A 461,373-nucleotide genomic window follows, 5' to 3' on the forward strand; every position below is an offset into this window, starting at 1 on the left:
GGCCCTGTGGCAGGGTTGAGCCGATGACGCTGCTGGACCTGGACCCCATTCGAGCCCGCTTCCCGGCCCTGGCGGCCCAACAGGACGTGGTCCACACCTGCGCTCCAGGAGGGACCCAGATCCTCGACTCGGCACTGGATGCCATGCGTGACACCGCGATCGCGGCCAATGCCAACGCCGGTGCGCCGTTTGCTGCGAGTCAAGCCGTCGAACTGGTCGTGACCCGGGCACGCGAGCGCCTGGGGGTGCTGCTGGGGTCCCAGCCGGAGTCGATCGTCTTCGGACCCAACATGACCACGCTGGCCTTCCACCTCAGCCACGCCTTGGACGAGGTGCTGGCCACCGGAGGCGAGATCGTCTGCACACGCCTGGACCACGACGCCAACGTGGCGCCATGGAGGGAGCTGGCCGCCAGGACCGACGCCACCATCCGCTGGATCGACATCACCTCCGACGGCAGCATCGACTCCTCGACGATCGCCGAAGCGATCACCGACCGGACACGTCTGGTCACCTTCCCACTGGCCTCGAACGCCCTGGGGTCGATCGTCGATCACGCCGAGATCGTCCGGGCGGCCCGAGCGGTCGGGGCGCTCACGATCATGGACGCCGTGCATGGAGCGCCACACCTGGCCATCGACCGGCTTGGCTGGGGCATCGACGTGATCTTCTGCTCGCCGTACAAGTTCTTCGGCCCGCACGCGGGCGTGATGGCAGCCGATCCGGCCCTGCTGGCGCGCCTGACCCCCGACAGGGTGCGCCCGAGTCCGGACACCGGCCCCGATCGGTGGCAGACCGGGACGGCCAGCTTCGAGGCGATCGCGGGCTGCGGCGCTGCCGCGCAGTACCTGCTCGACGTCGGCATGGCGGCGATCGCGGCCCATGAGCGGTCGCTCACGGCGTTGGTCCTGGACGGGTTGGCCGAGCGACCGGGATGGCGGCTGCACGGGCACGATGATCCCGAGTGGCGGACACCGACGTTCTCGATCACCCACGAACGGCTGTCGCCCGGGGACGTGACCGCCTCGTTGGCCGAATCCGGCGTCAACGCCTACGCCGGTCACTACTACGCCGTCGAGCCGATGGACCGACTCGGGTTGCTGGAGGAGGGGGGTGCCACCCGGTTGGGCTTCGTGCACTATCACGGCCCCGCTGATGTCGAGCGGGTCTTGGCCGCTCTGGACCTCGCGCACGAGGGGTCTGACCGGTCGTCGTGACCGTTCTCGGCAGGTTTCGACGTCGCAGCGGTAGACACCGCCGACCGGGCCTTCCGCGAGCCACGGGGGCACCGGTGGAGGTGGTGTCGGTGCACACCTGGGGCCGATCACACCAGCGACTCTCCGTCGAGGCGCTGCCTGCCGAGGGGCTCAGTCGGATCGGGCAGGTGATCCACGTCGGCTTGGACGGCCCGGGGCTGCTGCGGCCGGGTGATCGAACCGACCCGTCTGCGGTGTCGTTTCGCAGTGTGGCGGAGTTGACCGTCGTCACGGCCGGCGAGCTGGAGTTCCGCGACAGTCTGGGCAACCGCGGCGTCCTCACGACAGGCCAGGTCCGATTGCTCTCCGGAGGTGCCGGCGTCGTGAGCGAGATCGGCCCCTCACGAGCCATGCGACGCGACGGGGGCGACCACCAGACGTTGACAGTGAGGTGGCTCCAGCCTGGTCAGCCGGTGGTTCCCACGGTGCGGATGGCCGAGGAGATCCCCTCCGCCGGGCAGGGCCGGAGCACCATCGCCACACTCGTCGGCGCGGACGGTGCGGTCGCCGCGCCCGGTGGGATCCACGTCTGGGCCGCCGAGGTCGCCCCCGGGGCCACGGTTGATCTCCCCATCCCGCCGCAGCGGGTCGCGGGGATCGTCGTGCGGCGCGGCGCGGTCCTGGCCGGCGAGGCCCTGACGTCGGTCGAGGGTCCGGCCACGGCACTGTTCACCCCATCGGGGTCGGATCCGCAGCGTCTGACGTTGGCCACGCAGCTGGAGGGGGACGACGGCGCCTCGGTCGTGGTCCTCGTCTCACCGGCGATGGACACACCTATGGTGCACCAGCACACGGTGCTGGCGGCCGGGGATGCAGAGGAGTTGGCCGGCGTGGTCGAGAACGCCAGGACCCCTGGCTTTGGTCCGCTGCCTCGACTTGATGGGTAGACCGCAGGCGCTGCTGACCTCCGGCCCTACAACCGGTCACTACTGCACCGCAGCGAGGGACGGCGGGACCCGGTCGGGGTGGAGGGGACGTCATCGCCCGAGGCGACGCTGGTTGGGCACTTGGGGCAGCCGGGTCCACCAGCGGTGGTACCTCGCGAAGGGCGGGTCATTGTCGCCGAGGAAGGTCAGAAGAGCGGCCGCCTCCTGCTCCAGCGCACGCCAGGTCCGTTCGTCTTGTTCGGCGAAGCACGTGATCTCGACCAGGCCGTCCACGATGCGCCAGACTCCCACGACACGACCACCGACCAGCACCGTCGGAAGGCAGTCGCCATTCCGGCGGATGACCAGAGAGCGAACGGCGTCGTCGATGACGCGGGTCCGGTCGTGATAGGCGAACAGCAGGTTGTCCCACATGCCCAACAGTCGTGGGGGTGGCTCGGCCCCCTCGTCGGGCAGCACGCCATCGGCAACATCGAGCAGGGTTTGACCCTCGGGCCCGGTGAGGTTGCGGAGGTCCGACTGCCGGGCAGCGAGGGCCTGCCGAACCCGACTCCGGGGCACCAAGGCGAACTGCGCGATGTCGGCGATGCTGGCGGGACCGAACGCCCGCAGGTACCGGTCCACCAGTCGGGCCAGAGCCTCGTTAGCGGCGTCCATGTCGCTCGGGTCGGGGGGCGCGGTGTCGGTCGCGACGTACCGGTCGGTCCCGTGGAATCCCCAGGGACCGTCGGTCGGCGCGCGAGTGATCGGCGCGATGTGCCGCAGCGCCCACCACAGCCGATCAGGGTCCGGGCTGCGAGCTGCCAAGTGCTCGCGGACCTCCCTGGGGGAACGGGGAGTGCGGAGAAGCCTGATCACGTCCTCGACCGCCTCGTCGGCGTCGGAAGGGGAGAGCCCCGCCTCCCGATAGCGACGGTCGTCCAGGCGGGCGCTGCGGAGCGTTGGGGTCATCGCGGCGAGCAGCCAGGGGTGATCCTCGACGCGGGCGGCGTGGATGGTGACCCGCAGGAGGTTCGCGCGGACGAGGCGGCCCTGGCGGAAGGCCTCAGCGACCTGGCTGGTCGTCACCGTCTCAAGCCGGTTCCAGATGGCCAGGTGCACGGCAGGGGGGTGCTGGGCCTGGACGGCGACGACGTCGGCCACAACCCGCTCCACGCTGAAGTCAGAGCGCTCCAGGAGGTGTTGGCGGGCCATCGTCGCCAGGGTCAGCGCGTGCGCGGTCAGTTGTGGCACGACGGCGCCTCGAGGGTCTTGAACGTCCGGGCCAAGATGCACACATACCGCGGTGCTACGTCGAAGAGTCCCTCCCGGCCGAGCGTAGGGGACGTGCGCGGGATCAGCCGAAGACGGTCAGGCATCGAGCCAGCGTCGTTCGTCCTCGCTGAGCTCAGCGGCCAACTCGCGACCCATGTGGTCTTGGCGAAGCAGTCTGACGGCTTGGTCAGTGTCTCCGACACTGTGCTGCTGCGGCGCTCGGCCAGGCGCTGCAACGTCGCCTGCGTCGCCCGGTCGATGCCACCGTGGCAAGGTCCATGGGTCAAAGTCTGCCCCTCTGGTGGTGCTGGTGGTCGTGAGACCTGCGGCAACAGCGGGCGATCATGCTGATCGGTGGCGGCGATGGCACTGACCTGCGGTTTCAGTGGAGCGGGTGAGGAGAATCGAACTCCCGTAGCTAGCTTGGAAGGCTAGGGTTCTACCATTGAACTACACCCGCAGAGTGCGGTGAGTGTAGCGCGGGGGCAAACCAGACTCACCGAGCTGTTGTCGCGGCGCCGGCTGATCGATCGATCTAAAATCGGTCTTAGCAGTGATTAGTCCCCCGTAGACGGGGAATGCTGCCTCAAGCTGGAAGCCACATTTGGTTCCGTAGCCGTTGGAGGCAAAGAGCACATGCAGACCGATGACCTCAGCCGTAGACACGCGATGTGGATCGCGAAGAACGTCGCACGGACAGATCAGTCTCCGCTGACGGCGTCCGACATCATGGCGCTCGAAGCGACCTTCGAGCCCCGCCGGGTGGAAGCGGGCACGGTCTTGGCCAGTACGGGATCCGAGGCCGACGCCGTTCACATCGTCCGAGACGGCCGGGTCCACCTCGCGATCCGGGCTGCGGGGACGGGGCGTCAGACCATCGGAATCGTCGGGCCAGGCTGTGTGGTCGGCGATGTGCCGATCCTGACCCAGGAGCTGACGTCGTCCGACGCGTATGCCGACGTCGACACAACCTTGTTGACCGCGGACCGCACGGACTTCGTCAACATGCTCCGCGAGTCACCGACGCTGTCCATCCGCTGGGCAACGTCCATGGCGCAACGCATCGAGCGTCAGCAGGCACGCACGGTCACGCTCTTGACCAAGGACCTCGCCGCACAGATCGCCACGATCCTCTGGGAATTCCGCAAGGAGGAGGAGGGTGTCTGGCGGGTTCGGATGCCGCACCAGACCATCGCCCACCTTCTGGGAGCTCGCCGGCAGTCGGTCAGCCGCGTGCTCGGCCAGCTCCGTCGTGAGGGACTCGTACAGTCGCGATACGGCTCGGTCGAGTTGACCGACCTGCAGGGCATCGCCTCCCTGGCCGGCATGAAGACCGTCGAGGACCTGGCCCAGTCGGCGTAGCTCAGTCCAGCCCTGTCTGGCTCCAGAACGGCTACCGTAGGCTCGTTGGTCGCGAGAAGACCATCGGGACGTGGCGCAGCTTGGTAGCGCACCTGCTTTGGGAGCAGGGGGTCGCCGGTTCAAATCCGGCCGTCCCGACCACAGTGATCCCGGCCATCGCGTGCACGACCCGCGATCACGATCCTGAACGTCCGTGGCCACGACGTCGGCGAGCGGCAACCCGTATGGCTGCGTAGATTCGCGGTCGCCCTCACCGCCTGACCAGCCGGGCGGTGCCCTCTACCTCAAGGTCTGCACGCGATGAGCAAGGTTCTCACCAGTCTCCCGGTCGGCGAGCGCGTCGGCATCGCCTTCTCCGGCGGGCTCGACACCTCCGTCGCCGTGGCGTGGATGCGGGAGCGCGGGGCGATCCCCTGCACCTACACCGCCGACCTGGGCCAGTACGACGACCCCGACGTCTCCGGCGTGCCCGACCGTGCCACCCGCTACGGCGCCGAAATCGCGCGTGTCCTCGACATTCGCCAGGAGCTGGTGGCCGAGGGGCTGGCAGCCCTGGCCTGCGGCGCCTTCCACATCCGCTCGGGCGGGCGCACCTACTTCAACACCACACCGCTCGGCCGGGCGGTCACCGGCACGCTGCTCGTCCGGGCGATGCAGGCCGACGACGTCCACATCTGGGGCGACGGGTCGACGTTCAAGGGCAACGACATCGAACGCTTCTACCGCTATGGCCTGCTGGCCAACCCCGGCCTGCGGATCTACAAGCCGTGGCTCGACGCCGAGTTCGTCCAGGAGTTGGGCGGCCGAGCCGAGATGAGCCGCTGGCTGGACGCCCGCGACCTGCCGTACCGCGACGCGGAGGAGAAGGCGTACTCCACCGACGCCAACATCTGGGGGGCCACCCACGAGGCGAAGAGCCTCGAGCACCTCGACGTCTCGCTCGAGTCCGTCCAGCCGATCATGGGGGTCCGGTTCTGGGACCCGGACGTCGAGATCGCCACCGAAGACGTGACCATCGCCTTCGAGGCCGGCCGGCCCGTGGCGTTGAACGGGCAGACCTTCGATGACTCTGTCGCACTGGTGATGGAGGCCAACGCGATCGGCGGCCGGCACGGCCTCGGCATGTCCGACCAGATCGAGAACCGGATCATCGAGGCGAAGTCCCGCGGCATCTACGAGGCCCCCGGCATGGCCCTGCTGTTCGTCGCCTACGAACGACTGCTGAGCGCCGTCCACAACGAGGACACGCTGTCCCAGTACCACACGCAGGGCCGCATGCTCGGGCGGCTGATGTACCAGGGACGATGGCTCGACCCACAGGCCTTGATGATGCGCGAGTCCCTCCAGCGCTGGGTCGCATCGCTGGTGACGGGTGAGGTGACGGTGCGGCTCCGACGCGGCGACGACTACACCATCCTCGACACCCGCGGCGACCACTTCTCCTACCACCCGGACAAGCTGTCGATGGAGCGGGTGGAGAACGCCGTGTTCGGCCCGACTGACCGGATCGGCCAGCTGACCATGCGGAACCTCGACATCGCCGACACGCGCCAGAAGCTCGAGGTCTACGCCGACCAGCCGATCGAGGAGGGCCAGGTCCTGGTCGAGCATGGGACGCTCTTCGGTGAGCTGCCGGCCGGCCAGTCCGACCGGATCATGCGGAACCCGGCCGCAACCGGGGCGGAGGAGCGGGCGCTGGACGACGCCGCGATGGAGTCGGGCGCCGACTGACGTCAGAGGACGGCTGACTCACTGGGCCGGTCGGACCGGATCAGCGTCATGATCTCCGGGCCGTCCTTGGTGATGGCCACGGTGTGCTCGCTGTGGGCGGTCAGGCAGCCCGTGGCGCTCTTCAGCGTCCAGCCGTCGGCGTCGGTGACCAGTTCGGCGGTGTCGGCCATCACCCACGGCTCCAGCGCGACCAGCAGCCCGGGCCGCAGCTTCGGCCCGCGGCCCCCGCGTCCGTCGTTGGGGACGTGGGGGTCCTGGTGCATGGTCGAGCCGATGCCGTGCCCGCCGAAGTCGGTGTTGATCGAGTAGCCCGCCTCGCCCAGCACCTGCCCGATCGTGTGCGAGATGTCACCGATCCGGTTGCCGGGCACCGCGGCGTCGATACCGGCAGCCAGGGCCCGCTGGGTCACGTCGATCAACGCCTCTGCGCCAGCCGGCCGGGACTCGCCTACGACGAAGCTGATGGCGGAGTCCGCGGCCACACCCCCGATCATCACGGCCAGGTCCAGGGTGAGCAGGTCACCGTCCTGCAGGTCGTAGTCGTGCGGCAGGCCGTGGAGCACCGCATCGTTGACCGCGGTGCAGATGTAGTGACCGAACGGACCTCGCCCGAACGCAGGCTCGTAGTCGACGTAGCACGATGTTGCGCCGGCCTCGGCGATCATCTCGCGAGTCCACTCGTCGATCTCGAGCAGGTTGGTGCCCACCGACGCACGGTCCCGCATGGTGCGCAGGATCTCGGCGACGACCGCGCCCGTCTCCCGTGCCTGGCCGATGCGGGCAGGGCTGAGGATCTCGATCAACGTGAGGCCTTTCGACGACGGATGCGGTCGGCCCCAACCTATTCCTCGGTGCGCGCGGCGACCGCCTCGACCTCGAACAGGATGTCGGGGAGGGCGAGCCCCGCAACCCCGATGACCGTCTGCGTCGGCAGGTCGGCCGGCCAGTGCCCTCCCACCACGGCCGACACCGCTCCGAGGCGCTCGAAGTCAAGCCCGACCACGTAGGTGCGGAGTTGCACGACGTCGCGGAATTCCAGTCCGTGAGCGGCCAGTGCCACGCCGAGGTTGGCGAATGCCTGCTCGACCTGCTCACCGAACTCAGGCGACGTGGCGGCTCCGTCGGGGCCGGACCCGTACTGGCCGGCGACGAACACCAGTCGCGCGTCTGCTGCGACCGCCGCGGTGTGGCTGTAGCCGAAGGGGGTCGGGTCGTGCAGGTCGGAGGGGTTGATGAACGTGCTGGTCATGGCGAACTCCTTCGGTGGTTTCGGAACGGCACGACCACCGTGGATCCCGAACCTTGACAACCGATGTCAGTGTTTGGAGATACCGTGAGCCATCGTGCGAGCCAGCCGCCTGATCGACCTCCTCGTCCGCCTGCAACTGAGCGGTGGAGCCTCGGCGACGGAGCTGGCTGAGGAGTTCGCCGTCTCCGTCCGAACGGTCTATCGCGACGTGGAGGCGCTTCGCGCGGCCGGTGTCCCGGTCTTCACCGAGGTGGGACGGGCCGGCGGGATCAGGATTGACCCCGCCTACCGGATCGCCGGCCTTCCCCGGCTGGACTTGACGGAAGCCCGCAGTGTCCTGTTCGCCGTTGTCCCAGCCATCGCCGACCAGCTCGGCTTCGACGCCGGTGTCGCCGATCGGGCGCTCCTGCCGGCCATGGAGACCTCGGCGGAGCACGCCGCTCGCGTCGTCAGGGACCGGCTGCTGGTCGAGCCCACGCACTGGTTCGAGCCGCCCGAGCAGACGCCGGCCCTGGCGGAGGTGGCCCGCGCCGTCTGGGCATCCCGCGAGCTGCGGCTCACCTACCGGGAAGACGTGATGGAGGTGCGTCCCCTGGGCCTGATCTTCAAGGGCAACACCTGGTACCTCCTCGCCCAACCGGTGCGGTCCGGCCGCAACCGCCTCCTGCGACTGTCGCGGATCAGCCAGGCCGACGTGCTCAGTCGCCGGTTCGCCCGGCCAGAGGACTTCGACCTCGCAACCGCCTGGACCCAGCAGCGCGAGAGCTTCCTTGAGCGCATGCGTCCTACGTACCGCACGCAGGTGCGGGTCGCCCCGACGGCGGAGCCGCTGCTCGCCACCCTGGCCGAGGCACGGCCCGAGCTGCCGCTCCCCCCAGTCACCCGGCGGGATGGACGCGGCTGGGCCGAGTTGGTGCTCCACTTCGACGACGGCGATCGTGCCACCAGCCAACTCCTCCGCTTCGGAGCCGACCTCGAGGTGCTGGGCCCGGCCGAGCTGCGGGTCCGCATGCAGCAGACAGCCGCCCGGCTGGCGCAGCTGTACGAGGCCCCGTGATCGCTACGCTGCTTGGGCCGTCCCGTCGAGCCCACGAGTGAGCCAGCCCATGCCGGAGTCATCGTCCGCCCCCGTTCGCCTCGAGCGCGACGGGCACATCGCCATCGTCACCCTGGACCGCGCCGAGAAGCTCAACGCGCAAACCGTCACGATGTGGCAAGCCCTGGCCGAGATCGGGGCCGAGTTGGCAGCCGACGACGATGTGCGCGTCGCCGTCGTCCGCGGCGCCGGCCGGTCGTTCTCGGCGGGACTGGACCTGCAGGACATGGCCACTCGTCTTCGGGACGCCGGGGCAGACCGCTCCGCGACGGAGGACGAGCAGACCGGCTCGTGGGCACAGGCCTCCACCGCCTGGCTCGCGGACGCGCCGTTCCCGACCATCGCGGCGGTGCGTGGCCACGCCTATGGGGCCGGGCTGCAGCTGGCGCTGGGAGCCGACATCCGAATCGCCTCCACCACGGCCAGACTGGCGGCCATGGAGGCCAAGTACAGCCTGGTCCCCGACATGGGCGCGGTGGAGTGGCTGCCGCGGCTGGTCGGGCCGGCGAAGGCCGCCGAGATGATCTACCTCACGCAGGTGGTGGAGGCCGACGAGGCACTCCGCATCGGGCTGGTCAATCGTGTGGTGCCTGATGAGGGGCTGGACGAGGCGGCCATGGCGACCGCCACCCAACTGGCACAGACGGCACCGCGTGCCCTGCGGCACGCCAAGGCCCTGCTCCGCCAGGCATACCTGCAACCCGGTACGGCTATCGCCGCGTCGCTGACCGCGCAGCGGGAACTGATCGCCTCGCCTGACTTCGCCGAGGCGGTCGCCGCGATGCTCGAGAACCGTCCGGCTCGATACGCCTAGAAGTCCAGCTTCGACATCTGGCTGCGATGGCCTCGCCCACCTCCTCCATCTGCGCGTCCAACAGGACCTTCCCGGCTTGCTGGACGACCTCCTGCTCCTCCTCGTCGAGCTCGGCCGCGGCGGTCAGGTGTCCAGCGGAGCCAGGAAGAGCGTGTTGGACCAGCCCTTTGCCAGGGTGATCGGATCGCCCAGGTCCGGTCCGAGGTTGCCGGTCCGCCACAGGGTCGCCAGTCCGTGCGCGATCGACCACGCAGCCACCGCGACCTCCTTGGCCTCCTCCACCGACGTCCCGGCCTGCCTGGCCGCCGACTCGAACAGGACCTTGGCGGCCGCGGACCTGGCGTGGCGCAGCGCCTCGTCGCTCTCGTCCAGCACGTCGGGCCGGAACATGGCCTCGAAGTGGCCCGGGTTGGTGGTCGCGAACCGCACGTACTCCACACCGGTCTCCCCGAAGCCGTCCTCGGCGACCACCCGATCCAGCCGGTCGGACAGCAACCGGAAGCCCTCAGCCGCCACCGCGGTGAGCAGCCCGGCCTTGCTGCCGAAGTGATGCCGGGCGGCGCCGTGGGTGACCCCGACGGACTTCGCCACGCTGCGCAAGGTGATCGAGGCGACACCCCCGGCCCCGATCGCCTGCACCGTCGCCTCGATCAAGGCCTCGCGCAGGCTGCCGTGGTGATACGGCCGCTGTGATGCCGCGGCGCTCACAGCTGCACGACGACACCCGAGGAGGGCGGCAGCGTGCCATCACGTACGTCCGGATACACCGCCTCCAACGCCTCGAGACCATGGCGCCGGTCCACGGTCATCCAGCCGAAGGTCGCCGTCGCCGCGTCGCGCAGGAACGCCGTCGACCGCCGATCGAACTCCTCCGGCCCGACCTGTGCGACCAGGTCCCGGATGTAGCTGGGTGCGAAGAAGTTCTCCTGCTCGGCCGGATCCGGCCGTGTGGTGACGCCGCTGGTCTCCTCCCAGTGCGTGATGCCGACCAGCAGGGTGTAGGCGAGGGCCTCACCCAGGTCGGCGCGGAGTTGGTCGGCAATCTGGGCGTTGCCGGCCATGTCCACGACAACCGTCGACCGCTGCGGCACCTTATCGACCGCGTCGTAGGTAACCACGAGGTCGTACAGCCCCGTCGAGGTCACGAAGTCGGCATTCCGCTCGGAGGTGAGGCCGATGATCTCCGGTGCGTCGGCCATCTGACGCAACGCGAACGCGAGACCGAGACTGGTCTTGGAGGAGGCGCTGACGATGACCACCTGCTCGGCTCCGTGGAAGTCACGGGTCTCCAGCCGATGTCCAAGGACGAACGACGTCATGTGCAGCGGGCCGAGCAGCATGGTTGCGTCGTCGAATCGCCGATTGGAGCCAGACTCGCCGGTGACCCTGCGGTAGCGGTTGTACAGCGGCGGGAGGGACTGTCGGTGCGCAACGCCGTCGGTCAGCGAGGTGCTCGAGACCCGCGTCGGCAGCATGAGGACCTCCTCGGCGGGCGGGAAGTATCCGTAGAGGCGGTCGCCCACCGGCACCTCGTCGCACCGCGACTCGACCACGTCGGCGAAGCCCCACACCGGGATGATGCCCCAGTTGCCGGTCTCGTCCGCGTCAGTCGGGAAGAACTGCCAGTACCCGAGCATGTCCCCGGCCACTGCGTAGGTGATGTTGTTCGCGGTGAAGGCGAACGCATCCACGCGGACGCGGACCTCGCCGGGCGCGAGCTCGTCACGTGGGATCGTGGCGACCTGCGTGTTCGAGTAGTCGTCACGATCGACGCGGAATGACCTGATCGTGCTCATGTGTGGACCTCCTCGGTGGTGGGCGCCTCCATGGCGGCCTGGAACTGCAGCAGCTTGGCCGCGGCCAGGGGTGCGGCCTCCCGGATCCGGTGGATGATGGCCCGCTTGTCCTCGTCATCCTCCCCGACGGACTTCATCAGGGTTCCTGCGCCGTCCAGCCGGTTGCCCGCGATCCAGGACCGGAGCGGCTTGTCCTGGCCCCAGTGGTACTGATTGACCAGGGCGGCGGCGGTGAAGCGGATGAAGTCGTCAGTTGTGTCGGGGAGTGGGACCAGTCCGCACAGGCGGTTCTTCGTCTCCTCGTCGGCGTAGGCGAGTTCGACATGTGCCACGAGTGCGGAACTGAACACCGGCTGATAGGGACGGACGAGTTGGGGCGTGATGAGGTTGCCCTGGAAGATCGGCTTGGCCCCCGGATCGACGATGGCTGAGGCGGAGCAGTCGACGTGCACCGTGTTCCGGGTCGTCGGGATCGCGCCACGCGTGAGGGCGACCTCATCGGGGGTGATGGCGGTGACGTGGCCCAGGCGTACGACGTCGGTGATCCGTCGCAGCTCCTCGATCTCGCGGTGGGAGACCGTCGCGCCGTGGAACATCTCCGGCTGGACCGACTGGTCAATCCGCAAGAAGTAGCCGCACGCCTCCAGCCGGTCGAACATGTCCTCGGGCGAGTCGGCCCGGGCGATGCTCTCGTACATCCGGGCCTGGGTCTCCATCGTGGTGAAGAAGAACTCGGGCGTCATCTGGGTGTTGCGCCGGTCGAGCAGCCAGGCCTCGCGTGAGACGACCCAGGTGATCCTGGCAGGGTCAACACCCTGTTCGAGCAACCACAGACAGGCATCGATCCCCGTCTTGCCGCCGCCGATGACGACGTAGCCGTCGGGAGCCTCACGGATGCTCGGCAGGTCGTTCAGCGGCATGAAGCGCACCCCGTCGGCCACCTCGAAGTTGGGCGTGTGGGTCTTGGGGACGGTGGTCTTCAGGAACGTGGCATCAACCAGCTTGCGGATTGCCGTGACCTGGTACTGCTCGCCGCTGATCAGGTTGACGACGTGGCCATCGCCTCGGTAGTCGCACATCGGAAAGTACTGCACGCGACCGGAGGGGAGGAAGGTGTGGCGCATGACATCATCGAAGTACGCGCTCACCGCTGCACCACTGGAGAGTTCGCCCAGTCCGTCGTTCAGCCCGCCCTGCTCCAGCCTCCCACCACTGAGTTCCTTCGAGCTGACGCCGTAGAACGACGCGGGCTGATGCAGGGTCACGAACGGGTAGGCCAGGTTCCAGTGCCCGCCCGGCTTGGCGTACCGGTCGATGATGACCATCGAGGCGTCGGACTCGGCCAGGATCACATCCGCGAAGGCCATGCCGACGGCACCGCTGCCCACGATCACGTAGTCGGCTTCGAGGTGATGCATTCGTCTCCTCCTGGGGTATCTATCCGATGGATAGATTAGGGCAGGGCTCCGCGATGTCAATGCGCCATGTCAGTGGATGGATTCACGCGTCCATGCCGGGCCGGCGTACCCTTCGCGGCATGGAGTCGACGGTCGCGCAGACACGTCTGGCCCCCGAGGTCCGGCCGTGGATGTCGCGGGTGGCCAGGGACCGCGAAGCCGAGATCCTCGCCGACCTGCCAGAGACGCTGGCGGGACTGGCGTCGAGCGTGACCAGTCTCGTCGAGGACAGCCGTCGGATCCACGAGCGGGACGGGCTGAACCTGAATCCCGCCACCAACGTCATGAATCCGGCAGCGGAGGCGCTTCTCGCGGCCGGTCTGGGGTCTCGGCCATCACTGGGGCACCCGGGAGAGAAGTACGAGACCGGCCTCGAGTCCGTCGAGCAGATCGAGGTGGTCGCCGCTGCGCTGGCCGGGCAGGTCATGGGGGCCCGCTACGCCGAGATCAAGGTTCCCTCGGGCTCGATCGCGAACCTGTACGCCTTCATGGCCACCTGCCAACCGGGCGATGCCGTGATCGTCCCCCCACCCTCCATCGGCGGACACGTCACCCACGACCGGGCGGGCGCGGCCGGTCTGTACGGCCTGCGCGTGCACCACGCACCGATCGATGCGGGCCGGTACACCGTCGACGTCGCTGGGCTTGCCGTCCTCGCCGAGGCGGTCAAGCCACGCCTGATCACCGTCGGAGGCAGTCTCAACCTGCTCCCGCACCCGGTAGCGGCGATTCGCGAGGTCGCCGACGCCGTGGGCGCCAAGGTGCTCTTCGACGCCGCACACGCCTGCGGGATGATCGCGTGGCAGGTGTGGCCGAACCCATTGGCGCAGGGAGCGGACCTGCTGACGATGAGCACCTACAAGTCGCTCGGCGGTCCACCGGCGGGACTGGTTCTGACCAACGACGTCGAGCTGGCCGAGCGGGTCGACCAGATCGCCCATCCCGGCCTGACCGCCAACTTCGACGTCGGCAACACCGCGGCCCTGGCCATCACGCTGCTGGACTGGCTGGCCTGCGGTCGGGCGTACGCCGCGACCATGGTCGCGACCGCGCAGGCGCTGGCGGCTGAGTTGGGAGCGCGAGGCATGCCCATCTTCCAAACGGACGAGGGAACGACCACATCGCATCAGATCGCGGTCGTCGCAGACAGCTTTGGCGGCGGCAGCTCGATGGCCCAGCGCCTGCGGCAGGCCAATCTGCTGGCCAGCGCGATCGGCCTGCCGGTCGGCGAGGGGCTTCGGCTGGGCACACCCGAGTTGGTCCGGTGGGGGATGGGACCGGGCGAGATGCCAAGGCTGGCGGAACTGCTGGCGGCAGCGTTGAGCGCCGACCCGACGGTCGTGGCCCGTCAGGTCACCGCGTTCCGGGCGCCCTTCGACGACGTCGGCTTCATCCGGGCCTGACGGCGGTCGGACGCAACGAGGCCCTGGAACGCAATAACGGCCGGCCCGGAGGCCGGCCGTCATCAGACGTCTGTGTCAGATCGTGCGAACTTCGCGAGCCTCGTCGCCCTTGCGACCTGGCCCGATCTCGAACTCGACCTTCGCCCCATCGTCCAGGGTCTTGTAGCCCTCGCTCACGATGTTGGAGAAGTGGACGAACACGTCGTCGCCTCCTCCGTCGGGAGCGATGAAGCCGAAGCCCTTGTCGGCGTTGAAAAACTTGACCGTACCTGTAACCACAGTTCTCACTTTTCTTTGTAGATGAGCCGCCTACATGACGTATGGCGGCTACCAGCGAGCCTACTGTGACGGATGTGACGTGGCCGCAGACCGCAACGTGGCACGCGTTCTGCGTATCTTTCGTCGGCCGAGCCCTTCTCCTATGGTGCGGTCGAGGGAACGGCTGCACACCACGTCTCGGAGGGAACCTGACATGCAACGACCGACCATCTCGATCTGCTTGGCTGTACTGCTGGTGATCACGCTGCTGCCCACGGTGGTGGGAGCGCAGACGACACCGGCAATCGCCCCAGGAGGTGGTGCAGGTGCTGACCAGCAGGGAACGGCGTCCTTCGACGGAGTCGGGCCGGCCATCGCCGGGCCGGAGTACATCCAGCCGATACCCGATTTTGCGTCGGCTCCGCGAGACACCAGGTTGATCGCGGACTCCGAAGGGCATCTCTTGGCCCAGGAGTTCACCACCGAGCGAGACGACAACATCCACCAGCTCGTGGCCCTGAGCGCCGCGGACGGGACGGTTGACTGGCGGCTGGAGGACATCACGATCGGCTGTCAGCCGGTGGCCACTGACGACGGCCGGATCTTCGCCCAACTGCATCCGAACTCCGCGACCGCGGGGGAGAGCAATTTCTCCGCCGACCCGGTGGAGATCGACGCCATGACCGGGCAGATCACCAACCGCTACAACTCACCCGACACCGACGAGTTCCCCCGCATCGGCCCGTGCCTCGATGGGCTGCGGTTGACCCCCGACGGCGTCCTCGTCGCCTACCAGCGCGTCGGGTTCGACTACCAGTTGGTCGGGTTCGACACGACCGAGACGCCCATGACGGAGGTGTGGCGCTGGGACGCCGAGGACTCCGACGACGTGGGAGCCGCGAACCGGATCGTCCTCTCCCCGGACGGTGGCACTGCCTACGCTGGTCGCCGCATCCGGGAGGACGACACGTTGACCCTCGCCGTGGAGGCCATCGACACCACGACTGGTGAGTCGATCGGGGGCACGATCGTCCCAGGCACCAGCTTCCTCGGCAATGGTGACGGCATGCTCCACTCGGGTGACCAGCTCCTGGTCCTGACCCAGTTCGCCGGAGGCTTCGACGACCCGCCGCGACTCATCAGCCTGAACCCGGACACCCTGGCGGAGAACTGGGTCGTGGAGGCGGTGGAGGACACACCCGTGGACGGGATCTCCCGGGCGGCGGTAGCGGACGGCGTCCTCGTCGTGCACACCGGTCGCGACATCGTCGGGCTCGACCCGGCTGACGGCTCTCTCCTCTGGGAGGCCGAGGCCTCCTCGTTCACGAACAACGCCGGGCAGATCGTCACGGACGCGGCGGGGCGCGCTTACTTCTCCTCCTTCGGCGGATCCCCACTGGAGGTGATCGACACCGTCACCGGCGCCTCCATCTTCGAGGCTCCCGACGCCGAGGATTTCCTGGGGACCGGTGTGACCGGCGAGGCGGCCACGTTGGGCCCGATCCTGGATGACGGCCGGCTCTACGCTCTTCACGTGCTCGTCGACGGCGGGACGGCGCTGGTGGCCTACGGGTCCGGAACCGCCCGCCTCGACGGCGGGACGGGTGACCCGATCGACATCGCCATCCAGCTGTGCCAGTACCTGTTCGGGGACGATCAGGCCCGGACTGTGGTGCTGTCTCGGGACGATGTCTTCGCCGACACACTGGCGGGGGCGCCTCTGGCCGGCGACCACTCCTGCATCCTCTTCACCCCCGGTGGGCCGGATGCGCCCGTCGATCCGCGAACCCTGGCTGAGATCCAACGGGCCCTGCCCGACGGCGCGACCGTCCGGATCGCCGGCGGCGTGAACGCGGTGTCCCAGCAGGTCGAGGACACCGTCGCGGCGGCCGGCTTCGTCATCGAGCGGCTGGAGGGGCCGTCCCGCATCGAGACGGCGGTCGAGATCGCCCGCATCGTCGCCGTGGAGGGTGCCGACCGGCAGCCGAACGGCGAGGTCATCGCGATGGTCGCTCGTGCTGATGACTGGCCCGACGCGGTGGCTGGGGGTGCGGCGCTGTCGGCTCAGGGCTCGCCGGTGCTGCTGACCCCGACGGATGGGCTGCACCCGGCGACCGCCGCCGCGATCACCGAGCTTGGCATCACCTCCACGATCATCGCGGGTGGGACGGCAGCGGTGTCGGATGCAGCGGCGAACGCGACCCCGAACCCGATCCGCGTCAGCGGACCGAACCGTCACGCCACCGCAGCGGCCTTCGCGACCGACATCTGGTCGGGCATCGCGACGGAGGGCGAGTTCGTCCTGGCCAACCTCGAGTTCGAGCAGGGCTGGGCACTCGCGCTGGCCGCTTCACCCCTCAGCGTTCGGATCGGCGCCCCCCAGCTGGGTGTCCGGGCCGACAACCTGCCGGTGGAGACCTCGGACTACCTGACCGCGCAGGGCGTGACCGACCCCGGTCTGATCGTCCTCGGTGACCTGACGGTGATCAGTGGCGACGTGGTGGATGCGGTGGAGGTCACCACAGGCCCCTAGCCCATGGGTGACATGGTGCAAGAAGCCTGCGTCGCGAGGACCTCCTGCACCATGTCACCCCATTCGGCGGGGGCCAGAATGGCCCGCATGTCCCTGAACCCGCCGCCCACCATCACCTGCGTGGAGTGCCGCGGCACCTGCCACCTCATCAGCCACACCCCGGACGACGGGTTCCAGCCGGGCGACTGGGTCGCCTACCGCTGCCCCGAGTGCCTGGATCGCTTCGACCTCCAACTGGTCGAGGAGGACGCCGACGAGGAGCCGTCCGACGCCTGGTAGGCCCAGTGCCACGGGCAGGGGAGCGCGTACCATCAGCGCTTCGATTTCCCTACCTCCCTAGGACGTATTACCCGTGGGCACCACCACTGTCGAGACCATCGACGAGACCAAGGTCAAGCTGGCCATCACCGTCGACGCCGCTGAGGTCACCGCCGCCATCGACGCCGCACATCGCAAGCTGGCCAGCCAGATCAAGGTCCCCGGATTCCGGCCCGGCAAGGCCCCGCTGAAGGTCATCGAGTCCCGGCTGGGCAAGGGTGCTGTCATGGAGGAGGCCGCCCGCGCCTCCCTGCCGCGGATCTACAGCGAGGCCGTGCAGGAGCTCGACATCGACCCCGTCGGCCAGCCCCGCTTCGACGTGGAGACCTTCAACCGCGGCCAGGATGGCGAGGTCACCGCCACCGTCGACGTCCGCCCGACGATCGAGGTGCCGGACTACGTGGGCGCCCAGGTCCCCCACCCGGAGTGGGAGCTGACGGAGGAGGAGCTGCAGCAGAACCTCGATGCCATGCGGGAGCGGTTCGCCGAGGTCGAGACCGTCGAACGGCCGGCGCAGGCCGGTGACCACGTCACCCTCACCCTCACCGGCAGGAACGCAGCCGGCGACGTCGTCGATGAGGCCTCGACCGAGGACTTCCTCTACGAGATCCCCGAGGGCGAGACCGACTCCGAGCTGGACAAGCAGCTGCCCGGCAGCAAGGCCGGCGACATCCTCTCCTTCCGCGACGAACTCGGACCCGACTACGGCGAGGAGTTGGCCGGTCAGACGTTGGACTTCACCGCCATCGTCAAGGAGGTCAAGGCCACGACCCTCCCCGAGTTGGACGACGACTTCGCGCTGACCGCGAGTGAGTTCGACACCATCGACGAGCTCATCGAGGACCTCCGCGAGCAGGCCGGCAGCGAGAAGCGGCAGATGGCCCGCGCGAACCTGCGTGGCGCCGTCATCGAGTTCCTGGCCGACCAGGTGGAGATCCCGCTCCCCGAATCGCTGGTGGAGGAGGAGCAGCGCTTCCGCCTCTCCCGCATCGCCCACCAAGCCGAACACAACGGGCTCACCTTCGAGCAGTTCGTGACCCTGGCTGCGGGTGGCGACCCGCAGGAGCTGATCGATCAGATCAAGGCCGAGGCGGAGCAGACCGTGAAGGCCCAGCTCCTGGTCGACGAGATCGGGCAGCAGGCCGAGATCACCGTCGAGCAGGACGACCTGGGGCAGGAGGTCGCCCGCCAGGCGATGCGCATGGGTCGCGACCCGCAGGAGATCGCCGAGATCATGCTGCAGCCCGACCGGATCGGGGCGCTCTACGCCGACGCCTACCGGCGCAAGACCATCGACCACGTCCTGGCACAGGTCGAGGTGACCGGCGCACCGCCGGAGGAGTTGGACGCCGCCGACGAGGACGACGACCTCGACGACATCGAGGAGATCATCGAGTCCAACACCGTCCCGGTCGAGGACGCACCGGACGGGGGCGCAGCCGACGAGGACGCAGCCGACGAGGAGGAGGACTCCTCTGACGAGGAGTAGGTCAACCGGCCTCGCGCACCGCGAGTGCCCGACAGGTGACCCGGTCGATCACGACATCGACCTCGAGGGCGACTCGGGCTGAGTCCGTGGAGAAGGCCCCGAAGAACTGATCGCTCCCGAAGACATCAGCACCCTCACTCAGGTACACGACGAAGGCCTCGTCATTGCCGCCCGACAGTCGGGGTGGCGCGGGGGAGACACACGGTGGCACGGACCGGTCTGGCGAGGGTCTGACGAGGACGCGACGCTCCACCTCGTCCCACCCGATCAACGTCAGCTGCTCTGTCTCGGTCCGCCGGAGTGACGAGCCGATCCACGCCGACGTCGGCAGGACCGCCACCCCCACGATGGTCCCGTTCTCGACCCGGACCGCCAGAGGGGTACCCACGCGGGTCGTGACCGTACCCGGGGCCTCCTCCCGCAGCCCCAGGTCCACACGGGCCCCAGCCACGTCGGCGCACTCCGGCGCGAACCCGCCGTCACGCTGCTCGCACAGTCGTGTCCGGCCGTCGGGCTCCACCTGCACGTAGGCCCGCACCAGCTGCCAGCCCTCACGGGTGGCGTCGAAGTCGTCCGCCAAACCGCCGTGGTGGAGCAGTCCCGACAGCCCGCCACCGGTCTCGGGATCGTCAGGATCGGGTAGGCGGCACCCGAGCGGTGGGCCGTTGCCCAGCTCGCCGCGGATGGGTGCGTCCCGGACCTCTCGGCTTGGCTCCCGTGCGTCGCCGATGCGCAGCGGATCGCCGGCGCGAGCACCACCGCCGGCTTCGAACCTGAGCAGGCGCAGGCCAGTGCGTGGGTCGTCTGCCCGCCCCAGCCGACCGGGGATGACGCCGTTGTAGCGCGTGCCGTCAGGTGCGAAGGACACGCCCAGGATCGGGTCGACGTACCGCTGGCCGGCGGCACACCACCCCACGATCCCCCCGATGGGCCCGGTGCTCGGCGTCAGAGCCTCGACCACGCGCACGTCTCCGTCGGTGGCTGCAACGACCCAGACGGGTGTGCCGTCGGGCAAGGTCCGAGCCACCACCTCACCACGGTCCGGCACCTCGATCACCTGCACCGGCGTCGACGGGCTGCGAAGGAGGAGCACCAGCCCAACCACGCCGACGACCGCGAGGAGCGCGATCGCGCCCTGAGAGAAGCCCCGCGGGTCAGGCGCGTCCGGATCCTGCTCGGCTGATCTCGGCGGGGCCAACAGGCCTCGCCGTCGCGCGGTTACCGCATCCACGACGTCCGGCCAGCCTGGTGGCTTCCCATGGCCCAACACTACCGCCAGCCCTCACCGGGATGTGATGGCCATGGCCGTGCAGGAGGCGGTGGGAGGAGCGGGGTCTCAGAGCGCGGTTATGGCCAGAGCGGTGCAGGTCACGGCGTCCAGCTCGACCTCCACCTCGCGGGGCGCTTCGGTCAGATCCAGCCGCGACAGGTCGAGGGCGGTGCTGGCGTCACCGACTGCGATGAGCGTGTCGGCGGAGACCGAGAAGCCGAGCGGGGCGGCGTCTTCAACCGCTGGAGCGGTCGGGACTCGGGGCGCCCGGTCAGCGCAGCGCGAAGGGCCGACGGTGTCGAGCTCCGCCACGCCGACGACCGGCCGGCCCTGGCTCGGAACGTTGGCCAGCACGCCGCGGACGGTTTCGATCCCTCGAAGGCTGCTGCCCCGCCATGTCGAGTCGGCCATGACGGCGACGCGGGCAACACGGCCGTCGGTGTCGAGCCGAACGGCCAACGGATCACCCAGTGCGGCGCCCGACCGGCCGACGTCGTCGGGCTCGAAGCCGAAGGCGACCTCAGGCGTCCCCGCGGCGTCGTCGCACGCCGTCGGGTCGTCCGGGCACCACCGGACGGTGCCGTCGGGCCCGACGACGACCCAGCCGTCGGTGATCTGCCAGCCGGTGCGATCGCCCTCGAGCGGGCCGGCGAGGAAGGAGTGGTCGACCGTCCGCGTGCCGCGCAGCTGATCGGCGAAGGCCTGCCCATCGGCCACCACGCCGTCGTCGCCCGTGCTGGCCTCCGCCAGCTCGCCCAGCGGCAGCGGGCGATCGGGCAGCCGACAGGAGCGGGGCGGCAGCGCCGGTTGCATGAAGGGGCGCTGCTCGACCTGCCACGGCTGGAGGGGTTGGATGCCGCCGACCACGATCGGATCCCCGGGCGCCTCGCGACCCTCGGCCAGGGTCATCCGGCGGTGGATCAGGTCGTCCAGGGCGGTGTGGTCGGCGAACGTGACGGACGGGTCCTCCCGACCGGCCAGGCTCGAGGGGACACGCCGTCCGCGGTGGTCGTACACCACACCGTGATGGGGGTCCACGAACTGGCTGGAGGCGCTGCACCAGGCGACCAGTCCGGTGATCGGCCCCTCCACCTCCGGCGTGAACGCCTGGATGACGTCGAGCGTCGGTGGGGTGTCGCCGAGCGCCGGGGTGCTGATGACGAACACCGGCGTCCCGTTGGCCAGGCGGTCGGCGCGGATGCTGCCGACGTCCGGGATCGGCAGGACGTCGGTGACGGTCGCACGGTCGGCGGACCGGGCGGCCACCACGACCAGGACCCCAACGGCTGCGATGGCGAGGACGGCGATCAGACGCCGCCGTGCTCCTGTGACCGCCATGAACCACGACGCTATCGTGGGCGGACGTCGGGCCTGACCACACGGCCCGACCAAACGGCCCCACCAACAGGAGCACATCTTGGAGATCGCCAACTACCTGGTTCCCACCGTCGTGGAGCAGACGAACCGAGGTGAGCGGGCCTTCGACATCTACTCACGGCTGCTCAAGGACCGCATCATCTTCCTTGGCACGCCGATCAATGACGAGATCGCCAACGTGATCATGGCGCAGCTGCTGCACCTCGAAGGTGAGGACCCCGACAAGGACATCAACCTCTACATCAACTCGCCCGGTGGCTCGGTGACGAGCGCGCTGGGCATCTACGACACGATGACCTTCATCAAGCCGAAGGTCTCGACGATCTGCATGGGCCAGGCTGCCTCCGCGGCGGCCATCCTCCTGGCGGCTGGTGAGCCGGGCAAGCGCTTCGCCCTGCCCCACGCCCGAGTCCTGATCCACCAGCCGCATGGTGGTGCAGAGGGCCAGTCGACCGACATCGAGATCGCGGCACGTGAAGTGCAGCGGATCCGCGATCTGCTCGACCAGATCCTGGCCAACGCCACGGGTCAGCCGAAGGACAAGATCACCGAGGACACCGACCGCGACTTCATCATGAATGCCGAGGAGGCCGTGGAGTACGGGATCATCGACCGGGTGCTCGAATCCCGCGCCGAGCAGGGCGACACGACGATGATGTGAGCCGGGCACGCCCGACTTGTCGGGCGAGTCGGGTCAGGCAAGTTGGGTTAGGTCGTGGCCTGCGCTGCCGATAGGAGTAGGGTCGCAACACACGAGGCTGTGCCGGTCGTTCACCCGTGATGTCACACCCCCGGGTTACGATGACGCTTCCACGCACGGACGAGGTCGACACCGTCCCGCGAGGCGGCTGACGACAAGAATTGACGTGAGGACACCAGATGGCGAAGTTCGGTGAAGGTGGGGACCTGCTGAAGTGCTCGTTCTGCGGCCACACCCAGAAGCAGGTCAAGAAGTTGATCGCCGGACCGGGCGTGTACATCTGCGACGAGTGCATCGACCTGTGCAACGAGATCATCGAGGAGGAGTTCGCCGAGACCCCCGAGGTCGCCTCCGGTGACCTGCCCAAGCCGCGCGAGATCTTCGAGTTCCTGAACTCCTACGTCGTGGGTCAGGACGACGCCAAGCGAACCCTCGCCGTCGCGGTCTACAACCACTACAAGCGGATCCGCGCCGGTGCGAAGCCGGGCGATGTCGAGATCGCGAAGTCCAACATCCTGATGCTCGGACCGACGGGGTCGGGCAAGACCCTGCTGGCCCAGACCCTGGCGCGGCTGCTCGACGTGCCGTTCGCGATCGCGGATGCGACGGCCCTCACCGAGGCCGGCTACGTCGGCGAGGATGTCGAGAACATCCTCCTCAAGCTGATCCAGGCCGCCGACTTCGACATCAAGAAGGCCGAGACCGGGATCATCTACGTCGACGAGGTCGACAAGATCGCCCGGAAGTCCGAGAACCCCTCCATCACCCGGGACGTGTCCGGTGAGGGTGTGCAGCAAGCGCTGCTGAAGATCCTGGAGGGCACGGTTGCCAGCGTCCCTCCGCAGGGTGGTCGCAAGCACCCGCACCAGGAGTTCATCCAGATCGACACGACCAACGTCCTGTTCATCTGCGGTGGGGCCTTCGCGGGGCTCGACACCATCATCGAGCGCCGGCTGGGCCGGACCGTGGTGGGCTTCGGTGCCGATCTGGCTGCTGACTCGGCGACGGCCGACCCGAGCGAACTGCACGCCGAGGTGCTGCCGGAGGATCTGCTGAAGTTCGGCCTGATCCCCGAGTTCGTGGGTCGACTTCCGGTCGTCACCAACGTCAACAAGTTGGATCGTGCGGCACTGATCGAGATCCTGACCGTGCCGAAGAACGCGCTGATCAAGCAGTTCCAGAAGCAGTTCGAGTACGACAGCGTCGAACTCGAGTTCACCCAGGACGCCCTCGAAGCCGTCGCGGACCTGGCCATCCTCCGGGGGACCGGGGCGCGTGGGTTGCGTGCCATCCTCGAAGAGGTGCTGCTCAACACCATGTACGAGGTGCCGTCGATGGATGACATCAGCCAGGTGATCATCACCGGCGACGTGGTCAACGAGAAGGCCAACCCGACGCTCGTCCCGACGAGCGAGATCGAGCAGCGCAAGTCAGCCTAGGACGGTGCTGGCCTGCGCGGACCAGCACTGGCGCGCTACTTCAAGTCGACCGGGACACCGACGTCCGCGGTGGCGGTGACTACTCGCGCATGACGTGGATGGCCGACTGCTCGGCCGGAGCCGGTGCGTCGGGGCGTCCCGAATCGTCCACGTGTGGCTCGCCCACCGGTAGTTCGGCGACCAGGTCCTTCTCCTCGTCGCGGCCGGACTCGTCGGCGTCGTCCATGATCGGGGTGGAGGTGGTGTCGGCCGGTCCGGCGCCGTCGTCGGGAACCTCACGGGCCAGCTTGCTGTCCAACGGCTCGCCGGACTCCATCTCCGCTTCGGTGGTGCCGTGGTCCAGGGAGGCCTGGGGCTTCTGCGGAATCTCGTCGGGGAGCTTCTCGGCATCCAGGGCCTCGCCGGGCTGGTCGGCGTCGGTGGCGTCGGTGACGGTCGGTTCGTGGTCGCTCATGCGATGGTCATACCCGGTTGGTCCGGGCCGACAACGTCACTCGGGCACCGTCGGATCGTCCAGCGCCCAACGGATTTGGGCCAGGATGCGCTGCTGGGCCGCTGTCAGACGAGATGACGCGACGTCAAGACCGGCTCCTCGCTCCCGGTTGGTGGCGTACCCGGTGCCTGACCGCTCCCGCGCGCTGATGGCGTCGTCGTTTGCGGATCCCCATGCCAGGCCCACCGCCGCTGCGCCGGCCCGGAGCGTGTCGTGTGGTGCCACCGACGCCGCCGCGTACGCGATCGTGGGAAGCCCCAGCCGGTCAGCGTCCCGACGCGTCCGGACGACCAGGGCCACGGCCGTCGCCGCCAACTCGGCGAACGGGTCCCCGACCAGGTCCTGACAGCCCGCGGTCGCGAGCGTCCTAGCCGCCCACGGCTGCCCCCGCCACCCCAGCCGGTGCCACGACGACACGACGTCAGCGGCGTCCCGCTCGACCACGGCGATCTGTCCGAGTTGTTGTGCGGCCAGCCACTCCAGCATCCGGCTGGCATGAACGGTCTTCACCAGTGGCCGGCCAGCAGCGGTTCCGGATGCCGGACCCGGCCACCACCCGGTCAGCGCACGCACCCACGCCGGCCCCTCGCCCTCGTCCAGCCAGCGGGTGCGGAGGTCCTTGCCCAACTGCTTGGTGATCCCTCGCTGCAGCTTCATGGCGGGGGTGGTCCGGTCGAACCCGCCCGTTGCCGCGGCCGCCCAGAGGCGGTGCAACTCCCAGTGCTGCGCATCACGCCTCAACTCCGGGAAGGCCGAGAGCCCTCGCTTCGCCCCCAGGGCGTGGACGTTCAGATCGTGGTTGTCCGGCTCGTGGATCAGGCGCACGTCCTCACCAGCCGCCAGCACCTCGGCGACCCAGGTGGACCCCGACCGGGGGACACCGGCCAGGATCACCGCCCCACTCACCGTGTGGACTCCATCCGGCCGACGATGTCCATCATGCGCGGATCGGCCCGGACCTCCGCGAAGAGCGGGTCGGACTCGAGCCGCCGGCGATCCGTCCACCCCCGGTCAGCGGCGGTGTAGAGCCAGCGGATGGCGCCGTCGACGTCACGCACCCCGGCCCGAGCCGCCGCGGCGGTCACGGCCGCTCCCCAGCCGTCGCCCTGATCCAGGTTCCACGCCCGTTCGGCGGCGTAGAGGCCTGACTCGAACCGACCGCCGGCGACGAGGGCCGACGCCGCGGTGGTCATGGCGTCAGCTGGCAGCTCGCCACCGGTTGTCTGCAGCAACTCCTCGATCTGGTCGTAGCTGCGGGTGCGCGCCAGCACGGCGAGGTACAGCCGGGCGCTGTCGGGGGTCGGTCGGTAGGTGTACTCCTGCGCCATCACCTCGACGGCGTCCTCGGCTCGGCCCTGGCTGAGCGCCTGCTCGGCGAGGGCGATCGAGTTGGCCAGCTCGTCGGAGAGGACACGGCGCGGCTGCTCTTGGTCAGCGCTTCTGGTGGCCGTGGACGAGCTGCCCGGCCGCAGTCGAGCCGCGTTGGCCACCGCCAGGAACACCACGATGAGGAGGAGGAAGATCTGCCCGTTCTGCAGGGCCCACACCCCGACACCGGCAGCGAACACCAGCCCGATCGCCGAGGTGATCCGCTCCGCCTGCTTGACGCCGACCAGTTGCAGTGTCGCCTCCAACGACTGACCGCCGTCCAGCGGGTACATCGGAACCAGATTCAGGATCCCCCAGCCCAGGTTGATGAAGATCAGGTCCACCAGGATCTGTTGGCCCAGCCCGCCTGAGACGAAGTCCGGGATCGGCAGACTGGCTCCGATCACCTGCCCCACGGAGGCGCCCCGGAAGACGCCCGGCTGCCACAGCCCGGAGGCGAACACGGCCAGGACGATCCCCGCCAGCGCGAAGCCGAAGAACGGCCCGGCCAGCGTGGTGATCAGCCGCTTGCCGGGCGAGAGCGAACCGGACGCGGAGGTCAGCCCACCCATCCCGTACAGGACCACCGAGGGTTGGCGACCGAAGGCCCGGAACGACACCGCGTGGCCCAACTCGTGCAGCAGGATGCCGACGAACACCAGGATGATCCACTCGATCAGGATGGTCCAGTTGACCGGGGTCGTCAGCGCGGCGCGTTGGAAGCCGAACAGGCCCATGATCAGCCAGAACGAGAGGTCCACCCGCACGGGGATGTCGCCGATTCGAAACCGCAGGCCACGCATCAGGGCCATCTTGCCGCCCCGGCCCCCCGGATACACTGCACCGCTCCATGGATTCGGCATCACCCCTCCACACCAGCTACGAGCCCGGCGACTTCGAGCAGTCGCTCTACGCCTGGTGGGAGGAGTCCGGGCACTTCCACGCCGAGCCCGACGACGAGGGTGAGCCGTTCGCGATCGTCATCCCGCCGCCCAACGTCACCGGGTCGCTCCACATCGGCCATGCGCTGGACAACACCTTCCAGGACGTCCTGGTTCGCCGGGCACGGATGCAGGGCAAGAACGCGGTCTGGCTTCCCGGTACCGATCACGCCGGGATCGCCGCGCAGATCGTCGTCGAACGGCAGTTGGCGGCTGAGGGGACCAGCCGCCGGGAACTGGGCCGCGACGCCTTCGTGGACCGGGTGTGGGAGTGGAAGGCCGAGTCGGGCGGCATGATGCTGCGCCAGCTCCGTCGGCTGGGGGCCAGCTGTGACTGGGACCGCGAAGCCTTCACGATGGACGAGTCCCGCTCGGCCGCCGTCCGCAAGACGTTCTGCGACCTTCACGAGCAGGGCCTGATCTATCGCGGCCTGCGGCTGATCAACTGGGACCCCAAGACCCGGACCGCGTTGTCGGACATCGAGGTCGAGCACGTCGACGTCACCGGCACGATGACCCACATGCGCTACCCCGCCGCCGACGGCGGGGAGGGAGTGATCGTCGCCACCACACGACCGGAGACGATGCTCGGCGACACCGCCGTCGCCGTCCACCCCGACGACGAGCGCTACGCCGACATGATCGGCACCACCGTCATCGTGCCGTTCGTGAACCGAGAGATCCCGATCATCGCCGACGAACACGTCGACGCCGAGTTCGGGACCGGGGCCGTCAAGGTCACCCCCGCGCACGACCCCAACGACTACTTGATCGGTCAGCGCCACGACCTCGAGATGATCGACGTGATGACCGACGACGCGGCCATCAACGCCAATGGCGGTCCCTACGAGGGAATGGATCGCTTCGACGCCCGCAAGCAGATCCAGGAGGATCTGAAGACCGAGGGCCTGCTGATCAAGATCGAGGCGTACGAGCACAGCGTCGGCCACTCCGAGCGCAGCAAGGTCCCGATCGAGCCGCGCCTGTCGGACCAGTGGTTCGTGGACGTCGGACCGCTGGCGAAGCAGGCGATCGCTGCGGTCTCCGACGGTCGGACCCGATTCGTTCCGGAGCGGAACACCCGCGGCTTCCTCGAGTGGCTGGAGAACCTGCACGACTGGTGCATCTCGCGGCAGCTGTGGTGGGGCCATCGCATCCCCGCGTGGTACGACGCCGACGGCGGGATTCACGTCTTCCGAGAGGACCCGACGCGCGAGCAGATCGAGGAGCTCGGGCTGACCCATCAGGACCCCGACGTCCTGGACACGTGGTTCAGTTCGCAGCTGTGGCCGCTCACGACGCTCGGGTGGCCCGAGCAGACCCCCGAGTACGACACCTGGTTCCCGACCACCACGCTGGTCACTGGCTACGACATCAACACCTTCTGGGTCTCGCGCATGCTGATGATCAGCCTCCAGCTGGTCGACGAGGTCCCCTTCCACACGGTGCTGAACCACGGCCTCGTGCGGGATGCGACCGGCAAGAAGATGTCGAAGTCGTTCGGCAACGTCATCGACCCGCTGGACCTGATCGAGGAGTACGGCGCGGATGCCCTCCGCTTCGCGCTGCTCCGCGCCGCACCACCCGGGCAGGACGTCCCCCTGGCGGAGGAGTGGGTCGAGGGCGGCAAGCGGTTCGCCAACAAGTTGTGGAACGTGGCACGACTGGTCGTGGACCGGACACGTGACGAGGCAAGGTTCCCCGCGGTGAGGTCAGGTTCCCCACCAGGAGGGCTGAGCGGACCCGCTGAGGCCCCGGGCGAGGCACCGACCCTCCCCGACGGCATCGAGTTGCGGCTGGAGGACCGGTGGATCCTCTCCCGCCTCCAGGTTGCCCAGCGCCAGGTCGATGCCGGCTACGACGCCGGCGACCTCGCCCCGGCCGCCCGCGGGATGTACCACTTCATCTGGGACGAGTTCGCCGACTGGTACCTGGAGCTGGCCAAGCTCCGCACGGACGAGGCTTCAGCGCAGGTCCTGGTCACCGTGCTCGACCAGGCGCTGCGACTGCTGCACCCGATCATGCCCTTCGTCACCGAGACGATCTGGCGGACGCTGCACGGCCTCAGCGACGCCGACACCGACGTCACGCTGATGCGATCAGCGTGGCCCACTGCCCTGCGTGAGGTGGATCCCGAGGCTGAGCGGGACTTCCAGACCCTCCAGGAGATCGTCACCGAACTCCGCAAGGTCCGTGCCCAGTACAACCTGGCGGCCAAGACCACCATCACCGTCGACGCCATCGCGAGCGGGCGCGCCGCACAGGCCATCGCCACGGGTGCGGACGGCATCAGCCGCCTGGCCGGCGTCGAGACCCTGTCGATGGTGGAGCAGGCCCCCGACGGACTGGTCGGCAAGGTCCTGGCGGCTGGTGCGGAGTTCTACGTCTCCTTGGTCGGACTGGTCGATCCCGCCGAGGAGTTGGCCCGTTTGCGCGGCGAGTTGGGCGAGGCCAGCGGTGAGCTGCGCCGAGCCGAGGGCAAGCTCGCCAACGAGTCCTTCGTCAGCCGTGCCCCTGACCACGTCGTGCAGGCCGAGCGCGACAAGATCTCCCACTGGACCGAGGTCGCCGACAAGTTGCAGACGCAGATCGAGCGCCTGGAGAGCTCGTGAGCCAACCGGACGTCCCGGACGGCCGCGCAGGTCAGCTGGCCGCCCACATCAACGCGCTGAACCTCGCAGGGCTCAGCTTCGCCACGAAGCGACTGCTGGGCAGCGACGCCTCGCGCGTCTCCGGCCAGTTCACGATGTGGGCCCGGCAGGAGCTGAACGGGCTTCCCTCACTCACCACGCCGCTGTGGACCGCGCTGGCACCGCTTGACATGGGTCGGCCGGCGGAGGAGTCTGCCGGGACCTGCGAGCGGGTTCTCCGCGGACGCCACGGCGACGCTGACGAGGCCATCGCAGCTGCCTCCCGCTGTGCCACGGCGGGGAAGATGGCCTTCGCCGTGTCGCCTGCCCCGGGCCCGGCCGGCGTCCCGGAGGACGTCGCCGCCCGACGCAAGGCGCTGATCCGAGGCGTCAAGGACTACTGGCGGGCGCTGGGTGCGGTCTACGACGAGGTCCGCGCGCGGGTTGTCACCGGGGAGTATCCCCGTGCGGTCCGGATGGTCGCCAAGGCCCAGTCGGCCCTCGAGCCGACCTTGCACGACATCGCTGCACTGGCTGCAGCGCTCGGCACCGGTGTGCCGGAGAGCGCCAGCGCGCCCGCCCACAGCGACATGCTGGAGGATGAGGCCGTGGTGGACGCGTCGCCGGTGCTCGAGGAGACACTCGAGCCCGCCGCCGCCGAGGCCCACGCCCCGCCGGCGCACGAGCGCGCACGCCAGGACGACGTCACCTCCGACGTCGAGACCTCCGACGACCCGCTCGGCGCTGAGGCCGACCTCACGGTCCCGGAGTCGGTGGCGCCAACACGTCCGCGGCGACAACCCACCCCCTTGGGGGCCCGTGAGGAGATCGAGGCCAAGGCGGAGGCGTTCGCCCGCGCCGGACAGGTCCGGCAGGTGAGGGACCAGTCCGAGGTCCAGCCGCGGCCTGTCGAGGTGCTGTCGACCAAGCCGGTCCGCAACCGGGTGTTCGCCCCCATCCTGTTCCTGATCGCCGTTGCGGGTGTCGCGCTGTTCGTCATCTTCAACGTGCTCAACGGCCCCAATCCGCTGGCCGGCAACTGACGTGGCCTCCGTGTCATCCTCCAGCTCCTTCGACGCGGCGATCGCTGCGATCTTCCAACGCCAGCCAGGCCGGATGGTTCCTGACCTGGACCGCATCACCGATCTCGCGGAGCTGCTCGGCAACCCGCAGACCACCTTCGACACCATCACGGTCACCGGGACCAACGGCAAGACGTCGATCGCGGCGATGCTCGCCAGCCTGTGCACCGCTGCAGGGCTGATCCCCGGCTCGTACTCGAGTCCGCACCTGCAGTCGGTGACCGAGCGGATTCGCGTCGCGGGTGTCCCCATCGCGGAGGAGGACCTGGCCCGCCACATCGCCTATCTGCAGCCGTTCCTGGATGTCGTGGACCCGCGTCACGACGACACGGTGACCTTCTTCGAGGTGCTCACGGCGTTGGCGATCCTGCACTTCGTCGACGTCCCGGTGAACGTCGCCGTGTTGGAGGTCGGCATGGGCGGGACCTGGGACGCCACGAACGTGGTGGATGCCGCTGTAGCCGTGATCGGCCGGATCAGCCTGGATCATCCGGAGCTCGGCCCGACCGTGGCGGACAAGGCTGCGGAGAAGGCCGGGATCATCAAGCCCGGGTCCTTCGCGGTCTGCGCGGCCCAAGAGCCGTCGGCGTTGTCGGTCATCCGCGACCGTGCCGACGCCATGGACGCCGTCCTGAAGATCGAGGGCGTCGACTTCGAGCTGCTCGGACGCGCGGCCGCCGTCGGCGGCCAGCAGGTGGACCTGCAAGGGGTCGGGTCGACGCACAACGAGGTGTTCCTCCCACTCTACGGACGCCACCAGGCCGTGAACGCGGCCCTTGCCCTGGCGGCCTTTGAGGCGTACCACCGCTTCGAGGTCGAGCTCGACCCCGAGTTGGTGCGGGAGGGCTTCGCGGGCGCGCAGGTGCCGGGCCGCTTGGAGGCCATCCCCCGGGAGGGCCAGTCCCTGATCGTCCTGGACGGGGCTCACAACCCGGCTGGGATCGCGAGCCTCGCCGCGGCACTGACCCAGGACTTCGCGTTCGAGCGGCGGGTCGCCGTGCTCGGGATCCTGGAGGACAAGGACGTCGAGGAGATGGTCCAGGCGCTGGCCCCTGCGGTGGACCACGTCGTGGCCGTGGCCCCCGACAACGTCAGGGCAGGCGACCCGTCGCGGATCACGGCCGTCTGTGACCAACTCGGCCTCAGCTGCGAGGAGGCCGACGACGTCGACCACGCCTTGGACCTGGCTGACGGTGTCACCCGCCCCTCCGACGGGGTCGTCGTGACCGGATCCCTCTTCCTGGTGGGGGAGGCGCGGGAGCTGCTGGGCCTCGACCCGGCGTAGACCCGTCAGGGTCCTGGCGACGGCCTGCGAGCCAAGACGAGCTCCTAGATCCCGGCCTCGTCGGCGTAGGCGGCCGCATCCCGGGCCATCGCGGGGACGTACTCCTCGAACATGCGCACACTCTCGGCCTGCTCGCCGTAGGCGCCCGCCAAATTCCGCTGGTACACGCCCTCGATGATGGCGGCCAGTCGCCACACCCCGAACGACAGGTAGTAGGGCACCAGGTGGTCGGGCATCTCCTGGCCGCCGGCGGCGTGATAGGCGCGGCGGAAGTCCCCACGGTTGCCGAAGCCCTCCACGGTGGTCGGCCGGCCGATGATCTCGGCGGCGGCGTCCTCCGCCTCGGTCCAGTACGACATCGTGATGGCGACATCGGCCAGGGGGTCGCCGAGGGTCCACAGCTCCCAGTCCAGCACGGCCGCGACGGAGCCGTCGTCAGCGAGCATGACGTTGTCCAACCGATAGTCGCCGTGGACGATGCCGACGGCGCGCTGGTCGGGGATGGCGGCCGTCAGCCGCGCGTGCAGGTCGTCCATCACGGGGAGCTCACGGCCCTTCTGGGCGTCCAGTTGCCGGCGCCACACGTGGAGCTGCCGGGCCAGGTAGTTCTCGCCCTTGGCCCGCTCACCGAGCCCCAACTCCTGCGGGTCCAGGGCATGCAGGGTGGCCATGGTCCGGGCCAGGGAATCGGCCGCCGCCCGCCGGACGGCCGGTTCCAGGGACTCTGCCTCCCGCGCCGTGCGGACGATCTGCCCCTCGACGAACCGCATGACGTAGAAGTCGGCCCCCAGGACCGAGTCCGGCCCGGTGCTGATCCCCACCATCTCCGGCACCGGCACGTCGGTGTCGGCCAGGGCGGCCATGACGCGGTGCTCCCGGGACATGTCGTGTGCACCGGGGAGGAGGTCACCGAGTGGTGGGCGGCGGAGCACGAAGGCCTGCCCGTCGGCGTCCTCGACGCGATAGGTGAGGTTCGAGCGGCCGCCGGCGATCTGGGTGGCCGTCAGCGGGCCACTGGTGCCCGCGTGATCCGCCAGCCAGCCCTCCAGCGCGTCGGTGTCGAGGGCGACTCCGTCGGTGTCGACGCCGCTGGTGTCCGGCTCGTCGCTGTCAGGGTCGGTCATGGCGCACACCCTCGCACAGCTGTTCGCTGGTGGCGTGTTATCTCACGCATCCGCCGGAGGACGTGCACGGGCTATGCGCGGTAACGCAGCACTAGCCGAGCTGAGCCTGCAGATCGGCCAGCGCCTGCGTGTACTCGGGCTCCCGCCCGTAGACCATGTGGTTGCGGGCACACGGGTCATCGGTCAACACGCGGTCGACGTCCGGTCCGTCCGGCAGATCGATGGGTGCGCCGATCGGGTCGCTGGTGCGGAGCAGGTTGATCCACCGAGTCCCGTCCAATCGGTCCCGCAGCGCAGCAGGCGTCGGCTGCCAGAACAGCCGGGGGAAGAACTCGGCGTAGAACTGCCGCAGCGGTGAGCCGTGCGTCAGCAGACCCAGCCGCGAGGTGTCCACGTCAGTCTCGAGGCCAAGCACGGCCGTGGCGGCGATGACGGTGCCCTGGCTGTGTGGTGAGAGGATCAGCGTCCGCTGCGGGTCCTGGAGCTCCTCGGTCACCAGCGCCGTCAGGTCGGTCACGACACGGTCGCCGTAGCTCGGCGGCGACAGCGGGTGGAACCAGCGCGGGAAGAAGGTGCCGACGTCCCAGAGGATCGCGATCGTTCGTCGCTGGGAGCGGTTCCTGATCGACGAGAGGCCCTTGCCCGCGATCAGCGAAGCCGGCCCCAACAGGCCGATCAGGGTTGCCGCGGGCCGGATCGCCCCGATCACCCGCTCACTCGGGAGCAGCGCAACGGCCACCGTGGCGGCGACGACGAGCACCACCAACACCACCACGGCCCACCGACCTCCGGCGAGGAAGGCGACACCCAGCGCGACGAACCCCGCGACCAGCGCCAAGGCTGCCATCACGATGGACTGGGAGACCGCCGGCAGGCCGTCCAGCACGACCAGGGGGTTCTCGGCCCCACTGCTCAGCCACAACAGCAGCACGACGCCGATCAGACCAGCCGCCGTGAGGGACGCCATCAACCAGGAACCGCCCCGCAGCAGGCGTTGGACCGCAGTGGTCACGATCACCAACCGGCGCCTCGAACCGTCGCTCGGGACGTTGGTGGTCTGCTCCACGGTTGATGCCCCCGGCCCCGCCGCCAGACCAGCCACCTGCCGCACTTGGACGACCAGTCCGATCAGCAGCATCCATCCCAGCGCCAGCAGGAGTGCGGCGAAGCTGATCGCAAGTGCCTCCGGCAGTGGACCGGGGACGAGCACCTGCCCGGACCGGTCTCCACCCAGCAGGCGGCTGACCGCAAGCGACCCGGCGGCTCCCATCCCGGCGGCCACGGCACCGGCCAGCAGGAGGAACCCGGTCAGGTTGAAGGGCGCCCAGCGGCTCCGCGACCAACCGTCCGAGCGGTCCGCGGAGCGGTCTCTGACGGCGAAGGCCAGAAACCCCGCGACCACCAGCCAGACGGTGGACAGGACGGTGAGCGCGACCCCGACGTCCCGGATGACGGGGAGGAAGAGCGGCCGCCCCTCCTCCTCCAACTCCTCCACCACGTCCATGGACAGGTCCTCGACCGGGCCGTCGAACACCATCGACTGCGCCGGCTGACCGTCCGCTGCCGGACCGGCCTCGACCATCGCCTGTGGCAGGTTGATCGACGTGACGACGACCACGGCGGCCACGATCGCTGCCCGCGGGACCCACGCGGAAAAACGCGAGACCACCACTGCCGCAGGCGGGGTCGAGCGGCCCGGGGCCAACGAGTGGGCCACGGTCAGGCCGATGCCCGTGACCAACGAGATCACGGCCAGCGGGATCGCCAGGAACGCCGAGGCTGCCTCCAGCATCGTGGACGGTGCCTCTCCCCAGGCCGTGGTCATGGCCACCGCGACCCAGGCCATCGCGCCGAGCGCGGCGGCGTGATGGGCGTTGCGCTGCATCGCGATGGTGCCGGGGGAGTCCCACAAACGCGCCTGCTCGTGGGTGATCCAGGCGTACCCCACGGGATCGATGGTCTCGGTGTCGGTCCGCAGCGGCGGTGCACCCGGCCGCAAGCGGACCCGAGTCACCCAGCGCTGGAGCTCGACGACCGCCCAGGCAACCAGCAGTCCAGCGCCGAGCACCCACGGATCGAACCCGCGGACGCGCACCCCCCACTGGTAGGCGACGATGTCGACCGCGATCAGCAACGCCCACTGCGCGAAGATGATCGTGATGCCGAGGCCCGCCAGACGTACCGCGGCCGCGACCAACCGCACCCCCAGTGGCCGGGTGCCCCCGCCAGCGTGGAGCGAGGAGGCCCCGGAGCGTTGACCAGGGAGCGCCGCCCACCCGGCGAGGTTGGTCAGCAGGTAGGGCAGGAGGAGCAGGTACAGGGCCGTCGAGACGCTGCCCGAGGTCACCGAGCCCCACGAGTACGCCCGGACGCCCCGGTCGGTCGTGGCGCGGCCCCAGACCGTCACGTCGTCCCCGCCGTCCCCGCAGTCGTCCGGTGTCGGGTGGGTCAGCCGCAGGTCATCGAGCACGGCGTCCGGCGGCGACCCGGCCACGCCGTGGATCCGCAGCTCGTGGTGATCGCCGTCACCCAGGCGGCTGCGCGGTGTGGTGGGCATCTCGACTCCTGGGTGAATCGGGGGATGGGCGTCACGGGGGAAGAGACCGGGCGCGGGGCCCGTGATACGACGTGCTCCGCCATCGCCGGCGGGAGCGCGTACCCTGCCGGGCCATGAGCACCCAATCAACCCTCATCCTGATCAAGCCCGACGGCGTTCGTCGGGGTCTCATCGGCGAGGTCATCCGCCGGATCGAGCGCAAGGGCCTGACCATCGAGAAGATGGAGCTGCGCACGCTGGAGCGGGCCGTGGCCGAGGAGCACTACGCCGAGCACGAAGCGCGTCCCTTCTTCGGCGAACTGGTCGACTTCATCACCGGTGGCCCGCTCGTGGCATTGGTGGTGTCAGGCGAGGAGGCGATCGTGGCGATGCGTCAGCTGGCCGGCGCGACCAACCCGCTGGAGGCCTCGCCGGGCTCGATCCGCGGGGAGTTCGCCACCATCATCGGCGAGAACATCATCCACGGCTCGGACAGCCCCGAGTCGGCCGAGCGCGAGATCGGTATCTTCTTCCCGTAGCGCGGCCTCGGTATTGGTCCGCCTGACGAGGTCTCTGTACGGGTCTCAGCTCACCCGGGCACCGTCCGCCCAGAGCTCGATGGTTCGGGTCGGCCCGGCGGTCGACGCCACCTCCAAGGACAGGCGCCACCCGTCGGCCGGCAGGATCTCAGCGCCCACATCGCCAGCGAGCGACGCCAGCAGAGGATGCCCGACCAGCGAGCTGGGGACGTCCAGTCGAGTCGCCTGGCAGTGGGTGAGCCCAGCCGCCGTCTGTCGTGCCCCCGCCCGGCCGTCGGTCCACTCCGCGGGCCCTGCCGTCCCCGGGCTTGCGAACACCAACGGCAGGGCTGGGTCCCGGGACGCCTCCGCCACCGGCAGCGTCATGCCGTCGGGCAGGAAGGTCGGCGCCCACGCGAAGGTCGGCGCAGACGGGCCTGACCCTCGGACGGCCACGCCGAAGGGGCACGTTCCGTCCTGTCGGGCCACCCGCGGGCCGAGCGCCGTGGGGGCGACGGCAGCGGAGGTGACCTCGGCCTCATCGACCAGCCACAGCAGCTCGATGAACACGTCGTCGAGGGCGTAGCAGATGTTGGCCGTCCCCTGCCCCACATGCCGCCGCCGGTAGGAGGGGACAAGGCCGGCCTCTTCCAGCGCCGATGCGTGGACGCCGCCGTCGGTCTCCGTCGCCACGAAGATGTGATCGAGCGTCGTCATGAGGGCCACTCGACGCCGCCCCCTCCCCACCTCACGCGTCCCACCTCACCCGTCGTCCTTGGGTGGGGAATCCCAGTCGTGGACGTCCTCCCCGGCCTCTCTCGAGAGGATGTCAAGCGCCGCGGCCGCTCCGATCCCGGCCGAGACGATGGCCTGGCTGCGATTGGGCTTGGCCACGCGGCCCAGCACGTAGACCTTGTCCACGTCGGTCCGACCGTCCCGATCGGTGTCGATCCCCTCACCGGAGGTGTCGACGCCCAGGGAGGCGGCCAGCTTGGCCGACGCCTTCCCACCGGCGATCATCACGTAGTCGGCGGCCACAGCGTCCTCGTCCTGCTCGGTGGAGCCGACGAAGCCGTCGCCGGTAGCCCGGACGGCGGTGATCTGGGCGTCGACCAGCGTGGCCCCCTGCTCGGTCACCTGTGCCCGGGCGATCTCCTGGAACGTGCTGCCGTGCGTGTCGGGAACACCCAGGTAGTTGTGCAGCCAGGCGTAGTGCATCGCGGTCTCGTCGGTGCCGTACACCGAGACCTCATGGCCATTCTTTGCCAGAAATAGAGCCGCCGACAGCCCCGCTGGGCCGTCACCGATGATAAGAGTTGAAACCACTGGTGATCCTTTCGTGAACCAATCCGTCCCGGTCGTCGTATAGGGCAAGCATGAGCACCTCATCGAACTCCCGAAACATCATCATCGGAATCGTCGTCCTCGTCGTTCTCGGCGCCGTCGGCGGGTTCCTCTACCTCAACCGTCCGGCCGCCGAGGAGGCCAGCCTGGACAACGCGCTGACCGCCCTCGACGACGAGGAGAGCACGGAGGACGCTGCCTCCGACGACGGCGCACCGCAGACCGAGTCTGCCGACGCTGCGGGTGACGGCGAGGCAACAGCCACCGCAGCAGAAGACGACGCCGGCGACGCCCTGGCTGACGCCTCGGGCACCTGGCAGGTCGACACCACGATCGGTGAGTTCGACTTCGCTGATGCGACCTCCACGTTCGCTGGATTCCGGGTCAATGAGGAGTTGAGCACCGTCGGGCAGACCGAAGCCGTGGGACGCACGCCCGCCGTCTCAGGCAGCCTCGAGATCAACGGCACCGTGCTGGAGGCGGCCACGATCGAAGCCGACTTCGCAGCCATCGAGAGCGACATCCCGCGCCGCGACAACGCGATGCGCAACGCCATGAACGTGGACGAGAACCCGATCGGCACCTTCGAGCTGACCAGCCCCGTTGACTTCGGTGAGGTCCCCGCCGAAGGGACACCCATCGCCTTCACCGCCAGCGGCGACCTGACCGTCAACGGCATGACCAACCCCGTCGAGGTCGACATGGAGGCCCAGGTCGCGGACGGCAACATCGTCGTGGTCGGCAGCACCAACGTGGTCTTCGCCGACTACGGGATCGAGGCCCCGCAGGTGGGCCCGGTGGTGTCCATCGAGGACAACGGCACGGTCGAGATGCAGATCTGGTTCACCCGCGCCTGAGCGGCCGGATCGGGGCGGTTCCGGAGAATCGGCCCCTGTCCGGGCAGACCTTGGACAGGTCCCGATGTGGGCGGCGCCTGAGGGCTACACTCAAGCGACCGCCCACCCCGGAACCACCCCTTGTCAACTCCTCCTCAGCAGCTCAACACCCTTCCCCTGTTCGGCCGCGACATCGCTGTCGACCTGGGGACCGCGAACACGCTCGTGTATGTGCGTGGGCGCGGCATCGTGTTGAACGAACCGTCCGTGGTCGCCATCAACACCAAGAACGGTGCGATCCTGGCGGTCGGCGCAGAGGCCAAGCGCATGATCGGTCGGACCCCCGGCCACATCGTCGCGATCCGGCCACTGAAGGACGGCGTCATCGCCGACTTCGACGTGACCGAGAAGATGCTGAACTACTTCATCCGCAAGGTCCACCGCCGCCGCTACATGACCTGGTTGAACAAACCGCGGGTGGTCGTCTGTGTCCCGTCGGGCATCACCGGCGTCGAGCAGCGGGCTGTTGAGGAGGCGTCGATCCAGGCCGGCGCCCGCGCCGCCTACATCATCGAAGAGCCCATGGCGGCCGCGATCGGTGCCGGCCTTCCGGTCCACGAGCCGGCCGGGAACATGGTCGTCGACATCGGCGGTGGAACCACGGAGGTGGCCGTGATCTCCCTGGGGGGCATCGTGACCTCCGCCTCCATCCGCATCGGCGGCGACGAGCTTGATGAGTCGATCATCAACTACGTCAAGAAGGAGTACAGCCTGATGCTGGGGGAGCGGACCTCGGAGGAGATCAAGATGGCCATCGGGTCTGCCTTCCCGATGCCGGAGGAGTCCCACGCCGAGATCCGCGGGCGTGACCTCGTCAGCGGACTCCCCAAGACGATCATCATCTCCGCCGAAGAGATCCGCCGGGCCATCGAGGAGCCGGTCAACTCCATCGTCGACGCAGTCAAGAACACGCTGGACCGCACCCCGCCCGAGCTCGCCGCCGACATCATGGACAAGGGGATCGTCCTGACGGGTGGCGGGGCGCACCTGCAGGGGCTGGACGAGCGGCTGAAGCACGAGACCGGCATGCCGATCCACGTCGCTGACGCACCGCTCAACTCCGTGGCGATCGGCTCCGGGAAGTGCCTGGAGGAGTTCGAGGCGCTGAAGCGGGTCCTGATCTCATCCTCGCGACACTGATCGGCGCCCCGACCACGCGGGAGGGACACGACTCGTGAGGAACAGACGCACCTTGGTCGGTGCGCTGGTGCTGATCGCGCTGGTGCTGATCACGTTGGACTTCCGCCAGACGGGTGGACCCGTCGGGTCGGCCCAGCAGGCCGCCGATGGCGTCTTCGCGCCGATCCAGAACGGCTTCGCCGCCATCACGCGGCCCATCGGCAATTTCTTCGGATCCATCCTCGAGGTCGGCACCCTGCGGTCACGGGTGGACGCGCTGGAGACCGACAACCAGCTGCTGCGCCTCGATCTCCAGGTTCAGGCCGACCTCGAACGACGGCTCGCCGAAGCCGAGGGGCTGCTGAACATGGCCGAGCAACAGCAGGTCCAACTGGTCGGCGCCCGGGTGATCGCCTCCCCACCGGGCAGCTTCGAACGGCAGATCGTGCTCGACGTCGGCGCTGCTCAGGGCGTGGCGCCCGAGATGGCCGTGATCAACGAACGGGGCGTGGTCGGCCTGGTCGTTGAGGTGACGGGCACCCGAGCGCGGGTGAACCTCCTCTCCTCGACCGAGGGGCGGCTGTCGGTCCGCGTCGCCGAGTCCGGTGACCGTGGGACCCTGGTGGGGCAGGGGAGTGGCCTGCTGCAGCTGACGATGATCGACTCCGATCCGCAGGTGCCGCTGGACGCCACCATCGTGACCCAGGTGTTCCAGGGATCTCTGGTCCCCAGCGGTCTGCCCGTCGGGGTGCTCGAGACGCCGCCCGACGGTGATCCGCAGGGGGAGCGATTCCTGGAGGTTCGTCCCTTCGTCGACTTCTCGGCGCTGTCCACCGTCGCCGTCGTGGTGGCGGGACGGGAGGACTCCGAGGAGTTCGGCGAGGGGGAGCTGATCGCACCGCAGTTGGTCGACCCACCGACGGTGGACATCGGCCCCGATCAGGACGAGCCGACCATTCCCGGCGTGGACCTGCCAGGCACCTCCCCCTCCCCAGACCCCAGCGGCACGCCGACGGCCACCGCAAGCCCGACTGACGGGCAGTAGGCCGTGCCGATCCGGGTTGTGGTGTTCGCTGGACTGATCCTGGTGGCACTCCTGCTGAAGACCACGCTGCTGCCGACCTTCGCGTTCCTGTCGTTCCGTCCCGATGTGCTGATCGTCATGGTGGTTGCGGTCGCGCTGGTGGAGGGAGCCGACATGGGGATCAAGTTGGGCTTCGCGGCGGGTCTGGCCCAGGACCTCATCAGCGGGCAGGCGGCGCTGGTCGGCCTGGGCGCCCTGGTCGTCATGGGCGCCGGGTATGCCGCGGGGCGGATGAAGCCCTACATCGCGGCCTCGGAACGAACGGGCTCGATCGCGCTCTGCGGCGCGCTGTCCGGCGCCGGGACCCTGGTTGCAGGGCTCCTGGGGTTGATGTTCGGGGTGATCGAGCCGTCACTGCCGCGCGTCCTGCTCGCGACCGTGGTCGTCGGGCTGTACTCGGCGCTGGTGTCACCGCTGGTGCTCCGCCCCACCCGGTGGCTGGTCAAGCAGTTCCCGCCTCCGTCGCTGGCGTCCTCGTGACCATCCGGTGACATGCCGCACGAGGCCTGCGTTGTGCGGGGTTCCTGCACCATGTCGCTCATGCCGCGACCACCGGCCTCCCCGTACAGGCAGAAGTAACTGCGCACCACCGATACCGTGGTCCGTCGTGCAGCCAACCAACGCGAAGCCGCCGGTCTCGCGGCAGAGCACCGCACTCCGTCTGACGTTCCTCGGTGCCCTGATCGTCAGCCTCTTCGTGCTGCTCGTCGGTCGGCTCTGGTTCCTGCAGGTGATGACCGGCGACCGCTTCGCCGTGCGGGCCGAGGACCAGTCGATCCGCACCATCGACGTCGAGGCACCTCGTGGCGACATCGTCGACCGCAACGGCATGGCCATCGTCGACAACCGGTTCGCCCAAGTCGTGTCCGTCCGACCCGACCAGATGGGCGACGAGGAAACGCGGGCCGAGACGGTTGCCCAGCTCTCCGAGATCCTCGCCCTGACGCCCAGCCAGATCAACGAGCGGATCGACGACACCAATGCCGGCCCCTTCGCCAACCGGCCCATCGCCATCGACGTACCCGAGGACGTGATCCTCTACATCCACCAGAACGGGCCTACGCGCTTTCCGGGCGTGACGGCGGAGCGCATCCCGCTACGTGAGTACCCCTTCGGTGATCTTGCCGCGCACGTCGTCGGCTACACGGGTCAGATCAGCGCCGAGGAGCTCGAGGAGGAGCGGTACGCCGAGTACGGCCCTGGGGACATCATCGGCTGGGCCGGCGTCGAGGCGACCTACGAGGAGTACCTGCAGGGCATCGAGGGCGAGCGGCGCGTCCGGGTCAACAACGTCGGGGAGATCCTCGAAGACCTGACCGACGAGGACGCCCCCCAGGCGATCCCCGGCGACACCGTGCAGCTAACCCTCGACCTCGAGATCCAGCAGGAGGTCGAGGAGGCGCTCGAGGGTGGAATCCAGCTGGCGCGAGGCACCGACGACGGGGAGACCGGGATCGGGCGGGGTGGCACGTTCGCCGCACCTGCAGGCGCCGCGCTGGTCCTCGACGCCGACACCGGTGAGATCGTCGCGATGGCCTCCCACCCCACCTTCGACCCGGAGGAGTTCGTCGGCGGGGTCTCGAGCGACTACTGGGGCTTCCTCAACAGCGAGGCCAACCACTTCCCGTTGATCAACCGGACGATCGCCGGGACCTATCCGCCGGGCTCGGTCTTCAAGGTCATCTCCTCTGCGGCCGCCCTGACCTACGACGTGATCGGCGAGAACGACTTCATCCCTTGCCCGGCCGAGTTCGAGTTGGGTGACATCGGCAACGTCTATCGGAACTGGAACACCGTCGACGAGGGGTCGCTCAACATCCCGCAGGCGCTGATGCGGTCGTGCAACACCGTCTACTTCGAGTTGGCGAACCGGATGTTCAACCGTGAGGTCAACTCCGAGAACGGCGGTAGCTACAACGCTCGTGCTGCCGAGGCTCGTGAGACCGGTGAGGCTCCGGAGGCACCGTTCGAGTTCCTGGGTGAGATGAGCCGGGCGTTCGGGATGGACAGCGTGACCGGCATCGACTTGCCCGGTGAGCGGGACGGCGTGGTTCCGGGTCGCGACTGGCGCTTCAACTTCTGGGTGGACTCCCGGGAGGTCACCTGCACCCAGGCCGACGGGGCCGAGCCCGGCAGCGGGACGCGGGAGCTGCTGACCGAGCTGTGCAACGAGGGCTATCTCTGGCGCGGTGGTGACGCGGTCAATATGTCCGTCGGCCAGGGGGACGTCCAGATGAGCCCGATGCAGGTGGCCAACATGTTCGCGGCGGTGGCCAACCGTGGGCCGGTCCTCCGGCCCCACGTCGTGCGTGCGGTCCTCGAGAACGACGGCGAGCCCGTCCTGGTCAACGAGCCGGAACTGCTGCACGAGGTGCCGGTGGCCCAGGAGCACCTCGAGCTCATCGAGCAGGGCCTGGTCCTGGTCACCACCGACGAGGAGGGTGGGACGGCCTATCGGACCTTCGCGGACTTCCCCGTCACCATCGCCGGCAAGACCGGTACGGCACAGAACAAGCCGCGTCAGCCCTACGCCTGGTTCGGTGGCTACAACATGGAGCCGATCAACGGTGAGACCTACGTCGTGGTCGCCTTCGTGGAGGAGGGCGGTAGCGGCTCGCAGATCGCCGCCCCGATCGTCGAAGCCATCTTCGGCGCTCTGGCTGATCAGGAGGTCGTGATCGAGGCGGGGGAGGTCACCGAGTGAGCGGCCTGACCTCACGCGGCGTCGACCGCGCTGCCCGCGAGTCCATCCAGCGGAGCTGGGCTGGCACCTTCGCCCCAGCGACCCAGATCGACTGGCTGCTGCTGTTCGCGGCACTTGCCCTGACCTTGCTGGGCTTCGTCATGATCGGCGGGGCGACCGCGGGTGACCCGGCCGTGGTCCAGGGCGAGGGCAACATCTACATCCAGCGTCAGGTCATCGCCTTCCTGCTGGGGATCGTGGCCGCGGCGGTGACGACCCTGTTCGACTACCGGAACTTCCGGGCCTGGTCCGTCGTGGCGTACGGGGGAGCGGTCCTGCTGCTGGCTCTCGTGCTGGTTGCAGGCGCCACGGTCAATGGTGCTCAGGCGTGGTTCAGGATCGGACCGCTGCAGTTCCAGCCAGCCGAGTTCGCCAAGATCGCCATCGTCCTGATGCTGGCGGCGCACTTCCACGAGTACCGCGAGGAGAGTCTGGGCCTGCGAGCGCTCCTCGAGGCGCTGGCGTTCGCGCTGATCCCGATGGGGCTCATCCTCCTTCAACCCGACTTCGGGACCTTCATCGTGTTCGCGGTCATCGTCGCCGGGATCCTGTTGATGGCCGGCGTGCACGTCCGCTACCTGCTGGGCCTCGTGGCGGGGTCTGTCGCCGCCATCGCGGCCGCGCTCCAGTTGGGGATCGTGCAGGAGTATCAACTGGATCGCCTGACCGCGTTCCTGGATCCCGAGGGCACCGACTCGCTGGCCGCCGGCTACAACGTCGTCCAGGCTCAGATCGCCGTGGGCTCGGGGCGGGTCTTCGGGCAGGGCCTCGGGAGTGGTTCCCAGACGCTCTCCGGCTTCGTCCCCGAGAGTCAGACCGACTTCATCTTCACCGTGGTGGGGGAGCAGACCGGCTTCTTCGGTTCGATCCTCGTGCTCGGCCTCTTCGGCATCCTGATCTGGCGTGGGATGCGGATCGCGGCGACCAGCCGAGACATGTTCGGCACGCTCATCTCGGCCGGCGTGGTGAGCATCTTCACCTTCCAGATGTTCATCAGCATCGGCATGGCGATCGGCATCATGCCGGTGACCGGACTGCCGCTGCCGTTCATCTCCTACGGCGGCACCAGTCTGATCACGTCCTGGGTGCTGGTCGGGTTGATCCAGAACGTGCACATGCGTCGCTACGCGAAGTAGCGCGATTGGTGGGGCTACGCGATGTAGCGCGATTGGGGGGCTCCGCGATGTAGCTAGTCCCTCGAACCGGTTTCACTTCTGGTGACGCTGTGCGGTGGGCGCCTACTCTCTAGGCCGTGCGCCCATCTCGCTTGCTCGGGGCACTGGTCGCAGCCGCCGTGGCTGTCACGCTCAGTCCGCTCACAGTCACCGCCCAACCGCCCCCATCACGGGCCGGTGAGGATGATGGTCCGCCGGTGATCGAGATCGGCCCGGCCACCTCCGTCATCAGCGCCATCAGTCACTCGGTGGCGGTGTCGCGGGCCCGGTTCGCGCCGGTCGCCGGACCACAGTCCGTCGCCCAGACCGCAATCGCGTCCCATGTGGTGATCGCGCGCTCGGACGTCTTCGCCGACGCGCTGGCGGGGACGGTGCTGCTCGGCCGTGGACCGATGTTGCTCTCCGACGGCGACGGGTTGGCCGAGGACGTGGAGGAGGAACTGCGCCGCACCCTGGGCGATGCGGGTCTGGTGTACCTGCTCGGTGGTGAGGCAGCGTTGGGAACAGGCGTCGCCGAGGAGCTGGTCGCGCTGGGGTACGACGTGATCCGACTGTCGGGCCCGACCCGGATCGAGACGGCCATCGCCATCGCCAACGAGGCCGAGCAGGTCGGGGCCCTGACCGATGTGGCCCTGGTCCGCGCCGACGGGCCGTTCATCGACGGAAGCGCCTGGGCCGACTCGGTGACCGCAGGTGTGTGGGCCGCTCGCGATCGGGTCCCGGTGCTGCTGACGCCCACCGAGGCCCTGCACCCCTCGGTGTCTGCCTGGTTGAGTGAGCGGCCCAGCGTGTCCCGCGTCGTGGTCGGCGGCGTCGCGGCTGTCACGGAAGAGGTGGCCGGCGCAGCCTCGGCCGACCGCCGCATCGCGGGTAGCAACCGATTCTCCACCGCGGTCGCGGTGAGCGATGAGCTGCTGACGACCGATCAGGCGGGCTACGTCATCGCCAACGGGTCGGATCCGGATGCCTGGGCCTTCGCGCTGCCGGCCACGGGGTACGCCGCCGACTTGTCCTGGCCGATGCTCCTGGTGGCGCAGGGGGTCATCCCCGCTGAGACGGGAGAAGCCACCTGCCGGGACGGCGTCCGGGCACCCGCCCGCTTCGTGGGGGACTACACGATGATCTCGGCGATGCAGCGGGATTTCCTCGAGTCCCCCTGCCCCTGACGCGCTGCTCGGTCGTGGGAGCGCGTCAGGCGAGCGGAGCCAGCGTGTCCAGGGTGGCGATCAGGTTGGCCTCCGCCTCCTCCGGCGTCATCAGGTACCACGGTCCTCCGACCACCCAGTGGTCAGCCAGATGGCTCATCGAGGCCAACTGGTCCGCTACCTCATCGGGGGTCCCGGCGACGGCGTAGCGGTCCACCGCTGACTCCGGCACGGCGGCACGGAGGGCATCAACGTTGCCGCGGTCGGCCTTGAACACCGCCCGCAGCTCATCGGTCAGGTGTCCGTCGCCGTAGGACTCGAAGACCCCCTTGTAGTTGGGTGTGGTGCCGTAGAAGGCGATCTGCTGCTTGGCCCACTCCCGGGCCTGCGTGCCGTCCTCGCTCACCGCGATCATCGCCCCCTGGGCCAGCTTGAAGTCCGCTCGATCACGGTCAGCGGCCTCCAACCCCTCGGCGATGCGGGGCTGGACGACGTGTTCGATGTAGCGGTCGGAGGTGAAGGGGTGCCCCAGGATCCCGTCGGCCACCGCGGCCGCACCGGCCACCATCAACGGGCCGACCGCGGCCACGTAGACGGGGATCTCCAGCTCCGAGCCGGCGGCTGCGCCACCACCGGTCACCCCGGGGTGGCGAACGTGGTAGTGCTCTCCCTCGAAGGCCGCGTCAGGCTCACCCCGATGGAAGGCCCACGTGGATCGCATCGCCTGGACGTACTCCCGCATGCGGGCGGCCGCCGGAGAGAACTCGACGCCGAACCGGTCGGTGATGATGCGCTTGACCTGAGAGCCGAGACCCATCGTGAACCGTCCGCCGGAGAGCTCACCCACGTCCCAGGCGAGCATGGCCTGCGCAGCTGGTGCGACCGGGAACGCAAGCGAGATGTTGGTCCCGACCTGGACCCGCTCGGTCGCCTGGGCGACGACAACAGCCTGGATGATCGCCGTCCGGTCGGTCTCGGCCACCCAGAGGGCGTCCACGCCACCTGCCTCGGCGCGCTGGGCCAGCGCCGGCAACTCGTCGAGGGGTGCGTTGATGGTGATGCCGAGGCTTGTCACGACGCGCTCTTTCCGGGGGTTCGGGTGACCTTGCGAGCCTGATTTCGTCACCTCGGAATAGTTGGGTGACTCCAGTCAGTTTGATTTGGAGATTGCCATACCTGCCGGGTTACAGTCGAGTCAGCCGACCACCCCCGATGGCTCATCCTTCTTGCCCGGCGACCCTCTACCCCGATTGGACGCACACGTGAACGACGTCTTCATCTATGACGCACTCCGTACCCCCCGAGGCCGAGGCAAGTCCTCCGGCGCGCTGCACACCGTCAAGCCGATCGATCTGCTGACCACCCTGCTGTCCGCCGTCGAGAAGCGAAACCCCGAGCTCGACATCGCCCAGATCGACGACGTCATCACCGGCGTCGTCTCACCGGTGGGGGACCAGGGGGCTGACCTGGCCCGCACGGCCGTCATCGCCGCCGGGTGGCCGCAGCCCGTTGCCGGCGTCCAACTCAACCGCTTCTGCGCGTCGGGCCTGGAGGCCGTCAACCAGGGGGCCGCCCGGGTCCGCTCGGGGTGGGAGGACCTCATCCTCGCCGGCGGTGTCGAGTCGATGTCCCGCGTCCCGATGGGCTCCGACGGCGGACCCTACGGCATGGACCCGGCCACCAACTACGACGGCTACTTCGTTCCGCAGGGCATCGGCGCCGACCTGATCGCCACCATCGAGGGCTTCAGCCGCGAGGACGTCGACAGCTTCGCGCTCGAGTCCCAGGTCCGCGCCGCAAAGGCCCAGGCCAACGGCTACTTCGACGGCTCGATCATCCCGGTCACCGACCCGAGCGGGATCACGATCCTCGACCACGACGAGCACGTCCGGCCCGACACGACCCTGGAGGGCCTGGCCAAGCTCAGCCCGTCGTTCAAGGCACAGGCCGAGATGGGCGGCTTCGACGAGGTGGCGCTGCAGAAGTATCCCGAGGTCGAGAAGATCAACCACGTCCACCACGCCGGGAACTCCTCCGGCATCGTCGACGGTGCGGGCCTGATCCTCGTGGGATCCGAGGACGCCGGCACGCGCAACGGCCTCACGCCGCGCGCGAAGATCATCTCCGTGGCGGTCATCGGATCCGAGCCGACCATCATGCTGACCGGACCGGTTCCCGCCTCGCAGAAGGCGCTCGGCAAGGCCGGCATGACCGCGGGCGACATCGATCTGCTGGAGATCAACGAGGCCTTCGCCGCCGTGGCGCTGAAGACCCACCGCGATCTCGGCATCCCCCACGACCGCACCAACGTCAACGGTGGCGCGATCGCCATGGGGCACCCGCTCGGTGCCACGGGTGCGATGATCCTCGGGACCCTGGTGGACGAGTTGGAGCGTCGCGACCTGTCGACCGGCCTCGCCACGCTTTGCGTCGGTGGGGGCATGGGAATCGCCACTATTGTTGAGCGGGTCTGAGCGTCGACTCTTGTCCCGTCTGCGCTGGGGCTGGTCCGGGACCATGCCACTCCGCAGGCGGATCGCGGCCGCTCCGCGGCTGCGCCCTTGAAAGCCTGCTTCCGGGCACGTCCCGACCCAGCCCCGGCGCGGACTGTCGTGTCGTGACGCTCACCATCATGCGTACAGAGAAAGAGGAACATAGTGTCTGACCACACCAACGTGATCGAGTGGGACCTCGCCGACGACGGCGTCCTCACCCTCACCTTCAACGACCCGAACGCGGGCGCCAACACCATGAACGCCGACTTCAAGGCGTCGCTGTCGGCCACCATCCGGCGGATCGGCGACGAACTCGAAGATGACAACTCGGCCATCACGGGTGTGATCCTCACCTCGGCCAAGAAGACGTTCTTCGCGGGCGGCAACCTCAACGATCTCTACCGCGCCGGGCCGGACGACGCCCAGTCGATCTACGAGAACTCGATGGAGATCAAGCGGGACCTGCGGACCCTGGAGACCTTCGGGATCCCGGTCGTCGCAGCCCTGAACGGCACCGCGCTGGGCGGGGGCCTCGAGATCGCGCTGGCCTGCCACCACCGGATCGCGGTTGCTGGCTCGCGGGCCAAGTTCGGCCAGCCCGAGGTCAAGCTCGGCCTGCTCCCCGGGGGTGGCGGCATCGTGCGGCTGACCCGGATGCTGGGTGTGGTCTCGGCCATGATGAACGTCATGGGCCAAGGGCAGGACCTCTCACCCGAGAAGGCCCTGGAGCTCGGTGTGATCTCTGAACTGGTCGACAGCACCGAGGACCTGATCCCCGCGGCCAGGACCTTCATCAAGGCCAACCCCGAAGTCACCCAGCCCTGGGACGTCAAGGGCTACAAGGTCCCCGGCGGCACGCCGAGCAACCCGAAGTACGCGATGATGGCGCCCGGGATCCCCTCCAACCTGCGCAAGCAGCTGAAGGGTGCCCCGATGCCGGCTCCGCGGGCCATCCTGGCCGCCGCGGTCGAGTCGCTGCAGGTTCCGGTCGACCGGGCCTGGGAGATCGAGGCGCGGTACTTCGCCGACCTGGCAACCGGTCAGGTCCAGAAGAACATGACCAAGGCGTTCTTCTTCGACCTCCAGGCGATCAACCGGGGGACGGCGCGGCCGGACGGCTACGACCGCCACACCGCCAAGAAGGTTGCGGTGTTGGGTGCTGGGATGATGGGTGCTGGCATCGCCTACGCCTGTGCGCGGGCTGGGATGCAGGTCGTCATCAAGGACGTCTCACTCTCCAACGCCGAGCGCGGCAAGGAGTACGCGGAGAAGAAGCTCGCCAAGCGCTTCGAGCGGGGCAAGATCGACCAGGCGAAGATGGACGACATCCTGGGTCGGATCACCCCCACCGAGGACTACGACGACCTCGAGGGGTGTGACCTCATCATCGAGGCGGTCTTCGAGTCCACGGCGCTCAAGCACGAGGTCTTCGGCGACGCCGAGCCCCGGCTGACCGACGACGCGTTGCTGTGCTCCAACACCTCCACCATCCCGATCACGACGCTGGCCGAGGGTGTCTCGCGCCCCGAGGACTTCATCGGCCTGCACTTCTTCAGCCCGGCTGACGTGATGCCCCTGGTCGAGATCATCAAGGGTGAGCAGACCTCGGACGCCGCGGTCGCCAAGGCGATCGACGTCGTGCAGCAGATCTCCAAGACCCCCATCGTCGTGAACGACAGCCGCGGGTTCTTCACCTCACGGGTCATCGGGACCTTCCTCATGGAGGCCTTGGCCATGGTCGCCGAGGGGATCAGCCCCGCGAAGATCAACCGCGCGGGCGAGATGGCCGGGTATCCGACCGGGCCGCTGCAGCTCATGGACGAGCTCAACATGAAGCTGTCGCTCAAGATCAACAACGAGGCGAAGGAGGCCCAAGGGGACGACTACGTCGCCCACCCCGGGATCGCCGTCGTCGAGACGATGGTCGAACTCGACCGCCCGGGGCGCCTGGAGGGCGCCGGCTTCTACACCTACGACGACGACGGGAAGCGGCAGGGACTGTGGGACGGGCTCGGCGAGACCTTCCCGATCAACCCCGAGGCCGACATCCCGCTGGAGGACATCCAGGAACGGATGCTGTTCGCTGAGGCGATCGAGACGGTCAAGTGCTTCGACGAGGGCGTTCTGGAGACCGTGCCCGAGGCGAACATCGGCTCGATCTTCGGCATCGGCTTCCCGGCGTGGACCGGTGGCGTGATCCAGTTCATCGACGGCTACGCCGGAATGCCCCCGGCCAAGACCGCAAGCGGCGTCACCGGGTTCGTCGCGCGGGCCAAGGAGTTGGCTGATGCCTACGGCGAGCGGTTCGTCCCGCCGGCGTCACTGCAGGCCAAGGCGGACTCGGGCGAGCCCCTGTCTCCCCCACCGTTCTAGGACGCGAGGCCGGCACAGGCGACGTCTGCCGGCTGGGGCTGGCTTTTCACGAGGGCCGGGCGTGGGGAAGGCATGGCCATGAACAAGAACGCACTCGGACGAATCCTGCAGAAGATCGGCTCCATGCTCTCGGGCAGCAGCCGACGGCGAACGCACACGACGTCGACGCGGCGCTCAGGAGGCGGCCTCCGCGGGTTGCTCCGGCGGATCTTCGGCTGAGGCGCAGCCGGCCGGCTAGCTAGAGGCGGCCGATGGTGAAGTCGTCGACGATGGATGAGGCCACCGTCAGCGGACGCACGGTCGGCGTCGGCAGCGCCATCAACGCGTGCCACAGCAGATCCCGTGGCACGAACGCCGGACCCCGGACCCATGCCAGCGTCGACCGGTCGACCGGCCCCGTGACAACACCGCCCTTGATCTCCTTGACCGCGTCGGTCACCGGCGCGTAGAAGGCCGCCACGGTGAACTCCGTCAACTGCTTGCAGCCCGCCGTCAGCATCGGGGTCAGGTCAGGCTCGACGATGTGATCCGGCACGAAGGCCACCACATCGGCGGCCTGGGCGTTGTCAACGACCTGTCGCAGCGGCGCGGTGGCGCACTCGAGCGAGCGCGCCTCGCGGCCGATCTGGTCGTAGGTCAGGAGCAGCACGTCCTCGCCCTCGATGTGGACGACCCGAGGGGACGCCAACTCGACCACGCTGGTGCGCAGCAAAGCTGTTTGCAGATTGTGGCCGGCGTTCATAGGGTCATGTCAATGCAGCAGGTCGTGACGTTGGAGCGTCGAAAGCCCATCGGTTGAGTGAGGTCGCCGCCGTTGTCCTGGCCGGGGGCTCTGGCACCCGGTTCTCCGACGACATCAGCAAAGTGTACGTCCCCCTGGGAGAGAGACCTGTCCTGCAGTACGCGCTGGAGACGGTCGAACTCAGCAGTCATGTCGACCACATCGTAGTGGTCATCCGTGACGTGGACGAAACGCACTGGGCAGATGTGCAAGCCATGGTGCAACCGACCAAGGTGCGCGCGGCCGTGGTTGGTGGGTCGACCCGCCATGCGAGCGAGTGGGCGGGTCTGCAGGCCATCGTCGAACATGTACCCCAGACGCGGTGGGTCATGCTCCACGACGCGGCGCGGCCGTTCCTGACCCTCGACCTGGTCGCCAGGCTGGTCGACACGGCCACGGGGACCGGGGCCGGCGTGGTGCCGGCCCACAGCTTCACCGACGACATCGTCGACCAGTCCGGGCGGTTGGTCGACGGCTCCAAGTTGGTCAGCGTGCAGACGCCGCAGCTCTTCTCACTGGCGGATCTGACGGCGGCCTACAGCGCCGCTGCAGCCGACAACTTCCACGGGGTGGACACGGCCGAGACGGTGCAGGTCTACCGCTCGACCCCCATCCGCCACGTCGCCAGCGACCGCCGCAACATCAAGATCACCACGCTCGACGACCTCCTGGTGGCCGAGTCGTGGGTGTCGGAGTGGGACCGCGGCCGCTGGGTCTAGGGAGTCGGTCCAGCGCCACGGCGAGGGCGTAGCGCACATATGTGAGTCTTACTTGCTCGATGTGCATCCAGGCGATTGAGTGCTGTTCATGAGCCCCTCGCGTGAACCCACGGCTTTGGCTCGGGCCGCCCAGCGGTACTACCTGGACGGTCTGACCCAGAGCGAGGTGGCCCGCGAGATGCACACCACCCGATCCAACGTCTCACGCATGTTGCAGGCCGCGCGCGACCAGGGGATCGTTCACTTCCGCGTGCGACACCCACTGGGGCGGCACTCCGCTCTGGAGGCCGAGCTCGGCCGTCTGTTCCCCTCCCTCCGCGAGGTGTGGGTCCTCTCCGCCGAGCACCAGGCCGATGGCGACAGCGGGATCCACCCGACCGAACCCATCGGCCAGCTCGCCGCCCGCTGGCTCGAGACCAACCTGCGAAACGGCACCAGCGTGGCCCTGTCCTGGGGACGGACGCTGCGGTCGACCGTCCGCTCCGTCGAGATCGACGGCGCCATGGACGTGGAGGTGTGCATGATCGGCGGTGACCTGCAGGTGGACCCCGAGGTGTCCGGACACGACGTGGTGCGCGAGTTGGCCGCACGCGTGGGTGGTTCCTACAACTACCTCCACGCCCCCGCGCTCTGCTCGAGCCCCGAGATGGTCGCCGAGCTGCGCCGCAACCCGGGCATTGCCCGCGAACTCGAGCGAGCCCAGGTTGCGGACGTCGCACTGGTCGGCATCGGCGCCTACGGCACGGGCTTCTCGGCGCAGCTGGTCGACTCGGCGTACCTGACGAGCGGCGAGCGGAACCAACTGGAGGCGCTGCACCCCGTCGGCGACATCGCCGCCCGCTTCTTCGACGAGAACGGTCAGGTCCTGCACGGACCGCTGGACGACCGGGTCCTGGCGCTCGCGCCGGATGAGATCACCCAGATCAACACCGTCGTCGGCGTCGCGGCCGGACACGAGAAGGGCGCTGGCGTTCTGGGTGCACTTCGCGCCGGCTTCCTGGACGTCATCATCTGCGACCAGTCGGCGGCCGCTGCCGCCATCCGACTGCACAACCGCTCCGCCCAGGCTGACCAGGACGATCAAGCTGAGGAGGTCGTGGCGTGACCAACACCACGGTGCTGGTGCTCGGTCTGCTGTTCGCCGCTCTGTGGATCATCCAGGCCTGGTTCGCCACCCGCCAGACCAAGGCCTTCATGGCCGAGGTGCGGATCCTCAAGACCTGCGGCGTGACGGCCGTCGGATCGCACAGCAAGCGCGGCCTCCGGGCGTTCGTGGCGATGGCCGCAAGCGACGACGACGAGGTGCTGCGGGCCACGAGGTTCGATGGCGTGAGCCTGTTCGCCCGACCTGAGCGCTACACCGACGTCGAGGGACACCACCTCACCGAGATCGCGACTTGGGACGGCAGCCGGGTGCGGCTGGCGGCGGCCGACTCCGCCACCCATCTGCTGAACCGGCATACCGACGCCGCCGCGACGGACCCTGCAGCCACCGATACCTGACCCCCAACCAGCGACAGCAATCACAACGATCTCCGATCACCACGTGGTGATCGGCCAACAGAGAGCGGCGGCGCCATGGCGGCGTTTGAAAGGAGCCGAATGTGCTAGGAGCAATCGAACAAGTTGCCGAGGTCTTCACCGGCATATTCCAGCAGGGGGCCGAGTTCTTCACAGCCCTGGTGACCGGCATCCTGCCGCTCATCATCGTGCTACTGACCGCAGTCAACGCGCTCATCAAGTTCATCGGTATCGAGCGGGTCAACAAGGTCGCCGAGTTGGCCGGCAAGGAGGGCATCCAGTACGCACCACTGCGGTTCCTGGTCCTCCCGGTGCTCGCGGTGTTCTTCCTGACCAACCCGGCGTGCTACTCGATGGGGACGTTCCTGCCGGAACGCAACAAGCCAGCCTTCTACGACTCCGCGGTCAGCTTCGTGCACCCGCCCCTCGGGCTGCTGCCACACGTCAACCCCGGCGAGCTCTTCGTCTGGGCCGGCATCGCCAGCGGTGTGGAGATGGCGGGCAACGAGCTGACGCCGCTGGCGGTCCGCTATCTGCTCGTCGGACTGATCGTGATCTTCATCCGCGGCCTGGTGACGCAGTTCATCTACGACTTGTTGGCCTCCCGCGCTGACGACACGTCCAACGACACCGCTGCTGCGGCGGCCTAAGGAGCCTCACCATGGATTTCATCACCAGAATCGGACGCAGCGTCGGCGGTGTCGTCGGCACCATCTACCAGGCCGGCCGGGAGACCATCGACGTGGTCATCGGCACGATCCTGCCCTTCATCGCCTTCATCTCCGTGATCATCGGGATCATCCTCTACGACTGGAACCCCGAGAACGAGTTGAGCTCGATCGGGGACGCGCTGGCCGACGTGCTGGCCCCGCTGGCCGAGAGCCTCGTCGGGCTCGTCATCCTCTCCATCATCATCGCCCTGCCGTTCCTGTCACCGGTCCTCGGTCCGGGCGCCGTCATCGCGCAGGTCATCGGCACGCTGCTCGGGACCTCCTTCGCGAGCGGCGACATCGACCCGCAGTACGCGCTGCCGGCGCTGTTCGCCATCAACCCACAGGTCGGGTGCGACTTCATCCCGGTCGGGCTCGCATTGGGTGAGGCCGAACCGGAAACAGTGGAACTCGGCGTGCCGGCTGTCCTGTTCAGTCGGCTCATCACCGGTCCGCTGGCTGTGGTGATCGCCTTCGCCTTCAGCGTCGGTCTCTACTGAACCGGCGTCTCGCCACTGAGCCCGCGTCTGATCACCACCACCCACCCACCACCACCCACCACCAAGCGAGGAACATCATGAGCGAGTACACCCCGGTCGTCGTCAGCAAGGGCAGTGGAGGGTGGGGTGGTCCGCTGACCATCCAACCCACCGAGGCCAAGAAGTACGTCGTGTCGGTCACCGGCGGCGGGATCCACCCCGTCGCCCAGCGGATCGCGGACCTGACCGGCGGCGAAGCGTTCGACGGCTTCAAGTCCAGCGTCAAGTTCGATCAGATGGCCTGCGCCGTCATCGACTGCGGTGGCACCGCCCGGGTCGGGGTGTACCCCATGAAGGGCGTCATGACCGTCGATGTCCACCCCACCTCACCCGCAGGGCCGCTGGCTCGCTTCATCACCGACAAGATCTTCGTGTCCGGTGTGACACCGGACGACGTGAGCGAGGCATGACACCAGACGGCGCCGCCGTCCGCCTCGACACGACGGTCACCGGCGTCGGCGAGATGGCACCGGAGTTCTTTGCGGCGGACATCGTGGTCCTCTTCGGGGAGGACGCGCCCGAGGAGCTCCTGGACGTGGCTGTGGTCCACGCCCCGAACGCGCCGGTCTCGAGCATCCAGGTCGGCGACACCATCACGATCTCGGGCGCTGTCGAGACACGGCTCGAAGTGCTGGCCGTCGGAGACGTCGTCAACGAGAACCTCGCCAACCTCGGCCACCTGGTCATGAAGTGCAACGGCGAAGGAGACGCGGCGTTGCCGGGCGACCTGTGCTGCACCAAGGCCGAGGTCCCCGTGATCAAGGCCGGCGACAGGATCCTCATCACCGACTCCCCGGGAGCACAGGCGTGAGCGACCGCCTCGCGCGTCTGACGGCGTTCGCCGACGACATCGGTCGACCGGTCCGGATCTGCCTGGTCGGCGCAGGCCAGATGGGTTCTGGGCTGGCAGCACAGCTCGGGCGCATGCCCGGGCTCGAGCTCGCGGCCGTGGTTGACATCAACGCGGACCGTGCGGCAGCTGCCCTCGGGCTGGCTGGCCGCGACAGCGTTCACGTGGGGGCGGCCGGGGCACCCGCTGCGCTGGCTGCCGGTCGCCCTGTGGCGCTGGACGACCCCAAGGCCGTTGCGGAGTTGGACATCGACGTCGTCGTCGAGGCCACCGGCGTCCCGCTCGTCGGCGCCGCGGTGGCCCACAACAGTCTCCTGGCCGGCCAGGACGTCGTGATGCTCAACGTGGAGACCGACGTCACCGTCGGGGTCTACCTGGACGACCTGGCCCGCAGTGCCGGGCAGGTGTACACCATCGCCGACGGCGACGAACCGGTCTGCGGCAAGGAGCTGGTCGACCTCGCCCACGAGATGGCCTTCGACGTGGTCTGCGCCGGCAAGGGGAAGAACAACCCGTTCCGACCGTCGGCTGTCGCGGGGGAGTTGCAGGACGAGGCCGACCGCAAGCACATGAACCCCAAGATGTTGGCCAGCTTCGTCGACGGGTCCAAGACCATGATCGAGATGGCGGCCCTGTCCAATGCCACCGGCCTCCCGGTCGACACCGTCGGCATGCACGGTGTGACGAGTGAGGTGGACGGTCTGGCCTCCACCCTGATTCCGGCCGCAGACGGTGGCGTTCTGTCCGAGGCAGGGCGGGTCGACTACGCCTTCGGACCGGCACCCGGCGTCTTCGTCGTCGTGACCCACCAGGATGAGACCGTCCGGCAGGAGATGAGCTATCTGGGAATGGGTGCGGGCCCGTACTTCACCTTGTACCGGCCGTTCCACCTGGCCAGCCTGGAAGCGCCTCGCACCATCATCACCACCGTCCTCGACCGCCGGCCGGTCCTACGCCCGGCGGGATGGCACGCCGAGGTCGTGGCGACCGCCAAGCACGACATCCCCGCCGGCACCACCCTGCAGGGGATCGGTGGCGACCACGTCCGCGGCGTCACCTACCGGGCCGACCAGGCGACTGAGTTCCTGCCGCTCGGCCTGGCCGAGAACGGCGTCGTCCAGACCGACATCGGTGCTGGGGACCCGCTGCCACGCAGCGCAGTGGATGTCCCCGCATCCGTCATCTCGACGCTGCGATCCCTGCAGGAGATGCGGGCCTGAGCCCATCCTCAGGCGGCCCGTCCTGACCGTCCACCCGCCGCCGACCACCCCACCGATCAAGGAGACACCTGTGGCTGACACCACGCCCCGCTTTGCCGATCCATCAGACGCAACCGGCGCCGCGACGCACCTGGAGACCATGTGGACCATCCGGGCCTTCGAGCAGGGCTTGGAGGAGCTGTTCCAGCGCGGCCTGCTGCACGGCACCATGCACCTGTCCATCGGCCAGGAAGCCGTGGCGACCGGGGTCTGCGGCGCCCTGGCTGAGGGAGACCTGATCACCTCGACGCACCGTGGCCACGGCCACTGCCTGGCCCACGGCGCCGACCCTGAACGCATGATGGCCGAGTTGCTGGCCAAGGAGTCCGGCTACTGCAAGGGCCGTGGCGGCTCGATGCACATCGCCGACGTCAGTCGGGGCAACCTCGGCGCCAACGGGATCGTCGCGGGGTCCATGACCATCGCGGCCGGTGCAGCACTCGCGCAGCAGCAGCAGGGCAGCGATGCCGTCGTCGTGTGCTTCTTCGGCGACGGCGCAGCCAACGAGGGCGCCTTCCACGAGGCGCTCAACCTGGCGGGCATCTGGGACCTGCCGGTGATCTACGTCTGCGAGAACAACCAGTACGGCATGTCGATGGCCACGGCACGAGCCGCAGCGGGCAACGACATCGCCGGTCGGGGGGCCGCGTACGGCCTGCCGGGGACGAAGGTCAACGGCAACGACATCCTGGCTGTACGCGAGGCGACCCTCGAGGCGGCGGCGCGGGCCCGAGCAGGGGAGGGGGCCAGCCTCATCGAGGCGGTCACCTATCGCTACCGGGGGCACTCGAAGTCGGATCGAAACCTCTACCGCACGCGGGAGGAGATCACCGAGTGGCGCGACGAGCGGGATCCGATCGACGCCTTCACCCGCTACTGCACCGAGCACGAGGTGCTCAGCGAGCAGGAGATCACCGCGGCCAGTCAGCGCGGCAAGGACACCATCAAAGAGGCGGTGGCTGGTGCGATGACCGGTGCCGAACCCGATCCGACCGAGCTGGCGGGCGCGGCCTACGCCGCCAACCCTGGCATGGAGGGTGCAGCGTGACCCGGACGACGTACGCCAAGGCGCTTGCGGAGGCCTTCCGCGTCGCGCTTGCTGAGGACGAGCGGGTCTTCATGGCCGGGGAGGACATCGGCATCTACGGCGGCGCATTCGGGGTCACCGATGGCCTGCTGGACGAGTTCGGGCCCAAGCGGATCCTGGACACGCCAATCTCGGAGGAGGTCATCGCCGGCTTGGCCGTCGGTGCCGCCATCGTCGGGCAGCGCCCGATCGTGGAGATGCAGTTCAGCGACTTCATCGTCAACGCCATGGACCCGATCGTGAACCAGGCGGCCAAGCTGCACTTCATGTATGGCGGCCAGGTCTCGGTTCCCATGATCATCCGAGGTCCTGGTGGCGGCGGAACGGGTGCGGCAGCTCAGCACAGCCAGTCGCTGGAAGCCTGGTTCGCCCACGTCCCCGGCCTGAAGGTCGTCACCCCGGCCACAGCGCAGGACGTCCACGACCTGCTGCTGGCCTCGCTGCTCGATCCCGATCCCGTCGTGTTCCTCGAGCACAAGCTGCTGTACAAGGTCGAGGAGGACGTCGAGTTCCGATCCTCGATCGCCGACACACCGGCACAGCTGGGCCAGGCCCTGGTCCGTCGGGAGGGAGGCGACTGCTCGATCGTCGCCTACTCGATCATGGTGCCCCGGGCGCTCGAGGCCGCCGAGGTCCTAGCCGAGGAGGGCATCGACGTCGAGGTGGTCGACCTGCGGACCCTCCGGCCCATGGACACCACGACCATCCGGTCGTCGGTCAAGAAGACCGGACGGCTGGTGACGGCGCAGGAGGCCCCGGTCCCCGTGAGCATCGGCGCCGAGGTGGCGGCCTGTGTCGCCGGCTCCGACGCCCTGGACTACCTGCTCGCACCCATCCAACGGGTCGGGTCGCTGGATGTCCCGATGCCCTACGCCAAGACACTCGAGACCGCGACGATCCCCCAGACCGGTGACATCGTCGATGCCGCCCGCCGGGTCATGAAGGACTAGGTGACCACGCCCATGAGCACCCTGACTGTGCGGCTGTCGGCCCTCACGACGGACATGACCGACGGCGAGTTGCTGAAGTGGATCGTGGCCGCCGGCGACGAGGTCACCGAGGGCGACCCCATCGCGGAGTTCACCACCGACAAGGTCGACACCGAACTCGAGAGCCCCTACACCGGCACCGTCGTCGAGCTGCTGGTCGAGGAGTCGGCCATCGTCAACGTCGGCGACGCCATCGCCACCATCCAGAGCGACGAGGACGACCTGCTCGGCGGCCTGGACCTCGGTGACGCAGAGGCCCCGGAGTCCCCGGAGGAGCCAGCCCAGGCGGATCAGCCAGATGACGATGCCTCCTCCGCCACTGACACCAGCGGGCTGGCCCTGATCCCGGCCCCGCCGCCCGTCCGCAAGCGCGCCAGGCGTGAGGGCATCGACCTCGGCGACGTCAACCCCACGGGCAGCCGCGGCCAGGTCACCCACGCCGACCTGGACGCCTACCAGGCCACCTCGTCGGCGGGTGGCAGCAGCTCGCCCGACGAGCAGGCGACGTCCCAGGAAAGCCCGGCCCAACCGACCGCGACCACACCCTCGGCCGCGATGCCGCAGGCGGAGGCAGACTCCCGGGACCAGGCCAGACGACGACGGGTCCGTGCCGCCACCGCCGCCTCGACCTCGCGATCACAGGCCATCCCGCAGTTCACGCTGTTTCGCAGTGCCGACGTCACCGAGACGGCCGGGCGCCGGAGCGGCATCGGCTGGACCACCATCCTGGCGCGGAGCTACGCCGCGATGCTGTGGCGCCACCCCGAGCTGAACGCCATCTGGGACGAGGAGCGCGGTGTCGTGGCCCCGCTCGACGAGGTGCGGATCGGGCTCGCCGTCGACACGCCGACCGGACTCGTGGTCGTAGCCTTGGACGACCCCGACAAGCAGGGCCCGGCCTCGGCGGACGCCGACCTGCGCGCCGCGGCCGAGCGGGCCCGCGCCGGCGACATCCGTCGCGAGGACCTGGAGGGGGTGTCGGCCACCATCTCGAACCTCGGCGGGTGGAACGTGGAGCGCTTCACCGCGCTCCTGGTCCCACCCCAGGCCAGCATCCTCTCCGTCGGCGCCATCGCTGAGCAGCCATCGGTCGTGGACGGCCGGGTCAAGCCGCGTCTGAAGATGGAGCTCGGCCTGACGGTGGACCACCGAGTTGCGGACGGAGCCGACGCCGCCCGCGCACTGCAGACCCTGATCGAGATCCTGGAGGACGCATGATCGCTCGAGCCGAGATGACCCTGACCAACGAGGTCGGCCTGCACGCCCGCCCGGCTGCTGCGTTCGTGAAGACCGCGTCGACCTTCGCCGCCGACATCACGATCACCAACGGAGACCGGTCGGCCGACGCCAAGTCGATGCTGGGTGTCTTGAAGTTGGAGGCGACGCAGGGGTCGACGATCGTCCTCGAGGCCGACGGGGAGGACGCGCAGGACGCCATCGATGCCCTGATCACCCAACTGGAGAGCGCCCACTGACCAATCGGGTGCAATCGAGGTCTAGGCTGCCATCTCATGGCCGACCACACCCACGCTGCCGACCCTGATGCCAGGCCGCCCGTAACGCCGACCTACGAACCGCCGGGTGAGGCCAGGACCACCCTGAACTGGTCGCCGCCGGACGGGGAGGCACTCGAGGTGCAGGTGACGGCCGGATGGACCGTCCTCCGGCGCGGTGAGTCGCCCTCCGCGGAGATCTTCAGCACCGCCTACGTCGTTGCTTCTGACCACCCCCGACCGGTGACGTTCGTCTTCAACGGCGGGCCCGGTGCCAGCTCGGCGTTCTTGCACCTGGGAGCCATCGGACCGCTCCGCGTGTCCCTGCCGGATGACGGGTCCCTACCCGCCATGCCGATCCAGCTGGTCGACAACGACGAGTCGTGGTTGGGCCACACGGACCTCGTGTTCGTGGACCCGGCCGGGACGGGGTTCAGCCGCTTGGTCCGCCGGCCGTCGGCGGGCGGGAGGGACGACACGGCCACCGACCCGGACGGTCTCAACAGCCATCACGATGACGACGACCGGTACTACCGCTTCGGCTCGGACGTGGCCGGGCTGCGGGAGTTCATCAGCCGGTGGCTCTCCACCCATCGGCGGTGGTCGGCCCCCGTGTTCATCGCCGGTGAGTCCTACGGCGGCTACCGCGTCGGCCGGTTGGCGAAGGCGCTGCAGGAGGAGGAGGGCGTCGGCGTCGCAGGGATCATCGCCATCTCACCGGCGCTCGAGCTCACACCGCTGACGGCGACGGACTACTCGCTCGAGGCGTTCATCGACACCCTGCCGACCATGGCGGCTTCAGCCCTCCATCACGGACGCAGTCGTGCGGCGGCCGAGGGAGCGACCGCTGATGAGGTCATGGCACAGGCGACCGACTTCGCGACCGGGCAGTACGTCAGCTACCTGGCCAGTGGGGCGGCGATGCCGGAGGAGGAGCGGGAGGCCGTCCTCGACCGGCTGGGTGACCTCATCGGGCTGGACGCCGCCGTGGTGCGGCGGCATCACGGCCGGATCACCCTGGAGACCTTCGCCCGGGAGCTGCTGCGGGACCAGGGCCTGGCCGTGGGTCTGTACGACACCACCCAGACGACCGTCGACCCCTTCGGTGACCGCGACGGGTTCGGTTCGTGGCCGGACGCAACGCTCTCCGGTTCGACGCCGGCCTTCACCATGGCGGTCAACCAGATGCTGCGGGAGCGGATCGGCGTGGAGACGCAGCGGCGCTATGAGCTGATCAGCATGGACGTCAACGCGCGCTGGAAGCCGGACGCCGACGCACACGCCCTCGAGACGCCGGCCGGGGCCACCGACGACCTGCGGTATGGGCTGGCGCTGAACCCGCACATGCGCGTGCTGATCGTCCACGGTCGACACGACCTGGTGACGCCTGCCCATCACAGCCAGCGCCTGGTCAACCTGATGCGGCTGGACCCGACGGCGGCGGAGCGGCTCTCGCTGGCCCGCTACGACGGCGGCCACATGTTCTACACGCTGGCGGAGAGCCGTCGCGCCTTCACGGCGGATGCGGTGGCGCTGATCGAGGCGTCGCTGGCCTGACCTCACCGACCGGGGTCAGGTCGAGAGGAGGTCGGTGACGTCGGGGTGTGCTGCGGCAAGACCGCTGTCGAAGGTGGCGACGACGCATCTCGCACGTTGCGCGACTGCAGCCAAATAGAAGTCAGTGATGCACGGCTCCACGGAAGTCGCACTCAGAACACGCCTGGCAGTGCACACCCTGGATCGTCCCGGATCAACTCGGCCAGTTCCGCGGCTGTGTCCATGGTCCCCACACCGAGGATCTCGATGCTGTAGCCGATGCCGCACTCGAACTCGACCCCCTGGGCACCCGGAGCGAGTCCGACCTGACTGGTGCCACCGGCCCGGACCTGGAACTGCCGACCGTCGATCGCGACGGTGAGGTCGGCGACGGGCTGGTAGCCGACGCCGTCCGGGATGTCGTCGATGCCGATGCGGGTCAGCAGGGCGCCGAGTTCGGCGTTGGCCAGCAGGCCGGCCGGGATCTCCGGGAGACAGCCGATGGCCGTGAGGAACTCGGTGATCGTGGCCAGGTCGCCATCGGCGGGCCAGGCGGTCACGTCCGCAGCTGCACACGTGAACGTTGCCGAGGTGCCCGTCTGATTGGGAGGGGGCACGTGCTCGGCTACCCGTCCGCCGGCAAGCTGGACGGCGGCCACCGCACCGGGGCCCCCGTCCGACGGCGACGAGGTGACGGAGATGGACAGTCGCGTGTCGGCATCGACGAAGATGCCCCAATCGGTGATGGACCCGAACGTCTCAGGATCGTCGTGACCGAACACCGTGGTGCAGCAGGTGGCCAGGCCGGCCTCGTCGATCGCGGCTGCGAGGGGCCCGATCCAGTCGGCGGCAAGCGTCGGCGTCGTGGGTGTCTCAGGCGGTGCATGGGGCGTGCAGTCCATCCGCTCGGCCAGCTGGCGAGCCGCCTCCACCAGAGCCCCCGCGGGCAGGAAGCGGGCGCTCCCCGGCCGGCCGGCCTCGAAGGCCGGAGCACCCGCCGCTCTGCCGACCTCGGCGATCCGAACCACCTGGGTGTCCGGTCCGCAGCCGAACCAGAGCCGGTTGCGCACCGCCTGGTAGGCCTCGTTGCCATCGGACCGATAGTCGCTGGGCAGGACGTTGAGGGCCGCCTCTCCCTCACCCACCACCACCCGATGTTGCAGTGGCTCTGTCGGGCCGTCGTGCACGACGACCTCGACCTCCACGCCGGCGAAGTCGATGCTGGTCGGCCAGTCCTCAAGAGACGTCAGTTCGGTGGTGGGTGAGCCGTCCGACAGCACGACTGGTTCGTCGTCGGTGACGAACGGGCCTGCCACGGACCCAATGGAGAGCACCATCACCACGGCAACGACGGCCACGATCGCTTGCCGGAGTCGACGTCGGCGCGCGGCGGCCTCCCGGATATCCCGCTCGGTGAATGGCGGCTCCACGGGGGGAGCAGCGTTGGTCAGCATCTGCTGCAGATCAGGCATGGGTGGGTGCCTCCTCGTCTGCCGTGTCGTCGATGTGCAGGCCTGCCCGTCGTAGGCTCGCGATGGCATGCGAGGTGGTGGACTTGACCGTGCCCTCGGCACACCGCATGGCTCGCGCGGTCTCCCGAACGGAGAGGCCCCCGTAGAAGCGGCACAGGATCACCTGTCGCTGCCGGTCCGGCAGTTCGCTGACGGCGGCACGAACCGCGATGGCTGTTGATGTGTCCGGGTCCACCGGGGAGGCAGACAGATCTGCGATCCGTGCCTGCGCTCGGCGCTCGGCACGCGTTCGACGAAAGCGCGACCGAGCCAGGTTGAAAGCAGTCGCGAAGGTCCAGGCCCGAGGACTGTCCAAGGTCGCCCAACGCTCGAACGCCCGGGTCAGGGCCTCCTGGGCCAGTTCTTCCGCGACGCCCCGGTCACCGCAGAAGAGCGTCATCGCTCCCACGAGCTCGGCACGGATCGCTCGACAGAACGCTTCGGCGGTCACGCTCGCGTCGGGCCCGTGAGCGCCGTTGAGATCAGACATGTCGTGGGGGAGACGCGACGGTTCGTCGATCGGTTCAGTCACCCCCAACAGATCAACTCGATGAGCCCTGGCTCAGCCGGCGGCCTCGACCGGCCGCAGCAGAGCCTCGAGGAAGGCCGCCACGTCCTCGGTCAGGTGCACGTCCGCGGCCGCGAGAGCCGCCGCTGAGGCAGAGGCCACGGCGACGCCGGTCCCGGCGACCCGGAACATCGACGCATCGTTCTCGGAGTCTCCCACGGCAACCATGTCGGCGAGCGGCCAGCCGTGCTCCCGGGACAGATGGGTCAGCGCGGCGCCCTTCGACGCGTGCGGGTTGTTCCACTCCAGGAAGTGCGGGCCGGTCCGCTGGATGTGGGCCCGGTCGGCGCACAGCTCGCGGAGGTCCGACTCCTCCTGCTCCTCAAGGACAGCCAAGACCTTTAGGACCGCCATGGCGGCGGTGCCGTTGCCGTTGCTCGCCCCCTGACCATCGGCTGCGATGGGCCCGTACTCGGGATGGGCCTCGCCCAGGTCGGTGATGCGGTCGAACTCGGGTCGGTAAGTGTCTGCCAGGATCGAGCCGTCGGCCCGGTAGACCGCAAACGCGATGTCTCGTCTCCGGAGCTCTTGGATCACCAAGCTGCTGACCGCTGCCGGCAGCGCGTCCAGCACCTCGATCTCGCCGGTCGACATCGCCGTGGCGGCCCCGTTGCAGATGATGTGAGGCCCGTCCAACCCGAATCGCCTGACCAGGTCGACGATGGACGGCCACGTCTTGCCGGTCGCGAACACGGTCCGGATCTGCCGGGAGACAGCGGTGATCGCCGCCGCCCGCTTCGGCGTCAGGTGGCCCTGCCCATCGAGCAGCGTCCCGTCGACATCCAGGGCGAGGAGAACCGGCAGATCAGAAGAGGTCATGCCGCCATCGTGCCTGCGTTGTCGGAGAGCTCACGCGATCAGGTTGGGCGGGCACCTGGCTGCGCCCTGCCCCACTGTGGCCAATCTGCCTCCACCGGCGTCCGTTCTGCCTCCACCCATTGTTGCTCAGCCAGCGTCGGGGCGGCCGACTGAGCCAGACTGCCTCCGGCTCTGCGGCGGCACCGGCGAAGTGGAGGCAGAACGCTCCAGGCTGCAGGTCAGTCGCTGGGACCGTCAGGCACCTCAGCCGGCGATGTCGCTCCGCAGGACCCGCCAGCACCCGAGCGCCAGCGGGAGCAGGGTCCACTCGGCAGTCGTCGCCAGCAGCTGGAACACCTGGCGGGACGTGAGGTCCACGCCCTCGGACAGCCAACCCTGCGCGAGGCCGTAGTCGATCCAGGGCTGGACGCCCTCGAACCAACTGAACACCGAGGCCGCGACGAAGAACAGTGGTGGCAGCACGAGCGACCAGAGCAGGTAGATGACGATCGCGACGGGGGTGCTCTGGAACAGTGCCCCGAGCGCGAACGCGGTCAGCAACCCGATCAGGTGCAGCACCAGGAAGCCGGCGACGTGCCCGGCATCGACGTCCCACACGGCGGTCGTGTCGGCCGCGGCAGCCAGCAGTGCGTTGCCGGCAGCCGCACTCGCGACCCCGATGCCGACCGCGGCCACGGCCATGCCGGCGACGGAGGCGAGCTTCGCGACGAGGACACGCGCTCGGTCCGGTTCCAGGACGAAGGTCGTCAGGTGCGTGCGTTGCGTCCACTCCGAGCTGACGGCGAGGACCCCGAGGACCGGGACGAAGATCCCGAGCCCGGCGTTTGCGCCGAGCATGAAGTCGGCCATCGTCAACTCGATGTCGGCCGCCACCCCGACGGCGACCTGGATGCCGATGATCACGGTCGTGCCAAGTACCGTGGCGACCAGCAGCCAGAAGCCGGCGCGGGTGTCGACGGTCTTCCTCGCCTCGACGGCGATCAGCCGCGACAGCGGCGTCCGAGCAGATCCGGACACTGCAGAGGGCGACGCCGCCCAGGAGTTCGCGGCGCTCATCGTCGCGCCCCCGCCACGTCGGCGTCCGCGTGCGGCTCGCGCTGGTCGTCACTGGTCATGTCGAGGAACAGGTCCTCCAGGGTCGTGGTCGGTGGTCGGTCGGCCAGCAGTTCCTCTCGGCTGCCCTGGGCGACCAGACGACCCCTGCCGATCAGCACCAGCCGGTCGGCCACCTGCTCGACCTCGTGCAGCAGGTGGCTTGACAACAGGACGGTCCCACCACGTCCGCGGTGGTCGGCAAGCAGGTGGCGCATCCACCTGATCCCTCCTGGGTCCAGGCCGTTCGCCGGTTCGTCGAGCATCAGGACCGGGGGATCGCCGAGCAGCGCGACCCCGATCCCCAGCCGCTGTTGCATGCCGAGCGAGTACGTGCGCAGCCGCCGCCCGGCTTCGTCCTCGGTGAGGCCGACCAGGTCCAGGACCTCCTCCACCCGACCGGCCTCCACCCCCATGACCCGGGCAGCGATCGTGAGCGCCTCCCGGCCGGTGCGCCCGGCGTGCTGCGCCGACGCGTCGAGCAGAACCCCCACGTGCCGGCCGGGGTTTGGGAGCGCCTCGTAGGCCCGCCCGTCGAATGTGACCGCGCCGGCATCAGGTCGCATAAGGCCGACCATCAGTCGCATCGTCGTCGTCTTCCCCGCCCCGTTCGGACCGAGGAACCCCGTGATGGTGCCGGGTGTACATCGGAACGTGACGTCGTCCACGGCGGTGACGGGGCCGAAGGTCTTGGTGAGTGCATTGATTTCGATCATGACCAGAGCGTCGAGGCGCCCTCGCGCCAGCGCATCCCACGCGGGTCCCGATCTGGCGCGACGACAGTCGACACCTGCTACCGACCAAAGGCGGATGCGCGGTCGACGTTCGTCGGTCGCGGATCGTTGACCGGCTCAACTACGATCGCGCCCTTGAGCGACGTGGAGGACCCGCCCTACCAGCCCAGACTCGGGCTTCGGCAGCACGTGTGGCGCGCCGCGATCGTGCTCGCGTTCTCGGGCTTCCTCATCCTCACGCGGGCCGAGATCCCCCAGGCCTCCATCTATCGGCAGCTCGTCGTCCTCGACGTCCTGACGGGACTCGTCGCCTTCGTCCTCGTCCACTGGCGTCGTCGGTGGCCGCTCCCGGTGGCGGTGACGCTGAACGTCGTCTCCACGTGGTCGCTGTTGGCCGCTGGCCCGGCGCTGCTGGCGACCGTCTCCCTGGCCACCCGGAGGGTCTGGCGGGAGATCGGCGTGATCTTCCTGGTCGTGATGGCTGCCGGCGAGGTGCAGTTCAGGATCTGGCCAGGCGATCCCGCGACACCACCGCTCATGGCGACCGCCTTCAACCTGCTGCTCACCGCTGCCCTGCTGGCGTGGGGCATGTTCGTCGGGTCGAGACGCGAGCTGGTCTGGACCCTGGCCGAGCGAGCCGAGCGAGCCGAGGCGGAGCGCGACGCCCGGGTCGCCGCTGCGCGCTCGACCGAACGGACCCGGATCGCCCGCGAGATGCACGACGTCCTCGCGCACCGCATCTCACAGGTGTCGATGCACGCCGGTGCGCTGGCGTTCCGCGAGGATCTGCCAGCCGCCGAGCTGCGATCTGGAGCGCGGGAGATCCAGGTCAAGGCGAACGCGGCGCTCGAGGATCTCCGCGGACTCCTCGGTGTGCTGCGGGACCCGCTGACGGGGGAGCTGGCCGACAGCCCGCAGCCCACCTATGGCGACGTCGCCGCGCTGGTGGAGGAGTTCCGCTCCACCGGGCTCGAGGTCGTGGTCGACACCGACGTCGATGGTCACGTGCCGACGGATCTCGGCCGGACGATCTACCGCATCGTGCAGGAGACGCTGACCAACGCGGCCAAGCACGCACCATCGTCCTCGGTGTCGGTTGGGCTCTCCGGCGGCCCCACGACCGGCATCGAGTTCCGGGTCAGCAACCCAACGGGGTTTCCCGCGTTGGCCGGGGGTCGTGATCGTGGCGGGTCCGCTGCACCGACGGACACGCCGGGGGCCGGGCTCGGCCTGGTGGGCCTGGCCGAACGGGTGGCCCTCCGAGGTGGCCGCCTGCAGCACCGTCAGCGCGACGGCCAGTTCATCGTCGAGGGGTGGCTGCCGTGGGACGGATGATCCGCGTGTTGATCGTCGACGACGACCCCCTCGTCCGGCAGGCCCTGGTGCTGATGCTCGGCGGTCAGGCCGACATCGAGGTCGTGGGCGAGGTCGACGACGGGACACGTGTGACGCGAGCCGTCCAGGAGCTGGCCCCGACCGTCGTCCTCATGGACATCCGGATGCCCAGACGGACCGGGTTGGAGGCGACGCTCGACCTCAGGGCGGCGCCGGCCGCGCCGCACGTCATCGTCCTGACCACCTTCGACGCCGACGAGTACGTCGTGCAGGCGTTGGCCGCCGGCGCAGACGGGTTCCTCCTGAAGGACTCCGAGCCTGCGGAGATCGTCTCCGCGATCCGGAAGGTCGCCGACGGCGAGACCATGCTGTCGCCGTCGGCCACCAAGACGCTGGTCCGACGCATCCGGGAGGGTGCCGCCGACGACCGGACCGCGATGGCGGAGGCCAGGATGGCCTCCCTCACCGACCGCGAACGGGATGTGGCGCTCGAGGTCGGACGGGGGCTGTCGAACGCCGAGATCGCGGGCCGGCTGCACCTCGCGGTGCCGACCGTCAAGTCGTACGTGTCGAAGCTGTTCGACAAGCTCGAGGCGAGCAACCGCGTGCAGGTGGCGATCTGCGTGCACGACGCCGGGCTGCTCGACTGAGCACCGGACCACTAGGCCACCAGGTCACCCAGCGCGTGGGCCACCAGGCTGCGCACCGCCGCAGCGCTCGGGGCGGCCAGCGCCTCGGTGACCAGCGGATCGAGGATCTCGGGGTCGAGTCCGTCGACCAGCATCCGGATGGCGTCCACCTGGATCGGTGGGACACTGAGCTCGTGGGCCCCCATGCCGACGAGGAGGGCCGCGGGGATCGGATCGGCCGCCGCGCCGCCGCACACTCCCGCGGGGATGCCGGCGTCACGGGCCGCCCGGATCGTCAGGTCGCACAGCGCCAGCACCGGCGGAGCGGCCGGGTCGTGATAGGCCGACAACGCCGCCGCCCCCCGGTCAGCCGCCGCGGTGTACTGCGTCAGATCGTTGGTCCCGATGGAGAAGAAGTCCACCACCCGCGCGAGGTGCGGCGCCATCAGGGCGGCGGCCGGGGTCTCGATCATGATGCCGACCGGGGGGACGTCTGCCCCCAGCTCGGCGGCGCGCAGGTCGATGACCTCCCTGGCCCGCCGCACGTCGTCCACGGCGGTCACCATCGGCAACATGATCTGCAGTGGCCCGTCGGCGGCAGCCACCAGGAGGGCGTCGATCTGGGGGGAGAACAGCTCGGGGTGGGCCAGGCACAGCCGCAGGCCTCGGACCCCGAGGTAGGGGTTCTCCTCATCGGGGAGCCTCATCCAGGGCACGAACTTGTCACCGCCGATGTCCAGGGTTCGGACGATGACCGGATCGGTGAACGCGACGGCGGCCGCGCGGTAGGCCTCCGCCTGCTGGGACACCCGGGGCGCCTGCGGGGCGTCCAGGAACAGGAACTCGCTGCGGTACAGCCCGATGCCGTCCGCCCGGGCGGCCGTCGCGTTGGCCAGTTCCTCGGAGTTGCCGATGTTGGCCGCCACCAGGACCCGGTGCCCGTCGTAGTGGACCGGCTGCCCGGCCAGCTCAGCAGCCGCCTCGGCCCGGGTGCGGAGTCGGGCCTGCTCCTGCTCGGCCTCCAGCAACTGGCCGGCGGAGGGGGCCACGGTCACCTGCCCCGAGCCGCCATCGGCGATGACGGTGACCACCTCGTCCTGGCTCGCGAGCTGCTGGATCGCCGCGACCGCACCCTCGGCGCCCACGACCGCTGGGATGCCCAGGGACCGCGCGACGATCGCGGTGTGGGAGGTGACGCCCCCGCCCTCCACGACCAGCGCACGGACCCGGTCGAGTTCGATCTGCGCGGTGTCGGCCGGACTGAGGTCGGTGGCCACCACCACCGATCCCGGTGGTACCTCGGGGGTCGCCAACTCACCGCCGGCGGTGACGGTGGCCAGATCCGCGACGACGGCCCTCACATCCTCCGCGCGCTGTGCCAGGTACTCATCGCCCAGGGAGGCCAGCATGTCGGCCTGCTCGTTCCCGGCGGAGCGGACGGCGGCTGGCAGCGGCTGATCCGCCGCGGCGGCGGTGATCGCCCGGACCAGTTCCGGGTCCGCGACGAGCATGGCGTACGTTCCGAGGACCTCTGCCTCATCGGTCCGGTCCCGGGCGGAGGCGCGGTCTGCCAGATCGGTGTAGTGCGCCGCGGCCCGCTCCACAGCCTCCTCCAGACTGATCTCCGCCGACGTCTCCTCCGCGGTGCGGTCCGACCCGCCACCGCGGAGGACGAAGGCCGTGCCGACCCCGATGCCGGGGGCGGCGGCGATGCCGGCGATGACGTTGGCAGGTGCTGAGTCGGTCATTGGTCGAGCCTAGAAGTCCGCGGTGCCGCGCGTACGGCGAGGATGCAGATGTGCCGCTTGGGGCCGCACGGTCTCGGCCGTAGGATTGGAGCATGACCGACTCCACCTCGCCATCCGACGGGCCAGCCCCCCGGTACCGCTCGCGCACCACGACCCACGGTCGGAACATGGCGGGAGCGCGCGCCCTCTGGCGTGCCACCGGCATGACCGATGACGACTTCGGCAAGCCCATCATCGCGGTCGCCAACTCCTTCACCCAGTTCGTTCCCGGTCACGTCCACCTCAAGGACCTCGGGCAACTCGTCGCCCGGGAGGTCGAGCGCTCCGGCGGCGTCGCGAAGGAGTTCAACACCATCGCCGTGGACGACGGGATCGCGATGGGCCACTCCGGGATGCTGTACTCCCTGCCCAGCCGCGAGATCATCGCGGACTCCGTCGAGTACATGGTCAATGCGCACAAGGCCGATGCGCTGGTGTGCATCTCCAACTGCGACAAGATCACCCCGGGGATGCTCAACGCCGCGCTGCGCCTGAACGTCCCCGCGATCTTCGTCTCGGGCGGACCGATGGAGGCCGGCAAGACGATGCTGGCCGGCGGCGAGGTCAAGCTCGACCTGGTCGACGCGATGATGAAGGCCGGCGACGCGCGGGTCTCCGACGAGGAGGTCGCGCAGATCGAACGGTCGGCCTGTCCGACCTGCGGCTCGTGCTCGGGGATGTTCACCGCCAACTCGATGAACTGCCTGACCGAGGCGCTCGGCCTCTCCCTGCCCGGCAACGGCTCGACCCTGGCGACCCACACCGACCGGGAGCGGCTGTTCCTGGAAGCCGGTCGACGGATCGTCGACCTGGCCCGTCGCTACTACGAGAAGGGCGACGATTCCGTCCTGCCACGCGCGGTCGCCTCCCCGGCGGCGTTCGGCAACGCCATGGCCCTCGACATCGCCATGGGCGGGTCGACCAACACCGTGCTGCACATCCTGGCCGCGGCGCAGGAGGCGGAGCACGACTTCACCTGCAGCGACATCGACCGCATCAGCCGGGTGGTGCCCAACATCTGCAAGGTCGCCCCGTCGACACCGCTGTATCACATGGAGGACGTCCACCGCGCCGGCGGTGTGATGGCGATCCTGGGGGAGCTCGACCGTGGCGGACTGCTGGACACCGATGTGCCGACGGTTCACGCCGAGACCCTGGGTGCTGCTCTGGACCAGTGGGACATCGTGCGCGACACCGTCACCTCCGAGGCCGATGAGTTCTTCCGCGCCGGCCCGGCCGGGATCCCGACCCAGCAGGCCTTCTCCCAGTCGACGCGGTGGGACTCCCTCGACACCGACCGGGAGAGCGGCTGCATCCGATCCGTCGAACACGCCTACTCCGCCGATGGTGGCCTGGCGGTGCTCTACGGCAACATCGCGGAGGACGGCTGCATCGTGAAGACGGCCGGCGTGGACGAGTCGATCCACGTCTTCAGCGGGACCGCCCGGGTGTTCGAGTCTCAGGATGACGGCATGACCGGCGTCCTGGATCCGAAGCAGGTCAACGCCGGGGACGTCGTCGTGATCCGCTACGAAGGACCGAAGGGCGGGCCGGGCATGCAGGAGATGCTGTACCCGACCACCTACATCAAGTCCCGCGGGTTGGGGAAGGAGTGTGCGTTGCTGACCGACGGTCGGTTCAGCGGAGGCACCTCCGGCCTGTCGATCGGGCACGCCTCACCCGAGGCGGCAGCCGGTGGCGCGATCGCGCTGATCCGCGACGGCGACACCATCGACATCAACATCCCGGAGCGCTCGATCAACCTGGCGATCTCCGACGAGGAGTTGGCCCAGCGCCGTGCTGAGGAGGACGAGCGGGGCGAGGATGCGTGGACGCCGCGGGAGCGCGATCGGACGGTCTCCACGGCACTGCAGGCCTACGCGGCCCTGACCACCTCGGCAGACCGAGGCGCGGTCCGGGATCTGTCCCAGCTCGCGCGGTAGCGCTCGACCGGCTCGCCGGGTCGATTGGGTGGGGTCGACTGTCAGAGGTCGGCCGGAGTGCCTGCTCCGCCCTCAGGCGGTCTGGGAGACGCGCCCCGAGTCGCGCAGGTCGACCTCGGTGGGGGCGTCGGCGGCAGCTGTCTCGAGCCCCAGTGCGTGATCCACACTGAAGCGACCAGGCCCCAGCGCGACGACGCCGAGGGCCAGCGCGATAAGCGCCAGGTCGAGCTCGGCGCCGGGCAGGTTTGCTCCGGCCGTCGAGAGGAACCCGATGTCGACCTTGACCAGCAGGGTCGCGGTGGCCAGGAACGCGGTCAGCGCAATGCCGCTGAGTCGCGAGAGAAAGCCGACGATGAGCAGCGCACCGCCGACGAGTTCGATGCCGGTGCCCAGCCAGCCGAAGAAGACCGGCGCCGGGAAGCCGAGGCCGGCGAGCATGTTGTTGCCGAAGTTGGCGGGACCCATCTCGGTCAGCTTCTGCCACCCGTGGGCGAACATGATGACGCCGAGGGTGACGCGGATGATCACCGGTGCGGCGGGGGAGAGGCGGTGGAGTTGTGCGTTGAGTGCAGACATGGCGAGTTGGCCTTTCGGTGTGGCGGGGTGGCGGAGACAGAACGCATCGGCGACGCCTGTCGGAGGGCACAACTCATGAACGCTGTGCAGGATTTCGATCACGCTCGGCCAGAGGGGAAGGAATGTCGTGGAACTCCACCACCCCGTCAGCCGTTTGAGGGGTCTCCTCACGGCGTACCCGTGGCATGGGCGAAGTCCGCGGCGGGGGACCGCTACAGTGGCGGAACCCCCCGAACCACCTCGTCAACCACGCCGAGGGACGTGTTCCACGCACTGCGCACCAGCCCAACTCGTCCAACCGAAGACCCACTTCCCATGCCCCCCTCACCCGTGTCCGTCTGGTCACAACTCGAGCCGCACCTGCTTGCCGTTCGCAAGCCCGCCAGGTACGTCGGCGGCGAGGACAACATCGTGGTCAAGGACCCCTCTGCGGTCTCGTCCCGGTGGCTGCTGTGCTACCCCGACACCTACGAGATCGGCCAGCCGAACCAGGGCATCCAGATCCTCTACGAGGTGCTGAACGAGCGCGCCGACACCGCCGCCGAACGCGGCTTCGCGCCCTGGCCCGACATGGAAGAGGTCATGCGTGCCGAGGGCATCCCGTTCTTCTCGCTCGAGAACCACCTCCCCGGCCGCACGTTCGACGTGGTGGCCTTCTCCCTGGCTGCCGAGGTCGGCCACACCAACCTGCTGACCTGCCTCGACCTGGCCGGCATCCCCCTCCGCGCCGCCGACCGCGGGCCCGACGACCCGATCGTCATGATCGGTGGGCACGCCGCCTTCAACCCTGAGCCTCTCGCCCCCTTCGTGGACGTCGCCTGCGCGGGCGACGGGGAGGAGTTCGTGCTCGCCGTCGACGATGTCCTGAAGACGGTCGAGGGCCGAGCAGACCGGCTGGAGGCCATCGCGGCGATCAGCGGGGCCTACCTGCCGGACCGCTACCGGCCGGAGTACCTGGACCCCAAGGACGGCGAGTCCATGGGGCGCCTCCGCGGCATGTTCCCCACCCGGGGTGCCACGCCGACGGTGGAGAAGCGTACCGTCACCGACCTGGATGAGTGGCCCTACCCCAAGCAGCAGATCGTGCCGCTGACCGAGACGGTCCACGAGCGCTACGCCGTCGAGATCTTCCGCGGCTGCACCCGTGGATGCCGGTTCTGCCAGGCCGGGATGATCACCCGCCCTGTCCGCGAACGCTCCAGCGAGACGATCCAGCAGATGGTCGCCGACGGCCTGGCCAACACCGGCTTTGAGGAGGTCGGGCTGCTCTCCCTCTCCTCGGCTGACCACGCCGAGATCCGCGGGCTCTGCGGCGACCTGGCCGACACCTACGAGGGGACCGCCACCTCCCTGGCCCTGCCCTCCACCCGCGTCGACGCATTCAACGTCGAACTGGCTGACGAGCTGGCCCGCAACGGCCGGCGTACCGGCCTTACCTTCGCGCCCGAAGCGGGCAGCGAACGCATGCGGAAGGTCATCAACAAGATGGTCTCCGAAGACGATCTGCTCCGCACCGCGGAGACGGCGTTCAGCTCCGGCTGGCGCCACATCAAGCTGTATTTCATGATCGGTCTGCCAACCGAGACCGATGAAGACGTACTCGCGATTGCCGACATGGGCCTGAAGGCCCTCGAGATCGGCAGATCCTACGGACGAAAGAACAAGGTCACGATCTCGGTCGGCGGCTTCGTCCCCAAACCGCACACACCGTTCCAGTGGGCGGCCCAGGACGACCCGGCAGAGCTCGACCGCAAACTCGGGCTGATCAAGCACCGCGTTGCGCGCGACCGCAACCTCAACCTGCGCTACCACGACCCCTACCCCGGTCAGATCGAGGGCCTGCTGGCCCGTGGCGACCGACGTGTCGCCGACGTCGTCCAACGAGCCTGGGAGCTCGGCGCCCGCTTCGACGGGTGGGACGAGATGTTCGACTACCGGGCCTGGATAGACGCCGCCACCGAGCTTGGCGTCGACCTGGACTGGGTGTGTCAGCGGGAGCGCGCGGAGAACGAGGTCTTCGCCTGGGACGTCATCGACTCGGGACTGGACAAGTCCTGGTTGTGGACGGACTACCGCGATGCCCTCGGCTCACTCGCCGAACTCGACGATTGCCGCTGGACCCCGTGCTACGACTGCGGTGTGTGTCCCAGTCTGGACCTGTCCAACCAGACCGCACACGCCCAACCGTCGCAACAACACAGCAGGCGCCTGCCGATACTCAGTGCGAGTCCGGGTTAGGTTCTCCAAGACCGGCAAGCTCCGGTTCATCAGCGCCATCGACCTCGGGAGAGTCTGGGAACGAGCTCTCCGGAAGGCGAACCTCCCTGTCGCCTACTCCGAGGGGTTCAGCCCCCATCCCAAGGTGAGCTTCGGTGATGCCCTGCCACTTGGCTTCGCCTCGACGGCGGAGTTCGCGGAGGTGACGTTCGCCATCCCGGTTGACCTGGTCGACATGTCGACCCGGCTGACCGCCGCCTTCCCCGAGGGGATGGCGGTACTCGACGCCGTGGAGGTGGTGGACGGCGACCGCCGTCTGGGCAAGCTGCTGCAGGCATCGCTGTGGACCTTCACCTACGGCGCCCCCGACGGGCTCGCCGAAGCGGTCGCCGCCCTTCCCCCCGACGGTCCCTTGACCACGCGGCGCGAGCGCAAGGGTGAGATGGTCACCGTCGACGTCCGTCCTGCTCTGGTGGGCGTGATCGCGGCCGGCCCGACGATCCGTGCCGTGCTGCACCACCCCGGGTTCATCCCCGACGACGACCGGGTCGAGGGCCCGGCTGTCCGCGCCGACGACGTCCCCGCCGTCCTCGGCCTTCCCGACCCCCCACACATCACGACGCGCACCGCACAGGGCCGCGTCTCCGAACAGCCGCGCGGCATCGCCGATGCCCTGCGCGAGACCACGACGCCGCTCGACGAGCCGGTGTCCGAGAGGACCATCAATGAGTGAACCAACAAGCGACGACGTGTCGCCCGAGTCGGACGGGAACCGGACCCGCGTCCGCAAGCGCCCGGTCCGCGGAGCAGCTGCTGACCCGTTCGCGGTGACCGACTCGCCACGTCGCGGGAAGACTGTCGCGCGGGGGGACACCTCCAGCGACGCCGGGTCTGAGGCGTCCGATGGCTCGGACGGCTCCGGTGGGGCTGACGCCGACGAGGGGGGTGGTCGCTCTCGACGCCGGCGTCGACGCGGTCGCGGTCGTGGCGGATCGAAGCAGGGCGCCGCGAACCGAGGCTCCGAGGGCACGGACTCGGGCGACACAAGCTCGGGCGACACGGGCTCGGGCAACAAAGCCTCGGACGACAAGGCCTCGGGCAACAAGGGCTCGGGCGCCGCGGGTTCGGGCGACACCGCAACCGACGACGCTGGCTCGGAGGACTCATCGGACGCCTCCGCTGCCACAGACTCCTCCGACGACGCGGCAGCCAAGGGCGGCTCCTCCGGCGGGAAGTCCTCTGGCGGCGGGCGTTCCTCCAGCCGACGACGCCGAGGTCGGCGCGGGCGGGGGCGACGCGGCAAGGGTGGGTCCAAGAAGCCGTCCTCCCAGGGTGAGGAGTCCAAGGACGCGGGCTCGACCCGGCTGGCCGCACGCTCGAACCGCTCCGGCGGAGGCCGCCGTCGCGTCCCCACGGTCAGCGCCGAGACCCGCCGTGTGATGGCCGAGAGCCCGCCCAAGCGGATGCTGGTGACCGTCGGGAATGAGCGGACGCAGATCGCGGTCCTCGAGGAACGCACGCTGGTCGAGCACTACGTCACCCAAGCCTCGGAGCAGTCCTACGTCGGCAACATCTACAAGGGCCGCGTCCAGAACGTCCTGCCCGGCATGGAGGCCGCGTTCGTCGACATCGGCAAGGGCCGCAACGGCGTCCTGTACGCCGGTGAGGTGAACTACGACGAGGCTGACCGCGACAGCGGGTTGCCCCGCATCGAGAAGGCCCTCAAGCCCGGTCAGTCCGTCATCGTGCAGGTCACCAAGGACCCGATGGGGACCAAGGGCGCCCGTCTCACCCAGCACCTCTCATTGGCCGGTCGCTACTGCGTGTTGGCGCCGGGCGACGACATGTTGGGCATCAGCCGGAAGCTGCCGGACGACCAGCGTGACCGGCTGCGAAAGATCCTGAAGGCGATCAAGCCGGACGGGTACGGCCTGATCGTCCGCACGGCCGCGGAGACCGCCACCGCCGAGCAGTTGGAGGCCGACGTCGAGCGGCTGGTCAAGCGCTGGACGGCGGTGGAGGAGAAGCAGGCGTCGGCGAAGCCCCTGGAGTCGATCTACTCCGAGCCGCAGCTGGTCCTGCGGGTCATCCGGGACGTCTTCGGGCCTGAGCACACCCAGCTCATCATCAACGAGGCCGACCTGGCCGAGCAGGTTCGCGAGTACCTCCGGGAGGTCAGCCCCGAACACGTCGACAAGGTCGTGACCTACGAGGGTGATGAGCGTCTGTTCGACGCCTATGAGGTGACGACCCAGATCCGCCGGGCCCTGGAGAAGAAGGTCTGGCTCAAGTCCGGTGGGTACCTCATCATCGAGAAGACCGAGGCGATGTGGGTCATCGACGTCAACACCGGCAAGTTCGTCGGCAAGGACAACCTGGAGGAGACGGTCCTCCGCAACAACATCGAGGCGGCCGAGGAGATCGCCCGCCAGCTCCGCCTGCGCGACATGGGCGGGATCATCGTCATCGACTTCGTGGACATGATCGTCCCGGCCAACCGCGACGAGGTGCTCAAGCGCTTCAAGCGCGAACTGGCGCGTGACAAGACCAAGTCACGCGTGATGGAGATCTCCAAGCTCGGCCTGGTGCAGATGACCCGGAAGAACGTGTCCAAGGGACTGATGGAGGCCTTCACCGAGGAGACGGACGACGTCATCCCCGGCCGGCGCATCGTGGAGGATCTCCTGGCCTGAGGTGCGCTGTGCTGGCGGGCCGCTACTCCAGGACGAAGGTGACCTTGAGCGAGACCTGGTGCTGCGCCTGACCGTCGGCCAGACGGATCTCGTGGTCCTTGACCCAGACGTGTTCGACACCCCGCAGGGTCTCCTGGGCGCGAGTGATCCCGGCGTCGATGGCGGCCTCGTAGCTGTCGGCGCGGGCGGTGATCTCGGTGACACGTGCAACTGACATTGGCTCTGACTCCTGCGGTCTCGGAGAACCGAGGCCCTCGGACGAGGGGTCGGCGGCGCCGACTTAGGATCGGCGCTGATGCGCATCCTCGTACTGAACGGTCCGAACCTCAACCTCCTCGGGGTGCGCGCACCTGAGGTCTACGGCTCGACCACACTCGATGACCTGGTGACCCAGACCCGGGCATGGGCTGCTGAGTTGGGCGTTGCGCACGTCGAGGACTTCCAGAGCAATCACGAAGGCCAGCTGCTCGACCGGCTGCACGCGGCCCGCGGCCAGGTGGACGGCATCGTCTTCAACCCCGGAGCCTTCACGCACTCGTCCTATGCACTGCACGACGCGATCGAGGCGATCGAGGTCCCGACCGTGGAGGTGCACATCTCCAACGTCGAGGAGCGCGAGCCCTGGCGTCGGATCTCCCTGGTCAGGCCCGCCTGCGTGCACACGATCTACGGGCGCGGCGTCGAGGGCTATCGCTGGGCGGTGCGGCACCTGGTGAGCCGGTCCGCCTGGCCCGTCGAACGGGTTCGGTACGGAGACGATCCCGACGCGTGGCTGGACGTCCGGCTGCCCGATGCGCCGGGCCCGCATCCCGTCGTCGTGTTGGTCCACGGTGGCTTCTGGCGCCACTACTGGACCTTCGACACGGTCGAGTCGATCGCCGTCGATCTCGCGCGTCGCGGGGTGGCGGTCGCCGTCCCGGAGTATCGACGGGTCGGTCCGGTGAGCCGGTCGGAGGATGATCCGCCCGTCTGGGATGCCCACCTGGATGTGGCTCGAGCCGTCAGTGCGGTGCTGTCACACGACGAGATCGACGGCGGGCGCTGGGCGATCGCCGGTCACTCGGCCGGCGGGCAGTTGGCCATCGCCGCCCTCGACGCGCTGCAGCACTCGGACGGAGGCGAGGTCGAGCCACCGCGGCTGGTGGTGTCGTTGGCTGGTGTGGTCGACCTGCCCCGTGCCGTGGAGGACGACCTCGGCGGCGGAGCGGCCGGCCGGTACGTGGCCGGCCTGGCTGATCCGGTGCGGGTGTCCCCCATGCACCGGTTGCCCCTGACGGCGCCGCTCCTGGTCGCCCACGGGCGGCAGGACCCGAGCGTTCCGGTGGCCTACAGCGAGGCATACGCAGCGGCGGCAGCGGACACGGGCGTCGACGTCGAGTCGCTGATCACGGACGGCGGGCACTTCGAGTACCTCGAGCCCGAGGATCCGGCGTGGACGGCCGTGGCGGACCGCCTGGTGGCCTCTGTCCGGAGCTGACCACCTGCAGGCCCAACTCGGCGCGGGCACTGGTGCACGATCGGGGCCCAACCCACGTATTCGCGGCGTCTTGCACGATCGTGCAGTTGATCGTCCATAGCCGACGAAGTCCACGATCGCGCCGAATCACCCCTGCCATAAGGTGGGAACTCGAGCGCTGTCCGTCACGACTCCTGAGGTGATCCCAACGTCCGTGTCCCGTCGTTCGGATGACGATGAGATTCAACTCGCAGCAGCCCGCGCCGCCGCTGGTGACAGCCGTGCGTTCGACGACGTCTGCCGCGCGCACGCCGACGACGTGTGGCGCTACTGCAACGCCATCCTGCGCGACCGCGAGCGCGCCTTCGACGCGACCCAGGACACGTTCCTGCGCGCCACCTCGAGCATCCGCCGATTCCGCGGCGACGCCCCCGTCCGGGTGTGGCTGTTGATCATCGCCCGCCGTGCGGTGATCGACATGCTCCGTCGTGACGACCGTCGCAATGACCGTCAGGCCCTTGCCCCCGCCCCCGACGCGGTGACCGGCGCCGACACCGAGGCGGTTCTGATCGAGCAACTGGTCGCTGAACTCCCCGAGGACCGGCGGCAGGCGTTCGTGCTCACGCAACTCGTGGGCCTGAGCTACGAAGAAGCCGCGGGTGTCGCCGACGTCCCCGTCGGCACGATCCGCTCCCGGGTGTCGCGGGCCCGACGCGACCTGGTCACGGCACTGGCCGCCACCGACGAGGCGGAACCACGCCGCGACCAGGACCCGGTCGCTCCCACAGCCACGCTCCGACGACCCGAGGTCTCCCATGGGTAGACACACCGACCAGCCCACGCTCGACGAGCAGGTGCTGCACTTCCGCGAACGGATCGGGGCTGCGCCACCCGACGTCACCCGTGCCGCCAGCCTTGCGTTCGCACAGCGGTCCCAACCAGCGGGACAGCAGGTCCGAGCCGGACGGGTCCTGCTGGCGGTGGCAGGGGTACTGGGTCTGAGCCTCTCAGCCGTCGCGCTCGCGGGTCTGGCTGGGTGGGGCTTGGGTGCCTCGGTGGCTCGTGACATGCACCTCGGGCTGGACCTGTCCGCCGTGCAGATCGCCCTCGCTGTCGGTTGGCTCCTCGCCGCCTGGCGTCCCGAGCGGTACCGCTCGGGGTTGCTGCCCGTCAGTGCGGCCGCGGCCATCGCACTCACCCTGTCGAGTTCACTCGCCTCACCGGTCACCGCGACGGCAGGGACACAGGTGATCCTGGCGGAGGCGTCCCACCTCCCCGTGCTGCTCGGAACGGCCGGACTCTGGCTGGTGGCGCCCGGGGCCGGCACCTCGTTCCGACATCGATCGGGCCGCCGACCGGCTTCTCAAGCGACCGCCTGAGGACACCCCCCTCCTGCGACCGGTCAGCGCAACGCCGCGCGAATCGACAGGTGGGTGATCGCGACGACCAGGTCGTCGGTTCCCGTCGTCCCGCCGCGTTCGGCTCGGAGGTCCAACACCGCCTGCAGCGAACTCGGCTCGGCCGCCAGCAGCGTTGCGGCCGTCTCATCGTCCGGGTCGATCCACCTGAGCAGGTCGTGGCTGTCACCGCTCAGTGCTCGGGTGATCGCCACGGCCCGGTCGGCCTCGGCGGAGTAGCCGTCGGGCCGCAGGCTGCCCAGACCATAGGTCTCGGGACCGACGGTGCCCTCGGCAACCGTGCTCGGGCAGGGCATCCACGACGGGTTGACCGCCTCCGTCTCCTCGGCGTCGGTCATGCTCAGCGCCGCCACGGCCACCCCACACTCGCCGAGCAGGTGGGCCAGGTCCTCACCGCCGACGCGCACGGCAGCGTGCAGCAGCTCGAGGGTCCACACCGGTCGATCCTGGACGGGAAGGGCCACGTTGACCGTGTCGAGCGGCGGGAGCGACCGTGCGGCGACGAAGGGATGGGACGCCACCCTGGCGGCAACCTCTCCGGACTGCTGCCGCAGCCGGATGCCGGCGATCCCCTCCGGCTCTCCGGCCAGGGCTGCGACCAGGTGGGCCACGGTCGCGGGACGAGCGGCGCGGTCCGGTCCGGGAGCGGGGAGCGAGCGTGCCAGAAGGACGGCGACACGCGCCTGATCGGTCAGCCGAGGCAGTGATTGAGCATCCACAGCGGCGAGGGTATCCTGCAAGGTCGCGTGCCCACCGGGCGCGCTCGTCGTGCAGCCTGACGTCACGCGCCACCACACCCCTCCGGCCGGCAGACGGCGCATCAACCCCGGTAACCCTCCCCACACAAAGGCCCACCCATGTTCGCCGTTATCGCCACTGGCGGGAAGCAGTACAAGGTCGCCGTCGGCGACGAACTCGAGATCGAGAAGCTCGACGCCGAGGTCGACTCCTCCGTCGATCTGCGCGCGATCATGCTGGTCGACGACAACGACGAGGTGACCACCAACGCCGACGCGCTCGACAAGGCGTCCGTCTCGGCCACCGTCGTGGGGCAGTACATGGGTGACAAGGTCAGGATCTTCAAGTACCGGAACAAGACCGGCTACCGCCGCAAGACCGGCCACCGTCAGCCGATCACCCGCATCCGCGTCGACTCCATCTCGGCCTAGCGCCGCACTCGTCTCCAGGAGGAACACACCATGGCAACCAAGAAGGGCGGCGGCTCAACCAACAACGGCCGCGACTCCAACCCCAAGTACCTGGGCGTCAAGCGGTTCGGTGGCGAGGTCGTCACCACCGGCTCGATCATCGTCCGACAGCGAGGGACCAAGATCCACCCCGGCGAGAACGTCGGTCGGGGCAGTGATGACACCCTGTTCGCGCTGATCGACGGTCAGGTCAGCTTCCGCAACTCCGGCAAGCGCAAGTTCGCCGAGGTCCTGCCGGTCGAGTAGACCCACCGCCACGCACCGACGCCGCCAGCCCACCTCGGGTGGGCGGCGTTCGTCGTGTCGGGGCGATGTGTCAGGGGACGACCCCACAGGCCCCGGAGGTGGCACCTACCAGACCTCCGGTGGCCACCCGGCCTCGGGCGCAGCCAGTGCGGCATCGAAGTCCCTGACCGCCTCCGGCGACGTGGCGTCGATCAGGCCCGCCCGCAGCAGGTCCATGGCACGGACGTCGCCCATGTACACTGCAGCCAGGTCGTGGATGTCGAGGGAGATGTCGGCCGAGGAGTCATCGTCCACCTGCTCGACCGACGCACCCTCCGGCGCGACCTCAATACGCCACACGCCACGGTTCGCGGTGATCAGGTCGTCGTGGACCGCCACGGTCACGCTGGCCGAGCCGACGTAGCTGCGTGCCAGCAGCGCTGCCCGGACGTCGAGGACGCGCACGTACAACGCATCTGACCGAGTTCGGGTGATCCGCCGCACATCTTCCACGGCGAGGGGGAGCGAGTCGTCCACGGGCCGACGTGGGGCGCGGATCGTGTGGAGGAGATCGTGTCCGGCCAGGAAGCGCCACATCGCGATCTCGGCCGCAGGGTCCACACCGGCCAGCTCGGTGACGCGGAGCTCCATCCGTTGCTGGTCGGCGACGTCGACCCAGGTCATCCCGTACGCCGCATACGCCACATCCCGGCCGTCCCGGGTCGCCACGGCCACGACCTTGTCCGTCGCCCCGGCCAGACAGCTCTTGCGGGTGGAGAGGACCTGGAAGTCCCACCAGCCCTCCGACCGGCCGTGGAGCCCCGCACGGCGCCGGCGGGTTGCCTCATAGATCGGCTCGATCACCGTCCGCGCCTCCTCGAGCGGGACCAGACGAACCGAGTCCGCGGGGCCGGCCGCGCCTCGTTTGAACGCCAACCCACCGTGCACGTCCACGACCAGCTTCTGCAGGTCGATGGACGGCGCGAAGCCCCAGCGGCCGTAGATCGTCGCCTCCGATGCCCATAGCGCGGCCAGTGGCTCGCCGCGGTCACGAGCCTGCAGCAGCTGGTCGGTCAACATCCGCCGGGCAATGCCCCGTCGGCGATGGGTCGGGGACACGCCGACCCAGGTCGTCCCGGCACAGGCCACCGTGCCGCCCGGCACCGACAGCTCCAACCCGTAGTCCCCCAGACACCCGACCAATCGGCCGCTGTCGAAGGCCGCGATCGAGCGGGACACGTCCTGGATCGCCATCTCGGCGGCCCGGTCGGCGTCGTCGAACTCCTCGCCGAACACAAGCCCGAGCAGGTCCAGGGCATCGTCGGCCTCGTCGGTCGTGAACGGGCGGTACGTCAGGCTGTCGGCGGGAGCACGCATACCTCGATGAGGGTAGTGGCCGAGAGCCCCGACGAGGTGGTCGAATCGGTCAAGCGACGCCCGCCCGTCTACTCTCCGAGGCGTCGCCGGACCCCGTTTGTGCCAAGCCAGGCGCAGGCCGCCGACGGAACGCGCGAGGCAACCACATGGACGTAGTCGACTCACTCATGGACGTCGTGGGCAACACGCCCCTGGTCCGCATGCGGGCCTTCTCCCGCGACGTGAAGCCAACAATCCTCGCGAAGGTCGAGTACCTCAACCCCGGCGGGTCGGTGAAGGACCGCATCGGCATGGCCATGATCGAGGCGGCGGAGGCGTCCGGGGAACTCCAACCCGGCGGCACCATCGTCGAGCCGACCAGCGGGAACACCGGTGCCGGGCTGGCGATCGCGGCCTCCCAGCGGGGCTACAAGTGCATCTTCGTCATGCCGGACAAGATGTCGGCGGAGAAGATCAACCTGCTGCGCGCCTATGGAGCCGAGGTCGTGGTCTGCCCCACCGACGTCGACCCGGAGGATCCCCGGTCCTACTACAAGACCTCCGACCGACTCGTCGAGGAGACCCCTGGGGCCTTCAAGCCCGGCCAGTACTGGAACCAGGCCAACCCCCAGGCCCACTACGAGAGCACCGGCCCGGAGATCTGGCAGCAGACCGACGGCACCATCGACGTCTTCGTGGCTGGCGTCGGGACGGGCGGGACGATCACCGGAACGGCCCGGTACCTGAAGGAGCGCAACCCCGACATCCTGGTCGTCGGCGCCGACCCAGAAGGGTCGATCTACAACTCCGCGGAGGTGCACAGCTACCTCACCGAGGGCGTGGGCGAGGACTTCTGGCCCGGCACCTTCGACCCCGACCTGGTCGATGAGTACATCACCGTCAGCGACCGTGATGCGTTCCTGACGGCGCGCCGGATCACGAAGGAGGAGGGGATCCTGGTCGGTGGATCGTGCGGCACCGCGGCGTACGCGGCGCTCCAGGTCGCCAAGCGATTCGAGGAGGACGCTGTCATCGTCACGCTGCTCCCCGACAGCGGCCGCAACTACCTCTCCAAGATCTACAACGACGACTGGATGCGCGACCACGGCTTCCTGCGCTCCGGCGGCGCGGCCCGCCTGTCTGCGGTCCTCGACCACAAGCGGAGCGCCACGGACCTGCCGACCATCGTGCACGTCCATCCGCACGAGTCGGTCCGGGAGGCCATCGGAACGATGTCGGACTTCGGCGTCTCGCAGATGCCGGTCGTTGCCACAGCGGACGAGGGTCAGCAGACCCCGTCACGCTTCGACGAGCGGGCCAAGCTGATCGGCTCGATCCGCGAGCGGGGGCTGCTGGACCGCGCGTTCAACGACCCCGGCGTGCTCGAGAAGACCGTGGCCGACGTGATGGACGAGCCGCTCCCGGTGGTCGACACCTCCGACACCGTCGACGACGCGATGGGCCAACTGACCAAGCAGGCCTCAGCCGTCCTGGTGTGCGAGGGCCAGTCTCCGGTCGGGGTCCTGACGCGCGCCGACATCCTCGAGTTCATGACGGCATCGAAGGACACCTGATGGCGGACCGTGACGCTGCTGCGCACGACGAGGCGTCGGCTTCCGAGCCGGCGGGATTCTCAGCCGACTCGGCGCGCGATGCTCATCCTGCGCCCCGCGAGGCGTCGGCTTCCGAGCCGGTGGGATTCTCAGCCGACTCGGCGCGCAGTTCCCTGAAGCGCTGGCAGGACGCCGGCTTCGCCACCCGCGCCATCCACGCCGGGCAGGACCCCGAACCCCGGACCGGGTCCGTCGCCGTCCCGGTCTTCCAGACCTCCACCTTCGCCCAACCCGCTGTCGGGCAGGACCTCGGGTGGGATTACGCCCGCTCCGCCAACCCGACGCGCGATGCGTTGGAGGAGTCGCTGGCCTCCATCGAGAAGGGCCGGTACGGTCTGGCCTTCGCCAGCGGCTCCGCGGCGCAGGACGCCATCGTGCGGACCCTGCGACCCGGCGACCACGTGGTCATGGCCCCCGACGTCTACGGCGGCACATACCGGCAGTTCAAGCACGTCCACGAGCCCTGGGGTCTGACCTTCGACCCGGTCGACCTCGGTGACCTCGCCGCCGTCGAAGCGGCGTGGCGGCCCGAGACCGCCGTCATCTGGATCGAGTCACCGACCAACCCGCTGCTCAACGTCTTCGACATCCAGGCGTTGGCCGAGTTCGCGCACGAGCGAGGCGCCACGGTTGTGGTCGACAACACCTTCGCGACGTCCTACCTGCAGCAGCCGCTGACGCTCGGCGCCGACGTGGTGGTGCACTCGACGACCAAGTACCTGGGCGGCCACTCCGACGTCGTCGGCGGGGGCATGGTCACCAACGACGAGGAGACCTACGAACGCGTCAAGTTCAATCAGAACGCCATGGGTGCGGTGCCCGGCCCGTGGGACGTCTACCTCGTGCTGCGGGGCATCAAGACCCTCGCGCTGCGGATGGACCGGCACTGTGACAACGCCCAGGCCTGTGTGGAGGTGCTGACCTCCTCCGACGTGGTGACCTCGGTGCTCTACCCGGGCCTGGCGGGGCATCCCGGCCACGACATCGCCACCCGCCAGATGCGCGACTACGGCGGCATGATCAGCTTCCGGGTGGGTGATGAGGACACGGCACGTCGGATCTGTGCGTCCTTCGAGGTCTTCACCCTGGGCGAGTCGCTCGGCGCTGTCGAGTCACTGGTCGAACACCCCGGAGCGATGACCCACCAGTCTGTGGCAGGCTCGCCCTTGGAGGTGCCGAGCGATCTGATCCGCCTCAGCGTGGGGGTGGAGTCCCGCGAAGACCTGGTGGAGGATCTCCGACAGGCCCTGGCCGCCGGCTCGGCAGGCTGACCGGACGAGGTTGCTGGTGCTCGACACGCTGGTGTGTGCGGTCCAGAACGCCCTGCTCACGCTCACGGGAGCCGTGGGCCGGGTGAATCCGCTGGGGCGACTGCGCGAGGGCGTCGGGATCACCAGCGGTCAGGTCGATCAGTACCGCTGGGCGTGGGAGGCGCACAACGCGGCTGCTCTTGCGAAGGACGGCCCGCTGCTGGTCGTGCTCGGGGACTCTGCGGCCCAGGGCATCGGCGCGTCGACGCCCTTCGACGGGTGGGTCGGCCAGGTGGTGGGGCGGATGCGCGATGCTGATGGGGTGCCGTGGCGAGTGGTGAACCTGTCGGTCAGCGGGGCACGTGCGCGAGACGTCCTCGACTCCCAGCTGCCACGGCTGTACCGGCTGGGTCAGCCGGTGCAGCTGGTGATCTGCGCCGTCGGTGGCAATGACATGTATCGCACGCCGTCGTGGCTCGTGCGCGAGCACTTCTCACGGCTCGTGCGGTCCCTGCCGGCGCCGGGAACCCTCGCCGAGGACCAACGAACGGTCATGACCACGCTCCCGCAGGGGCTCGGTCGACGACGTGCCCGCATTGCCGGGGACATCGTGACGCAGCAGGCACCGCAGCGCGGCATCCTCGTCGCCGACCTGTGGGCGACGACCGGACCGCCGTGGCAGGGCAAGTACGCCGAGGACTACTTCCATCCCAACGACGTCGGGTACGGCTTGTGGGCCGATGCCATCGTCCCGGCTGCACGTGCGGCATGACGGCCGACGGACGGCCCACTCCGTGACTGAGGAGACGGCGTCACCGTGACGCGGCTGGTAGCGCTCCTCATGGTCCTCGCGCTGCTGCTGACGGCCTGTGATGGCGGCGACGAGCCAGAGCCGCCCGAGCAGGCGGCGTCGGATGCCTCCGCTGATGGGTCAGCCGATGAGGAAGCAGCCCTGCCGGACAGCGCAGCAGGAATCCGTCTCGGCTACCGCCCGCAGTGGCCCACCCCGATCCAGATCGGCCAAGATGACGGCTTCTTCGCCCAGGCGGTGGGGGTCGACGTGGAGTGGGTTGCCCTGGACAGCGGGCCAGAGATGGGGGAGGCGTTGGCAGCTGGCGAGGTCGACATCGCCTACTCCCTGGACCTCGCCTCGTTCGCCGAGGCTGTCCAGAACGGTCCGGCCAGCCGTGTGGTCGGTATTGCGGTCAGCTACTCCGAGGCAGTCGAGACGAGTGGTGGCGGCACCTACGACATCGTGGCCGTCCCCGAGACGGTGGCCGACGAGCGTCCGCAAGTGGTCGCCGCCTTCCTCCGGGTCACCCAGGACTTCAATCGCATGTGGGCCGACAGCTCCGAGGAGCTCAACCCGATCATCGCCCAGGCGGCGGGGATGGAGGGCGTGGGCGACTTCCTGGCCGGTGAGCAGTGGTTCTCCTTCCCGACGCTGGAGGAGCAGCTCAGCGAGGAGTGGATGGGCGGCCGGGTCGTCGAGGAACTGGCTGCCCAGATGGACACGCTGGCCGAGACGGGCGAGGGCCCCGCGGCACCATCCGATGTGAGCGAGTTGGTCACCACGAGCTTCCTCGAGACCGCCCTCGATGGCTGAGGCAGACCCGCGTCTGGGCAGAGGGGCTCAGTAGCCGAGGGCCGGGTCGACCAGGCCGAGCAGGGACTCACCCGCGGCGAAGCGACGGAGATTCGCCCGGATGCGGGCCGTCACCAACGGCCTGGCCATCTCCTCGGTGTTGGCAACGTGTGGCGTGATCAGGCAGTTCGGGTGCGCCCACAGCGGATGGCCGTCGGGCAGCGGTTCTGGATCGGTGACGTCGAGCGCCGCTCCCGCGATCACATCGGCGCGAAGAGCATCGACCAGGTCCTCGGTCACGACGTGAGCCCCGCGAGCCACGTTGACGAGCCAGGCGTGGTCGGGCATCGCAGCCAGCGCCTGGGCGTCGATCACACCGCTGGTCTCTGGCGTGAGCGCCAGGGCCAGCACCACTGCGTCGGCATCGGCCAACGCCTCCGTGGTGTGGTCGGCTGCAAGGACCCGGGCCACGCCATCCATGGGGGAGGGGTCCCGACGCACCACGGTGATCTGGGCCTCGAAGGGCATCAGCATGCGGATGAGCGACGTGGCGATCCCGCCGCCACCGAGGATCGTGACATTGCCACCCATCAGCGACGTGCCCCACTGCGGCCCCCACGACCTCGCCGCTGCCCGGGCCGGCAGGTCGCGCAGGCCGGCCAGCAACAACGCCAACGCGTGTTCGGCGACGGGGTCGGCGTAGATCCCCTTGCCGCAGGCCCAGGTCCGACCGTCATCGAAGAGCCCGGCCTCGGCGAAGGCCTCGACGCCGGCCCAGAGCAGCTGGACGGTGGTGATCTGCGGGCAGCGCTCCAGCAGCTCGGCCAGCGGGGCAGGGTCGGTCGGGTCCGTCCAGATCAGCACCTCGGCGTCCTCGGGTGGGACGACGACTGCGCCGCTGTCACCGACGACGTCGATCAGGTAGGACCGGACGTCGTCCGGCTGGACGGCGACCAGCGGGCCGCTGGCTGCCGCGCTGGTGTCACTCTCGCCGCCCACGACGCGTCAGCTTGCCGGCAGCAGGTCGCGCGCCGCCGCCATCAGCAAGACGGCCTGGGCGGTGTCGATCTCCGTGTCCGGGTCCACGACGGAGCCGGCAAACACGTACACCCCACCGTCGGCGTCCTCGACGAGGAAGGCGGTGGTCACCAGACCCGGCTCGGAGCCGCCCTTGAACAGGATCTGGGACCACCGTCCTTCGCTGTCCGGAACACCCGGGTTGGTCGTGAGTGCCTCGGCCAGCGGCTCCATGCCCTCCTGGCCGATCCGCTGGTGCAGCGCGGCGAGCACCCGGCACAGATCGGCTGGTGACGCGAACCACTCCACGGTGTCCGGGCGGATCGGCCCATCGGCGAACAGGTCAAGGCCCGGCAACGCCGTGCCTGCCAGGTCATCCAGGATGGCCCGGCGGGCCGCCTCGTCGCCTGCCTCCCAGGCGTCAAGGACCGCTGGGTCGGCGGCCTTCAGCTGGAACAGCTCCCTGGTGGTCGGGAACGGCAGGTTCAGCTCCGGCGAAGAATGGCCCCAGCCCGACTGGGCTGCCTCGACGGCCTCCCTCCCCACGGTGTCCATGAGGAGATCCGTGGCGGTGTTGTCGCTGATCGAGATCATCAGGGTGGCCGCCTCCGCGACGCTGACCTGCTCGCCAGCCGGCGCGTCCTGCAGCTGACCGCTCGGCAGGCTCCGGATCTCGTCGGTGACCGTGAGCTGGTCGGACCAGGCCAGGTCGCCGGCTTCGATGGCATCCACCACCGCGCCGAGCACGTAGAGCTTGAAGGCTGATCCGATCGGCGCTGGGGTGTCTGCGTCCACGCCCAGGTCGACCGCGCACGCGCCGTCGGTCACGGTCGCCGCGGCAAGGTTCACCGCTCCGAGCGCTTCCAGTCGGCTGACTGCGTCGGTCAGGGACTCAACGGGTGGGTCGAGCTCGGGCGGCTCGCCGGGGGAGGCCAGGAGACCGACGATCTGGCCGTCCTGATCCAGGCTGAGGGAGAGGATCAACGACATCCCGTCGGTCCCGATGATCTCCTGGACCAGGTCGGTGCTGGTCCGCTCCAACTCCTCGCCCAGCGCATAGGGGGCGATCGCGGCCAACTGGTCCAGGACGGGCAGGAACTGGTCGAACGGCACCTGCGTGCGGAATTGCTCGGCGAACACCTCCTCATAGGTAGCGGCGTCGATCGGCGCACCGTTGAGCAGCCCGAGTGCGAATTCGAACCGCTCGTCGAGCAGGTCTGTCGTGTTTTCGCCCGCCTCGTCGACGGCGGTGTCGGTCGGAGTGTCAGTTGCCGCGTCATCGTCGGACGCCGTCGGGTCGGCGTCGGGCGATGAGGTCGCGACGTCTGCCTCGGTCGTCGTGGCCTCCGCGACCGTGGGGGTCGCCTCCTCCTCCGTCGGCTCGGTATCGCCACCGGAGCAGGCGGCGAGCAGCGCTGCGACCAGCATCGTCAGCAGCAGAGGTAGGGACGGTCGAGGCGGCGGTCCTCCCGAAGTCATGAGGCGACGATACCGGCGATGTCGCCCCCAGGGTTGCCGAGTCGGCGGCGAACTGGCCGGCCGTCCACTGGCGCCGGGCGCCATCGATTGCGTAGCGTGGCCACTCCGGCACACCGGGTTGCCGGAACGCTGGACAAGGAGGCACGGGAGACGTTGGCTGACACGGTTCTACCGGCGTCAGCGACCAGCTAGCCGCCGCGCTCGCCGACTGACCCTGGTGGAGGACCATTCCAGTTCTCCACCAGGGCCTGGCCACCTCCTGCCCCAACCGAACCACTACTGTGGCCCGGTCATGTTCACCGACCTCGTCAAGATCAACGCGCGCGGCGGCAACGGCGGCGATGGGGTCACGTCGTTCCGCCGGCAGCCGTATGAGCCCAAGGGGCCACCGGAGGGCGGTGGTGGCGGAGACGGAGGCGACGTCATCGTCCGGGCCGATGCCCAGCTCGCGACCCTCATCGACCTGCACTACCGGCCGCACCGAACGGCCGAGAGTGGCACCAACGGCTCCGGGGACCTGCGGCATGGCGCGAAGGGCGAAGACGAGATCGTGCTCGTGCCGGTCGGCACCGTCGTCACGGAGGCCGACACCGAGGAGGTCCTGGCCGACCTCGTCCGTGACGGACAGGAGGTGATCGTCGCCGCCGGCGGGCGTGGGGGTCGGGGCAACGCCGCCTTCCGCACGCGGGAACGCCGCGCGCCGGCCTTCCACGAGTACGGCGCGAAGGGTGAGGAGGTCTGGATCACCCTCGAACTCAAGCTGATGGCCGACGTGGCCCTGGTCGGCTTCCCGAACGGAGGCAAGTCTTCGCTGATCGCCCGGCTGTCCGCGGCCCGTCCCAAGATCGCGGACTACCCGTTCACCACGCTCACGCCGAACCTCGGCGTGGTCACGGCCGGGGACACCGACTTCGTCGTCGCAGACGTGCCCGGTCTGATCGAGGGAGCCGCGGATGGCAAGGGTCTGGGCCACGAGTTCCTGCGCCACGTTGAGCGGGCCGGCGCGCTGGTGCACGTCCTCGACTGCGCCTCCGGCTACGCCGCCGAGGCCGGTAGCCACCGCCGCTACGAGCAGCGGAACCCGGCAGAGGACCTGCAGGTGACGCTGGCCGAGCTGCGGACCTACATGCCCGAGCTCATCGACCGGCCTGCCCTGGTCTGGCTGAACAAGGCCGATGCCGATCCCGACATGGCCGAGCTCATCCGACCCGAGCTGGAGGCTGACGGGTGGGAGGTCCTCGCCGGCTCGGCCGTGACGGGTGCGGGAGTCGACACGCTCAAGTGGCGGCTGGCCGACCTGGTCAAGCAGGCGCGGAGTGAACGAGCAGACCCCGGCCACCCGGAGCCGACGGCGCGTCCGGTGCTCCGGCCACGCCAACAGAGCGACCAGCGCGACTTCCACGTCGAGAAGGTCGGCCTCGGGGGCGGCGAGTACGGCTGGCGAGTGCACGGCGACCGCCTCGAACGGTGGATCCACCAGCTCGACCTCAGCAACGATGATGCCGTCAGCTATCTCCAAGGACGGCTGTCACGTGCCGGTGTCGAGGCGGCGCTGGCCGAGGCCGGCGCCCAACCAGGTGACGATGTCGAGATCGGCGGCAGCGTCTTCGTGTTCAAGCCGGAGGAGTGGGACGACCCCGACTCGGGCTTCTACGACGACGAGCTCGACCTGCCCGTCGAAGCCGCGGGGCCACACGAGTGGACCGAGGAGGTGGAGTGACCTCGCCCGCTCAGGAGCCGGTGGCCGCCACGCGCTTCCCCCGACCCGACCGGGTGGTCATCAAGGTCGGGTCCTCCTCGTTGACGGCTGCCGACGGGGGGCTGGACGGTGGGCTGATCAGCACTCTCTGCGATCAGATCGCCGACATCATCGAGGCGGGTGTGCAGGTCGTCCTGGTCTCCTCCGGCGCTGTTGCTGCGGGGCTCCGTCCGCTGGGTCTGGCGGCACGGCCGACGGATCTCGGTCGCCAGCAGGCGGCAGCGAGTGTCGGGCAGGGGGCGTTGATCCAGGCCTACACGGCAGCCTTCGACACCAGGTCTCTCGCGTGCGGCCAGGTGCTGCTGACGCCTGACGATGTCATCGACCGGCAGCGCTACCTCAATGCTCGTACGACCTTCACCGAGTTGCTGGCCTACGGGGCCGTGCCCGTCGTGAACGAGAACGACACCGTCGTCACGGATGAGTTGCGCTTCGGGGACAACGATCGCTTGGCGGCGCTGGTCGCGTCCATGCTGGGGGCCGGCTTGCTCCTGCTGCTCAGCGACGTGGACGGACTCCATGACGGGTCACCGTCGTCGGGAGCGCCCGTTCTGGACCGGGTCGATGCGCTGCACGACCTGGACGAGCGGCACTACGGGGCCTCGACCAGTGGCGTCGGGACCGGTGGGATGGCCAGCAAGCTGGAGGCGGCCCGGATCGCCACGTTCTCAGCTGCGAACTGCGTGATCGCCCGGGCCCACCGGCCCGACGTGGTCACCCAGGTGCTCTCCGGTGAGCAGGTCGGTACCTGGTTCCCTCCGGCGGACAAGCGGCCGGAGTCGCGTCGGCTCTGGGAGGTGTTCGCCCACCGGCCGACCGGTCGCCTCCACCTCGATGCCGGCGCTGTGACCGCAATTCGCCGGGGCGGGGCGTCGCTGCTCGCCATCGGGGTGACCGGCTGCGATGGTGCGTTCGCCCGGGGAGACGCGGTCGATCTCGTCGGCCCCGACGGCGTGGCGGTCGCCAGGGGTGTCACGGCCTTCGACGCCGACGATGTCGCCGCGGTCGTGGGACGCTCCAGCGGTGCGGTGCGCGAGGCGCTGGGAGCGGCCTCGGCGAAGCCTCTCGTGCACCGCGACCACCTCGTCGTCACGGTCTGACGGGCCCCTGGGCGGGGTCGGAACACGTGCCGCACCACCCGGGAAGCGACACAGCAACTCCGCTTCGCGGCCGGCCGGCCACGGCGCCAGGAGTCCGGCCCTGCGATCCTGGGACGCGTGCGTTCCGCCAGGCAGCCGAGACGGCGGGGGAGTGTCCCCCGACGGGGTTTCGCCGCCGCGTTCGCTGGCCTGTTGCTCATCGCGGCCGTACCCAACGACCCCCTCGTCGAGCAGCAGGCCCACCTGGAGGTCATCCGTGCCTTCGACGCGTGGAACAACCAGCAGGGCGCTGGCGCCGTGGTCGCTGTGCTCGACACCGGCGTCGACCTGGAGCATCCCGACTTGGACGGCCGCCTGGTGCCGGGTGTCGACCTGGTCGATCCCGGAACCGAACCGGATGACCCACAGGGCCATGGGACCATCGTGGCGGGCATCGTCGCCGCCAACGCCGACAACGGTCAGGGGACGGCGGGTGTTGCGCCGGAGGCCAGCATCATGCCGATCCGGGTCCTCGACGCCGAGGGTCGCGGTGACAGCCAGATCGTGGCCGACGGCATCCGCTACGCCATAACCCAGGAGGTCGAGATCATCAACCTCTCGCTGGCAGAGGTCCAGCAGGAGGGGCTGATCGGCCTCAGCCTGGTCCAGAACGCCGAGGTGCGCCAGGCCATCTCCGAGGCCGACGCCGCCGGCATCCTGGTCGTGGCAGCTGCCGGGAACGCCGGGCGGTCGTCAACGCCCTACGCCTCGGACTCGCCCGTGCTCGTGGTCGGTGCGACGACCGGAGCCGACGATCGTGTCTGGATCGACTCCAACGTCGACGACCGAACGATCTTCGCACCGGGCGTCGACATCTACTCCACCTGGGAGGACGGCCGCTACGCCCGCGGTGACGGCACCTCGTTCGCCACCCCCATCGTGGCGGGCGGTGCCGCGGTGTTGATGGGTGCGGGTGCCGACTCGGTGACCACCCGCCAGCTGTTGGTGGACAACGCCGTCGACATCGGGATCGGCTTGGGTCGGATCGATCTGGCCGCCGCCGTCCAGGCGTTCGAGGTCGCTGCGCCGGTGGCGCCTGCGCCAGCCTCAACCGGAGTGGCCACGCCAGACGTCGCCGTGGCTGCCTCCCCGCGGCCCGAGCCGACCGGATCCTCCACCGCACCTGACGTGGGCCTGGAGGTCGTCCAAGAGGTACCCGCCGTGCCACAGGCCACGCCGGTGCCCGAGCCGACGTCGGTCGTGACGGAGGCGCCCCCCGATATCGCGACGGTCACGACACCGACGGCCAGCCCAGCCACGACAGCCGAGACCGAGCCGACCTCCGGCCCAACACCAGCCGATGCGGCTGAGCCTCTCGCGGGCAACGCCGATCTCCGGATTGGCGAGGGCAGTGGCGGCATGAGCGTCCGGACCGCGGCAACGGTCGCCGGGATCGTGCTGGGTGCCGATGTCATCCTGCTCGGCGTCCTGCTCGGCCGCCGCCGGAGGGACACGCCGACGGCCTAGTTCGTGCTGGCTCTGACATGGTGGGTGGGCTTCCCCCCGCTGAGGCGCGCAAACTCCACCCACCCGTCCTCAGCGCGCCATGGTGGGTGGGCTTCCCCCCGCTGAGGCGCGCGAAGTCCACCCACTCGTCGACCAGCCGCCGACGTGGACCGCCGCTACTCCTCGGGTTCGTCAGCTCCCGGGAAGCGAGGCGGACGACGCCCGGACCACGCCCCGTCGTCGGCCACCTGCAGCACCATCTGGGTGATCATCTCCGGGGTGACCTCCAGCAGCCGCCACACCTCGATGGCCGTGCCGATGTCAGAGGTCCAGCGGGCCAGCACCTCGTCGTCGTCCCGGTCGACCTCGACGTACAACTCCCGCTTCGGCGACATCTGACGGGTCTTCATCCGTGCCAGGTACTCCTCGCCCGACGCCGACCAGCCCGTTCGGACGATGAAGCTGTCCGGCTTGCTGGCCTTGAGCTGCTCGGCCACGACCTGCAGGTGGGCAGACAGTTCGGCGTGCCGATCGCGCTTGGCCTGGTCGAGCGCGGCGTCTCGCTGGGCCTCCTCCTCACGGACGCGGTCCATCTCGGCTTCGGCCTGCTCCCGTTCGGCGGCCAGTTTCTGATTGCGGGAGAGACGCTGCTGCAGTGCGTCGGAGAAATCGCTCATCACCGCCACTGTAGGTCGGCCGGTGACCACCCTCTGGCGCCTGCTGCTGGCCGCGGCTGGAGACCGCCGCCCATGTGAGCAACACACCCCCGACCTAAACTGACCCGGGTCATGTTCGTGCCGGCCGATCCGGCCCCCAGTCAAAGGCCTCCTGTGTCATCCGACAACCACTCCGGGGAGTTCACGGGCCTGCCTGACACCGAGGCCCGCCTCGAAGCCGTCGGCTACCTCCCGTCGACCTCGATCGCGACCACCACCTATCTCGCGGACCGGCTGGCCAAGCCGGTGCTGGTCGAGGGGCCCGCCGGAGTTGGCAAGACCGAGTTGGCCAAGGCCGTCGCCGCAGCCAAGAACGCCCGGCTGGTTCGACTGCAGTGCTACGAAGGTCTGGACGAGGCGAAGGCGCTGTATGAGTGGAACTACTCCAAGCAGCTGCTCCGCATCCAGGCAGCGCAGGGCAGCGATCGGGTCTGGGAGCAGACCCACGAGGACATCTTCAGCCGCGAGTTCCTGCTGACCCGCCCGCTGCTGGAGGCCATCAGCGTGGACACGCCAACCGTCCTGCTGATCGACGAGATCGACAAGGTCGACTTCGAGTTCGAGGCCCTGCTGCTCGAGATCCTCTCCGACTTCCAGGTCACCATCCCCGAGTTGGGCACCGTGGCGGCGGTCCACCAGCCCTATGTGGTCCTGACGTCGAACTCGACCCGGGAGCTGTCCGAGGCCCTCAAGCGCCGCTGCCTCTTCCTCCACATCGACTACCCGGAGGTCGAGCGCGAGAAGGCCATCGTCATGGCCAAGGTCCCGGAGGTGCCGGAGGCACTGGCCGACCAGCTCGTCCGCGTGGTCCGCAGCCTGCGGAACCTCGAGCTGAAGAAGAGCCCGTCCATCTCAGAGAGCCTGGACTGGGCCCGCACGCTCATGGCCCTGGGCTATGACTCCCTGAACAGCGAGGTGGCCATATCGACGCTGAACGTCGTGCTGAAGTACCAGGCCGACCTGGACAAGGCGATCAAGCACCTCGACGTCCCGCCGGACCCCTCACTGAACTAGCACCACACTGACCCGATGCCGCAGATCACACCGCCCGATCCGACTCTCCAGGGGTTGCAGGCGCGGCTGCTCGACTTCCACCACGCGCTGCGCGATGCCGGTGTCGGGGTTGCGATCAGCGACGGCATGGACGCCATGCGAGCGACCACGCACATCGACCTGCTGGACCGCGAGGTCTTCCGTGAGGCGCTGGCTGCAACGCTCACCTCGGCACCCAGCCACCGGGTGGCCTTCGACACGCTCTTCGACATCTACTTCCCGCGGACGCACGCGTTGCCGGGGGAGGAGGAGGCCCCCGCCGGCACCCCCGGGGCCCCGGACGGGCCGCCGCTGGAGCCGATGGCGTTCCTCTCTGATCTGATCGCCCAGCTCATGGAGGGTGATGACGCCGCTCTTCGCCGCATGGCCCAGGAGGCCGTTGGCCAGTTCGGGCGGGTGGAGAACGCCGACGGGTCCAACTCCTACTTCGCCTACCGGGTCTATCGGCACTTCAACCTGCGCGGGTTGCTCCGTCGGCTCCTGCAGGAAGCGGGGATCGAGGATCAGGACGACCTGGTTTCGCGGCTGGCGGCGGACGAGTTCGAAGCCCGCCTGCGCCGCTTCCGGGAAGAGATCGATGCAGAGATCCGCCGTCGCCAGGTCGAGTCCCGCGGCGCCGAGGCCATCGCCAGACGCGCGGTTCGCCCCCTGCCCGAGGACGTCGACTTCTTCTCCATCACCGCCGACGAGCAGGCCCACATGCGCCGTGCCGTACGGCCCCTGGCCCGGAAGCTCGCGACGCGGCTGGCCGTCAAGCGCAAGCGGGCGAGGGACGGGACGTTCGACATCCGCCGGACGTTGCGGAGGTCGCTGGGCACCGGCGGCGTGCCCATCGACCCGGCGTTCAAGTCCAGGAAGATCCACCGTCCCGAGCTGATCCTGATCTGTGACGTGTCGGGGTCGGTGGCGGCGTTCGCCAAGTTCACCCTCATGTTCACCCACGCCCTGCAGGGCCAGTTCAGCAAGGTGCGGTCGTTCGCCTTCATCGACACCGTCGACGAGGTCACACATCTGTTCGAGGACGGCGACTTCGGTCGGGGGATGGCTCGGATGACCGATGAGGCGGACCTCGTCTGGCTGGACGGCCACTCGGACTACGGTCACGCCTTCGAGGTCTTCGCCCAGCGGTACGCGACCGCGGTGACGGCCCGCTCGACCGTGCTCGTCCTGGGCGACGCGCGGAACAACTATCGGGCCGCGAACGTCTGGGCGCTGAAGGAGATCGCGACCAAGGCCAAGCGCACGTTCTGGCTGAATCCCGAGCCCGCGCTGCAGTGGGACTCGGGCGACTCGATCGCCCGCGACTACGCAGCTGTCTGCGACCAGATGGTGGAGTGCCGCAACTTGGGGCAGTTGGCCGAGTTCGTCGAGCAGATCGCGTGACCTGATGAGGCTGACGGGACGAACCGCCTGGTGTGATCTGACCTGCTTCGCCCCTAGACTCTGATCTCTATGGCCCGCCGGCTCGGCATCATGGGCGGCACCTTCGACCCGATCCATATGGGGCATCTGGTGGCCGCCGAGACGGCGCGCGTGGATGTCGGCCTGGACGAGGTCGTCTTCGTGCCCGCAGGTGATCCGTGGCAGAAGACGGACCGGGATGTCTCCCCAGCCGAGCAGCGCTATCTGATGACCGTGCTGGCAACGGCGGCCAACCCGGCCTTCAGCGTCAGCCGGCTCGAGGTCGACCGGGACGGCCCGACCTACACCGTCGACACGCTTCGAGCAGTCCGGGACGAGCGCCCCGGTACCACGCTGTTCTTCATCACCGGGGCCGATGCGATACTGAACATCCTGACCTGGAAGGACGCGGAGGAGGCCCTCCAGTTGGCGACGTTCGTCGCCGCCACCCGTCCTGGCCATGACCTGTCCTCTTTGGAGCGGCAGGGGCTCCGGGAGCACGTCACGGTGCTCGACATCCCGGCCCTCGCCATCTCCTCGAGCGACATCAGGGCGCGCTTCGCTGCGGATGCTGCCGTGCGCTACCTGATCCCGGACTCCGTCGAGCAGTTCGCCAGGAAGCACGCCCTGTACGCAGCGGCGGCGGCGCGACCCGGCGAGCACCTGCAGGAGGTGGCCGTCGGTGGCTAGCGACGACACCGAGGAGCTCGAACCGATCCAGCTGGGCCCGCAGGGGCGAGCCACCGTGCAGCAGCGCGTCGCCGAACGCGAAGCCTCGACCGTGGACACCGGGCCGCTGCCGACTCGGACGGCCCGGCGAACCGCGGCCACGGCAGCCGGCAAGCCAGAGCCACTGCCCAGGCGAACGCCTCCCCAGCGCCCCCCGCGACGACCGGGACAGCCCGCCGCGGCGAAGCGGCGCCCGGCTACAGGTCAGCCGACGGCCGGCGCCCGACCCGCCGCCCGCTCAGCGCCGTCGGAGGACATCGACACCCCACCGCGTCGTCGCCATCAGGAGTCATCCACGGTCGCGCCGCAGCCTCGCGAGGACGAAGGCCGTCGGCAGCCCCGCACGCGACAGCGTCGCAGCGGTCGTCGCACGGCCTACGTCGCCAAGCAGCGCCGCAGGTCGCGCTTCTCGCTCCGCAGCCTCTTCCGTCGACGACGGCCGCCTGAACGACGGCAACGGCCGGCGACGTCGCCCCCGAGCCGCACGCCGCAGAAGCAGGAGGAGGCCGCCGGACAGCGTCAGCGGACGACATCGCCGCAGCACGGCGATGGACCGACGCAGGCGTCCAGACGGACGGCGGACCCCACTCGTGTCCGGCCTGCCGATGGTCGCCGCTCAGACCGTGGCGGCACGCCACGACCAGCGGGAGGGCAGCAGCGCAGACCGACGCCGACGACGCGACAATCGAATCGGCGCGGAACCCGTCCGGCCGAAGGTGCGACACCACAGCCCGCCACACGTCAGCCAGGACGTGGGCGGCCTGCTGAACGGCGGCCCGAACGGCGGGAGGGTCCCCGGCAGCGAGCGGCTGGTCAGCGGCGTCAGGACGGACCGGGGACCGGTCGCGCCCTCCTCGACGATCCAGACATCCGGCCGGGTGAGGTCGAGCCGTCCGAGGTCGAGGACAGCCCGACGCCGCGCCCGGCCGTCCGTGAGGCGTTGCGAGACGTCGGAGCCCGTCTCGCGGCCGCCGTCCGGCGCCTCCTCCGCAGCCTCGGCTACACCCTGATCGCGGTCGGGTTGGCCAGTCTGGTCATCGTCGGGCTCGTCGCCCTGTTGACCGACGTCGAAGCCGACCCCGAGGCGGCCGAGTCCGAGGCCGCTGCCGCGCCCGTCATCGAGCAGACCGTCATCGCACTCATCAGGACCGAGGACGGCACCCCAGGGGCGGCCGGCCTGACCCTGCTGGCGTCCGGAGCCGATGGCAGCGCGAGCGCCACGTTCATCCCCACGACCACCCTCGCCGAGGTGCCAGGCGTCGGCTTGGACCGCATCGGCCTGGCACAGCAGTACGGCGGGGCGGATCTCGCCGCGGCGACCATCGAGAACGCGATCGGGATCCAGATCGACGGGACGGTCACGGTCGACCGCAACGACCTCGGTTCACTGCTGCAGCGGGCCGGGGGAGCGGAGATCGAGATCCCCAGCCGGCTGGTCGCGCGAGCTGCCGACGGGACCGGAACCGTTGCGTTCGAGTCGGGCACGCAGTTCCTGAACGGTCTCCGTCTGGCCGAGTACTGGGCGTTCGAACAGCGTGGTGAGAGCGAGCTCGACACCTTCCCCCGCCAGCAGCGAGCCCTGGAGGCAAGCCTGGCAGCGCTGGCTGAGGACGACCTGGTGGAGGAGCTCTTCAGCACCACTCCGCGCGAGCTCAGCACCCGGCTGGACTCAGCCGTCCTGCGCACCGTGATCGAGACCGCGGCGGTCGCGGCTCGTGAGAACCGACTGGCCGTGCAGTTGCTGCCCGTCGAGCCCTTCGGGTCCACCGACGAGACCTTCGGGGCCAGCTATCAGATCCGGGAGGACGAGGTCGCCGACCTGGTGGCCACCCACTTCGCCGGAGCCGTCCCCGACGGTGCCGGTGACGGACCTGTCGCGATCCAGGTGCTCAACGGCGTCGGGGTTCCTGGGATCGGCCAGCAGGTCGACGGGCGCCTGCGAGGGCTTGATCTCCGGATCGTCCGGACCGAGAACGCCCGGACCTTCGACTTCACCGAGACCCAGATCGTCGTCTACGACGAGGATCCGGAGCTGATGGCGACGGCCCGCCAGGTGCGCGAGTCTCTGGGCGTCGGTACGATCTTGATCAGTCGGCAGCCCCAAAGCGTGGTCGATCTGACCGTTGTTGTCGGGGATGACTTCCTGGGAAGTCCTGCCGCCCCGACTGATCTTCAGCCGGGCCCGCAATCCTGATAGGCCCTGATCGCTGACCGACAGCCAAGGACGAAGACGCTGATCACAGAGCACGCCCCCACCACGACCATCGACCTGGACACCATCCGCGAGCAGGTCCTGACCGGAGCGGCGGCTGCGAGCAGCAAGAACGCGACAGACGTGGCGATCCTCGATGTCGGGCCGCTGCTCGGCATCACGGACTTCTTCCTGCTCATGTCCGCCAGCAACGAGCGACAGTTGTCTGCGGCCGTCGACGAGGTCGAGGCGAAGCTGCTGGAGACCCATGGTCGCAAGCCGCTGGGGCGGGAGGGGACGGCCGAGGCCGGCTGGCTGGTTCGGGACTTCGGGGACTTCGTCCTCCATGCGTTCACGACCGAGCAGCGTGAACTCTACGGGCTGGAGCGGCTCTGGGCGGACGCGCCACGGACCCCCTTCGCGGACCCGGCCATCGCCGTGGAAGGCTGATACACTCCGCGGCTCTCTGGGGCTGTAGCTCAATTGGTAGAGTGCTTCGATGGCATCGAAGAGGTCAGGGGTTCGATTCCCCTCAGCTCCACGCTTCCCCCGGTCCGCTCGGGGGCGTTCAAGGCCACGTAGGCCAAGCTGATTCTGTTGGTCGTTCAAGTCGGTGGGTGGGGCCGGTCTGGTCACATCGTGGGGAAGGTTGCCATGGCTTGGGGACGGTTGGCTTGGGGAAGGTTGCCTCGGCGTGGGGAGGGTTACGGTCCGGCGAGCCAGACGCAGGTGTTCCCTGGGACCATCACGGTCTGGTCTGACGACTCTTCGGAGGGGGAGGGGTCGAGCGCCGAGGAGAGGACCGTCCGTCGTCCAGCCACCATCCCCTCCTCAAGCGTCATGGACTCCTCGCCCATGTTGAGCACGACCACCAGCCCGCCCCGCTCGAACGCCACCGTGTCTCCACCCGCCTCCACCCACCTGAAGACCCCCGACCGCACATCCGGGCTGGCGCGCCGAACCTCCAGAGCACGACGGTAGGCCTGGTGCACCGGCCCGTCGGCCTCCGCGCTGAACTGGCCCCACCCGTCCGGCTGCGGCAACCACGGATCGTCGGATCCGGCAGGGGAGAAGCCATGGGAACCCTCCGCCGAGACGGTCCACGGCAGCGGCACACGGCACCCGTCACGACCTCGACGTTCCCCGTCGGTCGAGAGGAAGACGGGGTCCTCGCGGACGTCGTCCGGCAGGTCGAGCACCTCCGGCAGCCCCAACTCCTCACCCATGTAGAGATACACCGAACCTGGCAGCGCAAGGATCATCATCGCGGCCGCCGTGGCTCGGTGCTGCCCCAAGCCGACGTCCACATGGCCGTCGCGGTAGACCAGATTGCCCTGGGTGATGTCCCTGTCCGCCGTCGCGTCTGCACGGCCGAACCGCGTTACCGACCGCTCCGCATCGTGGTTGTTCAGCGTCCACGCCGGCGCAAGTCCGCGGGGCAGCAGCAGGTCGAGGACCGCCGTGATCGCGTCCCGGTACGCGCCTGCCTGCCACGGTGAGAGCAGCAGGTCGAAGTAGAAGCTCTGGTGGAACTCGCTCGGGCTGACGTAGGTGGCGAAGACATCTGGCCGCTCGGGCGTGTACGCCTCGGCGATGAGGAAGACATCCCGTTCGGGGTGCTGCAGGTTGTAGTCATCAACGGTGCGACGCCACCGCTCCCACGCCCGGTGGCCGTCCTCGTGGTACAGGAACAAGGGGTCGGGCCGGCCCCACTCCGGGGGCTCGTCGCTATCTGGCAGTCCGTCCACCTTCCCGAGCACCGTGACGGCATCCGCTCGGAAGCCCTCGACTCCCCGGTCGAACCAGAAGCCGAGCATCTCGTCGAAGTGGTCGGCCACCTCGGGGTTGTTCCAGTTGAAGTCCGGTTGGTGCGGGGTGAAGACCCCCAGATACCACTGCCCCGGTGACCCATCCGGCTCGAGGACCCGGGTCCAGGCCGACCCCCCGAAGATTGCCTGCCAGTTGTTCGGTGGCTCGCTCCCGTCGGGACCCCGGCCATCGCGGAACCAGAAGCGCTCCCGCTCGGCCGACCCCCGCCCCGCCTCGACGGCGGCCACGAACCACGGGTGCTCGGATGAACAGTGGTTGGGCACGACGTCCATCACGATCCGGATGCCGCGAGCAGCGGCATCCGCGACCAGTCGGTCGAATTCCTCGAGGTCGCCGTAGTCGGGCTCGATGCCGAAGTAGTCCGCCACGTCGTAGCCATGATCGCGTTGGGGGGATGGGTAGCAGGGGTTCAGCCAGATCGCGTCGACCCCGAGCTCGGCGATGTGGTCGAGTCGGTGACGGATGCCGGCCAGATCACCCTTGCCGTCACCGTCGTCGTCGGCGAAGGACCGGACGTACAACTGGTAGATGACGGCGGTGGCCCACCAGTTGTCGGGCAGGGAGGTCGGCATGGGCGACATTTGACCACGCTCCGGACTCGTGGAGTACGGTTCTGCCGATGCGAAATCGTCTGCTCAAGCTGTTGCTCCTCGCCGTGGCTGCTGCCGGAGGTGTCGTGTTCTGGCAGCGGAAGAACGAGACGCCGCCGCTGGACCCTGCCGGCGGTCGGCACCTGCGTCCCTCGGAACCGTTCATGGACCCCGCCAGCGAATCCGAGACGGGCACGGCTGCGATGGAGGAGCCAGAATCCCTGGCCGACGACGCCTCCGAGACCGCGGCAGACGGCCCCGCTCCCCGGCAGAGCATCCGACCGGCTGAGCTCGACACCGACGAGTTGCCGACGGTCAGCGAGGGCGGTCAGAAGCCACTGCCGCAGCCGCCCCACCGACCCTTCAGCTCTGCCCCGGATGGACCAGCTGACGACCTGAAGCAGATCAGTGGAGTCGGTCCCAAGCTCGAGGAGACCCTGAACGAGGAGGGCATCACCACCTTCGCCCAGCTGGCGGCCCTGGACGACGCCGAGGTCGACGCGTTGCAGGAACGGATCGGCGGAGTGGCCGGCCGGATCCGGCGCGAGGAGTGGGTGGCACAGGCCAAGAAGCTCCTGTAGCGCCACGACCGGGGTTGTCCACAGCCCTGCCCGGATTCTTCTCGGGAGCTCCGCTCGGTTCGGCACTCTCCTATAGGTGTCAGAACCGCTCGACAGAACTCGCTCGCGCCTGAGCGAGCTTGGCGTCACTGTTCCCGAAGTGGCGGCCGTCTTGGTGTTGCTGTTGGGTGCCGTGGTGCTCACGCTCGTCGTGGGCGGCCGACCTGGGCCAGAAGCGGTCGAGTTGTCGGGGGCGCCTGAGACAACCACGCCAGTTAACCCCACGACGACCACGGAATCTCCGGGTGGGGCCGCGGGGGGTCACTCGCTGGCACCGGCGCCGCCAGCCGCACAGCCGAGCCCGAGCGGGGTCCGGCCCGCGCCGGTTGTGGTGTACGTGTCTGGCCAGGTGGTCAACCCCGGGCTCGTCCACCTGACGGAGGGGGCACGCGTCGACGACGCCATCGCGGCCGCTGGCGGTCCGACCAGCCGTGCCGACCTGGCGGAGCTCAACCTCGCCCGCGTCATGTCCGACGGCGAGCAGATCCACGTCCCCGAACCGGGGGAGGAGCCCCCGCGCGAGGCCGGTCCGTCAACCACGGACGGCAGTGGCCCGTCAGGGACGCCGGAGGCGATGCCGCTGGACCTCAACCGGGCCGACCCAGCAGAGCTCGAGGCGCTGCCGGGCATCGGACCGGTGACGGCCGGTCGAATCGTCGCGCATCGCGAGCAGATCGGTGGGTTCGTGGATGTCACCCAACTCCTGGAGGTGCCAGGAATCGGCCCCGCACGACTGGCCGAGCTGCAACGTGTCGTCCGGATCGGGCCGTGAACCAGGCCGTCGCCGCCACGACTCTGGCAGCGGCCTGGCTGGGGTCACTCGCCGGACTGCGACTGGGTCGGGCACTCACCGTCGAGAGCGGCCGGCGTCTGCTCGTCGCCACGGCGTGGTTCGCCGTGCTGACCCTGGTCATCGTGTTGGTGGGGGCGGTGCGCCGCGGTCGGGCGCCGGCGGAGGAGCCAATCCGCAGCGGGGAGTCGGGCAGGTCGGTGGGTCGCCGCTTCAGCCGGATCGCCCTGCTGGCGTTGGCGGTGGGTGCCGTGGCGACGGCGGGTGCTGCCGTCCGAACGGCGTGGGTGGTTGGAGGACCTGCGGTGCGCGTGGCCACCAGTGGTGGCGAGCATGGCGTCACCGTTCGGGCCGAACTGCTCGTGGTCGGCGACCCGATCGGGGGGGCATCGAGGGACCACCGCGTCCCGGCCCGCCTGGTCTGGCTCGAGCCGGTCCAGGCCCGCCCGCACCTCGGCCTACGGCCACACGATGCCCGGGTCGCGACGCGGGAACGGGTGCTGATGGCCTCCTCAGCGGGGCTCGGGGACGTGGAGGTCGGCCACCGGCTGGTGATCACCGGACTCCTCCGGGAACCGGACCCGGGGTCGCGCGCGTGGCTGCGCAGCCTGGGCATCGGAACGGAACTCGACGTCGTCGAGGCGCGAGTGCGTGGCGACCCGACCATCCTGTGGCGCGGGGCCAACCACGTCCGACGACGCACTGCGGAAGCTGCGCACGCAGCCCTCTCGCCGGCCCCGGCCTCGCTGCTGACCGGACTCACGACGGGGGAGCTGCGTGGCCAGCCGGAGACCGTCGCGAGCAACGTCGACCGCAGTGGCCTGCGCCATCTGGTTGCGGTCTCGGGCTCCAATGTCGCCCTCGTTGTCGGCGCCGTTGCTGCCGTCATCCTCGGCCTGGGCGGCAGTCGTCGGCTGGCCTGGTGGGCTTGCCTCGCCGCGGTCTGGTGGCTGGTGCTGGTCGTGCGGGCGGAGCCGAGTGTCGTCCGTGCCGCGCTCATGGCCACCCTCGTCCTGGTCGCCCTGATCGTCGGACGGGCGCGTGATCCGGTGAACGTCCTCGCCGTGGCCGGGACGGTGGCCTTGCTGGTCGACCCGCTCCTCGCCGGCCGGCTGGGCTTTGCGCTGTCCATGACCGCCACCGGCGGCGTTCTGATCATCGGCACCCGTGTCGCCGAGTGGTTGCCGGAGGTCATCCCGCGGTCGGTCGGCCTGCTGATCGGGGCCACGGTCGGCGCCCAGACGGCCGTTGCGCCGCTGCTCCTCGCCATCGGCTCGTCACTGCATCCGGCTGCGCTCTTCGCCAACCTGATCGCGGTCCCGGCAGCGGCGGTCGGCGGCCTGGTCGGTGGCGGCGTGGCCGTGGTCGCCTCGGTCGACATCGGCGCCGGTCGCGTGGTCGCGCACGCTGCTCGCCCGGCCCTCTGGCTCGTGCTGTGGGCGGCCGAGTGGTTCGCCTCTCCCGCCGGCCGGGAGATGTCGGTCATGCTCGTCGCGGGCGTGATGGTTGCGACCGGCGTGGTGCGGGTTCGTCGGGTGATCGGACGCCGAGACCACTCGGCCACGGCAGGTCGCGGCGCGATGCACCTCGGGGCGCTCGCCACGGCGACCGTTGTGGTGGTCGTCGCGGCCGCACTCCCGCTGCGCGGATCCGGTCTTCCGTCGCAGCCCGTCCTGGTGGCTCTCGACGTCGGACAGGGCGATGCCATCCTGCTGGGTGACCCGGAGGCGGGCTGGATGCTGGTCGACGGCGGAGCGGAGGAGGCCCGTGTGGTCGACCTGCTCCGACGACGCGGGGTGGCCCGGCTGTCGCGGGTCGTGGCCACGCACGCCGACTCCGACCACGTCGGCGGGCTGCCCGCGGTGTTGGACGCCATGCCGGTCGGCAGCCTGACCGTCGGGCCCAGAGCGGAGGACGCGGACCGTCTCCTCGCCGCCGCGACAGAACACGAGGTGCCCGTCCACCGCGTCCACGCCTCGGATGTCTTCACCCATGGGCGCTTCGGCGTCGAGGTGCTCTCACCGCCAGCGACGGGGCTCGGCACGCAACGAAACGACAACTCGCTGGTGCTCCGCATCGACGGCGACGCTGGGACCCCTGCGGTGCTGTTGCCCGGGGATGCTGAGGTGGTGGCTCAGCAGGTGCTCCTCGACCGGGTCGAACCCGATGTCCTGGACGTCGACGTCATGGTCGTCCCCCATCACGGCGGTAACACGTCAGACCCGGCATTCCTTGCCGCCACCTCGCCCGACGTCGCGATCATCAGCGCCGGTCGCGACAACTCGTTCGGGCACCCACATCCGGCTGTGCTCGCCCAACTCAGCCGCGCAGAGGTTCGGCGCACCGATCAGGACGGAGACATCGTCGTGCCGCTGGGACCTCAAGAGCAGTGACGAAGCGTTACGACGCTTCTGACTCGGTCACGTCCACGACTGAGGCGCCCACGGCGCTGATGAACGCATCGGTCCGGACGATCAGCGAGACGCCGGGAGAGCCCGATCCGATGGCGATCTGCGCGTGATCCGCGGCAACGCGATCGATGAGCACGGGCAGTTCCTGTGCCGCACCCAGCACGGTCACGGTCCCGGGCGCGTAGCCGGTCACGGCCTCGACCTCATCGCGTCTGGTCATCGACGCCCGCTTCACCCCGAGCTCGTGCCGCAGCTTCGCCCATGCCATCCGGCGGCCGCCCGAGACCACGACGAACACGTAGCTGTCCTCGGCCTGTCGCACGACCAATGTCTTGCAGAGCGTTCCCGTCGGGACGCCGAGCTTCGCCTCGTGTTCTTCCATGGAACTCGAGGGGCCGACGTCCGTGACCTCGACCGGCAGACCGAGATCCGCCGCCGCCCGGACGCCGGGCACATCCGTCACGAACGGGAAGGGGTGGCCAGATGCGACAGGGCCGCCTCGGCCGTCATGACCCCGTTGGTCGTGAGGGAGAGGTTGGCCAACGACGCGTCATGGGTGGCTTCGTCGGCCGCGGCCACACAGTCGCTGATCACGTGGGCCATGAAGCCCAGATCGGTTGCATGTCGAGCTGTCTGTTCGACCGTCAGGTTGGTGGCGACACCGGTGATCAGCAGGGTGTCGACCCCACGCCGTCGAAGACGTTCCGGGAGGTCCGTCTCGGCCAGGCCGGACAGCCGCTGGTTGTCGCTCACGACGTCATCGGGCCTCACACCGATGCCATCGACCAGTGCCGCTCCCCAGCTGTCGGGGCGAAACGACTCCGCGGCGTCATCGACCATCCGCATGAAGTCCGTGTTCCGCACCAGACCACCGCCGTCCGACGGAATGGTGAAGCGCGTGAACACGATCGGGACGCCGAGGTCGCGGGCCGCATCGTGAAACGCGCGACTGCGCTCCACGACGCCGGACGACGCCACGGGTTCGGCCAACATCGGACCAAACACGCCGTCTGGGTGAATGACGTTGTGCTGCCAGTGAAGGGCCATCACGGTGGTCGAGGTCGGGGTCACAGATGAGTCTCCTTGGTGGGTCGGGCCGGCCTCATGGTCGATCATCCCGACGGATCTGTCGACATCGGGGCACAGCTGCTGGTGATGTCGTCGTGCCTGCCTACACTGCCCAGAACCGATGCCCCGTCCCCCCGCCTACCTCTTCACCGGTCCGGAACATCTTCTGGTTCGGCGGGCTGCCGACCAGTTGCTGGCAGAATTGCAGGACGAGGCTGGTGGCGAGTTGGACGTCACCGAAGTTCGCGGTAGCGACCTCGGCGAGGACAACCTGCCCGACCTCCGAACGGCTTCCCTGTTCGCGGTTCCGCGTGCCTACGTCGTCCGTGACGCCCAGCTGTTGCCGAAGGTGGCGGGACGGGCGCTGCAGCGGGAGATCGAGAACGGCACCGCGTCGGCGACCATCGTCCTGCTGTCCTCGGGGACCAAACCCATCCTGGGGCTGGCCAAGGCGGTCAAGGCCGTCGGCGGCCGGGTGGACACCGCCCCCCCGAAGGAGTGGGAGGAGTCCGCCTGGCGGCGCCTGGTCCTCGACGAGTTCCGGCGGCTCGGCCGGACGGCGGACGAGGGCGCGGTCGACGCGATCCTCGATGCCGCGGGCCTGAGCGTGAACGGGATCGCCGAGAAGGCGGCCCAAGCCGCCACGACCGGACCGCCCGATCACCCCATCACCCGCGAGGCGGTGGAGAGGGTCGTGGTGGGGCACGGCTCCCGCGGCGGCTTCGCCGTCGCCGACGCCATGTGTGCCCGCCAGCCCGCAGAGGCGCTCACCCTGCTGCGCGGCTGCTTGGAAGCCGGCGATCATCCGGTGATGATCCTGGGGGCACTCACCTACAAGATGCGCCAACTCATCGCCGTCGCTGCCGGGCTTCCGGGCAAGGAGGTGGGCCTCAGCCTCTCACGCCCCCAGATCCAACGGCTGCAGTCGGTCCGCAGCCGGTTCGGGCCGGGGGAGCTGACCGCGGCCATGCAGCACCTCGCCGCCTGTGACCTCGAGATCAAGTCCGGTGATCTCGACGCTGAGCTCGCGATCGAGCGGGCGGTTCTCGGCGTCGCCAGCACCGATCACCTGCCGGTTCCGGATCCCGACCGCGCCATCCTCCGCTGAGCCGTGCGCGCCATCGTGGTCGGATCGGGCCCCAACGGGCTTGCCGCGGCGATCACGTTGGCGGAGGCCGGCTGTGACGTCACCGTCCTCGAAGCGGCCGCCGAGCCGGGCGGGGCCACCCGGTCCGCCCCGCTGGTCGGGCCGGGCTACATCAACGACCTGGGCAGCGCGATCCATCCGCTGGCGAAGGCGTCACCGTTCTTCTCACGACTCGACCTGGCAGCCCACGGGCTTACCTGGATCACCCCTCCGGCCGCCGTTGGTCATGCCCTCGATGACGGCCGAGCGGCCGTCGCCTGGAACGACCTCGATCGCACGGCCGCGGGACTGGGTCGGGATGGGCCGGCCTACCGCAAGCTGGCCCGCCCCCTGATCGACGGGTACGACCGGTTGCTGGACCTCATCTTCACCCCGCCCCTCCGGATACCACCACATCCGGTCTTCACTGCCCAGTTCGGCCTCAAGGCCATGCTCCCGGCGCAGGTCCTCGCCCCCCGGGTCTTTGCCGATGAGGCTGCTCGAGCCCTGTTCGCCGGTCACGCGGCACACGCGGTCATGCCGCTGAACCGACCCTTCACGGCCGCCTTCGGACTGCTGTTCAGCGCCATGCCCCATGTCGCTGGGTGGCCGTTTCCCCGGGGCGGCGCCGGTGCGCTGGCCACCGCGCTGGTCAGCGTTCTGGAGGGGCTTGGCGGTCGCGTCCTCACGAACTCCCCGGTCCGCTCGATGGCTGACGTGTCCGATGCCGACACGGTCATCTTCGACCTGACGCCGGTGCAGGTCCTTCGGATCACCGGCACCCACTTCCCACCGCGATACCGGGCAGCACTGGCCCGATTCCGCTACGGCACCGCCGTGTTCAAGCTGGACTACGCCCTGTCGGATCCGATCCCCTGGACCAACCCGGATCTGGGACAGGCAGGCACCGTGCACGTCGGCGGGTCCCTGGAGGAGGTGGCAGCGTCCGAGGCGGCTGCAGGCCGGGGCCAACACGCGGAGCGGCCGTTCTTGATCCTCGCCCAGCACACACCGTTCGATCCCACACGCGCTCCGGCGGGCAAGCACACCTGCTGGGTCTACTGCCACGTCCCCAACGGCTCGACGGTGGACATGACCACCGCCATCGAAGACCAGATCGAGCGCTTCGCCCCCGGCTTCAAGGACACCATCATCACGCGACACGCCACCAACACGGTCGCCATGGAGGCGTGGAACAGCAACCTCGTCGGCGGCGACATCGGCGGTGGAGCCATGACCGGACGGCAGCTGGTGGCCCGACCCCGACTGCAGCGCTCCCCCTACACGACGCCCGACCCGCGGCTGTTCATCGGGTCCTCATCGGCCTGGCCCGGGGGTGGGGTTCACGGCATGGCCGGGCATCAGGCCGCGCTCGTCGCCCTCGACCGAGGGTTGCGGTCCCTCGGTCGGCTCGGCTAGGGAACCGACGGCCGGGCCGGGCGCTGAGATTGCGTCGACGGGCCGGAGATCCCTAGAGTGACGGCTCGCAAGACAGTCATGCCAAGGCCCTGCCCGATCTGAGCCGCCGCTTGGAGACCGCCGTGAAGAGATCACTTGCCCGCCTGCTCCTGCTCGCCCTCGTCCTCACGCTGCTGCCAGCGGTGGCGGGTGCCCAGCCCGCGGAACCCGACTTCGACAGCGACCGGCGCAACCCGGAGCTCGAGTCGGTGCGGGCCGATGAGGTCCCCGATGTCGCTGATCGGGCGGCCGACGCGCCGTCCCCCGAACTCTTCGCCCGCCCACTGGCCGAACCGCCGGCGGGGACGCTGTCCCAGGCCGAGGCCGACCCGTGCCCGCTCAGCTTCTTCCCCCCCGACCCCGATGACGCGTCGTTCTTCATCGGTGTGGTGCCCTACGAGAGCGTCGCACCGCGGTTGTGCAGCGCAGCAACGTCTGACCGCGTCTCGGTCGCCGTCGCGGGCGAGAGTGCGTCTGGCCGTGAGGTTCCCGTGGTCGACATCACCGCGCCCTGGTCGGCGGAGGAGGCGGCGGCCAACGAGGCGCTCGAGGACCTGCTGATCGAGGACCCGACCGAGGCCGAGAGCCTCCTCGCCAGCGGGGGGTACGACGAGTACCGCCCCCACATAACCCTGATCGCCAACATCCACGGCAACGAGTACGAGGGTCTGGATGCAACCCTCGACTTCATCGACTACGTGGCGACCGCGCCTGCTGATGCACCGATCGTGCAGAACCACGATGGTCTCGACGCCGACGAGATCGACCAGCTGCCCACCATCGAGCAGGTCCTCGACGACTTCATCATCACGATCCTGCCGACCACGAACCCTGACGGCCGGGTGGCGGGCGAACGCCGCAACGCCAACGGATTCGACCTGAACCGCGACCACATCACGGCGAGCCAGCCCGAGACACGGGTCATCCAACAGGCCATCACCGAGACTCTGCCGCTGCTGTTCCTGGACATCCACGGCTACGTCGGCCCCGGCGGGCTCATCGAGCCGTGCACCCCACCGCACAACTTCGCCTACGAGTACGACCTGTACCTGCCCAACGCCCTCGCCAACGCCGAGACGATGGAGGCCGAGGCCTTCCGCCGCTCGACCGTGCTCGACAACACCGGCGAGACGGGCACCTACCTGCCCTACCGCGACGACGAGCAGGGCTGGGACGACTGGCCACCGATCTTCACGGCGATGTATGCGATCTACCACGGCGGCAGCGGCCACACCATCGAGATCCCGCTCAGCCCTCGCTCATCCAGCCTCACGCCGGAGGAGCGCGCGGCCCGTGTGGCGACCAACGTCGAGTTCGCCCGAGCCTCGATCGACGGGACCATCATGCACGGCATGACGGCTCGTGACGAGATGCTGGCCAACCAACTCGAGTGGCATCTCCGTGGTGTCACGGCTGCCGAGCAGACCAACGACAGCCTGCTCGGGACCTTCCCGGGCTTCGACGAGGTGGACCTCTGGGAGACCGAGTACCCCGACGCCTACGTCATCCCCGTGGGGGAGGGGCAGGAGAGCGAGGCCGCGGCAACCCGTCTGGTCGATGCCCTGCTCGATCAGGACGTCGAGGTCACCAGCCTGCCAGCCGAGACGACCATCGGCGGCACCAGCTACCCGGCCGGGAGTTGGGTGGTGCCCATGGCTCAGGCCAAGCGCGCCGTGGCTCAGACGATGCTCGACGCGGGACAGGACATCACCCCCCGCGGGATCATCCGGATGTACGACATCTCGGGATGGAGCCACAGCGACCTGTGGGGCGCCACGGTCGACGTCATCGAGTCCGACCCGTTGAGCGACATCGGCGACCCCGTGGGCGATACGCCCGAGATCGGCAGCGTCGAACCGGGCGAGGCAGCTGCGTACACCTTCCAGATCCGCGACGCCGCTGACATCCGGATCCTGAACGACTTGCTGGACGACGGGGTGGCGGTCCAGCGCGCTGCCGACGGGACGATCCTGGTCTCGCCTGCGGCGCGGGACGACCTGATCGCGATTGCCGCCGAGACCGACGTGACGTTCGAGCCGGTGGCCGAGTTGCCAGCTGAGCGGACCGAGTTGGAGGCGTTGACGGTCGGGACCTTCACCTTCGACACCGACGAGTACGTGATCGCGGATGTCCTCGGCTTCGACCTCGTCGAGATCGACGAGACGGTCATCAACGGGACCAACCCCGACACGAGCCTGGACGACATCGACGTGATGTACCTGTTCGGCGCCGTCGGGGGTGTCGACACCACCGGGGACACCAACCTCGTGGCGTGGCTGGAGGACGGTGGCGGCATCGTCGGCGTCGGCGACGCTGGCGAGACCCTGGCCAACGCCGGCTACGAGGTGCCCACCGACAGCCCGGTCAGCTTCGCCACGAACGGGACCGTCAACGTCACGCAGGACCCTGCCTCCACGGTCATGCCGGCGCGACCCGCTGATGACGTGACCTTCGTCTACGGCCCTACGTTCTTCGAGGATCTGCCGGCCGGGTTCGCGGCCCAGCAGACGCTCGCCGAGGGCACCACGACCGGTGGCGCGCTGCGGGCTGGTCACTGGGCGCAGACCGACGTCTATCCGCAGGCTGACTACGTCGGCCTGCCACTGACGGTCAGCGGCCAGCTGCCCGGTGAGGCGAGAGTGGTGCTCACCGGCACCGATGTGCTGTTCCGCGATCACGTCAAGGGGCTGTACAAGGACCTGGCCGACTGGATGTTGTGGACCACCGAAGGCCCGCTGACGACAGAGGACCTGGGCGAGCCGTTCGTCCCGTCTCCGGGCCCGGGCGACCCGGGTGACCCCGGTGACCCGGGTGACCCCGGCGATCCGGGTGACCCCGGCGATCCGGGTGATCCCGGCGACCCGGGCGATCCGGGGGATCCCACCGACCCTGGCGAGGACGTCGTCGTGGACCGGATCGCCGGTCCCGAACGGATCGCCACGGCCATCGCCCTGTCGCAGGACGCCTTCCCCGACGGCGCGGACACCGTCGTGCTCGCAACCGCGGAGAACTTCCCCGACGCGCTGACCGCCGGGCCGTTGGCTGGCCTGGCCGACGGACCGGTTCTGCTCACCCCCGGTGCTGAACTGCCAGGAGCGGTGCTCGCCGAAATGGAGCGACTGGACCCCGAGGAGATCATCATCGTCGGCGGGACCGCTGCCGTCGGTCAGGCCGTCGAAACCGCGGCGGAGGCCGTTGCCGCGGTAGAGCGATTGGCTGGTCCGACCCGCTACGGGACCGCGGCGGCCGTCTCGGCCCGCTTCGCCGACACAGGCGCGCCGGTTGTGATCGCCACCGGTGAGGTGTTCCCCGACGCCCTGTCCGGTGGGGTCCTCGCTGGCCGCCAGGCAGGCCCTGTCCTGCTGGTCCGCCCCGATGGTGTTCCGGCCGAGACCACGGCCGAGCTGGACCGCTTGGCGCCCGACGACGTCGTCGTGATGGGCGGCACGGCTGCGGTCAGCGACGACACGCTCGGCGAGGTCGCAGCGACGATCGGATTCGATCCCCGACGAATCGCCGGTGCAACTCGCTTCGAGACCGCCGCGCTGGCGGCAGCAGAGATCGGTTCGGCGGACGTCGCCTATCTCGCGACCGGGGGCGAGTTCGCAGACGCCCTCGCCGCGGTTCCGGTCGCCGTCATCACCGACGGGGTGCTGCTGCTGGTCCAGACCGATGGCGTGCCGCCGGAGGTGACCGACGTGCTGACGGCGCTGTCCCCGGCTCGTATCCGGATCCTCGGCGGCACTGCGGCCGTCAGCGAAGCCGTGGAGGCGGCGCTGCTGGCCGACGGCTGACAGCCGCCGGCACCGGCCCCTGGCTGAGCGCTCTAGAGAGCGTTCAGCCGTGCGGCCATCCGCGACTTCTTGTTCGCGGCGGTGTTCTTCTTGACGATGCCCTTGGTGGTCGCCTTGTCGAGCTTCTGGGCGGCCTCTCGGTACGCGCTGGTGGCCGCGTCCTTGTCACCATCATCGACGGCGCTCTCGAAGCGCTTGATGTAGGTCTTCAGTTCGGTCTTGGAGTCCTTGTTCCGCATGCGGCGGACCTCGTCCTGCCGGATGCGCTTGATCTGGCTCTGGATGTTCGCCATTGCTGCACCTTGGTTGGGTTCGCGGCCGGACGCGGCCGAGTGGGGGAGTCTGGATTGCGGGGCGGACGTGTACTTGCAGGGGCCACCACTCGCGGGCACACGAGGGTAGCAGTGGCGCCTGGGGCCGACAGGTCCAGCCAGTCAAGAGCCGCGTCGTCTCCGCGGGCACAGCTACCCTCGGCAGCCAGATGACCTACCCCCTCGACCGCATCCGGAACTTCGCGATCATCGCCCACGTCGACCACGGGAAGTCGACCTTGGCGGACCGGATGCTGCAGGTCACCGAACTGGTGGACGCGCGCCAGATGCGCGACCAGTACCTCGACAAGATGGACATCGAGCGCGAACGCGGCATCACCATCAAGGCCCAGGCCGTCCGCATGCCCTACCGGACGCCGGAGGGGGAGCACCTCCTCAACCTCATCGACACCCCCGGCCACGTGGACTTCTCCTACGAGGTGTCGCGGGCCATGAACGCCTGCGAGGGCGCGATCCTGCTGGTCGACGCCGCCCAGGGCATGGAAGCCCAGACGATCGCCAACCTCTACCTGGCCATCGACGCCGGCCTCGAGGTCATCCCCGTCCTGAACAAGATCGACCTGCCGGCGGCCCGTCCCGAGGCGGTTGCGGCCGAGATCTGTTCGCTCCTCGGCGGCGAGCCCGACGACATCCTCAAGGTCAGCGCCAAGACCGGCGATGGTGTGCCCGCGGTCCTCGACCGGGTCGTCGAGCGGGTCCCGCCGCCGACCGGCGACGCGGACGCCCCAACCAAGGCGCTGATCTTCGACTCCATCTTCGACGCCTACCGTGGGGTGATCGTCTACGCCCGTGTCATGCAGGGTCGTCTGCGCCCGGGCGCCGACATCCAGATGATGGCCACGGGCTTCGAGGGGACCATCGACGAGTTGGGGGTCACCTCACCGGAAGCCAAGCCCATCGAGGAGCTCGGGCCGGGCGAGGTCGGATACCTCACGGCCGCGATCAAAGGCGTGGGCGAGGCCAAGGTCGGTGACACGATCACGCTGGGCGGCAAGCAGGCGGCGCCCGAGCCGCTCCCCGGGTACCGGGAACCCACGCCGATGGTGTTCAGCGGGCTGTACCCGGTCGACTCCGGCGACTTTCCCGACCTGCGGGACGCACTGGACAAGCTGCAGCTCAACGACGCGAGCTTCACCTTCGAGCCGGAGACCTCCGTCGCCCTGGGATTCGGGTTCCGCGCCGGCTTCCTCGGCCTCCTCCACATGGAGATCATCTCCGAGCGGCTGGACCGCGAGTTCAACATCCCGCTGGTCACGACCGCGCCGAACGTGGCCTATCAGGTGCACCTGGTCGGCGGCGAGACCCAGCGCGTGTCGAACCCGGCCGAGCTGCCGCAGCCCAATCAGATCGAGCACATCGACGAGCCCACCGTCGACGCGATGATCTACACCCCGAGCGAGTACGTCGGGGCGGTCATGCAGCTGTGCGAGAAGCGACGGGGGACGATGCTCAAGATGGACTACCTGACCGAGGAGCGGGTGGAGCTCCGCTACAACATGCCGCTGGCCGAGATCGTGTTCGACTTCTTCGACCGGCTGAAGTCCTCAACCCGCGGGTACGCCTCGCTGGACTACGAGCCCGCGGACTCCCAGACCGCGGACCTCGTCAAGGTCGATGTGCTGCTCAACGGTGACCCGGTGGACGCCTTCAGCTCGATCGTCCACCGCGACAAGTCCTACGAGTACGGCAAGGCCATGGTCGGCAAGCTCAAGGAGCTGATCCCCCGCCAGATGTTCGACGTGCCGATCCAGGCGGCGATCGGCTCGAAGATCATCAGCCGTGAGACGGTGAAGGCCCGTCGCAAGGACGTGCTGGCGAAGTGCTACGGCGGGGACGTCAGCCGGAAGCGCAAGCTGCTGGAGAAGCAGAAGGAGGGCAAGAAGAAGATGAAGAACATCGGGACCGTCGAGATCCCCCAGGAGGCCTTCGTCGCCGCCCTCTCCATCGGCGACAGCTAGCAGCCGCCGTGGAAGGGCTCGAACGGGGCCGCGGGGTCTACGTCCACATCCCGTTCTGCCTCCGGCGCTGCGACTACTGCGACTTCACGACGTTCGCCGACCGGGACGAGGACATCCCCGCGTACGTGGACGCCCTGGTGGCCCATATCGAGCGGTTCGGGGGTGGGCCGGTTTCTGCACGATCGGGGCCTAACCCCCACCTGGGCGGGTTTTGGCACGATCGTGACGACGATGTCGCGCTGGACTCGGTCTTCATCGGCGGTGGCACGCCGACCTACCTCCCCCCGGCCGACCTCTCCCGGGTCCTGGCCGCCGTGGCCGAGGCGCTCCCGCTGGACGCAGACGCCGAGATCACCGTCGAGGCCAACCCCGAGACCATCTCCGCCGAGATGGCACAAGCGCTGGCCGCCGGCGGCGTCACCCGCGTGAGCTTGGGCGCCCAGTCCTTCGACGACCGGGTCCTGACCACCCTGGGCCGCTGGCACGACCCGGCCTCGGTCGAGACCGCCACCGGTCGGCTGACCGAAGCCGGCATCAGCCGCCTGAGCCTCGACCTGATCTACGGCACGCCGGGGGAGTCCGACGGATCGTGGCAGCGCAGCCTCCAGCGTGTGGTGGACCTCGGGGTGACCCACGTGTCCGCCTACGCGCTGACGGTGGAGCCGAACACGCCCTATGCCAGCCGGGTCCGCCGCCAACCGGCGCTGGAGCCCGACGAGGATGTTCAGGCGGCCAGGATGCAGATGGCGGAGGAGACGCTGTCGACGGCGGGCCTGTCCCGCTATGAGGTCTCCAACTGGGCGGTCCCGGGCCACGAGAGCCGGCACAACCTCACCTACTGGCGGGGCGGGGAGTGGCTGGCCTTCGGCTCGGGCGCGCACGGCTCGTGGCAGGGCCGGCGATACTGGCTGGTCCGGGACCCGTCGAGGTATGCCCGGCTGGTCGGAGCCGGTGCCGAACCCCTCGGTGGAGAGGAGTGGCCCGACGCCGATCAGGTCCGCCTGGAGCGGCTGATGATGGGCCTCCGACTGGTCGAGGGGGTGCCCCGGGCTGCTGTCGAACCGTTGGACTCCACGGTGCTCGGGACGCTGATCGAGCGGGGCCTGGTCCGGGCCGACCATGGGTGGGTCGCGGTCACCCCGACGGGGAGGCCGCTGACCGACCGGATCGTGCGCCAGTTGGCCTAGCCCGTCGGGCTTCGGCCTCGCTTGGTCCGGTCATTCGACACGATCGTGCAGAAACCGGCATATGCGGGGGTTAGCCCCCGATCGTGACGAATCCAGCGCTGGCAAACCCGGCCCTATACGGTCGGATGTGCAGGCAGTGGCAGGATTGGAGGGTGATGGCAGTCGGAACGACAGGCCAGCCAGGCCCCCCTCCGGAGTTGGATGACCGCAAGTCTGCGGTCCTCCTGGCCGTCGTGCGGGCCTACGTCCGCGAGGGCGAACCGGTGGGGTCCAAGCGCGTCGTCGACGAGGCCGGCCTCGGCGTCTCAGCGGCGACGGTGCGCAACGACATGGTGGTGCTGGAGGACGCCGGGTACATCATGCACCCGCACACCTCAGCTGGACGCGTGCCCACCGACAAGGGCTACCGCTACTTCGTCGATGCCCTCCGCGGGCAGGTCAGCGACGACCCGGACGTCAGCGGCGAGCAGATCGCGGTCCTGGACGACCTCATGGACGGCGCGACCGACCTCGAGGACCTGCTCCGCCGGGCCACGACCGCGCTGTCGCGCCTGACCCGGTACGCCGGACTTGTGGCCGCACCGCAACTGGACCAGTCACGTCTGAAGCACATCGAGTTGGTGCAGCTCAGCCCTGCCACGGTCCTGGTGGTCTCGATCGCCGACACCGGTCGAGTGTCCAAGCGAATGGTCGAGCTGGCCGAACCGGTCCCCGAGGTGGACGTCCATCGTGTCCGGCACGCCGTCAACGGCGCCGCCGCGGGCCTCCGGGGCCTCGAGGCCCCCGACGCGATCGCGGGGCTGTCCGCCGGCGCCCCCAGCGAGCTGACCGAGCTGATCGAGCGGACCGCCGACGCCGTCCGCTCCGGCATCGCCGACCCCGAGACCCGTTCGACCGGACTCTACGTCGGTGGCAGCTCGACCCTCGCGGGTGAGGGCCAGTTCGCCGGCATCGAGGAGGTCCGGCAGGTCTATGAGACCCTCGAGGAGCAAGTCGTGGTCATGCAGGTCCTCAAGGACGCGTTGGCCGACACCGATCCGGGGGTGCGCATCGGCGCTGAGCTGTCCCTGAGCGAGCTCCAGGCGTGCGCCATCGTGGCCACCTCCTACGACACGCCGTCCGACTCTGCGGGACAGGTCGGGGTGCTCGGCCCGTCACGTATGGACTACCGCGCGACCCTGGGTGCAGTTCGGGCCGTGGCCGACACACTTGAACGGGCCATCGCCGGCATGACCGGCACCTCCTCGCCGTCGCCCACGACCGCTGCGAGCCAGACCTCTGCCCACCCGTCCACCGAAGCAGGACCTAACTCGAATGCCCACCGTGCGTGACCTCTATGAAGTCCTTGGGGTGTCCAAGGAGGCGTCGGACGCCGACATCAAGAAGGCCTATCGGCAGAAGGCCCGTGAGCTGCACCCTGACCAGGGTGGGGACGAGGAGCACTTCAAGGAGCTGACCGCGGCCTACGAGGTGCTCAAGAACCCACAGGCCCGCGCCAACTACGACCGCTTCGGCGATCCACGCGGGCCCGGCGGTGGCATGGGCGGCGGGGACCCGTTCGCCGGCTTCGGCGACCTGGGCGACCTCATCAACTCCTTCTTCGGTGGAGGGATGGGCGGGACCTCACGTCGTGGTCAACCGACCAACGCAGGTCGGGACGCCATCGTCGACGTCACCGTGACCCTGGAGGAGGCAGCCACCGGTGTGGAGAAGGACGTGGACGTCACCCTCGACCGCACCTGCTCGACCTGCTCAGGGTCCGGGGCTGCCGACGGATCGGGCCCCATCACCTGCTCGACCTGCAACGGTCAGGGGGCCGTCCAGCGGGTCCGCAACGGGATCTTCGGTCAGATGCTGACCCAGACCGCCTGCCCGGAGTGCGAGGGCAGCGGCCGGATCGTCGCCGATCCGTGTCGGACCTGTCGCGGTGAGGGACGGACACGCGAGACCGAGACGTTGACCATCCCCGTGCCGATCGGGATCGACGACGGTCGACGCGTCCGGCTCTCGGGCCGTGGCGAGGCCGGCCGCCAAGGAGGCCCCGCCGGCGACCTGTACGTCCGCGTGAACGTGCGGCCGCACGAGATCTTCACCCGGGACGGCGACGACCTGCACTGCGAGCTGCGGATCGGCATGATCCCGGCAGCGCTCGGAACGGAGCTGAAGCTGCCGACGCTGTACGGCGAGACGAAGGTCTCCGTGCCGGAGGGGACCCAGTTCGGGGACGTCATCACCCTGCGACGGGAGGGGATGCCGCGGCTCGGGATGGACGGCCACCAGAAGGGCAACCTCCACGTGCACTGCCGGATCGAGACCCCCCGAGACCTGGACGACAGCGACCGTGAGGTTCTGAAGGCCTTGGCCGACAAGCGGGGCGAGACGGTGATGAGCGGATCGGGCGGCAAGGGCCTGTTCGGCCGACTCCGAGACGCCTTCACCGGCTGATCGCTGTGTCGGCGAGGCCCGGCCTGCCCACACATGGCCATCACGTCTTCGTCCCGCAGGTTGGTGAGGATCGGGATGAGGTGCTGATCCGCGGTGATGCAGGCCATCACCTCCGGGCCGTCCTCCGGGTCCGGACGGGAGAGCCGCTCAGCCTGGCGGACAACTCCGGCGCTGTGTGGCAGGGCCGCGTGCAGGACCTCTTGACCGACGGCGTGGTGGTCGGTCTGGACGAACACGTCGACATCCCCCCGGCCACACCAGCAGTCACCGTGATCCAGTCCATGCCGAAGGGCCGGAAGATGGAGGAGGTGGTCACCCGGCTCAGTGAGGTCGGCGTCGACCGGCTCGTCCCGGTCCACTCGGCTCGCAGTGTCAAGCAGCTCAAGGGCGCGAAAGCGGAGAAGGCGCGCGAGCGCTGGGATGCCCTGGCGGTGGCGGCCGCCCAGCAGTCGCGACGGGCACGGCTGCTGCAGGTCGAGACGATCACACCCTGGCCGGTGCGGGACGTGTCAGGTGTGGTGCTCTGGGAGCAGGCCACGACGCCGCTGTCCGAGGCCCTTGACGAGCTGGACGGCGTGGAGCAGATCGTGATCGCCGTCGGCCCCGAGGGCGGCTGGGAGCAGGCCGAGGTCGCGGACAGCGGCCTCCACCCCGTGGCGCTGGGGCAGGGCATCCTGCGAACGGAGACCGCAGGGGTGGTTGGAGCTGCACTGGTGCTGCACCACCTGGGGCGCCTGGGCTGACCCCCGAGTCCTGAGCTAGCGCCCTGCCTTCGGCATGATGATCCACAGCACCAGGTAGGCGATCTCCCCAGCGCCGACGAGGCCGAAGATCACGAAGATGATCCGGACGAGGAAGACCGGCAAGCCGAAGCGGTGGGCCAGTCCGCCGCAGACGCCGGCGATGATCCGGCCCTGTCCGCGTGGTGGGCGTTCGAGGACCGCCATCAGCCGGTCACCGCGTGGGACTGGAGGTCCTCCAGCCGACACCACTCGAGCGTCTGGACGTGGGTCGCGTCGAGGACCACCTGGGGGGCGCTTCCGGCCTCGAAGGCCTCCTGCCACCGGGGAGCACATAGGCACCACTGGTCGCCGGGCTTCAGGCCCGGGAAGCCGTACTGCGGCGCCGGTGTCGACAGGTCGTTGCCGACCGAGGCCGAGTAGGCCAGGAAGTCCGCCGTCATGACGGCACAGACGGTGTGGACGCCGGTGTCGCCAGCACCGGTGTTGCAGCAGCCGTCGCGGTACCAGCCGGTCATCGGATTGCGTGAGCAGTCCACGAGGTCGCCGCCGAGCACGTTCTTGGCCATGAGCCCTCAGTCTGCCGCGCCAGCCTCGTTCATGTGCCTGTCCGGTCACGGGCGGGTGGACTTCACCGTCCTCGAGGACGGGAAGTCCACCCACACTGCCGGGACGCGCAACACCGGTGCTCCGCGTCCGATGGTCACAGACCGGCGGAGGCCACCACGGCATCACATGCCGCTTCGCTGGCCGCGCAGATGATGGTCCCCCCGTCGTCAGCGGGATCGAATGCGGCGTCCAGGAACGCCTGGGTCTCGGGTGGCACGTCATCGCCGTTGACCAAGACGATCGGGGCGTCGGACGCTGCTGACAGACCGGCGAGGGTGAACCCGGCCGCCCAGGCGTTGTCGCCCTGACCCTCGAGGACGATGATTCGCTGCGCTGGGTTCTCGGCGTCGAAGCCGCGGATGTTGGCTATGGCGACCGCCGTGGCGAAGCGGTTGGGGCCGCTCACCCGGGTGCTTGCCACGCCCAACTCCGTCAGGCGGTCAGTGACGGCCTCGGCGACCGCGTCGATGCCGCCGATGACCGTGGTGCTCTCGATCTCGCTGGCTGCCAGATAGGCGTCCGTCGACGCGGTCAGCACATCCGGCTGGGTCAGCAGGATCGGGGTGCCGCCCACAGCCCCGTACGCACCCACGGCGAGGGAGTCGGCAAACGCCTGGGTCGGATCCGCGTCACCCGTTGGATAGGCGCGCGCCAGGATGGAGTCCGTCGTGGTGTCGGTGTCAGTGCCGGTATCGGTCTCGGTGTCGGTACCGGTGTCCGGACCCATACCCGCGGTAGCCGTCAGGGCCAGGCTGCTGATCTCCAGAGCTGTCTCGACCCTCGTCTCGCCGGCCGTCCGGCTGACCGCGAACCCTGAGGTCACGAGCTCCTCCTCCACCGCTTGGCTGATGGCCGCCACGCCGCCGAGGATCCGGACCTGGGTTGCGCCGAGTCGCCGCAGTTCGGCCAGGACGGCGTTCTCCAGCGTGTCAGGGTTGTTCAGCAGGAGCGAGGTTCCGCCCGTCTGAATCGCACCCGAGGCCAGCGCGTCTGCGAACACGACATCGGAGGCGATCAGGACCTCGACATCCGTGCCGGCCAGCGCCCCGTTGTCGGGGTTCACCAGTTGAGAGCCCAGCACCGACAGCGCGGTGTTGTCCGTCTGGGCGGGATCCTCGGGGAGGAGGTTGATGACGCCGTCATTCGGGTCGGGGTCGACCGGGTTCGGGTCCGTCGGACCGGGGTCGGTGGGGCCTGGGTCGGTCGGCCCGGGGTCAATCGGGTCATCCCCAAGATCAAGGCCGACGATCACCGGGTCGTGATCAGAGGACCGGAAGGCGTCGGGGGCGAAGAGCGGGAGCGCGTCGGACTTGCGCTCGAAGCTGCGCTCGGTCGCATCCTCGACGGTGTCGTTGTAGTCGAGCAGCGGCACCTCGTCGGCGTTGATGTGCCACGAGGTCACCCCTGTCACCTGGTCGGCCATCGGGCTGTTGGCCATGGCGTAGTCGAGGTACCCCAATTGGCCGTCGAAGAGATAGGTGTAGGCGTCCTCGCCGATCTCGGTCTCGAGCAAGTCCGCGAAGCCGGCGTTCTCGAGCGTCACGATGGCGTCTTCGTTGCGGTAGGCGTTCAGGTCTCCGAGAATCAGCACATCCGGGTCGCCAGATCCGGTCGGGTCCGTGGCCAGGAAGTCGGCGATGGCCGCGGCCGCATCGTTGCGGGTCTCCGAACAGTTGGCCTGGCCGTCGACGATGGACTCGTCCTCACCGATGTCGGCGCAGTCAGAGCCCTTGGACTTCAGGTGGTTGACGGCCGCGGTGAAGACCTCACCGGTCGCGACCTCCGAGAAGGTTTGGACCAGCATCGGTCGGTTCTTGCTGTCGACGAAGCGCGCGTCGACGCTGGAGTCCAGGATCGCGGAGTCGCCGACCGGAGCAACGGTTGCGGGCTGGTAGATGAAGCCGACCTTGATGGCGTCGGTGCCAATGGGGCCGGTGTCGATCTGGGCGTACGTGCCCGCGCCGACTACACCGTTCAACGCATCGACCAGGTCTTGCACCGCCAGCGCGGAGTTCTCGATCTCGATCAGCCCCACGACATCGGCATCCATCTCAGCCAGCGCAGCGACGATCTTGGCTTGTTGCCGATCGAGTTCGGCCTCGGAGTCGGCCCCCCGACACCCGGCATCGTCGCCGACCGTCGGGTCCGGGCAGACGTTCACGCCGTCGTCGATGGTGGGGAAGTAGTTGAGGACGTTGAAGCTGGCCACGGTGAGGTCGCCGCCGACGTCATCTGGCTGGTCCTGCCGTGGCTCGACGTCGGCGAAGGTGTATGCCAGACCGTCGATGGGTCGGATGCGCCAGGCATCGGTGCCGGTCTGTCCGGCGAACGACCAGTGCATGACGCCGGTGAGGTCGTCGATGGTCTGGCCACCTCGAAGGGTGTTATCGACGGAGAGCCCGCCCGTCGGCCACGAGGCGGATGGGAAGGGGTAGGGCTCGTCGGTAGCCCCGTTGGTGGCGTCGTTCTGGTCGTTGTTGTCATCGTCCAGGATGATGCGGCGAGTGGCCAGATCGTCCAGGAATGCTTGGTAGCCGGCGACGTCGGGCGCCGAGACGTGCGTGAACTGGAATGGGCGAGCCGACTCGGTCAGCACGACCTGCCCGTACCGGGCCAACTCGAAGTACTCGCTGACCACCAGCGTGTCAGGGAAGGTCACGACCATGCCCTCGACTGCCTCGAAGGTTGCTTCGGCCTCCGTCGACCCACCAGCCGGCATGGCCACCGGCACCGCCGGGGGCAGTTCATTGCCCGACGACACGATCGCGAGGTCGACGGCGCCGGACGGCTCGAGCTGGGTCATGCCGAAGAACTCGTCAACGACGGCGTCGACCGTGACCTGATCCCCGACCGCCAGGTCCACCGGGCAGAACCCGCGACAGAAGACGAACACCCCCTCGGAGGTCGCTGCATCGGTGTCGGCGTCTGCGTCCTCCTCCTGCAGGAAGAAGGCGTCCAGCATGTCGTCATCGGTGAACAGCGACGTCACGATGCCCGTGACCTCCACGGTGTCGCCGTCCAGTGGCGAGGCGGCGCCGTCACCCTGGACGTCGTGGATCGCCACCGGCGTGCCGTCGAGCCCGCCCGGGCCACCTCCACAGTCGTTGGCCTCACCGGGCGTGTCAGCGGTGAGGTCGCTGAAGGAACCCGGCTCGAAGTCGCCGGTGCCATCCGGGCAGCGGTAGGCGTGTGCGGTGACGAAACTCCCGTCGCCTGGTACCGCCGTGTCCGCGTAGCTGAGGTCAGGGGTTGCGTCCCCATCGATGAACGAGACCGCGTCGACGACGGCAGTCCAGGGCTCGCTGTCAAGCGTCCCATCGTCGTTGGTGTCGTAGTCCTCGCCAGCAGCTCCGGTGAAGCCGGTTACCAGCAGGTAGGTCACCGGGCTGCCGAAGAAGTCGGCATCGGTGTCCAGATCGATGTTGTCGACGCCTGGGTCCTCGCCGAGCACGTAGAAGCCGTCCGGGGGCATCGTGCCGGCAAGGTCGAAGGCGAAGTCGACCTGACCGGGCGCGAACTCACCGGAGAGGATCACCAGGGAGAGGTCGGACAGGTCCTCGTCGGCAGGACCGGTGATCTCGACGTAGTCGCTGTCAGCGCCAGATTGCGAGTGACGGACCTCGTTGATCGTCACGGCCGGACCTGCCCCGCTCGAGACGGAGATGTCATCGATCCCGATCATCGAGTCCGAGCTGCCGGCGTTGGTGGTGATGATCCGGATGTCGACGCTGGCCTGATCGTCCGCCGCGGCGGGGAGGGTGACGCTGACGGGCGTCGAGAGCCCGGTGCCGTCGCTGGCGTCCGCGATGTAGCCCGCCGGCAGGTCCGTGAAGTCCCCGGTGGTGCCGACCCGGTACTGGGTCGCGACCTGTTGGACCGCGTCGCTGGTGTCCAGTTCGACCGCCGAGTAGTCCACGGCGATCCCGCTCTGCCCGGTCGTGACCACGCGGATGACCAGGTGAGGGGCGTCTGCGGTCCCGGAGCCCTGCAGCGCGACGACACCCTCCGTCTCCAACTCATGGACGCCACCGGCGGTGGACCCGGCACTCGAGCCCTCGATCACGTCGACTGGCGTCGCAGCTCCGTCGGCCGTGACCGTTCGGGGGTCGACGTCGTTGGCACTCGTCAGACCGTCCCCGCGGTACCCGATGATCCCCGGTACCCCGCTCCAATCGTCATCGGCGGTGATCAACCCCCCGTCCTCCCACGCCTGTGAGAAGGGCAGCGGCTGGGCGGTGTCATCAGCCCGAACAGGTGTGACCAACGAGATGGCCAGCAGCAGGCTCAGCAGCGCCGAGAGTAGGGGAATGGACGGAACCGGACGGCGGATGATCATGACTGCGCGGCCTCTCGATGGATGTTCTTGCGGAGCAGCAGACTAGTACAGGCCTGCGACCGCCTGTCCATCAGGTGACGAGGAGATGAAGCTGTCCGCGATACCGTTCACCACGATGGCCAGGATGACCGCCGGCGAGCGACGAGATCAGCTGATCGGCGTCGCCAAGGAGACCTTCGCCGAGTTGGGTTACGACGGTGCCAGCGTCGAGGAGATCGCTGCGCGGGCTGGGGTGTCCAAACCCGTCGTCTACGAGCACTTCGGTGGCAAGGAGGGGATCTACGCCGTCGTTGTTGATCGTGAGGCCACGCGCCTGCTGGACAAGATCAGTGCCTACATCGACGACAAGAACGGCGGGCGACAGATCATCAACGCCTCCGCGCTGGCGTTCCTCCACTACATCGAGGAGGATCCGGCGGCCTTCCGGGTCCTGACCCGAGACTCGCCGGCGTCCGTGACGACCCCGGGCATCGCCGGCCTGTTGAGCGACGTCGCCGACAAGGCGGCAGGGGTGCTCGCGGCGTTCTTCGACCGCTCTGGGCTTGATCCCGCCACCGCGCCGTTGTACGCCGGTGCCCTGGTCGGCATGGTCGCCTACGTCGGGTCGTGGTGGGCGACGGCCCGGGAGCCGTCAGCAGAAGAGGTGGCCCAACACATCACCGCCCTGGCGTACCACGGGCTTCGCGACCTGCCTCACCACCCCGCCGGCGGCTCCTCACCCTCAAGCTGAGGTGGAGGGTCAGGCTGGAACGTTCTTCCAGTTGTTGACGCAGCGACAGGCAGGCTCACCCTGCGTCGATGCGCAACTTCCAGGAATTAGGAGACCAGTTTGCGGTCGCGCGATTCGGCTCGTTGCCGCTTCTTCTCACGACGCTCCTCGAACCGTGTGGCCTGGGCATCCAAGTTCTCGATGAACTGGGCCAACTCCTCACGACGCTGTTCTGCGGCCGAATCGAGCCCCTCCATCTCGAAGATGCCCCACTTGCGCAGAATCGGCCACACGACGTCATCGTGGTGAACCCGCAGGTCATAGATGCCTGCGAGCGCTATCTGGGCGGCCATCCGGTTGAAGTTCGGGATTCCGTCGCCCGGCATCGAGAATCCCATGACCTCGGCCGCGACGGCCTCGACGACCCCGTTCGGGTCCACGTGCTTCGCCGCGTCCATCATGTCCCGGTAGAAGAGCATGTGGAGGTTCTCGTCCTTGGAGATCCGCTCCATGATCCGGTCGGCCACCGGGTCCCCGGAGTACTTTCCGGTGTTGCGGTGACTGATGCGCGTGGCCAGTTCCTGGAACGAGACGTAGGCAATTCCGCGCAGGGTGTTCTTCCCGTCCGCGTCGTAGCCGACCTCCATGGCCCCCATCCGACCGTCCTCGAGCTTCTTCGGGTCTTCGTTGCGGGTCAACATGAGGTAGTCCCGTAGCACGATCGAGTGTCGCCCCTCCTCCGCGGTCCAGCGGTGGACCCACGACATCCACGCCGTGTCCTTCTTGCCGAACATCGAGTAGATCTCGCGGTGGTAGGAGGGAAGGTTGTCCTCCGTCATCAGGTTCATGAAGAAGGCGGTCCGTGCGACACCGTCGAGGCTGGGCTGGTCGGGGGTCCAGGGCTCAGCCTCGAAGTCCCGCCCGTCGCCGTAGGGCACGTAGTCGTGGGGGTACCACATCTCCACGACCTTCATGTGGCGGTTGAGGTACTGCTCCGCCATCGGTTCGAGCTCGTTCAGGAGGTCGGCGTCGGAGAGGCGAGTGGCCATGGTCTGCATCCAGTTCCGTCGGGGGTCAGGGTTACGGTTGCGTAAGTTACGGTAGCGTAGGTTGCCTCCGGGCGTCTACCGCAGATACGTGTCCGACGGGTCGGGCCGGGTTGGGACCGCAGCCTGATCCTGAGCCTAGAGCAGGCGTAGGATCCGGGCATGGCGACCCTGTTCACGATGATCATCGACGGCGACCTACCCGGCCGATTCGTCTGGGAGGACGAGGTGTGCGTGGCCTTCCTGACGATCGAGCCCCTGACGCCCGGACACACCCTGGTCGTGCCGCGGCGGGAGTTCGACCACTGGTTGGACGCCCCGGCGGATCTCAGGGCGCACCTGTTCGAGGTGTGCCACGAGATCTCAGGAGCCATCGACCAGGCCTACCAGCCGGAGAAGGTCGGCCTGATGATCGCCGGCCTCGAAGTACCGCATCTCCACATCCACCTGGCCGCGATCAACGAGTTGTCCGACCTCGACTTCGCCGGGGTGGACCGTGACCCGGATGCAACGGCCCTTGACGAGGCAGCCAGCCGGATTCGACAGGCCCTGCGTGACCGAGGGGCCGCAGGGGTCTCGGACCGCGGCTGACGGGCCAAGCCGTGTGAGCGGGTACCCCTGGGGGGTATAGTCGGTGCTATGCAGACCACCGATACCATCAGCGTTCCCGAGATCCACTGCGACCACTGCAAGACCTCGATCGAGGGGGCTCTCAATCCACTCGACGGGATCACCGAGGCCACGGTCGACGTCCAGGATGCCAGCGTGACGGTGACGTTCGATCCGGCGCTCATCGATCGCCGCGCGCTGGTCGGGGCCATCGAGGACCAAGGCTATGAGGTCCCCTCATGAGCGCGCTCGATGACGCCGTCGGGAAGACGTCGACCACGTCGGCGGAGCTCGTCTTCGATGTCGAGGGGATGACCTGCGGGTCGTGCGCGGCCCGGGTGCAGCGAGTCCTCGGCAAGGAGGACGGCGTGGTTGACGCACGGGTCAACTACGCGACGGGCATGGCCCACGTCGACGTCGGTCCGGACGTGGCCGAAGACAGCCTGCACGAATCAGTCAGCCGCATCGGGTACGAGCTCGTGCCGCACCGGGACGCGGCGGCACGGCGGCGTGAACAGGAGGATGAGGAGACGAGGTGGCGACGCCGGCTGGTGATCGGCATCCCCATCGCAGCGCTGTTCGGCGTCATGATGGCCCTCGGTCTCTCGGGCGGAGAGATGCCGGGGTGGTTCGAGAACGGTGTCGCGCCGCTGCTGGCGACGGTCACCGTGTTCGGCATCGGCTGGCCGTTCCTGCGGGAGGCAGCGCGCAGAGCCCGAGCGCTGACCACCAACATGGACACGCTGATCGCCATCGGAACGGTGTCGGCATGGGCCTTCTCGCTCGCGCAGTGGTTGGGTGGCCGGACCCCGCGGTACTGGGATGCCCCGGTGTTCATCGTGGTGTTCCTCGTGGCCGGCCGCTACGCCGAGGCACGTGCCAAGAGTCGCGCGGGTGACGCGCTGCAGTCGCTGCTCGAACTTGGTGCCAAGGAGGCCCGACGTCTCGACCCGGAGACCGGTGAGGAGACGGGGATGGTCGATGTCCTCGAGCTCGAGCTGGACGACCACATCCGGGTTCGGCCCGGTGAGACGATCCCGGTCGATGGCGAGGTCGTGGCTGGCTCGACCGCCGTCGACGAGTCGATGCTGACGGGTGAGAGCGCGCCCGTGGAGAAGACGGTCGGCGACCCCGTGACGGGGGCCACCATCAACGCCGGCGGCGCCATCACCGTCGCCGTCAAGGCGGTCGGGGGTCGAAGCAAGCTGGCGCAGATGGCGGCGTTGGTCCAGCGGGCCCAGGACAGCAAGGGTGAGGCGCAGCGCCTGGCCGATCGTGTGTCCGCGGTCTTCGTCCCCATCGTCATCGTGATCGCGCTCGTGACCGCCGCGATCTGGCTGCTCGTTTCGGGCGATGTCGCGGAAGCCGTCACCGCCGCCGTGAGCGTGCTGATCATCGCCTGCCCCTGTGCTCTGGGGCTGGCAACGCCGATGGCGATGATGGTCGGGACGGGGCGCGCCGCCCAACTCGGCATCGTCGTGAAGGGCATCGAGGCGCTGGAGCAGACCCGGCGCGTGGACACCGTGGTCTTCGACAAGACGGGCACGCTGACCGAGGGTCGGATGTCCGTGGTTGCGGTCCACGGTGACGACGACGTCCTGGCCAAGGTCGCGGCAGTCGAGCAGGACTCAGAACACCCGATCGGTGCGGCGATCGTGGAGGCCGCCGAGCAGGTGGACCAGTCGGCGGAGGTGACCGACTTCACGGCTCACGCCGGACGAGGGGTCTCCGCCACGGTGGATGGCCAGACCGTGTACGTCGGTACCCGGCGGCTGTTGGCCGAGGAGGACCTCACGGTGGCGGAGGAGTTCGAGCAGTTGGCAGCGAAGGCCGAGTCGACGGGTGCGACCGTGGTGTTCGCCGGCTGGGATGGCCGGTGCACCGGCGTCATCTCCGTCGCCGACACCGTCAAGTCGAGCGCCGTTGGCGTCGTGGATGCCCTTCGTGACATGGGGGTGGACGTGGCCATGATCACGGGGGACAACCAGCGCACGGCGCGGTCGATCGCCGACGACCTTCGCATCACCACCGTTCTGGCCGAGGTGCTGCCGGAGGACAAGCAGGCCGAGGTGGAGCGTCTGCAGGGACAGGGTCTGACCGTCGCCATGGTCGGTGATGGTGTAAACGATGCACCTGCCCTCGCCCAGGCCGACCTCGGGATAGCGATGGGGACGGGAACAGACGTGGCGATCGAGGCGTCCGATCTGACCCTGATGGCCGGCCGGCTGCAGTCGGTCCCGACCGCGATGCGCCTGGCTGCGGGGACCGAGCGGACCATCCGTCAGAACTTGGCCTGGGCCTTCGGGTACAACACCCTGGCCATCCCGGTGGCGGCGCTCGGGCTGTTGACGCCGGCTGTGGCGGGCGCGGCGATGGCCTTCTCGTCGGTGTCGGTGGTGCTGAACAGCCTACGGCTGCGCCGCTTCGGTCAGGTTGAGGCCCGTGGGGCGGACGATCAGATGGAGGTGGCTCGGTGAGCGCGGAGCCCGGGTACGTGACCGGCGGTGACCAGGCCGCCCTGCTTCGGCGCCTCAAGCGGATCGAGGGGCAGGTGCGAGGCGTCCACCGGATGGTGGAGGAGGACACCTACTGCATCGACGTGTTGACCCAGGTCTCGGCGATCAAGAGAGGCCTCGAGAAGGTGAGCGTGCTGCTGGTGGAGGACCACCTTCGTGGCTGCGTGCTGGACGCAGCCAAGTCGGGTGATGACGCGGAGGCCGACGCCCACCTGACTGAGGTGACGACGGCCCTGGGCCGCCTCCTCCGCAGCTAGCGCCCCACACCTGTACTCCGCCTCGGGTCACCGTTACCGTGGAAGGCCCGCCGGCCGAACCCCACGTCACCTACGCCGAAACGGAGCATCCGCGTGTCCGAGCCCATGAACGTCGCCCGCAAGATCATCAGCGAGCACCTCGTCGACGGCGAGATGACGCCCGGCACACCGATCGGGCTGAAGATCGACCAGACGCTGACGCAGGATGCGACTGGCACCATGGTCATGCTCGAACTCGAGGCGATGCAGTTGGACCGTGTCCGCACCGAGGTGTCGGTGCAGTACGTCGATCACAACCTGATCCAGCAGGACCACAAGAACCCCGACGACCACCTGTTCCTGCAGAGCGCGTGCGAGCGCTTCGGGATCCACTACTCGCGTGCCGGCAACGGCATCAGTCATGCCGTGCACATGGAGCACTTCGGCAAGCCGGGCACGACCCTGGCGGGCTCTGACAGCCACTCGCCCGCCGCCGGGGCTCTGGGGATGGTGGCGATCGGATCCGGTGGGCTCGACGTCGCGCTGGCCGCCGCAGGTGAGCCGCTCCGGATCAAGATGCCCGAGGTCTGGGGTGTCGAGTTGACCGGCGAACTGCCGCCATGGACGTCCGCGAAGGACATCATCCTGGAGATGCTGCGCCGCCACGACGTCGACGGTGGTGTGGGCCGGATCATCGAGTACTACGGACCGGGGTTGGACGGTCTGTCCGCGATGGATCGCCACGTCATCGCCAACATGGGCGCCGAACTGGGCGCCACGACCACCGTCTTCCCGGCCGACGAGGAGGTCCGCCGGTTCCTCACCTCGATGGGCCGTGAGGGGGACTTCACCGAGATCGTCGCCGACGAGGGCGCATCCTACGACCACCACGAGTCGATCGACCTGTCCGCCATCGTCCCGCTGATCGCCGAGCCGGTCTCGCCCGGCAACGTGCGACCGGTCAGCGAGGTGGCCGGCAAGCCGATCTCACAGGCCTACGTCGGCTCCTCGGCGAACCCTGGCTATCGGGACTTCGCGATCTGCGCGGAGATCGTCAGAGCCGCGGGCGAGCGGGCCAACACCGCCGTCAGCTTCGACATCAACCCCTCGAGCCGGCAGGTGCTCGCCAACCTGATCAACGATGGCCACCTGCTCAGCCTGGTCACCGCTGGCGCGCGCATCCACCAGGCCGGCTGCAACGGCTGCATCGGCATGGGTCAAGCGCCGGCGACCGACACGATCTCGCTGCGCACGACGCCCCGCAACTTCCCGGGTCGCTCCGGGACGATGGAGGACATGGTCCATCTGTGCTCGCCGGAGACGGCGACAGCATCGGCGCTGACCGGCGTCATCACCGACCCGCGCGACCTGGCGGACAAGTACGGCATCTCCTTCCCCCAGGTCACCGACCCGGAGACGCCGATCATCGACAAGGAGAACCTCCTCGCGCCGGTGCCGAAGGAGGAGGCGCTGCAGGTGAAGTTGCGCAAGGGGCCGAACATCGCCTCGATCCCCGACTTCGACGGCGTGCCCGATGCGATGGACCTCGAGGTCATGCTCGTCGTCGGCGACGACGTCTCCACCGACGAGATCTCCCCGGCCGGCTCCCGGGTGCTGCCGTTTCGGTCCAACATTCCCAAGATCTCGGAGTTCACCTACGACATCGTCGACGAAACCTATCACGTGCGTGCCGCCGAGGCGCGCGACGACGGACGGGGCCACGCAATCGTCGGCGGGACCAACTACGGGCAGGGCTCCTCCCGCGAGCACGCGGCGCTGGCGCCGCGGTACCTGGGGTTGCGGGCGGTGCTGGCCAAGGACTACGCGCGCATCCACTGGCAGAACCTCGTCAACTTCGGGGTCCTGCCCCTCGAGTTCACCAGCGACGAGGACAAGGACGCAATCAACAGCGGCGACGTGCTGGAACTGCGTGATCTGCACGCAACGCTGGCAGGCGGCGGTGACGTGGCCGTCAGGAACGCGACCCAGGGCACCGAGTTCCGGATGTCGCATCGCCTGTCTGAGCGTCAGGTCGACGTCCTGCTCGCCGGCGGCGTCATCAACGTGATGAAGGAGCGACTGGGCGGCTCGGGCGAGCCCGTCGCCACCGATCAGGTCGCGCCAGGCCGCGAGGACGGTCCCGGCGACCGCTGACGTCGGTCGCCAAGGTGCGTGCACCAGCCGTGGTTGAGACTGACGGCCACGCTGACCTTCGGCCTAGCCGACTGACAGCGGCGCAGGCTCGACCGTCACCTGTACCCCATTCAGGATCGCGTTCCCGCTCAGGGGGTCCACGTCCGGGCCGGTCAGGACGTTCGGGTTGACGCCCGGGTGCTCGGTCGCCACCGACAGCTGGACCCCGTCGACGTCATGCCCCCAGCCGTGCGGCAGCGAGACGGTGCCCGGCGTGATCCGCTCAGTCACTTCCACCACGACCTCCACGGTCCCGGTCTTCGACGTCACCCTCGCCCGTCCCTCGTCCGCCAGGCCCCTCGCCTCAGCGTCCTCCGGGTGCATCTGCAAGCTCGAGCGGTTCGTGCCGCCCAGCAGCGCCTCGACGTTGTGGCCCCAGGAGTTGTTGGACCGCAGGTGCCGCCGGCCGACCAGCAACAGCCCGTCCGGATCCTGCTCGAGCGTCGCCACCAGGCGTGGGAGGTCCTCGATGATCGCCTGCGGCGCGACGTCCACCTCGCCGGACGGGGTGAGCAGCACCTCCGGCAAGCGCGGCTCGAGCGGCCCCAGGTCCAGACCGTGCGGATGCCACTGCACCTCGTCCAACGTCAAGCCGTCGGGAACGGACCCGAAGCCGTCTCCGAATGGCCCGACCCGGATGAGGAAGTCCAGCCACCGCTCCGGACCACGACGTTCGCCCAGCTGGTCCAGCACCCACGACGGCTCCTTCCCTGCGATCGGGGACGACGCCGCCGTCACCTCCTTCTGGATGTGGGTCGACAGCACGAACGTGTCCACGGCATCCACGTCGCACGCCGCCCCCAATCCGCGGAGGATGCCGGCCAACCTGGCGTGCACCTCCCACTCCTGCGGCTGATCGGTCTCGAACACCGGATCCGACCAGTTGGCGACGTTGCGGATCGCGAGCTGCATGAAGGCCACGTCGTAGTGCGACCGCTGGAGGACGGACGGGATGGGCAGCACCACATCCGCATGCCGGGTGGTCTCATTGCGGTAGCAGTCGACCGAGATCATCACGTCCAGGCCAGTCAACGCCTCGGCGACCCGATCCCCGTTCGGCACGGACAGGGCGGGGTTGCCCGCAATGGTGATCAGCCCGCGGACCGGTCCGTCGAGCAGCTCCTCGGCGAACGCGGCGGAGGGCAACTCGCTGAACACCTCCGGAAGACCGCGAACCGCGGTGTGGTAGCGGCCGAACCTGGTCTCCCGTGCCGCCGCCCCCGACGAGGAGTTGGTCTGCCCGGCAGCCGCGGTCGTGAACATGGCCCCTCCCGGCCGGTCGAGGTTGCCGGTCAGGACGTTGATGACGTCGACCAGCCACGACGTGGTGGTCCCGAAGGCAACCGTCGTGGTTCCCAGTCGCCCGTACACCGCCGCCGAGGGTGCGGCGGCCAACTCGCCGGCGACCCGTCGAGTCACCTCGGCCGGCACCCGCGTGGGACCCGCTACCGCCTCGGGCGTGAACGGTGCCAGCGCCTCTGGCAACACCTCCAACCCGGCAACACCTTCGACAGGAGGGGAGGCCGTGCCCGAGGCCAGCAGCGTCTGTGCGATCGCGGCCAGCCACAGGGCGTCGGTGCCCGGGCGGATGCCGATGTGCTCGTCTGCCGCTCGGGCCGTCCGGCTGACCCGCGGGTCGACCACCACGAGCCGCCCACCTCGCTGGCGGAGCGCACGAAGCCGCCCCGGCATGTCGGGCGCCGTCATCAGGGAGCCGTTGGAGGTCATCGGGTCCGCGCCCAGGACCAGCAGGTAGTCGGTGCGGTCGATGTCCGGGATGGGGATCGACAGCTTGTGGCCGAACATCAGCGCCGCCGAGACGTGCTTGGGCTGCTGGTCGACCGTCGTCGCCGTGAACACGTAGGGGCTGCCCAGTGCCTTCGCCACAGCGGGGGTGGTGTAGGCGCCGGCGAGGTTGTGGACGTTCGGGTTGCCGAGGTACATGGCCACGACGTCACGGCCGTGGGCCTCGATCAGACCCATCAACCGCTCCTCCACGGTCTCCCACGCCTGGTCCCAGCTGACCTCCTGCCCGTCGACCAGCGGCTGCGTGAGGCGGTCCGGGTCGGCGTGCAGTGCCCCGATCGACAGCCCCTTCGGACACGCGAACCCACCGCTGAACACGTCATCGGCGTCCCCCCTGACGGACAGCACGGTGCGCTCCCTCGGGTCGACTTCTATGGCCAGCCCACAGGTGGCCTCGCACAGCGGACAGGTGTGGATGTGGGTTTCGCTCGCCATCGCCGACTTCTCTCCTCCGGGGTCGCCCGTTACCCTGACATGACTCGGGTCACCTTCACAACGTCGCACCCGCCGACACCCGTGACCGCCACCGCCGCGCCCGCAGGCCCGGCCGATCCAAGGACCGCAGCGCATGAGTGATCAGTCCGGAACACGCGTCGACGACAACACGGACCAGCAGGACGAGACCAGCCAGGAGGCCAGCGGCGCCCTGGCCGTCCACGCGCTGGAGGCGGCGGGGGTCGAGCACCTCTTCACCCTCTCCGGCGGGCACATCTTCCCGCTGTACGACGGCTGCCGTCAGACTGGCGTCCAGCTGTGGGACTTCCGCCACGAGCAGTCCGCGACCTTCGCCGCCGAGGGGCTGGCCAAGCTGACCCGGCAGACCCAGGTGGCCGCGCTGACGGCCGGACCGGGAGTCACCAACTCGGTCAGCGCCACGGCCAGCGCCCGCTTCGGCGGCTCACCCCTCCTCGTCATCGGCGGGCGTGCGCCCGCGGCGACCTGGGGCACCGGCAGCCTGCAGGAGATCGATCACACCGCCTTCATGGGTCCGCTCACCAAGTCGGCCACGACGGCCATGACGCCCGACACCGTCGCCCGGACCGTGGCCGAGGCCTACCGCGTGGCCGGGTCATCCCACCGCGGTCCGACCTTCGTCGACATCCCGATGGACGTCGTGTTCACTCCGGCGCAGACCGACACGGTCCGCGCACCCGCCGTCCCGGACACCGTCGCCCATGACCCGAGTGACGTTTCCCGGATCGCCGAGATGCTAGCTGCCTCCACCGCCCCTGTCCTGATCGGCGGCGGGGACGTCTGGCTGGACGGCGCCGTCGAGGCCTTCACGACGTTGGCCGAGACCACCGGCGCTGCCGTCATCCAGAACGGCATGGGCCGCGGCTGCATGCCGGCCGACCACCCGCAGGTCCTCTCCCGCGCCCGCGGTGCCGCGTTCAAGTCCGCCGACCTGGTCATCGTGATCGGCACACCGCTCGACTTCCGGCTGGGCTTCGGGACCTTCGGTGACGCCCGGACCGTCCACATCGCCGACCACCCCGACCAGCTCTCCTCGCACGCCAGCCCGGCGGCGACGGCTGCGGGCTCCCTGGGGCCGCTGCTCCAGGCGCTGACCGAGGCCGCCGGCGGGCCATCAGGCGAGATCGCCCAGGCTCGAGCCGCCAGACTCGACACCCTGCGAGATGCAGAAGAGGCAAAGGCTGCCGAGGACGCCGACCTGCTGACCACGGACGGCACCACCATCCATCCGGCCCGCGTGTACGGCGCACTGCAGGAGGTCCTCGACCGTGATGCCGTCGTCATCGGTGATGGGGGCGACTTCGTCAGCTTCGCCGGCCGGTACGTCAAGTCCTACCAGCCAGGCCACTGGATGGACCCGGGCCCGTACGGCTGCCTCGGCACCGGCATGGGGTACGCCGCCGCCGCCCGGATCGCCCACCCCGACAAGCAGGTCGCGCTGATGCTCGGCGACGGGGCTGCCGGGTTCTCACTGATGGACGTCGAGTCGCTGGTCCGCCAGGACCTCCCGGTCGTCATCATCTGCGGCAACAACGGCATCTGGGCACTCGAGAAGTTCCCCATGCAGCAGCTCTACAACGGCTGGGACGTCGCCGCCGACCTGCAGCCGCAGCTCGGCTATCACACGGTCGTCGAGGCCATGGGGGGCGGGGGAGAGGTCGTGACCGACTCGCGGAACCTCACCGCAGCCATCAAGCGGGGGTTCGACGCCGGTGTGCCCTACCTCATCAACGTCATGACCGACCCGACCGTGGCCTACCCCCGGTCCACCGCCCTGGTATGAGCCGCGGTCTGGCCGCATCGCGATCGGCCACAGCACGACGGGCCCCGTCGCGGCCGACCGCCGGCAGCACCAGTCGATGATGCCCGCACAGGGTGAGGGGGCCGTGCGAGTCGCCGGTGGCCAGGGCTTCTACGGCGACACGCCGCTGGCCATCGCCGACCTGCTGACCGAGCAGCCCGACTACGTCTGTCTGGAAGCGCTGGCCGAGCTCACGCTGGCCATCCTGGCCAAGGACCGCGGACGCGACGAGACCCTGGGCTACACCCGCGACCTGCCGCTGTACCTGATGCAGCTGCTGCCGACATTGCTGGAGCGCCGCGAGGGGTCACGGCCCCTCCGGGTCATCACCAACGCGGGCGGGATCAATCCGTTGGGCGCGCTCCGGCTGCTACAGGCCCAGGCCGAGCCGTTCGGCCTCACCGGCCTGACCGTCGCCGTCGTGCAGGGCGATGACCTGCGATCTGCCCCGGACCTGCTGCCCGAGGGCTTCCCCGCCGCCGAGGAGCTGGCGTTCGCCAACGCCTACCTGGGCGTCGCCGGGATCGTCGAGGCGCTGGAGGCGGGCGCCGACATCGTCATCACCGGACGGGTCGCCGACGCCGCCCTCTTCCTCGCGCCGCTGGTGCACGAGCACGGCTGGGCCATCGGGCCCGACGGACTGGCTGAGCAGGACGTGAACCGGCTGGCCGCCGGCACGGTCGTGGGCCACCTGCTGGAGTGCTCCGGCCAGTCGACGGGCGGCAACCACGCGGGGGAGTGGTGGACGGTGCCCGAGCCGTGGCGGTACGGCTTCCCGCTGGCCGACGTGACGGCCGACGGTACCGCGACGATCTTCTCGCCGGAGGTGGCCGGTGGGCGGGTCGACTTCGACACGGTCCGCCAGCAGCTGCTGTACGAGGTCGGCGACCCAACCAGCTACCTGACCCCGGACGTGGTCGTCGACATGACCACCGTGCAGCTGGACGACCGGGGCGATGGCCGCGTGGTCGTCACCGGCGTCGAGGGCCGTCCGGCGACCGGGCTGTACAAGGCCGTGGGCGCCTCCCGCGACGGGTACGCCGCCGACTTCTCGATCGCGTTCGGCTGGCCCGACGCACCGGCGAAGGCACGAGCAGCCGCGACCATCGCACGCAAGCGGATCGCCGAAGCCGGGATCGAGCTGGCGGACTGGCACACCGAGATCTTCGGACTGAACGCCCTGCACGGGCCTGCAGCGTGGCAGCCCGGCCAGTCGGACCCCGAGCCCAGCGAGGTGGTGCTCCGCCTGGCGTGGAAGACCACCGAGTCCGCCGCGTGCGCCCAGGTTGGCCGCCACCTCATCCCCATGGCGCTCTCAGCCCCGCCGCCCGGGTTCAGCGGCGCCAACCGATCCCGGCCGAAGCCATCCGGGCTGCTGCAGATGCACACGGCGTTGATCCCCCGTGGACCGGTCGACGCTCGGCGTTCGGTGATCGTGGAGGTGCTGTGATGGCCGTTGAGCCACGACGGACGGTCCAGGTGAACGATCTGGCCTTCGCCCGGCCCGGCGACAAGGGCAACGACGCCGACGTGTCGGTGTTCGCTCGATCACCGGCGGCGTACCAGCACCTCGCGGCGGTGCTGACGGCCGAGCGGGTGGCCGAGCACTACGGCGACCTGGTCCGTGGCGACGTCACCCGCTGGGAGGTCCCGAACGTCCGCGCGCTCACGTTCCTCCTCCGTGATGCGCTGGCCGGTGGCGGGCCGGCCAGTCTGCGGGCTGACAACCTGGGCAAGGCCCTGGGCGGAGCCATCCTGCGATTGGAGATCGAGGCACCCGAGGGGCTGGTGGCGGAGGGGGTCCACCCACCACCGGACCCCTATCGCGAGGCCGGCTGGGTCGTCAGGTAGCGGTCGCTCAGCCGGGCAGCGCGGCGCCACTCCGATGGGCGGAGTCGAAGAAGGCCCACTCCAGCTCCATTGCCGTGGTGTAGGTCTGACGGAGCCGGCCCTCGTCAACCGGTGCCTCGAGCGTGACGAGGTCGTCGAGCAGGTCGTCCATGGCCGTCGCCAGCTGCTCGAAGTCGTCGGAGCTGTAGGTCTCCACCCACTCGCGGTACGCGGAGTCGGGATCGGTGTCCTCCCGCATCTGCTGCCCCAACCAGGCGTACAGGCGCATGCACGGCGTCATGGCCGCGGCCAGCAGGTGGAGCGGCTCGAGCGCGGCGGTTGCCAGCAGGAAGTCGGTGTAGGCGCGGGTGGCCGCGGTCGGCCTCGGGTGCAGGTCCACGCCCCAGCGCTCCGCGTAGGCGCCGTGGAGGGCCTGCTCGTCCATCGCCCCGTCGAGGAGCGTCTTGAACCGCCGCATCGTCGGTGCATCCGGCGAGCGGGCGATCCCCAGGGCGTAGGCCTTGGCGAAGGCGTCCAGGAAGAACGCGTCCTGTCCGACGTAGTGCTCGAAGGCCGCACGATCGAGGGATCCGTTGGCGATCCCGGTCAGGAACGGATGGGCGAGGCAGGCAGAGGCGGTGGTCGTCGACTCGGCCCAGAGGCTGGTGGCGTCCATGGCCCGGGATGGTAGGCGGAGCAGCGCAGTCAGTTCCCGGTCGACGTATCCGACCGCTCGGAGGGGGCACCGGTCGATGGTGGGTCACCGGGCGGGAACGCCCCGTCCTGGCACAGGGTCGACCCGGAGTCGAACCGCCAGCTGACGGTGTCGTCGTTGTACGACTGGACCGCCAGACCACTCCAGTAGACCGCGTCGAGGACTCCGACAGCGTCGCCGTCATCGAAGACGATGAACTCGGAGGTGTAGGCCTCACCGTTGCCGTCCGTTCCCTCGACCACGAGGGCGGTTCCTCGTCGGAGCGGCCCCTCGTCCGGCAGCGCGACCACGCAGGTGACGGCCGGCGGTGTGGTGGGGGCGACCGGCCCGGCGGTGTCGAGCGTGTCCGGGCAGGTCGTGGCCTCGGACGGTGAGAGCGCACAGAGCCGGTCGGACCGGCCGCTGGCGACCAGGTCGACGGCCTGGTCGAGCAACTCGCGCGCCTGCTCCTCGGAGATGTTCTGCCGCGTCTCGATCAGCCCGCATCCGGTCAGGGCCACGACCAGCAGAACCAGCGCGATGGACAGACGAAGCGGCACGGCCGGCAGGGTATCCGGGTCCGGATTCGGTCCGGCTGCCAGGGGAGGGTTTGTTCCGGTAGACTCGTCTGCCCTTGAGCACCCGTACTGAGCTTCCGAACGCCACACCAACCAGCACGGTCCGCACGACCACCGTCCCGGGCGAACACGCGATGGTCGCACTGCTCGGCACGCACGACGAGCTGCTGAAGCTGATCGAAGCGGACTTCGACGTGGACATCCTGGTTCGTGGCGACACGATCACCATCACCGGTGATCCACTTGAGGCTGACCACGTCGTCCAGGTCTTCGATGAACTCCAGTCCCTGGTGGAGGGCGGGCAGCAACTCGACGCCGGCACCGTCACCTCGACCATCCAGATGGTCACCGGCGCCGATGAGGCCCGCGCGTCGGAGGTGCTGGCCGATGAGGCCCTCTCGCACCGAGGCCGCTCCATCCGCCCGAAGACCTTCGGGCAGAAGCGGTACCTGGACGCCATCCGCACCAACACCGTGACGTTCGGGATCGGCCCTGCCGGGACGGGCAAGACCTACCTGGCCATGGCCATGGCCGTCCTCGCGCTCAAGCGCAAGGAGGTCAGCCGGATCATCCTGACCCGTCCGGCGGTCGAGGCCGGCGAACGGCTGGGCTTCCTCCCCGGGACCCTGTTCGAGAAGATCGACCCCTACCTCCGCCCCCTGTTCGACGCCCTCCACGACATGATGGACGCCGACAACCTGGGGACCCTCATGGAGCGTGGGGTCATCGAGGTTGCGCCGCTCGCCTACATGCGGGGACGGACGCTGAACGACGCCTTCATCGTGCTCGACGAGGCACAGAACACCACCCCGGAACAGATGAAGATGTTCCTCACCCGCATCGGGTTCGGGTCGAAGGCCGTGGTCACCGGCGACATCACCCAGGTGGACCTGCCCGGCGCCAGCCGCTCCGGGCTGCGCGTGGTTCGCGAGATCCTGACTGACATCGACGGCATCGCGTTCGCCGAGCTCTCCAGTCGTGACGTCGTCCGGCACTCGATCGTCCAGCAGATCGTTGCGGCCTACGAGACCTGGGGAGACAATCAGCAATCATGACGGAGGGCAGCAGACCCGTCCTGGTCAGCGACGAGCGCACGTCGGCCGACCAGACCCCCGTCGATGCCGAGCGACTCCGGACGTTGGCCGTCATGACCCTGGACGGCATGGCCGTCCCGCCACAGATGGAGGTGACCGTCATGCTGGTCGACACCGACCGGATGGCGGACCTCAACCAGGAGCACATGGGCCACGAGGGACCGACCGACGTCCTGGCCTTCCCGCTGGACGCCGTCGACGACACCGTCCCGGACCGCCCAGCCATCCTCGGTGACGTCGTGCTGTGCCCTGCCGTCGCGGCTGCCCAGGCCCCGGAGAACGACAGCACGCCGCAGGCCGAGATGGAGCTGCTCATCGTCCACGGGATACTGCACCTGCTGGGGCACGACCACGCCGAGCCGGAGGAGGAGCGCGTGATGTTCACCCTGACCTACAAGCTCCTGGCGACGTTTCTCGCGAGCAACCCCGCGCCCATCGCTGAGTCGAGCACAGCCGAGCCGTCACACGCCCAGCCGGTGCCCGCTCGGCCCAGCGCAGGACAGGACCACACGTGAGCCCCGGACTGATCCAGCTGCTGGTTGCACTGGCGCTCACCGTCATCACCGGGTACTTCGCGACCGCACGGGCCGCCCTGGACCGGATGACCGTCGCGCGAGCCGCCCGTCTGGTGGACGAGGACCGGGCCGGCGCAGCCCGGGTCGTGGCGCTGCTCGAGGGGGCCAGCCGCTCCTGGTCCGCCCTGACGCTGCTGATCGTCCTGCCCTTCGTCACCTCCGTGGCCCTGGTCACCGCAGTCCTGCTGGACCGCCTGAGCACGGGACCGGCCATCGCTGCCGCTGTCGCGGTCACAGCCGTGACCGGGTACGTGGCCGTGGATCTCGTTCCCCGGTCGGTCGCGCTCCGCCGTCCCGAGGACATCGCGTGCCGTACCGCCGGACCCGTCACGGCGGCGACCACACTGCTCAAGCTTCCGGCCATGCTGCTGGTGTGGGCCGGCGGCCGCATCCTGCCGGGGGCCGAGGACGGGGCGGAGGCCTTCGTGACGGAGGAGGCCATCCGCGACCTGATCGACGAGGCCGAAGGACAGTCGATCGAGCCGTCCGAGCGGGCCATGATCCACTCCATCTTCGAGTTGGGCGACACGCTGGTCCGGGAGATCATGGTCCCGCGGCCGGACGTCGTCATGGTCTCCGTCGCGCAGCCGCTGTCGGAGGTCGTCGGTGTGATCCTGGACCACGGCTACTCGCGGATCCCCGTCCACCGTGGGGACGAGCGCGACGACATCGCCGGTGTCCTCTACGCCAAGGACGTGCTGAAGCGGATCCACTTCGAAGGTTCGGAGGAGGGCGACTGGGAGGAGATGATCAGGGCGCCATACGTGGTCCCGGAGCTCAAGAGCGTCGACACGCTCCTCAGTGAGTTGCAGGCCGAGCAGGTCCACCTGGCTGTTGTCGTCGACGAGTACGGGGCCCTGGCCGGCATCGCGACCATCGAGGATGTGCTGGAGGAGATCGTCGGCGAGATCGTCGACGAGTACGACTCGGAGGAGGCGTTGGTCGAGGTCGAGGGCGATGGCGTGTGGCGGGTCGACGCGAGGCTGCAGGTGTCCGCGCTGGAGGAGATCACCCAGACCGACCTGCCCGACGACGACTGGGACACCGTCGGCGGCCTGCTCTACGGCGTGCTCGGCCACGTTCCCCGAACCGGTGAGTCGGTCGAACTCGACACTGCTCGCCTCAGCGCCGTCAAGGTGCGTGGCCGGCGAATCGTGGAGGTGCTCGTGGAGCGGATCGATCCCGAAGCGGATGAGGAGACATCGCTCACGGTGGACTCGCACGACGCCGACGGCTCGCGCGAGGAGTCGACCAACGGCGGACGCACCCGCGACCAGGTCGAGGCCGGCGTCACCGAGGAGTCGGCTCGGTGAGCCCGTCACCCGAGGAACTCGACGAGCTGCTCGAGCAGGCCGTGGCGGCCCGCGAGCGCGCCTACGCCCCGTACTCGGACTTCCGGGTCGGCGCGGCGCTGCGGACCACGGACGGCACCGTCTTTCGCGGCTGCAACGTCGAGAACGCGGCGTATCCCGCGACGATCTGCGCTGAGCGGACGGCCCTGGTCGGCGCAGTGGCCGCCGGTCATCACCACTTCGACGCCATTGCGGTCGTCGGCTCGGGCCCGGGGGCGACGACGCCCTGCGGGGTGTGTCGTCAGATGCTCTTCGAGTTCGCTCCCGACCTCGTCGTCCACGCCGCCGGGACCGATGGGGCGACGATGACGGTGCGTCTGGGAGAGGCCCTGCTGCCACACGGCTTCGGGCCGGCCCGTCTGCGCGCCGCTGGCGGCGGAACCGCTCCCTAGGAGCAGGTTTGGGGGTGGCTTGTCCCAATCCTGCGTAGGTATGCTCGACAACACAGATGCTCGACGACAGCGATGAGCACCGTCCCTACGAGGACTATGCGGTGCGCCATGTCATGGGCAGTCTCGATGAGTCAGAGTCCGGCGCCTTCCGGTCCCACCTCCTTGACTGCTCGGAGTGCCGTGCCCGTGTTGGCGAGCTGCGTTCGATCGCCTCGGACCTGGCGGAGGTCGAGCGGACCGAACGGCTGGAGCGGGCGGCTGCGCGCGTGGAGATCAAAGAGCGCGAGTCCGAGGAGGAGGTCGCGCCGCCCGATCTCGAGGAGCCGCCGTCACGCTCCCTGCGAGCGGCGACTATCGCCGGGATCCTCTTGATCGTCGTGCTCAGCGTCTGGAACTTCGTCCTCCGGGCGCAGAACTCGGATTTGTCCACGGCGGTCTCGGCCCTCAACGGCGCCGCGGAGACGGTGAACTTCGGGGACGCCTGGACGACCGAGGACACGGCGCTGGGGCATGAGGGGGTCGCGCGGGTGGATGATGGTCGGCTGGCCATCCTCGTTCGGGGGACCGACGACGACGCGACCTACTCCATCACATTCTTCGATGCCGATGGGTTTCGGCTTGACCGGGACCGTGTCCGCTCGACGGGCGGACAGGTCCGCTGGTTCGTGAGCAACATGCCGGCCAGCTTCGCCCGGGCCGAGCTCTCGCTGCAGCGAGGGACCGGGGACACCGTCATCTTCCGCGCCTCGGCCAACTAGGAGCGCGCCCGCTACCATCACAGCCCTCCACTGAGGGCGCGTAGCTCAGTGGGACGAGCGCTCCGCTCACACCGGAGAGGTCGCTGGTTCGATCCCAGCCGCGCCCACCAACGCGCTCTTCGCCATCGAGCACCAGAGGTCCGTCGAGCACCAAGGGTTCAGTCCATGTCCTGGCGCGCGGCGTCTGCACGAGCGCGGAGGTCTACGATCCCCTCCTCGAAGCTGTCGTAGCGCCACAACGCCGACCCGCTGATGAACACGTTGGCCCCGGCCTTGGCTGCGCCAGCGATGGTGTCCGGACCGATGCCGCCGTCGACTTCGAGCTCGATGTCGCGGCCGCTGGCCTCGATCATGAGGCGTGCCCTGGTCACCTTCTGCTCCATCGACGAGAGGTAGCTCTGCCCGCCGAAGCCGGGGTTCACCGTCATGATGAGGATCATGTCCACCAGGTCCATGACGTCTTCGCAGTGCGAGAGCGGCGTGGCGGGGGAGAGGGCGATGCCGACACGCGAGCCCCACTCCTTGATCTGGTGATAGGTCCGGTGGGGCATCCCGAGCGTCTCCGGGTGGCAGATGATCATCTCGCAGCCGGCCTGCTTGACGTACCGCTCGAGGAGATCCTCCGGCCGGTCAGCCATGATGTGGGCCTCGAAGGGCAGGCCGACCATGCGACGGCACGCGGCGATGACGTCAGGGCCGAAGGTGATGTTCGGGACGTACGTGCCGTCCATGACGTCCCACTGCAGCCGGTCGGCACCTGCTGCCTCCAACGCCTGGCAGTCCCGCCCCAGGTTGGCGAAGTCGGCTGAGAGGGTCGAGGGAACGATCGTGGTGGTGGTCACACCCGAAACCTAGCCCAGGTGCACGTGCTCAAACGGTAGGTGGGCAGGCCGATGCCGGCGGTTGAGTGCGACGACGTAGTCGCCGTCGTCGTAGAACTCGCCCTCCCAGGTCGCCCATCTGGCGACCGGCTCGAGTCCGGCCCTCTGCACAGGCCGCGTCGTAGGTCGCGAGAGCCAGAGGCGTCCCTCCTGGCCCACCCTCCAGGCTCCACCCGGCGAGGAGGTGGCCGCCGGGAACGAGGTGGGCCGCCAGCCGCGCGAGGGCGGAATCCAGCGTCCCCGGGGTCAGGAAGACCATGACGTTCCCCGCAGCGACGACCACGTCGACGGTGCGCCCCAGATCCAGCTCGGCCAGGTCGCCCTGCACCCACTCGACGGTCGGGGCCTCCCGTCGCGCAACGGTGAGCATGGACGGATCGAGGTCGACGCCGATGACGTCCACACCTCGTCGGCTGAGCTCCGCGCCGACCCTGCCCGTCCCGCAGCCGGCGTCGAGGACCGTGGATGGCGCCAGGGTCATCACGAGGTTGGCCTCGCCGTGGGGGCTGCGTCCCTCCGCAGCTGTTGCGTTCTGCGCGTCCGACACGCGCCGGTGGTAGTCCTCGCCGTCGGAGCCGGCTGCGAGCCAGGGGTTGGGGTCATCACCACTGGTCATGATCCCGACGACCGAATTGCGGAGGGCCGCGAGGGCGATCGCAGTCTCAGCTGAGGCGCTCGACGATGATGGCCATGCCTTGGCCCCCACCGACACACATGGTCTCCAAGCCGATCGTCTTGTCGGCCGTCCGCAGTCCGTTGAGCAGCGTGTTCATGATCCGGGCGCCGGTCATGCCGAAGGGGTGCCCGACGGCGATGGAGCCGCCGTTGACGTTCAGCTTGTCCCACTCGATGCCGAGCTCGTCGGCTGAGGGGATGACCTGGGCGGCGAAGGCCTCGTTGATCTCGACCAGGTCGATGTCGTCGATCGTCATCCCTGCTCGGCTGAGCGCCTGCTTGGACGCGTCGACCGGTCCGAGCCCCATGATCTCCGGGTTCAGGGCGGTGACGCCGGTCGCGATGATCCGGGCGAGGGGTTCGATGTCGAGCTCGGCCGCCCGGCGGTCGGACATGATGACGGTGGCGGCGGCGCCGTCGTTGAGCGGGCACGCGTTGCCGGCCGTGATACGACCATCGGGACGGAAGACGGGCTTCAGCTCGGCCAGCTTCTCCACCGTCGTTCCAGGCCGGGGGCCGTCGTCGGCGGTCATCGTGCTGCCGTCGGGCAGCTCCACCGGGGTGATCTCGTTATCCCAGAAGCCGCTCTTCTGGCCGGCCACCGCGCGCTGCTGGGAGAGCGCTGCGAACTCGTCCATCCGCTCGCGCGTGATGCCCTTGGCGAGGGCGACGTTCTCGGCCGTCTGGCCCATGGGGATGTAGATGTCGGGCAGGCCCTCAGGCTCGGTCCACTCGGTTGCCCCCGTCTCGGCAACCTTGGCGGTCCGTGCCTCCGCCTCGGCGAACTTGGGGTTGTGGGGCCCGCCGTCTGAGGTGCCGTTGCCGAACCGGCTGACGGTCTCGACGCCGGCTGCGACGAACACGTCGCCCTCGCCGGCCTTGATCGCATGTGCGGCCATCCGCATGGTCTGGACCGACGAGGCACAGTAGCGGGTGATCGTGGTGCCAGGGACGTCGTCCCACCCGAGCAGGACGGACACGACCCGGCCCATGTTGTTGCCGGACTCGCCGCCGGGCAGGCCGCAGCCGAGCATCAGGTCCTCGACGTCGGACGGGTCGAGCTGGGGGACCTTGTCCATCGCTGCCTGGACCGCGATGGCCGCAAGGTCATCGGGGCGGAAGTCCACGAGCGAGCCCTTGGCGGCCCGTCCGATCGGTGTACGCGCGGCGGCGACGATGACGGGCTCGGACATGAGGGCTCCTCTGTGGGCGACGTGGGACGGGCATGGCGTGGGTCGGGCGTGCCGGAGGGCGCCAGCGTGCCGGACCGATGCGCCGACCGCAATGTGCCAGGCGCGCACGGCGGGGGCGCGAAGCCGACGCCATCATGGATGGGGTGCCGAGCTTCGAGACCCTGACCACGCTGCCCAGCGTGTACGCCGCGATCGTGAAGGGTGCGCTCGAGGCCGAGGGCGTCACCGTGATCCTGGACGGTGGTGGCTTCGAAGCCATCTATCCCACGCGCATCGGCTCCACCGGGACCCGTCTCATGGTGCCGCAGGAGGAGTTGGAGCGGGCCAGGACCCTCCTCGCCGAATTCGACAAGTAGACGTCGACGAGGAGGTCCGGGCCCGCCTGCTCAGCTCACTCCTGCGGGGTCACCGCATCGGCGATGTCATTGGCCACATCGGCCGAGATGAGGTTCTCATCACCCAGGATGGTGACCGACGGGTACTCCGTCAGACCGAGGCTCGATATGTAGTCGGTCGTCTCGACCGGGGTGTTGTCGGTCCGCACCCCGAGGATCGGGGCATCGAGCAGGGCGGCCAGTGGAGCACCGGCCAGCGCGACCGGCCAGGCGTCGTCGCCCTCGAGGTCGGCGAAGAGGAAGTCCTCGCCCGATGCCGGAACGGCGGGCCAGAGCCCGGCTGCGATGGCTGCCGCGGTGCTCATGCGGTTCCCACCGGCGACCCGTTCGGACTCGCCGATCTCGGTCTCGTTCGCCGTGTCGACCGCGTCCACCCCGCCGACGATGACCACTTGGGTGTCGGCGTTGGTATCACGCTGCCCGCTGATGAACCGCTCTGCGGCCGGGTGCAGCCCACCGGGTGCGGTCAGCACGATCGGAGTTCCGGTCGCGCTCGAGAAGCCGCCGGAGGTGATGGCGTCCACCCAGTCAAGGCCGTCAGCCACGATGACGACGTCGGACAGCATCGTGTCCGATGGGGTGTCGGTGTCCGTACCCGTGTCCGTCCCGGTGTCCATCATCATCGAGCGGGCATCCAGTGCCTCCGCCGAGACCATCTCGGCCGTCTCGAACCGCGTGGTCCCGGCGATCCGTTCCGTCGCACCGGGCACGGCTGCCTCGGCGGCGACGCTCACGGCGTTGGGTCCGCCCAGCACGTAGACGATCCCGTCATCGCGCAGGGCCCGCTCGATCTCGGTCTCGGTCTCGCTGTCCAGTTCGGCATCCGGTCCGCCAGCGGTGAACAGGATGCAGTCGACCGGCAGCGCCGAGCCGGTCAGCGCGTCGGCGAAGACGTCGTCCCGGGCCAACGCCAGGCTGTCAGCCTCCCCGTCCTCGACGAGTTCCTGGCAGATCTCGATGGCGGTGGTCACGGGCTGTCCGTCTCCGCCATCGATGCGGTTGACGCCCTGGACGCCCAACTCGGGCTCCTGGCCGCCGACGGCACCATCTCGACGGAGGTCGGCCCCGCCGATCAGCCCGTCGTCGGTGATCTGGATGATGGACAGTCCACTGGTCTGCTCCGTCACGCTCACCGTGTGGCCACGAGCTTCGAGGTCCTCGGTCAGCCCATCGACGTCGTACTCCTGGATGATGCCGGGTAGCGGTGCCTCCAGGTCCGTCGTGCTGCCGTTGCGGTTCATGTAGTGCGGGACCTGGATGGCCTGCTGCGGGTCGAGGTCGAAGTCCAGCATGTTGATGATGGACTGAGCCGTGTAGCCGATGATGCGCGAGCCGCCGGGTGAGCCGGTCACGATCTCGGGCGTTCCGTCAGCACCGAGGACGATCGTCGGGGACATGGAGGACCGCGGTCGCTTGCCGGGCTGGACGCGGTTGGCGATCGGGTCTCCCTCGTCGTCCTCGAAGTCGAAGGAGAAGTCGGTCAGCTCGTTGTTCAGCAGGAAGCCGCCGCTCTCGACCATGACGCCGTTCCCGAAGGAGCTCTCGATGGTCGTCGTCACGGACAGGGCGTTGCCGAAGCGGTCCACGATCGAGACGTGGCTGGTGCCACCCTCGGTGTCCTCCGCCTGCGGCGCGCTCGGGTCGAACTCGCCTGGTGGCGTGCCGGGCTCGGCACCGGCGGAGATGTCGTCCTCGCCGATCAGCTCGGACCGCTCGGCCAAATAGTCCTCGTCCAACATGCCCTCAACCGGCACCGTGACGAAGTCGGTGTCGCCGACGTAGAGGTTGCGGTCGGCGAAGGCCAAGCGCATGGCCTGGGTGTAGTTGTGAACGGTCAGCTCATCCAGCGGGCCGTCACCAAGCTCCACGTTGGCGAGGATCCCGAGGATCTGGCCGACCGCGAGTGCGCCGGAGGACGGCGGACCCATGCCGCACACCTGTCGGCCGCGGTACTCCTGGCACACGGGCTCGCGCTCGATGACCTCGTAGGCGGCCAAGTCGTCGGTCGTCATGTCGCCGGGGATGTTGAGGTCACCGGTGACCGCGTCGGCGATGTCGGTCGCGAGGTCCCCGGTGTAGAACGCGGCGGCTCCGTCGGTGGCCAACAGGTCCATCAGGCTCGCGTAGGCCGCATTGGTGATGCTCGTGCCCGCGGGCTTTGCGGCGCAGTCGGTGACGGTCTCGGTGCCCGAGTCGACCTCGAACTCCTCCACGAAGTAGTCATAGGCGACCGGGTCGCGGAAGAAGAGTCGATCCTCGCACTTCTCCGCGCCGTCCACGAACGCGCTCAGTCCCAGCAGGAAGTTGACCTGGTCTGCTGTCCGGCCGGTGATCTCGAACCCGCCGGCGGCCAGGTCGCGGGCTGGGCCGAAGAGCGTGGACCACGACAGGCGACCGTGGTTGGCATGCAGCGCCTCCATCAGCGCCGGCGTTCCGGGGACGCCCACGGACAGGCCGCTCTGCCACGCCTCGAGGAAGCCGAGACCGTCGAAGCGGTCCTCCGTCGCCGCTGCTGGCGTGGTCTCGCGCGCGTCGTAGGTGGTCGTCTCACCTGAGTCGGCGTCGTAGTACACGGCGAAGGCGCCACCGCCGATGCCGCTGGACTGCGGCTCCACCAGTCCCAGGACAGTCTGGACGGCGACGAACGCGTCGGCCACCGTGCCGCCGCTGTTGAGCACCAGCTCGCCCGCGGCCGTGGCCAGCGGGTTGGCCGTCACCACCATCTGCTGGTCGGTCTCAACCGCCTCGGCAAGATCCTGTGCGAACGCGGGTGTGGTGGTCAGGCCTGCGGCCAGGACCAGCACGAGCGCGAAGATCAATCGTCTCATGGTGAATCTCTCCTCATCGGGCGGTGGCCGCGGGCGGGCCGATGAGGTGTCATACCACGAATGGGTGGGCCGGCGACGGCGAACTACTCGAAGGAAGTACCGTCTTCGTTAATGGTCCACGTGCGCTCCCCGCACGCTTCGTCCACGGCAAGGACGGCGACAATCAGATCGTCGGCGTCGTAGGCCTCGAATCTGCAAGGTGAGACGTCGATCATGCGGGGGAAGTCCAGCGAACTTCGACCCCGTATCAGGATTGGTTCAACGGCTGGTTCGTGGCCGATCGGATGAACGGTGAGGTCCTCGGGGGTGCTGTTGATGACCCACATGCTGTCGGCTGGACACGAACTGAGGCCGAGGGTGAGCACGAGCAGGAGGCCGGGGAGTGCCAGCCTGCGGGTCAGTCGCGATGCTCGGCCCGTCACCATCGGGGCATCCGAAGCGGCACCAACCGACCTGCAGTTCGCGGATTCGCTGGGCGTGGTTCTGGGCGTTCAGTGCGATGGTGCGTCAAGATCGGCTGGGGTCATTCGAAGGTGCTGCCGTCTTCGTTGATGGTCCACGTGCGCTCCCCGCACGCCTCGTCCACATCCAGCACGGCGACGATCAGGTCGTCAGAATCGTAGGCCTCGAATCTGCAGGGCGAGACACCTGTCATTCCCGGGAAACGGGCGGAACTCCGAGCACGCATGAACCGAGGTTGCGCCGTCGGACTTTGCCCGATGCCCTGAACAACGAGATCTTCGGATGTTGAGTTGATGACCCACAGGCCGTCGGCAGGACATGAGCTGAGGCCGAGGGTGAGTATGAGCAGGAGGCCTGGGAGTGCCGACCTTCGGGTCAGTCCCGATGCTCGGCCTGTCACCATCGGGGGCATCCGAAGCGGCACCAGCCGACCTGCAGTCCGCGGATTCGCTGGGTGTGGTTCTGGGCGTTCAATTCGAGGGTGATGTAGTTGCGCCCCGGTCGGATAGGACTCGGTTGCCCGTCGAGCACCTCGTCGAAGGTGTAGTAGCTGAAGTTCCTGGCCTGGTTCCACGGGTCGTTGGAGTTGCAGCAGTAGAACCAGCTTCGGTCCAAGTCAAGCTCGCGTCGTTGTCCGTTGATGTAGAAGGTGTCGCTGGCGCGCCGCTGCAGATCGTCAGTGTGCATGATGAACAGATACGGCTCACTGTCGAGGCCGGGATAGGGGATGTCGACGATCATCGTGGCGCTGCTCTGTCCTGTTAGGTACCTGCCGAAGTCCGGTCCTGATGTGACCCGGACTGAGTCCAAACCGATCACGTCGGTCTGGCCGCCTAACGATTGGTCGAAGCTGATCGAGGCTCCGAAGCGGGTCGATGCTGACGAGAACGGCTCCGTCGGTGTCGTGTTGGTCGCGACAAGAGTTGCCATCGTGCAGCTGGTCCCAACCGTTATGTTGGCCGAGCCATCGACGGCCACTGCCAGTGGGTTCTGGCACAGTCGCGGGTACTGATCGAAGGCCAGCAGTGTGGCCGTCAACGAACCGAGATCACCGCTGGTGCCGATCGAAAGGGTGCCCCCACCCGTTGGCAGTTCCAGATCAGCGTAGAGGGTTCCTGTGTTGCGCAGGTCTTTCGTCACAGACACTGATCGATCAGCGGACACAACATGCGTTTGACGTGCTGGACGTGACTCGCTTCCATCAGCGGTCGGAGATCCCGACGTGGCCAACTCCCTCCGCCAGGACGTGTCCTGCGGCAGGTCAACATCCGGGTCATCGAAGCCGAGGCCACGATTCGTCGTCCCATCGGGCAGACGGCCGGTCAGGACGTACGCCCACTCCCGATACTCGTGGAGTTCTTGGTCGAAGCCCGCGCCATCGGTCTCCCACAGATCGTAGATGACGTCGGAGGGACGGCGCGGAACGATGGCCTCCCCCAGTGTCTCCCACGTTTCTCGGACTGCATCGATTCCGAACCGGTCCTCGATGAACTCCGCCACGAGGAACGACCCGTACTCCGCACCGCCGACGAGTTCGGTCGAGCGGTCGAACTCCCGCTCCGGTGCGCTGAGTGCATGTCTGATGTTCGTGGCATACCTGTTGGCGTCACGAACATCAGCATCCGGATGGATTTTCTCGACTTGGTGTGCGGCCCACTCGGCTGTGGCTTCACGCCACCACGTCCCGTTGTCGAAGTTCGCCACCAAGTCGGGGAGGCCGAGATAGCTGTACTGGAACTGATGGAACAACTCGTGGTGGACCAGATACGGACCCACTCGGTTGGGGTCGGTGTCCAGATAGATGGCGGGTCGGCTTCCAGGAACCAGACTCGGCAGCGACAGCCCGGCCCCCGGCAGCATCAACGGGTTCATCACGATCTCAACCGTCTTCGACGGCTCTTGGTACCCAAGGCTGACGTAGTGCGTCCACGCTCGATTTGCCTCCGCGAGGACGAGGTCGATGAGATCGGGCCGACCGTTGCCGTCTTGGTCGTCCCCAGGCACACCCGTCTGGCCGACTGTGTAGAAGACCCGAAATTGGGGGTCGGGACTAGCCGATGACTGGGCGGATAGCTGCTGCAGCCCTGACGCTGCACCATCTGTCGCGACGCACTCGAAGCGGGATAGGGCTGTCTGGTAGGGCTGCGAGCAGTCTGGCCAGGCGCTGGCCGGCGCCGTGCCGGCTGATGTATCCAAGACGGGGACGAGCACGTCGACAATTGCGCGTCTTCCGTCGTCATCCACCGAGTCGAGGTAGCGCAGTCCCTCGATGCCGGCGTCACCGTCGGTCGGTCCGGTTGCGTCGGTGAACTCGCCCGGCAGGAGAGCAGGCGCGACCGTAGTGAAGAGCGCGAGTTCAGCGGCTGCCAGGTCGGTCAGATCGCTCCGATCATGGGCAGCGCGGATCAGTTGCAGCGATGTCGGGGGTGGCTGTGGAACGGTGACGGCCCCAATGGCAGGCGGAGAACGGTTCCCCGCACCATCTACCGCCCGAACCTCGTACTCGTGCGCCCCGGGCCCTGGATCCTCATCGATGTACGAGGTCTGCGCTGCCGCAGTTGTAGCCACGACGAGGCCGTCATCCACGGACGAACCTCTCCGAATCTCGTAGTTGACAACGTCGTCGGAGGGACTGGCCGTCCACCCCACAGAAGTGCCGACGGCGTCCAGTGCCAGCGTGAGCCCAGCCGGCGCGATCGGCGCCGTCCGATCAGGCGCAAGGCCTTCGATCACCGGAGACGGCGGCGCCTCAACGCCTTCGGGGCCTACGCCGACGATCCGATATCGAGGCTCATCCTGGGGCGGGTCGATGTCTTCGTATCCTCGCACAGTGATGGGGTCGGTTGTCAGTCGAACGAAGTTGTCAGTTGACGTGTCTGCGCGTTCGACATGCCATCCCGCAACGGCGCTGTCGGTCCAGTCGGGCCATCTGAGCCCGACGCCACGATCGGTCGTCTCAGTCGTGATGACTTCAGGAGATCGCAGGACATCGACAAACGACACCGAGGCACGGAACTCCGTTCCGAGTGCCTCTCCCGAAGCGGCAGCCACCGAGCCCTCGACCACGATGTCGTATGGTCTGCTCCACGGGCGGGCCTCGATAACGACCTCGACAACGGCTGGGTCCTGGGTGACCATTGATGAGCCCGAATGGCTGTCCCCGAACTCGGTCTCAACTCGGACCGACTGGTCGGTGACTGTCGCCGGATCGAGGGCTTCCGAGAACTGGACGATCACCCGATTCGTCCGGGGCACGTCCACGCCTGTTGGGGCGGCTTCGACCACGGTGAGTCCTCCCTGGGCCGACGCCGGCAGTGCAATGCAGAACAGAACGAAACACACCATGCCGACTGCCATTCTGGATATGCTTCCCCCACTGGAAGTAGTCGATCGAGACTAGTTATGCGACCGAGCCATCCACAGAGTATGGAGCAATCAACTCTGAGTCAACCTGGAACAGCGGCGGACCAGCGCGTTGTGGACCGAGGGTTACAGCCGGCAGCTCGCTACCCTTGGTCGGGCCGTGGGGGACACCGCTGCGCGGCGCAGCCAGAAGAATCCAAGGAGTGCATGGCGTGTCAGAAGTCATCAGGGTGTACGGACCGGAGGAGACAACTGTCCAGGTCACCCCCGGGACGACGGCCCAGGACGCGCTGAAGGCTCTGGGTGCGATCCGGGGCATGGTGGTGGCGGCCCACGTCGATGACGCCATGGTCGACCTCGACACCCCGGTCGAGGACGGCCAGGTCGTTCGGCCCATCCCCGCGGACTCCGACGACGGTCGTTTCATCATCCGGCACTCGACCGCCCACGTCATGGCGCAGGCCGTGACCGACCTGTTCCCGGGTACCAACTTCGGCATCGGGCCGCCCGTCGAGAACGGCTTCTACTACGACTTCGACCCGGCCGAGCCGTTCACCGAGGAGGACCTGACCAAGATCGAGGGTCGGATGGTCCAGATCGTCCGCGAGGATCAGCCGTTCGAGCGGCTGGAGGTGTCCACCGACGAGGCGCTGGAAGCCTTCTCGGGCAACCCGTACAAGGTCGAGATCATCACCGACGGCGAGGCCGCGGCCGACGACCCGACGGCCCCCGCCGGCGAGTCGGGCATCACGATCTACCGCAACACCAAACCGGAGGGCGCTGCGGGGGAGGGGCCGGGGTACTGGCAGGACCTCTGCCGCGGCCCCCACGTGCCCACCACGAAGTGGATTCCGGCCTTCACGCTGCAGCGCGTCGCCGGCGCCTACTGGCGGGGTGATGAGAAGAACAAGATGCTCCAGCGGATCTACGGCACCGCGTGGGAGTCGAAGAAGGCCCTGAAGGCGTTCCTCGCCCAGCAGGAGGAGGCCCGCAAGCGCGATCACCGCAAGCTCGGCCGTGAGTTGGACCTGATCAGCTTCCCCGACGAGTTGGGTGCCGGTCTTGCCGTGTGGCACCCGGACGGGGCGATCGTCCGGCAGGAGATCGAGGACTACATCCGGGATGCGGTCCGGCGGCGGGGCTACCAACCGGCCTACACCCCGCACATCGGCAAGTCGCTGCTCTGGGAGACCAGTGGGCACCTCGGCTTCTACGCCGACGGGATGTACCCCCCGATGGAGATGGACGCCTCCTCCAGCGGCGAGGCCGGCACCGGGACGGACTACTACCCCAAGCCGATGAACTGCCCGTTCCACGTCCTGATCTACCGGTCGCGGGGCCGCTCCTACCGGGAGTTGCCGCTCCGGCTGGCCGAACTCGGGACCGTCTATCGCTACGAGCGTTCGGGCGTCATCCACGGTCTCATGCGGGCCCGGGGCTTCACCCAGGACGACTCCCACATCTTCTGCACCGGCGAGCAGTTGGTCGACGAGGCGCTGGCGTGCGTCGAGTTCGCCCTAGACGTGTACCGCGACTTCGGCTTCGACGGGCCCAGTCGCGTCGCCCTGTCGACGCGGCCGGCCAAAGCCGAGACCGTCGGGACCGACGAGGGCTGGGCGCACGCCGAGAGCGCACTGCGGGAGGCACTCGACCGCTCGGGCCTGGAGTACGTCGTGGACGAGGGTGAGGGGGCCTTCTACGGTCCGAAGATCGACATGCAGGTCACCGACGCGATCGGGCGGGCGTGGCAGCTGACCACCGTGCAGATCGACTTCAACCTGCCGGAGCGGTTCGGCCTGACCTACACCGCCTCGGGCGGGGAGGCGCAGCAGCCGTACATGGTCCACCGCGCCCTGCTCGGATCCGTCGACCGCTTCTTCGGCGTGCTGCTGGAGCACTACGGCGGAGCCTTCCCGACCTGGCTTGCGCCGCGCCAGGCCGTGGTCATCCCGATCTCCGACAGCCACCTGGACTACGCGGCGACGGTCGCCGACTCGCTCCGCGGCGCGGGCCTTCGCGCAGAGGTCGACGTCGGCGAGGACTCGATGGGCAACAAGATCCGCAAGCACCAGGGCAACAAGGTCCCCTACATGCTCATCGTGGGGGACAACGAGGCGGAGGAGCGGACGGTGTCGATCCGCCCGCGGTACGGCGACCAGCGCAAGGGAGTCCCCCTGGACGAGTTCGCGGACGAACTCGCCGCCGAAGTGGCCTCCCGGACGGTTGGCCCCCAGCCGGAGTAGCGGTCGGACCCGGTACCGGCGATCACGCGACCGGTCCCCCGTACACTGACCCCGATGAGTGAGACACCTGAGGGACCCTCCGACGACTGGTCTCGCGGCTGGGACGACAGCGGCGCCGAACCCGATCCGGTCGCCGGGCCGTCCTCGGACGACGCGGCTGAGCCGCCCAGTCAGCCGGCTGCCGCTGAGCCACCCTCCCCGCAGGACAACTCGTCGTTCCCCGACCCGGCTGCGACCGCCGGTTGGTCACTGCCCCCGGCGCAGCCCGCGTCTGGCGAGCCCGGCCAGTCCGGCTTCGGCCAGTCCGGCCAGGACCCCTTCGGCCAGTCCGGCCAGGCACCATCAGGGTGGTCGGGCCAGGGCGGTGTCGGCCAGTTGCCACCCAACCCGCCACAGGCCGGGCCGCCACCCTCGGGCCCACCGCCAGCGCCGCCTGGGTACGGCCAGTCCGGCTTCGGCCAGCAGGGCTACCCCCAGCAGGGCTATTCCCAGCAGGGCTACCCCCAGCAGGGCTACTCCCAGCCAGGCACGGCACCGCCGGGCTACGGCCAGCCTGCATTCGGACAGCCGGGGTTCAGTCAGCCGGGGTTCAGTCAGCCAGGCCTCGGTCAGCCCCCGCAGAAGTCGGGCTCTGGGACGAAGGTCGTCCTCATCGTCCTCGGTGTGCTCGGTGTCCTGGTCCTCATCGCTGTCATCGGTGTGGTCTTCCTGGTCAATCGGGCCGGCGATGTCGTGGAGGACGCCGTCGTCCAGTTCGAGGACTTCGACTTCGACGCCGGCTCGGCGAACATCCCCGACGGCCCTCGACTGCTGGACAGCGGCGGCTCGGTGGGCGGCTCCGACGACTCCCAGTCGTTCTCCTTCATCGTCGAAACAGTCGGCCCCGTCCAGATCGACGTCCTCGGCGACAGCGGGTTCGATCCCGTCCTCGAACTGCGCGATGAGTCCGGCAACCTCATCGCCGAGAACGACGACAGCGACATCGGGTTCGGGCTCGACTCGCGAATCAACATGACGCTCCAGCCCGGGACCTACGAGGCCCGGGTCGACGGGTTCGCGGGCGATGAGGGCTCGTTCGCCATCATCGTCACCGACCTGTAGCCCCACGCCGCCGCCGATGGCCGTCAACGCCTACTTCCGCACCTCCACCGACAAGGTCGTCCTGCCGATCGGTCGAGGTCTGGCGCGTGCCGGCCTGACGCCGAACGGGATCACGACGCTCGGACTGCTCGGGGTCATCCTCGGCATCACCATCCTCCTGCTCGGCCGTCCGGTCCTCGGCGGGTGGATCGTGGCCTTCGCGACGATCCTGGATGCCTTCGACGGGACGGTTGCCCGTCTGACGGATTCGCAGACGGAGATGGGGGCCTTCTACGACTCCGTCGCCGACCGGGTTGCGGATGCGACGATCTTCGCCGCCTGCGCCTGGGTCGCCCGCGACCAGCCGCTGGTCTTCACCGGCGTGATGATCGCGTTCGCCACCGCACTGATCACCTCCTACATCCGCGCCAAGGCCGAGTCGCTCGGCTTCGACGCGACGGTCGGCCTGATCGAGCGGCCCGAGCGAGTCGCCATCATCCTCCCCGCCCTCGGCTACGGGTTCCTCGGCTGGGGGGCCTGGCTGCTGGCGGTCGGGGGCGCCATCACGATCGCGCAGCGCCTGCATGCGGTGATGTCCCAGGCCAGGGAGCGCGCCGACGAGCGGACGTCCGACGAGCGCTGAGATGTTCGTGCTCACCCCCTACCGGAGAGGGTTGCGACATGCAGACCCAGATGTTGATCGGCGGAGACTTCACCGACGCTGCCGACGGCAGCACGATGCCGGTCGAGGACCCGGCCACCGGCGAGACCATCGCGGAGGTGGCGGCGGGTGGCCCCGCCGACGTGGTCACCGCGGTGGCGCGAGCGCACGTGGCCCAGTCCCAGTGGGCAGCCACCGCCCCCCGCGACCGAGCCGAGACCCTGCGACGCGTCTGGCAGTTGATGACCGACGCCCAGGAGGAGTTGGCCGACCTCATCACGGCGGAGAACGGCAAGCCGCTCGCTGACGCCCGAGGTGAGGTGGCCTACGCCGCGGAGTTCTTCCGCTGGAACGCCGAGGAGACCGTCCGCCTGCGCGGCGAGTTGGGCGTCGCACCGTCGGGCACCAACCGCATCCTGGTGCACCACCCGCCGATCGGGGTGGTCGCCATGATCACCCCCTGGAACTTCCCGGCTGCGATGATCACGCGCAAACTCGCGCCGGCGCTGGGCGCCGGCAACGGTGTCGTGATCAAACCACCGGCCCAGACCCCGCTCACGGCCCTCCGCATCGGCGAACTGCTCGGCGATGCCGGCGTGCCGGACGGCCTGGTGAACGTCGTTCCGACAGCGGACTCCGCCGGCTGGTTCGACACCTGCGTCGACCAGGAGCCGGTTCGGATGGTCTCGTTCACCGGCTCCACCGAGGTCGGTCGGGTCCTGCTCCGCCGCGCGGCGGACCGGGTGCTGAAGACGGTGATGGAGTTGGGTGGCAATGCGCCCTTCATCGTCTTCGACGACGCCGACCTCGACGCGGCGGTCGAGGGCGCGATGCTCGCCAAGATGCGCCACTCCGCTGAGACCTGCACGGCCGCGAACCGGTTCTACGCCCATCGGTCGGTGGCCACCGACTTCGCGGAGCGCTTCGCGGCCGCCATGGCAGAGGTCCAGATCGGCCCCGGAGCCGACGACGCCACGACGTGTGGGCCGCTCATCGACGCCGAGGCCGTCCAACGGATGGTCACGCTGGTCGAGGAGGCACGAGATGACGGGGCGCGTGTGCTGACGGGCGGGGGGGTGCCGGATCGGCCCGGCCACTTCTTCAACCCGACGGTCCTCGGGGAGGTCGGGCATGCCTCGTCCATCGCTCGGACGGAGATCTTCGGCCCCGTGGCTCCCGTGATCCCCTTCGAGGACACCGATGCCGTCATCGAGATGGCCAACGACACCGAGATGGGCCTTACCGGCTACGTGTACACCGAGGACCTGCGTCGGGGACTCGCCGTCAGCGAACGGATCCGAGCCGGCATGATCGGGCTCAACCGCGGACTGGTCAGCGACCCTGCCGCTCCGTTCGGCGGGATGAAGCAATCCGGACTGGGCCGCGAAGGCTCCACCGACGGGATCTACGAGTTCTGCGAGACCCAGTACATCGCCACATCCTGGTAGCCAGTTCCGTCACCGCGGGCGCAATCGCTAGTCTCTGGCACCGATGAGTGCTCGGACCGCTGACCCAACGCCGCTGGTCAGCGGCCTTCCGCCGGCCCCCCGGACGGACTTCGGGCCCCAGCCCGACGGCTCCTACACCTACCGGGGGAGTGGCCGAGCGGGCGAGCCCGTGGACCGCAATCACGGCGCCGCCGACCGGGTGCCCGCGCCCCGAACCCCGGAGACGACCGCCCAGCAGGTCGGTGGCCACCTCTGGGGTGGCCTGTGGGAGGCGGCACGGTCCCTCCCTGGCCCGCTGGCCTTCGGTCTTGCGCGTAGCGGTGGACTGACCGCCGACACCTGGGCATCCCTCCGACGCGGTCACCACGGCGCCATGATCCGGCGGAACCTCGCGCGAGTGGTCCCCGGTCCCGATCTCGGGGATGCCGTGACCCGCGCCTATGCGTCCTACGCCCGCTACTACATGGAGGCGTTCCGCACCGCCGACATCGACCCCGACGACCTGGACCGACGGACCACCGCCGGCGGGTTCGAGCACCTCGACGGGGTCCTTGCGGAGGGACGCGGCGCGATCATCCTGCTGGCCCATCACGGCTCGTGGGACATCGCCGCTCGCTGGGCCGAGAGCCACGGCTACCACCTGGCCTGCGTGGCGGAGGTGCTGCGGCCGCGTCGCCTCTTCAGGAAGTTCGTGACGATGCGGGAGGCCATCGGTCTCGAGATCGTGCCGCTCCGGCGAGGGGAGAATCTGGACGCGCGACTCAAGGAGGTCCTGGCGGCCAACCACCTGGTCGGGCTGCTCAGCGACCGCGATCTGTCAGGACGGGCCCCCCTGGTCGACTTCTTCGGAGAGCCCGCCCGAATCCCCGTCGGTCCCGCGCGGCTGAGCGCAGCCACGGGATCGAAGATCGTCCCGATCACCATGCTCCACCGGCCGAACATGCGCTACCACCTGCAGGTCCTCGAGCCATTTGACACCGTCGGCCTGGACCTGGCGGACGGTGTGCAACGGACTGCCAGGGCACTGGAGGACCTCATCCGGCTGGACCCGGCCCAGTGGCACGCCTTCCAGCCCATCTTCGAGGCGGACCGGAGATGAAGGTCGCGCTCGTCTGCCCCTACGACTGGAGCAAGCCGGGTGGGGTCAAGGCTCACGTTGCCAACCTGGCCGAGTACCTGATGGCCCGGCACGAGGTTCGCATCTTCGCCCCGACCAGCGGCCGGCTGGCGCAGGACGGCGTCGACGCGCTGGTCGAACACGTCGGCCGGCCCGTGCCGATCCGCTACAACTCCTCCGTGGCCCCGGTCGGCCTGGGGCCGCGGGTCATCTACCGGATGAAGCAGCGGCTCATGGAGTACGACCCGCACATCACCCACATCCACGAACCCCTGGCCCCGTGGGTGTCGATGGCCGCCACGGTTGCCGGGCCGATGCCGAAGATCGGGACGTTCCACGCCTGGTCCGACTCGGACCGGATCTACCGCCTGACGGCTCCCTTCATCCGCAAGATCGTGGCCGACCTGAAGGTCCGCGTCGCTGTCTCACCCTCGGCCCAGACCTACGCCAGCCAGGCCATCAAGGTGCCGGCGAGGTCCTTCGAGATCCTGCCGAACGGGGTCGACGATGTGCGCTTCGCCAGTGCCGAGGCCATACCCCAGCTGGTCGATCCCGACCGTCCGCTGCTGCTCTTCGTGGGCCGCCTCGAACGCCGCAAGGGGCTCGAGACGCTGATCAAGGCCGTCTTGCGACTCCGTGCGGACGGACAACACCTGCGGCTGTGCGTCGTCGGTGAGGGACCCGAACGCGAGCGTTGTCAGTCGCTGGTCCCGCCGTCCCTGCGCACCGAAGTGCTCTTCGTCGGCTCGGTCTCCCATGACGTGCTGCCTCGCTATCACGCCTCCGCCGACGTGTTCGTCTCGCCGGCGCACGGTGGTGAGTCCTTCGGCATCGTCCTGTTGGAGGGGATGGCCGCCGGTCTGCCCGTGGTGGCCAGCAGCATCCCGGGCTACCGCACCGTCATGACCGATGGCGTGCAGGGGCGGATGGTCCCGCCCGACGACGCCGTGAAGTTGGCCGAGGCGCTCCGCACACTGCTGGTCAACCCCAAGCTGCGCGCCGCCATGGGCGCCGAGGGGCGTCGGACGGCGTCGGAGTTCTCCTGGTCCGTCGTCGGGGCCAAGGTCGAGGAGATGTACCACCGCGTGCATCGCAACTTCGTTGCGGAACAGTCGCAGCAACCCGATTCGTAAGCGCCTGCGGCGGCCGAGGCCTCGTAGTCTGTGCCCATGGTGACTGCTGCATCCAGATCGCTTCTTGCTGTCCTGCTCGTCCTGGCGCTGGCGGCTGCCGCCTGCACCGGTGACGAGCCGGAACCGGTCGTCGAGGCCACCCCGACTACGATCGAGGCGCCGACGCCGAGCCCCACACCGACGCCGACCCCCACACCGACGCCGACCCCCACACCGGAGCCGGTCATCTTCCCGCTGACCGGCGCGCCGGGCGAGGACGGTGACCGGGTCGGGCTGCCGGCACTTGGCATCAAGATCGACAACTCACCGGCCGCCCGACCACAGATCGGACTGGACCACGCCGACATCGTCTTCGAGGAGCTGGTCGAGGGAGGGCTGACCCGGTTCCTCGGCGTCTACCACTCCGTCGATCCAGACGAGGTCGGCCCGGTTCGATCAGGTCGCGACGTCGACGCCGACCTCTTCCCGCCGTTCCTGGGAATCCTGGGCATCTCCGGCGCCGCCGGCCCCACCTACAGCGTGCTGTTCGGGGCCGGACTCCAGGTCTTCGAGGAGGGCCAGGCCGGCGGCGCCATCTACCGCGTCGACGACCGGGCGGCGCCACACAACTTGAACGCGATCGCTCGGCAGCTTTGGGATGCCGGCTCTGATGCCCCCTCCGCCATCCAGCCCTGGCCGATCGACGCCAAGCGCCCCGAGGGCGGCGTGGCCACCCCTGCGGTGGAGGCACGGTTCTCCGACGACGCCGCCCACTCCTGGGCCTGGCGACCGGCCGACGGGGTGTTCGAGCGAGGCCAGAACGGCACCCGCCACCTCACGGCGGACGGAACGCAGGTGTCGGCGGCCAACGTCGTCTACGCCAGCGTCGGTGTGGGCTCGGGTGGGGGCGTCGACGTCAACAACTCCGGCACCGTCTCGGTGCGGGTGATCGGCGAGGGTTCGGCCGTGTTCCTCCGCGACGGCCAGCTGTTCGAGGGGTCGTGGCGCAAGACGTCCCGTGAGGCCCAGTTCGAGTGGCTGGACGAGGCCGGGGAACCCTTCCCACTGGCCCCGGGGCAGACCTGGGTCGAGCTGCAGCCGACCCGATTCGAGGTCGACGGCGCGCCCGAAGGGCCGGTCAGCGCGGATGCACCACGCCCCACTCCATCGCCGGACGAGTGACCGCCGAACGAGTGACCGCCCGGTTCGTGGTCCCGATCCGGCGCCCGGGCCGGATTGGCCGTCGTGAGTGGCCCCAGGACGGCTGGGTACGCTTGCTGGCATGAGCGAGACCACACCTCAGACATCACCGTCGCCTGCACCGGGCACGACGGGGACCAGCCGGGTGAAGCGCGGACTGGCCGACATGCTCAAGGGCGGCGTCATCATGGACGTCATCAACCCCGAGCAGGCCAAGATCGCCGAGGACGCCGGCGCTGTTGCGGTCATGGCCCTCGAACGGGTCCCCGCAGACATCCGGGTCGAAGGCGGTGTTGCCCGCATGAGCGACCCCGACATGATCGACGGGATCATCGACGCCGTCTCGATCCCGGTGATGGCCAAGGCCCGCATCGGGCACTTCGTCGAGGCACAGGTCCTGCAGTCGCTCGGTGTCGACTACGTCGATGAGTCCGAGGTGCTGACCCCGGCCGATGAAGCCCACCACATCAACAAGCACGAGTTCACCGTCCCGTTCGTCTGTGGGGCCACGAACCTCGGCGAGGCCCTTCGACGGATCGCCGAGGGAGCCGCCATGATCCGCTCCAAGGGTGAGGCCGGTACCGGCAACGTGGTCGAGGCCACGCGGCACATGCGGTCGATCACCAGCGCCGTTCGCCGGCTCACGCGCCTCAGCCCGGAGGAGCTCTACGCCGAGGCCAAGGAGCTGCAGGCTCCCCTCGACCTGGTCCACGAGGTCGCCGAGACCGGACGGCTTCCCGTCGTGCTCTTCACGGCCGGCGGCATCGCAACCCCAGCGGATGCCGGGATGATGATGCAGCTCGGGGCTGACGGCGTCTTCGTCGGCTCGGGCATCTTCAAGTCAGGTAATCCGTCCGAACGCGCCAAGGCCATCGTGCAGGCCACGACGTACTCGCGCGACCCGGACGTCATCGCCAAGGTGTCGCGGGGGCTCGGAGAGGCGATGGTCGGCATCAACATCGACACCCTGCCGGAGTCGGAGAAGCTGGCCCACCGCGGCTGGTAGCGGGCAGGCTGGCCGCTTCAGACCGGCTCAGGCCGCGCCCGAGAGCTGGCCGGCCAGCAGCATCAGCGTCAGACCCAGGAGGATCGCCCACGGCAGCGTGGAGCGGCCGACCGAGATCGACTCGATCGAACCCTCGATGGGCTTGCCCTTGCGCTGCGCCAGCTTCAGGACCGCGTCAGTGCCCTCCGCAGCCGTCATCTGGATGTTGGGTGCCTCGGCAATCCTCAGGACCGGGTTGATCCGCCACCAGGCGCTGTCGGGCATGATGACCGACTCCACCTGTGACCAGGTGAACTCGCGTGGGGAGCCGATGCCCTGCCGCTCGTGCAGCCCCGCTGCCGTCACGGTGAGCTGCCAGCTCCACTCCCGTGCCGTCTGCAACCCGATGATGGCCGGGTACACGAGCACCCCGAAGCGATCGACCTCCCCCGTGCTGGCCGCCCACGCGATGATCAGACCGAGGGAGAGGATCGACAGGATCTTGATCGGCTGCGGGCGGGAGACGGTCAGCGTCTTCATCGGACCGGCAGCATAATGCCCCGAGGCGCCAGCGTGTCCCCGACGAGCGGTGCGTTTACCCTGCCGCGGGTGACGACCATCGGCGTGCTGGGCCTGCAGGGGGACGTGGCCGAGCATCTCGCCATCCTGGACCGGTGCGGTGCGGAGGGGGTGTCGGTCAAGCACGCCCACCAGTTCGCCGAGGTGGATGGGCTGATCATCCCCGGTGGAGAGTCCACGACGATCGGGAAGCTGCTGGCGCGGTTCGAGCTGCTGGAGCCGCTGACGGCAGCCATCGCCGACGGTCTCGGGGTCTTCGGGACGTGCGCCGGCGCGATCCTGCTCGCCCGCGAGGCGCTCCACCACGACGGCACCGTCTCCGAGCAGCACCTGCTCGGCGCCATGGACACCACGGTCCGACGCAACGCCTTCGGCCGGCAGGTCGACAGCTTCGAGGCCGACCTCCACGTGGAGGGCATCGACGGCGGTCCCATCCACGCCGTGTTCATCCGGGCCCCGATCATCGAGCGTGCCGGCCCCGACGTGGAGGTCCTGGCCTGCGTCGGCGATACCATCGTCGTCTGCCGACAGGGACCACTGCTGGCAAGTTCGTTCCATCCCGAGCTGACCGATGACCCCCGGCTCCACCAGGAGTTCATCGGAATGGTCAGTAGCTAGCAGCCGGTCTCCGGGCAGCGACAGGACAGACGAAGGGAGAGCCATGTCAGGCCACAGCAAATGGGCGACCATCAAGCGGAAGAAGGGCGCCAACGATGCCAAGCGCGGAAAGCTGTTCGCGCGGCTCATCAAGGCGATCGAGGCGGCAGCGCGGGACGGCGGTGCCGACCCGGACATGAACCCCACGCTGGCCACCATGGTGCAGAAGGCCAAGGACGCCTCCGTGCCCAAGGACAACATCCAGCGCGCGCTCGATCGCGCCGCCGGCAAGGAGGGTGGGGGTGCCGACTGGGAGACCGTCTACTACGAGGGCTATGCGCCCGGTGGGGTGGCGCTGTACGTCCAGTGCCTCACCGACAACCGCAACCGTGCCGCGGCCGACGTGCGCAGCGCGTTCACCAAGCACGGCGGCTCGCTGGCCGAGCCGGGTGCGGTCAACTACCTCTTCACCCGGACCGGGGTCATCGAGGTCCCCGCTGACGGCGTTGAGGAGGACGACCTGCTGATGGCCGGTCTGGATGCCGGTCTGGAGGACGTCACCTCCGACGGCGAGACCTTCACGGCCACCTGCCAGCCCGAGGATGTCATCCAGCTGCGCAAGGCCCTGGAGGAGGCGGGGATCACCGTCGCCTCCTCCGACTCGACCATGCTGCCCTCCGTGCAGGTGCCGCTGACCGACGAGGAGTCCGCGAAGAAGGTCCTGCGCCTCATCGATGCGCTCGAGGACGCCGACGACGTCCAGGACATCTACGCCAACTACGACATCTCCGACGACATCCTGGAGGCCGTCGCGTAGGAGCGACGGACCGACCGACCGGCCTCCTCGGGCGACCGTCGAGTGCCTGCTACCGTGCGTACACATGTTCGAGCATCGAGTGCTTGGCGTCGACCCGGGCCTGTCCCGGTGTGGCATCGCGATCCTCGACGGTCCGGGCCACCGCGCCACCGTCGTCGACTCGGAGGTGGTGAGGACCCCTGCCGACATGGCCCTCGGGGGTCGGCTCCACGCCATCCACGCTCGCCTGCGGGCGCTGGTCACCGCGCACCGGCCCGCCTCGATGGCCGTCGAACGGGTCTTCATCAACGCGCAGGCCCGAACAGGGACCGGGGCCATGCAGGTCGTCGGGCTGGTCCACCTGCTGGCTGCGGACGCCGACCTTCCCGTCGCCGAGTACACCCCCAGCCAAGTCAAGGCCGCCGTCACGGGGGTCGGAGATGCCGACAAGGACCAGGTGACCTTCATGGTCCAGCGTCTGCTCACCCTCGACGTCGCCCCGACGCCCGCCGATCGAGCCGACGCCATGGCCGTCGGGCTCTGCCACCTCCAGCAACCTGGGTTTGGTCGCCGCAGACGCTCCGGCGGCCAGGGTCGAGCCGGCGACCAGGCGACGACCACGGGGATGTCCTCTCGCCTGGCGGAGGCGTTGGCCGCCGCCGGTCCCGGCTTGACGGCCGTCGATCCAGCTCGTCCGCGTCCCACGCCGTCGAAGGGAACCGGGCAGTGAGGTCTCCTCGCCGGGTGCGCCGACGCATGCGTGACCTCACCCGCCAGGGCCGGGTCAACTCACGCATGCGGTCCCACGACCGGCACACGGGGACGGCCGTCGGATGATCGCCATGCTCCGGGGCGTGGTGGCCCACCTCAGCCCGGGCGAGACCATCATCGACGTGGCCGGCGTCGGGTACCGCGTCCGGGTGCCGACGGGCGCTCGCCTGGCCGGCCTGGGGGAGGAGATCACGCTGCACACCCACCAGGTCGTCCGCGAGGACGCGCTGGATCTGTACGGCTTCGTCTCGGCCGACGAGCGAGACCTGTTCTCGACCATGCTCGGGGTCTCCGGCGTCGGACCCAAGATCGCGCTGTCCGGCATCGACACGTTGGGTGCTTCCGGCCTGCGCACCGCGGTGGTGGCCGACGACGTCACGGCGTTGACGGCCATCCCCGGGGTGGGCAAGAAGGGTGCGCAGCGGCTGGTACTCGAGCTGCGGAGCAAGGTCGGGGCGCTCCCCGAGTCCTCGACGGCCGACCTGCCCGGCGGCGCACCCGAGGCCGAGGACCCACGGACGGAGGCCCGGCAGGCTCTGGGCGCGCTCGGGTACGGCGCCGGCGAGGTGGAGCACGCCCTGCGCGGCCTGCCGACCGATGTCGAGGCGGAGGAGCTCATCCGGCTGGCGCTCCGCGGGCTGGCGACCACATGAGCTCGCGCAGTCGGCTGCGAATCCCCCCGGCTCGGAAGCCGACGGCTCGGCGTGGGCGTGAGACCGCATGAGCGACAGCGCCCACGACCCGCTGATCGACCCGGCGCCGATGGAGGACGACGTCGACATCGATGCCTCGCTGCGCCCGCGCCAGCTCAGCGAGTTCGTGGGCCAGCCGACGCTCAAGAGCCAGCTCGAGCTGATCCTGGAAGGCGCCCGGCGCCGCGGGTCGGCCGTGGACCACCTGCTGTTCAGTGGGCCGCCGGGGCTGGGGAAGACGTCGTTGGCCCACATCGTCGCCGTGGAGATGAATGCCGCCCTTCGTGCCACCAGCGGGCCGGCCCTCGAACGTCCCGGTGACCTGGCGGCGATCCTGACCAACCTGGAGCAGGGCGATGTGCTGTTCCTGGATGAGATCCACCGGCTGCCCCGCGCTGTCGAGGAGATCCTCTACCCGGCGATGGAGGACTTCGTCCTGGACATCGTCGTGGGCAAGGGGCCGGCCGCCAAGGCCTTCCGGCTGCCGCTGCCGGCCTTCACGTTGGTCGGGGCCACCACCCGGACGGGACTGCTGACCGGGCCGCTCCGAGATCGCTTCGGGTTCGCCACCCGGATGGAGTTCTACTCGGCGGAGGACCTGCGGCAGATCGTCACCCGATCGGCTGGGGTGCTCGGGGTGCCGATCGACGATGGCGGTGCCCTCGAGATCGCCCTCCGGAGCCGCGGGACACCGCGCATCGCCAACCGGCTGCTCAAGCGGGTCAGGGACTTCGCGGAGGTTCGCAGCGACGGTCGGGTGACGGGTGCGGTCGCCGGCTCGGCACTCGAGCTGTTCGAGGTGGACCAGGCCGGCCTGGACAAGCTGGACCGGATGGTCCTCACCCGACTGTGCCAGGACTTCGGCGGCGGCCCGGTCGGCCTCGGGACGTTGGCGGTTGCGGTGGGGGAGCAGCCTGACACCGTCGAGGACGTGGTCGAGCCGTTCCTCATCCAGCGGGGCCTGTTGGCACGAACCCCCCGAGGTCGTGTGGCGACGGCCAAGGCCTACGACCACCTGGACCTGCCGTTCGACCCGACCCGAGACGAACCCCCCACGCTGTTCGGCAGCTGACCAGGTCCTGGTGGGTGGACTTCCCACGCCTGCGCGTGGAGAAGTCCACCCACACTCGACCGAGCTGCGCGTCCAGGGCTCCCACCCGCAAGCCCATGCCGGACTCCGCTGCTACCGTGGCCCGCCCCACCCCTCATCAGGCGTACTTCACCCATGACATTCGGACTCATCCTGCTCGCCGAGAACGGCGGCGAGGCGGCACCCGCCGGCGGCGGTCTGGCCAGCTTCCTGCCCTTCCTCCTGGTCGGTGCCCTCTTCTACCTGCTGCTGATCCGGCCGCAGCGCAAGAAGCAGCAGGAGCAGCAGACCATGATCCGCAACCTGGAAGTCGGGGCCGTCGTGGTCACGATCGGCGGGTTCCACGGTGAGATACTCGGGCTGACCGATGAGACCGCCGAGGTCGAGATCAGCGACGGGGTGGTCGTGACGATGGCACGCAACGCCATCGCGCGGTCCATCCCCGACCCCAGCGCCACGGCCCTGGATGACTTGGATGACGAGTTCGACGACCTCGATGACGAGTTCGACGACGACGATCTGGACGACATCGACCTGGACGACTTCGATCTGGACGACCTGGACGACGTCGACGCGGACGAGGCACGGGACGGCGGCTCCGACCGCTGACACCCGGCGGCGCCCGCCACCACCTCGCCATGGACAACTCGATCGACTCCGAACTGCTGCCAGCCAGCGTGCCGCTCGGCGGGCGCCTGCCCGACGGGCAGGACCAACCCACCGCGCCGTTCCCCTCGCGCTCGAAGATCGCGCTGCTGCAGGCTGTCCGAGAGCACGCCGAGGTGACCGGCATGCTCGAGATGGCCGATGAGTTCCTGGCCAGTCAGGGCTTCACCGAGCACGGCTTCCGCCACGCCAACCTGGTCGGGCACATCGCCTACAACGTCCTGCGCTACCTCGACTTCGACGACCACACCGCGGAACTCGGTGCGGTGGCCGGCTACCTCCACGACATCGGCAACGTGGTCAGCCGTGCGCAGCACGGACAGTCATCCGGTCTGATCGCCTTCACGATCCTGCGTGAGATGGACGTCCCGATTCGCGACATCTCCCAGATCATGGGCGCCGTCGGCAACCACGAGGAGCAGTACGGCGTTGCCGTCAGTCCGGTCAGCGCAGCGGTCATCGTGGCGGACAAGTCTGACGTCCACCGTTCGCGAGTGCGTGATACCGGAGACATCGAGGCTGACATCCACGACCGCGTCAACTTCGCGGTGACGTCCTCCTTCCTCCGGGTCTCCGATCTCGTGGAGGACGTCGACCCGGATCAGACAGACGCCGCAGCCGTCCCCGCCGACCCCCCCGCCGCGCCGCTGCCAACACGTCTGCTGCAGCCCACCAAGACCCTTACCCTTGAGCTCGAGGTCGACACGACGGTCACGCCGGTCTTCGAGTACTTCGAGATCTTCATGGAGCGGATGGTCATGTGCCGTCGCGCCGGGCAGACACTTGGCGCCGAGTTCAAGATCACCGTCAACGACGTCCCCGTGCTCTGACGGAGCCACCGCCCACACCAGAGCCGCCCAGACCAGACCGCCCAAGCCCACGAACCGAAAGCTGCCACTCCGTTGTCACAAGGACGCCTGACCACGCTCATCGTCGTGTTCCTCGTCACGCTGGGTGGCTTGTGGGGCTACATCGTCGCCGCCGACCTGTCGCCGCGGCTCGGACTCGACCTGCAAGGTGGCGTCAGTGCCAACCTGCTCCCGGCGGAGGGTCAAGGGGAGATCGACGAGGAGATCCTCGACCAGACCGTCGCAACCATCCGCGAACGTGTCGACGCCCTCGGCGTCGCTGAGCCAGACATCGCTCGGCAGGGTGACACGATCCAGGTGCAACTGCCCGGCGTGGCCGACCAGGAACAGGCCCGCGAGATCATCGGCCGGACCGCCCAACTGCAGTTCCGCCAGGTGGTCGAGGAGCTGCCGCCTGATCCTGGGTTGCTCTCCGACACCGCGAGCGAGCTGGCCGGAGCGACCTGCGACGAACGCAGCGACCTCTCGATTCCCGACCCTGACGAGGAGGTGGTCCTGTGCCTCCGCGGCACCGACGCGGATGGGAACGACCTGCCCCGGGACCAGTGGTTCCGGCTTCGTCTCGGACCGGTCGAGGTGTCCGGAGCCGACCTCACCGACGCCCAGGCCGTGCTGCAACCCCAGACGCTCGGCGAGGTGTGGCAGACCAACCTCGAGTTCAACAGCGAGGGGGCCGCAGCGTTCGCCGAGATCACCGGCAACCTGGCGTGCCTCCAAGGCCCCCAACGTCAGCTCGCGATCGTGCTGGACAACATCGTCGAGCAGGCTCCACCCGTCGCACAGGACGTGGCCTGTGGCGTCGGGATCGGGGGCGGCACCGCAGTCGTCCAGGCCACCAGCGAGGATGACGCGCGCGATCTGGCCATCGTGCTGAAGGCCGGAGCGCTGCCGATCCAGCTGGACTTCGGCACCTTCCAGACCATCTCCCCGACACTCGGGCGTGACTCGCTGGACGCTGGCCTGCTGGCCGGCTTGATCGGGCTGGTCCTGGTCGCGGTCTACCTGGTGCTCCTGTACCGTGGCATGGGCGCTGCGGCCGTCCTGGAGCTGATCCTCTTCGGCGCCACCGTCTTCGGCCTCATCATCGCGCTCGGCGAGTGGATCGGCTTCACGCTGACGTTGGCGGGGATCGCGGGTGTGATCGTCTCGATCGGCATCGCTGCGGACTCCTCGATCATCTATCGCGAGCGGTACCGCGACGAGGTCCGAGCAGGTCGGACCATCCGCACGGCGGCCGATCACGCCTTCGACAAGGCCTTCCGCACCAACCTGACCGGCAACACGGTGTCGTTCCTCGCGGCCGTCGTCCTGTACCTGCTGGCCGTGGGACCGGTCCGCGGCTTCGCATTCACGTTGGGGTTGTCGACCCTGGTCGACACGCTGCTGTTCGCCACGTTCACCCGCGGTCTGTTCGGCCTCGTCGCCCGGAACCCCAAGCTGGTGGACGCCCCGCTGATGGGACTGCGGTCGGGCGTGACCAGTGAGCAACTGGCAGCCGCAACGGCCGGCGGACGCCGTCGCCGCAAGGGCGGCCGGAAGAAGGGTCGGAAGTGAGCAACGACAAGACCAACGTGGACACTGCACCCGAGGAGTTCGACGCGGCCACCACCGGCCGACGCGAGGACACCGACTCACCTCTGGCCCGACTGCTGACGGGACGGAGCAACGCCGACATCGTCGGTAGCTCCCGGCGCTGGTTGATCGTGACCGCCGTCGTCCTCGGCATCAGCCTGGCGGCGCTGGCGGTGCGGGGACTGAACTTCTCGATCGAGTTCACCGGTGGGTCCTCGTTCGTCGAGGAGGGGGCCACGCAGACCTTCACGGCGGCAGAGCTCGAGGAGACGCTGGTCGAGTTCGGCATCACCGACGCAATCGTCCAGATCGTGGACGACGGCACGGGTGCCCAGATCTCGACGCCGGCGATCTCGGACATCGAGGGGGTCGACGACCTCGAGGTAGCCGCCGCCATCGAGGAGCAGACCGGTGGCGACGTCTCCGTCTCGACCATCGGCCCGCGCTGGGGTGAAGCGGTGACGGGACAGGCCATCCGCGGCCTGATCGTCTTCCTGCTGCTGGTGATCACCTACATCACGTTCCGCTTCGAGTGGCGGATGGCGGTCTCCGCCGTGGTGACCCTGGCCCACGACGTCCTGGTCACCATCGGGCTGTACGCCCTGGTCGGGTTCACCGTCTCGCCGAGCACCGTGATCGCGATCCTGACCATCCTCGGGTACTCGCTGTACGACACCGTGGTGGTGTTCGACCGGATCACCGAAGACGCGTCGAAGTTGACCAGCGTCTCCACGGTGTCCTACGGCGAGGTGGCCAACACCGCGCTCAACCAGGTGCTCGTCCGCTCGGTCTCCACCTCGATCACATCCGTGCTCCCGGTTGCGAGCCTGCTGGTCATCGGGGCCAACCTGCTCGGCGCAGCAACCCTGTCCGACCTCGCGCTGGCGCTGTTCATCGGGATGACGGTCGGGACCTACTCCTCGATCATCATCGCCGCGCCGCTGCTGGTCTGGTTGAAGGAGAAGGACCCGAAGTTCGCCGAGCTCAAGGAGCGGGCGGCCGCCGGGTCCGCCTGACCGCCAGCGGCCTCCCGTCGAACACGGACGGAATCAGTCCGCCGAACAGTTGGGCGACGTGAGCTGGACCGGCAACTGCCTGGCCTCGACCGCTTCCTGGCGGACTAGAGTCTGCGGTCATGACGCTGGACCTCACCACCTACATCCGTGACGTCCCGGACTTCCCTGAGCCGGGGATCGTCTTCAAGGACATCACCCCCTTGCTGGGTGACCCGGCTGCACTGGAGGCGGCCGTGATGGCCTTGTGCAGCCCGTACCGCGAGGCCCGCCTCGACCTGGTCGCCGGCATCGAGTCCCGGGGGTTCATCTTCGGGACCGCGGTGGCGCGCGAGCTCGGTGTCGGGTTCACACCGGTCCGCAAGGCCGGCAAGCTGCCACGCGACACCCACGAGGTCAGCTACGACCTGGAGTACGGGTCCGCCACCCTGGAGGTCCACACCGACGCGATCACGCCTGGCGCACGGGTGCTGGTGGTCGATGACGTCCTGGCCACCGGCGGCACGGCGGCGGCCACCTGTGAGCTGGTCAAGCGATCTGGCGGGGTCCTGTCCGGGGTGGCTGTCCTGATCGAGTTGGTGTTCCTCGGCGGTCGCCAGCGGCTGTCCGGCACGCCGGTCTCGTCCGTGCTGACTGTCTCCTGAGTCGTTCGGATTCATCCCATGATTGGACAGGCGGTCTACGCTGGGTGCTTCATCACCGGCAGTCCTGGCAAGGCTGTCGTCCGTCCAGCACCACCCACCGGAGACACAGACGAGCACGAACGACGCCCCGACCACCGCGACAACCGTTGCTCCCGACACGCCAGGGGGCGGACCGCCGTCAGCGGGTGATGAGGCTGGTCCGGAACAGGGGCTCACCACCCAGGCCACCCACACCCCGCCGACCGGCACCGATCAGGTCCTTCCACCCGGTGGTCGCCAGGCACGCCGTCAGTCCGGCGTCCGGGCCGTGCTGGCCCGTCTCCCGTTCGATCTGGGGCCCACCGTCCCCGAGCAGATCCAACCCCTGGTCCACATCCTGCGCGGCAACGGCACCCGTGTGGACCTGAAGATGATCCTGAAGGCCTACGAGATCGCCGAGAGCGCGCACCGGGGCCAGAAGCGACGGTCCGGTGAGCCCTTCATCATCCACCCGGTCGGCGTGGCGGAGATCCTGGCCGACCTGGGTGCGGACACGCCGACCATGGCCGCGGCGCTGCTCCACGATGTCGTCGAGGACACCGAGTTGACCGTCGAGGAGATCACCGAGCAGTTCGGCGCAGCCACCGCCGCGCTGGTCGACGGTGTCACCAAGCTGCAGCGGGTCAAGGTCCAGACCAAGGAGGAGCAGCAGGCCGAGTCCCTCCGCAAGATGCTGCTGGCGATGGCGGAGGACTACCGGGTCCTGCTGATCAAGTTGGCCGACCGCCTGCACAACATGCGGACCATCCACCACATGCCGCGCCACAAGCAGGAGGAGAAGGCGTCGGAGACCCTCTCGATCTACGCCCCCCTGGCGCACCGACTCGGCATGCAGCAGTTCAAGTGGGAGCTCGAGGACCGCAGCTTCCAGTGTCTGCACCCCAAGCGGTACGACGAGATCAAGAAGATGGTCGCCGAGCGGCAGTCCGGTCGCGACCAGTACCTCGATGAGATCATCGCTGACGTGACCGAACGCCTGCGGGCCGTGAAGATCCGGGCGCAGATCACGGGCCGGCAGAAGCACTACTGGTCGATCTACGAGAAGATGGTCGTTCGGGGCAAGGAGTTCGACGACATCTACGACCTGGTCGGCATCCGGGTGATCGTCGACTCGGTCAAGGACTGCTACGCCGCCCTCGGCACCCTCCACTCGGTCTGGCGTCCCGTGCCGGGGCGCTTCAAGGACTACGTGGCCATGCCGAAGTTCAACCTCTACCAGTCGCTCCACACCACGGTCGTCGGGCCGGGCGGCAAGACCATGGAGGTGCAGATCCGCACCCAGGCGATGCATCGGACGGCCGAGTTCGGGGTCGCTGCCCACTGGCGGTACAAGGAGACGGGACGCGAGGCGCCCAACTCCGATGCGCAGTGGCTGGACCAGATGCTCGACATGGAGTCCGTCACGGACTCACCCACCGAGTTCATGCGCAACGTGCAGCTGGACCTCTACGCCGACGAGGTCTTCGTCTTCACGCCCAAGGGGGACATCCGCCAGCTCCCGCGTGGCTCGACCCCGGTGGATCTCGCCTACGCCATCCACACCGAGGTCGGTCACCACACGATCGGCGCACGGGTCAACGACCGGTTGGTGCCGCTCGAGTACGAGCTCCGCAACGGCGAAACCGTCGAGATCCTGCTGTCGAAGGCCAAGTCAGCCGGTCCCAGCCGCGACTGGCTCGAGTTCGTGGGCTCGGCCCGGGCACGCTCGAAGATTCGCGCCTGGTTCAGCCGCGAGCGCCGCTCCGATGCCATCGAGAAGGGTCGGGAGGAGCTCCGACGGACGCTCGCCAAGTCAGGACGTGGCTGGAAGAAGCAGATCGGATCCCCGCTGCTGCTGGAGGTTGCCCAGGGCCACAACTACGCCGACCTCGATGCGCTGTTCCGGGCGATCGGGGACCGCCACATCACGGCCAAGGCCATCGCCCAGCAGTTGGGGGAGAAGCTGGCGGAGGCCGAGGGGCTCATCGACACGAGTGTCGAGGAGGAGGAGCCGTACCAGGCGCCCGCCGTCCAGGAGAGGCCGGCTCGGCGATCCAGCGAGGCGGTCTTCGTCGAGGGCATCGACGACGTGCTGGTCACGCTGGCCCGCTGCTGCTCGCCGGTCCCACCGGACGAGATCCTGGGCTTCGTCACTCGGGGCCGTGGCATCAGCATCCATCGCACGGACTGTCCCAACGGTGCCAACCTGCGCAGCCAACCCGACCGGATCGTGCCGGTCCGCTGGAACACCCAGATCCCGGCCACGTTCCGGGTCACGATCGACGTGGAGGCCTTCGACCGCAAGCACCTGCTGCGGGACATCACCACGGTGCTGGGCGACGAGTCCGTCAACATCATCAGCGCCAACGTGACGACGAAGTCCGACGCGGTCGCCCGACTGCAGTTCACCTTCGAACTCGCCGACATCCACCACCTCGACCACGTCATGCGCCAGGTCAAGAAGATCGAGTCGGTGTACGACGCCTATCGAGTCATCCCCCGCGCCAGCGGTCGCAAGAGCCACGACAGCCGCATGGGCGATCTCTGAGGCGACACCACATGAGCGACACCTTCATCGATGTCCTGACGCTCGGGATGTGGCAGGCCAACTGCTACGTCATCGGCAACCTGGAGCAGCGCGAAGCCGTCGTCATCGACCCCGGCCAGGGTGGTGACGGACCGGTCCAGGAGATCCTGGACGAGCGGGGTGTCACCTGCCAGGCGATCCTCCTCACCCACGGCCACCTCGACCATCTCTGGGCGGTGCCGTCCCTCGTCGCCGACCTCGACGTGCCGGTGCGGATGCACGCTGAGGACCGCTGGCTGTGGGACTCACCAGCGGCGGCCTTCGGTGCGCCCCCGGCGATGCTCCAGACCCAGTTCGGGCTGGACTGGCAGCCGCCCACGGAGCACCTGGAGACCTTCGGCGATGGGCAGACGATGGCGTTGGCCGGGTTGGCCTTCACGGCCCATCATACGCCGGGGCACACGCCGGGCTCGTCGGTGTTCATCACCGACCAGGTCGGTCCGGCGCCGGTGATGGTGTCCGGCGACCTCATCTTCGCCGGCTCCGTCGGCCGGACGGACTTCCCGCGAGGGTCTCGTGACACGCAGGATCAGTCGATCCGTCGTGTGGTGCTGCCGCAGCCCGACGAGACCCGGATCATCAGCGGGCACGGGCCTGAGACGACGGTCGGCCGTGAGCGGCTTACAAATCCGTTCGTGGTACCGCTGACCACGCACTGATCAGTTACCGTGCTGGCATGGAATCCATGCTGCTCGCCCAGGGCGAAGAGGCCATCGGTCTGGCCTTCCTGTTGATCTTCGGGCTCATCTATCTGGGCCTGCTCATCTTCATCATCGCCGTCTACTGGAAGATCCTGACCAAGGCCGGCGAGGACGGGTGGAAGTGCCTGGTGCCCTTCTACAACGGCTGGGTCTACGCCGAGATCGTCGGGCGGCCCGGCTGGTGGGGCCTGCTGCTGTACGTGCCACTGGTCAACATCGTCTTCACGATCCTGCTGGCGATCGACCTGGCGAAGTCCTTCGGGAAGGATCCGGCGTTCGCCGTCGGCATCGTGTTGCTGGGACCGGTCTTCATGGGGATCCTGGCCTTCGGCTCGGCGCAGTACCTGGGTCCCGCGGGTCCCGAGGGCCGCCCCGGGTGGTCGCCACCGGGCGGTGGCTACGGTGCCTACAACCAGGGCTACGCGGCCGTGCAGGGTGGCTACCAACCGCCGGCCGGGCAGCAGTGGGGGCAGCCGCCACAGCAGTGGGGGCAAGCACCGCAGCAGCCTCCACCGCAGCAGTGGGGGCAGGCTCCGCCGCAGCAACCCCAACCGCAGCAGCCCCAACCGCAGCAACCCCCGCCGCAGCAGGGCGGCTGGGGGGACCAGTCGAACTGGGGTCAGCCGAGCGGCTAGTTCCCGATCATCGTTCCAACCGCGTCCGGGCCAGCAGGGCTGCCTCGTCGCGCGGGCGACCGATCAGGAAGCCCTGACCGACGTCACAGCCCATGTCGGTCAACCGCTCCAGCTGAGCGGGTGTCTCGACCCCCTCTGCGATCGTGGTGAGCCCGAGCGTCCTGCTGAGGTCCAACGTGGCACGCACGATCGCATCGTCCTCACGCTCGGTCTCGATCCCCGCCACGAAGCTCCGGTCGATCTTGACGAAGGTCACCGGCATGTTGCGCAGGTAGGACATCGAGGCGTATCCCGTCCCGAAGTCGTCGATGCCGATCGCGATGCCGCAGTCGTCGATCTCCCGCAGGTTGGTCGTGACCTGCTCGTCGGCCTCGACCACCACCGTCTCGGTGATCTCCAGCCGCAGCGCATCGGGAGGGACGTCGGCTTCGACCAGGCTCCGTGTGATCGCCGCTGCGATGCCAGGGGTGGTGAGCTCCTTCGGGCTCAGGTTGACCGAGACGTACAGCGGGATGCCGGTCCGGCGGCGCCAGCGCGCGACTGCGGAGATGGACTCGCGCAGCACGAACCGGCCCAGGGGGTTGATCAGACCGCTGTCCTCGGCCACTGGCAGGAAGGACGCAGGCGACACCGTGCCGAGCACGGGGTCCTCCCAGCGCACCAGCGCCTCCGCGCCGACAACACGGCCGGTGCGCAGGTCGAGGAGCGGCTGGAACGCCTGGTGGAGCCCAGAACCCGGCGCATCGACACGAGCGACCATCCCCGGGCCCACGGTGGAGAGCGCGGCACGCAGCTGGGTCTCGACCTGCAGCCGGTGGGATCCGTCGGGTGACCGGTCCGGGTCGACGAACTCCGTCCGGGCCCGGCCGCGCGCCTTGGCCTGGGCCAGCGCCTGCGAGGTCATCATGATGACCTCGTCGCCGGACAACTCCGATCCCGGGCCCACCACGGTCAGGCCTGCGGACGCCGTGACCTCCACGCTCGCTCCGGCGATGTCCATCGGAGCGGCCACCGCGCGCAGCAGTCGGCTGGCCAGGTCCTCGGCCTCGGCACGGGTGGTCACGCTGCCACAGAGGAGGACGAAGTCGTCGCCGGAGAGCCGGGCCGCGCTATCGCCCGGCGGGAGGGTACCGCGGACACGATCGGCGACCTCGACCAGGATCGCATCACCTGAGGACTGGCCGACGGCGTAGTTCACGGACCTGAAGCGGTCCAGGTTGAGCACGACCACCCCGAACGCCGTCCGTCGACCACGCAGGTGGTCGGACAACAGGTCGATCAGGAGCGTTCGATTCATCAGCCCGGTCAGGGGATCGAACAGGACTCGCTTCGAGACGAACTGCTCGGCCTTGCGCTGCCGAGACACGTCGAGGACCTGCGCGAGGAACTGGGTGCACCGGCCGTCGGGATCGCGCGCGGCACTGATCGCGACGCGGACCTGTCGTTCGCGGCCCTCCGGTGAGGTGAGGACGCAGTCGCTGTCGTAGTGGTCGATGCCGCCAGCCAGCATGCGCCGCACGGCGAGTTGGAAGGCGTCGTGCTCGTCGGGCGTGCCGATGTCGGAGTGCCTGCGACCGATCAGCACGTCAGCATCGGCCCCGACCAGTTGAGCGAATCGTTCGTTGGCCGCAACGATCACACCATCGGGGTCGAATGCGACCATGCCGATCAACCGCTGGCCGAACAGAGCCGATGCCGGGACGGCGTCACCAACGCCGACCACCGGTGTCGCAACCAAGGAGAGCATGGTGCGATTGACTCTGGGATCGGCGGCCCGTGTCATGACCAGCGCGTCCAGTGGGCGGCATCCCGGCTCGGGGACCAAGGTCCGACGCCTCATGTGGACCCAGGTCGTCGGCCGCTCCGACATCGTGATCCCGACGAGGCGCCGCGCGCGCTCCGGCAGCGAACGGATGACGTCCGACGGATCCGCGAAGACGGCACCCTCCGCATCGACCACTCCCCATCGGTCGGAGCCGACGGCCAGGCCCGTCAGGTCGCCGCCGAACAACACCTGTGCCGCCCGGTTGTGCAGCTGCACCACACCGCAGGAGTCGATGATGACGATCGCGTCCGGCACCGCGTCGATCAGCCGGTCGATGGAGCCGCTGGCGACGGACGGAGCCCCCGACAGCGCATCACCCGACGCGCTCGACCCGGTGGTCGGGTGGGCGTCGAGCGAGGACACGAGGCTGGACTCCTTGTCGCTGAGAGAATCGCGCTAGCTACGGTTCGTAACCAACTGGGTCATGGATGGTTGGCGGGTTCTCATCGGCAGGGCGCAGGTACGGTTTAGAACATGGAACCCTTCGGCAGCATGCGAACTCACGGCGCCGGCACGTTGCGCAGCAGCAATGACGGCGACGAGGTGCTCCTCGCGGGCTGGGTCGCCAAGCGACGGGACCACGGGGGTGTGGTCTTCCTCGACCTGCGGGACCGCAGCGGGGTGTGTCAGGTCGTCGCAGACCCGAGCGCAGGCGAGGCCCTGCAAGCAGCCCACGATGTGCGTACGGAGTACGTGGTTCGAGTCCGAGGTTCGGTACGGGTTCGACCCGACGGGCAGGCCAACGAGGCGTTGGCCAGCGGTGAGGTCGAGGTTGCGGCCTCCGCGCTCGAGGTCCTGAGCGTCGCGCAGACCGTTCCCTTCCCGATCGAGGACGGGATCGAGACCGACGAGAGCGTCCGACTGACGCACCGCTATGTGGACCTGCGACGTCCTGCGCTGGCACACCGGATCCGGGTCCGGGCCCAGGTGACTTCCGTCATCCGCCGTGTCATGGAGGACCACGGGTTCCTGGACATCGAGACGCCGATACTGACGCGATCAACGCCGGAGGGGGCTCGTGACTTCCTCGTGCCCTCCCGCCTCCAGCCGCGGTCCTTCTACGCACTGCCGCAGTCACCGCAGATCTTCAAGCAGTTGCTGATGGTCGCTGGGTTTGAACGGTACTACCAGATCGCCCGTTGCTTCCGCGACGAGGACCTGCGGGCCGATCGGCAGCCCGAGTTCACCCAGCTCGACATCGAGGCGTCCTTCATCTCCTCCGACGACATCTACGCCGTGTGCGAGGAGATGATGGCCGCCGTGTGGGATGAGGTGCTCGACGCCCAACTCCCCACCCCCTTCCCCCGCATCTCCTACGACGAGGCGATGCGGCGCTTCGGCTCGGACAAGCCGGATCTGCGCTTCGGGATGGAACTGGTGGACCTGAACGAGGCGCTCGAGGGGACCGGTGTCGGCGTCTTCAAGGGTGTGCTGGACGCCGGCGGGTCCGTCGTTGCGCTCTGCGTCAGCGGCGGCGGGGACATGACCCGCAAGCAGTTCGATTCGTGGACGGACTTCGCCAAGCGGCGCGGCGCCAAGGGCTTGGCCTGGGGCGTCGTCGAGGACGACGGCAGCCTGCGCTCGCCCCTGGCCAAGTTCATGGAGGACGCTGAGGTCAAGCGCATCCTCTCCGCAGCCGAGGCCGACCCGGGCGATGCCATCTTCTTCGGTGCTGGCGAGACGACCTTCGCCAGAGAGCTGATGGGCGCCCTCCGGGTTGCGGTGGCCAGCGAACGCGGGCTGCTGGACGACCTGCCGGAGGAGGACCGCTGGCGCTTCGTGTGGGTGACCGACTGGCCGATGTTCGAGTGGGACGGCGATGCCGACCGCTGGGACGCCATGCACCACCCCTTCACCGCACCGGCCGAGCCCGGCTTCGCCGACGACCCGGGTGCGGCCAAGGCACTGGCTTACGATCTGGCCCTGAACGGGACCGAGCTGGGCGGCGGGTCGATCAGGATCCACGACCGGGGGATGCAGGAAACCGTGTTCTCCCTGCTCGGCATCTCCGCCGAGGAGGCAGACGAGCGCTTCGGGTTCCTCCTGCGTGGTCTGTCCTACGGCGCACCGCCGCACGGGGGCATCGCCTTCGGCATCGACCGGATCGTGATGCTGCTCACCGGGGCTGCCTCCCTGCGAGACGTGATCCCGTTCCCGAAGACCCAGTCCGGAGGGGATCCCATGACCGATGCGCCGGCGCCGGTCGACACCCCGCAACTGAGCGAACTCGGACTGCGAATCCTGCCGCCACCGGTCAAGGGCTGAGCCAACGACCTGTCCAGATGGACAGGCGGTGAGGTGTCCACTGCGGGCGGTTACGTGGGCCGGCATGTCACCTAAACGCCGAATCAGGCCGAAATCCCTGGCCAATCGGTGGTCTGGCGTGCTTGCACCGGCTCTACGGCCTACCTAGCCTCGTCCATCAGGTCGGGAAGTTCGCAGTCGGCTACCCGTAAGGGTGCTGGCTTTGCGTACGTCCCTACTCCCGACCACCGCTCGCAGGACAACCACGTCCCTCGATCGGTCGGAACCGGGTCACACCCGGGTTCTAGTTCTGATAATCGAGGCTTAGGAGGCCTTCCACACATGACTGTCACCCACATTGGGCGCCGATTGGTGCTCGTCGGGTTGCTCGCGCTCGTCGCCTCGTTGCTGCCGTTCTCGGCCAGCCAAGCGCAGGACGACTCTGACGACTCCGGCGACACCGAGAACGTCTATCTCGACCTGGATCTGTCGGACACCAGCACGACGAGTGAGTCTGTCCAGACATCGATCCTGTTCTCGCAACTGCAGTTCCCCGACACGGACACGCCGGGCGACACGCTGGCTGATGACGTGATCCTGGCGACCGACGCCGACGGTGCAGACGCACTGGCCGCTGGTTCCATCCAGGACAACGCACCGCTGCTGTACTTCAACCCCGACACGGGCGTCGAGACTGCGCACATCCAGGAGATCACCCGTCTGGGTGCTTCCCGGGTCATCATCGTCGGTGAGTCCGACGCGATCGACACCGCAACCGAGACCGCCATCAATGGCCTTGGTCTGCTCACCGTCCGTCTGGGTGGCGACACCCGTATCGAGACGGCCAACGAGGTCGCTGACTTCCTGTACTGCCGGAACGACTCCAGCAGCTCCACTGAGGGCAACTGCGAGGACTCCCGCACCGACACCGGTTTCGTGGAGTCTGACGACACCGCGAACGACACTGCCATCCACCTCTCCCGTGCCTTCGGTACCGCCACCGACCCGTCTGCAGCCTTTGCTGACGCCGCCGGTCTGGGTGCCTGGGCCGCTCAGAGCGGTGTGGCCACCGTCCTGACCGACACCGCACAGGTGCTCCCGAGCACCGCGGCGTTCTACATGGACACCACCAACGACTCCGTCACCCGGTCGGTCACCATCGGTGGTCCGGCTGCTGTATCTGACGCCGTCCTCGACACGCTCGAGGAGGAGTACGACCAGGACGTCGACACCCGCGTGAGCATGCCCGACATGGACAACCGTGCCGGTACTGCCATCGCAGTGAACGGCGCCCGTGGCCTCGACACCGGAAGTGACTCCCTGCTGGGTGTCGTCTTCGTCGAGGGGTACACCGGTGACTTCTTCATCGACGCGTACGCGCTCGCTGGCCTTGCTGGCGTGAACGACCACGCGGTTGTTCTGGTCAACGACGGGATGCTCCCGCCGGAGTCCCTGGCCTACGTTGAGGCCCTGGACTTCACCGGCCTGAACATCTTCGCCACCCCGAACGTCTCTGAGGACGGCATCGCTGCCATCGAGGCAGCAACCGGCCAGACGCTCGACACGCTGACCTACAGCGACGCGCCGTAGGTCAAGCCAGCTCGCAGCACCACGCTGCACCGCTAGTCACGATGACCCGGCCACCTGGTGGCCGGGTCATCGTTCATGTCCGGAGCCACCAGTAGGGTTGCGCCCGTGTTCATCTCCAGAACTGCCGTCGCGACGACGCTGGCCACCGTCGTGGTCATCACCGCCCTGATCGTCATCCCCAGCGGACTGAACGCCTTCGAGCCGTCCAAGCTGATGAGCATCGTCGTCGGCGCCGCGGCCTGCGCCTGCGCGGTGTGGCTGACCGGCGGAGTCGATCGCAAACGGGTGGCCGAGGCGCGTGTCCCGCTCATCGTCGCGGCCGTCTTCCTCGTGCTGCTGCTGATCGCCGCCCTTGCCTCGCCCAGCCCGTTGAGCGCTCTGGTCGGGTCCCGGAGCCGGTGGGGTGGTGTGGCCCTGTACGCCGGGTGTGGGGTGCTGTTCGCCGTGGCCACGCAGCTCTCCCGCCTCCAGGTCCGACAGGTGCTGACGGCGGTGGCGCTGGCCGGTGGCGGCGTCGCCGCCTTCGGTGTCCTCCAGTCGATCGGCTTCAACCCGCTCGAGGGCATCGGTGATCAGACCGGCGTTCCCTCGACCTTCGGCAACATCAACTTCGCCGCCGGATTCGTCGGCGCGACGCTCGGCGCCATGCTGTGGTTGGTGCTCGACGACGACCTGCCGTTCAAGCGGCGCGTCCTGGGCGGGGTCCTGCTGGTGTTCGGGTTGGCCTACGTCTGGGTCAACGACTCGTTCCAGGGCATCCCGACCGGGGCCGCAGCCATGGCGATCGCTGCCGCCGGCTGGGCGTGGACACGTGGCGGGTCGATTCGGAAGGTCGGCATCCCGCTCATCGGTCTACTGTCGGCAGTCGGCGCCGCGGTGGTGGGTGCCGGGGTGGTGGGGAGCGGACCCCTCAGTGCCCTCAGCGCGCAGCGCGGCATCCTGATCCGTCGCTACTACTGGGACGCCGCGCTGGACATGATCGCCGACAACCCGCTGCTCGGTGTCGGGCCTGACCGATACGTCTACGCCTACCGCACCAGTCGCTCGTTCGAAGCCGCGTCCGATCTGGAGTTGCTGCTCGACAACGACGCGGCCCACAGCGTCTTCCTGCACTTCGGCACCGCGGGCGGCGTGCCGCTCATGCTGGCCTTCGTCGCGCTGGTGGTCACGGTCCTCATCATGGCGGGACGCGGGCTCCGGGCGGAGAACAGCGATCCGATGCTCATCTTCGGAGCTGCCGCCGTGGTGACCGGGTACATCGTCCAGGCCCTGGTCAGCATCGATGTGCCCGGGTTGGCCATGCTCGGCTGGGTGTCACTCGGCCTGCTGGTCAGCGCGGGGCTGGTACGCCTGCCCGTCACGACCAAGGGCAAGAGGAAGCGGTCCAAGAAGCAGACTGCGGCAGCGCGCCGGCCGGATGGGGCAACGATCTCCTGGCAGCCGCTGCTCGGCTCGGCGGTGATCGTGACCGTGGTCTTCGTCATCGCGATCACCCCCGTGCGGGTGGAGAGCCAGACCTTGACGGCACTGCGTCAACCCGATTCGTTGCGCACGGTCGAGGGCACGTCGGCCGCCGCCGACCTCGGCTTCTGGGACCCCCGATACCGTGAGCGGAGCGCCCTGTCGATGATGATCGTCGATCGTGCGGAGGGGTTCGACATCGCGCGGGAGTTGGACGAGGAGAACCGCCTGACGGCATCCGTCGCCATCCGGGCGGCCGGTGTCGCAGCCGATTCGGGTGACGACGAGCTGGCCGTGGAGTGGTACAACCGCGCGCTCGAGGGCGAGCCGCTCCACCCCGAGCTGCGTGTCCAGGCCGCCCAGTTTTTCGCTCAGGCAGGGGAGACCGAGCGGGCGGAGGAGGTGGCGTCCGGGTTGCTCGCTGACGACCCTGACAACACCGATGCTCAAGCGATCCTCGACTCGCTGCCCTCGTGAGGGTTGCCCACGTCATCGCCCGGCTGAACGTCGGGGGCCCGGCCGCGATCCTGCAGACGCTGGTGGAGGAGTCGGCCCGGGCCGGGAGTGACGTCGACCACGTCGTGCTTGCCGGCACCCCGGGGGAGGGGGAGGCCAGTTGGCACGACGTCCGGGGCGGGGAGTTGGACGTCCGCCTGATCTCAGGGCTTCGGCCGGACATCCGACCGCCTCAGGACATGCAGGCACTCGCGCACCTGGTCCGACACTTGCGATCCATCCGACCCGACATCGTCCACACCCACACGGCCAAAGGCGGCCTGCTGGGTCGGCTGGCCGCGCGCCGCGTGCCCCTGGCCAAGACGGTTCACACGTTCCACGGCCATGTCCTGCACGGCTACTTCGGGCGGGGCTCGACCCGGGCCTACGTCGCACTCGAGCGGCGGCTGGCCCGACGGACGGACGGGTTGATCGGTGTGGGAGAGCGGGTGCGGTCGGAGCTTCTCGAGGCGGGCATCGGACAGGCCGACCGGTTCTGGTCGGTGGCGCCCGGGGTGACGGCACCGGACCTGGTCCGGCGAGAGGAGGCGCGTGAGCAGCTCGGCCTGGCCGCCGATGCGCCGGTCGTGTGCATGGTTGGGAGACTGACCCAGATCAAGCGCGTGGACCGAGCCCTGGCCGTACTGCGGGAACTGCGGAGTCGGGATGTCCGGCCGGTGCTGCTGGTGGCCGGAGGCGGGGATCTGGAGGAGACGATGCGGGCCCAGGCGGCTGATCTGGGCGACCAGGTGCGCTTTCTCGGCTGGGTGCGCGATGTCGGCACGGTCATGGGGGCGTCCGACCTGATCCTGCTGACCAGCGACAACGAGGGGATGCCAGTAGGGCTCATCGAGGCCGCACTGGTTGGGCTGCCAGCAGTCGCCACCGACGTGGGTGGTGTGTCGGAGGTCGTGTTGGACGGCAAGTCCGGCCGGGTCGTGCCCGCGACGGTGCAGGATCTGGCCGACGCCATCGAGGACCTGGTGATGGATCGGGGCCGGCTGTCGACGATGGCCGAGGTGGCCAAACGGCACGGGTCAGCCTGCTTCGGGGCCGATATCCTGATTCGTCGACACCACGAGATCTATCGCGAGGTACTTGCGTGAAGGCGCTCATCACCGGCGGCGCCGGATTCATCGGATCACACCTGGCGGAGCACCTCCTGGCCCAGGGTGACCAGGTGATCGTCCTGGACAACCTGTCCACTGGCCGCCACTCCAACATCGAAGCCCTGGTCGGCAACCCGAACTTCGAGTTCGTCCTCGGGTCGATCCTGAACGCCGACCTGGTCGACGACTGCGTCAGCCGCGCCGATGTGGTCTTCCACCTGGCTGCTGCCGTCGGCGTCGAGTTGATCGTGCGGAAGCCCGTCGAGTCGTTGCGGACCAACATCATCGGCTCCGAGACCGTCATCGAGAAGGCACACAAGTACAGCCGACCCGTCCTGGTCACCTCCACCAGCGAGATCTACGGCAAGAACACCTCAGACCTGCTGAGCGAGGAGGATGACCGGATCCTCGGCTCACCGCTGAAGTCCCGCTGGTCCTACTCCGAGGCCAAGGCCATCGAGGAGATCCTGGCCTACACGTACTGGCGCGAGAAGGGCCTGCCCACCGTCATCGTGCGCCTTTTCAACACCGTGGGTCCGCGGCAGGTGGGGCACTACGGCATGGTCATCCCGCGGTTCGTGAACCAGGCCCTCCGCGGGCAGGCGCTGACGGTCTACGGCGACGGGTCGCAGACCCGCTGCTTCCTCGACGTCGGTGATGCCGTGCCGGCGCTCGACACCCTCATCCGCACCGATGCGGCCCACGGAAACGTCTTCAACGTCGGAGGCTCGGACGAGATCTCCATCGCCGACCTGGCTGCAACCGTCATCGAGCGGTCGAAGTCGCAGTCGGTGATCCGCAAGGTGTCGTATGAGGACGCGTACGAAGATGGATTCGAGGACATGCAGCGACGAGTGCCGAACACGGCCAAACTCCGTGAGTTCATCGGCTGGGAGCCGACCTACTCCCTGCCGGAGATCATCGACCGCGTCATCGCCGGGCAGCGGTCCTAGGAGCGTGTCCTGACCAGTGTCTGACTGGTTGCTCTACGCGGGGATCTTCACGGTGGCGGTGGCCCTGAGCCTGCTCGCCGTCCCGCTGGCGATTCGCTTCGCGGCCTCCCGGCAGGTCGTCGACCGGCCCGGCGGGTACAAGCTGCAGGAGGCGGCCGTGCCCTACCTCGGGGGCGTCGCGATCGTCTCGTCCTTCGTGGTGGTGGCGGTCGCGGCGATGGTCATCCGGCCACCGATCGGCGGCGATGTCCGCGATATCGCGATCATCCTCGGTCTGGCCGTGACGCTCTCGCTGATGGGGCTGATCGACGACCTGAAGGGGCTGGGTCCGGTCCTCCGGTTGGTCATCCAGGTCGGGGCGGCCGTCACGCTGCTGTTGGCCACCACCACCGGCGTCCGCCTGTTCGACTCCGGCGGGGTGATCGATGCCGCCATCACCGTGGTCTGGATCGTCGGGATCACCAACGCCTTCAACCTGCTCGACAACATGGACGGGCTCTCCGGCGGCATCACTGCGATCGCTTCCCTGGCGTTCTTCGTGATCGCCGCACTGTCCAACCAGTACTTGATCGCCAGCATGTCGATCGCGCTGGCCGGCTGCGCGCTGGGGTTCCTGGCGTACAACTGGCACCCGGCGAGGATCTACATGGGGGATGCTGGGTCGCTCTTCCTCGGCTTCATGCTGGCCGTTTTGGGATTGCGGCTGCGCTTCGCGGCACCGCGGGAGGTGACCGCGTTCGTGCCGGTCGTGGTTCTGGCGCTGCCGGTGCTCGACACCGCCCTGGTCACCGTGAGCCGGATGCTGCACGGCCGGAACCCGCTCGCGGGGGGCCGGGATCACATGTCGCACCGGCTCGTCTTCGTCGGCCTCTCCGTACCCAACGCCGTGCGCACCATGTACCTGGTCGCGATCACGCTGGGCTGGACGGGCTTGATCATGAGCCGGGTTGACACCGTGACGGCGTTCCTCACCCTGGGGTTGGTCGCCGCTGGGATGGCGCTGTTCGGCTTCCTCCTCGGCCGCGTGCCGGTCTACTCCAACTCCAAGCGCGAGAAGGTCGTCGTGACCACCGTCGAGAAGGTGCCCGAGGACTACGAGCACGAAGAGGAGGATGTCGCAGCAGCGGCCGACGCGGAAGAGACGACGGCTGCCGCTGCTTACGTGACCACCGACCAGTCGGCGCAGTGACGACGACGACCCCTTCGCGCCCAGAGCTGCGCTGAGGCGAGCCCGGGCATCACACAGCTGACGATGGCGTGAGGAACCAGACCCGAGACGGGGAGCGGGGAGAGCACGCTGTTGCCCGGTGGTCCACCGCAGCCTCGTTGCTGCTCCTGGTGACCGTGCTGCTCAGCGTGGCAGTGCCGCTACGCACGTCGCGCGCCCCGACCAGTGACGGTCGGCAGTACGTCGCTGCGGCGGCCAACCTGGCGGTATCAGGAGTGTTCTCGACGCAGCTGCGGCCCGACGGCGGCAGTCCCACTCCGAACGCCCGCCGCGAGCCCCTGTACCCAGCCATCCTCGCTCTTGGCATCGAGGTCATCGGGGCCGACAGCCCCGACCTGGCCTGCCTCCTGGATGCCAGCCGCTCGTGCCGAGACCACCTGCGGGCCTTGCGTCTGATCAACGTGATGCTGTTGGTGGCGCTGGGTCTCTCCACGCGGGTTCTGGCGCGACAGGTCGGCCTAGGACGATGGCTGGCCACGTGCCTCGGCATCGGGGTGGGTCTCTCCACGGTCTTCACGTCCGACGTCGACGAGTTCTTCAGCACCACCACGGCAGCAACGCTGCTGACGGCAGCTGCCGCACTGCTGCACCAGGTCGTCACGGACGGCCGGCGCAGAGCTCCGGTCCTCCTCGCTGGGGTGATGTTGGGGCTGCTGATGCTGACGCGGGCTTCGTTCATGGTCAGCGGGCTGGTGCTGGTGCCGGCGGCTTGGCTCGCATCACGCTGGGATTCGCGCGGCGCTGGTCGCAGGTGCATCGCTGTTCTGCTGATCAGCTGGATGGTTGCATCGCCCTGGATGGCCCGGAACGCAGCCCTCACCGGCAGTCCCGCCCTGACCAGCGGGGCATCACGGGTCCTGGCCGTCCGGGCCGAGGCCTCAACGATGTCGTGGGCCGAGTACCCCTGGGCCTTCGTGGTCTACACACCCGAACTCGGCGAACGCATCGTTCGCGCCGCGCCCGAGGCCCCGTGGCGTCGGTGGGACCGTCGGCAGGAACCCAGCTTCTACGGGCTGGCCCTCGGCCTCGATCCCGGTGGGGAGGTGCAGCAGCGTGCGGGCGCCGACGTGGACCGACTCGGCTCGGCCGCAGCGGCCGTGATCGCTGACAACCCAGTTGAGTTCGCAGCCCTGACGCTCCCGTACGCCTGGCGAGGGCTGTTCGGCGAGGCGGGTCGACAGCCGTTGCAGAACCAGGGGACCGAAATGGCCGACATCCTGGCCCGCTGGCTCGCACCGCTCGTCGGCGTGGCGCTGATCGCGCTGGTGCCCGCGTCGATCATCACCATCACCCGGGTCCTGAGGCACCGGGACGCCGCGGTCATGATGATGCTGTCGTTGGTCGCCGGATCCTACGTCTTCCACGCTGCGACGACCCACTTCATCCGACGCTACAGCCACCCATTCGTGCCCGTGCTGGTGGTCACCGTCGTGTGGGTGCTCAGGCGGGACTACCGCACGGCCGCGGCAGACGACGTGCCATCATGACCGGGATGCCGAGCCAGCCGCTTCACCTGTGGAACCGCCGCCCAACGCCGGCTGCAGGATCGGGCTGGACGCCAACGGTCAGTGTCGTGATCCCGCACTACCGTTCTGTCGAGCTGTTGCGCAACACGGTGGCTGGACTGGCCCAGCAGGACTACCCACTGGGACGGATGCAGGTCATCGTCGTCGACGACGGCTCGCCGGTGCCACCACGACCGCCGGACCTCGCCGATGCCGACCTGTCCGTCGACCTGATCCATCAGCGCCGCGACGGCTTCGGTGCCGGTCGGGCGCGCAACCGTGGTGCCGACGCTGCAGAGGGCGACGTGCTGGTGTTCCTCGATGCCGACGTGATTCCCTCGCCCACCTTCCTCACGCAACACGTGGCGCTGCACGAGTCAGTCGACTACGCGGTTGCATTCGGTGAGCGGACCCACGTCGACATCGCCCGCGTGGACGCCGAGACGATGCGCCAACGCCTGCGCGATGGTCACAGCGCTGACGACCTGCTCGCGGACCTGCCCACGCGCACGGTGGCCTGGCGCGAAGCGTTCCTGCGCGAAACGGCACATCTGACGACGGACCGGGCGCGGGGGTGGCGACTGTGCAACACCGGGAACCTGTCCATGCGCCGGTCCTTCTTCACCGACGTGGGCGGGTTCGATGAGCGGTTCTGGGGGTGGGGTGGTGAGGACATCGAGTGGGCCTACCGCGCGCTCCAGGCTGGCGCGCTCCTGACACATCACCCCGAGGCCCATGGCTGGCACCAGGGCCTCGAGGGCGCCACGACAGCCTCGGAGCGCGCGTCCCAGGCGGCGCAGGCGCGATTCCTCGCGTCGTTGATCGCCGACTCCGAGATCAGAGCACCGTTCGGTCCGAGGTTGTGGGAAGTACCTCGCGTCGCCGTCGAGATCGCGGCGGCCGCTGCGGACGACGGTGCTGTCGAGATGCTCGTGGACGGACTGCTCGCCGAGCTCCGGGACGTCATCATCGCGCTGGACGATGGGGGGAGGAGCCTCCGACTGCTCCGGGGGTACGCCTCCGAGCCACGGGTTCTCCTCCGTCCCGAATCGGTCCCGGCGAGACCCGAAGCAGACCCCCGTCCGGAGCAGTCGTGGTGGCCAGGCCTGCCGTCGGCGGCGGCAGCGCCAACCCAGGTCATCATCGACCAGCCCGACCTGATGAGCGCGCACGACATCGGACGGGCGCTCCAGCGATTGGACACCGACGATCCACGTCCCGTCGGTGTCCGATTCCGAGCGGCTGGAGGTGCGGTCGCGGCATCGGCATGGAGTACGCAGATGCTCAGGCGGGCGACACGATGCGGTGAAGACCTGCTGGCGGGCCAGATCCCGGACGGATGGCCGATCATCACCGAGACACCGCAGGGGCCGCCGCGAGCCTCCATCCGATCAGCCCGGCGTCGGCAGTTGCCAGCCGAGGTCCGGCAGCTGTGGTGGCGCCTGCCCAGCCCGGTGCGACACCAGCTTGACCGGTTGCGCTCCGGAGGACCGCGCTGATGCTCGATCGTGTCACGCCGGCGGTGCGCGCCGCTCTGGGGCGTCTCAGCCATCTTCCCGTCGTCGGAACGGTCATCCTCCGAGGCCGGGCCCGTCTCGAGGACAGGGAGCAGCAGGCTGTCGCGCGGCGACCCATGACGCGGGTGGTCGACGACCTCCGGGATCGCACCGGGAGTCCCGAGCCTGACGGCCCCGCGCCGGTGTTCGTCCTCGCCGCAGGGTGGCGGTCGGGCTCGACCCTCGTCCAGCGCCTGGTCATGTCCTCCGGTGACGTCTTCCTGTGGGGTGAGCCGTTCGACCGGTCATCACCGATCTCCACGTTGACCGCGCAGGCCCGGCCGATGCGTCGGGACTGGCCCCCCCGGGAGTGGTTGATCGATCCCGACTCGCCTCCGGCTGATCGTCTCGTGAACGACTGGATCGCCACGCTGAGTCCTCCGCTCGAGCGGCTGGCGGACGCGCACCGCGCCTACCTGACGACGCTGCTCCGGCCCCCCGCAACCTTCACGGGGTCGCGGTGGGGAGCCAAGGAAGTCCGGCTGTCCGGGGAGGATGCCGTGTGGCTGAGTCACCTGTACCCCGCGGCCTCGTTCGTCTTCGTGGTGCGAAACCCGTGGGACGCCTATGCCTCATACAAGGGCATCCGACGCTGGTATCACCGCTGGCCCGATGCCATGGTCTCGAGCGTCGCCCAGTACGCGACGCTGTGGAATGACTTGGCGGCGTCGTTCCTGGCGGTGTCCGAGGAGGTGAACGGGACGCTTCTGCGGCACGAGGATCTCAGCGACCCCGACCGGCTCGACGAACTCGACGCGTTCCTCGGTGCACCGGTGGATCGAGCGGTCCTGGGTACCCGCCGCCCCGGCCCCGACGTATGGCGGCCTCGTCGGCTCTCCCGCTGGGACAGCTGGCAGATCGACCACATCGCGGGTGAGACAGCAACGCGACTGGGCTACGGCGACTGACGGCTGGTACGGCTGGACGACCACGCCACCGGGAACCGGCAGCAGCACCTGTACTCTGGATGGGTCAGTCGGCCGAGTCGGGAGGGCCGACGTCCTTCTGTCCCGCTACATCTCCCAGAGGCGACATGTACTTCGGAATCGTTGGCGCCGGCTTCTCCGGTGCGGTCATCGGGCGTGAGCTGGCACAGGCTGGACACGACGTCGAGATCTTCGACGCGCGCGACCACATCGCCGGCAACTGCCACACCTCCCGTGACGACGAGACCGGTGTCATGGTGCACCGCTACGGCCCACACATCTTCCACACCGACATCGAGCGGGTGTGGACCTACATCTCGTCCTTCGCGGACATGCAGCCGTACCGCCACAGCGTCCGGACGACGGTGGGCGATCGCGTCTTCAGCCTCCCCATCAACCTCCACACGATCAACCAGGTCTTCGGAGCGGCAATGAGTCCCTCGGAGGCCAAGGCGTTCGTCGCCGAACAGGCGGAGGCTGACATCGAGGAGCCACAGAACTTCGAGGAGCAGGCCCTCAAGTTCGTGGGCCGCGAGCTCTACGAGATGTTCTTCTACGGCTACACCCGGAAGCAGTGGGGTGTGGAGCCGACGAAGCTTCCCGCGTCGATCCTGAAGCGCCTGCCGCTCCGGTTCAACTACGACGACACCTACTTCGGCCACCCCCACATCGCGATTCCTCGGGGTGGGTACACGGAGGTCGTCTCGCGGATCCTCGATCATCCCAACATCACCGTCCATCTGTCCTCGCCAGTAACCCGGCCGGACCTGGTTGAGTTCGACCACGTCGTCTGGTCCGGCCCGTTGGACGCCTGGTTCGGCTTCGCCGAGGGCCGACTGGGCTACCGGACGCTCGACTTCGTCGCCGAACGGCACGCCGGTGACTATCAGGGCATCCAGGTGATGAACTACGGTGAGTACGAGGTGCCCTACACCCGGATCACGGAGCACAAGCACTTCTCGCCGTGGGAGGAGCACGATGACACGATCGTGTTCCGCGAGTTCAGTCGCGCGGCTGAGCCGGAGGACATCCCGTACTACCCGATCAGGCTGACCGAGGACCAGGGGCTGCTCGACACCTACGTCAGAATGGCGCAACAGGAGCCTGGCGTGACCTTCGTGGGACGACTCGGCACGTACCGCTACCTCGACATGGACCGCACCATCGATCAGGCCCTGACGGCGGCCGAGGGGATCACGGCCGCCATCGGCCGTGGCGAGCCGATCCCGTCGTTCCTGGTCGATCCGACATGACCCCGCAGCCACACTCCCCGGAAAGGGGCCATCGATGAGTTCTTCGATCTTTTGGCTGGGCGCCCACAAGACCGCGACCACCTTCTTGCAGCACAGCCTGGACCACTCCCAGGACGCACTGCAGGAGTACGGGGTCAAGTACGTGGAGTTGGAGGAGTTCCGGCAGCGCTATGCGCGACCCCTGCTCAACTTCGATGCGGACTCGAAGCCTGATGCCACCGTCTTCGACGGACCAGAGCCCATCAATCTCATCTTCGACGAGAACATCCCCGGGTACGTCCAGCACGCGCTGTCGACCAAGGGCTTCTACCCAGAGATGATCGATCGAGTCGACACGGTGGCCCAGCATCTCGGGATCTCGGTCGACGAGGTCATCTTCGGCGTCAGACGGTATGACACCTTCCTACCCTCGCTGTACTGCGAGACGCTCAAGTCGACACCGTTCAAGACCTTCGACGAGTACCTGCAGTCGTCGTTCAGGAACTCATCGCGGTTCTCCCGTCTGAACTGGTACAACCTGCTGCGGCAGTTCGTCGACGCCTATCCGGGTCGCCGCGTCCGCGTGTACTTCTACGAGGAGTTGCGCGGGCGTGAAGCGGAACTGCTCGAGTCGGTGCTCCGCATTCCGTCGGGAGACTTCACGCTGCACGAGGGAACGGAACGTCCGGGGTTCTCCCAGAAGGCGGTCGAAGAGCTCCACCGGATCGCGGGTCAGCGTCAGGTCGAGCGCAAGGACGTTCGCCGGGCGGTCAAGCGCCATCCGAAGGGAAGGGGCAACCCGTCCTTCGATCCATGGGACGAGGACCAGCGCCACGCTCTACTGCTGGCCCACGAGAGTGACCGAGCCCGAATCCTCAGCGATGGTGATCTCGAGGTCATCGAGCTCGATGATGCTGGTCCTGCGCCGCTCACCCGTCGGAGTTCGGGTGCCCAGACGGTTCACGCAGCCCGACCGTCGCCTCGCTCCTCTGGCGCCGCAGAGACGGGACGGGACCACCTCGACAGCCCAGACCTCTCCGTGGTCATCCCTGCTCACCAGGCAGTCGGCACGATCCAACCGCTGGTCGAGACCCTCCTCGCGGTGCCCTCTCTCAGCGTCCAGATCGTCCTCGTCGACGACCACTCCGACGACGGGACGGGCGAGCTTGTACGTCGCCTGTCCTCTGATGATCGGATCGTGGCCTTCCACCACGCCGACAATCGCGGGGCGGGCGTGGCGCGCAACACCGGTTTCCGGGCTGCGACGGGGCGGTACACGCTGTTCTTCGACGCGGACGACGTCATCCACGTCGACGCGTTGGTCGAAGCCGTCGAGGCGCTGGACGAGACTGGTGCGGATGTCGCGGTCATGCCGTATCGCTATGAGCGCGGCACGTCCAGCGATCGGGAGATGAACACCTTCGATCGTGAGCTCTGGACCGGCTACGTCGGAAGCGCAGCCCGGCGAGTGACGAGCCTTGACGAAGCGCCTCGCCTGCTCGGTCTGTCCCACTACCCGTGGAACAAGATCCTGCGGACCGACGTGTTCCGGACGGCAGGCTTGCGCTTCGGCTCGACACCGGTCCACAACGACATCCTCGGCCACTGGTACAGCCTGCTGTTCGCCCAGAAGATCGTGCTGGTCAACCGGATCATCTGCACCCACGTGGTGAGCAGCGGCGGGCCGAACCTGACCAACCGGCACAACGACGAGCGCTTGACGCTGTTCGACGCGCTCGATGAGACCTACGACCTCCTCGAGCGCCATCCCGCCTGGCGAAATCGGTACTCGCATCACTACTGGGCCGTTGCCCTCCGCATCGCCGGATGGGCCGACGCTCGGATCTCGGGGGCCCACCGCGAGGAGTTCAAGCTTCGGCTGCAAGCCCATCTGCTGCGCGCCAACCTGTCTGACTACACGCGGATCCGCATGAAGCGGGACCCCGCGCTGGCTGATGCGATCCTCAGCCGAACCCTATCCTGAAAGAGATCAGTGGCCCGTCTCTCCGTCATCGTCACCAGTTACAACATCGAGGCGTATCTCGAGCAGTGCTTGGAGTCCATCCTCGCGCAGACCCTCGAGGATCTGGAGATCATCGTCGTCGATGACGGATCGAGCGATGACTCGCCCGCAATCATCCGGCGCTTCGCTGATCGCGACGATCGAGTTGTACCGCTGCTGCTCGAGGAGAACAGCGTGGGTGGTGTGGCGACGGCTGCCAACGCGGGACTCGACATCGCCACCGCTCCCTACGTTGGCTTCGCCGACGGCGACGACGTCTACGACGTGCGGATGTTCGAGCAGCTGCTGCAGGCCGCGGAGGCCGAGGACGCGGACCTCGCCATGTGCCAGTACGTGCTCCTCGATGACAGCGACGGGTCGATTGCCCAGCCCGCAGACTCCCGCCGTTGGGATGATCTGGCCAGGGGGACCTACGCGCTGGACGTCGACCGGAGCAAGCAGATCCTCCGCTTCATCGCCGTTCCCTGGCGCAAGATCTACCGACGGAGCCTGCTGGAAGAGAACTCGATCCGGTTCCCCGTGGGCGACTACTTCTACGAGGACAACCCCTTTCACTGGTTCAGTGTCCTCTCAGCGAACTCCATCGCCGTGGTGCCAGAGGTGCTGTGCCAGCACCGGGTCGCCCGGGTCGGTCAGACGATGGGAACCGCTGACGAGCGCCTGTTCAAGATCTTCCTCCACCACGCCACCATCTTGGAATGGCTGCAGCAACGCGGTCTGGCCGAGGAGTACCAGACGACGTTGTTGGCCTGGGCGATGTCGCAGATGGAGTGGATCTCCAGGCGGACCCCGGAAGAACTCCACCAGCGGCTGTACGACGTCCTGCGAGCCGTCTTCGCAGCCCACGACGATGCCACGGCCGAGCACGCGTTGGTGGAGGGATCCAAGGGCGCCTACGCACGTCGTCTCACCTCGGCGCTGATGGCAGACGACTACGCGGCCTTCAAGGCCGCGCTCGGTCGTGATGATGCCAACGCGTCTCTGGTCGACAAGGCACTGCACCACGTGCGAAGTGCCGGGGTCGTCGAGACCTCACGGATCGCGGGCCGGTTTGCGTACTACCACGGGCGCCGGCGTGGGCGTCGAGTGATGAACGCTGCACGTCGGCTGCTCGCCGGGGTCCGTCGCGGCTCCAGCGCGGGAGCGGTCACCCGGGACGACCTCATGTTCGGCCTCATGATCGTCGAACAGCGGCTGGGATCCATCGAGGAGGAACTGGCTCGTCAGCGTCGAGACACCTCGGGTGAGGGCACGTGAGGTGGACCGCGGCAATCGGGCGACCCGCTCCCGAGCGGATGAGGTCGTCGTGAGCGCCTCGACGGAGTCGGCGCCCGCCCGACTGGAGCCAGCCGTGCCTGAGCACCTGGTGCCGTCCGCCGATCCGGTGACGGCATCGGATGACGCAGAGCTGCGCCGACTCGGTGAGCGACTGTCGTTGCGGCGCTACCTCGCCGAGGTCTGGTCGTTCAGGGAGTTCGCAGCGATCGGACCCGTGGCACAGATGCGCGCCGAGAGTTCCGAGACACGGCTCGGGACGGCATGGAATCTCATCAACCCGCTGCTGCTCGTCGCGGTGTACTACCTGATCTTCCAGGTGATCCTCGGCATCGAGGAACGGCGTGGCGTGAGCAACTACCTGCCGTTCCTCACGGTCGGCATCCTCGCCTACAACTTCCTGCGGCGCAGCACGCAGAGCGGCTCGAAGTCCATCATCAAGGGTCGCAAGATGATGCAGTCGATCTACTTCCCTCGGGTCATCCTGCCGATGAGCGCAACGGTGACGCAACTGCTGTCCTACTTCTGGTCGATCGGTGCGATGGTCATCCTGCTGCCCATCATGGGGGTCCGCCCAAGTCGAATGCTCCTGCTGTTCCCGGTGGCCCTGATCCTGCAGCTGGTGATGAACTTCGGACTCTCGTTCCTCGCGGCTCGGCTCACCTTTCACTTCAGGGACTTCGAGAACCTGCTCCCGTTCCTGCTGCGCGTGGGAACCTACATCTCCGGTGTGCTCATCCCGATCAATCCCGACATCATCAGCAACGATCTGCTGCGCGGCGCACTCCGCGTGCTGCCGACATCGGCGATCGTGGACGTCGTGCGCCAGACGCTGCTCGACGACTACGCCTTCGACCCCGTTTCGTGGATCCTCGCCGGCGTCTGGTCGGTGGTGCTGATGACCGTCGGCTTCTGGTGGTTCACGCGCGCTGAGAACGAGTACGGCCGTGTCTGAACCCACCGCCGCCGGTCCATTGGACGTGGACGCGCACCCAGTCGGTCCCCGCGACCTCAACGGCGATGCCGATCGCAGCCACGGTCAGCGGCCGGCCGTCTCCGTCGAGCACGTCGACGTCCGGTACCAGGTCTATGCGGAGAAGCGTCGAAGTCTGCGGCGCCTGTTGGCCGGCGACGCGCGCCAACGGCAGCAGCGCGAGATCCACGCGGTGCGAGACGTCTCATTCATGGTGCAGTCGGGCGAGGCCATCGGCGTGCTCGGTCACAACGGCTCCGGCAAGTCGACACTCCTGCGTGCGATCGGCGGGCTGATGCCCGTCTCCGGCGGCGCGGTTCGGGTCCGGTCCTTGCCCGTGCTGCTCGGGGTGAAGGCCGCGCTCGAGGGCGATCTGTCAGCCCGGGCGAACGTGATCCTCGGGGGATTGGCTCTGCAGATACCGCGCAAGGTGCTGCAGGAGAACATGGACGACATCATCGAGTTCGCTGGGGTCGAGGAGCACGCGGACATTCCGCTGCGTGCCTTCTCTTCTGGAATGAAGGCCCGCTTGCAGTTCGCGATCTCCACCGTGGTCTCACCCGAGATACTGCTCATCGACGAGGCACTCTCGGTTGGGGATGCCGAGTTCAAGGCCAAGTCGGACGACCGAATCCGCGAGATGATGGCGGACGCGAGCACGGTCTTCCTGGTGTCGCACTCGCCGAAGAACATCACCGACATCTGTAGTCGTGCCATCTGGTTGGACCAGGGTCGGCTGATCGCCGACGGTCCGGCGGAAGACGTCGTCGAGGCGTACCAGGACCACGTGGAGGAACTCCGCAGACGCCGCCGCCAGCGCAAGCGGGCCCAGCAGAACAGCGCCCGCACACCGGTGTCAGGCTGAGTCCACGCGCATGACCTGCGCCAGCGTCGAGCGATTGCGGTCCCATCCCAGCTCGGGACGGAGTTCCAAGCAGGCGGCGACGCACTGCGCATGCCGCTCATCGTCTCGGGCCAGCGTTCGGACCGCGGCAGCCAGGGCCTCAGGATCATCGACCGGAACCGCCAACCCGACACCGTGGTCCCGGACCAAGTCGCGTTGTTGCCCGAGATCTGTGACCACGACCGGGACGCCGGAGGCTATCGACTCGATGACCTTCAACGGGCTGGCCATCTCGGCCTCGGTCCGCTTCGGGCTGAGCGTCACCCGTGCGCGGCGGAGCAGCTCGGCTAGCTCGACCTGAGGCAGCGGCCCCAGCAGTCGGACGGACGGTGGGGCGTCGCTGCGGATCATCCGGGTGAGCGGGCCATCGCCGACGACGAGCAGATCGAGATCGTCCGGCCAGGCCGGGGAGCGGACGGCCCGGATGAGGACATCAAGGCCCTGCCACGTCGTCAGGGCGCCGAAGAAGAGGGCGTACTCGGGACGGTCATCACGCCCTTCGGCCGGTGCCGGCCTGAATATGGAGAGATCGGCCCCATTCGGCATGATCGTGGGCTTCACTCCCACCTGCCGGTGGATGGCCTCGGCCATGACTCGGCTCACGACGATCACGTGGTCCGCCGTCCGCAGTTGATATGCGCTGCAAGCCGAGAGGAGACCGAGGAGTGGTCGCAGCCACCGGTGGACGGCCGCGAAGTCGGTCACCTCCCCGTTGACCTCCTCGACCCGATGGACGTCGCAGGCCGCGGCAACCAACGAGATCGGCGCTCCCAGGGGGTGGTGGCGCACGTAGGCCGCGTCAACGGTGCGAAGCTGCCAGCAGGCGCTCACCAGGGTCACGACAATGCCGAGCAGTCGGGAGATCGGTCCGCGACTGGCCGGCGGCGCGACGGCCACGACCTCGAACCCGAGTGCCCGCAACTCCTTGCGGACCTCCATGACGTGAGTGCGGGAACCTTGACCGGCGTCAAGTCCTTGGAGGGTGACGTGCAGGACGCGTGGCTGTTCCATCACCGGGGCTGGCGGCCGAGGGCAGGACTCACCGAGGGCCGAGCCACGTTGACAGATCCCTCTCGATGAGCTCTTCCAGCCGCTCGACATCGTCTTGGTACAGAGCGCGCAACTCACGAGCCAGTCGCTGGCTCAGGCGTGGCATCTGATCCCACCCTCGCCGCTGCTGCTTGCTCTTCAGACGCTTGTCGTTCGTCCGGAAGTCGAGCTGATCGGGCGGGACTGTGGAGGGAACCTCGAGGAAGCCCAAGACATCCTCGAATAGGGCCACCGGGTCGTCCGAGAGGTCATCGTGCAGCACGACCTTGATGTCGCAGAAGCGTTGTCGCCAGTGGTCCAGAGCGGCGCCGTATCGACCGAGCGTCACCATGCCGAAGTCGTCGGAGAGCTCGTCGATCTGTGGGGTGTAGCTCCGACGTCCTCGCATGATGTGGTGGGTGTAGGCGGACAGATACCGCTCAACGGGATCACGCAAGATGATCAGGATTCGCGGGTCGCCCAAGATCGCCTGGACGTTCTCCGCGACATCGATGTGCGGCTTGGGAACGCGGAAGTAGTGCGGCGTGGATTCCAGGTAGTACTCGACACCATCGGTGGCGGGGAAGTGTTCCCGGTACTTCTCCTGCTCATCGACGTCATGGCAGGCGGGTCTGTTGAAGAACTCCAGCTCCTTGGGCTCGGATGCGTAGATGTGCGGCGAGAGCGAGAGCGCTTGATGCAGCCACGTGGTGCCGCACTTCTGGCCGCCGGCGATCAGGAGGTTAGGAAAGGGCATTGGTCGCAGGGAGGCCGGACGTGTGGGAGGTGACTTCAAGACCGTGCCGCCGGCATCGCATCACAGTTGGTCCATGATTCCGTGACGGACGGTCTGCGCCGGTGTCTCCGCCAGCGCAAGGATATCGACGCTCAGCAGTGGGAACCCGCTGGCGTGGTCCTCCGGCGAGTTGGTCAGGACGGCAACCTCGATCATCCCGCTGTCTGCAGCTGCCGCCAGGTCACTGGAGAGGTCCGTGATCGCCCGCGCGTCCAGCAGCATGCCGTGACCCAGGTGCAGCTGATGGCCCAGCCACATCATCAGCTCGCCGGTGACGAGGCCGGGAGTCGAGCTCTGCTCCTGCTGACGCTTGGCAAGTCGCACGTGCCGCAGGAAGCGCTCCATCCACTCGGAGTCAGGTTGAACGATCCCGACAGACGCCAGGGCCTCGGACAGGGGCTGCCAGGCCGGCGCCAGGTCCTCGGCCACCACCAGCAGGGCCGGTCCAGCAACGACCGTGGACGATGTCGTCATCGGTCCGTCCGCTCGACGCAGTAGACCTGTCGACGTCCGTCGGTGAGGGAGGAGACGATGACCCGGTCTCCGGCCCGGTTCGGAACAGGATGCAGATCGCACCGGTACAGCCCTCGGGAGGGGTTGTGGAAGGGGAATCTGGCCACCTGCACCGCCTTGCCTGAGGACAGGTCCAGTCGATGCAACGTCACGGTTTCCCGGTAGGGCTCGTCGTAGATGAACACGGACGGGTCCTCACTCAGGTGACGCAGGTGGACGTTGCGGTCGAAGTGCCCGTCTCCGAGAGACCGTGGCGTCTCGTCGGCAAGATCTCTCACCACTCGTACGTCCTTCGCCGCCGCATCCCAGTAGTAGAGCTCCTCCGCCGTCCACCACATCACGTGCGAGGTGGCGGTCGCCAGCAGATGTGGGGAGGCGTCCTCGCCCTCCACATCCATGGTGACGCTCACCCCCTGATGGTCGCTCCAGGGGCCATCAGGATGTCGCCACCGCAGCTTGCAGGTCAGCCGCCGGTCGTCGGGCGAGAGCTTCACGTGATTGAACCAGAAGTGGAAGCGCTCGGTCCGGAGCTCCTCGCTGAGTGTGGGGTCTCGACGGTGGAGTTGGGCGATGACCGCCTCGACGGCCTGGCTGATCGACAGGATCAGATGCTGCTCACCCGTCGAGAGATCCACACGCCAGACGCCGTCGTCGTCGGGTGCCCGCACCAGGTCGCGACGTCGCGCCGACGCGTAGCCGTAGCCGGGCCGGAGGCCGTCAAGTCGCTGCAGGTCGACCGAGGTGCCCCAGCGACCGTTGCGGGCCAGGGCGTAGATGGGTCTGGCGAGCCGCTTGCCCCTCGTCCCGTCCTGGAGGTCGATGATCCGCGCCCCCAGCCCGTCGCCCTCCCGAACGTTGAAGATGACCTGATCGCGGCCCGGGATCCACTGGGCCATCGGCCCCTGCTGCCAACTCCACGCGGTCGTCTCCGCCAGTGGCTCGAAGCCGCCACGGTCGACGTCGACCACGCCGACCCGCACCCGATGCTCGGGCGTGATCTCGGTGCTGTGATGGGTCAACTCCATGGCGACCAGTCGAGACTCGTCCTGGTTGAGCACGGGGATGTCGTAGTAGCAGTGCATGTGACCGATGCCGATACCGGTGCCGGCGGTGAGTTGCCGAACGGACCAACCCTCCCTGGCTGCAGCCCCGTCCCTGCGTTGCCGACGACCGTGGTTGAGGACCGGTCTGATCGCGCGACGGTAGGCCCGTAGGTCCTCGGCATGTGCGGCCCAGTCCGTCGGCGCGGGATCGACCCGGGGCTGGAAGAGGCCGGGCGGCACCTTCCACCCGTTGGACTCGAACTGCTCGTGAAGGGCCAGGGAGTACCGTGCCGCGCCGCGTGACTGGTCTCCCCGGGCGATCCGGTCTTCCAGGTCACGTCGGAACCCCGCATGCCACTTGAAGTGAGCGCTGTAGATCGGGAACGTGAACCGGAAGTGGCTGTCCCGGATGCGGGGGAAGTTGCGAAGGTGCGTTCCGTGCAAGGTGGCCAGGCGGTTGTTCAGCACGTGCGTCCACCGTCGACGGACCTGCTCGGAGAAGGCCTGATGTCGCAGCAGACGTCGAGGCGTGCACCCCTCCTGCTCGGCGATCTCCTGCAGCCACTCCTTGGTGAAGTCCAGGCTGACGCCGTGACCACCGGGGCTCGGCAGGACACACGCCGCGTGCAGGATGAGGTTGCACGTGCCAGCCCCCTCGGCGAGATCGACGTCCTGCGGCAATCGGGTCATCAGGTCGCCCTCCCGCGGGAACTGCTCGAACGGGCTGATGTGAGGCGTGAGCTCGGGCAGGGAGCCATCGGCGGTCAGCCGATCGATCATCGGGCCCTGAACGCCCAGGAACCCGTTGTCGCGAAGGAACTCGACCACTGGTTCGATACCGTCGGGGAAGATGTTGAACTCGTCGACGTCGGCATTGACGATCCAGCCGGCCAGGCCCACCATCGCTCGTTGCAGGTCTCGTCGGCGACGCCACATCTCGGCACTGTGGTACGGGCCCACCCACACGTGCTCCGCCGAGACGCCCCGCTCAGCCAGGAGTTCGGTGGCACGGACCAGTCCCTCACTCTCCGCATCCGAGGTGTTGAGGATCACGTGCATGTTGGCGGGTTCGATCCCGAGCGACTGGTAGTGGTCGATGAACGGGCCGAGGAGTTCGGTGCTGTTGTCGACCCCGACGCAGCTGAGCAAGCTGACCTCTCGGTCCACGTCGCGAGGGCGTGGACGCTCGGTCCTCGCGTACGCGGCGAGGTGAGGCGACCGGGCGATCAGATCGTCGACAGTCCCAACCTGCGCCGCCGTCCACGCCACACGGTCGCTCGTCCTGTTGGCCCGCGGTTGGACCAGTTCGCTGACCTCGTCGACCAGGGCCTCGGAGGCGTCGAGGCCGAGTTCGTCGTAGATCCGTCGAACGGTGTCGGCAGGGTGGTTGATCAGCTCCTCGTGCGACACCACCAGCGTCTCGACCTCCCCGCTGAGCGTCGTCACGCCGTCGCTCAATCGACGGTAGTCGCTGATCATCTCCTCCGACACCTGAGACGGCAGGTCACCGTGACGGTTGTCCCCTGTCTTGATGCGCAGTTGGTCATAGCGCCGGGACTTGCGCAACGTCATCGTCGCGACGTTGTCGAAGGGGTCGCGCGTGACCACGACGAACACGATCCGGCGATCACCAACTCGACGGCGCAGCCGGTCCAGCAGCGACGGATCCTCCAAGACGTGCCGAACCGACCAGTCACCCTTCTTGTCACCGACCACTCGGAGTCGGCTGGCAGAACCTGTACCGGCGATCCGGTACCGGTACCCGTTCCACCACTGCCCGTTCTCGCGGAAGGCCTGCGCGTTGTCGTGAATGAGCGCGACGATCTCCGGCCAGCGAAGACCGTGGCGAACGAGCCCGAGCAGGTCGAGCTCATGGCTGACACGGCCAGCTGGATGGGCATCGATGATTGCGCCAACCAGCGAGTGGCCCGACCGGGGGTAGCCGGCAAAGAGCACGACGGTATCGGCCTCCAGCATCGCCGGAACGTGGTGCAGGTTCTTCGCCGCGGTCCATCGCAGCTCCCGGAGGCTCACCGATCGGTGACGCCGCGACTCCTTCCCGTCGAAGACCGGCACCGAGTGGACCGTGTGGCCCGCCAGCATGATCGTCACCGTCGACGGGAGGTGCTCGGCGGAGAGTCTCTTCGCGGCTGACAGGCCCCGACGAAGCACTGAGTTGAGGGTGGAGACGATGGGCACGTGTCACGCCTTGCTACATACGGTCGTCGGATCGGTCACTGCACGCTACCGCGGTCGCGGAGGGGCGCGCGGAGACCTCCCACCCGACCGGACAAGCCATGGACGGGCTGCTGCGCGGTGTGCGGTGCTAGCGTCACCCGAGACCTGGTTGCTGAAAGGACCTCGTGATGGCTCTCCCGCTACCTCCGCCGGAGATCCGGATGAACTCCGTGAATCAGCGCGACGACGACCGGTACCGCAGGGCCGCACGTCTTCTCGCATCGGCCCTCGGCGACGTCCTCGCGGTGGAGCGGTACTCCAAGAAGGTCCGTCGGCTCCCCGAGTGGACGGACATGAAGATCCTCGACCACGGATTCGGGACGGCACGACTCCTGTGTGGGCTCGAGCTTCTGGACCGTCTGCCGCACCGGTACTTCGGCCTCGACGTCCAACCGCAGCTGGTCGAGTGGGGACGGGCGGCGCTGCAGCCCACGGGATTCTGCGACTTCGAGCTCGTCGACATGCACAACCGGCGCTACAACCGGGACGGCACCCGTCAGCCCGTCGAGATCGTCCCCGACCGCTTCACCGGTGTTGACCTGATCGTCTCCCGCTCGATCTTCACGCACATGACCGCGCCGGACATCCGCCTGTGCCTGGGGGAGTTCCAACGGGCGCTTGCGCAGGGCGGACGCGTCTACGTCACGGTCAACGTCAAGAACGGCGTCCCTGCTTGGGTCGACAACCCCGAGAAGCCGGATGCGCCGCCGCTGCTCAAGACGGAGTTGAACAAGAGCTACTTCGAGTACATGGTCGAAGATGCCGGCTTCCGGACCTCGGTGTTCGTCGAGAGCATCGAGAACCAGTGCGTCTACGTGTTGCGCAAGGAGTAGGCCGACCGAGCGAACGCCCACGCTGCCCCGGGGCGTGGCGGCCGGTTGCTCCGCTACCGTGGCACCCATGAAGGTGCTCGTCGCCGGTGGAGCCGGCTACATCGGGTCAGTGACCGCCGTCCGCTTCGCTGAGGAGGGCCATGAGGTCGTGGTCCTGGACGATCTGCGCAACGGCCACGCCGACGCTGCCGGCGACCTGCCGCTCGTCGACCTGCCGATCAGCCGGGCCGGCGAGGTCCTCGATGAGACCTTCGACCTCGTCGTCCACCTGGCCGCCGATGCCCTGGTCGGCGAGTCCGTCGAGCAGCCGGAGAAGTACTGGGCCAACAACCTGGGGGAGGGGCTGGCACTCCTGGACGCGATGCGAGCTCACGGCGTCGGCAAGATCATCTTCTCCTCCACCTGCGCCACGTATGGCCAGCCGGAGACCCTCCCGATCACCGAGGACACCCCCACCCGGCCGGTCAACGCCTACGGGATGACCAAGCTGGCGTTCGATCACGCCCTCTCCAGCTACGCCGTCGCCCACGACCTGGCCGCGGTGAGCTTCCGCTACTTCAACGTGGTCGGTGCCTACGCCGGCCGGACGGAACGACACGAGGTCGAGACCCACCTCGTCCCCAACCTCCTGAAGGGCGCCGCCGGTCAGACCTTCACCATCTTCGGGACCGACTTCCCGACGCCCGACGGCACCGCCATCCGCGACTACGTCCACGTGGTGGACCTCGCCGACGCCCACCTCGCGGCGCTGGCTGTGCTCGAGCCCGGTGTCCACCACATCATCAACCTCGGCAGCGGCGGCGGCTACAGCGTCCGTGAGGTGCTGGACGCCGTGCAGGAGGTCACCGGTCACACCATCGCGGTCGAAGAGGCGCCGCCCCGACCAGGTGACCCGGCCGAGCTGGTCGCCGACGCCAGCAAGGCCAAGACCCTCATCGGTTGGGAGCCGACCCGCTCACTCAAGCAGGCGATCGCCGACGCGTGGGAGGCGCGCGACGCCTGATCAGGCCCCGCTCAACGGGCTCCATCCCAGCCCACGGTCGCGTCGGGGATCTCTCGGCCCATCCAGTCGCGGATCAACTGGTACGCCACCGACAGCGGTGGCGGCAGCGCGACGTCACCCGACGCGATCGCGCCGGCCAGGTCGTCCCGGCTGAACCAGGCTGCCTCGGCGATCTCTTCCTCCTCGAGCGTCAGGTCGGTTGTGATCGCAGTCGCTGAGAACGCCAACATCAGCGAGGAGGGGAAGGGCCAGGCCTGGGACTTGAGGTAGGAGACATCGCCGAGCTTGACGCCGACCTCCTCAGCCACCTCACGACGGACAGCGGCTTCCAGCGGCTCGCCGGGATCGACGAACCCGGCCAGGATCGAGAACCGGCCGACCATCCACGATGGCTGCCGGGCCAGCAGCACACGATCGTCGACGTCGGTGACTCGCATGATCACGGCCGGCTCGATGCGCGGGAACTCCTGGTGGCCGTTCTCGCAGCGCAGCACGCGACCATCCCGGTCCGCCTCCAACGTCCGCCCACACCGGGGACAGAACCGCGTCCGCGCCCACCACTGGCCCAGGGCCACCGCCGGCAGCAGGGCGTGGGCGTCTCCACGCTCGAACAGCACACCTCGTGGGTGGGCGAAGTCCAGTTCAGTTCCGAGGTCCGCGGGTCCGGCGATTCCGACGGATCGAACCGACTCACCCGCGTCGGCACTCGGCCCACGTCCGTTGCCATCCCACGAACCGTCGACCACGTGGACGTGACCGTCGGTGAGCCGGGTGAGGACAGTCCGGGACGCCGGGCTGCTCACGACACCCGCCTGGCTGCCTGCGCCTGCCAGCGGTCCGGGACCGATGCGAGGTCCTCCTTGTCGACGGCCTCGGCACCGAGCGGTTTCACCTGCGCCGCAACCTCGGGATCGATGTGGGCGGTCAGCATCAGCAGGGCGGTCTGCTGGTCGACCGCAGCAGCGGCCCGGAGCACGTCGACCCCGGAAACGGTGCCTGGCATGCGGTTGTCGCTCACGACGAGGGCGAAGGGTGGCGTCTCCGACGTGATGCGTGCGATCGCCTTCTCGCCATCGCCCACCTGCACCACCACGGCCCCGCTCGCTTCCAGGTGGTGGGCCAACAGGAATCGCATGGCCTCGTCGTCATCGACGACCAGGCAGCGTCGGCCTGCCGAGCTGGCGTCGGCCGTCACGGCGTGCGGCTACCCGTCGGGTCAGATGCGTGCATTCGCACGAGCAGTCTAGGGGAGGTGCCCATTCGGCCCATCGCGGCTCACCCAGCCGTGCTGTCCGCCCCGACGCGGTGACTACACTCAGCGCCCATGTCGCCGATCAGGTCCCTCCGCACGCTGGTGCTCGCCCTCCTCCTGGTGGTCGTGTGCTTGGCCGGGGCGGCCTCCGCGGCGACCCAGATCTCGCTGACCGGCGACTCCGTGGAGCCCGATCCGGCCGCGGCTGTGGTGGGGGAGCCGGTCATGTTCAGCAACGACAGCGATGCTGCCATTCGTCTGATCGATGATGAGGGGCGATGGGACTCTGGTGAGTTGCCGCCTGGCGGGACGTTCCAGATCACGTTCAACGAGGAGGGCGTGATCCGCTTCTCCAGCCAGGACGGCTCCCTGACCGGGTCGGTGGAGGTGACGGCCGCCGGTGACGACGACGGGGACCAGACCTCTGAGGCTGCCGTCGAGCAGCCGACGGCGCTGGCTGACACCGGCATCTCGGCAGCCCTGATCGCCGCTGGCGGCGTGGGTGCGCTGGTAATCGGGATCCTCCTGCTCGTGCGGACCCGCAAGCAGTAGACGTACCGTCTGGGCCATGACCCAGCTATCGCCCATCTTCGACCCCAACGCCTGGACCGAGGTCCCCGGGTTCGACCTCACCGACATCACCTACCACCGCGCCGTCGAGGCCGGCGTGGTCCGGATCGCCTTCGATCGGCCGGAGGTCCGCAACGCCTTCCGGCCGAACACGGTGGACGAGTTGTATCGGGTGCTCGACCACGCCCGGATGTCCTCCGACGTGGGCTGTGTGCTGCTGACGGGCAACGGGCCGTCGGCGAAGGACGGGGGATGGGCGTTCTGCTCCGGCGGGGACCAGCGGATCCGCGGCAAGGACGGGTACCGCTACGCCGAGGGTGAGACGGCGGACACCATCGACCCGGCCCGGTCGGGACGGCTGCACATCCTCGAGGTCCAGCGGCTGATCCGGACCATGCCGAAGGTCGTGATCTGTGTCGTCAACGGCTGGGCGGCGGGTGGGGGCCACTCCTTGCACGTCGTCTGCGACCTGACGTTGGCCAGTCGCGAGCACGCCCGGTTCAAGCAGACCGACGCCGACGTGGCCAGCTTCGACGGCGGCTTCGGCTCCGCCTACCTGGCCAAGCAGGTGGGGCAGAAGTTCGCGCGGGAGATCTTCTTCCTCGGGCAGGCGTACTCCGCGGAGGAGATGTTCGCCATGGGGGCGGTCAATCGGGTGGTGGATCACGAGGACCTCGAGCGGGTGGCCCTGGAGTGGGGTCGGACGATCTGTGGCAAGTCGCCGACGGCGCAACGGATGCTGAAGTTCGCCTTCAACCTGACCGACGACGGCCTCGTGGGTCAGCAGGTCTTCGCGGGGGAGGCGACCCGGCTGGCGTACGCCACCGAGGAGGCGGCCGAGGGCAGGGACTCCTTCCTCGAGAAGCGGGAGCCCGACTGGTCGGACTACCCGTACCACTACTAGCTGGCGCGCTTCCCGCGGTCGGTGACTCCTAGCAGGTGCGCGGTGTACCGAGAGTCTGACGATCCGACCACAGACGGGTTCAGCAGGCGCAGGCGGCGGTGATCGCGTCCAGGACAGCCAGAGCCTCAGCCGAACCGAGGCGTGTGGGATCCCCTGCGGGCACCGCGCTGGCGTCCAGTGCCCCGATCGACTGCTTGGCCTGCAGGACCCGCGTGACTGCCTCGTCCAGACGCTCCTGGGTGATCCTCCCATCTTGCACGGCGGCCAGGACCGTGTTCCACGCCAACGGGAGGTCGACCGGAAGCAGGATCATGTCGATCCCGGCGTTGATCGCATCGACGGCCAAGGTCCCGGAGTCCCCGAAGCCCTGCAGGGCTCCCATGTTCATGGCGTCGGTGACCACCAGGCGGTCGAAGCCCAGCTCCTCCCGAAGTGTCGAGATGATCGGCCCGGAGATCGTGGCCGGTACCCCGGTCGGGTCGATGGCTGGGACGGCCAGATGGCCGACCATGACGCTGACCGGGTCCAGCGACGCCGCCTCGGCAAAGGGTGGGAAGTCGACGCTGTCCAGCGTCGCGCGATCCTGATCGAGTGTCGGCAGCGAGTTGTGGCTGTCGACCTGGGTGTCGCCGTGACCCGGGAAGTGCTTGAGCGTCGGGAGGACCCCTGCGGCGGCCAGGCCCTCGGCGGTTGCGCGCACGAAGGGGAGGGTCCCCGTGGCCGTGGCACCGAAGGCGCGATCACCGATGACGGGATTGGCGGGGTCGACGTTGACGTCGGCCACCGGCGCGTAGACCCAGTTGACCCCGACGGCAAGCGCTTCGGAGCCCGTCACCGCTCCCGCCTGCCGTGCCAGGTCCGTGTCGCCGGTGCTCGCGATGTCCCGGGCGGAGGGGAAGACGACGGCCGGCTCCCGCAGCCGGACCACCGGGCCGCCCTCCTGGTCGGTCCCGATCAACAGGCCGATGCCGCTATCGGCTGCGGCGGCCGACTGCAGCCCCGCTGACAGGGCTGCAGTCCGGGTGAGGTCGGCCACGTTGGAGGTGCCCGGGCCCTGGTCGTGGTCGAAGTAGGCGACCCCTCCAAGGTGATACCGCGCAACCACCTCAGCGGGGCTGGCGACGCCGTACAGGGCGAGGTTGGAGGTCTGGGCGCTCTGGCTTGGCTGGGTGGCATCGTCGCCGATGACGGGCACGGTGAACAGCTGCCCGACCTTCTGCTCCAGCGTCATCGCCTGCACGATCGCGGCGACGTCCTGGCTCGGATCGACCGGCTCTGCCGTGCCCGTGGCCGGAGCGTCGGGTGGTGTGGCCGGCCCCGTCTGACCGACCTCGTCGAGTGGGTCGCCGTCGGTTGGGTCGCCGTCGGTTGGGTCGCCGTCGGTCGGGTCGCCGTCGGTCGGGTCGCCGTTCGTCGGATCAGCCGAGTCCGGTGGTAGGGCCGTCGCCTGCGGGTCGATGTCCACCCACGCTTCGGTGCCGACTGAGACCAGGTCCTCGTCTGAGCTTTGCTCTCCACCTGCGCTACACGCCGCCGCAGGCAGTACGAGCACGACCAGGAGGGCAACGAGCCGGGGGAGGGGAGACGTCACAGGTCCAGTATTGGTCGGTCGCCCGAGAGGTGCCTGGGAGGCGGTACCACTGGAGCAACATGGTGCAGATGGCCCTCACCGTCGAGGCCAGGTGCACCATGTCACACAGTGGCCGCACCCGAGTGGCCCCGCCGACTGGCCGCCGGAGAAGGGCCCACCTACCCTCGACCCCTATGCAGACCAGCCAGATCCGCTCCTCGTTCCTCGAGTTCTTCCAGAGCCAGGACCACCGGCTGCTGCCGAGCGCGTCGTTGATCCCGCAGGACCCGACCCTGTTGCTCACCGTCGCCGGGATGGTCCCCTTCAAGCCGTACTTCCTCGGTGAGGCCGACCCGCCCGCCAAGCGGATCGCCACCGTCCAGAAGGTCGCCCGGACCGTCGACATCGACAACGTCGGCCGGACGACCCGCCACCTCACGTTCTTCGAGATGCTGGGGAACTTCTCCTTCGGCGACTACTTCAAGCGCGAGGCCATCCGCTGGGCCTGGCAGCTCTCCACCACCCCGGCTGACGAGGGTGGCTGGGGGTTCGACCCCGACCGGCTGTGGGCCACCGTCTACACCGATGACGATGAGGCCGAGCAGCTGTGGCTGGACGAGACCGACATCCCCGCCAGCCGCATCCAACGGCGTGACGCCAACGACAACTACTGGTCCACCGGTGGCAGCGGCCCCTGCGGCCCGTGCAGCGAGATCTTCTACGACCGCGGTCCCGAGCACGGCCCCGACGGCGGCCCCATCGTCGACGAATCACGGTTCCTCGAGTTCTGGAACCTGGTTTTCATGCAGTTCGAGACCGCCGGCAACGGCGACCCCAAGCTCAAGGGGTCCGACGACATCGTCGGCACGCTCCCCGCCCAGAACGTCGATACCGGATCGGGCCTCGAGCGCGTCGCGATGCTGCTGCAGGATGTTCCGACCGTCTTCGACACCGATGTCTTCCGGCCGATGATCGACCGCGCCGTCGACCTCTCCGGGGTCGCCTACACCGGGACGTTCTCCGCGGCCCACGTCGCCGACGAGGACCCGGATCCGGCCGACGACACCACCGACACCTGGCTGCGGGTGATCGGCGAGCACGCCCGCTCGACCGCGTTCCTGATCTCCGACGGGGTCCTGCCCTCCAACGAGGGGCGCGGCTACATCCTGCGGCGCCTGATCCGACGGGCCGTCCTCAGCGCCCGCAAGCTCGGCACCGACCAGCGGATCATGACCCCGATGATGGAGTCGGTCATCGAGACGTTGGGCGACGCCTGGGGCGACCTGAAGACCCAGGGCAACCTGATCACCAAGGTCGCGCAGGCGGAGGAGGACGCCTTCAGCCGGACGCTGTCGACGGGGCTGGTGATGCTTGACGAGGCCGTCCAGGCCACCACGGCCGGCGGCGGGACGGCGCTCGACCCCGAGGCGGCCTTCACGCTCCACGACACCTACGGCTTCCCGGTCGACCTGACCGTCGAGATCGCCCGCGAGAAGGGCGTGACCCTGGACCGTGATGCCTTCGCCGAGCACATGGAGGCCCAGCGGCAGCGCGCCCGCGCCGCCACCAAGAGCGACCGACAGGCCGCCTCGACCGACGTGTACAAAGAGGCTTTCCAGGCGGCCGGCACCACGACCTTCACGGGCTACAGCCGCGAGCGCGACGAGAGCTCGGTGGCCGCCCTGATCCACGACGGCGCGATCGCCGAGCGGGTGCAGGAGGGCCAGAACGTCCAGGTCGTGCTGCCGCGCACCCCGTTCTACGCCGAGGGGGGTGGCCAGTTGGGAGACCACGGCACCATCGCCACCCCGACCGGCCGGATCCAGGTCACCGACACCACCGCTCCGGCGGATGGCCTCATCGTCCACCACGGCACCGTCGTCGCCGGCGAGGTCGCGAGCGGGACGGACGCCGAGCTGGTCGTGGACCATGCCCGACGTGCCTCGATCCGACGCGGCCACACCGCCACGCACATCCTCCACGCGACGCTGAAGGAGATGGTCGGGGACCACGCTGCCCAGGCCGGTTCGGCCATCGACGCCGGGCACTTCCGCTTCGACTTCCCCCACTTCGAGTCGATCAGCCGGGACCAGCTCGGCGAGCTCGAGGGACTGGTCAACGACCGGATCGCCGACAATCCCGAGGTCGTGACCAGGGAGATGGACCAGCAGGCCGCCCGGGAAGCCGGAGCGACCGCGCTGTTCGGCGAGAAGTACGGCGACACCGTGCGCGTCGTCACCATCGAGGACTACTCGATGGAGCTGTGCGGCGGAACCCACGTCGGCTCGACCGGCGAGGTCGGCCTCTTCACGGTGCTCTCAGAGGGGTCGATCGCCAACAACGTCCGCCGCATCGAGGCCGTGACCGGCCCGGAGGCCTTCGGGCACCTCGCCAAGGAGCGGCTGATCGCCGAGCAGGTCGCCCAGATCCTGAAGGTCCCGACGGCCGAGGCCCCTGCCCGGGTCGAGGAGCTGCTCGGCCGCGTCCGCGACATCGAGAAGCAACTCGCGCGAGCTCGCCAGGACGCGGTACTGGCTCAGGCCGATGTCCTGGCCGAGTCGGCGCGGGTCATCGGCGACGCCAAGGTGGTTGCAGGTGTGGTGGACGGTGCCGACCACGACGCCCTTCGCGCGCTGGCCCTGGACCTGCGCAACCGCATCGGGCGAGGTGCCGTGATCCTCGGCACCGCGAAGGCGGACGGCAAGGCCCAGATGCTGGCTGCGCTGTCCGCGGACCTGGTGGAGGCCGGCACGAACGCCGCAGACGTCCTGCGACCCGGCGCGACGGTGGTTGGTGGCGGCGCCGGCGGCAAGGGTGACGTGGCGCAGGCCGGTGGGAAGGACGGCGGGAAGATCGCCGAGGCCGTCAGGGTCGCAGCGGACGAAGCCGCCGCCCGACTGGCGTGACCGCTGCCGTGCCGGACAGAGCCGCAGCTGGGGAGATCCCGCCCGGCGAGGATGAGTCGAGTACCTCGCCAGCCGAGGCCGGCGACTCGACGCCCCGGCCCGGCCGGGTTCTCGGCATCGACCCTGGAACCGTCCGCCTTGGGATCGCCATCACCGACCCCGACCGGCTGGTGGCAACCCCCCACTCCACCATCCCGGCCGGCAGGGGTGCGGTGGCAGCCGTGGTCCACCTGATGCAGTACTGCGGCGCGACCGCGGTTGTCGTGGGACTGCCCAAGAGCCTGCGCGGAGGCGACACCGACTCCACCCGGATGGCGCGTAGGCTGGCCGCGGATCTCTCGGCCGCCGGCATCACCGTCCACCTCCACGACGAGCGACTCACCAGCGTGCAGGCCGACCGTGCCCTGCGCGTGCCAGGCGTCTCCGGTACCTCCAACAGAAAGAGCGGTTCCATCAACAAGAATCGAGCCCGCAAGAACCGTGCCGAGGGTGTGAAGGACCAGATCGCGGCCAGCCTGCTGTTGCAAGCCTGGCTCGACACCGGTGCCGCAAGACGCCGGAGGCAGACGCCGTGAGCAACTCTTCCAAGGTGTTCCTGATCGTCCTGATCGCCATGGTCGGCGGCGGGTTCTACGCCTTCAACCAGTGGAACGCCGGAGCCAGCAGCGGGAATGAGCTCGCCGCTGGCCCGGTCGACCTCACCATCCCCGAGGGCACCGGCGCGCGGGCCGTCTCCCAGCTGCTGGAGGACAACGGAGTCATCACCTCCGCGGGTGCCTTCACGGCGTTCGCCGCCGCCGACGGCCGCGCCAATCAGATCCAAGCCGGCTTCTACACCCTGCAGCCGGGAACCTCGAACGAGGAGCTGCTCGACATCCTCGTGACCGGTCCTGCGGGCGCCGAGACCTTCACCGTCACGATCCCCGAAGGCCTGAGCGTCAGCGAGACGCTGGCCCGGATCGCCGAGGCCGAGGGGTCGCAGCTGACCGTCGAGGAGCTCCGCGCCGGGCTTGCGCTGGTGGCGCTGCCCGAGTGGGTGCCCGCCGACCGGGAGCTGCCCGAAGGGGGAGAGGCCTTCGAGGGACTGCTGTTCCCCGAGACCTATGAGTTCACCGTCGAGCAGCCGGCAGAGGAGGTCCTGACCCGCCTGGTCCAGCAGACCGACACGGTCCTCAACCGAGTCGGCGCCGCCAGCCGCAACGAGCTGACCCTGTACGAGACCCTGGTGCTGGCCTCGCTGGTGGAGGACGAGGCCCGCGTGGCAGAGGAGCGGCCGGTCATCTCCTCAGTCATCCACAACCGCCTGGAGATCGGGCAGGCCCTGCAGATCGACGCCACCGTCGTGTACGGCATCGTCGCCGCAGGGCTCGAGCGGCCCGAGCGGCTGGTCAATGAGGACTACGAGTTCCAGAGCCCGTGGTCCACCTACGTCAACGCCGGCCTGCCGCCAACCCCGCTGTCCGGCGCCGGCGAGGCGTCGATCCAGGCGGCCGCCCAGCCCGCGGACACCCCCTTCTTCTACTACGTCGTGGAGAACCCCGAGACGGGCGAGCACCGCTTCTCCGAGACCCTGGAGCAGCACCAGGCCGCCATCGCTGAGATCCGCGGGTCCTAGGGACCTGGCCGGCGGGCGGCGCCGCCAGCGACAGGCCACCCTCGGCCCGTCTCCCTCGCGGTCGCGCAGGGCCCCGCCGAGCCACGGCTCGATCCACACATGCGTGAGTTGCCCCGCCTGTTCCGGTACAAGTCACGCATGCGTAGCCCCACCGGCGATCCGACCGGACCTCCGTCAACCGACGCGGAGACCCGCCTGCTGGCCGTCCTTGGCCACCCGGTCCGGCACTCGTTGTCCCCGACGCTGCACTCCGCGGCGATCGCCGCCACCGACGTCAACGCCGTCTACCTGGCTCTCGACGTGCCCCCCGACGAGCTCACCACCGCCCTCGACGGCCTGGTTGCGATCGGGTTCCTCGGCGCCAACCTGACGATCCCGCACAAGGCGGCCGCGCTGAGCTACGCCGACCGGGCCACGGCGGAGGCCGCGTTCGTCGGGGCGGCCAATACGCTGTTCTGGGACGACGATCAGCTCGTGGCGGACAACACCGACACGGCTGGCCTCATCGATGTCCTCCGCCGCGACTGCGGCGTGGAGGAGGGCGATCACGTCACCATCGTCGGCGCCGGCGGTGCGGCCCGCGCGTGTGCCGTGGCGCTGGGTCGCCTGCGCGCCGCCGTCCACGTGCAGGCCCGCCGAGCGGCAGCGGCCGAGGACGTGGCCACGTTGGCCCGTGACGCCGGTGGCCAGGACCCGACCCACACCGATCCGCGCGTCGTCATCAACGCAACACCGCTGGGCCGTGATGGTGAGCGCCTGCCCGAGCGGTTCATGGGCCTCGGCGCGGGCCGTGTCGCCCTGGATCTGAACTACGGTCAGCCATCACCCTTCCTGGTCGAGGCAGAGCGGGCCGGCGGACGCGCTGTCGACGGGCTGGGGATGCTCCTGGGTCAGGCCGAGGCCGCCTTCGAGCGATGGACGGGTGTGCGGCCACCTGCCGGCGTCGTGGATCACGCTCTGACCACACGCCGAATCACTTAGAGCTAACTAGTTCAACAGAGTGTGACCTTGGGGTGGTGCTCTCAAGTTGTCCAGCCCGCCTGCCGATGAGGTCGAGAGAAACCTCCAGTTCCTCGATCATTGAAAGGCCGCCCGATGCTCGCCGGATCACTCAACGAGTTCACCATGCTCGATGTGTTCTCGTTGCTGGCCACCACACGAAAGACCGGTGTTGTCAACCTCGCCGACAACGGCAACACCGACCCTGGGGGCCCGGATGTGACGGGACGTGTCTGGGTGATTGGCGGCCAGATCTCCTTCGCGGTGGCCGAGGTCACGCAGGCGCCGTTGGTTGCACGACTGCTGCACAGCGGCGAGATCGAGGAGGACGCCATCCGCGACGTCGTCGGCGCCCACGCGCCTGACGCCACCACGACCGTCGCCGATGCGTTGACATCCCTCGGGCTTCCCGATGACCGCGTGCGCGAGGTCATCCGCGACCAGGTCGTCGACGCGCTGTTCGACATGTCCTTGTGGGAGGACGGCAACTTCTCCTTCAGCGCCCGGGGCGATGACGACGCTGCCGCTGACTCCGGTCCGACCTTCCCCTCCGACGAGATCATGGACGCCGTCCAAGATCGTCTCCAGGAGTGGGTCACCATCAGTCGGGCCATCCCGGCCCACGACCTCGTACCCGGCCTGGTCACCCAAGCACCGACTGGCCCCACGGGTCAGGTCCTGGTCGACCCGCGCCAGTGGGAGGTGATGACCCTCATCGACGGGGCTCGGACGGTCGCCGACGTCATCTCCCTGACGGGACAGGGCGTGTTCACGGTCTGCAAGTTGCTGGCCGGCATGGTTGATGCGGGTCTGGTCTCCACCGCAGATCAGCGCGACGAGGGACCTGCCGTCGCCGCCACCTTCCAGCGACTGCTCGGTGCCGAGCAGAGCATCCTGGGCGCTCCCGCCGCTTCTTTGGCTCCCGCCGCCCCGGCCGCCCCGGTTGCAGAAGCAGCCCCCGGCGCCCCTGCGATTGCAGCACCCCCGGCCGCCGCCGCACCGGCTGCCGAACCCGCTCCTGAGCTCCCAACACCACAGCAGGGCGTCCCGACGCCCGGCGCCGAGGCCCCCGCGTGGGATGAGGCTGAGCCGAGCACGGAGTCGGAGGCCGCAGTGCCGACCCCCGACGCGCCGACGTGGACGGACACGACCGCACCAGGCCAGCCCGTGGCGCCCGAACTGGTCGCCGAATCGTCCGATGACTCCGTCCAGGCTGGCGAGCCCGGTGACTGGAGTCCGGCGGACATGCCACCGGCAGATGACCTGCCCGTGGACGGACCGGAGGCTGATCTCCCGCCCCGGACGCCCTCGCCGGCAGCGGCGGAGGACGACGAGCACGACGAGGAGACTGACGCCTCCACCACCACCGCCGTCAAGGTCAACGACGACCTCCTCTCCCGCCTGATCGGTGGTGTGAGCCGTGGCTGACGACGAATCTGCCGAGGACCCGATGGGAGCCGTCAAGGTTGTCGTCACCGGCCCCTGGGGGGTCGGCAAGACCCGACTCCTGACCGAGCTGTCCGAGAAGCCGCTGAAGGGCACCAGGCGCCGAATCGAGGATCCTCGATCCGGAGACGAGATCGTGGTGTGCGTGGACTTCGGCAACCTGAAGGTCGACGGCGACCTCCAGCTATTGCTGTTCGGTGTCTCGAACGCCATCGCCTACGACGAGATCTTCCGGATGCTGGAGGACGACGTCCTGGGCTCGATCATCCTGGTCGACGACACCATGCCTGCATCGCATCACGAAGCCGTCGACATCGTCGAGTACTTCGACCGCCGTGGTGACGTTCCCTACATCATCGTCACCAACCGGCCGCCCGAGGGCCGCCCCGAGATGGCAGCACGCCGAGTCCGGCACTCCTTGCGTCTGGACGACGACGTCCGGGTGCTCTCCGGCGATGTCAGCGACGCCGAGTTCGCCAGGACGACCTTGATCCAACTCTTCGAGGCTGTTCGTGAGACGATACAACTCGACCCCGTCCCGACAAGGTAGTCAGTAGATCCACGTGGCCAGAACCCGAAATCTGTCTGATGTGCTTCTCGAAGAGGAGCTCATCTCGGCTGACGACCTCGAAAAGGCGCGCCATGAGGCGCAGCGCCGAGGACGCTCCCTCGGTCGTGTGCTGATCGACCTCGGCATGTTCACCGAGGCCGGACTGGTCAAGGCGCTGGCCATCCACCTGGGCCTCGAGTTCGTCGAGCTCGAGGGCGTGGACATCGACCACGTCGCCGCCTCCAAGATCCCCGAGCACATCGCCCGCCGCTACTGCGTGTTCCCCTTCGGCTACACCGATGACGGGGACCTCAAGGTTGCGATGGCCGACCCCTCCAACGTCATTGCCCTGGACGACATCCGGACCATCTGTGATGCCGAGATCCAGCCCGTCGTCGCCAGCCGAGCCGACATCACCGCGCAGCTGGACAAGTTCGGCGGCATGGGCGGGGATTCCATGGACGCACTCGCCGGCGACCTCCAGCTCCAGGAGGACGACGACCTGGAGGACCTGGACGATGCGGGCATCGACGACGCTCCCATCGTCAAGTTCGTCAACGCGCTGATCTCCCAGGCCGTGGGCGACCGCGCCTCCGATATCCACATCGAGCCGACCGAGACCGAGGTGCGCGTCCGCTACCGCATCGACGGTGTGCTCCACGAGATCACCTCGCAGACCCGGAAGATCCATGCAGGTGTGGTCTCCCGTCTGAAGATCATGGCCGACCTCGACATCGCCGAACGGCGCATCCCGCAGGACGGTCGGATCTCATTGATGCTGGGCAAGAAGAAGATCGACCTGCGTGTCTCGACCCTCCCCACGGTGTATGGGGAGAAGGTCGTGATGAGGATCCTGGACAAGTCCTCGATCATGCTGGACCTGACCGACCTCGGGTTCACCGACCACAACTACGAGATGTTCTCGGCGTCGTTCAGGAAGCCGTACGGCCTGATCCTGGTCACCGGACCCACTGGTTCCGGGAAGTCCACGTCGCTGTACGCCACCCTGAACAAGATCTCCAAGCCCGAGATCAACATCGTCACCACGGAGGACCCGGTCGAGTACCGGCTGCCAGGCATCTCACAGGTGCAGGTCAACAAGAAAGCCGGTCTGACCTTCGAGGCGGCCCTTCGATCGATTCTCCGTCAGGACCCCGACGTGATCCTGGTCGGTGAGATGCGTGACCACGAAACGGCCCAGATCGGGTTGGAGGCCGCCCTGACCGGTCACCTCGTGCTCTCCACGCTCCACACCAACGACGCCCCCTCCGCCGTGACCCGTCTGACCGAGATGGGCATCGACCCGTTCCTCGTCTCCTCAGCCGCCGACTGCGTGCTGGCACAGCGTCTGGCCCGGCGCCTGTGCAGCAAGTGCAAGACGGAGTACCGCGCCGAACTCGCCGAGCTGCAGGCCGCCGGCTTGCCCGTCACCGAGGACGACCTCGACCGCTTCCCGCCGCTCATGCGGGCCGTCGGCTGCGCCCACTGCGGCGGCACCGGCTACCGCGGCCGCCTGGCCATCCACGAGGTCATGCAGGTCTCCGAGGAGATCGAGCGGCTGATCGTGACCGGGGCCTCAACCGACGAGATCGCCAAGACGGCGCAGGCCCAGGGCATGCGCACCCTCCGCGAGGACGGCCTGCACAAGGTCGTGCAGGGCATCACGACGCTCGAGGAGATCGGCCGCGTCGTCGTCTGACGGCGAGGCTGGCACCCTGGACGCCCTGCCAGGGTCCACCCATGGGGTCGAACCCGGTCAGCATCTTGGCTGAGGTTGCTCAAGTCGCCCAGGTCGTGCGCCGATGATGTACCCACCGCCGCTCGTGCCCGCACGAGCTTCCTCGTGACACCACCGGGTGTCACCCCAATCGTGTCACCAACTGGGAGCACCATGAGCCAGTTACAGCAACCGTCCGCCCCTCCAGCGCCTGCAGCGCCGTCGACCCCCAGCCTGGGCGACATCCTGATCGAACAGGGTGTCCTCAGCCCGGAGCGGCTGCAGCAGGCCCAGGCCGTGCAATCGATGAACAACACCAGCCTGGGCAAGACGCTGGTCGAGATGCAGATGGCCAGCGAGGAGCAGATCGTCTCCGCCGTCGCCGTCCAGATCGGCGTCCCCTTCGCCGAGGTTCGGCCCGGCACCGTCGACCCGACCGCGGCGTCCCTGCTGCCGCGCGATGTCGCCCGTGAACTGGTTGCACTGCCGGTGCGCTTCACCGACGACAACTCCTCACTGCTCGTTGCGCTGGCCGATCCGGGCAACTCGGGGGCGCTGGAGCAGATCAGTGCCATCACGAGCATGCCGACCGCTCCGGCCCTGGCCGTGCGCGCCAACCTGATGCAAGCCATCGAGCACCTGGCCGACGCGTCAGCCGAGGGAACGGTCAGCCTGCCCGTCACCGGCGGCGGCACGGACGACCCGAGTGCGGGCTCGGCCACGCCCGACAACGTCACGTCGCTGCCCGAGCGCCGTCCCGGCGCAGGCGGGAGTGACGAGGAGCCGAACACCGGCCTGATGACCCGAGACCGTGCTCTGCTCGACGAGTTGGTGGCCGAGGCGGGCGCCAACGATGAGCCGGCCCTGCCCGCCGGTCGCATGGAGCCCCTGCCGACGCAGGAGCGCGCCCCGGCAGCGATGCCCTCGCGCCCGCAGCCCGTGACCGACGGTGGCGACCCGAAGCTGGCCTACGAGGTCGAGTCGGAGTTCGACATGGACGCCGCGCTGCTGGAGCTGATCGAGCGCGGCGGCTCCGACCTCCACCTGACTGTCGGCATCCCCCCGGCGATCCGCGTCAACGGTGAGCTGGAGCACCTCAAGCAGCAGCCGTTGGAGGGGGAGGGGCTGCGCAACGCCCTGTACGGCCTGATGACGCAGAAGCAGCGCGAAGCCTTCGAGAACGAGCTCGAGCTGGACATGTCCTACACGCTGCCCGGCCACAGCCGGTTCCGTGTGAACATCTTCCAGCAGCGGGAGTCCATCGGCGCCGTCATGCGTGTCATCCCCTTCGAGATCCTCCCGCTGGAGGACCTCGGGGTCCCCGCCCAGGTCTCCAACTTCGCCTTCGCCCCTCGCGGCATGGTGCTGGTCACCGGACCGACCGGCTCCGGCAAGTCGACCACGCTCGCGTCGGTCATCGACATCATCAACCGCGAGCGCGCCAGCCACATTATGACCGTCGAGGACCCGATCGAGTTCCTCCACACCCACAAGAAGTCCGTGGTCAACCAGCGTGAGCTGGGCCAGGACACCCACAGCTTCAACAACGCTCTGAAGCACGTCCTGCGTCAGGACCCCGACGTCATCCTCGTCGGTGAGCTCCGTGACCTCGAGACCATCCAGTTGGCGATCACCGCGGCGGAGACCGGTCACCTGGTGTTCGGGACCCTACACACCCAGGACGCGCCCCAGACGATCGACCGCATCATCGACGTGTTCCCGCCCCACCAGCAGGAGCAGATCCGGGTCATGCTGGCCACGGCGCTCAACGGTGTCGTGACCCAGCAGCTGCTGAAGAAGGCCGATGGCTCCGGTCGTGTGGTCGCCACCGAGATCATGGTCGCCACCTCGGCCATCAAGAACCTGATCCGGGAGGGGAAGACCCACCAGATGTACTCCTCGATCCAGGCCGGGAAGCAACACGGCATGATCGCGATGGACCAGTCGCTGGCCGACCTCGTCAACAAGGGGAAGGTCACCTACAACCACGCCCTGGAGCGTTGTGCCAACGTGAACGACTTCAACCGCCTCTGCGGTCGGGGCTAGCCCCTGACCGAGATCGCCCTCAAGTTCTATCTGTGAAAGGCCGATACCGAGAGTGATGAACGCTCTACTTCGCGCCGTTCGGCGCCGTCTTGTCAGTGAGGATCATGGGATTTCGATCATCGAGGTCCTCGTCGCCGTGACGATCCTGGCTGTGACGATGGCGGCCACCGCGTCGAGCGTGATCCGAGCTCTCCAGGTCTCCGACGACAGTCGCAAGTCGGTCATCGCGGCCAACATCGCACAGTTCGAACTCGAACGACTGCGCGCGATCCCGTTTGTCGACTGGGTCGTCTCAGGCACCGGTTCGACGATCGCGGCGTACACCGACGCTCGGACCGGCCCCAACGGCATCGAGTACGAGGTGTACACCGAGCCCCGTTGGGTCTCTGCCGGGTCCGACACCGACTCGTGCACCCAGCGTGCCCTCGGCAACACCGAGGACGAGGACTACGTGCGGGTCCGCCAGGTCGTCAGCTTCCCGAACGACCCGGAACTGACGCCGATCGAGAACATCACGATCGTCACGCCGCGTCTGGACTTCTACGACCCCAACACCGGCAACCTGATCATCCGGGTGGAGGACCGGGACGGTGGGCCGTCGCCCGGCCACCAGGTCGAGGTGCAGGGCCCGAGTGGGTTGCGGCTGGGTACCGTGGACACCGACGGCTGCGTCTTCTTCCCATACCTGCCTGCGGGAACCGGTGGCACGAACTACCAGGTCCGCATCGACAGTCCAGAGTTCGTCGAGCTCGAGACGCGCGTTCAGGCCATCGACGAGACGGTCAACGTCGCGCCGCAGACCACGACACCGCTCTCCTTCACCTATGACGAGGGCGCCTCATTCGACCTGCGTCCGATACCACAGCTGCCCGAGCCGGCTGGCTGCACCTACGTCGTCAGCACGCGCGGTCCGCAGCCGTACCTGATGTCGGGCTCGAACACCGCCGGCATCGACGATCCTTCCGGACTCGCCGTCGACCCCGAGAACGGTGGCGCGCCCGACGCGCAGGTGATCCAGTGCCAGGACGGGAGCAACCCGTCAGCTGGGCCCGGAACGCCGAATCCCGTCATCCGCCCCTTCTTCGAGCCGCGGATCCCCCACAACCTGGGCTACACCGTCAACTCGACTGGTCTGCTGTTCCCCAGTGAAGGGGTTGTCACCTACCCACGCCGGGACAACACTGCTGTCCCCGACACGGTTTCATCCCCGGGATACGAGGTCTGTGGGGCTTTCGACGGCAGCGATGCGTGCCTTCAGCGCTCCTTGTTCCCCTATCGCGCGGGAGCTGACGCGTTCGCGGGGCGTTGCGTGATGGCCGACCCGACCACGGTCGGCGGCGCTCGCTCCACGCTCATCACCGATCCCCTGACCGTGGCCAGCGTCGACGTCCCGATGGTCCCAATCGCGATCCGCACGATCCGGCATGAGAGTGACGGGTCCGTGACCTACAACTTCGGGACCCGCGACGTCTACGCCGACATGCAGGACGATGCCGACTGCCCAGGGGGCGACCGCCTCTACCTCGGGCGCTCGGACGCCAACGGGTACTTGCAGGCCATGCTGCCCTACGGCGAGTGGGTCCTGCACTGGGACAACGCTGGAAACGGCGCCATGCGGGCCGGCTCGACTCCACTGAACTGTGACGCGGTCCAGGCCGCTGAGAACGGTGGCAGCAACAACTTGTACTTCATCGTCGCCAATCTCCTGCTCAGCCCCACATCGCTTGATTACCTCGACAGCGCGTGCATCGAGATCCGCGCCGACGGTACCGGCCCGCAGAACGTCACCACCGGCGACCCGCTGATGCCGTATCACATCGACGTGCGGCGAGGTGATCGCGTTGTTCCGTAAGCTCCGCGATCGCCTCCGGCTGGCTGAGGATGCTCAGGCCGGCTTCACGCTGCCCGAGCTCTTGGTCTCCATCACCCTGCTGACCATCGTCTCCGCGGCCATCGTCTCGTCGACGGTGGCCATCCAGCGCACCCTGGGTGGGGCTCAGGCCACCATGCGCGACCTGGCCACCACCGACATCGCACTGGACCGAGTGGGCCAGCTGATCCGAGGCGCTGTCGGTCCGGACGGCACCGTGTCGGAGTCGAACTCCGCACTCATCGCCGCGGCACCCGACGACATCACCTTCCTGTCGACGACGGGCCGTACGGCGGTCACCTTGCCCGACGGCTCCTACGCCAACCGCCACCCGATGCAAGTCCGACTCTTCGTCCGAACCGACGCAGACGGGGCGTTCGAGCTGGTCGAGCAGATCTGGGATCCAATCAACGACAACGTGGACGATGGCCCCTTCGTCCTCCCCGCGAACCCCCGTGAGCGGGTCATCCTCCGTGACCTGATCGATGTCGACACCGACACGGCGTTCGTCGACGTGTTCCGCTTCTGGAGCCACTACGAGGACGTCCTCTCGCCCGACCCGAGCCAGCGCTGCGGCCGCGTGATCAACGAAGGGACCACCCTGAGCGCGGTCGAGCGCACCACGATCGACAGCGTGTCGTTCCGGCTGGTCTCGGCCGAGCCGAACAACTACGACGGCAGCATCGATGCCGACCTCCAGGGCTTCGCCCGCTTCGCAGGCTCCACCGATCTGGGTGTCTCCTCCTCCTTCGTCAGCGCGGCCTGCCTCGACGACCCCAACTTCCGCAACGGCTTCGACCAGGTCTTCCCATGATGAACCGGCCAACCTCCCGCACCTCGCTCCGATCCGCCTTCCGTTCTGAGGAGGGCTCGGCGCTCATCGTCATCCTCGCCGTCAGCGTCCTGTTGTCGCTCCTGGTCGGGGTCGCCTTCTCCGTGGCCCGCCAGTCGATCGCGGTGGCAGACGAGACCGAGGAGTACAACGCCGCCCTCGCTGCCGCAGAGGCGGGGTTGGACGACTACCTGTTCCGGCTCAACTCCATCGATGCGTACTGGCAGTACCCGGCAGCCGGAACGCCGCCGGACAACAACCAGGCCTTCGACAACTTCGTGCCGATCCCGGGTGGTGAGACCGACACCAACCAAGAGGACATCGGCATGTTCACCTACACGGTGGACGCCTCGCAGCTGACCGCGACCGGTGTCATCTGGCTGACCGCGACCGGCTGTGCTCCCGGGCCCTGCGACATCAACACCGGCCCGACCGATGCACAGGAGTTCCGAACCCTGCAGTCCTCGTTCTCGCTGGAGAGCTTCCTCGACTACGTGTACTTCACCGACTTCGAGAGCTCGCCTCCGGTGATCTACCCGGGCCTGTTCGGCATCTCCGAGACCCAGGCACGCACCGACTGCAGCCGGCACCGCTGGGCCACACCCGGCCCAGCCGGTTACTGCACCGACATCCGCTTCACCAGTGGCGACGTCATCAACGGTCCGTTCCACACCAACGACCGCTTCATCGTGGACGGCAACCCCCGGTGGCTGGAAGAGGCGACGACGTCCGACCCGGTCGACCCCCACTACGATCTCCGCGCCGGGACACCCCAGTTCGACGGCGGCGAGCCGACGCCACGCTCACCCCTCAACTTCCCCTCCACCAACAGCGCGATCCGCTTCGACGCGGACCACATCTCCAACCCATCTGCCGAGGGTTGCCTGTTCACCGGTCCTACTGAGATCGTCATCTCCGGCGGGAACCTGCTCGTGCGCAGCCCCCTGACGCAGGACTCCGGTCCAGGCTGTGGGCTGTGGCCGGCCGGCAACAACGTCCGGACCATCCCCATCCCGCCCAACGGGGTCGTGTACGTCCAGGACCAGCCACCGTCTGGTCCGAACGGCGGCAACTGCACCACCGGCAACAGCAACGCGCTGGGCTACCCCTGGGGTGGCGATGACAGCGAGTACCCCTGCGGCGCTGGCGACGCCTTCGTGGAAGGCACCCTGGACGGTCGCCTGACGATCGCGGCGGAGAAGGACGTCTACATCACCTGGCACACCGAGTACGCGGGTGGCAACGACATGCTCGGCCTGGTGGCCAACGACCTCGTGCAGGTCTACCACCCGACCGACTACTACGGCTGCACGAACTGCGGCAACAGCAACCGGCGGGACTACTACGCCAATCTCAACGCAGGCCCGCGCCACCCCGGCAGCCTCTTCCGCAACCCGCGGATCGACGCCGCTCTCCTGAGCGTGCAGAACTCCTTCATGGTCCAGAACTACAACCACGGACACATCCGCGGCACGACCCAGTGTGCCGGCGATCTGGGTGACCTCACCATCAATGGCGCGATCGCCCAGCGCTTCCGTGGGCCCGTCGGTACCGGGTCGGCCTTCTCGACCTGCACCGGGTACCTCAAGGACTACAACTACGACCAACGCCTCCGCTTCATCAACCCGCCGAGCTTCATCGACCCCGTGGACGCGGTGTGGCGCATCTCGCGCTACTCCGAGGTCCTCGCCAACTCCTAGGCTCTCGCCAACTGCAAGGAACCGCCATGGCTGATTCACTGACATTTGAGTACACGGTCCGCGACAAGACGGGCCAGACCAAGACCGGCACCATGACCGGTGCCACCGCCAAGGCGGTCTCCGATCGTCTGCGCGAGTCCGGATACGCCCCGCTCTCCGTCACCGAGCAGAAGGAGTCGCTCGGCCAGAAGGAGCTGTCGATCCCCGGGTTCGGTGGCAAGAAGGTCGGCCTCAAGGACCTGGCCATCTTCGCCCGCCAGTTCGCCACCATGATCAACTCGGGGCTCTCGTTGATTCGGGCCCTGAACATCCTGGCGCAGCAGACCGAGAACCCGACGCTCGCCGACATCATCAGCGAAGTGCGGTCCGAGGTCGAGCAGGGCCGACCGCTGTCCAGTGCGATGGCCGACCACGAGGCCTTCCCCAAGCTGTTCATCGCCATGGTGAAGGCGGGCGAGACCGCGGGTCTGCTGGACTCGGTCCTGATCCGCGTCGCCAACACGCTCGAGGCCGACCTGGCACTGCGCCGGAAGATCAAGTCGGCGATGACCTACCCCGTGATCGTGCTGATCATGGCCGTCGGGCTGTCCTCGGCGATGATCATCTTCATCGTTCCGACCTTCGAGGGTCTGTTCACCTCACTGGGTGGGGAACTGCCGTTGCCGACCCAGGTCCTGGTGACGCTCTCGGAGCTGATGCGCGGCTTCTGGTACATCCTCCTGCTCCTCCCCATCGTGGCGTGGAAGAGCTTCGAGTACGCCCGGAAGCAGCCCAAGGTCCGCTTCTTCCTGGACCAGTGGAAGTTGAAGGTCCCCGTCTTCGGATCGCTGTTCCACAAGGTCGCCCTCTCCCGCTTCACGCGGAACCTGGGCTCGCTGCTGAAGGCCGGTGTGCCGATCCTGCAGGCGCTCGAGATCTCCTCCGACACCGTCAACAACGGCGTGATGTCAAACGCGATCGACGACGTGATCTTGGCGGTCAAGGAGGGTGAGTCGATGGCGACCCCCCTGTCCAAGCATGAGGTGTTCCCGCCCATGACCGTCCAGATGATCTCGGTCGGGGAGGAGACCGGTGCGATCGATGAGATGCTCGAGAAGATCTCTGACTTCTACGACCAGGAGGTCGAGGCCACCACGGAGCAGCTGACCGCGCTGCTCGAGCCCGTGATGATCGCCGTCCTCGGTGGGATCGTCGGCGGTATGGTCATCGCCCTGTACATGCCGATGTTCAAGATCTTCGATCTGGTCAACCAGTAGCACCGACCCATTCCGAAGCGGCACCGGCCTTGTGGCTGGTGCCGCTTCTGCGTTCGGGGGACTGTCAGACCGGTGCGAAGAACCGGAGCTTCGGGTAGCGAGCAAACCCGCGGTCCTCAGTTGCTATCCGCGCCCCGTGTGACAGGGCGAGTGCCGCCAAGAAGGCGTCCGGGACTTTGTTGGCTGCGATGAGGGGATCAGCCTCAGCCAGCCGCTGCATGGTCTGCCACACGATCGGGCCGGCGGGTAACCATGTGGCGCGGGGCGCCGTGATCAGCTGGTGAACGAACTGGAGGGCTTGGTCGGTCGGGGCGGGGGAGTCGAAGACCCTCCCATTCGTGACGACGCGCACAAGACCGGCCAGGACCGTGTCGACCAAGGCCAGTTGCTCGGAGCCCAAGACGACAGCGTTGAGCCAGTCGGCGTACTGCTCGTGGTTCGGCGACTCAGCCTTGAAGGCGTAGACGAGCACGTTGACGTCGGGCAGGATCACGTGTCGTCGCCGTCGAGGGCCTCCCACAAGGCCTCTCGGTCCGACAGGTTGATCAACGGCCGTGTGTCGGGGTCCCCGTGTGTCGGCAGTCGCTCTCGGGTGGCGGGCTGCTGTGCGGCCTTGTCGAGCAACTCTCGCAGAGCCTCCTCGACCACGCTGGTGAACGTTCGTCCTTGGGACGCAGCGTGCCGTCTGGCGGCATCCGCCAACGACTGGGGCAGCTTGATGGTCGTGCGCATATGCCTGAGCATACGCTTGCACCAATCCGTCCCTGGATTTTCCCGACAAAGTTCTAAAGGTCGCCCCTCGCACCGCCGATTCCCATGGTGTCCGCACAAAGTGGACAGGTGTGCAGAACAAGGCAAACCGGCTGAGAGGTCGGGACGCAAAGCCACGGGACCGCAAGCCACATACATCATCGGCAGGTCAGCCGAGCTACCTCGCATACGAGCGGCAGTCGTCGTCAGTGTCGGGGCAACCCACTCGCACCACTCCCATATATCGCACTCATAGGAGAGACGAAATGACCAAGAAGATCCGCGAGCGCCTCGACGGCGCAGAAGACGGCTTCACCCTGATCGAGCTGCTCGTCGTTGTCATCATCATCGGCATCCTGGCAGCCATCGCCATCCCGACCTTCCTGAACCAGCGTCAGAACGGCTGGACCGCTGCTGCTGAGTCCGACGTCCGCAACGCGGCCCTCGAGGTCGAGTCCGCTGCCGTTGCCAACAACGGGAACTTCCCGGCCGACCAGGCGGCCTTCGACGCCCTGGCCGTTGAGTCGTCTGAGAACGTGACCCTGCGTTACGTCGCTGACAACACCGCTGGCGCCCAGGCGTTCTGCATCGAGGCTGGTCACTCCCAGCTTGGTGCTGCCACTGACGACCACGCTGTCTACGACTCCGACAACGGCGGCGTTCAGAACCTGACCGCCGCTGGTGCCACCACCAGCTGCAACTAGCTAAAGAGCCTCGTCGGCCCGCCCCATGCTTGGGGCGGGCCGACTCGTATTTTCCGGCAGGGTTCCTCTGACAGAGCATGGCAGCACCCGCAGGAAGACGCAGGCCCGCCCTTCACCGTCGCGACTGGGGCGCCCAAGTTCCCTCTAAAGGCTGGTCTGGCACACGTCGATGCCTAGAGCATGCGACGCAACAAGGTAGACGACGGCTTCACACTCGTGGAGTTGCTCGTTACGGTCGTCGTCATGGGCATCTTGACCGCGATCGCGATCCCGGCCTACCTGAACCAGCGCGACAGCGCCTACACGGCGCAAATGACATCCGACCTCCGCAATGCGGCCATCCGGATGGAGCAGGGTTACCACATGGACGGAGGCCTCTACAGTGCTGACTCGCTTGTCGGCTTCCGTCCGACGCGAGGTGTGATCACGGTCAGCGAAATCGCTGCCGATCAGTCCTCCTTCTGCCTCACGGCGTCCATTGCTGGTTGGGGGAGCCGGTCCTACGACTCTGACAACGGGGGCCTCCAGGATCGCGGCGTTGGCTGCTAACCAGGCGTCCCCTCGCTCGCCCCGAGGTTGAGCCGGCTCGCCACGTCAGCCGAGAAGCTCCGCCCCCCACACCAGGGCTCGTGCCTAAAGGCTCGCGGGTACCGGCCGATGGAGGTAGGGCCCCGGCGCTGTTGTCGGTGTTGCTGGTGTGGCTAAAGTAAATTGTCGTGGCTCTTGACACGCACTGTTAGTTGTGTGGCACTATGGGTCCAGTGTTGAGCCCGTAGGGCCGATACACGACCAGTATGGGCAAGCGGCTGGCAGGCCGGTCCCAGTCTGACAACTACATCACCGGGGAGATCACTACGTGTGGTCTCGGAGGAGTACCCATGGCACCCATCGACATCGACCGTCTCTGGACGGTCGCAGAGGTAGCTGACCACATGCGAGTGAGTAACATGACCGTCTACCGGCTGATCAAGGCCGGCGACATCCCTGCTATTCGCGTGGGCAAGAACTACCGGATCCGCGGCAAGGAACTGGCCGACTACATAGACGCCTCCTTCCAGCAGGTCGCCGACGAAGCCCGCGCACAGGGTCAATAGCAGAGCGAAACGAATCACATCATGGCTTCCGCAATAGGTCTCGACATCGGCTCCAGCGCCGTCCGCGCTGTGCAGTTGTCCGGTGGGCGCGGCCAGTCAACCGTCGACCGGCTTGGGCAGGTCCTGCTGCCGCCCGGCGCCGTTCGTGACGGCGAGATCGTGGAGGCCGGACCCGTCGTCGAGGCTCTCCAGATCCTGTGGAAGCAGTACAAATTCAAGGGCAAGCGCGTCGCAATCGGCGTCGCGAACCAGCAGGTGGTGGTCCGGCAGGTGGAGTTGCCGGCCATGGATGAAGACGAGCTGCGTGAGTCGCTGCCGTTCCAGGTCCAGGACTACATCCCGATCCCGGTCGAGCAGGCCGAACTCGACTTCGAAGTGTTAGACGAATTCCAGAACAGCGACGGCCAGCCGATGCTGCGGATCCTGCTCGTGGCCGCCGCCACCGAGATGGTGCAGAGCATCCTCGATGTGCTGAAGCAGGCCAAGCTGTCACCGACGGTCCTCGATCTCGACGCCTTCGCCCTGCTGCGCGCCGTCAACGAGCAGTCCGGCCTCACCGCGGACCCAGGTGTCGGCGAGATGGTCGTCAACGTCGGCTCCACCGTCACCAACATCGTCGTCCACAGCGGCGGCGTCCCTCGGTTCGTCCGCATCCTCCTCATGGGTGGCAACAACATCACCGAGTCGTTGATGAACGCGACCGGCGCCTCGTGGCAGGACGCCGAGGCCATGAAGGCCAACCCGAACATGCCGCCCGGTCAGGAGAGCCAGATCGTCACCGAGCGCAGTGAGCGCTTCATCTCCGAGATCCGCGGCTCCCTGGACTACTACCGAGCACAGACAGATGCCGTGCAGGTCCAGCGCGTCGTCCTCACCGGTGGGGGCGCGCTGCTTCCCGGTCTGGCGGCTCGGCTCGCACAGGCCGTCCGCATGCCTGTTGATCGAGGACACCCCATGTCAACCTTGAAGGTCGGCAAGCTGCCGCTCAATCCGGAGCAGCTGGCCGAGGCGGAACCCTTCCTCGCCGTGGCCGTGGGACTTGCAATGGGAGCCCTCGAATGAGCGTGCGTGTCAATCTGCTGCCCCGCAGCATCAAGCAGCGAGAACGCGCCCGTCGGGCGAACGCACTGCTGGCGCTCCTGGTGCTCGCGTTCATTGCGTTGCTCGTGCTGGCCTACTTCGCCAAGCGATCTGCCGTGCAGGACGCCGCCGATGTTCGTGACGCCGCGCAGATGGAGGTCAACGACGTCCAAGCGCAGGTCGACGCCTTGGGCGCGTTCCAAGGCCTGGCTGACGAGTTGGCTGCAGGTAACGCCTCATTGATGACCGCGATGGACGGTGAGATTGCCGTGGCCAGGCTGATGAACGATGTTGCCCTGTCGCTGCCCAGCACCTCCTCGCTCGTAGAGATGACAGTGCAACGGACGCAAACGCCTGCACAAGAGGGAGCGATCACGCTGGGATCCAGCGTGGCCAACATGCAGGTATTGGGGTACTCCATCGAACGGTACGCACCTGGCGTCGAGGGTGTGCTGTTGCAGTTCGACCAAGTCAACGGCTTGGTCACGACGTACCTCAACACGGCGCAAGACGGCGACATCGGCGATGTCGGGGTAACCGAGTTCGACGCCACGGGCCTGCTGACCGATGCGATCTACACCCAACGCTACGCCGACGGTCTGCCTGAGGTGTCGCAGTGAACGCCCGCAACATCGGTGTGACCGTGCTGGTGATCGTGTTGCTCGGCGTGCTCTTCTTCTTCTTCGTGTGGAGCCCGTTGTCCGACCAACAGGCAGCACTGGAAGAGGAAACCACCGCGCTGGAACAGCAGGAACAGCAACTCCGCAACCAACTGGCCCAACTGGAGATGATCCAGGACAATGAGCTGCAGATCAGGGCTGACCTCAACCGACTGCGCAGCTTGATTCCGCCAGGAGATCCAGCCCAACCGTCCTTTGTTCGCTCCGCCCAGTTGGCAGCGGACGCCAGCGGGACCAACATACTCTCGCTCACGTTCGGCCAACCTCAGCCCGTCGAGGGTGCAGTGGCCAACAACGAGGGGCTGGTCCTGGCTCAGATCGGCGTAAATGCCGATGTCGAGGGCGGGTACTTCCAGACAGTTGACCTGTTCCGAAGGTTCGAGATCGAAGTGGCGCGGGCGGTTCAGATCGACTCCTTGGCCGTAGCGGAGGCCGAGGAAGGCTTTCCGGCCCTAACGACCAGCGTCACCGGACGCGTCTTCGCCCTCCTTGAGACGGCCGTGATCGAGTCTGTACCAGACCCCAACGCCACCCCAGCCGAAGGCGAGACGCCCGAAGGCGAGCCGACCGAGGGTGCCGATGCCGAAGCTGGCGCGGAGGGCGCCGACGGCACGACCGACGGCGAGGAGGTGCAGGCGCAGTGAGCACTGAAGAGAACCCGCAGCAGGTCAGCCGTGGCCTTCTAGTCGTCCTCGGTGTTGTTGTCGGCCTGGCCGCCCTCTACGCCTTGTACACCTTTGTCATCGCGCCCCTTCTCGAGGATGACGGCGCAGACCCGGACGTGACCCAGACAGACCCTGCTGACACCCCAGGGACGGCCGATCCCGGCACCTCAGACTCTCCGACCGACACTGCTGGTGCCCCGACCACCGATGGGACGGATGCCGACGGTGCGCCGGCGGACGGCGAGGGGCCGCTCCTCGAGCAGGACGTGGTGCCGGAGACCTTTGAGATCTTCACCGCACGTGATCCCTTCCAGCAGTTGGTCGTCGAGGCCGACGCCGGGACAGGCGCGACGACAACAACCACGGACGGTGCCACCGTCCCAACCGGCACCACGGGTGGTACCGCGACCGCCGGCAGCGACGCGGACACGTCGCCTGACGAGTCTGACGGCACAGGGACGACCGGCGGCACCACGGGTGGAACGACCGGCGGCACCACTGGCGGCACGACCGGCGGCACCACAGGTGGGACGACCGGAGGAACCACTGGTGGAACAACCGGTGGCGGGACCACGGGCGACGGCACGACAGGGGGAACAACCGGCGATGACATGACCCAGGGCGACTCCTCGGGTCAGGACGCCCCGTCGGCCGCCAACGTCGGCTCCACCACCATCCGCATCGACGACGTCTTCACCGACGACGACGGCGAGCCCGCCCTGATGGTGTCGGTCAACGGGACCGTCTTCACGGCGGGGGAGGGTGACGTCTTCGCCGAGCGCTTCGAGGTCCTCGACATCGACGGCGTCTGCGCCACCATGCTCTTCGGTGACTCGCGGTTCACGCTCTGCGAGGGCGAGTCGATCGTCAAGTAGGCGCGAGCATCACCTGGCGCCGGGCCCGGGCACGCCGAGACCACGAGAGCCCGGCCGATATCATCGGCCACCTCCATGCCCCTGCGATACCTGACCGCCGGTGAGTCCCACGGTCCCGCCTTGGTCGGGATCATCGAAGGCCTCCCCGCGGGAATCCCGATCGACCCGACCGGCCTCACCGACGAGTTGGCCCGTCGACGACTGGGCTACGGTCGCTCGCCGCGCATGAACTTCGAGGTCGATCGGACCGAGATCATGGCCGGGGTCCGCCACGGCCTGACGCTCGGCTCACCTGTCGGCCTGGTGATCCACAACACCGAGTGGCCGAAGTGGACCGAGGCCATGAGCGTGGAGCGCCCAGAGGACGCCGAGGCCCTGCAGGACACCGGCCGCGGCGCCAGCCTGACCCGCCCCCGGCCCGGCCACGCCGACCTCGTCGGCATGCAGAAGTACGACTTCGACGACGCGCGCAACGTCCTGGAACGCGCCTCCGCCCGGGAGACCGCCACCCGGGTAGCTCTGGGGTGGTTCGCCAGGCAACTGCTGGCTCAGCTGGACATCCACGTCCTGTCCCACGTCGTGGCCATCGGGAATGTCGCCGCCTCGTCCGACCACCCAACACCTGAGCCCGGCAACCAACCCGCGATCGATGCCGATCCGGTCCGCTGCCTGGACCCGGAACTCAGCCAGGCCATGCAAGCCCGGATCGACCGAGCCAAGGAGGAACGGGACACCCTCGGCGGAGTCATCGAGGTCGTGGTCCACGGCCTGCCACCGGGTCTCGGCTCGCACGTCCACTGGGATCGCAAGCTGGACACCCGGATCGCTGCCGCTCTCATGTCGATCCAGGCCTTCAAGGGCGTCGGGATCGGCGACGGGTTCGGCACCGCAACCGTCCCCGGGTCCCGCGCCCACGACGAGATCATGCCAGCCGACGGAGAGCACACCTACCGGCGCAAGACCCATCGCTCCGGCGGCTTGGAGGGTGGCATGACCACCGGCGAGCTGCTGCGGGTCACTGCGGCCATGAAACCCCTCTCCTCGCTCATGCAACCGTTGGCGACGATCGACACCGCCACCGGCGAGTCCGCGACGGCGATCACCCAGCGCTCCGACGTCTGCGCCGTTCCGCGTGCCGGTGTGGTGTGCGAAGCCGTCGTCGCCCTGACGGTTGCGGACGCCCTGCTGGAGAAGACCGGTGGCGACTCACTCGACGAGGTCAGACGAAATCTGGATGCCTACACGACCTCGGTCGATCGATCTCGCGGGCCGAGGTCTGCGAGCTTCCAAGGTGACCCCGTCGAGGGCAGCACCTACCTGACCCCCGAAGGTGACAGCAACACGTGTCGGTGAACAGCCCGGGCCGCAACATCGTGCTGATCGGGATGATGGGGTCCGGGAAGACGACCGTCGGCCGGCATGTGGCCAAGGCTCTAGGACGCCCGTTCGTCGACACCGACGATGTGGTCGAGGGGGAGTTGGGCAAGCCCATCTCGCAGATCTTCGACGACCAGGGCGAACGGGTGTTCCGAGCTGCCGAGACCGAGGCCGTCCGGCGGGTCGCGGCCATCCACGGACAGGTCGTCGCCGTCGGAGGAGGAGCCGTCCTCGATCCCGTCAACGTCACCCACCTCAGCAGCACCGGCGACCTGGTCTGGCTGGATGCGCCGGTCCACGTGCTCATGGCGAACCTCACGAGCAAGGGGGAGGTGGAGGCCCGGCCGCTTCTCGCGACAACCGGCCCCGATCGAATGCACGCTCGTCTTGCCGCGATGCGCGAGGAGCGCCTGGAGGCCTACCACCGTGCCGCCACCGCTGCGCTGGCAACCGACGACCGGGCCCCCGAGGTCCTGGCCGACGAGATCATCCGGTGGGCCGCGGGGCAACCGGGCCTGCTGGCCCGGGAGGAGCGACCATGACGACGGCCATCCCCGTCCACCTCGGAGCGCGGAGCTACGACATCCACGTCGGTGCCGGCATCCTGGACCAGTTGGACGAGTTGGTGCCCTGGCCGACGCACGCACGAACCGCGGTCGTGATCACCAATGGCGTGGTGGCCGACCACTACGGGGGCCGGGTTGCCGCGGCCATCGAACGAGCTGGCCTCGTCGTCCGCAGCATCCGCGTCCCCGACGGCGAGCAGGCCAAGTCAACCGACACGTTGGCGCAGATCTGGCAGCGCATGGCCGGCGTCCCGCTTCTGCGTGACGATGTCGTGATCGCTCTTGGTGGCGGCGTGGTCGGGGACCTGGCCGGGTTCGCCGCCGCCACGTGGAACCGCGGGGTTGCGCTGGTGCAGGTTCCCACGACACTGCTGGCGCAGGTCGACTCCGCCATCGGCGGCAAGACCGGGATCAACCTGGCGCAGGGCAAGAACCTGGTCGGGGCCTTCCACCAGCCGCTCGCTGTGATCTCCGACGTCGAGGTGCTCGCCACCCTGCCCAGTCGAGAGCGTCGCGCGGGCCTGGGCGAGGTCGCCAAGTACGGCTTCATCGCGGATCCGGTCGTGCTCGATCTGCTGGAGGACCGGCCGGGATCGGCCACCGCGGGCGACCCCGCCGTACTCGCCGAGATCGTCCGGCGTGGCTCGACGGTCAAGGCCGAGGTGGTCAGCGAAGACGAGTTCGAGTCGGGCCGACGGGCGCTGCTCAACTATGGCCACACCATCGGCCACGCCATCGAGTCACTCACCGCCTACGACACCTATCGCCACGGCGAGGCGGTCGGACTGGGCATGGTTGCGGCCGCCCAGTTGGGTGAGCGGCTCGGGATAAGCGAGCCCGGCCTGGCCGACCGCACCATCTCGGTCCTCGACGGCTTGGGCCTGCCCACCCGCGGTCTACGGCTGGACCCGCGGGACGTGTGGCAGGTCATGGCCCGGGACAAGAAGGCCCGGGACGGCGTCCGGTTCATCATCTCCGAGCGGCCGGGCAAGGCCATCGTGATCGACGAGCCCCGCCGCAGCCTGGTCGACGACATCATCCGGGGGCTCGCATGAGGACCGACCACGCCGACCGGACCCGACGCCTCCAGGCCGCCATGGTGGAGGAGGAGGTACCGGCCCTCCTCGTCACCAACCTGATCAACGTGCGCTGGCTGACCGGGTTCACCGGTACCGCCGGCCGGGCGTACGTCACCGCGACTGGTCCAGCACTCCTCGTCGTCGACGACCGCTACACCGAACGAGCGCAGGACGAGGCGCCCGCGGCTGAGCTCGTGACCGACCGCACCGCCGGCTGGCTGTTGGAGCGGCACGACCCAACCACACCCCTTGGCGTCGAGGCCGACCACATGACCTGGGCCGACGTCACCCGCCTCGGCGACCTCGAGGACGGACCTGAACCACAGGCAACCACCAAGCTGATCTCCACGCTTCGACAGGTCAAGGACGAGGCCGAGATCAGTCTCATCCAACAAGCCTGCGAACTGACCGCACGCGCGTTCGAGGACGCGCTCAGCTGGCTCGAACCGGGTCTGACCGAACGACAGATCGCCCGGCGCCTGATCGACACGCTGATCGAACTTGGGGCCGAGGGCTCCGCGTTCGCCCCGATCGTCGCGGCGGGGCCCAACGGCTCCCGTCCACATCACGACCCCTCCGACCGCGCCGTGCGCGCCGGCGAGCTCATCACGATGGACTTCGGCGCCAAGGTCGACGGGTACCACGCGGACATGACGCGCACCGTGGCCCTGGGGCCGCCCAGGTCAGAACTCGCCGGCATCCACCAGCTGGTGCGTGACGCGCAAGCCCAAGCTGCCGATGCCGCCCTCGACGGCGTCGAGACCTCGGACGTCGACGGGGTGTGCCGCACCATCATCGACGACGCCGGTCACGGTGACCACTTCGCACACGGCACCGGCCACGGCGTCGGCCTCCAGATACATGAGGATCCCTTCTTGGGCCGGGAGACGACCGGTACACTCCGGCGGGGAATGACCATCACGGTCGAGCCCGGCGTGTACCTGCCGGGAGCCGGCGGGGTCCGGATCGAAGACGTCGTCCTCGTCACGGACAGCGGCCCCGAACGTCTCACCACTGCCAACCGAGAGCTGATCACCCTCTGACGGGCTGATCGCTGCCATCAACACGAAGAGTCCACCATGGTTTCAACCAACAACCTGAAGAACGGCATGACCGTCAAGATCGACGGCAAGCTGTGGAAGATCGACTACTTCCAGCACGTCAAGCCCGGCAAGGGCGGCGCGTTCGTCCGCACCAAGATCAAGAGCGTCCCCGACGGCAAGACCGTCGAGCGGACCTTCCGCGCTGGCGAGGAGCTGGAACAGGCCGTCGTCACCCGGACCGAGCTGCAGTACCTGTACCAGGACGGGGAGCAGTACGTCTTCATGGACACCGACACCTACGAGCAGACCTTCGTCCCTCCGGACGTGGTCGGTGAGGCGATGCTGTGGACCAAGGAGTCCGACATCATCGAGCTCACCTTCCACGAGGGGGAGGTCATCGACTTCCAGCTGCCCGCGAACGTCGAGCTCGAGATCACCCAGACCGAGCCGGGGATGGCCGGCAACACCGTCAGCGGCGCGACCAAGCCAGCGACCCTGGAGACCGGGGCAGAGGTGCAGGTCCCCCTGTTCCTCAACATCGGGGAGACCATCAAGGTCGACACCCGAAGCGGCGAGTACATCTCCCGCGCGTGATCGACCCCGATCCAGCGGAGGACCTTGCCACATCCTCGGGTGAGGTCGAAGATCAACCGGTCGTCGAGGAAGAGCCAGACATGTCGGGGACCTCTCCACCCGTCTGGGTGGAGACGAACGACCGAGCCCTGCCCCGCCGCGACGCCCGCGCGGCGGCCCTCGAGGTGCTGTTCGCTGCCGACGTCCGTGACCGTTCGGCAGAGGCGCTGCTGGGTGACGACGGCAGCTTCGTGGACGACTTCACCCGGTACCTCGTGGAGGTCGTCGTCCACTACCGGGCCCAGATCGACGCGCTGATCGAGGAGTGGGCCGACGGCTGGACCCTGGACCGCATGCCGGTGGTGGACCGAAACGTACTGCGGCTGGGCATGGCCGAGATGCTCCACATCGAGGAGGTCCCCGCCAAGGTCGCCATCGACGAGGCCGTCGAGTTGGCCAAGTCGCTGTCGACGGACTCCTCACCCCGCTTCGTCAACGGCGTCCTGGCTGCTGTGGCACGGGACCGCTCGCTGGTCTAGCAAGCTCAGTCACACCGGCGGGTCCGGGTTCTCCAGACGGTCCAGTCGGCGGTCGACCTGCTCGAAGCGGCGATCCATAGACCGAGAGAGGTCGCGGATGGAGTTCAGGATCGCCGTCTCCATGGTCAATGTTCGTTGGCGGAACTCGTGCTGTAAGTCGCGCATGTTCCCTTCGAGGGACTCCATGCGACCCTCGAGACCGCCGAAGCGCTTGTCAAATCTGTCGAACTCGCCCATCGCGCTCGACCGGAACTCCAGCATCATCCGCTTGAAGTCCTCGTCATCCGTCTTGTCGCTCATGGGAGGCAACTGTACGCCACGTCTGCGACGTCCCAGCTGGATATCCACAGCCATCAGCGGCGCACGACGGTCAGCCGGTTGCTGCGCTCGGAGACCGTCATGTAGCTGATCCCGTCGGCCAGGTAGGCGATCGCCTCGCCCTGCGGCTCGAACGGCGCCGGCGGCTCCTCAACGCGCCACTGTGCGATGGTCGACAGATCTGCTGCAGCCTCCTGAGATGGGGCGATCAACTCCACGACACTGTCGTACGTTCTCAGCAGCAGGCGCGTCCCGTCCGGGCTGCGATCGGCCGCCGTGGCGTGCAGCCCGACCTGTGAGGTGAGCAGGCCCAGGGTCGGGCGGGGCAACTCCATCTCCGCCACGCGCGCCAGCACACCGTCAGCGAAGGAGTCCGACTGGTAGACGCCCACGACTCCCTCCTCCTTCGACAGCACGACCGGCCGGCCGAGGTCGTCGACCACCAGCGCCTCGGCATCCCGCGCCCCGTCCGCGTAGGTGTACGTCGCGGTCGCCACCTCCACCTGCGAGGTCGTAGTCGGATCCGGCTCCGGGAAGCGGTGGATCCGGATGCTCGGCCACGTCCCGCCAAGGTTGTCGCCGATGTCACCGACGAACAGACAGGGGGAGGGGTCCTCGGGCCCGCACGGTCCGGCGGCGATGTCCTCGGTGTCCCGTCCGACGACGCCGGCCATGGTGACACGGCCGAGGGTCTCGCCGCCGGAGGAGATGGCCACCACTGACGTCGTCTCGGGCCCGTCGTCGACCAACCAGTAGATGCTCGGATCCCGTCGGCTGACGACGATGCCGCTGGCCTCTGGCGCGATCGACCCGTCGAACCGGGTCTCCCGGTCGATCACCGGGTCGCCGGCTGGTCCATCGGTCGAAGCGGCGTCCTCCGTCTCGACCGGCGACGGCTCTTCGGTCCCAGCCGGTGCCGTCCCTGGACCTCCGGCAGCCCCCGTGCCAACTGGCGCAGGCGACGAGGCCGGGATGGCCGTCGCAAGCGGGTCGACATCTGCCGATCCCTCACCGGTGACGGATGAGCAGCCGGCCGTGATGACGCCGCACAGCAGCATGACCGCTGCCAGCTGAAGGGCCCGCCGGTTCGGGGATCTCACTCCCTCGGCAGGTCCGCAGTGCGCAGCGGAATGAGTCGTGAGTCCGACAGAGCTGCCGTCCGATGCCCGACACCGGCCAGGTACGGCTTGTTCGTGGCGAAGTCCAGGAAGGCCTGGGCGCTTCGGTGCTGCACCAGGAGGACCTCGTCCCAGCGCTCCTCCGGCGGCCCGATGATGGGCGCCCGTCCATAGCCCATGTACGTCACCGACGCGCCTGCCTCGACCAGGAACGGCTGGGTGTGCGCCGCGTACCGTGCGTACGCCTCGGCGCCACTGATCGGATGTTTTGGCGCCAACCCCGGTGACCGGCTGTAGTCCGCCACCTCGCGAAACCGCAGCAGGTTCAGCATGACGATCGGCCCCTCGGGGTTGGTCGCGAGCCACGTCCTGACCGCATCGGGATCGGGTTCGATGAACATGCCCGCCAGCGTAGGGTCTGGTGACGTGACACCGCCCGAGGCCGCCAGCGACCGTGCCGAGCCTGGTGATGTCTTGCTCTTCCACGTCGTGGTCGAAGCGGAGTGGGCCCGAGCCACTGATCAGTACACGCCGGAGTCCCTGGCCACGGAAGGCTTCATCCACTTCTCGACCCGTCGGCAGATCGCTGCAACCCTCAACCGGTTCTACGCCGGACGGGCTGGTCTGACGCTTCTGGCGGTGCCGTCGTCAGCCGTCGAGGAGTTCCTCCGGTGGGAGCGAGCCGTGGACGTCGACGACGTGTTTCCGCACGTGTACGGGCCGCTCCGCAAGGACGTGGTCGTCACCGTGGTCCCGGTTCACCCCGACGATGACGGCGTCTTCCGGGAGCCACTCGTGGTGGACGACATCGGCTGACGCCATCGAACGTGTGTTTGGTCTAGGATCGGACACATGTTCGATCATCCGGAGGGTCCGTTCGCCCATCTCAACAGTGCCCAGTTGGAGGCGGCCACCCACGCGGGTGGCCCGTTGCTGGTGCTGGCTGGCGCGGGGACCGGCAAGACCACCACCCTGGCTGCTCGCGTGGCCTGGCTGGTGTCCAGGGGCGTCGACCCTGAGCGGATCCTGCTGCTCACGTTCACACGGCGGGCAGCGGGCGAGATGCGGTCCCGGGCGGCACGGATGGTCGCCGAGGCCGGGGCGGCCGAGGGCAGCGGCGGTGCGGCTGCGCCGGGCTCCGCCACCCGGGTCGTCGGCGGGACCTTCCACGCGGTCGCGAACCATCTGCTGCGACGCTACGCCGATCGCATCGGCCTGTCGCCGGACTTCGGTCTGCTCGACGCGACCGACGCCGAGGATCTGCTGGACCTGGTCCGCGACGACATGCAGGTGGCCACGGGGACCAGCCGGTTCCCGCGCAAGGGCACGCTGGCGGCGATCTACGGGCGGGTCATCAACGCGCGTGTGCCGCTGGAGGCGACCCTCGACCAGCACTTCGGGTGGTGCCGGGAGCACCTCGAGGGCATCGGTCGGGTCTTCACGGAGTACCGCAGCCGCAAGCGCCGGCAGAACGTGCTCGACTACGACGACCTGCTGCTGTACTGGAAGGTGATGGCCGAGGCGACGGCGGACGACGGCGGTCCGGGCCTGGGTGCGGAGCTCGGGGCGGCCTTCGACCATGTCCTGGTCGACGAGTACCAGGACACCAACGCGCTCCAAGCCGAGATCGTCCGGGCCCTTCGGGCTGACAACCCCAACGTCACGGTCGTCGGTGATGACGCCCAGGCGATCTACGGCTTCCGCTCAGCCGACGTGGACAACATCCTGGGGTTCCCCGACGACTTCCCCGGAACAACCGTCGTCCGGTTGGAGCGCAGCTACCGCTCGACCCAACCGATCCTCGATACGACCAATGCCCTGGTGGCTGAGATGCCCCAGGTCCGGGACCGACCGACATTCGGCAAGGTGCTGTTCACCGACAGGCTGGAGGGAACCCGGCCCGGGCTGCACACCTGCCATGACGAGGAGGACCAGTCAGCCCGGGTCTGTGAGGCGGTGCTGGCCAAGCGGGAGGAGGGCGTGGCCCTGATGCACCAGGCCGTGCTGTTCAGGACCGGCCATCACTCCGCGCACCTGGAGCTCGAGCTCGCGCGGCGCAACATCCCGTTCGTGAAGTTCGGTGGCCTCAAGTTCCTGGAGTCGGCTCACGTGAAGGACCTCGTCGCCCTCCTGCGTCTGCTGGACAACGCAATGGACGAGCTGGCCTGGTTCCGGGTCCTGCAACGACTGGATGGCGTCGGCCCGGGACGGGCGCGGACGATCATGGGCGCGATGGCCTCTGCTGGTCCCGAGCACGCCGTGGCGGTGCTGGCAGGAGACCCTGGCTCGGTGGGAGAGCCGGCCGCGCTCGACGCGCTTCCTGCACCCGCCCGTGCTGCTGTGGCCGAGCTGGGGCGGGCTCTGCTCGAGGCGACCGCGATCGCCAACGTCGGGGCGCAGATCGAGCGCCTGCGGCAGTGGTACGAGCCCGTGCTCAGCCGGGCCTTCGACGACCATCAGGCCCGGTCGGCTGACCTGGTCCAGCTCGAGGCGCTGGCCGCGGAGGCGCCATCACGAACGGCCTTCCTCGACGACCTCATCCTGGACCCGCCCGCATCCACCGGCGACCTGGCAGGACCACCACACCTGGACGAGGACTACCTCATCCTCTCGACGATCCACTCCGCCAAGGGCCTGGAGTGGGAGACCGTCCACCTCCTCCACGCTGCTGACGGCATGATCCCCTCTGACATGTCGACGGGGAGCCCCGAAGAGATCGAGGAGGAACGGCGTCTGCTGTACGTCGCCCTCACCCGTGCGAAGAGCGAGCTGGACGTCTACGTACCCCTCCGCTACTACCATCAGCGCTTCGGCGGAGGCGACCGCCACAGCTACGGCCAGGTCTCCCGATTCCTGCAGGGGCCAGTACGGGACACCATGGAGCGGATCGGCCCGGTTGCGCGCGAGCGGAACGTGCCCGTCCTGGCAGGGGGTGCGACCGCGAAGGTGGATGCCCTGCTCGACGACCTCTGGTGACTGCGGAGCCTGACCCTTCGGGAACCCGACCGCCGTCCTCGGCGTCCCACGGTCATGCGGACTGAAGGAGCATGCGGACTGATGAGGAGCCGAAGTTGAGGCCAACGGCCTTCTGGTCGGGTGTGCTGCGATCGGTGATCGTCGTGACCGGTGTCCTTGCCCTCCTGAGCGGGTGCGCCGACCAGAGGACCACAGACGTCGGCGTTCAAGACGCCGAGGATGCGCGTGAGGCACCGCCCGTCACGCGGCCGGCTACCGGAGATGACCTCGCGCCGGTCTGCGACGAACTGCAGCAGTACCGGCCGGAACCCGCCGCGATGCGGACGGCCGAGCCAGTGGGTCCTGAGGATGGGGTTCCGACACCCGGACCCGAGTTGTGGGACTTGACCTTCGAGGGCGGTCGCGAGGAGGTCCTCGCCTGGGCTCGCGAGCGCGCCCCGGACACCTACGCCGGCATGTGGTTGGACGACTCGGCCACCGGTCCGCTGGTTGTGGCGTTCGCTGAGGATGTCGAGGCGATCCAGCAGGATCTGGTCGAGCGCTTCGACGGCCCCGTGTCCGCCGTGCAGGTCCCACACCGGGCGGCCGACCTGGCCGAGGTCGAACGGCAGTTCCGCGGCCAGGTCACACCGCCTGCCAACCCACCGGAGCCCAGCACGATTCTGTCGGTGAGCAGACGCGATCAGTACAACCGGGTGTTCGTGGGGCTGCTCGGTGACGACACCGACCTCAGACGCCAGTGGGCGGCCGACTTCGGGGACCGCATCTGTGTGGAGATCACGCCGATCCCGTCCGCCGAGACCGCTGACGCCCAGCCGTGGTCGCTCGAGCCCGACGCCGACATCACGCCTACCACCACCTCGTTCGTCGCTCTGTTGGCGGAGCAGGGCTGTCACGGATCTGAACCGACCCCACCGGAGCGGATCGTGCCACCGGAGGTCCAGGTCACAGACGACGCGGTCATCGTGACGATCGCCGTCATCCCGCCGATCGGTGGGCAGGACTGCCCCGGTGTGCCGCCCGCTCCGGTGCTGGTCGAACTCCCCGAGCCGTTGGGAGACCGAGAACTGCTGGATGGCTACACCGACCCGGCGTCACCCCCGGCGGAGCCTGAGATCACACCAGCACCACCGACTGGCCCGCAGCCGATCGGCACGGTCACGCCGTCCGCCATTCCCCAGGGCACACCCACCGAGGTCATCCCGCCGGGACCGCAGCCGACCGGCACCGTCACGCCCGCCCCACTGCCGGCACCCGTGGCCTCCTGACCCCGAGGATCCTGGCTGGTCTCAGCGACGTTGCCGGATGTAGTCCCGGCGCGTCTCGGCCAGCGACACATCCTGGGCCGTCGCCGGGTGGAGGATCAGGTACGTCAGCACCCCGTTGACCAGCCCGACGAGGAGGGTCCGACCCACTCCCGCCGTCCAGTTGCCGGCCAGGGCAGCCTCGCCAGCAAGCAGCAAGGCCACGACGCCGTACAGCCCCGTCATGAAGGCGGCGACGGAGGCGGCACCGTCCCGGAGCAGCAGCAGCCTCACGCCCGCCCACAGATAGGGGACCGTCAGCGCCGCCAAGAAGACCGCGACCTGCCGGCCGCGCGCTTCGGCCTCGGAGAGGCTCGAGAACTGCACCAGGATGTCCTCCACCGGCCCGGTGCCCCACATCCAGGCCCGCTGCAGGTAGAGGGCGGCGACCAGCACCATCCCGCCGCCGCCGAGCTTCAGCGGCAGCGAACGTGACTGGTCACGCAATCCCTCGGGAAGCTCCACCCTGGCCATGTCATAAGGGTGACACTATGACGTGGCCGCGTCCAGACGGTCGCTCTTGGCCTGCCGTGCCGCTCGCGCCCGGGTCACCTGGTCCAGGTCCACCTTCCGCAGCCGCACGGCGTCCGGAGTCACCTCGACGCACTCGTCGCCGCGCATCCACTCCAGTGACTGCTCGAGTGCCATCTTCTTCGGCGGGGTCAGTCGGACCAGTTCCTCACCCGTCGCCGAGCGGATGTTGTTGAGCTTCTTCTCCTTGGTGACGTTCAGGTCCATGTCCTCGGCCCGTGAGTTCTCACCGACGATCATGCCCTCGTACACCTCCTCACCCGGACCGACGAACATCACCCCGCGGTCAGCGAGGTTCTGCAGCGCAAACGAGGTCGTCGGACCCTTCCGATCTGCCACCAACGAGCCCGTCGCCCGGGTCCGCACGTCTCCCATCCACGGGACGTACTCCTCGAAGGTCCGGTTCAGCACGCCGGTCCCGCGGGTGGCGGTCAGGAACTCGGTCCGGAAGCCGATCAGGCCCCGCGTTGGAGCGCGGTACTCCGCCCGCACCCACCCGGTGCCGTGATTGGTCATGGCGGTCATGATCCCGCGCCGCTCCGCCAGCAGTTGGGTGACCGTCCCGCTGTGCTCCTCGGGAACGTCGACCGTCACGGTCTCCACCGGCTCGTGGCGGGTCCCATCGATCTCCTTGGGGATGACCTGCGGCTTGCCGACCGTCAGCTCGAAGCCCTCGCGGCGCATCTGCTCGACCAGGATGGCCAGCTGCAGTTCACCGCGACCCTTGACCTCCCACGCGTCCGGTCGGTCGGTGTCCGACACGCGGAGGGAGACGTTGCCGATCAGCTCGCGATCCAACCGGTCCTTGAGCTGCCGCGCGGTCACCTTGTCGCCGGAGCGACCCGACAACGGCGAGGTGTTGATGCCGATGGTCATGGCAAGCGTCGGCTCGTCGATCCGGATGCCGGGGAGCGGACGTGGGTCCTCCAGATCAGCCAGCGTGTCTCCGATCATGACCTGGTCGATCCCCGCGATGGCACAGATGCCGCCAGGACCGACGTCATCGACCGAGATGCGTTCCAGGCCCTCGGTGGTGAAGAGTTCGGCCACCCTGACGCTCTCGGTGTCGCCGCCCTCCTTGATCCACGCCACCTGCTGCCCCTTGGTGACGGTTCCGTTGTGGACTCGGCACAGGGCGAGCCGCCCCAGGTACGGCGAGGCGTCGAGGTTGGTCACGAGGGCTTGGAGCGGCATCTCCGGATCGAAGGTCGGAGCCGGGATGGTCTCTCTGACCACACCGAACAGCTCGCCGAGGTCGGGTCCCTGCTCGTCGGGCGACAGCGAGGACGTCCCCGCCTTGGCGTTGGTGTACACGATCGGGAAGTCGATGCCGTCCTCGTCCACATCCAGATCGAAGAGGAGTTCGTAGACCTCGTCGACCACCTCGGCCGGCCGTGCGTCGGGCCGGTCGATCTTGTTGATCACGAGGATCATCGGGAGGCCGCGTGCCGTCGATCCCGCGGGACGCATCGACATCGCCTTGCGCAGGACGAAGCGGGTCTGGGGGAGCGGTCCCTCGGCGGCGTCCACCAGCAGCAGGATTCCGTCGACCATCGTGAGGGCCCGCTCGACCTCGCCGCCGAAGTCGGCGTGACCGGGCGTGTCGACGATGGTGATCTTCACCTCGTCGTGGCCGTCTGCGGCCGGCAGCCGGACCGCGGTGTGCTTGGCCAGGATCGTGATGCCCTTCTCGCGCTCGAGGTCCATCGAGTCCATCACGCGCTTGTCCACGTCCTGGTTGGCGCGGAACGTCCCCGACTGGTGCAGCATCGCGTCGACCAGCGTGGTCTTGCCGTGGTCGACGTGGGCGACGATCGCGATGTTGCGCAGGTCGTCCCGGGTGGCGGCCCCATGGGAAGTGGCGGCGTGGGTTGGGTCGGAAGCCATGCAGCAGAGTGTGCCTGTCTGCTGTGGCGCTGCCTCTGCCTCGGCTAGCATCCTCGGCCATGTCCCAGAGCTATCAACTCGCCGACAAGGTGGCGGTGGTCACCGGGGCGTCCAGCGGCATCGGCGCTGCGACGGCTCGCCGCCTGGCCGAGCGAGGCATGACCGTCGTCGCGGCCGCGCGCCGCGTCGACCGGCTGGACCGGTTGGCTTCCGAGCAGGCCCGCATCCACGCCCGCCAGGTGGACGTGACCGATACGGAGTCGGTCGATGCACTGGCAGCTGACGTGCGCGAGCAGTTCGGCGCATGTCACGTCCTGGTCAACAATGCCGGGATCGGCGGAGGACCGTTCCGGAGCCGTGCCGACCTCGATGACGCCATGGGCACCATCGACGTCAACGTCTTCGGTGTCATGCGCTGCACCGCAGCCTTCGCCGACCTGCTCGAGGCCGGCGCGCCGTCCCGCGTCATCAACGTCGGGTCGGTCGCCGGGAAGCTGGGACTGGGGCCGGCGGCCTACGCGGCCAGCAAGTTCGCTGTCGTCGGCTTCAGCGAGGCCCTGTCCTTCTCATGGGCGGAGCGGGGGATCACCGTCTGCCAGTTGAACCCCGGCTTCATCGCCACCGAGGGGTTCCCGCAGGAGCAGGTCAAGCGGACACCGATACGCGGTCTGGTCGGCAAACCTACTGACGTCGCGGCGGCCATCGAAGAGGCCATCGTCACGGGAACGACCGAACGCACGGTTCCGCGGTTCTACCGGCCGTTCGTGGTGCTGCGACACACCGCCACGCCCCTGTATCGGGCGATTGCCAGGAAGCTGCCTCGGGCTACCGGTACTCGCGACTAGCGACCGGAGCCAGAGGTCTGTCGTGGTCCGGGCAGGTTGGAGAGCAGGTCGACCACTCGGTCCACGTCGTCCTCGGTGTTGTAGAGGTGGAAGGAGAGGCGGGTCCGGCCGCCCCGGCCGGCGCAGGCGACGCCCGCCGACTGGAGGGCGTCCACCGCACCGGGTCGGTCGAGCGAGATGATGGCTGAGTTGGAGGGCTCGCTGCCCAGCGCCTCGAGGGTCTGGTTGGCGAGCCCCAGGTTGTGGGCGTTGATCGTCGCGACACCGACGTCTGCCAGCAGGTCCAGCGCCGGAACGGCACCGACCCAGCAGAGCCACGCCGGCGAGAGGTCGAAGCGCCGCCCATCCTCCGCCAGTCGCAGTGGCGGACCGTAGATCGAGTCCCACACGTCCTCGCCGGCGTACCAGCCAGCCGCAACCGGCGTGACCCGGTCGGCGATGGCCGGGTCCACGGTCATGAACCCGCTGCCGCGTGGACAGCACAACCACTTGTACGCGCCGGCGACGGTGATGGAGAACCGGTCGGCCCCAAGCGGCAGCCAGGACGCCGCCTGGGTTGCATCGACGAAGGTCAGCACCTCGTGGGCGTCAGCCGCTCCGGCCAGGGCGTCGAGGTCGGTCACGCGTCCGTCGGCGGACTGCGCGGCACTTACCGCCACCATCGTGGTGGTGTCGTCGATCCGGTCGACGATCGACTCCAGCGGGACCGTCACCACGTGGACGCCATGCGACTCCAGCTGGAGGAACGGGAACAGCACGGAGGTGAAGTCCTCCTCCGCCAGCAGCACGGTGTCGCCCGGCCGGAGGGCCGTCGCGGCGACTCCGGCGGCAACCGACGCCTGGGAGATGATCCCAACCCGCTCAGCAGACGTCTGGGCCAGGCGCGCGAACGCACGACGGGCCTGATGCACCACCTCGTCGTAGCCGACGGGATCCAGTCGTCCAGCGGCCCAGTCCGCCATGTCCCGCTTCATGGCGTCCAGCGACGCCGTCGGCGGGATGCCGACCGTTGCGCTGTTCAGGTAGTAGCCGTCAGGTCTGAAGAGGGACTGAGCCTCCGCTACATCCATGAGAGCTCCATGGCCTCGGACGGTAGCCAGGCGTGCCAGACCAATGGGCCGTCCACCCGGCTTTGGATCGCCGTCGACTATCGGGTTGCGCCCAGCTTCGTGTAGCCCGGCTTGATCACGTCGTTGATGATGGCCAGCCGTTCGTCGAAGGGCCAGAACGCGCTCTTCATCGCGTTGATCGTCACCCACCGCAGGTCCTCGAGTGTCCAATCGAACGTGTCGGCCATCGCCTGGAACTCCGAGCTCATGCTCACCCCTGACATCAGGCGGTTGTCGGTGTTGACGGTCACGCGGAACTTGAGACGCTTCAGCAGGTCGATCGGATGCTCGGCCATCGACGGGGCCGCGCCCGTGTGGACGTTGGAGGTGGGGCACATCTCGAGGGGGATCCGTCGGTCTCGGACGAAGGCGGCCAGCCGACCGAGTTCCGCCCGCCCGTCGGACGTGACGATGATGTCATCGACGATCCGGACGCCGTGGCCCAGGCGTTCGGCATTGCAGAAGGACAACGCTTCCCAGATGGACTTCAGCCCGAAGGCCTCGCCGGCGTGAATGGTGATATGGGAGTTCTCCCGCTGGATCAGTTGGAAGGCGTCCAGGTGGCGCGTCGGCGGGAACCCGGCCTCGGCACCCGCGATGTCGAAGCCGACGACGCCCTGGTCGCGGTGGCGCATGGCGAGCTCGGCGATCTCGAGTGAGTGCGCGGCGTGGCGCATCGCCGTCACCAGCGTGCCGATGACGATGGGGAAGTCGCCCATGCCGCGGTCGAAGCCTGCGAGGACCGCCTCGACGACCTGGTCCAGGTCGAGGCCGTGGTCGAGGTGGAGTTCCGGTGCGAAGCGCACCTCGGCGTACACCACGCCGTCAGCCGCCAGGTCCTCCGCCGCCTCGTACGCCACCCGCTCCAGAGCCTCATGGGTCTGCATCACGCCCGAGGTGTGGCTGAACGCCTCCAGGTACAGCGGCAGCGACTTGCGGTCTGCGCCCGAGGTGAAGAACGACGTCAGCTCATCCGGATCGGTGCTCGGCAGCTCGGCGTAGCCGAGGTCGTCGGCCAACTCGATGACCGTCGTCGGGCGCAACCCGCCGTCGAGGTGGTCGTGCAGAAGGACCTTCGGAGCGGCTCGTATGATGTCGGCGTCGATTGGCATGGGCCGATGATGCCCGAACTTCGAACAAAGCCCCACGACAGATGACCCTTGACCCAGCCACCGCACAGTTCATCCGAGATGCCGAGGCTGTCGGCCGGACCCCCTACCAGGACCTGCCCACCGCGGCCGACGCCCGGCAGCAGTTCAGAACCGTGGCCTTGGAACGGCGTGGCGGCGGCCCGGCCCCCGGGCCGGAGTGCTCGACCGAGATGGTCAGCCGCGACGGCTTGTGGTGCCGGATCTACCGTCCACTGGGCCGCTCGGTGCATGCGGGACCCATGCCCCTGGTGGTCTTCTTCCACGGCGGCGGCTGGGTGATCGGCGATCTGGACACCCACGATGCGCACGCCCGGGCCCTCACTGCGCTGCCCGCGGTGGTGGTCAGCGTCGAGTACCGGTTGGCGCCGGAGAGCCCGTACCCCGCGGCGCACGAGGACTGCTGGGACTGGTTGCTGTGGGCGGCCAGCGGGATGGGCGAGTGGAGCAACACCAACCGCCTGGTGGTGGCCGGGGACTCTGCGGGTGGGCTGCTGGCCGCATCGATGGCCGAGCGCTGTCGGGATCGGACTGACGGCCCCGACCTGGCCGCCCAGTGCCTCATCTATCCGGCGATGAACGTCGCGATGGACACGCCCTCGCACGCGGCGAACGGCTCCGGCTATCAGCTGACAGCCGAGCTGATGCGGTGGTTCTACGACCAGTACCAGCCGGGGGAGGGGTTCAGCCCGACGGAGTCCGACGACCTGTCCGGGTTGGCCCCAGCGGTCATCGCCACGGCCGGCTACGACCCGCTGGCAGACGACGGGATCAACTACGGCAACGCCCTCCGAGCCGCAGGCGTGACGACGACGAACGTGCACTTCGACGGGTTGATCCACGGCTTCTTCGGGATGGGCGGGACCTCACCGGCGGCGCAGGCGGCCGTCGAGGCGACGGTGGGGGCGCTGCGCGGCCTGCTCTAACCCTGGATGCGCCGCTCGGCGTCGCCCCACTCCTGCTCGCGCAATTCGAACTTCTGGACCTTCCCGGTCGAGGTCTTCGGCAGCTGCGTGATCACCTCGACGGCGTCCGGCACCTTGTACCCCGCCAGCAGTTCGCGGACGTGGCCCTTGATCTCCTCGGTGTCCACCGTCTGCCCGGCCTTGGTCACCACGAACGCCTTCGGCCGCTCACCCCACTTCTCATCGGGGATGCCGATGACGGCCGCCTCGAGCACGCCGTCGTGCTTGAGGATCGCGCGCTCGACCTCGATGGTCGAGATGTTCTCGCCCCCGCTGACGATGATGTCCTTGGCCCGGTCGCGCAGGTCGATCGTGCCGTCGGGGTGCCATACGCCGAGGTCGCCGGAGTGAAACCAGCCGCCCCGAAAGGCGTTCTCGGTGGCCTCGGGATCGTCCAGATATCCAGCCATGACGTTGTTGCCGCGCATGACCACCTCACCGACGGTCGCCCCGTCCTTCGCGACGTCGTTCATGTCCTCGTCCACCACCCGGATCGGGTCGGCCATGATCATTGCCACGCCCTGACGTGACTTCCGGTCGGCCAGGTCGTCGTGGTCCAGGCCTTCCCACGACCGCATCGGTTCGCAGACGGTGTGCGGCCCGTAGGTCTCGGTCAACCCGTAGACGTGGACCACCTTCGCGCCGATGGCCTCCATCTGGCTGATGATCGTGGGGCTGGGCGGCGCCCCGGCCGTGGTCGCGATCAGGCCACCCTCGATGGGTCCGGCCGCCGGGTCGTTGACCATCGTGGTCAGGACCGTCGGTGCCGCGTTCAGGTGGGTGACGCCCTCCGCCTGGATGAGGTTCCAGATGGCCTCACCGGTCACCGCCCGCAGACAGACGTGTCGGCCGCTGATCGCCGTCACCCCCCACGTGGTGCACCAGCCATTGCAGTGGAACATCGGCAAGGTCCACAGGTAGACCGACTCGGGGGAGTGGCCAGAGGTGATGATCTCACCCAGCGCGTTCAGGTAGGCCGAGCGGTGGGTGTACTGCACACCCTTGGGCGACCCTGTGGTCCCGGAGGTGTAGTTGATCGAGATCGGCGCCGTCTCGTCCTCGACCGTCCACGGCAGGTCCGCTCCATCCGACCCACCGGAGAGGAACTCCTCCCAGGTCGCCGCGCCCTCTATCGGCGTGCCCAGCGACCCGTCTGCGGGGTCCGGGATGGCCACGATGGTCTCGACCGTGTCGAACTCGCCCGCCACCTTCGCCACTCCGGCTGACAGCGAGGCGTCGACCAGCAGCACCTTGACCTTGGCGTGGTCGCAGATGTAGGCGATCTCCGGTGGCGCCAACCTGGTGTTGATGGCCACGAGGACCGCACCGGCCAGCGGGACCGCGAAGTGGGCCGAGAGCACCGGCAGGCTGTTCGGCGCCAGGATCGCGACACGTTCGCCCGGCTGGACGCCGGCGGCCATGATCGCCCGCGCGAACGTCTGGGTGTAGGAGCCGAGTTCGCCGTAGGTCAGCCGCTGGTCGCCGTCGACCACCCCGATCTTGTCGGGATGCACCATCGCGGCGCGCTCGAGGAATGCCAGGGGGGTCAGTTCGGTGCGGTTCACGGCGTTCATGGCCGTGATCCTTACGGATGGGTCGGGCGAAGGCAACGGTGCCCGCAGCCCACCCGTCGTTTGCGGGCACGCATGCGCGACTTTGCCCACTCTGCGGGGGTCAACTCACGCATGCGTCGACGCATTCGCACCGGCTCGGACCGATGCCCGGCTCCCGCCGCATCACGTCCACCCCACCTGCTGTAACCCGACCAGAAGACCCAGGCCTACGGTGAGGGTCAGGACGACGTGCCGGGTCTTCCACATCACCAGCAGCGCCACACCGGCGGCCACGACCCTCGGGTTCAGCAGGTCCAACGCGCCGTCCGGCCCGGCTCGCAGGACCGCGGGAGCCACCAGGGCCGCCAGTGCCGCCGCGGGGATCATTCGGAGTGCCTCACGGACTTGCGGGGAGACCTGGTCGGCCCGGTCGGCCAGGCCGAGGAAGGAGAACCGCAGCAGAAACGTGATCACCCCACCTGCGATGGTGATGATCCAGATCGAGGTCGTCACCCGGTTTCACCCCCGGCGCGCCGCGACGCCAGGTACCCCACCGTGATGCCGGTGCCGGCGGCCGCCAGCAGTCCGAGGTTCGCCGGCAGATCCGCTGCCGCCACCGCCACCACGCCGCTGCTGAGTGCCGCCGACAGGGTCGCCCGGTCGACGATGGCCGGAACCATCAGGGCGATGAACACCAGGGGGAAGGCGAACGCCAGCGGCACCGAGTCCGGGATGATCGCACCAGCCACGGCGCCGACGAGGGTGGAGACCTGCCAGGCACTCCACAGGGACAGCGCGCCGCCCAGGTAGAAAGCCAGTCGAGGTCGATAGGAAGGCTGGGCGTCCAGTTTCGTGATCGTCACGACGTAGGCCTGGTCGGTCAGGAAGTAGCTCATCAGGACCCGCCGCCACAGCGGCTCACCGTCGAATCGCACCGCGAGACTGGCCGAGTACATCACGAAGCGGGTGTTGATGATCGCGATCGTGCCGATCACGACCAGCGGGCCGGCGTCGCCAGCAAGAAGATCGAGCGCCGCGAGTTGGGCGGCGCCGGCGAAGATGATCGCCGAGAAGGCCCCGGCCCCCCACGCCGGCATGCCGACCTCGACCGAGGCGATACCCGCGATCAGGCCGAACGGGATCATGCCCAGGATGATCGGAGCCATCGATGTGACCCCATCGAGCGCCGCACGGCGGGCGGCGGCCGAGGCGGCCGCCGGCTGGCCTACAGCGACTGCTGCACCTGCTTCCGCAGGTCCTCGTCGAACCGGCGCTCCACGACCGACAGTCGCTCAGCCTGCTCGATCTCGTCGTCCACAGACCTGGTCCACCGGACCGCCGCATCCAAGCCCTTGTCGCGAGCGGCAGCCTCCAGGTCGGTGAGCTCCGTCCAGCGCCCCACGTTGGCCAGCATGGCCAGCCGCTCCATCTGGTCCTCCACACCCTCGACCCCGTCCAGATAGGCCGACAGCAGGACACCGACCCCGTCGTCGACGTCCTCGACGACGAGTTGCGCCAACTCCATGACGTGGTTGATCTCCCGGTGCTCGTGGAAGATCACCGCGAGCTCGGCCGACCGCTCCGCCCGCTCCGGACCGGGATCGGTCTTGGTCCGCAGGCGCTTGAGTTCCCTCCGGCGCTCGGTGCGTTCGCGTTCGGGGTTCGGAAGCTTGTAGGCCATGTGAGGTCGCAGCGTACCGTCCGGACCGGCGGGACCTACAGTTGGCCGTCGATGCCCCGTGGATCACTTCGCTGTCGAGTCAGGACGGTCGCGGCCACCATGCTCCTGGTGCTGATGTCGGCCGGATGCACGGCACCCGGGGCGTCGGCCTGCGTGACGGACGATGACGGGCACTCCGTGGTCCAGCAGTGGATCGAGGTCACCCTGCAGGCGGTCCGAGACGACTTCCCCGCGCCGACGGTGCACGCGCGGAACCTGTACCACCTCTCCGCAGCCATGTGGGATGCGTGGGCCGCCTTCGATCAAGATGCGACGGGTGTGATCGCGAGCATCGACGTCGAGGGCGAGGAGGAGGATCAGGCGCTCGCCATCTCCCACGCTGCCGACAAGATCGCCCGGGACCGGTACGAGGGCAGCGTCGGGGGTGCCGACGCAATCGAGCGCTTTGACGAGTTGGCGGCCGCCACCTGTGTCGATGCCGACCCGGCACCGGGCTCGCCGGGAGCCCTCGGGATCGAGGTGGCAGATGCCGTCCTGACTGCCTTCGCCGACGACGGGTCCAACGCCGAGGACGGCTACCGGGGAGACTTCACGCCACGCAACCCGCCCCTGCTGGTCAGCGAGCCGGGCACGACCCTGCCGGAGCCGAACCACTGGCAGCCGCTCGAGTTCGAGCAGATGGTCACCCAGAACGGCATCCCCCTCGAAACCACCGTGCAGGAGTTCGTGGGTCCGCACTGGGGCTCGGTCACCGCCTTCGCGCTACCCGACAGTCCGGACGGTGTCCCCATCGAGGCACCGCCGCCTCCACCGTTCGGGACTGACGCGTTCACCGATGGGATCCTCGACGTCATCCGGGCCAGCAGCCGTCTGGACCCAGCCGACGGGGAGCTGATCGACGTGAGTCCGGGCGCGCTCGGCAACGCCACCCTCGGCACCGATGACGGCCACGGTCACGCCGAGAACCCGGTGACCGGGCAGCCGTACGAGCGGCAGGAGGTGCCACGGGCCGACTACCTGCGGGTGATCGCTGAGATCTGGGCCGACGGACCGACCAGTGAGACACCGCCCGGTCACTGGAACTCGATCGCCTTCCAGACCACGGCAGCCGTGGAGGAGGACCGCCACGTCGAGGGTCGCGGCGAGGCCGTCAGCCAACTCGAGTGGGACGTGAAGCTGGCCCTCGCACTCAACGGCGCCCTCCACGACGCTGCCGTCGCGGCGTGGGGCATCAAGGCGGACACCGACTACGTCCGCCCCGTCTCGGCGATCCGGCACATGGCGGGTCTCGGCCAGTCGAGCGATCCCAGCGGGGCCGCCTACCACCCGGATGGCCTGCCGCTGGAGGAGGGGTTGATCGAGGTCATCACGGCCGAGTCGAGCGCCCCAGGCGAACGGCACGAGCTCTTGGCTGACCACGCCCGTGAGATTGCCATCTTCGCCTGGCAGCGGCTTCCCAACTTCTTCGCCGACGGCCTGACCACCGTGCGGTGGATCCGCGGCGTCGAGTGGCTGCCGTACCAGATGGCGACGTTCGTCACTCCGGCCTTCGCCGGTTACGTGAGCGGTCACTCGACGTTCAGCCGGGCCGCGGCCGAGGTCCTCGAGGCCTTCACCGGTGATGCCTTCTTCCCCGGCGGGGTCCTCGAGTTGGCGGTGGCGGAGGAGTCGCTGATCTTCGAGGACGGCCCTGCCAGGCCCTTCACCCTGCAGTGGGCCACCTACGCCGATGCAGCCGATGAGGCTGGCCGATCACGCATTGCCGGCGGGATCCACGTCCCCGCCGACGACTACCAGGGACGCATCGTCGGCGCCGAGGTGGGTCAACTGGCCTGGGCCAGGGCGCAGGAGCTCTTCGGCGGGTCGTAGGCGGTACACCGGCGCAGGTCGTACCGGATGATCCGGGTCAACCTCCACATGTGTAGGACCTAGGTGGGGATGAACGGGGCCGTCGGCACCTCCGACAGCAGCCGACGGGTTGTCGCCAGACCCCACTCGTCCAGGTCTGCCAGTCGGTCGCTGGACGCCCGTAGGCCGCCGAAAGCCCCGATGTGGGCTGCCCAGTCGTGCCGCCGCTCGATGGCGGGACGCGCGATGATGCAGTCCGGGTCGTTGCTCCAGAAGCGCGCGTGCATGTACGCCCTGGCCCGCCCGGTCACCATCGCCGCGTGAATCGACGGCTGAGACATGTCATCGCCGTTCGGCAGGTGGTGTGGCTCGGTGTCCGGTGAGACGCGCATGGCGTCGACCAGCCCGATCGAGGGCAGCTGCGGCGCGCCACATCCCAGCAGATATCGGTCAGCCCCGATCACGTCCCGGATGAGCTGGACGCCCTGGCGGTAGGCGGCGATGCCGTCGACGTCCTCGTGACGAACCCCCTCCACCGCCGCCGCGTAGACGAAGTCGATCTTGTGATAGCTCAAGCCGATCTGGTTGAACCACTCGAACACCTCCGTCAACCACTCCTGCGACGACGGGTGGGTCGTGTCGAGGGCGTGGATCTGCTGGTCCCAGTGATGTCCGACGACCAGCGGCCGACCAGCGGCGTCCTTCACCAGACGCTCCGGATGCTCGCGGAAGGCCACTGATCGCGCACCCACGAAGAACGGCGCGGTCCAGACACCGGACCGGAAGCCCTCGTCGTGGATCCGAGCGAAGGCTCCGGGGACGGAGGCGAACCGGTCCGACGGCGTCAACCAGTCACCGATCTCGGCTTGGTACCCGTCGTCGATCTGGATGACGTCGATCGGCAGGTCGAGGTCCTTCACCGCCTTGACGTTCTCGTCGATGTCGGACTCGGCCACCTGCGTGAAGTAGTGGTACCAGCTACACCACACCGTCGGGGCGGCGGGCACGTCGCCGACCCTGGCCTCGTTCGCCACCCTGTCTGCCCAGCGGGCCAACGCGCCGTCGACGCCGTCGGGCCCGTGGTCGACGGTCACGTCCACCGGAGCGTCGGCGCTGACCACCACCCGGTCCTCCCGGAGCTCTGCCCGGATCTCGGGAACGACGTTGCGGGGGTCGCGACCTGCGATCACCGTCACCGGCCCGAACACGTGGTGCTGGACGGCCATGACACCGTGACTGCGGAACACACCCGGGTCCATCTCCCGATCACCGCGGTAGCACAGCCGGTGGAGGTTCTCGGTCGTGGCCCGAGGCGGCCGCTGATCAACCCGGTAGCTGTCGGAGGGCGACCACGATTGCCAGCCCTGCTCGGCGACGAGCGCCTGCGTCGGGTCGACGTCGACGTCGACAACATCGTGGAAGGAGTGGTGCATGCGGAGGCAACCTCTTCGAGCAGTTCGGTCTAGGCCGGATCGTGGATCGCGGCACCCGGCATGGGCGCCGCCAGGACGTGTCGTGGTGCGGTGAAGCCATGCCGGTCGAACGCGGCCTCGACGGCGCTCACCACGGCCTCGGCGCGGTCGGTGTCGATCAATGCGATCACACACCCGCCGAACCCGCCGCCGGTCATGCGGGCTCCGAAGACCCCGGCCGCGAGGGCGGTTTCGACGGCGACATCGACCTCGGGCACGGTGATCTCGAAGTCATCACGCATCGAGGTGTGGGAGGCCGTCAGGAGGGGACCGGTCAGACGTGGATCGCTGCCCTCCTGCAGGAGGGCGGCAACAGCGAGCACACGATCGTTCTCGGTGATGATGTGGCGCGCGCGGCGGTGCAGCTCGTCGGGGAGCGCGGCGGCGTCGAGCATCGTCATGTCGGCATCGCGCAGGGCAGACACGCCCAGTGCCGTCGCGGCCGCCTCACAGCTCGCTCGGCGTGCGGCGTACTCGCCGTCGGCGTGGGAGTGGCTGGCCATGGAGTCGATGACCAGCAGCGATAGTCCGGCGGCCCCAAGATCCATCGGGATCAGCTCGATCTCGCGGGTTCGGCAGTCCAGCAGCACCAGGTGCTCGGCCGTGGCGCGAAGCGATGCGCTCTGGTCCAGGATGCCGGTCGGGGCGCCCACGTACTCGTTCTCCGCGCGCTGCAGCAGCAGCGTCAGCTGGGCCAGCGCATCCTCCCCGTACTGCTGTGCCAAGGCCTCACCCGCCCCGAGCGCCAGCGCGATGGCGCTCTCGACGGCGGCGGAGGAGGAGAGACCGGCACCGCCCCAGACCTCCGAGCTGACGGCGAGGTCGGCGCCCGGCACGTCGACCCCGGCCTCGCGCAGCGACCAGACGACCCCAGCCGCCAGTGCTGCCCAGCCGTCCACGTCACCGGGCTGCGTGGTGACGTCGAACGTCACCGATCCCTCGTATTGGGCCGAGGTGACGGTGACGACTCCATCGTCTCGCTCCGCGACGGCCGCGACACACCGCTGCTGGATGGCGAAGGGCATGGCGAAGCCGTCGTTGTAGTCGGTGTGCTCGCCGATGAGGTTGACCCGCCCCGGTGCGCTGGCCACGCGATGGGCGGGTCGTCCCAGCAGGTCGCGGGCACGCTGCTCGGTCTCCGGGTTCATCGCGCCGACCCGTTCACGTCCCCAGCCCGCTCACGTCGCCAGTTCCCGCAGTCGCTCCGCAGCCGCCTCAGGTGCGACGTCGTTGATGAAGGCCCCCATGGCGGACTCCGACCCCGCCAGGTACTTGAGCTTGTCCGCGGATCGTCGAATCGAGACGAGCTCGAGGTGAAGGTACCCCAGGTCGCGATCCCGACGGACCGGAGCCTGCACCCACCCGGCGATGTAGGGCAGCGGCGCGTCGTACATGCGGTCCAGTCGGCCCAGGATATCGAGGTAGATGACGGCCAGGTCATCACGCTCGACGTCGGTCAGGCCGGTGAAGTCGGCCACCCGGCGGTTGGGGTAGAGGTGCACCTCCACCGGCCACCGGGCGGCATGCGGGACGAAGGCGGTGAAGCACTCGCTGGTCGCGATGATCCGGCGTCCATCGGCCAGCTCCCCCGCCAGGATGTCGGCGAAGAGGTTCCGGCCGGTCCGGTGGTGATGCTCGCGTGCTTGCCGCATGTGAGCCGCCATCCTCGGCGGGATGAACGGGTAGGCGTAGATCTGGCCGTGGGGGTGGGAGAGGGTGACGCCGATCTCCTCGCCGCGGTTCTCGAACGGGAACACGTGCTCGACGGTCTCTATCTGACTGAGGTCTGCGGTGCGGTCGGCCCAGGCGTCGATGACCAGTCGCGCGCTGGCCGGGGACAGTTCGCCGAAGGAGGTGTCGTGGTCGTCGGTGAAGCACACCACCTCGCAGCGGCCGTTGCCGGGCAGCACGGCGTAGGGACCGTCTGGTGCGGTCTCCGCCGCCTCGGCCCCCTCCACGAATGACGGGAAGCGGTTCTCGAACACGACCACGTCGTACGGCTCCGGGATCTCGGTGGGCGACCCGGGCGCGCTGGCGCACAGCGGGCAACTGGCTCGCGACGGCTTGAACGTCCGCGACTGGCGATGGGCGGTGATGGCCACCCAGTCGCCGGTGCTGATGTCCAGACGACGTTCGATGCTGCTGGCCACGTCAGGGAGATCTCGCTCGTCCACGGCGGTCCGGGTCTGGGACTCGTCACGGTCGAAGTAGAACAACTCCCTGCCATCGGCCATGACGGCTTGGGTGCGCTTCATGGATGTTGTGGTGTTGGAGGGGTCACACGACCTCGCCTGTCTGGGGGTCGAAGAAGTGCAGCCGGTCCATCTCGACGGCGATCTCGACCTGGTCGCCCGCCTGCACGGTTGATAGGCCGTGCAGGCTACCGATCATCAGCGTCGGTTGGCCGGCGTGGACGTCCTCACGGTCCGGATCGCCGGTGTCCACGGCGGTGATGCCGACGTCCATGTGGCAGATGACCTCCGACCCGAGGGCTTCGACCAGTTCGGCCGTGCCCGTGATCGTCGGCTCGTCACCGCTGCGCAGGGTGGCGTCGTGCAGGTTCTCCGGCCGAATGCCCGCGATGAGACGGCGGCCGTCGTGCGCCGCGAACTCCGGCCGCTTGTTCAACAGGTCCTGATCGGAGGTGATGGTCTGGGACCCGACGTTCAAGCGAACCTGCTCGTCCTCGACCGTCACCGTGGTCTCGAAGACGTTCATCGCCGGTGAGCCGATGAACCCGGCGACGAACAGGTTCGCCGGGTTGTTGTAGAGGTTCCGGGGCGTGTCGAACTGCTGCAGCAGGCCGTCCTTCAGCACGACGACCCGGTCACCCATCGTCATGGCCTCGACCTGGTCGTGGGTGACGTAGATCGTGGTGGTCTTGAGGGAGGAGTGGATGCGCCCGATCTCGGAGCGCATGTACACCCTGAGCTTTGCGTCCAGGTTCGACAGCGGCTCGTCCATGAGGAACACCGACGGCTCGCGGACGATGGCCCGTCCCATCGCCACGCGCTGGCGCTGACCACCGGAGAGCTGACCGGGCTTGCGGTCGAGGAACTCGCCCAGCTGGAGCGTCTCGGCTGCCTTCGTGACCCGCTGCTCGATCTCGGAGGACCCCATGCCCGCGATCTTCAGCGGATACGCCATGTTCTTGCCCACGCTCATGTGCGGGTACAGGGCGTAGTTCTGGAACACCATGGCGATGTCCCGGTTCCGAGGAGCGACGTCGTTGACGACGCTGCCGCCGATGGTCAGGGTTCCGTCGGAGATGTCCTCGAGGCCTGCGACCATGCGCAGCGCCGTCGACTTGCCGCACCCACTGGGGCCGACGAGGACGACGAACTCGCCATCGTCGATGTCGAGGTTCAGCCCGCGGACGGCGATGGCGCCGTTCGGGTACTGCTTGGTGATGTTGTCAAGGGTCACGGTTGCCATGGGTTTACTCGCCCTCCAGTGGACGTAGGAACGGAATGACGTAGGGGTAGGTCATGAGGAAGCCACGCTTGGCGCGCGACGCGGCGGAGAGGGCAAGGCTCACCCACGCGATGGTCAGGACCGCGACGGCCAGACCGAAGACGGGGAAGAGCATGAGCAGAAACGGTGTGGTCCCGGCCAACGACAGGCCGGCGAAGATGACGAGGTAGGCCACGCTCATCGTGGCTGCCGCAGCCGCTGCCCGCTTGCGGTGCCTGGTCGTCACACCGTCGGTCCCGAAGAGTCGGCCGAGCAGCATGGGCCCGAGCGGGATCGTCAGCGCAATCGGGACCAGCAGCGCTCGGCCGGTGATGGCCAGGACCACCAGCAGGGGGACGAAGCCCAGCAGGTGCTGGACGACATGTCCCCAGGTACCAACGTCGGCGATGCGGCGGCCGTACTGGTCGCCGACCGTGATGTTCGCCTGGCGCGTGCGCTTGGTCGAGTCAGGTGTCATGTGCGGGTCACCGTCACCAGGTGATCGACCGGAACGTCCTCGACCTCCGACACGGCGCCGTCCGGCCAGCGGACCTCGATCTCGACGGGTTGGCTGGAATCGCCCAGCCCAACGTGCACGGTGGTCGACGGACCCGAGAGGTAGCCACGCGATGACTCCACGGTTCGGGTGAACGCACCGCCTTCGCCGTGGACGGTGATGGTTGCGCCCAGGGCGGTGGTGTTGCGGCTGTCCACCCACTCCAGATCGATCAGCAGGCCGGCCCCCTGGCAGATCTGGTTCTCGTAGATCCGGGATGGCTCGAGGAGGTTGTTGACGACGATGTCGAGGTCGCCGTCACGATCGAGGTCGGCCATGACCAGGCCCCGCCCCTGTGCTGGGTCGTCCAGTGACCACTCGGGCGCCGGCACGAACCCGCCGCCGTGACTGCGGAAGGCCTGATTCCGTTCGACGAGAGCGGCGCCGTCCCGATCGCCGAACAGCGCGTCGGACACCATGCCGTTCACGACGTAGAGGTCCTGGAGACCGTCGTTGTCGAGGTCGCCGAACACCCCTGACCAGGACCACCCGGTCGCATGGATGCCCACGTCCCGAGCCACCTCATCGAACCCGTCTTCCCCCGCCATCTGCAGGACGTTGACCGGGTGTTGGATGTCGTCCGGCAGCGGCATGGCGGCCATCTCCTCGACGATCGGTGCGTACGCCTCACGGGTTGCCGGAGCGTCGTCCATGGGATGCATGTCGGTGCTGAACACCTCGAGGTCGCCGTCGTTGTCGACGTCGGCCGTGTCGAGGCTCATGGTGGAGTAGGACGTCTCGGAGAAGGGCTGTTCCAACCTGTAGTCGCCGTCCTCCGTGGCGACGTACAGCTCATCAGGTGTGGCGAGGTCGTTGCCGACCAGGATGTCGGTCAGCCCGTCGCCGTTGATGTCGGCGGTGTGGACCGCCAGCGCCTGCGCCAGATTCGTCAACGGTGCAGCCGTGAATTCCTCGCCGCCACGCTCATGGCGGACGGCCCCCACCGCAGAGCCGAGCAGTTGCTGATGGCGCTGATTGAAGGTGAGTTCTGCGTTGTAGGAGCCGGTGACCAGATCGAGGTCCCCATCTCCACCCAGGTCGGCCCAGGCCATGCTGTAGGTTGCCGCCGCGACGCCGGGCAGCTCTTCGCGGGAGAAGGCGTCGGCCTCGAGTGACACGGTCGCCGTCTGGTTGCGGAAGAACACAGGGCGACCCAGACCCGTGGTCAGGACGATGTCGTTGTCACCGTCACCATCGACATCGAGGATGGCCGGCTGTCGCGTCCGGGCGTCGAGCAGCGGGATGCTGGTGAACTCCAGGTCACCCCTGTTGTGCTGGATGGTGGTGTGACCGGAGAGGTTGGCCAGGACGATGTCATCACGGCCATCTCCGTCCAGGTCGCCCACGGCCACGCCGGCGCCGGTCCCGTCGAAGGTCCCGGTCGAGTCGCCGGTGCCACGGGTGACGTGGTCGAGATCCGCGGCCACGAACTCACCCGAGCAGTCTGACTGCGCCAGTGAGTTCGTGGCCACCTGGGCGGCCACCCGCGTTGCACCCGCATGCGCCGAGCCACAGGCACTGGCGACCACCATGAGGGCAAGGAGGGAGATCAGCTGCAAGCCGGTCATCTTCATCGCTCCTTCCTGGTGTCATCAGTGGCCCTGGTGTGATGGCTGGTGTGGCTCGGCGACTGCTGGGTTGCGCGTCGGGGTGGACGTCGTCTGCCGCGACGGTCAGCTGCCGAGGATGCTGTTCACCTGGTCGGCGACGCCGCCCAGACCGTCGGCAGCGCTGACCTCGCCACGCAGGATCTGCTGCATGACCGGGCCGACGATGTCCTCGATCTGCGACGCAGAATCGGTGATCGGGAACAGGAACGTGGTGTCGTTCTCCACATAGGAGGTGAACGCGCTGACGTCGACGCCGTTGCTCTCATGAGCGTTCTGGGCGATCTCGGCCGAGGACGGGATGGCCGGGAAGACGACGGCGGCTTCACCGATCACGTCCTGGCAGGCCGTCGAGGCCAGATACTCGACCCACTGCCACGCCGCCTCGGGATCCTCGGCGGACTGGGTGATGGAGTCGGCCAGACCGTTGAACATCGAACGACTCTCACCGGTCGGTCCCTCGGGCAGGGGAGCGAACTCGACGGGCACCTCGGTCTCATCGCCCGTCAGGGTGTTGATCATCCAGGAGCCGTTGGTCATCGTCGCGGCAGTGCCGTTCTGGAACAGGGTGGTACCGCCCAGGGACTCGACGTCCTCGATCGGCGTGATGAAGCCGGCCTCGATGTTGTCTGCGAACCACTGGATGGTCGCGTGCAACTCGGGGGAGTCGAAATTGGCCTGGTCACCGAACGGGTTCTCGTTCAGGGCCTGGTAGCCGTTGGAGACGGCGAAGCCGGAGAAGGTGGTCTGACCGAAGGCACCGAACGGACCCTCGATGCCGAAGCCGTACTGGGTGACGTTCGACGGGTCGAAGTCGGGCGAGGTGCCGGTGTTGCCGTTGCCGTCGACGGACAGTTGGGCGATGAACTCTCCGAACGAGCCGCCGTCGTCGGGGTTCCAATCCAGGTTGGCGGCGTCCTCAGTCGACAGGCCAGCCTCCTCGAGAGCGTCCGTGTTCAGCACCAGCGCGACGGTGTCGAAGTCCTTCGGAAGGCCGAAGCGGTCTCCCTCGGGGACGACCCACAGCTCGGCAAGACCCGCGAAGTACTGCTCGGTGTCGACGTCGGAGCCGTCGATGAAGTCGTTCAGCGGCAGGAGCACGCCCGACTCGACCTGCTCGGGATAGCGGGCCAGGTGATTGGTGAAGACATCGGGAGCGGTGTCGGAGGCGAACGACGTGGTCAGGTTGGTCCAGTAGTCACCCCAGCCGAACTGGGAGATCTCGATGTTGATGCCGGTCTCGTCGGTGAAGGCCGTGGCGCACTCCTCGTAGAAGGGCTGCTGGTTGGCGTCCCAGAGCCAGTACTCGATCGTGGCTCCGTCTCCGGCCGGAGCGTCGCCGCCGTCGTCTTCGGCGTCGTCCCCGCTGTCCGCCGCCGCGGTGTCCTCGCCGTCTGCCTCGTCTGCGTCATCGCCCGTTCTGCTGTTGCAGGCGGTCGCGAGCATCGCCAGCACGGCCAACACGGCCAGCAGGCGAAGGTACTTCATGCGATTCATCTGGATCGTTCCTTTGTCGGGGTCGGCCCCAGGTGAGGGGACGGTCTATCGGGTCTTGCGGTGCATGTGTGGTGTGGTCTGCCGTCACGACCGCGACGGCCGGCTGACTGCCGGGATCACTTGATGCCGGAGAACTGGATGGAGTCCACCAACCGACGAGCGGTGAAGGCGAACAGGATGAGGACGGGCAGGGCGGCCAGCAGGGTCGCGGCCATCAGCGCGGACCAGTCGGGAGAGGTCCCCGGCTGTTGCGTGGTGAAGACCCCGAGCGCCACGGTGAGGGGCTGGACCTCGGGATCACCGGCGACCACCAGGGGCCACAGGTACTCGTTCCACGACTGCACGTAGGTGAGGACGGCGAGCGTCGTGATCTGCGGCGCGGCCATCGGCAGGATGATCTCGAAGAACGTCCGGCCATGACCGGCACCGTCGAGCAGCGCGGCCTCCTCGATCGAGCGATTGATCCCGAGGAAGAACTGACGGAGGAAGAACACCGCAAACGGTGTCATCAGCAGGAACGGCGCCATCACACCCGGCAGCGTGTTGAGCAGGTTCAGGTCGCGGATCAGAATGACGTTGGGGATCAGGACGAAGATCGGTGGGACCATCAACCCCGCCAGGTAGAGGTTGAACAGCTTGTCCCGACCCGTGAACTTCAGCCGTGCGAACGCGTAGGCGGCCATGGCGCTGAAGGCAACCTGGAAGAAGGTGACGCAGGTCGCGATGATGATCGAGTTGCGCAGGGCGCGACCGAAGTCGAACGACCCGGTGCCACGGAACTCCGCGGCTTCCTCGGCGGACAGCAACCCCAGGACGCGCTGGAAGTTGATCAGCGACGCATCGGGTGGCAGGAAGCTCCCGTCGCCGGACAGCAGCACACCGTTGTTGGACAGGCCCGTCCGCAGGGCCCAGTAGAACGGGAAGATGCTGATCACGATGATGAAGATCAGGAACGTCCAGGCGGCCACTCGGCCGACTCGGGCAGCTGGCGCCGGGGAGTCGTCACCGGCCGCGCCCTCCAACTTGCCAGCCGCCTTCGGCGTGGTGTCGGTGCTCATGCGAGGTCACTCTCCCCTGCGCGCAGCAGGCGCATCTGGATCACGGTCACGACCAGCAGCAGGATCACCAGCACCACCGAGATGGCGGCGGCGTATCCCATGTCGTTGAAGTTGAAGGCGTTCTGGAAGATGTAGAGGTAGATGACCCGCGACGCGTTGGCCGGGCCACCGGGTTGACCGCTCAGGCCACCGGTCGCGACCTGGACCGTGTCGAAGACCTGGAAGGACCCGACGATGGTGAGGACCAGCACGAGGGCCAGCACCGGTCGGAGCAGCGGGATCGTGATGCTGCGGAACATCTGGGCTTCCGTCGACCCGTCCAGGGCGCCGGCCTCGTACAAGCCCTTCGGGATCGTCTGGAGACCGGCGAAGATGAGCAGTGCGGTGTAGCCCATGTGTCGCCAGGTGTTGATCCCGGCGATCGTCGGGATGACGTTGGTGGTGTCGGTGAAGAAGTTCACCGGGCCGATGCCGAAGAAGCCGAGGAAGTCGTTGACGACCCCGAGGTTCCCGTCGAGCATCCACAGCCACAGCAGGGCGACGATGACGTTGGGCATCAGGTAGGGGAGGAGCATGACGCCGCGGACGAAGATGGAGTTCGTCAGCCGGTCCATCATCACCGCGATCGTGACCGACAGGATGGTCTGGCTCACGATGTTGAGGAACACGTACCAGGCGGTGACCCGCATCGAGTTCCAGAACTGCGGGTCGTCGTTCAACAGCCGCTCGAAGTTGTCCAGGCCGATGAAGGAGCCCGAGTTCGCGATCAGGTTCCAGTCCGTGAACGCGATGTAGAGCCCACGCAGCCCGGGGATCAGGAAGAACGTCAGGAACCCGATCAGGCTGGGAAGCAGGAACCAGAACGCCACCCGCCACCCGGCATCGCCCTGCGTCGCCCTGAACAGGCTCTGCTTGGGTTTCTGGGGATTGGCCGCGATGGCGGCCTCCTCGCTGGCGGGTGGGGCAGTGCTACTCATGGGTGGCCTCCACGTCTGGCTCCTGGCGGGTCTCGTCATGGCTGGCGGTTGGGACGCTGTGGGCTCGGCGAGACGACTCGCGGACGATGAGGTCACAGCCGAGGACCGGAACCGTGGCGCTTGGTGGCTCCTCGGCGCCGCTCCCGGCCCGCCGCTCGATGAGTTCGAGAAGCCGAGCCACGGCGGTCTGACCCAGGCGCTCCCGGTCGATTCGCACCGTGCTGAGCATGGGGCTGACCAGGCTTGCCATGCGGATGTCATCGAACCCGACGATCGCCAGGTCGTCGGGGACCACCAGACCCGCGGCCTGGGCGGCCCGCATCGCGCCGATGGCCATGAGGTCGTTGTAGGCGAAGACGCCGGTCGGCCGTGGCGGACTGGATAGCAGTGCCGCCATGCCGGCCGCGCCGCCGTCCACGGTCGCTTCCTCGTAGACGATGCGGGTGCGGTCGCCCAGGCCGGCCAACCGCATCTCTTCGGCGTAGCCCCGGTCGCGGCCGCGGCTGCGCTCAGGCGACTGGACGTTGGAGATCATCGCGATGGCGCGATGTCCCTCCTCGAGGAGGTGGCGCACGGCCGCTCGAGCCCCACCCTCGAGGTCGTTGCGGATGGACGTGAGATTCTCCGCGGGGCCGTCCTGATCGTCGATCAGCACCATCGGCAAGCCCTCTCTGGCATGCTGCAGGACGTCACGCCGCTGTCCGTCAGCCGCGAACATGATCGTCCCGTCCACGCCTCGGGCCCGGAACGAGGCCAGGATCTGGCTCTCGGTCTCAGCTGCCTTCTGCGTCGACGCCAGGATCAGCGTGTGCCCGGACTTGCTGGCGGTCTGTTGCACGCTCTGCGCGAGGGCGGGGAAGAAGGGATCTGTCAAGTCGGTGACGATCAGACCGATCGTGTTGCTCCGGTTCGCTCGCAGGCCCCGGGCCAGCATGTTGGTCTGGTAGTTCATCCTCTCGACGGTCTCGAGCACCCGCTTGCGGGTTGCGTCCGACAGGCCCGGTTCGCCGTTGACGGCGCGGGACACGGTGCGCGCAGAGACGCCGACAGCTGCCGCCACGTCATGCAGCGTGGTGTTCCGTGGCATCTGGCGGCTCCTTCGCGTCTCGATCACCGGAGAGGCGGTTCTGTTACGTCAACGTTGACGTCAACGTTGACGTTGGTTGTAGACCGTTCAGCCTCGGCGTGTCAAGGCTTAATCAAGAATTCCCTGGGTTCCGGACGGCCTACCGCAACGCCATCTTCCCTGGGTTCAGGATGCCGTCGGGGTCCAGTGCGTCCTTGATGCGCTGCTGGATCTGAATCGATGCGCCGCCGACCTCGCGCTCGAGCCAGGAGTCCTTCAGAACCCCGACGCCATGCTCACCGGTGATGGTGCCGCCCAGATCGAGTGCCGCGTCCAGGATGTCGTCGAAGGCGGCCATCGCCCGTCCCTTCTCGTCGGCATCGTTCGCGCTCCAGCACAAGGTCGGGTGCATGTTGCCGTCGCCGGCGTGGCCGTAGCTGTAGATGTCGACGCCTCGCCGCCGGGCGACGGCCTCCGTGCGACTGATGAGCTCCGGCACCCGCGAACGGGTGACTCCCACGTCCTCCAGCAGTGCCACCCCGCGCTGCTCGATCGCCGGCAGGGCCATGCGTCGCGCCTGGAGCAGTGCCTCACCTTCGTCGGGCTCGTCCGTTCGGGCGACGTAACTTGCCCCGTGGGTCTCGCACGCCTTCTCGATCGCGGCGATGTGGTCGGCCCGGGCCGGGAAGTCCAGGTCGGTCTGGATCAGCAGCAGCGCCGCCGCATCGGTGTCGAGGTCCATGCGTTGCCAGGCCTCCACCGCTCCGATGGTGGCCTTGTCCATGATCTCGAGCAGGGAGGGAACGGCTCCCTGGCAGACTGCTCCAACCGCCCGTCCGGCGTCCGCGATGTCGTCGAAGAACGCGACGAGGGTCGACGCGGCCGGTGGTCTGGGGCAGATCCGGAGGGTGGCCTGCGTCACGACGCCGAGCGTCCCTTCGCTGCCGACGAGCAGGGAGGTGAGGTCGTAGCCCGCGACGCTCTTGATGGTCCGGGCGCCGGTGGAGATGAGGGTCCCGTCCGCCATCACGACCTCGAGGCTCGCGACCCAGTCACGGGTGACGCCGTACTTCACGCAGCACAGACCTCCGGCGTTGGTGGCGATGTTGCCGCCGATGGAGCAGAAGGCCATCGAGGCCGGGTCCGGCGGATACCAGAAGCCGTCCTCGGCCAGTTGGTGCTTGAGCGCCAGGTTCATGATCCCCGGCTCCACCACGCACAGGCGGTCGACCGGGTCGAGGTCGACCACCGACCGCATGTGCTCCAGCGACAGGATCAGGCCACCGTCGATGGCGTTCGCGCCGCCGTGCAGTCCGGCTCCGGCACCACGGGGCACCACCGGCACCGACCGTCGGGACGCGGTCCGCATCACGGTCTGGACCTCGCTGGTCGACCGGGCACGGATCACCGCGGCTGGCGTTCCGGCTGGAAGGTCTGGCGCTCGATCCATCCGATAGGACTCGAGGATGTCGGGGTCGGTCAGGACACGACCGCGCGGCAGGACCGCGGTCAGGTCATCGACGGCTGCCGCGGAGCCAGCGGGCACGGGGGGCGACACTCGGGTCATGGGTGCAGCGTAGAAGGGAACTGCGTGGGGTATGTCGTGGAGCATGCCAAGCCCCACCAGCCGTGAGCAGCAGTCCGACACATCGGACGACACGCCCGAGGTTGGAGAGCACCTCCAAGCCGAGGGAGAGGAGGAGATCGCGGAGAGCTTCGACCGCAGCGTCGAAGCCGGCGCCCAGCGCCTCAACCGGTCGTGGTCGAACCTGACCGCCACCGGCTTCATGGCTGGCATCGACGTCGGCTTCGGCGTCTTGGCCCTGCTCTTCGTCAAGCACGAGACCGGCTCAGAGGTCCTGGGTGGACTCGCCTTCACCATCGGGTTCCTGGCGCTGGCCCTCGGTCGCTCGGAGTTGTTCACCGAGAACTTCCTGGTCCCGGTCACGACGGTGATCACCAAGAACGCGACCGTCGGGCAGCTTGGCCGTCTCTGGGGCACGACCTACGTCACCAACCTCGCCGGGGGCTGGCTGGTGGCGCTCCTGCTGGTGGCCGCCTATCCGGATCTCAGCTCGACCGCGCTCGAGACGTCGGAGGAGATCATCGGTCGTGGGCTGTCGATGGAGTCCTTCGTGCTGGCCGTGCTGGCCGGGGGTGCGATCACGCTGATGACCTGGATGGAGCGCAATGCCGTCAGCGAGTTCGGGCGGCTCCTCGCGGTGGTCGCATTCGGCTTCCTGCTCGGCGCGGCGCAGCTCAACCACGTCGTGGTCATCTCGATCAAGATCTTCGCTGCGTTGCTCATCGGGGGCACGGAGTACGGCTACGCGGACTGGCTGCAGCTGTCATCCCTGGCCGCGTTCGGCAACATGGTCGGGGGTCTCGTGCTCGTCACCGTCCTCCGACTGGTGCAGGTCGGACCTTCCCACATACGTCGGCGGCAGCGCACCCCCATGCGCCCGACTAGTCGGCGGGACTGATCCGGCGGCCGGCGGACTGACCGCGGCGGACGGTCGGGGTACCGTCGCGCGTCATGGCAGCGAACAATCCCGTGGACGTCCTGCGACGCCGAGGCTTCGTGCAGGACGTGACCGACGAGGAAGGCCTGCGGGCCGCCTTCGACGCCGGGTCGGTCACCTTCTACTACGGGATGGACCCGACTGCTCCGTCGTTGCACCTCGGCAATCTCATCGGGCTGATGGCCATGGCCTGGCTGCAGCGGATGGGGCACCGTCCGATCGCGCTGGCGGGCGGGGGGACCGGACGCATCGGCGACCCGTCGGGGCGTGACGACGAGCGGCAGCTGCTCGACGAGGAGGCTCTGGAGCACAACCTGGCCGGAATCAGGCGGCAGGCATCCCAGTTCATCGACCTCGAGCAGGGAGGTCTGCTGGTCGACAACCACGACTGGTTGGGCCAGCTCTCCTTGATGGACTTCCTCCGCGACGTCGGCAAACACGCCAGCGTCAACCAGATGGTTGCCCGCGAGTCGGTCAAGCGGCGGCTGGAGGAGCGCGACCAGGGCATCTCCTTCACCGAGTTCACCTACCAGTTGCTCCAGGCCTACGACTTCGCCCACCTGCACGAGGCCGAGGGGTGCACGCTGCAGTTGGGCGGGTCGGACCAGTGGGGCAACATCGTGGCCGGGACGGAGATGGTGCGGCGATTGCACGGTGCCCAGGCGTTCGGACTCACCTGGCCCCTGCTGACCACGGCGAGCGGGGCGAAGTTCGGGAAGTCGGCTGGCAACGCGGTGTGGCTCGACGCGGCGCTGACCTCGCCGTACGCCTACTACCAGTACTGGATCAACGCCGCGGACGAGGACGTCGAGCGGTACCTGTTGCTCTTCACCTTCCTCTCACCCTCCGAGATCGACGACGTGCTCGCCGCCCACGCCGAGGCGCCCCACCAGCGCGCCGCTCAACGACTCCTGGCGTCCGAGGCCACACGGATCGTGCACGGCGACGACGGGGTGGAGGAGGCCATTCGGGCGACTGACGTGCTCTTCGGCAACGAACCCTTCACGGGCCTCAGCGATGGCGTGCTGCGCGAGGCGTTCGAGGGTGCGGACTCCTTCGAACTACCCGCGGATGCCCGGACCAGTGGGGCCGTCTCGGTGCTCGAGGTCCTGACCACCTCCGGTGCGGCCGCGTCGGGAAGTGAGGCGCGTCGGCTGGTCGAGCAGGGCGGGGTCCGGATGAACAACGTCCGGGTCACCGACGCGCTCCGAGCGCTCTCCGAGGAAGACTTCGCCACAGAGCACACGTTGGTCCTTCGCGTCGGCAAGAAGCGGTACTTCGTCGGCCGAGTCAGCTAGGCAGTGGCGGAGGGCCATCGGTAGGCACCTCTGAGCTGCCTTCAGACCGGATAACGGCCTGTAGTCTTTTGCCGGATCGGGTAGCGGAGGGTAAAGATCACACTGTGTTAGGCCGTTAACACAGAGTATGAACACCCGCTTGGTACTCGCACTGGTCCTCTCCGTCCTCATGATCCTCCCGGCAACGGGCGTCTCGGCCCAGACCGAGTTCGAGGAGGAGGCCGAGCAAGCCTTCATCGACGCGACGAACGAGACCCGCGCTGAGCAGGGCCTGGCCCCGCTGGCCAACAACCTGCTGCTCCGCGAGGTTGCTCGTGGCTGGACGGAGGAGCTGGTGGCCTCCGGTCAACTCGCCCACAACCCCAGCTACAGCCAGCAGTACGAGGGTGAGTGGCGTCGGATGGGGGAGAACGTCGGCTACACCAGCTCCGCCCAGGACCTGTTGGGTGCCGTCGAGCGGCTGCACCAGGCCTTCGTGGACTCCCCCGGTCACTTCGCAAACATCACCGGCGAGTACAACCAGATGGCCGTCGGCGTCGCCTTCGATGACGACGGTGCGCTGTGGGTGACCCTGAACTTCCTCGATGGCCCGACCCCGTCGGAGACCCCGGAGGAGCCGGTCGAGGAGGAGCCCGTCGAGGAGCCCACCCCCGAGCCGACTCCCGAGCCGGAGCCCGAGCCCGACTTCGAGACCCAGCGGCCCCAGGAAGACGACGTCGAGCGGACCCACTTCATCCGCGGTTAGGGGCCTCGTCCCCGCCGATGATCCAACGGCCCGGCAGGACCGGAGCCAGACCAAGCCAGCAGCCCGCGTGCCCCACCCGCACGCGGGCTGTTGTCATGATCACCGGTGTCATGACTGCCGGTGAAATGACCGGAGGTCAGGTCTGGCAGGACGGGTGTTCAGCCTGTCGCAGCTTGCGCTTGAGGAGCTTGCCCGTGGCGTTGCGCGGCAGCTCGTCGAGGTGGATGAAGCGCTTCGGGACCTTGTACCGGGACAAGCGATCTCGCAGCCACGGGGCCAAGGTGTCGGTGTCGAGGTCGCCGGCGACGTAGGCCCAGAGCACCTGGCCGTACTCCTCGTCGTCAACGCCGATGACCGCGCTCTCGATGACGTCGGGATGGGTGTCGAGCATCCCCTCCACCTCACTGGGGTAGATGTTCTCCCCACCAGAGATGACCATCTCGTCCCGACGGCCGGTCACGTAGAGGTACCCGTCGTCGTCCAGGTAGCCGAGGTCGCCGATCTGCCACGCGCCCCGATGGCCATCGGACCCGGTGTAGCCGCTGAACTCCATGCCGGTCTGCACCTCCAGCGCGCCGATCTCCCCGGGCGGCAGCGGCGTGCCGTTGCTGTCAGCCACGCGGACCCTGATGCCGAAGCCCGGCTTGCCGACCGTTCCGCGACGGGTGGCGAAGTCCTCCGGCGTGGAGATCGACACCCAGCCCGCCTCGGTGGACCCGTACAGGTCGTAGGTGATCTCGCCCCAGCGGGCCTGCGCCGCATCCCGGAGCCCCTCGGAGAAAGCCGACCCGCTGGTCAGCAGCAGTCGCAGGCCACTCGATGGGGCGGGCGGATCGTGCTGCAGGACGCGCCTGACCATGACGGGGACGAGTGCCGCTGCGGTGATCTCGTGGCGACGGACGTCGGCCTCGAATGACGCCGGATCGAAGCTCCGGCTGAGCACGATCGTCGTGCCGATCAGGCAGGCCGCGCCGACGGCCCCGCTGGCGAAGGCGTGGAACAGCGGCGGTGCCACCAGCAGCTTGTCCGCTCGACGGAGGGGGATCTTGGACACGAACCCGAGCAGCGCACCGAGCTGTGACGAGCCGACGGTCCGCTCCGCTCCCTTCGGCGCGCCGGTGGTCCCGGAGGTGTGGATGACGACCTTGCCCGTGCCGCGGCTGAAGGGCGCGTTGGAGGAGGCGGCCGCGAGGACCGTCTCGTACGTGCCGCGCTCCCCGACGGTGATGATCGCGGGCGGCTCGTCCAGGTCCGCCACGGCCGTGCGGGCGAGCTCGGCGAACTCGAGGTCGACGATCAGGACGGCAGGACGCTGCATGTGCAGGATGCGGGCGATCTCGGATGCGGTGGCCCAGGTGTTGAGCGGGACGGGAGCCAGACCGGAGCGACCTCCCGCGGCGTAGGCCTCGATCGCGGCGCGGCCGTTGCGCAGCATGAAGGCGGCGCAGCCACCGGCAGCGCCGTGATCCAGCAGGACGTTGGAGAGCCGGGTGACCCGCAGGTCGAGCTCGCGCCAGGTCAGCAATCCGTCATCGTCGACGACGGCGACCTCGGCGGGCTGGGTGACGGCCTGGAAGGCGATGGCGAAGCCCAGGTTCGGTCGGACGAGGGGAAACTCGAGGGCGAGACCGATCAGGGACGGCGTCGGGAGGAGGGGCCGGATGACGCCAGCGCGGACCAACGCCGTCACGCCGGCGCCGAGGTCGCGAGGGGACAGGGTGGGCAGTCCGAACACGTGGGTCAGCTTCGCAGGTGGGGCTGGATTGGTGAAATCGGGCTGTTCTGGCGGTCCACCAGCGGTGCGGGTCGGCCGGCGGCAGGCGTCCGGTCGGGCGTTGTTCGGATCTGGTTCGGACAGTGGCTGCGTCGACGCATGCGTGAGTTGACCCCGTCTGAGCGGGCAACGTCACGCATGCGTGCTCGCATCGCGAGGTGCACACAGGCGACGGGCTCACGCCGCCTGTTGCTGCCGATGGACACGGGCGATCTCATCGACGACGGCTCGCAGGTTCTCGTCCACTTCGTAGACGGAGAACCGGATGACCGTCCAGCCCAGAGAGCGCAACCGTCGGTCCCGGACCCGATCGGCCGCCGCGACCTCCGGAAGCCAGTGGTGTGGTCCGTCGATCTCGACGATCAATCGGCTGTCGTCGACGCAGAGGTCCACCTGCGCCACGGGCTTGCCGGCTGGCCCCACGATGGGCTGGTTGAGGCGCACGGGGATTCCGGCAGCTCTGCACGCGATGGCGACGCGGCGTTCGGTGCCGGAGTAGGCAAGATCCTCGTCCAACTCGTCGAGAAGCCGCCGGAGCTTGCCTGATGCCGGGAACACCGACCTGATCTCGACCACGCGTCGTAAGCCGTCCAAAGTGATCCATCGTTCGCCGATGCCCCTGGCTGTCAGTTGAGCGAACGACTTTCCGGACGACGTCTTGGCTGCGTCGCTGATCGCCCAACTCGCGGACACCAGAGGCATGATTCCTTCCCGTCTCAGGCCGCAATGCTCGAACCGGGTCGATGACCGTAGGCGAACGCCCTTCGGTTTCACCGGGTTGCGTGGGTGGGGGACCAGGAGGTCCACCGGGCCGCTCGGTTCCGTGGTCCGCCCAGAAAGCCAGAGGGCGTCGCGATCGGTCACGGCCACGGGCGCGCCCACGAAGAGCAGGGCGGCCAGAACCGCATGTCGCCGGTCATCGGCGACACCCCGAAGGCGGTAGACCCCCCGATGCGCTACACGAAGATCGCCCCAGGCCAGACGTTGATCGATCTGGTGGTCGGTCAGCCCGCTGTCGCGGAGCATCAGCCGCGTCGTCATACCTTCGATGTGTTGCATGTGGGAAGCGTCGGGCCGCGCTGGCGAGCTGTCGAACGGGGGCTGTGGATAACCTCAGCTGACCGAGGTCCACCCCCGTGCCCCAGATCACCGGAGCCAGCCGGGTCCACATCCGGGCCAGAGGCCCGCGTCGGTGCGGTTGCGCCGACGCATGCGTGACTTGACCCCGCCTGAACGGGCAAAGTCACGCATGCGTGCCCACATCGGCTCACCCGGGCCGCCTCGAGGCTGATCGGCTAGAGGCGACGGAGGGCGGCGGCCGGGATGTCGTAGTTGGTCCGCACCCAGTCGACGGCATTGCTCCGGAAGCCCGCGCACTCCCGCTGCACCACCAGCTTCCAAGCCTCGTGGGCCACGGCATCCAAGGCCACGGCGATCTGCGATTCCGTCGCCACCCCCACCTCCACCAGCAGCCGATGGGTGTCGATCGCCTCGTCCAGACGTCGGCCGGCCCGCCCTAGGGCGTTGGCTCGTTCCTCCGCCAGTGCCCCCTCGACGACCCGGTGGAACGCATCCGACCCGGCAGCCCTGGTCCGCTTCACCACGCACCGGTTCCGACGACGATGATGTGGGGTGAGATGCCGGCTCGCCCGAAGAGGGCACCGAGGTCGTCCGGGTCCGACGTCACAACCACGTCCGCATGGTGACGCACCACCGTCTCGGCGACAACCGCGTCCGCCGCTGAGACCGTCAGGTCACCTCGAAGGCCGGCAGCTCGCCGAGCATCGTCCAGGGACAGCGACGTCTCCACCCTCACGCGGCGCAGGGTGGCCTCCACGTCGCCGGAGTGCCGGCCGCTCCGCAGCGCCTCCACCACCACGACCGACGGCACGATCACGCGGCCGGCCCCGCGCCGCCTGATCAACTCCATCAACGTCACCACCGGTCGTGGCGGGATGGGTCGTGCCCACGCCAACAGGCCGGCCCCGTCCAGGACCGTGGTGATGGTCACGAGCCCGACTCGAGCTCGCGCCCGACCGTTGCCGACTCGATCTGGCGCTCGAGCGCAGCAACCTCAGCCTGGGTCGGGGTCGCCTGGGGATCGCGGTCGCTGATCTGGTTCACACGCATCCCGATCACCACCGCCTGCAGCACGTCCTCGAGGGCTCGGGAAGCCGCAACCGACACCGAGTCGATCATGCCCTCATCGGCCAGCAGGCGGAACGCCTCGGCCAGCGGCGCCGGAAGGGTCACCGACACGGGCTTGGTCGCGGCGCCGGACCGAGTTCGCTCGAGCGCCTCCACCAAGCGGGAGAACAGGGCGTCATCAGCAGTCACCTCATGTATCGTATGGCATATACGATAAGGATGTGGGTAGGGCTAGTATCCGGGCCCGTCACCCGAACCGGCCACCCCCGCCACCCGCAAGACGAGGAGCCCCCGTGAGCAGCAATTCATTCGACGCCCGACGCACCCTGACCGTCGGCGACCGTGCGTACGAGATCTACGGACTGGATGCCACCGGAGCCGACCTCCCCTCGCTGCCGTACTCCATCCGCGTCCTGCTGGAGAACCTGCTGCGCAACGAGGACGGCGAGAACATCACCGCCGACGACATCCGCGCCGTCGCGGCCTACGACCCCAGCAAGGAGCCCGACGAGGAGATCCTGTTCACGCCGGCTCGTGTGCTGCTGCAGGACTTCACGGGTGTGCCGGCCATCGTGGACCTCGCCGTCATGCGTGATGCGGTCGCCGACCTCGGCGGCAACCCCGACGTCATCAACCCACGGGTGCCCGTCGACCTCGTCATCGATCACTCCATCCAGGTGGACACCTTCGCCGTCCCCGACGCCTTCCAGCGCAACGCCGAGATCGAGTTCGAGCGCAACTACGAGCGCTACCAGTTCCTCCGCTGGGGACAGACGGCGTTCGACAACTTCCGGGTCGTCCCCCCGAACACCGGCATCGTGCACCAGGTCAACCTGGAGTACCTCGGGCAGGTCGTGTTCGCCAACTCCGAGACCGGCGAGGCCTACCCCGACTCCCTGGTCGGCACCGACAGCCACACGCCGATGATCAACGGACTCGGCGTCGTGGGCTGGGGCGTTGGCGGGATCGAGGCCGAGGCGGCCATGCTCGGTCAGCCCATCTCCATGCTGATCCCCCAGGTCGTCGGCTTCGAGTTGACCGGCGAGCTCGTCGAGGGTGCGACCGCCACGGATATGGTCCTGACGGTCACCGAGATGCTCCGCGAGAAGGGGGTCGTCGGCAAGTTCGTCGAGTTCTTCGGCGAGGGCGTCGGCAGCCTGCCGATCCCGGATCGGGCGACGCTCGGGAACATGAGCCCGGAGTTCGGCTCCACCATCTCGATCTTCCCCGTCGACCAGCGGACCTTGGACTACATGGCCTTCACCGGTCGCAGCGATGAGCAGATCGCGCTGACGGAGGCCTACGCCAAGGAGCAGGGTCTGTGGCACGACCCCTCCAACCGCCCGAACTACACCGACACGCTCACCCTTGACCTGGCGACCGTCGTCCCGTCGCTCGCGGGTCCGATTCGCCCCGAAGACCGAGTCGCGCTGACTGACGCCAAGCGCGGCATGCGCGAGGTCATCACTCGTTGGACCGGTGACGTCAAGAGCCGCGCCAACGAGGCGGGCCTCGAGAGCTTCCCCGCCTCCGACCCCCCAACTCCCGGTGGTCAGCAGAACCGCCGCCCGCCGGAGCACGTCTCGACCTCCGACGGCATGCCCGACCGGTTGAGCAAGCCCACGCCGGTCGACATGGACAACGGCGAGTCGTTCATCCTCGACCACGGCGACGTGGTGATCGCGGCCATCACGTCCTGCACCAACACCTCCAACCCATCGGTGATGATCGGCGCCGGCCTGCTGGCCAAGAACGCCGTCGACAAGGGCCTGACTCGCAAGCCATGGGTGAAGACCTCCCTGGCCCCCGGCTCCAAGGTCGTCACCGACTACTACGAACGTGCGGGACTCATGCCCTACCTCGAGAAGCTGGGCTTCTCACTCGTGGGGTACGGCTGCACGACCTGCATCGGCAACTCCGGTCCGCTGCCTCCGGCCATCAGCAAGGCCATCAACGACGAGGGCCTGGCAGCCGTCAGCGTCCTGTCCGGCAACCGGAACTTCGAAGGCCGCATCGGTCCGGACGTCAAGCTGAACTACCTCATGTCGCCGCCGCTGGTGGTCGCCTACGCGATCGCCGGGACCATGGACATCGACCTGTACAACGAGCCCCTCGGGACCGACGCCGACGGCAATGACGTGATGATGGCCGACATCTGGCCGACCAACGCCCAGATCGCCGACGTGGTCGACGACTCCGTCAGGCGTGAACAGTTCGTCGACCGCTACGCCGACGTCTTCACCGGCGACGAGCGCTGGCAGAACGTCCCCGTCAGTGGCGGCTCGCGGTTCGAGTGGTCCGACGAGTCGACCTACATCCAGAAGCCCACGTTCTTCGACGGGATGGGTGCCGAGCCGGGGCAGCTGAGCGACATCACCGGCGCCAAGGTGCTGGTCAAGCTGGGTGATGCCGTCACCACCGACCACATCTCGCCCGCGGGAGCGATCAAGGCCGACTCGCCGGCCGGTCACTACCTGCAGGACAAGGGTGTTGAGCCTCGTGACTTCAACTCCTTCGGCTCGCGTCGCGGGAACCACGAGGTCATGATGCGCGGGACGTTCGGCAACATCCGTCTTCGCAACCAGCTCGCCCCGGGCACCGAGGGCGGCTTCACCACCAAGGACGGAGAGGTCACCTCGATCTACGAGGCGGCGATGGAGTACGTGGAGGAGGGCACGCCGCTGGTGGTGCTGGCGGGCACGGCGTACGGGAACGGCTCCAGTCGTGACTGGGCCGCAAAGGGCACGATCCTGCTCGGCGTCAAGGCGGTCATCGCCAAGTCCTACGAGCGCATCCACCGCTCGAATCTGATCGGCATGGGTGTCCTGCCCTTGCAGTTCAAGGACGGCGACACCCAGGACTCGTTGGGTCTGACCGGCGAGGAGGAGTTCTCCATCACCGGAATTGCCGGCGGCGAGGACGGCAAGGTGCCGAGGGAGGTCACCGTCACGGCCGGGGACAAGGAGTTCATGGTCGACGTGCGGCTGGACACCCCCAACGAACAGGCCTACTACCGGCACGGCGGCATCCTGCACTACGTGCTGCGGGACCTCTCCTCCACGTAGGCCGTGCCCCTCCACCACTCATGACGAAGTACGCCGTTCCGCTTGTCCTCCTGATCGCTGCCGCCGGTCTGGCCTACCTCCGACTCGACGGCGTCACCTTCAACATCACCCCGCTGTACGTCGGCGTCACGGCGCTCGTCGCCGTCGCAGTCGGTCCCAAGCCGCGACCCTGGACGTCCGGGATCGTCATCACGGCATGGGGGATCGCCGTGCTGCTGGTCCGGGAGGGGCCGCTGCCATCTCGCGAGGCCCCCGTCTTCATGATCGCCGTGGGCCTCGGGCTCCTACTCGCGGCTGTGCTCGAGCCGGCCAACAGGCAGGCCGCCGTCGTGCGCGGCGGGGCTCTGGCGATCGCCAGTGGGGGCGCCCTGTTCTACCTGGCCTTCGACGTCTCCTGGCTTCGCAGCTGGTGGACCTTCGCAGGCGGCTTGGCCGTCGCCGCGGTGGTCGAGGCCGGACGGGCCGCCGCCACTCGTCGTTGAGCTGAAACGGCCCCGGCCACGACCGGTCGGCGGGTTACCGAACGCGTCACGCCAGCAGTATCATCGGGGCCTATGAGCGTGATCGTGTTCGACGTCAATGAGACCCTCCTGGACCTGTCAGGGCTCGAGTCCAAGTTCGACGCCGCCTTCGACGAGCAGGGCGATGAGATGCGGCGTCTGTGGTTCGCCCGGCTCCTGCACACCTCGAGCGTCATGACCCAACTGGGCCTGTGGGACGACTTCGGCGTCATCGGCAAGCAGGTGCTGGTCGACCTGGCCGACCGGATGTACTTCGACGACTTCTCTCCCGCGCAAGCTGAGGACATCGTCGGCACCATGCGCGAGTTGCCGGCCCACGACGACGTGGTCGGCGGGCTGCGAATCCTGAAGGACACGGGCTCCACGCTGGTTGCGCTCACCAACTCCGGTCAGTCCACCGCCGAGGCCCAGATCAAGTCGGCCGGGATCGACAGCTACTTCGAGCAGATCATCAGTGTGGAGGCCGTCCGCAAGTTCAAGCCCGACATCGCGGTGTACAACCACTGCGCCGCAGAGTTGGGGGCGGAGCCGTCCGACGTCACGCTCGTCGCGGCCCACGACTGGGACTGCGCCGGTGCCATGGCCGCCGGCTGGAAGGCCGCCTTCGTCCGTCGCGAGGGCCAGGGCTACAACCCCGCGCTGCCGGCCCCCACCTACCGGGAGGACGACATGATCTCCCTGGCGCGCACGCTGATCGACAAGGGCTGCACCGGCTGACCCGCGCCCCTGGTTCGGGCGGAACCCCGGCGGGAGCCCCGGCGTCGAACCAGACATGACCACTCGATACGCCGCAGCGCTGCTCTTGGCCCTCGCATTGGTGCTCTCAGCGTGCACATCCGCCGAGCCGGACGACGACGAGCTGGGTGCCAGCCAGTCGGACGCAATCCAGTCAGGCCCGCCGGGTGAAGAGCAGGTGCCGGCTGATGATCCGGCGGACGACCGTGAGGCCCGCCGGCTGCTGCGGCCGTTCGACTCCTGCGCATCCCTGTTGGACTACTACGTCGACAACGCCGTCGACCTGGTGGGTCCCTACGGCTTCGGGCACGGCGGTGGGTTCGAGGTCCTGGAGGAGGGGATGGCAGCGGACTCCGCCGAGTCCGCGGCGGCCGACGGCGTCGCCCAAGGCGCCTCGACCGGGGCGCCGGACTTCTCCGGCACCAACAACCAGGAAGCCGGCGTGGACGAGGCTGACGTCGTCAAGACCGACGGCGAGGTCATCGTCACCGCGCTGAGCGGGCGCGTTCAGATCGTCGATGCGGCGGGCGCGACCGACTCGGGCACGGACACGCCGATCAGCGAGATCTCGCTGCCCGCCAACATCTGGAACATCGAACTGCTGCTGTCGGGCGACGTCCTGGTGGTCCTGACCTCCGACGGGGCCGAGGGCATGATCGGGCCGGCCGCGGACGGCCGCCTGCCGGCCTTCCCAGCCGCGCGGACCAGCGTTCTTCGGTATGACCTCTCGGACCCATCGAGCCCCGAGCCGCTGGGCGGCGTCCGGTTCGAGGGCAGCTATCGCGCAGCTCGGCTGATCGACGACACCGTGCGGATGGTCATGGTCAGTGATCCCACGGGGCTCACCTTCACCCAGCCAGATGACGGCGGCCTGTCCGCCGAGGACGAGGCTCGGGTCGCCAACGAGGCGATCGTCGCGGCATCCGACATCGACGACTGGGTGCCGCACCTGCAGCAGATCGGGCCCGACGGCGAACTCGGTGAGGTCTCGCGATTGGGCGACTGCACCGCCATCCAGGCCCCGTCGGCGTTCGCGGGCCTCTCCACGGTGTCGGTCGTGACGTTCGACGCCAGCGCCGACGGCGCCGTGACGCCGACCTCCTCGGCCGGCGTCGTTGCGGCCGGGGACACCGTCTACGCCTCCACCGACCGGCTGCTCCTGGCAACTTCACCCTGGGGTCGGTGGGCCGTCCCGTTCATCGAAGACCCCTCGACCCCCGACGAGGGCATCACGACCGCTGTGCACAGCTTCGACATCTCCGATCCGCGGGCCACGGCCTACGTGGCTTCGGGCGAGGTTGACGGGTCGATCATCGGTCAGTTCGCACTCTCGGAGACGGGCGGAGTCATCCGGGTCGCCACCACCGAGAACCCACAGTGGTTCGGTGCCTCCGACGAGGTGTCATCCTCCTCACTCATCGTCCTCGCCGAGGACGAGGGCGACCTGGTCGAGATCGGCCGGGTCGGCGACCTCGGTCTGACGGAGCAGATCCAATCCGTCCGCTACCTCGGTCCTGACCTCGCGGCGATCGTCACCTTCCGGCAGACCGACCCGCTCTACCTGATCGACACCAGCGACCCGACCGCCCCGGCCGTCCTCGGCGAGCTGAAGATCCCCGGCTTCTCCACCTACCTCCACCCCGTCGGCGACGGCTACCTGATCGGCGTGGGACAGGATGCTGACGAGGAAACGGGGCGAACACTCGGCCTTCAGGTGAGCCTCTTCGACATCCGAGACCTGGCCTCTCCGCAGCGTGTCGCCCAGGTCACGTTCGAGGGGGAGGGATTCTCGCCGGCCGAGTACGACCACCGCGCCTTCACCTACTGGCCCGAGACGGAACAGGCCATCCTGCCCGTCGAGCTGTACCCGGACGAGGAGACCATCATCGCGGCCGAGGAGGAGGCGGAGGCGTCCGGCGAGCCCTTCGAGTACCGGCCGCTCTTCCAAGGCGCGGTGGTCCTCGACGTGGGGGAGGGGACCTTGACCGAAGCGGGCCGGGTTGCCTCCTCCGCTGGCCCCGACGGGTGGGGGCAGGGCGTCCTCCGCACCATCGTCATCGGCGATGTTCTGTGGACGCTCGGCTTCGACGAGCTGCAGCGCTTCGACTTGAGCACGCTGGACCCGCTGGGATCAGTCCGGCTCTGATCGGCGCCGCCGCTCCTACCGGTCCGGCCTCCCCGTACCGGCCCAGGCCCTCGCTAGCCTGTGGAGCCGATGGCGGGCCGAGCAGGACAGACCGGGGTCGAGCGAGTCCTCGCCGGGGTCGGGGCCGCAGGGTCTGCGGTTGGTCGATGGCTGCAACCGGACTTCGGTTCCCCGTCGGTGTCGTTGTCCACCGTCGCGTGGCTGGATTCCTTCCAACCGTCGCTGATGCCACGGACCTCCGTCCTGCAGGGAGTCGTCGGGGGGCTGGCCGTCCTGATGTCCCGATCGGTGTCGTCCAATACCGAGCGGGCCCTCGAACCCCTGCTCGGGCACCGAACGGACCTGTCCCGTCGTCTTGGCGTGCGTGCGGCCGTTGCGGTTGCCGGTCACGCCTTGACCTTGCTGCCCCAGGCCGACGACGAACGACTGTGGTGGTCGGGCCTGCGCGAGGGCGGGAGCATGCTGCGCAGCGTCGCCGTCGGCGGCGCGATCCACGACCTTGCCGGGGAGGCCTGGAGACGGCAGCGCTCGCCGAACGCGGTCGCCGTCACCGCCACGGCTGCCGGAGTGATCTCGGGTGTGGCGCTGTGGGCCAACCGCCGCCTGGAGAACCGCACCGCCGCGGTCGAGCCGTGGCCGATCGAGCAGCGCAACCGGTTGCCACAGAGCGCGTTGGTCTCCGGTGCCGTGGTCTTGGGCGGCCGCGTCATCGGCGAGGCCGTCGGAGTCTCCCGACGAGCCTTGCGGGCCTGGCTGGGCGCCGGGCCGGTGAAGGCTGCGCTGGCCGATGCCATCAACCTGTCCGCCTGGGGTGGGTCCGCGGCGCTGGCGTACCAGACGGGTGTCAGCCGGATCGCTGTGGCCAACAGCGCGATCGAACCCGGGTACGACACGCCCCCGGACACCCCACGGGTGTCGGGCAGCCGGTCCAGCCGGTCACTGTTCACCCTGCTCGGCCGGCAGGGGCGTCGGTTCGTGGTCGATGTTCTGACCGAAGACACCATCACCCAGACGATGGGCGAGCCAACGCGCGGCCAACCGGTTCGGATCTACGTGGGTGTGGACTCCCGCCCGCTGTACCCGACCGGCCGGGCAGAGCTGGCGCTCGAGGAGTTGGAGCGGGCCGGCGCATACGAGCGATCCCACCTCCTCCTGGTGTCCCCCACGGGTACGGGGTGGGTCGACCAGACCCTGATCGAGTCGGCCGAGTTGCTGGCACGGGGTGACATCGCAACGTGTGCGATCCAGTACGGCGCATTCCCGTCGTTCCTGGCGATGCAGAAGGTGCCGTTGGGTCGAAGCCAGTTCCGCATCCTGCTGCTCGGCGTTCGCGAACGGCTGCGAGCGATGCCTCCCGAGCAGCGTCCCCGCGTCTGGGTGTTCGGGGAGAGCATGGGCGCCTGGACCTCCTCGGACGTCGTGATGCACCAGGGCATCGCCGGGTTCGACCACTACGGCGTCGATGCGGCGCTGTGGGTCGGATTGCCCTGGCTGGCGAAGTGGTCGCGATCGGGCATGACGCGCGGCAGCTCGGATCTGGTGCCACCCGGCACCGTTGAGGTCTTCGACCGGATCGAGCAGGTCGAGGCGCTGAGTGGGGCCGCTCAGGACCGACTGCGGGCGCTGATCCTCTCCCACGACAACGACCCGATCGCCGTCCTCGGACCGGACCTGCTCGTTCAACAGCCGGCGTGGCTGCGCAGCGGTGAGCGGGGTCGTGGCGTTCCGCCGACGATGCACTGGACGCCGATCGTCACGTTCCTGCAGACCGCCGGCGATGCCTTGAACTCGCTGGTGCAGGTGCCCGGCCGGTTCACGTCGTACGGGCACGACTACCGCGCAGACATGGCCCGGTTCGTCCAGGCGGCCTACGACTTCCCTGCGGTGACGGAGGAACAGATGCAGGCGGTGGAGGCGAAGCTGGTCGAGTTGGACCTCGACCGTGCACGACGTCTGGGAAAGGTGCCCGGGCCGCCCGAACCGGACGTTGTCACGAACCCGTAGTACCGCTGGCTCGTCGAGCCACCTACGCTGACCTCGATGTCCTCAGACTGGAACTCACGCGACGACGAACCTGGCGAGTGGAATGCGCCCAGCTCCTGGGATGACGCTCCGCCACCACCACTTGGTGGACCGGCCGACCCGCCCGAGCCACCCGATGGGAGGTCGGCGGCAGAGCCACCGCCAGCTCAGCCAGGGCCGGGTCAGCCAGGGCCGGGTCAGCCAGGGCCGGGTCAGCCGGGTGGAGGGCAGCCGGGTGGGTGGCCGAGTCAGGGCGGGCAGCCGGGTGGGTGGCCGAGTCAGGGCGGGCAGCAGCCGCCGACGCAGTACGGACAGCATCCCTACCCCCAGGGTCCCGGACCGGGCCCGCACGGCCAGCAGCCGCCAGGGCAGTACGGGCAACCGGGGCAGTACGGGCAGCCGGGGCAGTACGGGCAGCCGGGGCAGTACGGGCAGCCGGGGCCGTCTGGGCAGCCGGGGCAGTACGGACAGCAGCCGCACGGTGGCTGGCAGCCACAGCAGGGGGCTGCGCCACCGCCGCCTCCGTATGGCGCCGGGCCACCACACACCTGGGGCAACGAGCAGCCGAAGAAGCGACGGCGGCCTCTCGTCATCGGCCTGGTCGGGCTACTGGCCGTGGTCCTGGCGGGCGGTGGGTTCGCGGCAGCGCAGTTCTTCGCCGGCTCTCCCGACACCCTGGCGGAGCGAGTGCCAGGGAACGCGGTCACCTACCTCCACGTCAACATCGACCCGGCCGGCAGTCAGAAGCTCGGCCTGCTGTCCCTCGTGGACCGGATCAACGACGCCGCCGATGAGGACCTGATCTCCTTCGAGATGTTCGAGTCCCAGATGGGCGCCGAGACCGACATCTCCTTCGAGGAGGACATCCGACCGTGGCTCGGCACGCAGGCGGCCGCCTTCGTCTCCTCCTTCCCATTGCCGCAAAGCTTCGAGACGCCCGACCTCGCGCTGCTTGTCGACGTCACCGACGCCGAGGCAGCGAGCGCGTTCGTCGAGTCGCAAGGGACCTTCGAGGCATGGGATGCCGGAGACGGACGCCAGGGCTGGATCCTCGAGGAGGGGGAGCCGAACGCCGTCGCGGTCATCGACGATGGCGTGCTGTTCGGTGGCACGGAGGCGGCGGTTCGCGCGGCACTCGGCGCCGACGGCACCCTCGCCGACAACGAGGCCTACTCGGCCAGCATCGACCAGCTTCCGGACCGCGTCCTGACTGGTTGGGTCAATGCCGAAGCGTTCGTGGGCGCACTGGGCAGTGAGGCCGAGCCGTTCGCCGAGCAGCTGTCGGACGTCGGCCAGACCGCCTTCTCCCTGTCCTTCACCGACGGGGCGGTCGAGTTCACCTCCGTCCAGAACGGCCAGGCTGGCCAGCAGGTGGACGCCTCGGCGATGGCGCCGCTGGGGTCACTGCCCGCGGGCGGGCTGCTCTACGGCCGCACCCCGGCCGTCGGTCAGTCGATCCAGGCGCTCGTCGATGGCATCGACGCGCAGGAGCAGGCTCTCGCCGAGGAGTTCGGCGACTCGGACTTCCCGCTGCCGAGCGAGGAGATCGACCAGGGCCTGATGGAGATCGGGACCTCGCTGGCGGAGCTCACCGGGCTGATCGGCGACCTGACGTTCGCGGTCGGCTACGACGCGTCCCAGCCGACCGACAACGTCCGCGGGCTGTTGCAGGTGGCCGTGACCGACGAGGCTCGCGCTGCCGAACTGCTCGACACGATCGCCGAGGACATCCCGTCGGACTCCGGCATCACCGTTGCACCTGGCTCCATCGCAGCCGGGCAGGCCAGCGTGTCCGTCGAGGGCGGCCAGCTGGCCATCCGGGCCGGCACCTTCGGGGAGGGAACCCTGGCCGACGACGAGCGGTACCAGACCGCCATCGCCGACGCGCAGGGTGAGCCGCTGTTCTACATCGACATGCGCGGGGTTGCGGAGCAGATCGGCCTGTTCGCGGGCGCCGAAGGCACCATCCAGCAGGAGGAGCTGCAGGCCCTCAATGTCTTCGGTGCCTTCGACAGCGTCATCGTGACCGCTGAGGTGCAGGACGGGCTGTCCCGAGGCTCCTTCCGGATGCTGTTCCAGTCGGAGTACACCGATGTGCCGCTCGGCGATGAGGCGAACCCGCCCGACCTGGACCTTGGCGAACTCGGCAACCTCGCGGAGATCGGCACCAGCGGATTCGACGACGCACCGGCATCCGGCTTCGACGACATCGACGGCTTTGGGGACGACCCGTTCCTGGACGATCTGTACCTGGCGTGTGAGAGCGGCGATGGGCTGGCCTGCGACGACCTGTGGTTCTCGAGCCCGATCGGGAGTCAGTACGAGTCATTCGCCGATACCTGCGGATTCGCCCAGCCAGAAGGTTCCGCTGGGAGCTGCGAGGAGCTCCTCGGTCAGTGAAGCGCGACGAGCTGCCATCGACAGGTGATGAGCGGACGCAGCTGACCGGCATGCTCGACCTCCAGCGGGCGATCGTGGTGTCGAAGGCCACGGGCCTCACCAGGGCTCAGCTGGGACACAGGCATCCGCCGTCGACACTGACGCTGGCTGGGCTGCTCAAGCACCTGGCCATGGTCGAGGAGTGGTGGTTCCGGGTCATGTTCCTGGGCGAGGAACACCAGCCCCGGTGGCAGGGCATCGACTGGGAGTCCGACCCCGACTGGGAGTTCCGAACCGCCGTCGATCATGAGCCGGCCGAACTGCTCGCCTGGTACCGGTCGGCGTGCGAGGACAGCAACTCGGTCATCGCGGCCGCGTCGTCGCTCGACCAGCTGTCGGTGCGCGACCGCAAGACCGGGCCCGTCGACCTGCGCTGGGTGATCCTGCACCTGATCGAGGAGACGGCACGCCACGCCGGCCACGCCGACCTCCTGCGGGAGGCCGTCGACGGTCAGACCGGCTACTGAGGACGCCGCCACTACAGTGAACCGGTATGGACGAGGAGGTCCTCTACCGGGAGTTCCACTGGCTTCGGCCCACGGTCTGGAGCCTGGCGGCGTTCAGCGCCATCTTCCTCGTCATCGGCGTGTCGACGGAGTGGGCGGCCCGTGGATGGGTGGCGCTGGTCGGGATCGTGCTGTTCATGATGGCGAACCTGCTGGCCGGCATCCACCGCATGCACCGCATCACCTGCACGACGTCGACGCTCTCGGTGGGCCGCGAGGAGTTCACCCGGTCAGACTTCGACTTCGTGTTCGGTGCCCAGCCGGTCTTGGTGATGACCTCCGAGGAGCAGGAGCGGGTCGAGAATCAGACGCCCCTGCCCGAGGATCATCCGATGCGGATAGCGGGTGGCTCCTGGGGTCGCTACCTCGGGGCGAGCACCGTGGTGCTCCGTGAAGCGGGCACAACCCGTCTGGTCGCGATCTTCACCCGGCATCCGACGGAGCTGGACTCGGTCCTGACCCGGTGGCTGGAACAGGTACCCGAACCGGGGGACGAACCAGATGTGCCGTGATGGCCACGGCCTTGCTGGTCACGCTGTTCGCACGCCAGGCGGTCGCGGAGGTGGACGGGGCCGAAGGGCTCAGGTCGCCCGCGGGACCTGCCGATATGCGTGGCATGCTGCCGCTGCTGTCCTTCGCCGTGCCTCGGTTGGATCGCCGACGATCATCGACGCCGGTGCAACCTGACCGCCGCCAGTCGCGGCCGGCGAAGTCGGTGACCGCCTCGCAGACCCAATCCCAGATCCTGCTGCTCAGCGCGCGCGGCCTGGGGTACGCGGGGTTGCTCGTGCTGACGCCCTTTGCGGTCAACAACCTCTTGGCGGGACGGCTGGTTTTGGGGCTCGGCTCGAGCTTCATCGTGGCTCACTTGGCATTCAACGCGTGGACCATCACGAGGCACCGTCGGTACCACCACCGAGCCGTGTTGTTCATACTGGTTCCAGCGCTTCTCTTCTTCCTGTGGCGATCGGTCGAGGTTCAGGGGGTCATCGGACTGCTGTGGTGCTTCCCGACCGCTGTCGCGCTGTTCTTCATGCTGCCGCGGCGTCAGGCGTTGCTGGCCGACACCACCCTGCTGGTCATCATCCTGCCTACGGCGGCAGCGGCGGTTGAGCCGGAGATCGCTTTGCGATTCGGGGCCACCCTGTCGCTGGTGGTGCTGTTCACGGCGATGTTCGTCAAACTCCTGTCCAGGCAGGAGGAAGAGCTCCGCGTCCAGGCAGTCACCGACCCCTTGACCGGGTTGTTCAATCGGTCGCTTCTGCATGGGACGCTGGCCGAAGCGATCGGCCGCAACCGTCGTGCCACCGACCACATGACGTTGTTGTCCCTGGACATCGATCACTTCAAGCGCATCAATGACAGCGCCGGACATGACGTCGGCGATGAGGTCATCCGCGATGTGGCCAGCGTGCTGGGCAGCGGCATCCGGAGCACCGACGCGGCCTTCCGCGTCGGCGGCGAAGAGTTCGTGGTGCTCCTGTCCGACACGTGCCCTGACGGCGGGATGGTCGTAGCAGAGCGACTTCGCGAAACGATCGAACAGGGCAGTCGTCGCCTGCCGTTCGCCGTGACCATCAGCCTGGGTGTGGCCGGTCTTCAGCCCGATGACACTCCGGACACATGGTTGAAGCGAGCTGATGAGTCGCTGTACGCGTCGAAGCTGGCGGGTCGCAATCAGGTGTCCCTAGCCGCCAACTGAGCCTGCCGTTCCGGTGGGCCGACCCGAGCCCCAACTCTTCGCGAATGCAGCAGGCGGTACATTCAGCCCGATCGCCTACTTCACCTCAGCAACGAGCCGTGTCGGTCGATCAGACCCTCCAACGATCTCCAAAGGAGTCCTCATCATGTCCACGCAATCACCCGTGGCGCGGCGTCTGGCCATCGCAGTCGCCGGCGCGCTTCTCCTCGTTCTCGGCTTCGGTGCCCTGGCACCCCAGCAGGCCGATGCGATCGACGGGCCAGTCCCCGTCGTGTTCATCGCCCGCGCCGACGTCTTCGCCGACGCGCTGGCTGGTGGCCCGCTGGCGTCCCTCAATGGGTCTCCGCTGCTGCTGACCAGCTCCGCCACGCTCTCGCCTGAGACGGCCACCGAGCTGGAACGCCTTGATCCCGACCGGATCGTCATCCTGGGTGGCGAGGCGGCCATCACAGCAGAGGTCGCCACGGCGCTGGAGAGCTTCGCTGACTCCGTGGAGCGGATCGGCGGCACGACCCGGACCGAGACGGCTGCGCTGATCGCTGCGGCCCTGCCCGGCACGGTTGATGCCGACTCGGTTGGTGGCATCACCCCCGACCAGATCATCACAGAGGACGAGGCGGCAGTCTTCCTGACCGCCGACGACGTTGCAGGATTCCTCACGGCGGATGACCTCGACGGCCTTGACGCCGACACCATCGACGGACTGGACTCCAGCGCCTTCGTCCCTGCGGAGGTCTCGATCCCGTTCTTCGAGCAGCTCGACTCCGGCACCGGGACGATCCTGGCCGAGCACGGGCCCCTGACACTGGCGCTGTTCTGCCAGGACGAGGGCGCCGCGATTCGCGCCGAGCTCGGTGTCTCGACCAGCGTCGACGGTGCCTTCGGGGACGAGAACTCCAGCGGGTTCGATGTCGCCGACGGGTTCGTGGATCTGGCCGACAGCGAGGAGGCGACCCCCCCGAGTACCGCGTTCGACAACGACATCGACGAGGGTGTCGCAATGGTCCAGGACGGCGATCAGCTCTACAAGCTCTCGGTGGACGGTGAGTCCACCGCGTACGCCGTCAACCTGTTCGAGGCTGACTGCACCGTGGCGGGGATCATCAACCTGCAGCAGACGACGGTCGGGACGGCCGAGGACACCATCCCGGCAGTCCCCGTGAACTAGCCAGGGCAGATTCCGTCATCGACCGGCCCGAGCCACGACCTCGGGCCGGTCGTATGACGCTTCACGATTGGGCTACCACGAGCGGGCGCCGCGGATTGACGGTGTCTCCGGGCTCATTGCATCGCGCAGCGCGACCGTTGTCGTCGTGTGCGCACCAGACATCCGGTGATTCGCGAACCAGGATGGTGCCCCGATTTCTTGGGGCCGTTGCGTTGTTCTGACGTGATGGGCGATACGGGGCTCGAAGCGACTTGCCTAGTCTCTGACTGCGCTCCCGCCTGCGTGGACCCCCGCCGCCCCCCCATCACGGCCTGCTACGGGATGTCGAGGAGGTCGGCGATCAGCTCGCGAATCTGGGCAAGCTCGGTTGCGGAGACCGGGTCATAGGTGTCATCGGTGACCGCTTCCACCGGGATGGCGGTGAGCAGGTGAACCTGGGCGACGGATGAGCGGTCGGGGTACCCCGCTCCAAGTGGCAGCTCGCTGCGCATTCGTCGAGCCGTGTTGCTCGTGATCGGGACGACGTGCAGGGTCAGGGGTTGCTGCTCGAGGATCTCCGTCGCTGTCAGCACCACCGCCGCCCGTGTGAACGCGGCCTCGGATCCCTTGGGGATCCCGAAGTCGACACCTAGGACGTCACCGGCGCGCAACGGTGTCCGCGCCCGTCGCCGTGACGGCCTCGTCGGCCGGATCAGGCTCGTACGCGTTCAGGTCTTCACCCATCTGCCGTTGCCGATGCCGTCGAAGGAGAAGTGCGAGGGCCTCGTCCATGGTGAGACCTTCGGCCTCCGCGATCCGGCGAAGCCGGTCACGGTTCCTGGGCGACACTCGTACCGTCGTATCTGGCATACGAAAGGGCATACTACGACGTATACGGGCATCTAGCCATCTTGCGCGGTCGTCGCGGGGTCGGCCAAGTTCTCGGTGGCGTCTCGAATGGCGTTTGTGGCGCGCCGGATTGTGGTGGTGCCGGCGTCCTGTGTCGCGGCTGGGAGTTCGCCGAGAGCGCGGGTAACGGCTTCCCCGCATGGCCTGTAGATGGTGGCGAACGCCTCGTACGTCTGTGGGGTGAGGCTGATCTGGACCTTGCGTCGGTCGGTTGCTGAGGCCGCGCGGGTGACGTAGCCGGACTCGATCAGCCGGTCAACCAAGGCGGTGACGGAGCCGGAGGTGAGTTGGAGTGCATCGCCCAGCTGGCCCGCCGAGACCGGGCCGTGCTCGAGGACGTTGAGGGCTCGGAGGTCGCTGCGGTGAATACCGAGGGCGGCTGCGGCGTGCTGGTCGAAGACTTCGATGGCTGCACCAAGCTCGCGGATCGCCTGAAACGTGGCGTTGACCTCCATGGCGCCCAGCCTGCCAGAGTGACTTCTTGATGACCATGATGTTTGGCAATCAAGACTTGTACGGTACCGTCTTGAACGTCAAGACATCTGTGGAACTCGAGGAAGGACGAGCCGTGCAGTGGACAGAGAGCATTGTGATCGATGCGCCCGCCGAGGTTGTGCGCATCGCAATGATGGACCAAGCCCATGTGATGGGCTGGTCGGCATGGCCTGAGGCGACCGGGTTCACCTGCGCGGTTGAGGGTGACGGTTCCTCACCGGGTTCGGAGATCGTGTTCCGCAACGACGATGGCCAGGTACAGGGCCGACAGCGGATCGTCAAGGTCGACGATCAGGTGATCCACAACGTGATGGAGAACAAGGGCCCGTTCGGCAAGACCCTCCGGCCGAGCGTTGACTTCCGCGTGACCCCGATCGGGCAGGACAGGACCAGAGCGTCGCTGGAGTTCGAGGCAGCGTTGCCCTTTCCTCCAATCCTGCGTCGCCTGGTGCGGATCCCGATGAGCCGCTGGGTACGTAACCTCCACCGCAAGGACATGGCGATGCTGAAGGAGTATGTGGAATCCGGCCGCGTCCGCGGTGAGGAGCACTGACCCGCACGGCACCGGCCGCGCATCGACGGACCGTCACAGGGCTGCCCGACAGGCCAAGGTCATGGCCGGCGGTGTCGACCCAGCACCGAGCTACTCAATTGCAGACGTCATCCCTCGGATCTCCTGCCCACCGTAGGAGTCCTGCTATGAGTCGTCCGCGGGCCGGCGTCGGCATCACGCCTCTGGGTCGGAGCCTCCCCCGAAATCGTTCTCGAAACTGCTCATGTCCGTCACCTCCGGATGAGAGAGCAGGTAGCGCAGGGCAACGTTCATTGCCTCCATGCAGGTCCGGGCGACATAGGGGTCGCTGTCAGCCCGGAGCATCTCGATGTGCTCAACCATCATTCGAACGGCCGCGCGGATCTCGGTACGGTCTGCGTCGATGCCGGCCGCTCGCAGCGCATCGAAGAGGTCGGGTTCGTTCATCAGCTGGTCTCTTTCTGCTGGGATCCAGTCCGCGGCACGCTGGTAGGTGCTCCGGAGCGTCGAGGACGATGTCATCACGGTCGTGTGGCCGGCATGAGGGGGAACGCTCAGCCCGCACATTCGGGGCATCGACCGCTTGCTGCCGTGGGCACCTGGTAGGTCCAGACGCTGAACAGCGTCAGCTCGGGAGGGCCGAAGGAGTTGACCAGCGGCGTGTCGGAGGCATCGCCGCCCCGGGACACCACGACCCGGCCGATGCGCGGGGCATTGTTGCGTCGGTCGAACTGCTTCGGCCCACCACATCGAGATAGGGGCTCCAACGACGAAGCGAGCCTGTTCACAGGGAACCGAGAGGGAGTCGCATGCAGGTTCCTCGAGTCGGGCTGGCCGATGCCACGAGCCAGACCTGCCAGCGTCGCGGCGGGCCCAGGTGGGGGGCGCTCCCCAAGTGACGTGACTGAGCCTACCGGGCTGACGGTTCACGACAATTGAGCGCACGTTGCGGCTCGGCCGCTTCGTCGCCGCACTCAGCCGCTCCCATATCGACGCATTCAAGCGGCGGTAGTACATGTGACGCAGTCGAGGGATCGAGAATCGGGCACTGCTTCATGCCGTTGTGGGCGATACAGGGCTCGAACCTGTGACCTCCTGGTTGTCGACCAGACGCTCTCCCAGCTGAGCTAATCGCCCTGGGAAGGGCAGAGGCTACCGACTCGGTTCGGCGGTGGCAATCGACTGACGGTTGAGCAGGCAGACTGGCGACCATGGCTCACGCTGACCCCAAGACCGTCCTCGAGAGTGCCTCAGTCGTCGCTGTCGTGGGCCTCTCGACCAAGCCGTACAAGGCAGCCCACCAGATCCCGGCGGATCTGCAGCGGCGCGGCTTCGAGATCCTCCCGGTGCACCCGACCGCCGACGAGATCCTGGGGGTCCCCGCCGTGCCACTCCTGGCTGACCTGGAGGCCCAGCCCGACCTCGTCGTGGTCTTCCGACCCCCGTCTGAGGCCGCCGAAGTGACCCGCCAGGCCATCCAGGTCGGGGCGGAGGCCGTGTGGTTGCAGTTGGGCATCACCTCAGACGAGGCCGAGGCGCTGGCGGATGAGGCTGACATCGACTTCGTGCAGGACCACTGCTCCATGGTCGAAGCCCGGCGCTACGGAATCACCAAGTAGGTCCGATGGTTCCCGGGGTGCGGCGACCACCGCCGGTCCACGGTTCAGCAGCAGGCTCTTGGTACACCGGCCCAGGGCCGGCGTTGCCCTCTGGCGTGCGACCGCTCGGTTCAACGACCCCGCAGCAGACTCTCGGTACACGAACTGGGCCCGGTTGGAGGCGGATGTACCGAGAGTTGAGGGTGACAAGGGGTTCTCCAACTCTCGGTATGTGGGCGAGGACATGAAGGACCGCGATCGTGTACTGAGAGTCGTTCCGTCGCGTGGTCGTGTACCGAGAGTTGTTCCCCTCCGCAGAGCGGCCATGTACCGAAGGTCGTTCCGTACCGAGAGTTGTTCCGTTATCCAATGCGGCCGTGGACCCACAGCTGCCCTCCAGCCAGACTGGCCATGAACCCAGAGTTGTTGTGCACCGACAGTCGGCGTACGACCCGCGCGTCAGCTGGAGTGGAGGAAGTGGATGACGTCTCCGTCGGCCACGACGTAGTCCTTCCCCTCCTGCCGGAGCTTCCCCGCCTCCTTCGCGCCCTGCTCACCACCGAGGGCCACGTAGTCCTCGAAGGTGATCACGTTGGCACGGATGAACCCCCGCTGGATGTCGGAGTGGATCTTCCCGGCCGCCGCCGGTGCCACGGACCCACGCCTGACGGTCCAGGCCCGGCTCTCCTTGGGTCCGGCGGTGAAGAAGGTCAACAGACCCAGCAGCTCGTAGGCGGCGGTGATCAACTTGTCCAGCCCAGAGGCGTCAAGCCCCAGGTCCGCCAGGAACTCCTCCCGCTCCTCAGGGTCCAGTTCGGCGATCTGTGCCTCCGCCTCGGCTGAGATCACGACCACCTGGGCGCCCTCCGACTCTGCGATCTTCCTGACGGTCTCGACGTGGCTGTTGCCAGCTGGCAGGTCACCTTCGCCCACGTTGGCGGCGTAGAGCGTCGGCTTGTCGGTGAGCAGCGCCAGATCGGCGAGATGGGCGCGGTCCTCCGGCGCCAGGACGAAGGTCCGCACCGGCTGGCCGCTCTCGACGTGGGCCAACAGGTCCCCGACGACGCTGGCAGCCCGCTTGGCCTCTGGATCTCCGGACCTCGCCGTCCGTTCGGCCCGCTCGGCCCGCTTGGTGATGACGTCCAGGTCCTTGAGCAGCAGCTCGGTCGAGATGACCTCGATGTCGCGCTCCGGGTCGACGGAGCCGTCCACGTGCACGATGTCGTCGTCGTCGAAGCAGCGGACGACGTGGCAGATCGCGTCCACGGCCGCGATGTGGGAGAGGAACTGGTTGCCGAGCCCCTCACCCTCCGACGCGCCCTTGACCAGCCCGGCGATGTCGACGAACTCCACCGACGTCGGGATCGTCTCGGCGGACTTGGCCAGCCGGGTCAGCTCGTCAAGCCGCGCGTCGGGCACCGCCACGGTGCCGACGTTGGGCTCGATGGTCGCGAACGGGTAGTTGGCCGCCTCCGCACCGGCCGCGCTGACCGCGTTGAAGAGGGTTGACTTGCCGACGTTGGGCAGCCCGACGATTCCGACCTGAAGTGCCATGGATCCCAAGCCTGCACCTAGCATGAGGCCCATGCACGTCGAGATCGAAGCCCCGAGTGACGAGTCCGCCGGGGGCCCTGACCTGCTGTTGCTGCACGGCGGCATCGGCACGGGGCGGTACCACTGGTCGAAGCAGATCAAGGGTCTGACAGGCGCAGGCTTCCGTCTGCACATGCCGGACCTGCCCGGCCACGGTCAGACTCCCGTCGGGGACCAGCCCTATGGTCGGTCCGTGCTCGTCGACGCGGTCCGCGAGTACGCGAGCAGCCTGGACCACAGGCCCATCGTGGCCGGCTTCTCGATGGGCGGGCACACGGCGATGGGGCTGGCGGCGACCGACCCGGAGCTCTTCGCCGGTCTGATCCTGATCGGTGTCAGCATCGCCGACCACGATGGCTTGGGTGCATGGCGGAGCAAGTTCGATCCCGACGTCTTGGAGGAGAGCTTCCCCCTCTGGGCCAGACAGCTCTCCAAGCTGCACGCCCCCCTCGGCGGCCCGGATGCCTGGCGCGACGTGTGCATTCGAGATTCCACGAAGCTGTCGGCTGAGGTCGACACCGACGCCCTCGCAGTCCTGGACGTCCCGACGCTGCTGGTTCGCGGCGACGGCGACGAGACGGTCGACCCCGGCCACTTCGGCCGACTGCGGGAGATCTGGCCGCACGCCGAGGAGTTCGTCGTACCAGGCGGCGGACACGACGTCCAGCTGACCCGCAGTCGAGTGACCGGTCCGGTCTTCGTCGACTTCCTCGGGCGGCACGCGGAGGACGGGCGATGAGCTCCCTCCGACTGTCCCGCGACCTGCCGACCCTCGACCGGCCGGTCCTCGTCGCTGCCTTCGAGGGCTGGAACGATGCCGGCGAGGCTGCAACCGGTGCGGTCCTGGCCGTAAGCGACGCCGTGCAGGCCACCCCGTTGGCGGACATCGACCCGGAGGAGTTCTTCGACTTCCAGGTGAATCGACCGGTCGTTCGCTGGGAGGGGGAGGAGCGAGTCCTCGACTGGCCGGCCACCACGATCTCGTGGGGCCGTGCCCGTGATGCTGATGGCCAACCGATCGGCCGAGACATCGTGCTGCTGCGGGGCCACGAGCCGAACCTTCGCTGGCGAACCTTCACCGAGACGATCCTCGGCCTCGCCCACGATCTGAATGTCGAGCGGGTCGTCACCCTCGGGGCGCTGCAGGTCGACGTGCCGCACACCCGACCCGTCCCGCTGACCGGCGCGTCGACCGACATGGACATCGAGGAGGAGCACGGGCTGCGCCGATCGGGCTACGAGGGTCCCACCGGCATCGTCGGCGTGCTGCACAATGCGGCGACAGCTGCCGGGTTCCAGGCCGTCACCCTCTGGGTCGGCGTCCCGCACTACCTGGCCGGGACGCAGTACGCCAAAGCGTCACTGGCCTTGGCCGAGCGGGTGGCACGGCTCTGCGATGCCGCCCTCGACCTGACCGATGTGGCGGACGAAGCGCAGGGGCAGGACGAGGACATCGCGGAGCTCGTGGCCGAGGATGAGGAGTTGGCGTCCTACGTCGGAGACCTCGAGGACCGTGTCGACGCCGAGTACGACGCCGACGCGGGTGCAACCGCAACCGATCAGCTCCCTCGACCGCCCGTCAGCGGAGATCAGATCGCGGCCGAGTTCGAGCAGTACCTGCAGGAGCGCAACTCCGAGTAGGCGCGTCCCCCGTCGAGGCCGGGGTCCGTGAGATCGTCGACGGGACGAGACCGGCCTCGCCTCCGGGACCCTGAGGCGGCACCACGTCCGGGCCTCAGCTGGGCCCTGAGACCGAGCCGCTCAGCTGGCCCTGAGGCCGAGCCGCTCAGTTGGCCCCGAGGACCTCGCGGACCACCGCGTTGACCAGCTTGCCGTCGGCCTTGCCCTTCACCTTCGGCATCAGGGCTCCCATGACCTTGCCCAGGTCTGAGGGGTCGGAGGCGCCGACCTGCGACACGGTCTCGGTGACCAGGGACCGGATCTCCGCCTCTCCCATCTGCTCGGGGAGGTACTCGGTCAGGACGTCCAGTTCGGCTTGCTCCGACGCCGCAAGCTCCTCGCGGCCGGCGTCGGCGTAGGTCTCGATGGATTCGCGGCGCTTCTTGGCCTCACGCGAGAGGATGTCGGTCACCTCGGCGTCGCTGACGTCATCGCCGTGGCCGGGCTCGGCTCGCAGGTTCTTGATGCCGGCCAGCACCATGCGCAGGGTTCCGGTCCGGACCTTGTCGCGGGCCTTCATGGCGTCTTTCAGATCACTCTGGATGGTGTCGGCAAGTCCCATGTGGCCAGATGCTACCTGCGGTCCGACTACCCTCCTGCGCCATGTCAGACCACCACGGCGACGTGGCACCACCGCATCCGATGACCACACTTCGCGCTGCCGGGCGACGGGACAGCTGGGCACCCGCGGACCGTCCTGCGTTGGTCCTGCTGGACGTCGACGGCACGCTGATGGGCCCGACCCGAGTCGTGACCGACGGCGTGGTCGCCGCGGTCGGGCGCGCGGTCGCAGCCGGTCTGCTGGTCGGGTTCGCCACAGGGCGCCCAGTCTCAGGGGTTGCTGAGGCCCAGTCGCAGCTGAACCTGGACGGGCCCCACGTGGTGCTCAACGGCGCGCAGGTCCGCAAGAACGGAGCGGCGGTTCGAAGCTGGCCGATGTCGGCAGAGCAGCGGCAGCAGGTCCTCGACCTCTGCGCCGAGCGGGACCTGTACGCCGAGCTGTACACGACCGACTCCCTGCTCGTCACGGCGTTCGATCGTCGCTACGAGTCGCACTGGACCGAGGTGATCGGCATGCCGGCGGGGACCGTCGACGAGCGGCCAGACCTGGCTGCGCAGACGATCAAGATGACGATGGTCACGACCACCGACGAGGAACGCGCAGCCGTTGTGGCCGCCATCGAGCAGCTGGGCCTGACGCCGGGGCCGGCCACGTCACCGGTGACGCCGGGACTGACGTACATCAACATCACCAGCCCCGAGGCCAACAAGGGCAACGCCGTCCGGGCGATCGCGGAGCTGGAGGGCATCACCACCGATGAGGTCGTCGCGATCGGCGACGGGGCCAACGACCTGCCGATGCTGCAGGCGGCCGGCACGGCCATCGCGATGGGTGGGGCCGAACCGTCGGTGGCCGCGGCCTCCCACTTCGAGGTTGCCGGGGTCGAGGAGGACGGGGCAGCGCAGGCGCTGGACGCGGTCGTTGCCTGGGCCTCGTCGGAGCACGCCGGGGGCGCCTCGACGTCGTCCGCGCGGTGACTGGCAGACGGCCCGGGGGTTCGTGGCGACGGACCCCAGTGAGTCAGTGGGTCGCGCCCGCGCCGTCGGCCTCCCGTGCCGCCGCCGCCAGCGCGTCCACGTCCGCCGACCGGAGGGCGTGGGCCAGAGCCCGCAGCAGGTCCGGTAGGTCTGCCTGCACCCGGACCGTGACCCGTCCGGGCTCGCTGTCCACGTCGACGTCCAGATCCTCCCCGTCGGTGGTGACGGTCAGCGTCGGTCGCTCGGGCCACACGACGTCGTCGTCCTGGCCGTCCTCCTCGGCCACGAAGTCCCAGGTGTCGGGGTGGATGCTGTCGATGAGCCTGGCCAGACGGTCAAGTTGGGGGAGCAGATGGGGGAGTTGCTCCCCGATCTCGTGGAGCATGGCATCGACCTCGGCCGCGTGCTGGCGGCAGTAGAGGTGATCCGGCGGCAACGACTCGCCACATACCGCGCACACGTCGTCCCGATACACGGCTAGGACTGCCCATCCCGAACTGCCAGACCCAGTGACCGGCGCAGGAAGTCGAACTGCAGCAGCAGCAGGTTGGTGTTCAGCGTCTCCGACGGCGTGAAGTGGGTGACACCCGACAGCGGGAGCACCTGGTGGGGACGACCGGTCTCCAGCAGGGCCCGGCTGAGACGCAGCGTGTGCGCGCTCACGACGTTGTCGTCGGCCAGCCCGTGGATCAACATGAGCGGCCGTGAGAGCTGCCCGGCGTCGGCGATGATCGAGGACTGGTCGTACGCCGAGGCGCTGATGTCCGGGTGGCCCAGGAACCGCTCGGTGTAGTGCGTGTCGTACAGCCGCCAGTCCGTCACGGGCGCGCCGCTCACGGCGGCGTGGAAGACGTCGGGACGTCGGAGGACCGCGAGCGCGGCCAGGTACCCACCGAACGACCAGCCACGGATGCCCACCCGCTCGAGGTCCAGCATGCCCGGGTTGGCGTCGGCCGTTCGCTCCAGCGCCTCGATCTGGCCGCCAAGCGTCGGGCGGGCGAAGTCCCCGGCGATGCGGGCACCCCACGACAACGACTGACCGGGTGATCCTGGCCCGTCGGTGACCAGGACGGCGAAGCCGTTGGCGGCGAACCACTGCGAGGTCAGGTTGGCAGCGCCGGCACCCAGGACTCGGCGTGCGCCGGGACCGCCGTAGGGGTCCACGAGCACGGGCAGGGGACCGGCATCCGGTGTCCACCCGTCCGGCAGGAACACCTGGGTCACCGGCTGCTCGAGCGAACCGACGGGTCGGCGTCTGACAGCCGGCAGCGGCGGCGGGGTGAGGGCCAGGCTCCGGGCGGTCGTCTCGCCCACGGTGACCTCCACGGCGGTGGTGCCGGGCCGACGCTGAGTGATCGCCAGACGCCCACCACCCATCACGGCGCTGGCCACACCCTCGGGGTCGCTCAGGATCTGCGTGGGCCCCTCCGGGAAGACGCGAGCCACGACGGTGCACCACGGCTGCTCCCGCGTGTGGGCGGTCACGATCACCCCGTCGTCCGGATCAACACCCACGATGCTGGCGATCATGAGGCCGACGTCGGTGGTCACCCTGCCACCGATGTCGAGCAGGCGGGTGTTCTGCAACTGGACGACGCGGACCAGTTCCCCGCCGGAGAGCCGCACGGGACTGCCCGGAATCAGTTCGATCCACGGTGAGTCGTCCTCGGTGGCGATCGTGCGGAACTCGCCGGTGTCGGTGAGTTCGAGGAAGGCCAGGCGCTGCTGGTTACGGCTCTGCACGACGACGGTTGCGGGATGGCCCGTCGGCCACGTCACCTCGGCCAGGTAGGGATAGCTGTCCCGGTCCCACACCAGAGGTGTGACCTCACCGTTCAGGCTGACCTGGTGCAGGGTGACTTCGGCGTTGGGTGTGCCTGCAGCCGGGTAGCGGATCTCGGTTGGTCGGGCATCGGGGTTCACCGGTCCGGCGATCCACCAGGTCCTGACGGGCGCCGTGTCGACCCGAGCGACGAGGAGCGACTGGCCGTCGGGAGCCCACCAGTAGCCGCGGGTCCGCCCCATCTCCTCGCCGGCGACGAACTCGGCGAGGCCCCAACTCACCGTTGGATTGCGATCGCCCACCAGGCGTCTGGGCGCGTTCGTCCCGTCCAGACGCGTGACCCACAGGGCCTGATCCTCGACGTAGGCGATCCGCTGGCCCGTCGGATCAGGGCGAGGGTCCACGACGGGACCGTCGACGGCCAGTTGCTGCAGCTCACCACTGTGGACATCCACCGTGAGGAGCTTTCCACCGGCCGCGAACGCCGCCGTCCGGACTTCGGCGTCACAGGCGAAGGTGACGATGCCGCTCCCTCGCTCACGGGCGCGTTCCCGTCTGGCGAGCTCCTCCGGAGGTACGCCGGCTGCATCCAGGGCTGCACCATCGACCAGCCTGGTCTCGCCGTCGGTGTCCAGACGCCACAGGGATTGGGTCGGGCTGTCCCCCTCGCCCCGGAGGAACAGCGCGTGGTCGGCGGCCAGAACGAAGTGGCGAGGCACGCCGAGGCTGAACCCCTGGGTCCGTGCGAACACGGCGGGGAAGTCCGTGCTGACGGCGTGAATCGGTGGCGGGGTCACGCGGGACTCCAGTTCGTTTGCTGCGTCAGCCCGTGGCGTCCGAAGCGGCCGGAGGCTCCGGCGTGGTGATGCCGCTGGCTGGAGGGGCTTCGCCGTCCGACGGCGCCGGCGTCGGTTCCTGCGTCGACCGGTCGTCGGCTGCTGGTACGGATTCAGGTTCTGCGGCCGGCGGCTGGGGCTCGGTGGCCGGGGTCTCGACGGCGCTCGCGGCCGGCGGGGCGGCAGCTGGGCGGGGTGCAGCACTCACTGCGGGGGTGTCGGCTGCGGGCGGCTCGCCGGCGGCGCCGGAGTCGATCCCGGCCACCGCTGCATCCACCGCCGCCGCGAGTTCTCCGTCGACGTCCACGGTTGCTCCCGGGGACCACTCGAGCCGGGGGCAGCGTGTCTCGTGCCCTGGTCGGACCCAGGTCCAGGCCTGACAGGCGGGGCAGCGGGTCTCGGCTCGGACCATCGGGTTGCCCTCGAGTGCCAGGGGCAGGTGCACCGAGTCGAAGCCAGCACACACGAAGTTCTCGAAGGCCTTCTCGCCCCGCATCCGATTCTCGGACGCCACGGCGTCGAGGATCTCCTGGGCGTCCAGGTCGGCGCCACCCTCGATGAGGATCTTGACCAGGTCGGCGGTCTCGGGCCGGCCGATGTCCAGGCCGACCAGGTTGGGTTCCTGGACCGACTCGGGCAGGGCGACGTCGACACCGCGGTCGTTCCAGGTCTTCCACTCCGCCAGGCCCGCGGCCCGGTCGGTCGCCGCGGCTTCCTCGACCCGTCGGGTGATCCGACCCGTCAGCTGGTCGCCATGTCCGTGGTCGCGTGCCCAGGCCAGGATCGCGCCGACGTCATCAGCGTCGAGATCGACCCGGTCGATCAGCGCTGGGACCCGATCGGGGTACTCCGACTGCGCCATCGTCAAGGTCGGCACGGTCGCCGGTAGGCGATCCGCGTGTGCGCCGAGCACGGCGTCGATGGCGTCGGGGATCGGCGTCTCGGTGTCGCGCATCGCCGCCGCTTCGGCCAGCCACTCGTCGGAGGGGTCCTCAGGGACCTCGATCTCGTAGTTGGTGTCCCGCCGGGACAGTGCCGCCATGACGACCGGTCGACGCCGGATGGCCGGACCCATCGGCTCGAGGATCTCCTTCATCCAGCGCCACGGGAGGCCCGCGGCACGGTCGATGTCCTCAGCGACCCTGCCGGCGTCACCGAGCAGGCCGAGGTGGGTCGCCGTCCGCAGCTTCTTCTTGGCCTTCTCCTGTGCGATCTGGCGCTGTGCGAGGACACCTTTGCACTCCTCGGGGAACAGCGTGAACAGATCCCAGAGGTAGAACAGATCGCGGTACCGGCCTGTGGCAGCGCTGGCCAGGAAGTGGCGGCACAGCGCAGCCGGACCCAGCAGCGCACCGGCGGTGACGGGCGGGATGTCGGTGATGACGACCTCGCGATGCTTGCGGGCCATCCGGCTGAGCGTGGCGTCGGGGTTCTGGACGTAGGCCAAGGCCGCCTCGGAGGTGGTGCCGATCGTCCTGATGACTGCGGCCGGATCCGGACCGGGGGCCTTCTTCTTCTTTTTCTTCTTCTTGGGCTGCTGCTCTGCCTTGGCAGGTTGCTCTGGCTTGGCGGCTTGCTCGGCCTGGGCAGGCTGGTCCGCGGGCGGCTCCGCCACTGGCCCCGTGTCACCGGTTGTGTCTGGCTCGACTGCGGGCGGCTCAGTGGTGGCCGGTTCCGTGGCCGCTTCGCTGTCCGCCGCACCCTCCGACTGTGCTGGCAGTTCCGGCGGCGCCGACTCTGACGGGGCTGGGTCGACCACGGGCGGCTGCGCCTCCGGTGTCGGCTCGCTCGGCGTCTGGTCAGGCTCTGCCGAGGCGGTCGGGTTCGGATCGGACGGGGTGGCCGTCATGGCGCTCCTGCCTTTCACAGGCCGCTGGTGCCTGCAGTCTGGACCTTGTGGTCTCGCGGCGGCGCCGGGGGCCGGGCGGCCCAGGTTCGTGGCGTCGGTGCGCGAGGGTCGGTTTCGTCACGGTTCCGCATCGATGAGATGACGCGGAACCGAGAGCCTACTCGTTACTGGCCTGCGTCCGGGTTCGGCGGGATGATCAAGGTCTGACCGACCTGCAGCGGCGTGGACCCGGAGAGGTTGTTCGCCTCCGCAATGATCCCGAAGGCGAGTGGGTCCCCATACACGGCCTGAGCGATGTCGGAGAGGTTGTCACCTGACTGCACCTCATATGTGCGGTTGCCGTTGGCATCCGTCGGCGCTGCCTCGGGTCCGGCTGGTTCCGGCGCGGTGGTCCCGTCCTCGCCCGTGGCAGGCGTCGAGGTGTCCCCGCCATTTGCCTGCTGGGTGCGCAGGCTCTGCAACTCCGTCTGCAACTGCTCGATGGTCTGGTCCCGATCGGCCAGGGCGTCCTCGGCGCTGGCCCGCGCGGTCACTTCGACATCGAGGTCCGCCTGGGAGATGTCGCTGCCGCCCGCACAGCTGCGACCGATCAGAATCAGGACGATTGCCGCGATCACCATGGCCCCGACGCGATACCACAGGATCTGCTCGCCGAAGTCGTCAGCTTCTTCGTATTCGAAGTCCATGGGTCTCTAGTATCCACGGATTGCCCACGCATGTGAGGATGTAGGACATGTTGGACCGGGAATGGGTCAGCCTGACAGACGCCGCCGAACCGCGTGAGCGGTACCTCTTCGACGTGTCGTTCCTGGCGTCCTCCTACAGCTGCATCTACGGGCGCGGCTGCCCCGGAACGGAGGGTGTGGCAGACGACGACAGAGGATGCTGCCGGTTCGGCGCCCACTTCGTCGACGACGACGACCGTGACCGGACGGTGGAGATGGTGGAGGTCCTCGGCCCGCAGTACATGCAGCAGTATCGCCTGGCTGCTCGCCGAGGGGTGGTTGCCACCGACGCCGACGGATCCCAGCGGACGCGGATGACCGGCGGGGCCTGCATCTTCCTCAACCGCAACTCCTGGTCGCGGGGGGCCGGCTGCTCCCTGCACCAGTACGCCATCGACCGTGGCGAGCATCACGTCGACTACAAGCCGGAGGTCTGCTGGCTGGTTCCGCTGCGGCGTGAGATCGAGACCGACATCGCCGACGATGGGGAGGAGCGGGTGACGACGACCATCACCAGCTACGACCGGGGTGCCTGGGGTGAGGGTGGAGCGGACTTCTCGTGGTGGTGCACCACGGACGACGATCGAGCGTACGGGGGAACCCGTCCGGTCTATGCGTCCATGAAGCAGGAGCTGATCGCGATGAGCTCACCGCAGGTCTACGGCGAGCTCGTCGCCTACATGGAGGGCCGGCGCGGCCCGCAGCGTCGTCCGCTGCCGCTGATGCCACCCCCTGGACCGCCTGCCGCCAGCACACCATGAGCGCCGCTGACCGTGCCATTGCCGCGCCACAACTGCGGGAGACGGCGGACATCCACTGGGACTCCGGCCACGATCCGGTGATCCGCTGGGACGCCAGCGGTCGTCGGTTCTGGCTGGTCGACGGAGCTGATTCTGGACGACGACTGCTGCTGTGGGCCGTTGGGGAGGGGACGGACAGCAAGCTGCCAGAGGCCGAGACCATCGCCGAGGTGTTCCGTGATGGCTTGGCCGCTTGCGACTTCCCGCCGGACGGCTCGGGTGTGCCGGAGCACCGGGCGTCTGCCACGCTCCGCGTGGCTGGGCTGTCCGGGTAGGCCTTCTTCACGGGCCCTCACCCGGGCCCCCACCAGGGCCGCCACGACCCTCCTCGAACGACTCGAGGTCGCCCGGTGTGTTCAGGTTCAGCGCCCACGCGGTGGATCGCGTGAACAGCTCCGTCTCGCCCTCACTGAGCACCACCGCGCCGATCTGGCGCGCCACGTCGATGACGGACCGGGTGCCATCAGCGACCGCTGCTGCCACCTTCCCGCCCACTGCCGTCGACCACACGGCGTGCAGGGGCTGCGGGCGGCCGGCTCCGGAGGGGACGATGGCCGGCTGTCCGGCCCACGACTCGCTCAGCGCCTGCAGCAACCCGGCGTCGGGCCGGGGGATGTCGACGGCCAGGACGATCGCGTGGGTGCTGTTGCCGGCCTGCAGCCCGGCCAGGATGCCGCCGAGCGGCCCACCACCCGGCAGGCAGTCGGCGATCTGCGGCACCTCCAGGTCGGGGATCGTTCGCTGTCCGGACGCGACCAGGACGCCGCTGGTCAGCGGCTCCAGGAACGCCACCGCTCGATCGATCAGTCGTCGACCGTCGACGATGGCCAGGGCCTTGTCCTGGCCCATGCGGCGCGAGGTTCCGCCGGCCAGCACGATGCCCACCGGCCTCGTCACCGGCGTCGACCCAGGTGCGGTCTCCTCAGCCATCGCGGTCCAGGCGACGCCCAACCCACCACGCCGCGGCGTAGTAGGCGACCAGGGCGATCGCTGCCGACGCGGCCATCCGGCGCAGCGACAGACCGCCCGCGGCCGACAGGAACACCAGGTCGCCGACGAACAGGCCGAGTCCCACGGACACGGGCAGGTAGCGCAGCCGCTCGGTGCTCACGGCGTCGACCGGGTCGACACGACCCGGATCAGACCTGCTCGGCGAGCCAGGCCACCACGTCGGCCAACACGGTGTCCTGCTCCGGCTCGTTGAAGACCTCGTGGTGGAGCCCGTCGTAGGTCTTGAGGTCCACGATCTGCGAGCCGACGGCCCCGGCCAGGGCCCGGGCGCCGTCCACGGCGGCCAGACGGTCCTCGGTCCCGTGCACGATCAGCAGCGGCTCGGTGATGCGGCTGGCCTTCGGCATGAGCGCGTCCTCCAGGCCCAGCAGCGTGGCCCCGGTCCCAGCGGGGATCTTGCCGTGGAAGACCAGTGGATCCGCGTCGTAGGCGGCGACGACGGCCGGATCACGGCTGACGTCGCCGGAGTCGAGCGCCTGGGTGGGCAACTTGCCCGCCACCCGGCCGAGGATCGGCGCCAGGACCTTCAGCGGTGCCGCGACCTCGGCGGCGTTTCGCAGGTAGGGGCCGCTGAGCACCACGGCTGCGACGGGATCATGGGGGCCGACGAGGTGGTCGACGATGACCGCGCTGCCCATCGAGTGCCCCAGCAGGATCTGGGGCAGCGGGTCCTCGCCCGGCTTCACCGTCTGCGCGACGATGTCACGGAACATGGCGAAGTCGTTGCTGAGATCCGAGATCGACTTCACGTAGGCCCGCGGGCCTCCAGACCGGCCGTGGCCACGATGGTCCAGCGCGGCCACGGCGTAGCCGGCCTCGACCAGCGCGGCGGCGACGTGCCCGTAGCGGCCCGAGTGCTCGCCGAACCCGTGGGAGAGGATCACCACTGCGGAGGGATCTTCGGCCGGAAGCCAGGTCTGGGTGAAGATCGTCACGCCGCCGGCGGCGAGGAACTGATCGGTGCTGTGCGTCATGCTGCGGAGACTAACCAGCGGCGGGGATGGCACCCAAGTCGGGAGCAGCCTCCTCCACCTCGACCTGTGCCACGGGCACGTCGATCAGCGAGCCGTACTCGGCCCACGAACCGTCGTAGTTCCGCACCTGAGCAAAGCCCAGGATCTCGTGCAGCACGAACCAGGTGTGGGCCGCCCGCTCGCCGATGCGGCAGTAGACAACGGTGTTGTCATCCGGTCCCACGCCGGCCCGGCGGTACAGCGAGCACAACGCCTCACCGGAGAGGAACTTCCCCGTCTGGCCATCCACGGCGTGGGACCAGGGCACGTTGCTGGCCCCGGGGATGTGGCCGGCGACCATCGCGGCCTCACCCGGCAGGTGCGGCGGTGCCGCGCTCCGGCCCTGGTACTCGGGCTCTGAGCGGACGTCGATCAGGCTGACTCCCGGAGGGCCGCCCACCAACTCCTCCAGCACCTCGTCCCGAAACACCCTGATCGACGGGTCGGGGGCGGCGGCCCGGTAGCCGACGGTGGGGGAGCGATCCGGGAGTCGGCTGGTCAGTGGGCGGCCCTCGTGCTGCCAGGCCGTACGGCCGCCGTTCATCAGCGACAGCCGACGGTGTCCGTAGAGCTTGAACGTCCAGTAGGCGTAGGAGGCAAACCAGTTGTGGTTGCCGCCGTAGAGCACGACGTGGGTGTCGGCGGTGACGCCCAGCCGATCCATGAGCTGCTCGAACGATCGCTGGTCGAGCACCGTCCGTCGCCGCGGATGACACAGGTCCATGGTCCAGTTCAGGCCGACGGCACCATCCACGTGCGCTCGGGCATAGGACTCGGTGTCCTCGTCGACGTCCACCACCACGACATCGTCATCGTGGAGGTGATCCGCCACCCAGTCAGGCTCGACCAGGGGCGACGGCAACGGCGTGCGGAGGACGGACACGGCGAGCGAGGCTAGGCACGCGCCCTGCCGAGGACGAAGCGGTGCACGGTAGCAACGGTGCGAAGGGGACGACGCCCTAGATGACGGCGGTCTCCGTGGTCAGGTCGGCGCCGTCGAAGCGCTCGATGCGGAACGGCTCGATGTCGATCGTGTGGGCCCGGCCGTCGAGGATCTCCTCAGCGATGAGTTGGCCGCAGCCAGGAGCATGCATCACCCCGTGACCGCTGAACCCGCTGGCGTTGATCCACCCCTCCGCGGAGGGGTCGCGGCCGAGGATTGGTGTGTAGTCCGGGGTCACCTCGTAGTAGCCCCACCACGATGCCTTGGTGTCGAGCTCCTCCTGCTCGAACCAGGGATAGCGCTCGAACAGGGCCGGCATCATCTCCTCCAGATGGTCCCAGTCGACCCCGGTGAGGAACCCCTTGGGGCTGTCGTGGTCGTGGTGGCCGATCAGCAGACGGTCACCCTCGGTTCGGAAGTACACGCCCGAGGTCAGGTCCACCGTCAGCGGCAGGGGGCCGCCGCGATCCTGTGGGGCGGTGACGAAGACGTCGTTGCGTTGTGGTTGGACCGGAACGTCCAGACCGGCCAGCTCGGCGATGCCGCCCGACCAGGCACCGGCCGCGTTGACGACGACGTCGGCCTCGATCTGACCGTCATCGGTGATCAGCGTCCAGGCCGAGCCACGCTCCACACCGATCACGGTCTCCAGCCGATGGAAGACCGTCCCCTCCGATCGCGCGTTGCGCATCAACAGCTGGGTCGACTGGTCCGGGTCCACGAAGCCGTCCTTGGGACCGTGGGCGGCCCCGGCGATGCCGGCGGGGTCGAACTCGACGATCTGCTGGGCCTCCTCGACGGTCAGGAGTCGGACGTCGGCGCCCCGGCTGCGCTGCATCTCCACCAGGGCCTCGCGCTCTGCCAGGTCTCCGTCCGGTACCAGGAAGAGGTATCCCTCGGGGCGGTAGCCGGACTCGTTGGCCGCGTACCACTCCAGCGACAGCAGGGAGAGATCGACGTTGTGCGGCTGGGCGAACTGGGTGCGGAACCCGGCGGCGCTGCGGCCCGTCGAGCCCATCGCCACGCCCTCCTCCTTCTCGATCACCGTGACCTCGGCTCCGCGACGAGCCAGGTGGTAGGCACACGAGGCACCGATGATCCCCGCACCGATGATGGCTACTCGCACGTCGTCCATGAGCGTGGATCCTCCCCGGTCAGCGGCCCTGGAAGGTGGGTCGTTCCTTGGCGACGAACGCTGCGATGCCGCCCTGTGCGTCCTCGGTCTCGGCCATCGTGGCGATCCACTGGGACTCATCAGCCATCTGCGCCTCCAGGGGCTGCTGCATGGCTGAGCGCAGCAACGCCTTCGCACCGGCGAACGCGCGGGTCGGGCCAGCCGCCAGCTGACGCGCCGTGGCCATCGCGCGGTCGGCCAGGTCGTCGTCAGCGACCACGTCGGTGACCAGACCCCACTCCTTGGCCTCGGTGGCCGAGAGACGCCGGTTGGTGAAGATGAGCTCCTGCGCCCGCCGGAGACCGACCAGTCGTGGCAGGTACCAGGTGGAGGACAGGTCGGGCGTGAGGCCCGCGGCGGTGTAGGCCATGGTGAAGGAGGCCGACTCGGCCGCCAGCACGATGTCCCCGCCGAGCACCAGGCTCATGCCGCCGCCGGCTGCGGTGCCCTGGACCGCGATCACAACGGGCGCAGGGCCACGGCTCAGCCGCTCGGCCGCGGCATGGGCAAGCGTGGTCAGGTGGCGCAGGGCGACGGGCATGTCAGGTGCGTCGTTGAAGTACTTGAGGTCTCCGCCGACGTGGAAGGACGGTCCCTCCGCGTCCAGCAGGATGGCGCGAACGTCGCCGTTGTGCGCGATCTCCGCGGTTGCGGCCTCCAGGTCCTCCCCCTGCTGCAAGGTCAGTGAGTTGTGCGCCTCGGGCCGGCTCAGGGTGATGTGGGCGACGCCGTCTGCGACGTCCAGGTCCAGTGTGGTGAAGGCCATGGCTGGAGCATGGCAGATTCACGGCTTCGTCGTCGCTTGCTCCGCGATCGACTGGTCGGGCACCGACGGCGGTGTCAGCGCCCCCTGACCGGGGACTGGCCGTCGCTGGGCCAGGTAGACGCCGACGATCAGGGTCGCCGCGCCAAGGAAGACGTTCGGGCCGAAGCGCTCACCGCGGAAGATGGCCCCCGCGATCAGTCCGACGACGGGGACGAGGTAGGTGACCATCGAGGCGTTGGTCGCGCCGACCCGTCCGATCAGCGTGAAGTAGATGATGAAGGCGACCCCGGTGCCGAGCAGGCCCAGTGCGAGGAGCGCCGCCGCCGGGACGAGCGGGATGTCGGTGGGCAACGGCGGGGGTCCCTCGACCGCCACGGAGAAGACGGAGGCCACTGCGGCACCGAGCGTCAACTGCACCGCAACGGCGGGCAGCGTGTCGACCCGCCCGGAGATCTCCTTCCGGGTGATCACCGACCCCAACCCGTAGGCGAACGGTGCGATCGCTGCGATGGCCAGCGCCAGCACCGGCCCGCCGGCCGAGACCTCACCACCGATGATGATGACCGACCCGACGACCGCGACCAACAGCCCGGTGACGCGCATGGCATGGAGGCGTTCGATGCCGAAGGCGACCGCCAGCAGCAACGTGGCGCCCGGTGTGGTGGCGTTGAGGACGGCCACCAGACCGGAGTCGAGGAACTGCTGGGCCCAGGCCTGGCCGAACCACCCCGCGGCGGTCCCGGCGACGCCGATCGTGGCCAGCGCGACGAGGACCCGACGCCGTCGGGGGAGCGAGATCTGCCGGCTGAGCACGATTCCGACCAGCAGGGCACCCCCGATGGTCATCCGGCCGGCCACGATCCAGCCGGGCGGTATCTCCTCGACCGCGGTCTTGATGAACAGGAAGCTGTTGCCCCACAGCAGCGAGAGCAGGATCAGCAGGCCTGCGTCTCGGGGGGTGAAGGAGGATGAGGCGGACCGGGACACGAAGCACTGAGTGTGCCCGTGGAGAACCTGGCACGCTTGGGACACCCCGAGCAAAGGCGCTGGAGATGCAACGGACCCTGTTCACCGAGGACCATCACCTGTTCCGCGACACCGTCAGGGGGTTCGTCGCCGACCAGGTCGTGCCGTTCCACGACCAGTGGGATGATGACGGCATCGTCCCGCGCGAGCTCTTCACCGGCGCCGGGAAGCTGGGCATGCTGGCCTTCGAGGCACCAGAGGCGCATGGCGGCGCGGAGATGGCCGACTTCAGGTTCAACCAGGTCCTGTTGGAGGAGTTCCACTACGCCGGCGTCGCGCCGGCCGGGCTCTCGATCTCCCTGCACAACGACATCGTCCTGCCCTACTTCACCGAGCAGGCAGACGACGAGCAGCAGGCCCGTTGGCTGCCTGGCATCGTGACGGGTGAGGCGATCACCGCCGTGGCCATGACCGAGCCGAGCACCGGGTCGGACCTGGCCTCGATCGGCACGACCGCGGTCCGCGACGGCGACCATTACGTGGTGAACGGGGCCAAGACCTTCATCTCCAACGGCATCAACGCCGACCTCGTGGTGACGGCCGTGAAGACCGATCCCTCGAAGCGGCACGCCGGCATGTCCCTGCTGGTGATCGAGCGCGGCATGGAGGGCTTCGAGCGAGGGCGCAACCTGGACAAGATCGGCATGCACGCCCAGGACACCGCGGAACTCCACTTCGACGACGTCCGCGTGCCCGCCGGAAACCTGCTGGGGGAGGAAGGCCAGGGCTTTGCGATCCTCACCGCCAACCTGGCCCGGGAGCGCCTCGCGATCGCACTCTCGGGGGTGGCGGCGGCGCGGGCCGCGCTCGACTGGACCCTCGAGTACGTCCAGCAGCGGACGGCGTTCGGCAAGCCGATCGGGTCGTTCCAGAACACCAAGTTCGTCCTGGCCGAGTGCGACACCGAGGTCGTCCTGGCCGAGTCGTTCACCGACCAGTGCGTGCTGGCCCTGAACGACGGGACGCTCTCACCTGCGGATGCCAGTCGTGCCAAGTGGTGGTGCACGGAACTGCAGAAGCGGGTCATCGACCGCTGCTTGCAGCTGTTCGGCGGTTACGGCTTCATGCGTGAGTACCCGATTGCGCGGGCGTACGCCGACGCCCGGATCACCACGATCTACGGCGGCACGACGGAGATCATGAAGACGATCATCGCGAAGGACCTCGGTCTCTAGCCAATCCGACGGCCCTGCACGCTGATGGCGAGCTGGCCGACCACCAGCACCACGAGCCCACCGCCGAAGGACAGTCCGAGCATGCTGGCTGTTGGTGTCACCAGCCCCAGCACCGACGCCAGCGGCGGAATCACCACGGCCAGCACGGCCAGGGCCCCTGAGACGCCCAGTGCGGCCCAGACGGCCTTGCTCTTGAGGATCGGGTGGCCGGCGATCGGCTCGTCCGGCGCCCGCATGTTGAAGACGTGCACCAGTCGCGCGATCACGAAGGTGAGGAATGACACCGTGACGGCCTGCTCGTCGCTGAGATCCAGCGGACCGTGGGCCAGCGCGAACACGCCCAGGGTGACCCCACCGATGAGCACGGCCCAGAGCGTCGTCACAACCCAGCGCGACCGGTCCATGATCGGCTCCTCCGGGTCGCGAGGTGGCCGGTTCAGGACACTGTCGTCCCCCTTGACAACCCCGAGGGCGGCCGCTGGGAAGACGTCTGACACGAGGTTGATGTAGAGGATCTGGAGTGGGAGCAGTGGCAGCGCCGCACCGGACACCGCAGCGGCCGTGACGGCGAGGATCTCCCCCAGGTTCCCGCTGAGCAGGTAGACCACGAAGCGGCGGATGTTCTCGAAGATCGTCCGCCCCTCACGGATGGCGTGGACGATGGTGGCGAAGGCGTCGTCCTGCAGGATGATGTCGGAGGAGTCGCGGGCCACCTGCGTGCCCTTCTGGCCCATCGCGATCCCGATGTCGGCCTTGGTCAGTGCCGGTGCGTCGTTGACCCCGTCACCGGTCATGCCGACCACGTTGCCGCGGGCCTGCGCCAAGGCGATCAGGTCCAGCTTCTGCTCGGGATCGAGCCGGGCGAACACGGCCGTGGAGGCCAGTCGCTCGCGCATGTCGTCGTCCCACTCGGCGGCTGGCGGCACGTCGGCGCCGCGCATGGCATGGATCTCGCCGTCCGCCAGACCGATATCCCGCGCGATTGCGGTCGCGGTGGCGGGCTGGTCGCCCGTGACCATGACCACCTCGACTCCGGCGCGATGACACCGCTCGATCGCCTCTGCCGTGCCCTCGCGGGGTGGGTCCAGCAGTCCGACCATCCCGATCAGCTCGAGGTTCTCGTACGGCTGCACCCCCTCGTCGTCGGTGATCTTGCGAGCCAGACCGAGTACGCGAAGCCCCTGGGCGGCCAGGTCCTCCTGCCGCTGCACCCACCGCTCACGGTCGCCGTCGGTCAGGTCGCCACCGCCCATCTCCGTGGTGCACGCGCCGACGACGGCGTCCGGCGCGCCCTTGACGGCGACGAGGACCTCACCACCGTGGTCTGCTGGGACGCCCTGCAGATCGCCGTCGCCCAGGCGGTGGAAGGTCGCCATCATCTTGGTGTCCCGATCGAAGGCGACCTCGCGGAGTTCGGGCAGCCGGTCGACCAGGTCCTCGCGGTCACCGATGCCGGCCTCGACGGCGGCTCGCTGCAGCGCCAGCTCCATGGGGTCGCCGACGTCCTCGCCGTCCTCCGGGTCGTCGTCGGAGTTCATCGTGGCATTGCCGCAGAGGGAGCCGACGGTCAGTGCAGCCGCCTCATCGGCGTCGACGTCGACATCGGCCAGGTCGACCCGTCGATCGTCGGACAGCAACAGGACGGTGGCTTGCATCCGCCCCTCGGTGAGCGTGCCGGTCTTGTCGGTGAAGACGACGCCGGCAGACCCGAGTGTCTCGACTGACGCAAGGCGCTTGACCAGCGCGTTGCGGCGCGACATCCGCACCACCCCACGAGCCAGCGCCAGTGTGGCCACGACGGCCAGGCCCTCCGGGACAGCCGCAACCGCCAGGGCGATCGCCACCTCGATCATCTCCTGCACGTCCTGACCGACCGCGATCCCGAGCGCCGCGACGACGATGCCGATCACGATGACCGCAACGATCAGCGCCTTGGCGAGGTCGTCCAGCCGCGCTTCCAGCGGTGTCTTGCCGTCCTCGCCGGCATCCTCGACCAGCGTCGAGATCTGGCCGATCTGGGTCCTCGGCCCGGTCTCGGCGACCACGCCGACACCTGACCCGCTGGTCACCGCGGTGCCCTTGTAGGCCATCGAGCTGCGCTCAGCCAGGGGCGTCTCGGCCTCCACGGCTGCGGTGTCCTTCTGCTGCGGCACGGACTCCCCGGTGAGGGGTGCCTCGTCGATCTGGAGGTTGGCCACCTCGACCAGGCGGAGATCGGCGGGGACGACGTCCCCCTCCTCGAGCATCACGACATCGCCGGGGACCAATTTGGCAGCGTCCACACTGCCTGCGGTGTCGTCCCGACGGACGATCGCCGTGGTGCGCCCGATCTCGCGTAGGGACTCGACCGACTGGAGAGCTCGGATCTCGGTGACGAACCCGATCACCGCGTTGATGAGGACGGCGATGAGGACGGCGACGGCCTCCACGATCTCGCCGGCGAGCAGCGCCGCGACCCCGGCCAGGACGAGGATTCCCACGATGGGGGAGAGGAACTGGTCCCACGCGATCTGCCAGTACGAGGGACCCTCGGCCTGCGCCGTGTCGTTGGGCCCGTACCGCTCCAGCCGCTGCTCGACCTCGGCGGCGGTGAGGCCGGTCCGGACCTCGACGTCGAGGGTGCTGGCCACCTCGTCCGGCCCGTGGGACCACCATGATTCCTGGTCTGGATCAGGCTGCTGTTGCTCTGTGCGGTCCGTTGTGGTGCTCGATTGCGTCATCTAGGCGACCTTCCCCCGCTCCGGCCTGAGGTAGTCGCTCCCGAACGGTCAGGTTCGAGCCGCCCGGTAGCGCTCGATCAGCGCATTGGTCGAGCTGTCGTGCCCGAGGTCCCCGTCGCCGGTCAGCTCGGGCACGATGGCCTTGGCCAGGGTCTTGCCCAACTCCACACCCCACTGGTCGAAGCTGTTGATGCCCCACACAGCCCCTTGGACCAGCACCTTGTGCTCGTACAGGGCAATCAATTGTCCGAGGACCGACGGAGTGAGTTCGGGGGCCAGGATGGTCGTGGAGGGGGAGTTGCCGGGGAACGTCTTGTGGGGCACCAGGGCAGGATCAACACCCTCTGCCGCGACCTCCTCCGGCGACTTGCCGAATGCCAGGGCTTCGCCCTGGGCGAACAGGTTGGCCATCAGTTGGTCGTGATGGGTCGCGGCCCGACCCTGGGGCAGGTCGCCACGCAGCTCCGGATCGCCGGAGACACCGGATCGCAGGAATCCGATGAAGTCCACCGGGACGACGGACGTGCCCTGGTGGATCAGTTGGTAGAAGGCGTGTTGGCCGTTCGTGCCAGGCTCGCCCCACACCACGGGACCGGTTGCGGTGCCGGCTTCGGTCCCGTCCAGCCGCACCCGCTTGCCGTTGGACTCCATGTCCAGCTGCTGGAGGTAGGCGGGGAAGCGGGCCAGGTCGTCGGCGTAGGGGAGCACGGCCAGCGTGTCGAAGTGCAGGAAGTTGCGGTACCAGATGCCGACCAGCGCGAGCAGCACCGGCACGTTCTGGCGCAGGGGTGTGTCCCGCAGATGGACGTCGATGGTGTGGAAGCCGTCGAGGAACGCCCGGAACCGGTCCGGTCCGATGGCGATCATCAGCGACATGCCGATGGCCGAGTCGACCGAGTAGCGGCCGCCGACCCAGTCCCAGAAGCCGAACATGTTGGCGGTGTCGATGCCGAACTCGGCCACGCCCTCGTCGTTGGTGGAGAGGGCGATGAAGTGCTTGGCCACCGCGTCCTCCGCGCCGAGCGCCTCGACCAGCCACTGACGGGCCGACCGCGCGTTGGTCAACGTCTCGATGGTCGTGAAGGTCTTGGACGCGACGACGAAGAGCGTCGTGGCTGGGTCGAGGCCATCCAGGGTGCGGGCCAGATCAGCCCCGTCGACATTGGACACGTAGTGGCAGTGCAGCCCCTGTTGCACGTAGCTGGCCAGGGCTTGGTACGCCATCGCCGGTCCCAGGTCCGAGCCCCCGATCCCGATGTTGACCACGTCGGTGATGCGGGCGCCGGTGTGGCCGGTCCACTCGCCGCTGCGAACGCGGGTCGCGAACGTCGCCATTCGATCCAGTACCTCGTGGACGTCAGCGATCACGTCCTGCCCATCGACCACCAGGTCGGTGTCGCGCGGTGCCCGCAGCGCGGTGTGGAGGACGGCGCGGTCCTCCGTGGCGTTGATGTGCGCTCCGGCGAACATGGCGTCGATCTTCTCCTGGACGCCAGCGACCTCCGCCAGGTCTACAAGAGCGTCCAGCACCTCGGTCGTGATCCGGTTCTTCGACAGGTCGGTGACGAGGTCGCCGCACTGGTACGTCAGCTCCTCCGCTCGTCCTGCCACACGGAACAGTTCGCGGAGGGTGATGTCGGCGTGGTGCGCCTGGTGTGCGACGAGATTGGCCCACTGCGTGGTGTGTTCGATGTCGGTCATGCGTGGCTCCATCGCGGTGTGAGGGTGGTCGCGATCTGCGGGTGGTCGCGGTCAGAGGTGGACTCGAGGGGTGGAGTTCGGTTCTACCCGCTGACGGGTTGCCGCATGAGGATTACCGGGAGGTGCCTCTTGCAGACCGCAGCGCCCAGACCAAGCCGAGAAGGGCACCGATCATCGCAGTGAGGGTGAGGGTGCGGCGCGCTTGGCTGGTCAGCAGCTGCGACGGGTGGTGCACTCGGACGTGTCCGACACCGAAGAAGCCGTCGGTGAGTTGTGCTGAGGCGACGGGTCCTGTGGGGCCGTCGAGACGGATGTCCGTGGGCCCGAGCACCCCGGCGACCGAGGCCCGACCGGCGCCGGTCGCGCGGACGAGGTCGCGGAGATGGGGGAGTAGAGCGGCCGGGTCGTCGGTGTGGAGGACCAGGGTGTCGCCCTCCGAGCGGAGATGGGCGTGAACACCGCCGACCTCCACGTGGAGGTCGGCGTCGAGGTGGACGGCCAAGGCCTAGCTGCTCTCCCGGTCGCTCGTGGTGATCCGCAGTGTGCCGTCCAGCAGCCAGGCGGCGCGCGGCGAGTCCGGGCCTGTGGACTTCGGCACCTCGATCGTCATCTGCTGGAACTCGTAGTTGATCGCGGCGTCGCGGCCGGTCAGGTAGCTCCACATCTCCTTGCCGAAGTCGGCGAACGTGGTCGGGTCGGTAACGGTTGTCTCTGCCATTGGGGTGGGTCCTCTGGGTGTATGGGTGATTGCTCGTACGACAGCAGCCATCCCCGGATCCGCCCCGGCGACTCGGCGCACCGCAACGTCGAGTGCAGGATTGACCAAATTACTAGGATGTCATACTATTGGACGTCCAAGTAGCGCCGCAGGACAGGAAATCGCCATGAGCTCGGAACTGCACGTCCCCGCCAATGCCGTCCGCATCGTCACGGCTGGCAGCCTCTTCGACGGGCACGACGCGGCCATCAACATCATGCGCCGGATCCTGCAGAGCCAGGGCGCCGAGGTCATCCACCTGGGGCACGACCGCTCGGTCGCCGAGGTCGTGGCGGCGGCGATCCAGGAGGACGCCCAAGGTGTTGCGGTCTCCAGCTACCAGGGCGGGCACGTGGAGTACTTCACCTACCTGGTTCAGCAGCTCGCCGAGCGTGGCGCCGCGCACATCAAGGTCTACGGCGGCGGCGGGGGGGTCATCGTCCCCGAGGAGATCGAGCTGCTGCACAGTCGCGGTGTCACACGGATCTTCAGCCCTGAAGACGGTCAACGTCTGGGGCTTCCCGGCATGATCAACCAGATCATCAGCGCCTGTGATGTCCCGCCGCAGGACCTGTCTGACGGGATCGCCGATGCGGTCCTGACCGGCGCGGACGGCGCACTGGGACGCACCATCACCCATCTGCAGGCCGGAGCCGACCTCGGGTGGGTGGTCGCCCCCACCGATCGGAACGTCCCGGTGCTGGGCATCACCGGCACCGGCGGGGCCGGCAAGTCCTCGCTCACCGATGAGCTGGTCCGTCGGGTTCGCCGTGACTACGAGGACAAGGTGCGCGTGGCCGTCCTAGCCATCGACCCCTCGCGGCGTCGTGGCGGGGGCGCGCTGCTCGGCGACCGCATCCGCATGAACACGATCGAACCCGGCACCGTCTTCTTCCGCTCGTTGGCCACCCGGCAGCCCGGGGCGGAGGTGCCAGACAACCTCGATCGCATCATCGCTGCCTGCAAGATGGCCGGTCACGACCTCGTCATCGTCGAGACACCCGGGATCGGGCAGGGAGATGCGGCCATCGTCGAGTATGCCGACACCCGGCTGTACGTGATGACGCCGGAGTTCGGTGCCGCCAGCCAGCTCGAGAAGATCGACATGCTGGACTTCGCCGACATCGTGGCCATCAACAAATTCGAGCGGCGCGGGGCAGAGGATGCGCTGCGGGACGTCGGTCGTCAGATGGTGCGCAACCGGGAGGCCTTTGGCACCCAACCGGAGGAGATGCCGGTCTACGGCACCTCGGCTGCCCGGTTCGACGACGACGGCGTCACGGCGCTCTACCAGGCCCTGCGCTCGCGGCTGCAAGACCACGGACTCCCCGAAGGCGCGGGGGCCCTGGCGCCGGTGGACGTCCGCTTCTCGAGTGGGCTGTCCACGGTGGTGCCAGGGGAGCGAGAGCGCTACCTGGCCGAGATCGCGCAGACGGTGCGGGGCTACCACGACGAGACCGAGCGGCAGGCCGAGGTCGTCCGTCGTGTGGATGCGCTGGAGACCGCCCGGGAGATCATCGGTGAGCACCTCGATGCCGGACTGGGAGGCGACGGGGCCGAGGTCGATCACATCCTGTCGGAGACCGCCGGGCTCGAGTCAGACGAGCTGACCCGCGAGTCCGAGGACCTGCTGGACGCGTGGCCAGCCACGGTCGAGGCGTACACCGGGAAGGAGATCTCCTTCGAGGTCCGCGGCAAGACCATCACCAACCCGGCATCCCGGACGACGCTGTCGGGCAACGAGGTCCGCCGCGTCGCCCTTCCGACCACGACCAACCAGGCGGATCTCTACCGCTTCCTGCGACGCGAGAACCTGCCGGGCCACTTCCCCTACACCGCCGGCGTCTTCCCGCTCAAGCGCGACGGGGAGGCACCCGCCCGCATGTTCGCCGGGGAGGGCGACCCGTTCCGCACGAATCGTCGCTTCCACCTGCTGGCCGAGGGCCAGCCGGCCACACGCCTCTCCACCGCGTTCGACTCGGTCACCCTGTACGGCCGTGACCCGGAGGAGCGACCCGACGTCTACGGCAAGGTCGGCACCTCCGGCGTGTCGATCGCCACGCTGGACGACATGAAGGAGCTGTACCGCGGCTTCGACCTGTGCGATCCGACCACATCGGTGTCGATGACGATCAACGGCCCCGCTCCGACGATCCTGGCGTTCTTCCTCAACACCGCGCTGGACCAGCAGGTCGAGGCGTTCGTGGAGGAGAACGGCCGGCAGCCGGACGAGGCCGAGCGTGCCGAGATCGCCGCCCACACCTGGCGGTCGGTCCGCGGGACCGTGCAGGCGGACATCCTCAAGGAGGACCAGGGCCAGAACACCTGCATCTTCTCCACCGAGTTCGCGCTGCGCTGCATGGGCGACATCCAGCAGTGGTTCATCGACCACGAGGTGCGCAACTTCTACTCGGTGTCGATCAGCGGCTATCACATCGCCGAGGCCGGCGCGAACCCGATCTCCCAACTGGCCTTCACGCTGGCCAATGGCTTCACCTACGTCGAGAGCTACCTGGCCCGGGGGATGGACATCGACGACTTCGCGCCCAACCTGTCCTTCTTCTTCTCCAACGGCATGGATGCGGAGTACACCGTGCTCGGACGGGTGGCACGGCGGATCTGGTCGGTGGCGATGCGGGAGCGGTACGGCGCGAACGAGCGGTCCCAGAAGCTGAAGTACCACATCCAGACGTCCGGGCGATCCCTCCACGCCCAGGAGATGCACTTCAACGACATCCGGACCACGCTGCAGGCGCTGTGTGCGATCTACGACAACACCAACAGCCTGCACACCAACGCCTACGACGAAGCGGTGACGACCCCGACCGGCGAGTCGGTCCGGCGGGCTCTGGCGATCCAGATGATCATCGACCAGGAGTGGGGCCTGGCCAAGAACGAGAACCCGCTGCAGGGGTCCTACATCGTCGAGGAGTTGACCGATCTGGTCGAGGAGGCCGTCCTCTCCGAGTTCGAGGCGATCAGCAACCGCGGTGGGGTGCTCGGGGCGATGGAGACCGGCTACCAGCGCGGGAAGATCCAGGACGAGTCGATGCTGTACGAGCACCGCAAGCACGAGGGCACGCTGCCGATCATCGGGGTCAACACGTTCCTGCCCCCCGAGTCCGATGATGACGATCCGAACACCGTGGAGCTGATGCGGGCGACGGAGGAGGAGAAGCGCTCGCAGTTGCAGCGGACGGACGAGTTCCACCGGCGCCATGGCGACGAGGCTCCCGCCCAGCTGGCCGCGCTGCAGGAGGCCGCGGTCAGCGGCGGTAACACCTTCGCGGCGCTGATGGAAGCCGTTCGCCACTGCTCCCTCGGGCAGATCACGGAGGCCTTCTTCGAGGTCGGCGGGCAGTACCGGCGCAATGTCTGAGCGGCACGAGAGCCATGTCTGAGGTTCGGTTCGACCCGATCGCCGAAGCGCGGCGGCAGTGGGCCGAGCACGGCTGGGGGGACGTGGCCGACGGCATGGCTGCTGTCACGTCGGTTACCCGCGTGCAGGCGATCTTCCAGCAGCGCATCGACGCTGGGTTGCGTGACCTGGACCTGACGTTCGCGCGATACGAGATCCTCCAGCTGCTGGCCTTCTCGCGCCGGGGCGCACTACCGCTGTCGGCAATCGGCCGTCGGCTGCAGGTCCACCCCACGTCGGTCACATCGGCCGTGGATCGCCTGGAAGCGCAGGGGTTCGTCGTCCGCGAGCCACACCCGGAGGATCGACGCGCCAAGCTCGCCAGGCTGACCGAGGAGGGGCAGCACGTCGTCAAGCTCGCCACCGCGATCCTGAACGAGGAGGTCTTCGCCGACATCGGGTTGTCCGCCGAGGAGACGGCGACGCTGATCGGGCTGCTGCGGACCATCCGGTTGGCAGCCGGCGACCCCTGAGACCGGCCACGAGGTGCGAGCGGGCGCGTTCGATGGTTACATTGACGTAGCAGTCGCGCGTATCACACGCTGCATCGGGCACTCTTCCCACTCGTCGAGGCTCGTGTGTGACGTGCGTCGGCCAACCGGCACCACCATTTGATCAGAGGGATTCACACCACATGTCAGACTCCGACGCGAACGGTGACGACAGCAACTGGAACAGCGACGGGTGGTCGCTCGGCGATGGCGACGAAGGCGACTCGGCTGACGGCCAGTCCCCGGCGGCGGCACCTCCCGGAGACCCGACGCCGTCCCTACCGACGCAGACGTTCAACCCGACCGACTACCAGCAGCAGCCAACCGCCCCCCTGCCGCAGTCAGGGCCCCCTCCGTCCGGGCCGCCACCCGTTGGCCCGCCACCCGGCCAGGGCGGTCCTCCGCCGGGGTACCAGCAGGGCGGTCCACCGCCGGGGTACCAGCAGGGTGGTCCACCGCCGGGGTATCAGCAGGGTGGTCCTCCGCCGGGGTATCAGCAGGGTGGTCCTCCGCCGGGGTATCAGCAGGGTGGTCCACCGCCGGGATACACCCCGCCGCCGGGCGGCCCAGGTGGCCCCGGACAAGGTGGTCCACCTCCCAGCTTCGGTCAGGGAGGGCCCCCACCAAAGTCCAACGGGCTGCGCAACGCGCTGCTTGCCCTCGGTGCCATCGTCATCCTGGGTGGGGGCGCCTTCGGTCTGGTGACCCTGCTGGGTGGCGACGACGATGTCGAGCCGGTCACCCTGAGCTCCAGTGCGACACCCAGTGCCACACCTTCGGCGACCGCCACCCCGACGGAGGCGGCAACCCAGGCACCCACGGCCACGCCCACGCCGACATCAACTCCCACGCCGACCCCGCAAGCCACGACGCCAGCACCAACCCCGTCAGCCACCGCGGCCCCGCCGCAACCGCCACCTCCGGATGACGATCAGATCATGTCAGAGGACGGCGAGGTCATCCCGGGCACCGTCCCGGGCCCGGATGATGTCGACTCGATCACCCTCGAGTTGTTGGCGGGTGAGCGGATCCAGCTGTCCGCCGAGAGCGACGACTTCGACACCATCATCACGCTCTTCGACCCCGACGGGAACGAGGTCGCCCGCGACGACGACGGTGGCGATGGCTTCAACTCGCTGCTGGACTACTCCGTTGAGGCGACGGGTCAACACGTCGCCGAGGTCTCGAGCTTCCTCGACGGTACCGGCGACTTCACCCTGACCCTGACGTTCCCTGACGGTGCGCTCAACGTCGATGACGAGTTCACCGAGGTCAACGCCATCACGAGCGGCGATGGCGTGGTCAGCTACGACAGCGACCTCCTGGCTGGCGAACAGATCATCGTGACCGTCGACGCGACCGCCGGCTCGGACCTGGATCCGCGGATCACCATCTTCGATCCCTCCGGCAACGAGATCGGCACCGATGACGACGGCGGGGACGGCTTCAACTCGTTGCTGTCGATCGAGGACGTGCCGGAGAGCGGCACCTACGTCACGGAGGTGGACAGCTTCGGGACGACGACCGGCGAGTTCGAGATCACCATCTCGATCATCGCCAACTAGGCGTCTGGACCGGCCGGCGACACCGGTTCCCGTCTACGGACCGATGTCGGCCCCGGCGTCCCCGAGGAGCGCTTCGAACTCGTCCACCTCGCGTTGGGTGATCGACGTCTGGTCACCGACCACCACCACCAGCTGGACCCGGTCGGCGACCAGCTCCGCGACGCGCGGGGCGGTGTCGGCACCTCCCTGCCCGTCGATGATGGCAACCGCGCCGCCGGTGTCCCCGGCCACGGGTCCCGCCGTCAAGGTGTTGCGCCAATCCAGTCCGGTCGTGACATAGACCGTGTCAGGGACCACCCCGTCCTCGATCGAGGCGGCCAGGACGGCCGCGGACGTCTCGAACCTCGTGGCCCCCGCGATGCGGCCGACCTCGAGCAAGCCCGCCAGCTCGGCCGCGACGGCGTCCGAGACCGCAGCCGTGCCGCCGATGACGGCGGCCCGTCGGATGTCATGTCGTTGGATGGTGCGCGCCGTCTCCTCCGGGAGCCGGTCCCGGTTCACCAGCAGGATCGGGCGTCCGGTTGCGGACGCGTAGCCCGACACGGCCATCGCGTCCGGCCAGCCACGCTGGGGATCGGTGTTCTCCCCCTCGACGACGACGGCCTCGTCGTGACGCTGGCCCAAGGCACCAGCCACGAGCAAGGAGGTCTCGAAGCGGTTGCGCCCACCGATGCGCCGCACGTCGAGTCCGGCCTGGAGGAGCGCATCGGCCACGGCCGGTCGGATGGCGTCATCGCCGCCGAGCAGGATCGCCCGCGTCGCCCTCAGCCGCTCGAGCTCGATGCGGAGGGGGTCCACCAGCGTCTCGGGGTCGGTCAGCAGCAGGGGGGCCTGCAGGGCTGCGGCGAGCGGGCCGCCCGAGAGGCTGTCGGCGTAGACGTCATCACGGCCGAGGACCACGATCGGTGCCTCGTCGTAGGTCAGGACCGAGAGGGCGATCGACTGCTCGATGGGGGTCTGCCCCGAGAGACGGCTCACCGTGACCGGCTGGTTTGGCGCCGGCGGTGGTGGCGGTGGTGGTGGGGGCGCCGGATTCTCGTTCTGCAGGTGGTCTGGTATCCCATCCCCGTCGCTGTCTGCCGGCGCCGCCGGGTTGCCCGGGTCACCGGGCTGGAACGGTGCGTCGTAGCCGGCCTCCTCACCGTCCGGGGTGCCATCGCCATCCGCATCCTGATCGATCCGATCGGGCAGGCCATCCCCGTCTGAGTCCGGATCCGGCAGGGGGTTTGCCGCGATGCGATCGTCCCAGCCGTCGCCGTCCGGGTCGACGAAGTCGGCGACACGGCCGCTGTTGTCAGGATCCTGCCCACCGGCCTCGATCAGGTCGGGGAGGCCGTCGTCGTCGCTGTCGAGATCGAGGAAGTCCGGGTCGCCATCGCCGTCGGAGTCGAGTGGCCCGCTCGGGTTCGCCGCAGTCGGATCGAACTCACTCGGGGGGTAGCCAGACTCGACACGGTCCGGCACGCCGTCGTTGTCGGAGTCCCGGTCCAGCCGGTCGGGAACCCGATCGCCGTCGCTGTCGGGATCGGGAAGACGTGAGGCCTCGAGGGCGTCGTCCCAGCCGTTGCCGTTCGCGGCGTCGGACTGGTCGTCCACCCGGCCGTCACCGTCGCTGTCGGCGCCGCCCGCCTCGACCAGGTCGGGGATGCCGTCGCCGTCGCTGTCCAGGTCCAGGTGGTCTGGTGCTCCGTCGCCGTCGCTGTCCGCGGTCCCCTCGGTGAAGTCGGGGATGCCGTCGCCATCGGCGTCCAGGTCGCGCCGATCCGCCACGCCGTCGCCGTCGGTGTCCCCCTCGCCCTCCTCGGCATCGGTCAGGCCGTCACCGTCCGCGTCGGGCAGGTCGTCGTCAGCAGCCCGGAAGGTGGCAGACGACTCACCGACCAGCCCGTAGACGTAGGTGTCGATGTTGCGGCCATCGCCGAAGCTGTCCGCCGTGAACGCCCCCCAGGTGTGGAAGCCATCCGGCTTGCCGTCACCGTCGCCATCCGTCGGGTTCGCCCGGTTGCCCGACCGCGCACCTTCGGGGGTGTTCGCGGTGGCGTCGAAGACGTTGTCGCCGGTGAACCCGGCCGACAGGTCGTCCCAGAAGACGTTGGTATCGCGGAGTTCGAGGAAGTCGCCGAAGGCACGAGCCGCGAAGATCGTCAAGCCGGGGTTGTAGGTGCGAGGCGCCTCATCGTCGTCGGTCCCGCCTGAGGTCTCCACATCGCTGGCGATGAAGTGGAACTCGCCACCTCGCACCTGGATGCGGGCCTGGTAGGTGCCCAGGGGGACCGGTGTCCCGAAGGCGTCGTTGCCATCCCAGGGCACCTCGTTCCGGCCCGGGGTGGCGCGCCCGATCAGCAGCACGTCACCGGGGTCGCCGAAGACCCCACCGCCGTCCACGTCGACGCTGATCGCGTAGTTGCCACCGCTGATGTCGGTTGTGAAGTTGAACGTGCCCGAGTCCTGGATGCCGTCGGTACCGGGTGAGAACGTGGCGTCGGCACCGGGGCCGGAGTCGTCCAGGAACTCGGCATCGGTGACCGTCGGCGGCTCGACCGGCCGGGAACCGGCGACGGCGGGGTACCCCAGATAGAGGGGATACTCGGGGGTGACCGTCGAGGTGGACTGCGGTGCGGAGATGCCGGAGAACGGTGGATCAAGCCCCAGGGCGTTCGCCGAAAGGGTGTAGCCCCCGCCGGCGAAGGTGCCGAGGTCCAACTGCCAGACGTAGTTGTCGGTTCCGTCCGCGCGGTGTCCGGGCGCCAGTGCGAACAGATTCACGTCGGTGGCCACGGACTCGCAGAACAGGTTGCACGGGGGACCGGCGTCCTGGGAGAGCAGTTGCCACTCGTAGGAGAAGGTCCGACCACGCGGGCGGGTCGGGTCCGGGTCGGTGGTGCTGTTGGGCGTGACGGTGATGTCGAAGCGGTCCAAGGTGGTCCCCGCCGTCACGTCCAGCGCGATCCGGTACGTGCCCGGGGTCGTGGGTGTGTATCGGAAGGGGTTGGCGAGGGGCCCGGTCATCGGGTCGTCGTCGTCCAGGTTGTCGACGGTCCCGGTGCTCAGTGCCGGTCCGTCGTCGTCGACTCCGGGTGTGCCCTGTGAGTCGAAGACCCGGACGGTCGTCTGGCGCGACGTGGAGACGGTGATGCTCTCGCCCGCGGTCAGCACGTCGACGAAGAGGACCGTCGACTCGTCCAGTCGCTGTTGGGTGTTGAACTGGGCCGAGCCGGCAGCCGCTGCCGAACCGGCCCCGACGGCGATGAGAGCGAGGGCGCCAACCCCTGTGGCCAGCAGGCGGTGGACCGCAGGTGCGGCACGCGCACGACGAGGGCCGGATCCGTGCGATTGCGCCGCTTTGCGCTCGCTCCTCATCACGCTGACCCTCGGTGCGTCGATGTCCTGATTCCCGGTCTCGCAGGGTAAGGTTACAGTGACGCAGAGGGCGTTCGCCCGTGAGTGTGGTCGAGACTGAAGCGGCACATGGATCCAGGTGAGGTAGCGGACAGGCGTTGGGCACAGCGCCCGGTCCTGGCCTTCCTGGTGGGGGCGCTCATGGTGGGTCTTCCCATCCTCGGGGGACTCGTCGTCTCGCTCTACCTCGCGCGGGCTCTGCCGGCCCCTGACGGCATCGGTCAGTCACTGGCCTGGTGGGCGGCCGTCATCGGTGGTGCCGTCGTGGGCGCGCTGGTGATCGAGCGGCTGGTCAGGCGGCTGGCCCCACTGCGCATGCTGCTGCGCGGATCGTTGCTGTTCCCCGGGAAGCCACCACCCCGCTTGAGCGTCGCCGCCCGCCAGTCCAGCAAGGAGCAGTTGCTCGACCGCATCGACGAAGCGGTTGCGTCGGAGAGCGGGGATGCCGACAGCCAGGCGATGACGCGGATCCTCACCCTGGTCGCCCAACTGCAGGCACACGACCGGAAGACCCGAGGTCACGCCGAGCGGGTGCGGATGGTCACGGATCTGATGACGGCCGAGCGTGGACTTCCCGAGCCCGACCGCGACCGGATCCGCTGGGCTGCCTTGCTCCACGACATCGGCAAGATCGACATCGACACCGAGGTCCTGCACAAGCGCGAGAAGCTGGACGACGACGAGTGGGAGGCCCTCCGGAGACATCCGGAGCTGGGGATGCAGCGGTGCGCCCCGCTGATCGGCTGGCTCGGACGTCACGCCGGCGGCATCGCCGAACATCACGAGCGGTTCGACGGCACGGGATACCCGAGGGGCATCGCGGGGACCGACATCGCCGAGGCCGCGCGCATCATCGCCGTCGTCGACGCTTTCGAGGTGATGACCGGCAAGCGCCCCTACCGCACGCCGATGAGCATCCCAGCTGCCAAGCAGGAGCTGCTTGACAACGCGGGCACCCAGTTCGATCCCAGCATGGTCAAGACGTTCCTGCAGCTGTCGACCCGGTCGCTGGGCAAGGCCGTCGGCTTCACTGCTGGTCTGGGTGCGGCGGCCACGCTACGACCGTCACCGGACACGGCCGGTGTTGTGACCAGCGTCGGCCTTCTGGGCGTTCTGGCGCTGGGCGGAGTGGTGGCGCCGCCCGAGCCGACGACGGTCGAACAGAGCTCGACGGATGATCCTGCCGAGGTCGTGGTCGAGGAGCCGGCGGACGAGGGGCCCGCGGGCGGCGGGTCTGGCGGGGACGGTGGTCAGGGTGGCGGTGGAGGTGGTGCCGGGTCGTCTGGTGCCGATTCGGACGCTGCTGCTGGTGCCGATGAGGCCGGTTCGGAGGATGCCGGGTCCGGCAGCAGCGGATCGGACAGCACCTCGACAGCAGCCGCCGACGATGTGCAGCCGGCAGCGACAGCCGATGACGATGGGGGTGCCCCGAGCAGCGACGCGGCCGGTGACCCAGGCGGGGCCGGTCCCGCGCTGGGTGCTTCAGGTGGTGGGGGCGCGACGGGCGCCGGTACCCCTGGAGGTTCGCCGGGGGGCGGAGGCGGACCACCTCCTGCTGCCGACCCGCCGCCTCCGCCGCCTCCGCCGCCGCCCGTGGACCCGCCTCCGCCGCCTCCGCCGCCGCCTGCGCCCGCACCAGATCCGACACCAACGCCCATCCAGCCGACGGCACCGGCGGTGGCACCCCCGGCGACCGGCGCGCCTGACCCTGGGGTCACCCCAGAGCCGGTCCCCGTCACTGATCCGCCGCCGTCCCCTTCGCCGTCCGTGGACCCGCCTCCGCCGCCCCCGCCGCCTCCGCCCGTGGACCCGCCGCCCCCTCCTCCGCCGCCGCCTCCCCCTCCACCGCCCCCACCACCGCCCGAACCGGAACCACCACAAGCCGCGGACGACGCCTACGTCGCGCCCTTCTCCGGTGCAATGGGTGCGCTGCCCGTGTTGGAGAACGACAGCGACCCCGACGGCGATCTGGATCCGACGACCGTCACGGTGGTGAGCCAACCGGCGAACGGGACGGCCACGGTTCTGGCGGATGGCCGGGTGAGCGTCGTCATGAGCGCCCTGTTCACCGGTCAGGACCAGTTCACCTACCAGGTCTGCGACACGACCGGGCTGTGTGACCAGGCCACCGTGTTCCTGACCATCGGTCGCCGCTGAGCGGTCAGGTCCCCCGCGTCCGTCCACCGCGGTAGAACTACAGGCGTGTCCAGCACCTCGTCATCACGCCGCCGCCTGCCCCGGTGGGAGGAGGTCTCGCCACTCATCGGCGTGCAACTCCCGTCACTCCGCCGGGCCGACCGCATGGCTGCCGCAGCAACCATCGGGGATCTGCGTCGTCTGGCGGGCCGCCGCGCACCGCGGGCCGTGTTCGACTACGTCGACGGGGCGGCCGAGTCAGAGCGCTCGTTGGCCCGGGCTCGACAGGGGTTCGCCGACGTCGAGTTCCACCCCCGCGTCCTCCAGGGCGTCACCGACGTCGACACCTCCACCGAGATCCTCGGTGCGCCTGCGGCGCTGCCGCTGGTCTGCGCGCCCACCGGGTTCACCCGGATGATGCACACCGAGGGCGAGCCTGCCGTCGCCAAGGCCGCCGGACGGGGCGGGGTCCCCTACGCACTCTCCACCGTCGGGACGACCGACCCCGAGACGCTCCAGGCGGCAGCGCCGGACACACGCCGGTGGTTCCAGCTGTACGTCTGGCGTGATCGCGACGCGGCCGGCTCCCTGGTCCAGCGGGCACGCGACACCGGATTCGAGGCGATGGTGTTCACGGTCGACACGCCGGTGGCCGGACAACGCCTTCGCGATGTCCACAACGGGCTGACGGTTCCGCCCCGACTGACGCCCTCCACGCTGGTCGACATGGCCCTGCACCCGGCGTGGTGGCTGGACCTGCTGTCGACCGAGCCGTTGGACTTCGCGACCCTCTCCAACTTCGACGGGACCGTGGCCGAACTGGTCAATGCACTGTTCGATCCGGCGATCACCTACGCCGACCTGGACTGGCTGCGGGAGGTCTGGGATGGCCCGCTGATCGTCAAGGGCATCCAGGACGTCGCGGATGCTTACGAGTGCGTCGAGCGTGGTGCCGACGCGATCGTGGTGTCCAATCACGGTGGTCGGCAGTTGGATCGATCTCCGACCCCGCTCCACCTGCTGCCCTCCATCGTCCAGGCTGTCGGCGATGACATCGAGGTCTACCTGGACACGGGCATCGTTCACGGGGCCGACATCGTCGCGGCACTCGCGCACGGGGCCGATGCCTGCCTGATCGGCCGGGCCTACCTCTACGGCCTCATGGCCGGGGGAGAGGACGGCGTCGACCGCGCCCTCGCCATCCTGCACGAGGAGATGGTCCGCACCATGCAGCTGCTCGGTGTCACGAGCGTTGCGGCGCTCGACCCCGGTCGTGTCTCCCTCGGCTCCGGGTCCAACGGGTGAGGGGGTCGACCACATCCCTGCCGGTGCGGGAGCGTCGCTTCTACCTCGAGCAGTTCGGCGGCCGAACGCTGGTCATCGGTCGCGGACCGGGCAGCGACGGTGATGCCGAGGTCGTGGACCGTCTGGTCGCGGGCCTGGTTGCTGAAGACGTCCGCGTCGTCCTGATCGAGCCGGGTGGTCGGGTTGCCCACTGGCAACCTGACGACGCGGGCGTTGTTGCTGCGTGGCGTCAACTGCACCGCCACGGCCAGATGCGCGTGCGCCTGCCGGCCGAGGTCGATCACCTGACGTTGGCTGTCCGCTTGGCGGTTCGATTGCAGGCCTTCAAGGTGGTCCTGGTCGACGAAGGGCACGACCGGACGGCGTCGGACCGAGACGCGGCCCGCGCCGCGGCGGCCGACTCCTTCATCACGCTGCGGGAGCACCACCGTGATGGCCGTCTCGGGAAGCTGGCCGGTGAGGCCCTCGACGGGGGCGTGGCCACCGTCAACGTCTGCCATCCCCGGGACATCGCCGAAGAGCTGCTCTCCTACGCCGGTGCGGGGACCTGTTACACCCGGTCGGACTACACCACCGTCCGCCGGGTCGCGATCGACGAGTACGCCGGGGTCGCCGAGCTGATCGAGCGTGGGGTGGAGGAGTCATTCCTCAAGGCCCGGTCGCCCGATGCCGTCGCCAGACTGGTCGTCAACGGCTGGGGGGCCTACGTCGGTGACCATCACCTGGCCGGCTTTGCAGCACTCCTGACCGAGCCATACGCGGCCGAGGGGCTGGGAGAGCTCTCGGCCCTCACCACCATCAGCCGCTTCGTGGGCGGCGGCGTCGGGGGTCGGCTGGTGGAGGGGATCCTGCGGGCGGCCGTCGTGGAGGGACTCCAGGGGGTCTTCGCCTGCACCACCTCGGAGAGCGCGGCGACCTTCTTCCGCCGTCTGGGATTCGTCGACGTGCCACAGACCGAACTGCCGCAGGCCAAGTGGGACGGGTACGACGCTGAGCGGCGGCCCAGGGTTCGTGCATTCATGCACCTTCTGACCATGATCGAGGGTGGCCCGCCAACGGGTGAGGGGTCGTGATCCTGGTCGATGGCGCCGTGTGGCGATGGCGCGGGAAGTTGTGGGCACACATGGTCAGCGATACCTCCTTCGAGGAGCTGCACGAGTTCGCCCAGGGCCTCGGGCTGCCGCGCCACATCTTCCAGGGGGACCACTACGACGTGCCCAGCGAGCTGCGGGAGCTCGCGATCCGGCGTGGGGCGGTCCCCGTGGATGCCCGGGAACTGGTCCGCCGCATCACCGCCGCGGGCCTCCGTCGCCGCTGAGGTCGATGAACCGCCTGGTCAGGATTCCCCCGTCAGCGTTGCGAGCTCCGCGGCGAGGTTGGCGCGGGCCCGCTGCTCCCAACGCTCCCGTGCCTCGTCGGTCAGGAACAGTGGGTCACGGCCCAGCAGCTCGCGGAGCACGGCCGAGCGCCCCGTCCGCCAGTCGTCCTCCTCGACATGGCGGTACTCCCGCCGGACGGCTGACCGGTACACCTCGTAGACGGGTGGCGTGGAGCCGAGGATCGCGAGGTCGGCGTCGCACAGGATCGCCCCCTGCCGGTCGTCGTCGTTCGCCGGCCGATGCGCTGCCGTCAGTCGGACTAGGCGAGCTGCCTCGGCCACATCCGGATCGTCGTCGAGCCACGCCTCGACCAGCCGGGCCGACTGCTCCTCGTTGTCGGACGCCGTCGGTTCGTACACCACGTCGTGGAACCAGGCGGCCAGCAGACAGGCGCGGTTGCCGCCCAGGCCAGCCACGTGCTTGGCGACGTCACCGGCGTGCTCCAGCGTGTGGTACTCCCGTGGCGGTCTGCGGTAGGCGGTGACCAGCCTCGACCGGACGCCGGCCGGCAGGATCCCAGCCGGGTCCGGCGGATCGGGTCGGGGCTCCTCAGGCGGCACGTGCCGGTCGGGGCGCCCGTGCGCCCGTCACCTGTGGTTGCTCGGGCCCGAGGTCCACGGGGAAGGTCTCCAGGCCACGCAGGACCTGGGCCTTGTGCCGACGCGCTCGTCCGGCCTGCCGGAGATGCGGGAATCGCCAGAACAGCGTGGACAACGCGACCTCGCCCTCCAGTCGGGCCAGCGCTGCTCCCAGGCAGTGATGGACACCGGTGGAGAACGACAGGTGCTGCCTGGCATCCGGCCGGCCGATGACGAAGCGGTCCGGCTCCTGGAAGACCGCGGGGTCACGGTTCGCCCCGCCCAGCAGGCACACGACGGACGTCTTGCCAGGTATCGGAACACCCTCGATCACCGTGTCGTCCACGATGTACCGGGACGTCATCTGGACCGGCGGGTCGTACCGCAGCACCTCTTCGACACACGCGGCCGCCAACCCGTTGGGGTCGCCCACGAAGTGGCGCCGCTGGTCCGGGTGGTGCAGCAGCGCCAGGACACCGTTGCCGATCAGGTTGACGGTGGTCTCGAAGCCGGCCAGGAGGATCAGGATGGAGGTTGCGACCAGCTCCTGATCGCTCAGCTTGTCCTGTCCATCGCGAGCGTTGACCAGTCGGGTGAGCACGTCGTCGCCCGGTTCGGCCCGGCGCCGGTCGAAGGCCTCGGTGAAGACCTCCTCCAGTTCGGCTGCGGCCTGGTCGATTCGCGGTTGATGACGCGGGTCGGGTACCTCGAGGGTCAGCGCGACGGCCGTGCCCCACTCGCGGAACCGGTCCATGTCGTCGACCGGCAGCCCCAGCATCTGGCAGATCATGGTGATCGGCAGGGGGGAGGCGTAGCTGCGCATCAGGTCCACGGTGCCGCCTTGGCCGACGGCCGCGTCGAGCAACTCGTCGGCCACGGTCTGCGCTCGCGCACGCATCTGCGAGATCGCCCGCGGCGTGAAGGCCTGCGCGACCAGCCGCCGGATGCGTGTGTGGTGAGGCGGATCGAGCGAGAGGAGGGACGGATCCAGGGGCGAGTCCCACCGGAAGTCCTCCGTCGGTGGCTCGACCCGATGGTTCCGGAGCACCTCGGTGACGGCAGCATGCGTCGTGGCCACCGAGACCATCGGCAACCGGCTGCGCACGACCGCTCCGTCCTCGGCGAGGCGGCGGTACACCGCGTAGGGGTCCCGGGTCAGGCTGGCGACATCGCCCAGCCGGCCGATCGGATCGCCCAGCAGGCGCAAGCCGGCGAGCAGTGGTCGCTGCACCTTGGTCATCAGCCGCTGCTGCCGGTCGGTCAGGAGCGCTTCACGTCGCGACCGTCCGCCTCCCTGTGCGTGCCTGGTCTCCACCGGGTGTGCTCCGCGTCGCCGGTCTACATCTCCAGGTCCACGATAACCGGCAGGTGGTCGCTCGGACCAGCCGGTCCGATCTGGACAGCCGTCGGCTCCGAGAGCCGTCGGATGTAGATCTGATCCAACTGCAGCCTGGGGTTCCAGGCCGGGTAGGTCGCCTCAGCCGGAACGTACGCCCAGCCGTTCTGCGTGGTGGCCAGGCGGGGCCACCGCCAGGGGTGCAGCCCCCAGGCGTGGAGGGCCAACCACCCGCCCCACATCGGCAGGTTCAGGTCGCCGATCAGGATGCTGGGGCCGTCGTGGTCGACCGATGCAGCGCGGATCGCGTGCCCGAGCTGGGGGACGGCGCGCCAGAACATGTACGACAGATGCGTGGTCGCGACGCGCAGGCCGTTGTCCGTGACCGCGGTCGCCGCGACGCGTGGCTCGCGGTCGACACCTGGGTTCGTGGGGCTGGCGCCCGGTTCGCGGCTCCCCGGACCGCCGTAGGGCAGTCGTGTCCGCTGGACGTCGTGCAGCCCGACCCGCGAGAGCAGGCCGACGCCGTAGGCGGGCTGGCTGGTGACGTCAGTGGCGTGTCGGACCTCCTCCCACGTGGTGTCCGGCGAGCCCCACAGCGCCGGGACGAAGCGCCCGTCGTAGCCCAGCCGGTCAGCCAGCCAGGCAACCTGGTCGACGTCGCCCGACCGCTCCTGATGGGCGTCGACCTCCTGCAGCGCGATCACGTCGGCGTCCAGTTGCGCCAGCCAGGCCGCCACCGCCTCCAGATCGACGTGCTCTGCCGTCAGCTCGGTCTGACCCCGTTCGAGGCTGCGGATGTCCACCCCGTGCAGGATGTTCGCCGAGGCAACCCTCACCGCGCCAGGTGGTTCAGGTGCATGGCAACCGCCTCACCCAGAACCCGCTTGACCGGTCCGAGTGAGAGGTCCCACACCCGCCCACCGGAGGCCAGCAGCTGGTCTCTCCAGCGCGGGAACTGGTTGCATGCCGTCCGGGTCAGCAGCAGGTCGACCGTCCTATCAGGCCCCTCCGCATCCGGGACGTCCGACAGACAGCCGACGCCCACGTACCCGAGCAGCTCGAGCGGCTCGGCGTGTTCGGCCTCCACCTCCGGATCGCTGAAGGCTGCGGTCACGATCAGGGCGTTGGGCACCGGCGGCAGCCCTTCGGCCCACACCGGCGAGGTCACGGGGATGCGCAGCAGGACCAGGTCGTCGTGATCGGGGGTCCGAGCCGCCTGGAGTGGGACAACCGTTCCAGATCGAACGCCCAGATCACCCCGGCTCCGGTCCCGCAGCGCCGTTCGTGCTGGCGACGTGGGCCCGGGCTGCTGCCCTGAGTGATCCTCAACCTCGTCACGTCCTGCCATCGGCGACCGAGTGTCACGCACTGCGGGTCGGATCGTCGGGAGGCACTACGGCCAACCACCCCCTGCGCCACCCTTCCCGAAGACCTACTGTCCACTCAACCGTCGTAGAACAGGAGCGCGTGGCATGAGCGACCAACCGTTGGCCTCGACCCTGGGAGCGCTCCGCGCCTCCGGCTACCCCGACCGGACGGTCAAGCAGGAGATCGCGGCCAACGCCACGGCCCGGTTGCGAGCAGGGGAACCGCTCGTGGACGGGCTGGTCGGCTTCGACCAGACGGTGCTGCCGGCCCTGGAAACGGCGTTGCTGGCCGGCCACGACCTGATCCTGTTGGGCGAGCGCGGGCAGGCCAAGAGCCGCATCATCCGGTCGCTGGTCACGCTGCTGGACGAGGCGGTGCCGATCGTGGCCGGCAGTGAGGTCAACGACCACCCGTTCCACCCGTTCACGCCCGCAGCCAGACGCCTGGTGGACGAGCGCGGCGACGACACGCCCATCGAGTGGATCGGCCGCGACCAGCGGTACGCCGAGAAGCTGGCAACACCCGACATCGCCGTCGCCGACCTGGTCGGCGATGTGGACCCCATCAAGGTCGCCGAGGGCCGCTACCTCGGCGATGACGAGACGATCCACTTCGGGCTCATCCCACGGCACAACCGAGGCATCATCGCGCTGAACGAGCTCCCCGACCTCGCGGAGCGCATCCAGGTCGCCCTGCTCAACGTGATGGAGGAGCGGGATGTCCAGGTGCGCGGCTACTCCCTGCGCCTGCCGCTCGACCTGATGGTCGTCACCACGGCAAACCCCGAGGACTACACCAACCGCGGGCGGATCATCACCCCGCTGAAGGATCGGTTCGGCTCCGAGATCCGGACCCACTACCCGCTCTCGATCGACCACGAAGTCGACGTGATGGTCGCCGAGGCCGTCCTGCCCGACAGCCCGCCCATCCCGGCCGTGGTCGTGCCGACGTTCATGGCCGAGGTGCTGGCGGCGTTCACGCGAAGCCTGCGGATGGCGGCCGAGGTCAATCAGCGGTCCGGGGTCAGCGTGCGGTTCTCCACCGGGAACTACGAGACCTTGGCCGCTTCCGCCGTGCGTCGTGCGGTCCGGACGGGGGAGGAGAGTGCGGTGGCCCGGCCGAGTGACCTTCCGGCGGTCATCGCCGCCTCGATGGGCAAGATCGAGTTCGAGTCCTTCGAGGAGGGTCGCGAGGTCGAGATCATGACGCGGTTGATGAAGCGCTCGATCCTGGAGGTCTTCCGTCGTCGTGTCCGTGGCGCGGACGTGGCCGGGCTGCTGGACGCCTTCGAGACCGGCCTCGAGGTCACCACCGGCGACCTCGTCAGCGGGCGAGAGCTGATGGGGCAGATGGACCGGATCCCCGGCTTGGCAGCAGTCCTTGCGGGGCTTGACGTCGAGGAGAGTCCGGCCATGGCCGCAGCAGCCGTCGAGCTCTGCCTGGAGGGGCTCCACCTCTCCCGCCGGCTCGATCGGCACGAGTCCGACATCGGCTACACCTACGTGCAGGGGTGAATCGTTGAGCATCGCGCGGTACGGCCGGTGGAGCGGCACCCAGGACCCGTGGGGCAACGACCTCTCGCCCGACGAGGTCCTGGCCGAGATCGCCGACGACCTCATGGACGGGGTCGATCCGGATGACGCCATCGACGATCTGCTCCGTCGCGGCATCGAGGGTCGGATGGAGGGCCTGGACGACCTGATGGAGCGGCTCCGCCAGGCCCGGCAGGCTGAGCTCGATCGGATGGGCCTGGAGGGTCCCCTCCAACAGGTGGCCCAGAAGCTGGACGAGATCGTCGAGCTGGAACGCACCGCGCTGCAGTTCGCCGACGACGATCTGGCGGCCGCCGAGCACTCCGCGCAGTTGGACCGGCTCCCCACGGACCCCGCCGGTCAGATCGCCGCCCTGCAGGACTACACCTTCCACGACGAGGGGGCCCGGCAGGCCTTCGAGGATCTCGTGGCCGACCTGCGCAACGACGTGGCCCAGGCGACCTTCGGGCAGCTGGCGAGCGCCATCGACGCCACCAATCCCGAGGACCTCGCCCGGATGCGTGACATGTTGGCCGAGGTCAACGGGCTGGCGGCCAGGCAGCAGCAGGGCGAGGACATCACCGAGGCGTTCGAGGACTTCAAGGAGCGCTACGGCGACATGATCCCCGGTGATCCGGAGACGCTGGATGACCTGCTGGAGGAGATGGCCCAGCGGATGGCGGCGATGAACCGGATGATGGCCGGGCTCAGTGAGGACCAGCGGCGACAACTGGCAGAGCTTGCGGCCCAGGCGATGGGCGACGCCGTCGATCTGCAGTTCCAGGCCCAGCAGCTGACCCAGACGCTGCAGGGCATGTTCCCCGAGCTCGGCTGGGGTCAGCCGATGCCGGGAGCGCCGATGGCCGGGCAGGAGTCAGGGTCCATGTCGCAGACCGTCGACTGGATGCAACGGCTGCAGCAGCTGGACGAGTTGGGACAGGCCCTGGGGCAGTCCTACCCGGGGGCGCGCCTGGAGGACATCTCGAACGACGACCTCCGGTCGGTGCTGGGCGACGAGGCGGCGCAGGATCTGCAGAAGCTGAAGGAGATCGAGCGGCTGCTCGAGCAGTCCGGGGCGCTGCAGCGCAAGGACGGGAAGCTCGAGTTGACGCCGAAGGGTGTGCGACGGCTTGGCGAGCAGTCACTGGCCAAGATCTTCGAGCGCGCACTGGCCGGCGGGGTGGGTGGCCACCGAGCGCAGAGCCTGGGCGGGGATGCCGAGCTGACGGGCTCGACCCGGCAGATGCGCTTCGGCGACCCGTTCCGGCTGGACATCCCGCGGACGATCACCAACGCGGTGGTCCGCGGGTCGGTCAGCGACCCTGCCGCGCGGGATCATTCGTCACGATCGGGGCCTGACCCTCGCATAGGCGGTTCAGCCCCCGATCGTGCACCATCGCGACCCACGGTCCGACTGGCCCCCGAGGACTTCGAGCTGGCGGAAGCCGAGCGGCGGGTCAAGGCCGTCACCGTCCTCCTGCTGGACATGTCCTACTCGATGCTCCTCCGCGAGAACTGGGACCCGGCCAAGCGGCTGGCCCTGGCGCTGCAGTCCCTCGTGGCGGGCAAGTTTCCCCAGGATACCTTCCACGTCGTCGGCTTCTCCGACTACGCCCGCCGCCTGACCCCCCACGATCTGTTGGTCTCCAGCTGGTCCCGCACCTGGGGGACCAACATGGAGCACGCCTTCCGCATCGCCCGGCGGCTGCTCACCGCCGAACCGGGGGCCGAGAAGCAGGTGATCATGGTCACCGACGGCGAGCCGACCTCCCATCTGATGGACGGCGGCCAGTCCTTCTTCGACTACCCGCCCCACCCGCTGACGTTGGCCAAGAGCATGGCCGAGGCGATGCGGCTGTCGCGAACGGGGTGTGACCTGAACGTCTTCATGCTCGACCACGCGCCCGGGTCTGCCACCTTCGTGGAGGGGATGGTCAAGCGGGCCGGTGGCCGGGTCTTCTACCCTGATCTGCGCGACCTCGGCCGGGTGGTCATGCACGACTTCCTGAAGAACCGGGCAGCCTGACCGCCGGCGATCACCGGCCATCACCGGCCATCACGTCGGCTGCCGGAGCGCCGTGTGGAGCCAGCCGGCGAGAGTCGCCAGCGCCGCCGTCGGCGGACGACCGTCGTCGAACGACTCCCCCCGACTGTCGGCGTGGGCGAAGACAACTGCCGCTGCACGGCCGACGTCCTGATCCAGCGCCTGCAGCCGTCGGACCGCGTAGGCCCGGTCGGTCGACCACCCGTTCTCACGGACCGCACACACCGTGGCAGCCGCGATCAGCATCACCCGGCCGATCCGGCCCGGATCTCGACCGTCCAGCCGACCCTCGGCCAGACCCGGCAGCGCGGCCATCAGGGCCCCCGCCAGACCACGGGCGAGCGCCATGGTCGCTCGACAGCCCGGACCCTCGACCGGTGGCGGGACACCCTGCCAGCAGATCGCGTAGTGCCGCAGGAAGCAGCGGTTTGCCGCTCCGTGGGGTCCATCCAGATCGGCCATGGTCATCGTCGAGACCTCCACGGTGCGGACCAGCCCTGCGGTCTCGACGCTGCGGACGACGTCGGCCGGCCGCACCAACGGCGGTCCACTGGTCAGCACCAGCAGATCGAGGTCCGACCGGCCACGCACCGCCTGTCCGGTCGCCACGGAGCCGTACACCCAGATCGACTGCAGCGCCGACCCGCCGGTCCGTCGCAGCGGTTCGCTGGCCCGGCTCACCAGGTCGGCCCACTCGCCCACGACCTTCGACCGGCTGACCCCGGTACGGACCCGACCCTCCTCATCCACCCCTTCCTCCGGGTCGTCCACCAGCAATCAACTTCCCTCTCGTGCCGGATCCTGGTTCCGCCCGGCCTGCGGTTGACCGTAGCGGACCAGCCGGCGGCCGGCGGAGCCCCGCCTGGCTGGGATAGGGTGCCGCTGCAGCAGCCGTCCGATCCCACGAGGAGCCACACGCGTGTCCGATTCCGTACCGAACAAGATCACCCTCGAGCAGTCCGAGATCCCACGCGCCTGGTACAACGTCATCCCCGATCTGCCGGCTCCGCCTCCGCCGCCGCTGCACCCCGGCACGCACCAGCCGATCGGTCCGGACGACCTCGCACCGCTGTTCCCCATGGACCTCATCATGCAGGAGGTCACCACCGAGCGGTTCGTCGAGATCCCGGACGAGGTCCGCGACGTCTACGGCCTGTGGCGGCCCACGCCGCTCCACCGGGCCCATCGGCTGGAGCAGGCGCTCGGCACGCCGGCCAAGATCTACTACAAGTACGAGGGGGTGAGCCCCGCCGGCTCACACAAGCCGAACACGGCCGTCCCGCAGGCCTTCTACAACGCCAAGGCCGGCGTCAAGCGACTCACCACCGAGACTGGCGCCGGTCAGTGGGGGAGCGCCCTCTCCTTCGCGTGCGCACAGTTCGGCCTCGACCTCGACGTGTGGCAGGTGGCGGCCAGCTTCACCCAGAAGCCCTACCGCGCCTCGATGATCCGGACTTGGGGGGCGAACATCCACTCCTCACCGTCGGAGCTGACGGCAGCCGGCCGGGCCATCCTCGAGGCGGACCCCAACTCACCGGGCAGCCTCGGCATCGCGATCAGCGAGGCGGTTGAGATGGCCGTGCAGGACGAGGACACCAAGTACGCCCTGGGTAGTGTCCTGAACCACGTGCTGCTGCATCAGACCGTCATCGGTGAAGAGGCGCTGTTGCAGTTCGCCAAGATCGGGCAGACCCCCGACGTCATCGTCGGCTGCACGGGCGGAGGATCGAACTTCGGTGGACTCTTCTTCCCGTTCCTGCGGGAGAAGTTGGCCGGCAACATCAACCCGCGGATCGTGGCGGTCGAGCCGGCAGCCTGCCCATCGTTGACGCAGGGTGAGTACCGCTACGACTTCGGTGACACCGCGGGAATGACCCCACTGGTCAAGATGCACACCCTGGGCCACGACTTCGTCCCGGATCCCATCCACGCTGGGGGATTGCGGTACCACGGCATGGCACCGCTGATCAGCCACATGTACGAACTCGACCTCTTCGAGGCCGTCGCGATCGGGCAGGAGGAGTGCTTCGAAAGCGCGGTGCGCTTCGCCCGCACCGAGGGCATCGTGCCGGCACCCGAGCCCACCCACGCCATCGCCCAGGCCGTCCGCGAAGCCCTGGCCTGCAAGGAGAGCGGGGAGGAGAAGGTCATCCTGACGGCACTCTGCGGACACGGTCACTTCGACATGGCGGCCTACGACGCCTACTTCGACGGCCAGATCGTCGATCACGACCACCCTGCAGAGGAGATCGCAGCCGCCATGGCGCGAGTCCCGCAGATCGCCAACTGAACGGCCAAGAGCTCGACCGAGCGTTGCCAGCTGGTCGCTCTCCGTTGTATCGTCAGGCGAAGCGCCAGATCGACGAAAGCCCTGCCACGTGTCCGAACCATTCCTAGCCGAGGTCCGCATGGTGGGGTTCAACTTCCCTCCCCGGGGCTGGGCGTTCTGTGATGGCCAGATCCTGCCGATCAATCAGAACCAGTCGCTGTTCTCCCTGCTCGGGACGACCTACGGCGGCGACGGTGAAACGTCCTTCGCACTGCCGGATCTGCGCGGCCGCGTGCCCATCCACGAGGGTCAAGGACCGGGAGGGGCGTCGCGGACGCTGGGCCAGCGAGTCGGCGAGGAGACGCACACGTTGAGCGCAGCAGAGGTGCCGGCTCACACCCACACGGTGCAGGCGTCGACGGCTGACGCTGACCAGGACGAGCCGCCGTCAGGCGGGGCGCTGGCCCGACCAGCAGACGAGATCTACAGCGACGGCGCCGCCTCGACGTCGTTGGCCCCAGCTGCGGTGGCGGCCACGGGTGGCGGGCAGGCGCACGAGAACATGCAGCCCTACCTGGCACTCAACTTCTGCATCGCCCTCCAGGGGCTGTTCCCCTCACGCAACTAGATCGGCCAGCACGCGATGTCTGAACCATTCGTCGGGGAGATCCGGATGTTCGCGGGCAACTTCGCCCCGCGCGGGTGGGCCTTCTGCGACGGTCAGCTCTTGGCCGTCTCCCAGAACGATGCGCTGTTCTCGCTGCTCGGAACCATCTACGGGGGCGACGGGCGCACCACGTTCGGACTGCCGGACATGCGAGGTCGGCTGCCGATTCACGCCGGGACGGGGCCCGGCCTCTCCCCGCGTCGACTGGGTGCTCGGGCGGGTGCCGAGAGCGTGACGCTGACCGTGAACCAGATGCCGTCACACCAACACACGTGGCAGGCCAGCCAGGATGAGGCTGACGCGACAGCCCCGAACCTGAATCGGCTCGCCAGCACCCGCGAGGACACCTACGGCGACCCCGGGACGATCGGTCTCGCGTCGTCGACGGTGCTCGGCGTGGGCGGTAGTCGATCGCACCCGAACCTCATGCCGTTCCTCTGCGTGCACTTCATCATCGCCCTCGTCGGCATCTATCCAAGCCGCCAGTGAGGATGTCCCATGTCTGAGCCGTTCCTCGCCGAGATCCGCATCTTCGCCGGCAACTTCGCGCCACGCGGGTGGGCCTTCTGCGACGGCCAACTGCTGCCCATAGCCCAGAACACGGCGCTGTTCTCCCTGATCGGCACGACCTACGGCGGCGACGGCCGAACGACGACGGCACTGCCCGACCTGCAGGGTCGTGCGCCGATGCACCCCGGTCGTGGTCCCGGCTTGACCAGTCGCCGTCTCGGTGAGGCCGGAGGCACGGAGACGGTGACGTTGACCGAGGCGCAGATGCCGAACCACCAACACAGCCTGCTGGTCAGTGACGAACCAGCCCAGGCCGACGACGCCGGAGGGGCGGTGCCCGCGGTCGCCTCCCAGGACATCTGGGGCGCTGCCGCGGACCTCGCACCGATGGGGAACGACAGTCTGACCACAACGGGCGGATCGCAGGCGCACAACAACGTGCAGCCCGTGCTGGTCCTCAACTACATCATCGCCCTGCAGGGCCTGTACCCCTCGAGGTCGTGACGCTGATCGAGGAACCCGTCGTCGACAAGCGGCCCGTCGCGGCGCACGATCGATCCTTCCTGGCCCAGGTCTACGCCTCCACACGAACATCTGAGCTCGACCGGACACCGTGGACGCCACAGCAGAAGCAGGCGTTCCTGACCCAGCAGTTCGAGGCCCAGGACGACCACTACCGGACCCACTACGGCGACGCCGAGTGGTCGGTGCTGCTCGTCGACGCTGAGCCGGTCGGCCGGCTCTACCTCGACCGTCGCGCCGAGGAGTTCCGCATCATCGACATCGCCATCCTCCCCGAACACCGGGGTAGGGGCATCGGGACGCGCGTGCTCCGAGCTGTCATCGACGAGGCCGAGCATGCCGGCGTCCCGGTCTCGATCCACGTCGAGGCCGCCAACCCGGCGATGCGTCTGTACGAGCGTCTGGGCTTCGAGGCGGTCGAGGACCGACCGCCCTACCGGTTCCTGCGCCGCGCAGCCGACGGCCCCGGTGGCCCGGTCAGTTGAACACGGCCTCGTAGCGCATCGCGGCCCCGTCGGCCGGACCGATCGGGACCAGGAACACCGCCAGGTCTGGCAGCTCGGCGTGGGTGAGCCGGTAGGTCCCCTGGGGCAAGGTGGCGTCGTCGCTGACGAAGATCAAGGAGAATGGCTGTCGGCGATCCGACGGCGCTGTGCCAGTGACCTCGGCGGCGGCCAGGCGGAGCTCGCTGAGCCGTCCCTCTCCATCATCCACCGGGCCGACGCAGAAGGTGGACCCGACGTGCGGGCTGAAGGTCTCACAGGTGAGCTGGTCCAGCTGATCAGGGTCGCTCATGACCTCAAGTGTGCCGAATCGACACCAGTACGGATGCCAGCTCTGTCCATGCGGGGTCGTCTGCACTCGGGGCCGTGAGTGGGGCCTCCCAGACGTCGTCGGCCAGCCCGATCAGGTAGGTCCCTGCCGCCAGCGTGGGGAGTGCGGAGGTGGCGCTGGTCGTGAGCACCGTGTGGGTCGTCCTGCCATCCGGGGTGCCGACGACGAGCCCCAGTGCCAGGTCACCGGTCGGGACGGCGAAGTCAACCGGGTGTGCCGCCACCCCATCGGTCACCGACCAGGCCTGGAACTGGTTGGGTGCCGCGCCGCCCGGCCCGGCCATCAGGACGTCCAGGTTGTGGTCGGGGATCACGCCTGGCGTGACGCCGTCGACCGATCCCCTGGCCGAACGGAGTGCGACAGATGGGGCCTGTCGGGCCGGGACGATCCGTGGGCGATCGTCCCAGTCGATGGCGTGCGGGTCGGTCGCGCTGGCCAGAAAGCCCACGGACAGCTTGCGGCCCGGTTCACGAGCCATCGCGGCCAGCGATCGGTTGGTGCGGTGGTCGAGTGCCGCGCGACCAGCCACGGCGACCCCGGTCGCGATGGTTGCGCTGGCGAGTAGGAACGACCGCCGACTGGCGCGATCCACCCGTGGGGCGTCGGCAGCCGGTGGGCTCGGCGTGGGCGCGGTCATCTGGTGTCCTACTGCTGGTCGCGGTCGCAGGCGCGAAGGGATCGGTTCCTCTCCTCATCGGCAGCTCAGCTGTGGACATGAGGGTCGGATGGCGCGAACCAGCCGGTACCGTGGCGCGGCCGTGTCCACCGAGAGCAACCTCTTCGGCGCCGACGCCCCGGAGCGGGTCGCCGGCGAGATCGTCTACGTCATCTACGCCGACCCGACCAGCGGGTTCGCGGTCGTCAGCCTGGACGAGGATCGTGAGGGCGCGATGAAGGCCAGCGGCCCGCTGGCGAGCCTGGAGGTCGGGCAGGCAGTTGAGCTGGTCGGGCGGTGGGAGACCCACCCGAAGCATGGACGCACGTTCCGCTCGGACTTCTATGAGTTGGCAACGCCACGCACCAAGAAGGGCCTGCAGCAGTTCCTCGCCAGCGACCGGTTCCCGGGCGTCGGTCAGGCGCTCGCCGAGCGGCTGGTGACGGCCTTCGGCATGGGGGTCGCCGATGTGATTGCCGCGGACCCGCACCGGCTGGTCGAGGTGAAGGGGGTGTCGACGGCCCTGGCAGCCCGAATCGCCGCTGCCTGGGAGGCGGCCGGCCTGTTGCCGCAACTCGTCCAGCTGCTTGCTGCCGTCGATCTCTCTCCCGCCGTGGCCCGAGCTGCCATCCGCGTCTTCGGTGACGAGGCGGTTGAGATCGTGGCCGAGGATCCCTACGCCTACCTGACGCTCCCTGGCGTGCGGTGGCGGCACGCGGACGCCCTTGGCCGGGCCGCCGGGATCCCCGAGGACGACCCTCGCCGGCTGGCGGCTGGCGCGATCGGCCTGGTCGGGGCGCTGTGCTGGCGCGACGGCCACACGTGGCTGGCGACCGAGGACGTGCTCCGACGCCTGCCCGCCGTCGTCGGTGGCGGGCCCGAACGAGCACAGGTCGCGCTGGACGAGGCGGCCTCCGTCGGCGAGTTGGACGTCGACCCCGACCCCATCGGCCCCGTGCCCGGCGGACGGGTGGCGCCCCGCCTGCTCCACGAGGCCGAGCTGACACTCGCCGCACACGTCGAGGACCTGATGGGCGACGTGGTCGGCCGACCCAACCCGCTGGTGGCTGCGGCTGATGAGGTCGATCCCACCGACACCGTGTCCCCAGGGTCCGAGACGTCGGACCAGGAGGATCCGCCTGCCGAGGCGGAGGAGTTGACCGCGGAGCAGGAACGAGCTGTCGCCGTCGCCATGACCTCCGCCGTGTCGGTCCTGACCGGTGGTCCGGGCACCGGCAAGACGCACACCGTTCGCGAGCTGATCCGGCGGGCGAGCGCCGCCGGTGCCGAGGTGGCGCTGTGTGCGCCGACGGGCCGGGCGGCGAAACGACTGGAGGAGCTGACCGGCCACGCCGCAACGACCGTCCACCGACTGCTCGAGGCCAGGCCCGTGCCGGGCTCGGGCTTCCAATTCGGCCGGACCGTCGAGAACCCGCTCCCGCAGGATCTCGTCGTGGCCGACGAGTGGTCGATGGCGGACGCCCACCTGGCCGCCTCCCTCCTGGAGGCACTCGAGCCGCCCACCCACCTGTTGCTGGTGGGCGACCCGGACCAGCTCCCGCCCGTCGGGCCCGGGGCGTCACTCCGCGACCTGATGGCCTGCGAGCGGATCCCGGTCACGCGCCTCGAGACCATCCACCGACAGGCGGCGCAGAGCCGGATCGTCACGCTGGCGCATGAGCTCAATGCAGGCCAGTCCCCGCTGATCGTCGGCCGCGACGGTGACGTCTTCGCGGTGCCCGAGCGGACACCAGCGGTTGCCGAGCGGGTCGCCGCCATCGTGGCCGAACGGGCGCCGGATTTCTTCGACTGCGCACCCTCCGACGTCCAGGTCCTGGCGCCGATGTACCGCGGGCTGGCCGGTGTCGATGCCATCAATGCCGCGCTGAAGGAGCGGTTGAACCCACCGGCCGGTCGGCCGGCCGTGGCTGGCTGGCACGAAGGTGACCGGGTTGTTGCCACCCGCAACGACGCCGAGTTGGACATCGCCAATGGGGACATCGGTGAGGTCACCGAGACGGACCGGGGCGAGACCTCCGTCACCGTCGCGTTCCCGCAGGGCTCGGTCACACTGGACGGGGAGCGTCTGGGCAACCTGGCGCCCGCGTGGTGCCTGACCGTCCACAAGTCCCAGGGCGGGGAGTGGCCGGTGGTGGTGCTGGTGCTCGACCGAACGCATCGGTCCATGCTCACCCGCGAACTGGTCTACACCGCGGTCACCAGGGCCCGTCAGGGGTTGCTGCTGGTCGGCGATCCGTCACTCCTGGCCACAGCGTCGACCCGGGTCGGGGCAGGCTTGGCAGCCCGTCAGACCACCTCCGCCGGTCGTGTGGCCGTGGCGCTGAAGGGGTAGGACCAAACCTGTACGAGCGGTGCTGTCGCAGCGCCCTCACGTCCCGCAATCCCGCCTTGCCAGGCCGACAGGAGCCCGCAGTGTCCGAACAAACGCCTCACCAGAACGTCGAGTTCTCCTCCAACGGCGGTACCGCCCACGGATATCTGGCCACCCCCGAGTCGGGCAGTGGCCCCGGGCTGATCGTGATCCAGGAGTGGTGGGGACTGACCGACCACATCGCCGACGTCACGAATCGGTTCGCCGCTCAGGGGTACACGGCGCTCGCCCCGGATCTCTACGGCGGGTCGATTACCCACGACTCGGAGGAGGCCGGTCAGATGATGCAGAACCTTCCCGAGGACAAGGCCGCCATGGATCTCGGTGGTGCGGTCGACTTCCTGCTGGACCATGGCGCCGTCACGTCGTCCAAGATCGGCGTCGTCGGGTTCTGCATGGGTGGCGGTTTCGTCATCCAGCTCGCGGCGCAACAGGGGGACAAGATCGGTGCCGCAATCCCGTACTACGGCGTGCTGCAGAGCCAGCCGGACTTCTCCGCGATCACGGCGGCCGTGCTCGGGCACTACGCCGAGACCGACGACTTCGCCCCCGCCGACAAGGCGCTGGAGATGGGCGCCGCGATCCGTGAGGCGGGGGGCCAGGCGGCCATCAACATCTACGGGGGCACGGGGCACGCCTTCTTCAACGACGAGAACCGGATGGGCACCTACGACAGCGACGCCGCCGCGGTGTCCTGGTCACGAACGTTGGCGTTCCTGGCCGAGAACCTGGGCTGATCGGGTGCCTCCAATCCGCTAGCCGACTGGCTCCGAACACATTGGTGTGGGGCGGGCGTTGCCGTGCGCCCGCCACGACCAGGCAAGGGGTGTTCACACCAGTCATGCGCCACCCGCGTGCGCACCGGAGAGACCACGATGAGCAGGACCCGTTCGAACAACCGCTGGCGGTTGCCAGTCTTGCTGGTGCGCTCATCTCGACCGTGGGCCAGGAGGATGCGCTGGACATCCTCATCGGACACTTCGGATGGGACCTGACCTTTCGAGCCCTCCACCTGCTGACCGGTGACGAAGCGGATCAGGCCCTGTACAGCGCGGTCAAGCGGCTTGGATCGGATCAGTCCGTCTGAGTGCCTCAGGCGATGACGCGATGGGCGACCGCGAGGACGCTCGCGCAGCCATCCGTGGCATTGCCGGAGAACCAGCAGTCACCCGCGGGGTGGGCATGCCGACGACAGTGGAAGACCGCGGTGGCCGCAGCCCGCACCGCCTGCATGAACAGATGCGCGGAGCGGTCAGGGTCGGTCGCCAGTGATGAGTCGTCCGCGGTCGCGACCTCGCGTGCTAGTCGACACGCGGCTTCGCCGCCGTCCAGTTCCCGGAGTCGACAGGTGGAGGACGGCCCGGTGAGACACCCGTCTGCCATCACGTGTCCCGTGGCGGCACGTCGAAGTTGAGCGGCCAGGGCCATGCCCTGACCGACGATGTCCTGGGGAGCATCGCCGTGCGTGCCGACTGTCAGACCGCTGATTTCCAGCAGCCACTCGGCTGTTGAAGGTGACACGTGCATCACGGTAACAACATCGGCTGTTCTGTCCGGGATCCTTAGCCCCTCCGTGTGGACATCGTAAGGTCTGCTCACTAGCCTCACGCGCGGGTGAGGAGCTACCACAAAGGACTGGCAATGCTTCAGGAATTCAGAGAGTTCATCATGCGGGGCAACGTGATCGACCTCGCTGTCGCCGTCGTGATCGGTGCCGCGTTCGCGGCGATCATCACCGCGCTGGTCGAGGGGATCATCAACCCGCTGATCGCGCTCCTCGTCGGTCAGCCCTCGATCACCGACGTCGTCGTCACGATCTCCGATACGGACTTCCTGGTCGGGCAGCTGATCGGGCAGATCATCAACTTCGTGCTCGTGGGCTTCGTGCTGTTCCTGGTCGTCAAGGGTGCGAACAAAGCGATGGAGATGCGCAAGCAGCCCGAGGATGAGGGCGAACCCGAAGTGCCCGAGGACGTGCAACTCCTGCGCGACATCCGCGACTCGCTGAAGGCCTCCAGCTAGCCAACACGCCCCCCAGACGCGGCCCGGGATCCGGGCCGCGTCTGTGCGTTCTCACCCCGCCGCCCGGCGGATGCGGTCCATCACGGCGACACCGACACCAATCGGGGGGACGGCCTCGATCACCACATCCTCAAGACCCCAGTCGTCAGCCTGCCGGAGCGCGGCGTACAGCAGGTGCGCCAGGTCCCTCGTGTCCCTCGGCATCCCGAGGATCCGCACGCCTGAGACGTCTGTGACCGGGGTGAGTCCCAGGTAGCCGACCGGGGTGCCCTGCTCGACGAGCTCAGCCACCCGTGACGGGCCTGACCCGATGTCCGCGACATGGACCCGGGCTGCAGGTCGATAGTGCGCATGTCTCGTGCCGGGAGAGGCGGCCAGGTCCGGCAGCCCACCGGTCAGCGCAGCAGGTGTGGCCGTGCCCAACTGCTCGGCGGTGATGGAGCCGGGTCGCAGGATGACCGGGTCCCGACCGCGGCAGTCCACCACCGTCGACTCGATCCCGACCGCGCAGGGACCAGCATCCACGATGATGTCAACACCAGCGGGGAAGTCGGCGGCGACATGCGCCGCCGTCGTGGGGGAGGGGCGACCCGAGCGGTTGGCGCTCGGCGCGGCCAGCGGCACACCAGACTGCCGGATCAGCTCGCGCGCCACCGCGTGGTCGGGCGCCCGAACGGCCACGGTGTCAAGCCCACCGGTGGTGATCCGTGGAACCGTCCGGTCCGCGTCGAGCACCAGCGTGAGTGGGCCGGGCCAGAACGCCCCGGCCAGCTTGGCCGCCAACGGTGTCACCTCTCTCGCCAGTGGGCGGGCCCCGTCCAGATCGCTCACGTGGACGATGAGCGGGTTGTCCGACGGGCGCCCCTTGGCTCGGAAGACGGCCTCGACGGCGGCCGGGTCCAGTGCGCTCGCGCCCAATCCGTAGACGGTCTCGGTGGGGAAGGCGACGACACCACCCTCCCGAAGGACCTCAGCGGCGGGTCGAAGCAGGGCAGCAAGCTCGCTGCCGGTGGTTCCGGAGGGAACCGACACGCGCTGGGGTCCCACCGCTCACCTGGCGCGCGACGGGGCCGGCCGCTGCACGGCCAGTGCGAGGTACGCCGCGACGTTGGGCGTGTCCACGTGACGTGGGAGCCGGGTCAACACGGCCCGGACCTTGTCAGCCGATTCCAGCGGGACCCCGGTCGCGTCCGGTGTCATCGCCTCGAGCAGTCGCGACAGGCGGTGCACCCGAGCCGCAGACGTCCGGCTGGTGTCGTGCAGGACGGTCCGGAGGCGTCCGAGCCAGCGCTGCGCTCCATGCACCTCGAGGTGATCGGCCAGATCGCGGAGCGCGGAGTACAGCGGCTGGACGGGCAGATCGGTCTCGCCGACGCCAGCCGCCAGGTAGGCCACCGCGCGGGAGATCACCGCATCGAGCCCGGCCCGCTTGACGTCGGACATCCCGGCCAGACGGGTGAGCTCGAGGATGAGGTGGTGTTGCCGGGCGGTGGAGCTGTCGGCGTCCAGGCATGACCGCAGGTCGCCCGCCCAGAGGTCCAGGCCGGCGTCGTCAAGGGCCCCCGCGATGTCAAGGGCATGACGGTACGCGTCGGGGGCGTCGTCCAGCTGGCTCCGCTGTGCCCATCGAGCCGGCTGGCGGCTGGTCTGGGACGGCGAGGCGGTGGGCATCTCCTCCACCGTAGCCGTCACGCCTGACGGGGACGCGTGACGGCCTCGATGTGTCGACTAGAAGGCGCTGTCGGCCAGCTCCATCACCCCGAGGTCCGTTGCGGCCATGATGTCAGCACGCGACGAGAGTTCGGGCAGGACGTTGTGGGCGAACCAGGACGCCGCCGCGATCTTGCCGGCGTAGAAGTCGGCATCGCCGTCCCGGAGATCATCCCGGGCCTGTGCGGCGATCGCCACTTCGGCGCCGCGCAGGGACAGCCACCCGACGACCAGCTCCGCCAGGCTGAACAGGAACGGGGTGGTGGACAGGCCGATCTTGTACAGGTCCTCGCCAAGGAACTGGACCATCGAGCCGAGCATCCGCTGGACGTCCGCCAGTGCGGTGGCCAGCCGAGCGCGCTCGGCGACCAAGACGTCGGCCCCGTCGTCCTTGGCGAAGTCCTGGATCTGGGTCAGCAGCCCGGTCAGGGTTGCGCCCTGGTCACGACCGATCTTGCGGAAGAACAGGTCCATGCCCTGGATGCCGGTCGTCCCCTCGTACAGCGTGTCGATCTTGGCATCCCGGATGTACTGCTCGATTGGGTAGTCGCGGGTGTAGCCAGCACCGCCGAAGACCTGGAGGGACATGGCCAGCAGCTCATAGGACTTCTCCGACCCGTAGCCCTTGACCAGCGGCAGCAGCAGGTCGTTCAGCCGTTCCCACCTGGTGATCTCCTCCGCGTTCGAACCGTCCACGTCGGCGTGGTGGGCCAGCTCCACCTGGTCCTGCACCCAGGCGGTGTAGGTCATCAGGGCACGCAGACCCTCGACGTGTGCCTTCTGGATCATCAGCATCCGGCGGACGTCGGGGTGAGCGATGATCGGCACCCGCGGCGCGGTCTTGTCGGCGGCCTGCTTGAGGTCCGGCCCCTGCACCCGCTCCTTGGCGTACTCCAAGGCGTTGAGGTACCCGGTCGACAGCGTCGAGATGGCCTTGGTCCCGACCAGCATCCGCGCGTACTCGATCACCTTGAACATCTGGGCGATGCCATCGTGGACCTCACCGACCAGCACGCCGCGGGCCGGGATGTCACCGTCGGAGAAGTACAACTCGGCTGTCGAGGAGGCCTTGATGCCCATCTTGTCCTCGACCGAGCGGACGAAGGCGCCATTGCGCTCGCCGATCGAGCCGTCCTCGTTCACCCAGTACTTCGGCACGACGAAGAGGGACAGACCCTTGGTGCCCGCACCGGCACCCTCGGGACGGGCCAGGACGAGGTGGACGATGTTGTCCGGCCAGTCGAAATCGCCGTTGGTGATGAACCGCTTGCTGCCGGTGATGGTCCATGTGCCGTCGCCGTTGTCCACCGCTTTGGTGCGTCCGGCACCGACGTCTGAGCCAGCGTCGGGCTCGGTCAGCACCATCGTGGCGCCCCACTTGTGCTCGATCATCGGCGTGACGAAGCGCTCCCGCTGCTCGGGCGTGGCGACCTCGTCCAGGATCTTCGCGAAGAAGGGCCCTGCGGTGAAGAAGAAGGCGGAGGCGTTGGCTCCAGCGAGCATCTCCGACGCCGACCACGAGACGGAGGGGGACGCGCCGTATCCGCCGAGGTGTGGCGGGACGTACAGCAGGTGCCAGTCATTGTCGAAGAAGGCGTCCAGCGACTCGTTCAACTCCGGTGGCACCGTGACGTCACCCGAGTCGGCATCCAGCTGCAGCGGCGTCCGGTCGGCAGCGGTGAAGCTGGCCGCGAAGTCCTCCCGAGCCAACCGGTCGACCTCACGGAGCACGTCCTGGGCGGCGTCGGCATCCATGTCTTCGAACGGCCCGGTCCCCAGGTGGTCTTGGACCCGGTTGACCTCGAAGAGGTTGAAGAAGAGGTCGCGGAGGTTGCTCTTGTAGTGGGTCACGGGATGACTCCGATGTCGCTTGAGGCGTGTTACTGGCCAGTAGGTTACTTGTCAGTAGCTTACTCGCGAGTAACCGTCTCGGCCAAATTCCGGTCAACCCGTCACGTGATCCGAGGGCTTGCCTTGAGGGGGAGCGTCCCCGCAGGATGATCCCGATGGCCATCCCGATGGCAGAGTCCGGCGCGGCATGGTTGGAGCGATCGCGCCGGCTGCACGAGGGCGGGGACGTCGCCGGTGCAGTCCAGGCCCTGGAGGAGGCGTATCGCTGGCTGCTGGAGGAGGGTCGGCTGGTCGAGGCCGCCCGGGCGGCACGGACCCGTGCCTATCAGTGCGCCCTCGACGGCGCGACCGCGAAGGCCGGGGGCTGGCTCGGGCAGGCTCGGACCCTGGCTGCGCAACACGGCGACCCCGTGGAGGTCGCGTGGCTCGAGCTGTTCGATGCCATGGGCGATCCGGAGGAGGATCGCGGGCTGCGCCGCCTGGAGGCGCTGCGACAGCGGGCTCGCGACGTGCACGCGCCTGATCTGGAGTGCGACGCCACGGCCTTGGTCGGGCACCGGAACGTGCAGCGCGGCCGCGTCGCGGCGGGGATGGCGCTGCTGGACGAGGCGCTGACGGCGGTCTGTGTCGGCCGTGTCGGCGAGGTCGTCGTCACCGAGGGCGCCTGCTGCCTGCTGCTCTCGGCGTGCGAGTTGACCGGCGATGTGGGCCGCGCCGACCAGTGGCTGGAGCGGCTCTCCGCCCGATCCAGCAGCGCCCGATCCAGCAGCGCCCGATCCAGCAGCGCCCGATCCAGTACCGCCCGATCCGGCAACGCCCGAACGGGTGCCCCGACGTCGTTGTCGCTGCGTCCGATCTGCCTGAGCTATCACGGTGGGATCCTGATGGCGGCCGGCCGGTGGCCGGAAGCGGAGGCGGCGCTGGCCGAGGCACTGGTGGAGCTCGGCGACAGCTACGCCTTCGCGCGCCACCAGGCCCGTGCCCGGCTGGCCGACCTCCGCTGCCGCCAAGGTCGCCACGAGGCGGCGGCGCGCCTGCTGGCCGGTGTCGAAGAGGACCCGGACGCCGCCGCTCCACTGGTGACCATCCACCTGGCGTTGGGTCGGGCAGCGCTTGCGGAGGAGCGCCTGATGCGGTCCCTCCCGGGTACCGATGGCGTCAACCGTGCTCGGCTGTTGGCTGTGGAGGTCGACGTGGCGCTCGCAGGTCACGATCCCGATCGTGGGCTCCGTGCCGCCGCCGAACTGGCCGACCTCGCGGCGGCATCCCGGGTCGCGAGCGACTTCCTGACCGGTCTCGCCGCTCTGGCCCGGGGGAAGGTCCTGGCCGCCACGGCGACGTCGGCCGAGGCCGCTGATGCCTTTCGAGCGGCGGTCGCCGCGTTCGCCGCTGCCGCGACCCCGCACGAGCTCGCCCGTGCCAGGGTCGGACTTGCGGAGGTGCTCGCAGCGGAGGCGCCGGAGGTGTCGGAGGCGGAGGCCCGGCGGGCCATGAGGACCGGGCACGACCTGGGCGCCGCGCCACTGGTCGACGTGGCAGCCGCCGTGCTGCGCACCCTCGGTCGTCCGGTCCGCTCCGGCGCTCGCGGCGAGACCCGGTTGACTGACCGTGAACACGAGGTCCTGGCGCTGATCGGTGAGGGCCTCAGCAACCCCGAGATCGCGACCCGACTGGTGATCAGCCGAAAGACCGTCGAGCACCACGTCAGTCGGATCCTGATGAAGCTCGGGGTGCGCAACCGCACGCAGGCAGCGGCCCACGCCCTCCGGGCCAGGCCATCGGATCACGAATAGGGGATCTCCCCGATGTGCGGGAGGATCTGCTCCCGCAGCGTGGGTGGCGAGGCAGGAACGGCCTGCCGGGAGAGGACCGCCATGACCACCAACAGCCCCGCCACCGTCTCGACGGACGACACCAGCTTCCAGATCAGCGCCGAGGCCGCCGAGGTCTATGAGAGCCGCTTCGTTCCGGCGATCTTCGCCGAGTGGGCACCGCGGCTGGTCGACTTCGTCGCCGTCCGGCCGGACGAGGAGGTGGCCGACATCGCGTGCGGCACGGGGATCGTGGCCCGCGAGGCCGCCGGCCGAGTGGGAGCCGAGCGCGTGGTCGGTGTGGACCTGAACAGGGCGATGCTCGATGTCGCCGAACGGCAGTCGCCGTCCATCACCTGGCTGCAGGGGGAGGCGGGCGACCTCCCATTGGCTGCTGGCAGCGTCGACCACGCCTTGTGTCAGATGGCGCTGATGTTCTTCCCGGACCGAGCGGCCGCGGTCGCCGAGATGGCCCGGGTGGCCCGGCGACGGGTCGCCCTGCTCGTGCCCGCTGCAGTGGACCAGCAACCGGCCTACCAGGTGTTCACCGATGTCGTCCGCCGCCATGCGGGTCCATCCGGTGCGGCCCTGGTCAGCGCGTACTGGTCGGCGGGGGACCCAGGATCCCTGAGCGACCTCCTGACCGGGGCCGGGCTGCGGAGCGTCGAGCTGGCGACGGTCGTCGGTACCGCCAGGTTCGACTCCGTCGAGGCGCTGGTGGCGACGGAGGTCGAGGGCTCACCGCTCGTCGATGCCATCGACACCGAGACCTACGACGCCATTCGTCGGGACTGCCGTGTCGAACTGGACCGCTTCATCGGCGACGACGGTCGGTGTGACGTCCCGCTGGTCTGTCACCTGGTTCGGGGGGACCACTGAGCACCAGCGCCGGTGACCAGCGCTCACCGCCCGGCGTCAGAAGCCGCGGCGGGGTCCGAGGGCCGCGTACGGCGTCGCCAGCAGGATCCTGAGGTCGGTCATGAAGGTGACCGAGTCCACGTAGTCCAGGTCGACATCCACGTGTTCGTGCATCATCCCGTTGCCGCGCTCGGAGATCTGCCACAACCCCGTCAGCCCGGGCTTGACGGCGTGTCGGCGGTGCATCCACTGGTCGTAGTGGGCCTCGACGATGCCGGGAAGTTCGGGTCGTGGACCGACCAGGCTCATGTCGCCCTTGATGACGTTGAGGAGCTGGGGGATCTCATCGATCGAGAAGGTGCGCAGCAGCCGACCAACCTGGTTCAGTCGTGGGTCGCGCTCGCTCTTGTGGGTGTTGCGACGCTCGATGCCGTCCCAGCGACCGTCGCGGAAGGCTTCGATGTCCCCCGCACTGGTCTCGCGGCGGTCGTGGTCCATCGTCCGCAGCTTGTAGGTGCGGAAGACCTCCCCACCCAACCCGACCCGGCGTTGCACGAAGAAGACGTCGGGACCCAGTGAGAGACGGACGGCGATGACGCCGGCGAGCAGGACGGGGGACAGGGCCACGAGGAGCACGACGGCGACCGTGACGTCGAACAGCGGCTTGATCAGCGAGACGTAGACCCCGGTCAGGGGTGCAGGGCTCCAGCGGTCAGCGGTGCTGGCGGGTGACGGCCGACTCGGCGGCGACGACGTGGGCCGAGGAGTCCGCGCCTGCACGTCCTCGACCCTCGAGGCGACGGGTGTTGGCCGACCTATGGAGAGGTCGGTGCCGTCGGGGTCGTCGGGAGGTGCCATGGGCGGGGCCTGGGTCGTGCGATCTGGGTTCAGGTCGCGGGAGGTGCAAGACTCGTGCGCCTATGGCTCAGGATTCGACACGGTACGGAACGATCTTTAGCCCGGGGCTCTTCGATGGACAGGTGGCGCTGGTCACGGGCGGGGGCACCGGCATCGGCCGCGCCAGCGCCCACGAGTTGGCGGCGCTGGGGGCGACGGTCGTGGTCGCGGCGCGCCGTGAGGAGCCCTTGATCCAGACGGTGGGGGAGATCCGAGGAGTTGGCGGCAACGCCTCCTGGACGACACTCAACATCCGTGAGGCGGAGGAGGTCGAGGCGGTGATCGGCGACGTCGTGGAGGAGCACGGCCGCCTCGACCTGCTGGTCAACAACGCCGGCGGGCAGTTTCCGGCGCCGTCTGAGCAGATCAGCCCGAACGGCTGGCGCACGGTGATCGATCTGAACCTCAACGGCACGTTCCTGGTGACCCGGGCGGCCTACACGACCTGGATGGCCGAGCACGGCGGGGTGATCTGCAACGTCATCGCCGACATGTGGCGGGGATTCCCGTACATGGCCCACACCGGGGCGGCGCGGGCCGGAGTGGACAACCTGACCAAGAGCCTCGCCATCGAGTGGGGGAGGAGCGGCGTCCGGATCAACGCCGTGGCACCGGGCACGATCTACTCCAGTGGGATGGACACCTACGACGAGTCCTTCCGGACTCACGCCGCGCGGCGGGCCTCCAAGATCCCGGTGGGTCGGGTGGGGACGGAGTCGGAGACCGCGGCTGCCATCACCTTCCTGCTGTCGCCCGCGGCGGCGTTCATCACCGGGGCCACCCTGCGGGTGGATGGCGGGGCGTCGCTCGAGAAGGCCGCGATGGTCCCGCTCGAGGCACACACCGCAATCCCGCCGTACAACGGCTTTCACCTCGCTCGGGAGATCCCGGAGGCGTGGGTGGACGACGGCGAGCCCGATGCGTGAGGCCTTCGGTGTCCTGACCGGGCTGCCCCACGAGTGGGATCACGATCAGATCGGCCGCGGCTGGGTGTGGACCGTCGCAGTCGGCGTCGTCATGGGGGTGGTCTGGCTGTCCGTCCAGCAGGTCGTCGGCCGGATCGGTGGGCCGTTCGTCGCGGCCGGTGCGCTGCTGCTGGTCCACGTGGTCGTGCTCGGTGCCAGGCCACAGCGGGGGCTGGCCGCCGTGGCCGAGGAGCTGACCGAGGAGCCGGACCCCGCCGTCGCACCGAGCCGTCCTGACACCGGCGGAGCTGCGGCTGCGGTGGTGATGCTGGTTCTGCTGATGATGAGCGGGATGGCGACCTTCAGTGCCGATGTGCCCGCCCTGCTCTTCATCGCACCACTCATCGGCCGGTCCGTTCAGGTGGTGCTGCTGCAGGGCTGTGGTGAGGACGTCGGCCTCCCCGAGCCGAGTGCACTGCAGCACACCGCGATCGTGGCGCTGACGGTGGCCGCGCTGGGTCTGGCCCCGGTGCTCAACACCGCGGTGCGCCCGGTGCGCGAGAACGCCCAGATCCAAGGCATCGAGTACGTCGTGGCGGGCCTGATCGCGCTGCTGGTGACGTTTGTCATAGCCATCGCGTGGCGAGGCTGGTTGCGAGCCCGCTTCGGCACTGTGGACGCCAATGCCTGGCACTCCATCGGGGCCGTGGCTGACCTGGCCGCCCTCCTGGCCCTGGTCGGTCAGATCAACTAGGCCCACGTCAGCTACGTCCACGTCGGCCAATTGGCGGCGACAGCTACCCTGGAGGCACATCAACTTCTGAGGAGTCATCAACCCCACATGGCCAGACGACGCAGCGGACGGCGACCGTCCCAGTCCCGCAAGTACATCGATGAGGAGACTCGCGCCAAGCGTGAGGCTCGCTCCGGCAACACCAAGGAAGAGGCGCTGGAGCTCGAAGGTGTCATCGAAGAGGCACTTCCCAACACCATGTTCCGCGTGAAGCTCGACAACGGGCACGACGTGCTCGGACACATCTCGGGCAAGATGCGCAAGCACTACATCCGAATCCTCCCCGGCGACCGTGTGACCGTCGAGGTCTCGCCCTACGACCTCACCAGGGGCCGCATCACCTACCGCTACAAGTAGGGCTCGCGCCGATCAGGTCAGGGCGAGGCTGAACTCGCGTAGGAGTTCGTGTGCGCGGCTCGAGTCCTCGGCGTGCTGCTGGGCGGCGAGGTCCATGAAGCCATCGACCTGCCGGGCGCTGTCGGGATCGATGGCGACGTAGCCCATGCGCCAGTCTGGGAAGTCGCGCTGGTCGATCTCGTCGACGTACAACGTGACGATGCCGTGGTGGCGGCTGTCGCGCTGGATTCGCGAGAAGGTGTCGTGCACCGCCTCCGCAGGCCCCTCCAGTGCCTGGATGAACCGGCCGTCGTGATGGAGGAGCACCCCGGTCACGTCCCATGCCCAGTTCAGATCACGGGCCTCGATCAGGATCGACTGCAACTTGGCGTCGCTGAACGCCTTGGCCGCGGTGCTGACGTAGACCAGTTGAAGCATGATGACGACTGCATCGGCACACAGCTTGCAATCCTTTAGCGCTGATCAGTCCTGGTCGACCAGCAGCAGGATCTTGCCGATGTGGGTGGAGGCTTCCATCTCAGCATGCGCCGCTGCCACCTCGGCAAGCGGATAGCGGCTGTGGATGACCGGCCGCAGGGACCCGTCGGCGAACCCGGGCCACACCTCCTCGACCAGCCGCTGCGCCAGCGCTGCCTTCTCCTCGACCGGCCGAGCGCGCAGCGTCGACCCCATCAACGTCAAGCGCTTGGTCAGCACCACCCCGAGGTTGAGCTCGGCCGTCGCGCCGCCCATCAGGCCGATCGTGACCATACGACCGCCGGTGCGCAGCGCGGCCAGGTTCTGAGCGAGGTATGAGCCCCCGATGATGTCGAGGACCACATCGACGCCGTGACCGAGCCCCGCACGGACAGCGTCGGCGAAGTCGGGGGTCTCGCGATAGTTGATCACGAGGTCGGCACCCAGGTCCCGACAGGCCCGGGCCTTCTCCTCGGTCCCGACCGTCACCACGACGGTTGCTCCGGCGCGCTTGGCCAACTGGATGCCGGCCGTTCCGACGCCGCTCGAACCGCCATGCAACAGGACCGACTCTCCCGCCGCCAGTCCGCCCTGCAGGATCACGGCGTCGAAGGCGGTGGCGAAGACCTCGGGAACGGCCGCTGCGGTCACGAGGTCGGTTCCCGGCGGCAGGGGCATCGCCGTGGAGGCGGCCACGACCGCCTGGCTGCCGTATCCGCCAGCGGGGACGATCGCGCAGACCTCATCACCCACGGACCACGACCCGACGTCGCCCTGAACCTCCGCGACAGTGCCCGCCAACTCGAGTCCCAGGACGTCGCCTGCACCGGGCGGAGGGGGATACATCCCGCGACGTTGCATGACGTCCGCCCGGTTGACCGCCGTCGTCGCAACGTCGACCAGAAGGTCGCCGTCGGCCGGCACCGGGGGATCGAGCGGGCCGAGCAGCAACGACTCGGGCCCTCCAGGTTCGGGGGCGGTGACGGCGTACACGGCGGGTCGTTCTCCCAGGTCGGCTCTGCACGGACGGCTGGCGACGCGGCCAGGAATGGGTCTGGCGGGTGCGTGCCACCTGACTGCTAGGATACGGCCGCACTGCACAGGCCACGTCCGTGTGCCGATCCCCGCAAGCAGACCCGAAGGAGCATGGTGTCAGTCCAGGTAGACGATGTCGTCACCGGCAAGGTGGTGAAGCTGCAGGATTTCGGCGCCTTCGTCGAGATCGATGCAGAGACCACCGGTTTGGTCCACATCTCGGAGGTGCATCGTGAGTTCGTGGACAACATCCACGCGTACCTCACCGAAGGACAAGAGGTCGAGGTGAAAGTCGTCGGGATCAAGGACGACGGCCGGATCGACCTCTCGATCAAGCGTGCCGAACCTGACTGGAGCGACGAGCCGCGCCCTCGGCCGACCGCGAAGGTGGACAAGGAGTTCAACCAGCGGCTCCGCAAGTTCATGCACCAGTCGGACATGATCCAAGGCGAGGTCCGCAAACGGAAGCGGGCCTTCTAGCCTCCCCATGGCTGCTGCAGCGGAGGGTGAGGGGGTCACGCGCGTTCTGGTCGTCGATGACGACTCCAACGTCCGGTTCACGGTGCGCGTGGCGCTCGAAGGGGCCCCGCCCAACGGTCAGCCCATGGAGATCATGGAAGCTGCTGGAGGCAACGCGGCTCTGACGTTCTTGCAGAGCCAGAAGATCGATGTCGTCCTGCTGGACGTGATGATGCCGGACATGGACGGGTTCGCGGTGCTCAAGAAGCTGCGGACCGAACAGCAGAACGAGGTTCCCGTCGTCATGCTGACGGCCCGCGGCCGCGAGTCGGACGTCGCCAACGCCTTCCGTGCGGGCGCCGATGCCTACGTGAGCAAGCCGTTCGACGTCGATGAGTTGGCGCGGATCACCCAGGACATGGCCGATATGCCACTGCGCGAACGTCGGAAGCGTCGGATCGAGGAGATGGAGCGCGCCGAGTTGCTGCTGCAGCTCGAGTACAGCTTCGACTTCGACGACGAGTAGGCGGCTCCCCGACGGGGCGCGGAGGGGCCGTTGGGCTGTGCGGGTCCCCTCAGTCCGCCGTCACGGACCGAGAGGACACGCAGCGAGTGCCCGGTGCGACCTAGCCGTCGAGGACGCCCTGCTCGGTCAGGAACTCGCTGGCGACCTCAGCCGGATCGGCGAGGTCGATGCGGATCTGCCCCAGCATCTCTGAGACGTTCTCCGTCGTGAGCACCGCGGAGACGGCGTTGAGGGCCTCGGTGGCTGCCTCGTTGTTCACCTCGGTCTGGATGACCGGGACGATGTTCTCCGCCGGCTGCAGACCCTGGTCGTCCTCCAGCAGCACCCACTCGTTGGCGCTGATCACGGCGTCGGTGGTGAACAGCAGGGCGACGTCGATCTCACCGGAGCTCAGCGCTTCGACCGTCACGGGTCCGCCAGCGTCCAGAGACCGGAAGTCGCCGAACGTGATGCCGTAGGTCTCCTCGTACCCGGGGATGCACAGGGGCCGCTCGGGGCACTCCGGCGGACCGCCGAGCGTCAGGTCACCGGCTTCGTCAGCCAGGTCGCTGACGGTCTCGAGGCCGAGTTCATCGGCGGTCTCGGGCCGGACGACCAGGCCGTTCTTGTCCTGGGCCTCGGCCGGCTCGAGGACGTCGACCCCCTCCTCGGCGAACTCCTCACGGAGTAGCTCGGTGGTGGCCTCGGTGTCCGAGCTGGCCTCGCCGGCCCCACCGTTCAGGAACTCCAAGGCCGTCCCGACATACTCCGGGTAGACATTGATCTCGCCCGACGTCAGTGCTGGGAGGACCACTTCGCGCGCGCCCAGCTGATAGCGGCGCTCGACGGTGAAGCCCGCCTGCTCCAAGGAGAGGGCGTACATCTCGGCCACCAACTCCTGCTCGTCGAAGTTCGTGGACCCGACGACGAGTTCGCCCAGGTCCTCGCCCGCTGCGGCGGCGTCGTCCGGCTCATCGGTCCCGTCGTCGGAACCGTCGGTCTCCTCGTCGTCCACCATGGTCTGATCTTCGGTGGCCGGTACGTCCTCGGTGGAGTCGGCGGCGTCCGTTCCATCGTCCGCATCGTCGGCGGCGCAAGCGCCGGCCACCAGGGCCAGCGCGAGCATCAGCAGCAGCGTGACGAGCCGGCGCGGCGATCGTGTCGTGTTGGTCATGACCTGAGATTCCTTCGTGTTGTGGACATCGGACTGATCTGTGATGGCCGCCTCGACCCTGCCCGGTGCTGGGGCCGACGAACCACTACGTCTCGACCCGCCTGTGCTGATCAGCGGGCTCGGCCCGTCGCTCCTGTGCGGCCTCGCGCAGCTGCAGGCCCTTCGGGACGATCAGACGCTGGATGCCGGCCAAGCCGGCCTCGGTGACGACCGACAGGACAGCAACGAGCACCGCCCCACCGATGGCGAGGATCTGTGCGGTCGTGGAGAACTGGAGGCCGCGATTCAGGCCGGAGATGATCGGCAGCCCGAGCCCGCCGAAGCCGACGATCGCGGCCAGGGTCACCGTGGCCACGATGTTGATCGCGCCCGTCCGGATGCCCGCCATGATCACGGGCAACGCCATGGGGATCTCGACCTGGAACAGCTGTTGGGTACCCGTCAAGCCCATGCCCTTCGCGGCGTCGACGATCTCCGGGTCGACCTGCGTCACCCCGACGTAGGTGTTGGCGAAGATCGGTGCCACACCGATCAGGGCGAACACCAGGACGAGCAGCGGATAGGAGAACCCACCGATCTGGAACGCGACGAGCAGCAGCCCGAAGGCCGGGATCGCCCGGAAGGCATTGGCGATGTTGATCGACACGACCGGTGCCCGGCGCGTGTGGGCGAGCCAGAGACCCAAGGGCAGAGCCAAGACCAGGGCGAGCGCCAGTGACCACGCGCTGAGGCCGAGGTGCTGCGCCACCAACGTCGGGACGCCATCGATGGCGCTGAAGTCGTTGCCGAGCAGCCACGAGACCGCCTCAGCGGTGAGCGACTCCTCCGCCTGCGCCAGGACGATGACCACGTCGCCGCCCGACTCGAGCGTCATCTCGTCGCCTCCCGGCTCCAGCGTCATCTCGTCGCCTCCCGGCTCCAGGGCGAGAGCCTGCGCTCCAACGCGACCAGCAGCAGATCGAGCACCAAGGCGAGGGCAACCGACAGCACGAACCCGACGACGGCCGGGGTCAGGTTCTGTCGCTGGAAGCCACGCAGGATGATCTGCCCCCAGCCGCCCTGGCCGATCAGCGCGGTCACCGTGACCAGGCCGATCGTCGTCACCGTGGCGATCCGGACGCCGGCGATGATGACCGGGAGGGCCAGCGGCAACTCGACCGACCGCAGCAACGCAGCATCGGTGTAGCCCATTGCCCGAGCCGCCTCGACCACCTCGGTGGGCACGTTGTCGAGCCCCGCGATGGTGTTGCGGACCAGGATCAGCAGCGTGTACAGGGTCAGCGGGATCAGCGCGGTCGTGGTCGACAGACCCGTCAGGGGCACGAGCGCGACGAACAGCGCGAGGGACGGGATCGTGAAGATGATCCCGGTCACCTGCAGGACGGGTGTCTGCCACCGCCGCCGACGTGAGGCGAGCACGGCCAGCGGGAAGGCGACCAGGAAGCCGATCACCACAGCCAGGACGGTCAGCGTCACGTGCTCGATCCCGCGCTCGACCATCGTGTCGGTGTTCTGCTGGATCCACTGCCAGTCGGGGAAGGGCCGCCCCTGCGCCAGGACGACCAGCGCTGCCTCACCGGTCTGCATGTGCGCTAGCCCAACGCCTCGGTGACCAGCTCCCGGGTCACGAGGCCCTCATAGCTGCCACCTGGGCCGACGCGCACGGCGACACCATTCGGTGAGGCCACGAGGACGTCGAGTGCGGTCCGCAGTGTGTCGTCGGCCAGGACCACGGCGGCGAACGGTCGGGCCACGTCGGGTGTGAGCGGGCTGGTGACGTCGACCACGTCGACCCAGCCATGGACCGTCCCGTCGTCGGCCAGCACCGTCACCCACTTCTCATCGGCCGCCTGGGCGGCTTGGCGGACCTCTTCCGGGCCATCACCGACGCGGGCGACCGGGCCTGGGTCGGCGGTGACCTCGCTGACCGGGATCAGCGCCAGCCTGCGGAGTTCACGCTCGGCCCCCAGGAACTGCTCGACGAACTCGTTGGCGGGGCGGGCCAGGATCTCGGTCGGCGTGTCCAACTGCTGCAGTCGGCCGCCCTCCGCCAGGATCGCGATCCGGTCGCCCATGGTGATGGCCTCGTCGATGTCGTGGGTGACGAAGACGATGGTCTTCTTCACGTCGGACTGCAAGCTCAGGAACTCCTCCTGCAGCCGGTGTCGCACGATCGGGTCCACGGCCCCGAACGGCTCATCCATCAGCAGCACCGGCGGGTCGGCGGCCAGCGCGCGGGCCACTCCCACACGTTGCCGTTGGCCGCCGGAGAGCTGATGTGGGTAGCGCTCGCCCAGTTCCGGTGACAGACCCACCGTCTCGACCAGCGTGTCGACCCGCTCGCTGACGCGGTCCGCCTCCCAGTCGAGCAGCCGCGGAACGGTCGCGATGTTGTCCGCGACGGTCCGGTGGGGGAACAGGCCGATCTGTTGGATGACGTACCCGATGCCTCGCCGCAACTCGGCCGCCTCCAATGAGGTGACGTCCTGGCCGTCGACGGAGATGGTGCCGCCGGTCGGTTCGACCATCCGATTGATCATGCGCATGGCCGTGGTCTTGCCACAGCCCGACGGACCGACCAGGACCAGGAACTCGCCCTCCTCGACCTCGAAGGACAGGTCGTCGACGGCCACCGTCCCATCGGGATAGCGCTTGGTGACGTGGTCGAAGGTGATCACGAGGGCAAGAGCTTACCGGGCCTGTCACCGACGCGGCCCGATCCGATGGTCAGAGAGCCCACCCCCGGTTGAGACTTTCACAACATGAACTAGACTTAAGTCTGTGACCGCCACACGCCCCCTGATCGACCTGCTGGGCGAGACGCGCGCGCAGATCGTGACCCGGATCCAGCGGTCCCCGCAGACTGCCCCGGAGCTGTCCGAGGCACTCCAGATCAGCCAAGCGGCGATCCGGCGACACCTGGCGGCGCTGGCCGGCGACGACCTGATCGCCGGCGAGGCCGTCCACGACGGCTCGATGGGTCGTCCTCGTGAGCGTTGGACCCTGACGGCCCGAGGCAAGCGACTGTTCGCCGACCGGTCTTCGGAGTTCGCCGACGAGCTCCTCGACCACCTGGAAGCCGCACACGGTCGCACGGCCGTGCTGGACTTCCTCAGGACCCGAAGCGAGGCGCAAGCCGACCGCTACGCCGAGCGGCTCTCCGGTGCTGCAACCCCACAGGAGCGAGCCGAGTTGCTCGCGGCCGCCCTCAGCGACGACGGCTTCGCGGCGCGGGTCGAAGAGACCGACGCCGGCTCCGGTGCAGCAGAGCGGAACTCCGGCGGCCAGACTGGCCGCACCCTGCAGTTGGTCCAGTCCCACTGCGCGATCGAGGGCATCGCTGCTGAGCATCCCGAGATCTGCGCACACGAGGCGGCGTTGTTCAAACGCCTGCTGGGTACTCCTGCCCAGGGGGTCAAGATCTCCCGCAGGACGACCATCGCCTCAGGCGGCACCGCCTGCATCTGCCACATCGAAGTCCCAACCGAGCCAGCCACATCAACCTCCACCTAGGAGCGCACGAGAACCATGTCGAGCACCATCTCCACACCAGACACCAAGGGCACCCGCGCCGAGGATCTGTCCGGCGAGGACGGCATCAAGGGCTACAACTATGGCTGGGCGGATGAGTCCAAGCCGGTCAACATCATCAAGAAGGGCCTCTCCGAGCAGGTCGTCCGAGAGATCTCCGAGCTCAAGGACGAGCCGGAGTGGATGCTGAAGGCCCGGCTCAAGGGTCTCAAGCACTTCAACAGTCGCCCCATGCCGAGTTGGGGGTCGGACCTGTCCGGCATCGACTTCGACGACATCTACTACTTCGTCCGGTCGACCGAGAAGCAGGCCAACACCTGGGAGGACCTGCCCGAGGACATCAAGAACACCTACGACAAGCTCGGTATCCCGGAGGCCGAGAAGCAGCGGCTGATCGCCGGCGTCGCGGCCCAGTACGAGAGCGAGGTCGTCTATCACAAGGTCCGCGAGGACCTCGAGGAGCAGGGCGTGCTCTTCCTCGACACCGACACCGGCCTGCGCGAGCACGAGGACGTCTTCCGGGAGCACTTCGCCAAGGTCATCCCGATCAACGACAACAAGTTCTCCGCCCTGAACACCGCGGTCTGGTCGGGTGGCTCGTTCATCGTGATCCCCGAGGGCGTCAAGGTCGACATCCCCCTCCAGGCCTACTTCCGCATCAACCAGCAGAACATGGGCCAGTTCGAGCGCACCCTGATCATCGCGGAGCCCGGCTCCTACGTGCACTACGTCGAGGGCTGCACCGCGCCGATCTACTCCTCGGATTCCCTGCACTCCGCAGTCGTCGAGATCGTGTGCAAGCCAGGCTCACGGGTCCGGTACACCACGATCCAGAACTGGTCCAACAACGTCTACAACCTGGTCACCAAGCGGGCTGCGGCCTACGAGGACGCCACCATGGAGTGGATCGACGGCAACATCGGCTCCAAGGTCACGATGAAGTACCCGGCCGTGTGGCTCATGGGCCGCGGTGCCCGTGGTGAGGTGCTGTCGGTCGCCTGGGCCGGTGACGGTCAGCACCAGGACGCCGGGGCCAAGATGGTCCACCACGCTCCTGACACCTCGTCCAACATCGTCTCCAAGTCGGTGGCGCAGGGCGCGGGGCGGACGTCGTACCGAGGCCTGGTCGAGATCCACGAGGGCGCCGAGCGCGTCAAGTCCTCCGTCGTGTGCGATGCGCTGATGCTGGACGACGAGTCGCGGTCCGACACCTACCCGTACATGAACATCGAGGAGGACGACGCCCAGATCGGCCACGAGGCCAGCGTCTCCAAGATCGGTGAGGATCAGCTGTTCTACCTGCAGTCCCGCGGGATCAGCGAGACCGAGGCCCTGGCGATGATCGTCCGCGGCTTCATCGAGCCCATCTCGAAGGAGCTGCCGATGGAGTACTCCGTCGAGCTGAACCGCCTGATCCAGCTGAACATGGAAGGGGCGGTCGGCTAGCGCCCCCGCCCACGTCGTCTCGGTCGTCCTCCTCTGAGCCGACGACCACCACACCTCCGACACGAAGGCCGATCTCACCGTGCCCAATCCGCTCACCCTCACCGAGACCGACGTCCTCGCGATCAGCGATGCCGCCGACGATCCAGCCTGGCTGCGTGACCGCCGCAGCGAGGCCTTCAAGGCGTTCAGCGACCTCGAGTGGCCGACCGTCCGTGACGAGGACTGGCGCTTCACCAACCCGGCACGGATCCCCCTCGACCGGGAGATCCTGACCAGCGGTGTGGATGTCCCCGCCCTCGCCGACGGCTCCTTCTGCCACGCCGCCGAGGCCGTGGCCGGCCTGGTCAGGCTGGTCGACGGCGGCGTCCAGTCCGCGGAGGCACAGGGTGGCCTGCCCGAGGGCGTGATCGTGACGGACCTCGCGACGGCTGCCCGCGAGCACCCCGAGTTGGTCCAGCAGACGCTCGGCTCGGTGGTGGGCAACGAGGAGATCTTCGCGGCCACGACGCACGCGGCGTGGACCGCCGGCGCATTCGTGCACGTCCCACACGACGTCGAGGTGGAGGGGACGCTGGTCGTCACCATCCAGGCCGTCACACCCGGCACCCACGTGCAGCACGTGGTCGTGTCGCTGGGGCGGCACGCGAAGGCCTCCGTGCTGGTGGAGCAGGTGGGGTCGACCGATGCGACCGTCCTCAACACCGTCGAGGCAGTTGTGGGTGACGGCGCCACACTCAACCTGGTCACCGCCCAGAACTGGGGAGCGGGCATCGCGCACGTGACCACCCATCGGGGCAAGGTCGGTCGCGACGCCACCTACCAGCAGACCGAGATCACCCTGGGCGGCGACACCGTCTACGCGCGGCCTGACGTGTGGCTGGCCGAGCGGGGCGGCAGCGGTGAGCTGCTGGGTGTGTACTTCCCCACGGGCACCGAGAAGATCGAGCATCGCTCCCTCATCTTCCACGACGCCGACCACACCACCAGCGACTACGTGCACAAGGGCGCCCTGTCGGACCAGGCGCACGCGACGTGGTACGGCAACATCCGCATCGACATCGATGCCAAGCAGACCGTCAGCGACGAGACCAACCGCAACCTGATCCTGTCGCCCGGGGCCAAGGCCGACACCCTGCCCTTCCTGGAGATCGAGACTGCCGACGTGGCCGCCTGCGGGCACCACTCCTCGGTCGGCCAGGTCGATGAGGTCCAGCTGTGGTACCTGCAGTCGCGCGGGATCTCTCGCGACGAGGCCGCCCGCATGCTGGTCTTCGCCTTCTTCACCGAGGTGCTCGACCGGGTCGCGGTCAGCGGCATCACCGAGACGGTCCTGGCCGACATCACCGCGGCCGTGCGTGAGGCGCCGGCGACGCTGATGGATCCCCGTCGAACGGCCATCGGACGATCTGCGTCCGTCGACACCGTCGAGGCGGGCACCGCCCACGTGGACACCACGGGCACCGGAGCGTCGATCGGTAGCGCCGACGCCGGTGCTCCGCCGGCTGACTTCGGCGGTGGGGCATGAGCTTCGAGTCCGTTGCCGCCCTGGACGACCTCGTTGTCGGTCAGGCCAAGCAGGTGGTCGCCGGTGACGAGCCGATCTGCCTGGTGCGCACCGACGACCGGACGGTGAAGGCTGTTCACAACGTGTGCAGCCACGCCCAGTTCAACCTCGACGAGGGCTGGGTCGAGGACAACCACATCGAGTGCTCGCTGCACGGGTCCTCCTTCGACCTCGACACCGGCCAGCCGGACTCCCTCCCCGCAGTCAAGCCCATACCGACCTACGCGACGAAGATCGACGGTGAGCAGGTGCTGGTGGACGCCGCCAGCCCCACCAACGACGCCGCACCACCCCGACACTGATTCACCAATCCAACCCGAGGAACCAACCACCATGAGCGCACAAATCCAGATCGACGGCCTGCGAGTTGAGGTCGAGGGCAAGGAGATCCTGACCGGCCTGGACCTGATCGTGAAGCAGGGTGAGACGCACGCCCTGATGGGTCCCAACGGCTCGGGCAAGTCCACGCTCGCCTACGCCATCGCCGGCCACCCGGCCTACGAGGTGACCGGCGGATCCATCCTGTTCGACGGCGAAGACGTCACCGAGATGGCGCCCGACGAGCGCGCCCAGGTCGGCCTGTTCCTCGCGATGCAGTACCCGACCGAGATCCCCGGCGTGTCGATGACCAACTTCCTGCGGACCGCCGTCAACGCAACCCGCGAGGAGGACCTGCCGGTCCGCGAGTTCATGACCAACCTGCGGGCCGGGATGGCCGACCTGAAGATGGACGACTCCTTCCTCTCCCGAAACGTCAACGAGGGCTTCAGCGGTGGTGAGAAGAAGCGGTTCGAGATCCTGCAGATGGCGATGCTCGAGCCACGCATCGCGGTGCTCGACGAGACCGACTCGGGCCTCGACGTCGACGCGCTGAAGGTCGTGAGTACGGGCGTCAACCAGTTGGCAGGCCCCGACCTCGGGATCCTGCTGATCACCCACTACACGCGCATCCTCAACTACATCACCCCCGACCACGTCCACGTGATGACCGGCGGCCGGATCGTGAAGACCGGCGGCGCCGACCTCGCCGAGGTATTGGAAGAAGAGGGCTACGAGCAGTTCAGCTGAGGCGTCAGCTACGTTCCAGGTGCGAGGAGGTACGCGAATGGCAGGCACGACAACCGGGTTCGATCCGGCTGCCATCCGCGCCGACTTCCCGAACCTGCACCGAGAGGTGCACGGCAAGCCGTTGGTCTACCTGGACTCAGCCGCCACCTCGTTCAAGCCCCAGGTGGTCATCGACACCCTGGCCGACTCCTACAGCCAGCACACTGCCAACGTGCACCGCGGCGTGCACGCCCTCGCCGAGGAGGCGACAGACCGCTACGAGGCGGCGCGGACGGCCGTCGCCGACTTCGTCGGTGCCGACCCCCGGGGTGTGGTCTTCACCAAGAACGCAACCGAGGCGTTCAACCTGATCGCCCAGAGCTACGCCAAGCAGCAGCTGGGCGCCGGTGACATTCTGCTGTACACCGAGATGGAGCACCACGCCAACCTGGTGCCCTGGCAACTGGTCCAACCCGAGGCCGGATTCGAACTGGCCGCCGTGCCGGTCCGGGCCGACGGCACGCTCGACCTGGACACCTTCGCCGAGATCGTCCGGACGGGCCGGGTGAAGCTGCTGGCCGTCACCGCGATGTCCAACGTCGTCGGCACCATCAACCCCGTGGCCGAGATGGGCGCCGCGGTCAAGGCCGCAAACCCCGAGGCCGTGGTCGTCGTCGACGGCGCCCAGAGCGTCCCGCACCTGCCCACCGACATGACCGAACTGGGCGCAGACTTCCTCTGCTTCAGCGGCCACAAGATGTGCGGCCCCACCGGCATCGGGGTCCTGGCCGGTCGACTCGACGTGCTGGACGCGATGCCGCCGTTCCTGGGCGGCGGCGAGATGATCCTGGACGTGCACCTGTTCGGAGCGACCTACAACGAGGTCCCGTACCGCTTCGAGGCCGGAACGCCGATGATCGCCGAGGCAGCCGGGCTCGGGGCCGCGGTGCGCTACCTGACCGATGCCGGCATGGACGCGGTCCGGTCCCACGAGATCGAGATCGTCGAGCACGCCATCCCCGCACTCCACGACATCCCGGGCGTGACGGTGCACGGGCCGACCGATCCGAAGGCGCGTGGCGCCGCGATCAGCTTCGTCGTCGACGGGCTGCACCCGCACGACATCGGGACGGTCCTCGATCGCGAGGGCATCGCCGTGCGGGCCGGTCATCACTGTGCCAAGCCGCTCATCAGGGCCCTCGGCAAGGCGGCGACGACGCGCGCCTCCTTCTACCTGTACAACACGGTCGAGGAGATCGACCCCCTCTGTGACGCCATCCGCGCAACCCAAGCCTTCTTCGAGGTATGAGCCCATGAGCCTTGACGACCTGTACCAGGAGATCATCCTGGACCACTACAAGAAGCCGCGGAACCGGGCGCCCGACCTCGAGCCACACCACGTCCACGTCCACCACTCCAACCCGCTGTGCGGCGACGAGATGGACCTGCGTCTGCGCATCGGGGGTGAGGTGAGTGAGACCGTCGACGCCGTGGTCTACGACGGGGACGGCTGCTCCATCTCGATGGCGAGCGCATCAGCCATGACCGAGGCGGTCGTCGGCCGGACCTTGGACGATGCGGAGGATCTCGCCGAGGCCTTCCGGCTGATGATGCACGGCGAGGATCTGCGCCGCGAGGAAGATCTGGTGGATGGAGTGGCGTTCCAAGGAGTGGCCAAGTTCCCCGTCAGGGTCAAGTGTGCCCTGCTCGGCTGGATGGCCCTCAAGGACGCCATCGCCACCCACCGCGCCGGCTCCAACGAACACGAAGTCACCCACGACTGAGCCAGGCCACGAGCCCACATAGGATTGATCACATGACCGACACCGCCTCACCCACCGACAGCGCCACCACCGACACCGCCGCTGGCTGGCCGACGGAGGAGACCGACGAGCAGTTCGCCGCCAAGCAGGACGCGGCGGAGTCGCCCTTCGCCGGTGCCGAGGTCGACGAGAACGGCGTCGCCACACCGGCCGCGGGCTACGAAGCCATGAAGGCCGTCATCGACCCCGAGATCGGCATCAACGTCGTCGATCTCGGCCTGGTCTACGACATCACCATCAACGAGGGGACCGCCTACATGCGCATGACCCTCACCTCGATGGGGTGCCCGCTGACGGAACTCATCCACCAGCAGGCAACGCTGGTCCTCACCCGGCTGCCAGGCATCGACGACGCCGAGGTCGAGTTCGTGTTCAGCCCGCCGTGGACCACCGACATGATCTCCCCGGAGGCCCGCGAAGAGCTGCGGGCGATGGGCTTCAACGTCTGACCAATGGGTATCTGTTGACCCATGAGCGCAGATCCCCAGCCCAACACCCACGCCATCATCGCGCACGTGGCCGATGCTGCCTCGGCTGAGGCGGCCCTCTCGGCCCTGACCGACGAGGTCGGCATCGACCTGGATCGTGTGACGCACGGCACCGGGCAGTCGTTCGCGGCAAAGCTCAACAGCAGCCGAGAGGAGAAGGAGGCGAAGAGCCGGATCGCCAAGTGGCTGCTCTCCCTGGGGCAGGAACGCGAGGAGTTGGTCCGGCTGGCCGAGGTCGTCAAGGACGACCGGTACGGGATCGTTATCAACGACGTCGACCGCCGCGACACGCTGGACGCCGTCGTCGCCGTCCTGAAGCGCCACGATGCGAAGGACATCGTGTACTTCGGCGAGTGGCAGACCGAGGACCTGTCCATCAACCGGGCCGCCACCTGAAACCACTGTTTCCACCGGGAAGGTCTGCGCCGCACCTACTGTTGATGCAGCCATGGAACCGTTGATTGCCGAGCCCGCGGAACTCACCAACGAGGAGATCCGTCGCTACTCACGCCACCTGATCATGCCCGACATCGGTATGGACGGGCAGGGGCGCCTGAAGGCGGCGAAGGTCCTGGTCGTCGGGACCGGCGGTCTTGGCTCACCGGTCGCCATGTACCTGGCTGCGGCCGGCGTCGGTGAGATCGGCCTGGTCGACTACGACGTCGTCGACGAATCCAATCTGCATCGCCAGGTGATCCACGGGACCTCCGATGTCGGCAAGCGGAAGACCGAGTCGGCCAAGGAGACCATCCTCGACATCAACCCGGGCGTCACCGTCACCATCCACGAGACGCTGCTGCGCAGCGACAACGCGCTGGAGATCATCCGGCCCTACGACCTGGTCATCGACGGAACCGACAACTTCCCGACGCGATACCTGGTGAACGATGCCTGCGCGATCCTGGGCAAGCCCAACGTCTACGGCTCGATCTTTCGCTTCGAGGGGCAGCTGTCGGTCTTCTGGGACGCCAAGGGGCCGAACTACCGGGACCTGTTCCCCGAGCCGCCGCCGCCCGGCATGGTGCCGTCCTGCGCCGAGGGTGGCGTCTTCGGCGTGATCTGCGGCACGATCGGCGCCGGCCAGGTCACCGAGGCCATCAAGCTCATCACCGGCATCGGCACACCGCTGATCGGCACCATGAAGTTGTACGACGCGATGGACAACGAGTGGCGGTCCATCACCGTCCGCAAGGACCCGAACGGCCAGCCGATAACGACGCTGATCGACTACGAGGCCTTCTGCGGGGTTCCGGCCAACGATCACGCGACCGAACAGGCGAGCCAGGACTTCGACGTCCAGATGACCCCCGAGGACTTCGAGAAGATCCGCGACCAGGTCACCCTGATCGACGTCCGCGAGCCACACGAGTACGAGATTTCACGCATCGAGGGGTCGACGCTGATTCCGCTGGGCGACCTGCCGTCGCGCATGAACGAACTGGACAGCGCCGACGAGATCGTCCTGCAGTGCAAGTCAGGGGCCCGGTCCATGGAGGCACTCGAGCTGTTGCGGTCGGCCGGCTTCACGAAGCTGTCCAACCTGCAGGGTGGCATCAACGGCTATGCCCGCCAGGTCGACCCGTCGATCCCGACGTACTGACCGAGACGACCGACCCTGACGGCTTGATCCGGACTTCCTCCACCCGGTAGCCGGCGACCTTCGAGACCTCGAGCACCATGCCCTGGTGGGTGACGGTCTGACCGACCGCGCCCACCGCTCCGGTGCGATGCTCGATGAAGCCGGCCAGGGTCTCGAACGGTCCGTCGGGCAGGGTGAGCCCGGTGCGGTCGGTGAGTTCGTGTGGGCGGAGGCTCCCGGAGACGATCATCTGCTCGTCGGGGGTCCGGCGTCGCAGCCGGCGTGACAGTCGGTCGGTCTCGTCCTCGAACTCTCCGATGAGCTCCTCGACGATGTCCTCGAGCGCCACGAGGCCGCTGACCGACCCGTACTCGTCCACCACCATCGCGATGTGCTGGCGCCCGGACCGCATGTCGAGCAGGAGATCCTCGATGGGCCGGGAGTCAGGCACCACCAGCGCCGGGCGGACCAGATGGCGGACCCCCAGGGATGCGGCCGCATCCTCGTCGAGCAGCGCGTCCTTGACCGTCAGGACCCCGACCACCTGGTCGAGGTTGCCGTTGTGAACCGGCAGGCGCGACCGGCCGGTCTGGCGGGCCAGCGCCAGCACGTCGGGACGGGGAGTGTCCACGCTGACGGAGACGATGTCGGTCCGCGGCACCATCACCGACTCCGCATCCAAACCCGACAGGTCCAGAGCTCGGGTCAGCAGATCGGTGTCCTCGCCACCGATGGTGCCGTCACGTGCGCTCTCCCGGAGCACGAGGAGCAGATCACCCGGTGCGTGAGCCACCGCCAGCTCCTCACGCGGCTCGACCCCGACGGCACGGACCACCCCGTTGGCAATGGCGTTCAGGGCGACGATGACCGGCCGGAGGATCGTGATGAACACCCGGAAGGGTCGGGACAGCAGCAGCGATGACTTCTCCGGATCGGCGATGGCCCACGACTTGGGCGCCATCTCGCCGACGACCATGTGCAGGAACACCACGATCGACAGGCCGATCCCGAACCCGAGCCCGATCGCAACCGGCTCGGGCAGCGGCGTCTGCTCAGCCAGCAGATGCTCGAAGAAGCCGGCGACCAGCGGCTCGGCGACAACCCCCAGCCCCAGGCTGGCCATCGTGATGCCGAGCTGTGCACCGGCCAGCGTGAGGGACAGCTCGCGCAGGCCCTTGACCGCCGACACCGCACGCCGGTCGCCCTCGGTGGCCAGCTGCTCCATGCGGCTGCGCCTGGCGGAGAGCAGGGCGAACTCGGCGGCCACGAAGAACCCGTTGAGCACCAGCAGCACGATCCCGACGACGATGCCGACCAAGCCCGTCACGGGGCCACCTCCCCGTGTCCGGCGTCCGCCGGCTGGCCGCCATCCTCCGCGGTGACCATGAGGCGGACGGACTGCACGGTGTGACGCTCCATCGCCAGGACGTCGAGCACCGCGCCATCCAGCTCCACGCGGTCGCCAGGCTCGGGGACCCTGCCGAGCTCAGCCATGACCAGTCCGGCCACCGTGTCGTGCTCGCCCTCCGGCAGCTCCACGCCCGTGTCGCGACGAACCTCATCGATGCGCCAGGTCCCCGGCAGCCGCCAGCTACCGTCGTCGCGTCGGACGGGCGACCGTTCGAAGGGGTCGTGCTCGTCCAGGATCTCACCGACCAGCTCCTCGACGATGTCCTCCAGGGTGATGATCCCGGCCGTGCCACCGAACTCGTCGATCACCACGGCGAGCTGCGTGTGTGAGTCGCGCAGCAGGCGCAGCACGTCGGGGAGCAGTGCCGTCTCGGGAACGGCCAACTCGTCCTCCGTGAGCGCCCCGACCGGGGTGATCGCCAGCTGATCCTCGGCGATGTCCATCAGCTCCTTGATGCTGACCACACCACGGACGTCGTCGAGGCCGTTCTCGCCGGCCACGGGGAAGCGGGTGTGACCGGTGCTGCGCGCGAGCGCCATCAGCTCGTCACAGGTGGCGTCGCCTGCGACCCACTGGATCTCCGACCGCGGCCGCATGGCCTCGTCGGCCTTGAGCTCCCGAAAGTCGATCGACCGTTGGAGCAGGCTGGCCACACCCTCATTGAGCGCGCCTGACTCGCCCGAGGTGGCGATGATGTGCTCCAGTTCCTCGATCGTGACGGCCTGGGTGAGCTCCTCTGCCGGCTCGATCCCGACCGATCGGATCAGACGGTTGGCGGCGTTGTCGAACAGGCGGATGATCGGTCCCCACAGACGCAGGTACAGCTCCTGACCCCATGCCAGGCGGCGCGAGACGTCCTCTGCTCTGGCGATGGCCAGGTTCTTGGGGCCGAGCTCACCGAAGACCATCTGCGCCGCGGTCGACAGAGCCAGTCCCGTCCCCAGTGCAGCGGCCTCCGTCGTCTCGGCGCTGGCGCCCAGGGGTTCGAAGAGCGGGGTGAGCAGTGCTTCGAACACCGGCTCGGCCACGAACCCCACCGCAAGCGACGTCACGGTGATCCCCAACTGCGCACCGGACAGCGCGAACGACAGGCGCTCGATCAACCCGAGGGCGATCGCCGCCTTTCGGTCACCAGCGTCCCGCCGCGCCTCCAGACGGCTCCGGCGTGCCGCGACGAGGGCGAACTCGGCCGCCACGAACCAGGCGTTGCCGGCGATCAGCGCGACGATGAGCAGCAGTCCGAGGGCCGTCATGATCGCCCATTGTGTGCCAAGACCGAGATGGCGCGGTGGCGCCGCGACGAGGAATCGTCGACCAGCGGCTCTGGGGGCACGACCGCGTCCGGGGGCGTCACCGCCGGTGGTTCGACGGGGGCCGGTGGTGGGGTGGCATCGCCTGGGGATTCGGGCGGTGTCGGAGGACCAGGCGATGTTGGCGGGTCCGGTACCGGTTCCGGTGTGTTCTGGACCGGTCCGGGTTCCGGAATCGGCTCGGGCGTGATGGTTGGCTCGAGGGAGATGTCGGGTTCGGGGAGGGTCTCGGGCTCGGCGCTCGTCACGGGCTCGGATGCGTCGTCTGTTGGCGTCTCAGCACCACCCGTGCCGGTGCCGACCAGCACGATCCGCGGCTGCGCGCGGTAGACGGTCGTGTACGTCTCGCTCTCGCGGCGGCCGTCGACGTAGGTGATGTCGCGCGTCACGTCGACGGTGAACCCCTGCGCGCCGTCCTGCTCGACACGCTCCTCCCCGGCTGGCAGCTCCGGGGTGGGCCGTCGCTCCTCCTCCGGCTCGCTGAAGCCGTACCGATCGCTGGTGGCGGACTCCACGGCTGCGAACACCGAGGAGTACAACGTGACCGTGATCTGGGTGTCGGTGTAGCTGGTGGCGATGAGGATGCCATCCGGGGAGTTGTTGGTGAACTGCAGGTCGATCGGCGGATCGAAGTTGAGCGTTGCCTCGCGGCCGAGCGGATAGCGGGGCAGGTAGTAGGAGTGCGGTTGGAACTCCTCGATCTGATACCCGCCGAAGAACACGGCGTTGAACAGCGTCGTCGTGAACTGACTGACGCCGCCACCCACCTGATCGACGAACTCGCCGCTCTCGATTGCGCCGCCCTCCACGAAGCCATTGGCCAGCGTCCGCGGCCCGACGGTCTCGTTCAGGGAGAAGGTCTCGCCGGGTCGGACTATGGCGCCGTCGACGAGGTCGGCGATGCGATGGATGTTCTGCACGCGACCCTCGCAGCAGGGATGGTCGGTGGTGAACGCGGCGACCTGCTGCGTGATACCGAGTTCGGCGACCACCGCATCGGGTAGGTCCGGCTGGATCTGCCGACCCTCCAGGGCTGCCGCCCGGGGGCCCACCGCTGTTGCGAGCTCCAGCAGCTGTTCGGCGACGATGTCGAGGTCGAAGACGAACCCCGTCTGCGAGGGCACGAGCTGTGGTGTGCCGCTGCTCACGTCGATGCTGGCGTCCGTCGGCGCGGTCGTCAGCGCAAGTGGATCGAACGGCAAGACGTCGAGCAGGGCAGCAGGATCGATGACGATGGCGGCGCGGGTGGTGCCATCCACGTGATCGGCCCGGACGGCGAGCAGACCAGCCAGGGTGTCGGCGTCCAGCGTCCAGTCGGCCAGCGGGGTGGTGATGGTGATCGGGGCGCTGGCCGCGCGCTCGGCCTCGGACTCGAGCAACGCCCGGTCGTCATCGTCGATGGCCGGTGTCACCACGAGCGTCGGGACCTCCACCGCGCCGACGGCGGCTGCGGAGGACCCCAGCAGCGCGTCCACGGTCACGCGGCGAAGTGCCTCCACGTCGATGACCTCGCTGGGCGGGGGCAGCTCCACGGACGCTTGGCCGTCAGCAGCGATGCGCACCGCACCCAGGGGTGCTTCGAGACCGACCTCCCGCGCGATCCTCGCCCCGGCCTGACGCAGCCGGGTCTCATCGATGGCTGCGACCGGGTTGACCACGAGCGTGGTGGCGGAGGCGATCAGGTGGTCGCCAAGGGCCGCCACCGGGTTGGCCTGCCGACCGCGTCGCCGGATCGCCTCGATCGTGGCGTCGATGTCGAGGTCCAGTCCCAGCTCAGGTGCCGACATCGTGATCACCCGACCCCCGTGGGTGATCTCCAGCTGCCGCTGGCGTAGCCCGACTGCCAGATCCTGCACCACCGTGTCCAGCTCGGCGTCGGACAGACCACCAACCGGAACCGGTGTCGAGCCCGGACGGGCGACTTCCAGGTTGGTCAGGACGCCGTCCCGGATCGTCCGGAACGCCACCAGGGTCGACGCGGCCAGCAGCAGGACGAGCACCACGAGCGCCGCGGCCGCGCGTCCCCAGTTGATGCGGGTGCGCGGTGCGGCAGCTTGGCCTATTGACCGCGTCACCATGCGGTCAGTCTACGGTCTGACCCTCGTCAGCCATCTCACCCTGTCCGTTAGCCTCGTTGAGTTGGGCCTCGTGACCGGGTACACCCGTACTGCTTCCCCGTAACACCCCTCATATCCTCCCGCCCTACCGCAGCCCGAGCCGGTCTGCCCTGGGCGCTTGTCGTTACGGATGGTCGTGCATCACTCAGGTCAGCTCTTGGATCGCCACACGAGATGGCGCGTCCTGACCGTTGTCCTGGCCACACTTGCCCTCGTCGCGGTCACGGCGCCGGCAGCCGCCAACCCCGAACAGGAGCGGATCGCCGAGACCCGGGCCCAGCTGCAGGCCGTTCGTGACGAGCTGGACAACGCCCGGAACGACGCCGACACCGATCAGATCGCGCTGGAGGATGCCGATCGCCAGTTGCGTGCCGTCTTCGACACGGTCGAGGCGGCCTCCGCAGCGGTCGACCGACAGCAGCAGGCCGTCACGTCCGCGCAGGACCGGGTGGCGACCGCCGAGGCGGAGCTGGAACGCCAGCAGGTGCTGATGGGTGAGCGTGTCGCCCGGCTCTACCGTCAGGGTCGGCAGGACGCCGTCATCAGCGTGTTGGGTGCCGGGACGGCTGCGGACGTCGTGCAACAGACCGCCTACATCAACGCCATCGGTCGTGAGGACCGCATCCAGGTGGAGACCTTGACCAACGCCGAGCGTCGCGTCGACGCCGAACAGCGTGTCCTGGCGGCCGAGCAGGTGGCCATGGAGGAGGTCCTGGTCGAGCAGGAGGCCCTGCTCGCCGATGTCGAGGAGATCCGCAACGACCGCGCCCTCATCGCAGCGGCGAGCGTCGAACTGGTGGCCGAGCTGCAGGCACGGGAGAGCTACCTGGAGGAGGAGGAAGCCCAGCTGGAGCGCGAGGCCCGGGCTCGCGCCGAAGCTGAACGCCAAGCGCAGATCGCCGCCGCTCAGGCTCAGGCTGCTCGGGCCACGAACTCGAGCACCCTGGCGGCGAGTGGCGGCGTGGCGGACGCTCCAGTGGCCGCAGCCCCTGCGGCCGCGCCCGACGCGCTGGAGGCGCAGGACTCGCCCGACGTGGCATCAGAGACCGGGGCGGTGGCTGACAGCCCTGACGCTGCCGAAGACCCCGGGGCGCTCGAGCCCGAGCCTGAACCGGAGCCAGAGCCCGTGGCGGCACCGTCCGGCGGGTTCGCATGGCCAGCATCCGGGACGGTGACCAGCGAGTTCGGCAATCGTTGGGGCCGGCTCCATGCCGGCATCGACATCGCGGGTGGAACCGGGACGGCCATCGCCGCGGCCCGTGGCGGCACCGTCGTGGACATCAAATCAGGTGGCGGGTACGGCAACCTGGTCATCATCAGCCACGGCGATGGCTTCTCGACGTACTACGCCCACCTGTCGAGTGTCGCGGTCAGCGTCGGGCAGTCGGTCTCCACCGGCTCCTACTTGGGCGGCATGGGCTGCACGGGGAGCTGTACCGGGACGCACCTGCACTTCGAGATCCGCTCCGGGGGCTCCCCGGTCAACCCGCGGAACTACCTCTAGCCAAGTCGGCAGTCAGGCGCAGTCCTCCGGAACGGGGGCGGCGCCCAACGGGACCTCCTCGGCCGCTCTCGGGTCGTCCTCCATCGGCGGTGGCGGGGGAGCAGAGAAGTCGGCTCCCGGCCCCACGATCAGGACGATGTCGCTGATGCCCTCAGTCTCGGCAATCGTGGCACCGGGGATCTGGTCGGCCACCAACTGGGCTGCGGCCGCCCGTCCGGGCCCGTACTGGACCACGGTCGCCGGCACCGGGTCGGCGTTGCCGATCCCAGTGATCTCGAAGCCGCGGTCCATCATGAACTGACGCGCCTGGGCGGCCAGCCCGTCGACGCCGGCGCCGTTGAGCACGCGGATCGGGACATCGCCGGGTTGGGCGGCTGCGACCTCGGGCGTCGGCGGGATCTGCAGGATCGATCCGTCGGCGAACTGTGCGAACAGCGGTTCGGCCAGCGGCGCGTCCGGGATCAGGACTGCGGCGCCGTCGACGTTGGCGGCGTCGGCCGGCACGGTGTAGGTGGCCAGCCCGGCCCCCGCGAGACCTCGTGCCGCGCGAGCCAGTCGCGCCAGGTCGAGCAGACCCAGGCCCTGGTCGCTGATCAGCGACTGGCCGGAGGAGCGCGCGACCCGGAACAGGCGCGGGACGTTCACGACCGTGGAGGGGGAGATGACCTCCTCGGCCAGTTCTCGGAGGAAGCGTTGCTGCCGAGCGATGCGGCCCAGGTCCGAGTCGATCATGCGCGACCGGACGAAGCCGATGGCTTGTCGACCGTCGAGCACGTTGCAGCCAGCTGGCAGGTTGATGCCCGCGAAGGGATCGACCAGCGGAGCGTCGAGGAAGATGGGGACACCGCCGACGGCGTCGACGATCTGCACGAAGCCGAAGAGGTTGACCTCGACGTAGTGGTCGATGTTGATCCCGGTCAACGAGGTCACGGTCTGGACCAGGCACGAGGGGCCGAGTCGCGCGTAGGCAGCGTTGATCCGACCCTGTTGACCATCGCAGGCGGTCACGAACAGATCCCGGGGGAACGAGAGCATGGCCGCCCGCCCTCCGTCGACGCTCAGCAGGAAGATCGTGTCGGTCCGGCGGCCCTCGACGGCCTCGGTGCCCAACTCGGCCAGTTCCTCCGGCGTGAAGCCGTCACGACTGTCCGACCCGACGATCAGCACGTTGAGCGCCCCCTCACCGCGGGCCAGCCCCTCGATCGGCTCACGGTTGATCTGACTCGAGGAGTAGACGGCCAAACCGCCGAACACGAGCGCGAGGAGCAGGATGCCGAACAGGGCCAGGTTGAGGGCGGCACCGAGCGCACCACCGAAGGTCAGGCGACGGTGGCGCCCCCGCATCGCGGGACCGAAGTCGTCGTGGTGCGGCCCCTGATCGCCGCCCCAGCGCTCGCCATACGTCCGGTCGATGGATTCGTAGTCGCCACTCATCTCCCGACTGTGTAGCAGCCCTGTGGTCAGCCCGTGCTGATCTGCTGCACCAACCAGTCGTCGCCGTCCGAGACCAGGGTCAGCACGTATGACTGGGTGAGCTCACTGCCGGCTGTCTCACGGAGCCAGGTGACGTTGATGCGGGCGTCCCGTGTGGTCGAATCGCCCTCGAGGACCCGCAACTCGCCCACCGAGACCAGGCTGACGTCGCCGTCGAGCCCGCGGATTCTTGCGTCGGGCGCGGTGATGCCGTCCTCGTTGACCACAGCTCGGTCAGCGAACGCATCGAACAGGGGTGTCATCCGGCCCGAGAGCTCCTCGCCCAGGTCGTCGTCGAGCGCGACGTCCGGTGGCTCCGGCTCCCCGGCGGCTGGCCGGGGGACGTAGGCGGGCGCTGCCGTCACAGCCAGACGACCGCTGGCGTCCTCGGCGACCGGCACAGCCAGGTGGATCCACTGTGAGGCGTCCGGACCGGTGACCTGCGACGCCACGACGACGGTCGCGCCACGGTCGGTCAGGGTGGTCTGCACGGGCATCGTGAGGACCGCCGCTTGTGCCCCTTCGCCATCCCAGCCGAGCTGCGGGTCGAGGCCGGGTGCGAGGTAGGCGGCCAGCCGGGCCTCGCGTATGGCGGCTTGATCAGCCTGGAAGTTGAGGTAGTCGAACGCGAACTCGACCGCGAAGGCCTCGATTCGCGTCAGATCCTCGGTCGGACCTGCCTCAGCTGTGCCGGACCCGACGACGTCGGTGTCCGCTGCCGCGTCGGTGTCGGCACTCGCGCCGCTCTCGGCGCTCGCGTCGCTTGCGTCAGGGCCGCCCGCGTCGGCCGACTCGGCGACCACCGCTCCCGACGCGGTGAGATCCTCCGCGGAGTCACCCGCCACGGCCGGGACGTCGGCGCCGTCGGCCTGCTGGTCGCTGGTGACCGCCCCGTCGCTCTCCGGCTCGCCGCCGCTCCCGAAGATCGAGACGAGGGACACCACGGCGACCAGCAACAGGCCGCCGAGGATGAAGGGGCGGACCCACTTGGGTGAGTCCCCACCCGAATCGCCCGGGGAGGGTCGACGTGAGGACCGCTGCTTCTTGTTGCGGGAGAATCCTCCGCTGGAGTCCTTTGTAGACCGGGGCGACGGCCGATCCGGCGGTTGCGGATCGAAGAGCGGGGGTCGGGTGTCGCTCGAACTCACGAACCGTCCATCCCGGTGTCGAGCGGCAACTCGATCACCGTGCCCGGGTTCAGCTGGTCGGGGTCGCCACCGATCACATCGGCGTTCCAGGTGTAGACCAGCTCGTACGTCGCCGAGATCTGCGTGGTTGACAGGGACGCCGAGCCCCAGAGCTCACGGGAGATCTCCCACAGCGAGTCGCCGACCTGCACCTCATAGGACCAGCCCAGCGTCGGCGTGTCCGCGATCTCCGGCAGCGCCACGACGTCCTGGTCGTCTGTCGACCCGCCGGCCTGGAGGCTGCTGAACGCCTCCGCCACGGCCTCGGTCCAGTCCAGGACCCGCTGGTCATCGACCGGCCGGGCCTGCGCGATGGCGATGCGCTCCTCGAGCGTCGGCTCATCATCCTCGGCGGCTGGGTCCTCTGGGACGTCCGCGCTTCCTGTGAACGTCACGGCCAGCTGGGCGTCGGTGCCGGGGTGGACGGCTCGGACCGGCCGAGCCTGCTCGGCTGCTGCGGTGGCGAGGACAGGATCGACGTCCTGCGGGCTGGCCAGCGGGTGAACGCTGACCGTCGGTTCCGGCGCGGTCGTCGCAGATCCGCTTGGCCGCGCGTCCGGTTCGGGTCGTGGCTCCGGCGCCTGACCGGCCGGCCCGGCGGTCACCGCCGGAGGCGTGGGTACCTGGGCGACCGGCGCGGGCTCGGGCGCGGGCGTGCTCACGGGGGCGGGTGGCGTCGACCCTCCTGAGGGGGAGGTCGTCGGTGTCGGGGGACGCTGCGTCGTGGCCGGTCGGCTGACGGCGGGCGTCGAGACCGGCGGTGTGCTGCCGACACTGCCCGAGACAGGCGCGGATACGGCAGGCTCGGCGGGCGTGGAGACCGCGGGTTCAGCCGGCGCGGCGGGTGTCGGCGTCGCCGGCTGCGCCGGGTCCGCAGGTGTGGTCGGGGTGCCGCCAGCGGCTGGAGCGCTGGGGCTCGCCGGGGTCGCAGGTTGCGCCCCCGCTCCGCCCGAGGCGTCGTCGACGGGCGGCTGGCCCGGCCTGCCACTTTCGGGCCCGCCACCCGGCGTGCCTCCGTCCGGTCCGGTCGGGGCGCCCGGCCTGCCGCCTGGTGCCGGTCCGTTGCCAGGCTCCTCCTCGAGCGGTGGGGCGTCGGCGTCCGGTGGCGGCTCCTCGTCGGGCGGGGCCTCGTCGTCGAGCGGCGGCGCGTCCGCTCCCGGCTCCGCCACCGCCGGCGGCGCCGCTGCGACCGGTTCGGCGTCGATGACCGGATCGACGTGGGCTGCCACGTCCTCGACGGGGGGCGTCACGTCGTCCGCCGCGTCGTGCCCCCCACCAGCCTCGACCGGTTCCTGCTCGACCGGCACCTCCTGAACGGGCTCTTCCTCGGCGGGCTCTTCTTCGGTGGGCTCCTCGTCAGCCGGTTCCTCGGCGGGTTCCTCGTCCACAGGGGTCTGGTCAACGGGAGCATCGGCTACGGGATCAGCGCCGACATCGGGGTCGGGATCCTCCACGGGCGTCGGGTCCTCCGGGGGGGCCGCAGCCGGGGGCTCCTCCGGCGGAGGGGGGTCGGCCGGGGGCGGTGGCGCCGAGTCCTCTGCCGGCGGCGGAGGGGTGGCCTCCACAGGGGTCGGAGGCGGTTCCTGGGCCGCAGGCGGTGGGACCGGGTCGTCATCCGGCTGCCCGACATCGGGAGCGTCGGGCTCCGTGGGTGTGTCGGTCGCGTGGGCCACCCCAGCCATCTGCGGAGCCAGCAGCACCGACGCCGCACCGACGGCCGCCGCACCTTGCTTCGTCCGGGTCGCCGTGCTCGACAGCGCCCTGCGGGTGGCCGTTCCCGACTCCAGGGTCAGGTTGTCGCGGACGGCCCGGCGTCGCGCCGCACGTGACAGTTCAGCCTGATCGTCCGTGATCTGGTCAAGTGCCTTGTCGAGGTGGACGTTGCGGTGCATCTAGTTGCTGCCTCCATCGCGGGATGAGCGGTCCTCGTGCAGGGTGGAACTCGTCGGATCAGACAGGGGAGTGTCGTGATGCGGTGTGTCGTGTGGCTGCGTCACGAACTCATCGATCAGTGTTGCTGCCAGGGCAAGGTATGCCTGACGGGTTGGAGGTGCCAACCATTCCAGGCTCACCGCAGCGCCGTTGGCCAGTTCGGGGTCCCAGGGAATCGTCACGACCGATCGGACCAGTGCGGCGAAGTGATCCTGGATGCGGTCGAGGTCCACCGGCCCCTGGCCACCGCGCACCCCGTTGACCACCACCACGGCGCGCTCGACCTTGTCAGCCATGCCGTGCTCACGCAGCCAGGCCAGCATGTACGTGACCGCGCGAGCGGCATCGACGCTGGCACCCGTCACGACGACGAGTTGGTCGGCGGCCTGCACGACCCCCCGCGTGGCGGAGTCGAGGATGCCGGTGCCGCAGTCGGCCAGGATCAGGTTGTACTGCAGTTCGAGCATCGCCAGCAGGCGTTGATAGTCCTGCCGACCCATCCGCCGGGTCAGCCGCGGGTCGTCGGGACTGGCGATGACCTCGAGGCGCGAGTCGGCCTGGGAGGTGTAGGGCCGGATCTGGGCGTAGCTGGTGATCTCGTCGGGGATGGCCAACAGATCAGCAGCAGTGGCCATGGTCTCCCGCTGGACCCGGTATCCCAGGCTGCCCGCATCCGGGTTGGCGTCCAAGGCGACCACGCGGTCACCGCGCGTCGAGGCCAGCGTGTGCCCGAGGTTCAGCGCCGTCGTGGTCTTGCCCACGCCGCCCTTGGTCGAGACCACGGCGATGGACCTGGCCCCGGGGAGCGGACGGCGGGTCAGCCGGAGCAGCTCTCGAGCTCGGTCCTCGCCAGGTGTGGGAGCCGGGGTGTAGCGGCCTCCGGTGATGCGCCACAGGGCTCGCCGCCACCCCTTCCGGGGCGCCGGGTTGGTCTCGGTCACCCACCCGTCGTCGTCGAACCCGACGTCGGGGTCATCGACCTCGGTCGCTCCGCGGAGGGAGAACGGGTCATCCTCGGGCAGCACGAACGTGGATGGGTCGATCGGGACGTCGTCCAGGCTGACTTGCTCGGGTAGCTCGAAGCTCGCTGGCTCGGGCCGCGGGTCGAGAGTCGTCGAGAAGTCCCCCGCAAGTCCCGATCGGTCACGTCCGTGGTCCGACACTTCAGTCCTGCCGCCTTTGCTGCCCTTGCCGCCTCGTCCGTACCGCTGCCGGCACGCGCCCTCCGGGCCGACTCTACCCGTCAATTCACTAGTCCCACCACTCGGACGAGCGGACAATAAGTGCACCTCAGGTTGCGTTGGCGTGCGCACGGATCCCTCCATGGCCAGCACTTTCGCAGAGATGGACCACACCAGACCTAACGAGTTGGGAACATCATGTATCAGTCCGACGGGTGCGGCTGGCGCCCAGTCCGCGCCGACGACTAGCGTTCGGGCAGTCTTGGTAGCGTTCGCCGAGCGGTTCATGCCGACGGCACGACGACAGGCTGAATGGAGGACGACAGCGGTGGAGGACAGCGGCAGCGCTCGCCCCCTGTGGGCTGACGACGAGGACGAGGGGAGCGGTGATGCCGCGCCCGCCGCCCCCATGCCGCCCGCTCCGCCAGCCGCTGACTCGCCGTCGCAGACGACGCGGTACTCCGAGGCCGACCTCAAGCAGGCCATCGAGGAGGTCAAGCGGATCGCCAGCGAGCGCGAGGCTGCCGGTGACCCGGAGGATGCGCCCTCCGAACCGGGGGAGGTCGGCCCCTGGACAGCTGAGGCCGGCCCACCGGCGTCGCAGACGTTTCCGACGGTCTTCCACGACGGCCGTCCCGACGTCCAGGGGCACGCCGTCCGGGCGGATGGTGGGGCCGGCTCCGACGCCACCGCGCAGCCGCTGCACGGACATCGGGCGTCCGCGGCCGTCCCTCCCGGCCCGCCCGTGCTCGAGGAGTCGACCGTCCTGCGCCCACGGAAGGAACGGCCCACCGAGGGCTGGCGCGCGTGGCTGTACACCATCTCCGGCGGTGCGATCAACATCGGTCCGGGGCGCCGGGAGCGGGCGTGGAACGATCTGGTTCGTCGCTGTCAGGCTCCCTGCCCGACGGGGCGGAGGATCGCCGTCATCTCCCGCAAGGGCGGGGTGGGCAAGACCACGACGACGCTGATGCTCGGGCACACCCTGGCCGCCATCCGCCCGGACCGCGTCATGGCCATCGATGGCAACCCCGACGCCGGAACCCTGGGTCACCGGATCTCCGGTCAGACGACGGCCACGGTGGTCGACGCGCTGGCCCAGGTGGGCAACGTCCGCGGCTATCCCGATGCCAGGGCATTGACCTCACAGGCCCCGTCGCGGCTGGAGATCCTGGCTTCGCCGCAGGATCCCCACGCCTCCCGTGCCCTGCGCGGTCGCGACTACCAGGCGGTGATGAACGAGCTCGACCACCACTACAACGTCATGCTGTGCGACACCGGCACCGGGATCATGGATGACGCCAACCTGGGGATCCTGGACGCCATCGACCAGATCGTCCTGGTGACCGGGACTGCCCTGGACAGCGCCCGTGCCGCCTCCATGACCCTGGATTGGCTCGAGTCACACGGCCGGGCGGCCCTGGTGACGGATGCCGTCGTGGTGATCAACGCCATCAGCGACATGGGGCGCGTGGACATCGATCAGGTGATCCGTCACTTCGCCGACCGGTGTCGGGCCGTCCATCGCGTGCCCTTCGACGAGCACCTCGAAGCCGGTGCGGTGACCGATCCGGATCGGCTCGCCCCGACGACGCAGGAGGCGTGGCTGTCGATCGCGGCAACCGTCGTCGACGGGTTCGCCCTCCCGTCGCCGAGGAGTCGCCGATGAGCCACACCCGTGGGGATCGCGCGTGAGTGATGTGATCGGCATCGGGCGCCGGACGGGGCCGTTCCTGGCCGATCCCGTCCACGTGGTGCACGTCGACCCCGAGGACATCGCGGGGGACCTGGTCGCGGTCTTCGACATGGTCAAGTACCACGTCGACCGGGACGGCCAGATCCTCATGGTCTTCCCCGACCGCCTGGCACCCGAGATCGAGACACCGCTGCGGATCGTCCGGTCGAGCCTCGGTGCCCGCGGGGTCCTGATGCACGCGACGACCCTTCCACCCCTGGCAGCTGACGTCCTGATGACGTTGCTCGCGGCCGTCCGACCCCAGGTGCCGAACGTGGCCGCCCTCGCCGCCGCCCTCCCCATGCTCGAGCAGCAGATCCTCCACTTCACGTGGCTGTCCTCGGTGGCCGGGTTGACCCACCCGGCACCCTCGGTGGGCCAGCACGCCCGCTCACTGCTGCCCGGAGGCTCCTGGATGGTCCGATCCTGGCCCGAGCTCGCCGTGGAGCGGTTCGATCTCTCCAAGCCGTTCGAGGTGCCGAGAGCGTCACAGGAGGTCGGCGTCGCACTGGCCGACCTGGACGGCGATCGCAGTTGGATCGATCCGCTGGTCGGGACGCACATCGCCAACCCGGTGAGTGTGGAGGTGGAGCCGAGCGCCGATGCGCGCACCTGGTGGGGCTGCGATCGGGTCGCCCAACTGGTGCTGTATCCGCGGGACATCGATCGGGTCGTCAGCGCGTTGGCTGGCGTCCTCGACATCGGTCGGTGTCGCTGGTGCGGCGAGACGGTTGGTTCGGCGACCTGCCCCTGGTGCCGCCTGCCGCGCGGGGGGATGCCCCTGGGCCAGAACATTACAAGTGGAGCCGCGGCGGAGGAGCAAGTGGCAACCTGGGACCCAACGGGAGATACGGGACCCGCTGTTGCCGCGCAGCAGCACATGGAGAGGACGCAAGGATGAATCCACGCCAGCGGCGGGGAGCTCTACTGGTGGTCATCAGCATCGTCGGTGCGATCGCGGTGTTCGTCTCGGTGTCCGGGTTCGTCGCCGATGTCCGACAGCAGGTCGGCCCCATGACGACGGTCGTCCGTCTGACGACCGACGTTCCTGCGTTCGCGCCCATCCCCCCCGACGCCGTGGAGGTGCTGGAGGTCCCGGTGCTGTGGCAGCCGCCCTTGGCGATCGAGTCCCCCGACGAGATGGCCGGGCTGGTTCCCGGCCTGGCGTTGCCCGTCGGCTCCGTCCTCGAGGAGAGCGACCTGCAGCCACCACCCGCCGTTCAGGAGGGCATGCGGCAGATCGCCATCACCGTGGACGCCGAGACCGGCGTGGCCGGTGAGATCGGGGTCGGCGACGTCGTGGACATCATCGCGACCAGGCAGGGGTTCGCCGGTCAGAACCCGAGCGCGGAGATCGCCATCGAGGCGGCGCAGATCCTGTCCATCGGGACGCCGCGCCCCGACGTGCCCGACGCGGGCCTGATCGAGCAGGCCGGTCAGGAGCTGTTGCCCGACTTCGGCAACAACGTCGTGCCGGTCACCTTCAATCTGCCGACCAGCGACGTCCTGCGGTTGGCCTACGTCGAGAGCTTCGCCACCAGCGTCCGCCTGGCGTTGCGCTCACCGACGGACTTCTCCCAGCTCGCGACGCCGGACCGGATCTACGCGCCGTCGAGCAGCATCGCGGAGGAGGGGGACTCGTGATCTCGGTCATCCTGGCCACGGCCCAGCAGCGGCACACCGCCGAGCTGGGCGACCTGGCCAGCGAATCGGGCGTGTTCACGGTGGCCGACGTGGCGGCGGACAGCGGCTCCCTGATGACGGCGCTCGAGGTCTCCGACTACGACGTCGTCCTGCTCGATGCCGAGATCGGGCCTCTGGCGGCCTTCGACGTGGCCCGGGCCCTCGGGCAGCAGTTTCCTGACACCGCCCTGGTCCTCGTGGCTGCCGACACGGGTCCGGAGCTGCTCGAACGTGCCATGAACGCCGGCTTCCGCGGTGTCGTCAACCTGCCGCTGGAGCTGGAGGATGTCACCACCAAGGTCGAGCTGGCCGGCACCTGGTCTCGTCGGCTTCGTGGCCGGCTGAACGACCCCGAGGACGAGCGGCCCGGTCGCATGATGGTCTTCGCCGGCGCCAAGGGCGGTGTGGGCACGACGACGCTGGCCACCCACGTCGCGCTCGAGACCCAACTCGCCAACCCCGACCGCCGGGTCTGCCTGGCCGACTTCGACCTGCAGGCAGGCGACGTCAAGACCCTGCTCGATCTCAGCCACCATCGCAGCGTCGATGACCTGGTCGAGGTGGCGCAGGACGTGACGGCCCGACACCTCAACGATGCGCTGTTTGCCCATCCCTCCGGTCTCCGCGTGCTCCTCCCGCCCCCGCAAGGCGAGTTCGAGACCGACATCACCCCCGAGGTCGCCCGGGGCATCCTCGGCGCGGTCAGGACCCGCTTCGACCTGGTGGTGGTCGACGTCGGGACCGTCATGACCGACGGCGGCTCGATGGCCACGGAGCTCGCGGACGAGGTGCTGCTGGTGGTCACCCCCGACGTCCTCAGTCTGCGAAGCGCCGCGCGTCTCACGGCACTCTGGGAGCGCCGACGCCATCGGAAGGGTGGGATCACCGTGGTGCTGAACCGGTCCAGCCGCGACACCGAGGTCCAGGCGGACCTGGTGAGTCGGGTGCTCGAGATGGAGGTCCTCGACGCCACCATCCCGTCGGTGTTCCGGGAGCTCGAACCGGCGGTCAACTCCGGCATCGAAGAGCACCTCGAGGACGGGCCGATCCGCTCCGCGATCCTCGGCCTGTGTCGGGAGCTCAAGCTGATCCGACCGCAGGAGCGACGGTCGTTCTTCGGTCGCGGAGGCGATGACTCCGGACAGGCGACGATCGAGGCGCTGGGGATCTTGCCCTGGGCGCTGCTGATCATCCTGGTGTTCTGGCAGCTCGCGGTCATGGGCTGGACCTACTCCTGGGGTGAGCACGCCGTCCGCGAGGCGGCCCGGGAGCTTGCGATCGGCGGGCCGGTCGAGCAGACCGTCCGTGAGGAGCTGCCGGTGTCGATGCACGACGGGCTGCAGGTGCGCTCGGGGCTGAGCACCGTCCAGGCCCAGATCAGGGTGCCGATCCTGGTTCCCGATTGGCTCTCCCCCTGGTCGATCACCGTGCAGCAGGGCACCATCAGGGAGCGAGGCCTATGAGACGACTGCATGAGCGTGACGAGGGCAGCTACATCATGGAACTGCTCGGGTTCCTGCCCGCCTTCGCGATCGTGGCGATCCTCGCCTTCCAGTTGGCCGCGATCGGTGGCGCCGCCGTCGCCGCCGAGAACGCCGCACGCACCGGTAGCCGCGCGGCCTCGCTCGGCATCAGTCCGCGCAACGCCGCGATGTCGGCCCTCGACCCGGATCAGCGCCGGTACGCCAGGGTCAGCGGGGGCCTGGGCGGTGTCACCGTGGTTCTCGACGTGCCCGTGGTCATCCCCGGCATCGACCTGAACGTCGTCACGATCCGACGCAGCGCCCACCTCCCACCGCGGTTCGGATCCTGATCATGGCCCGGCCGACGGACCAGGAGTTGGGCGCGACCCGCAACGGCGGTCAGGGCGGCGAGCTCGACGTCCGCCGCTACCGCGAGATGCTGCTCCAGGAAGTGGACCTGGACGAGCTGGACCGCCTCTCCAGCACACAGCGCCGGGCACGACTGGAGCGGCTGGTCGGCCACATCATCAGCCGCGACGGTCCCATCATGTCCTCGACGGAGCGGCGCAACCTCATCCGCCGAATCGTCGACGAGGCGCTTGGGCTCGGTGTCCTCGAGCCGCTGCTGGCCGACCCCAACGTGACCGAGATCATGGTCAACGGGCCGAACCAGGTGTACGTCGAGCGGGCCGGTACGTTGACGCTGTCCAACTCCCGGTTCTCCTCCGAGGAGCAGATGTACCAGACGATCGATCGGATCGTCAGCCAGGTCAACCGACGTGTCGACGAAGCCAGTCCCATGGTCGATGCACGCCTGCCAACCGGCGAGCGGGTGAACGTGATCATCCCGCCGCTGTCGCTGAACGGGCCGGTCCTGACGATCCGGCGGTTCCCCCGGGCCTTCACGATGGCCCAGCTGGCCGAGATGGGGTCGGTGGACGAGGCGACCATGTGGCTCCTGCGGTCCATGGTCGAGGTGCGGTGCAACATCATCATCGCCGGGGGTACGGGCACCGGGAAGACCACGTTCCTGAACTCCCTGTCCGGCTACATCGGGGCCAGCGAGCGGATCGTCACGATCGAGGACTCCGCCGAACTGCAACTGCAGCAGCCACACGTCGTCCGCCTGGAGTCCCGTCCTCCCAACGTGGAGGGCAAGGGCCAGGTCACGATCCGCGACCTGGTCAAGAACAGCCTGCGCATGCGCCCCGACCGGATCATCGTCGGGGAGGTTCGCGGGGGCGAGACCCTCGACATGCTGCAGGCCATGAACACCGGGCACGAGGGATCGCTCTGCACGGTGCACGCCAACTCCGTCGACGATGCGATCCTGCGTCTCGAGACCCTCGCGTCGATGACCGAACTGGACATCGCCTTCGAAGCGCTCCGAGACCAGATCAGCGGTGCCGTGGACGCCCTGGTCCACCTGCGCCGCTATCCCGACGGATCCCGTCGGGTGGCCCAGATCGCCGTCACCGCGTCGCAGGATCGCAAGACCTTCCAGTTGGATCCGGTCATGACCTTCGAGGCCGATCCCATGGAGGCTGAGCGGCGGGTCACCGGCCGGGTGAAGCACGGCTCGATCCCCGCCTGGCTGGCAGAGCGGTTCCGCCTGGCGTCCATCAGCCTGCACCCCGTGTTCCGTGCGGCACCCGAGCCGGAGGCGGTCGGCCGGTGACGTCATCGGTCATCCTGGCCCTGCTGGCGGCAACCCTCCTCGTCGCCGTCGTCGGGATCGCGGTGATGGCGCGTGCCAGCAGCTCGCGCAGTCTGGCCTATCGCCGAGCCAAGCTGAACCTGCGCCGTCCGGCGGTCGGCCCCGGGCGGTCCCGCTTCGACAAGCTGGTGTCGAGCGTGGCCCTCGGACGGTCCGTCTCGCGACGACTGGACGCTGCCGGGCGCACCGACCTGCTGGCCGGCGACGTCGTGGCCGTGGCACTGCTGGCCGCCGCCGGTGTCATCTACCTGCTGAGCAGCGTCGTGACGGTCGGCGCCGCAACCGTCGTCGCGCTCGGCCTGCTGCTCGTCGCCAACCAGTACCTGAACTACCTCGTGCAGAAGCGGATCGACGCGTTCTCGGACCAACTTCCCGACATCGCGCTGGTCATGTCCAATGCCGCCGGTGCCGGCATCGCCATCCCCAACGCCCTGCAGCTGACCGCGAACGAGATGGCCGAACCAGCTGCGTCGCTGCTGCAGCACGCCGTTCGTGAGCTCGCGGTCGGCGCGTCGCTGGCGGACGCCATGGACTCGCTCAAGGAGCGTGTGCCCTCGCGCGAGATGTCGGTGCTCGTCTCCACGCTGATCATCCAGCAGCGGGCGGGCGGTGATGTGATCGAGGCGCTCCGCGAGATGTCGACCAACCTCGAGCAGCGACGAGATCTGCGTCGCGAGGTCCGCACCGTGATGTCAGGCGTCCGCTTCACCGCCTACGCCATCATGGGCCTTGGAACCGGCTCCCTGCTGCTCATCGAGTCCTTGCGCTCCGGAACCCTTCAACGCATGACCTCGAGCTTGGCTGGCCAACTCATCCTCATCGCTGCGTTCGGGTTCTTCTTCATCGGCTTCCTCGCCGTTCGCCGATTGTCACGGGTGGACGTATGAGCGCCGGATTCGCCGGACTGCTCGCGCTGGGCAGCTACGTCGTCGGGATCCTCGGATTCCGCATGATGCGCACGCCACCGGAGTCACTGCGTGACTACGATCCGCGCCAGGGAAGCACGAGGACCTCGTTGGTGGGCAAGGTCAGGGCGGCCGTCGGCCGGCGCTTCGGCCCCTTCGTCCTCGATCTGCTGAGCCCACGGTCCCGGGCACGACTCAACCGGCACCTGGCCGCGTCAGGCCGAGCGCCGGGTCAGACGCTGAACGACGTGGCGGCGACCAAGGCAGCAGACGTCTTCACCACCAGCCTCCTCGGGGTCGGGGCGACGCTGTACTGGGTGCCGCTGCTGCCGCTGCTGATGGTGTACGGCTGGTTCCGGATCAACCTGACGCTGCGCCAGGAAGCCAAGGCCCGCCAGACGCGGATCGAACGAGACCTCCCGGACTTCCTCGATGTGCTCAGCGTGACCGTCCAGTCGGGCATGAAGTTCCGCACGGCACTTCGCCGTGTGGAGGAGCGCTTCGACTCGCCCGTCGCCGAGGAGTTCCGCACCGCCCTGCGACAGATGGACGTCGGCGCCTCCCGACGGGAGGCCTTCCAGGGGGTCCGCGACCGCAACCCGAGCCCCTCCATGAACCGCTTCATCGGGGCACTGCTCCAAGCCGAGGAGCTCGGCTCGCCCCTCACCGACGCGATGGGGGCCATCTCCAAGGACATGCGCAAGGCCTTCGGTCAGAGCGTCCGAAAGCGAGCCGCGGAGGCGGCGCCGAAGGTGAGCCTCGTCGCGACGGTCATCCTGATGCCGGGCGCCGCACTGCTGCTGATCGGCGGCCTCATCATCGGCGGCAACATCACCGTTCCGGGGGGCGGGTAGACCGTGGGTGAGACGCAGCCGATCCCACGCTCGTTGCAGCGGCTGTCGAAGATGGCGATCGATCTGCGGCTGATCCTGCTGCTCACCGCCATGGCGATGTCGCTGTGGCGGGGTGCGGAGCGCCCGGTGCTGGGCCTGATGCTCGTGGCCTCCTACTTCGCCATCGGGCTGCTGCTGTGGTGGGATCGGGTTGTCGGGCACCTCCTGGCCAGACCGTCGTTGTTCATCCTGGACTTCGCCGTCACCGTCCTGATCCTGGTCGCCGCCGGCACGACGGGTCCGTTCGTCCTGTACGCCGTCAGCACGGCGTTCCTTGCGGGTGTCCTGTACGGCCGCATCGGTGGCTCGGTCTTCGGACTCGCCATCGCGGCGATGTCATCGATCATCGCGTTCCGTGACGGCGCGACCCTCGATGACCTGACCGGCTCGGTGATCATCCCGATACTGATCGTGGTCGCGGGCATCGGTGCCGCGTCGGTCCGACAACTGGTCCTGCAGACCGAGCAGTTCAAGTCCGATCTGGCCGACATGACGGCCCGCGCCGCGACGGCTCAGGAGCGGGCTCGGCTGGCGCGGGAGATGCACGACACCCTCGGCAAGACCCTCTACGGCGTCTCCATGGCCGCCTCCCTGCTCCCGGAGTACGTGGAGCGCTTCCCCGACGAGGCCGTCAAGCAGGCCAGGATGATCGCCTCCTCCACCGAGGTGGCGTCGAAGGAGGCGCGTGTGCTGATGAGCGACCTCCGATCGGACTCGCTCAACCTCCCGCTGCACGAGGCCATCGAGCAGTGGGTCACCGAGTGGGCCGCCGAGAGCCGCATCGAGGCGTCGTTGGCCCTCAACAACGTCGGGGAGATGAGCTCCTCCTCCCGCTACGAGATGTTCACGATCGTGCGGGAGTCGCTGCGGAACGTGTCCACGCACTCCGGGGCGACGCGTGTGTCCGTCTACCTGGCCAGGGCCGGGGGGAACGTGTGCGTCGAGGTCGCGGACAACGGCAAGGGCCTGCCCTCCACCGATCTGGATGCGCTGGCTGCCGAGGGGCACTACGGCCTCGTGGGCATGGCCGAGCGTGCTCGCCGAGCCGGTGGCCAGCTGACGATCGACAGTCGCCCCGGCGCGACGACCATCCGGGCGGAGGCCCCGGCCACCTCCTCCCACGACATGGTGCCAAGCACGGTCGCCGAGAACGGTGGGGCAGCGCCGGACAGCCCCGTCCGCCGATCCGAAGTGGAGTCTGCGCCATGATCCGCGTCCTGGTCGTCGACGACAATCCGGTGATCCGCAGCGGCCTGGTCGCGCTGCTGCGCCTGGAGGACACCATCACCGTCGTCGGAGAGGCCGGGACGGGCAAGGAGGCGGTCGAGAAGGTGTCGAGCGCCCTACCGCACGTGGTGCTCATGGATGTCCGCATGCCGGTGATGGACGGCATCGAGGCGACCGAGAAGATCCTGGCCGGCACGAGCACCACGAAGGTGCTGATGCTCACCTACACCGACGAAGAGGACATCGTGGCCCAGGCCATCCAGGCTGGCGCCAGCGGGTACGTCGTTCACGGGCGGTTCAAGGGTGAGGAGCTGACCGAGGCGATCACGCGGGTCCACGAGGGCGGGTCGCACGTCAGCCCCACTGTGGCTCCGGCGCTGTTCGAGCTGGTCCGACGCGCACCCGCCGGTCGGCAGGACCTGACGCCCGACTTCGGCCTGACCGAGCGTGAGGTCGACGTCGTCAACCTCATCGCCAGGGGCATGTCCAACGCCGAGATCGCGGGCGAGCTCTTCATCGGCGAGAAGACGGTCAAGAACCACATCAACCGGGCCTACGCCAAGCTCGACGTGACCAACCGGGCGCAGGCCATCGCCGTCTGGCTCGGAACGGGCGGCGTGCGGTGACGGGACCCAGGGGGGCCCAATCGGAATTGGGCCCCGAGTGGGCCGGCAATTTGGGCCCTGGGGCCCTGTCAGAGGCGACCGAGGGTCCATACCGTTCTGAGTGTCGCGAGACGCCACACGGGAACAACGACCTCAACACAAGGGACGCACCTCATGAACGCAGTGATCAACCTCTACCTGACAACCCTCTCGCTCGTCGACGGCCTGCGCGATCGCCTGGCCGACGAGGAGGGCCAGACCACGATGGAGTGGCTGGGCATCGCCGCCGTGCTCGTCGCCATCCTCGTGGCCTTCGCCGGCCTGGGCGGGGACATCGCCGACTTCCTGCGGGCCACCTTCGAGCGGCTGGTCAACACCATCACCGGCGCCTAGCCATCCTGCTGACGTCCATCGCGTCACGGAGCCCGGTCCTGGACCGGGCTCCATCGCGTCTGGTCATGGCGCTCATGGTCGTGTTGGTCGTCGGCTGCACCTCCGACGGGGACCCAGCAGCCACCGCGTCGGCGACGGCCCCCGCGGTGGTGGTGACCGAGACCGCACCGGGTCCGGCTACTGCCTCGACGCCGACGGAGGAGCCGACCTCCGAACCATCCGACGAGCCGACGGAGGAGCCGACCGAGGATGCGACGGCCTACCCCGACGCCCCCGGCCTGATCATCCCCGAGGGGTCCGTCGCGACGTGTGAGCTGGCCGGTCCCGAGTTCTGCCAGGACAGCAACGGCAACTTCTTCCCCGACTTCGTGGATGAGCAGTTGGGTCTTGACCCGACCGTGCTCCCGTGCCGTGACGTGGACTGTCCCGGTGTCCTGCCAGGGGACGCGACACTCGAGGGACTGAATCAGAACACCCTGTTCATCCTGGACGCGTCCGGGTCGATGGCGGGTCAGGTCGGCGGCGAGACGAAGATGGCGGCAGCCAAGGCGGCCCTGGTGGAGTACGTCAGCATCACGCCGGAGTTGGTCGACATCGGCTTGGTCGTCTACGGCCATCAGGGCGACAACACCGACGCGGGACGGGCCGAGTCCTGTGCGGGCGTCGAGACCTTCGCCGAGATCGGGGAGCTCAGCTTCGACACCGTCGAGGCGACCGTGGCGCAGTTCGAGCCGACAGGGTGGACGCCCATCGCGACCTCGTTGGAGTCCGCGGGACCGCTGTTGACCGACGCCGTGGCCGCGGACGCAGCAGAGGGCATCGACGCACCGACCAATCGGGTGGTGCTGATCTCCGACGGGCTGGAGACGTGTGACGGTGACCCGGTGGCCGCCGCCCAATCGCTGATCGGTCAGGGCATCGACCTGGTCGTTGATGTCATCGGCTTCGACATCCCCGACGCCGACCGATCCGCGCTGGAACAGGTCGCCACGGTCACGGGGGGCACCTACTCCGATGTCGGCAACGGTGACGCACTGCGAGATGCCCTCGACGTGTACAGCGATCAGTTCTTCGCCGCGGCGGACGCCATCAACTGCCGGGTGGAGGCCGTCGGCCAGACCACCACGTGTGGGCAGGCCATCCGGATCGAGGGCCGTGATCTCATCCGGGACCTGGCACGTGAGGCGGGTGATGCCGGCGATGCTGATCGCGAGCGGTTCCTGACAGCCTGGGGCGCGACGGCGCAGCAGGAGAACCTGGATGCCGAGGAGGCCTACGAGGACGAGATCCTGGCCGAGTTGGAGGAGTACCGGGCGCTGATCCAGGACGCTCTGGCCCGGCGTGAGGAGCTGCGGGCTGGCGGGAGCAAGGTGGCAGCCGCACCGGCATCGACCTGTCCGCTTGTCCCGCACGCCGACCTGGCACCGCAGGGCGGACCGGTGTGAGACGCTCCCCGTCGCGGCGGTCCGTCTGGCAGGGATCCGCCTGGCAGGCGTCTGCGCTGCAGCGAGACCAGGGGACCGTCGCGCCGCTGTTCATGGTGATCATCTGGCTCACGCTGCTGATCGGGGTCCTGTTCTTCCAGACCGGTCGCGCGTCGGATCTCGGGGCCGAGGCCCAGACCGGCTCGGATGCGGCGGCGCTTGCCGGCGCGGAGGACATCCGACTGCAGATCCTCGAGTGGATGGCATCGGGCGGCTTCTCCCGGGGCCCCTTCGTCCTCAACCAGCCGCGTGCGTTCGCGGCCTCCAGCCGCTACGCGGCGATCAACAGCACGCGCATGATCGACTTCTCGATCCGCCGGGAGGGCTACCTGCAGTACCGGGTCAGCGTCGAGACGACCACCTACAGGCGACTGCCGGACGCCGGGTTCGACAGCACCGGGGTGGATGGAGTGGGTGATGCGGAGTTCTCGGTCGGCAACAGCGAACGTGGACGGCAGTCCGCCGCCGCCGTGGTGCGCATCGGACCATCGGTGTTCCTGTCCGAGGGCGGCTTCTGGTCCTCGACGACCGGTGAGGGCCACTTCGTCGCGGACCAGACCGCCAGTGCCGGCGTGCTCCCGCAGGGCGGTGGCGGGTCTGCCGTGGGGACCACGACCAGCGGCGGCTGTGCGATCGGGCGGAGCGAGTTGAACAGCCTGGCGGCCGAAGCCGGGGTGACCGAGGAGTTCGCCGGGCGGTCGGCGCTGGCCAGGTACAGCGACTGCGACGGCGGCGTGTCCGTCGCACCGCTGACACGGCCGATGAAGATCTCACTGCTGCGCCTCGAGAATGCGATGAACGAGCCGCTGAACCTCAACAGCGCCTACCGGTCACCGGCATATCAGGCCCAGTTGTGCGAGCGCGTCAACGGCCCGTGTGCCCCGCCGGGCCAGTCCATGCACAACTTCGGGTTGGCGGTCGACGTGCAGAACTGGCGTGCCGCCACGGTTGCGATCAACCTCGAGCCGACCATCGGGCTGTGCCAGCCGCTGCCCAGCAACGACGCCGTCCACTTCGTGCACAACTCCGGGCGCGAGTGCGGAGGATCCACCGGCACATCTGGCGGCACCTCGGGGATCTCCGGTCCGTTCAGCAGCCTCGGCGGGTTCGGTGCACAGGGCCTGCTGTCGGTGCGACTGGTCGAGTAGGCATAAACCTTCTGGAGTGATTACCGAACACGGAGGTGCCCGCCGGGCGCGCTAGCGTACCGATCGCACATGGGACACAACCGCGGGAGAACCGGGGGCAGCCCCGCAACGTGGGGCGTGACCGGCCGGCCGTCCGGCACGGCCCTGGCGTTCGTGCTGCTCACGATCACGCTGCTGGCGGTCGTGCTGCTGGTGTGGACTGCTGGGACAGCCACGGCGGCGACCACCGAGGAGCCGACCGAGCCACAGCCGGCACCCACCGCCGCGCCGCTCGGCAGCGCACCGGTCCTGCTGATCATCGACGCGTCGGGGTCGATGAACGCCGACGACGGGTCAGGACAGCCGAAGATCGAGGCTGCCCGGACCGCGCTGCGCCAACTGGTCGACGAGTTGGGGACCGACTCGCAGGTCGGCCTGCGCGCCTACGGCCACCGCACGCCCAACACCGACCGGGAGGCTGGCTGTGCGGACACCGAGCTGCTGGTGCCGGTGTCGAGCGACAACATCGATCAGCTCAGGACGGCGGTCGACGGGCTGAGTGCATCTGGCTTCACGCCGATCGGCGCGTCGCTGCGAGCAGCCACCGAGGACCTCGTCGACTTCGAACAGCGGACCGTCGTCCTGATCAGCGACGGCATCGACACCTGTGCCCCTCCGGCCGCCTGCGATGTGGCTCGCGAGATCGTCGGCGAGGGCGTTGAGCTTCGCGTGGAGGCGATCGGCTTCCAGGTCGACGACGCCGCCGCTGATGAGTTGCGGTGCATCGCAGAGGTCACGGGCGGCACGTACCGGCCGGCTGACAACGCCGAGGACCTGGCCCGAGAGTTGCGCGCCAACGTCCCTACCGGAGAGCCCATCGAAGGTGGGCCCAGTCCCGCCGAGGCGACGCTGATCGGGCCAGGGCAGTACGTCGATGAGATCTCGTTCCCGGAAGAGCGTTGGTACGCCGTGGACCTGGAACCGGGCGACCGCGTCCGTGCCTCCGCCGCGGTCATCGGCAACGACGAGACGCCCTCCATCCCGGCGGCCGAGACCGAGATGATCCTCAGCTTCGTCGATGTGATCGGTTCGACCCCCTGCGACACCGACCGCGTCCGGGGCATCGGTCCCCAGACGGTGAACCTGGCCGTCGATGGGCTGCAGGTCGCCGGTGGGACCGTGTGCAGCGAGCCGGGCCGGTACACGATCGGCCTGCGGATCATCCCACCCGAGGACTCATCGGAGAGCCGTCCACTGCGGGACGGACTGACGTTACCGATCGAGCTGTTCGTCGCGGTGACCTCATCCACCGTGCTCGACGAACCAACTGAGGCACCGGAGCGACCGGAACTCGCAGCTCCGGTCCCGCTGCCACCCGGTCGCCAGCCGACCCCGCCGTCGCTGTACCTGCTGACGATGAGCGGCTTCGGTCTGGTCGGCGCCCTGCTCGGGGGCTTCTTCTCACGGAAGCTCGGCCCATGAGGGGTGCGATCCTGGCGATCCTCCTGCTCGGTCTGCTCGCACCGGCTGCGTGGGCTCAGTCCCCGACGGAGGAGGTCCTGTCCGTGGAGGGGGCGGCCAACCCGCTGGACGCCCCCACGGTGCAGCCCGGCATGGTCGTCGACACGATCCTCGAGTCCGAGACGCTGTGGTACGGCATCGACGCCGGCAACGGTCAGACGGTCACGGCCACCGTGACGATCCTGGGACAGCCAGAGGCGCCGGAGTCCGAACGGACCGACCTCGTCATCGGATTGACGGATCAGCAGCGGCAGACGTTGCAGGAGGACACCGCCCCCTTCGACGGACGGACCGACATCGAGGTCGTCCTGGCCGACCAGGCGATCCCGCCGATCCCGGGCGGCCTCCCGTTGCTGTCGGTTCAGCTGACCGCCGGTGCTGACCCCAGTGGGCTCGCCGGTCGAGGCTTCCGGCTGGTGCTCGAGGTCGAGGTCACCGGTGACGCGCAGCCGCTGCCCACGGTCGATGCCGCCCCACCCCCGCAGCAGCCATCGGCGGAGGCCGGTGCCGACCCGCTGTTCACCGCCCCACCGGCTCCACCGGACGAGCCACCGGACTACGTCGGCGACCTCTTCCCCTTCGCCGCCATCGCGTTGGCCGTCGGGGCTGTGGCTGGCTTCGAACTGAGCCGGCGGGGCCTGTGAGTGCCGCCCTGGTCGTCGACGGCGTTCGCTGCGCACCGCTCGAGGTGGCCGGCGACTCGGCAGCGCGCCGGCGAGGCCTGCTGGGTCGGGACGGTCTGGAGGGCGCCCTGTGGCTCGCCCCCGCCAAGCAGGTGCACTCGTTTCGGATGCGCTTCGACCTCGACATCGCATTCGTCGATCCGACCGGACTGGTCCTGCACGTCCAGGCGCTGCCCCGAAACCGGATCACCCGGATCGTGTGGCGCGCCCGGGGGGTCATCGAGGCAGAGCACGGGTCGTTCCTCGCCTGGGGGCTGCAAACCGGAAGCCGCGTCCAACTGCCCTAGCGCTGGTTGTCGCTGCGCCGGTCAGGCACCGCGAGGCTCGCGGAGGCCCCCGGCCCACGCCCCGGTCGCGGCGCCCACCACCGGGAGCACGAGCGCGGAGAGGATCGGTGTTGCCGGGCTCTCACCCCACCCCAGCGCCGCCAGCACGATCGTGACCACGGCGGCCCCGGCGAATCCGGCGGCTGCTGCCGGTGTCCCCAAGCTCAGCTGACGAGCCGTCCTTCGGGCACCGAGGAAGGCGCCGATCAGGGCAGGAAGCGGCGTCGCCAGGAGCGCCAGCAGTCGGGTCTGGCCGACTGATGTCACCGCAGCGAGGACGCCGATCACAACCGCGACCAGCAGCCACGCGCCGACGGTCACCGCCAGGGCCATGACCCCTCCGTTCAGCAGGGTGCGGACCTCGGCCGTCATGGCCCGCCGGTGCACCCGATCCACTCGATGAACCGTCCCGTCTCGGGGTCGTAGTAGGCGGCATCGGTTAGGTCCAACTGGACACCGGTCAGCCCGAGTTCGATTCCGAGCCCCACGACCAGGCTCACCTGACCCGAGACGGACGCCTCTGCGGCGGTGCGGGTGTAGTTCTCGATCGACACCGTCCCGTGGTCGCGGAGATGGTCCAGCAGAACGTCGGCCGCCTGCGACAGATCCTCGACGGAGCGGGACCCCACGAAGTCACCCAGCGCGTCGCCGAGCCCCGGAGCCGTCAGGTCCAACTCGGCGGTCACGACCGTTCGGGAGCCCGTGCCTCCCTGCGCGGTTCCCCTGACGCTTCGAAGCACGTCTGCTGGGTTGGACATCTCCGGGATCGCCGCCACTTCCACGGTCCCCTCTGACACGCTGATGATCCGAGCGGTCGTCGGGTTGCCGGCCGGGTCGTAGTCGACCTCCAACTGGACCTGCTGACCCCCGCTCGCGCCCACGCCCACCAGAATGCCCAACTGGCCGGCCGCTTCCCTGCTGAGATCCAGCTGCAGGGTGCGACTGCCGTCGGCCTTCTCGGTCACGCGGCCATTGGCTGCCACCGATGCATCCACCTCGGCCACGACCCCGTCAGCCGACCCCTCGACGGTCACACCGGCCTGGCCGTGGGTGCTCTCGGCCTCGCCCTGCGGTCGTTCGGTGCCGACGATCCAGTCGACGACGTCCCGGGCGCCGACCGCAACGTCCTCGACGAGTGGCGGCAGGATGGTCTCGAGTGCTTCGTCCGTCAGGCGATCCATGATGTAGGCCTCGGCCTCATCCGGGTCCGTGAACACCCGCGTCTCGCCGACCTCGCCGCCCAGCGCTACGCCCACCTCGGCGCCGATGCCGCCTTCCAGATCCGCCGAGCCGATATCGATCCCGCCCTCTGCGCCGATGTCGGCCGACACGCCGATCGATCCGCTCTCGACGAACGTCACGTGGATCTGGCCCTGGGCGTCCTCGGAGACGATCAGGCCTTTGCCCCCTCCGAGATCGACGAAGCCGATGCGGACCCCCGCCTCGGCGTTGCCGATGAACGTCGAACGGGTGCAGTCCCGCTCCGGCTCTCCGCTGGGGGCGGCGAAGTCGAATGGCGTGGTCGGTGGCGGGGGAGGAGCTCGGAAGCTGCAGGTGCCGTGCGGATTGCCGCTCGCCATCGCGATGAAGCAGTTCCACGTCCGCTGGATGTCCCGCCCGAGCGCCGGACCGCTGAGCATCAACGCCAGGATCACGGCAACCGACACGGCGCCGACGCCCAACCACTCCGTGGTGGTCTGTCCGTCGTCCCGAGCCAGTGCTCGCCGGCATGCCTCTGGGCTGAGCAGGCACGCCAAACGGGACATGCCCTGACTCTAGGTGGCGGCCCACCGGGCACGAGGGCCCTGGGGCCCAAATCGACGCAGGCCGGGGGCCTAGGCGATCTGGGCCCCCGGACGCTCCTCGCGCTGCGCGCCGGGGCTCACAGGTCCGTGACGACCAGGGTGCGCAGAATCTGTTCCATTCGTCCATCGTCGAAGACGGACTGGGGCGCCTTGAGCGAGAGATAGACCAGCTGCTCGGCACCGTCGGTGGTCGCGAAGACGTCCCACTGCCGATCGCGTGGGGTGTCCGCGGCATCCACGAAGGTGGCGTCGACCAGAATGGCCTCGTCGGCACCCGCGACGTCGATGCGTCGCTGGTCCAACTCCTCGTAGTCCTCCGCCACGGTCAGCTTGAACTGCTCGATGACGCCGAACGCCGCCAGCTCGAGATCACCGGACACCGGTCCGACCTGCACCTGCAGGCCTTCGGGAACGCCGTCCTCCTCAGCCGTCCCGACGACGTCGACGCGGCCGGGTTGGTTGCCGCGGAGCGTCCAGTCAGGTGGAACTGACACCTCGAAGCTGTCCTGCGCGATCGTGGTCCAGGTGTCCGGCACGTCCGCGGTGCCGCCGAACGAGCAGGCCTGCAGGCCCACGATCAGCACCAGGCTGATGGTCACCGTTCGAGACGCACTTCCCATGAGATGAACTCTGCCAGACCTGGTCGGCGGAAGCCCTCGGACGGATGTCACACTGCTACGGTCAGCCCGTGGACGAGGCGGCCTTCCGATCCGGCATATGTGCCATCGTGGGGCGCCCGAACGTCGGCAAGTCGACGCTGCTGAACGCGATCCTGGGGGAGAAGGTGGCGATCACGACGCCCGTCCCGCAGACCACGCGTCACGCCATCCGTGGCATCCACACCACGGCAGATGCCCAGATCGTGTTCATCGACACACCCGGAATCCACAAGCCGCGGACCCTCCTCGGCTCCCGCCTGAACGACGTGGCCCAGGGAGCACTCGACGGTGTCGACCTCGTGGTGTTCGTCGTGGACGGCGACGGCGGCGTCGGGCGCGGTGATGCCTACCTGGCTGAGGTCCTCGCCGAGAGCGGCGTGCCGCTCATCGGCGTCCTCAACAAGGTCGACCGGTTGAGCCGGAACGGGCAGCTGCCGGCACTGGCTGCACTGGCCGAGTTGGGTGAGTTCGACGAGATCGTGCCGATCAGTGCCCGACGCGGCGAGCAGGTGGAGCTGCTGGTCGACCTCATCAACCAGCGGCTGCCGGAGGGACCTCCGCTCTACCCGCTCGACATCACCACCGACAGCGACCAGGCCCAGCGGATCGCCGAGATCGTCCGGGAGAAGGCGATGGTCGCCATGCGGGAGGAGGTGCCCCACTCCATCGCGGTGCTGGTCGACGAGGCTGGGCCCGGCCGGACCGACGGCGTCACCGCCATCTTCGCCTCGATCTACGTCGAGCGGGACTCCCAGAAGGGCATCGTCATCGGCCGGCAGGGCGCGGTCCTGGCACGGATCGGCACCGCCGCTAGGCCGGAGATCGAGGCCCTCGTCGGAACCCCGGTGTACCTGGACCTCCGGGTCAAGCTGATGAAGGAGTGGCAGCGCGACCCGAAGAAGCTGGACAGCCTTGGCTACTGACCTCGGAGGAGGCTGAGTTGGGCCACTACGTGGTCGACGGGATCGTCCTGCGGAGCTACAAGCTGGGTGAGGCCGACCGGATCCTCAACGTGCTCACGGCCAACCGCGGGAAGGTGCGGGCGGTCGCGAAGGGGGTCCGCAAGCCAGGCTCCCGCTTCGGCGGTCGACTGGAGCCCTACGGCCACGTGCAACTGCAGCTGTACGAGGGTCGGAACCTGGACATCGTCAGCCAGGCCGAGCTGATCACCTCCTTCGTGGAGGTGCGGGAGGACTGGGTGGCCTCCGCGTGCGCGGCCACCATGGCGGAGGCGTGTGACAAGCTGGCGCAGGAGGGGGAGCGGGCGACCTCGATGTTCCTGCTGCTCAAGGACGCGCTGGGTGTCCTGGCAGCCGGGCCGGAGCAGCCAGCCGCGGTGCTCGACGCCTTCCTCATGCGACTCAGCGTGTTGGAGGGGTTCCGCCCCGAGCTGGACGCGTGCGTGACGTGCGGGACGACCGAGGACATCGTGGCGTTCCACGTCGGCGGGGGCGGGGTGCTGTGCGCCCGGGACACCCCGTCGGGGCTCCAACGCGTCGGGCCGGACGTCCTGGACCAAATGCGCCAACTGACCCACGGCCCGTGGGCTGAGATCGTCAGCGGCGGCGGCACCTCTCGACGGGTCGGTGCGCTGGTCCGGTCCTACCTGTCCTACCACCTGACCACCAACCTCAAGGCCTGGGAGGCGGTGCCGCGATGACGGCCGCGCCGGACGTTCCCGCGGCGGTCCCGAACCACGTCGGCATCATCATGGACGGCAACGGTCGCTGGGCCGGCCAACGCGGCCTGGCTCGCACCGAGGGACACAAACGCGGAGAGGCGGCGCTGTTCGACACCGTGGAGGGTGCCCTCGCGGCCGGATTGCAGTGGCTGACCGTGTACGCGTTCTCCACGGAGAACTGGCGGCGCCCGGCACCCGAGGTCCGGTTCATCATGTGGTTCAACCGGGATCTGCTGGTCCGCCGGGCCGACGAGTTGAACGAGCGCGGTGTCCGGGTGCGCTTCATCGGCAGGCGGACGGCGCCGATCCCGAAGAGCCTGCTCAAGATCATGGACGATGCCGAGCAGCTGACGGCAGAGAACCGTCGCCTGACCCTGCAGATCGCGTTCAACTACGGCGGGCAGGCCGAACTGGGTGACGCGGCAGGGCGGCTGGCCCGTGACGTGGCGTCCGGCCGGCTGGCGCCGGAGGACGTCGACGAGTCCAGTCTGGCGCAGCGCCTCTACGCCCCGGACGCGCCCGACGTGGACCTGATGGTGCGAAGCTCAGGTGAGCGCCGGCTGTCGAACTTCCTGCTGTGGCAGGCGGCGTATGCCGAGCTCGTCTTCGACGAGGTGTTGTGGCCCGACTTCCGGCGAGACCACCTCTTCGCGGCCATCCACGAGTTCAACCGTCGCACGCGTCGGTTCGGCGCGGTCTGACCCGTCCTCGTGGCGGGGAACCTGACCTCGTGCCGGGGAACCTGGCCTCGTCGTGGGGAACCTGACCTCGTGGCGGGTCAGCTCAGCGGGGTCAGCAGCTGGTCGACCGGGGCGAAGTCGTCGGTCAGGACCCTGGCGCCGTCGATGAACTCGTCCAGACCGGCGTCGTCGCCGACCACGATGTCGTCGTCCTCCCGCTCTTCGGCGCGGCGCTGGATGGCCTCGACATCGATCGGGGCGTTCGAGCCGACCATGACGAAGTTGCCGCCCTCCCGCCCGGCAATCCGCTCCGGCGGCGCAATGACGGCGACGTGCTCGAACACGTCACGGATGGTTGCCGCCTCGGCCCGAGCGAACCCCAACGGCCCGTAGTCGATCAGGTTGATCGCATAGGTCCCCTCGTCCGTCAGGACGCGCTCGACCTCCTCGACCAGCTCCCGGGTCGTCAGATGCCACGGCACCGCCTGACCACCGAAGGCATCGCCGATGACCAGGTCGTAGCGCCCCGACGCCTCCTCGAGGATGTTCAGTCGCGCGTCGCCGGTCCGGGCCTGCAGGTCCTCGGAGAGCACCAGGCCCAGGTCGTCCTCCGCCAACTCCACCATCACGGGGTCGAGCTCCAGGACCCGGGAGAAGGTGCCGGGTCGGGTGGCCTCGAGATACATCGGCAACGAGAACCCGCCCCCGCCGATGTGCAGCACGTCGAGTGGTTCGCCGGGATCCCCCAAGGTCGACAGCACATCTGACAGCGCCTGGGCGTAGGTGAACTCCAGATGCGTTGGGTCCTCCAGGTCCACGTAGGAGTGGCGCAGGGTGTCGAGCGTCAGCAGTCGTCCGCTGCTGCGCTCCGGATCCACGGTGACGGAGGCGCAGAAGTACGCGCTCTCGACCTGACACGGGGAGGGGAAGGCCAGGCCCAGCGCGCCGGTCGCGAGGGCCAGGACGGTGGCGGCCCCGACGACGGCTCTGGTCTGCAGGTCTCGGGGCAGCCGGTACCACACGACGACGCCCCACCCCACCAGGACCCCGCCGACGCCGAAGATGATCGGCGTGGTCGGCAGGGCGGCGACGAGCAGGAACCCGGTGATGAACGTCCCGAACAGTGCGCCGAACGTGGACACGGCCGAGAGCCGCCCGACCACCGCACCGGTCTCGTCCAGATCCGCCAGCTGCAGCTTGATCACCGTCGGGTTGACCGCGGACAGCACGGCGGCCGGCAGGAAGAACCCGACCGTGGACAGGAACACGATCGCCAGCGGCCCCGATCCCAGCCCCACGCCACCGAACAGCCGGATGATGGGCAGGGAGGCGATCGAGAGTGCGCCGCCGAGCACCAGCATAGGACCCAGCAGACGTCGCGGGTCATGGTTGTCGGCCAGCCTGCCGCCGTACCAGGTCCCGACGGCGATTCCCGCCAGGACCACGCCGATGATCCCGGTGAACGTCTCGAGTGTCACACCGACGTAGGGAGCGAGGAGTCGGCCGGCCAGGATCTCGAAGACGAGGACAGCGGCGGAGGTGAAGAAGACCAGGCAACTGGCAGCGAGTTGGGACATGCGCGCCCGATGCTACGGTCCGCGGGCCGTTCGCTCCGCTGTCGGAGCGGGGTCCGAGCGCGACGCTGGGCGGCGGCGTTGGGGGTTCGGACACCAGGTTTGCGACAATGCCCGCTGTGTCCGACCGCGCTGCTCCACCCTCATCTGACGACATCACCCGATGGCAGGCCCGGCTGGGTGCCCAGGCACACTCGGCCTGGCAGTTGGGTTCGTCGCTGTACGCGGACCTGCTGGCACGGGTCGGTGACGACCTCGGCGTTCGCGGTCCGTGCTTCACCGTCATGGAGCCCTACCTCCACCAGGCGAGCAGTTCGGCGCTGGGGCTGCGCTTCCTCGCCGCGGTGCACCGGATCGTGCTCCGCAGGCAGGCGCCGGCGCTGGCGCTGCACTATCCCTCCGTCGGTGGCTCGGCGCCGGTCGAGGGGGCGTGGCGGCCATTCCGCAACGCGGTCGAGGAGCACCGGACCGTCCTGACTGACTTGACGGCGCGGACGTGTCAGACCAACGAGGTGGGTCGCTCGGCTGCTCTGGCAGTCGGGCTGCTGTGGCTGGCACACACCTACGAGCTGCCGCTGCACCACCGCGAGATCGGCGCCAGCGCCGGCCTCAACCTGCAGTGGGACGCCTTCACCTACGGAACGGCGGATCGGTCGGTGACCTGGGGACCGGCGGACTCGGCCGTCGACCTGACAGGCCACTGGGAGGTGCCGCCTCCCACCATCCCGCGCGTGGTGGAGGTCGCCAGCAGGGCGGGGTGCGATCCCCGGCCCGGCGACCCGACCACGCCGGAGACCCGAGAGGACCTGACGGCGTCGGTCTGGCCCGACCAACGCGCGCGCCACGCCCGACTGAAGGGGGCCTTGGCACTGGCCTCCGAGCGACCGGTGCGAGTCGACCAGGCTGGCGCCGGGGAGTGGCTGCTCGATGTCCTGGCCGAGCGGCCGCCCGGTGTCACGGTGGTCACGCACTCCGTGGTGTGGCGCTACATCCCCGAGCGCGAGCGGGAGGTGATCGTGCAGTTGCTGGAGGATCACGGTCGGGACGCCGACGAGCAGCACCCGATCGCCTGGCTTCGGCTCGAACCGACACCGCCGAAGATGGTCTACGACGGCCGGCCGTACCCGTTGACGGTCACGACCTGGCCGGGCGGGACGACCCGCGTCCTCGGTCACGCCCAGGCACACGGCCAGGGGTTCCGCTGGAACGACGGCCACGCCGGTTGACGACCACGATCCCGGCCACGATCGGGCGACCCAGCGGGCCACCGTCCGCCGACCGCCTCCGGGTAGGATCCGTCACATGAGCGCTCCCGTCGCCGCGTCGGCCCAACTGCCCGACGCCACCGCCAGCCGCTCGACCCTGCGGGCGTTCCTGCACGGCCTGCCCGGTGTCGACACCGTGGGCGCCGAGTCCAGGGTTGCCACGCTGGGCACCCGCTCGATCAAGAACGAGTCCAAGGACCAGGCGCTGGACCTGGTGATCTCGATGATCGACCTGACGACGCTGGAGGGGGCCGACACGCCGGGGAAGGTGCGCGCCCTGGCGCACAAGGGCCTGAACCCGGACCCGGAGATGCGGGACTGTCCGGCCGTCGCGGCCATCTGCGTCTACCCGGACCTGGTGGCCGACGTCGTGGCGATCACCCAGGGGACCGGGGTTGCCGTCGCCGCCGTGTCGACGGCCTTTCCGGCCGGTCGTGCCGCGATGGACGTCAAGCTCTCCGACACCAGGCAGGCCGTCGCGGATGGCGCCGACGAGATCGACATGGTCATCGACCGAGGCGCCTTCCTGGCCGGGAGGTATGACGAGGTCCTGGCTGAGATCGTCGCCATCAAGGAGGCATGCGGCGACGCCCACCTCAAGGTGATCCTGGAGACGGGGGAGTTGGCCACCCTCGACAACGTCCGTCGGGCCAGCTACCTCGCGATGATCGGCGGCGCCGACTTCATCAAGACCTCCACCGGCAAGATCGCCCCCGCGGCAACCCGACCGGTGACGCTGGTCATGCTCCAAGCCGTCGGTGACTTCCACGCCCGGACGGGTCGCCGCATCGGGGTCAAGGCGGCAGGTGGGATCCGCTCCTCGAAGGACGCGATCCGCTACCTCGTCCTGGTCAACGAGACCGTCGGCCCCGAGTGGCTGACCCCCGAACTGTTCCGCTTCGGCGCCTCGAGCCTGCTGAACGACGTGTTGCTGCAGCGTCGCCGTCGGTCCTCAGGTGTCTACGAGGGCCCCAACTACGTAAGCGAGCCATGACTGCACCAGACCTCTCGCCTTGCCGCCCCCGCATCCCCGCTGCCAGCGTTGGGCCTCGACTCGCGGGGCGCCGCCCCGCGTCGCTCGTCCCGCCTTGGCACCAGGGCGCGGATGGCGCCAATGCTTCGAGCCTGGTTCGCCACGGCGCGCTATCGACTGAGGGAGAGCCATGACCGAGTTCGAGTACGCACCTGCCCCCCAAGCCGCCGACGTCGTCGAGATCAAGTCGAGCTACGGCCCCTTCATCGATGGTGAGTTCGTGGAGGCGAGCGGTGGGGCACGCAAGACCATCAACCCGGCGACCGAGGAGGTCCTGGCCGAGGTGGGGGACGCCTCCGAGGAGGACGTCGCCGCCGCCGTCGCCGCCGCACGTCGGGCCCAGACCGAGGTCTGGGGGCCCATGTCCGGTGCCGAACGGGCCAGGTACCTGTACCGGATCGCCCGACTGATCGCCGAGCGCAGCCGCGAACTCGCGGTCCTCGAGACCATGGACAACGGCAAGCCGATCCGTGAGTCGCGAGACGCCGACCTGCCGCTGGTCAGCGCTCACTTCTTCTACTACGCGGGCTGGGCTGACAAGCTCGAGCACGCCGGGTTCGGACCTGCCCCGCAGCCGCAGGGCGTTGCCGCGCAGATCATCCCGTGGAACTTCCCGCTGCTGATGGCGGCGTGGAAGCTGGCACCCGCACTGGCGACCGGCAACACGGTGGTGCTCAAGCCCGCGGAGACCACACCTCTGTCAGCACTGCACCTGGGTGAGATCCTCCAGCAGGCCGACCTGCCGCCAGGGGTGGTCAACATCGTGACGGGTGCCGGCGAGGTGGGTCAGTCGCTCGTGGGCTCGGCGGTCGACAAGGTGGCATTCACCGGCTCGACCGCAGTCGGCAAAGCCCTCCAACGTGAGGTGGCGGGCACGGGCAAGTCCCTGACGCTCGAGTTGGGTGGCAAGGCTGCCAACATCGTCTTCGACGACGCGCCGCTGGACCAGGCCGTCGAGGGGATCGTCAACGGGATCTTCTTCAATCAGGGCCATGTCTGCTGCGCCGGCAGTCGTCTGCTCGTGCAGGAGTCGGTGGCCGAGGAGCTCCTGGACGCCCTCAAGTCCCGGATGCGCACCATGCGGCTGGGGGACCCGCTGGACAAGAACACCGACATCGGCGCGATCAACTCGGCCGAGCAGTTGGCCAGGATCACCGAGCTCGCGGCCAGCGGGGACGCCGAGGGCGCGGACCGCTGGTCGCCGCCCTGTGAGCTGCCGAGCCACGGCTTCTGGTTCCCGCCGACGCTCTTCGCCGAGGCCAGCCAGGCGATGCGGATCAGCCGGGAGGAGATCTTCGGCCCGGTTCTGTCGGTGCTGACGTTCCGGACGCCCGATGAGGCAGTGGCGAAGGCCAACAACACCCCGTACGGCCTGTCGGCCGGCGTCTGGACCGAGAAGGGGAGTCGGATCCTCGACATGGCCGGTCGTGTCCGGGCTGGCGTGGTCTGGGCCAACACGTTCAATCGGTTCGACCCGACCAGCCCCTTCGGTGGGTACAAGGAGTCCGGCTTCGGTCGCGAGGGTGGGCGGCAGGGCCTGCTGCCGTACCTGAAGGGAACGATCTGATGGCGCGAGTCCCCGTGATGAAGACCCACAAGCTCTACCTCGGCGGCGCCTTCCCGCGCTCGGAGTCGGGACGGACCTACGAGGTGACCGACCACGCAGGCACCTTCCTGGCCAACGTGGCCCAGGCCAGCCGCAAGGACGCTCGCGACGCCGCGGTCGCCGCCCGCAAGGCGGCAGGGCCGTGGGCCGCACGAACGGCGTACAACCGGGGACAGATCCTGTACCGGGTCGCCGAGATGATGGAGGGACGGCGTGACCAGTTGGCCGCCGACGTGCGCTCAGCCGAAGGGGGCACCGCGGCCGCTGCGCACGCGCAGGTGGACGCCGCGATCGACCGGACCATCTGGTACGCCGGCTGGACCGACAAGCTGACCCAGGTGCTCGGCAACGCCAACCCTGTGGCCGGCCCGTACTTCAACCTGTCCACCCCGGAGCCGACTGGCATCGTCGCGGCCGCAGCGCCACAGGACTCGAGCCTCCTGGGCCTGATCAGCGTCACCGCCCCGGTCCTGGCGGCGGGCTCGGTGGCCGTGGTGGTCGCCAGCCAGGCGCGCCCGACCCCGGCCATCACGATGGCCGAGATCCTGCACACCAGCGACGTCCCCGGCGGCGTGGTCAATCTGCTCACCGGTCACACGGCGGAGTTGATGCCGGTCCTCGCCGCGCACATGGACATCAACGCCGTCGACCTCGCCGGCGTCGCCCCGGATGCTCGCGCCGATCTCGAGATCCTTGCAGCCGGATCCACCAAGCGGGTCGTGGGGAGGGAGGACGTGCCGTGGGGTGAGCCACAGACGACCGTGCGCCTCCGCGCAGCCACGGAGATCAAGACCGTGTGGCACCCGATGGGCACCTAGCGACCTGGTCAGAGGACCAGAGGGCTTACGTCGCCGCAACGCGGTCGAAACGTGCATCCCTGATGCTGTCAGCCAGACAGAGACCACAACTACTCCGGTAGTGGACAGGCGATTGGACTGGCCGTAGGCTCCGGCTCATCGGTCCAGGGCGCAACAGTCGACGCACTCCGTCGCACCCCGCGCCGTCAAGCGCAAAACCTGCGCGGGACCACAACCGTGAACGTGAAGGGAAACAAGTGCGCAACAAGACCTTGATTGCTCTGCTGCTGCTCCTCGCGCTCGTCGCCGCCGCCTGTACATCAGGCGACGACGAGGGCTCGGACGACGCCAGCGAGGAGGAAACTAGCGAAGCCGACGGGGAGGGCGACGAGGACACCTCGTCCGACGACGAGGCCGCGGCAACCGACGACACCGAGGACGATGTCGCAGCTGCCACCGGCGAGGAGGGCTCGACGCTGGCAGCCACCATCGACGCTGGCGTGCTGGAGTGCGGTGTCAATGGTCAGCTGGCCGGCTTCTCGCTGAACGAGGGCGGCGAGTACACCGGACTGGACGTCGACTACTGCCGTGCGATCGCGGCCGCGATCCTGGACGACCCGGACGCCGTCAACTACACCGACTTGACCGCGGAGACCCGCTTCACCGCGCTGCAGTCCGGTGAGGTCGACGTCCTCTCGCGAAACGGAACCTGGACCGCGTCCCGTGACGGTGAGCTCGGTCTGCAGTGGACCGCGACCACCTACTTCGACGGTCAGGGCATGCTCGTCAACGCCGACGACCCGGCTGAGTCGGTCGCCGACATGGACGGCTACCTGATCTGCGTCCAGACCGGTACCACCACCGAGCTGAACCTGGAGACCTACTTCGACAACCTCGGCATCTCCTACGAGCCGGTGAACGTGGCTGACGAGGCAGCGGTCACGGAGAACTTCACGAATGCCGCATGCGACGCCTACACCACCGACCGCTCGGGCCTTGCGTCCTTCGCGGCCACCTACACCGGTGGTGAGACCCGCATCCTCGAGGACGTGATGTCCAAGGAGCCGCTCGGTCCCGCCGTCCGCCAGGGCGACGACCAGTGGTTCGACATCGTCCAGTGGGTCGTCTTCGCCACCTTCCAGGCGGAGGAGTACGGCATCGACAGCACCAACGTCGATGGCTTCGACTCCGGCGACAACGCCGACATCGCACGTTTCCTGGGGCAGGAGGAGGGCCAGACACTTGGCACCGCACTCGGCTTCCCCGACGAGGAGTGGGCAGCTCGGGTCATCGCCGCCGTTGGCAACTACCAGGAGATCTTCGATCGCAACATCGAGCCGATCGGCCTGGACGAGGGCGTCAACCAGCTGTGGACAGAGGGTGGGTTGCACTACCCGCCGCCCTACCGATAGGGCTCAGCTGATGTAACGCTGACGGCCGCGGACGGAAGAGATTCCGCCCGCGGCCGTCGCCTTTTCTGCTCGCGTTTGGCAGACTCCCCCAATCCCGTAGTCAGCCCCAGGAGGGCACGTGTCGACCACCGCACCAATCCCGGAACTCCGAAGCCAGGAGAATCCGCCCTTCTATCGCGACATCCGCGTCATCCGGTGGATCGGCCAGATCGCCGTCGTGGTGGTCGTGGTGCTGGTGGCCCGCTACCTCTACGGCAACATCATCGAGAACCTCGAGAGTGCTGGGCTGCCAACCGGATTCAGCTTCCTCGATGGCAAGTTCGGCTCGGCCATCCCCGGCTTGGACGATGCCGCCGACGAGTCAGTCCGCGGAGCGTTCTGGTTGGGGTACCTCAACACGCTCCGCGTCATCGTCGTCGGCATCCCCTTCTGCACCCTCATCGGCGTGTTGATCGGCATCGCCCGGCTCTCTGACAACGCCGCCGCCCGGACGTTCGGCACGCTGTACGTCGAGACCTTCCGGAACATCCCGGCGCTGGTGTGGATCTTCATCACACACTTCGCGATCACGCTGGTCGGCTTGCCGGCGATCACCGAAGCGAACACACCCCTGGATGTGTTCGTCGTGTCCAACCGGGGCATCGGCATCCCGTGGCTGAACCCGGACGCCAGCACCTTGATGTTCGTCGGCTTCATCGGAATCGGTCTGCTTGCTGCCGTGCTGATCAGCGCCTACCGAGGCCAGGTCAATGCCAAGACCGGTGCGCCGGCTCGCGGGGGGCTGTACGGGTCCATCGGCTTCATCATCGTCCTGCTCATCGGGAACGTCGTGGCCGGCAACGCGCTGGCTCTCGACCCGGCGTTCGTCGACGGCCGTCAGATCGGCGGTGGCCTGGACATCAATCCCGCCTACGCCTCGTTGACCATCGCCCTGACGCTCTACACCGCATCGCACGTGGCTGAGATCGTGCGCGGCGCCATCCAGGCCATCCACAAGGGGCAGACGGAGGCGGCGCAGGCGATCGCGCTGACCGGCTTCCAGCGCTACCGCTTCGTGATCCTGCCCCAGGCCTTCCGGATCATGATCCCACCACTTGCGAACCAGTACCTCAACATCACCAAGAACTCCTCACTTGCCGTGGCCATCGGCTACATCGAGATCACGGCGATCTTCCAGCGGGCCACCAACAACGCCGCCCCCGCCATCCAGACCGTCGTGGTCCTGATGGGGCTCTACCTCACCTTCTCACTCTCCATCTCGGCGGTGGCGAACTTCTTCAACCGCCGACTGGCCCTGGAGACGCGGTAACCATGTCGACGGTAACCACAGACGCTCCCGGTCCCCAGGACAACCCGCCGGCACCGGAGCCAGATCTTCCTCCGGGCTTGGAAGAGGGCATCGGCGGCCTGATCCGCAAGAACCTCTTCAAGGACCTCAAGAACTCGATCCTGACGCTGATCTTCGGTGCGATCATCGCCTACGCGCTGTACCGCACGGTCAACTTCGTGTTCTTCAACCAGAAGCCCACGCCGGAGGGCGGGACCCGCAACGCCTGGGACATCCTGCGCCAGAACCTCGAGATCTTCATGGTGGGGACCTCGTTCGACGACACGGGCATCGGGCTTCCCCGTCTGTGGGCGTCCATCTACACGATTGCGTTGATCATGGGGTTCGCGGCGGGTGGGCGCCCCGACGAGGCCCAGACACCCATCCGGGCCGGGTCGCGCATCGCGATGACCTTCCCCCCGGTGCTGGCCGCCGTCGCCCTGCTGTCCATGACGACCACGATCACGCCGACACTGCTGACCCTCGGGATCGCCGTGCCGTACCTGCTGGGCCGTCAGGTCGGGCCTCTCCTGCCGATGGCCGTCCAGCGACGGCGTGGGCTGATCATGTTCGTGTTGGCCCTGGTCGCCTTCTGGCTCGAGTCGGGTTTCCGATCTTCCAACATCGACCAGTTCGGTGGGCTGCTGCTCACGCTCAACGTGGCATTCATCTCGATCGTGGCCTGCTTCCCGATCGGCGTGGTCCTGGCGCTGACCCGGCGCTCGTCCTTCCCGCTGCTGCGCCCGCTCGCGGTCCTCTACATCGAACTCATCCGCGGTGTCCCGCTGATCACGCTGCTCTTCATGGGTCAATTCGCGCTGCGGTTCTTCTTCCCGCCGGACTTCGAGCCGCCGGGAGAGGTGTTCCGGGCGATCATCATGTTCACGCTGTTCAGTGCCGCCTACGTCGCCGAGATCGTGCGAGGCGGCCTGCAGTCGGTCCCCGACGGGCAGACCGAGGCCGGCCAGGCAGTCGGCCTGTCACCCATCACGATCAGCCGCAAGATCGTGCTGCCACAGGCGCTGCGCAACTCGATCCCGGCCCTGGTCGGTCAGTTCATCGCCCTCCTGAAGGACACGACGCTGCTGATCATCATCGGTCTGTTCGAGTTGCTCGGTGTCTCCGATCCGATCCTCGGATCGCTCGAGTTCGCCAATCAGGGTTACGCGGCAGAGGTGTACGCCTTCGTCGCATTCATCTTCTGGGTCATGTGCTTCTCCATGTCCCGTGCCTCACAACGCCTCGAAACCAAGCTGGGAGTCGGAACCCGATGAGTGACCAAACAACACCCGATGTCGAAGACCTCCGCAGCGCGGCTCTCAAGCCGGGCGGCAACGGCAACCCGATCATCACGATCAGCGACATGGACAAGTTCTACGGGGACTTCCAGGCGCTGAAGAACATCAACCTGGTGGTCGGCGAGCAGGAGGTGGTGGTGGTCATCGGCCCGTCGGGCTCGGGCAAGTCCACGATGATCCGGTGCGTCAACCACCTCGAGGAGCACACTGAGGGCACGATCGTCGTCGATGGCGTCGAGCTCTCCCAGGACATCCGCAACATCCAGGAGATCCGCCGCGAGTGCGGCATGGTCTTCCAGTCCTTCAACCTGTTCCCCCACATGACCGTGATGGAGAACATCACCCTGGGGCCACGCCAGGTCAGGAAGGAGCCGAAGGCGGAGGCCGAGGCCGAGGCGATGCGGCTGCTCGAGCTGGTCAAGATTCCCGAGCAGGCCCAGAAGCAGCCCGGTCAGCTCTCCGGTGGTCAGCAGCAGCGTGTGGCGATCGCCCGGGCACTGGCGATGAAGCCGAAGGTGATGCTGTTCGACGAGCCGACCTCCGCCCTCGACCCCGAGATGGTCAAGGAGGTGCTGGACGCGATGCAGGAGCTGGCGAAGTCCGGCATGACCATGATCGTGGTCACCCACGAGATGGGCTTCGCCCGCGCCGTCGCCGACCGGGTCGTGTTCATGGCTGACGGCGAGATCGTGGAGGTCGGGACGCCGGAGCACTTCTTCGACAACCCGCAGGAGGAGCGGACGAAGCTCTTCCTGTCTCAGATCCTGTAGCGGGCCTCCGAGGTCGAGTTGTGCTGTCTAGCAGGGGAGGACATCGACCGCGTAGCGGGTGAAGACCTCGTCCCGGGTGACGAGCGTCAGATTCTCGGCCAACGCCTGAGCCGCCAGCATGCGGTCGAACGGGTCGCGGTGGTGCGGCGGGAGGCGACCGGCGTCGCGCGCGTGCTCGAGCGTCACGGGAAGCGGCTCGAACCCTTCGACCGCGGACTCCTCGACCAGGTCGACCTGGAGGGAGAGCTTCCCGATGGCGGCCTTGATCTCGGCCTCCCAGATCGACACGGCTGAGACGACGACCAGTCCGTCCTCCGCGGCGATCGATCCGATCGCTGCCTCGCTGAGTGGGTCGCCATTCAGCCACCAGAGCAACGCATGGGTGTCCAGCAGCAGGCTCATCCCTGGTCGTCTGCGGCGGGGTCGTCGAAGGCAGAGTCGTTGGAGGCAGAGCCCTGGAAGGCTCGGATCACCTCGGGCGGCGTCTGGTCGAAGTCGGGTTCGACCGTGATCTTGCCGGCCAGCCGCCCCGGTCGTCGGCCGGGACGGGCGACGTAGGGGACCAGTCGGGCGACGGGCTTCCCGTTGCGGCCGATGAGCACCTCCTCGCCGTCCTCGACCTTTCGGATCAGGCGGGACAGGGAGGACTTCGCGTCGTGCATGTTGACGATCATGGGCTAAGTCTAGCCCGATTTCTGGAGGGAGACGCTGGAGTGATGCCAGACGTGACGGCGCAGAGGCGGGCCTGGCCGGGGTCCGTACTATGCGGGACCAGTCAAGACCGACCCGTACTGCCCGGAGTTATCTTCCCGTGACCGTAGACCCCCACCATCCCCCCGGCTTCGACGCCGACCTCCCACTCGTCGACCCGTTGGCCGACGACACCGTCACCGACCACCACACCTCGATGGAGACCATCGTCGAGCTGTGCAAGCGGCGGGGGATCATCTTCCAGTCCTCCGAGATCTACGGCGGCCTGCGGGGGGCCTGGGACTTCGGGCCGCTCGGTGTGGCACTGAAGGAGAACGTCCGCGACGCCTGGAAGACCGCCATGTTCCAGCTGCGGGACGACGTCGTGCCCATCGAGGCCTCCATCCTCATGCACCCCAAGGTCTGGGAGGCCTCCGGCCATGTCGGCGGGTTCACCGACCCGTTGGTGGACTGTCGCAACTGCCAGAGCCGGTACCGCGAGGATCAGCTGCCGACCAACAAGTCCGGTGAGATCTACTGCCCGAACTGCGGGCAGGCCGGGACCTTCACCGAAGCGCGCGAATTCAACCTGATGTTCCGGACCTTCGTGGGTCCGTCGGAGGACACCGCGGCCCAGGTCTGGATGCGCCCGGAGACCGCACAGGGCATGTTCGTCGACTTCGCCCACGTCCAGCTGACCAGCCGGAAGAAGGTCCCGTTCGGCATCGGCCAGATCGGGCGGTCCTTCCGCAATGAGATCACGCCCCGCAACTTCATCTTCCGCGTCCGCGAGTTCGAGCAGATGGAGATGGAGTTCTTCTGCAAACCCGGCACCGACGAGGCGTGGCACGACTACTGGATCCGTCAGCGCTACGACTGGTACACCGCTCTCGGGATGGACCCGGCCAACCTGCGCATCCGACCACACGCCGAGGACGAGCTGAGCCACTACTCCAAGGGCACCGTCGATCTGGAGTACCGCTTCCCGATGGGTTGGGGCGAACTCGAGGGCATCGCCAACCGGGGCGACTTCGACCTGACCCAGCACGCCGAGCACTCCGGCAAGGACCTGAGCTACTTCGACCAGGCGGCGGGGGAGCGGTACATCCCCTACGTCATCGAGCCGGCGGCCGGCGTCGACCGGACGGTCCTGGCGTTCATGGTCGATGCCTACGCCGAGGAGGAGGCTCCTGCAGCCAAGGGTGGCACGGAGACCCGGACGGTCCTGCGCTTCCACCCCGACCTCGCACCGGTCAAGGTGGCTGTGCTCCCGCTGTCGAAGAAGGACACGCTCACCCCCACCGCGCGGCGCGTCAACGACCTCCTCAAGCCGCACTTCCGAGGCGTGGACTACGATGAGTCGGGCCAGATCGGCCGTCGGTATCGGCGGCAGGACGAGGTGGGGACGCCGTTCTGCGTGACCGTGGACTTCGAGACGGTGGAGGACGACGACGCCGTCACGGTCCGCGACCGCGACACGATGGACCAGGACCGGGTCCCGATCGAGAACCTCGTGGCGTACCTCGACGACCGCTTCGCGGCGGCGCGGGCCTGAGGGGCCAATCGACCGGTGTGTCGCGTGTGCGCGTGGGGGCGCTCGGAGGTGACACACCCTCGAGTGCGACCCTGCTAGCGTCACGGCTCATGATTGCCGGACGTCAGCGCCGAGAGCCGTACCAGGTCGCGGGGCGCACCGTCCTGATCACCGGCGCCGCCCGCGGGATCGGGGCCGCACTGGCCCGACGGCTGCACGCCGCCGGCGCCAACGTGTCGCTGGTCGGCCTCGAACCTGACCGCCTCACTGCACTCGCGGCCGGCCTCGGACCCCGCGCGGCCTGGTTCGAGGCCGACGTCACGGACAACGATGCCGTCGTCACCGCCGTCGAGGGCACGGCCAGTCGGTTCGGCGGAATCGACGTCGCCGTCGCCAACGCTGGCCTGTCCTTCATCGGGACCCTGGCCACGCAACCGATGGAGCAGTGGCTGCGCACGATCGACGTCAACCTGAACGGCGTCTACCGGACCAACCGGGCCGTGGTGCCCCACATCGTGGCCAGCGGCGGCTACCTGCTGAACATCGCCTCGCTGGCCGCCGTCGCCCACGCCCCGCTGATGAGCGCCTACACCGCCTCCAAGGCCGGCGTCGAGGCCCTGACCGACGCACTCCGCGCCGAGTTGCTGCCCACGTCCGCCCACGCCGGCTGTGCCTACTTCGGCTTCATCGAGACCGACCTGGTTCGCGGGGCCTACGAGACCGGTGCCGCTTCGGCCCTCAACGCCACCCAGCCCGGCTTCCTCAAGACGCCCATCCCACCGGATCAGGCCGTCGACGCCATCGAGCGCGGCATCAGCCGCCGGGCCAAGCGCATCTGGGCCCCACGGTTCGTCGGACCGGTCCTCGCCCTGCGCAGTACCGTCACGCCGATCCTCGAGCGGACCTTCGGTGCCAAGCGCGACCAACTCGCGCGGGCGCTTCTCGTCGCCCAGCAGGATGCGGACCAGCCCGTCGACCTCTCCCTCGGCGTCGCCGTCACCGACGGCCAGGCCGCCGGCGAGCGAGGCCCCGCCCGCGACCTGGTGTGAGCCGGTGGGTCAGTGCCACCCGCCCAGCCGACCGTAGGGGTCGTTGCCCAACCCCTCCTCGGGTGCCCCCTGTCGACGGGTTCGCGTGATCGCGACGATGTCCTGCTCGATCCGCTCGGTGCGGTCCATGACGGCCGCGATGCCACGCGCCATCCAGACGACCAACCGCAGCGCAGCGCCGGCGATGAAGGTGAGGATCCAGGCGATGATGGCAAACGCGAGGTCTCCGGCCCGGAACAGCTGGGCACCCGCAACCACCCCGGCCAGACCGACGACGACCACCAGGCCGTCCGCAACGCGAGCGGCGGCGATCAACTCTCGCGGACGGGGCTCCGGGGTTGGCTCCGAGCTGCTCATGGACTCGATCCTACGGCACCGGATCGGATGCACCGGCTGCTAGCATCCAGCCCGTGCCTGATCCTCGTTCGGCCCGCGAACGCACCGAGGAGTTGGAACGCGCAAGCCTCTCGGCGTGGGCCACGCTGTCCGACGAGTCGAAGGGGCGCGAGCAGCCCGAGGCAGCCGACAGACTGCGGACGTCGTTCCAGATCGACATCGAGCGGATCCAGGGGTGTGGGGCGTTCGGTCGGCTCACGGACAAGAGCCACTCACTGCTCTCCGTTCGTGGCGCGGGGTACCGCTCCCGACTGCAGCACACGCTCTCCGGGGCACGTACGGCTCGAACCATCGCTCGGGCGCTGCGTCTGAACGAGGACCTGACGGAGGCGATCGCCCTAGGGCGGGAGCTGGGCGCACCCGCGTTCGGGCGGGCAGGTGAGGCGGCCCTGGGCCTGTTCACCGAGCCGGCCTTCCGGCACAACCACCAGTCCGTGCGCATCATTGAGACGCTCGAACCGGGGCCGGCCGGCACCCCCGGCCTCAACCTGTCCTTCGAGGTTCGCGACGGCATCGCCTGTCACACCTCAGATGCCCCGACCCCGGCGACCCGGGAAGCGGAAGTCGTCAGGGTCAGCGCCCGGATCGCGCAGGTGATCGACGAGATCACCGACGCGCTGGAGACCGGCGTCGTGGTGCTGTCCGACCTCCCGGCAGAGGCCATCGGCAGTCTGGGTGATCAGCCGACCTCCTGGCGCGGTGTCTTGACGGAGGACGTCGTGGCCGCCTCCGCCGGGCGGCCTGAGATCGCACTCGGTGAGCCAGCTCAGTCCGCGCTCGACACGCTGGTGGACTTCATCGTCGATCGCGTCGCCGATGGTCACGCCCGTGCGGACGAGCAGGGCCGGGGCAGCCACGTGCTGTCGAGTCTGGTCGTGTTCTATCGGGACAATCCCGACCGGCTGCCAGCAGCGTTCCGTCACACCAACGACCCGCTCGACGTGCGGATCATCGACGGTGTGGCCTCGCTGTCGGACCGGCAGGCCGTCCAGCAGTTCAACCAGTTCTTCCTGCCTCAGCAGACACCACGGCTGAGCTGAGGTCGAGCAGACGCGGCATGGCCGGCAGGATCAACGACGAGGATCTGAACTCCCTCAAGCAGCGCCTGGACATCGTCGAGGTCGTCCAGCCCTACACCGCGCTGAAGCGTTCGGGCAGCAACTTCATGGGTCGCTGCCCGTTCCACGACGAGAAGTCGCCGTCGTTCTCGGTCCGACAGGACAAGGGCTTCTATCACTGCTTCGGCTGCGGCGTCGGCGGTGATGCCATCACCTTCGTCCAGGAAGCTGATGGCCTCAGCTTCACCGAGGCGGTCGAGAAGCTCGCGCGGCAGTTCGGCATCACCCTGCGGTACGAGGAGCTGCGTCCGGGGCAGGCGAAGGCGCTCGGACGGCGCACGCGGATCCTCGAACTCACGGCTGCCGCGGACACCTTCTACCGCCAGCAGCTGCGCAGCACGACGGGGGACTCGGCGCGGACCTACCTGACCGAGCGAGGGGTCGAGGAGGAGGCCTGGGACATCTTCGGCATCGGCTGGGCCCCGGACGCCTGGAGTGCGCTCTCCGATCATCTGATCGCCGAGGGCGCCTCACCGGCCGACGTCATCCAGGCCGGGCTGGCGACGAAGGGTCGGCGGGGGCCGGTGGACCGCTTCCGCGCCCGGGTCCTCTTTCCCATCAGAGACCAACGCGGTGACACCGTGGCCTTCGGCGGGCGGATCCTGCCGGGCGGGCCCGTCGTCACGAAGATGGACGGTGCCGCGCCGAAGTACATCAACTCACCGGGCACCGACATCTACGACAAGTCGACGACGTTGTACGGACTTGATCTGGCCCGGCGTGAGATCGTCAAACGCCGCGAGGTCCTGGTGGTCGAGGGCTACATGGACGTCATCGCCCTCAACCTGGCGGGGATGCCGAACGCCGTCGCGCCCTGCGGGACGGCCCTGACCGAGCAGCACTTCACCCTCCTCCAGCGGCTGGACGCCAGGGTCACGCTCTCCTTGGACGCCGACGACGCCGGGTTCGATGCCGCCGAACGAGCCCGGGAGCGAGCCGAGAAGGTGGGGGTCCGCGACCTGGGGGTGCTCGTGCTCCCCGACGGCCAGGACCCCGCTGATCTCGTCTCGGCCGGCGGCGTGGAGGCCGTGAGAGCGGCACTGGCCGATCGCAAGACCGCCGTGGAGTTCCAGATCGAGCACCTGCTCCGCGGCGCGGACCTCAGCACGCCAGAGGCCAAGACGCAGGCGTATCGCTCCACCTTCGACCTGCTGGGCAGGATCACTGACCCGACCCTGCGGTACCACTACGTCTTCAACGTCGTCGGCCCCCGAGTCGGCTTGCCCGCCCAGCGGATCGAGGACGAGCTGAACCGCGCCCACCCCAGCGGTGCACGGGATCGGTCGAGCGAGCGTCACAACCCTCCACAGGCGCCGACGGCGTCGCCGACCCGAGACACCCAGATGCTGCTCGAACGGCAGGTGCTGCAGGTTGCGTTGCAGCGACCGGATCTGCTGCCCGACGATTGGGGCATGGTCGAGGAGGACGTGTTCGTCGCGGACGTCTCCCGGACCCTCTTCCGGGCCATCACGACTCATGACGGTGACCTCGACCTCGTGCTCGATGCCATGCCGGACGACGACCTGCGGTCGCGGGTCCGCGGACTCGCTGCGGCGGAGCTGACCATGAGCACCCATCCGTCCCAGGTGGCACGGCTGGTGGACGCGCTCCGTGCCAAGGACGCGCGGCGCCGCTGGCAGGCGGCCCGACAGGAGCTCCAGGACAACGCCGGGCTGCTGGATGCCACGCGGCAGGCGGACCTGCTTCGCGACGTCGCTGAGCTGGAGCGGGTCTGGCGCGCGTACGAGCGGCGGGACGTCCACGACCGGGACGTGGTGATGTGAGCGCCGAGCCCAGTCGCGTCGACGCGATGCCCCCGGTGCCGGCCGGATTGCTCGACCACGTCGCCGTCACCGACCTGTTGAACTTGGGACGGACCCGCGGCTACGTGACCCGAGAGGACATCGGCGATGTCGTCGACGGTGCCCGGCTGTCGGACGCCGATGCGGCTGCGCTGATCGGCTTGCTGGATGCCGAGGGCATCAGCCGCCGACGGTCCGTCCCCGACAAGCAGCGATCAGGGGCCTCCTCGGTCACCGCCCAACTCGCGAACGCTCGCGATCCCGTACGCCTGTACCTGCAGGAGATCGGCACCGTCGATCTGTTGTCCTCCGAGGAAGAGGTGGATCTGGCCAAGCGGCATGAGGCCGGGTTGGCTGCGGGGGACCGGCTCGATCTGATCGGCGAACGACTCGATCCTGAGCGGCGCCGACAGCTCCTGCGGCAGCAGCGCGCCGGCGAACGCGCCAAGGCCCGACTGGTCGAGGCGAACCTCCGTCTGGTGGTCTCGATCGCCAAGCGGTACGTCGGTCGTGGGATGGTCCTGCTGGACCTCATCCAAGAGGGCAACCTCGGTCTCATCAGGGCGGTCGAGAAGTTCGACTATCGCAAGGGCTACAAGTTCTCGACCTACGCCACGTGGTGGATCCGGCAGGCCATCACACGTGCCATCGCCGACCAGGCCCGGACCATCCGGATCCCGGTCCACATGGTCGAGACGATGAACAAGGTCGTCCGGACCAGCCGGCAGCTGCATCAGCTCCTGGGTCGGGAACCGACCCCGTCGGAGATCGGCGACGAACTCGACCTCGAACCCGAGAAGGTCGAGGACATCCTGCGCATCAGCCAGGAGACCGTCAGTCTCGAGACGCCGGTCGGCGGCGAGGATGACGCCTTCCTCGGCGACTTCATCGAGGACGAGACAGCCGTCAAGCCGATCGAGGTCGCCAGCGTCTCGATGCTGAAGGAGGACCTGATCGGGGTGCTGCACACGCTCGGTGAGCGGGAGCAACGGGTCATCATCCTGCGCTACGGCCTTGACGGTCAGGACGTCCGCACCCTGGAGGAGGTCGGCGCCGAGTTCGGGGTGACACGGGAACGCGTCCGCCAGATCGAGGCCAAGACCTTGGCCAAGCTGCGGCACTCCTCACGCAGCAACCAGCTGCGCGACTACCTGGGCTAAGGCCCCCGGGGCTCAGACGTCGCTGTGTTGGCGGATGCCGTCGACCAGGCGCAGCAACGCCTCCGCGCGCGAGGTGCCGGCCTGCGCGGCCTGCGCTCGTCGGAGGAGCGCCTCGCGTCGTTGGAGGCGGGACATGCGGGCTTGGAAGCTGGTGCCATTCGACCGCGGTACGGGATCCGCTGTCCGCTGGATGACCGGGGGGTCGCTGGCCTTCTCCTCGAACGTCGAGGGTGTGTCGTTGGGTGACCGCGTGGGCAGCTGCGTGACCGCGTTGGGGTCCGGGCTCCCGGTGGTGGGACGACCATCGGTCAGGGTCCCGGCTTCGACGGCGTGAAACGCCGCTTGGAGTGCGGTGTCAGCTGGTTCGCGCGGGAGATCGGCGGGCACGGACGCGCTCTCGGCGGACATGGCTGCGCCGGTTGGCATCGCGATGCCCGGCGCACCATGAGGACCCGTCGGTGCTGCAGCGACGTTGTCTGACAGCTGAGGCGACGGGTCGGGCTGGGGTGACTGCCGCCGACGTCGTGCGGGTCTCGGGTCAGCGTGTGTACTGCCGGCGTGGTGCTGCAGCAGGTGGTCAAGCGGACCGTCCGCTGCGAGGAGCTTGCGGTCCCGGAGTTCGACCAGTCGCCCCAGGACGACTTCCCACTCGAGCTCCAGGGATGCCTGCACCCAGGCCGGCACGGCCCACTCGCCACAGGCGTCCAGGATGTCGAGTGCCTGGGCATCGACCAGCACCCGACCCTCCGGCGCGATGCGCTCGAGGACGACCTCGTGTGCTGGGTCCCCGACCGGCAGGAGCCATGAGATCGGATTTGCGGAGGCATCAAGATGCCAATCAGCATCGGGACCCACGAAGTCCTGGACCGCACGCACACGAGTTGCTGCCTGCGCTCGCACCGTGTGGACGACGATCTTCTTCTCGAGCCAGGGGAGGTTCTCGAAGAGGTGCTCGAGCTCCGGCGCGTCGGTGTACCGCAGGTGCGGACCGCTGTGCGGCGGGACGGTGACACCGAGCACCTCGATGGCCTCGGTCAGCTCCTCGTTCGGACCGACCCAGATCGGCGACCCGTCGCGATGCCACACCATCGCATCACCCGCCGTTGCCAGGCCGGTGAAGTCGATCGGGATCGACTCGCTGAGTCGGACGAAGACACTCATGACGCCACTGACAGCTTCGGTCGGTCGGGGAGTGGGACGAGTGGCTCGGTCGAGACCGGCAGGCGGTCGTTCTTGCTGAGCAGCTCTGCGGCGCGCCGCGAGGCGTGCAGGACCTGAGCCATGTTGCTGGAGTCGTCGACCAGCAGGGTCAGGACCGCGTCCTTGCGAACCAGCTTGCTCGCCACGATCCCGTCCTCGGTGTGGACGAGGTGGGCGTGGACCTCGCCGCTGCCCAACAGGGAGCCGGTGCGCGTGGCGAGGGAGTGGGCGCTCGCCATGACTGCGGCGGCGGCGTTGCGATCACCGTCGATCGAACTGGCCAGCCAGCGGCCGTCGAGGGTGGACAGGAGCCAGCCGCGCAGACCCGCCAAGCTGATCTCGTTCAGCGCCTCACGGGTCAGCACGGAGATCGGGACGTTGGTGGTGTGGTCCTCGGCGGTCATGCGGTGCTCTTCTCTAGCAGCGAGTCGGTCATGGTCAGCAGCAGGTCGAGCAGGATCGCGGCGGTCGACGCCGCATCACGGACGTCGACGGGTCGAGCCACGTCGGCAAGGTCGGAGCGGATCGACGCGGCCACCTCTTTGGCCTCCTCGTCGTCGTCCAGGCGGTTGACCGCAACGAGGAAGGGAACGGATCCGTGTGCCTCCAAGGTGCGGAGGATGTCCGCGGCATCGGTGTGACTGGTTGGGTCGGTGCCGTCGAGGATCAGGATGAACCCGTCCATGCCGACTGCTGCGACGTCGAGCATGAAGCGGAACCGGGCCTGTCCGGGGGTTCCGAAGAGGAGCAGTTGGACTGCCTCGTCTCCGGAACCCACCGTGAAGGTTCCGTAGTCCATCGAAACGGTGGTGCCGGCCTTTCGGTCGGCCTCGTCCCCGCTGGTCGCCGTCTCGGTGCTGACGACCGGCGTCTGGGACAGGTGGGTGATGAAGGAGGTCTTACCCGCCGCGAACGGGCCCGCGACGACGACCTTGACGGTCTCAGCCGCCGTGGGATCCCAGTTCATCGGCTCAGATCTCGAGCTGCGCCTCGACGTTCTGCAGCTGGCGGCGAGCCAGGGCCAGGTTGGCCTTGGAGCTGTCCAGCGCGAGGTAGAGGAACAGTCCCTCGGAGCCGTGGTTGGTCAGGGGACGGATCAGGTGGAACTGACCGGTCAGGGTGATGAGGATGTCCTCGATCTCAGCCGAGAGGCCGAGGGACTTGATGGTGTTGAGCTTGGCACGCACGACCTCGGTGTTGCCGGCCGCAGCCAGCTCCAGGTCCAGTTCGCCGCCGCCGGCTTGGCCGAGGGCCATGCCGCTTGCCAGGTCGACCAGGCAGACGCCCTTGGCGCCCTGGATCTCCATGGCCTGCTTGAGTGAGGTATCGATGTCCACGATGTTGTCCTTCGGAGTGGGGAGGTTCGCAGCACCAGGATTGGTGGCTGCACTCCGAACATCGACGGCCCGATCGGGGCTCTTGAGGCCGAAATTCACGCTGCGTGGAGGATTGTCGAACCCCCATTAGCAATCTTTAGTCCGAGAAGAGGTCGGTCACCGAATCGGGCAACTCGCCCTGTGCGGTCGACCACACATCACGAGCGCTGGCCTGCAACGACTTGGCCGTCTCGGATCCGAGGAAGGCGTCGAACGCCTCGAGGATCTGCTGATGACGCTCCCGTCCGGCCTTGGTTCCGAAGAAGTAGCCGAGAGCCCCACCGATGAGCAGACCGAACTTGGTTCCCATGTCGCGCAGCTTACTGGGGGGAGCGAGGGGATGTCGCACCCCTGTGATCCCCTTGGAGGATGGGCTACCGAGGCAAGGTCGAGGAGCAGTCGCGGGCGCGGGAGCTGCGGGCCGACGGCCAGCGGCTGGCCGACATCGCGGAGGAGTTGGGTGTGTCCAAGGCCTCGGTGTCGGTCTGGGTGCGGGACGTGCCGACGCCGCCGATCCCGCGGCGGGGTGGGGGACGGCGAGAGCCGAACGTGCTGCAGCGACGGAAGGCGTCGGAGATCGAGGCAGGGTTGGCCTGGGGTCGGGAGACGATCGGGGTGATGTCGGATCGGGACCTCCTCATCGCGGGCACTGCGCTGTACGCCGGGGAGGGGGCGAAGCGGGACGGGATGGTGCAGTTCGCCAACACCGATCGGAGGATGATCGGGCTCTTCTGTCGCTGGCTGCGCCACTTCTTCGACGTTGATGAGCAGCGACTGCGGGTTCGCTTGTACCTCCACGAGGGCCTGGATCTCGACGCAGCCACGGCGTACTGGTCACTCCAAACGGCCATTCCTCCCCAGCAGTTCGGCAAACCGTACCGAGCCGTGTCAGAGCACGGAATCCGGCACTCCAAGCACGAGTACGGTTGCCCGAGCATCCGCTACTCATGCGCGCAGACGCACCGGCGAATCGCCGGGCTGATGGACGCGCTCTTGGGATGAGAGCTCCGAGGGTGGGGCTCGAACCCACGACCTATTGATTAACAGTCAACCGCTCTGCCAGCTGAGCTACCTCGGAATGATGGGACCGACCCCGCGGGCCCGTCGCCAGGTCCGTCGAGTCTGCCACGTCCAACTGCCCTCGTCATCAGCCGGGCGGCCATCCAGCACGCCGATCTACTCGGTAGCATGCCGGCCATGACTGACTCCCCGATCATCTACACCTACACCGACGAGGCCCCGGCACTGGCCACCCACTCCTTCCTCCCGGTCATCGAGGCCTTCGCCGGCGCCTGCGGGGTGGGCATCGAGACGCGCGACATCTCCCTCGCGGCTCGGACCCTGGCGCAGTGGAACGACACGCTACCGGAGGACCGTCGGGTGAACGACGCGCTGGCCGAACTGGGGGAGTTGGCCAAGACCCCGGAGGCCAACATCATCAAGCTGCCGAACATCTCCGCCTCGGTGCCGCAGCTCAAGGCGGCCATCGCGGAGCTGCAGTCCCACGGCTTCGACATCCCCGACTACCCCGACGAGGTCACCTCCGACGCCGACACCGATGCCCGGGCTCGCTACTCGGTCGCGATGGGGTCCGCCGTGAACCCGGTGCTGCGTGAGGGCAACTCCGACCGTCGGGCGCCCGCGGCGGTGAAGGAGTACGCCCGCAACAACCCGCACTCGATGGGGGAGTGGTCGGCTGATTCGAAGTCCCACGTCGCAACCATGGACGGCGGGGACTTCCGCTCCAACGAGAAGTCCGTCACGATTGAGGAGGCCGGGTCGCTGCAGATCCGTCTGACCGATGCCGAGGGCCAGACGACGGTGCTGAAGGAGTCGGTGCCGGTCGAGGCCGGTGAGGTCGTCGACTCCACCTTCATGAGCAAGGAGGCGCTCGAGGCCTTCCTGAGGGCTCAGGTGGCCGATGCCGAGACGACGGGGGTCCTGTTCAGCCTGCACATGAAGGCGACGATGATGAAGGTCAGCGACCCCATCATCTTCGGTCACGCCGTTCGGGCGTACTTCGCCGAGGTCTTCGAGACCTGGGAGGCGGAACTCGCGGCCGCCGGCGCCAACCCGAACGACGGCCTGGGCGGGGTCATCAAGGCCGTCGAGGAGGAGCTCGACGCCGACACCGCGGCCGCAATCAAGGCCGACATCGACGCTGCGCTTGAGAGCGGCCCTGACCTGGCCTACGTCAACTCCCACAAGGGGATCACGAACCTCCACGTCCCCTCCGACGTCATCATCGACGCCTCGATGCCCGCGATGATCCGCACGTCCGGGCAGATGTGGAACGCCGATGACGAGACCCAGGACACGAAGGCCACGATTCCCGACTCGAGCTACGCCGACCTGTACCAAGCCACCATCGAGTACTGCAAGGCCAACGGGGCCTTCGACCCCTCGACCATGGGAACGGTGCCCAACGTCGGCCTGATGGCGAAGAAGGCGGAGGAGTACGGCTCCCACGACAAGACCTTCGAGATCCCACACGCCGGGACCGTCGAGGTCGTCGACGGCTCCGGCACGGTGCTGATGGCTCACGAGGTCGAGGCGGGAGACATCTGGCGGGCCTGCCAGGCCAAGGACGGCCCCATCCGGGACTGGGTCAAGCTGGCGGTCAACCGAGCCCGCGCGACCGGCTGGCCGGCGATCTTCTGGCTGGACGAGACCCGGGCGCACGACGCCCAGCTCATCGCCAAGGTCAAGACCTACTTGGATGAGCACGACACCGAGGGCCTCGACATCCAGATCATGAACGTCGCCGATGCGGCCTGGTACACGCTGGAGCGGGCCGGCCGCGGCGAGAACACGATCTCAGTCACCGGGAACGTGCTGCGTGACTACCTGACCGACCTCTTCCCCATCCTTGAGCTCGGGACCTCGGCGAAGATGCTCTCGATCGTCCCCCTCATGAACGGCGGCGGGCTGTTCGAGACCGGGGCGGGCGGGTCGGCACCCAAGCACGTCCAACAACTGCAGGCCGAGAACCACCTGCGCTGGGACTCCCTCGGCGAGTACCTCGCTCTGGGCGTGTCGCTCGAGCACTTCGCTGACGTCACCGGCAACGGCGGCGCCAAGGTCATGGGCGAGGCACTGTCGCGGGCGACGACCGAGTACCTGAGAGAGGGTCGCTCGCCATCACGGAAGGTGAACGAGCTGGACAATCGCGCCAGCACCTTCTACCTGTCCCTGTACTGGGCGCAGGCGCTGGCCGAGCAGGATGACGACGCTGACCTTGCCGCGACCTTCACTCCGGTGGCTGAGGCACTGGCTGAGGCAGAGGAGACCATCGTGGCCGAACTGATCGAGGTGCAGGGCGAGCCGGTCGATCTGCACGGCTACTACTACATCGATCGCGACAAGGCCGACCGTGTGATGCGGCCCAGCAAGACCTACAACTCGATCCTTGCCGACATCTGAGCGCCGCGGCGGCGCACCCACCACTGGTGATCGGCGCCCGCCCAACATCGTCTTCATCATGAGCGACGATCACGCCGCGCATGCCATCAGCGCGTACGGCTCTCGCATCAACGCCACACCCAACTTAGATCGGCTTGCCGCTGAGGGGATCCGGCTGGACTCGGCGTTCTGCACGAATTCGATCTGCGCGCCGTCCCGCGCGGCGATCCTGACGGGGGAGTACAACCACCGCAACGGCGTGACGTCGCTGCACGACACGCTCGATGCTGACCGGTGGTCGTTCCCCAAGGCATTGCAGCAGGCGGGGTACATGACGGCCCTCATCGGGAAGTGGCATCTGGGGCATGGCCCCGGGGTCGATCCGGCCGGGTTCGACGTCTGGCGGGTGCTGCCAGGGCAGGGGCACTACCACAACCCGGTGATGCTCGAGGCCGAGGGTCGGGTCGTCGAGCGCCCCGGCTACGTCACCGACCTCATCACCGACGACACCATCGAGTTCATCGAGCGGCAGGTCACGACCTCGCCGGACCAGCCGTTCGCGGTGATGTGCCACCACAAGGCGCCGCACCGGTCGTGGGAGCCGTCGCGTCGCCATGCCCACCTCTTCGAGGACGAGACGATCCCGGAACCGGAGACCTTCGATGACGACTTAGTCGGTCGGGCCGCCGTGGTCCAGGCTGCCCGGATGCGCATGATGGACCTGGACCCGTACCTCGACCTGAAGGCGCCGGTGCCGGAGGGGTTGTCGTTGGATGAGGAGATCAGCTGGCGCTATCAGCGCTACATCAAGGACTACCTGCGTGTGGTGGCCTCCATCGATGACAACGTCGGGCGGCTGCTGGACGTGATCGAGGCACTGGGGCTGGCCGAGGACACCATCGTGGTCTACACCTCCGACCAGGGCTTCTTCTTGGGTGACCACGGGATGTTCGACAAACGGCTGATGTATGAGGAGTCGTTGCGGATGCCCTTCCTGCTGCGGTATCCACGCCTTGTGGAGCCGGAATCGGCCTGCGACGACATCGTCGTCAACGTCGACGTCGCCCCTACCCTGTTGGAGCTCTGTGGCGTGGAAACCCCCGACCACGTCCAGGGTCGGTCGTTCGTAGACGTGCTCACCGGAGAGACGCCGGATGACTGGCCGACGTCCATGTACTACCGGTACTGGATGCATCGCGACGGCGCACACTTGGCTCCGGCGCACTACGGCGTGCGGACCAAGACACACAAGTTGATCTGCTACTACAACGATCCGCTGGAGGAGGTCGGAGCACACGGGCCTGTGAACCCGGTGGAGTGGGAGCTCTTCGACCTGGTCACCGACCCCTACGAGGTCGACAACGTCATCGCTGACCCGGCGTACGCCGAGGTCCGAGCCGAGCTGGTGGCCGAGCTGGCCCGACAGCAGGAAGCCGTGGGGGACGAGCCCTACCCCCGCGCCGAGGCAGCCCTGCCGACGCACGGGGCGTGAGCGGAGCTGGCGTTGTCACTCGCGACACGATCCATGACCCGTGGCGACGTCCCGGCGTGTGTGGCCCTGGTCAACCACATCATCGCGGTCGGCGGTACCACAGCCTACGAGGCACCCTTCACCGACCACGGCTTCGCTGACCGGTACCTGGGCGATGCTGCCATCACCACGGTGGTGCTCGAGGGAGGCCGGTTGGTCGGGTTCCAGGGCGCGTTCGAGGTCGAGCGCGGCATCTTCAGCCTCGGGACCTTCACCGATCAGCAACGGCCGGTGCCCGGGGCCGGTCGCGCCCTGTTCGATGCAACGGTCATGGCCGCACGGGCGCGTGGCGGTGTTCGACTTCTGGCCAAGATCACGTCGGACAACGCCGGTGGCTTGGCGTTCTACACGGCGATGGGCTTCATCGACGATCACGTCGTTCCTGCCGACCACACGCGTCCGGACGGGACGGCTGTCGACCGGATCGTGAAGGTGTATCCGCTGTAGCGTCCTCCGAGCGCGGGCCGATGGACGGTGTGATCAACGTCGCCGGGATCATCCAGCCGTTCGCGCTCACCGTGAGCGCAGCGAGTCGGTCTCAGTGAGCCGGGCGGGGCTCGAACCCGCGACCAAGCGATTATGAGTTGAGAGGCACTCAACGCTGTGCTGACCTGCGGAAATGCAGGTCGGAGAGGAGCGAACGGCGCCGAGTTTGTTGCTCTGGAGTTCGTACCGCTGTGCGGTCTAGAAAAGTTCGTTGCCGGCAACGACCGAAGCACCGAAGTACGCGATCCGCGTGATCCGCTCCGATCGAGGGGTCGTGTCCCGGCTGATGGCACACGCGCGACTAGCCCTCGCGCCGGCGTCCCCCTCGGCCTAGCTGACCTTGTCGAGGGGCGTCTGCAGTTCCGCCGTGAACTCCTCGATTCCCCCACTCAATGCGACTCAGTCGAACGGGCGGACTTGCATACGTAGATCACCACTTCCGGTCGCGCCAACGCTCCCACGGCGGGTCGGGATGGCACCCTGCGAGGATCGCAGCGCCGGAGGAGGGCGGCTAATGGACAACAACTGGAGGCGGGCACGGCTGATACCCGTGCGTGGGATCGGCAGCGAGAAGGAGGCGGAGGAACGGGCGACGTCGGCCCTGTTGGCCGTCCTCTCGATCGTGCGGCCGCTGTCGGCGGAGCTGTTCAAGCCGATGGGTGCCTCCGGCGCGGCCAGGGCGACCGTCGAGTGCTTCACCGAGGTGATCTTCGATCTAGACGGGAAGAAGGTCCGCCCTGATGGGCTGGTCCGGGTCAGCTACGGCAAGGGAACCTGGACGGCCTTGATCGAAGTAAAGACAGGCACCTCCAGGTTGGATCCGGACCAGCTGACCTCGTACATCAAGATGGCCAGAGCCCGGAAGTTCGACTGCGTGATCACGATCTCGAACGAGATAGCCCCGGCACCCGGTCATCATCCGACGCCGGCTGCGGTCCCTCGGGCGAATTCGACGGTCCAGCTGCACCACATCTCGTGGACTCAGCTGGTGACGACGGCAGTCCGCTTGCACGAGCACATCGGCGTCGATGACGCCGAGCAACGGTGGCTCCTCGGAGAGCTCATTCGGTACCTGCAGCACTCCGCGTCTGGTGCGCTGTCGTTCAACGACATGGGTGGCGATTGGGTCGCGGTCCGCAACGCGGCGAAGGATGGGACGCTCTCCAAGGGCGAGGCGGGAGCCATGGACATCGCGCAGCGCTGGGACCAGCTCGTCCGCTACATCGCGCTGATGATGGGCGCCCAGACCGGCCTCGATGTTGTCCAGTACCTCAGCCGTTCACATGCCAGCGATCCCCGCGCCCGCGCTGATGCGGTCGTCAAACAGCTCGCCGACGCAGGACGCCTGGACGCGACTCTTCGGATACCCAACACCACGGGCGACCTCGAAGTGTGTGTGGACCTCAGGTCTCGCCAGGTCGTGTGCTCGACGACGATCAAGGCTCCAGAGGACAAGGGGGCGCGAGGTCGGGTCGGGTGGCTCACTCGACAGCTCCGAGACGCTGCACCGGGTGACCTGCAGATCGAATCTCGGGCTCACCGTGCGAAGATCGGCCCGACGGCGTCCTTGGCTGCGGCTGTGGAGGACTCTGCGCTCCTGGTCGATGACCAGAAGCGTGACCCGGCGACGTTCACGCTGACCTCTAGGTCCGACATGGGCGCAGGGCGGATCGTGGGGAAGGGCAAGGGCGCGTCGTTCATCGAATCGGTCGAGGACGCGATCAACGCTTTCTACGACCAGGTCCTCTCACGGCTGAGTGCTTGGCAGCCGAAGGCAGCGCCGAGGCAGACCGTTGCAGAGCCCGCGGACGAGCAGACATTCGAGGACGGGTAGGCCTCGTTCAAAGCAACCGGCCTTGCGGGGACTACCCGGTGATCGCTCGGCGATCTCGAAGGGTCATGTGGGCGGCAGCGCTGGTGGCGTAAGGCAACGTCTACCTGTGTCGGCCCGACCCTTCGGCGATACCCGTAGGTCGCCGGGACACGTGGCGTCCGTTCGGTCGCCGATCAGGATCGCTTGCTCGAGGTCTGCACTCAACTCCACCTCGGGGGTAGCCGATACCCATACGGTTCCGTCTGCTGTCAGCCATCTGGGGGTTCTTGTGTCGCGTGTCCTAGTCGTAGTCGCTCTCATCGGCTCGCTGTTGAGTTTTCCTGTCGAAACTGCGGTTGGGCAGGAGGAGAGCTTCGCGGCCTGCGGGACGGCCAACGGTTTCACCTTTCAGAGCTTCTCTGGTGGACCGTCCCCTGATGTGAACCATTTCTCGACGAGGGGGTACACGTCTGAAGGGCAGGGCTGTGCCCAGTTTCGGCTTATTGTGCCCGCCGCAAACGCTCAACGTGCGATCTTCACAGGCCGGACCTTCGGAGAGAAGGAACTCTGCCTGCTCATTGTGAACGGTCAGCCGGTCTATGACGATTCATCTTGCGATGGCCCCATTAGCTATGGCCATGGTCGGTCCCACATCCCCATCGACGAGGAACTGCTTGTCGACGGCTTGAACCGCATCGTGTTCGAGTTCCGCAACGGTAGCTACGTTCAGCGGCCAGTCCTAGCAGTTCAGGACGGCCTGTTCGGTGCTGGGACAGGCCAGGCACCCTCGGGCCGCCTTGAGGTTTCTCCTCGCGGAGGAGTCGTCTTCCCGGCGGGCGGTCATGCCACGCTGGATGCTGTCTACACGGGAGAGGACGGCCCTATCAGCAATGCGACGGTCCTCTTTGAAGTGACCGAGGGGCCCAGCGTTGGTGAGTCGAATCGCGGGAGCTGCCTGGTGCCATTCAGCATCGCCAGCGTCTTTGGCGCGTCCCATGCATGTTCCACTGACGCTGAAGGTCGACAAGCCCTGACGTACGAGCAGTCCGGTGACGACGCCGAAGTCGATCGTTTGCGATTGTGGGTCGACGAGAACAGCAACGGTCAACCCGACTTCGCCGAGGCCTCGACGACGGTCGAGGTCCACTGGCGCGATACTCAAGCAACCTATGTTGCTCTTGGTGATTCGTACTCCAGTGGCGAGGGAACTCCGCCCTACGAACCGGGAACTGAAGACGAGGATCAGTGTCACCGGTCGGTCTCGCACTCCTACAGTTCGGTCATGCGCTGGCCTGGCTCAGACGTCCCTGTTGATGATGACCCCAGTGTCGACCACACGATGTTTGCATGTTCTGGGGCGGTCATGGCCAACATTACCCGAGTTGCCCACGGCGGTCTGCCGGCTCAACTTGTCCAGCTTGAGGAGTCCGGTCTTGATCCGGACCTTGTGACCATGTCCATATCTGGAAACGACGCCAACTTCTCAGCCGTGTCAATCGCTTGTGCCAAGACCAGCTGCTTGGACGAAGCCGCGGACTTCACCGGCGACCTCACCATGGAGGAGTGGCTCCCGGCCCACATCGACAGTCTTCAGAGCCAGCTGGTCGGCACGCTGGCCCAAGTTCGACGTGCCGCTGAGGACGCCACAGTTCTGCTTGTGGGTTACCCACGTCTGATGACTGACCACACTTGTGATCTGACGGTTGCGTTCGGTGGAGGAGAGTCGTTCTTCTTCAACGACATGACCGACCGACTTAACGGCGTGATGGCAGACGCCGCTGAAACAGGCGGGGTTCACTTTGTTAACCCGCAGCCCGAATGGACAAGCCACGAGCTGTGCGGTGATGGCCTTCGGTACATGCGGTGGGCGCGCTTCATCATCAACACAGAACGCGACTTCATCCCCGACGAGTGGATCGACTTGTCGCCCTATCGTGTGAGTCGCGAGTCATTCCATCCCAACTACCTGGGCCAGCGAGCCTACGCGGCCGCAGTTGAGCGGACCCTTGAAGATGCGGTTGAGCAGTACGGCCAGAACGCAGTCGGTCTACCACCAAACCCCAACGATGGACCGCTGACATGTCCCTCGCCACCCTGCGACGACCCTGCGCCCAGCAACGCCCTCACTCGTGTGACGGAGAAGTCGCCGCTCGACGTGCTGCCGTCGCTCGGCCTGGCGACCATTGAGGGAAGCTGCCAAGAGCTGGCTCGGCCAGAACAGGAGCTGGTCTTTGCGGCCGAAGAATTCTCGTTCGGCTCCGACGTCGTCCTAGCCGAAGTTGGCGAAGACTTTGAGCGCCGAGCAATCGCCACCGTGACTGCTGGCGAAGATGGCTCGGTCGAGTACACCCTTGACTCGCCTGGCGACGAACTCTCTGCGAACTCAACCCTTTATGAGTTCAAGGGAACTGGTCTGCTGGGCGAGCCCCGCTCGGCTCTGGTCGGGCTCGGCCTACACGTCGATGCTTGCTCGAATCAACATCCAACTCCGCAAGTAGGCGGTGTTGTCGACGGCGAGGAGATCGTGGCGGGCACTACCCGACGCTTCAGCTTCGAGTGTGAACTGCAGGAACAGGGCCAAGATTGCGTCAGCAGCCACCCAGACGGTGCCTTGCTCGACACGTCATTCCCAGGGACCTATGAGATCGCCATCTCCACGACTGCAACAGACGGCTCCATCAACACCGAAGTAGTTGAGTACTCAGTGGTCGCCGACACAACCGCACCGACGATCGAACCAGTCACTCCGCGCGAGGGAGCCGAGTTCGTAGTAGGGGACGAGGTGATCATCACGTTCGACTGTGAGGACTCGCAAAGCGAGGTGACGGCCTGCCGGAGCGATGCTGATGGCTCAGTGCTCGACACCGCAGCCTTGGGTGACCACGAGCTGCAGATCCAAGCCATTGATTCCGCTGGCAACGCCAGTCTGGCAACCGTTCGCTACACGGTTGTTGAGCAGCCCGCAGAGCCCTCTCCCGAGCCGACAGGGCCGCCTCCGCCGACCCCGACACCGGAGCCCGCACCAGACCTACAGCCGACGCCGGCCCCCTCCATAGCGATAGAGCGTCTGGATGGAGCTGTGCTGGAAGCCGCCATCACCATCAGTCAAGGCCGACATGGGGATGGAACTGCGCAGTTCGCCGTCCTTGCCCGATCAGACGAGTTCGCGGACGCCCTGGCTGGGTCCTCGCTGACGAGCGGCGGCCCACTGCTACTGACCTCCTCGGACCAGGTGCATCCCGCCGTTCTCGAAGAGCTGCAGCGAGTTCTGGTCGACGGAGGCACCGTCTACCTACTGGGTGGACCGAGTGCACTTGCCCCCTCTATGGAAGACGAACTGGAGAACGCCGGCTTGGCGCCCCAACGTCTGGCAGGCTCGAATCGGGTGTTGACGTCGCTCGCGGTAGCCGACCAGCTTGCAGAGTTGTACGGCGCTCCTGCGACCCAGTACGTCGCACGAGCCAATCCACGTCCCGACGACCCCACCTCGGCTTGGGCTGACGCCATCGCTGTCGGTCCGCTGCTTGCCGCCACCCAGACGCCGGTTCTTTTGACATGGAGCGATCATCTCGAGCCGGAACTCCGGCGGCGACTAGAGGCAACCCACCCTCACACTGCGCTGCTTGGGGGAGAACATGCGATCCCGTCAGGGCTACTGCCCCACCAACAGTCCATGAGCCGAATTGCTGGGGACACCCGTGCAGAGACAGCGAGCGTCATCGCGACTCTGTGGCCAAGCCAGATCCGCGGGGCCACACTCGTCAACTTGAATGAGAGAGACGCCTGGTCCCGGGTTCTGCCGGCCGCTGGGCTAGCCGCTGAGACTGACAGCCCAATCTTGGCAGCCGACCAATCGCTCCACCCAAGCAGTGCCGACGTAATCTCGGCGGTCCGCTGCGATGCCCAGTCCGATCTGACCGTGCTGGCGCTCGGCGACGAGGAGGCCGTTGCCGACGATGTCTTGAGCCGTCTCGTCAGAGAGGATGGGTGTTGATTGTGGCCAACTTGTGCCTCTCCGTTGCCCTTCTGCTAGCACTCACCGGTTGTAGTTCCTCGCCGTTTGACCCCAACGATCTAGACGAGTACTTCGAGGAGGCGATCTTGCCGGCGGATGCAGAACAAGTGAGTCGGACCGTGAGATGGCCTGACTTCAAGAACGAAACCGCGGTCCAGACTCGCCTCTACGAGTCCGAGCTTAGTACCGAAGAGATCTGTGCGGAAATTCGTAACCAAATCCCCGAAGACGAGGACGACGATCGGGACTCGACCCCATGCGAGTTTATCACCGACGACGGTTTCGCGACACGCTACATAAGTGTTCTCGATCAAGAATTCACTCAGTTGGACATCCAGATTATCGTCGCTCACGAACCTGCCGAGTAGCGGGAGGCCCAAGGGTCCGAGATTGCTCTCGCTAGTTCGAAGAAATTAGCTCGGGGTGGGCGACGTTAATCGCAGACGCCCCTTAAGTCTTCTATGCCAAGTTCTCTGCTGACGACGAATCGTTGCGACTGTCGGCGAGCAGTGAACCGCCCCGAGAGAGCGTGAGGCCGCTCGATCAGTCGGATATTGCCAACTCCAACCTGCTTCGTCAGCGAGGCAGTTTGCTACGACCTCCGAAGGCAACAGATTTCGTCACCGTCTGGGTACATCCGCTCGACTGACGTCTCGTGATCGGTAGGGAGGACGGCCGCGGGTTCCCTGCTGTTGCGCCTGCCAGACCGCCGTCTGAGCAGCGACGAAGTGGTCGTGCTGCGGTTGACCGCGGGTGGAAGGGCCGAGAGGCCGGTCACCAGTGATGCCGTACAGGTCGCGATAGGCGACGGCAGTCCCAACCTGCTGCAGCCAGGTGCGGCGGGCCGCGCTGTCTGGCGGTGGCTGGCTGAGTTATCTGATCCACGGCTCGTGTCGACCGAGTGCGACGATCGCCTGATCGGTGACCTGCTGTTCGATGAGTTCGGCCCGGTCATCCAGCGCGGTACGTAGGTCGAGATCGGCAACCCGATAGGCCTTGGGGATGAGCCCTGCGATCGCAGCGCCTGTCCTGACTTTCTTGTGGGCAGTCATCGTGTGGACGCGGTGGTGCAGGACTGCGGCGATGTCACGGGAGTCATTTAGATGGTCGGCCTCGATCGCCGCGGGGAGTAGTTGCTCGGCCGGGTAGCCAGCGGCCTCTGCCCGTCGCAGCGCGGCACCGAGCGGTCCGAAGGCACCGGAGGACATCACCTGGTCGAGTTGACCGTCGGTGAGCCCGCTGGCGCGTAGGGCGGCTTCCCAGCGGGGTTGTTGGGCGAGGGCGGCGATGGTGTCGTACTCCGCCGCCAGTTGAGCGATGGAGACGACCCTGTCCTGCTCGACTCGGAGCCGGTCGTGGACGGACGGCTCGACCCCGGCTCGCCCGAGGATGCCGGTGAGCAATTGCCGGGTACCAGCTGGCTGCTGGTCCTGGTGGCGTTCACCTTCAGGCTGGTCCGTTGCGACATATGCGCGGTTGGTGTGTCGACCGCGGGTCATCGCCACGTAGAGGCTCTGGCGGGTCATCCCTGGGGTGGTGATGGTGTGGGCGGTGTCTACGGTTGCGCCTTGGGCTCGGTGGATGGTGGTGGCGTAGCCCAGCTCGAGGTGCTCGGCGACGTACGCGGCGGGCAGGGTGATGGTGCCGTTGCTGGTGTGGCGTCGGAGGGTGAGGCTGCCGTCCTCGTGTGCGGTGGTGATAGTCCAGCGGTCGCCGTTGCGCACCCACCCCGGCCCGGTCGACAGCCGCCGGTCGTTCCGCCGGGTCACCACCACATCCCCGGTCGAGGCGTAGGTGTGGTCGTGGAGTCGGACCTGGATGCGGGTGTCGACCTCGCCGGCGGCGATCCGATCGGTCCGTGCCCGGCTGTTGAGCTGGGTGACGGTGTCGCGGGTCGGGGCGATGAGCAGGCTGTCCAACCCGCTGGCGAGGTCGGCCTGCCAGCCGGCGTAGGCGGCGTCGAGCATCGCCTCGCTATCACCACCGTCGATGCGGCCGTGCTTGTCGTAGGTGTCGATGGATGTTGTGTCGCCGTCGCGGAGGGCGAGGCTGGCGTCGGCCTCCCAGGCGTTGGTGAAGCGGCGGACGTCGGTGAGGGTTGGTGTGTCGTGGCGGGAGCGGGCGATGAGCGCGAAGGCGCCACCGGCATCGACGGCGCCGAGCTGAGCCGGATCGCCCACCAGCAGCACCTTGGCGCCGGCCTGTCGGGCGTGGTCGGCGATGGCGTCGAGGGTTCGTGTGCCCGCGAGCGACGCTTCGTCGACGATAACCAGCTGTCCGGCCCGTAGGCTCGCGTTGCCGTTGTCATAGTCATGGAGCCACTTGGCGGTGTTCTCCGTTCCGATGCCGAGGTCTCGGGCGAGGACGGCCGCTGCGGCGGCGGAGGGGGCGAGCCCTATGGCCGAACCTTGACCATGCGTGTGTTCCCAGACAGCTCGGAGGCTGGCCATGGTGGTGGTCTTGCCCGTCCCGGCCGGACCCACCAGCACGTCCACCACTCGACCCGACCCCACGATCGCTCGGACCGCATCCGCCTGATCCGCCCCCAGCGGGTGATCACCGGCCGGGATGTGGTCGACCAGCACCGGTGGGACCGTCGGACCGGACCGGTCCCCCGCAAGTTCGAGCAGTCGGGCTTCGGCGTTCAGCAGGTCGTGGGAGGTGTACACGGTGGAGTTGGCTGGCTGGAACACCGAGGTGCCATCCGCTCTCCGGAACACCTCGGGCACCGGCGCCACCTCGGGTGGGGTGAGCCGGACCGACCGCTGCTCAGCCGCAGCCACCACCTGCCGGATCGCGTCGGCGCGTGCCTCGGGGGTGGGGAAGCGGATGCCAGCGGTCTGCCGTGACGCATCGGCGTGCAGGTTCGAGTACCGCCACGTCGACCTCCGCTCACCCACCACCGCCACGACCCGATCAGCCAGCCACCCCACACGCTCCACCGACAACCCGCCGGACGGCATCGACAGACGGCGGTTCAGGATCTGGCCGGTCCAGTTGGGTCTGACGCCGAGCGGCTCTGCCCGGTCGCGCCACTCGGCGGTGAGGTCAGCCAGCGACCGCACGGTCTTGTCCGGGCGGGTGGCCAGTGTGGCCTGCTGCCGCAGCTCGATAACCACCCTCGCGGATGGTTGCCGGCCGTGGTTGGCGACGTAGTCGGCGATCAGCCGCTGGACTTCGGTCTCGATCGCCCCAGCACGGGTCGAGAACGCCTCGATCAGGGCGTCGTCGACCCCGGTGATCTCCCACGCGGGGTTGCGATCCCGCCCTCGGTCCCGTTGCTCCCACTCGATGCCGAGGGTGGTGGTGAGTCGGTCGGCCAGGATGGTGTTGTAGTACTCCGAGATCGCCACCACTGACCCGTGCACCGGCCGCGAATCCAACGCCCGCCACCGCCCATCCATGCTGGTGCGGACCTTGTTGGAGACCACCACATGGGTGTGCAGCTGCGGATCCACGGCACGGGAGTCCCAGTGCTCAAACCCCGCCGCCGCCACACCGTCGACCTCGACCTGGGCCACCGCACCATCACCCGCTGAGACACCGGTCCGGGTGGCGGCGACCTCGGCCTCGAACAGCCGCAGCGTGTCCGCCACTGCGGCCCGGTGCGCCTCGAGGACCTGGTCGCGGGTGTCGGGGTCGGCCAGCGCCCACAGGACCGACACGCTCTTGGGCACCGAGAACGTCAGATCAAACCCCGCCACGGCGGTCCGACCCGACCTGGGCTCGTACTGCGGGTAGGCACGACCCAGCGCCTGGCCGGTGATCGGATCGCAGCCCTCACCGAGCAGCAGTCGCAGCTGGGACTCCTCCACCACATCACCGGGTGCGATCCAGCCGTCCCCGAGCGCGGCGACGCCGCTGCCGAGCCAGTAACCCGGCGGCGTCCCCGCCGTGGTGTAGTACTCCACCATCGACCGCCCCGCCGGCCGATCCCCGTCCACCACCGCCACAGAGGAGAGCAGGTACTTGTAGCCCTCGCCAGCCGACATCACCCGCATCGACACCGTCACCCAACCACGCCCAATCCTCGTCTGCCAGATGTGTGAACTGGTATGACGGGGGAGGAGCAGGGCTTGTGTCAGGAATCTTTCGGGGGAGGGTCTGAGGACGCGTGAGGTTGCTGGAGCGCAGATACGCGGTGGGTGGGGCGAGCAGGAGGTGGACGGCGCGGGCTGTCGATGGTGGATCTGGGAGGTGGGCTGGCTTGGTCAGCAGCGAACTTCTTGGCACAAGGGGCCGTCGTCGTCCGTCAGACCTGCCATCCGCGACACCAGGAGGATGCAGATGAACAGAGCTGTCGAGCCGACAGGCCGGACGCGAGCATGAGTCTCACGCCGGCTCAACGATCCTTGCGGGCGAAAGTCGCCGCGCACGCCCTACACGCAAGTGTCGACAGCCGGTCGCACACCAAGCGCGCCCGGTCCGCCTTCCTGCGACGCTTTGAAGAGCAAGTTGATCCAGATCGGGTGCTCTCTGAGGATGAGCGTCGTAGGCGCGCCCATCAGGCGCTGCGGTCGCACATGACGAGTCTCGCTCTGAAGTCCGCGATCGCTCGGTCTCGGCGCTCCTAAGCTTGCGGCGCGCCGCCTCGCCTCACCGAGCCAAACACCGTGCCCCATTTCATGCTCAGGTCAATGGGTCAGCTGTCCCGTGGATGCTCCGGATCATCGAAGACCGGCCACCGCCAGACATCGATCATGTCGGCTTGGGCCTCCATGAGTCGATCCTCGAAGTGCTCCCACCCCTGCTGGCGGATTGCCTCGTACTCGACCCTCGTGACCAGGAGCAGCCAGACAAGTGCAACGTCCCCATAGGCTGCGAACTCATCGGGCAGGTACACGGGGATCGCGGCGTACATCGCCTGCATGAGCGAGATGCCGTCCTTGAACAGGTCGCCATACGGGCCCAGGGTGTCTCCTCGGAGGAGGGGCTGATCCCTCGAGAGCACCTCCATGCCCGCCTGCTGGAGGAAGCCAGGTATGGGCCCGGGCCGGAACACGTCGGGCACCATCATGATGAACTCGTGGCGGATGGGGCGATCCATGTCGGAGGGCAAGGGGAACTCGCTGAGGCCGAGTGTTGAGAAGATCGCCGTGTCGACGATCTTCCCCGGCTCGTGCATCGCCACGCCGAACGGCAGCTTGGTGCCGTCCCGGGTGTGATGCCAGCCCTTAGTGATGGGGCCCAAGAACTCCTCTAGGTGATCAACTAGCGTCATCAGACTCCTCGAGGAAGGTCGCGGTTGCCGCCGAACGGCTATCAAGTATTGCCTGCACTTCCATTGCACCGGCAGCACTCCAGCAGCAAGCGAACCGTGCTGACCACAACAACTATCTCGGAGGGAGTTCAGCCGAAGATGTGAGCGGACATCCACTCAGGTATGACTTGGTCGACCTTGAAGAACCGGGTCGAACACACATGCGGAATTCACTCAGCGGAGGCGGCCATTTGAGTAGGCAACTTCTCGAGCGGCCTCGCTTAGGTCACAGTCGTGCATTCACGTTAGGACCGCCAGACGTCAAGGCCAAACTTCAATCCGATTTCTTGTCAGGCGGAACAGGTCTCTCCTCCCGAATTCCAAGCTGGCTGCTCGATCTGATCGAAGGCCGACGATCGGCTTGGCTATACGCAGAAGATGAGATGGCCCGAGTCGGCGACAGCTCGCTCAAGGACGGCGAAGACTGGTTCTTCGCGGTCGACCGAGTCATTCACTTCGCCGCCAGTACCGGTACGAGGGCGACGACTCGAGATCAGCTCTGGCGGGCGAACGCGATCTACCAGCTGAACGCGTGCGTTTCGCATGCTCCTCCTCCGTCGGGCAAGGTCGGCAGTCGGCCTGAGCTTGAAGAGATCGCAGCCCAAGCGGCGCTCGTCATCGTTCGCGCGTGGGATGGAGAGGGCTTCGTCGTTGCCGAGCTCTAGTCGCCGGTTCACGGAGTTCCCGACTGACCTCGCGTCGCGGCAGGATGATGTCCTCGTGGTGATCACGCCAGCCTCCATCACCAACGGAGGAGTGTCTAGAGCGCGTCGCCCGGGGCGATGTTCCGGTAGCGCTCTCTCGCACGGGAGTCCGCGACCGAGGCACCGTAGCGGTTCAGCATGTCGCGGGACCGCCACCCGGCCAAACGCATGAGCGAGTCGTCATCAAGGCCCTGTCGGCGCATCGAGCCCGCGAAGGTGTGGCGGAACTGGTGGGGATGGACGTGGCCGATGCCCGCCTCCTCGGAGCGGCGACGGATGACCTGGGCGATCCCGGACTTGGTCATCTGGCCCCGCGAGGACGTGCCGAGCCACAGCCCCCCGCTGTCCGCCTCCGCGTGATCGACCCGGACGCGGAGGTACCGGTCGATGGCGCGGACGGTCTTGCGGCCGAAGGGGCACGCCCGCTCGCGCCCGCCCTTGCCGGTGACCCACACCACCTTGTCCACGTCGAGATCGAGATCCGCGACGCCGATCCCGGCCATCTCCGACAGGCGGATCCCGGTGTCGATGAACAGCCGGATGATCGCGGCGTCCCGCCGCTGGGCGAAGCCCTTGCCCTCGCACACCTTCAGCAGCCGTGCCAGATCCTCGGCGGCGAGCACCGGTACCGGCTGCTCCGGCACCTTGGGCGGCTTGAGCCGCGCCATCACGTCGACGTCGAGCTCGTCCTCCTCGTACGCCCACTTGAAGAACTGCTGCAGCGAGCGGTACCGGTTCGCCACCGTCGCGGGCTTGACCCGGCCCGACTCGTAGGCGAGGTACCCGACGACAGCATCACGGGTGAGCGGATCGACGCCTTCGCGGGCGGCCCACTCTCCGAGGTAGCGCACCGCCATCCCGTACAGCTCAATGGTCCGCTCGGTCCTGGTCGAGGCCCGCAGATGGCGTCCGAAGGACGTCGTGAGGGCCTCCAGACGGGGGTCTGGGAGTCGCCTGCTCGCATCGTGTTTGTTGCTCACAGAGCGGTATGCTCCGCGTCCGATCTGGCGAAGTCAAGCGTTTGTGCAGGTCGGAGGGTGTTTGTGGGCCGGGCGGGGCTCGAACCCGCGACCAAGCGATTATGAGTCGCCTGCTCTGACCAACTGAGCTACCGGCCCCTGCAGGCACGGGAGCCTACGTGGTCAGTGTGTGACGCTCAGGACCGGGGCCAGGTCGGAGTCGGTGGACTCGCTTGATCGATCGTGCGCGAGGATGGCCAGTACGGCGTCCACGCCGGCCTCGTAGGCCGTGGGGTCGCCGTACAGGTACGCCTTCCGCACCAACTGGTCTCGAAGCGAGTCGAGAGTGCTGTCCTCCATAAGCCAACACGATAAGCAACCTGTGTTACTTGTCTGTTGCCCAGGGGTGAACACTGGCCCTGACTGTTCGGACAGCGGCCAGCAGGGCAGGCTGGAGACATGACACCTGCCAACGCACTGCTCGCGGCCGGCTACGCCGCCGCCGTCCCGACCACCGCGACGCTCCTGCGGATTGCCTGGCGGCGGAACCTGCCCCTCTTCTTGACGCTCGAGGCCGGAACGGCCGCCATCGTCGCTGGCTGGGCCATGAAGGGGGAGTCTCTGCCCGCCTACATGAATGCCGGCTTCGGGCTCGGATTCCTGGCGACGTGGGTGTCCGTCGGTCGGATCAAGGAGAAGCGCGAGGCTGCGGAGCAGTAGCCAGCTCGACCACGCGTTGAAGGTGGCCGAGCGGCGCGGCAGACTCCCCTCCACCCACCAAGACGTCCGACCGATGGACCTCGGCCCGGTGGCCAAGTGGTAAGGCATGCGACTGCAACTCGCTTATCGCCGGTTCGATTCCGGCCCGGGCCTCTCACCAGCACTTTCGCTCCGAATCGGCCGGATCGCCCCCGCTCAGTGCACACACAGTGCACATCAGGGTCGGCAGAGGAGCGCACCAGTGCACATCCCGTGCACGGGGACGGTCATCCGAAGATGCCGTCCACGGCCGCTCGGGTGCTGTCGTCGGAGTCCGGCCACATGTGTCTGTAGGTGTCGAGGGTCTCGCCCGCGGTGGCGTGACCGAGGCGCGCCTGGACCACCTTCACGCTCTCTCCGTGCTGGATGAGCAGGGAGGCGTAGGTATGGCGCAGGTGGTGGAACGTGGCGTCAGGCACGCCTGCAGCGTTCGCGGCCTTCCTCCATGTGGGGGAGAACGTGTTGCGCGCCACTGGTCGACGGCCACCGGTGGTGAACACGAGCGAGACCGACTGCTCGCTCAGCCGATGCGCTGCATCGCGGACAGGCATCTTCTGAGACTCAGGAGAGAAGGCCTCGATGTGCGCCTGTAGCGCCTCGACGGTGGTGCGGGGGAGTGGGATCTCTCGACGTGACGCCTTCCGCTTCGGCGGTCCCAGGAACGGCGGTTCTCCGGCTACCTTCGCGAGCTGGCGGTCGACGGTGAGCACGGGATCGGGACCGAGGTCGAGGCGGTCCATGGTGAGTCCGAACACCTCACCGATCCGTAGCCCCGTTGTGGCAGCGAGCGTCACAGCAGCGCGGTAGTGCTCAGGCATTGCGTCCCTGACCGCCTCCACCTGCGCCACCGTGAGCGGCTCCACGGGCTTCTTGACGACCTCGGGGAGGCGTGTCCCATCGCATGGATTGCTCCGTATCTTCTGATCGCGCACAGCGCTCTTGAAGATCGAGAACGTGATCCCGTGGATCACCGCCACCGTGGAGGGCGCGAGCTGCTCACTGAGTCCCTTCACCCACTTCTGGATGTCGCCTGGCCGGATCCGTCGGAGCTGGCGATCGCCGATAGCTGGGTAGGCGTGACGACGAAGATGGCTTTCGTAGCTCTTCGCTGTGGTGGGACGGATCATCTGCACCTGGCGCCACTCCTCCGCGTACTCGCGGAAGGTGATGGTCCCGGCATCGGGATCGATCCAATCGCCGCGGAGCTTGTCAGCCCGCATCGTGACAACGAACGCCTCCGCGTCCGTCTTGCGCCTGAACTGCTTCGACCGCGACTTGCCCGCTTCGTCTCGGTATCGGACCTGCCAGGGCTTCGCGCTCTCGGGACGCTTGGTGATCGTGGCCACTCGACTGCTCTCCTCTGCTCCAGGGGTGTAGTCAAGTGTATCGACAGTAAGCCCCGTGCACTGTAGCCAGTGCACACCAACGAGAGCTGATGGCGGACGACTAGGGCCAACTTGAAGGGTGCCGCCCCGCTGTCTGTACAGACATCCATGAGCCCAGCAGCATCCGCAGACCGCCTTCTGACCCTCGATGAAGTCGCCAGCTTCCTCGGGATCCCCAAGTCCACCCTGTACGCGTGGCGCTCGATGTCACCGAAGCAGGGTCCCCGAGGGATCAAGGTCGGGAAGTACGTCCGCGTGCGCCAGTCAGAGCTTGATCGCTGGCTGGAGGAGCAGGCTGAGGACGTCGAGGCGTGAGCACCTACGCCGATCTGATGGCAGCCGCGGAACAAGTTCAGCAGATGGTCAAAGACGCCCGCGAGTACACCACCTACTTCGTCGGCACACTCGGGCTTGATGACCATCACGGGCTTGAAGACACCGAGCGGGACTTAGTCAAAGTCGGGGAGACCAAGTCTCGCACTCCCCACAAGCGCCTCATCAGCGCCAGCCGCATGCCGGAGCCGATGCAGCCCGTCCTCATCGCCACGATCAAGCCGTGGCGTGATCACTGGGCGCACGGGATCATCTTGGACACCGATCCTGACGACGATCGGTACTACGCCGCACGCAAGTACGGGCTGGAAACGCCTCACGAGTGGTTCCGTGGGGGAGCGGAGATGAAGATCTTGCACATGGCGCTCACGCTGCAGAAGCAAGGTCTGGTCAAGGTGACCGAGCACAGAATCTCTCTCGAACGCCGGGAACCCCGAGTACCGCGCTAACCCATCGCCCAGTCCGCTGAGCCGCCCGCCGCGGCGTCGAGGATCTCCTGATCGAGGGTCCCGCGCCGCCGCTTCCCCTCACACGACGCACAGAGGCCGTGAGCCCGAAACTCAGTTGATCCGCAGGGGCACACGAACGCCTCACGATTGACGCGGGCAGGACGAAGCGGAGCGTCATCTGGCTGAGGGTCCCGTCCCTGGCGCCGTGCTCGTGCAGCGTGCGCTCCGCACGCGCCCTTAGTCTCCGCTTCGCGGTCGCATGCCACCACCAGGCACCATCGGCTCTGTCGGGATCGAGGGCTCGATGGTCGTGATGGCCGGAGAGACGGGTCTCGGATCGCAGCGATCACGCTGGCGCATCGAGCGATGTCTATTAGGTACCCAGGGTCCTGAGCCATCGCCTCCAAGCCCTCCTCGATCACGCTGCCGAACCTGGCTTGGATCTCGTCGTCAGATAGCTCTTGGTCAGCGGGGTGGCGGGGAGGCATGAAGGCAGACCAGGGTACTGGTGTCCTGCTGCTGGTAGTGGGGTCTCTCTACGTGTCACTCCTACTTAGAACTGTATGGAGTTCACTGGACACTCCCCCCCGAGACGCACGCACGCGAGAGCCTAGGGATAACCGCACTTCTAGCTCTGTAATAGTGACACTTGACTACACACCACCCATGCTGATGACACTTGACTCACTAACTCATCTCCTGCCGAGTTAGCGAAACTCAGCTACGATGCGTCTCACCGCAAAGTTAAGCCCTCGCGATCGTGTGACCGATCCGAGGGCGCGTCGGAGAGGTACCTCCGCAGTGACGAGATTAGCCCAACATCACCAAACCGCCGCCATCGAATGGCAGGTCCCACAGCATCTTACGAGCACCGCTTTGGGCCAGGCGCTCGCCGACCACCTCGCGGTCTGCAACGCCACCCCGTACGGCCGTCAGGACTTCACGCCCGTCCCAGCCGCCGAGATCGCCCGAGCCGAGGAGACGGGCACAGACCGCGAGTGGCGCGTCATGTGCTCCGCCCTCGTCCACGACGGCCGCATCGACGGGCGCCCCATGCTGATGCACGCATGCGGTGAACCGCTTCATCGATGCTACGCCGCAGGCGGATGCGACCAGCAGGAGCCCAATCCCGAGCCTGCTCAGGAGCACCCTGAGCCGCTGGCTGTGCGGCTACGCGCTCTCCAGGCGGCGCTTGATCCGAGCGTCCGCCTCAGCGGCTATCAACGGGTCTTCTTAGCTCTTGTCGCCCTCGATCGAGTGTGGCCTGAGGCTCTTGACGATGTGGAGCGGGTCGAGCGCTTCCTGCACGCCTACCCGATCCTCTCCGATGCCGTGGCCGCCGACGACGATCCGACGGCATCTTGTGAACTATGCCGCGGCGGTCTGGATCCTCGATGCGCCGAGCACCGCGGAGGACGGACCTACCGCCACGTCACGCGAGGGCAGCCGCTGTCTCGGTCTGAGCAGTATCAGCGCACGTGGATCTTCCGGACCACAGAGGCCGTCAGGCATCGCAACGATCACCGACAGGTCCCCGAGGGCGCAGGTCGAGCGATGTTGGAGGACGTGGCGGACGCTGGCGCCCTCAGCTTCACGGCTCTGCTGGTCCTGGCTGCGCTTCTGAGCGAGGTTGACGACCGCGGCCACACCGACCTTCGCGTTACGACCCGCGACCTGGCTCAGGCCATTGGCGTCGGCAGCACGACCGCGATCAGCGCTGCGCTGCTGGAGCTGCACGAGCTGGGCGTCATCTTGCACATGCCGAGCACTCGCTACACCCGAGTGACGGTGAAGATCTCCGACGAGCCCAGGACCGCCGACACGCCGCTTCCGCGAGCTGCTGACGGCTTCCGTGTCGACTACGGCGCCCTCCTGGTCCACGATGCGCTTCACCGCGGCGTGGTGACCACCCAAGCCCAGATCGCCGCGCACTTCGGCCTCTCCCGCGATGTTGCCCGCGCCTATCGTCAGCGCGCCGAGGAGCTGGGCGCCGTCACCGTGACGGGTCGGGGACGCGGGACTCAGATCCAGGCCGAGGACGTGGACCTGATCGCCTTCGTGAGGCCCGCGACAGCCGAGGAGCTGGCGACCGAGGAGCGTCATCAGCGCGAGCGTCAGAAGCACGCTGAGGCGCAGGAAGAGCAAGCCGAGATCTTCATCGATGACCGCCAGGCGAAGCTCCAGGCAAACCGTCGGCACCACTGCTCGGACTGCGGCAGGGCTACCTTCGGTCATCTCGACTCGCATCGCTGCCGAGCACGCCGTCCGAAGCCGACACGCGCTCCCGTACGCCCCCAACCCGCTTGCGCCTGGAACGCGCCCTCGCCAGCAGCTCGACCCACTCCAACACCGGTGTCGTCCGACGCGCCGCCCTGGCGCACACCGGAGCGACTTCGGCAGAGATACGAAGACGCCCAGCTCGACTTCGAGCGCATCTTGTTAGGAGCAGAACCGTGATCTCGATTCTCAATGTCTGTTCGGACTGTGAGCAGACCATCGCTCACGTCAGCACCCGACACGGATGGATCGCTGTCGATGAGATCGAGGGGAACATGGTCCGTCGGCCGGATGGAGCGTTCACAAGAGCATCTTTCGTCACGCCTCACCCGTGTCGAGCTGTGGCCAATCCGATTCCGGATCTTGCCGAGCGAATGTGGCAGACATCGCTTCAGATCGAGTGCCCGATGTGCCACGCGCCAGAAGGTCACAAGTGCGTGAACCTGCGCAATCCAGAGCAGGAGAACCGTTGGCCCCACACTCCTCGCCTGGAGCCTCCTCGTGCGCCTGATGAGGTTCCGTTGGACTGGGCCGACACAATCTGAAGAAAGTTCGAGGGAAGTGACATCTCGCGGCCGATGCCAGGTGTATGAGCAGCACACTGATCCTCCTCGTCCCACTCGTCGTGACCATCTTCTGGCGACTCAGCCCGCGCATCGCCAAATCCCTCGCGAGGCGTCGTCACCCCATCCCGTCGGAGGCCGAGATCGAGGTCGGGGTCCGCGCCATCTGTACGCCAGGACACCCCGCGCACGAGGCGCTCATGCGTGACATCCGGAGCGCATCGTGACCGCCCTGGCCGAAGCCCGCACCCTCCGCGACGACGGCGCCGCTGCTGCGCTGTACGGCACGCTGGCCGAGTGGCGGCTGTGCGCTAAGGAGGAGCTGCAACGTCTGGCTGAGAGCGGCGACACGTTCACGTCCGATGACATGGTCTCATCTGTCGGGCTCCCGCCAGCAGGATCTCCGAACGCCTTGGGAGGACTGTTCGCAGGAGCCTCACGTCAGGGCCTGATCGAGCCTGTTGGCTACCAGCAAAGCCAGCGGAAGGCGCGACACGCGGGAGTCGTGAGGACGTGGCGAGGCCGATCTGAGTGAGCGTCCTCGATCAACTCGAAGAGGCTTGGGACCACGCCGAACGCCTTGACTTCGGATACGGCAGCACAGGGCTTCGCTTCGAGAGGACCAGCTCGTCCGCCAGCTCCTCGACCCCGCGACCATCGGAGTTCAGCGAGGACGTGTGGGCCAGCATCCACCATCTGTGGACCGAGACCGAGCACTTCCATGGCCTGGGCTCTGAGCGCTATCAGATCGGCCCAGATCGGGCAGGAGAGCTGCTCGACGCCCTCAGACCACACGAGTTCGACATAGACGTCCAGCTCGCCGCAGAGACGGCCCTGGCGCTTCTCCCGTCGCTCTTGCTCGAACCCCCCGACGCGCTCCGAGTGGTCCCCGATCTCGTCCGCTGTCCTGGCAGCCCCCATCGTGAGTGCGTGGCCTGGATCTCACCGGGCCAGAAGCGCTGCGAGGACTGCCAGGCACGAGCCGACTGGCTCCGTCACGCTGACCCCGATCAGGACGCCAGCATCTGTCCGAACCCATGGGGGCGCCCGCAGTGCCAGTCCACACCTGAGCACGGTGGGCTCTGCAAGAGCTGCGCCCAGAGCCTGTACAACTCGCGACGGACCGCATGATCATCCCCACTCACCGTGTTAGGATCTGCACCCAGAGGGGAGGAGTGCGTCCGCACACGGCTTCCATCCATCGCCTACCCGGTGAAGACCGCGATCGTCTCGCACACCGCAACAACTGCGCCGAGCGCTAAGGCGGTGTAGCCCGTCCGCCGGGCCAGAGCGTCTTTCGGGAAGCCGTTGGCCATCAGCGTGCCGAGCGATGTCAGCAGCAGCGCGACGACCATCGGACTGAGTTCATCGTCTGTGTAGATCGACAGCAGGGCCACCGCCGCCACGATCACGACGACGCCCAGCACGCTCAGCACGATCGGACGATGCGGCTGACGAGGGCTGGACGACTGCTGCGACATGCCCAGCACCTACCCGGCACGCCAGCCCGACGAACGAAGCGACCGACCCAGAGGCTGAACCTCAGCGCTTCTACGCCATCGATTTCCCCGTCAACGGCCGCGACGAGCACGTCCAGGTCAGAGTCCTCGTAGACGGGCTGTGGTCCGACTGGGCCTCCGTCCGGGTCACCGCTGACTACGTCCTCCCCGCGCTGCCACCGGTGACCGTCACAGCTCAGAACCGGTACCTCGACGTCGCTGCCACCCATCCCACCCCAACCGGCGGGCAGCCCACCGTGTTCGCGATCGACGTCGAGCGTCGGCAGAACACCCGAGGGATCTGGACCGACCTGGCTGGAACCCCTGACAGCGTCGACACCATCGCCGAGAACGCGGACCCCGACGCCACGATCTCGGACTACCGGACCGCCCCACACCGGACCTACGAGTACCGCATCACCGCCTACGGAGACAACGGCACCGCGATCACTACGCCCTGGACCAGCTAGGCCACCACCTCACCCGGCCCCTGTCACGACGACGGGGGCTTCTCCATGCCTGGAGGCTCGATGACCCCCTCAACTGCTCTCACCCTGCCCCAACCTCGCACTCGCCAGGACTGGGGAGCACGACCGACTTCACGATCGAGGATGCGCCTCCCCGCTCGTGGGATCCACGTGCATCACAGCGTGACTGAGGCCTCGGACTATGACCCGGTCCTGGAGCCGACCGACGATCCCAATGGCGACATGCGCACGATCGAGCGGATCGGGATCCAGCGCTTCGGCTACCTCTCATACAGCTATGCCTTCCACCCCTCAGGCGTGGAGCTGGAGGGCATGGGCACCCGGATCGGCGCCCACACCAAGGACTACAACTCCACCTCCTTCGGCTTCGTCCTCATCGGCAACTACGAGATCTATGAGCCGACCGACCCGCAGCTCCGCGCCATGGCCCGCCGCGCCCGCCTGCTGATCGAGGACGGCCTCCTGGTCGAGGACTTCTACCTCCTACCGCACCAGCGACGGAAGGCCACCGCCTGCCCGGGCAAGCACATGGTCTCCCGCCTCGATGACCTGCTCACCATCATCCGCTCACCCCAAGAGGAGCCCAGCGTCATGCCCAACCCCTACCAGCACCTGCTCAAGGTCACCCTCCCCGAGCCACACGGCCGCTGGGGCAAGGGAACCCACTGGTTCCACGTCTCCGGCACCGATGCCGTCCACGTCCGAGGCGTCGGCCTGGCGTACTGCCAGAACGTCCTCAAGCTGCCCGTCATCATCTCCACCGACGGCCCTGGCTTCCTCGACGCCCACGCCCTGGTCTTCGGTACCGCGTAGCCATGAGCCCCGAAGCCGGACGGTGGACCTGGACCTACGTCGCTCTGGCGTTCGCGGGCTACTGGGGCATCCAGGCCATCATCTGGGCTGGTGCGCCACTGGCCGTCCGCGTCGGAGTGCCCATCGCCATCATCACCTACACCACCGCAGCGCTGATCGTCGGCGCCGCAGCACTCCGAGGACGCGCCAACCTCTGGACCGCATGGGTCCTGGCCACACCGCCGCTGGTGCGGACGGTGGTCTGGCTGATCGAGTTCATCCAGACCGGCCAAGGCGGGATCCTCGCCGCCTCCAACTACATCGGTGACGCCGTCGCGGTCCTCGCCGCGTGGCAGATCACCCGAGGACGGCTTGCCCGCTACATCGCCCGAGCCCACGGAGTCCCCGATGGGCGTTGAGTCCGCCGAGGGCTTCCTGACGATCCTCGACACCTTCGGGGTCATCGGCTCCCTCGTGGTTGTGCTGATCCTCATCCTCCTGGGCTACCTCCGCGTCGGCCGCGAGGTCGACAAGATCGAGAAGCGAGCCGAAGCCAACGAGGAGCGCTACGGGCAAGCCATCCGAGACCTCGCTGACTCCGTGGGCGACATGGCCGACACCACCGAGGCCACCCACGACATCGTCAAACGGCTGCAGGAACGAGCACGGCAATGACCACACGCTTCCTCATCGCCCTGGCGGTCCTGACCCTGCTCGTGCTCATCATCTGCACTTGGCGAGCCGTGCAGCGCCGCATGGCCGCGCCCGCCATCGAACCCCCCACCGACCTCCTCACCCGAACCTCAGCCCTGCGCCAGCGGGCACGCCGTCTCCGAGACGAGTCCTTGGAGATCCGAGCCGCCAACCACTTCGTGGAAGCGATCGAGCACGCCCTCTCCGGCTGGCCCGACCCCGACCAGGAGACCCCCCAACCGTGAGCCTCTACCTCGCAGTCATCACCACCCTGCACATCGTCACCATGACCAGCGGAGTCGCCTTCACCGCCATCTACACCGCGACCCGCCACCAGGCCCGACGCATGACGGATCTCCTGCTGGCCGCACCGGCACTGTTCGCCCTGCAGTCGCTGCGCAGCCTCATCCTGATCGTGACGGCCGACGACGAGATCACCTTCACGTGGTCACGAGCTGACATCTGGGGAACGGTCGGCGACGTCACCGCCCTCGTCGTGCAGATCGCCGTGGCGACCGGCTCGGTCCTGTTCCTGGTCGCCATGCTCAAGCTGACCCGCAAGACCCACCCGTTGCGCCGGGTCACGGATTAGAGTCGAAGGTGAAGGAGGCCCTGGGAACGGGGGCTCAACCGACTCACCCGGAAGGGGATTCATCTGTGAACGACATCAAGGTCATGGACGGCTTGAAGTTTGACGTCATGCACACCGACAACGCAGCTCTCATGCACTGCCCGTCGTGTGGCGAGGGGTACACCCACATCACTGGAGTCCACGTGGGCGGACGCCCGAAAGAAGACGGTCCGTTCGAGAACGTGATCGTCGAGGGCTCCAAGGTCAGAGAGCATGTCCCCGCCGGTCTCATGGCGATGCCTGACTGGCCCAACCTTCGGCGGGACTACGTGACGTTGACGGGCTGGTGTGAGATGTGCCACGGCTCGTTTGGCATCTCCTTCATCCAGCACAAGGGCCAGACATTCGTCCAGCCGCTTACCAACTCGTGGAGCGCAGTGAAGCCCGGCAGATAGGCGCTCTGCCTACCACGCCGCGCTACGCTTCCTAGACCGCGGAGCCTGTCCATGGTCCGGCCGGATATCCATACCGGGGTCGGCATATCCGCACAGCAACGCCCCTCACTCCCTTCCGCGGACGAGGGGCGTTGTCGCGTTCTAAGGGCCTCTGAGGCTGTCTCACGTGGGTCAGGACCCTTAGAGCCCTATCGTCGCTCCTGGGGCGCCTGAGAAGCGCTGAGAGGACGTGTCAGCCGACCGACTGCAGGGGTAGGACCGGCGTGCAGTCGATCAGGAGGGCGTACGTGGTCAAGAGCTGGGACGAGATCGAAGCCGACGACCGGCGCAGCAACGCCAAGTGGAACGCGATCATGTGGTCGCTCTCGCTGGTCTTCTGGATCGGCTTCTACGTCTTCGACTCCGACGCGTGGAAGCTGATTCTCCTCGTGCTGAACGCGCTGAGCGTTGTCTACTGGGTCATCGTCTACCGCAAATCCAGCCCGGACCACGGAGAGGGCACATCGTGATCGCCCTTGACGTTGGAATCATCGCGTTCGCTCTTCTGATCTATGGCTTGGAGTGGCGGAAGCGCCGGAAGCGTGGGACACCAATCGACCCAACCGACTACGCCGCCGTTGCCGCAGTCGTGGCTTTCATTGGCTTCGTACTGATCCTCTGACCGTCACAGCCATCTGCCACGATCAGACCCATGAGCAGACCACCACTCGTCGCCCCCTACCTCGCCCGCTGCCCGAGCTGCTGCCGTCCGTTCAAGGGGCGCGTGGATCTCAGGGTCGAGCCACCGAGCGGACGCATGACGTGCCCGTGGTGCCTCGCATCGGTGCTGCTGATCTCCGACGTGTGAGTGGCTGAATAGCTAGAGGGGAGCGTCCTTGAGTGACGGTCACTTCGCAGTCTTCGCAACGGATCCTAGGGTTCGGGCTAGGCGAGAGGGGAGAAGCTGGACTAGCATCTGCTTTCTAAGGATCCGGCTCTTCACGCCGATAAGTGTGAAAGACTCCCCGAATTCGCTGTGATCTTCGCCAGGACTAAGGTCCTGACACCCTGCCCTGGAGGCCCTGTCATGTCTGACCTTCTTGACCGCCCACAGACAACTCCCCCCCACAAGATCGACGCCCTAGCCATGATTGAGGACGTCGAAGCATCTGTCCCACCAGCGTTCAAGGAGCGGTTCCACGACGACATGATGCAGGCTCTAACCGAGAGTGGTCGGCAACAGGACCTCACGATCGTCATCAACGCGGTCTACCACTGGAAGTGGTCGATCGAGGTCCACGCGAACCCGCACTTCCACGCGGCGCTCAGCGAGTTCGGTGATGGCGAAGGTATTGCTGCTGATGCACAGGAGCTGGATATCGACGCCTTCTTCGGGCTCTAGGTCGTCTTCTTGCTGACAGTGAGCGGAACGACGTACGGGTAGTCGACGTAGTAGATCACCGAGAGTTGCAAGTCGTGGCCACTGACCGGGACGTTCCAAACCGTTCGAGGATTCAGCGGGCTCAGCTTGTGGGTGTAGCCAGCGAGTGTCTCCAATGACTGGCGATCAGACAGACACTTGACGATGTCCTTCAGTGTTCGGCCTACGGCCTGTCGCTGGGTTGTGCTGAGCTGAAGGACCGCCATGCTTTGTTCAAGCTGGTTGCTGGTTCCCTTCATGACCTTGTACTGAACGTTGGTGGGCTGCGTCATGGGACTGACCTACTTCTGCGACTTCGTACGGTTGATGCTTGGGCAAGAATCTCAGGATACTGGTGACCCCGGTCATCAAGGCTGAAGCCCCCGTCCCGGGCCTCGCATCGGTGCTGCTGATCTCCGACGTGTGAGCGTGCGATCATGGAGAGCATGACGACATACAAGAAGGTGAGCTGGTTGTGCACCGAGTGCGAGGACAACGAGCCAAGCGAGTACATGCACCACGACGACGCCTTCAGGCAAGCCGAAGCGCACGATCGCGAGCGTCACCGCGGTGAGAAGAAGACCATCCACCGCTACGAGAACGGTGGAGTCGGCTGATCTCCGACCTGTGAGCACAACGCGTCTAAAGTGCGAGCCATGCAGATGACAACGAGCTGGACATGTGATGTCTGTGGCGAGGACTCCGTCACGGCCGACAACGGTTACGTGGTGTGGGATATGGACCGCGAGACGATGGAGGATCACAGCTTCTCGATCATCCATCAGTCTCGATGCGACGACGACACGATGGCGTCTTCAAGCCCGTTGGCGGAGTTCTTGGGGCCTGACGGCTTGGCCAATCTGACATCGTTGCTGAGCCTTGGGCCGGTCATGATGAAGCGCGAGAGCCGCGATCGTCCTCCTCCGAAGGACATGACTCAGTTCATCGACTTCTTCCGTCGACTCCAGCTACCCGGATACGAGCAGGCCCGTCCCAACTTCCAAACCGAAGTGGCCTACGAGCGCTTGTACGACGCGAGCGAACTCTACCCGTATCTGCAGACCAATCTTGACTGGATCGCCGACCTCGATCCCGACTACTAGGCTCTCTGCCAGTGCACACTCAGTGCACATGACAACCTGAAACGACCGGATCTGACCACAGACGTCCTGACCGTCGATCAGGTGAAACCGCAGGTCAGAGCCGGTTTGCTCGACTAGCTCGAAACGACCGAAACCATCGGTTCGCAAACTCGCTTATCGCCGGTTCGTTCCGGCCCGGGCCTCTCACCTCGCCGCGGGCTGGCTACTCCTCGAGTGGCACCGGATTGCCGTCATCGTCGACACCGACCAGATCGCCGGTGCCGAGCACGTCGCGGAGCTGCGCCAGCCGTGCCGGGTCGTTGTCGTAGCTGACGACGATGAAGCCCGAGCCCAGGATCCACGGCCCGTCTGTCTGATTGCTGGAGGACCGAATGCTGTCCTCCTCGGTGTCGGTGAACACGACGGTGATGTCCCCGTCTTCGTCGTCCTCGCAGGTGATCAGGTCGGGGAGCGGCTCGCGACGTTCGCGGCAGGCGACCAAGCCCTCCTCCTCGAACTGGTCGAGGATCGCCGCGGCGGTCTCCGCCGGCGGCCCGGACGTGCACCCCGCGAGCAGCCCCGCGATGATCACCCAGGAACCGAGGGCTCGACGCGCGGCCACCCTAGCCCTCGCGACGTCGCAGAGAGACCAGGATCAGGCCGCTGAGGAGCATGAGCCCGAGTGCTGGAAGCGCGACGGTCGATCGTGAACCCGTGCGGGGCAGGTTGGTCTGGGAGTTGCTCGAACCGGAGCTCGAGTTGCTGGAGCTCGAACCAGAGGTGGAGGTTGCGGTGAAATCGGCGGTCGCACCGGCCTGGGTCCGATTCAGCTCAAGGCTGATGGCCGACCCGGTTCCCTCGGGAATCAGACCGACCGCCACCGGCTCGGTCAGGACCACGACACCGGTTGGGTCCGACGGTGGGTCGAAGTTCTCCTGGAAGCCGCCAGGTTCGACGCACGTCTGAAGACCTCGGTCGCTGAGGAAGCAGGACTCCTCCTCCGTGGTGCCCAGATCCAATCGGAGTGCACCGGCGCTCCGGTCGAGATCGACGCCCGCATTGGCCGCCGCGGGTGTCCGGAGGTCGGGAGGGAGGATCTCGAGCAGTCCAGTTGGGAGCTCGCGAACGATGTCAGCCGTGTCAGTCGTCGAGTCGGCGCCGAGCGCCTCGAGCACCCCCGGGAGCATGGTCACCGTGACGTCGGGCTGATCCCTGTCCGTCGCCGGACGAGCCGTGCCATTGGCGGCGGCCGCCGACCGTGCCGCACCGATCTCGATGATGAACAGGCCATCAGGTGCGTCGGCGCGGTCTTGGTCGGTTGGGATGACGGTGATGATGGAGGGCCCGACGGTCGACTCGGTGCGGATGACGCGATCGCTGAAGACCGAGGTGCTCACCCCGTCGCCGCCGTACATCGTCACCAGAGGTCGGTCGGTGAGGTCCGCGCGCAGCTCGCTGACGGCCTCCTCGATCTCATCGAGCGCCGGGTCGCCCTGAGGGAGCGCGGCGAGCGCCTGATCAAGGCGGATCAGGTTGTCGGTCATTCCCTGCACGCCGGGCGAGGACAGGTCAGCCACGGCCGCGTCGGTGAGGAGCAGTTCGAGCTGCGCACCGTCCGCCTCACTGCGCGCCCCGGTCGTGCTCGTCGTTGCCTGTGCCTCGCCGAGCCGTCCGCTCAGGTAGGCCTCCAGGTTGCCGGCAGCACCATCGTCCAGGTTCGCTGCGTCGACGGTGTCGTTGGTGACCGCCGTGCCTCGGCGTGCCTCGGCCTCCGCTCCAGCGGGTTCGAGTGCGCCGGCAGCGTCTGCACACGTGATCGCTGTGCAGTCCGATCCGGACGCGCTCAGGTGGTTGACCTGCAACTCAACAGTGTCCAGCTCGTTGCCGCCGATCTCGACCTCGAGGCCGTTGACCGTCCCAGCACCGGCGAAGAGCAGGCGGTTCGCCACCCCCGACCCGGCATCGAGTTCCGTCGTCGGGTCGGTGTCGGACGTCGTGTCGTTCGTCTGGGAGTTCTGGGCTCCGCCGGGCAGCGCGGGAAGCAGGAGCGCCACGAACAGGGCACCCACGAACAGCTTCTTCATGACAGAGGAACCCCTGGTCGCTAGACGGCTACTGGCGGAGCGGTCGAGTCTAGGCGCGAAGGTTCGACGCGTCGATGAAGGGCCGCTCCTCCTCACCCATGGGGGTCGCGGGCGGCGCGTCGAACCAGAACTCCTCCGAGATGCGGCGCCACGTGTTGGTTGCGCCGAGCAGCGCCATGATCGAGTTGATGCCCCACTGGATGCGATTGAGCACCAGGTAGTCGGGGGGCAGGTTCAGCCGTCTGATCATGTCGGAGTACCCCGCTCGCGGGTCGCTGGTCATGGCGATGACGCTCTGCGCGAAGGTCTGCGTGTAGGTGAAGGGCTCGTAGCTGAGGATCGGCGCGTTGAAGGCCTTGAACCAGTCCAGGAGGCGCTGTGCGTCGGGCTTGGCACCCGGGAGGAAACCCGCCTCGTCGAACACCGCGAGCAGCCCCTCGGCATCGTCCTCCCACAGCGGTGCCAGCTGCCGCTTGATCATGGCCCGCATCTGCGAGGTGAAGGTCTTGACGGCGCCGAAGTCCAAGAACACGACCGAGCCGTCACCGGGAAACAGATAGTTCCCCGGATGCGGGTCACCGTTGAAGAGACGGAAGCGGTGGAGGGAACCGAAGGAGAACCGGTAGATCGCCTCGGCGTACCGCTGCTTCGCGGCATCGTCGGCCTCGGCGAGCATGCCCTCGAAGGACTGGCCCTCGACGAACTCGGTCACCAGGATGCGGGGACGACACCACTCCAGGTGGACCGCCGGGATGCGGACGAAGGGGTGCCCGTCGTAGCGGTCGAAGAAGGCCTGGTGGTACTGGGCCTCGCGCTGGTAGTCGAGCTCGTCAGACATGCGGTCCCGCAGCTCGAGCATGAGCGGCTTGACCTTGAGGTTGGGGGAGACGACCTTGACCAGGGGTGCCAGGAGCTCGGCGTTGTCGAGGTCGGACTCGATGGCCTCGGCGATCCCGGGGTACTGGACCTTCACCGCGACGTCGCTGCCATCGGGCAGGGTTGCGCGATGGACTTGACCGATGGAAGCCGACGCGACCGGCTCGGGGTCCCACACCGCGAAGACGTCCTCGGCGGGTGTGCCGTACTGCTCAGCGATCACACCCTCGATGACCTCAACCCCGACCGGCTCGGACTGCGCGCGCAGGGCGGCGAGCTCCTGCTGGTAGGCCGCACGCACCTCGGGTGGCAGATCCACGTCCACGAAGGAGGCGATCTGGCCCATCTTCATCGCCAGACCCTTCATCGATCCCAGCAACTCTGCGGCCTGGGCGGCCGTCTCCGCGTGGAAGGCCGTCTCGGCACCACCCTGGCCGGTGAGGTCCCGCAGACGGGCCCCCAGCAACCCGGCCCCGGCACCGGCGGAGAACCGTGCGAGGTTCCGCCCCCGCGAGAGGCGATCCCCCAAGGGATTCCCGCGGCCGTCGTCAGACGCGGGAGTAGGGCGGTCGGATGCCATGTGCCTCCATCATGCCCGGGCGTGCCGGTTACAGTCGGCGGCCGACCATGACCGAGCGACCGTCGATCACCAGTGCCCTCCTGCGGGGTTGCGACCACACGGACCTGGACCGCATCGCGGCGACCGCCGTCTCGCCCGGGCTGGCCATCGCACTGTCCCGAGGGCGTGAGCCGAAGCGCTACCACTACACCGATCCGAACGAGGACATCGTCGGGGCGACGGCCGGCGAAGAGTCGGTGGTCCTGGTGGCGGCTGACGGCCACAACGGCTGGTCTGCCAGCCATCAGGCCGCCCCGATGCTGCTGGAGCGGATGACAGCATGGAGGACGGCCCCGAGCAGGCGAGAGATGGTCCTGGTGTTCCACGAGATCAACGCCGCCCTGCACGACGCGCGAGCGGGCGCTGATCCCGCGCAGGGTAGGTCGCGGACCACGCTCAGCCTTGCCCTGGTGAGGCGGGACGATCACGGTCAGCGGTACCTGACCCACGCGACGGTCGGGGATTCGCCGGTGCTGGTCATCCGGGACCGCCGGACCTACCGGGTCAGCAAGGACCGGCACCGGTTCCTGGGGAATTCGCTGTCCGCCCCGCAGGTCGCCGGCTCGATGGACTACGGCCAGACCGACCTGGGCCCCCACGACGTCGTGGTGGTGGTGACCGACGGGTACACCAACTTCGCCAGGGCGGGGGACATCGCCCGCCTCCTGCAACCGACGGCGGAGCAGTCCGCACGCCGGATCATCGACCACGCCGGCGAGCAGGGGGCAGGGGACAACGTCGCCGTTGCGGTGCTCTTCGGCGACGGGCCTGCTCATCCGGCCGACGCGTGACACCCTCGGCCCATGGCTGAACCTGCTGACCACACCCTGGCCCGTCGTTTGGCAACGGAGGCCGGACGGATGTTGGTCGCGTTGCGCGCCGAGCATCCGGATCCCGGCGCTCGCCGCCAGGCCCTCAAGGACGCCGGGGACGCCAGCGCCCAGGTCTTGATCGCGCGGCTTCTGAGCGAGGAGGTGCCGTCCGACGCGGTGTTGAGCGAGGAGGCTCGGGACAGCGCAGATCGGCTGTCGGCGGACCGGGTGTGGATCATCGACCCGGTGGACGGGACCCGGGAGTTCGGCGAGCCGCCACGCGACGACTGGGCTGTCCACGTCGGCCTGTGGGAGCGAGGGGTCGACGATGCGGATGAGGGGGAGTTGACGGTCGGCGCGGTCGCCCTCCCAGCCCTCGAGCTGACCCTGGGAACAGACGCTCCGCCGGCCCTGCCGCCGGCCGCAGAGCGACCGCGGGTGGTGGTGAGCCGCACCCGACCGCCGGAGGAGGCGCAGCGGGTCGCCAGGGCGCTGGGCGGCGAGTTGGTGCCCATGGGCAGCGCCGGCGCGAAGGCCATGGCGGTCGTCCGTGGGTTGGCGGAGGTCTA

431 protein-coding genes, 8 tRNA genes, 2 pseudogenes and 1 riboswitch (1 of these 442 only partly in view) are annotated in these 461,373 nt (G+C 68.4%); of the genes and pseudogenes, 282 read left to right on the forward strand and 159 right to left on the reverse strand.

Going from position 1 to position 461,373, the window contains the following annotated elements; translation table 11 throughout:
* Positions 1–23: 23 nt before the first annotated feature.
* Positions 24–1,217: a cysteine desulfurase-like protein gene (locus C1746_RS11125; RefSeq protein ID WP_116714651.1), complete on the forward strand. Its 1,194-nt coding sequence runs from the start codon at positions 24–26 to the stop codon at positions 1,215–1,217.
* A gap of 89 nt (positions 1,218–1,306) precedes the next feature.
* A complete protein-coding gene (locus C1746_RS11130) occupies positions 1,307–2,143 on the forward strand; it encodes a pirin family protein (protein WP_162867637.1) in 837 nt (278 codons plus the stop codon).
* Between the two features lie 90 nt (positions 2,144–2,233).
* Here C1746_RS11130 and C1746_RS11135 read toward each other — a convergent pair whose 3' ends face one another.
* Both C1746_RS11135 and C1746_RS11145 read right to left on the reverse strand, forming a co-directional pair.
* On the reverse strand, positions 2,234–3,376 hold the full coding sequence (locus C1746_RS11135; RefSeq protein WP_116714653.1) for a winged helix DNA-binding domain-containing protein: 1,143 nt from the start codon (positions 3,374–3,376) through the stop codon (positions 2,234–2,236).
* A 407-nt stretch (positions 3,377–3,783) separates the two neighbouring features.
* Positions 3,784–3,857, reverse strand: a tRNA-Gly gene (locus C1746_RS11145).
* Positions 3,858–4,033: 176 nt separating this feature from the next.
* Here C1746_RS11145 and C1746_RS11150 point away from each other — a divergent pair.
* From C1746_RS11150 to argG, 3 genes are all read left to right on the forward strand, one after another.
* Positions 4,034–4,759: a Crp/Fnr family transcriptional regulator gene (locus C1746_RS11150; RefSeq protein WP_116714654.1), complete on the forward strand. Its 726-nt coding sequence runs from the start codon at positions 4,034–4,036 to the stop codon at positions 4,757–4,759.
* Positions 4,760–4,823: 64 nt separating this feature from the next.
* Positions 4,824–4,900, forward strand: a tRNA-Pro gene (locus tag C1746_RS11155).
* Positions 4,901–5,059: 159 nt separating this feature from the next.
* The gene (argG, locus tag C1746_RS11160) at positions 5,060–6,490 is read left to right on the forward strand and encodes an argininosuccinate synthase (protein ID WP_116714655.1); all 1,431 of its coding nucleotides are present in this window, start codon (positions 5,060–5,062) and stop codon (positions 6,488–6,490) included.
* 2 nt (positions 6,491–6,492) lie between these two features.
* Here the strand turns inward: argG and map are convergent, their stop codons facing one another.
* A complete protein-coding gene (gene map, locus C1746_RS11165; protein WP_116714656.1) occupies positions 6,493–7,293 on the reverse strand; it encodes a type I methionyl aminopeptidase in 801 nt (266 codons plus the stop codon).
* Positions 7,294–7,331: 38 nt separating this feature from the next.
* A complete protein-coding gene (locus C1746_RS11170) occupies positions 7,332–7,739 on the reverse strand; it encodes a RidA family protein (RefSeq protein WP_116714657.1) in 408 nt (135 codons plus the stop codon).
* A 94-nt stretch (positions 7,740–7,833) separates the two neighbouring features.
* On the opposite strand from C1746_RS11170, the gene C1746_RS11175 reads away from it, so the two are divergent.
* The gene (locus C1746_RS11175) at positions 7,834–8,796 is read left to right on the forward strand and encodes a helix-turn-helix transcriptional regulator (RefSeq protein WP_116714658.1); all 963 of its coding nucleotides are present in this window, start codon (positions 7,834–7,836) and stop codon (positions 8,794–8,796) included.
* A gap of 49 nt (positions 8,797–8,845) precedes the next feature.
* A complete protein-coding gene (locus C1746_RS11180; protein ID WP_116714659.1) occupies positions 8,846–9,649 on the forward strand; it encodes an enoyl-CoA hydratase/isomerase family protein in 804 nt (267 codons plus the stop codon).
* A 123-nt stretch (positions 9,650–9,772) separates the two neighbouring features.
* Here the strand turns inward: C1746_RS11180 and C1746_RS11185 are convergent, their stop codons facing one another.
* From C1746_RS11185 to C1746_RS11195, 3 genes are read right to left on the reverse strand one after another with little or no spacing between them, the layout of a single operon-like run.
* Entirely contained in the window at positions 9,773–10,357 is a 585-nt protein-coding gene (locus C1746_RS11185; RefSeq protein ID WP_116714660.1) for a TetR/AcrR family transcriptional regulator, read from the reverse strand.
* Positions 10,354–11,445 (reverse strand): DUF2855 family protein, encoded by a 1,092-nt coding sequence (locus C1746_RS11190; protein ID WP_116714661.1) that lies wholly within the window; start codon positions 11,443–11,445, stop codon positions 10,354–10,356. The genes C1746_RS11185 and C1746_RS11190 overlap by 4 nt, the downstream gene beginning before the upstream one ends.
* Positions 11,442–12,863 carry an NAD(P)/FAD-dependent oxidoreductase gene (locus C1746_RS11195; protein ID WP_116714662.1) on the reverse strand — a complete coding sequence of 474 codons (1,422 nt, stop codon included), beginning with the start codon at positions 12,861–12,863 and terminating at the stop codon, positions 11,442–11,444. Before C1746_RS11195 ends, C1746_RS11190 begins: the two co-directional genes overlap by 4 nt.
* A gap of 119 nt (positions 12,864–12,982) precedes the next feature.
* Between C1746_RS11195 and C1746_RS11200 the strand changes: the two genes are divergently transcribed.
* On the forward strand, positions 12,983–14,305 hold the full coding sequence (locus tag C1746_RS11200; protein WP_205711813.1) for a serine hydroxymethyltransferase: 1,323 nt from the start codon (positions 12,983–12,985) through the stop codon (positions 14,303–14,305).
* Between the two features lie 75 nt (positions 14,306–14,380).
* On the opposite strand, the gene C1746_RS11205 is transcribed toward C1746_RS11200, so the two are convergent.
* Positions 14,381–14,584 (reverse strand): cold-shock protein, encoded by a 204-nt coding sequence (locus C1746_RS11205; protein ID WP_116714663.1) that lies wholly within the window; start codon positions 14,582–14,584, stop codon positions 14,381–14,383.
* 193 nt (positions 14,585–14,777) lie between these two features.
* Between C1746_RS11205 and C1746_RS11210 the strand changes: the two genes are divergently transcribed.
* The 3 genes from C1746_RS11210 (at position 14,778) to tig (ending at position 18,903) form a co-directional block, all read left to right on the forward strand.
* Complete coding sequence (locus C1746_RS11210; RefSeq protein WP_162867638.1) at positions 14,778–17,096, forward strand: cell wall-binding repeat-containing protein; 2,319 nt, start codon at positions 14,778–14,780, stop codon at positions 17,094–17,096.
* An 87-nt stretch (positions 17,097–17,183) separates the two neighbouring features.
* On the forward strand, positions 17,184–17,375 hold the full coding sequence (locus C1746_RS22040) for a hypothetical protein (RefSeq protein ID WP_162867639.1): 192 nt from the start codon (positions 17,184–17,186) through the stop codon (positions 17,373–17,375).
* A 73-nt stretch (positions 17,376–17,448) separates the two neighbouring features.
* Positions 17,449–18,903 (forward strand): trigger factor, encoded by a 1,455-nt coding sequence (tig, locus tag C1746_RS11215; RefSeq protein ID WP_116714665.1) that lies wholly within the window; start codon positions 17,449–17,451, stop codon positions 18,901–18,903.
* A gap of 1 nt (position 18,904) precedes the next feature.
* Here tig and C1746_RS11220 read toward each other — a convergent pair whose 3' ends face one another.
* Together C1746_RS11220 and C1746_RS11225 are read right to left on the reverse strand one after the other, a co-directional pair.
* On the reverse strand, positions 18,905–20,134 hold the full coding sequence (locus C1746_RS11220) for a hypothetical protein (RefSeq protein WP_162867640.1): 1,230 nt from the start codon (positions 20,132–20,134) through the stop codon (positions 18,905–18,907).
* A gap of 105 nt (positions 20,135–20,239) precedes the next feature.
* The gene (locus C1746_RS11225; RefSeq protein ID WP_116714667.1) at positions 20,240–21,511 is read right to left on the reverse strand and encodes a hypothetical protein; all 1,272 of its coding nucleotides are present in this window, start codon (positions 21,509–21,511) and stop codon (positions 20,240–20,242) included.
* A 79-nt stretch (positions 21,512–21,590) separates the two neighbouring features.
* Between C1746_RS11225 and C1746_RS11230 the strand changes: the two genes are divergently transcribed.
* Both C1746_RS11230 and clpX read left to right on the forward strand, forming a co-directional pair.
* Positions 21,591–22,211, forward strand: a complete 621-nt coding sequence (locus C1746_RS11230) for an ATP-dependent Clp protease proteolytic subunit (protein ID WP_331334075.1) — start codon at positions 21,591–21,593, stop codon at positions 22,209–22,211.
* A 218-nt stretch (positions 22,212–22,429) separates the two neighbouring features.
* Positions 22,430–23,689 carry an ATP-dependent Clp protease ATP-binding subunit ClpX gene (clpX, locus tag C1746_RS11235; protein ID WP_116714668.1) on the forward strand — a complete coding sequence of 420 codons (1,260 nt, stop codon included), beginning with the start codon at positions 22,430–22,432 and terminating at the stop codon, positions 23,687–23,689.
* Positions 23,690–23,768: 79 nt separating this feature from the next.
* Here the strand turns inward: clpX and C1746_RS11240 are convergent, their stop codons facing one another.
* The 3 genes from C1746_RS11240 to C1746_RS11250 are packed head-to-tail and all read right to left on the reverse strand — an operon-like array spanning position 23,769 to position 26,413.
* The gene (locus C1746_RS11240; RefSeq protein WP_116714669.1) at positions 23,769–24,143 is read right to left on the reverse strand and encodes a hypothetical protein; all 375 of its coding nucleotides are present in this window, start codon (positions 24,141–24,143) and stop codon (positions 23,769–23,771) included.
* A gap of 36 nt (positions 24,144–24,179) precedes the next feature.
* The gene (locus tag C1746_RS11245) at positions 24,180–25,088 is read right to left on the reverse strand and encodes a hypothetical protein (RefSeq protein WP_162867641.1); all 909 of its coding nucleotides are present in this window, start codon (positions 25,086–25,088) and stop codon (positions 24,180–24,182) included.
* Positions 25,085–26,413, reverse strand: coding sequence for a site-2 protease family protein (locus C1746_RS11250; protein ID WP_162867642.1), 1,329 nt, complete (start codon positions 26,411–26,413; stop codon positions 25,085–25,087). Before C1746_RS11250 ends, C1746_RS11245 begins: the two co-directional genes overlap by 4 nt.
* Here C1746_RS11250 and C1746_RS11255 point away from each other — a divergent pair.
* From C1746_RS11255 to C1746_RS11265, 3 genes are read left to right on the forward strand one after another with little or no spacing between them, the layout of a single operon-like run.
* Positions 26,401–29,103, forward strand: coding sequence for a valine--tRNA ligase (locus C1746_RS11255; protein WP_116714672.1), 2,703 nt, complete (start codon positions 26,401–26,403; stop codon positions 29,101–29,103). The two genes, C1746_RS11250 and C1746_RS11255, sit on opposite strands and share 13 nt — an antisense overlap.
* A complete protein-coding gene (locus C1746_RS11260) occupies positions 29,100–30,164 on the forward strand; it encodes a hypothetical protein (RefSeq protein ID WP_116714673.1) in 1,065 nt (354 codons plus the stop codon). The genes C1746_RS11255 and C1746_RS11260 overlap by 4 nt, the downstream gene beginning before the upstream one ends.
* 10 nt (positions 30,165–30,174) lie before the next feature.
* Positions 30,175–31,488 carry a bifunctional folylpolyglutamate synthase/dihydrofolate synthase gene (locus C1746_RS11265; protein WP_205711814.1) on the forward strand — a complete coding sequence of 438 codons (1,314 nt, stop codon included), beginning with the start codon at positions 30,175–30,177 and terminating at the stop codon, positions 31,486–31,488.
* A 44-nt stretch (positions 31,489–31,532) separates the two neighbouring features.
* Here the strand turns inward: C1746_RS11265 and C1746_RS11270 are convergent, their stop codons facing one another.
* Both C1746_RS11270 and C1746_RS11275 read right to left on the reverse strand, forming a co-directional pair.
* Positions 31,533–32,612: a phosphotransferase family protein gene (locus tag C1746_RS11270; RefSeq protein ID WP_116714674.1), complete on the reverse strand. Its 1,080-nt coding sequence runs from the start codon at positions 32,610–32,612 to the stop codon at positions 31,533–31,535.
* 91 nt (positions 32,613–32,703) lie between these two features.
* Positions 32,704–35,169, reverse strand: coding sequence for a hypothetical protein (locus C1746_RS11275; RefSeq protein ID WP_116714675.1), 2,466 nt, complete (start codon positions 35,167–35,169; stop codon positions 32,704–32,706).
* 113 nt (positions 35,170–35,282) lie between these two features.
* On the opposite strand from C1746_RS11275, the gene ndk reads away from it, so the two are divergent.
* Entirely contained in the window at positions 35,283–35,687 is a 405-nt protein-coding gene (gene ndk, locus C1746_RS11280; RefSeq protein ID WP_116714676.1) for a nucleoside-diphosphate kinase, read from the forward strand.
* A gap of 45 nt (positions 35,688–35,732) precedes the next feature.
* On the opposite strand, the gene C1746_RS11285 is transcribed toward ndk, so the two are convergent.
* On the reverse strand, positions 35,733–36,383 hold the full coding sequence (locus C1746_RS11285; RefSeq protein ID WP_162867643.1) for a VOC family protein: 651 nt from the start codon (positions 36,381–36,383) through the stop codon (positions 35,733–35,735).
* A gap of 45 nt (positions 36,384–36,428) precedes the next feature.
* Complete coding sequence (locus C1746_RS11290; protein WP_116714678.1) at positions 36,429–36,992, reverse strand: FAD-dependent oxidoreductase; 564 nt, start codon at positions 36,990–36,992, stop codon at positions 36,429–36,431.
* Between the two features lie 50 nt (positions 36,993–37,042).
* Between C1746_RS11290 and C1746_RS11295 the strand changes: the two genes are divergently transcribed.
* The 7 genes from C1746_RS11295 to C1746_RS11325 all read left to right on the forward strand — a co-directional run bounded on the left by C1746_RS11295 (position 37,043) and on the right by C1746_RS11325 (position 45,193).
* Positions 37,043–37,867: a YceI family protein gene (locus C1746_RS11295; RefSeq protein ID WP_116714679.1), complete on the forward strand. Its 825-nt coding sequence runs from the start codon at positions 37,043–37,045 to the stop codon at positions 37,865–37,867.
* A gap of 120 nt (positions 37,868–37,987) precedes the next feature.
* Positions 37,988–39,046 (forward strand): rod shape-determining protein, encoded by a 1,059-nt coding sequence (locus C1746_RS11300; protein ID WP_276309972.1) that lies wholly within the window; start codon positions 37,988–37,990, stop codon positions 39,044–39,046.
* Between the two features lie 34 nt (positions 39,047–39,080).
* Positions 39,081–40,070 carry a rod shape-determining protein MreC gene (mreC, locus tag C1746_RS11305; protein WP_116714680.1) on the forward strand — a complete coding sequence of 330 codons (990 nt, stop codon included), beginning with the start codon at positions 39,081–39,083 and terminating at the stop codon, positions 40,068–40,070.
* A gap of 3 nt (positions 40,071–40,073) precedes the next feature.
* Positions 40,074–40,589: a rod shape-determining protein MreD gene (gene mreD, locus C1746_RS11310; RefSeq protein ID WP_116714681.1), complete on the forward strand. Its 516-nt coding sequence runs from the start codon at positions 40,074–40,076 to the stop codon at positions 40,587–40,589.
* A 127-nt stretch (positions 40,590–40,716) separates the two neighbouring features.
* Complete coding sequence (gene mrdA / locus C1746_RS11315; protein ID WP_162867644.1) at positions 40,717–42,813, forward strand: penicillin-binding protein 2; 2,097 nt, start codon at positions 40,717–40,719, stop codon at positions 42,811–42,813.
* Complete coding sequence (gene rodA / locus C1746_RS11320; RefSeq protein WP_116714683.1) at positions 42,810–43,988, forward strand: rod shape-determining protein RodA; 1,179 nt, start codon at positions 42,810–42,812, stop codon at positions 43,986–43,988. The genes mrdA and rodA overlap by 4 nt, the downstream gene beginning before the upstream one ends.
* A gap of 116 nt (positions 43,989–44,104) precedes the next feature.
* Positions 44,105–45,193, forward strand: a complete 1,089-nt coding sequence (locus C1746_RS11325; RefSeq protein WP_116714684.1) for a cell wall-binding repeat-containing protein — start codon at positions 44,105–44,107, stop codon at positions 45,191–45,193.
* Positions 45,194–45,218: 25 nt separating this feature from the next.
* On the opposite strand, the gene C1746_RS11330 is transcribed toward C1746_RS11325, so the two are convergent.
* Positions 45,219–46,247 (reverse strand): LLM class flavin-dependent oxidoreductase, encoded by a 1,029-nt coding sequence (locus C1746_RS11330; RefSeq protein WP_162867645.1) that lies wholly within the window; start codon positions 46,245–46,247, stop codon positions 45,219–45,221.
* Between the two features lie 187 nt (positions 46,248–46,434).
* Between C1746_RS11330 and C1746_RS11335 the strand changes: the two genes are divergently transcribed.
* The 3 genes from C1746_RS11335 to C1746_RS22045 all read left to right on the forward strand — a co-directional run bounded on the left by C1746_RS11335 (position 46,435) and on the right by C1746_RS22045 (position 50,259).
* Entirely contained in the window at positions 46,435–47,646 is a 1,212-nt protein-coding gene (locus C1746_RS11335) for an acetyl-CoA C-acetyltransferase (protein ID WP_116715680.1), read from the forward strand.
* 183 nt (positions 47,647–47,829) lie between these two features.
* A complete protein-coding gene (locus C1746_RS11340; protein ID WP_116714686.1) occupies positions 47,830–50,040 on the forward strand; it encodes a 3-hydroxyacyl-CoA dehydrogenase NAD-binding domain-containing protein in 2,211 nt (736 codons plus the stop codon).
* Between the two features lie 78 nt (positions 50,041–50,118).
* Entirely contained in the window at positions 50,119–50,259 is a 141-nt protein-coding gene (locus C1746_RS22045; protein ID WP_162867646.1) for a hypothetical protein, read from the forward strand.
* Positions 50,260–50,278: 19 nt separating this feature from the next.
* Here the strand turns inward: C1746_RS22045 and C1746_RS11345 are convergent, their stop codons facing one another.
* Complete coding sequence (locus C1746_RS11345; RefSeq protein ID WP_116714687.1) at positions 50,279–50,752, reverse strand: hypothetical protein; 474 nt, start codon at positions 50,750–50,752, stop codon at positions 50,279–50,281.
* An 83-nt stretch (positions 50,753–50,835) separates the two neighbouring features.
* Here C1746_RS11345 and C1746_RS11350 point away from each other — a divergent pair, with 83 nt between their 5' ends.
* The 13 genes and pseudogenes from C1746_RS11350 (at position 50,836) to C1746_RS11410 (ending at position 61,545) form a co-directional block, all read left to right on the forward strand.
* Complete coding sequence (locus C1746_RS11350) at positions 50,836–51,540, forward strand: IspD/TarI family cytidylyltransferase (protein ID WP_116714688.1); 705 nt, start codon at positions 50,836–50,838, stop codon at positions 51,538–51,540.
* 88 nt (positions 51,541–51,628) lie between these two features.
* Positions 51,629–52,645, forward strand: a complete 1,017-nt coding sequence (locus C1746_RS11355) for a sugar-binding transcriptional regulator (RefSeq protein ID WP_162867647.1) — start codon at positions 51,629–51,631, stop codon at positions 52,643–52,645.
* Positions 52,642–53,043 (forward strand): transcriptional regulator GutM, encoded by a 402-nt coding sequence (locus tag C1746_RS11360; RefSeq protein WP_116714690.1) that lies wholly within the window; start codon positions 52,642–52,644, stop codon positions 53,041–53,043. Before C1746_RS11355 ends, C1746_RS11360 begins: the two co-directional genes overlap by 4 nt.
* A 101-nt stretch (positions 53,044–53,144) precedes the next feature.
* The gene (srlA, locus tag C1746_RS11365) at positions 53,145–53,711 is read left to right on the forward strand and encodes a PTS glucitol/sorbitol transporter subunit IIC (RefSeq protein WP_240598890.1); all 567 of its coding nucleotides are present in this window, start codon (positions 53,145–53,147) and stop codon (positions 53,709–53,711) included.
* Between the two features lie 14 nt (positions 53,712–53,725).
* Positions 53,726–54,271 (forward strand): annotated as a pseudogene (locus C1746_RS11370) (PTS glucitol/sorbitol transporter subunit IIB); the annotation flags it as partial.
* 77 nt (positions 54,272–54,348) lie between these two features.
* A pseudogene (locus C1746_RS11375) lies at positions 54,349–54,711 on the forward strand (PTS glucitol/sorbitol transporter subunit IIB); the annotation flags it as partial.
* A 5-nt stretch (positions 54,712–54,716) separates the two neighbouring features.
* Positions 54,717–55,121, forward strand: coding sequence for a PTS glucitol/sorbitol transporter subunit IIA (locus tag C1746_RS11380; protein ID WP_116714693.1), 405 nt, complete (start codon positions 54,717–54,719; stop codon positions 55,119–55,121).
* On the forward strand, positions 55,118–56,380 hold the full coding sequence (locus tag C1746_RS11385; RefSeq protein WP_205711815.1) for an NAD(P)H-dependent oxidoreductase: 1,263 nt from the start codon (positions 55,118–55,120) through the stop codon (positions 56,378–56,380). Before C1746_RS11380 ends, C1746_RS11385 begins: the two co-directional genes overlap by 4 nt.
* A gap of 139 nt (positions 56,381–56,519) precedes the next feature.
* Entirely contained in the window at positions 56,520–57,467 is a 948-nt protein-coding gene (locus tag C1746_RS11390; RefSeq protein WP_116715683.1) for a thiamine pyrophosphate-dependent dehydrogenase E1 component subunit alpha, read from the forward strand.
* Positions 57,464–58,456: an alpha-ketoacid dehydrogenase subunit beta gene (locus C1746_RS11395; RefSeq protein ID WP_116714694.1), complete on the forward strand. Its 993-nt coding sequence runs from the start codon at positions 57,464–57,466 to the stop codon at positions 58,454–58,456. The genes C1746_RS11390 and C1746_RS11395 overlap by 4 nt, the downstream gene beginning before the upstream one ends.
* A gap of 12 nt (positions 58,457–58,468) precedes the next feature.
* Positions 58,469–59,713 (forward strand): dihydrolipoamide acetyltransferase family protein, encoded by a 1,245-nt coding sequence (locus C1746_RS11400; protein WP_162867648.1) that lies wholly within the window; start codon positions 58,469–58,471, stop codon positions 59,711–59,713.
* On the forward strand, positions 59,710–59,970 hold the full coding sequence (locus tag C1746_RS11405; RefSeq protein ID WP_116714696.1) for an HPr family phosphocarrier protein: 261 nt from the start codon (positions 59,710–59,712) through the stop codon (positions 59,968–59,970). The genes C1746_RS11400 and C1746_RS11405 overlap by 4 nt, the downstream gene beginning before the upstream one ends.
* 36 nt (positions 59,971–60,006) lie before the next feature.
* Positions 60,007–61,545 (forward strand): S10 family peptidase, encoded by a 1,539-nt coding sequence (locus C1746_RS11410; RefSeq protein WP_116714697.1) that lies wholly within the window; start codon positions 60,007–60,009, stop codon positions 61,543–61,545.
* Positions 61,546–61,697: 152 nt separating this feature from the next.
* Here C1746_RS11410 and C1746_RS11415 read toward each other — a convergent pair whose 3' ends face one another.
* From C1746_RS11415 to C1746_RS11435, 5 genes are all read right to left on the reverse strand, one after another.
* Positions 61,698–62,996, reverse strand: coding sequence for a hypothetical protein (locus C1746_RS11415; protein WP_116714698.1), 1,299 nt, complete (start codon positions 62,994–62,996; stop codon positions 61,698–61,700).
* A complete protein-coding gene (locus C1746_RS11420) occupies positions 62,989–63,525 on the reverse strand; it encodes an RNA polymerase sigma factor (RefSeq protein WP_162867649.1) in 537 nt (178 codons plus the stop codon). The genes C1746_RS11415 and C1746_RS11420 overlap by 8 nt, the downstream gene beginning before the upstream one ends.
* Positions 63,526–63,597: 72 nt before the next feature.
* The gene (locus C1746_RS11425; protein WP_116714700.1) at positions 63,598–64,422 is read right to left on the reverse strand and encodes an HAD-IIB family hydrolase; all 825 of its coding nucleotides are present in this window, start codon (positions 64,420–64,422) and stop codon (positions 63,598–63,600) included.
* Between the two features lie 243 nt (positions 64,423–64,665).
* Positions 64,666–65,478: an ABC transporter permease gene (locus C1746_RS11430; RefSeq protein ID WP_162867650.1), complete on the reverse strand. Its 813-nt coding sequence runs from the start codon at positions 65,476–65,478 to the stop codon at positions 64,666–64,668.
* Positions 65,475–66,230 (reverse strand): ABC transporter ATP-binding protein, encoded by a 756-nt coding sequence (locus C1746_RS11435; protein ID WP_116714702.1) that lies wholly within the window; start codon positions 66,228–66,230, stop codon positions 65,475–65,477. Before C1746_RS11435 ends, C1746_RS11430 begins: the two co-directional genes overlap by 4 nt.
* 162 nt (positions 66,231–66,392) lie before the next feature.
* Between C1746_RS11435 and C1746_RS11440 the strand changes: the two genes are divergently transcribed.
* Positions 66,393–67,583, forward strand: coding sequence for a sensor histidine kinase (locus C1746_RS11440; RefSeq protein ID WP_240598966.1), 1,191 nt, complete (start codon positions 66,393–66,395; stop codon positions 67,581–67,583).
* Entirely contained in the window at positions 67,562–68,233 is a 672-nt protein-coding gene (locus tag C1746_RS11445) for a response regulator (protein WP_240598892.1), read from the forward strand. The genes C1746_RS11440 and C1746_RS11445 overlap by 22 nt, the downstream gene beginning before the upstream one ends.
* Before the next feature lie 11 nt (positions 68,234–68,244).
* Here C1746_RS11445 and ptsP read toward each other — a convergent pair whose 3' ends face one another.
* Positions 68,245–69,960: a phosphoenolpyruvate--protein phosphotransferase gene (ptsP, locus tag C1746_RS11450; protein WP_116714704.1), complete on the reverse strand. Its 1,716-nt coding sequence runs from the start codon at positions 69,958–69,960 to the stop codon at positions 68,245–68,247.
* 92 nt (positions 69,961–70,052) lie between these two features.
* On the opposite strand from ptsP, the gene ilvD reads away from it, so the two are divergent.
* Positions 70,053–71,942 carry a dihydroxy-acid dehydratase gene (gene ilvD, locus C1746_RS11455; protein WP_116714705.1) on the forward strand — a complete coding sequence of 630 codons (1,890 nt, stop codon included), beginning with the start codon at positions 70,053–70,055 and terminating at the stop codon, positions 71,940–71,942.
* 72 nt (positions 71,943–72,014) lie between these two features.
* Here the strand turns inward: ilvD and C1746_RS11460 are convergent, their stop codons facing one another.
* Positions 72,015–72,518 (reverse strand): DoxX family protein, encoded by a 504-nt coding sequence (locus C1746_RS11460; RefSeq protein ID WP_116714706.1) that lies wholly within the window; start codon positions 72,516–72,518, stop codon positions 72,015–72,017.
* Positions 72,519–72,833: 315 nt separating this feature from the next.
* Here C1746_RS11460 and C1746_RS11465 point away from each other — a divergent pair, with 315 nt between their 5' ends.
* From C1746_RS11465 to C1746_RS11475, 3 genes are read left to right on the forward strand one after another with little or no spacing between them, the layout of a single operon-like run.
* A complete protein-coding gene (locus C1746_RS11465; RefSeq protein WP_116714707.1) occupies positions 72,834–74,756 on the forward strand; it encodes a TIGR03960 family B12-binding radical SAM protein in 1,923 nt (640 codons plus the stop codon).
* Positions 74,740–75,468 (forward strand): TIGR03936 family radical SAM-associated protein, encoded by a 729-nt coding sequence (locus C1746_RS11470; protein ID WP_162867651.1) that lies wholly within the window; start codon positions 74,740–74,742, stop codon positions 75,466–75,468. The genes C1746_RS11465 and C1746_RS11470 overlap by 17 nt, the downstream gene beginning before the upstream one ends.
* Positions 75,461–77,428 carry an Rne/Rng family ribonuclease gene (locus C1746_RS11475; protein ID WP_162867652.1) on the forward strand — a complete coding sequence of 656 codons (1,968 nt, stop codon included), beginning with the start codon at positions 75,461–75,463 and terminating at the stop codon, positions 77,426–77,428. Before C1746_RS11470 ends, C1746_RS11475 begins: the two co-directional genes overlap by 8 nt.
* Positions 77,429–77,450: 22 nt before the next feature.
* On the opposite strand, the gene C1746_RS11480 is transcribed toward C1746_RS11475, so the two are convergent.
* Positions 77,451–77,645 (reverse strand): dodecin family protein, encoded by a 195-nt coding sequence (locus tag C1746_RS11480; RefSeq protein ID WP_116714710.1) that lies wholly within the window; start codon positions 77,643–77,645, stop codon positions 77,451–77,453.
* Between the two features lie 78 nt (positions 77,646–77,723).
* On the opposite strand from C1746_RS11480, the gene aroQ reads away from it, so the two are divergent.
* From aroQ to C1746_RS11495, 3 genes are all read left to right on the forward strand, one after another.
* Entirely contained in the window at positions 77,724–78,905 is a 1,182-nt protein-coding gene (gene aroQ / locus C1746_RS22510; RefSeq protein ID WP_205711817.1) for a type II 3-dehydroquinate dehydratase, read from the forward strand.
* Between the two features lie 193 nt (positions 78,906–79,098).
* Positions 79,099–79,707, forward strand: a complete 609-nt coding sequence (locus C1746_RS11490) for an RNA polymerase sigma factor (protein WP_116715685.1) — start codon at positions 79,099–79,101, stop codon at positions 79,705–79,707.
* Positions 79,700–80,263: a hypothetical protein gene (locus tag C1746_RS11495; RefSeq protein WP_116714711.1), complete on the forward strand. Its 564-nt coding sequence runs from the start codon at positions 79,700–79,702 to the stop codon at positions 80,261–80,263. Before C1746_RS11490 ends, C1746_RS11495 begins: the two co-directional genes overlap by 8 nt.
* 23 nt (positions 80,264–80,286) lie before the next feature.
* On the opposite strand, the gene C1746_RS11500 is transcribed toward C1746_RS11495, so the two are convergent.
* Complete coding sequence (locus C1746_RS11500; RefSeq protein WP_116714712.1) at positions 80,287–81,021, reverse strand: hypothetical protein; 735 nt, start codon at positions 81,019–81,021, stop codon at positions 80,287–80,289.
* 138 nt (positions 81,022–81,159) lie between these two features.
* On the opposite strand from C1746_RS11500, the gene rplU reads away from it, so the two are divergent.
* Both rplU and rpmA read left to right on the forward strand, forming a co-directional pair.
* On the forward strand, positions 81,160–81,471 hold the full coding sequence (gene rplU / locus C1746_RS11505; RefSeq protein WP_116714713.1) for a 50S ribosomal protein L21: 312 nt from the start codon (positions 81,160–81,162) through the stop codon (positions 81,469–81,471).
* Between the two features lie 30 nt (positions 81,472–81,501).
* Positions 81,502–81,756, forward strand: coding sequence for a 50S ribosomal protein L27 (rpmA, locus tag C1746_RS11510; protein WP_116714714.1), 255 nt, complete (start codon positions 81,502–81,504; stop codon positions 81,754–81,756).
* A gap of 105 nt (positions 81,757–81,861) precedes the next feature.
* On the opposite strand, the gene C1746_RS11515 is transcribed toward rpmA, so the two are convergent.
* Positions 81,862–83,112, reverse strand: a complete 1,251-nt coding sequence (locus C1746_RS11515; protein WP_116714715.1) for a GNAT family N-acetyltransferase — start codon at positions 83,110–83,112, stop codon at positions 81,862–81,864.
* 146 nt (positions 83,113–83,258) lie between these two features.
* On the opposite strand from C1746_RS11515, the gene C1746_RS11520 reads away from it, so the two are divergent.
* The 4 genes from C1746_RS11520 to C1746_RS11535 are packed head-to-tail and all read left to right on the forward strand — an operon-like array spanning position 83,259 to position 87,560.
* The gene (locus C1746_RS11520; RefSeq protein ID WP_116714716.1) at positions 83,259–84,665 is read left to right on the forward strand and encodes a cystathionine beta-synthase; all 1,407 of its coding nucleotides are present in this window, start codon (positions 83,259–83,261) and stop codon (positions 84,663–84,665) included.
* Complete coding sequence (locus C1746_RS11525) at positions 84,665–85,975, forward strand: cystathionine gamma-synthase (protein WP_116714717.1); 1,311 nt, start codon at positions 84,665–84,667, stop codon at positions 85,973–85,975. The genes C1746_RS11520 and C1746_RS11525 overlap by 1 nt, the downstream gene beginning before the upstream one ends.
* Positions 85,976–85,991: 16 nt before the next feature.
* Positions 85,992–86,726 (forward strand): SGNH/GDSL hydrolase family protein, encoded by a 735-nt coding sequence (locus C1746_RS11530; protein WP_162867653.1) that lies wholly within the window; start codon positions 85,992–85,994, stop codon positions 86,724–86,726.
* A gap of 45 nt (positions 86,727–86,771) precedes the next feature.
* Positions 86,772–87,560, forward strand: coding sequence for an ABC transporter substrate-binding protein (locus C1746_RS11535; protein ID WP_162867654.1), 789 nt, complete (start codon positions 86,772–86,774; stop codon positions 87,558–87,560).
* A 27-nt stretch (positions 87,561–87,587) separates the two neighbouring features.
* On the opposite strand, the gene C1746_RS11540 is transcribed toward C1746_RS11535, so the two are convergent.
* Together C1746_RS11540 and C1746_RS11545 are read right to left on the reverse strand one after the other, a co-directional pair.
* Positions 87,588–88,538 carry a D-isomer specific 2-hydroxyacid dehydrogenase family protein gene (locus C1746_RS11540; RefSeq protein WP_205711818.1) on the reverse strand — a complete coding sequence of 317 codons (951 nt, stop codon included), beginning with the start codon at positions 88,536–88,538 and terminating at the stop codon, positions 87,588–87,590.
* A gap of 6 nt (positions 88,539–88,544) precedes the next feature.
* Positions 88,545–90,035 (reverse strand): serine hydrolase, encoded by a 1,491-nt coding sequence (locus C1746_RS11545; RefSeq protein ID WP_162867655.1) that lies wholly within the window; start codon positions 90,033–90,035, stop codon positions 88,545–88,547.
* Between the two features lie 292 nt (positions 90,036–90,327).
* On the opposite strand from C1746_RS11545, the gene obgE reads away from it, so the two are divergent.
* The 3 genes from obgE to C1746_RS11560 all read left to right on the forward strand — a co-directional run bounded on the left by obgE (position 90,328) and on the right by C1746_RS11560 (position 94,400).
* Positions 90,328–91,755 (forward strand): GTPase ObgE, encoded by a 1,428-nt coding sequence (gene obgE / locus C1746_RS11550; RefSeq protein ID WP_116714721.1) that lies wholly within the window; start codon positions 90,328–90,330, stop codon positions 91,753–91,755.
* Positions 91,752–92,894 (forward strand): glutamate 5-kinase, encoded by a 1,143-nt coding sequence (proB, locus tag C1746_RS11555; RefSeq protein WP_240598894.1) that lies wholly within the window; start codon positions 91,752–91,754, stop codon positions 92,892–92,894. Before obgE ends, proB begins: the two co-directional genes overlap by 4 nt.
* Positions 92,895–93,011: 117 nt before the next feature.
* On the forward strand, positions 93,012–94,400 hold the full coding sequence (locus C1746_RS11560) for a S8 family serine peptidase (RefSeq protein WP_162867656.1): 1,389 nt from the start codon (positions 93,012–93,014) through the stop codon (positions 94,398–94,400).
* 155 nt (positions 94,401–94,555) lie between these two features.
* Here C1746_RS11560 and C1746_RS11565 read toward each other — a convergent pair whose 3' ends face one another.
* Complete coding sequence (locus C1746_RS11565; protein ID WP_162867657.1) at positions 94,556–95,056, reverse strand: hypothetical protein; 501 nt, start codon at positions 95,054–95,056, stop codon at positions 94,556–94,558.
* 111 nt (positions 95,057–95,167) lie between these two features.
* Between C1746_RS11565 and C1746_RS11570 the strand changes: the two genes are divergently transcribed.
* The 6 genes from C1746_RS11570 to C1746_RS11595 all read left to right on the forward strand — a co-directional run bounded on the left by C1746_RS11570 (position 95,168) and on the right by C1746_RS11595 (position 101,010).
* Positions 95,168–96,109, forward strand: coding sequence for an AAA family ATPase (locus C1746_RS11570; RefSeq protein WP_116714724.1), 942 nt, complete (start codon positions 95,168–95,170; stop codon positions 96,107–96,109).
* A 15-nt stretch (positions 96,110–96,124) separates the two neighbouring features.
* A complete protein-coding gene (locus tag C1746_RS11575) occupies positions 96,125–97,531 on the forward strand; it encodes a vWA domain-containing protein (RefSeq protein WP_116714725.1) in 1,407 nt (468 codons plus the stop codon).
* A gap of 69 nt (positions 97,532–97,600) precedes the next feature.
* Entirely contained in the window at positions 97,601–98,239 is a 639-nt protein-coding gene (nadD, locus tag C1746_RS11580) for a nicotinate-nucleotide adenylyltransferase (protein WP_116714726.1), read from the forward strand.
* Positions 98,232–100,472 carry an LCP family protein gene (locus C1746_RS11585; protein ID WP_116714727.1) on the forward strand — a complete coding sequence of 747 codons (2,241 nt, stop codon included), beginning with the start codon at positions 98,232–98,234 and terminating at the stop codon, positions 100,470–100,472. Before nadD ends, C1746_RS11585 begins: the two co-directional genes overlap by 8 nt.
* Before the next feature lie 99 nt (positions 100,473–100,571).
* Positions 100,572–100,919, forward strand: a complete 348-nt coding sequence (rsfS, locus tag C1746_RS11590; protein ID WP_276309991.1) for a ribosome silencing factor — start codon at positions 100,572–100,574, stop codon at positions 100,917–100,919.
* A gap of 18 nt (positions 100,920–100,937) precedes the next feature.
* Positions 100,938–101,010 (forward strand) — tRNA-Ala (locus tag C1746_RS11595).
* 163 nt (positions 101,011–101,173) lie between these two features.
* On the opposite strand, the gene C1746_RS11600 is transcribed toward C1746_RS11595, so the two are convergent.
* Entirely contained in the window at positions 101,174–102,871 is a 1,698-nt protein-coding gene (locus tag C1746_RS11600; protein WP_162867658.1) for an alpha-amylase family glycosyl hydrolase, read from the reverse strand.
* Between the two features lie 47 nt (positions 102,872–102,918).
* Between C1746_RS11600 and C1746_RS11605 the strand changes: the two genes are divergently transcribed.
* From C1746_RS11605 to C1746_RS11615, 3 genes are all read left to right on the forward strand, one after another.
* Positions 102,919–103,470 (forward strand): helix-hairpin-helix domain-containing protein, encoded by a 552-nt coding sequence (locus tag C1746_RS11605; RefSeq protein WP_116714730.1) that lies wholly within the window; start codon positions 102,919–102,921, stop codon positions 103,468–103,470.
* Positions 103,471–103,846: 376 nt separating this feature from the next.
* Positions 103,847–104,281, forward strand: a complete 435-nt coding sequence (locus tag C1746_RS22050; protein ID WP_162867659.1) for a ComEA family DNA-binding protein — start codon at positions 103,847–103,849, stop codon at positions 104,279–104,281.
* The gene (locus C1746_RS11615; protein ID WP_116714732.1) at positions 104,278–106,692 is read left to right on the forward strand and encodes a ComEC/Rec2 family competence protein; all 2,415 of its coding nucleotides are present in this window, start codon (positions 104,278–104,280) and stop codon (positions 106,690–106,692) included. The genes C1746_RS22050 and C1746_RS11615 overlap by 4 nt, the downstream gene beginning before the upstream one ends.
* Before the next feature lie 7 nt (positions 106,693–106,699).
* Here C1746_RS11615 and C1746_RS11620 read toward each other — a convergent pair whose 3' ends face one another.
* Positions 106,700–107,173 (reverse strand): aminoacyl-tRNA deacylase, encoded by a 474-nt coding sequence (locus tag C1746_RS11620; RefSeq protein WP_116714733.1) that lies wholly within the window; start codon positions 107,171–107,173, stop codon positions 106,700–106,702.
* A complete protein-coding gene (locus C1746_RS11625) occupies positions 107,170–107,826 on the reverse strand; it encodes a cysteine hydrolase family protein (protein ID WP_116714734.1) in 657 nt (218 codons plus the stop codon). The genes C1746_RS11620 and C1746_RS11625 overlap by 4 nt, the downstream gene beginning before the upstream one ends.
* Positions 107,827–107,899: 73 nt before the next feature.
* Between C1746_RS11625 and holA the strand changes: the two genes are divergently transcribed.
* The 3 genes from holA to C1746_RS11640 all read left to right on the forward strand — a co-directional run bounded on the left by holA (position 107,900) and on the right by C1746_RS11640 (position 114,156).
* Entirely contained in the window at positions 107,900–108,886 is a 987-nt protein-coding gene (holA, locus tag C1746_RS11630) for a DNA polymerase III subunit delta (protein WP_116714735.1), read from the forward strand.
* A 3-nt stretch (positions 108,887–108,889) separates the two neighbouring features.
* Positions 108,890–110,323, forward strand: coding sequence for a phytoene desaturase family protein (locus tag C1746_RS11635; protein ID WP_116714736.1), 1,434 nt, complete (start codon positions 108,890–108,892; stop codon positions 110,321–110,323).
* Positions 110,324–110,445: 122 nt separating this feature from the next.
* Positions 110,446–114,156 carry a cell wall-binding repeat-containing protein gene (locus C1746_RS11640; RefSeq protein WP_162867660.1) on the forward strand — a complete coding sequence of 1,237 codons (3,711 nt, stop codon included), beginning with the start codon at positions 110,446–110,448 and terminating at the stop codon, positions 114,154–114,156.
* 32 nt (positions 114,157–114,188) lie between these two features.
* On the opposite strand, the gene rpsT is transcribed toward C1746_RS11640, so the two are convergent.
* Complete coding sequence (gene rpsT / locus C1746_RS11645) at positions 114,189–114,449, reverse strand: 30S ribosomal protein S20 (protein WP_116714738.1); 261 nt, start codon at positions 114,447–114,449, stop codon at positions 114,189–114,191.
* 188 nt (positions 114,450–114,637) lie between these two features.
* Between rpsT and lepA the strand changes: the two genes are divergently transcribed.
* From lepA to C1746_RS11670, 5 genes are all read left to right on the forward strand, one after another.
* Positions 114,638–116,446, forward strand: coding sequence for a translation elongation factor 4 (lepA, locus tag C1746_RS11650; RefSeq protein ID WP_116714739.1), 1,809 nt, complete (start codon positions 114,638–114,640; stop codon positions 116,444–116,446).
* Positions 116,447–116,454: 8 nt separating this feature from the next.
* Positions 116,455–117,633: a radical SAM family heme chaperone HemW gene (gene hemW / locus C1746_RS11655; protein WP_116714740.1), complete on the forward strand. Its 1,179-nt coding sequence runs from the start codon at positions 116,455–116,457 to the stop codon at positions 117,631–117,633.
* A 155-nt stretch (positions 117,634–117,788) separates the two neighbouring features.
* Positions 117,789–118,964 carry a heat-inducible transcriptional repressor HrcA gene (gene hrcA / locus C1746_RS11660; protein ID WP_162867661.1) on the forward strand — a complete coding sequence of 392 codons (1,176 nt, stop codon included), beginning with the start codon at positions 117,789–117,791 and terminating at the stop codon, positions 118,962–118,964.
* Positions 118,948–120,078, forward strand: a complete 1,131-nt coding sequence (gene dnaJ, locus C1746_RS11665; protein ID WP_116714742.1) for a molecular chaperone DnaJ — start codon at positions 118,948–118,950, stop codon at positions 120,076–120,078. Before hrcA ends, dnaJ begins: the two co-directional genes overlap by 17 nt.
* A gap of 5 nt (positions 120,079–120,083) precedes the next feature.
* Positions 120,084–120,821, forward strand: a complete 738-nt coding sequence (locus C1746_RS11670; RefSeq protein ID WP_162867662.1) for an RsmE family RNA methyltransferase — start codon at positions 120,084–120,086, stop codon at positions 120,819–120,821.
* A 15-nt stretch (positions 120,822–120,836) separates the two neighbouring features.
* Here C1746_RS11670 and C1746_RS11675 read toward each other — a convergent pair whose 3' ends face one another.
* The 3 genes from C1746_RS11675 to C1746_RS11685 all read right to left on the reverse strand — a co-directional run bounded on the left by C1746_RS11675 (position 120,837) and on the right by C1746_RS11685 (position 125,763).
* Positions 120,837–121,025 carry a PspC domain-containing protein gene (locus C1746_RS11675; RefSeq protein ID WP_116714744.1) on the reverse strand — a complete coding sequence of 63 codons (189 nt, stop codon included), beginning with the start codon at positions 121,023–121,025 and terminating at the stop codon, positions 120,837–120,839.
* Positions 121,025–121,387, reverse strand: a complete 363-nt coding sequence (locus C1746_RS11680) for a DUF2237 family protein (protein ID WP_116714745.1) — start codon at positions 121,385–121,387, stop codon at positions 121,025–121,027. The genes C1746_RS11675 and C1746_RS11680 overlap by 1 nt, the downstream gene beginning before the upstream one ends.
* 134 nt (positions 121,388–121,521) lie before the next feature.
* Complete coding sequence (locus C1746_RS11685; RefSeq protein WP_116714746.1) at positions 121,522–125,763, reverse strand: ExeM/NucH family extracellular endonuclease; 4,242 nt, start codon at positions 125,761–125,763, stop codon at positions 121,522–121,524.
* 85 nt (positions 125,764–125,848) lie between these two features.
* On the opposite strand from C1746_RS11685, the gene C1746_RS11690 reads away from it, so the two are divergent.
* Positions 125,849–126,493 (forward strand): TetR/AcrR family transcriptional regulator, encoded by a 645-nt coding sequence (locus C1746_RS11690; RefSeq protein WP_116714747.1) that lies wholly within the window; start codon positions 125,849–125,851, stop codon positions 126,491–126,493.
* 86 nt (positions 126,494–126,579) lie between these two features.
* Here C1746_RS11690 and C1746_RS11695 read toward each other — a convergent pair whose 3' ends face one another.
* Positions 126,580–127,521, reverse strand: coding sequence for an acyl-ACP desaturase (locus C1746_RS11695; protein WP_116715688.1), 942 nt, complete (start codon positions 127,519–127,521; stop codon positions 126,580–126,582).
* Positions 127,522–127,680: 159 nt separating this feature from the next.
* Between C1746_RS11695 and C1746_RS11700 the strand changes: the two genes are divergently transcribed.
* The 5 genes from C1746_RS11700 to C1746_RS11720 all read left to right on the forward strand — a co-directional run bounded on the left by C1746_RS11700 (position 127,681) and on the right by C1746_RS11720 (position 133,033).
* Positions 127,681–128,109, forward strand: coding sequence for an HIT family protein (locus C1746_RS11700; RefSeq protein ID WP_116714748.1), 429 nt, complete (start codon positions 127,681–127,683; stop codon positions 128,107–128,109).
* A gap of 48 nt (positions 128,110–128,157) precedes the next feature.
* Positions 128,158–128,370, forward strand: a complete 213-nt coding sequence (locus C1746_RS11705; protein WP_116714749.1) for a heavy-metal-associated domain-containing protein — start codon at positions 128,158–128,160, stop codon at positions 128,368–128,370.
* A complete protein-coding gene (locus C1746_RS11710) occupies positions 128,367–130,604 on the forward strand; it encodes a heavy metal translocating P-type ATPase (protein WP_116714750.1) in 2,238 nt (745 codons plus the stop codon). The genes C1746_RS11705 and C1746_RS11710 overlap by 4 nt, the downstream gene beginning before the upstream one ends.
* A complete protein-coding gene (locus C1746_RS11715) occupies positions 130,601–130,900 on the forward strand; it encodes a metal-sensitive transcriptional regulator (protein WP_116714751.1) in 300 nt (99 codons plus the stop codon). Before C1746_RS11710 ends, C1746_RS11715 begins: the two co-directional genes overlap by 4 nt.
* A 105-nt stretch (positions 130,901–131,005) precedes the next feature.
* Positions 131,006–133,033 (forward strand): aconitate hydratase, encoded by a 2,028-nt coding sequence (locus C1746_RS11720; RefSeq protein ID WP_116715689.1) that lies wholly within the window; start codon positions 131,006–131,008, stop codon positions 133,031–133,033.
* A 63-nt stretch (positions 133,034–133,096) separates the two neighbouring features.
* On the opposite strand, the gene C1746_RS11725 is transcribed toward C1746_RS11720, so the two are convergent.
* The gene (locus C1746_RS11725; protein ID WP_116714752.1) at positions 133,097–135,313 is read right to left on the reverse strand and encodes a molybdopterin-dependent oxidoreductase; all 2,217 of its coding nucleotides are present in this window, start codon (positions 135,311–135,313) and stop codon (positions 133,097–133,099) included.
* A gap of 133 nt (positions 135,314–135,446) precedes the next feature.
* Between C1746_RS11725 and C1746_RS11730 the strand changes: the two genes are divergently transcribed.
* The 3 genes from C1746_RS11730 to C1746_RS11740 all read left to right on the forward strand — a co-directional run bounded on the left by C1746_RS11730 (position 135,447) and on the right by C1746_RS11740 (position 139,004).
* Complete coding sequence (locus tag C1746_RS11730) at positions 135,447–137,135, forward strand: acetolactate synthase (protein WP_116714753.1); 1,689 nt, start codon at positions 135,447–135,449, stop codon at positions 137,133–137,135.
* 76 nt (positions 137,136–137,211) lie between these two features.
* Entirely contained in the window at positions 137,212–138,603 is a 1,392-nt protein-coding gene (locus C1746_RS11735; RefSeq protein ID WP_116714754.1) for an acyclic terpene utilization AtuA family protein, read from the forward strand.
* The gene (locus C1746_RS11740) at positions 138,603–139,004 is read left to right on the forward strand and encodes an AtuA-related protein (RefSeq protein WP_116714755.1); all 402 of its coding nucleotides are present in this window, start codon (positions 138,603–138,605) and stop codon (positions 139,002–139,004) included. Before C1746_RS11735 ends, C1746_RS11740 begins: the two co-directional genes overlap by 1 nt.
* Before the next feature lie 7 nt (positions 139,005–139,011).
* On the opposite strand, the gene C1746_RS11745 is transcribed toward C1746_RS11740, so the two are convergent.
* Positions 139,012–139,659: a TenA family protein gene (locus C1746_RS11745; protein ID WP_116714756.1), complete on the reverse strand. Its 648-nt coding sequence runs from the start codon at positions 139,657–139,659 to the stop codon at positions 139,012–139,014.
* A 29-nt stretch (positions 139,660–139,688) separates the two neighbouring features.
* The gene (locus tag C1746_RS11750; protein ID WP_116714757.1) at positions 139,689–140,237 is read right to left on the reverse strand and encodes a hypothetical protein; all 549 of its coding nucleotides are present in this window, start codon (positions 140,235–140,237) and stop codon (positions 139,689–139,691) included.
* Positions 140,238–140,305: 68 nt separating this feature from the next.
* Between C1746_RS11750 and C1746_RS11755 the strand changes: the two genes are divergently transcribed.
* The 6 genes from C1746_RS11755 to C1746_RS11780 all read left to right on the forward strand — a co-directional run bounded on the left by C1746_RS11755 (position 140,306) and on the right by C1746_RS11780 (position 144,536).
* Positions 140,306–141,310, forward strand: a complete 1,005-nt coding sequence (locus C1746_RS11755; RefSeq protein ID WP_414627971.1) for a PhoH family protein — start codon at positions 140,306–140,308, stop codon at positions 141,308–141,310.
* Positions 141,307–141,864 (forward strand): rRNA maturation RNase YbeY, encoded by a 558-nt coding sequence (ybeY, locus tag C1746_RS11760; protein WP_116714759.1) that lies wholly within the window; start codon positions 141,307–141,309, stop codon positions 141,862–141,864. The genes C1746_RS11755 and ybeY overlap by 4 nt, the downstream gene beginning before the upstream one ends.
* Positions 141,861–143,237, forward strand: a complete 1,377-nt coding sequence (locus tag C1746_RS11765; RefSeq protein WP_116714760.1) for a hemolysin family protein — start codon at positions 141,861–141,863, stop codon at positions 143,235–143,237. Before ybeY ends, C1746_RS11765 begins: the two co-directional genes overlap by 4 nt.
* Positions 143,234–143,668, forward strand: coding sequence for a cytidine deaminase (gene cdd, locus C1746_RS11770; protein ID WP_116714761.1), 435 nt, complete (start codon positions 143,234–143,236; stop codon positions 143,666–143,668). The genes C1746_RS11765 and cdd overlap by 4 nt, the downstream gene beginning before the upstream one ends.
* 56 nt (positions 143,669–143,724) lie before the next feature.
* Positions 143,725–144,426, forward strand: coding sequence for a cupin domain-containing protein (locus C1746_RS11775; protein ID WP_116714762.1), 702 nt, complete (start codon positions 143,725–143,727; stop codon positions 144,424–144,426).
* A gap of 34 nt (positions 144,427–144,460) precedes the next feature.
* Positions 144,461–144,536, forward strand: a tRNA-Val gene (locus tag C1746_RS11780).
* Between the two features lie 48 nt (positions 144,537–144,584).
* Here the strand turns inward: C1746_RS11780 and rpe are convergent.
* Genes rpe through C1746_RS11795 form a run of 3 tightly spaced genes read right to left on the reverse strand, consistent with a single transcriptional unit; the run spans position 144,585 to position 147,175 of the window.
* Positions 144,585–145,268 carry a ribulose-phosphate 3-epimerase gene (rpe, locus tag C1746_RS11785; protein WP_205711823.1) on the reverse strand — a complete coding sequence of 228 codons (684 nt, stop codon included), beginning with the start codon at positions 145,266–145,268 and terminating at the stop codon, positions 144,585–144,587.
* 28 nt (positions 145,269–145,296) lie between these two features.
* Positions 145,297–145,923, reverse strand: a complete 627-nt coding sequence (locus C1746_RS11790; protein ID WP_205711824.1) for a class I SAM-dependent methyltransferase — start codon at positions 145,921–145,923, stop codon at positions 145,297–145,299.
* 46 nt (positions 145,924–145,969) lie between these two features.
* The gene (locus C1746_RS11795) at positions 145,970–147,175 is read right to left on the reverse strand and encodes an acetyl-CoA C-acetyltransferase (RefSeq protein WP_116714763.1); all 1,206 of its coding nucleotides are present in this window, start codon (positions 147,173–147,175) and stop codon (positions 145,970–145,972) included.
* Positions 147,176–147,252: 77 nt separating this feature from the next.
* Here C1746_RS11795 and C1746_RS11800 point away from each other — a divergent pair, with 77 nt between their 5' ends.
* Positions 147,253–147,531: a putative signal transducing protein gene (locus C1746_RS11800; protein WP_162867663.1), complete on the forward strand. Its 279-nt coding sequence runs from the start codon at positions 147,253–147,255 to the stop codon at positions 147,529–147,531.
* Positions 147,532–147,566: 35 nt separating this feature from the next.
* Here the strand turns inward: C1746_RS11800 and C1746_RS11805 are convergent, their stop codons facing one another.
* From C1746_RS11805 to C1746_RS11815, 3 genes are all read right to left on the reverse strand, one after another.
* Entirely contained in the window at positions 147,567–150,398 is a 2,832-nt protein-coding gene (locus C1746_RS11805) for a gamma-glutamyltransferase (RefSeq protein WP_116714765.1), read from the reverse strand.
* A gap of 83 nt (positions 150,399–150,481) precedes the next feature.
* Entirely contained in the window at positions 150,482–150,823 is a 342-nt protein-coding gene (locus C1746_RS11810) for a hypothetical protein (protein ID WP_116714766.1), read from the reverse strand.
* Positions 150,824–151,256: 433 nt separating this feature from the next.
* Complete coding sequence (locus C1746_RS11815) at positions 151,257–153,446, reverse strand: hypothetical protein (RefSeq protein WP_162867664.1); 2,190 nt, start codon at positions 153,444–153,446, stop codon at positions 151,257–151,259.
* 1,094 nt (positions 153,447–154,540) lie between these two features.
* On the opposite strand from C1746_RS11815, the gene thrS reads away from it, so the two are divergent.
* From thrS to pdxS, 8 genes are all read left to right on the forward strand, one after another.
* On the forward strand, positions 154,541–156,466 hold the full coding sequence (thrS, locus tag C1746_RS11820) for a threonine--tRNA ligase (protein ID WP_414627972.1): 1,926 nt from the start codon (positions 154,541–154,543) through the stop codon (positions 156,464–156,466).
* 54 nt (positions 156,467–156,520) lie between these two features.
* Entirely contained in the window at positions 156,521–157,567 is a 1,047-nt protein-coding gene (locus C1746_RS11825; protein ID WP_116714769.1) for a DVUA0089 family protein, read from the forward strand.
* 16 nt (positions 157,568–157,583) lie between these two features.
* On the forward strand, positions 157,584–158,189 hold the full coding sequence (locus C1746_RS11830) for a CDP-alcohol phosphatidyltransferase family protein (RefSeq protein WP_162867665.1): 606 nt from the start codon (positions 157,584–157,586) through the stop codon (positions 158,187–158,189).
* A gap of 38 nt (positions 158,190–158,227) precedes the next feature.
* On the forward strand, positions 158,228–159,655 hold the full coding sequence (locus C1746_RS11835; protein WP_116714771.1) for an NAD-dependent succinate-semialdehyde dehydrogenase: 1,428 nt from the start codon (positions 158,228–158,230) through the stop codon (positions 159,653–159,655).
* A 43-nt stretch (positions 159,656–159,698) separates the two neighbouring features.
* The gene (locus tag C1746_RS11840) at positions 159,699–160,754 is read left to right on the forward strand and encodes a phosphatidylinositol mannoside acyltransferase (RefSeq protein WP_116714772.1); all 1,056 of its coding nucleotides are present in this window, start codon (positions 159,699–159,701) and stop codon (positions 160,752–160,754) included.
* Entirely contained in the window at positions 160,751–161,905 is a 1,155-nt protein-coding gene (locus C1746_RS11845) for a glycosyltransferase family 4 protein (RefSeq protein ID WP_116714773.1), read from the forward strand. The genes C1746_RS11840 and C1746_RS11845 overlap by 4 nt, the downstream gene beginning before the upstream one ends.
* 36 nt (positions 161,906–161,941) lie before the next feature.
* A complete protein-coding gene (locus C1746_RS11850; RefSeq protein ID WP_116714774.1) occupies positions 161,942–163,066 on the forward strand; it encodes a DUF3048 domain-containing protein in 1,125 nt (374 codons plus the stop codon).
* A gap of 100 nt (positions 163,067–163,166) precedes the next feature.
* Complete coding sequence (gene pdxS / locus C1746_RS11855) at positions 163,167–164,090, forward strand: pyridoxal 5'-phosphate synthase lyase subunit PdxS (protein WP_116714775.1); 924 nt, start codon at positions 163,167–163,169, stop codon at positions 164,088–164,090.
* 27 nt (positions 164,091–164,117) lie between these two features.
* Here the strand turns inward: pdxS and C1746_RS11860 are convergent, their stop codons facing one another.
* On the reverse strand, positions 164,118–164,609 hold the full coding sequence (locus C1746_RS11860) for a hypothetical protein (RefSeq protein WP_116714776.1): 492 nt from the start codon (positions 164,607–164,609) through the stop codon (positions 164,118–164,120).
* A gap of 15 nt (positions 164,610–164,624) precedes the next feature.
* Here C1746_RS11860 and pdxT point away from each other — a divergent pair, with 15 nt between their 5' ends.
* The 13 genes from pdxT to C1746_RS22515 all read left to right on the forward strand — a co-directional run bounded on the left by pdxT (position 164,625) and on the right by C1746_RS22515 (position 177,299).
* A complete protein-coding gene (gene pdxT, locus C1746_RS11865) occupies positions 164,625–165,266 on the forward strand; it encodes a pyridoxal 5'-phosphate synthase glutaminase subunit PdxT (RefSeq protein WP_116714777.1) in 642 nt (213 codons plus the stop codon).
* A 43-nt stretch (positions 165,267–165,309) separates the two neighbouring features.
* Positions 165,310–166,062, forward strand: a complete 753-nt coding sequence (locus C1746_RS11870; protein WP_116714778.1) for a YebC/PmpR family DNA-binding transcriptional regulator — start codon at positions 165,310–165,312, stop codon at positions 166,060–166,062.
* 64 nt (positions 166,063–166,126) lie between these two features.
* Positions 166,127–166,771 carry a crossover junction endodeoxyribonuclease RuvC gene (ruvC, locus tag C1746_RS11875; protein ID WP_116714779.1) on the forward strand — a complete coding sequence of 215 codons (645 nt, stop codon included), beginning with the start codon at positions 166,127–166,129 and terminating at the stop codon, positions 166,769–166,771.
* A 103-nt stretch (positions 166,772–166,874) separates the two neighbouring features.
* Positions 166,875–167,465, forward strand: a complete 591-nt coding sequence (ruvA, locus tag C1746_RS11880; protein ID WP_116714780.1) for a Holliday junction branch migration protein RuvA — start codon at positions 166,875–166,877, stop codon at positions 167,463–167,465.
* A 67-nt stretch (positions 167,466–167,532) separates the two neighbouring features.
* Positions 167,533–168,576 (forward strand): Holliday junction branch migration DNA helicase RuvB, encoded by a 1,044-nt coding sequence (gene ruvB / locus C1746_RS11885; protein WP_116714781.1) that lies wholly within the window; start codon positions 167,533–167,535, stop codon positions 168,574–168,576.
* A gap of 153 nt (positions 168,577–168,729) precedes the next feature.
* Positions 168,730–169,203: a preprotein translocase subunit YajC gene (gene yajC / locus C1746_RS11890; RefSeq protein ID WP_116714782.1), complete on the forward strand. Its 474-nt coding sequence runs from the start codon at positions 168,730–168,732 to the stop codon at positions 169,201–169,203.
* A 29-nt stretch (positions 169,204–169,232) separates the two neighbouring features.
* On the forward strand, positions 169,233–170,090 hold the full coding sequence (locus C1746_RS11895; protein ID WP_205711826.1) for a hypothetical protein: 858 nt from the start codon (positions 169,233–169,235) through the stop codon (positions 170,088–170,090).
* A 72-nt stretch (positions 170,091–170,162) separates the two neighbouring features.
* A complete protein-coding gene (gene secD / locus C1746_RS11900; RefSeq protein ID WP_116714783.1) occupies positions 170,163–171,683 on the forward strand; it encodes a protein translocase subunit SecD in 1,521 nt (506 codons plus the stop codon).
* Complete coding sequence (gene secF / locus C1746_RS11905) at positions 171,680–172,717, forward strand: protein translocase subunit SecF (RefSeq protein WP_116714784.1); 1,038 nt, start codon at positions 171,680–171,682, stop codon at positions 172,715–172,717. Before secD ends, secF begins: the two co-directional genes overlap by 4 nt.
* 119 nt (positions 172,718–172,836) lie before the next feature.
* Positions 172,837–173,358 (forward strand): adenine phosphoribosyltransferase, encoded by a 522-nt coding sequence (locus C1746_RS11910; protein ID WP_116714785.1) that lies wholly within the window; start codon positions 172,837–172,839, stop codon positions 173,356–173,358.
* Positions 173,359–173,665: 307 nt separating this feature from the next.
* The gene (locus C1746_RS11920; RefSeq protein WP_162867666.1) at positions 173,666–175,924 is read left to right on the forward strand and encodes a RelA/SpoT family protein; all 2,259 of its coding nucleotides are present in this window, start codon (positions 173,666–173,668) and stop codon (positions 175,922–175,924) included.
* Between the two features lie 11 nt (positions 175,925–175,935).
* On the forward strand, positions 175,936–176,622 hold the full coding sequence (locus C1746_RS11925; RefSeq protein ID WP_116714788.1) for an MBL fold metallo-hydrolase: 687 nt from the start codon (positions 175,936–175,938) through the stop codon (positions 176,620–176,622).
* Positions 176,623–176,639: 17 nt separating this feature from the next.
* Positions 176,640–177,299, forward strand: a complete 660-nt coding sequence (locus C1746_RS22515; protein WP_205711827.1) for a DUF5684 domain-containing protein — start codon at positions 176,640–176,642, stop codon at positions 177,297–177,299.
* 7 nt (positions 177,300–177,306) lie between these two features.
* On the opposite strand, the gene C1746_RS11940 is transcribed toward C1746_RS22515, so the two are convergent.
* Positions 177,307–179,487 carry a putative bifunctional diguanylate cyclase/phosphodiesterase gene (locus tag C1746_RS11940; protein WP_116714789.1) on the reverse strand — a complete coding sequence of 727 codons (2,181 nt, stop codon included), beginning with the start codon at positions 179,485–179,487 and terminating at the stop codon, positions 177,307–177,309.
* Positions 179,488–179,616: 129 nt separating this feature from the next.
* On the opposite strand from C1746_RS11940, the gene aspS reads away from it, so the two are divergent.
* The 14 genes from aspS to C1746_RS12010 all read left to right on the forward strand — a co-directional run bounded on the left by aspS (position 179,617) and on the right by C1746_RS12010 (position 198,559).
* Positions 179,617–181,389 (forward strand): aspartate--tRNA ligase, encoded by a 1,773-nt coding sequence (aspS, locus tag C1746_RS11945; RefSeq protein WP_116715692.1) that lies wholly within the window; start codon positions 179,617–179,619, stop codon positions 181,387–181,389.
* Between the two features lie 321 nt (positions 181,390–181,710).
* Positions 181,711–182,958, forward strand: coding sequence for a cell wall-binding repeat-containing protein (locus C1746_RS11950; protein ID WP_116714790.1), 1,248 nt, complete (start codon positions 181,711–181,713; stop codon positions 182,956–182,958).
* Between the two features lie 105 nt (positions 182,959–183,063).
* Positions 183,064–184,896 carry an O-antigen ligase family protein gene (locus tag C1746_RS11955; RefSeq protein ID WP_162867667.1) on the forward strand — a complete coding sequence of 611 codons (1,833 nt, stop codon included), beginning with the start codon at positions 183,064–183,066 and terminating at the stop codon, positions 184,894–184,896.
* A complete protein-coding gene (locus C1746_RS11960) occupies positions 184,893–186,020 on the forward strand; it encodes a glycosyltransferase (protein ID WP_116714792.1) in 1,128 nt (375 codons plus the stop codon). The genes C1746_RS11955 and C1746_RS11960 overlap by 4 nt, the downstream gene beginning before the upstream one ends.
* Positions 186,017–186,976 (forward strand): NAD-dependent epimerase/dehydratase family protein, encoded by a 960-nt coding sequence (locus tag C1746_RS11965; RefSeq protein WP_116714793.1) that lies wholly within the window; start codon positions 186,017–186,019, stop codon positions 186,974–186,976. The genes C1746_RS11960 and C1746_RS11965 overlap by 4 nt, the downstream gene beginning before the upstream one ends.
* A 16-nt stretch (positions 186,977–186,992) precedes the next feature.
* Positions 186,993–188,165: a glycosyltransferase family 4 protein gene (locus C1746_RS11970; protein ID WP_116714794.1), complete on the forward strand. Its 1,173-nt coding sequence runs from the start codon at positions 186,993–186,995 to the stop codon at positions 188,163–188,165.
* A 68-nt stretch (positions 188,166–188,233) separates the two neighbouring features.
* Positions 188,234–189,691: a hypothetical protein gene (locus C1746_RS11975; RefSeq protein WP_116714795.1), complete on the forward strand. Its 1,458-nt coding sequence runs from the start codon at positions 188,234–188,236 to the stop codon at positions 189,689–189,691.
* A gap of 5 nt (positions 189,692–189,696) precedes the next feature.
* Positions 189,697–191,208, forward strand: coding sequence for a glycosyltransferase family 2 protein (locus C1746_RS11980; RefSeq protein ID WP_276309973.1), 1,512 nt, complete (start codon positions 189,697–189,699; stop codon positions 191,206–191,208).
* Positions 191,208–192,173 (forward strand): sulfotransferase, encoded by a 966-nt coding sequence (locus C1746_RS11985; protein WP_116714797.1) that lies wholly within the window; start codon positions 191,208–191,210, stop codon positions 192,171–192,173. The genes C1746_RS11980 and C1746_RS11985 overlap by 1 nt, the downstream gene beginning before the upstream one ends.
* 125 nt (positions 192,174–192,298) lie before the next feature.
* On the forward strand, positions 192,299–193,444 hold the full coding sequence (locus C1746_RS11990; RefSeq protein WP_116714798.1) for a UDP-galactopyranose/dTDP-fucopyranose mutase family protein: 1,146 nt from the start codon (positions 192,299–192,301) through the stop codon (positions 193,442–193,444).
* Between the two features lie 34 nt (positions 193,445–193,478).
* Entirely contained in the window at positions 193,479–195,407 is a 1,929-nt protein-coding gene (locus C1746_RS11995) for a glycosyltransferase family 2 protein (RefSeq protein ID WP_116714799.1), read from the forward strand.
* A 9-nt stretch (positions 195,408–195,416) separates the two neighbouring features.
* Positions 195,417–196,703 (forward strand): glycosyltransferase family 2 protein, encoded by a 1,287-nt coding sequence (locus C1746_RS12000; protein WP_116714800.1) that lies wholly within the window; start codon positions 195,417–195,419, stop codon positions 196,701–196,703.
* 49 nt (positions 196,704–196,752) lie between these two features.
* Positions 196,753–197,676: an ABC transporter permease gene (locus C1746_RS12005; protein ID WP_162867669.1), complete on the forward strand. Its 924-nt coding sequence runs from the start codon at positions 196,753–196,755 to the stop codon at positions 197,674–197,676.
* The gene (locus C1746_RS12010) at positions 197,669–198,559 is read left to right on the forward strand and encodes an ABC transporter ATP-binding protein (protein ID WP_205711828.1); all 891 of its coding nucleotides are present in this window, start codon (positions 197,669–197,671) and stop codon (positions 198,557–198,559) included. Before C1746_RS12005 ends, C1746_RS12010 begins: the two co-directional genes overlap by 8 nt.
* On the opposite strand, the gene C1746_RS12015 is transcribed toward C1746_RS12010, so the two are convergent.
* From C1746_RS12015 to C1746_RS12030, 4 genes are read right to left on the reverse strand one after another with little or no spacing between them, the layout of a single operon-like run.
* Complete coding sequence (locus C1746_RS12015; RefSeq protein WP_162867670.1) at positions 198,551–199,609, reverse strand: glycosyltransferase family 4 protein; 1,059 nt, start codon at positions 199,607–199,609, stop codon at positions 198,551–198,553. The two genes, C1746_RS12010 and C1746_RS12015, sit on opposite strands and share 9 nt — an antisense overlap.
* Before the next feature lie 28 nt (positions 199,610–199,637).
* Complete coding sequence (locus C1746_RS12020) at positions 199,638–200,384, reverse strand: sulfotransferase family protein (RefSeq protein ID WP_116714803.1); 747 nt, start codon at positions 200,382–200,384, stop codon at positions 199,638–199,640.
* Between the two features lie 60 nt (positions 200,385–200,444).
* Complete coding sequence (locus C1746_RS12025) at positions 200,445–200,897, reverse strand: hypothetical protein (protein WP_116714804.1); 453 nt, start codon at positions 200,895–200,897, stop codon at positions 200,445–200,447.
* On the reverse strand, positions 200,894–204,178 hold the full coding sequence (locus C1746_RS12030; RefSeq protein WP_116714805.1) for a sulfotransferase: 3,285 nt from the start codon (positions 204,176–204,178) through the stop codon (positions 200,894–200,896). Before C1746_RS12030 ends, C1746_RS12025 begins: the two co-directional genes overlap by 4 nt.
* Before the next feature lie 200 nt (positions 204,179–204,378).
* Between C1746_RS12030 and C1746_RS12035 the strand changes: the two genes are divergently transcribed.
* Positions 204,379–205,050: a class I SAM-dependent methyltransferase gene (locus tag C1746_RS12035; RefSeq protein ID WP_162867671.1), complete on the forward strand. Its 672-nt coding sequence runs from the start codon at positions 204,379–204,381 to the stop codon at positions 205,048–205,050.
* A 67-nt stretch (positions 205,051–205,117) separates the two neighbouring features.
* Entirely contained in the window at positions 205,118–206,053 is a 936-nt protein-coding gene (gene galE, locus C1746_RS12040) for a UDP-glucose 4-epimerase GalE (RefSeq protein ID WP_116714807.1), read from the forward strand.
* An 11-nt stretch (positions 206,054–206,064) separates the two neighbouring features.
* Here galE and nudC read toward each other — a convergent pair whose 3' ends face one another.
* Both nudC and C1746_RS12050 read right to left on the reverse strand, forming a co-directional pair.
* On the reverse strand, positions 206,065–206,856 hold the full coding sequence (nudC, locus tag C1746_RS12045) for an NAD(+) diphosphatase (RefSeq protein ID WP_162867672.1): 792 nt from the start codon (positions 206,854–206,856) through the stop codon (positions 206,065–206,067).
* A complete protein-coding gene (locus C1746_RS12050) occupies positions 206,853–207,248 on the reverse strand; it encodes a response regulator (RefSeq protein WP_116714809.1) in 396 nt (131 codons plus the stop codon). Before C1746_RS12050 ends, nudC begins: the two co-directional genes overlap by 4 nt.
* Before the next feature lie 129 nt (positions 207,249–207,377).
* On the opposite strand from C1746_RS12050, the gene C1746_RS12055 reads away from it, so the two are divergent.
* Positions 207,378–207,857 (forward strand): cupredoxin domain-containing protein, encoded by a 480-nt coding sequence (locus tag C1746_RS12055; protein WP_116714810.1) that lies wholly within the window; start codon positions 207,378–207,380, stop codon positions 207,855–207,857.
* A gap of 16 nt (positions 207,858–207,873) precedes the next feature.
* Complete coding sequence (locus C1746_RS12060; RefSeq protein WP_116714811.1) at positions 207,874–208,779, forward strand: 1,4-dihydroxy-2-naphthoyl-CoA synthase; 906 nt, start codon at positions 207,874–207,876, stop codon at positions 208,777–208,779.
* Between the two features lie 79 nt (positions 208,780–208,858).
* Here C1746_RS12060 and C1746_RS12065 read toward each other — a convergent pair whose 3' ends face one another.
* Positions 208,859–210,244, reverse strand: coding sequence for a glycoside hydrolase family 3 protein (locus tag C1746_RS12065; protein WP_116714812.1), 1,386 nt, complete (start codon positions 210,242–210,244; stop codon positions 208,859–208,861).
* Between the two features lie 299 nt (positions 210,245–210,543).
* On the opposite strand from C1746_RS12065, the gene alaS reads away from it, so the two are divergent.
* The 12 genes from alaS (at position 210,544) to C1746_RS12125 (ending at position 227,286) form a co-directional block, all read left to right on the forward strand.
* Positions 210,544–213,255, forward strand: a complete 2,712-nt coding sequence (gene alaS, locus C1746_RS12070) for an alanine--tRNA ligase (protein WP_162867673.1) — start codon at positions 210,544–210,546, stop codon at positions 213,253–213,255.
* An 8-nt stretch (positions 213,256–213,263) separates the two neighbouring features.
* Positions 213,264–213,830 carry a Holliday junction resolvase RuvX gene (gene ruvX / locus C1746_RS12075; RefSeq protein ID WP_205711829.1) on the forward strand — a complete coding sequence of 189 codons (567 nt, stop codon included), beginning with the start codon at positions 213,264–213,266 and terminating at the stop codon, positions 213,828–213,830.
* Positions 213,827–214,870 (forward strand): endolytic transglycosylase MltG, encoded by a 1,044-nt coding sequence (gene mltG / locus C1746_RS12080; RefSeq protein WP_116714814.1) that lies wholly within the window; start codon positions 213,827–213,829, stop codon positions 214,868–214,870. Before ruvX ends, mltG begins: the two co-directional genes overlap by 4 nt.
* A gap of 138 nt (positions 214,871–215,008) precedes the next feature.
* The gene (gene aroE, locus C1746_RS12085; RefSeq protein WP_162867674.1) at positions 215,009–215,851 is read left to right on the forward strand and encodes a shikimate dehydrogenase; all 843 of its coding nucleotides are present in this window, start codon (positions 215,009–215,011) and stop codon (positions 215,849–215,851) included.
* Between the two features lie 114 nt (positions 215,852–215,965).
* Positions 215,966–217,297, forward strand: coding sequence for a DUF4388 domain-containing protein (locus C1746_RS12090; RefSeq protein ID WP_116714816.1), 1,332 nt, complete (start codon positions 215,966–215,968; stop codon positions 217,295–217,297).
* Positions 217,290–217,865 carry a hypothetical protein gene (locus C1746_RS12095; RefSeq protein ID WP_116714817.1) on the forward strand — a complete coding sequence of 192 codons (576 nt, stop codon included), beginning with the start codon at positions 217,290–217,292 and terminating at the stop codon, positions 217,863–217,865. The genes C1746_RS12090 and C1746_RS12095 overlap by 8 nt, the downstream gene beginning before the upstream one ends.
* Positions 217,866–217,878: 13 nt before the next feature.
* Positions 217,879–219,564: a GspE/PulE family protein gene (locus C1746_RS12100; protein WP_116714818.1), complete on the forward strand. Its 1,686-nt coding sequence runs from the start codon at positions 217,879–217,881 to the stop codon at positions 219,562–219,564.
* Between the two features lie 192 nt (positions 219,565–219,756).
* Positions 219,757–221,628 (forward strand): PilT/PilU family type 4a pilus ATPase, encoded by a 1,872-nt coding sequence (locus tag C1746_RS22980; RefSeq protein ID WP_116714819.1) that lies wholly within the window; start codon positions 219,757–219,759, stop codon positions 221,626–221,628.
* A 55-nt stretch (positions 221,629–221,683) separates the two neighbouring features.
* On the forward strand, positions 221,684–223,480 hold the full coding sequence (locus tag C1746_RS12110) for a type IV pilus modification PilV family protein (RefSeq protein ID WP_116714820.1): 1,797 nt from the start codon (positions 221,684–221,686) through the stop codon (positions 223,478–223,480).
* Complete coding sequence (locus C1746_RS12115) at positions 223,470–224,312, forward strand: PulJ/GspJ family protein (RefSeq protein WP_162867675.1); 843 nt, start codon at positions 223,470–223,472, stop codon at positions 224,310–224,312. The genes C1746_RS12110 and C1746_RS12115 overlap by 11 nt, the downstream gene beginning before the upstream one ends.
* Positions 224,309–226,030: a hypothetical protein gene (locus tag C1746_RS12120; protein ID WP_116714822.1), complete on the forward strand. Its 1,722-nt coding sequence runs from the start codon at positions 224,309–224,311 to the stop codon at positions 226,028–226,030. The genes C1746_RS12115 and C1746_RS12120 overlap by 4 nt, the downstream gene beginning before the upstream one ends.
* Positions 226,031–226,056: 26 nt before the next feature.
* Positions 226,057–227,286, forward strand: a complete 1,230-nt coding sequence (locus C1746_RS12125) for a type II secretion system F family protein (protein ID WP_116714823.1) — start codon at positions 226,057–226,059, stop codon at positions 227,284–227,286.
* 64 nt (positions 227,287–227,350) lie between these two features.
* Here the strand turns inward: C1746_RS12125 and C1746_RS12130 are convergent, their stop codons facing one another.
* A complete protein-coding gene (locus tag C1746_RS12130; RefSeq protein ID WP_116714824.1) occupies positions 227,351–227,779 on the reverse strand; it encodes a TA system VapC family ribonuclease toxin in 429 nt (142 codons plus the stop codon).
* Positions 227,776–228,018, reverse strand: coding sequence for a ribbon-helix-helix protein, CopG family (locus C1746_RS12135; RefSeq protein ID WP_116714825.1), 243 nt, complete (start codon positions 228,016–228,018; stop codon positions 227,776–227,778). Before C1746_RS12135 ends, C1746_RS12130 begins: the two co-directional genes overlap by 4 nt.
* A gap of 111 nt (positions 228,019–228,129) precedes the next feature.
* Positions 228,130–228,222, forward strand: a riboswitch (cyclic di-GMP riboswitch).
* Between the two features lie 80 nt (positions 228,223–228,302).
* On the opposite strand from C1746_RS12135, the gene C1746_RS22985 reads away from it, so the two are divergent.
* The 13 genes from C1746_RS22985 (at position 228,303) to nusB (ending at position 238,311) form a co-directional block, all read left to right on the forward strand.
* The gene (locus tag C1746_RS22985) at positions 228,303–228,740 is read left to right on the forward strand and encodes a type II secretion system protein (protein ID WP_205711830.1); all 438 of its coding nucleotides are present in this window, start codon (positions 228,303–228,305) and stop codon (positions 228,738–228,740) included.
* A 180-nt stretch (positions 228,741–228,920) separates the two neighbouring features.
* Positions 228,921–229,289 (forward strand): type IV pilin protein, encoded by a 369-nt coding sequence (locus tag C1746_RS12145; RefSeq protein WP_116714826.1) that lies wholly within the window; start codon positions 228,921–228,923, stop codon positions 229,287–229,289.
* A 329-nt stretch (positions 229,290–229,618) separates the two neighbouring features.
* A complete protein-coding gene (locus C1746_RS12150; RefSeq protein ID WP_116714827.1) occupies positions 229,619–229,834 on the forward strand; it encodes a helix-turn-helix domain-containing protein in 216 nt (71 codons plus the stop codon).
* A 21-nt stretch (positions 229,835–229,855) separates the two neighbouring features.
* A complete protein-coding gene (gene pilM / locus C1746_RS12155; protein WP_116714828.1) occupies positions 229,856–230,896 on the forward strand; it encodes a type IV pilus assembly protein PilM in 1,041 nt (346 codons plus the stop codon).
* Positions 230,893–231,534 (forward strand): hypothetical protein, encoded by a 642-nt coding sequence (locus C1746_RS12160; RefSeq protein ID WP_116714829.1) that lies wholly within the window; start codon positions 230,893–230,895, stop codon positions 231,532–231,534. The genes pilM and C1746_RS12160 overlap by 4 nt, the downstream gene beginning before the upstream one ends.
* 23 nt (positions 231,535–231,557) lie before the next feature.
* Positions 231,558–232,238, forward strand: coding sequence for a type IV pilus inner membrane component PilO (locus C1746_RS12165; RefSeq protein ID WP_162867676.1), 681 nt, complete (start codon positions 231,558–231,560; stop codon positions 232,236–232,238).
* Complete coding sequence (locus C1746_RS12170; protein WP_116714831.1) at positions 232,235–233,134, forward strand: hypothetical protein; 900 nt, start codon at positions 232,235–232,237, stop codon at positions 233,132–233,134. Before C1746_RS12165 ends, C1746_RS12170 begins: the two co-directional genes overlap by 4 nt.
* Before the next feature lie 75 nt (positions 233,135–233,209).
* A complete protein-coding gene (aroC, locus tag C1746_RS12175) occupies positions 233,210–234,487 on the forward strand; it encodes a chorismate synthase (RefSeq protein WP_116714832.1) in 1,278 nt (425 codons plus the stop codon).
* A complete protein-coding gene (locus tag C1746_RS12180; RefSeq protein WP_116714833.1) occupies positions 234,478–235,053 on the forward strand; it encodes a shikimate kinase in 576 nt (191 codons plus the stop codon). Before aroC ends, C1746_RS12180 begins: the two co-directional genes overlap by 10 nt.
* Positions 235,050–236,132, forward strand: coding sequence for a 3-dehydroquinate synthase (aroB, locus tag C1746_RS12185; protein ID WP_162867677.1), 1,083 nt, complete (start codon positions 235,050–235,052; stop codon positions 236,130–236,132). Before C1746_RS12180 ends, aroB begins: the two co-directional genes overlap by 4 nt.
* A complete protein-coding gene (locus C1746_RS12190; RefSeq protein WP_116714835.1) occupies positions 236,129–237,199 on the forward strand; it encodes a M24 family metallopeptidase in 1,071 nt (356 codons plus the stop codon). Before aroB ends, C1746_RS12190 begins: the two co-directional genes overlap by 4 nt.
* 36 nt (positions 237,200–237,235) lie before the next feature.
* Positions 237,236–237,793 (forward strand): elongation factor P, encoded by a 558-nt coding sequence (gene efp / locus C1746_RS12195; protein ID WP_116714836.1) that lies wholly within the window; start codon positions 237,236–237,238, stop codon positions 237,791–237,793.
* Between the two features lie 80 nt (positions 237,794–237,873).
* Positions 237,874–238,311, forward strand: a complete 438-nt coding sequence (gene nusB, locus C1746_RS12200; RefSeq protein WP_116715695.1) for a transcription antitermination factor NusB — start codon at positions 237,874–237,876, stop codon at positions 238,309–238,311.
* 9 nt (positions 238,312–238,320) lie between these two features.
* Here nusB and C1746_RS12205 read toward each other — a convergent pair whose 3' ends face one another.
* From C1746_RS12205 to C1746_RS12215, 3 genes are read right to left on the reverse strand one after another with little or no spacing between them, the layout of a single operon-like run.
* On the reverse strand, positions 238,321–238,611 hold the full coding sequence (locus C1746_RS12205; RefSeq protein WP_116714837.1) for a hypothetical protein: 291 nt from the start codon (positions 238,609–238,611) through the stop codon (positions 238,321–238,323).
* A 53-nt stretch (positions 238,612–238,664) separates the two neighbouring features.
* Positions 238,665–239,729: a hypothetical protein gene (locus C1746_RS12210; protein ID WP_116714838.1), complete on the reverse strand. Its 1,065-nt coding sequence runs from the start codon at positions 239,727–239,729 to the stop codon at positions 238,665–238,667.
* Positions 239,726–240,148 (reverse strand): DUF1330 domain-containing protein, encoded by a 423-nt coding sequence (locus C1746_RS12215; protein WP_116714839.1) that lies wholly within the window; start codon positions 240,146–240,148, stop codon positions 239,726–239,728. Before C1746_RS12215 ends, C1746_RS12210 begins: the two co-directional genes overlap by 4 nt.
* Before the next feature lie 25 nt (positions 240,149–240,173).
* Between C1746_RS12215 and C1746_RS12220 the strand changes: the two genes are divergently transcribed.
* The 3 genes from C1746_RS12220 to C1746_RS12230 all read left to right on the forward strand — a co-directional run bounded on the left by C1746_RS12220 (position 240,174) and on the right by C1746_RS12230 (position 243,991).
* Positions 240,174–240,563 carry a DUF952 domain-containing protein gene (locus tag C1746_RS12220; protein WP_205711831.1) on the forward strand — a complete coding sequence of 130 codons (390 nt, stop codon included), beginning with the start codon at positions 240,174–240,176 and terminating at the stop codon, positions 240,561–240,563.
* A 36-nt stretch (positions 240,564–240,599) separates the two neighbouring features.
* The gene (locus tag C1746_RS12225) at positions 240,600–242,723 is read left to right on the forward strand and encodes an ATP-dependent helicase (protein ID WP_116714841.1); all 2,124 of its coding nucleotides are present in this window, start codon (positions 240,600–240,602) and stop codon (positions 242,721–242,723) included.
* Positions 242,724–242,818: 95 nt separating this feature from the next.
* Complete coding sequence (locus tag C1746_RS12230) at positions 242,819–243,991, forward strand: hypothetical protein (protein ID WP_205711832.1); 1,173 nt, start codon at positions 242,819–242,821, stop codon at positions 243,989–243,991.
* Between the two features lie 21 nt (positions 243,992–244,012).
* Here C1746_RS12230 and C1746_RS12235 read toward each other — a convergent pair whose 3' ends face one another.
* Both C1746_RS12235 and typA read right to left on the reverse strand, forming a co-directional pair.
* On the reverse strand, positions 244,013–244,501 hold the full coding sequence (locus C1746_RS12235) for a hypothetical protein (RefSeq protein WP_116714843.1): 489 nt from the start codon (positions 244,499–244,501) through the stop codon (positions 244,013–244,015).
* A gap of 15 nt (positions 244,502–244,516) precedes the next feature.
* Positions 244,517–246,445: a translational GTPase TypA gene (gene typA, locus C1746_RS12240; protein WP_116715696.1), complete on the reverse strand. Its 1,929-nt coding sequence runs from the start codon at positions 246,443–246,445 to the stop codon at positions 244,517–244,519.
* Positions 246,446–246,504: 59 nt separating this feature from the next.
* Between typA and C1746_RS12245 the strand changes: the two genes are divergently transcribed.
* Complete coding sequence (locus C1746_RS12245) at positions 246,505–247,290, forward strand: SDR family NAD(P)-dependent oxidoreductase (protein ID WP_116714844.1); 786 nt, start codon at positions 246,505–246,507, stop codon at positions 247,288–247,290.
* Here C1746_RS12245 and C1746_RS12250 read toward each other — a convergent pair.
* Both C1746_RS12250 and C1746_RS12255 read right to left on the reverse strand, forming a co-directional pair.
* On the reverse strand, positions 247,287–248,360 hold the full coding sequence (locus C1746_RS12250; RefSeq protein ID WP_116714845.1) for an aminotransferase class V-fold PLP-dependent enzyme: 1,074 nt from the start codon (positions 248,358–248,360) through the stop codon (positions 247,287–247,289). The genes C1746_RS12245 and C1746_RS12250 overlap by 4 nt on opposite strands.
* 77 nt (positions 248,361–248,437) lie before the next feature.
* A complete protein-coding gene (locus C1746_RS12255) occupies positions 248,438–249,511 on the reverse strand; it encodes an adenosine deaminase (protein ID WP_116714846.1) in 1,074 nt (357 codons plus the stop codon).
* Positions 249,512–249,552: 41 nt separating this feature from the next.
* Between C1746_RS12255 and C1746_RS12260 the strand changes: the two genes are divergently transcribed.
* On the forward strand, positions 249,553–250,473 hold the full coding sequence (locus C1746_RS12260) for an alpha/beta hydrolase (protein ID WP_116714847.1): 921 nt from the start codon (positions 249,553–249,555) through the stop codon (positions 250,471–250,473).
* On the opposite strand, the gene C1746_RS12265 is transcribed toward C1746_RS12260, so the two are convergent.
* From C1746_RS12265 to C1746_RS12280, 4 genes are all read right to left on the reverse strand, one after another.
* Positions 250,470–252,086, reverse strand: a complete 1,617-nt coding sequence (locus tag C1746_RS12265; RefSeq protein WP_116714848.1) for a long-chain-fatty-acid--CoA ligase — start codon at positions 252,084–252,086, stop codon at positions 250,470–250,472. The two genes, C1746_RS12260 and C1746_RS12265, sit on opposite strands and share 4 nt — an antisense overlap.
* A gap of 162 nt (positions 252,087–252,248) precedes the next feature.
* On the reverse strand, positions 252,249–252,578 hold the full coding sequence (locus C1746_RS12270; RefSeq protein WP_116714849.1) for an AzlD domain-containing protein: 330 nt from the start codon (positions 252,576–252,578) through the stop codon (positions 252,249–252,251).
* Positions 252,575–253,231 carry an AzlC family ABC transporter permease gene (locus tag C1746_RS12275; RefSeq protein WP_116714850.1) on the reverse strand — a complete coding sequence of 219 codons (657 nt, stop codon included), beginning with the start codon at positions 253,229–253,231 and terminating at the stop codon, positions 252,575–252,577. The genes C1746_RS12270 and C1746_RS12275 overlap by 4 nt, the downstream gene beginning before the upstream one ends.
* A 59-nt stretch (positions 253,232–253,290) precedes the next feature.
* Entirely contained in the window at positions 253,291–253,746 is a 456-nt protein-coding gene (locus C1746_RS12280; protein ID WP_116714851.1) for a hypothetical protein, read from the reverse strand.
* A 51-nt stretch (positions 253,747–253,797) separates the two neighbouring features.
* Between C1746_RS12280 and C1746_RS12285 the strand changes: the two genes are divergently transcribed.
* A complete protein-coding gene (locus C1746_RS12285) occupies positions 253,798–255,615 on the forward strand; it encodes a vanadium-dependent haloperoxidase (RefSeq protein ID WP_162867678.1) in 1,818 nt (605 codons plus the stop codon).
* Between the two features lie 59 nt (positions 255,616–255,674).
* Here the strand turns inward: C1746_RS12285 and C1746_RS12290 are convergent, their stop codons facing one another.
* The 11 genes from C1746_RS12290 to C1746_RS12340 form a co-directional block, all read right to left on the reverse strand.
* Positions 255,675–257,027 (reverse strand): glycoside hydrolase family 36 protein, encoded by a 1,353-nt coding sequence (locus C1746_RS12290; protein ID WP_116714853.1) that lies wholly within the window; start codon positions 257,025–257,027, stop codon positions 255,675–255,677.
* A 29-nt stretch (positions 257,028–257,056) separates the two neighbouring features.
* Positions 257,057–258,214 carry a galactokinase gene (gene galK / locus C1746_RS12295; protein WP_116714854.1) on the reverse strand — a complete coding sequence of 386 codons (1,158 nt, stop codon included), beginning with the start codon at positions 258,212–258,214 and terminating at the stop codon, positions 257,057–257,059.
* 30 nt (positions 258,215–258,244) lie between these two features.
* Positions 258,245–259,321 (reverse strand): galactose-1-phosphate uridylyltransferase, encoded by a 1,077-nt coding sequence (galT, locus tag C1746_RS12300; RefSeq protein ID WP_116714855.1) that lies wholly within the window; start codon positions 259,319–259,321, stop codon positions 258,245–258,247.
* 22 nt (positions 259,322–259,343) lie between these two features.
* Positions 259,344–260,501 carry an ABC transporter ATP-binding protein gene (locus C1746_RS12305; protein ID WP_116714856.1) on the reverse strand — a complete coding sequence of 386 codons (1,158 nt, stop codon included), beginning with the start codon at positions 260,499–260,501 and terminating at the stop codon, positions 259,344–259,346.
* Between the two features lie 4 nt (positions 260,502–260,505).
* Positions 260,506–260,997 carry a hypothetical protein gene (locus C1746_RS12310; protein WP_116714857.1) on the reverse strand — a complete coding sequence of 164 codons (492 nt, stop codon included), beginning with the start codon at positions 260,995–260,997 and terminating at the stop codon, positions 260,506–260,508.
* Positions 260,994–262,643: a CRTAC1 family protein gene (locus tag C1746_RS12315; protein WP_162867679.1), complete on the reverse strand. Its 1,650-nt coding sequence runs from the start codon at positions 262,641–262,643 to the stop codon at positions 260,994–260,996. The genes C1746_RS12310 and C1746_RS12315 overlap by 4 nt, the downstream gene beginning before the upstream one ends.
* A 105-nt stretch (positions 262,644–262,748) precedes the next feature.
* A complete protein-coding gene (locus tag C1746_RS12320; RefSeq protein ID WP_162867680.1) occupies positions 262,749–264,179 on the reverse strand; it encodes an ABC transporter substrate-binding protein in 1,431 nt (476 codons plus the stop codon).
* Between the two features lie 116 nt (positions 264,180–264,295).
* The gene (locus tag C1746_RS12325; protein ID WP_205711833.1) at positions 264,296–265,237 is read right to left on the reverse strand and encodes a carbohydrate ABC transporter permease; all 942 of its coding nucleotides are present in this window, start codon (positions 265,235–265,237) and stop codon (positions 264,296–264,298) included.
* The gene (locus C1746_RS12330) at positions 265,234–266,214 is read right to left on the reverse strand and encodes a carbohydrate ABC transporter permease (protein WP_116714860.1); all 981 of its coding nucleotides are present in this window, start codon (positions 266,212–266,214) and stop codon (positions 265,234–265,236) included. Before C1746_RS12330 ends, C1746_RS12325 begins: the two co-directional genes overlap by 4 nt.
* Positions 266,207–267,301 carry a LacI family DNA-binding transcriptional regulator gene (locus C1746_RS12335; RefSeq protein ID WP_116714861.1) on the reverse strand — a complete coding sequence of 365 codons (1,095 nt, stop codon included), beginning with the start codon at positions 267,299–267,301 and terminating at the stop codon, positions 266,207–266,209. The genes C1746_RS12330 and C1746_RS12335 overlap by 8 nt, the downstream gene beginning before the upstream one ends.
* Before the next feature lie 139 nt (positions 267,302–267,440).
* Positions 267,441–268,847, reverse strand: a complete 1,407-nt coding sequence (locus C1746_RS12340; RefSeq protein WP_116714862.1) for an FAD-binding oxidoreductase — start codon at positions 268,845–268,847, stop codon at positions 267,441–267,443.
* 43 nt (positions 268,848–268,890) lie between these two features.
* Here C1746_RS12340 and C1746_RS12345 point away from each other — a divergent pair, with 43 nt between their 5' ends.
* The 3 genes from C1746_RS12345 to C1746_RS12355 all read left to right on the forward strand — a co-directional run bounded on the left by C1746_RS12345 (position 268,891) and on the right by C1746_RS12355 (position 271,845).
* On the forward strand, positions 268,891–269,763 hold the full coding sequence (locus C1746_RS12345) for a formate/nitrite transporter family protein (RefSeq protein WP_116715698.1): 873 nt from the start codon (positions 268,891–268,893) through the stop codon (positions 269,761–269,763).
* A gap of 53 nt (positions 269,764–269,816) precedes the next feature.
* Positions 269,817–271,100, forward strand: a complete 1,284-nt coding sequence (gene tyrS / locus C1746_RS12350; protein ID WP_116714863.1) for a tyrosine--tRNA ligase — start codon at positions 269,817–269,819, stop codon at positions 271,098–271,100.
* Between the two features lie 127 nt (positions 271,101–271,227).
* Positions 271,228–271,845 carry a CAP domain-containing protein gene (locus C1746_RS12355; protein ID WP_116714864.1) on the forward strand — a complete coding sequence of 206 codons (618 nt, stop codon included), beginning with the start codon at positions 271,228–271,230 and terminating at the stop codon, positions 271,843–271,845.
* Between the two features lie 136 nt (positions 271,846–271,981).
* Here C1746_RS12355 and C1746_RS12360 read toward each other — a convergent pair whose 3' ends face one another.
* The 5 genes from C1746_RS12360 to C1746_RS12380 form a co-directional block, all read right to left on the reverse strand.
* Positions 271,982–273,580, reverse strand: coding sequence for an AMP-binding protein (locus C1746_RS12360; RefSeq protein ID WP_116714865.1), 1,599 nt, complete (start codon positions 273,578–273,580; stop codon positions 271,982–271,984).
* Between the two features lie 216 nt (positions 273,581–273,796).
* Positions 273,797–274,321 (reverse strand): endonuclease domain-containing protein, encoded by a 525-nt coding sequence (locus tag C1746_RS22055; RefSeq protein ID WP_162867681.1) that lies wholly within the window; start codon positions 274,319–274,321, stop codon positions 273,797–273,799.
* 593 nt (positions 274,322–274,914) lie between these two features.
* A complete protein-coding gene (locus C1746_RS12370) occupies positions 274,915–275,223 on the reverse strand; it encodes a hypothetical protein (protein WP_116714867.1) in 309 nt (102 codons plus the stop codon).
* The gene (locus C1746_RS12375) at positions 275,217–275,630 is read right to left on the reverse strand and encodes a PIN domain-containing protein (RefSeq protein ID WP_116714868.1); all 414 of its coding nucleotides are present in this window, start codon (positions 275,628–275,630) and stop codon (positions 275,217–275,219) included. The genes C1746_RS12370 and C1746_RS12375 overlap by 7 nt, the downstream gene beginning before the upstream one ends.
* Entirely contained in the window at positions 275,627–275,956 is a 330-nt protein-coding gene (locus tag C1746_RS12380; protein ID WP_116714869.1) for a hypothetical protein, read from the reverse strand. The genes C1746_RS12375 and C1746_RS12380 overlap by 4 nt, the downstream gene beginning before the upstream one ends.
* A gap of 104 nt (positions 275,957–276,060) precedes the next feature.
* Here C1746_RS12380 and acnA point away from each other — a divergent pair, with 104 nt between their 5' ends.
* The 10 genes from acnA (at position 276,061) to C1746_RS12430 (ending at position 290,071) form a co-directional block, all read left to right on the forward strand.
* Entirely contained in the window at positions 276,061–278,832 is a 2,772-nt protein-coding gene (gene acnA / locus C1746_RS12385) for an aconitate hydratase (protein WP_116714870.1), read from the forward strand.
* A 20-nt stretch (positions 278,833–278,852) separates the two neighbouring features.
* Positions 278,853–279,314, forward strand: coding sequence for a hypothetical protein (locus tag C1746_RS12390; RefSeq protein ID WP_116714871.1), 462 nt, complete (start codon positions 278,853–278,855; stop codon positions 279,312–279,314).
* Positions 279,315–279,386: 72 nt separating this feature from the next.
* Positions 279,387–280,070: a haloacid dehalogenase type II gene (locus tag C1746_RS12395; protein WP_116714872.1), complete on the forward strand. Its 684-nt coding sequence runs from the start codon at positions 279,387–279,389 to the stop codon at positions 280,068–280,070.
* A gap of 55 nt (positions 280,071–280,125) precedes the next feature.
* Entirely contained in the window at positions 280,126–282,234 is a 2,109-nt protein-coding gene (locus tag C1746_RS12400) for a beta-propeller domain-containing protein (RefSeq protein WP_116714873.1), read from the forward strand.
* 69 nt (positions 282,235–282,303) lie between these two features.
* Positions 282,304–284,238: an alpha/beta-hydrolase family protein gene (locus C1746_RS12405; protein ID WP_116714874.1), complete on the forward strand. Its 1,935-nt coding sequence runs from the start codon at positions 282,304–282,306 to the stop codon at positions 284,236–284,238.
* A 36-nt stretch (positions 284,239–284,274) separates the two neighbouring features.
* Positions 284,275–286,656, forward strand: coding sequence for a DUF3352 domain-containing protein (locus C1746_RS12410; RefSeq protein WP_116714875.1), 2,382 nt, complete (start codon positions 284,275–284,277; stop codon positions 286,654–286,656).
* Entirely contained in the window at positions 286,653–287,162 is a 510-nt protein-coding gene (locus C1746_RS12415) for a DinB family protein (RefSeq protein ID WP_116714876.1), read from the forward strand. Before C1746_RS12410 ends, C1746_RS12415 begins: the two co-directional genes overlap by 4 nt.
* 26 nt (positions 287,163–287,188) lie before the next feature.
* On the forward strand, positions 287,189–287,713 hold the full coding sequence (locus tag C1746_RS12420) for a hypothetical protein (RefSeq protein ID WP_116714877.1): 525 nt from the start codon (positions 287,189–287,191) through the stop codon (positions 287,711–287,713).
* Positions 287,713–288,903, forward strand: coding sequence for a GGDEF domain-containing protein (locus C1746_RS12425; RefSeq protein WP_116714878.1), 1,191 nt, complete (start codon positions 287,713–287,715; stop codon positions 288,901–288,903). The genes C1746_RS12420 and C1746_RS12425 overlap by 1 nt, the downstream gene beginning before the upstream one ends.
* Before the next feature lie 145 nt (positions 288,904–289,048).
* The gene (locus tag C1746_RS12430; RefSeq protein WP_116714879.1) at positions 289,049–290,071 is read left to right on the forward strand and encodes a cell wall-binding repeat-containing protein; all 1,023 of its coding nucleotides are present in this window, start codon (positions 289,049–289,051) and stop codon (positions 290,069–290,071) included.
* Positions 290,072–290,385: 314 nt separating this feature from the next.
* Here the strand turns inward: C1746_RS12430 and C1746_RS12435 are convergent, their stop codons facing one another.
* The 3 genes from C1746_RS12435 to C1746_RS12440 form a co-directional block, all read right to left on the reverse strand.
* The gene (locus C1746_RS12435; protein WP_162867682.1) at positions 290,386–290,721 is read right to left on the reverse strand and encodes a type II toxin-antitoxin system PemK/MazF family toxin; all 336 of its coding nucleotides are present in this window, start codon (positions 290,719–290,721) and stop codon (positions 290,386–290,388) included.
* Complete coding sequence (locus tag C1746_RS22990) at positions 290,708–290,842, reverse strand: hypothetical protein (protein ID WP_276309975.1); 135 nt, start codon at positions 290,840–290,842, stop codon at positions 290,708–290,710. The genes C1746_RS12435 and C1746_RS22990 overlap by 14 nt, the downstream gene beginning before the upstream one ends.
* A gap of 110 nt (positions 290,843–290,952) precedes the next feature.
* Positions 290,953–291,414 (reverse strand): MarR family winged helix-turn-helix transcriptional regulator, encoded by a 462-nt coding sequence (locus C1746_RS12440; RefSeq protein WP_116714881.1) that lies wholly within the window; start codon positions 291,412–291,414, stop codon positions 290,953–290,955.
* A gap of 29 nt (positions 291,415–291,443) precedes the next feature.
* On the opposite strand from C1746_RS12440, the gene C1746_RS12445 reads away from it, so the two are divergent.
* Positions 291,444–292,007: an SRPBCC family protein gene (locus C1746_RS12445; RefSeq protein WP_116714882.1), complete on the forward strand. Its 564-nt coding sequence runs from the start codon at positions 291,444–291,446 to the stop codon at positions 292,005–292,007.
* A gap of 174 nt (positions 292,008–292,181) precedes the next feature.
* Here the strand turns inward: C1746_RS12445 and C1746_RS12450 are convergent, their stop codons facing one another.
* Both C1746_RS12450 and C1746_RS12460 read right to left on the reverse strand, forming a co-directional pair.
* Positions 292,182–292,433: a hypothetical protein gene (locus tag C1746_RS12450; protein WP_162867683.1), complete on the reverse strand. Its 252-nt coding sequence runs from the start codon at positions 292,431–292,433 to the stop codon at positions 292,182–292,184.
* A 617-nt stretch (positions 292,434–293,050) separates the two neighbouring features.
* A tRNA-Val gene (locus C1746_RS12460) sits at positions 293,051–293,123 on the reverse strand.
* A 74-nt stretch (positions 293,124–293,197) separates the two neighbouring features.
* On the opposite strand from C1746_RS12460, the gene C1746_RS12465 reads away from it, so the two are divergent.
* Positions 293,198–293,605: a CoA-binding protein gene (locus C1746_RS12465; protein WP_116714885.1), complete on the forward strand. Its 408-nt coding sequence runs from the start codon at positions 293,198–293,200 to the stop codon at positions 293,603–293,605.
* Positions 293,606–294,043: 438 nt separating this feature from the next.
* On the opposite strand, the gene ychF is transcribed toward C1746_RS12465, so the two are convergent.
* Complete coding sequence (gene ychF / locus C1746_RS12470; RefSeq protein ID WP_116714886.1) at positions 294,044–295,138, reverse strand: redox-regulated ATPase YchF; 1,095 nt, start codon at positions 295,136–295,138, stop codon at positions 294,044–294,046.
* A 31-nt stretch (positions 295,139–295,169) separates the two neighbouring features.
* On the opposite strand from ychF, the gene C1746_RS12475 reads away from it, so the two are divergent.
* A complete protein-coding gene (locus tag C1746_RS12475; RefSeq protein WP_162867684.1) occupies positions 295,170–295,916 on the forward strand; it encodes an alpha/beta fold hydrolase in 747 nt (248 codons plus the stop codon).
* Positions 295,913–296,818, forward strand: a complete 906-nt coding sequence (locus C1746_RS12480; protein WP_116714888.1) for a PAC2 family protein — start codon at positions 295,913–295,915, stop codon at positions 296,816–296,818. Before C1746_RS12475 ends, C1746_RS12480 begins: the two co-directional genes overlap by 4 nt.
* A gap of 145 nt (positions 296,819–296,963) precedes the next feature.
* Here C1746_RS12480 and C1746_RS12485 read toward each other — a convergent pair whose 3' ends face one another.
* The gene (locus C1746_RS12485; RefSeq protein WP_116714889.1) at positions 296,964–297,419 is read right to left on the reverse strand and encodes a GatB/YqeY domain-containing protein; all 456 of its coding nucleotides are present in this window, start codon (positions 297,417–297,419) and stop codon (positions 296,964–296,966) included.
* Positions 297,420–297,460: 41 nt separating this feature from the next.
* Here C1746_RS12485 and C1746_RS12490 point away from each other — a divergent pair, with 41 nt between their 5' ends.
* The gene (locus C1746_RS12490; RefSeq protein WP_162867685.1) at positions 297,461–298,396 is read left to right on the forward strand and encodes a Cof-type HAD-IIB family hydrolase; all 936 of its coding nucleotides are present in this window, start codon (positions 297,461–297,463) and stop codon (positions 298,394–298,396) included.
* A 43-nt stretch (positions 298,397–298,439) separates the two neighbouring features.
* On the opposite strand, the gene C1746_RS12495 is transcribed toward C1746_RS12490, so the two are convergent.
* The 4 genes from C1746_RS12495 to C1746_RS12510 all read right to left on the reverse strand — a co-directional run bounded on the left by C1746_RS12495 (position 298,440) and on the right by C1746_RS12510 (position 303,550).
* A complete protein-coding gene (locus C1746_RS12495; RefSeq protein WP_162867686.1) occupies positions 298,440–298,871 on the reverse strand; it encodes a hypothetical protein in 432 nt (143 codons plus the stop codon).
* A gap of 2 nt (positions 298,872–298,873) precedes the next feature.
* Positions 298,874–300,976, reverse strand: coding sequence for a S9 family peptidase (locus C1746_RS12500; RefSeq protein WP_205711834.1), 2,103 nt, complete (start codon positions 300,974–300,976; stop codon positions 298,874–298,876).
* 25 nt (positions 300,977–301,001) lie between these two features.
* A complete protein-coding gene (locus C1746_RS12505) occupies positions 301,002–302,864 on the reverse strand; it encodes a hypothetical protein (protein WP_116714892.1) in 1,863 nt (620 codons plus the stop codon).
* Between the two features lie 164 nt (positions 302,865–303,028).
* Positions 303,029–303,550, reverse strand: coding sequence for a LysM peptidoglycan-binding domain-containing protein (locus C1746_RS12510; protein ID WP_116714893.1), 522 nt, complete (start codon positions 303,548–303,550; stop codon positions 303,029–303,031).
* Between the two features lie 47 nt (positions 303,551–303,597).
* Between C1746_RS12510 and C1746_RS12515 the strand changes: the two genes are divergently transcribed.
* On the forward strand, positions 303,598–304,350 hold the full coding sequence (locus tag C1746_RS12515) for a DUF3109 family protein (protein ID WP_116714894.1): 753 nt from the start codon (positions 303,598–303,600) through the stop codon (positions 304,348–304,350).
* Positions 304,347–304,664 carry a hypothetical protein gene (locus C1746_RS12520; RefSeq protein WP_116714895.1) on the forward strand — a complete coding sequence of 106 codons (318 nt, stop codon included), beginning with the start codon at positions 304,347–304,349 and terminating at the stop codon, positions 304,662–304,664. Before C1746_RS12515 ends, C1746_RS12520 begins: the two co-directional genes overlap by 4 nt.
* Positions 304,665–304,671: 7 nt before the next feature.
* Here C1746_RS12520 and C1746_RS12525 read toward each other — a convergent pair whose 3' ends face one another.
* From C1746_RS12525 to C1746_RS12555, 7 genes are all read right to left on the reverse strand, one after another.
* Positions 304,672–305,319 carry a molybdenum cofactor guanylyltransferase gene (locus C1746_RS12525; protein ID WP_116714896.1) on the reverse strand — a complete coding sequence of 216 codons (648 nt, stop codon included), beginning with the start codon at positions 305,317–305,319 and terminating at the stop codon, positions 304,672–304,674.
* Positions 305,312–305,500 carry a hypothetical protein gene (locus C1746_RS12530; protein ID WP_116714897.1) on the reverse strand — a complete coding sequence of 63 codons (189 nt, stop codon included), beginning with the start codon at positions 305,498–305,500 and terminating at the stop codon, positions 305,312–305,314. Before C1746_RS12530 ends, C1746_RS12525 begins: the two co-directional genes overlap by 8 nt.
* Before the next feature lie 28 nt (positions 305,501–305,528).
* Positions 305,529–306,374 carry an alpha/beta hydrolase gene (locus C1746_RS12535; protein ID WP_116714898.1) on the reverse strand — a complete coding sequence of 282 codons (846 nt, stop codon included), beginning with the start codon at positions 306,372–306,374 and terminating at the stop codon, positions 305,529–305,531.
* A 10-nt stretch (positions 306,375–306,384) separates the two neighbouring features.
* On the reverse strand, positions 306,385–307,296 hold the full coding sequence (locus C1746_RS12540) for a sulfurtransferase (RefSeq protein WP_205711835.1): 912 nt from the start codon (positions 307,294–307,296) through the stop codon (positions 306,385–306,387).
* Between the two features lie 76 nt (positions 307,297–307,372).
* Positions 307,373–308,491 carry an NAD(P)/FAD-dependent oxidoreductase gene (locus tag C1746_RS12545; protein WP_116714899.1) on the reverse strand — a complete coding sequence of 373 codons (1,119 nt, stop codon included), beginning with the start codon at positions 308,489–308,491 and terminating at the stop codon, positions 307,373–307,375.
* A 19-nt stretch (positions 308,492–308,510) separates the two neighbouring features.
* Positions 308,511–309,296, reverse strand: a complete 786-nt coding sequence (locus C1746_RS12550) for an enoyl-CoA hydratase/isomerase family protein (RefSeq protein WP_116714900.1) — start codon at positions 309,294–309,296, stop codon at positions 308,511–308,513.
* Between the two features lie 18 nt (positions 309,297–309,314).
* Positions 309,315–310,283, reverse strand: a complete 969-nt coding sequence (locus C1746_RS12555) for a DMT family transporter (protein WP_116714901.1) — start codon at positions 310,281–310,283, stop codon at positions 309,315–309,317.
* A 65-nt stretch (positions 310,284–310,348) separates the two neighbouring features.
* On the opposite strand from C1746_RS12555, the gene C1746_RS12560 reads away from it, so the two are divergent.
* Positions 310,349–311,497: an acyl-CoA dehydrogenase family protein gene (locus tag C1746_RS12560; RefSeq protein WP_116714902.1), complete on the forward strand. Its 1,149-nt coding sequence runs from the start codon at positions 310,349–310,351 to the stop codon at positions 311,495–311,497.
* Here C1746_RS12560 and C1746_RS12565 read toward each other — a convergent pair.
* The 4 genes from C1746_RS12565 to C1746_RS12580 all read right to left on the reverse strand — a co-directional run bounded on the left by C1746_RS12565 (position 311,494) and on the right by C1746_RS12580 (position 316,636).
* Positions 311,494–314,217: a cation-translocating P-type ATPase gene (locus tag C1746_RS12565; RefSeq protein WP_116714903.1), complete on the reverse strand. Its 2,724-nt coding sequence runs from the start codon at positions 314,215–314,217 to the stop codon at positions 311,494–311,496. The two genes, C1746_RS12560 and C1746_RS12565, sit on opposite strands and share 4 nt — an antisense overlap.
* Before the next feature lie 48 nt (positions 314,218–314,265).
* Complete coding sequence (gene pgi / locus C1746_RS12570; RefSeq protein WP_116715701.1) at positions 314,266–315,918, reverse strand: glucose-6-phosphate isomerase; 1,653 nt, start codon at positions 315,916–315,918, stop codon at positions 314,266–314,268.
* Positions 315,919–316,030: 112 nt separating this feature from the next.
* On the reverse strand, positions 316,031–316,420 hold the full coding sequence (locus C1746_RS12575; RefSeq protein ID WP_116714904.1) for a hypothetical protein: 390 nt from the start codon (positions 316,418–316,420) through the stop codon (positions 316,031–316,033).
* Between the two features lie 3 nt (positions 316,421–316,423).
* Positions 316,424–316,636 carry a hypothetical protein gene (locus C1746_RS12580; RefSeq protein ID WP_116714905.1) on the reverse strand — a complete coding sequence of 71 codons (213 nt, stop codon included), beginning with the start codon at positions 316,634–316,636 and terminating at the stop codon, positions 316,424–316,426.
* Between the two features lie 166 nt (positions 316,637–316,802).
* Between C1746_RS12580 and icmF the strand changes: the two genes are divergently transcribed.
* The 3 genes from icmF (at position 316,803) to C1746_RS22060 (ending at position 322,149) form a co-directional block, all read left to right on the forward strand.
* Positions 316,803–320,054 carry a fused isobutyryl-CoA mutase/GTPase IcmF gene (gene icmF / locus C1746_RS12585; protein WP_116714906.1) on the forward strand — a complete coding sequence of 1,084 codons (3,252 nt, stop codon included), beginning with the start codon at positions 316,803–316,805 and terminating at the stop codon, positions 320,052–320,054.
* 14 nt (positions 320,055–320,068) lie between these two features.
* On the forward strand, positions 320,069–320,566 hold the full coding sequence (locus tag C1746_RS12590) for a MarR family winged helix-turn-helix transcriptional regulator (RefSeq protein ID WP_116714907.1): 498 nt from the start codon (positions 320,069–320,071) through the stop codon (positions 320,564–320,566).
* 161 nt (positions 320,567–320,727) lie between these two features.
* Positions 320,728–322,149 (forward strand): pre-peptidase C-terminal domain-containing protein, encoded by a 1,422-nt coding sequence (locus C1746_RS22060; protein WP_162867209.1) that lies wholly within the window; start codon positions 320,728–320,730, stop codon positions 322,147–322,149.
* A gap of 33 nt (positions 322,150–322,182) precedes the next feature.
* On the opposite strand, the gene C1746_RS12595 is transcribed toward C1746_RS22060, so the two are convergent.
* Positions 322,183–325,509: a cell wall-binding repeat-containing protein gene (locus C1746_RS12595; RefSeq protein ID WP_116714908.1), complete on the reverse strand. Its 3,327-nt coding sequence runs from the start codon at positions 325,507–325,509 to the stop codon at positions 322,183–322,185.
* Between the two features lie 108 nt (positions 325,510–325,617).
* On the opposite strand from C1746_RS12595, the gene C1746_RS12600 reads away from it, so the two are divergent.
* The 4 genes from C1746_RS12600 to C1746_RS12615 are packed head-to-tail and all read left to right on the forward strand — an operon-like array spanning position 325,618 to position 330,307.
* A complete protein-coding gene (locus C1746_RS12600; protein WP_116714909.1) occupies positions 325,618–327,705 on the forward strand; it encodes an HD domain-containing phosphohydrolase in 2,088 nt (695 codons plus the stop codon).
* 45 nt (positions 327,706–327,750) lie between these two features.
* Positions 327,751–328,989: an alpha-hydroxy acid oxidase gene (locus C1746_RS12605; RefSeq protein ID WP_240598904.1), complete on the forward strand. Its 1,239-nt coding sequence runs from the start codon at positions 327,751–327,753 to the stop codon at positions 328,987–328,989.
* Positions 328,986–330,062, forward strand: coding sequence for a GNAT family N-acetyltransferase (locus C1746_RS12610; protein ID WP_162867687.1), 1,077 nt, complete (start codon positions 328,986–328,988; stop codon positions 330,060–330,062). The genes C1746_RS12605 and C1746_RS12610 overlap by 4 nt, the downstream gene beginning before the upstream one ends.
* A complete protein-coding gene (locus C1746_RS12615; protein ID WP_116714911.1) occupies positions 330,059–330,307 on the forward strand; it encodes a DUF4031 domain-containing protein in 249 nt (82 codons plus the stop codon). Before C1746_RS12610 ends, C1746_RS12615 begins: the two co-directional genes overlap by 4 nt.
* Before the next feature lie 18 nt (positions 330,308–330,325).
* Here C1746_RS12615 and C1746_RS12620 read toward each other — a convergent pair whose 3' ends face one another.
* The 4 genes from C1746_RS12620 to C1746_RS12635 are packed head-to-tail and all read right to left on the reverse strand — an operon-like array spanning position 330,326 to position 333,633.
* On the reverse strand, positions 330,326–330,928 hold the full coding sequence (locus C1746_RS12620; protein WP_116714912.1) for an HD domain-containing protein: 603 nt from the start codon (positions 330,926–330,928) through the stop codon (positions 330,326–330,328).
* Positions 330,918–332,261 carry a cytochrome P450 gene (locus tag C1746_RS12625; RefSeq protein ID WP_116714913.1) on the reverse strand — a complete coding sequence of 448 codons (1,344 nt, stop codon included), beginning with the start codon at positions 332,259–332,261 and terminating at the stop codon, positions 330,918–330,920. The genes C1746_RS12620 and C1746_RS12625 overlap by 11 nt, the downstream gene beginning before the upstream one ends.
* Before the next feature lie 23 nt (positions 332,262–332,284).
* Positions 332,285–333,121, reverse strand: a complete 837-nt coding sequence (locus tag C1746_RS12630; RefSeq protein WP_116714914.1) for an endonuclease/exonuclease/phosphatase family protein — start codon at positions 333,119–333,121, stop codon at positions 332,285–332,287.
* Entirely contained in the window at positions 333,118–333,633 is a 516-nt protein-coding gene (locus C1746_RS12635) for a hypothetical protein (protein ID WP_116714915.1), read from the reverse strand. Before C1746_RS12635 ends, C1746_RS12630 begins: the two co-directional genes overlap by 4 nt.
* A 124-nt stretch (positions 333,634–333,757) precedes the next feature.
* Between C1746_RS12635 and C1746_RS12640 the strand changes: the two genes are divergently transcribed.
* Both C1746_RS12640 and C1746_RS22995 read left to right on the forward strand, forming a co-directional pair.
* Entirely contained in the window at positions 333,758–335,167 is a 1,410-nt protein-coding gene (locus tag C1746_RS12640) for a sigma 54-interacting transcriptional regulator (RefSeq protein ID WP_116714916.1), read from the forward strand.
* 4 nt (positions 335,168–335,171) lie between these two features.
* Positions 335,172–337,211: a VWA domain-containing protein gene (locus tag C1746_RS22995; RefSeq protein WP_116714917.1), complete on the forward strand. Its 2,040-nt coding sequence runs from the start codon at positions 335,172–335,174 to the stop codon at positions 337,209–337,211.
* Between the two features lie 30 nt (positions 337,212–337,241).
* On the opposite strand, the gene C1746_RS12650 is transcribed toward C1746_RS22995, so the two are convergent.
* A complete protein-coding gene (locus tag C1746_RS12650; RefSeq protein ID WP_162867688.1) occupies positions 337,242–338,000 on the reverse strand; it encodes a nucleotidyltransferase domain-containing protein in 759 nt (252 codons plus the stop codon).
* Between the two features lie 148 nt (positions 338,001–338,148).
* Between C1746_RS12650 and C1746_RS12655 the strand changes: the two genes are divergently transcribed.
* The 5 genes from C1746_RS12655 to C1746_RS12675 all read left to right on the forward strand — a co-directional run bounded on the left by C1746_RS12655 (position 338,149) and on the right by C1746_RS12675 (position 341,682).
* Entirely contained in the window at positions 338,149–339,519 is a 1,371-nt protein-coding gene (locus C1746_RS12655; RefSeq protein ID WP_116714919.1) for a TrpB-like pyridoxal phosphate-dependent enzyme, read from the forward strand.
* 88 nt (positions 339,520–339,607) lie between these two features.
* On the forward strand, positions 339,608–340,126 hold the full coding sequence (locus C1746_RS12660; RefSeq protein ID WP_116714920.1) for a phage tail protein: 519 nt from the start codon (positions 339,608–339,610) through the stop codon (positions 340,124–340,126).
* Between the two features lie 15 nt (positions 340,127–340,141).
* Complete coding sequence (locus C1746_RS12665; RefSeq protein ID WP_116714921.1) at positions 340,142–340,654, forward strand: phage tail protein; 513 nt, start codon at positions 340,142–340,144, stop codon at positions 340,652–340,654.
* Between the two features lie 9 nt (positions 340,655–340,663).
* On the forward strand, positions 340,664–341,179 hold the full coding sequence (locus tag C1746_RS12670; protein ID WP_116714922.1) for a phage tail protein: 516 nt from the start codon (positions 340,664–340,666) through the stop codon (positions 341,177–341,179).
* Positions 341,176–341,682 carry a GNAT family N-acetyltransferase gene (locus tag C1746_RS12675; RefSeq protein ID WP_205711837.1) on the forward strand — a complete coding sequence of 169 codons (507 nt, stop codon included), beginning with the start codon at positions 341,176–341,178 and terminating at the stop codon, positions 341,680–341,682. Before C1746_RS12670 ends, C1746_RS12675 begins: the two co-directional genes overlap by 4 nt.
* Here C1746_RS12675 and C1746_RS12680 read toward each other — a convergent pair.
* Both C1746_RS12680 and C1746_RS12685 read right to left on the reverse strand, forming a co-directional pair.
* The gene (locus tag C1746_RS12680; RefSeq protein ID WP_116714923.1) at positions 341,675–341,992 is read right to left on the reverse strand and encodes a DUF6916 family protein; all 318 of its coding nucleotides are present in this window, start codon (positions 341,990–341,992) and stop codon (positions 341,675–341,677) included. The two genes, C1746_RS12675 and C1746_RS12680, sit on opposite strands and share 8 nt — an antisense overlap.
* Positions 341,993–341,996: 4 nt before the next feature.
* Positions 341,997–342,668, reverse strand: a complete 672-nt coding sequence (locus tag C1746_RS12685) for a hypothetical protein (protein WP_162867689.1) — start codon at positions 342,666–342,668, stop codon at positions 341,997–341,999.
* A 121-nt stretch (positions 342,669–342,789) separates the two neighbouring features.
* Here C1746_RS12685 and recD2 point away from each other — a divergent pair, with 121 nt between their 5' ends.
* The 3 genes from recD2 (at position 342,790) to C1746_RS12700 (ending at position 346,165) form a co-directional block, all read left to right on the forward strand.
* On the forward strand, positions 342,790–345,039 hold the full coding sequence (gene recD2, locus C1746_RS12690) for an SF1B family DNA helicase RecD2 (RefSeq protein WP_162867690.1): 2,250 nt from the start codon (positions 342,790–342,792) through the stop codon (positions 345,037–345,039).
* An 80-nt stretch (positions 345,040–345,119) separates the two neighbouring features.
* The gene (locus tag C1746_RS12695; RefSeq protein WP_116714926.1) at positions 345,120–345,815 is read left to right on the forward strand and encodes a dienelactone hydrolase family protein; all 696 of its coding nucleotides are present in this window, start codon (positions 345,120–345,122) and stop codon (positions 345,813–345,815) included.
* Positions 345,816–345,919: 104 nt separating this feature from the next.
* Complete coding sequence (locus tag C1746_RS12700; protein WP_116714927.1) at positions 345,920–346,165, forward strand: hypothetical protein; 246 nt, start codon at positions 345,920–345,922, stop codon at positions 346,163–346,165.
* 5 nt (positions 346,166–346,170) lie between these two features.
* Here the strand turns inward: C1746_RS12700 and C1746_RS12705 are convergent, their stop codons facing one another.
* Positions 346,171–346,599 carry a hypothetical protein gene (locus tag C1746_RS12705; protein ID WP_162867691.1) on the reverse strand — a complete coding sequence of 143 codons (429 nt, stop codon included), beginning with the start codon at positions 346,597–346,599 and terminating at the stop codon, positions 346,171–346,173.
* A gap of 120 nt (positions 346,600–346,719) precedes the next feature.
* Here C1746_RS12705 and mscL point away from each other — a divergent pair, with 120 nt between their 5' ends.
* Complete coding sequence (gene mscL, locus C1746_RS12710) at positions 346,720–347,100, forward strand: large conductance mechanosensitive channel protein MscL (protein ID WP_116714929.1); 381 nt, start codon at positions 346,720–346,722, stop codon at positions 347,098–347,100.
* A 51-nt stretch (positions 347,101–347,151) separates the two neighbouring features.
* Here the strand turns inward: mscL and C1746_RS12715 are convergent, their stop codons facing one another.
* From C1746_RS12715 to C1746_RS12725, 3 genes are read right to left on the reverse strand one after another with little or no spacing between them, the layout of a single operon-like run.
* The gene (locus C1746_RS12715) at positions 347,152–348,132 is read right to left on the reverse strand and encodes an L-threonylcarbamoyladenylate synthase (RefSeq protein ID WP_116714930.1); all 981 of its coding nucleotides are present in this window, start codon (positions 348,130–348,132) and stop codon (positions 347,152–347,154) included.
* 18 nt (positions 348,133–348,150) lie between these two features.
* On the reverse strand, positions 348,151–348,771 hold the full coding sequence (locus C1746_RS12720) for a hypothetical protein (protein ID WP_162867692.1): 621 nt from the start codon (positions 348,769–348,771) through the stop codon (positions 348,151–348,153).
* A gap of 57 nt (positions 348,772–348,828) precedes the next feature.
* Entirely contained in the window at positions 348,829–350,661 is a 1,833-nt protein-coding gene (locus C1746_RS12725) for an acyl-CoA dehydrogenase (RefSeq protein WP_116714932.1), read from the reverse strand.
* A 155-nt stretch (positions 350,662–350,816) separates the two neighbouring features.
* Here C1746_RS12725 and C1746_RS22795 point away from each other — a divergent pair, with 155 nt between their 5' ends.
* On the forward strand, positions 350,817–352,454 hold the full coding sequence (locus C1746_RS22795; RefSeq protein WP_162867693.1) for a LuxR C-terminal-related transcriptional regulator: 1,638 nt from the start codon (positions 350,817–350,819) through the stop codon (positions 352,452–352,454).
* Positions 352,455–352,535: 81 nt separating this feature from the next.
* Positions 352,536–353,351: a methyltransferase domain-containing protein gene (locus tag C1746_RS12740; protein WP_116714935.1), complete on the forward strand. Its 816-nt coding sequence runs from the start codon at positions 352,536–352,538 to the stop codon at positions 353,349–353,351.
* A 36-nt stretch (positions 353,352–353,387) separates the two neighbouring features.
* Here the strand turns inward: C1746_RS12740 and C1746_RS12745 are convergent, their stop codons facing one another.
* Positions 353,388–354,188: a sugar transferase gene (locus C1746_RS12745; protein WP_116714936.1), complete on the reverse strand. Its 801-nt coding sequence runs from the start codon at positions 354,186–354,188 to the stop codon at positions 353,388–353,390.
* Positions 354,189–354,250: 62 nt separating this feature from the next.
* Here C1746_RS12745 and C1746_RS12750 point away from each other — a divergent pair, with 62 nt between their 5' ends.
* The 3 genes from C1746_RS12750 (at position 354,251) to infA (ending at position 356,282) form a co-directional block, all read left to right on the forward strand.
* Entirely contained in the window at positions 354,251–355,153 is a 903-nt protein-coding gene (locus tag C1746_RS12750) for an SDR family oxidoreductase (RefSeq protein WP_116714937.1), read from the forward strand.
* Positions 355,146–355,886: a hypothetical protein gene (locus C1746_RS12755; RefSeq protein WP_116714938.1), complete on the forward strand. Its 741-nt coding sequence runs from the start codon at positions 355,146–355,148 to the stop codon at positions 355,884–355,886. Before C1746_RS12750 ends, C1746_RS12755 begins: the two co-directional genes overlap by 8 nt.
* A gap of 135 nt (positions 355,887–356,021) precedes the next feature.
* Positions 356,022–356,282: a translation initiation factor IF-1 gene (infA, locus tag C1746_RS12760; protein WP_240598977.1), complete on the forward strand. Its 261-nt coding sequence runs from the start codon at positions 356,022–356,024 to the stop codon at positions 356,280–356,282.
* Positions 356,283–356,294: 12 nt separating this feature from the next.
* Here the strand turns inward: infA and C1746_RS12765 are convergent, their stop codons facing one another.
* On the reverse strand, positions 356,295–356,699 hold the full coding sequence (locus C1746_RS12765; protein ID WP_116714940.1) for a BLUF domain-containing protein: 405 nt from the start codon (positions 356,697–356,699) through the stop codon (positions 356,295–356,297).
* 45 nt (positions 356,700–356,744) lie between these two features.
* Complete coding sequence (locus tag C1746_RS12770) at positions 356,745–357,731, reverse strand: NAD(P)H-quinone oxidoreductase (RefSeq protein ID WP_116714941.1); 987 nt, start codon at positions 357,729–357,731, stop codon at positions 356,745–356,747.
* Positions 357,732–357,887: 156 nt separating this feature from the next.
* Here C1746_RS12770 and C1746_RS12775 point away from each other — a divergent pair, with 156 nt between their 5' ends.
* Together C1746_RS12775 and C1746_RS12780 are read left to right on the forward strand one after the other, a co-directional pair.
* A complete protein-coding gene (locus tag C1746_RS12775) occupies positions 357,888–358,253 on the forward strand; it encodes a S1 RNA-binding domain-containing protein (protein WP_162867694.1) in 366 nt (121 codons plus the stop codon).
* Between the two features lie 7 nt (positions 358,254–358,260).
* On the forward strand, positions 358,261–358,758 hold the full coding sequence (locus C1746_RS12780; protein ID WP_116714943.1) for a response regulator transcription factor: 498 nt from the start codon (positions 358,261–358,263) through the stop codon (positions 358,756–358,758).
* A gap of 100 nt (positions 358,759–358,858) precedes the next feature.
* On the opposite strand, the gene C1746_RS12785 is transcribed toward C1746_RS12780, so the two are convergent.
* The 4 genes from C1746_RS12785 to C1746_RS12800 all read right to left on the reverse strand — a co-directional run bounded on the left by C1746_RS12785 (position 358,859) and on the right by C1746_RS12800 (position 362,589).
* Positions 358,859–359,911, reverse strand: coding sequence for an ABC transporter substrate-binding protein (locus C1746_RS12785; RefSeq protein WP_116714944.1), 1,053 nt, complete (start codon positions 359,909–359,911; stop codon positions 358,859–358,861).
* 85 nt (positions 359,912–359,996) lie between these two features.
* The gene (locus tag C1746_RS12790; protein ID WP_116714945.1) at positions 359,997–360,812 is read right to left on the reverse strand and encodes an ABC transporter permease; all 816 of its coding nucleotides are present in this window, start codon (positions 360,810–360,812) and stop codon (positions 359,997–359,999) included.
* The gene (locus tag C1746_RS12795; protein WP_116714946.1) at positions 360,809–361,498 is read right to left on the reverse strand and encodes an ABC transporter permease; all 690 of its coding nucleotides are present in this window, start codon (positions 361,496–361,498) and stop codon (positions 360,809–360,811) included. The genes C1746_RS12790 and C1746_RS12795 overlap by 4 nt, the downstream gene beginning before the upstream one ends.
* A 5-nt stretch (positions 361,499–361,503) precedes the next feature.
* Positions 361,504–362,589, reverse strand: coding sequence for an ABC transporter ATP-binding protein (locus C1746_RS12800; RefSeq protein ID WP_116714947.1), 1,086 nt, complete (start codon positions 362,587–362,589; stop codon positions 361,504–361,506).
* 103 nt (positions 362,590–362,692) lie between these two features.
* Here C1746_RS12800 and C1746_RS12805 point away from each other — a divergent pair, with 103 nt between their 5' ends.
* The 10 genes from C1746_RS12805 (at position 362,693) to moeB (ending at position 371,410) form a co-directional block, all read left to right on the forward strand.
* Complete coding sequence (locus C1746_RS12805) at positions 362,693–363,424, forward strand: helix-turn-helix transcriptional regulator (RefSeq protein WP_116714948.1); 732 nt, start codon at positions 362,693–362,695, stop codon at positions 363,422–363,424.
* A 15-nt stretch (positions 363,425–363,439) separates the two neighbouring features.
* The gene (sufB, locus tag C1746_RS12810; protein ID WP_116714949.1) at positions 363,440–364,888 is read left to right on the forward strand and encodes a Fe-S cluster assembly protein SufB; all 1,449 of its coding nucleotides are present in this window, start codon (positions 363,440–363,442) and stop codon (positions 364,886–364,888) included.
* A 79-nt stretch (positions 364,889–364,967) separates the two neighbouring features.
* Positions 364,968–366,413, forward strand: coding sequence for a Fe-S cluster assembly protein SufD (gene sufD, locus C1746_RS12815; protein WP_116714950.1), 1,446 nt, complete (start codon positions 364,968–364,970; stop codon positions 366,411–366,413).
* Entirely contained in the window at positions 366,410–366,754 is a 345-nt protein-coding gene (locus C1746_RS12820; protein ID WP_116714951.1) for a Rieske (2Fe-2S) protein, read from the forward strand. The genes sufD and C1746_RS12820 overlap by 4 nt, the downstream gene beginning before the upstream one ends.
* Positions 366,755–366,785: 31 nt before the next feature.
* Positions 366,786–367,520 (forward strand): Fe-S cluster assembly ATPase SufC, encoded by a 735-nt coding sequence (sufC, locus tag C1746_RS12825; protein ID WP_116714952.1) that lies wholly within the window; start codon positions 366,786–366,788, stop codon positions 367,518–367,520.
* Between the two features lie 37 nt (positions 367,521–367,557).
* Positions 367,558–368,808: an aminotransferase class V-fold PLP-dependent enzyme gene (locus C1746_RS12830; protein WP_116714953.1), complete on the forward strand. Its 1,251-nt coding sequence runs from the start codon at positions 367,558–367,560 to the stop codon at positions 368,806–368,808.
* Between the two features lie 4 nt (positions 368,809–368,812).
* Positions 368,813–369,283 (forward strand): Fe-S cluster assembly sulfur transfer protein SufU, encoded by a 471-nt coding sequence (sufU, locus tag C1746_RS12835; RefSeq protein WP_116714954.1) that lies wholly within the window; start codon positions 368,813–368,815, stop codon positions 369,281–369,283.
* 32 nt (positions 369,284–369,315) lie between these two features.
* On the forward strand, positions 369,316–369,771 hold the full coding sequence (locus C1746_RS22800) for a metal-sulfur cluster assembly factor (protein WP_116714955.1): 456 nt from the start codon (positions 369,316–369,318) through the stop codon (positions 369,769–369,771).
* Positions 369,772–369,792: 21 nt separating this feature from the next.
* The gene (locus C1746_RS12845) at positions 369,793–370,206 is read left to right on the forward strand and encodes a hypothetical protein (protein WP_116714956.1); all 414 of its coding nucleotides are present in this window, start codon (positions 369,793–369,795) and stop codon (positions 370,204–370,206) included.
* Between the two features lie 52 nt (positions 370,207–370,258).
* Positions 370,259–371,410 carry a molybdopterin-synthase adenylyltransferase MoeB gene (gene moeB / locus C1746_RS12850; protein ID WP_116714957.1) on the forward strand — a complete coding sequence of 384 codons (1,152 nt, stop codon included), beginning with the start codon at positions 370,259–370,261 and terminating at the stop codon, positions 371,408–371,410.
* Here the strand turns inward: moeB and C1746_RS12855 are convergent.
* The 3 genes from C1746_RS12855 to C1746_RS12865 are packed head-to-tail and all read right to left on the reverse strand — an operon-like array spanning position 371,364 to position 376,188.
* A complete protein-coding gene (locus C1746_RS12855; protein WP_116714958.1) occupies positions 371,364–372,716 on the reverse strand; it encodes a hemolysin family protein in 1,353 nt (450 codons plus the stop codon). The two genes, moeB and C1746_RS12855, sit on opposite strands and share 47 nt — an antisense overlap.
* Complete coding sequence (locus C1746_RS12860) at positions 372,713–374,056, reverse strand: hemolysin family protein (protein WP_116714959.1); 1,344 nt, start codon at positions 374,054–374,056, stop codon at positions 372,713–372,715. The genes C1746_RS12855 and C1746_RS12860 overlap by 4 nt, the downstream gene beginning before the upstream one ends.
* Positions 374,050–376,188, reverse strand: coding sequence for a VanW family protein (locus C1746_RS12865; protein WP_116714960.1), 2,139 nt, complete (start codon positions 376,186–376,188; stop codon positions 374,050–374,052). Before C1746_RS12865 ends, C1746_RS12860 begins: the two co-directional genes overlap by 7 nt.
* Before the next feature lie 196 nt (positions 376,189–376,384).
* Between C1746_RS12865 and C1746_RS12870 the strand changes: the two genes are divergently transcribed.
* Complete coding sequence (locus tag C1746_RS12870; RefSeq protein ID WP_162867695.1) at positions 376,385–377,731, forward strand: murein hydrolase activator EnvC family protein; 1,347 nt, start codon at positions 376,385–376,387, stop codon at positions 377,729–377,731.
* A gap of 12 nt (positions 377,732–377,743) precedes the next feature.
* Here the strand turns inward: C1746_RS12870 and C1746_RS12875 are convergent, their stop codons facing one another.
* From C1746_RS12875 to C1746_RS22075, 4 genes are read right to left on the reverse strand one after another with little or no spacing between them, the layout of a single operon-like run.
* The gene (locus tag C1746_RS12875; protein WP_116714962.1) at positions 377,744–379,165 is read right to left on the reverse strand and encodes an LCP family protein; all 1,422 of its coding nucleotides are present in this window, start codon (positions 379,163–379,165) and stop codon (positions 377,744–377,746) included.
* 26 nt (positions 379,166–379,191) lie between these two features.
* A complete protein-coding gene (locus C1746_RS12880; protein WP_162867696.1) occupies positions 379,192–380,352 on the reverse strand; it encodes a conjugal transfer protein in 1,161 nt (386 codons plus the stop codon).
* The gene (locus tag C1746_RS22070) at positions 380,349–382,283 is read right to left on the reverse strand and encodes a LysM peptidoglycan-binding domain-containing protein (RefSeq protein ID WP_162867697.1); all 1,935 of its coding nucleotides are present in this window, start codon (positions 382,281–382,283) and stop codon (positions 380,349–380,351) included. Before C1746_RS22070 ends, C1746_RS12880 begins: the two co-directional genes overlap by 4 nt.
* Positions 382,284–383,486: a MinD/ParA family ATP-binding protein gene (locus C1746_RS22075; RefSeq protein WP_162867698.1), complete on the reverse strand. Its 1,203-nt coding sequence runs from the start codon at positions 383,484–383,486 to the stop codon at positions 382,284–382,286. It lies immediately after the preceding gene.
* Between the two features lie 280 nt (positions 383,487–383,766).
* On the opposite strand from C1746_RS22075, the gene C1746_RS12890 reads away from it, so the two are divergent.
* The 16 genes from C1746_RS12890 (at position 383,767) to C1746_RS12965 (ending at position 399,227) form a co-directional block, all read left to right on the forward strand.
* Entirely contained in the window at positions 383,767–385,173 is a 1,407-nt protein-coding gene (locus tag C1746_RS12890; protein ID WP_162867699.1) for a MinD/ParA family ATP-binding protein, read from the forward strand.
* Positions 385,174–385,195: 22 nt separating this feature from the next.
* Positions 385,196–386,140, forward strand: a complete 945-nt coding sequence (locus C1746_RS12895; RefSeq protein ID WP_162867700.1) for a hypothetical protein — start codon at positions 385,196–385,198, stop codon at positions 386,138–386,140.
* Between the two features lie 29 nt (positions 386,141–386,169).
* Positions 386,170–386,883, forward strand: coding sequence for a Flp pilus assembly protein CpaB (gene cpaB, locus C1746_RS12900; RefSeq protein WP_162867701.1), 714 nt, complete (start codon positions 386,170–386,172; stop codon positions 386,881–386,883).
* Complete coding sequence (locus C1746_RS12905; RefSeq protein WP_116714967.1) at positions 386,880–388,385, forward strand: CpaE/TadZ family protein; 1,506 nt, start codon at positions 386,880–386,882, stop codon at positions 388,383–388,385. The genes cpaB and C1746_RS12905 overlap by 4 nt, the downstream gene beginning before the upstream one ends.
* On the forward strand, positions 388,382–388,735 hold the full coding sequence (locus C1746_RS12910) for a hypothetical protein (protein ID WP_116714968.1): 354 nt from the start codon (positions 388,382–388,384) through the stop codon (positions 388,733–388,735). Before C1746_RS12905 ends, C1746_RS12910 begins: the two co-directional genes overlap by 4 nt.
* A 2-nt stretch (positions 388,736–388,737) precedes the next feature.
* Positions 388,738–390,063 carry a TadA family conjugal transfer-associated ATPase gene (locus C1746_RS12915; protein WP_116714969.1) on the forward strand — a complete coding sequence of 442 codons (1,326 nt, stop codon included), beginning with the start codon at positions 388,738–388,740 and terminating at the stop codon, positions 390,061–390,063.
* The gene (locus tag C1746_RS12920) at positions 390,060–390,989 is read left to right on the forward strand and encodes a type II secretion system F family protein (RefSeq protein ID WP_116714970.1); all 930 of its coding nucleotides are present in this window, start codon (positions 390,060–390,062) and stop codon (positions 390,987–390,989) included. Before C1746_RS12915 ends, C1746_RS12920 begins: the two co-directional genes overlap by 4 nt.
* Positions 390,986–391,861 (forward strand): type II secretion system F family protein, encoded by an 876-nt coding sequence (locus tag C1746_RS12925; protein ID WP_116714971.1) that lies wholly within the window; start codon positions 390,986–390,988, stop codon positions 391,859–391,861. Before C1746_RS12920 ends, C1746_RS12925 begins: the two co-directional genes overlap by 4 nt.
* Positions 391,862–391,864: 3 nt before the next feature.
* Positions 391,865–393,109, forward strand: a complete 1,245-nt coding sequence (locus tag C1746_RS12930) for a sensor histidine kinase (RefSeq protein WP_116714972.1) — start codon at positions 391,865–391,867, stop codon at positions 393,107–393,109.
* Positions 393,106–393,753, forward strand: coding sequence for a response regulator (locus C1746_RS12935; protein WP_116714973.1), 648 nt, complete (start codon positions 393,106–393,108; stop codon positions 393,751–393,753). The genes C1746_RS12930 and C1746_RS12935 overlap by 4 nt, the downstream gene beginning before the upstream one ends.
* Positions 393,754–393,906: 153 nt before the next feature.
* Positions 393,907–394,125 (forward strand): Flp family type IVb pilin, encoded by a 219-nt coding sequence (locus C1746_RS12940; RefSeq protein WP_116714974.1) that lies wholly within the window; start codon positions 393,907–393,909, stop codon positions 394,123–394,125.
* Between the two features lie 65 nt (positions 394,126–394,190).
* A complete protein-coding gene (locus tag C1746_RS12945; protein WP_116714975.1) occupies positions 394,191–395,570 on the forward strand; it encodes a VWA domain-containing protein in 1,380 nt (459 codons plus the stop codon).
* Complete coding sequence (locus C1746_RS12950) at positions 395,567–396,757, forward strand: pilus assembly protein TadG-related protein (protein WP_116714976.1); 1,191 nt, start codon at positions 395,567–395,569, stop codon at positions 396,755–396,757. Before C1746_RS12945 ends, C1746_RS12950 begins: the two co-directional genes overlap by 4 nt.
* Before the next feature lie 69 nt (positions 396,758–396,826).
* Positions 396,827–398,218 (forward strand): vWA domain-containing protein, encoded by a 1,392-nt coding sequence (locus tag C1746_RS12955; protein ID WP_116714977.1) that lies wholly within the window; start codon positions 396,827–396,829, stop codon positions 398,216–398,218.
* On the forward strand, positions 398,215–398,901 hold the full coding sequence (locus tag C1746_RS12960; RefSeq protein ID WP_116714978.1) for a hypothetical protein: 687 nt from the start codon (positions 398,215–398,217) through the stop codon (positions 398,899–398,901). Before C1746_RS12955 ends, C1746_RS12960 begins: the two co-directional genes overlap by 4 nt.
* The gene (locus C1746_RS12965) at positions 398,898–399,227 is read left to right on the forward strand and encodes a DUF192 domain-containing protein (RefSeq protein WP_116714979.1); all 330 of its coding nucleotides are present in this window, start codon (positions 398,898–398,900) and stop codon (positions 399,225–399,227) included. The genes C1746_RS12960 and C1746_RS12965 overlap by 4 nt, the downstream gene beginning before the upstream one ends.
* Positions 399,228–399,248: 21 nt before the next feature.
* Here C1746_RS12965 and C1746_RS12970 read toward each other — a convergent pair whose 3' ends face one another.
* The 3 genes from C1746_RS12970 to C1746_RS12980 all read right to left on the reverse strand — a co-directional run bounded on the left by C1746_RS12970 (position 399,249) and on the right by C1746_RS12980 (position 401,691).
* Positions 399,249–399,662 carry a hypothetical protein gene (locus tag C1746_RS12970; protein ID WP_116714980.1) on the reverse strand — a complete coding sequence of 138 codons (414 nt, stop codon included), beginning with the start codon at positions 399,660–399,662 and terminating at the stop codon, positions 399,249–399,251.
* Complete coding sequence (locus C1746_RS12975) at positions 399,635–401,032, reverse strand: hypothetical protein (protein ID WP_116714981.1); 1,398 nt, start codon at positions 401,030–401,032, stop codon at positions 399,635–399,637. The genes C1746_RS12970 and C1746_RS12975 overlap by 28 nt, the downstream gene beginning before the upstream one ends.
* 116 nt (positions 401,033–401,148) lie before the next feature.
* Positions 401,149–401,691, reverse strand: coding sequence for a hypothetical protein (locus tag C1746_RS12980; protein WP_162867702.1), 543 nt, complete (start codon positions 401,689–401,691; stop codon positions 401,149–401,151).
* A gap of 68 nt (positions 401,692–401,759) precedes the next feature.
* On the opposite strand from C1746_RS12980, the gene era reads away from it, so the two are divergent.
* The 3 genes from era to uppS are packed head-to-tail and all read left to right on the forward strand — an operon-like array spanning position 401,760 to position 404,112.
* A complete protein-coding gene (gene era / locus C1746_RS12985) occupies positions 401,760–402,653 on the forward strand; it encodes a GTPase Era (protein ID WP_205711839.1) in 894 nt (297 codons plus the stop codon).
* 17 nt (positions 402,654–402,670) lie between these two features.
* Positions 402,671–403,390 carry a DNA repair protein RecO gene (recO, locus tag C1746_RS12990; RefSeq protein WP_162867703.1) on the forward strand — a complete coding sequence of 240 codons (720 nt, stop codon included), beginning with the start codon at positions 402,671–402,673 and terminating at the stop codon, positions 403,388–403,390.
* The gene (gene uppS, locus C1746_RS12995; RefSeq protein ID WP_116714985.1) at positions 403,387–404,112 is read left to right on the forward strand and encodes a polyprenyl diphosphate synthase; all 726 of its coding nucleotides are present in this window, start codon (positions 403,387–403,389) and stop codon (positions 404,110–404,112) included. Before recO ends, uppS begins: the two co-directional genes overlap by 4 nt.
* Before the next feature lie 77 nt (positions 404,113–404,189).
* Here uppS and C1746_RS13000 read toward each other — a convergent pair whose 3' ends face one another.
* Complete coding sequence (locus C1746_RS13000) at positions 404,190–405,668, reverse strand: fused MFS/spermidine synthase (protein WP_116714986.1); 1,479 nt, start codon at positions 405,666–405,668, stop codon at positions 404,190–404,192.
* 107 nt (positions 405,669–405,775) lie between these two features.
* Between C1746_RS13000 and C1746_RS13005 the strand changes: the two genes are divergently transcribed.
* From C1746_RS13005 to C1746_RS13040, 8 genes are all read left to right on the forward strand, one after another.
* Positions 405,776–406,891, forward strand: coding sequence for a DUF2332 domain-containing protein (locus tag C1746_RS13005; RefSeq protein WP_116714987.1), 1,116 nt, complete (start codon positions 405,776–405,778; stop codon positions 406,889–406,891).
* A 76-nt stretch (positions 406,892–406,967) separates the two neighbouring features.
* A complete protein-coding gene (deoC, locus tag C1746_RS13010) occupies positions 406,968–407,924 on the forward strand; it encodes a deoxyribose-phosphate aldolase (RefSeq protein WP_116714988.1) in 957 nt (318 codons plus the stop codon).
* Positions 407,925–408,093: 169 nt separating this feature from the next.
* The gene (locus C1746_RS13015; protein ID WP_116714989.1) at positions 408,094–409,530 is read left to right on the forward strand and encodes an aldehyde dehydrogenase family protein; all 1,437 of its coding nucleotides are present in this window, start codon (positions 408,094–408,096) and stop codon (positions 409,528–409,530) included.
* Entirely contained in the window at positions 409,530–410,387 is an 858-nt protein-coding gene (locus tag C1746_RS13020; RefSeq protein WP_205711840.1) for an aldehyde dehydrogenase family protein, read from the forward strand. The genes C1746_RS13015 and C1746_RS13020 overlap by 1 nt, the downstream gene beginning before the upstream one ends.
* A gap of 236 nt (positions 410,388–410,623) precedes the next feature.
* Positions 410,624–411,778, forward strand: a complete 1,155-nt coding sequence (locus tag C1746_RS13025; RefSeq protein ID WP_205711841.1) for an amino acid ABC transporter substrate-binding protein — start codon at positions 410,624–410,626, stop codon at positions 411,776–411,778.
* 118 nt (positions 411,779–411,896) lie between these two features.
* A complete protein-coding gene (locus tag C1746_RS13030; RefSeq protein WP_116714991.1) occupies positions 411,897–413,087 on the forward strand; it encodes an amino acid ABC transporter permease in 1,191 nt (396 codons plus the stop codon).
* Between the two features lie 2 nt (positions 413,088–413,089).
* Entirely contained in the window at positions 413,090–414,379 is a 1,290-nt protein-coding gene (locus C1746_RS13035) for an amino acid ABC transporter permease (RefSeq protein ID WP_116714992.1), read from the forward strand.
* Positions 414,376–415,173, forward strand: coding sequence for an amino acid ABC transporter ATP-binding protein (locus tag C1746_RS13040; RefSeq protein ID WP_116714993.1), 798 nt, complete (start codon positions 414,376–414,378; stop codon positions 415,171–415,173). Before C1746_RS13035 ends, C1746_RS13040 begins: the two co-directional genes overlap by 4 nt.
* A gap of 27 nt (positions 415,174–415,200) precedes the next feature.
* On the opposite strand, the gene C1746_RS13045 is transcribed toward C1746_RS13040, so the two are convergent.
* Complete coding sequence (locus C1746_RS13045; RefSeq protein ID WP_116714994.1) at positions 415,201–415,575, reverse strand: type II toxin-antitoxin system VapC family toxin; 375 nt, start codon at positions 415,573–415,575, stop codon at positions 415,201–415,203.
* Entirely contained in the window at positions 415,572–415,847 is a 276-nt protein-coding gene (locus C1746_RS13050) for a type II toxin-antitoxin system Phd/YefM family antitoxin (RefSeq protein ID WP_116714995.1), read from the reverse strand. Before C1746_RS13050 ends, C1746_RS13045 begins: the two co-directional genes overlap by 4 nt.
* A gap of 233 nt (positions 415,848–416,080) precedes the next feature.
* Between C1746_RS13050 and C1746_RS13055 the strand changes: the two genes are divergently transcribed.
* Both C1746_RS13055 and C1746_RS13060 read left to right on the forward strand, forming a co-directional pair.
* Complete coding sequence (locus C1746_RS13055; protein WP_116715706.1) at positions 416,081–417,418, forward strand: glycine--tRNA ligase; 1,338 nt, start codon at positions 416,081–416,083, stop codon at positions 417,416–417,418.
* An 89-nt stretch (positions 417,419–417,507) separates the two neighbouring features.
* On the forward strand, positions 417,508–418,446 hold the full coding sequence (locus tag C1746_RS13060) for a short-chain dehydrogenase/reductase (protein ID WP_116714996.1): 939 nt from the start codon (positions 417,508–417,510) through the stop codon (positions 418,444–418,446).
* 9 nt (positions 418,447–418,455) lie between these two features.
* On the opposite strand, the gene C1746_RS13065 is transcribed toward C1746_RS13060, so the two are convergent.
* The gene (locus tag C1746_RS13065) at positions 418,456–418,803 is read right to left on the reverse strand and encodes a hypothetical protein (RefSeq protein ID WP_162867704.1); all 348 of its coding nucleotides are present in this window, start codon (positions 418,801–418,803) and stop codon (positions 418,456–418,458) included.
* Positions 418,804–418,856: 53 nt separating this feature from the next.
* Between C1746_RS13065 and C1746_RS13070 the strand changes: the two genes are divergently transcribed.
* The 3 genes from C1746_RS13070 to rpoD are packed head-to-tail and all read left to right on the forward strand — an operon-like array spanning position 418,857 to position 422,922.
* On the forward strand, positions 418,857–419,882 hold the full coding sequence (locus C1746_RS13070) for a deoxyguanosinetriphosphate triphosphohydrolase family protein (RefSeq protein ID WP_162867705.1): 1,026 nt from the start codon (positions 418,857–418,859) through the stop codon (positions 419,880–419,882).
* Between the two features lie 17 nt (positions 419,883–419,899).
* The gene (gene dnaG / locus C1746_RS13075; RefSeq protein ID WP_116714999.1) at positions 419,900–421,744 is read left to right on the forward strand and encodes a DNA primase; all 1,845 of its coding nucleotides are present in this window, start codon (positions 419,900–419,902) and stop codon (positions 421,742–421,744) included.
* A 26-nt stretch (positions 421,745–421,770) separates the two neighbouring features.
* On the forward strand, positions 421,771–422,922 hold the full coding sequence (gene rpoD, locus C1746_RS13080) for an RNA polymerase sigma factor RpoD (protein WP_116715707.1): 1,152 nt from the start codon (positions 421,771–421,773) through the stop codon (positions 422,920–422,922).
* 12 nt (positions 422,923–422,934) lie between these two features.
* Here the strand turns inward: rpoD and C1746_RS13085 are convergent, their stop codons facing one another.
* From C1746_RS13085 to C1746_RS13105, 5 genes are all read right to left on the reverse strand, one after another.
* Positions 422,935–424,083: a dihydrolipoyllysine-residue succinyltransferase component of 2-oxoglutarate dehydrogenase complex gene (locus tag C1746_RS13085; RefSeq protein ID WP_116715000.1), complete on the reverse strand. Its 1,149-nt coding sequence runs from the start codon at positions 424,081–424,083 to the stop codon at positions 422,935–422,937.
* Positions 424,080–424,526 carry a roadblock/LC7 domain-containing protein gene (locus tag C1746_RS13090; protein WP_116715001.1) on the reverse strand — a complete coding sequence of 149 codons (447 nt, stop codon included), beginning with the start codon at positions 424,524–424,526 and terminating at the stop codon, positions 424,080–424,082. The genes C1746_RS13085 and C1746_RS13090 overlap by 4 nt, the downstream gene beginning before the upstream one ends.
* Positions 424,523–425,089: a GTP-binding protein gene (locus C1746_RS13095; RefSeq protein ID WP_116715002.1), complete on the reverse strand. Its 567-nt coding sequence runs from the start codon at positions 425,087–425,089 to the stop codon at positions 424,523–424,525. Before C1746_RS13095 ends, C1746_RS13090 begins: the two co-directional genes overlap by 4 nt.
* Positions 425,090–425,093: 4 nt before the next feature.
* A complete protein-coding gene (locus tag C1746_RS13100) occupies positions 425,094–425,462 on the reverse strand; it encodes a hypothetical protein (RefSeq protein WP_116715708.1) in 369 nt (122 codons plus the stop codon).
* Positions 425,463–425,595: 133 nt separating this feature from the next.
* Positions 425,596–425,808, reverse strand: coding sequence for a YtxH domain-containing protein (locus C1746_RS13105; protein WP_116715003.1), 213 nt, complete (start codon positions 425,806–425,808; stop codon positions 425,596–425,598).
* A gap of 59 nt (positions 425,809–425,867) precedes the next feature.
* Here C1746_RS13105 and C1746_RS13110 point away from each other — a divergent pair, with 59 nt between their 5' ends.
* A complete protein-coding gene (locus tag C1746_RS13110; RefSeq protein WP_116715004.1) occupies positions 425,868–426,500 on the forward strand; it encodes a hypothetical protein in 633 nt (210 codons plus the stop codon).
* Between the two features lie 3 nt (positions 426,501–426,503).
* Here the strand turns inward: C1746_RS13110 and C1746_RS13115 are convergent.
* A tRNA-Asn gene (locus C1746_RS13115) sits at positions 426,504–426,576 on the reverse strand.
* Between the two features lie 119 nt (positions 426,577–426,695).
* Between C1746_RS13115 and C1746_RS13120 the strand changes: the two genes are divergently transcribed.
* From C1746_RS13120 to C1746_RS13145, 6 genes are all read left to right on the forward strand, one after another.
* Positions 426,696–428,921 carry an NADP-dependent isocitrate dehydrogenase gene (locus tag C1746_RS13120; RefSeq protein WP_116715005.1) on the forward strand — a complete coding sequence of 742 codons (2,226 nt, stop codon included), beginning with the start codon at positions 426,696–426,698 and terminating at the stop codon, positions 428,919–428,921.
* On the forward strand, positions 428,908–430,392 hold the full coding sequence (locus tag C1746_RS13125) for a sulfatase family protein (RefSeq protein ID WP_276309979.1): 1,485 nt from the start codon (positions 428,908–428,910) through the stop codon (positions 430,390–430,392). Before C1746_RS13120 ends, C1746_RS13125 begins: the two co-directional genes overlap by 14 nt.
* Positions 430,393–430,425: 33 nt before the next feature.
* Positions 430,426–430,878, forward strand: a complete 453-nt coding sequence (locus tag C1746_RS13130) for a GNAT family N-acetyltransferase (RefSeq protein WP_116715007.1) — start codon at positions 430,426–430,428, stop codon at positions 430,876–430,878.
* Between the two features lie 553 nt (positions 430,879–431,431).
* Complete coding sequence (locus C1746_RS13135) at positions 431,432–432,751, forward strand: hypothetical protein (RefSeq protein ID WP_162867706.1); 1,320 nt, start codon at positions 431,432–431,434, stop codon at positions 432,749–432,751.
* A 310-nt stretch (positions 432,752–433,061) separates the two neighbouring features.
* Positions 433,062–436,724, forward strand: coding sequence for a cell wall-binding repeat-containing protein (locus tag C1746_RS13140; protein ID WP_162867707.1), 3,663 nt, complete (start codon positions 433,062–433,064; stop codon positions 436,722–436,724).
* On the forward strand, positions 436,718–437,113 hold the full coding sequence (locus C1746_RS13145) for a hypothetical protein (protein ID WP_162867708.1): 396 nt from the start codon (positions 436,718–436,720) through the stop codon (positions 437,111–437,113). Before C1746_RS13140 ends, C1746_RS13145 begins: the two co-directional genes overlap by 7 nt.
* A 504-nt stretch (positions 437,114–437,617) precedes the next feature.
* Here the strand turns inward: C1746_RS13145 and mobF are convergent.
* On the reverse strand, positions 437,618–440,758 hold the full coding sequence (gene mobF / locus C1746_RS13150; protein ID WP_116715011.1) for a MobF family relaxase: 3,141 nt from the start codon (positions 440,756–440,758) through the stop codon (positions 437,618–437,620).
* 629 nt (positions 440,759–441,387) lie between these two features.
* Entirely contained in the window at positions 441,388–441,966 is a 579-nt protein-coding gene (locus C1746_RS13160; RefSeq protein ID WP_116715013.1) for a suppressor of fused domain protein, read from the reverse strand.
* A gap of 326 nt (positions 441,967–442,292) precedes the next feature.
* Between C1746_RS13160 and C1746_RS13165 the strand changes: the two genes are divergently transcribed.
* Positions 442,293–442,670 carry a hypothetical protein gene (locus C1746_RS13165; RefSeq protein ID WP_162867709.1) on the forward strand — a complete coding sequence of 126 codons (378 nt, stop codon included), beginning with the start codon at positions 442,293–442,295 and terminating at the stop codon, positions 442,668–442,670.
* 95 nt (positions 442,671–442,765) lie between these two features.
* Here the strand turns inward: C1746_RS13165 and C1746_RS13170 are convergent, their stop codons facing one another.
* The 3 genes from C1746_RS13170 to C1746_RS22080 form a co-directional block, all read right to left on the reverse strand.
* Entirely contained in the window at positions 442,766–443,689 is a 924-nt protein-coding gene (locus tag C1746_RS13170; protein ID WP_205711842.1) for a tyrosine-type recombinase/integrase, read from the reverse strand.
* Positions 443,690–443,753: 64 nt separating this feature from the next.
* Positions 443,754–443,827: transfer RNA gene (locus C1746_RS13175), tRNA-Ile, on the reverse strand.
* 24 nt (positions 443,828–443,851) lie between these two features.
* A complete protein-coding gene (locus tag C1746_RS22080; RefSeq protein ID WP_162867710.1) occupies positions 443,852–444,028 on the reverse strand; it encodes a hypothetical protein in 177 nt (58 codons plus the stop codon).
* A 99-nt stretch (positions 444,029–444,127) separates the two neighbouring features.
* On the opposite strand from C1746_RS22080, the gene C1746_RS13180 reads away from it, so the two are divergent.
* A complete protein-coding gene (locus C1746_RS13180; RefSeq protein WP_116715015.1) occupies positions 444,128–444,388 on the forward strand; it encodes a hypothetical protein in 261 nt (86 codons plus the stop codon).
* 82 nt (positions 444,389–444,470) lie between these two features.
* A tRNA-Cys gene (locus tag C1746_RS13185) sits at positions 444,471–444,541 on the forward strand.
* Positions 444,542–444,654: 113 nt separating this feature from the next.
* On the opposite strand, the gene C1746_RS13190 is transcribed toward C1746_RS13185, so the two are convergent.
* Positions 444,655–445,773 carry a tyrosine-type recombinase/integrase gene (locus tag C1746_RS13190; RefSeq protein WP_116715016.1) on the reverse strand — a complete coding sequence of 373 codons (1,119 nt, stop codon included), beginning with the start codon at positions 445,771–445,773 and terminating at the stop codon, positions 444,655–444,657.
* 147 nt (positions 445,774–445,920) lie between these two features.
* Between C1746_RS13190 and C1746_RS13195 the strand changes: the two genes are divergently transcribed.
* From C1746_RS13195 to C1746_RS13220, 7 genes are all read left to right on the forward strand, one after another.
* Positions 445,921–446,127, forward strand: coding sequence for a helix-turn-helix transcriptional regulator (locus C1746_RS13195; RefSeq protein WP_116715017.1), 207 nt, complete (start codon positions 445,921–445,923; stop codon positions 446,125–446,127).
* Positions 446,124–446,594 carry a hypothetical protein gene (locus C1746_RS13200; RefSeq protein ID WP_116715018.1) on the forward strand — a complete coding sequence of 157 codons (471 nt, stop codon included), beginning with the start codon at positions 446,124–446,126 and terminating at the stop codon, positions 446,592–446,594. The genes C1746_RS13195 and C1746_RS13200 overlap by 4 nt, the downstream gene beginning before the upstream one ends.
* 876 nt (positions 446,595–447,470) lie before the next feature.
* Complete coding sequence (locus C1746_RS13205; protein WP_116715019.1) at positions 447,471–449,051, forward strand: hypothetical protein; 1,581 nt, start codon at positions 447,471–447,473, stop codon at positions 449,049–449,051.
* Positions 449,052–449,245: 194 nt separating this feature from the next.
* Positions 449,246–449,416 carry a zinc finger domain-containing protein gene (locus C1746_RS23220; RefSeq protein ID WP_420810995.1) on the forward strand — a complete coding sequence of 57 codons (171 nt, stop codon included), beginning with the start codon at positions 449,246–449,248 and terminating at the stop codon, positions 449,414–449,416.
* A 44-nt stretch (positions 449,417–449,460) separates the two neighbouring features.
* Positions 449,461–449,661, forward strand: a complete 201-nt coding sequence (locus tag C1746_RS13210; protein WP_116715020.1) for a hypothetical protein — start codon at positions 449,461–449,463, stop codon at positions 449,659–449,661.
* Positions 449,658–449,969 carry a hypothetical protein gene (locus tag C1746_RS13215; protein ID WP_116715021.1) on the forward strand — a complete coding sequence of 104 codons (312 nt, stop codon included), beginning with the start codon at positions 449,658–449,660 and terminating at the stop codon, positions 449,967–449,969. Before C1746_RS13210 ends, C1746_RS13215 begins: the two co-directional genes overlap by 4 nt.
* Positions 449,966–450,565 carry a hypothetical protein gene (locus tag C1746_RS13220; RefSeq protein WP_116715022.1) on the forward strand — a complete coding sequence of 200 codons (600 nt, stop codon included), beginning with the start codon at positions 449,966–449,968 and terminating at the stop codon, positions 450,563–450,565. The genes C1746_RS13215 and C1746_RS13220 overlap by 4 nt, the downstream gene beginning before the upstream one ends.
* Before the next feature lie 74 nt (positions 450,566–450,639).
* Here the strand turns inward: C1746_RS13220 and C1746_RS13225 are convergent, their stop codons facing one another.
* The gene (locus C1746_RS13225) at positions 450,640–450,870 is read right to left on the reverse strand and encodes a hypothetical protein (RefSeq protein ID WP_162867711.1); all 231 of its coding nucleotides are present in this window, start codon (positions 450,868–450,870) and stop codon (positions 450,640–450,642) included.
* Between the two features lie 245 nt (positions 450,871–451,115).
* On the opposite strand from C1746_RS13225, the gene C1746_RS13230 reads away from it, so the two are divergent.
* The 11 genes from C1746_RS13230 to C1746_RS13270 all read left to right on the forward strand — a co-directional run bounded on the left by C1746_RS13230 (position 451,116) and on the right by C1746_RS13270 (position 455,313).
* Positions 451,116–451,403: a hypothetical protein gene (locus C1746_RS13230; RefSeq protein WP_116715024.1), complete on the forward strand. Its 288-nt coding sequence runs from the start codon at positions 451,116–451,118 to the stop codon at positions 451,401–451,403.
* A gap of 141 nt (positions 451,404–451,544) precedes the next feature.
* Entirely contained in the window at positions 451,545–452,234 is a 690-nt protein-coding gene (locus tag C1746_RS13235) for a peptidoglycan recognition protein family protein (RefSeq protein WP_276309980.1), read from the forward strand.
* Positions 452,235–452,236: 2 nt separating this feature from the next.
* Positions 452,237–452,632 (forward strand): hypothetical protein, encoded by a 396-nt coding sequence (locus C1746_RS13240; RefSeq protein ID WP_116715026.1) that lies wholly within the window; start codon positions 452,237–452,239, stop codon positions 452,630–452,632.
* Positions 452,622–452,888: a hypothetical protein gene (locus C1746_RS13245; RefSeq protein ID WP_116715027.1), complete on the forward strand. Its 267-nt coding sequence runs from the start codon at positions 452,622–452,624 to the stop codon at positions 452,886–452,888. Before C1746_RS13240 ends, C1746_RS13245 begins: the two co-directional genes overlap by 11 nt.
* A complete protein-coding gene (locus C1746_RS13250) occupies positions 452,885–453,151 on the forward strand; it encodes a hypothetical protein (protein WP_116715028.1) in 267 nt (88 codons plus the stop codon). Before C1746_RS13245 ends, C1746_RS13250 begins: the two co-directional genes overlap by 4 nt.
* Positions 453,148–453,498 carry a hypothetical protein gene (locus tag C1746_RS13255; RefSeq protein ID WP_116715029.1) on the forward strand — a complete coding sequence of 117 codons (351 nt, stop codon included), beginning with the start codon at positions 453,148–453,150 and terminating at the stop codon, positions 453,496–453,498. Before C1746_RS13250 ends, C1746_RS13255 begins: the two co-directional genes overlap by 4 nt.
* Before the next feature lie 65 nt (positions 453,499–453,563).
* The gene (locus C1746_RS13260; protein ID WP_116715030.1) at positions 453,564–453,932 is read left to right on the forward strand and encodes a hypothetical protein; all 369 of its coding nucleotides are present in this window, start codon (positions 453,564–453,566) and stop codon (positions 453,930–453,932) included.
* Between the two features lie 287 nt (positions 453,933–454,219).
* Complete coding sequence (locus C1746_RS13265) at positions 454,220–454,441, forward strand: hypothetical protein (RefSeq protein ID WP_162867713.1); 222 nt, start codon at positions 454,220–454,222, stop codon at positions 454,439–454,441.
* The gene (locus C1746_RS22085) at positions 454,438–454,593 is read left to right on the forward strand and encodes a hypothetical protein (RefSeq protein WP_162867714.1); all 156 of its coding nucleotides are present in this window, start codon (positions 454,438–454,440) and stop codon (positions 454,591–454,593) included. Before C1746_RS13265 ends, C1746_RS22085 begins: the two co-directional genes overlap by 4 nt.
* Positions 454,594–454,623: 30 nt before the next feature.
* On the forward strand, positions 454,624–454,779 hold the full coding sequence (locus C1746_RS22090; RefSeq protein WP_162867715.1) for a hypothetical protein: 156 nt from the start codon (positions 454,624–454,626) through the stop codon (positions 454,777–454,779).
* A gap of 219 nt (positions 454,780–454,998) precedes the next feature.
* Positions 454,999–455,313 carry a hypothetical protein gene (locus C1746_RS13270; RefSeq protein WP_162867716.1) on the forward strand — a complete coding sequence of 105 codons (315 nt, stop codon included), beginning with the start codon at positions 454,999–455,001 and terminating at the stop codon, positions 455,311–455,313.
* On the opposite strand, the gene C1746_RS13275 is transcribed toward C1746_RS13270, so the two are convergent.
* Positions 455,310–455,624, reverse strand: a complete 315-nt coding sequence (locus tag C1746_RS13275) for a hypothetical protein (RefSeq protein WP_116715033.1) — start codon at positions 455,622–455,624, stop codon at positions 455,310–455,312. The genes C1746_RS13270 and C1746_RS13275 overlap by 4 nt on opposite strands.
* A 153-nt stretch (positions 455,625–455,777) precedes the next feature.
* On the opposite strand from C1746_RS13275, the gene C1746_RS13280 reads away from it, so the two are divergent.
* A complete protein-coding gene (locus tag C1746_RS13280; RefSeq protein WP_162867717.1) occupies positions 455,778–455,948 on the forward strand; it encodes a hypothetical protein in 171 nt (56 codons plus the stop codon).
* A gap of 39 nt (positions 455,949–455,987) precedes the next feature.
* Positions 455,988–456,434 carry a hypothetical protein gene (locus C1746_RS13285; protein ID WP_116715035.1) on the forward strand — a complete coding sequence of 149 codons (447 nt, stop codon included), beginning with the start codon at positions 455,988–455,990 and terminating at the stop codon, positions 456,432–456,434.
* A 202-nt stretch (positions 456,435–456,636) separates the two neighbouring features.
* Here C1746_RS13285 and C1746_RS13290 read toward each other — a convergent pair whose 3' ends face one another.
* The 3 genes from C1746_RS13290 to C1746_RS13300 are packed head-to-tail and all read right to left on the reverse strand — an operon-like array spanning position 456,637 to position 459,953.
* The gene (locus tag C1746_RS13290) at positions 456,637–457,035 is read right to left on the reverse strand and encodes a hypothetical protein (RefSeq protein WP_116715036.1); all 399 of its coding nucleotides are present in this window, start codon (positions 457,033–457,035) and stop codon (positions 456,637–456,639) included.
* A 1-nt stretch (position 457,036) separates the two neighbouring features.
* Positions 457,037–458,497: an LPXTG cell wall anchor domain-containing protein gene (locus C1746_RS13295; protein ID WP_116715037.1), complete on the reverse strand. Its 1,461-nt coding sequence runs from the start codon at positions 458,495–458,497 to the stop codon at positions 457,037–457,039.
* 49 nt (positions 458,498–458,546) lie between these two features.
* On the reverse strand, positions 458,547–459,953 hold the full coding sequence (locus tag C1746_RS13300; RefSeq protein ID WP_116715038.1) for an ABC1 kinase family protein: 1,407 nt from the start codon (positions 459,951–459,953) through the stop codon (positions 458,547–458,549).
* A gap of 47 nt (positions 459,954–460,000) precedes the next feature.
* Between C1746_RS13300 and C1746_RS13305 the strand changes: the two genes are divergently transcribed.
* Positions 460,001–460,783: a PP2C family protein-serine/threonine phosphatase gene (locus C1746_RS13305; protein ID WP_162867718.1), complete on the forward strand. Its 783-nt coding sequence runs from the start codon at positions 460,001–460,003 to the stop codon at positions 460,781–460,783.
* 12 nt (positions 460,784–460,795) lie between these two features.
* On the forward strand, positions 460,796–461,373 hold the 5' portion of the coding sequence (locus C1746_RS13310) for a 3'(2'),5'-bisphosphate nucleotidase CysQ (RefSeq protein WP_116715039.1). It continues 199 nt past the right edge of the window; the window shows 578 of its 777 coding nt (coding positions 1–578); it begins with the start codon at positions 460,796–460,798; its stop codon lies off the right edge, out of view.

Origin of the sequence: Euzebya tangerina (assembly GCF_003074135.1) — a bacterium.
Classification (GTDB): domain Bacteria; phylum Actinomycetota; class Nitriliruptoria; order Euzebyales; family Euzebyaceae; genus Euzebya; species Euzebya tangerina.

Bases quoted from the DNA above. Each gene is read 5' to 3' on its own strand.
- C1746_RS11690 (WP_116714747.1), top strand. From the start codon at position 125,849: ATGAAGCTGTCCGCGATACCGTTCACCACGATGGCCAGGATGACCGCC.
- C1746_RS11910 (WP_116714785.1), top strand. From the start codon at position 172,837: ATGACGCTGGACCTCACCACCTACATCCGTGACGTCCCGGACTTCCCT.
- C1746_RS12405 (WP_116714874.1), top strand. From the start codon at position 282,304: ATGGCGGGCCGAGCAGGACAGACCGGGGTCGAGCGAGTCCTCGCCGGG.
- C1746_RS11830 (WP_162867665.1), top strand. From the start codon at position 157,584: ATGGCCGTCAACGCCTACTTCCGCACCTCCACCGACAAGGTCGTCCTG.
- pgi (WP_116715701.1), bottom strand. From the start codon at position 315,918: ATGACCGACATCGAACACACCACGCAGTGGGCCAATCTCGTCGCACAC.
- C1746_RS11575 (WP_116714725.1), top strand. From the start codon at position 96,125: ATGCCGCAGATCACACCGCCCGATCCGACTCTCCAGGGGTTGCAGGCG.
- ilvD (WP_116714705.1), top strand. From the start codon at position 70,053: ATGACCGACTCCACCTCGCCATCCGACGGGCCAGCCCCCCGGTACCGC.
- C1746_RS12510 (WP_116714893.1), bottom strand. From the start codon at position 303,550: ATGGACTTCGAATACGAAGAAGCTGACGACTTCGGCGAGCAGATCCTG.
- C1746_RS11605 (WP_116714730.1), top strand. From the start codon at position 102,919: ATGCGAAATCGTCTGCTCAAGCTGTTGCTCCTCGCCGTGGCTGCTGCC.
- galT (WP_116714855.1), bottom strand. From the start codon at position 259,321: ATGAAGCGCACCCAAGCCGTCATGGCCGATGGCAGGGAGTTGTTCTAC.
- C1746_RS13235 (WP_276309980.1), top strand. From the start codon at position 451,545: ATGCGCCTCCCCGCTCGTGGGATCCACGTGCATCACAGCGTGACTGAG.
- alaS (WP_162867673.1), top strand. From the start codon at position 210,544: ATGCAGACCAGCCAGATCCGCTCCTCGTTCCTCGAGTTCTTCCAGAGC.
- C1746_RS12535 (WP_116714898.1), bottom strand. From the start codon at position 306,374: ATGACGCACAGCACCGATCAGTTCCTCGCCGCCGGCGGCGTGACGATC.
- C1746_RS11425 (WP_116714700.1), bottom strand. From the start codon at position 64,422: ATGACCTCTTCTGATCTGCCGGTTCTCCTCGCCCTGGATGTCGACGGG.
- C1746_RS12505 (WP_116714892.1), bottom strand. From the start codon at position 302,864: ATGACGGCCACCCCGTCCGATCCGAACCCGACCGCCTCGGCAGAGCCT.
- C1746_RS11840 (WP_116714772.1), top strand. From the start codon at position 159,699: ATGAGTGCTCGGACCGCTGACCCAACGCCGCTGGTCAGCGGCCTTCCG.
- C1746_RS12640 (WP_116714916.1), top strand. From the start codon at position 333,758: ATGAGCGACCAACCGTTGGCCTCGACCCTGGGAGCGCTCCGCGCCTCC.
- argG (WP_116714655.1), top strand. From the start codon at position 5,060: ATGAGCAAGGTTCTCACCAGTCTCCCGGTCGGCGAGCGCGTCGGCATC.
- C1746_RS11735 (WP_116714754.1), top strand. From the start codon at position 137,212: ATGATGCCCGCACAGGGTGAGGGGGCCGTGCGAGTCGCCGGTGGCCAG.
- C1746_RS11685 (WP_116714746.1), bottom strand. From the start codon at position 125,763: ATGATCATCCGCCGTCCGGTTCCGTCCATTCCCCTACTCTCGGCGCTG.
- C1746_RS12635 (WP_116714915.1), bottom strand. From the start codon at position 333,633: ATGGCAGGACGTGACGAGGTTGAGGATCACTCAGGGCAGCAGCCCGGG.
- C1746_RS22990 (WP_276309975.1), bottom strand. From the start codon at position 290,842: ATGGACGAGGCCCTCGCACTTCTCCTTCGACGGCATCGGCAACGGCAG.
- aspS (WP_116715692.1), top strand. From the start codon at position 179,617: ATGCGAACTCACGGCGCCGGCACGTTGCGCAGCAGCAATGACGGCGAC.
- C1746_RS12425 (WP_116714878.1), top strand. From the start codon at position 287,713: ATGGCCACGGCCTTGCTGGTCACGCTGTTCGCACGCCAGGCGGTCGCG.
- C1746_RS12935 (WP_116714973.1), top strand. From the start codon at position 393,106: ATGATCCGCGTCCTGGTCGTCGACGACAATCCGGTGATCCGCAGCGGC.
- C1746_RS12580 (WP_116714905.1), bottom strand. From the start codon at position 316,636: ATGGCAGAGACAACCGTTACCGACCCGACCACGTTCGCCGACTTCGGC.
- C1746_RS13005 (WP_116714987.1), top strand. From the start codon at position 405,776: ATGCCCGCTGTGTCCGACCGCGCTGCTCCACCCTCATCTGACGACATC.
- C1746_RS22045 (WP_162867646.1), top strand. From the start codon at position 50,119: ATGAACAAGAACGCACTCGGACGAATCCTGCAGAAGATCGGCTCCATG.
- C1746_RS11805 (WP_116714765.1), bottom strand. From the start codon at position 150,398: ATGAGACGATTGATCTTCGCGCTCGTGCTGGTCCTGGCCGCAGGCCTG.
- C1746_RS11255 (WP_116714672.1), top strand. From the start codon at position 26,401: ATGGATTCGGCATCACCCCTCCACACCAGCTACGAGCCCGGCGACTTC.
- C1746_RS12465 (WP_116714885.1), top strand. From the start codon at position 293,198: ATGGCTCACGCTGACCCCAAGACCGTCCTCGAGAGTGCCTCAGTCGTC.
- C1746_RS11180 (WP_116714659.1), top strand. From the start codon at position 8,846: ATGCCGGAGTCATCGTCCGCCCCCGTTCGCCTCGAGCGCGACGGGCAC.
- C1746_RS12480 (WP_116714888.1), top strand. From the start codon at position 295,913: ATGAGCTCCCTCCGACTGTCCCGCGACCTGCCGACCCTCGACCGGCCG.
- dnaJ (WP_116714742.1), top strand. From the start codon at position 118,948: ATGCCCACCGTGCGTGACCTCTATGAAGTCCTTGGGGTGTCCAAGGAG.
- C1746_RS11695 (WP_116715688.1), bottom strand. From the start codon at position 127,521: ATGGCCACTCGCCTCTCCGACGCCGACCTCCTGAACGAGCTCGAACCG.
- C1746_RS12055 (WP_116714810.1), top strand. From the start codon at position 207,378: ATGTCGCCGATCAGGTCCCTCCGCACGCTGGTGCTCGCCCTCCTCCTG.
- C1746_RS12135 (WP_116714825.1), bottom strand. From the start codon at position 228,018: ATGCGCACGACCATCAAGCTGCCCCAGTCGTTGGCGGATGCCGCCAGA.
- C1746_RS13295 (WP_116715037.1), bottom strand. From the start codon at position 458,497: ATGAAGAAGCTGTTCGTGGGTGCCCTGTTCGTGGCGCTCCTGCTTCCC.
- C1746_RS12325 (WP_205711833.1), bottom strand. From the start codon at position 265,237: ATGAGCACCGACACCACGCCGAAGGCGGCTGGCAAGTTGGAGGGCGCG.
- C1746_RS13090 (WP_116715001.1), bottom strand. From the start codon at position 424,526: ATGACCGCCGAGGACCACACCACCAACGTCCCGATCTCCGTGCTGACC.
- aroE (WP_162867674.1), top strand. From the start codon at position 215,009: ATGCGTAGCCCCACCGGCGATCCGACCGGACCTCCGTCAACCGACGCG.
- C1746_RS11860 (WP_116714776.1), bottom strand. From the start codon at position 164,609: ATGAAGACGCTGACCGTCTCCCGCCCGCAGCCGATCAAGATCCTGTCG.
- C1746_RS12490 (WP_162867685.1), top strand. From the start codon at position 297,461: ATGTCAGACCACCACGGCGACGTGGCACCACCGCATCCGATGACCACA.
- C1746_RS12145 (WP_116714826.1), top strand. From the start codon at position 228,921: ATGCGACGCAACAAGGTAGACGACGGCTTCACACTCGTGGAGTTGCTC.
- moeB (WP_116714957.1), top strand. From the start codon at position 370,259: ATGGAACCGTTGATTGCCGAGCCCGCGGAACTCACCAACGAGGAGATC.
- C1746_RS11420 (WP_162867649.1), bottom strand. From the start codon at position 63,525: ATGTCTGATCTCAACGGCGCTCACGGGCCCGACGCGAGCGTGACCGCC.
- C1746_RS11400 (WP_162867648.1), top strand. From the start codon at position 58,469: ATGAGCACCCTGACTGTGCGGCTGTCGGCCCTCACGACGGACATGACC.
- uppS (WP_116714985.1), top strand. From the start codon at position 403,387: ATGACGGCCGCGCCGGACGTTCCCGCGGCGGTCCCGAACCACGTCGGC.
- C1746_RS11435 (WP_116714702.1), bottom strand. From the start codon at position 66,230: ATGATCGAAATCAATGCACTCACCAAGACCTTCGGCCCCGTCACCGCC.
- C1746_RS12600 (WP_116714909.1), top strand. From the start codon at position 325,618: ATGGATCCAGGTGAGGTAGCGGACAGGCGTTGGGCACAGCGCCCGGTC.
- C1746_RS13130 (WP_116715007.1), top strand. From the start codon at position 430,426: ATGACCCGTGGCGACGTCCCGGCGTGTGTGGCCCTGGTCAACCACATC.
- C1746_RS11410 (WP_116714697.1), top strand. From the start codon at position 60,007: ATGGCCGACCACACCCACGCTGCCGACCCTGATGCCAGGCCGCCCGTA.
- C1746_RS12590 (WP_116714907.1), top strand. From the start codon at position 320,069: ATGTCTGAGGTTCGGTTCGACCCGATCGCCGAAGCGCGGCGGCAGTGG.
- C1746_RS11895 (WP_205711826.1), top strand. From the start codon at position 169,233: ATGGACAACTCGATCGACTCCGAACTGCTGCCAGCCAGCGTGCCGCTC.
- C1746_RS12565 (WP_116714903.1), bottom strand. From the start codon at position 314,217: ATGACGCAATCGAGCACCACAACGGACCGCACAGAGCAACAGCAGCCT.
- C1746_RS12110 (WP_116714820.1), top strand. From the start codon at position 221,684: ATGAACGCTCTACTTCGCGCCGTTCGGCGCCGTCTTGTCAGTGAGGAT.
- C1746_RS11275 (WP_116714675.1), bottom strand. From the start codon at position 35,169: ATGCCCACCACACCGCGCAGCCGCCTGGGTGACGGCGATCACCACGAG.
- C1746_RS11200 (WP_205711813.1), top strand. From the start codon at position 12,983: ATGGAGTCGACGGTCGCGCAGACACGTCTGGCCCCCGAGGTCCGGCCG.
- C1746_RS11850 (WP_116714774.1), top strand. From the start codon at position 161,942: ATGGTGACTGCTGCATCCAGATCGCTTCTTGCTGTCCTGCTCGTCCTG.
- C1746_RS12015 (WP_162867670.1), bottom strand. From the start codon at position 199,609: ATGGAACAGCCACGCGTCCTGCACGTCACCCTCCAAGGACTTGACGCC.
- C1746_RS11285 (WP_162867643.1), bottom strand. From the start codon at position 36,383: ATGACGACGCTCGATCACATCTTCGTGGCGACGGAGACCGACGGCGGC.
- sufC (WP_116714952.1), top strand. From the start codon at position 366,786: ATGAGCGCACAAATCCAGATCGACGGCCTGCGAGTTGAGGTCGAGGGC.
- C1746_RS11730 (WP_116714753.1), top strand. From the start codon at position 135,447: ATGAGTGATCAGTCCGGAACACGCGTCGACGACAACACGGACCAGCAG.
- C1746_RS12285 (WP_162867678.1), top strand. From the start codon at position 253,798: ATGCCCCGTGGATCACTTCGCTGTCGAGTCAGGACGGTCGCGGCCACC.
- C1746_RS13180 (WP_116715015.1), top strand. From the start codon at position 444,128: ATGACACCTGCCAACGCACTGCTCGCGGCCGGCTACGCCGCCGCCGTC.
- C1746_RS12945 (WP_116714975.1), top strand. From the start codon at position 394,191: ATGGCGCTCATGGTCGTGTTGGTCGTCGGCTGCACCTCCGACGGGGAC.
- C1746_RS13285 (WP_116715035.1), top strand. From the start codon at position 455,988: ATGCAGATGACAACGAGCTGGACATGTGATGTCTGTGGCGAGGACTCC.
- C1746_RS12225 (WP_116714841.1), top strand. From the start codon at position 240,600: ATGTTCGATCATCCGGAGGGTCCGTTCGCCCATCTCAACAGTGCCCAG.
- C1746_RS13160 (WP_116715013.1), bottom strand. From the start codon at position 441,966: ATGACGCTAGTTGATCACCTAGAGGAGTTCTTGGGCCCCATCACTAAG.
- C1746_RS13280 (WP_162867717.1), top strand. From the start codon at position 455,778: ATGACGACATACAAGAAGGTGAGCTGGTTGTGCACCGAGTGCGAGGAC.
- sufB (WP_116714949.1), top strand. From the start codon at position 363,440: ATGTCGAGCACCATCTCCACACCAGACACCAAGGGCACCCGCGCCGAG.
- deoC (WP_116714988.1), top strand. From the start codon at position 406,968: ATGAGCGCTCCCGTCGCCGCGTCGGCCCAACTGCCCGACGCCACCGCC.
- C1746_RS12345 (WP_116715698.1), top strand. From the start codon at position 268,891: ATGCCAAGCCCCACCAGCCGTGAGCAGCAGTCCGACACATCGGACGAC.
- C1746_RS13305 (WP_162867718.1), top strand. From the start codon at position 460,001: ATGACCGAGCGACCGTCGATCACCAGTGCCCTCCTGCGGGGTTGCGAC.
- C1746_RS11250 (WP_162867642.1), bottom strand. From the start codon at position 26,413: ATGCCGAATCCATGGAGCGGTGCAGTGTATCCGGGGGGCCGGGGCGGC.
- C1746_RS13275 (WP_116715033.1), bottom strand. From the start codon at position 455,624: ATGACGCAGCCCACCAACGTTCAGTACAAGGTCATGAAGGGAACCAGC.
- C1746_RS13045 (WP_116714994.1), bottom strand. From the start codon at position 415,575: ATGAGCCTGCTGCTGGACACCCATGCGTTGCTCTGGTGGCTGAATGGC.
- C1746_RS11525 (WP_116714717.1), top strand. From the start codon at position 84,665: ATGGCGGACCGTGACGCTGCTGCGCACGACGAGGCGTCGGCTTCCGAG.
- C1746_RS13040 (WP_116714993.1), top strand. From the start codon at position 414,376: ATGAGTGACCAAACAACACCCGATGTCGAAGACCTCCGCAGCGCGGCT.
- pdxT (WP_116714777.1), top strand. From the start codon at position 164,625: ATGCCCCGAGGCGCCAGCGTGTCCCCGACGAGCGGTGCGTTTACCCTG.
- C1746_RS11190 (WP_116714661.1), bottom strand. From the start codon at position 11,445: ATGAGCACGATCAGGTCATTCCGCGTCGATCGTGACGACTACTCGAAC.
- C1746_RS11225 (WP_116714667.1), bottom strand. From the start codon at position 21,511: ATGGCGGTCACAGGAGCACGGCGGCGTCTGATCGCCGTCCTCGCCATC.
- C1746_RS12395 (WP_116714872.1), top strand. From the start codon at position 279,387: ATGAGCGTGATCGTGTTCGACGTCAATGAGACCCTCCTGGACCTGTCA.
- C1746_RS12025 (WP_116714804.1), bottom strand. From the start codon at position 200,897: ATGACGACATCGTCCACGGTCGTTGCTGGACCGGCCCTGCTGGTGGTG.
- C1746_RS22090 (WP_162867715.1), top strand. From the start codon at position 454,624: ATGAGCAGACCACCACTCGTCGCCCCCTACCTCGCCCGCTGCCCGAGC.
- C1746_RS12280 (WP_116714851.1), bottom strand. From the start codon at position 253,746: ATGGCCTACAAGCTTCCGAACCCCGAACGCGAACGCACCGAGCGCCGG.
- C1746_RS12305 (WP_116714856.1), bottom strand. From the start codon at position 260,501: ATGGCAACCGTGACCCTTGACAACATCACCAAGCAGTACCCGAACGGC.
- C1746_RS22980 (WP_116714819.1), top strand. From the start codon at position 219,757: ATGAGCCAGTTACAGCAACCGTCCGCCCCTCCAGCGCCTGCAGCGCCG.
- C1746_RS11355 (WP_162867647.1), top strand. From the start codon at position 51,629: ATGAGCCCCTCGCGTGAACCCACGGCTTTGGCTCGGGCCGCCCAGCGG.
- C1746_RS12960 (WP_116714978.1), top strand. From the start codon at position 398,215: ATGAGGGGTGCGATCCTGGCGATCCTCCTGCTCGGTCTGCTCGCACCG.
- nusB (WP_116715695.1), top strand. From the start codon at position 237,874: ATGTCGGGGACCTCTCCACCCGTCTGGGTGGAGACGAACGACCGAGCC.
- rpsT (WP_116714738.1), bottom strand. From the start codon at position 114,449: ATGGCGAACATCCAGAGCCAGATCAAGCGCATCCGGCAGGACGAGGTC.
- C1746_RS12665 (WP_116714921.1), top strand. From the start codon at position 340,142: ATGTCTGAACCATTCGTCGGGGAGATCCGGATGTTCGCGGGCAACTTC.
- C1746_RS11570 (WP_116714724.1), top strand. From the start codon at position 95,168: ATGTTCGTGCCGGCCGATCCGGCCCCCAGTCAAAGGCCTCCTGTGTCA.
- C1746_RS22055 (WP_162867681.1), bottom strand. From the start codon at position 274,321: ATGCCTCTGGTGTCCGCGAGTTGGGCGATCAGCGACGCAGCCAAGACG.
- holA (WP_116714735.1), top strand. From the start codon at position 107,900: ATGCCCCGTCCCCCCGCCTACCTCTTCACCGGTCCGGAACATCTTCTG.
- C1746_RS11725 (WP_116714752.1), bottom strand. From the start codon at position 135,313: ATGGCGAGCGAAACCCACATCCACACCTGTCCGCTGTGCGAGGCCACC.
- C1746_RS12545 (WP_116714899.1), bottom strand. From the start codon at position 308,491: ATGGACGACGTGCGAGTAGCCATCATCGGTGCGGGGATCATCGGTGCC.
- C1746_RS12290 (WP_116714853.1), bottom strand. From the start codon at position 257,027: ATGCACCACTCCTTCCACGATGTTGTCGACGTCGACGTCGACCCGACG.
- C1746_RS11625 (WP_116714734.1), bottom strand. From the start codon at position 107,826: ATGATCGACCATGAGGCCGGCCCGACCCACCAAGGAGACTCATCTGTG.
- C1746_RS12795 (WP_116714946.1), bottom strand. From the start codon at position 361,498: ATGCAGACCGGTGAGGCAGCGCTGGTCGTCCTGGCGCAGGGGCGGCCC.
- typA (WP_116715696.1), bottom strand. From the start codon at position 246,445: ATGGCTTCCGACCCAACCCACGCCGCCACTTCCCATGGGGCCGCCACC.
- C1746_RS11680 (WP_116714745.1), bottom strand. From the start codon at position 121,387: ATGGCCAAGAACGTGCTCGGCGGCGACCTCGTGGACTGCTCACGCAAT.
- C1746_RS12335 (WP_116714861.1), bottom strand. From the start codon at position 267,301: ATGCCACGGAACACCACGCTGCATGACGTGGCGGCAGCTGTCGGCGTC.
- icmF (WP_116714906.1), top strand. From the start codon at position 316,803: ATGAGCTCGGAACTGCACGTCCCCGCCAATGCCGTCCGCATCGTCACG.
- C1746_RS12390 (WP_116714871.1), top strand. From the start codon at position 278,853: ATGACGAAGTACGCCGTTCCGCTTGTCCTCCTGATCGCTGCCGCCGGT.
- C1746_RS11720 (WP_116715689.1), top strand. From the start codon at position 131,006: ATGAACGTCGCCCGCAAGATCATCAGCGAGCACCTCGTCGACGGCGAG.
- C1746_RS12410 (WP_116714875.1), top strand. From the start codon at position 284,275: ATGTCCTCAGACTGGAACTCACGCGACGACGAACCTGGCGAGTGGAAT.
- C1746_RS11835 (WP_116714771.1), top strand. From the start codon at position 158,228: ATGCAGACCCAGATGTTGATCGGCGGAGACTTCACCGACGCTGCCGAC.
- C1746_RS12980 (WP_162867702.1), bottom strand. From the start codon at position 401,691: ATGGGAAGTGCGTCTCGAACGGTGACCATCAGCCTGGTGCTGATCGTG.
- rplU (WP_116714713.1), top strand. From the start codon at position 81,160: ATGTTCGCCGTTATCGCCACTGGCGGGAAGCAGTACAAGGTCGCCGTC.
- C1746_RS11845 (WP_116714773.1), top strand. From the start codon at position 160,751: ATGAAGGTCGCGCTCGTCTGCCCCTACGACTGGAGCAAGCCGGGTGGG.
- C1746_RS11405 (WP_116714696.1), top strand. From the start codon at position 59,710: ATGATCGCTCGAGCCGAGATGACCCTGACCAACGAGGTCGGCCTGCAC.
- C1746_RS13300 (WP_116715038.1), bottom strand. From the start codon at position 459,953: ATGGCATCCGACCGCCCTACTCCCGCGTCTGACGACGGCCGCGGGAAT.
- C1746_RS11270 (WP_116714674.1), bottom strand. From the start codon at position 32,612: ATGACCGACCCTGACAGCGACGAGCCGGACACCAGCGGCGTCGACACC.
- C1746_RS12150 (WP_116714827.1), top strand. From the start codon at position 229,619: ATGGCACCCATCGACATCGACCGTCTCTGGACGGTCGCAGAGGTAGCT.
- aroC (WP_116714832.1), top strand. From the start codon at position 233,210: ATGCCCCTGCGATACCTGACCGCCGGTGAGTCCCACGGTCCCGCCTTG.
- C1746_RS12265 (WP_116714848.1), bottom strand. From the start codon at position 252,086: ATGAACGCCGTGAACCGCACCGAACTGACCCCCCTGGCATTCCTCGAG.
- C1746_RS12700 (WP_116714927.1), top strand. From the start codon at position 345,920: ATGCGCCACCCGCGTGCGCACCGGAGAGACCACGATGAGCAGGACCCG.
- C1746_RS13015 (WP_116714989.1), top strand. From the start codon at position 408,094: ATGACCGAGTTCGAGTACGCACCTGCCCCCCAAGCCGCCGACGTCGTC.
- C1746_RS12820 (WP_116714951.1), top strand. From the start codon at position 366,410: ATGAGCTTCGAGTCCGTTGCCGCCCTGGACGACCTCGTTGTCGGTCAG.
- C1746_RS11430 (WP_162867650.1), bottom strand. From the start codon at position 65,478: ATGAGCGCCGCGAACTCCTGGGCGGCGTCGCCCTCTGCAGTGTCCGGA.
- C1746_RS13000 (WP_116714986.1), bottom strand. From the start codon at position 405,668: ATGTCCCAACTCGCTGCCAGTTGCCTGGTCTTCTTCACCTCCGCCGCT.
- nadD (WP_116714726.1), top strand. From the start codon at position 97,601: ATGGCCCGCCGGCTCGGCATCATGGGCGGCACCTTCGACCCGATCCAT.
- C1746_RS11705 (WP_116714749.1), top strand. From the start codon at position 128,158: ATGCAGACCACCGATACCATCAGCGTTCCCGAGATCCACTGCGACCAC.
- C1746_RS11460 (WP_116714706.1), bottom strand. From the start codon at position 72,518: ATGTCTGCACTCAACGCACAACTCCACCGCCTCTCCCCCGCCGCACCG.
- C1746_RS11990 (WP_116714798.1), top strand. From the start codon at position 192,299: ATGTACTTCGGAATCGTTGGCGCCGGCTTCTCCGGTGCGGTCATCGGG.
- C1746_RS12720 (WP_162867692.1), bottom strand. From the start codon at position 348,771: ATGCCCACCGCCTCGCCGTCCCAGACCAGCCGCCAGCCGGCTCGATGG.
- C1746_RS11950 (WP_116714790.1), top strand. From the start codon at position 181,711: ATGACTGTCACCCACATTGGGCGCCGATTGGTGCTCGTCGGGTTGCTC.
- C1746_RS12355 (WP_116714864.1), top strand. From the start codon at position 271,228: ATGAACACCCGCTTGGTACTCGCACTGGTCCTCTCCGTCCTCATGATC.
- C1746_RS12090 (WP_116714816.1), top strand. From the start codon at position 215,966: ATGCTCGCCGGATCACTCAACGAGTTCACCATGCTCGATGTGTTCTCG.
- C1746_RS12925 (WP_116714971.1), top strand. From the start codon at position 390,986: ATGAGCGCCGGATTCGCCGGACTGCTCGCGCTGGGCAGCTACGTCGTC.
- C1746_RS11545 (WP_162867655.1), bottom strand. From the start codon at position 90,035: ATGACTTCGGGAGGACCGCCGCCTCGACCGTCCCTACCTCTGCTGCTG.
- ptsP (WP_116714704.1), bottom strand. From the start codon at position 69,960: ATGACCGACTCAGCACCTGCCAACGTCATCGCCGGCATCGCCGCCGCC.
- C1746_RS12255 (WP_116714846.1), bottom strand. From the start codon at position 249,511: ATGCCAATCGACGCCGACATCATACGAGCCGCTCCGAAGGTCCTTCTG.
- C1746_RS11480 (WP_116714710.1), bottom strand. From the start codon at position 77,645: ATGTCAGTTGCACGTGTCACCGAGATCACCGCCCGCGCCGACAGCTAC.
- C1746_RS12420 (WP_116714877.1), top strand. From the start codon at position 287,189: ATGGACGAGGAGGTCCTCTACCGGGAGTTCCACTGGCTTCGGCCCACG.
- C1746_RS22515 (WP_205711827.1), top strand. From the start codon at position 176,640: ATGGAATCCATGCTGCTCGCCCAGGGCGAAGAGGCCATCGGTCTGGCC.
- C1746_RS12275 (WP_116714850.1), bottom strand. From the start codon at position 253,231: ATGGCTCCGATCATCCTGGGCATGATCCCGTTCGGCCTGATCGCGGGT.
- C1746_RS11415 (WP_116714698.1), bottom strand. From the start codon at position 62,996: ATGCCTGATCTGCAGCAGATGCTGACCAACGCTGCTCCCCCCGTGGAG.
- C1746_RS12430 (WP_116714879.1), top strand. From the start codon at position 289,049: ATGTCCACGCAATCACCCGTGGCGCGGCGTCTGGCCATCGCAGTCGCC.
- sufU (WP_116714954.1), top strand. From the start codon at position 368,813: ATGAGCCTTGACGACCTGTACCAGGAGATCATCCTGGACCACTACAAG.
- C1746_RS12525 (WP_116714896.1), bottom strand. From the start codon at position 305,319: ATGGCTGAGGAGACCGCACCTGGGTCGACGCCGGTGACGAGGCCGGTG.
- C1746_RS13105 (WP_116715003.1), bottom strand. From the start codon at position 425,808: ATGGGAACCAAGTTCGGTCTGCTCATCGGTGGGGCTCTCGGCTACTTC.
- C1746_RS12245 (WP_116714844.1), top strand. From the start codon at position 246,505: ATGTCCCAGAGCTATCAACTCGCCGACAAGGTGGCGGTGGTCACCGGG.
- C1746_RS11170 (WP_116714657.1), bottom strand. From the start codon at position 7,739: ATGACCAGCACGTTCATCAACCCCTCCGACCTGCACGACCCGACCCCC.
- C1746_RS11600 (WP_162867658.1), bottom strand. From the start codon at position 102,871: ATGCCGACCTCCCTGCCCGACAACTGGTGGGCCACCGCCGTCATCTAC.
- C1746_RS12910 (WP_116714968.1), top strand. From the start codon at position 388,382: ATGAGACGACTGCATGAGCGTGACGAGGGCAGCTACATCATGGAACTG.
- ruvB (WP_116714781.1), top strand. From the start codon at position 167,533: ATGAGCGACAGCGCCCACGACCCGCTGATCGACCCGGCGCCGATGGAG.
- C1746_RS13095 (WP_116715002.1), bottom strand. From the start codon at position 425,089: ATGAACTGGGATCCCACGGCGGCTGAGACCGTCAAGGTCGTCGTCGCG.
- C1746_RS12340 (WP_116714862.1), bottom strand. From the start codon at position 268,847: ATGACCCGAGTGTCGCCCCCCGTGCCCGCTGGCTCCGCGGCAGCCGTC.
- C1746_RS13210 (WP_116715020.1), top strand. From the start codon at position 449,461: ATGAGCAGCACACTGATCCTCCTCGTCCCACTCGTCGTGACCATCTTC.
- C1746_RS12830 (WP_116714953.1), top strand. From the start codon at position 367,558: ATGGCAGGCACGACAACCGGGTTCGATCCGGCTGCCATCCGCGCCGAC.
- C1746_RS13085 (WP_116715000.1), bottom strand. From the start codon at position 424,083: ATGAGTGTCTTCGTCCGACTCAGCGAGTCGATCCCGATCGACTTCACC.
- C1746_RS12915 (WP_116714969.1), top strand. From the start codon at position 388,738: ATGGCCCGGCCGACGGACCAGGAGTTGGGCGCGACCCGCAACGGCGGT.
- C1746_RS11380 (WP_116714693.1), top strand. From the start codon at position 54,717: ATGACACCAGACGGCGCCGCCGTCCGCCTCGACACGACGGTCACCGGC.
- C1746_RS12475 (WP_162867684.1), top strand. From the start codon at position 295,170: ATGCACGTCGAGATCGAAGCCCCGAGTGACGAGTCCGCCGGGGGCCCT.
- C1746_RS12060 (WP_116714811.1), top strand. From the start codon at position 207,874: ATGACCCAGCTATCGCCCATCTTCGACCCCAACGCCTGGACCGAGGTC.
- C1746_RS12875 (WP_116714962.1), bottom strand. From the start codon at position 379,165: ATGAGTGGCGACTACGAATCCATCGACCGGACGTATGGCGAGCGCTGG.
- C1746_RS11520 (WP_116714716.1), top strand. From the start codon at position 83,259: ATGGACGTAGTCGACTCACTCATGGACGTCGTGGGCAACACGCCCCTG.
- C1746_RS13245 (WP_116715027.1), top strand. From the start codon at position 452,622: ATGGGCGTTGAGTCCGCCGAGGGCTTCCTGACGATCCTCGACACCTTC.
- ruvC (WP_116714779.1), top strand. From the start codon at position 166,127: ATGTTCGAGCATCGAGTGCTTGGCGTCGACCCGGGCCTGTCCCGGTGT.
- C1746_RS12515 (WP_116714894.1), top strand. From the start codon at position 303,598: ATGTTGGACCGGGAATGGGTCAGCCTGACAGACGCCGCCGAACCGCGT.
- C1746_RS13270 (WP_162867716.1), top strand. From the start codon at position 454,999: ATGTCTGACCTTCTTGACCGCCCACAGACAACTCCCCCCCACAAGATC.
- C1746_RS11240 (WP_116714669.1), bottom strand. From the start codon at position 24,143: ATGAGCGACCACGAACCGACCGTCACCGACGCCACCGACGCCGACCAG.
- C1746_RS12780 (WP_116714943.1), top strand. From the start codon at position 358,261: ATGGCTGCTGCAGCGGAGGGTGAGGGGGTCACGCGCGTTCTGGTCGTC.
- C1746_RS12315 (WP_162867679.1), bottom strand. From the start codon at position 262,643: ATGACCGGCTTGCAGCTGATCTCCCTCCTTGCCCTCATGGTGGTCGCC.
- clpX (WP_116714668.1), top strand. From the start codon at position 22,430: ATGGCGAAGTTCGGTGAAGGTGGGGACCTGCTGAAGTGCTCGTTCTGC.
- C1746_RS12955 (WP_116714977.1), top strand. From the start codon at position 396,827: ATGGGACACAACCGCGGGAGAACCGGGGGCAGCCCCGCAACGTGGGGC.
- galE (WP_116714807.1), top strand. From the start codon at position 205,118: ATGAAGGTGCTCGTCGCCGGTGGAGCCGGCTACATCGGGTCAGTGACC.
- C1746_RS12670 (WP_116714922.1), top strand. From the start codon at position 340,664: ATGTCTGAGCCGTTCCTCGCCGAGATCCGCATCTTCGCCGGCAACTTC.
- rpoD (WP_116715707.1), top strand. From the start codon at position 421,771: ATGCCCCCGGTGCCGGCCGGATTGCTCGACCACGTCGCCGTCACCGAC.
- ychF (WP_116714886.1), bottom strand. From the start codon at position 295,138: ATGGCACTTCAGGTCGGAATCGTCGGGCTGCCCAACGTCGGCAAGTCA.
- C1746_RS12485 (WP_116714889.1), bottom strand. From the start codon at position 297,419: ATGGGACTTGCCGACACCATCCAGAGTGATCTGAAAGACGCCATGAAG.
- C1746_RS12550 (WP_116714900.1), bottom strand. From the start codon at position 309,296: ATGGCCTTCACCACACTGGACCTGGACGTCGCAGACGGCGTCGCCCAC.
- tyrS (WP_116714863.1), top strand. From the start codon at position 269,817: ATGGCAGCGAACAATCCCGTGGACGTCCTGCGACGCCGAGGCTTCGTG.
- C1746_RS11125 (WP_116714651.1), top strand. From the start codon at position 24: ATGACGCTGCTGGACCTGGACCCCATTCGAGCCCGCTTCCCGGCCCTG.
- C1746_RS12685 (WP_162867689.1), bottom strand. From the start codon at position 342,668: ATGACCGCGCCCACGCCGAGCCCACCGGCTGCCGACGCCCCACGGGTG.
- ndk (WP_116714676.1), top strand. From the start codon at position 35,283: ATGAGCACCCAATCAACCCTCATCCTGATCAAGCCCGACGGCGTTCGT.
- C1746_RS12235 (WP_116714843.1), bottom strand. From the start codon at position 244,501: ATGGCCAGGGTGGAGCTTCCCGAGGGATTGCGTGACCAGTCACGTTCG.
- aroB (WP_162867677.1), top strand. From the start codon at position 235,050: ATGACGACGGCCATCCCCGTCCACCTCGGAGCGCGGAGCTACGACATC.
- C1746_RS12765 (WP_116714940.1), bottom strand. From the start codon at position 356,699: ATGCTTCAACTGGTCTACGTCAGCACCGCGGCCAAGGCGTTCAGCGAC.
- C1746_RS12160 (WP_116714829.1), top strand. From the start codon at position 230,893: ATGAGCGTGCGTGTCAATCTGCTGCCCCGCAGCATCAAGCAGCGAGAA.
- C1746_RS11795 (WP_116714763.1), bottom strand. From the start codon at position 147,175: ATGTCCGAGCCCGTCATCGTCGCCGCCGCGCGTACACCGATCGGACGG.
- C1746_RS12020 (WP_116714803.1), bottom strand. From the start codon at position 200,384: ATGCCCTTTCCTAACCTCCTGATCGCCGGCGGCCAGAAGTGCGGCACC.
- C1746_RS11675 (WP_116714744.1), bottom strand. From the start codon at position 121,025: ATGGCGGTCCTCGAACGCCCACCACGCGGACAGGGCCGGATCATCGCC.
- C1746_RS11790 (WP_205711824.1), bottom strand. From the start codon at position 145,923: ATGACCAGTGGTGATGACCCCAACCCCTGGCTCGCAGCCGGCTCCGAC.
- C1746_RS11710 (WP_116714750.1), top strand. From the start codon at position 128,367: ATGAGCGCGCTCGATGACGCCGTCGGGAAGACGTCGACCACGTCGGCG.
- C1746_RS12560 (WP_116714902.1), top strand. From the start codon at position 310,349: ATGCAACGGACCCTGTTCACCGAGGACCATCACCTGTTCCGCGACACC.
- C1746_RS11740 (WP_116714755.1), top strand. From the start codon at position 138,603: ATGGCCGTTGAGCCACGACGGACGGTCCAGGTGAACGATCTGGCCTTC.
- C1746_RS11775 (WP_116714762.1), top strand. From the start codon at position 143,725: ATGCTCGACGACAGCGATGAGCACCGTCCCTACGAGGACTATGCGGTG.
- pdxS (WP_116714775.1), top strand. From the start codon at position 163,167: ATGAGCGAGACCACACCTCAGACATCACCGTCGCCTGCACCGGGCACG.
- thrS (WP_414627972.1), top strand. From the start codon at position 154,541: ATGGTGGTGGCGGCCCACGTCGATGACGCCATGGTCGACCTCGACACC.
- C1746_RS12035 (WP_162867671.1), top strand. From the start codon at position 204,379: ATGAACTCCGTGAATCAGCGCGACGACGACCGGTACCGCAGGGCCGCA.
- C1746_RS11995 (WP_116714799.1), top strand. From the start codon at position 193,479: ATGAGTTCTTCGATCTTTTGGCTGGGCGCCCACAAGACCGCGACCACC.
- C1746_RS13135 (WP_162867706.1), top strand. From the start codon at position 431,432: ATGGACAACAACTGGAGGCGGGCACGGCTGATACCCGTGCGTGGGATC.
- C1746_RS11515 (WP_116714715.1), bottom strand. From the start codon at position 83,112: ATGCGTGCTCCCGCCGACAGCCTGACGTACCGCCCGTTCACGACCGAC.
- C1746_RS12125 (WP_116714823.1), top strand. From the start codon at position 226,057: ATGGCTGATTCACTGACATTTGAGTACACGGTCCGCGACAAGACGGGC.
- C1746_RS12940 (WP_116714974.1), top strand. From the start codon at position 393,907: ATGAACGCAGTGATCAACCTCTACCTGACAACCCTCTCGCTCGTCGAC.
- C1746_RS22985 (WP_205711830.1), top strand. From the start codon at position 228,303: ATGACCAAGAAGATCCGCGAGCGCCTCGACGGCGCAGAAGACGGCTTC.
- C1746_RS11980 (WP_276309973.1), top strand. From the start codon at position 189,697: ATGCCGAGCCAGCCGCTTCACCTGTGGAACCGCCGCCCAACGCCGGCT.
- C1746_RS12755 (WP_116714938.1), top strand. From the start codon at position 355,146: ATGCGTGAGGCCTTCGGTGTCCTGACCGGGCTGCCCCACGAGTGGGAT.
- C1746_RS22060 (WP_162867209.1), top strand. From the start codon at position 320,728: ATGTCAGACTCCGACGCGAACGGTGACGACAGCAACTGGAACAGCGAC.
- C1746_RS13250 (WP_116715028.1), top strand. From the start codon at position 452,885: ATGACCACACGCTTCCTCATCGCCCTGGCGGTCCTGACCCTGCTCGTG.
- C1746_RS22040 (WP_162867639.1), top strand. From the start codon at position 17,184: ATGTCCCTGAACCCGCCGCCCACCATCACCTGCGTGGAGTGCCGCGGC.
- C1746_RS12120 (WP_116714822.1), top strand. From the start codon at position 224,309: ATGATGAACCGGCCAACCTCCCGCACCTCGCTCCGATCCGCCTTCCGT.
- C1746_RS12320 (WP_162867680.1), bottom strand. From the start codon at position 264,179: ATGAATCGCATGAAGTACCTTCGCCTGCTGGCCGTGTTGGCCGTGCTG.
- C1746_RS12520 (WP_116714895.1), top strand. From the start codon at position 304,347: ATGAGCGCCGCTGACCGTGCCATTGCCGCGCCACAACTGCGGGAGACG.
- C1746_RS11700 (WP_116714748.1), top strand. From the start codon at position 127,681: ATGGCGACCCTGTTCACGATGATCATCGACGGCGACCTACCCGGCCGA.
- C1746_RS11870 (WP_116714778.1), top strand. From the start codon at position 165,310: ATGTCAGGCCACAGCAAATGGGCGACCATCAAGCGGAAGAAGGGCGCC.
- C1746_RS12750 (WP_116714937.1), top strand. From the start codon at position 354,251: ATGGCTCAGGATTCGACACGGTACGGAACGATCTTTAGCCCGGGGCTC.
- C1746_RS22080 (WP_162867710.1), bottom strand. From the start codon at position 444,028: ATGGAGGACAGCACTCTCGACTCGCTTCGAGACCAGTTGGTGCGGAAG.
- C1746_RS12400 (WP_116714873.1), top strand. From the start codon at position 280,126: ATGACCACTCGATACGCCGCAGCGCTGCTCTTGGCCCTCGCATTGGTG.
- C1746_RS12330 (WP_116714860.1), bottom strand. From the start codon at position 266,214: ATGAGTAGCACTGCCCCACCCGCCAGCGAGGAGGCCGCCATCGCGGCC.
- C1746_RS11810 (WP_116714766.1), bottom strand. From the start codon at position 150,823: ATGGTGACGGGCCGAGCATCGCGACTGACCCGCAGGCTGGCACTCCCC.
- C1746_RS12595 (WP_116714908.1), bottom strand. From the start codon at position 325,509: ATGAGGAGCGAGCGCAAAGCGGCGCAATCGCACGGATCCGGCCCTCGT.
- C1746_RS12215 (WP_116714839.1), bottom strand. From the start codon at position 240,148: ATGTTCATCGAACCCGATCCCGATGCGGTCAGGACGTGGCTCGCGACC.
- C1746_RS12785 (WP_116714944.1), bottom strand. From the start codon at position 359,911: ATGACCAACACGACACGATCGCCGCGCCGGCTCGTCACGCTGCTGCTG.
- hrcA (WP_162867661.1), top strand. From the start codon at position 117,789: ATGGCAGTCGGAACGACAGGCCAGCCAGGCCCCCCTCCGGAGTTGGAT.
- C1746_RS11800 (WP_162867663.1), top strand. From the start codon at position 147,253: ATGCGCCGACCGCAATGTGCCAGGCGCGCACGGCGGGGGCGCGAAGCC.
- C1746_RS12975 (WP_116714981.1), bottom strand. From the start codon at position 401,032: ATGTCCCGTTTGGCGTGCCTGCTCAGCCCAGAGGCATGCCGGCGAGCA.
- C1746_RS12310 (WP_116714857.1), bottom strand. From the start codon at position 260,997: ATGACACCTGACTCGACCAAGCGCACGCGCCAGGCGAACATCACGGTC.
- C1746_RS23220 (WP_420810995.1), top strand. From the start codon at position 449,246: ATGTGGCAGACATCGCTTCAGATCGAGTGCCCGATGTGCCACGCGCCA.
- ybeY (WP_116714759.1), top strand. From the start codon at position 141,307: ATGACGGAGGGCAGCAGACCCGTCCTGGTCAGCGACGAGCGCACGTCG.
- C1746_RS12440 (WP_116714881.1), bottom strand. From the start codon at position 291,414: ATGGAGGTCAACGCCACGTTTCAGGCGATCCGCGAGCTTGGTGCAGCC.
- C1746_RS11495 (WP_116714711.1), top strand. From the start codon at position 79,700: ATGGGTAGACACACCGACCAGCCCACGCTCGACGAGCAGGTGCTGCAC.
- C1746_RS12845 (WP_116714956.1), top strand. From the start codon at position 369,793: ATGAGCGCAGATCCCCAGCCCAACACCCACGCCATCATCGCGCACGTG.
- C1746_RS11150 (WP_116714654.1), top strand. From the start codon at position 4,034: ATGCAGACCGATGACCTCAGCCGTAGACACGCGATGTGGATCGCGAAG.
- C1746_RS11475 (WP_162867652.1), top strand. From the start codon at position 75,461: ATGAGTGAACCAACAAGCGACGACGTGTCGCCCGAGTCGGACGGGAAC.
- C1746_RS11465 (WP_116714707.1), top strand. From the start codon at position 72,834: ATGCCCCCCTCACCCGTGTCCGTCTGGTCACAACTCGAGCCGCACCTG.
- mscL (WP_116714929.1), top strand. From the start codon at position 346,720: ATGCTTCAGGAATTCAGAGAGTTCATCATGCGGGGCAACGTGATCGAC.
- rpmA (WP_116714714.1), top strand. From the start codon at position 81,502: ATGGCAACCAAGAAGGGCGGCGGCTCAACCAACAACGGCCGCGACTCC.
- efp (WP_116714836.1), top strand. From the start codon at position 237,236: ATGGTTTCAACCAACAACCTGAAGAACGGCATGACCGTCAAGATCGAC.
- C1746_RS12680 (WP_116714923.1), bottom strand. From the start codon at position 341,992: ATGAGCGACCCTGATCAGCTGGACCAGCTCACCTGTGAGACCTTCAGC.
- C1746_RS22800 (WP_116714955.1), top strand. From the start codon at position 369,316: ATGACCGACACCGCCTCACCCACCGACAGCGCCACCACCGACACCGCC.
- C1746_RS22795 (WP_162867693.1), top strand. From the start codon at position 350,817: ATGGCCATCCCGATGGCAGAGTCCGGCGCGGCATGGTTGGAGCGATCG.
- C1746_RS12745 (WP_116714936.1), bottom strand. From the start codon at position 354,188: ATGGCACCTCCCGACGACCCCGACGGCACCGACCTCTCCATAGGTCGG.
- C1746_RS11745 (WP_116714756.1), bottom strand. From the start codon at position 139,659: ATGGACGCCACCAGCCTCTGGGCCGAGTCGACGACCACCGCCTCTGCC.
- C1746_RS12205 (WP_116714837.1), bottom strand. From the start codon at position 238,611: ATGAGCGACAAGACGGATGACGAGGACTTCAAGCGGATGATGCTGGAG.
- aroQ (WP_205711817.1), top strand. From the start codon at position 77,724: ATGCGCATCCTCGTACTGAACGGTCCGAACCTCAACCTCCTCGGGGTG.
- C1746_RS12790 (WP_116714945.1), bottom strand. From the start codon at position 360,812: ATGACGCTGGAGCCGGGAGGCGACGAGATGACGCTCGAGTCGGGCGGC.
- galK (WP_116714854.1), bottom strand. From the start codon at position 258,214: ATGAACCCGGAGACCGAGCAGCGTGCCCGCGACCTGCTGGGACGACCC.
- C1746_RS13020 (WP_205711840.1), top strand. From the start codon at position 409,530: ATGGCGCGAGTCCCCGTGATGAAGACCCACAAGCTCTACCTCGGCGGC.
- obgE (WP_116714721.1), top strand. From the start codon at position 90,328: ATGTTCACCGACCTCGTCAAGATCAACGCGCGCGGCGGCAACGGCGGC.
- C1746_RS13050 (WP_116714995.1), bottom strand. From the start codon at position 415,847: ATGATCGTCAACATGCACGACGCGAAGTCCTCCCTGTCCCGCCTGATC.
- C1746_RS11925 (WP_116714788.1), top strand. From the start codon at position 175,936: ATGAGCGACACCTTCATCGATGTCCTGACGCTCGGGATGTGGCAGGCC.
- C1746_RS13060 (WP_116714996.1), top strand. From the start codon at position 417,508: ATGATTGCCGGACGTCAGCGCCGAGAGCCGTACCAGGTCGCGGGGCGC.
- C1746_RS13110 (WP_116715004.1), top strand. From the start codon at position 425,868: ATGGGCTACCGAGGCAAGGTCGAGGAGCAGTCGCGGGCGCGGGAGCTG.
- C1746_RS13120 (WP_116715005.1), top strand. From the start codon at position 426,696: ATGACTGACTCCCCGATCATCTACACCTACACCGACGAGGCCCCGGCA.
- C1746_RS11825 (WP_116714769.1), top strand. From the start codon at position 156,521: ATGAGTGAGACACCTGAGGGACCCTCCGACGACTGGTCTCGCGGCTGG.
- C1746_RS13065 (WP_162867704.1), bottom strand. From the start codon at position 418,803: ATGAGCAGCTCGGAGCCAACCCCGGAGCCCCGTCCGCGAGAGTTGATC.
- C1746_RS12865 (WP_116714960.1), bottom strand. From the start codon at position 376,188: ATGGTGACGCGGTCAATAGGCCAAGCTGCCGCACCGCGCACCCGCATC.
- C1746_RS12450 (WP_162867683.1), bottom strand. From the start codon at position 292,433: ATGAACGAACCCGACCTCTTCGATGCGCTGCGAGCGGCCGGCATCGAC.
- C1746_RS11390 (WP_116715683.1), top strand. From the start codon at position 56,520: ATGTGGACCATCCGGGCCTTCGAGCAGGGCTTGGAGGAGCTGTTCCAG.
- C1746_RS22070 (WP_162867697.1), bottom strand. From the start codon at position 382,283: ATGCACCGCAACGTCCACCTCGACAAGGCACTTGACCAGATCACGGAC.
- C1746_RS12190 (WP_116714835.1), top strand. From the start codon at position 236,129: ATGAGGACCGACCACGCCGACCGGACCCGACGCCTCCAGGCCGCCATG.
- lepA (WP_116714739.1), top strand. From the start codon at position 114,638: ATGACCTACCCCCTCGACCGCATCCGGAACTTCGCGATCATCGCCCAC.
- C1746_RS11210 (WP_162867638.1), top strand. From the start codon at position 14,778: ATGCAACGACCGACCATCTCGATCTGCTTGGCTGTACTGCTGGTGATC.
- C1746_RS11985 (WP_116714797.1), top strand. From the start codon at position 191,208: ATGCTCGATCGTGTCACGCCGGCGGTGCGCGCCGCTCTGGGGCGTCTC.
- C1746_RS12250 (WP_116714845.1), bottom strand. From the start codon at position 248,360: ATGGATGTAGCGGAGGCTCAGTCCCTCTTCAGACCTGACGGCTACTAC.
- C1746_RS13195 (WP_116715017.1), top strand. From the start codon at position 445,921: ATGAGCCCAGCAGCATCCGCAGACCGCCTTCTGACCCTCGATGAAGTC.
- C1746_RS12740 (WP_116714935.1), top strand. From the start codon at position 352,536: ATGACCACCAACAGCCCCGCCACCGTCTCGACGGACGACACCAGCTTC.
- C1746_RS13035 (WP_116714992.1), top strand. From the start codon at position 413,090: ATGTCGACGGTAACCACAGACGCTCCCGGTCCCCAGGACAACCCGCCG.
- pilM (WP_116714828.1), top strand. From the start codon at position 229,856: ATGGCTTCCGCAATAGGTCTCGACATCGGCTCCAGCGCCGTCCGCGCT.
- yajC (WP_116714782.1), top strand. From the start codon at position 168,730: ATGACATTCGGACTCATCCTGCTCGCCGAGAACGGCGGCGAGGCGGCA.
- C1746_RS11195 (WP_116714662.1), bottom strand. From the start codon at position 12,863: ATGCATCACCTCGAAGCCGACTACGTGATCGTGGGCAGCGGTGCCGTC.
- dnaG (WP_116714999.1), top strand. From the start codon at position 419,900: ATGGCCGGCAGGATCAACGACGAGGATCTGAACTCCCTCAAGCAGCGC.
- C1746_RS12445 (WP_116714882.1), top strand. From the start codon at position 291,444: ATGACCATGATGTTTGGCAATCAAGACTTGTACGGTACCGTCTTGAAC.
- C1746_RS11295 (WP_116714679.1), top strand. From the start codon at position 37,043: ATGAGCACCTCATCGAACTCCCGAAACATCATCATCGGAATCGTCGTC.
- C1746_RS12260 (WP_116714847.1), top strand. From the start codon at position 249,553: ATGACCCTTGACCCAGCCACCGCACAGTTCATCCGAGATGCCGAGGCT.
- C1746_RS13240 (WP_116715026.1), top strand. From the start codon at position 452,237: ATGAGCCCCGAAGCCGGACGGTGGACCTGGACCTACGTCGCTCTGGCG.
- C1746_RS13055 (WP_116715706.1), top strand. From the start codon at position 416,081: ATGGAGACCATCGTCGAGCTGTGCAAGCGGCGGGGGATCATCTTCCAG.
- ruvA (WP_116714780.1), top strand. From the start codon at position 166,875: ATGATCGCCATGCTCCGGGGCGTGGTGGCCCACCTCAGCCCGGGCGAG.
- C1746_RS11565 (WP_162867657.1), bottom strand. From the start codon at position 95,056: ATGAGCGATTTCTCCGACGCACTGCAGCAGCGTCTCTCCCGCAATCAG.